Source organism: Lactococcus garvieae subsp. garvieae, assembly GCF_029024465.1.
GTDB lineage: Bacteria > Bacillota > Bacilli > Lactobacillales > Streptococcaceae > Lactococcus > Lactococcus garvieae.
Map to the genome: position 1 here is coordinate 573,372 of NZ_CP118950.1, position 461,373 is coordinate 1,034,744.

The 461,373-nt window shown below is 38.5% G+C and carries 438 protein-coding genes, 3 tRNA genes, 1 other RNA gene, 11 pseudogenes, 3 riboswitches and 2 other annotated features (1 of these 458 cut by a window edge); of the genes and pseudogenes, 371 read left to right on the plus strand and 82 right to left on the minus strand.

From position 1 onward, the window contains the following. Together fabZ and accC are read left to right on the plus strand one after the other, a co-directional pair. Positions 1-374: the 3' portion of a 3-hydroxyacyl-ACP dehydratase FabZ gene (gene fabZ, locus PYW30_RS02870; RefSeq protein ID WP_004258779.1), read on the plus strand. 61 nt of this gene lie to the left of the window's left edge; only the last 374 of its 435 coding nucleotides appear in the window; its start codon lies off the left edge, out of view; its stop codon occupies positions 372-374. Positions 375-570: 196 nt separating this feature from the next. After that, entirely contained in the window at positions 571-1,935 is a 1,365-nt protein-coding gene (gene accC / locus PYW30_RS02875) for an acetyl-CoA carboxylase biotin carboxylase subunit (RefSeq protein WP_004258778.1), read from the plus strand. A 44-nt stretch (positions 1,936-1,979) separates the two neighbouring features. On the opposite strand, the gene PYW30_RS02880 is transcribed toward accC, so the two are convergent. After that, positions 1,980-2,915, minus strand: coding sequence for a glycosyltransferase family 2 protein (locus tag PYW30_RS02880; RefSeq protein ID WP_004258775.1), 936 nt, complete (start codon positions 2,913-2,915; stop codon positions 1,980-1,982). Between the two features lie 314 nt (positions 2,916-3,229). Between PYW30_RS02880 and accD the strand changes: the two genes are divergently transcribed. After that, positions 3,230-4,096 carry an acetyl-CoA carboxylase, carboxyltransferase subunit beta gene (gene accD / locus PYW30_RS02885; RefSeq protein WP_042218823.1) on the plus strand — a complete coding sequence of 289 codons (867 nt, stop codon included), beginning with the start codon at positions 3,230-3,232 and terminating at the stop codon, positions 4,094-4,096. Continuing rightward, the gene (accA, locus tag PYW30_RS02890) at positions 4,089-4,844 is read left to right on the plus strand and encodes an acetyl-CoA carboxylase carboxyl transferase subunit alpha (protein WP_017370793.1); all 756 of its coding nucleotides are present in this window, start codon (positions 4,089-4,091) and stop codon (positions 4,842-4,844) included. Before accD ends, accA begins: the two co-directional genes overlap by 8 nt. 60 nt (positions 4,845-4,904) lie before the next feature. Here accA and PYW30_RS02895 read toward each other — a convergent pair whose 3' ends face one another. Then, complete coding sequence (locus PYW30_RS02895; RefSeq protein WP_004258767.1) at positions 4,905-5,147, minus strand: GlsB/YeaQ/YmgE family stress response membrane protein; 243 nt, start codon at positions 5,145-5,147, stop codon at positions 4,905-4,907. Positions 5,148-5,290: 143 nt separating this feature from the next. On the opposite strand from PYW30_RS02895, the gene PYW30_RS02900 reads away from it, so the two are divergent. After that, positions 5,291-5,641 (plus strand): arsenate reductase family protein, encoded by a 351-nt coding sequence (locus PYW30_RS02900; protein WP_004258764.1) that lies wholly within the window; start codon positions 5,291-5,293, stop codon positions 5,639-5,641. A 30-nt stretch (positions 5,642-5,671) separates the two neighbouring features. Here PYW30_RS02900 and PYW30_RS02905 read toward each other — a convergent pair whose 3' ends face one another. Beyond that, positions 5,672-6,532, minus strand: coding sequence for an exodeoxyribonuclease III (locus tag PYW30_RS02905; protein ID WP_023889018.1), 861 nt, complete (start codon positions 6,530-6,532; stop codon positions 5,672-5,674). Between the two features lie 229 nt (positions 6,533-6,761). On the opposite strand from PYW30_RS02905, the gene metG reads away from it, so the two are divergent. Further along, positions 6,762-8,750 (plus strand): methionine--tRNA ligase, encoded by a 1,989-nt coding sequence (metG, locus tag PYW30_RS02910; protein ID WP_042218821.1) that lies wholly within the window; start codon positions 6,762-6,764, stop codon positions 8,748-8,750. 32 nt (positions 8,751-8,782) lie between these two features. On the opposite strand, the gene PYW30_RS02915 is transcribed toward metG, so the two are convergent. After that, positions 8,783-9,628 (minus strand): SDR family NAD(P)-dependent oxidoreductase, encoded by an 846-nt coding sequence (locus PYW30_RS02915; protein WP_004258752.1) that lies wholly within the window; start codon positions 9,626-9,628, stop codon positions 8,783-8,785. A 130-nt stretch (positions 9,629-9,758) separates the two neighbouring features. On the opposite strand from PYW30_RS02915, the gene PYW30_RS02920 reads away from it, so the two are divergent. The 3 genes from PYW30_RS02920 (at position 9,759) to PYW30_RS02930 (ending at position 11,387) form a co-directional block, all read left to right on the plus strand. Beyond that, positions 9,759-9,998, plus strand: coding sequence for a DUF2829 domain-containing protein (locus tag PYW30_RS02920; RefSeq protein ID WP_004258747.1), 240 nt, complete (start codon positions 9,759-9,761; stop codon positions 9,996-9,998). After that, positions 9,991-10,710 (plus strand): 3-oxoacyl-ACP reductase, encoded by a 720-nt coding sequence (locus PYW30_RS02925; protein WP_019299864.1) that lies wholly within the window; start codon positions 9,991-9,993, stop codon positions 10,708-10,710. The genes PYW30_RS02920 and PYW30_RS02925 overlap by 8 nt, the downstream gene beginning before the upstream one ends. Before the next feature lie 64 nt (positions 10,711-10,774). Next, a riboswitch (PreQ1 riboswitch) is annotated at positions 10,775-10,880 on the plus strand. Next, positions 10,878-11,387 carry a QueT transporter family protein gene (locus tag PYW30_RS02930; RefSeq protein WP_004258738.1) on the plus strand — a complete coding sequence of 170 codons (510 nt, stop codon included), beginning with the start codon at positions 10,878-10,880 and terminating at the stop codon, positions 11,385-11,387. (Overlaps the previous riboswitch by 3 nt.) Positions 11,388-11,440: 53 nt before the next feature. On the opposite strand, the gene PYW30_RS02935 is transcribed toward PYW30_RS02930, so the two are convergent. After that, positions 11,441-12,226: a Cof-type HAD-IIB family hydrolase gene (locus tag PYW30_RS02935; protein WP_014024426.1), complete on the minus strand. Its 786-nt coding sequence runs from the start codon at positions 12,224-12,226 to the stop codon at positions 11,441-11,443. 152 nt (positions 12,227-12,378) lie between these two features. On the opposite strand from PYW30_RS02935, the gene PYW30_RS02940 reads away from it, so the two are divergent. The 11 genes from PYW30_RS02940 to PYW30_RS02990 all read left to right on the plus strand — a co-directional run bounded on the left by PYW30_RS02940 (position 12,379) and on the right by PYW30_RS02990 (position 23,953). After that, positions 12,379-13,161, plus strand: a complete 783-nt coding sequence (locus tag PYW30_RS02940) for an ankyrin repeat domain-containing protein (RefSeq protein WP_042218814.1) — start codon at positions 12,379-12,381, stop codon at positions 13,159-13,161. Positions 13,162-13,279: 118 nt separating this feature from the next. Then, positions 13,280-13,705 carry a universal stress protein gene (locus tag PYW30_RS02945; protein ID WP_004258727.1) on the plus strand — a complete coding sequence of 142 codons (426 nt, stop codon included), beginning with the start codon at positions 13,280-13,282 and terminating at the stop codon, positions 13,703-13,705. Positions 13,706-13,832: 127 nt separating this feature from the next. Further along, on the plus strand, positions 13,833-16,196 hold the full coding sequence (locus PYW30_RS02950) for a DNA translocase FtsK (protein WP_004258725.1): 2,364 nt from the start codon (positions 13,833-13,835) through the stop codon (positions 16,194-16,196). Further along, on the plus strand, positions 16,193-17,194 hold the full coding sequence (gene holA, locus PYW30_RS02955; protein ID WP_042218811.1) for a DNA polymerase III subunit delta: 1,002 nt from the start codon (positions 16,193-16,195) through the stop codon (positions 17,192-17,194). The genes PYW30_RS02950 and holA overlap by 4 nt, the downstream gene beginning before the upstream one ends. 112 nt (positions 17,195-17,306) lie before the next feature. After that, entirely contained in the window at positions 17,307-17,696 is a 390-nt protein-coding gene (locus PYW30_RS02960) for a DivIVA domain-containing protein (RefSeq protein ID WP_004258719.1), read from the plus strand. Positions 17,697-17,730: 34 nt separating this feature from the next. Continuing rightward, positions 17,731-18,093: RNase P RNA component class B (rnpB, locus tag PYW30_RS02965), an RNA gene on the plus strand. A 57-nt stretch (positions 18,094-18,150) separates the two neighbouring features. Then, positions 18,151-19,308 carry a THUMP domain-containing class I SAM-dependent RNA methyltransferase gene (locus PYW30_RS02970; protein ID WP_004258715.1) on the plus strand — a complete coding sequence of 386 codons (1,158 nt, stop codon included), beginning with the start codon at positions 18,151-18,153 and terminating at the stop codon, positions 19,306-19,308. A gap of 21 nt (positions 19,309-19,329) precedes the next feature. Then, on the plus strand, positions 19,330-21,180 hold the full coding sequence (locus tag PYW30_RS02975) for a cell division site-positioning protein MapZ family protein (protein WP_004258711.1): 1,851 nt from the start codon (positions 19,330-19,332) through the stop codon (positions 21,178-21,180). A gap of 227 nt (positions 21,181-21,407) precedes the next feature. After that, entirely contained in the window at positions 21,408-21,803 is a 396-nt protein-coding gene (locus PYW30_RS02980) for an arsenate reductase ArsC (protein WP_004258708.1), read from the plus strand. 214 nt (positions 21,804-22,017) lie between these two features. After that, positions 22,018-22,161 (plus strand): adenine methyltransferase, encoded by a 144-nt coding sequence (locus PYW30_RS02985; RefSeq protein WP_197911528.1) that lies wholly within the window; start codon positions 22,018-22,020, stop codon positions 22,159-22,161. 145 nt (positions 22,162-22,306) lie between these two features. Continuing rightward, on the plus strand, positions 22,307-23,953 hold the full coding sequence (locus tag PYW30_RS02990; RefSeq protein ID WP_096822683.1) for a hypothetical protein: 1,647 nt from the start codon (positions 22,307-22,309) through the stop codon (positions 23,951-23,953). A 272-nt stretch (positions 23,954-24,225) separates the two neighbouring features. Here PYW30_RS02990 and PYW30_RS02995 read toward each other — a convergent pair whose 3' ends face one another. Then, on the minus strand, positions 24,226-25,311 hold the full coding sequence (locus PYW30_RS02995) for a M24 family metallopeptidase (RefSeq protein ID WP_014024434.1): 1,086 nt from the start codon (positions 25,309-25,311) through the stop codon (positions 24,226-24,228). Positions 25,312-25,512: 201 nt separating this feature from the next. Between PYW30_RS02995 and ccpA the strand changes: the two genes are divergently transcribed. From ccpA to PYW30_RS03060, 13 genes are all read left to right on the plus strand, one after another. Further along, on the plus strand, positions 25,513-26,508 hold the full coding sequence (gene ccpA / locus PYW30_RS03000) for a catabolite control protein A (protein WP_014024435.1): 996 nt from the start codon (positions 25,513-25,515) through the stop codon (positions 26,506-26,508). A gap of 205 nt (positions 26,509-26,713) precedes the next feature. Continuing rightward, on the plus strand, positions 26,714-26,914 hold the full coding sequence (locus tag PYW30_RS03005) for a cold-shock protein (protein ID WP_003135419.1): 201 nt from the start codon (positions 26,714-26,716) through the stop codon (positions 26,912-26,914). 172 nt (positions 26,915-27,086) lie between these two features. After that, a tRNA-Met gene (locus tag PYW30_RS03010) sits at positions 27,087-27,160 on the plus strand. A 117-nt stretch (positions 27,161-27,277) separates the two neighbouring features. Next, positions 27,278-27,967 (plus strand): type I 3-dehydroquinate dehydratase, encoded by a 690-nt coding sequence (gene aroD / locus PYW30_RS03015; protein ID WP_004258692.1) that lies wholly within the window; start codon positions 27,278-27,280, stop codon positions 27,965-27,967. Between the two features lie 111 nt (positions 27,968-28,078). Next, positions 28,079-29,374 (plus strand): adenylosuccinate lyase, encoded by a 1,296-nt coding sequence (purB, locus tag PYW30_RS03020; RefSeq protein ID WP_004258688.1) that lies wholly within the window; start codon positions 28,079-28,081, stop codon positions 29,372-29,374. A gap of 142 nt (positions 29,375-29,516) precedes the next feature. Next, positions 29,517-29,840 carry an ArsR/SmtB family transcription factor gene (locus PYW30_RS03025; protein WP_004258685.1) on the plus strand — a complete coding sequence of 108 codons (324 nt, stop codon included), beginning with the start codon at positions 29,517-29,519 and terminating at the stop codon, positions 29,838-29,840. Positions 29,841-29,852: 12 nt separating this feature from the next. Then, a complete protein-coding gene (locus PYW30_RS03030; protein WP_042219613.1) occupies positions 29,853-31,889 on the plus strand; it encodes a heavy metal translocating P-type ATPase in 2,037 nt (678 codons plus the stop codon). Between the two features lie 326 nt (positions 31,890-32,215). Next, positions 32,216-33,991, plus strand: coding sequence for an excinuclease ABC subunit UvrC (uvrC, locus tag PYW30_RS03035; protein WP_042219611.1), 1,776 nt, complete (start codon positions 32,216-32,218; stop codon positions 33,989-33,991). A gap of 116 nt (positions 33,992-34,107) precedes the next feature. Continuing rightward, positions 34,108-35,181 carry an A/G-specific adenine glycosylase gene (mutY, locus tag PYW30_RS03040; RefSeq protein ID WP_019298868.1) on the plus strand — a complete coding sequence of 358 codons (1,074 nt, stop codon included), beginning with the start codon at positions 34,108-34,110 and terminating at the stop codon, positions 35,179-35,181. Positions 35,182-35,291: 110 nt separating this feature from the next. Further along, the gene (pepV, locus tag PYW30_RS03045) at positions 35,292-36,698 is read left to right on the plus strand and encodes a dipeptidase PepV (protein ID WP_004258679.1); all 1,407 of its coding nucleotides are present in this window, start codon (positions 35,292-35,294) and stop codon (positions 36,696-36,698) included. Between the two features lie 245 nt (positions 36,699-36,943). Next, on the plus strand, positions 36,944-38,005 hold the full coding sequence (locus PYW30_RS03050; protein WP_042219609.1) for a DUF871 domain-containing protein: 1,062 nt from the start codon (positions 36,944-36,946) through the stop codon (positions 38,003-38,005). Further along, positions 38,002-38,892: an N-acetylmuramic acid 6-phosphate etherase gene (murQ, locus tag PYW30_RS03055; RefSeq protein WP_042219607.1), complete on the plus strand. Its 891-nt coding sequence runs from the start codon at positions 38,002-38,004 to the stop codon at positions 38,890-38,892. Before PYW30_RS03050 ends, murQ begins: the two co-directional genes overlap by 4 nt. A gap of 23 nt (positions 38,893-38,915) precedes the next feature. After that, positions 38,916-40,841 carry a glucose PTS transporter subunit IIA gene (locus PYW30_RS03060; protein ID WP_004258675.1) on the plus strand — a complete coding sequence of 642 codons (1,926 nt, stop codon included), beginning with the start codon at positions 38,916-38,918 and terminating at the stop codon, positions 40,839-40,841. A 222-nt stretch (positions 40,842-41,063) separates the two neighbouring features. On the opposite strand, the gene PYW30_RS03065 is transcribed toward PYW30_RS03060, so the two are convergent. Next, positions 41,064-41,237: a hypothetical protein gene (locus tag PYW30_RS03065; RefSeq protein ID WP_017370899.1), complete on the minus strand. Its 174-nt coding sequence runs from the start codon at positions 41,235-41,237 to the stop codon at positions 41,064-41,066. Beyond that, positions 41,234-41,620, minus strand: a complete 387-nt coding sequence (locus tag PYW30_RS03070) for a hypothetical protein (RefSeq protein ID WP_042219603.1) — start codon at positions 41,618-41,620, stop codon at positions 41,234-41,236. Before PYW30_RS03070 ends, PYW30_RS03065 begins: the two co-directional genes overlap by 4 nt. Positions 41,621-41,771: 151 nt before the next feature. On the opposite strand from PYW30_RS03070, the gene acpS reads away from it, so the two are divergent. The 4 genes from acpS (at position 41,772) to pnuC (ending at position 44,663) form a co-directional block, all read left to right on the plus strand. Next, entirely contained in the window at positions 41,772-42,134 is a 363-nt protein-coding gene (gene acpS / locus PYW30_RS03075; RefSeq protein ID WP_004258672.1) for a holo-ACP synthase, read from the plus strand. Between the two features lie 22 nt (positions 42,135-42,156). Beyond that, positions 42,157-43,269, plus strand: a complete 1,113-nt coding sequence (alr, locus tag PYW30_RS03080; protein ID WP_014024451.1) for an alanine racemase — start codon at positions 42,157-42,159, stop codon at positions 43,267-43,269. A 141-nt stretch (positions 43,270-43,410) separates the two neighbouring features. Beyond that, entirely contained in the window at positions 43,411-43,842 is a 432-nt protein-coding gene (locus tag PYW30_RS03085) for a Spx/MgsR family RNA polymerase-binding regulatory protein (RefSeq protein WP_004258668.1), read from the plus strand. Positions 43,843-43,955: 113 nt separating this feature from the next. Continuing rightward, positions 43,956-44,663: a nicotinamide riboside transporter PnuC gene (gene pnuC / locus PYW30_RS03090; RefSeq protein WP_004258666.1), complete on the plus strand. Its 708-nt coding sequence runs from the start codon at positions 43,956-43,958 to the stop codon at positions 44,661-44,663. Between the two features lie 44 nt (positions 44,664-44,707). Here pnuC and PYW30_RS03095 read toward each other — a convergent pair whose 3' ends face one another. Beyond that, positions 44,708-45,028, minus strand: a complete 321-nt coding sequence (locus PYW30_RS03095) for a DMT family transporter (RefSeq protein WP_004258663.1) — start codon at positions 45,026-45,028, stop codon at positions 44,708-44,710. A gap of 437 nt (positions 45,029-45,465) precedes the next feature. On the opposite strand from PYW30_RS03095, the gene PYW30_RS03100 reads away from it, so the two are divergent. From PYW30_RS03100 to PYW30_RS03115, 4 genes are all read left to right on the plus strand, one after another. Then, on the plus strand, positions 45,466-46,179 hold the full coding sequence (locus tag PYW30_RS03100; RefSeq protein WP_004258660.1) for a putative ABC transporter permease: 714 nt from the start codon (positions 45,466-45,468) through the stop codon (positions 46,177-46,179). Between the two features lie 107 nt (positions 46,180-46,286). After that, positions 46,287-47,132, plus strand: coding sequence for a bifunctional methylenetetrahydrofolate dehydrogenase/methenyltetrahydrofolate cyclohydrolase (locus PYW30_RS03105; protein WP_004258657.1), 846 nt, complete (start codon positions 46,287-46,289; stop codon positions 47,130-47,132). Positions 47,133-47,207: 75 nt separating this feature from the next. Next, positions 47,208-48,461 (plus strand): exodeoxyribonuclease VII large subunit, encoded by a 1,254-nt coding sequence (gene xseA / locus PYW30_RS03110; protein WP_042219600.1) that lies wholly within the window; start codon positions 47,208-47,210, stop codon positions 48,459-48,461. Positions 48,462-48,470: 9 nt separating this feature from the next. Next, entirely contained in the window at positions 48,471-48,695 is a 225-nt protein-coding gene (locus PYW30_RS03115; RefSeq protein WP_014024456.1) for an exodeoxyribonuclease VII small subunit, read from the plus strand. Between the two features lie 54 nt (positions 48,696-48,749). On the opposite strand, the gene PYW30_RS03120 is transcribed toward PYW30_RS03115, so the two are convergent. After that, positions 48,750-49,514 carry a MurR/RpiR family transcriptional regulator gene (locus PYW30_RS03120; protein WP_232254506.1) on the minus strand — a complete coding sequence of 255 codons (765 nt, stop codon included), beginning with the start codon at positions 49,512-49,514 and terminating at the stop codon, positions 48,750-48,752. Between the two features lie 107 nt (positions 49,515-49,621). On the opposite strand from PYW30_RS03120, the gene PYW30_RS03125 reads away from it, so the two are divergent. Continuing rightward, a complete protein-coding gene (locus PYW30_RS03125) occupies positions 49,622-50,299 on the plus strand; it encodes a fructose PTS transporter subunit IIA (protein WP_232254505.1) in 678 nt (225 codons plus the stop codon). A gap of 8 nt (positions 50,300-50,307) precedes the next feature. On the opposite strand, the gene PYW30_RS03130 is transcribed toward PYW30_RS03125, so the two are convergent. Further along, positions 50,308-51,474, minus strand: a complete 1,167-nt coding sequence (locus PYW30_RS03130) for an IS256 family transposase (protein ID WP_042219424.1) — start codon at positions 51,472-51,474, stop codon at positions 50,308-50,310. Between the two features lie 80 nt (positions 51,475-51,554). Between PYW30_RS03130 and PYW30_RS03135 the strand changes: the two genes are divergently transcribed. The 36 genes from PYW30_RS03135 (at position 51,555) to PYW30_RS03310 (ending at position 87,410) form a co-directional block, all read left to right on the plus strand. Then, positions 51,555-52,916, plus strand: coding sequence for a PTS fructose transporter subunit IIC (locus tag PYW30_RS03135; protein ID WP_232254504.1), 1,362 nt, complete (start codon positions 51,555-51,557; stop codon positions 52,914-52,916). A 59-nt stretch (positions 52,917-52,975) separates the two neighbouring features. After that, positions 52,976-55,525: a glycoside hydrolase family 38 N-terminal domain-containing protein gene (locus PYW30_RS03140; RefSeq protein ID WP_042219422.1), complete on the plus strand. Its 2,550-nt coding sequence runs from the start codon at positions 52,976-52,978 to the stop codon at positions 55,523-55,525. Next, a complete protein-coding gene (locus PYW30_RS03145) occupies positions 55,525-56,337 on the plus strand; it encodes an alpha-amylase family glycosyl hydrolase (protein ID WP_232254503.1) in 813 nt (270 codons plus the stop codon). Before PYW30_RS03140 ends, PYW30_RS03145 begins: the two co-directional genes overlap by 1 nt. Before the next feature lie 186 nt (positions 56,338-56,523). Then, a complete protein-coding gene (locus PYW30_RS03150; RefSeq protein ID WP_232254502.1) occupies positions 56,524-57,180 on the plus strand; it encodes an alpha-amylase family protein in 657 nt (218 codons plus the stop codon). Between the two features lie 15 nt (positions 57,181-57,195). Further along, on the plus strand, positions 57,196-58,245 hold the full coding sequence (locus PYW30_RS03155) for a glycerate kinase family protein (RefSeq protein ID WP_004258636.1): 1,050 nt from the start codon (positions 57,196-57,198) through the stop codon (positions 58,243-58,245). Between the two features lie 118 nt (positions 58,246-58,363). Continuing rightward, entirely contained in the window at positions 58,364-58,540 is a 177-nt protein-coding gene (locus PYW30_RS03160; protein WP_014024464.1) for a hypothetical protein, read from the plus strand. Positions 58,541-58,665: 125 nt separating this feature from the next. Further along, positions 58,666-59,517, plus strand: coding sequence for a polyprenyl synthetase family protein (locus tag PYW30_RS03165; RefSeq protein WP_004258632.1), 852 nt, complete (start codon positions 58,666-58,668; stop codon positions 59,515-59,517). Next, on the plus strand, positions 59,514-60,323 hold the full coding sequence (locus tag PYW30_RS03170) for a TlyA family RNA methyltransferase (RefSeq protein WP_004258629.1): 810 nt from the start codon (positions 59,514-59,516) through the stop codon (positions 60,321-60,323). The genes PYW30_RS03165 and PYW30_RS03170 overlap by 4 nt, the downstream gene beginning before the upstream one ends. Further along, complete coding sequence (locus PYW30_RS03175) at positions 60,320-60,766, plus strand: arginine repressor (RefSeq protein ID WP_004258625.1); 447 nt, start codon at positions 60,320-60,322, stop codon at positions 60,764-60,766. The genes PYW30_RS03170 and PYW30_RS03175 overlap by 4 nt, the downstream gene beginning before the upstream one ends. 11 nt (positions 60,767-60,777) lie before the next feature. Continuing rightward, positions 60,778-62,442 carry a DNA repair protein RecN gene (recN, locus tag PYW30_RS03180; RefSeq protein WP_004258622.1) on the plus strand — a complete coding sequence of 555 codons (1,665 nt, stop codon included), beginning with the start codon at positions 60,778-60,780 and terminating at the stop codon, positions 62,440-62,442. 7 nt (positions 62,443-62,449) lie between these two features. Then, positions 62,450-63,409: a DUF805 domain-containing protein gene (locus PYW30_RS03185; RefSeq protein WP_042219419.1), complete on the plus strand. Its 960-nt coding sequence runs from the start codon at positions 62,450-62,452 to the stop codon at positions 63,407-63,409. 57 nt (positions 63,410-63,466) lie between these two features. Beyond that, positions 63,467-64,684, plus strand: coding sequence for an aminoacyltransferase (locus PYW30_RS03190; RefSeq protein WP_004258615.1), 1,218 nt, complete (start codon positions 63,467-63,469; stop codon positions 64,682-64,684). Next, positions 64,684-65,730 carry a peptidoglycan bridge formation glycyltransferase FemA/FemB family protein gene (locus PYW30_RS03195; protein WP_004258612.1) on the plus strand — a complete coding sequence of 349 codons (1,047 nt, stop codon included), beginning with the start codon at positions 64,684-64,686 and terminating at the stop codon, positions 65,728-65,730. The genes PYW30_RS03190 and PYW30_RS03195 overlap by 1 nt, the downstream gene beginning before the upstream one ends. A gap of 100 nt (positions 65,731-65,830) precedes the next feature. Continuing rightward, positions 65,831-66,811 (plus strand): NAD(P)/FAD-dependent oxidoreductase, encoded by a 981-nt coding sequence (locus PYW30_RS03200; RefSeq protein ID WP_004258610.1) that lies wholly within the window; start codon positions 65,831-65,833, stop codon positions 66,809-66,811. A 60-nt stretch (positions 66,812-66,871) separates the two neighbouring features. Next, positions 66,872-67,426, plus strand: a complete 555-nt coding sequence (locus PYW30_RS03205) for a CvpA family protein (RefSeq protein ID WP_004258607.1) — start codon at positions 66,872-66,874, stop codon at positions 67,424-67,426. A gap of 5 nt (positions 67,427-67,431) precedes the next feature. After that, positions 67,432-69,768 (plus strand): endonuclease MutS2, encoded by a 2,337-nt coding sequence (locus tag PYW30_RS03210; RefSeq protein WP_004258604.1) that lies wholly within the window; start codon positions 67,432-67,434, stop codon positions 69,766-69,768. Positions 69,769-69,854: 86 nt separating this feature from the next. Continuing rightward, positions 69,855-70,169, plus strand: coding sequence for a thioredoxin (trxA, locus tag PYW30_RS03215; protein WP_004258600.1), 315 nt, complete (start codon positions 69,855-69,857; stop codon positions 70,167-70,169). Between the two features lie 197 nt (positions 70,170-70,366). Then, positions 70,367-70,570, plus strand: coding sequence for a DUF2969 domain-containing protein (locus PYW30_RS03220; RefSeq protein WP_004258597.1), 204 nt, complete (start codon positions 70,367-70,369; stop codon positions 70,568-70,570). Positions 70,571-70,659: 89 nt separating this feature from the next. Next, a tRNA-Gln gene (locus PYW30_RS03225) sits at positions 70,660-70,731 on the plus strand. 60 nt (positions 70,732-70,791) lie between these two features. Then, entirely contained in the window at positions 70,792-71,961 is a 1,170-nt protein-coding gene (locus tag PYW30_RS03230; protein ID WP_042219416.1) for a peptidoglycan bridge formation glycyltransferase FemA/FemB family protein, read from the plus strand. Between the two features lie 119 nt (positions 71,962-72,080). Continuing rightward, on the plus strand, positions 72,081-73,022 hold the full coding sequence (gene rsmH, locus PYW30_RS03235) for a 16S rRNA (cytosine(1402)-N(4))-methyltransferase RsmH (RefSeq protein ID WP_004258590.1): 942 nt from the start codon (positions 72,081-72,083) through the stop codon (positions 73,020-73,022). 38 nt (positions 73,023-73,060) lie between these two features. Further along, positions 73,061-73,441, plus strand: a complete 381-nt coding sequence (locus PYW30_RS03240) for a cell division protein FtsL (RefSeq protein WP_014024475.1) — start codon at positions 73,061-73,063, stop codon at positions 73,439-73,441. Then, positions 73,438-75,732 carry a penicillin-binding transpeptidase domain-containing protein gene (locus PYW30_RS03245; protein WP_042219413.1) on the plus strand — a complete coding sequence of 765 codons (2,295 nt, stop codon included), beginning with the start codon at positions 73,438-73,440 and terminating at the stop codon, positions 75,730-75,732. Before PYW30_RS03240 ends, PYW30_RS03245 begins: the two co-directional genes overlap by 4 nt. Positions 75,733-75,819: 87 nt before the next feature. Beyond that, complete coding sequence (gene mraY / locus PYW30_RS03250; RefSeq protein WP_004258580.1) at positions 75,820-76,812, plus strand: phospho-N-acetylmuramoyl-pentapeptide-transferase; 993 nt, start codon at positions 75,820-75,822, stop codon at positions 76,810-76,812. A 221-nt stretch (positions 76,813-77,033) separates the two neighbouring features. Then, positions 77,034-77,687, plus strand: a complete 654-nt coding sequence (locus PYW30_RS03255; protein WP_004258576.1) for a GTP pyrophosphokinase — start codon at positions 77,034-77,036, stop codon at positions 77,685-77,687. After that, positions 77,687-78,082 (plus strand): response regulator transcription factor, encoded by a 396-nt coding sequence (locus PYW30_RS03260; RefSeq protein ID WP_052370189.1) that lies wholly within the window; start codon positions 77,687-77,689, stop codon positions 78,080-78,082. Before PYW30_RS03255 ends, PYW30_RS03260 begins: the two co-directional genes overlap by 1 nt. 9 nt (positions 78,083-78,091) lie before the next feature. Further along, complete coding sequence (locus tag PYW30_RS03265; RefSeq protein ID WP_017370870.1) at positions 78,092-79,477, plus strand: sensor histidine kinase; 1,386 nt, start codon at positions 78,092-78,094, stop codon at positions 79,475-79,477. A 93-nt stretch (positions 79,478-79,570) separates the two neighbouring features. Further along, a complete protein-coding gene (gene rplS / locus PYW30_RS03270) occupies positions 79,571-79,921 on the plus strand; it encodes a 50S ribosomal protein L19 (protein WP_004258564.1) in 351 nt (116 codons plus the stop codon). A 187-nt stretch (positions 79,922-80,108) separates the two neighbouring features. Next, positions 80,109-80,240 carry a hypothetical protein gene (locus PYW30_RS03275; RefSeq protein ID WP_255204105.1) on the plus strand — a complete coding sequence of 44 codons (132 nt, stop codon included), beginning with the start codon at positions 80,109-80,111 and terminating at the stop codon, positions 80,238-80,240. A 145-nt stretch (positions 80,241-80,385) separates the two neighbouring features. Beyond that, a complete protein-coding gene (locus PYW30_RS03280; protein WP_017370869.1) occupies positions 80,386-80,622 on the plus strand; it encodes a hypothetical protein in 237 nt (78 codons plus the stop codon). A 272-nt stretch (positions 80,623-80,894) separates the two neighbouring features. After that, positions 80,895-81,467 (plus strand): hypothetical protein, encoded by a 573-nt coding sequence (locus tag PYW30_RS03285; protein ID WP_004258557.1) that lies wholly within the window; start codon positions 80,895-80,897, stop codon positions 81,465-81,467. Positions 81,468-81,653: 186 nt separating this feature from the next. Next, positions 81,654-82,145, plus strand: coding sequence for a VOC family protein (locus tag PYW30_RS03290; RefSeq protein ID WP_017370868.1), 492 nt, complete (start codon positions 81,654-81,656; stop codon positions 82,143-82,145). A gap of 55 nt (positions 82,146-82,200) precedes the next feature. Then, entirely contained in the window at positions 82,201-83,154 is a 954-nt protein-coding gene (locus tag PYW30_RS03295) for an alpha/beta hydrolase (RefSeq protein WP_042219410.1), read from the plus strand. A gap of 151 nt (positions 83,155-83,305) precedes the next feature. After that, positions 83,306-84,034, plus strand: coding sequence for a MurR/RpiR family transcriptional regulator (locus tag PYW30_RS03300; protein ID WP_004258544.1), 729 nt, complete (start codon positions 83,306-83,308; stop codon positions 84,032-84,034). A gap of 105 nt (positions 84,035-84,139) precedes the next feature. Beyond that, entirely contained in the window at positions 84,140-86,191 is a 2,052-nt protein-coding gene (gene malX / locus PYW30_RS03305) for a maltose/glucose-specific PTS transporter subunit IIBC (protein WP_004258541.1), read from the plus strand. A 49-nt stretch (positions 86,192-86,240) separates the two neighbouring features. After that, a complete protein-coding gene (locus PYW30_RS03310) occupies positions 86,241-87,410 on the plus strand; it encodes a MalY/PatB family protein (RefSeq protein ID WP_004258539.1) in 1,170 nt (389 codons plus the stop codon). A 47-nt stretch (positions 87,411-87,457) separates the two neighbouring features. On the opposite strand, the gene PYW30_RS03315 is transcribed toward PYW30_RS03310, so the two are convergent. Continuing rightward, positions 87,458-87,988 (minus strand): TetR/AcrR family transcriptional regulator, encoded by a 531-nt coding sequence (locus PYW30_RS03315; protein WP_014024486.1) that lies wholly within the window; start codon positions 87,986-87,988, stop codon positions 87,458-87,460. Between the two features lie 188 nt (positions 87,989-88,176). On the opposite strand from PYW30_RS03315, the gene PYW30_RS03320 reads away from it, so the two are divergent. Both PYW30_RS03320 and PYW30_RS03325 read left to right on the plus strand, forming a co-directional pair. Beyond that, positions 88,177-88,515 carry a metal-sulfur cluster assembly factor gene (locus PYW30_RS03320; RefSeq protein WP_004258533.1) on the plus strand — a complete coding sequence of 113 codons (339 nt, stop codon included), beginning with the start codon at positions 88,177-88,179 and terminating at the stop codon, positions 88,513-88,515. A gap of 135 nt (positions 88,516-88,650) precedes the next feature. Then, on the plus strand, positions 88,651-89,625 hold the full coding sequence (locus PYW30_RS03325) for a tyrosine-type recombinase/integrase (protein WP_042219406.1): 975 nt from the start codon (positions 88,651-88,653) through the stop codon (positions 89,623-89,625). A 583-nt stretch (positions 89,626-90,208) separates the two neighbouring features. Here PYW30_RS03325 and PYW30_RS03330 read toward each other — a convergent pair. Together PYW30_RS03330 and PYW30_RS03335 are read right to left on the minus strand one after the other, a co-directional pair. Continuing rightward, positions 90,209-90,310: a putative holin-like toxin gene (locus PYW30_RS03330; RefSeq protein ID WP_023889634.1), complete on the minus strand. Its 102-nt coding sequence runs from the start codon at positions 90,308-90,310 to the stop codon at positions 90,209-90,211. A gap of 179 nt (positions 90,311-90,489) precedes the next feature. Further along, on the minus strand, positions 90,490-92,268 hold the full coding sequence (locus PYW30_RS03335; protein WP_232254501.1) for a MucBP domain-containing protein: 1,779 nt from the start codon (positions 92,266-92,268) through the stop codon (positions 90,490-90,492). Positions 92,269-92,531: 263 nt separating this feature from the next. Here PYW30_RS03335 and PYW30_RS03340 point away from each other — a divergent pair, with 263 nt between their 5' ends. The 3 genes from PYW30_RS03340 to PYW30_RS03350 all read left to right on the plus strand — a co-directional run bounded on the left by PYW30_RS03340 (position 92,532) and on the right by PYW30_RS03350 (position 96,628). After that, positions 92,532-94,706 (plus strand): MucBP domain-containing protein, encoded by a 2,175-nt coding sequence (locus PYW30_RS03340; protein WP_042219743.1) that lies wholly within the window; start codon positions 92,532-92,534, stop codon positions 94,704-94,706. 347 nt (positions 94,707-95,053) lie between these two features. Then, positions 95,054-95,245 carry a tyrosine-type recombinase/integrase gene (locus PYW30_RS10640; RefSeq protein WP_308203567.1) on the plus strand — a complete coding sequence of 64 codons (192 nt, stop codon included), beginning with the start codon at positions 95,054-95,056 and terminating at the stop codon, positions 95,243-95,245. Positions 95,246-96,241: 996 nt separating this feature from the next. Continuing rightward, on the plus strand, positions 96,242-96,628 hold the full coding sequence (locus PYW30_RS03350) for a hypothetical protein (protein ID WP_042219741.1): 387 nt from the start codon (positions 96,242-96,244) through the stop codon (positions 96,626-96,628). A 233-nt stretch (positions 96,629-96,861) separates the two neighbouring features. Here PYW30_RS03350 and PYW30_RS03355 read toward each other — a convergent pair whose 3' ends face one another. Together PYW30_RS03355 and PYW30_RS03360 are read right to left on the minus strand one after the other, a co-directional pair. Beyond that, positions 96,862-97,716 carry a PhzF family phenazine biosynthesis protein gene (locus tag PYW30_RS03355; RefSeq protein WP_042219739.1) on the minus strand — a complete coding sequence of 285 codons (855 nt, stop codon included), beginning with the start codon at positions 97,714-97,716 and terminating at the stop codon, positions 96,862-96,864. Positions 97,717-97,884: 168 nt separating this feature from the next. Next, positions 97,885-99,090, minus strand: coding sequence for a multidrug effflux MFS transporter (locus PYW30_RS03360; RefSeq protein ID WP_042219736.1), 1,206 nt, complete (start codon positions 99,088-99,090; stop codon positions 97,885-97,887). Positions 99,091-99,506: 416 nt separating this feature from the next. Here PYW30_RS03360 and PYW30_RS03365 point away from each other — a divergent pair, with 416 nt between their 5' ends. Next, entirely contained in the window at positions 99,507-101,222 is a 1,716-nt protein-coding gene (locus tag PYW30_RS03365; RefSeq protein ID WP_052370196.1) for a Cna B-type domain-containing protein, read from the plus strand. Positions 101,223-101,815: 593 nt separating this feature from the next. Then, on the plus strand, positions 101,816-102,268 hold the full coding sequence (locus PYW30_RS03370) for a hypothetical protein (protein ID WP_096822733.1): 453 nt from the start codon (positions 101,816-101,818) through the stop codon (positions 102,266-102,268). A gap of 3 nt (positions 102,269-102,271) precedes the next feature. Here PYW30_RS03370 and PYW30_RS03375 read toward each other — a convergent pair. Next, a pseudogene (locus PYW30_RS03375) lies at positions 102,272-103,426 on the minus strand (IS3 family transposase); the annotation flags it as partial. A gap of 78 nt (positions 103,427-103,504) precedes the next feature. Here PYW30_RS03375 and PYW30_RS03380 point away from each other — a divergent pair. From PYW30_RS03380 to PYW30_RS03390, 3 genes are all read left to right on the plus strand, one after another. Continuing rightward, on the plus strand, positions 103,505-104,068 hold the full coding sequence (locus PYW30_RS03380; RefSeq protein ID WP_150385309.1) for a hypothetical protein: 564 nt from the start codon (positions 103,505-103,507) through the stop codon (positions 104,066-104,068). Positions 104,069-104,381: 313 nt separating this feature from the next. Beyond that, positions 104,382-105,617, plus strand: coding sequence for a recombinase family protein (locus PYW30_RS03385; RefSeq protein WP_052370185.1), 1,236 nt, complete (start codon positions 104,382-104,384; stop codon positions 105,615-105,617). Beyond that, a complete protein-coding gene (locus PYW30_RS03390; RefSeq protein WP_023889735.1) occupies positions 105,598-105,990 on the plus strand; it encodes a hypothetical protein in 393 nt (130 codons plus the stop codon). Before PYW30_RS03385 ends, PYW30_RS03390 begins: the two co-directional genes overlap by 20 nt. An 836-nt stretch (positions 105,991-106,826) precedes the next feature. Here the strand turns inward: PYW30_RS03390 and PYW30_RS03395 are convergent. Then, the gene (locus PYW30_RS03395; protein ID WP_017370748.1) at positions 106,827-107,120 is read right to left on the minus strand and encodes a hypothetical protein; all 294 of its coding nucleotides are present in this window, start codon (positions 107,118-107,120) and stop codon (positions 106,827-106,829) included. A gap of 158 nt (positions 107,121-107,278) precedes the next feature. Here PYW30_RS03395 and liaF point away from each other — a divergent pair, with 158 nt between their 5' ends. From liaF to PYW30_RS03455, 12 genes and pseudogenes are all read left to right on the plus strand, one after another. Next, positions 107,279-107,896, plus strand: coding sequence for a cell wall-active antibiotics response protein LiaF (liaF, locus tag PYW30_RS03400; protein WP_004258498.1), 618 nt, complete (start codon positions 107,279-107,281; stop codon positions 107,894-107,896). Next, positions 107,893-108,873, plus strand: coding sequence for a sensor histidine kinase (locus tag PYW30_RS03405; RefSeq protein WP_014025100.1), 981 nt, complete (start codon positions 107,893-107,895; stop codon positions 108,871-108,873). Before liaF ends, PYW30_RS03405 begins: the two co-directional genes overlap by 4 nt. Positions 108,874-108,891: 18 nt before the next feature. Further along, on the plus strand, positions 108,892-109,527 hold the full coding sequence (locus PYW30_RS03410; protein WP_004258491.1) for a response regulator transcription factor: 636 nt from the start codon (positions 108,892-108,894) through the stop codon (positions 109,525-109,527). An 80-nt stretch (positions 109,528-109,607) separates the two neighbouring features. Beyond that, positions 109,608-110,411, plus strand: coding sequence for a Cof-type HAD-IIB family hydrolase (locus tag PYW30_RS03415; protein ID WP_042218861.1), 804 nt, complete (start codon positions 109,608-109,610; stop codon positions 110,409-110,411). A gap of 61 nt (positions 110,412-110,472) precedes the next feature. Next, positions 110,473-111,063: a peptidylprolyl isomerase gene (locus PYW30_RS03420; protein WP_042218863.1), complete on the plus strand. Its 591-nt coding sequence runs from the start codon at positions 110,473-110,475 to the stop codon at positions 111,061-111,063. A 1-nt stretch (position 111,064) separates the two neighbouring features. Then, positions 111,065-111,460 carry a CvfD/Ygs/GSP13 family RNA-binding post-transcriptional regulator gene (locus tag PYW30_RS03425; RefSeq protein ID WP_004258477.1) on the plus strand — a complete coding sequence of 132 codons (396 nt, stop codon included), beginning with the start codon at positions 111,065-111,067 and terminating at the stop codon, positions 111,458-111,460. Between the two features lie 17 nt (positions 111,461-111,477). Beyond that, entirely contained in the window at positions 111,478-112,083 is a 606-nt protein-coding gene (locus PYW30_RS03430; protein WP_004258474.1) for a TVP38/TMEM64 family protein, read from the plus strand. Between the two features lie 104 nt (positions 112,084-112,187). Continuing rightward, on the plus strand, positions 112,188-113,501 hold the full coding sequence (locus tag PYW30_RS03435; RefSeq protein WP_042218865.1) for an FtsW/RodA/SpoVE family cell cycle protein: 1,314 nt from the start codon (positions 112,188-112,190) through the stop codon (positions 113,499-113,501). 145 nt (positions 113,502-113,646) lie between these two features. Further along, entirely contained in the window at positions 113,647-114,078 is a 432-nt protein-coding gene (locus tag PYW30_RS03440; RefSeq protein ID WP_004258465.1) for a flavodoxin family protein, read from the plus strand. A 214-nt stretch (positions 114,079-114,292) separates the two neighbouring features. Further along, positions 114,293-115,489, plus strand: a pseudogene (locus PYW30_RS03445) (CHAP domain-containing protein). Positions 115,490-115,633: 144 nt separating this feature from the next. Continuing rightward, positions 115,634-116,533, plus strand: coding sequence for an ABC transporter ATP-binding protein (locus PYW30_RS03450; RefSeq protein WP_042218868.1), 900 nt, complete (start codon positions 115,634-115,636; stop codon positions 116,531-116,533). Beyond that, the gene (locus tag PYW30_RS03455) at positions 116,526-117,794 is read left to right on the plus strand and encodes an ABC transporter permease (RefSeq protein WP_042218939.1); all 1,269 of its coding nucleotides are present in this window, start codon (positions 116,526-116,528) and stop codon (positions 117,792-117,794) included. Before PYW30_RS03450 ends, PYW30_RS03455 begins: the two co-directional genes overlap by 8 nt. A gap of 44 nt (positions 117,795-117,838) precedes the next feature. Here PYW30_RS03455 and PYW30_RS03460 read toward each other — a convergent pair whose 3' ends face one another. Beyond that, the gene (locus PYW30_RS03460; protein WP_004258449.1) at positions 117,839-118,273 is read right to left on the minus strand and encodes a Spx/MgsR family RNA polymerase-binding regulatory protein; all 435 of its coding nucleotides are present in this window, start codon (positions 118,271-118,273) and stop codon (positions 117,839-117,841) included. A gap of 584 nt (positions 118,274-118,857) precedes the next feature. Between PYW30_RS03460 and carB the strand changes: the two genes are divergently transcribed. Continuing rightward, a complete protein-coding gene (carB, locus tag PYW30_RS03465) occupies positions 118,858-122,043 on the plus strand; it encodes a carbamoyl-phosphate synthase large subunit (RefSeq protein WP_042218941.1) in 3,186 nt (1,061 codons plus the stop codon). A gap of 91 nt (positions 122,044-122,134) precedes the next feature. Then, positions 122,135-122,668 carry an rRNA large subunit pseudouridine synthase E gene (locus PYW30_RS03470; protein WP_014025088.1) on the plus strand — a complete coding sequence of 178 codons (534 nt, stop codon included), beginning with the start codon at positions 122,135-122,137 and terminating at the stop codon, positions 122,666-122,668. A gap of 27 nt (positions 122,669-122,695) precedes the next feature. On the opposite strand, the gene PYW30_RS03475 is transcribed toward PYW30_RS03470, so the two are convergent. From PYW30_RS03475 to PYW30_RS03485, 3 genes are read right to left on the minus strand one after another with little or no spacing between them, the layout of a single operon-like run. Beyond that, positions 122,696-123,493, minus strand: a complete 798-nt coding sequence (locus tag PYW30_RS03475) for a TPM domain-containing protein (protein WP_042218872.1) — start codon at positions 123,491-123,493, stop codon at positions 122,696-122,698. Then, the gene (locus PYW30_RS03480; protein ID WP_042218874.1) at positions 123,490-124,590 is read right to left on the minus strand and encodes a TFIIB-type zinc ribbon-containing protein; all 1,101 of its coding nucleotides are present in this window, start codon (positions 124,588-124,590) and stop codon (positions 123,490-123,492) included. Before PYW30_RS03480 ends, PYW30_RS03475 begins: the two co-directional genes overlap by 4 nt. 21 nt (positions 124,591-124,611) lie before the next feature. Further along, on the minus strand, positions 124,612-125,841 hold the full coding sequence (locus PYW30_RS03485) for an SPFH domain-containing protein (protein ID WP_014025085.1): 1,230 nt from the start codon (positions 125,839-125,841) through the stop codon (positions 124,612-124,614). Between the two features lie 415 nt (positions 125,842-126,256). Between PYW30_RS03485 and PYW30_RS03490 the strand changes: the two genes are divergently transcribed. Genes PYW30_RS03490 through pyrF form a run of 3 tightly spaced genes read left to right on the plus strand, consistent with a single transcriptional unit; the run spans position 126,257 to position 128,694 of the window. Next, positions 126,257-127,045, plus strand: a complete 789-nt coding sequence (locus PYW30_RS03490; RefSeq protein ID WP_174412119.1) for a dihydroorotate dehydrogenase electron transfer subunit — start codon at positions 126,257-126,259, stop codon at positions 127,043-127,045. 1 nt (position 127,046) lies between these two features. Further along, the gene (locus tag PYW30_RS03495; RefSeq protein WP_023889722.1) at positions 127,047-127,982 is read left to right on the plus strand and encodes a dihydroorotate dehydrogenase; all 936 of its coding nucleotides are present in this window, start codon (positions 127,047-127,049) and stop codon (positions 127,980-127,982) included. Beyond that, complete coding sequence (pyrF, locus tag PYW30_RS03500; RefSeq protein WP_042218877.1) at positions 127,975-128,694, plus strand: orotidine-5'-phosphate decarboxylase; 720 nt, start codon at positions 127,975-127,977, stop codon at positions 128,692-128,694. The genes PYW30_RS03495 and pyrF overlap by 8 nt, the downstream gene beginning before the upstream one ends. A gap of 32 nt (positions 128,695-128,726) precedes the next feature. Here pyrF and rsmG read toward each other — a convergent pair whose 3' ends face one another. The 6 genes from rsmG to PYW30_RS03530 form a co-directional block, all read right to left on the minus strand. Further along, positions 128,727-129,440: a 16S rRNA (guanine(527)-N(7))-methyltransferase RsmG gene (gene rsmG, locus PYW30_RS03505; RefSeq protein ID WP_042218880.1), complete on the minus strand. Its 714-nt coding sequence runs from the start codon at positions 129,438-129,440 to the stop codon at positions 128,727-128,729. Beyond that, positions 129,440-130,399, minus strand: coding sequence for a polyprenyl synthetase family protein (locus tag PYW30_RS03510; RefSeq protein WP_042218882.1), 960 nt, complete (start codon positions 130,397-130,399; stop codon positions 129,440-129,442). Before PYW30_RS03510 ends, rsmG begins: the two co-directional genes overlap by 1 nt. Then, positions 130,390-130,920, minus strand: coding sequence for a Gx transporter family protein (locus tag PYW30_RS03515; protein ID WP_014025081.1), 531 nt, complete (start codon positions 130,918-130,920; stop codon positions 130,390-130,392). The genes PYW30_RS03510 and PYW30_RS03515 overlap by 10 nt, the downstream gene beginning before the upstream one ends. After that, the gene (locus PYW30_RS03520; protein WP_004258398.1) at positions 130,917-131,312 is read right to left on the minus strand and encodes a NusG domain II-containing protein; all 396 of its coding nucleotides are present in this window, start codon (positions 131,310-131,312) and stop codon (positions 130,917-130,919) included. The genes PYW30_RS03515 and PYW30_RS03520 overlap by 4 nt, the downstream gene beginning before the upstream one ends. A 101-nt stretch (positions 131,313-131,413) precedes the next feature. Next, complete coding sequence (gene galU / locus PYW30_RS03525) at positions 131,414-132,340, minus strand: UTP--glucose-1-phosphate uridylyltransferase GalU (RefSeq protein WP_004258396.1); 927 nt, start codon at positions 132,338-132,340, stop codon at positions 131,414-131,416. 23 nt (positions 132,341-132,363) lie between these two features. Then, positions 132,364-133,383 carry an NAD(P)H-dependent glycerol-3-phosphate dehydrogenase gene (locus tag PYW30_RS03530; RefSeq protein ID WP_042218884.1) on the minus strand — a complete coding sequence of 340 codons (1,020 nt, stop codon included), beginning with the start codon at positions 133,381-133,383 and terminating at the stop codon, positions 132,364-132,366. A gap of 214 nt (positions 133,384-133,597) precedes the next feature. Here PYW30_RS03530 and PYW30_RS03535 point away from each other — a divergent pair, with 214 nt between their 5' ends. The 3 genes from PYW30_RS03535 to PYW30_RS03545 are packed head-to-tail and all read left to right on the plus strand — an operon-like array spanning position 133,598 to position 135,098. Then, the gene (locus PYW30_RS03535) at positions 133,598-134,080 is read left to right on the plus strand and encodes a nucleoside deaminase (protein WP_023889402.1); all 483 of its coding nucleotides are present in this window, start codon (positions 133,598-133,600) and stop codon (positions 134,078-134,080) included. Positions 134,081-134,099: 19 nt separating this feature from the next. Further along, entirely contained in the window at positions 134,100-134,597 is a 498-nt protein-coding gene (locus PYW30_RS03540) for a GNAT family N-acetyltransferase (RefSeq protein WP_232254500.1), read from the plus strand. A 12-nt stretch (positions 134,598-134,609) separates the two neighbouring features. Beyond that, entirely contained in the window at positions 134,610-135,098 is a 489-nt protein-coding gene (locus tag PYW30_RS03545) for a GNAT family N-acetyltransferase (RefSeq protein WP_042218893.1), read from the plus strand. 293 nt (positions 135,099-135,391) lie between these two features. On the opposite strand, the gene PYW30_RS03550 is transcribed toward PYW30_RS03545, so the two are convergent. Next, entirely contained in the window at positions 135,392-136,585 is a 1,194-nt protein-coding gene (locus tag PYW30_RS03550; RefSeq protein ID WP_004258378.1) for an SAM-dependent methyltransferase, read from the minus strand. Positions 136,586-136,856: 271 nt separating this feature from the next. On the opposite strand from PYW30_RS03550, the gene PYW30_RS03555 reads away from it, so the two are divergent. The 11 genes from PYW30_RS03555 to PYW30_RS03605 all read left to right on the plus strand — a co-directional run bounded on the left by PYW30_RS03555 (position 136,857) and on the right by PYW30_RS03605 (position 147,830). Further along, on the plus strand, positions 136,857-137,141 hold the full coding sequence (locus PYW30_RS03555) for a DUF1294 domain-containing protein (RefSeq protein ID WP_042218894.1): 285 nt from the start codon (positions 136,857-136,859) through the stop codon (positions 137,139-137,141). A 32-nt stretch (positions 137,142-137,173) separates the two neighbouring features. Beyond that, complete coding sequence (locus PYW30_RS03560; protein WP_042218895.1) at positions 137,174-137,473, plus strand: bacteriocin immunity family protein; 300 nt, start codon at positions 137,174-137,176, stop codon at positions 137,471-137,473. A 49-nt stretch (positions 137,474-137,522) separates the two neighbouring features. Next, positions 137,523-137,891 carry a TIGR02328 family protein gene (locus PYW30_RS03565; protein ID WP_042218896.1) on the plus strand — a complete coding sequence of 123 codons (369 nt, stop codon included), beginning with the start codon at positions 137,523-137,525 and terminating at the stop codon, positions 137,889-137,891. A 15-nt stretch (positions 137,892-137,906) separates the two neighbouring features. Then, positions 137,907-138,590, plus strand: coding sequence for a TIM44-like domain-containing protein (locus tag PYW30_RS03570; RefSeq protein WP_042218898.1), 684 nt, complete (start codon positions 137,907-137,909; stop codon positions 138,588-138,590). A 1,000-nt stretch (positions 138,591-139,590) separates the two neighbouring features. Further along, positions 139,591-140,169 (plus strand): 5-bromo-4-chloroindolyl phosphate hydrolysis family protein, encoded by a 579-nt coding sequence (locus tag PYW30_RS03575; RefSeq protein ID WP_004258359.1) that lies wholly within the window; start codon positions 139,591-139,593, stop codon positions 140,167-140,169. A gap of 9 nt (positions 140,170-140,178) precedes the next feature. Next, on the plus strand, positions 140,179-141,351 hold the full coding sequence (locus PYW30_RS03580) for a toxic anion resistance protein (RefSeq protein WP_004258356.1): 1,173 nt from the start codon (positions 140,179-140,181) through the stop codon (positions 141,349-141,351). 95 nt (positions 141,352-141,446) lie between these two features. Beyond that, positions 141,447-142,598 carry an N-acetylglucosamine-6-phosphate deacetylase gene (nagA, locus tag PYW30_RS03585; protein WP_042218911.1) on the plus strand — a complete coding sequence of 384 codons (1,152 nt, stop codon included), beginning with the start codon at positions 141,447-141,449 and terminating at the stop codon, positions 142,596-142,598. Positions 142,599-142,843: 245 nt separating this feature from the next. Then, a complete protein-coding gene (gene pfkA / locus PYW30_RS03590) occupies positions 142,844-143,872 on the plus strand; it encodes a 6-phosphofructokinase (protein ID WP_004258348.1) in 1,029 nt (342 codons plus the stop codon). Between the two features lie 109 nt (positions 143,873-143,981). After that, a complete protein-coding gene (gene pyk, locus PYW30_RS03595; RefSeq protein ID WP_014025066.1) occupies positions 143,982-145,490 on the plus strand; it encodes a pyruvate kinase in 1,509 nt (502 codons plus the stop codon). A 230-nt stretch (positions 145,491-145,720) separates the two neighbouring features. Further along, entirely contained in the window at positions 145,721-146,698 is a 978-nt protein-coding gene (locus tag PYW30_RS03600) for an L-lactate dehydrogenase (RefSeq protein WP_004258341.1), read from the plus strand. Positions 146,699-146,798: 100 nt separating this feature from the next. Continuing rightward, positions 146,799-147,830 carry an Rgg/GadR/MutR family transcriptional regulator gene (locus PYW30_RS03605; protein WP_042218943.1) on the plus strand — a complete coding sequence of 344 codons (1,032 nt, stop codon included), beginning with the start codon at positions 146,799-146,801 and terminating at the stop codon, positions 147,828-147,830. A gap of 417 nt (positions 147,831-148,247) precedes the next feature. Here PYW30_RS03605 and PYW30_RS03610 read toward each other — a convergent pair whose 3' ends face one another. The 4 genes from PYW30_RS03610 to PYW30_RS03625 all read right to left on the minus strand — a co-directional run bounded on the left by PYW30_RS03610 (position 148,248) and on the right by PYW30_RS03625 (position 153,691). Next, the gene (locus PYW30_RS03610; protein ID WP_004258335.1) at positions 148,248-149,201 is read right to left on the minus strand and encodes an ABC transporter permease; all 954 of its coding nucleotides are present in this window, start codon (positions 149,199-149,201) and stop codon (positions 148,248-148,250) included. Continuing rightward, positions 149,201-150,271 (minus strand): ABC transporter permease, encoded by a 1,071-nt coding sequence (locus tag PYW30_RS03615; RefSeq protein WP_004258331.1) that lies wholly within the window; start codon positions 150,269-150,271, stop codon positions 149,201-149,203. Before PYW30_RS03615 ends, PYW30_RS03610 begins: the two co-directional genes overlap by 1 nt. Next, the gene (locus tag PYW30_RS03620; RefSeq protein WP_042218914.1) at positions 150,255-151,784 is read right to left on the minus strand and encodes an ABC transporter ATP-binding protein; all 1,530 of its coding nucleotides are present in this window, start codon (positions 151,782-151,784) and stop codon (positions 150,255-150,257) included. Before PYW30_RS03620 ends, PYW30_RS03615 begins: the two co-directional genes overlap by 17 nt. A 281-nt stretch (positions 151,785-152,065) precedes the next feature. Continuing rightward, positions 152,066-153,691, minus strand: a complete 1,626-nt coding sequence (locus tag PYW30_RS03625) for an Rqc2 family fibronectin-binding protein (protein ID WP_014025062.1) — start codon at positions 153,689-153,691, stop codon at positions 152,066-152,068. Positions 153,692-153,794: 103 nt separating this feature from the next. On the opposite strand from PYW30_RS03625, the gene queG reads away from it, so the two are divergent. The 5 genes from queG to PYW30_RS03650 all read left to right on the plus strand — a co-directional run bounded on the left by queG (position 153,795) and on the right by PYW30_RS03650 (position 159,883). Then, positions 153,795-154,850 (plus strand): tRNA epoxyqueuosine(34) reductase QueG, encoded by a 1,056-nt coding sequence (gene queG / locus PYW30_RS03630; protein WP_042218916.1) that lies wholly within the window; start codon positions 153,795-153,797, stop codon positions 154,848-154,850. A 51-nt stretch (positions 154,851-154,901) separates the two neighbouring features. Then, positions 154,902-155,999, plus strand: a complete 1,098-nt coding sequence (gene prfB, locus PYW30_RS03635) for a peptide chain release factor 2 (RefSeq protein ID WP_004258317.1) — start codon at positions 154,902-154,904, stop codon at positions 155,997-155,999. Between the two features lie 210 nt (positions 156,000-156,209). Then, entirely contained in the window at positions 156,210-156,902 is a 693-nt protein-coding gene (gene ftsE, locus PYW30_RS03640; protein ID WP_004258314.1) for a cell division ATP-binding protein FtsE, read from the plus strand. Beyond that, the gene (ftsX, locus tag PYW30_RS03645) at positions 156,895-157,830 is read left to right on the plus strand and encodes a permease-like cell division protein FtsX (RefSeq protein ID WP_004258310.1); all 936 of its coding nucleotides are present in this window, start codon (positions 156,895-156,897) and stop codon (positions 157,828-157,830) included. The genes ftsE and ftsX overlap by 8 nt, the downstream gene beginning before the upstream one ends. A 412-nt stretch (positions 157,831-158,242) precedes the next feature. Beyond that, a complete protein-coding gene (locus PYW30_RS03650) occupies positions 158,243-159,883 on the plus strand; it encodes a DUF6273 domain-containing protein (RefSeq protein WP_042218919.1) in 1,641 nt (546 codons plus the stop codon). A gap of 42 nt (positions 159,884-159,925) precedes the next feature. On the opposite strand, the gene nrdF is transcribed toward PYW30_RS03650, so the two are convergent. The 5 genes from nrdF to plsY form a co-directional block, all read right to left on the minus strand. Next, the gene (gene nrdF, locus PYW30_RS03655; protein WP_042218921.1) at positions 159,926-160,912 is read right to left on the minus strand and encodes a class 1b ribonucleoside-diphosphate reductase subunit beta; all 987 of its coding nucleotides are present in this window, start codon (positions 160,910-160,912) and stop codon (positions 159,926-159,928) included. 14 nt (positions 160,913-160,926) lie between these two features. Beyond that, positions 160,927-163,095 carry a class 1b ribonucleoside-diphosphate reductase subunit alpha gene (gene nrdE, locus PYW30_RS03660; RefSeq protein ID WP_042218922.1) on the minus strand — a complete coding sequence of 723 codons (2,169 nt, stop codon included), beginning with the start codon at positions 163,093-163,095 and terminating at the stop codon, positions 160,927-160,929. Between the two features lie 53 nt (positions 163,096-163,148). After that, positions 163,149-163,568, minus strand: coding sequence for a class Ib ribonucleoside-diphosphate reductase assembly flavoprotein NrdI (gene nrdI, locus PYW30_RS03665; protein WP_004258293.1), 420 nt, complete (start codon positions 163,566-163,568; stop codon positions 163,149-163,151). Further along, the gene (gene nrdH / locus PYW30_RS03670; RefSeq protein WP_016170892.1) at positions 163,565-163,783 is read right to left on the minus strand and encodes a glutaredoxin-like protein NrdH; all 219 of its coding nucleotides are present in this window, start codon (positions 163,781-163,783) and stop codon (positions 163,565-163,567) included. The genes nrdI and nrdH overlap by 4 nt, the downstream gene beginning before the upstream one ends. Before the next feature lie 107 nt (positions 163,784-163,890). After that, complete coding sequence (plsY, locus tag PYW30_RS03675; RefSeq protein ID WP_004258285.1) at positions 163,891-164,529, minus strand: glycerol-3-phosphate 1-O-acyltransferase PlsY; 639 nt, start codon at positions 164,527-164,529, stop codon at positions 163,891-163,893. Between the two features lie 228 nt (positions 164,530-164,757). On the opposite strand from plsY, the gene parE reads away from it, so the two are divergent. The 7 genes from parE to PYW30_RS03710 all read left to right on the plus strand — a co-directional run bounded on the left by parE (position 164,758) and on the right by PYW30_RS03710 (position 175,004). Then, entirely contained in the window at positions 164,758-166,695 is a 1,938-nt protein-coding gene (gene parE / locus PYW30_RS03680; RefSeq protein WP_042218925.1) for a DNA topoisomerase IV subunit B, read from the plus strand. A 35-nt stretch (positions 166,696-166,730) separates the two neighbouring features. Further along, a complete protein-coding gene (locus PYW30_RS03685) occupies positions 166,731-167,552 on the plus strand; it encodes a 3'-5' exonuclease (protein ID WP_042218926.1) in 822 nt (273 codons plus the stop codon). Position 167,553: 1 nt separating this feature from the next. Then, positions 167,554-168,015 (plus strand): GNAT family N-acetyltransferase, encoded by a 462-nt coding sequence (locus PYW30_RS03690; RefSeq protein WP_042218928.1) that lies wholly within the window; start codon positions 167,554-167,556, stop codon positions 168,013-168,015. Between the two features lie 45 nt (positions 168,016-168,060). Next, positions 168,061-170,544, plus strand: a complete 2,484-nt coding sequence (gene parC / locus PYW30_RS03695) for a DNA topoisomerase IV subunit A (protein WP_042218931.1) — start codon at positions 168,061-168,063, stop codon at positions 170,542-170,544. 173 nt (positions 170,545-170,717) lie between these two features. Continuing rightward, the gene (gene gyrA, locus PYW30_RS03700; RefSeq protein ID WP_004258266.1) at positions 170,718-173,189 is read left to right on the plus strand and encodes a DNA gyrase subunit A; all 2,472 of its coding nucleotides are present in this window, start codon (positions 170,718-170,720) and stop codon (positions 173,187-173,189) included. A 1-nt stretch (position 173,190) separates the two neighbouring features. After that, the gene (locus PYW30_RS03705; RefSeq protein ID WP_042218933.1) at positions 173,191-174,261 is read left to right on the plus strand and encodes an FAD:protein FMN transferase; all 1,071 of its coding nucleotides are present in this window, start codon (positions 173,191-173,193) and stop codon (positions 174,259-174,261) included. Between the two features lie 11 nt (positions 174,262-174,272). Continuing rightward, positions 174,273-175,004, plus strand: coding sequence for a class A sortase (locus tag PYW30_RS03710; RefSeq protein ID WP_004258261.1), 732 nt, complete (start codon positions 174,273-174,275; stop codon positions 175,002-175,004). Positions 175,005-175,053: 49 nt separating this feature from the next. On the opposite strand, the gene PYW30_RS03715 is transcribed toward PYW30_RS03710, so the two are convergent. The 3 genes and pseudogenes from PYW30_RS03715 to PYW30_RS03725 form a co-directional block, all read right to left on the minus strand. After that, entirely contained in the window at positions 175,054-175,380 is a 327-nt protein-coding gene (locus PYW30_RS03715; protein WP_232254560.1) for a hypothetical protein, read from the minus strand. Positions 175,381-175,473: 93 nt separating this feature from the next. Continuing rightward, positions 175,474-176,628 (minus strand): annotated as a pseudogene (locus PYW30_RS03720) (IS3 family transposase); the annotation flags it as partial. 62 nt (positions 176,629-176,690) lie between these two features. After that, on the minus strand, positions 176,691-176,846 hold the full coding sequence (locus PYW30_RS03725) for an ATP-binding cassette domain-containing protein (protein ID WP_232254499.1): 156 nt from the start codon (positions 176,844-176,846) through the stop codon (positions 176,691-176,693). Between the two features lie 209 nt (positions 176,847-177,055). Between PYW30_RS03725 and pcrA the strand changes: the two genes are divergently transcribed. From pcrA to tpiA, 7 genes are all read left to right on the plus strand, one after another. After that, on the plus strand, positions 177,056-179,350 hold the full coding sequence (gene pcrA, locus PYW30_RS03730; protein ID WP_042218592.1) for a DNA helicase PcrA: 2,295 nt from the start codon (positions 177,056-177,058) through the stop codon (positions 179,348-179,350). A 3-nt stretch (positions 179,351-179,353) separates the two neighbouring features. Next, on the plus strand, positions 179,354-179,920 hold the full coding sequence (locus PYW30_RS03735) for a DNA-3-methyladenine glycosylase I (protein ID WP_042218595.1): 567 nt from the start codon (positions 179,354-179,356) through the stop codon (positions 179,918-179,920). A 199-nt stretch (positions 179,921-180,119) separates the two neighbouring features. Further along, complete coding sequence (gene mdt(A) / locus PYW30_RS03740; protein WP_042218596.1) at positions 180,120-181,376, plus strand: multidrug efflux MFS transporter Mdt(A); 1,257 nt, start codon at positions 180,120-180,122, stop codon at positions 181,374-181,376. An 89-nt stretch (positions 181,377-181,465) separates the two neighbouring features. Then, positions 181,466-181,918 carry a VOC family protein gene (locus tag PYW30_RS03745; protein WP_004258242.1) on the plus strand — a complete coding sequence of 151 codons (453 nt, stop codon included), beginning with the start codon at positions 181,466-181,468 and terminating at the stop codon, positions 181,916-181,918. A gap of 123 nt (positions 181,919-182,041) precedes the next feature. After that, positions 182,042-182,947 (plus strand): tRNA pseudouridine(55) synthase TruB, encoded by a 906-nt coding sequence (truB, locus tag PYW30_RS03750; RefSeq protein WP_042218599.1) that lies wholly within the window; start codon positions 182,042-182,044, stop codon positions 182,945-182,947. 1 nt (position 182,948) lies between these two features. Beyond that, positions 182,949-183,860, plus strand: a complete 912-nt coding sequence (locus PYW30_RS03755; protein ID WP_004258232.1) for a bifunctional riboflavin kinase/FAD synthetase — start codon at positions 182,949-182,951, stop codon at positions 183,858-183,860. Between the two features lie 135 nt (positions 183,861-183,995). Next, entirely contained in the window at positions 183,996-184,754 is a 759-nt protein-coding gene (gene tpiA, locus PYW30_RS03760; RefSeq protein WP_042218601.1) for a triose-phosphate isomerase, read from the plus strand. A 65-nt stretch (positions 184,755-184,819) separates the two neighbouring features. On the opposite strand, the gene PYW30_RS03765 is transcribed toward tpiA, so the two are convergent. Continuing rightward, on the minus strand, positions 184,820-186,412 hold the full coding sequence (locus PYW30_RS03765; RefSeq protein ID WP_016170893.1) for a bifunctional aspartate transaminase/aspartate 4-decarboxylase: 1,593 nt from the start codon (positions 186,410-186,412) through the stop codon (positions 184,820-184,822). A 157-nt stretch (positions 186,413-186,569) separates the two neighbouring features. Between PYW30_RS03765 and PYW30_RS03770 the strand changes: the two genes are divergently transcribed. The 4 genes from PYW30_RS03770 to PYW30_RS03785 all read left to right on the plus strand — a co-directional run bounded on the left by PYW30_RS03770 (position 186,570) and on the right by PYW30_RS03785 (position 190,205). Further along, positions 186,570-187,157 carry a hypothetical protein gene (locus tag PYW30_RS03770; protein WP_042218604.1) on the plus strand — a complete coding sequence of 196 codons (588 nt, stop codon included), beginning with the start codon at positions 186,570-186,572 and terminating at the stop codon, positions 187,155-187,157. A gap of 43 nt (positions 187,158-187,200) precedes the next feature. Further along, entirely contained in the window at positions 187,201-188,325 is a 1,125-nt protein-coding gene (gene hemW, locus PYW30_RS03775; protein WP_042218606.1) for a radical SAM family heme chaperone HemW, read from the plus strand. A gap of 70 nt (positions 188,326-188,395) precedes the next feature. Beyond that, entirely contained in the window at positions 188,396-189,202 is an 807-nt protein-coding gene (locus PYW30_RS03780) for a glycoside hydrolase family 25 protein (protein ID WP_004258205.1), read from the plus strand. A gap of 109 nt (positions 189,203-189,311) precedes the next feature. Then, entirely contained in the window at positions 189,312-190,205 is an 894-nt protein-coding gene (locus tag PYW30_RS03785) for a DNA/RNA non-specific endonuclease (protein ID WP_023889872.1), read from the plus strand. A gap of 83 nt (positions 190,206-190,288) precedes the next feature. On the opposite strand, the gene PYW30_RS03790 is transcribed toward PYW30_RS03785, so the two are convergent. Together PYW30_RS03790 and PYW30_RS03795 are read right to left on the minus strand one after the other, a co-directional pair. After that, positions 190,289-190,927, minus strand: a complete 639-nt coding sequence (locus tag PYW30_RS03790; protein WP_016170895.1) for a glycoside hydrolase family 73 protein — start codon at positions 190,925-190,927, stop codon at positions 190,289-190,291. Between the two features lie 146 nt (positions 190,928-191,073). After that, positions 191,074-191,766, minus strand: coding sequence for a YitT family protein (locus PYW30_RS03795; protein ID WP_023889871.1), 693 nt, complete (start codon positions 191,764-191,766; stop codon positions 191,074-191,076). Positions 191,767-192,164: 398 nt separating this feature from the next. Here PYW30_RS03795 and PYW30_RS03800 point away from each other — a divergent pair, with 398 nt between their 5' ends. The 5 genes from PYW30_RS03800 (at position 192,165) to gyrB (ending at position 196,666) form a co-directional block, all read left to right on the plus strand. Continuing rightward, on the plus strand, positions 192,165-193,148 hold the full coding sequence (locus tag PYW30_RS03800) for a dimethylarginine dimethylaminohydrolase family protein (RefSeq protein ID WP_042218609.1): 984 nt from the start codon (positions 192,165-192,167) through the stop codon (positions 193,146-193,148). A gap of 53 nt (positions 193,149-193,201) precedes the next feature. Continuing rightward, positions 193,202-193,801: an HAD family hydrolase gene (locus PYW30_RS03805; RefSeq protein WP_014025033.1), complete on the plus strand. Its 600-nt coding sequence runs from the start codon at positions 193,202-193,204 to the stop codon at positions 193,799-193,801. A gap of 11 nt (positions 193,802-193,812) precedes the next feature. Then, a complete protein-coding gene (locus PYW30_RS03810) occupies positions 193,813-194,121 on the plus strand; it encodes a hypothetical protein (RefSeq protein WP_232254559.1) in 309 nt (102 codons plus the stop codon). Beyond that, positions 194,045-194,548, plus strand: a complete 504-nt coding sequence (locus PYW30_RS03815) for a YwaF family protein (RefSeq protein ID WP_232254497.1) — start codon at positions 194,045-194,047, stop codon at positions 194,546-194,548. The genes PYW30_RS03810 and PYW30_RS03815 overlap by 77 nt, the downstream gene beginning before the upstream one ends. 159 nt (positions 194,549-194,707) lie before the next feature. Then, positions 194,708-196,666 carry a DNA topoisomerase (ATP-hydrolyzing) subunit B gene (gene gyrB / locus PYW30_RS03820; RefSeq protein ID WP_042218611.1) on the plus strand — a complete coding sequence of 653 codons (1,959 nt, stop codon included), beginning with the start codon at positions 194,708-194,710 and terminating at the stop codon, positions 196,664-196,666. Positions 196,667-196,740: 74 nt separating this feature from the next. Here the strand turns inward: gyrB and PYW30_RS10690 are convergent. Then, positions 196,741-196,860: pseudogene (locus PYW30_RS10690) on the minus strand (tyrosine-type recombinase/integrase); the annotation flags it as partial. Positions 196,861-197,084: 224 nt separating this feature from the next. Here PYW30_RS10690 and PYW30_RS03825 point away from each other — a divergent pair. The 24 genes from PYW30_RS03825 (at position 197,085) to secG (ending at position 217,585) form a co-directional block, all read left to right on the plus strand. Beyond that, entirely contained in the window at positions 197,085-197,429 is a 345-nt protein-coding gene (locus tag PYW30_RS03825) for a YxeA family protein (protein WP_014025030.1), read from the plus strand. A 370-nt stretch (positions 197,430-197,799) separates the two neighbouring features. Further along, the gene (locus tag PYW30_RS03830) at positions 197,800-198,156 is read left to right on the plus strand and encodes a YxeA family protein (RefSeq protein ID WP_004258174.1); all 357 of its coding nucleotides are present in this window, start codon (positions 197,800-197,802) and stop codon (positions 198,154-198,156) included. Positions 198,157-198,344: 188 nt separating this feature from the next. Continuing rightward, positions 198,345-198,416: transfer RNA gene (locus tag PYW30_RS03835), tRNA-Tyr, on the plus strand. Between the two features lie 344 nt (positions 198,417-198,760). Continuing rightward, a complete protein-coding gene (locus tag PYW30_RS03840) occupies positions 198,761-199,078 on the plus strand; it encodes a hypothetical protein (protein ID WP_232254496.1) in 318 nt (105 codons plus the stop codon). Then, entirely contained in the window at positions 199,069-199,590 is a 522-nt protein-coding gene (locus PYW30_RS03845) for a DUF6287 domain-containing protein (protein WP_232254495.1), read from the plus strand. Before PYW30_RS03840 ends, PYW30_RS03845 begins: the two co-directional genes overlap by 10 nt. A 544-nt stretch (positions 199,591-200,134) precedes the next feature. Next, positions 200,135-201,271 (plus strand): glycoside hydrolase family protein, encoded by a 1,137-nt coding sequence (locus PYW30_RS03850; protein WP_080719675.1) that lies wholly within the window; start codon positions 200,135-200,137, stop codon positions 201,269-201,271. A gap of 681 nt (positions 201,272-201,952) precedes the next feature. Further along, positions 201,953-202,402, plus strand: a complete 450-nt coding sequence (locus tag PYW30_RS03855) for a MarR family winged helix-turn-helix transcriptional regulator (RefSeq protein ID WP_042218706.1) — start codon at positions 201,953-201,955, stop codon at positions 202,400-202,402. Continuing rightward, positions 202,399-203,925: an MDR family MFS transporter gene (locus tag PYW30_RS03860; RefSeq protein WP_042218615.1), complete on the plus strand. Its 1,527-nt coding sequence runs from the start codon at positions 202,399-202,401 to the stop codon at positions 203,923-203,925. The genes PYW30_RS03855 and PYW30_RS03860 overlap by 4 nt, the downstream gene beginning before the upstream one ends. Then, entirely contained in the window at positions 203,925-204,641 is a 717-nt protein-coding gene (locus PYW30_RS03865; RefSeq protein WP_023889341.1) for a DUF4811 domain-containing protein, read from the plus strand. Before PYW30_RS03860 ends, PYW30_RS03865 begins: the two co-directional genes overlap by 1 nt. Before the next feature lie 155 nt (positions 204,642-204,796). Next, a complete protein-coding gene (locus PYW30_RS03870; protein WP_004258153.1) occupies positions 204,797-205,378 on the plus strand; it encodes a hypothetical protein in 582 nt (193 codons plus the stop codon). Positions 205,379-205,453: 75 nt separating this feature from the next. Further along, on the plus strand, positions 205,454-206,212 hold the full coding sequence (locus PYW30_RS03875; protein WP_004258149.1) for a MurR/RpiR family transcriptional regulator: 759 nt from the start codon (positions 205,454-205,456) through the stop codon (positions 206,210-206,212). 160 nt (positions 206,213-206,372) lie between these two features. Beyond that, positions 206,373-207,767 carry an MFS transporter gene (locus PYW30_RS03880; protein WP_042218619.1) on the plus strand — a complete coding sequence of 465 codons (1,395 nt, stop codon included), beginning with the start codon at positions 206,373-206,375 and terminating at the stop codon, positions 207,765-207,767. A gap of 82 nt (positions 207,768-207,849) precedes the next feature. Next, complete coding sequence (locus PYW30_RS03885; RefSeq protein ID WP_023889338.1) at positions 207,850-209,085, plus strand: phosphopentomutase; 1,236 nt, start codon at positions 207,850-207,852, stop codon at positions 209,083-209,085. Between the two features lie 3 nt (positions 209,086-209,088). After that, positions 209,089-209,358, plus strand: coding sequence for a zinc ribbon domain-containing protein (locus PYW30_RS03890; RefSeq protein ID WP_042218621.1), 270 nt, complete (start codon positions 209,089-209,091; stop codon positions 209,356-209,358). A gap of 19 nt (positions 209,359-209,377) precedes the next feature. Next, positions 209,378-210,193 (plus strand): purine-nucleoside phosphorylase, encoded by an 816-nt coding sequence (locus tag PYW30_RS03895; RefSeq protein WP_042218623.1) that lies wholly within the window; start codon positions 209,378-209,380, stop codon positions 210,191-210,193. 83 nt (positions 210,194-210,276) lie between these two features. Beyond that, positions 210,277-210,975, plus strand: a complete 699-nt coding sequence (deoD, locus tag PYW30_RS03900) for a purine-nucleoside phosphorylase (RefSeq protein WP_014024581.1) — start codon at positions 210,277-210,279, stop codon at positions 210,973-210,975. Positions 210,976-211,105: 130 nt separating this feature from the next. Next, positions 211,106-212,776, plus strand: coding sequence for a formate--tetrahydrofolate ligase (locus PYW30_RS03905; RefSeq protein ID WP_042218625.1), 1,671 nt, complete (start codon positions 211,106-211,108; stop codon positions 212,774-212,776). Between the two features lie 13 nt (positions 212,777-212,789). Next, on the plus strand, positions 212,790-213,200 hold the full coding sequence (locus PYW30_RS03910) for a VOC family protein (protein ID WP_042218627.1): 411 nt from the start codon (positions 212,790-212,792) through the stop codon (positions 213,198-213,200). Between the two features lie 167 nt (positions 213,201-213,367). Beyond that, entirely contained in the window at positions 213,368-214,225 is an 858-nt protein-coding gene (locus PYW30_RS03915) for an amino acid ABC transporter substrate-binding protein (protein ID WP_042218628.1), read from the plus strand. Between the two features lie 142 nt (positions 214,226-214,367). Further along, positions 214,368-215,255, plus strand: coding sequence for an amino acid ABC transporter permease (locus PYW30_RS03920; RefSeq protein ID WP_004258125.1), 888 nt, complete (start codon positions 214,368-214,370; stop codon positions 215,253-215,255). Beyond that, entirely contained in the window at positions 215,252-216,013 is a 762-nt protein-coding gene (locus PYW30_RS03925) for an amino acid ABC transporter ATP-binding protein (protein ID WP_042218630.1), read from the plus strand. Before PYW30_RS03920 ends, PYW30_RS03925 begins: the two co-directional genes overlap by 4 nt. Continuing rightward, complete coding sequence (locus PYW30_RS03930) at positions 216,006-216,233, plus strand: DUF4059 family protein (RefSeq protein ID WP_004258121.1); 228 nt, start codon at positions 216,006-216,008, stop codon at positions 216,231-216,233. The genes PYW30_RS03925 and PYW30_RS03930 overlap by 8 nt, the downstream gene beginning before the upstream one ends. A gap of 70 nt (positions 216,234-216,303) precedes the next feature. Next, positions 216,304-217,224 (plus strand): thioredoxin-disulfide reductase, encoded by a 921-nt coding sequence (trxB, locus tag PYW30_RS03935; protein WP_042218632.1) that lies wholly within the window; start codon positions 216,304-216,306, stop codon positions 217,222-217,224. 112 nt (positions 217,225-217,336) lie between these two features. Then, positions 217,337-217,585, plus strand: coding sequence for a preprotein translocase subunit SecG (gene secG, locus PYW30_RS03940; RefSeq protein ID WP_004258115.1), 249 nt, complete (start codon positions 217,337-217,339; stop codon positions 217,583-217,585). Positions 217,586-217,810: 225 nt separating this feature from the next. Here secG and PYW30_RS03945 read toward each other — a convergent pair whose 3' ends face one another. Beyond that, positions 217,811-218,272 (minus strand): DUF2798 domain-containing protein, encoded by a 462-nt coding sequence (locus tag PYW30_RS03945; protein WP_014024585.1) that lies wholly within the window; start codon positions 218,270-218,272, stop codon positions 217,811-217,813. A gap of 321 nt (positions 218,273-218,593) precedes the next feature. Here PYW30_RS03945 and PYW30_RS03950 point away from each other — a divergent pair, with 321 nt between their 5' ends. The 6 genes from PYW30_RS03950 (at position 218,594) to PYW30_RS03975 (ending at position 226,703) form a co-directional block, all read left to right on the plus strand. Further along, positions 218,594-219,205: an alpha/beta hydrolase gene (locus PYW30_RS03950; RefSeq protein WP_042218634.1), complete on the plus strand. Its 612-nt coding sequence runs from the start codon at positions 218,594-218,596 to the stop codon at positions 219,203-219,205. A 77-nt stretch (positions 219,206-219,282) separates the two neighbouring features. Beyond that, positions 219,283-220,452 (plus strand): VOC family protein, encoded by a 1,170-nt coding sequence (locus tag PYW30_RS03955; RefSeq protein ID WP_042218707.1) that lies wholly within the window; start codon positions 219,283-219,285, stop codon positions 220,450-220,452. Between the two features lie 279 nt (positions 220,453-220,731). Further along, a complete protein-coding gene (gene yjeM / locus PYW30_RS03960; RefSeq protein WP_042218636.1) occupies positions 220,732-222,267 on the plus strand; it encodes a glutamate/gamma-aminobutyrate family transporter YjeM in 1,536 nt (511 codons plus the stop codon). A gap of 505 nt (positions 222,268-222,772) precedes the next feature. Further along, positions 222,773-223,402, plus strand: a complete 630-nt coding sequence (locus PYW30_RS03965) for an NUDIX hydrolase N-terminal domain-containing protein (protein WP_042218637.1) — start codon at positions 222,773-222,775, stop codon at positions 223,400-223,402. A 256-nt stretch (positions 223,403-223,658) separates the two neighbouring features. Beyond that, positions 223,659-226,094, plus strand: a complete 2,436-nt coding sequence (rnr, locus tag PYW30_RS03970; protein WP_042218639.1) for a ribonuclease R — start codon at positions 223,659-223,661, stop codon at positions 226,092-226,094. A 24-nt stretch (positions 226,095-226,118) separates the two neighbouring features. Then, positions 226,119-226,703, plus strand: coding sequence for an isochorismatase family protein (locus PYW30_RS03975; protein ID WP_042218641.1), 585 nt, complete (start codon positions 226,119-226,121; stop codon positions 226,701-226,703). A gap of 200 nt (positions 226,704-226,903) precedes the next feature. Here the strand turns inward: PYW30_RS03975 and PYW30_RS03980 are convergent, their stop codons facing one another. Beyond that, positions 226,904-227,443: a hypothetical protein gene (locus tag PYW30_RS03980; protein ID WP_016170956.1), complete on the minus strand. Its 540-nt coding sequence runs from the start codon at positions 227,441-227,443 to the stop codon at positions 226,904-226,906. Positions 227,444-227,647: 204 nt separating this feature from the next. On the opposite strand from PYW30_RS03980, the gene PYW30_RS03985 reads away from it, so the two are divergent. From PYW30_RS03985 to PYW30_RS04000, 4 genes are read left to right on the plus strand one after another with little or no spacing between them, the layout of a single operon-like run. Further along, entirely contained in the window at positions 227,648-227,890 is a 243-nt protein-coding gene (locus tag PYW30_RS03985) for a GlsB/YeaQ/YmgE family stress response membrane protein (RefSeq protein WP_004258069.1), read from the plus strand. 32 nt (positions 227,891-227,922) lie between these two features. Continuing rightward, positions 227,923-228,480: an alkaline shock response membrane anchor protein AmaP gene (amaP, locus tag PYW30_RS03990; RefSeq protein ID WP_042218644.1), complete on the plus strand. Its 558-nt coding sequence runs from the start codon at positions 227,923-227,925 to the stop codon at positions 228,478-228,480. Positions 228,481-228,491: 11 nt separating this feature from the next. Continuing rightward, a complete protein-coding gene (locus tag PYW30_RS03995) occupies positions 228,492-228,677 on the plus strand; it encodes a DUF2273 domain-containing protein (protein WP_014024594.1) in 186 nt (61 codons plus the stop codon). Positions 228,678-228,708: 31 nt separating this feature from the next. Next, a complete protein-coding gene (locus tag PYW30_RS04000) occupies positions 228,709-229,221 on the plus strand; it encodes an Asp23/Gls24 family envelope stress response protein (protein ID WP_004258059.1) in 513 nt (170 codons plus the stop codon). Positions 229,222-229,261: 40 nt separating this feature from the next. On the opposite strand, the gene PYW30_RS04005 is transcribed toward PYW30_RS04000, so the two are convergent. Then, positions 229,262-230,419: a DUF998 domain-containing protein gene (locus tag PYW30_RS04005; RefSeq protein WP_004258055.1), complete on the minus strand. Its 1,158-nt coding sequence runs from the start codon at positions 230,417-230,419 to the stop codon at positions 229,262-229,264. Positions 230,420-230,623: 204 nt separating this feature from the next. Between PYW30_RS04005 and PYW30_RS04010 the strand changes: the two genes are divergently transcribed. From PYW30_RS04010 to PYW30_RS04025, 3 genes and pseudogenes are all read left to right on the plus strand, one after another. Beyond that, a complete protein-coding gene (locus tag PYW30_RS04010) occupies positions 230,624-231,019 on the plus strand; it encodes a DUF2177 family protein (protein ID WP_004258051.1) in 396 nt (131 codons plus the stop codon). A 12-nt stretch (positions 231,020-231,031) separates the two neighbouring features. Next, a pseudogene (locus PYW30_RS04015) lies at positions 231,032-232,825 on the plus strand (DAK2 domain-containing protein). Then, the gene (locus tag PYW30_RS04025; RefSeq protein ID WP_014024598.1) at positions 232,822-233,595 is read left to right on the plus strand and encodes a DUF1295 domain-containing protein; all 774 of its coding nucleotides are present in this window, start codon (positions 232,822-232,824) and stop codon (positions 233,593-233,595) included. Before PYW30_RS04015 ends, PYW30_RS04025 begins: the two are co-directional and overlap by 4 nt. A gap of 46 nt (positions 233,596-233,641) precedes the next feature. Here PYW30_RS04025 and PYW30_RS04030 read toward each other — a convergent pair whose 3' ends face one another. After that, complete coding sequence (locus tag PYW30_RS04030) at positions 233,642-234,565, minus strand: LacI family DNA-binding transcriptional regulator (protein WP_042218647.1); 924 nt, start codon at positions 234,563-234,565, stop codon at positions 233,642-233,644. Next, positions 234,562-235,371, minus strand: a complete 810-nt coding sequence (locus PYW30_RS04035; RefSeq protein ID WP_042218648.1) for a Cof-type HAD-IIB family hydrolase — start codon at positions 235,369-235,371, stop codon at positions 234,562-234,564. Before PYW30_RS04035 ends, PYW30_RS04030 begins: the two co-directional genes overlap by 4 nt. Before the next feature lie 476 nt (positions 235,372-235,847). On the opposite strand from PYW30_RS04035, the gene PYW30_RS04040 reads away from it, so the two are divergent. The 7 genes from PYW30_RS04040 to whiA all read left to right on the plus strand — a co-directional run bounded on the left by PYW30_RS04040 (position 235,848) and on the right by whiA (position 243,765). Continuing rightward, a complete protein-coding gene (locus PYW30_RS04040; RefSeq protein WP_004258036.1) occupies positions 235,848-237,176 on the plus strand; it encodes an amino acid permease in 1,329 nt (442 codons plus the stop codon). 285 nt (positions 237,177-237,461) lie between these two features. Further along, on the plus strand, positions 237,462-237,623 hold the full coding sequence (locus PYW30_RS04045) for a hypothetical protein (protein ID WP_014024601.1): 162 nt from the start codon (positions 237,462-237,464) through the stop codon (positions 237,621-237,623). Between the two features lie 55 nt (positions 237,624-237,678). After that, the gene (gene lsa(D) / locus PYW30_RS04050; RefSeq protein ID WP_042218650.1) at positions 237,679-239,172 is read left to right on the plus strand and encodes an ABC-F type ribosomal protection protein Lsa(D); all 1,494 of its coding nucleotides are present in this window, start codon (positions 237,679-237,681) and stop codon (positions 239,170-239,172) included. Positions 239,173-239,481: 309 nt separating this feature from the next. Next, positions 239,482-240,927, plus strand: a complete 1,446-nt coding sequence (cls, locus tag PYW30_RS04055) for a cardiolipin synthase (protein ID WP_042218652.1) — start codon at positions 239,482-239,484, stop codon at positions 240,925-240,927. 47 nt (positions 240,928-240,974) lie between these two features. Further along, positions 240,975-241,865 (plus strand): RNase adapter RapZ, encoded by an 891-nt coding sequence (gene rapZ / locus PYW30_RS04060; protein ID WP_042218654.1) that lies wholly within the window; start codon positions 240,975-240,977, stop codon positions 241,863-241,865. Continuing rightward, on the plus strand, positions 241,862-242,845 hold the full coding sequence (locus PYW30_RS04065; RefSeq protein ID WP_042218657.1) for a gluconeogenesis factor YvcK family protein: 984 nt from the start codon (positions 241,862-241,864) through the stop codon (positions 242,843-242,845). Before rapZ ends, PYW30_RS04065 begins: the two co-directional genes overlap by 4 nt. Then, positions 242,845-243,765 (plus strand): DNA-binding protein WhiA, encoded by a 921-nt coding sequence (gene whiA / locus PYW30_RS04070; RefSeq protein ID WP_004258014.1) that lies wholly within the window; start codon positions 242,845-242,847, stop codon positions 243,763-243,765. The genes PYW30_RS04065 and whiA overlap by 1 nt, the downstream gene beginning before the upstream one ends. Here the strand turns inward: whiA and PYW30_RS04075 are convergent. After that, complete coding sequence (locus PYW30_RS04075; protein ID WP_042218659.1) at positions 243,762-244,328, minus strand: TetR/AcrR family transcriptional regulator; 567 nt, start codon at positions 244,326-244,328, stop codon at positions 243,762-243,764. The two genes, whiA and PYW30_RS04075, sit on opposite strands and share 4 nt — an antisense overlap. A gap of 133 nt (positions 244,329-244,461) precedes the next feature. Here PYW30_RS04075 and PYW30_RS04080 point away from each other — a divergent pair, with 133 nt between their 5' ends. Both PYW30_RS04080 and PYW30_RS04085 read left to right on the plus strand, forming a co-directional pair. Next, positions 244,462-245,340 (plus strand): ABC transporter ATP-binding protein, encoded by an 879-nt coding sequence (locus PYW30_RS04080; RefSeq protein ID WP_042218662.1) that lies wholly within the window; start codon positions 244,462-244,464, stop codon positions 245,338-245,340. A 12-nt stretch (positions 245,341-245,352) separates the two neighbouring features. Beyond that, positions 245,353-246,840, plus strand: coding sequence for an ABC transporter permease (locus tag PYW30_RS04085; protein WP_232254493.1), 1,488 nt, complete (start codon positions 245,353-245,355; stop codon positions 246,838-246,840). 164 nt (positions 246,841-247,004) lie between these two features. On the opposite strand, the gene ntdP is transcribed toward PYW30_RS04085, so the two are convergent. The 3 genes from ntdP to PYW30_RS04100 all read right to left on the minus strand — a co-directional run bounded on the left by ntdP (position 247,005) and on the right by PYW30_RS04100 (position 249,203). Then, positions 247,005-247,535 (minus strand): nucleoside tri-diphosphate phosphatase, encoded by a 531-nt coding sequence (ntdP, locus tag PYW30_RS04090; protein ID WP_004258003.1) that lies wholly within the window; start codon positions 247,533-247,535, stop codon positions 247,005-247,007. 72 nt (positions 247,536-247,607) lie between these two features. Then, entirely contained in the window at positions 247,608-248,552 is a 945-nt protein-coding gene (locus tag PYW30_RS04095) for a metallophosphoesterase (protein WP_042218665.1), read from the minus strand. Between the two features lie 6 nt (positions 248,553-248,558). Continuing rightward, positions 248,559-249,203 carry a CatA-like O-acetyltransferase gene (locus PYW30_RS04100; protein ID WP_042218668.1) on the minus strand — a complete coding sequence of 215 codons (645 nt, stop codon included), beginning with the start codon at positions 249,201-249,203 and terminating at the stop codon, positions 248,559-248,561. 187 nt (positions 249,204-249,390) lie between these two features. Between PYW30_RS04100 and PYW30_RS04105 the strand changes: the two genes are divergently transcribed. The 3 genes from PYW30_RS04105 to trhO all read left to right on the plus strand — a co-directional run bounded on the left by PYW30_RS04105 (position 249,391) and on the right by trhO (position 251,652). Then, entirely contained in the window at positions 249,391-249,993 is a 603-nt protein-coding gene (locus PYW30_RS04105) for a DUF6287 domain-containing protein (protein WP_042218669.1), read from the plus strand. A gap of 99 nt (positions 249,994-250,092) precedes the next feature. Then, a complete protein-coding gene (locus PYW30_RS04110; protein WP_004257993.1) occupies positions 250,093-250,551 on the plus strand; it encodes a hypothetical protein in 459 nt (152 codons plus the stop codon). 87 nt (positions 250,552-250,638) lie between these two features. Beyond that, the gene (gene trhO / locus PYW30_RS04115; protein WP_042218671.1) at positions 250,639-251,652 is read left to right on the plus strand and encodes an oxygen-dependent tRNA uridine(34) hydroxylase TrhO; all 1,014 of its coding nucleotides are present in this window, start codon (positions 250,639-250,641) and stop codon (positions 251,650-251,652) included. Positions 251,653-251,670: 18 nt separating this feature from the next. Here the strand turns inward: trhO and PYW30_RS04120 are convergent, their stop codons facing one another. The 3 genes from PYW30_RS04120 to PYW30_RS04130 are packed head-to-tail and all read right to left on the minus strand — an operon-like array spanning position 251,671 to position 254,163. Continuing rightward, positions 251,671-252,039: a hypothetical protein gene (locus tag PYW30_RS04120; protein ID WP_042218672.1), complete on the minus strand. Its 369-nt coding sequence runs from the start codon at positions 252,037-252,039 to the stop codon at positions 251,671-251,673. After that, entirely contained in the window at positions 252,032-252,844 is an 813-nt protein-coding gene (gene yidA / locus PYW30_RS04125; RefSeq protein WP_004257982.1) for a sugar-phosphatase, read from the minus strand. The genes PYW30_RS04120 and yidA overlap by 8 nt, the downstream gene beginning before the upstream one ends. Positions 252,845-252,864: 20 nt before the next feature. Beyond that, positions 252,865-254,163 (minus strand): HD domain-containing protein, encoded by a 1,299-nt coding sequence (locus tag PYW30_RS04130; RefSeq protein ID WP_042218674.1) that lies wholly within the window; start codon positions 254,161-254,163, stop codon positions 252,865-252,867. Positions 254,164-254,363: 200 nt separating this feature from the next. Between PYW30_RS04130 and PYW30_RS04135 the strand changes: the two genes are divergently transcribed. The 11 genes from PYW30_RS04135 to PYW30_RS04185 all read left to right on the plus strand — a co-directional run bounded on the left by PYW30_RS04135 (position 254,364) and on the right by PYW30_RS04185 (position 262,082). Further along, on the plus strand, positions 254,364-254,741 hold the full coding sequence (locus tag PYW30_RS04135; protein WP_004257976.1) for a YwiB family protein: 378 nt from the start codon (positions 254,364-254,366) through the stop codon (positions 254,739-254,741). A gap of 2 nt (positions 254,742-254,743) precedes the next feature. Beyond that, on the plus strand, positions 254,744-255,922 hold the full coding sequence (locus tag PYW30_RS04140) for a DUF998 domain-containing protein (RefSeq protein WP_004257973.1): 1,179 nt from the start codon (positions 254,744-254,746) through the stop codon (positions 255,920-255,922). 92 nt (positions 255,923-256,014) lie between these two features. Further along, positions 256,015-256,923 (plus strand): diacylglycerol/lipid kinase family protein, encoded by a 909-nt coding sequence (locus PYW30_RS04145; protein WP_042218676.1) that lies wholly within the window; start codon positions 256,015-256,017, stop codon positions 256,921-256,923. A 161-nt stretch (positions 256,924-257,084) separates the two neighbouring features. Continuing rightward, positions 257,085-257,157, plus strand: a sequence feature (ribosomal protein L21 leader region). Between the two features lie 33 nt (positions 257,158-257,190). Beyond that, a complete protein-coding gene (gene rplU / locus PYW30_RS04150) occupies positions 257,191-257,505 on the plus strand; it encodes a 50S ribosomal protein L21 (RefSeq protein WP_003136338.1) in 315 nt (104 codons plus the stop codon). Between the two features lie 3 nt (positions 257,506-257,508). Continuing rightward, positions 257,509-257,853, plus strand: a complete 345-nt coding sequence (locus tag PYW30_RS04155) for a ribosomal-processing cysteine protease Prp (protein WP_042218679.1) — start codon at positions 257,509-257,511, stop codon at positions 257,851-257,853. Then, entirely contained in the window at positions 257,846-258,130 is a 285-nt protein-coding gene (gene rpmA / locus PYW30_RS04160) for a 50S ribosomal protein L27 (protein ID WP_004257956.1), read from the plus strand. The genes PYW30_RS04155 and rpmA overlap by 8 nt, the downstream gene beginning before the upstream one ends. 350 nt (positions 258,131-258,480) lie before the next feature. Next, positions 258,481-259,587, plus strand: coding sequence for an alanine dehydrogenase (gene ald, locus PYW30_RS04165; RefSeq protein WP_042218682.1), 1,107 nt, complete (start codon positions 258,481-258,483; stop codon positions 259,585-259,587). 117 nt (positions 259,588-259,704) lie between these two features. Continuing rightward, complete coding sequence (locus tag PYW30_RS04170) at positions 259,705-260,664, plus strand: PhoH family protein (protein ID WP_004257953.1); 960 nt, start codon at positions 259,705-259,707, stop codon at positions 260,662-260,664. A gap of 1 nt (position 260,665) precedes the next feature. Then, a complete protein-coding gene (locus PYW30_RS04175; protein WP_004257950.1) occupies positions 260,666-261,139 on the plus strand; it encodes an NUDIX hydrolase in 474 nt (157 codons plus the stop codon). Positions 261,140-261,148: 9 nt separating this feature from the next. Continuing rightward, a complete protein-coding gene (gene ybeY / locus PYW30_RS04180; RefSeq protein WP_042218684.1) occupies positions 261,149-261,637 on the plus strand; it encodes an rRNA maturation RNase YbeY in 489 nt (162 codons plus the stop codon). Next, positions 261,621-262,082 carry a diacylglycerol kinase family protein gene (locus tag PYW30_RS04185; RefSeq protein ID WP_042218685.1) on the plus strand — a complete coding sequence of 154 codons (462 nt, stop codon included), beginning with the start codon at positions 261,621-261,623 and terminating at the stop codon, positions 262,080-262,082. Before ybeY ends, PYW30_RS04185 begins: the two co-directional genes overlap by 17 nt. 2 nt (positions 262,083-262,084) lie before the next feature. Here the strand turns inward: PYW30_RS04185 and PYW30_RS04190 are convergent, their stop codons facing one another. Both PYW30_RS04190 and PYW30_RS04195 read right to left on the minus strand, forming a co-directional pair. Further along, on the minus strand, positions 262,085-262,729 hold the full coding sequence (locus tag PYW30_RS04190; RefSeq protein WP_042218687.1) for a ComF family protein: 645 nt from the start codon (positions 262,727-262,729) through the stop codon (positions 262,085-262,087). Then, positions 262,726-263,982 (minus strand): ATP-dependent helicase ComFA, encoded by a 1,257-nt coding sequence (locus PYW30_RS04195; RefSeq protein WP_042218689.1) that lies wholly within the window; start codon positions 263,980-263,982, stop codon positions 262,726-262,728. The genes PYW30_RS04190 and PYW30_RS04195 overlap by 4 nt, the downstream gene beginning before the upstream one ends. A 54-nt stretch (positions 263,983-264,036) precedes the next feature. On the opposite strand from PYW30_RS04195, the gene PYW30_RS04200 reads away from it, so the two are divergent. Both PYW30_RS04200 and PYW30_RS04205 read left to right on the plus strand, forming a co-directional pair. Further along, positions 264,037-264,660: a YigZ family protein gene (locus PYW30_RS04200; protein WP_042218691.1), complete on the plus strand. Its 624-nt coding sequence runs from the start codon at positions 264,037-264,039 to the stop codon at positions 264,658-264,660. Between the two features lie 13 nt (positions 264,661-264,673). Next, positions 264,674-265,696 carry a DUF475 domain-containing protein gene (locus tag PYW30_RS04205; RefSeq protein WP_023889525.1) on the plus strand — a complete coding sequence of 341 codons (1,023 nt, stop codon included), beginning with the start codon at positions 264,674-264,676 and terminating at the stop codon, positions 265,694-265,696. A 29-nt stretch (positions 265,697-265,725) separates the two neighbouring features. Here the strand turns inward: PYW30_RS04205 and PYW30_RS04210 are convergent, their stop codons facing one another. Beyond that, positions 265,726-266,748: an alpha/beta hydrolase gene (locus PYW30_RS04210; protein ID WP_042218693.1), complete on the minus strand. Its 1,023-nt coding sequence runs from the start codon at positions 266,746-266,748 to the stop codon at positions 265,726-265,728. A gap of 318 nt (positions 266,749-267,066) precedes the next feature. Between PYW30_RS04210 and PYW30_RS04215 the strand changes: the two genes are divergently transcribed. From PYW30_RS04215 to glpK, 7 genes are all read left to right on the plus strand, one after another. Then, positions 267,067-267,846, plus strand: coding sequence for a formate/nitrite transporter family protein (locus tag PYW30_RS04215; RefSeq protein ID WP_019292766.1), 780 nt, complete (start codon positions 267,067-267,069; stop codon positions 267,844-267,846). 13 nt (positions 267,847-267,859) lie between these two features. Continuing rightward, the gene (gene glyQ / locus PYW30_RS04220) at positions 267,860-268,828 is read left to right on the plus strand and encodes a glycine--tRNA ligase subunit alpha (protein WP_004257927.1); all 969 of its coding nucleotides are present in this window, start codon (positions 267,860-267,862) and stop codon (positions 268,826-268,828) included. Continuing rightward, positions 268,828-270,861, plus strand: coding sequence for a glycine--tRNA ligase subunit beta (glyS, locus tag PYW30_RS04225; protein ID WP_042218697.1), 2,034 nt, complete (start codon positions 268,828-268,830; stop codon positions 270,859-270,861). The genes glyQ and glyS overlap by 1 nt, the downstream gene beginning before the upstream one ends. A 16-nt stretch (positions 270,862-270,877) precedes the next feature. Then, positions 270,878-271,117 (plus strand): DUF896 domain-containing protein, encoded by a 240-nt coding sequence (locus PYW30_RS04230; protein WP_004257921.1) that lies wholly within the window; start codon positions 270,878-270,880, stop codon positions 271,115-271,117. Positions 271,118-271,295: 178 nt separating this feature from the next. Continuing rightward, positions 271,296-272,507 carry a chloride channel protein gene (locus PYW30_RS04235; RefSeq protein WP_042218699.1) on the plus strand — a complete coding sequence of 404 codons (1,212 nt, stop codon included), beginning with the start codon at positions 271,296-271,298 and terminating at the stop codon, positions 272,505-272,507. 159 nt (positions 272,508-272,666) lie between these two features. Further along, the gene (locus tag PYW30_RS04240) at positions 272,667-274,133 is read left to right on the plus strand and encodes an AcpB/EbpR/MafR family transcriptional regulator (protein ID WP_042218701.1); all 1,467 of its coding nucleotides are present in this window, start codon (positions 272,667-272,669) and stop codon (positions 274,131-274,133) included. A 486-nt stretch (positions 274,134-274,619) separates the two neighbouring features. Further along, positions 274,620-276,116 carry a glycerol kinase GlpK gene (gene glpK, locus PYW30_RS04245; RefSeq protein ID WP_014024629.1) on the plus strand — a complete coding sequence of 499 codons (1,497 nt, stop codon included), beginning with the start codon at positions 274,620-274,622 and terminating at the stop codon, positions 276,114-276,116. Between the two features lie 155 nt (positions 276,117-276,271). On the opposite strand, the gene PYW30_RS04250 is transcribed toward glpK, so the two are convergent. Beyond that, positions 276,272-277,531 carry an IS110 family RNA-guided transposase gene (locus PYW30_RS04250; RefSeq protein ID WP_042219922.1) on the minus strand — a complete coding sequence of 420 codons (1,260 nt, stop codon included), beginning with the start codon at positions 277,529-277,531 and terminating at the stop codon, positions 276,272-276,274. Between the two features lie 366 nt (positions 277,532-277,897). Between PYW30_RS04250 and glpO the strand changes: the two genes are divergently transcribed. The 4 genes and pseudogenes from glpO (at position 277,898) to PYW30_RS04270 (ending at position 284,032) form a co-directional block, all read left to right on the plus strand. After that, positions 277,898-279,727, plus strand: coding sequence for a type 1 glycerol-3-phosphate oxidase (gene glpO, locus PYW30_RS04255; RefSeq protein ID WP_004257910.1), 1,830 nt, complete (start codon positions 277,898-277,900; stop codon positions 279,725-279,727). Positions 279,728-279,778: 51 nt separating this feature from the next. Next, positions 279,779-280,516, plus strand: a complete 738-nt coding sequence (locus tag PYW30_RS04260) for an MIP/aquaporin family protein (protein ID WP_004257908.1) — start codon at positions 279,779-279,781, stop codon at positions 280,514-280,516. A gap of 116 nt (positions 280,517-280,632) precedes the next feature. Further along, positions 280,633-280,973, plus strand: a pseudogene (locus PYW30_RS04265) (DUF2200 domain-containing protein). 94 nt (positions 280,974-281,067) lie between these two features. Then, positions 281,068-281,168: riboswitch (yybP-ykoY riboswitch) on the plus strand. 188 nt (positions 281,169-281,356) lie between these two features. After that, positions 281,357-284,032: a cation-translocating P-type ATPase gene (locus PYW30_RS04270; protein WP_042217982.1), complete on the plus strand. Its 2,676-nt coding sequence runs from the start codon at positions 281,357-281,359 to the stop codon at positions 284,030-284,032. A gap of 51 nt (positions 284,033-284,083) precedes the next feature. On the opposite strand, the gene PYW30_RS04275 is transcribed toward PYW30_RS04270, so the two are convergent. Next, entirely contained in the window at positions 284,084-285,025 is a 942-nt protein-coding gene (locus PYW30_RS04275) for a UbiA family prenyltransferase (protein ID WP_042217981.1), read from the minus strand. Positions 285,026-285,123: 98 nt separating this feature from the next. Beyond that, positions 285,124-285,585: a GNAT family N-acetyltransferase gene (locus PYW30_RS04280; protein ID WP_042217978.1), complete on the minus strand. Its 462-nt coding sequence runs from the start codon at positions 285,583-285,585 to the stop codon at positions 285,124-285,126. Between the two features lie 186 nt (positions 285,586-285,771). Here PYW30_RS04280 and PYW30_RS04285 point away from each other — a divergent pair, with 186 nt between their 5' ends. The 10 genes from PYW30_RS04285 (at position 285,772) to rnr (PYW30_RS04330) (ending at position 297,803) form a co-directional block, all read left to right on the plus strand. Further along, the gene (locus PYW30_RS04285) at positions 285,772-286,944 is read left to right on the plus strand and encodes a metallophosphoesterase family protein (RefSeq protein WP_042217976.1); all 1,173 of its coding nucleotides are present in this window, start codon (positions 285,772-285,774) and stop codon (positions 286,942-286,944) included. 2 nt (positions 286,945-286,946) lie between these two features. Beyond that, positions 286,947-290,084 (plus strand): SbcC/MukB-like Walker B domain-containing protein, encoded by a 3,138-nt coding sequence (locus PYW30_RS04290; protein WP_042217974.1) that lies wholly within the window; start codon positions 286,947-286,949, stop codon positions 290,082-290,084. A 252-nt stretch (positions 290,085-290,336) separates the two neighbouring features. Continuing rightward, complete coding sequence (gene obgE / locus PYW30_RS04295) at positions 290,337-291,650, plus strand: GTPase ObgE (protein WP_014024644.1); 1,314 nt, start codon at positions 290,337-290,339, stop codon at positions 291,648-291,650. Between the two features lie 18 nt (positions 291,651-291,668). Further along, positions 291,669-291,836: a hypothetical protein gene (locus PYW30_RS04300; RefSeq protein ID WP_014024645.1), complete on the plus strand. Its 168-nt coding sequence runs from the start codon at positions 291,669-291,671 to the stop codon at positions 291,834-291,836. A gap of 128 nt (positions 291,837-291,964) precedes the next feature. Beyond that, positions 291,965-292,486, plus strand: a complete 522-nt coding sequence (locus PYW30_RS04305) for a dihydrofolate reductase family protein (protein WP_042217972.1) — start codon at positions 291,965-291,967, stop codon at positions 292,484-292,486. A gap of 150 nt (positions 292,487-292,636) precedes the next feature. Further along, complete coding sequence (locus PYW30_RS04310; RefSeq protein WP_275090569.1) at positions 292,637-292,819, plus strand: adenine methyltransferase; 183 nt, start codon at positions 292,637-292,639, stop codon at positions 292,817-292,819. 147 nt (positions 292,820-292,966) lie between these two features. Continuing rightward, entirely contained in the window at positions 292,967-293,707 is a 741-nt protein-coding gene (locus PYW30_RS10695) for a hypothetical protein (protein ID WP_169740172.1), read from the plus strand. After that, the gene (locus tag PYW30_RS10700; RefSeq protein WP_042217987.1) at positions 293,659-294,522 is read left to right on the plus strand and encodes a hypothetical protein; all 864 of its coding nucleotides are present in this window, start codon (positions 293,659-293,661) and stop codon (positions 294,520-294,522) included. The genes PYW30_RS10695 and PYW30_RS10700 overlap by 49 nt, the downstream gene beginning before the upstream one ends. Before the next feature lie 83 nt (positions 294,523-294,605). Continuing rightward, a complete protein-coding gene (locus tag PYW30_RS04325; RefSeq protein ID WP_042217968.1) occupies positions 294,606-295,718 on the plus strand; it encodes an NAD(P)/FAD-dependent oxidoreductase in 1,113 nt (370 codons plus the stop codon). Positions 295,719-295,775: 57 nt separating this feature from the next. Beyond that, entirely contained in the window at positions 295,776-297,803 is a 2,028-nt protein-coding gene (gene rnr, locus PYW30_RS04330) for a ribonuclease R (RefSeq protein WP_255204096.1), read from the plus strand. 11 nt (positions 297,804-297,814) lie between these two features. Here the strand turns inward: rnr (PYW30_RS04330) and PYW30_RS04335 are convergent, their stop codons facing one another. Further along, the gene (locus tag PYW30_RS04335; RefSeq protein ID WP_004257857.1) at positions 297,815-298,402 is read right to left on the minus strand and encodes a nicotinate-nucleotide adenylyltransferase; all 588 of its coding nucleotides are present in this window, start codon (positions 298,400-298,402) and stop codon (positions 297,815-297,817) included. A 267-nt stretch (positions 298,403-298,669) separates the two neighbouring features. Here PYW30_RS04335 and PYW30_RS04340 point away from each other — a divergent pair, with 267 nt between their 5' ends. The 5 genes from PYW30_RS04340 (at position 298,670) to PYW30_RS04360 (ending at position 304,931) form a co-directional block, all read left to right on the plus strand. Beyond that, positions 298,670-300,133, plus strand: coding sequence for a nicotinate phosphoribosyltransferase (locus PYW30_RS04340; RefSeq protein ID WP_042217963.1), 1,464 nt, complete (start codon positions 298,670-298,672; stop codon positions 300,131-300,133). A 4-nt stretch (positions 300,134-300,137) separates the two neighbouring features. Next, positions 300,138-300,626, plus strand: a complete 489-nt coding sequence (locus PYW30_RS04345; protein ID WP_014024651.1) for a GNAT family N-acetyltransferase — start codon at positions 300,138-300,140, stop codon at positions 300,624-300,626. Positions 300,627-300,628: 2 nt separating this feature from the next. Then, on the plus strand, positions 300,629-301,453 hold the full coding sequence (nadE, locus tag PYW30_RS04350; protein WP_004257848.1) for an NAD(+) synthase: 825 nt from the start codon (positions 300,629-300,631) through the stop codon (positions 301,451-301,453). Positions 301,454-301,567: 114 nt separating this feature from the next. Beyond that, entirely contained in the window at positions 301,568-302,269 is a 702-nt protein-coding gene (locus PYW30_RS04355; protein ID WP_042217961.1) for an ABC transporter ATP-binding protein, read from the plus strand. Between the two features lie 4 nt (positions 302,270-302,273). Continuing rightward, positions 302,274-304,931: an FtsX-like permease family protein gene (locus PYW30_RS04360; protein WP_042217959.1), complete on the plus strand. Its 2,658-nt coding sequence runs from the start codon at positions 302,274-302,276 to the stop codon at positions 304,929-304,931. A 38-nt stretch (positions 304,932-304,969) separates the two neighbouring features. Here PYW30_RS04360 and gatD read toward each other — a convergent pair whose 3' ends face one another. Beyond that, positions 304,970-305,761 (minus strand): lipid II isoglutaminyl synthase subunit GatD, encoded by a 792-nt coding sequence (gatD, locus tag PYW30_RS04365; protein WP_014024655.1) that lies wholly within the window; start codon positions 305,759-305,761, stop codon positions 304,970-304,972. After that, positions 305,761-307,110, minus strand: a complete 1,350-nt coding sequence (murT, locus tag PYW30_RS04370; protein WP_014024656.1) for a lipid II isoglutaminyl synthase subunit MurT — start codon at positions 307,108-307,110, stop codon at positions 305,761-305,763. The genes gatD and murT overlap by 1 nt, the downstream gene beginning before the upstream one ends. Before the next feature lie 407 nt (positions 307,111-307,517). Here murT and PYW30_RS04375 point away from each other — a divergent pair, with 407 nt between their 5' ends. The 9 genes and pseudogenes from PYW30_RS04375 to lepA all read left to right on the plus strand — a co-directional run bounded on the left by PYW30_RS04375 (position 307,518) and on the right by lepA (position 315,359). Next, positions 307,518-308,249: an epoxyqueuosine reductase QueH gene (locus PYW30_RS04375; RefSeq protein WP_042217956.1), complete on the plus strand. Its 732-nt coding sequence runs from the start codon at positions 307,518-307,520 to the stop codon at positions 308,247-308,249. Positions 308,250-308,270: 21 nt separating this feature from the next. Further along, entirely contained in the window at positions 308,271-308,951 is a 681-nt protein-coding gene (locus PYW30_RS04380; RefSeq protein WP_016170953.1) for an acetolactate decarboxylase, read from the plus strand. Positions 308,952-309,155: 204 nt separating this feature from the next. Next, positions 309,156-309,767: a WxL domain-containing protein gene (locus PYW30_RS04385; RefSeq protein ID WP_019299263.1), complete on the plus strand. Its 612-nt coding sequence runs from the start codon at positions 309,156-309,158 to the stop codon at positions 309,765-309,767. A gap of 97 nt (positions 309,768-309,864) precedes the next feature. Next, positions 309,865-310,902, plus strand: coding sequence for a WxLIP family cell surface protein (locus tag PYW30_RS04390; RefSeq protein WP_042217953.1), 1,038 nt, complete (start codon positions 309,865-309,867; stop codon positions 310,900-310,902). After that, positions 310,895-311,209, plus strand: a complete 315-nt coding sequence (locus PYW30_RS04395; RefSeq protein ID WP_023889369.1) for an LPXTG cell wall anchor domain-containing protein — start codon at positions 310,895-310,897, stop codon at positions 311,207-311,209. The genes PYW30_RS04390 and PYW30_RS04395 overlap by 8 nt, the downstream gene beginning before the upstream one ends. Next, complete coding sequence (locus tag PYW30_RS04400; protein ID WP_255204095.1) at positions 311,206-311,337, plus strand: hypothetical protein; 132 nt, start codon at positions 311,206-311,208, stop codon at positions 311,335-311,337. The genes PYW30_RS04395 and PYW30_RS04400 overlap by 4 nt, the downstream gene beginning before the upstream one ends. Next, positions 311,333-311,491 (plus strand): annotated as a pseudogene (locus tag PYW30_RS04405) (family 1 glycosylhydrolase); the annotation flags it as partial. The gene PYW30_RS04400 and the pseudogene PYW30_RS04405, both read left to right, overlap by 5 nt. An 82-nt stretch (positions 311,492-311,573) precedes the next feature. Then, positions 311,574-313,424 (plus strand): BglG family transcription antiterminator, encoded by a 1,851-nt coding sequence (locus PYW30_RS04410; RefSeq protein ID WP_042217950.1) that lies wholly within the window; start codon positions 311,574-311,576, stop codon positions 313,422-313,424. Positions 313,425-313,535: 111 nt separating this feature from the next. Further along, entirely contained in the window at positions 313,536-315,359 is a 1,824-nt protein-coding gene (gene lepA / locus PYW30_RS04415) for a translation elongation factor 4 (protein ID WP_014024663.1), read from the plus strand. Positions 315,360-315,610: 251 nt separating this feature from the next. Here the strand turns inward: lepA and PYW30_RS04420 are convergent, their stop codons facing one another. Together PYW30_RS04420 and PYW30_RS04425 are read right to left on the minus strand one after the other, a co-directional pair. Then, positions 315,611-316,282: an ABC transporter ATP-binding protein gene (locus PYW30_RS04420; RefSeq protein ID WP_019299266.1), complete on the minus strand. Its 672-nt coding sequence runs from the start codon at positions 316,280-316,282 to the stop codon at positions 315,611-315,613. Between the two features lie 14 nt (positions 316,283-316,296). Beyond that, positions 316,297-317,778, minus strand: coding sequence for an ABC transporter permease (locus PYW30_RS04425; RefSeq protein WP_042217947.1), 1,482 nt, complete (start codon positions 317,776-317,778; stop codon positions 316,297-316,299). A 251-nt stretch (positions 317,779-318,029) separates the two neighbouring features. Between PYW30_RS04425 and PYW30_RS04430 the strand changes: the two genes are divergently transcribed. The 3 genes from PYW30_RS04430 to PYW30_RS04440 all read left to right on the plus strand — a co-directional run bounded on the left by PYW30_RS04430 (position 318,030) and on the right by PYW30_RS04440 (position 319,472). Continuing rightward, positions 318,030-318,320, plus strand: coding sequence for a putative quinol monooxygenase (locus PYW30_RS04430; RefSeq protein WP_042217945.1), 291 nt, complete (start codon positions 318,030-318,032; stop codon positions 318,318-318,320). 4 nt (positions 318,321-318,324) lie between these two features. Further along, the gene (locus PYW30_RS04435; RefSeq protein ID WP_042217943.1) at positions 318,325-318,687 is read left to right on the plus strand and encodes a DUF1304 domain-containing protein; all 363 of its coding nucleotides are present in this window, start codon (positions 318,325-318,327) and stop codon (positions 318,685-318,687) included. Between the two features lie 101 nt (positions 318,688-318,788). Beyond that, positions 318,789-319,472, plus strand: a complete 684-nt coding sequence (locus PYW30_RS04440) for a type 1 glutamine amidotransferase domain-containing protein (protein WP_042217985.1) — start codon at positions 318,789-318,791, stop codon at positions 319,470-319,472. A 54-nt stretch (positions 319,473-319,526) separates the two neighbouring features. Here the strand turns inward: PYW30_RS04440 and PYW30_RS04445 are convergent, their stop codons facing one another. Further along, entirely contained in the window at positions 319,527-319,967 is a 441-nt protein-coding gene (locus PYW30_RS04445; protein ID WP_042217940.1) for a MarR family winged helix-turn-helix transcriptional regulator, read from the minus strand. 109 nt (positions 319,968-320,076) lie between these two features. Here PYW30_RS04445 and PYW30_RS04450 point away from each other — a divergent pair, with 109 nt between their 5' ends. The 57 genes from PYW30_RS04450 to PYW30_RS04730 all read left to right on the plus strand — a co-directional run bounded on the left by PYW30_RS04450 (position 320,077) and on the right by PYW30_RS04730 (position 380,057). Then, positions 320,077-320,490, plus strand: coding sequence for an organic hydroperoxide resistance protein (locus tag PYW30_RS04450; RefSeq protein ID WP_004257790.1), 414 nt, complete (start codon positions 320,077-320,079; stop codon positions 320,488-320,490). A gap of 83 nt (positions 320,491-320,573) precedes the next feature. After that, the gene (locus PYW30_RS04455; RefSeq protein ID WP_255204094.1) at positions 320,574-320,702 is read left to right on the plus strand and encodes a hypothetical protein; all 129 of its coding nucleotides are present in this window, start codon (positions 320,574-320,576) and stop codon (positions 320,700-320,702) included. Positions 320,703-321,091: 389 nt separating this feature from the next. Next, on the plus strand, positions 321,092-322,918 hold the full coding sequence (locus tag PYW30_RS04460; RefSeq protein ID WP_042217938.1) for a PTS mannitol transporter subunit IIBC: 1,827 nt from the start codon (positions 321,092-321,094) through the stop codon (positions 322,916-322,918). A 24-nt stretch (positions 322,919-322,942) separates the two neighbouring features. Continuing rightward, positions 322,943-324,877 carry a BglG family transcription antiterminator gene (locus PYW30_RS04465; RefSeq protein WP_042217936.1) on the plus strand — a complete coding sequence of 645 codons (1,935 nt, stop codon included), beginning with the start codon at positions 322,943-322,945 and terminating at the stop codon, positions 324,875-324,877. A 1-nt stretch (position 324,878) separates the two neighbouring features. Next, positions 324,879-325,310: a PTS mannitol transporter subunit IIA gene (locus PYW30_RS04470; protein ID WP_042217934.1), complete on the plus strand. Its 432-nt coding sequence runs from the start codon at positions 324,879-324,881 to the stop codon at positions 325,308-325,310. A 109-nt stretch (positions 325,311-325,419) separates the two neighbouring features. Continuing rightward, positions 325,420-326,571 (plus strand): mannitol-1-phosphate 5-dehydrogenase, encoded by a 1,152-nt coding sequence (locus PYW30_RS04475; RefSeq protein ID WP_042217932.1) that lies wholly within the window; start codon positions 325,420-325,422, stop codon positions 326,569-326,571. A 93-nt stretch (positions 326,572-326,664) separates the two neighbouring features. Continuing rightward, entirely contained in the window at positions 326,665-327,693 is a 1,029-nt protein-coding gene (locus PYW30_RS04480) for a DUF3048 domain-containing protein (RefSeq protein ID WP_042217930.1), read from the plus strand. Positions 327,694-327,784: 91 nt separating this feature from the next. Then, the gene (locus tag PYW30_RS04485) at positions 327,785-328,663 is read left to right on the plus strand and encodes a metallophosphoesterase (protein WP_042217928.1); all 879 of its coding nucleotides are present in this window, start codon (positions 327,785-327,787) and stop codon (positions 328,661-328,663) included. A 108-nt stretch (positions 328,664-328,771) separates the two neighbouring features. Next, positions 328,772-329,176: an ArsC/Spx/MgsR family protein gene (locus tag PYW30_RS04490; RefSeq protein WP_042217926.1), complete on the plus strand. Its 405-nt coding sequence runs from the start codon at positions 328,772-328,774 to the stop codon at positions 329,174-329,176. A gap of 71 nt (positions 329,177-329,247) precedes the next feature. After that, the gene (locus tag PYW30_RS04495) at positions 329,248-330,741 is read left to right on the plus strand and encodes a helix-turn-helix domain-containing protein (RefSeq protein WP_042217924.1); all 1,494 of its coding nucleotides are present in this window, start codon (positions 329,248-329,250) and stop codon (positions 330,739-330,741) included. A 104-nt stretch (positions 330,742-330,845) separates the two neighbouring features. After that, entirely contained in the window at positions 330,846-332,060 is a 1,215-nt protein-coding gene (locus tag PYW30_RS04500; RefSeq protein ID WP_042217922.1) for an ArgE/DapE family deacylase, read from the plus strand. A 141-nt stretch (positions 332,061-332,201) separates the two neighbouring features. Next, a complete protein-coding gene (lspA, locus tag PYW30_RS04505; RefSeq protein WP_004257745.1) occupies positions 332,202-332,654 on the plus strand; it encodes a signal peptidase II in 453 nt (150 codons plus the stop codon). Next, positions 332,655-333,560 carry an RluA family pseudouridine synthase gene (locus PYW30_RS04510; RefSeq protein WP_004257740.1) on the plus strand — a complete coding sequence of 302 codons (906 nt, stop codon included), beginning with the start codon at positions 332,655-332,657 and terminating at the stop codon, positions 333,558-333,560. A 154-nt stretch (positions 333,561-333,714) separates the two neighbouring features. Next, the gene (murB, locus tag PYW30_RS04515; protein ID WP_014024680.1) at positions 333,715-334,623 is read left to right on the plus strand and encodes a UDP-N-acetylmuramate dehydrogenase; all 909 of its coding nucleotides are present in this window, start codon (positions 333,715-333,717) and stop codon (positions 334,621-334,623) included. A 12-nt stretch (positions 334,624-334,635) separates the two neighbouring features. After that, positions 334,636-335,538, plus strand: coding sequence for an HAD family hydrolase (locus tag PYW30_RS04520; protein WP_004257735.1), 903 nt, complete (start codon positions 334,636-334,638; stop codon positions 335,536-335,538). A gap of 786 nt (positions 335,539-336,324) precedes the next feature. Further along, on the plus strand, positions 336,325-337,596 hold the full coding sequence (locus tag PYW30_RS04525) for an ABC transporter ATP-binding protein (RefSeq protein ID WP_042217919.1): 1,272 nt from the start codon (positions 336,325-336,327) through the stop codon (positions 337,594-337,596). Further along, the gene (locus PYW30_RS04530) at positions 337,593-338,387 is read left to right on the plus strand and encodes an ABC transporter permease (RefSeq protein ID WP_042217917.1); all 795 of its coding nucleotides are present in this window, start codon (positions 337,593-337,595) and stop codon (positions 338,385-338,387) included. Before PYW30_RS04525 ends, PYW30_RS04530 begins: the two co-directional genes overlap by 4 nt. Beyond that, on the plus strand, positions 338,387-339,187 hold the full coding sequence (locus PYW30_RS04535; protein WP_042217915.1) for an ABC transporter permease: 801 nt from the start codon (positions 338,387-338,389) through the stop codon (positions 339,185-339,187). The genes PYW30_RS04530 and PYW30_RS04535 overlap by 1 nt, the downstream gene beginning before the upstream one ends. Before the next feature lie 15 nt (positions 339,188-339,202). Continuing rightward, positions 339,203-340,270 (plus strand): ABC transporter substrate-binding protein, encoded by a 1,068-nt coding sequence (locus PYW30_RS04540; RefSeq protein ID WP_042217913.1) that lies wholly within the window; start codon positions 339,203-339,205, stop codon positions 340,268-340,270. A gap of 432 nt (positions 340,271-340,702) precedes the next feature. After that, positions 340,703-340,873, plus strand: coding sequence for a hypothetical protein (locus PYW30_RS04545; protein WP_232254490.1), 171 nt, complete (start codon positions 340,703-340,705; stop codon positions 340,871-340,873). Further along, entirely contained in the window at positions 340,870-345,519 is a 4,650-nt protein-coding gene (locus PYW30_RS04550; protein WP_042217902.1) for a DEAD/DEAH box helicase, read from the plus strand. The genes PYW30_RS04545 and PYW30_RS04550 overlap by 4 nt, the downstream gene beginning before the upstream one ends. After that, positions 345,516-346,811 (plus strand): SIR2 family protein, encoded by a 1,296-nt coding sequence (locus tag PYW30_RS04555; RefSeq protein WP_042217901.1) that lies wholly within the window; start codon positions 345,516-345,518, stop codon positions 346,809-346,811. Before PYW30_RS04550 ends, PYW30_RS04555 begins: the two co-directional genes overlap by 4 nt. Further along, positions 346,811-348,430 carry an ATP-binding protein gene (locus tag PYW30_RS04560; protein ID WP_042217900.1) on the plus strand — a complete coding sequence of 540 codons (1,620 nt, stop codon included), beginning with the start codon at positions 346,811-346,813 and terminating at the stop codon, positions 348,428-348,430. The genes PYW30_RS04555 and PYW30_RS04560 overlap by 1 nt, the downstream gene beginning before the upstream one ends. A gap of 120 nt (positions 348,431-348,550) precedes the next feature. Further along, entirely contained in the window at positions 348,551-349,717 is a 1,167-nt protein-coding gene (locus PYW30_RS04565) for a hypothetical protein (RefSeq protein WP_143467439.1), read from the plus strand. Positions 349,718-349,725: 8 nt separating this feature from the next. Further along, a complete protein-coding gene (locus PYW30_RS04570) occupies positions 349,726-349,881 on the plus strand; it encodes a hypothetical protein (RefSeq protein ID WP_155269388.1) in 156 nt (51 codons plus the stop codon). A 240-nt stretch (positions 349,882-350,121) separates the two neighbouring features. Then, entirely contained in the window at positions 350,122-350,442 is a 321-nt protein-coding gene (locus PYW30_RS04575) for a hypothetical protein (protein ID WP_042217897.1), read from the plus strand. Then, positions 350,443-351,519 carry a cell division protein FtsK gene (locus PYW30_RS04580; protein WP_042217895.1) on the plus strand — a complete coding sequence of 359 codons (1,077 nt, stop codon included), beginning with the start codon at positions 350,443-350,445 and terminating at the stop codon, positions 351,517-351,519. It abuts the gene before it with no gap. Between the two features lie 207 nt (positions 351,520-351,726). Beyond that, the gene (locus PYW30_RS04585) at positions 351,727-352,125 is read left to right on the plus strand and encodes a hypothetical protein (protein ID WP_232254489.1); all 399 of its coding nucleotides are present in this window, start codon (positions 351,727-351,729) and stop codon (positions 352,123-352,125) included. Positions 352,126-352,251: 126 nt separating this feature from the next. Next, the gene (locus tag PYW30_RS04590; RefSeq protein ID WP_042217893.1) at positions 352,252-352,830 is read left to right on the plus strand and encodes a replication protein; all 579 of its coding nucleotides are present in this window, start codon (positions 352,252-352,254) and stop codon (positions 352,828-352,830) included. A gap of 1 nt (position 352,831) precedes the next feature. Then, entirely contained in the window at positions 352,832-353,092 is a 261-nt protein-coding gene (locus tag PYW30_RS04595) for a DUF3173 family protein (RefSeq protein ID WP_042217892.1), read from the plus strand. Continuing rightward, complete coding sequence (locus PYW30_RS04600) at positions 353,089-354,252, plus strand: tyrosine-type recombinase/integrase (RefSeq protein ID WP_042217890.1); 1,164 nt, start codon at positions 353,089-353,091, stop codon at positions 354,250-354,252. The genes PYW30_RS04595 and PYW30_RS04600 overlap by 4 nt, the downstream gene beginning before the upstream one ends. Positions 354,253-355,752: 1,500 nt before the next feature. Further along, a complete protein-coding gene (locus PYW30_RS04605) occupies positions 355,753-356,334 on the plus strand; it encodes a transglycosylase (RefSeq protein ID WP_042217887.1) in 582 nt (193 codons plus the stop codon). Between the two features lie 372 nt (positions 356,335-356,706). Further along, entirely contained in the window at positions 356,707-359,463 is a 2,757-nt protein-coding gene (locus PYW30_RS04610) for a cation-translocating P-type ATPase (protein ID WP_042217885.1), read from the plus strand. 73 nt (positions 359,464-359,536) lie between these two features. Further along, the gene (locus PYW30_RS04615) at positions 359,537-359,743 is read left to right on the plus strand and encodes a hypothetical protein (RefSeq protein ID WP_042217883.1); all 207 of its coding nucleotides are present in this window, start codon (positions 359,537-359,539) and stop codon (positions 359,741-359,743) included. A 116-nt stretch (positions 359,744-359,859) separates the two neighbouring features. Beyond that, on the plus strand, positions 359,860-361,221 hold the full coding sequence (mgtE, locus tag PYW30_RS04620; protein WP_042217880.1) for a magnesium transporter: 1,362 nt from the start codon (positions 359,860-359,862) through the stop codon (positions 361,219-361,221). 45 nt (positions 361,222-361,266) lie between these two features. Next, positions 361,267-361,971, plus strand: a complete 705-nt coding sequence (locus PYW30_RS04625) for a 16S rRNA pseudouridine(516) synthase (RefSeq protein WP_042217878.1) — start codon at positions 361,267-361,269, stop codon at positions 361,969-361,971. A gap of 75 nt (positions 361,972-362,046) precedes the next feature. Further along, complete coding sequence (locus PYW30_RS04630) at positions 362,047-362,535, plus strand: glutathione peroxidase (protein WP_042217876.1); 489 nt, start codon at positions 362,047-362,049, stop codon at positions 362,533-362,535. Positions 362,536-362,616: 81 nt separating this feature from the next. Then, a complete protein-coding gene (locus tag PYW30_RS04635) occupies positions 362,617-363,468 on the plus strand; it encodes a MurR/RpiR family transcriptional regulator (protein ID WP_004257586.1) in 852 nt (283 codons plus the stop codon). Between the two features lie 107 nt (positions 363,469-363,575). Continuing rightward, positions 363,576-365,480 (plus strand): ribosomal protection-like ABC-F family protein, encoded by a 1,905-nt coding sequence (gene abc-f / locus PYW30_RS04640; RefSeq protein WP_042217873.1) that lies wholly within the window; start codon positions 363,576-363,578, stop codon positions 365,478-365,480. Positions 365,481-365,703: 223 nt separating this feature from the next. Next, positions 365,704-366,333, plus strand: coding sequence for an orotate phosphoribosyltransferase (pyrE, locus tag PYW30_RS04645; RefSeq protein WP_004257577.1), 630 nt, complete (start codon positions 365,704-365,706; stop codon positions 366,331-366,333). Between the two features lie 38 nt (positions 366,334-366,371). Continuing rightward, positions 366,372-367,637, plus strand: a complete 1,266-nt coding sequence (locus tag PYW30_RS04650) for a dihydroorotase (RefSeq protein ID WP_042217871.1) — start codon at positions 366,372-366,374, stop codon at positions 367,635-367,637. Between the two features lie 83 nt (positions 367,638-367,720). Beyond that, positions 367,721-368,146: a DUF3284 domain-containing protein gene (locus PYW30_RS04655; protein WP_004257568.1), complete on the plus strand. Its 426-nt coding sequence runs from the start codon at positions 367,721-367,723 to the stop codon at positions 368,144-368,146. 4 nt (positions 368,147-368,150) lie between these two features. Next, complete coding sequence (locus tag PYW30_RS04660) at positions 368,151-369,158, plus strand: GNAT family N-acetyltransferase (RefSeq protein ID WP_042217869.1); 1,008 nt, start codon at positions 368,151-368,153, stop codon at positions 369,156-369,158. Between the two features lie 290 nt (positions 369,159-369,448). Then, positions 369,449-369,772: a PTS sugar transporter subunit IIB gene (locus PYW30_RS04665; RefSeq protein ID WP_042217867.1), complete on the plus strand. Its 324-nt coding sequence runs from the start codon at positions 369,449-369,451 to the stop codon at positions 369,770-369,772. Between the two features lie 39 nt (positions 369,773-369,811). After that, the gene (locus tag PYW30_RS04670; RefSeq protein WP_014024700.1) at positions 369,812-370,909 is read left to right on the plus strand and encodes a DUF871 domain-containing protein; all 1,098 of its coding nucleotides are present in this window, start codon (positions 369,812-369,814) and stop codon (positions 370,907-370,909) included. Between the two features lie 46 nt (positions 370,910-370,955). Further along, positions 370,956-372,437: a PTS sugar transporter subunit IIC gene (locus tag PYW30_RS04675; protein ID WP_004257558.1), complete on the plus strand. Its 1,482-nt coding sequence runs from the start codon at positions 370,956-370,958 to the stop codon at positions 372,435-372,437. Positions 372,438-372,455: 18 nt separating this feature from the next. Beyond that, positions 372,456-372,662 (plus strand): hypothetical protein, encoded by a 207-nt coding sequence (locus tag PYW30_RS04680; RefSeq protein WP_014024701.1) that lies wholly within the window; start codon positions 372,456-372,458, stop codon positions 372,660-372,662. A 2-nt stretch (positions 372,663-372,664) separates the two neighbouring features. Further along, a complete protein-coding gene (locus tag PYW30_RS04685; protein ID WP_014024702.1) occupies positions 372,665-372,802 on the plus strand; it encodes a hypothetical protein in 138 nt (45 codons plus the stop codon). 170 nt (positions 372,803-372,972) lie between these two features. Further along, positions 372,973-373,257, plus strand: a complete 285-nt coding sequence (locus PYW30_RS04690; protein WP_042217864.1) for a rhodanese-like domain-containing protein — start codon at positions 372,973-372,975, stop codon at positions 373,255-373,257. A gap of 9 nt (positions 373,258-373,266) precedes the next feature. Beyond that, the gene (locus PYW30_RS04695; protein ID WP_042217862.1) at positions 373,267-374,910 is read left to right on the plus strand and encodes an FAD-dependent oxidoreductase; all 1,644 of its coding nucleotides are present in this window, start codon (positions 373,267-373,269) and stop codon (positions 374,908-374,910) included. Between the two features lie 119 nt (positions 374,911-375,029). Next, positions 375,030-375,365, plus strand: coding sequence for an arsenic metallochaperone ArsD family protein (locus PYW30_RS04700; RefSeq protein WP_014024705.1), 336 nt, complete (start codon positions 375,030-375,032; stop codon positions 375,363-375,365). Position 375,366: 1 nt separating this feature from the next. Further along, positions 375,367-375,807: a deoxycytidylate deaminase gene (locus PYW30_RS04705; protein WP_004257543.1), complete on the plus strand. Its 441-nt coding sequence runs from the start codon at positions 375,367-375,369 to the stop codon at positions 375,805-375,807. Positions 375,808-375,922: 115 nt separating this feature from the next. Next, a complete protein-coding gene (locus PYW30_RS04710; protein WP_004257540.1) occupies positions 375,923-376,684 on the plus strand; it encodes an acyl-[acyl-carrier-protein] thioesterase in 762 nt (253 codons plus the stop codon). Then, positions 376,681-377,460 carry a TIGR01457 family HAD-type hydrolase gene (locus PYW30_RS04715; RefSeq protein WP_004257538.1) on the plus strand — a complete coding sequence of 260 codons (780 nt, stop codon included), beginning with the start codon at positions 376,681-376,683 and terminating at the stop codon, positions 377,458-377,460. The genes PYW30_RS04710 and PYW30_RS04715 overlap by 4 nt, the downstream gene beginning before the upstream one ends. 1 nt (position 377,461) lies before the next feature. Beyond that, positions 377,462-378,097: a TIGR01906 family membrane protein gene (locus PYW30_RS04720; RefSeq protein WP_014024707.1), complete on the plus strand. Its 636-nt coding sequence runs from the start codon at positions 377,462-377,464 to the stop codon at positions 378,095-378,097. Positions 378,098-378,269: 172 nt separating this feature from the next. Continuing rightward, entirely contained in the window at positions 378,270-379,259 is a 990-nt protein-coding gene (guaC, locus tag PYW30_RS04725) for a GMP reductase (protein ID WP_004257531.1), read from the plus strand. Between the two features lie 129 nt (positions 379,260-379,388). Further along, positions 379,389-380,057: an SDR family oxidoreductase gene (locus PYW30_RS04730; RefSeq protein ID WP_042217859.1), complete on the plus strand. Its 669-nt coding sequence runs from the start codon at positions 379,389-379,391 to the stop codon at positions 380,055-380,057. A gap of 32 nt (positions 380,058-380,089) precedes the next feature. Here PYW30_RS04730 and PYW30_RS04735 read toward each other — a convergent pair whose 3' ends face one another. Further along, complete coding sequence (locus tag PYW30_RS04735; protein WP_042217857.1) at positions 380,090-380,917, minus strand: Rgg family transcriptional regulator; 828 nt, start codon at positions 380,915-380,917, stop codon at positions 380,090-380,092. A gap of 216 nt (positions 380,918-381,133) precedes the next feature. Here PYW30_RS04735 and PYW30_RS04740 point away from each other — a divergent pair, with 216 nt between their 5' ends. From PYW30_RS04740 to PYW30_RS04775, 8 genes and pseudogenes are all read left to right on the plus strand, one after another. Beyond that, complete coding sequence (locus PYW30_RS04740; protein WP_042217855.1) at positions 381,134-382,231, plus strand: GGDEF domain-containing protein; 1,098 nt, start codon at positions 381,134-381,136, stop codon at positions 382,229-382,231. Continuing rightward, positions 382,221-382,691: pseudogene (locus PYW30_RS04745) on the plus strand (EAL domain-containing protein); the annotation flags it as partial. The gene PYW30_RS04740 and the pseudogene PYW30_RS04745, both read left to right, overlap by 11 nt. 143 nt (positions 382,692-382,834) lie before the next feature. After that, complete coding sequence (locus PYW30_RS04750; protein ID WP_004257515.1) at positions 382,835-383,281, plus strand: hypothetical protein; 447 nt, start codon at positions 382,835-382,837, stop codon at positions 383,279-383,281. Positions 383,282-383,289: 8 nt separating this feature from the next. Then, positions 383,290-385,348 (plus strand): annotated as a pseudogene (locus PYW30_RS04755) (cation:proton antiporter). Between the two features lie 55 nt (positions 385,349-385,403). Next, a riboswitch (FMN riboswitch) is annotated at positions 385,404-385,520 on the plus strand. A 99-nt stretch (positions 385,521-385,619) separates the two neighbouring features. Beyond that, entirely contained in the window at positions 385,620-386,204 is a 585-nt protein-coding gene (locus PYW30_RS04760) for an ECF transporter S component (RefSeq protein ID WP_042217850.1), read from the plus strand. Positions 386,205-386,335: 131 nt separating this feature from the next. Continuing rightward, positions 386,336-386,462, plus strand: a sequence feature (ribosomal protein L10 leader region). Between the two features lie 34 nt (positions 386,463-386,496). Beyond that, positions 386,497-387,012, plus strand: a complete 516-nt coding sequence (gene rplJ / locus PYW30_RS04765) for a 50S ribosomal protein L10 (protein ID WP_004257506.1) — start codon at positions 386,497-386,499, stop codon at positions 387,010-387,012. Between the two features lie 78 nt (positions 387,013-387,090). Beyond that, positions 387,091-387,456, plus strand: coding sequence for a 50S ribosomal protein L7/L12 (rplL, locus tag PYW30_RS04770; protein ID WP_004257497.1), 366 nt, complete (start codon positions 387,091-387,093; stop codon positions 387,454-387,456). A 210-nt stretch (positions 387,457-387,666) separates the two neighbouring features. Continuing rightward, positions 387,667-388,341, plus strand: coding sequence for a 5' nucleotidase, NT5C type (locus PYW30_RS04775; protein ID WP_016170940.1), 675 nt, complete (start codon positions 387,667-387,669; stop codon positions 388,339-388,341). Positions 388,342-388,405: 64 nt separating this feature from the next. Here PYW30_RS04775 and PYW30_RS04780 read toward each other — a convergent pair whose 3' ends face one another. Then, positions 388,406-388,546 carry a VOC family protein gene (locus PYW30_RS04780; RefSeq protein ID WP_162174783.1) on the minus strand — a complete coding sequence of 47 codons (141 nt, stop codon included), beginning with the start codon at positions 388,544-388,546 and terminating at the stop codon, positions 388,406-388,408. 198 nt (positions 388,547-388,744) lie between these two features. On the opposite strand from PYW30_RS04780, the gene PYW30_RS04785 reads away from it, so the two are divergent. Together PYW30_RS04785 and PYW30_RS04790 are read left to right on the plus strand one after the other, a co-directional pair. Then, complete coding sequence (locus PYW30_RS04785; RefSeq protein WP_269150444.1) at positions 388,745-388,873, plus strand: hypothetical protein; 129 nt, start codon at positions 388,745-388,747, stop codon at positions 388,871-388,873. Between the two features lie 79 nt (positions 388,874-388,952). Then, positions 388,953-389,288: a DsrE family protein gene (locus PYW30_RS04790; RefSeq protein WP_042217849.1), complete on the plus strand. Its 336-nt coding sequence runs from the start codon at positions 388,953-388,955 to the stop codon at positions 389,286-389,288. 126 nt (positions 389,289-389,414) lie between these two features. Here PYW30_RS04790 and PYW30_RS04795 read toward each other — a convergent pair whose 3' ends face one another. Then, positions 389,415-390,575 carry a hypothetical protein gene (locus PYW30_RS04795; RefSeq protein ID WP_042217847.1) on the minus strand — a complete coding sequence of 387 codons (1,161 nt, stop codon included), beginning with the start codon at positions 390,573-390,575 and terminating at the stop codon, positions 389,415-389,417. Positions 390,576-391,079: 504 nt separating this feature from the next. Between PYW30_RS04795 and PYW30_RS04800 the strand changes: the two genes are divergently transcribed. Then, positions 391,080-391,214 carry a hypothetical protein gene (locus PYW30_RS04800; RefSeq protein ID WP_255204091.1) on the plus strand — a complete coding sequence of 45 codons (135 nt, stop codon included), beginning with the start codon at positions 391,080-391,082 and terminating at the stop codon, positions 391,212-391,214. Between the two features lie 57 nt (positions 391,215-391,271). Here the strand turns inward: PYW30_RS04800 and PYW30_RS04805 are convergent, their stop codons facing one another. Continuing rightward, complete coding sequence (locus PYW30_RS04805) at positions 391,272-391,949, minus strand: phosphatase PAP2 family protein (protein ID WP_042217844.1); 678 nt, start codon at positions 391,947-391,949, stop codon at positions 391,272-391,274. Positions 391,950-392,667: 718 nt separating this feature from the next. Between PYW30_RS04805 and PYW30_RS04810 the strand changes: the two genes are divergently transcribed. The 5 genes from PYW30_RS04810 (at position 392,668) to PYW30_RS04830 (ending at position 394,895) form a co-directional block, all read left to right on the plus strand. Further along, on the plus strand, positions 392,668-393,291 hold the full coding sequence (locus PYW30_RS04810) for a VOC family protein (protein ID WP_232254488.1): 624 nt from the start codon (positions 392,668-392,670) through the stop codon (positions 393,289-393,291). After that, entirely contained in the window at positions 393,288-393,563 is a 276-nt protein-coding gene (locus PYW30_RS04815) for a VOC family protein (RefSeq protein ID WP_232254487.1), read from the plus strand. The genes PYW30_RS04810 and PYW30_RS04815 overlap by 4 nt, the downstream gene beginning before the upstream one ends. Continuing rightward, a complete protein-coding gene (locus PYW30_RS04820; RefSeq protein ID WP_004257475.1) occupies positions 393,553-393,750 on the plus strand; it encodes a DUF4649 family protein in 198 nt (65 codons plus the stop codon). Before PYW30_RS04815 ends, PYW30_RS04820 begins: the two co-directional genes overlap by 11 nt. A 44-nt stretch (positions 393,751-393,794) precedes the next feature. After that, a complete protein-coding gene (locus tag PYW30_RS04825; protein ID WP_019299289.1) occupies positions 393,795-394,370 on the plus strand; it encodes a TMEM175 family protein in 576 nt (191 codons plus the stop codon). 105 nt (positions 394,371-394,475) lie between these two features. Further along, positions 394,476-394,895, plus strand: coding sequence for an N-acetyltransferase (locus PYW30_RS04830; protein WP_042217842.1), 420 nt, complete (start codon positions 394,476-394,478; stop codon positions 394,893-394,895). A 25-nt stretch (positions 394,896-394,920) separates the two neighbouring features. Here the strand turns inward: PYW30_RS04830 and PYW30_RS04835 are convergent, their stop codons facing one another. Further along, a complete protein-coding gene (locus tag PYW30_RS04835) occupies positions 394,921-396,411 on the minus strand; it encodes an amidase family protein (protein WP_042217840.1) in 1,491 nt (496 codons plus the stop codon). Next, a complete protein-coding gene (locus PYW30_RS04840; RefSeq protein WP_042217838.1) occupies positions 396,398-397,246 on the minus strand; it encodes a transporter substrate-binding domain-containing protein in 849 nt (282 codons plus the stop codon). Before PYW30_RS04840 ends, PYW30_RS04835 begins: the two co-directional genes overlap by 14 nt. A gap of 139 nt (positions 397,247-397,385) precedes the next feature. On the opposite strand from PYW30_RS04840, the gene PYW30_RS04845 reads away from it, so the two are divergent. The 3 genes from PYW30_RS04845 (at position 397,386) to PYW30_RS04855 (ending at position 401,573) form a co-directional block, all read left to right on the plus strand. Then, entirely contained in the window at positions 397,386-397,832 is a 447-nt protein-coding gene (locus PYW30_RS04845; protein WP_042217836.1) for an SACOL1771 family peroxiredoxin, read from the plus strand. Positions 397,833-397,941: 109 nt separating this feature from the next. Continuing rightward, on the plus strand, positions 397,942-400,203 hold the full coding sequence (gshAB, locus tag PYW30_RS04850; RefSeq protein WP_042217835.1) for a bifunctional glutamate--cysteine ligase GshA/glutathione synthetase GshB: 2,262 nt from the start codon (positions 397,942-397,944) through the stop codon (positions 400,201-400,203). Between the two features lie 203 nt (positions 400,204-400,406). Further along, entirely contained in the window at positions 400,407-401,573 is a 1,167-nt protein-coding gene (locus PYW30_RS04855; RefSeq protein ID WP_014024732.1) for an MFS transporter, read from the plus strand. Between the two features lie 49 nt (positions 401,574-401,622). On the opposite strand, the gene PYW30_RS04860 is transcribed toward PYW30_RS04855, so the two are convergent. Beyond that, the gene (locus PYW30_RS04860; protein ID WP_014024733.1) at positions 401,623-402,153 is read right to left on the minus strand and encodes an HdeD family acid-resistance protein; all 531 of its coding nucleotides are present in this window, start codon (positions 402,151-402,153) and stop codon (positions 401,623-401,625) included. A 146-nt stretch (positions 402,154-402,299) separates the two neighbouring features. On the opposite strand from PYW30_RS04860, the gene PYW30_RS04865 reads away from it, so the two are divergent. From PYW30_RS04865 to PYW30_RS04905, 9 genes are all read left to right on the plus strand, one after another. Next, positions 402,300-402,740, plus strand: coding sequence for an Rrf2 family transcriptional regulator (locus PYW30_RS04865; protein WP_004257440.1), 441 nt, complete (start codon positions 402,300-402,302; stop codon positions 402,738-402,740). 88 nt (positions 402,741-402,828) lie between these two features. Then, entirely contained in the window at positions 402,829-403,458 is a 630-nt protein-coding gene (locus PYW30_RS04870; protein WP_042217831.1) for an SDR family oxidoreductase, read from the plus strand. A gap of 158 nt (positions 403,459-403,616) precedes the next feature. Then, the gene (clpB, locus tag PYW30_RS04875; RefSeq protein ID WP_042217829.1) at positions 403,617-406,220 is read left to right on the plus strand and encodes an ATP-dependent chaperone ClpB; all 2,604 of its coding nucleotides are present in this window, start codon (positions 403,617-403,619) and stop codon (positions 406,218-406,220) included. Between the two features lie 139 nt (positions 406,221-406,359). Continuing rightward, complete coding sequence (gene ndk, locus PYW30_RS04880) at positions 406,360-406,776, plus strand: nucleoside-diphosphate kinase (RefSeq protein ID WP_042217826.1); 417 nt, start codon at positions 406,360-406,362, stop codon at positions 406,774-406,776. Positions 406,777-406,887: 111 nt separating this feature from the next. Continuing rightward, a complete protein-coding gene (locus PYW30_RS04885; RefSeq protein WP_004257426.1) occupies positions 406,888-408,105 on the plus strand; it encodes an MDR family MFS transporter in 1,218 nt (405 codons plus the stop codon). 128 nt (positions 408,106-408,233) lie between these two features. Continuing rightward, a complete protein-coding gene (locus PYW30_RS04890) occupies positions 408,234-408,965 on the plus strand; it encodes a class I SAM-dependent methyltransferase (protein WP_042217824.1) in 732 nt (243 codons plus the stop codon). Positions 408,966-409,079: 114 nt separating this feature from the next. Beyond that, positions 409,080-411,029 carry a cation:proton antiporter gene (locus tag PYW30_RS04895; RefSeq protein ID WP_042217822.1) on the plus strand — a complete coding sequence of 650 codons (1,950 nt, stop codon included), beginning with the start codon at positions 409,080-409,082 and terminating at the stop codon, positions 411,027-411,029. Positions 411,030-411,160: 131 nt separating this feature from the next. After that, positions 411,161-411,676, plus strand: coding sequence for a hypothetical protein (locus PYW30_RS04900; RefSeq protein WP_023888965.1), 516 nt, complete (start codon positions 411,161-411,163; stop codon positions 411,674-411,676). A 95-nt stretch (positions 411,677-411,771) separates the two neighbouring features. Then, entirely contained in the window at positions 411,772-412,470 is a 699-nt protein-coding gene (locus PYW30_RS04905; protein ID WP_042217819.1) for a TIGR00266 family protein, read from the plus strand. Positions 412,471-412,504: 34 nt separating this feature from the next. Here the strand turns inward: PYW30_RS04905 and PYW30_RS04910 are convergent, their stop codons facing one another. The 3 genes from PYW30_RS04910 to PYW30_RS04920 form a co-directional block, all read right to left on the minus strand. After that, entirely contained in the window at positions 412,505-414,061 is a 1,557-nt protein-coding gene (locus PYW30_RS04910) for an Nramp family divalent metal transporter (RefSeq protein WP_004257406.1), read from the minus strand. A 71-nt stretch (positions 414,062-414,132) separates the two neighbouring features. Then, positions 414,133-414,828, minus strand: coding sequence for a metal-dependent transcriptional regulator (locus tag PYW30_RS04915; protein WP_014024741.1), 696 nt, complete (start codon positions 414,826-414,828; stop codon positions 414,133-414,135). A 147-nt stretch (positions 414,829-414,975) separates the two neighbouring features. Then, positions 414,976-415,689: a GntR family transcriptional regulator gene (locus PYW30_RS04920; protein ID WP_042217814.1), complete on the minus strand. Its 714-nt coding sequence runs from the start codon at positions 415,687-415,689 to the stop codon at positions 414,976-414,978. Positions 415,690-415,866: 177 nt separating this feature from the next. Here PYW30_RS04920 and PYW30_RS04925 point away from each other — a divergent pair, with 177 nt between their 5' ends. The 9 genes from PYW30_RS04925 (at position 415,867) to PYW30_RS04965 (ending at position 426,215) form a co-directional block, all read left to right on the plus strand. Continuing rightward, a complete protein-coding gene (locus PYW30_RS04925; protein ID WP_042217812.1) occupies positions 415,867-417,207 on the plus strand; it encodes a PTS sugar transporter subunit IIC in 1,341 nt (446 codons plus the stop codon). A gap of 30 nt (positions 417,208-417,237) precedes the next feature. Beyond that, positions 417,238-419,865 carry a glycoside hydrolase family 38 N-terminal domain-containing protein gene (locus tag PYW30_RS04930; RefSeq protein WP_042217809.1) on the plus strand — a complete coding sequence of 876 codons (2,628 nt, stop codon included), beginning with the start codon at positions 417,238-417,240 and terminating at the stop codon, positions 419,863-419,865. Further along, positions 419,840-421,159 carry a glycoside hydrolase family 125 protein gene (locus PYW30_RS04935; protein ID WP_042217807.1) on the plus strand — a complete coding sequence of 440 codons (1,320 nt, stop codon included), beginning with the start codon at positions 419,840-419,842 and terminating at the stop codon, positions 421,157-421,159. Before PYW30_RS04930 ends, PYW30_RS04935 begins: the two co-directional genes overlap by 26 nt. A 35-nt stretch (positions 421,160-421,194) precedes the next feature. Further along, positions 421,195-422,367 carry an EndoS/ChiA family endoglycosidase gene (locus PYW30_RS04940; RefSeq protein ID WP_042217804.1) on the plus strand — a complete coding sequence of 391 codons (1,173 nt, stop codon included), beginning with the start codon at positions 421,195-421,197 and terminating at the stop codon, positions 422,365-422,367. Positions 422,368-422,489: 122 nt separating this feature from the next. Beyond that, positions 422,490-423,932 (plus strand): glycoside hydrolase family 1 protein, encoded by a 1,443-nt coding sequence (locus PYW30_RS04945; RefSeq protein WP_004257386.1) that lies wholly within the window; start codon positions 422,490-422,492, stop codon positions 423,930-423,932. Beyond that, complete coding sequence (locus PYW30_RS04950; protein WP_042217802.1) at positions 423,923-424,795, plus strand: ROK family protein; 873 nt, start codon at positions 423,923-423,925, stop codon at positions 424,793-424,795. Before PYW30_RS04945 ends, PYW30_RS04950 begins: the two co-directional genes overlap by 10 nt. A gap of 106 nt (positions 424,796-424,901) precedes the next feature. Continuing rightward, entirely contained in the window at positions 424,902-425,198 is a 297-nt protein-coding gene (locus PYW30_RS04955) for a rhodanese-like domain-containing protein (protein ID WP_014024749.1), read from the plus strand. Next, entirely contained in the window at positions 425,198-425,521 is a 324-nt protein-coding gene (locus PYW30_RS04960; RefSeq protein WP_042217800.1) for a rhodanese-like domain-containing protein, read from the plus strand. Before PYW30_RS04955 ends, PYW30_RS04960 begins: the two co-directional genes overlap by 1 nt. Before the next feature lie 67 nt (positions 425,522-425,588). Then, positions 425,589-426,215: a hypothetical protein gene (locus PYW30_RS04965; RefSeq protein WP_004257376.1), complete on the plus strand. Its 627-nt coding sequence runs from the start codon at positions 425,589-425,591 to the stop codon at positions 426,213-426,215. A 129-nt stretch (positions 426,216-426,344) separates the two neighbouring features. On the opposite strand, the gene PYW30_RS04970 is transcribed toward PYW30_RS04965, so the two are convergent. Continuing rightward, the gene (locus PYW30_RS04970) at positions 426,345-427,703 is read right to left on the minus strand and encodes an MFS transporter (protein ID WP_042217798.1); all 1,359 of its coding nucleotides are present in this window, start codon (positions 427,701-427,703) and stop codon (positions 426,345-426,347) included. A gap of 356 nt (positions 427,704-428,059) precedes the next feature. Here PYW30_RS04970 and spx point away from each other — a divergent pair, with 356 nt between their 5' ends. The 26 genes and pseudogenes from spx to PYW30_RS05100 all read left to right on the plus strand — a co-directional run bounded on the left by spx (position 428,060) and on the right by PYW30_RS05100 (position 455,554). Then, on the plus strand, positions 428,060-428,455 hold the full coding sequence (spx, locus tag PYW30_RS04975) for a transcriptional regulator Spx (RefSeq protein WP_004257371.1): 396 nt from the start codon (positions 428,060-428,062) through the stop codon (positions 428,453-428,455). Positions 428,456-428,499: 44 nt separating this feature from the next. Next, a complete protein-coding gene (locus PYW30_RS04980) occupies positions 428,500-429,597 on the plus strand; it encodes a lactate oxidase (RefSeq protein ID WP_042217795.1) in 1,098 nt (365 codons plus the stop codon). Positions 429,598-429,799: 202 nt separating this feature from the next. Continuing rightward, positions 429,800-431,593, plus strand: coding sequence for a pyruvate oxidase (gene spxB / locus PYW30_RS04985; protein WP_042217793.1), 1,794 nt, complete (start codon positions 429,800-429,802; stop codon positions 431,591-431,593). A gap of 18 nt (positions 431,594-431,611) precedes the next feature. Continuing rightward, on the plus strand, positions 431,612-431,872 hold the full coding sequence (locus tag PYW30_RS04990; RefSeq protein ID WP_042217791.1) for a (4Fe-4S)-binding protein: 261 nt from the start codon (positions 431,612-431,614) through the stop codon (positions 431,870-431,872). A gap of 18 nt (positions 431,873-431,890) precedes the next feature. After that, complete coding sequence (locus tag PYW30_RS04995; RefSeq protein ID WP_014024755.1) at positions 431,891-432,163, plus strand: GNAT family N-acetyltransferase; 273 nt, start codon at positions 431,891-431,893, stop codon at positions 432,161-432,163. A gap of 77 nt (positions 432,164-432,240) precedes the next feature. Next, positions 432,241-433,563, plus strand: coding sequence for a dihydrolipoyl dehydrogenase family protein (locus tag PYW30_RS05000; protein WP_042217788.1), 1,323 nt, complete (start codon positions 432,241-432,243; stop codon positions 433,561-433,563). A gap of 151 nt (positions 433,564-433,714) precedes the next feature. Continuing rightward, positions 433,715-434,704 carry a LacI family DNA-binding transcriptional regulator gene (locus PYW30_RS05005; protein WP_042217786.1) on the plus strand — a complete coding sequence of 330 codons (990 nt, stop codon included), beginning with the start codon at positions 433,715-433,717 and terminating at the stop codon, positions 434,702-434,704. After that, on the plus strand, positions 434,701-435,609 hold the full coding sequence (gene rbsK, locus PYW30_RS05010; RefSeq protein ID WP_014024758.1) for a ribokinase: 909 nt from the start codon (positions 434,701-434,703) through the stop codon (positions 435,607-435,609). Before PYW30_RS05005 ends, rbsK begins: the two co-directional genes overlap by 4 nt. An 11-nt stretch (positions 435,610-435,620) precedes the next feature. Continuing rightward, complete coding sequence (gene rbsD, locus PYW30_RS05015; RefSeq protein ID WP_004257343.1) at positions 435,621-436,016, plus strand: D-ribose pyranase; 396 nt, start codon at positions 435,621-435,623, stop codon at positions 436,014-436,016. 25 nt (positions 436,017-436,041) lie between these two features. After that, positions 436,042-436,929 carry a ribose/proton symporter RbsU gene (rbsU, locus tag PYW30_RS05020; protein WP_042217781.1) on the plus strand — a complete coding sequence of 296 codons (888 nt, stop codon included), beginning with the start codon at positions 436,042-436,044 and terminating at the stop codon, positions 436,927-436,929. Positions 436,930-437,108: 179 nt separating this feature from the next. Continuing rightward, entirely contained in the window at positions 437,109-438,194 is a 1,086-nt protein-coding gene (gene rsgA, locus PYW30_RS05025) for a ribosome small subunit-dependent GTPase A (protein ID WP_042217778.1), read from the plus strand. 311 nt (positions 438,195-438,505) lie between these two features. Further along, the gene (locus PYW30_RS05030; RefSeq protein WP_042217775.1) at positions 438,506-438,847 is read left to right on the plus strand and encodes a YxeA family protein; all 342 of its coding nucleotides are present in this window, start codon (positions 438,506-438,508) and stop codon (positions 438,845-438,847) included. Positions 438,848-439,000: 153 nt separating this feature from the next. Next, entirely contained in the window at positions 439,001-440,719 is a 1,719-nt protein-coding gene (locus PYW30_RS05035; protein WP_042217773.1) for a SpaH/EbpB family LPXTG-anchored major pilin, read from the plus strand. Between the two features lie 30 nt (positions 440,720-440,749). Then, the gene (locus PYW30_RS05040; RefSeq protein WP_042217770.1) at positions 440,750-441,994 is read left to right on the plus strand and encodes a class C sortase; all 1,245 of its coding nucleotides are present in this window, start codon (positions 440,750-440,752) and stop codon (positions 441,992-441,994) included. An 18-nt stretch (positions 441,995-442,012) separates the two neighbouring features. Then, a complete protein-coding gene (locus tag PYW30_RS05045; protein ID WP_042217768.1) occupies positions 442,013-442,696 on the plus strand; it encodes an LPXTG cell wall anchor domain-containing protein in 684 nt (227 codons plus the stop codon). Between the two features lie 25 nt (positions 442,697-442,721). Next, positions 442,722-443,126, plus strand: a complete 405-nt coding sequence (locus PYW30_RS05050; RefSeq protein WP_232254486.1) for a hypothetical protein — start codon at positions 442,722-442,724, stop codon at positions 443,124-443,126. Next, entirely contained in the window at positions 443,108-445,054 is a 1,947-nt protein-coding gene (locus PYW30_RS05055; RefSeq protein WP_232254485.1) for an LPXTG cell wall anchor domain-containing protein, read from the plus strand. Before PYW30_RS05050 ends, PYW30_RS05055 begins: the two co-directional genes overlap by 19 nt. A gap of 109 nt (positions 445,055-445,163) precedes the next feature. Next, positions 445,164-445,970 carry a glutamate 5-kinase gene (gene proB, locus PYW30_RS05060; RefSeq protein WP_042217766.1) on the plus strand — a complete coding sequence of 269 codons (807 nt, stop codon included), beginning with the start codon at positions 445,164-445,166 and terminating at the stop codon, positions 445,968-445,970. A 15-nt stretch (positions 445,971-445,985) separates the two neighbouring features. Continuing rightward, complete coding sequence (locus PYW30_RS05065) at positions 445,986-447,242, plus strand: glutamate-5-semialdehyde dehydrogenase (RefSeq protein WP_042217763.1); 1,257 nt, start codon at positions 445,986-445,988, stop codon at positions 447,240-447,242. A gap of 163 nt (positions 447,243-447,405) precedes the next feature. Then, positions 447,406-448,347: an alpha/beta hydrolase gene (locus tag PYW30_RS05070; RefSeq protein ID WP_042217761.1), complete on the plus strand. Its 942-nt coding sequence runs from the start codon at positions 447,406-447,408 to the stop codon at positions 448,345-448,347. Positions 448,348-448,399: 52 nt separating this feature from the next. Continuing rightward, the gene (locus PYW30_RS05075; RefSeq protein WP_080567130.1) at positions 448,400-448,534 is read left to right on the plus strand and encodes a teichoic acid D-Ala incorporation-associated protein DltX; all 135 of its coding nucleotides are present in this window, start codon (positions 448,400-448,402) and stop codon (positions 448,532-448,534) included. A 12-nt stretch (positions 448,535-448,546) separates the two neighbouring features. Then, positions 448,547-450,049, plus strand: coding sequence for a D-alanine--poly(phosphoribitol) ligase subunit DltA (dltA, locus tag PYW30_RS05080; protein WP_042217760.1), 1,503 nt, complete (start codon positions 448,547-448,549; stop codon positions 450,047-450,049). After that, entirely contained in the window at positions 450,049-451,263 is a 1,215-nt protein-coding gene (gene dltB, locus PYW30_RS05085) for a D-alanyl-lipoteichoic acid biosynthesis protein DltB (RefSeq protein ID WP_042217757.1), read from the plus strand. Before dltA ends, dltB begins: the two co-directional genes overlap by 1 nt. A 24-nt stretch (positions 451,264-451,287) precedes the next feature. Further along, positions 451,288-451,530: a D-alanine--poly(phosphoribitol) ligase subunit DltC gene (gene dltC / locus PYW30_RS05090; protein WP_042217756.1), complete on the plus strand. Its 243-nt coding sequence runs from the start codon at positions 451,288-451,290 to the stop codon at positions 451,528-451,530. Next, entirely contained in the window at positions 451,517-452,812 is a 1,296-nt protein-coding gene (gene dltD / locus PYW30_RS05095) for a D-alanyl-lipoteichoic acid biosynthesis protein DltD (RefSeq protein WP_042217754.1), read from the plus strand. The genes dltC and dltD overlap by 14 nt, the downstream gene beginning before the upstream one ends. A gap of 229 nt (positions 452,813-453,041) precedes the next feature. After that, positions 453,042-455,554 (plus strand): annotated as a pseudogene (locus PYW30_RS05100) (HAD-IC family P-type ATPase). A 76-nt stretch (positions 455,555-455,630) separates the two neighbouring features. Here PYW30_RS05100 and PYW30_RS05105 read toward each other — a convergent pair. Then, positions 455,631-456,080, minus strand: a complete 450-nt coding sequence (locus PYW30_RS05105) for a GNAT family N-acetyltransferase (protein WP_042217753.1) — start codon at positions 456,078-456,080, stop codon at positions 455,631-455,633. Between the two features lie 213 nt (positions 456,081-456,293). Between PYW30_RS05105 and asnA the strand changes: the two genes are divergently transcribed. After that, positions 456,294-457,298, plus strand: a complete 1,005-nt coding sequence (gene asnA / locus PYW30_RS05110) for an aspartate--ammonia ligase (RefSeq protein ID WP_042217751.1) — start codon at positions 456,294-456,296, stop codon at positions 457,296-457,298. Between the two features lie 140 nt (positions 457,299-457,438). Here the strand turns inward: asnA and PYW30_RS05115 are convergent. Then, positions 457,439-457,877, minus strand: a pseudogene (locus PYW30_RS05115) (MerR family transcriptional regulator). Positions 457,878-458,076: 199 nt separating this feature from the next. On the opposite strand from PYW30_RS05115, the gene PYW30_RS05120 reads away from it, so the two are divergent. The 3 genes from PYW30_RS05120 to xerS all read left to right on the plus strand — a co-directional run bounded on the left by PYW30_RS05120 (position 458,077) and on the right by xerS (position 461,349). Then, on the plus strand, positions 458,077-458,460 hold the full coding sequence (locus PYW30_RS05120) for a cupin domain-containing protein (RefSeq protein WP_004257261.1): 384 nt from the start codon (positions 458,077-458,079) through the stop codon (positions 458,458-458,460). A gap of 12 nt (positions 458,461-458,472) precedes the next feature. Continuing rightward, positions 458,473-459,525, plus strand: coding sequence for a zinc-binding dehydrogenase (locus PYW30_RS05125; RefSeq protein ID WP_042217750.1), 1,053 nt, complete (start codon positions 458,473-458,475; stop codon positions 459,523-459,525). 762 nt (positions 459,526-460,287) lie between these two features. Beyond that, positions 460,288-461,349, plus strand: coding sequence for a tyrosine recombinase XerS (gene xerS, locus PYW30_RS05130; RefSeq protein ID WP_042217748.1), 1,062 nt, complete (start codon positions 460,288-460,290; stop codon positions 461,347-461,349). Positions 461,350-461,373: the final 24 nt, after the last annotated feature.

Consider the following 461,373-nt stretch of genomic DNA (forward strand, 5'->3'; position numbering starts at 1 on the left):
TTCTTTTAGTGGATCGTGTTATTGATATCGCAGATGATGAAATTACAGCCATTAAGAATGTGACCATTAACGAGGAATTTTTCCAAGGGCATTTTCCCCAATATCCAGTAATGCCGGGTGTCTTGATTATGGAAGCCTTGGCACAAGCTGCAGGCGTTTTGGAACTTTCGAAACCGGAAAACAAAGGAAAACTCGTGTTTTATGCAGGAATGGACAATGTAAAGTATAAAAAACAAGTTGTACCTGGAGATCAGTTGATCTTGCATGCGAAGTTTATCAAGCGCCGTGGGCCAATTGCTGTTGTTGAAGCGGAAGCTAAAGTTGACGGTAAATTAGCTGCAAAAGGAACATTAACTTTTGCTTTAGGAAAATAAAAAATATAATCAATGCCACAGTTAGTCTGTGGCAACTTTTAAAAGTAAGTGTACTTTGAAGTTTCAAAGCATTAAGCTTACTGATCGTGGCCTTTGCCACCATAATCCCAAATAATGCACCGTGCTCAAGGCTTGGTGACACTCTTTTTATTCCAGAATAGAGGGTAAAGGAGAAATTGGTAGGAGTTATCAATCTATGTTTAATAAAATTTTAATCGCCAATCGTGGTGAAATTGCTGTACGTATTATTCGTGCGGCACGCGAACTCGGTGTCGCTACTGTTGCCGTATATTCAGAAGCTGACCGTGATGCATTACATGTAGCACTGGCAGATGAAGCCATTTGTATCGGCCCAGCCCGGGCAACAGAGTCTTATCTGAATATGAATAATATCCTAGAAGCCGCTGTTGCTACTGGAGCTCAAGCCATTCATCCAGGGTTTGGTTTTTTGAGTGAAAATTCAAAGTTTGCACGTCTTTGTGAGGAAATGAATATCAAATTTATCGGTCCTTCAGCCCAGGTCATGGACATGATGGGCGATAAAATTAATGCGCGTGCAGAAATGGTCAAAGCTGGCGTTCCTGTAACGCCAGGTTCTGAAGGTGAAGTGTACACGAGTGAAGAAGCATTGGATTTAGCCAATAAGATCGGCTATCCTGTCATGCTGAAAGCATCAGCCGGTGGTGGCGGGAAAGGTATCCGTAAAGTCAGTAATGCTGAAGAACTCGTCCCCGCTTTCGAAGCAGCTACTGCTGAAGCCAAAGCCGCTTTTGGCAACGGTGCAATGTTTATCGAACGTATGATTTTCCCTGCACGTCATATTGAGGTCCAAATCTTAGCAGACCAACAGGGCAATGTTATTCACTTAGGGGAGCGTGATTGTTCTCTCCAACGAAACAACCAGAAGGTTCTTGAGGAAAGTCCCTCTGTCGCGATTGGACATACTTTACGAGAACGTATCTGCCAAGCAGCTGTCAAAGCAGCCGCACATGTGAACTATGAAAATGCAGGAACAATTGAGTTTCTCTTGGACGAAGCATCAGGCGATTTCTTCTTCATGGAAATGAATACACGTGTACAAGTTGAACATCCTGTAACCGAGTTTGTCTCAGGGGTGGATATTGTTAAGGAACAAATCCGAATTGCAGATGGTCAAGAACTGTCTGTGAAACAAGAAGACATTGAGTTTAAAGGACATGCAATTGAGTGCCGGATCAATGCAGAAAATCCTAAATTTAACTTTGCCCCAAGCCCAGGTAAAATCACGAATCTGTTTCTACCAAGTGGCGGTGTAGGCTTACGTGTGGACTCAGCCATGTATACAGGCTACACTATTCCACCTTATTATGATTCAATGATTGCAAAAGTCATCGTTCATGGTGAAAATCGTTTTGAAGCCTTGATGAAGATGCAGCGTGCATTGATGGAGTTCGATGTGGAAGGTTTAACAACCAATATTGACTTCCAGCTGGAATTAATTTCAGATGATAATGTCATTGCCGGAGATTATGATACTAGCTTTTTAGCAAATACATTTTTGCCGGAATATTTGGAAAAATAATTTCTAAAACTAAAAAACAGAAAGTTCCAACTTCCTGTTTTTTTTTATTTATCAATATTGTCCTCTTTTACAAAGTAATTTGGACGCTGTTTCGTTTCGAGGAAAACCTTAGAAAGATATTTTCCGATAATGCCAAGAGACAGCAGTTGCAAGCCGCCCAACATTAAAATAAGAATAATCAGAGTAGGAAAACCTTGTACAATTTCGCCCCAAATAATGGTTTTCAAAGCATAAAAAAGGCTCATGCAAAGCGAGATCAAAAAGCTGATAAAACCGATAAAGGTAGCAAGGCTAAGTGGGGCATCTGAAAAATTAATGATGCCGTCAATCGAGTAGTGCAACAAGCCCCAAAAGCTCCAAGAGGTTTTTCCAGCTACCCGCTCGACATTATTGTATTCCAAATAGAAAACATCATAACCCACCCAAGAAAAGAGACCTTTCGAAAAACGATTGTGTTCAGGCAGCTCGAGGATGCTATCAACGACTTGCCGGGTCATTAAGCGATAGTCTCGAGCACCATCCACCATTTGGGTGCTTGAGATTGTGTTCATAATCTTATAAAAAGCTCGAGCAAAAAGCGAGCGAATAAAGGGCTCATCTTTCCGTGAAATTCTTCGCGTTCCTACAATATCATAACCCTCTTGAATCTTATGATACATTTCCTTGAGCATGCTTGGAGGATCTTGGAGGTCAGCGTCCATGACGGTTACAAAATCACCTGAAGCAGCACGAAGACCAGCCAGAAGCGCTGCCTCTTTGCCAAAATTTCTCGAAAAGCTAATATATTTAACATTGGGATGTTTTAGGCTCAGCATTTTTATCACATCAAGTGTTCGATCAGAAGAGCCATCATTAATGAAATAAAAGGTTTTATCAAGTGGTAAGTCCACAGTTTGAACATTAACTTCATCAAAAAAGAGTTCAATAGTTTCTTCCTCGTTATAAGCAGGAACAATAATTGATAAAGTTTTATTTTTCATGAAAAACTCCTTTCTTTCTTGATGAGAAATATAGATCTAAATCTTGTATTTTAATAGAACTAAACTCTTCATATTATAACATAGTTTGAAAGAGGTAAAGGAAGAGAGGATGAAATTTCGAGTAAATAAACAAGAGTATGTTCTTATATAATTGCACCATTTTTGGACACTTATCTAGTTCTTGACGAATTTAATTTTTGCGTGTATAATTATATAATTAGACAATTAAAATAAAATGAACGCCAGCAGATAGATATCTGCTTAAAGACGTTCGTGATCAAGATGTAAAAAATTTTGATACAAAGGAGAAATAATTGGCTCTCTTTCAAAAGAAAAAATATATTAAAATTAACCCTAATCGTTCAACTGTTCAGGGAGAAATGACGAAGCCCGAAGTGCCTGACGAGCTTTTTGCGAAATGTCCGGCCTGCAAACACAGTATTTACAGCCAAGACCTTGGTGCAAGCAAAATCTGTCCGCATTGTAGCTATAACTTCCGAATTACTGCGCCAGAACGTTTGAAGCTTTTAGTTGATTCAGACTCATTTACAGAAATGTTCACTGGAATTGAAAGCAAAAATCCATTGGATTTTCCAAACTATGCTGAAAAGCTTGCGGCGACAAAGGAGAAGACCGGTTTGGATGAAGCTGTAATGACGGGGACAGCATTGATTAAAGGCCAAAAAGTGGCTTTAGCAATCATGGATTCAACTTTTATTATGGCTTCTATGGGGACTGTTGTCGGGGAAAAAATTACGCGACTTTTTGAAATGGCGACTGCTGAACAACTTCCAGTGGTTATTTTTACGGCTTCGGGTGGTGCACGTATGCAAGAAGGAATTATGTCTTTGATGCAGATGGCAAAAATCTCAGCAGCTGTCAAGAAGTATTCTAATGCAGGATTACTCTACATTACAGTATTAACGGATCCGACAACAGGCGGAGTAACAGCTTCTTTTGCCATGCTTGGCGATATTATCTTGGCTGAACCTCAGTCCTTGATTGGATTTGCAGGGCGACGTGTGATTGAACAGACAGTGCGACAAACGCTGCCTGATGATTTCCAAAAAGCAGAATTTCTCTTGAAACATGGCTTTGTCGATGCGATTGTTAAACGTCAAGAAATGCGTGAGAAATTAGCCTTACTCTTGAAATTTCACGGAGGTGTAAAAAATGTCTGATATAGCAGAAATTATTAATAAAGCACGTGCTAACGACCGCGTCTCAGTACGGGAAATTATTTCAGAAATTTTTACGGACTTTTTTGAACTTCATGGCGATCGTCAGTTTACAGATGACGAAGCCATTGTTGGGGGGATAGCGACTTTTCAAGATAGAGCTGTGACCGTCATTGGTATTCAAAAAGGAAAAAATCTTGAAGAAAATTTAGCAACCAACTTTGGTCAGCCGAGTCCTAATGGCTACCGAAAAGCCTTGCGATTAATGAAACAAGCAGAAAAGTTTAAGCGTCCAATCATTACTTTTGTCAATACAGCCGGAGCTTATCCCGGGATTGAAGCGGAAGAACGTGGGCAGGGTGAAGCGATTGCGCGCAACCTTTTTGAGATGTCCGATTTGAAAGTACCAGTTTTAACTTTTATCACTGGTGAGGGTGGCTCTGGAGGAGCTTTAGCTTTAGCAGTCGCAAACAAAGTCTATATGTTGGAAAATGCGATGTATTCGGTTCTTTCTCCAGAAGGTTTTGCAACGATTTTGTGGAAAGATGGCTCACGTCGTGATGAAGCAGCCGATTTGATGAAAATAAAAGCTGAAGATCAGCTCGAAATGGGTATCATTGAGGGCGTTGTGCAAGAAGAACACCTCATGGAAAACTTGAAAGCAATTATTGAAAAAGAACTCAATAACTTGGCACAACTTTCTGAGGACGAGCTTCAAGAAAGCCGCTACCAACGTTTTAGAAAATATTAATTTTAGACAAGCAAGGATAATTGCTTGTTTTTTTGTAAAAAAAAACGCTCATAGAACGTTTTAATCATCTTTTTTCCCAAATAAGGCAGAAGCTACAAGTACGACAATGATTGCACCAACGATTGAAGGGATTAAGGACATGCCAGCCAATTGGGGTCCCCAGTTTCCTAAAAGCTTTTGTCCGACAAACGAACCTAAAAGTCCTGCCACGATATTTGCAATACAGCCCATACTTGAGCCTTTTGATGTAATTGCTCCAGCGGCCATACCAATAAGAGCACCAACAATAAGTGACCAAATCATAAAATTATCTCCTTAATTTATATTCTTATCTTATTTTAACATAATATTTATTTTCTTTAAAATTACATCGTCCTTTAAAAGTAATAAATACGAGCAGTTTGGCTCTAGTTTTTGTTAAAATAGAGAACAAGGGAGGATGACAAATGTACGACTTTTATGAATATCCTAAATGTTCAACTTGCCGTAAGGCAAAGGCGACTTTGGATAATTTAGATATTGATTATAAAGCTATCGATATTAAGCTAAACCCACCAACAGCTGAGCAATTTGAAAAATGGTTTGCAGAGGTCCCTGTTAAAAAGTTTTTCAACACCAGTGGCTTGGTTTATCGTGAGATGGGTTTAAAAGATAAACTGGCGGATTTAAATGAGCATGAAGCAGCAGAACTCTTAGCTTCCAATGGGATGCTGGTTAAGCGCCCACTGATGGTTAAAGACGATAAAATTGTTTTGATAGGTTTCAAGGAAGAAGCATATCAAGCGCTGGCTCAATAAGAAAGAAAAGCACGACAGAAGTCGTGCTTTTTAGATATTGATTTCTAAAACGATGGGCACGTGATCTTGACGGGCACCTGAATCCAAGGGTTCTGCGCGTGTAATCTGCTCGGCTATACGGTCAGAAACAAGCCAATAATCGATTCTCCAGCCAGAATTATTGATTTTGGCTGTACGAGAACGTTGAGCAAACCATGTGTAGATACTGCGGTCTGGCGCGTAATAACTTTCTACATTGCCGTGAATTTTACGGAAACTATCTGTAAATCCAGCGGCTAATAAAAGACCAAATTTTTCACGTTCTTGATCGGTAAAGCCGGCAGAATTACGGTTTCCTTTAGGGTTGGCAAGGTCTATCTCAGTGTAAGCAGCGTTAAAGTCACCACATGCTAAGACCGGTTTTTGGAGGTCAAGCATCTGCAAGTAGGCACGATATTGATCATCCCATTGCCCACGTAAATCCAAGCGATTAAGACCATCACCCGCATTTGGGGTGTAGACTGTCGTGATGAAAAACTCGGGGAATTCTAAGGTGATGATACGACCTTCGCTATCCATGGGCTCTGGTGCTCCGATTTCAGGCATGGTGATGATTGGCTCAGGCAAACTTTTCTTATAAAGAAACATCGTTCCTGAGTAACCTTTACGTGCAGGTGGTGTACTGATACGATGAACAATTTCATAGTCTGGGAAATGGCTAGCTAAAACATCGAATACTTTGTTTGTTTTTTTGAGGTCGCCATTGAGCTTGGTTTCTTGAATAGCGATAACATCTGCTTCAGCTGAGGCAAGCTGTTCAACCACAGCCATCGAAAGAGCTGCACGATCACTAGTCCCCGTCAATGCTGCGTTCAACGAATCAATATTCCATGAGATAAATTTGTAAGTCATAATAAAATCCTTTTGTCTTTATTAGCTTAATTATAACATACCTTATCGGTTGGCAATCAACAAGGGAAACTGTGAGTAAATTTATTTTAGCGAAAAATCAGTAAATCTTATTTAGAATAAGAATTACTTGAAAAGGATATGCTATAATAGAAACAAGGCTTTTTTCAATCTACAATTGGAAAAATACTAATCAAGTGGCTTTCATTAGGGCACGAATTAGGAGAAAAAAATGACTGAAAACAAAAACTTTTATATCACAACGCCGATTTATTATCCTTCAGGGAAATTACATCTCGGCTCAAGCTACACTACAATTGCTTGTGATGTTCTCGCACGTTACAAACGTTTGATGGGCTTTGATACGTTTTATTTAACAGGTCTTGATGAACATGGCATGAAAATTCAACGTAAGGCTGAAGAGTTGGGAATGACACCCAAAGAATATTTGGACCCAATGGCGGAAGATGTTAAAGAACTGTGGAAAATGTTGGATATTTCTTATGACAAATTTATCCGTACAACAGATAAATATCATGAAGAAGCCGTTCAAAAGGCGTTTGAACAACTTCTGGCACAAGATGATATCTACTTGGATAAATATGCGGGGTGGTATTCTGTTTCTGATGAAGAGTTCTTTACTGAAACACAGTTGGAAGAAGTTTACCATGATGCAGACGGGAAAGTAATAGGTGGTAAAGCGCCATCAGGTCACGAAGTGGAATGGGTCGAAGAAGAGTCGTATTTCTTCCGTATGAGCAAGTATGCGGACTGGCTCTTAAGTTATTACGAATCACATCCAGATTTTATCCAACCTGAGATTCGTAAAAATGAGATGATTAACAATTTCATCAAACCGGGCTTGGAAGACTTAGCTGTAAGCCGTACGACCTTCACTTGGGGTATCCCTGTGAAGTCCAATCCGAAACACGTGGTTTATGTTTGGCTTGATGCATTGCTTAACTATGTGACTGCCTTAGGCTATGGTTCAGATGATACCAGCAAACTGGATAAATTCTGGCCGGGTGTGAATATGGTCGGAAAAGAAATCGTACGTTTCCACACCATTTACTGGCCAATCATGCTTCATGCTTTGGGCATGCAACCTCCTAAACAAGTCTTCGGTCATGGCTGGTTGGTGATGAAAGACGGTAAAATGTCCAAATCTAAAGGAAATGTCGTTTATCCTGATATGTTGGTTAATCGTTATGGTTTAGACCCTGTACGTTATTACCTCATGCGCGCATTGCCTTTTGGTTCTGATGGTGTCTTTTCACCAGAAGACTTTATCGACCGTATTAACTATGATTTGGCAAATGACCTCGGCAACCTCCTCAATCGTACAGTCGCTATGGTCAACAAATACAATGATGGCGTTCTGGTTAAGAATGATGCAACAACAGAATTTGATGCTGCCTTGGAAACAGTCCTTGCTGAAACTTTGGAAAAATTCCACACCGCTATGGATAAATTTGAATTCAATGTTGCTTTAAATGAAGTTTGGGTTCTTATCTCACGTACAAATAAATACATTGATGAAACAGCGCCTTGGGTTCTTGCAAAATCAGAAGATGACAAAGACAAGCTTAATAATGTGCTTTATCATTTAGCAGAAAATCTTCGTGTTGTTGCGGCACTCTTGCAACCTTTCATGCGTGCAACAAGCAAGAAAATTTTTGGTCAATTAGGCTTAACTGAAGAAGAGTTCTCTTTAGAAGATTTAGCTTTCGGTTACGAATTTACGCATAAAGTTGTAGAAAAAGGTGAACCTGTCTTCCCTCGTTTGGATAAGGAAGAAGAAGTGGAATACATCAAGTTACAGATGGCTGGTGGAAAGCTTCCTGAAAAAGAATGGGTACCAGAGGATGTTAAACTCAATCTCACTTTACCAGAAATTAAGTTTGATGATTTTGAAAAGATTGAATTGAAAGTTGCTGAAGTTTTGGAAGTCAGCCGTGTTGAGGGTTCAGATCGTCTGCTTCGCTTCAAATTAGATGCAGGTGACGAAGAACCACGTCAAATCTTGTCAGGGATTGCAGAATTTTATCCTAACGAGCAAGACTTCGTCGGTAAAAAATTACAAATCGTGGCGAATTTGAAACCACGTAAAATGATGAAGAAATATGTCAGTCAAGGGATGATTCTCTCCGCTGAATTTGATGGCAAGTTGCGCGTGCTCGAAGCACCTGCTGATGTACCTGCCGGTTCATTAATTGGGTAATAAAAATAGAGAGCAAGATATGCTCTCTATTTTTATTTTTTACGTTTGCCCATTTGTTTCAATCCGAAATTAAAAAATTTAATATAAAGTTTAGGGTGCGCACGTGCTGTGTGTACCATCATACGGTCCATAAATGAATGATAATAACGGGCTTGAGCTTTCTTATCTGTTGCAGCCTTATAAAAAACTTGTGCCAAATCCGCCGAAGTAGCTGAACTCCCAAAGTTGCTACTGAGAGCTGCACGCACAGTTTGAACTAAAGGTTGGTAAGGGCTGTTGGGGTGAAGATTTTTTTCGGCATTTTCCATAGCGATGGTGCTCCAGTTGGAAGCAGTACCGCCGGGTTGTACAACGATAGATCGAATACCGAAAGCTTTAACTTCCGTATCAAGAACATCAGACCATTGTTGCAAGGCTGCTTTCGTCGCATGATAAAAAGCACCTAGAGGCATGTAGACATCTCCACCAATACTTGAAATATTAACGATTCGTCCAAACTGTTGTTGACGCATGACAGGAAGAACCAGCTGTGTCAATTCTACAGCCCCAAAGAAATTCGTCTCAAATTGCTTGCGGATATTTTCCATGGGAATTTCTTCAGCTGGACCATACTCACCATAGCCGGCATTATTGATCAACACATCGATTCGTCCTGCATGATCGATGACATGTTGGACAAAGTTGTGATTGCTTTTGCTATCCGTAACATCAAGTTTTAGGGCGATAATCCCCTCATCAGTTGGAATTTTTTCAACACGACGTGCGCCAGCATAAACCTGCCAGCCACGTTGAGCAAAAGTTTTGGCAGCTTCATAACCCATGCCGTTTGATGCACCGGTGATGATAACGATTTTTTGATTATTTTCTGTATTTTTCATAGCTTCATTCTAGTTGAAGCACGGCTTCTTGTCAAGCTGAAACAAAAAATGATAAAATAAAGAACAAAATGTTAAAATTAAAACACTACAAATATAAGAAGAGAGACTCCGTTTCAGAAAGGGATTAAAGATGACATTTGAAGAAATTCTTCCAGAACTTAAAGCTGGTAAAAAAATAGTACGCACAGGATGGGGAGGCGCCGAAAACTATGTGGCCTTGTATGACAGTATTACACTTGATAACGGTGAAAAGCTGCAAGTTACACCTTACTTTCTAATCAATGTCACAGGCGAAGGCGAAGGCTTTAGCATGTGGGCCCCTACACCTTGTGACGTATTAGCGACAGACTGGATTCTAGTGAATGACTAATCAAAAATTTAAAGGAAAAAAGGTTCTTGTAACAGGAGCTGCTAGCGGTATTGGTCAAGCACAAGCTCAAGCCTTTATGCAAGCAGGCGCAGAAGTTATTGGTGTGGACTTACAAAAATTCACTGCGGATTTTAAAAGCATTATCTGTGATGTTTCCTGCCCTGAACAGGTGGCACAATTGGCAACTCAGGTAGGTAAAGTGGATATTTTACTCAACACTGCCGGTCAACTGGACGGCTATCGTACGATGGAAGACACGGACTTTTCACTTTGGAAAAAAATTCTAACCACCAATCTTGACAGTATGTTCCTCATGACTTCTGCCTTTTTGCCTCAAATGAAAAAACAAAAGTCTGGTGTAATCATCAACATGGCTTCAGTTGCTGGTTTAGTTGCCGGTGGTGGAGGCATTGCCTATACAGCAAGCAAACATGCTATTGTTGGTTTTACAAAGCAACTTGCTCTAGATGAAGCGCCGCATGGTATCCAAGTTGCAGGTATAGCTCCTGGCGCCATTGATACACCGATGAACGCCAAGGATTTTACTGAAAATAATGGTGAAATGGCAAAATGGGTAGCAGAAGAAACACCAGCAAAGCGTTGGGCAAAACCTCAAGAAGTTGCTGATTTGACTCTTTTTCTAGCCAGTCCAGAAAGTTCCTATTTGACGGGGGCAGTGGTTCCCATTGATGGCGGTTGGACAATTAAATAAAAACTCATTCTTTCAAAGATGAGTTTTTTTATATTCCAGAGAAGTCTTTTCATTCTTCCAGAAAATTGATATAATATACAAGTTGCAATTTATCAGCAATCCTCAGGACTTTTAACCTTTGCCTGAGCATATTACAGGCGGTATTCAGCCGCTAAAGGAGAAAAAAATTGAAAAAATCTACTGTTTACGACATGGTGACAATTGCCATTGTTGCTGCTCTTTACGTTGTCCTTACGATGACGCCGCCACTCAACGCCATTTCATATGGTCCTATGCAATTTAGAATTTCAGAAATGCTTAACTTTACCGCTTTCTTTAATAAAAAATATATTATTGCTGTGACTATTGGATGTATGATTTCGAACTTCCTCAGTTTTACTTGGATTGATGTTATCGTAGGTGGCCTGTCAACGCTTATCTTCTTGACTTTAGGAGTGATGCTTTTTGAACGCTATATGAAACAGTATTTTTTCAATGGTCAACTCAATAAAGCCTTTTTCTACTTTGCAATATTTTTCTCAATCAGTATGGTCACTATCGCTTTGGAAATGCACTTTCTTTTCGGAATGCCTTTCTTCTGGACCTGGTTTACATTAGCTGTAGGTGAATTTGCAAGTTTGCTTATTGGGGCAATTATTATGGACAAGCTGGGCAAGCGTATTGATTTGACCAGATAAATAAGAAAATAAAAAAAGCAGTGTGTCTAGAGGACGCTCTGCTTTTTTAGTGTCTAAATAAAGTTCCAATGTTTAAAGGCATTAACAATACCTTGTTCAGTATTTTTAGTGCTGATAAAATCAGCGATTTCTTTGAGTTCAGGCACTGCATTTCCCATAGCTGTACCGTGGTCGGCAGCAGCTAAAAGATGGAGGTCATTTCGTCCGTCCCCGAAAGCATAAGTCTCTCCCTTAAAGTTAAGAACATCCTTGACATGTGTAATTCCTGTGCCTTTGTTGGTCGAGATATTTGTAATGTCTATTGAGGTAGGAGCATTCATAAAGAAATTAAGTTCGGGCATCTGTGCTTTGTAATAATCCACTTGTGACAGCTTATCGGTGAGGAGTAAAAGCATGTTGACCTCCTCGGTTTTGTAGCCTTCGGGGTCAATCTCAGGAAGCGGCATATGTGTATAAGCATAGGCTTCACGGACAAAATCCGTATGACGATCTACCCAATAGCCTTCTTTACCATAAAAGGCCAATGCTTCGTCTTGTTCAATCGCTAACGTGTGTAATTTTTCAATATTTTCAATTGAAATAGGATCCTTGTATATCGTTTGACCATCTAAAACAATATACTGTCCATTCATAGCAACAGCACCGGTGATGCCAGTAGCCTCCATGATATTGTCAAGTTCAAAATGTCCACGCCCTGTGGCAATGAAAGGAAGGACACCATTCCGCCGAATTTCGTGGATAGCGTCGATGACATCAGTATCTAGTTGGCTCTGGCTGTTAAGTAAAGTTCCATCAAGGTCAAAAAAGGCTAAGGCCTTGTAAGCGTTTATATTTTCCATAAGTTCATTGTATCACAATAGAGGATGTTATTGTTAATAATCTTATTTTCGAAAGTTCTATACTGAATTATTTCAAAACTACCCTGAAAGTTATAAGTCAGAATTTTTTAAATAATATACGATAAATGTTAAGATGGGCATATAAGCATAGAATGAAACGAAAGGATGTGTTTGTTTTGAGAAAATATTTGCTTCTCTCTGGACTAGCCCTTGTTCTCTTAGGAGGCTGTTCCAAACAAGACAATCCAAGTGCTCGGGAAGCCAAAGCTAAACAAAGCAGTGCGATTTCGACTTCACAAAAGGAAGCATCCACAAACGAAAAGGCAACTTCGAAAAAAGAGGAGGTCAAACCGATGAAAGTTCTAGAGGCTGTAACAGAAAAGAAGAATTTATCTGAAATTGAAAAAAGTATCAAAGCTGGTCAGTCAGATATTAATGAAAGAAATGCAAAGGGAGAATCGCCTTTACTTATCGCGACACATGAAAATAACGTTGCCCTCGCTCAGTTATTGATAGATAATGGAGCAGATGTTAATTTACAAGACCATATTCAAGATTCGCCTTACCTTTATGCAGCGGCCCAAGGTAAAACCGAAATCCTGCGGTATATTTTACAACACAGTAAACCTAATCAAAAAGTCTATAACCGCTTTGGAGGAAATGCTTTAATTCCAGCAGCTGAAAAAGGGCATTTAGAAAACGTAAAATTGTTATTAAAAGATGGTCGAGTTGATATTGATCATCAAAACAATTATGGGTACACAGCACTGATTGAAGCAGTTGCTTTGAGAGATGGTTCAGTACACTATCAAGAAATCGTGAAGACCCTCTTGCAATATAAAGCAAACCCTGAATTACGAGACAACAATAATTTAACAGCCTTAGATTATGCCAAACAGCTCGGCTATTCAGGTATGATAGATTTATTAAGCTAAATAATAGGAATGCAAACCGGTTCAATGAGAAAAAAGTGATAAAAAACGAAAATTTTAAACTTTTTATTGGACTTTAATATGAAAATATCTTATAATAAAGAAAAAGGAGGCGTTTACAATGAGAGAAAATTACAAAAATATTTTAGTCGCAGTAGATGGATCTGACCAAGCCAATCAGGCTATCCAAGAAGCAATTGAGATTTCTAAAAGAAACCAAGCATCTTTGTTTGTCGTACATGCTAAAGATGTAGCACAACTTTATGGTACAGCTTACATCATGCCAGCCGTTTTGGAAGAAGCAGAAAAACAATCCGCAGAAATCCTTGATGAAGCTGGGAAACTTATTGGTGACAAAGTTGAGTACAAAGCTTTCCAAGTGAGTGGTTCTCCTAAAAAAGAAATCGTTGACTTTGCTGAGGAAAATGATATTGACTTGATCGTTATGGGTTCAACAGGTAAAGGCGCTATTGACCGTGTACTTGTAGGCTCAACTGCAAGTTATGTTGTTAACCATGCACCATGTAATGTTATGGTTGTAAAATAATAAAGTAAGACAAAAGTCGAAAGCAAAAGCTTTCGGCTTTTTCATGTCTTAAAAGCCAGTATTGAAAGATAAGCCTGTAAAATGTTACAATAAAGAGTAATATTAAGTTTTAGAACAGAGAAATAACATGCCCGCAAAAAGAAAAACAAAAAGTAAATCAAAACCAAAAGCGAAGCGTTCAACAGCAAAGAAAACACAGGCTAAAAAGTCAAATACTAAATTTTGGACGGCGAATAAAAAAATGGCGGCTTTTTTTGGGAGCTTAATTGTCATTTTATTTGCTTTAGCACGTTTGGGCTTGTTTGGTGTCTTTTTATATAATGTCACCCGACTGGCTGTAGGAACATTAGCAATCACCTTTTTATTAATCGTTTTATTCATTATGTTTATGGCGGTTTTCAAAAAGGATTTCTTCCGTGAAAATAAACGCTTCCTACCTGGACTCGCTCTCTTTTTCTTTGGACTTCTTCTTGTTTTTCATGCGCGATTTGATGCCCTTACTCCCAACAAAAATGCTTTAGTTTTAGCGATGTCTGATCTGAAAAAAGGACAGGTGACACATTTTCTCGGGGGTGGTTTTTTAGGAGATGTGTTTTTTGGCCCAGCCAAAGCCCTCTTTTCCGTAATAGGCGTTTATATCATTGTGGCCATTTTGTGGCTTGTCGCATTGTATCTTATGGCACCTGCTTTGCTTGCACGCCTACGTATTTTTCTTAAAAGAAATATTAGCGAAACACGTACGCGTATGGCAGACCGTGCGGAAGCTAAACGTGCAGCCGCCCTTTTAGAAGAGAAAGCCAGAGCTCAGGAAGAAGCTGAAAGAAACTTACGTGCGATGGAAACAGAAGAAGTGCCTCTCCCAAGCGAACCCGTGTTTGAAGAAAATGCAGCTGCCGACTTTTCCGACATTCCTATAGCTATTGCTGATACGCCAGCATCCCCTACACAAGAAACAGAAACCATGCAACCGCAAGACGAAACGGAGGACGACCAAGAGCCAATCAGTTTTGAACGTTCGGTTGACAATGAGTTTTATCAACTTCCGACGATTGATTTATTGGAGGAAATTCCAACAAAAAACCAAGCGGGAGAACGAGAAAATGTCCGCAAGAACATTCAAATCCTAGAGCGAACATTGGAATCCTTCAAGATTTCAGCGACAGTTGAATCCGCTGTTGTAGGGCCATCTGTTACCAAGTACGAAATTAAGTTAGCTACTGGGGTTAAAGTTTCGCGTGTCGTCAACTTATCAGATGATTTAGCTTTAGCACTTGCTGCAAAGGATGTGCGGATTGAGGCACCGATACCTGGGAAATCCTTGATCGGTATCGAAATTCCTAACAGCGAAGTTGCGACCGTTGGCTTCCGAGAACTTTGGGAAAATGCCCAACCCAAAACGAACAGCTTACTTGAGCTGCCTTTAGGAAAAGCTTTAGATGGTACGATTCGTACCTTTGATATGACACGTATGCCTCACTTACTTGTAGCGGGTTCTACAGGTTCAGGGAAGTCGGTCGCTGTAAATGGGATTATCACCTCTATCCTGATGAAAGCTCTGCCCAGTGAAGTTAAATTCTTGATGGTCGATCCTAAAATGGTGGAACTTTCTGTATATAATGATATCCCTCACCTCCTTATTCCTGTGGTAACGAATCCACGTAAAGCCTCACGTGCCTTACAAAAAGTGGTAGATGAGATGGAAAACCGCTACGAGCTCTTTAGTCAAGCAGGAGTACGTAATATTGCAGGTTATAATGAAAAAATAGAAAAATACAATGCCCAGTCGAATGAAAAATATCAAACATTGCCATTGATTGTGGTCATTGTCGATGAACTCTCCGACTTGATGATGGTAGCCAGCAAGGAAGTTGAAGACGCGATTATCCGCCTTGGTCAAAAAGCACGTGCAGCGGGTATCCATATGATTTTAGCAACGCAACGTCCATCCGTGGATGTCATTTCTGGCCTGATCAAGGCCAATGTGCCTTCACGTGTCGCTTTTGCCGTATCCAGTGGGACGGATTCTCGTACAATTATTGATACAAATGGTGCAGAAAAACTCTTGGGACGTGGGGATATGCTCTTTAAACCCATTGATGAAAATCATCCGGTACGTTTACAAGGCGCCTTCTTATCAGATGCTGATGTTGAGTCGGTAGTGAGCTTTATTAAAAATCAATCTCAAGCGGACTATGATGAAAGCTTTGACCCAGGTGAAGCGGAGGAAGACAGCAGCCGTGGGACAGCAGCGCCATCAAATTCAGCTGATCCACTGTTTGAAGAAGCACGTAATATGGTTATTTCCGCTCAAAAAGCTTCGACAGCTCAATTGCAGCGTGCGCTTAAAGTCGGTTTCAACCGTGCTTCCGATCTGATGAATGAACTGGAGGCAGCAGGTATTGTCGGACCAGCCAAAGGTACAACACCACGAAAAGTTCTCGTTACCAAAGATGGAGAGTTTTTAGAAGGACAGGAGTTTGACGAAGCATGAGCGCTTTTGAAGAATTAGAAAAAATAAAAAAAGCAGGTTTGCCTCAAATATTGGTGCTTTACGGTGAGGAAGAGGACCTTGTCCAGGAACTAAAAAGTCGACTGTTAAATGATGTTCATTTTGACAGTACAGATTTAGGCCAAGCTTATTTTGACTTGAATAGTGCCAATGCGAATCTTGCCTTGGAAGAGCTAGAGAGTCTGCCTTTCTTTGTGGAGCAAAAGCTGGTTATTTTAGAAAACCTTACCAATCTTAAAACAGTAAAAAAAGCTGTTTTTGATGAAAAACAGACGGCACGATTTGAAAATTTTTTGAACGATCCTGTCGAAACGACACAGCTGATTCTTATCTTACATGGGAAGTTAGACAGTCGACTGAAACTTACGAAAAAGCTAAAGACACAAGCCACTTTATTAGAAGCACAGGAACTGAAACCTCAAGAGTTAAGTCGCGTCTTTGCAGATACAGGCCTTTCTGGCAATATTCTTCAAAGAGTATTTGAAAAATCAAATTTTTCTTTTCCAGTCATCAAGCAAAATATCGCCTTGTTAAAAACATATGTGGGAGAAAGAGAAATCACTCTTGATGATGTCGAAAAAGTGGTTCCTAAATCGCTCCAAGATAATATTTTTCTGCTGACCGACTTGATTTTGAAGAGTGAGGTGAATCAAGCACGTGATTTAGTGCATGATTTGACGTTGCAAGGTGAGGAGTTAATCAAGATATTAGTTATCTTGACAAATTCCTTCCGGCTTTATTATCAGGTAAAACTGATGCAAAATAAAGGATGGAATGAACAGAAACAAACGTCTTATCTTAAAATTCATCCCTACCGTGTGAAGCTCGCAAACCAGCAAGTACGCAACATGCAGGAAAGCTTTCTGGCGCAAGCTCTATTGTCCCTCATTGAGCTTGATTATAAAATAAAAAGTTCAGGAGTAGATGCAAATTATTTGTTTGATTTAGCCTTGATTAAGTTAGCTTTGAAAGACTTATAATAAGCCGTTTCTCCGGAGAATTTACCGTGGAGAATTGACTTGAAAAATAAAAAAAATTCTGCTATGATTAAAGATGATAAAACTTTGATATGAAATGATAAAAGAGGACGATATGGCAACATTTAAATTTACACCTAAAGATATCTATGAAGCTGACTTTGGAACAAAAATGCGTGGTTATGATAAAGAAGAAGTTGACGAGCTCCTCGATGACGTCATTCAAGATTACGAAGCTTTTCAAGCAGAAGTATTACGCTTGCAAGAAGAAAACGAATTTTTGAAGAAAAAAATCGTAGAACTTGAATCTCAAGCAAGTCGTCCTAACCAAGCAAACTTGGAAGAAACACAACGTTTGGATAACATGAGTCGCGTAGTTTCAAGCCGAATCAACAAACCAAAAACAGAAATTGGACAACCAAGTAACTTTGAGCTTCTTAAACGTATTAACCGTTTGGAACAAGCTGTTTTTGGTCCTGGAAGTGCTTCAAGTGAAGAAGCTTAAAGCTGACTTCATAATTTAATGAAATGAAAAAACAGTTTTTGGATAACTGCGTGATACCTTTGGTATCATGAGGAAAGTCCATGCTCGCACGGGCTGCGATGCCCGTAGTGTTTGTGCTTGGTGAAACAATAAACCAAGGTAGGAGTGTCATGCCTAACGGCTGAAGAAAGTGCTAAGTCTTTTGATATGCATGAGTATTCTGTAAAAGTGCCAAAGAGACGAGACTTACTGGAAACGGTAAGATTGGAACGTGGTAAACCCCTCAAGCGAGCAACCCAAACTTATGGTCGGGGCACTTGACTAGCCGAATTGAAGGCGTGGTCGAGGGGGAAGTTTTCTTCCCCAGACAGATGGTTATCGACGGTCGCAAGACCTGAACAAAACATGGCTTATAGAAAACTGTATGACACGCTGGGCTAGTCCCAGCTTTTTTTAGAAAGAAACAAAGGAATAAATGAAAAATAATTTTAAGCTGATGGCGACTGCTGCAGCAGGTCTTGAGAGTTTAGTGGCTCGTGAATTACGCAATATGGAAGTCGAAAATGTTACGATTGACGATCGTTCTCGTGTCTTTTTTACAGGAGATACAAGAACAATTGCTCAAGCAAATACTTGGCTACGTACAGCAGATCGTGTAAAGATTGTTGTTGGGGAATTTAAGGCGCGTACGTTTGATGAACTCTTTGAAAATGTATATGCGCTTGATTGGGAAGAGTATATTCCTTTTGGTTCAGCCTTTCCTGTAAGCAAAGCAAAGTCTGTAAAATCAACTTTACATAATGAGCCAAGTGTGCAAGGGATTACTAAAAAAGCTATTGTGAAGAAATTGCAAAAGGCTTATCATCGTCCAGAAGGCGTACCTATCCCAGAAAATGGTGCAAGCTTCTCCATCGAGATTGCGATTCATAAGGATAATGCAACGGTAATGATTGATACCACTGGGGATTCACTCTTTAAACGTGGCTATCGTGTTGAAAAAGGCGATGCGCCATTAAAGGAAAATATGGCTGCAGCAATCATTATGTTAACAAACTGGCTCGCAAATCCTAAACGTATGTTTGTTGATCCGACCTGTGGTTCAGGAACATTTACGATTGAGGCTGCTATGTTGGCACTCAATATGGCACCAGGATTGAACCGCAAGTTTGCCTGCGAAGCATGGTCATGGATGAAACCAGAGATTTTTGCAGAAGTACGCCAAGCAGCAAAAGAAGCTGTACGCAAAGATTTAGAACTTGATATTCAAGGGTTTGATATTGATGGTCGCATGATTGAAATTGCAAAAGGAAATGCACTTGCAGCTGGACTTGACCATGTGATAAAATATAAACAGATGCGTCTGCAAGATTTTCATACAGATGCCCTTGATGGGGTTATTGTATCGAACCCTCCATACGGAGAGCGTTTGGGCGATGAAGATTCAGTTGCAGGGCTCTATAAAGAGATGGGTGCAACTTTTGCGCCACTCGAAACTTGGAGCAAATATATTCTGACAAGTGACATTGCTTTTGAAACACATTACGGTGCGAAAGCAACGAAAAAGCGTAAACTCTATAACGGAACATTGCGTACAGACTTGTATCAATATTTTGGAAAAAGAATAAAAAAATAAGCAAATGCTATGGAGATCTAAATGACAGAAGAAAAAGATAAAAATATCAAAAATTCTGGCGAAAAAGTCTTAAAACTGGGCGATGTCTCAGATTTCACTGTAGGCGAAATTGTAAAAAAAGCCCAAAGGGTAGATAAAGAAAATAGCGAAAGCGAAAGCGTACTTGACAAATACATCCGTCAACATCGTGGAGAAATTGAAGCTGTTAAAAATCAGGCCTTAGAAAAATATATCCAAACTGAGCGTAAGAAAATGGATCAAGAAGAAGCTGCTGATTCTGAGGAAGAAGTGACTGCGCTTGAAGAAAACTCTGACGTAAAGGCAGATGAGGGTTCAGAGGCATCAGCTCCAGAAGCTGAGCATACTGAAACACCTGAATCAGATGAAGTTACTCCCTCTAAAGAGGCAAACTTCAAAGAAAAGAATAAGTCAGAGTTTGATGAAGTAGAAATTGCGGATGATGTGCCTCCTGTGGTCCCTGTATCGGTAGAAGATGCAGAGAAGGAAAGCGCGTCTAAGCAAGCGGAAGAAACAGAAAGTCAAGCACAAGATTTCCCAGAACTTTCCAATCAAGTTCCTGAGTCAAAAGAAGAGTTTGCGGAAACAAGCCCTACAGAAGAGCCAGTTTCGACGGATGATCAGGAACTGGAAAACTCAATAGAAGCAGAAGAAAATGTCAAAGACGAGGAAAAGGAAAGTGCACCTGTCGAAGAGGCACAGCTTCCACAAGAAGACATTGTTGTGCCTCTAGAAAAAACACCTGTTGCCGGTGAAACAGTGCCAACACCCTTACCTGTTACATCAGCAGTGGAGTCTGAAACTTCTGCACAAGAAGAACAACCAAAGAAAAAGAAAGATAAGAGACCTTTGATTATTGGGCTCTGTGCACTGGTTCTTTTGGCTGCTGGAGGTGCAGGATATGCACTCTATAATCATAATAATAATGAAAAAGCAGTCAATCAAGCCGCTGTGGAAAACAAAGCGAACTTAAATGCTTTTAATAAGGCTTACGATGAATTTTTCACTGACGCCGATCATCAAGTTCTGAAGAATTCTAATTTTGATCAGTTGTCAGCCTTGAAAAATAAGCTAAAAACATTAAAAGGAAGCGACTTTGATACTGCCGAAGCCAAGGTAAATGCGCTTGAAACACAAATAAAAGCCGTTGAAAAAGTGAACGCCCTCTTTAATAAATCCGCCATTGTAGACGGCGAACTAAATAAAGAAGCTCAAGTAAAAGCAGCAGTAAGTATACCAGCGGTTCCAAAAACTGAAAATGAGAAGCTGAATAAAGTACTGGCTCAAGCCATCAACTTGGCTAAAACACAGCAATCCGAGGCGAAAGCGAAAGAAGAGCAAGCTGCAGCGGCGCAAAATAATGCTGCTACTCAACCCGCCAATCAAACCTCAGGTCAAGCTGCAGGAAACTCAGCTTCTACTGATACACCAGGTGGAACAACGGGAGCAGGAACACAGCAACAAGCAGGTAAAAATACAGCACAAGGTGGAGCTTCGTCTTCAACAGTTGTAGCAGCGGATGGCGCACAAAACCCGACAGGGGCTACGCCGGATAACTCGAATGCGCGTGTTCAACCCCAAGCCAATCTCAATCCTCAAGATCCAGCTTTCACTTGGAATCCAGGAATCAGAGATAAAGTCTTAAATATTGCACGTCAGCGTGGCTATATCTCTGGCAATGACTTCATTCTTTTGCCAGTAGCTATTCACACAATGACCTCTGGTTATATGGCTGGACAGGTTGCAGGATATTTCAACTTGTATCGTCCAGACGGTAGTTATTTATTAACAATAAATAATAAAACAGGTTATTTCTTCGGAAATGGTAAAGGTTTACCTACCGACTTCGGATAAAGCACCAATTTCTTTCGGGATAACAGACCTACTGAAAAAAGTCGAGAAATTTATTTTTCTCGACTTTTTTCTATAATACATTATTCACTATTCTCATTTCTTGAGCTTTGAGGAAGTCCTGTCGAAAGAGCTAAATACCAGCACTCATTTTCATAAATTTCGTACAATTTGTAGGAGTAAGGGATAAAAATAGTGTATAATATGTAAAAATAGTTGAGGAGATTGCTATGCTCAAAATCGCATTTATCTGTGTGCATAATTCTTGCCGTTCACAAATTGCTGAAGCTCTAGGGAAAAAATTAGCTGGGGATAAGTTTGAGTTTTATTCTGCAGGGACTGAGAAAAAGCCACAAATCAATCAAGATGCTGTCCGTTTGATGAAAGAAATCTATGATATAGATATGGAAAAAACGCAAGCTTCAAAGTTGCTACAGGATATTCCACCTGTGGATATTGTGATTACTATGGGGTGTAATGTGGACTGTCCTTATCTTCCCTGTAATTATCGAGAAGATTGGGGTCTAGAGGATCCCACAGGTCAAAGTGATACAGTCTTCAAAGACACAATCAAGCAGATTGAAACCAAGGTGCTTGTCCTAAGAAACCGAGACTTTAAGGCATAACAAAAAAGTACATCAGGGCAATGCCCTTAAGTAAAGAAAAATAAAAAGTTCCAACACTGTAAATGCTGTTGGAACTTTTTTGTTTCCCCTCGTAAGAAGTCTCATACAAATGAAACTCTATTGAAATCATTTTGACATTAAAACTACAAATGTTAGAATTAAATAAGAAGCATTCTTAGATATATGTAATAAAAGACTTGACGAGGGAAACGCTATGACTTATAATCAGACAGCACAGCACAGCACAGCACAGCACAGCACAGCACAGCACAGCACAGCACAGCACAGCACAGCACAGCACAGCACAGCACAGCACAGCACAGCACAGCACAGCACAGCACAGCACAGCACGCGGTAGATAACCGCCTCTTTTTGCTTGCCCCAAAACGCTCTGGACCACTGGAGCGTTTTTTCCGTCCTCTGACCTTAGTGCTGAGCGTCAGGCTAAGAGAAGTAAAGAAAAAAATAATAAAGAATCATAAAGAAAGGAAAAAGGTATTATTATGACACCAGAAAAGAAACGTAAACTACGGAACATTGCTCTCCTCTCCTTGCTTGGCCTAATTGGCGGGACCATGGCCTTCCAGGCCTTCAACCAACAAGCCATCAATGACCGAGAAAACACTGTACAGGTCAATGTGGGAGGGCGTGTCCACGACTACTACAACAGAGACACCGAAAACAAGGATGTCTTTGTGGAAAACTATGGCGAACGTCCCATCATGGCCCGTATCCGCCTGTCCGAGTTCTTGGAGTATCAACGAGGAGAAGAGGACTTTACACCCCTCGTTGCTGGCAGTGAACTCAACAACTTAGCGACTTGGATCACCTGGATCCCAAGCGCAAACAATATCAATCAGCGTGCCGATACGGGAAACTCCAGCGCCTTTAACCGCTACGCTCAGCTGACCTTTGGCTGGAGCCGTGAAGGAGAGACAGCCCCATGGTACATGCCAACCTTCAACCATGACAACTTAGACCTAAGGACCGCAGCTGCCGGTCATGCCCGGGACTATATCGCAGGCGCAGGAGCAACAGATGGGACAACCGATGGCACCACTCATCCTGGGGATGGTACAGATGCTTACTGGTCTGAAAACGACACCTTTGATAACAGTGCAGGGATATGGCCGGGGGCTACCATTGAAAATGAAGCCGCACAAAACCTGCGCCAACAACGTGCCCCAATGACCATTGAACAGTGGTCTAATCTCCTCCCCTACCAACAAATCGGTGACTTCTGGGTGGTGGACCACACCACAGGCTGGGCCTCTTGGGCCTCACTCTTGGAGCCCGGACAGGCTAGCTCTTATCTTCTGGATGCCGCAGAGCTGACGGAGGCCATTGAAGATACAGTCTTTAACGGCAGTTATTATTATGGTATCCATGTGGACAGTCAATTGATCAGCCCCGATAATAGTGAGGAATTTCTCCCAGGTGGCGACAGCCGCTTAGAGGCTTTCCTTACAGGAATTAAGAACAACTCGATGAATGATGAGGGGACAACAAATGCACGTGCCGATATTGATGCTCCACCGTCATCTTTTAACTTTGACACTATGCTTCCTGGCCGTGTCTTTACTATGGCAGGGGAGGAGTACCTCTACCTTGAAGATATGGGTAACGGTAACCATATGATTATCCGTCACGAATCTATTCGTGGTACAACTTTCACCGAGCAACCCCAAGTCCTGAGCAACTGGTTCAGTGGCCTTGACGCTGAGGTTCAGGGCAGGGTTCAACCTGTGTCTATACCAGCGGTAGTACCGCACGTTTTCTGGGGTGACGTACATTCTTCTTGGGAAGGAGGACACCGTTGGTTACCTGCAGGCTGGGCAACAAATCCTGTATTTGACGCTGCCAGAGCAGATAGAACAGCTGTGAATAGCTCTGGCACGCCACAAGCCTTTGCGCTTTCATTGGCGGATGTTGTGCACCTGTCTACCGAAACAGGTCCTTTCCCGAACATTTTTTTACGTGCAGGTGCACGTAACAGCTGGTGGTGGACGCGTACTCAATCTATAGAAAATAGTCTTCATTGGTTAGTGTATGGTAGAGCTCCCCGATTTGGTGAGCTTCACGGCCAAATTGGGGCAGGGCACATAGCGAGTGAGGGTGGTGTCCGTCCCGTTATTATCATCGGCCAGTAATCCAAGAAAGCTGTGAATAAAAAGACTTCAAGACAGATTGATTTCTCCGAGCAACATGGAAATGCATCCCTTGCTGTACGATGGGTTTGACTGCTTGAAAAATTATATGTTAAAAGCGGCAGTACGCTCAAAAGACAAGTTGGTATTTGCTTTGGATTTGTTTATCCCCTTGTTATTCTTGAGGTAAACGTTGAGAATAAAAGCCACTGATTCGTAATCAGTGGCTTTTCTTAATAATATTGCACCGCAATGCTTTTTATTTCAAGACGATTTTAGAAAATCATCAATTCTTTATTTGTTTTAGTTAAAGGTTCGCATCCAGTTTCAGTGACATAGAGACAGTCCTCGATACGTACGCCAACCTTACCTGGGATATAAATACCTGGTTCATCAGAGAAGCACATGCCTTCCTCGATGATGATGTCTTCAGAACCACCAATAGATGGGAATTCATGTACATCCATACCGATACCATGTCCAAGACGGTGAACAAAGTATTCGCCATAACCCGCTTTAGTAATTACATCGCGGGCCACTTTATCAATTTCAAGTGCAGATACACCAGGTTTGACGAAGTCCATGGCAGCCATTTGTGCTTCAAGCACGATTTTGTGGATATCAGCATCAAAATCAGAAGGTTTACCGATAGAGATGGTACGGGTAGCATCCGAAGCGTAGCCGTTTTTCATAACACCGAGGTCAAAGAGCAAGAGTTTATTGTCTTGGATTTTGACATCTTCTGGCATACCGTGAGGATTAGCTGCACGAGCACCTGAGAGGACGATTGTTTCAAAACTCATTTGAGGTACGCCCATACGTTTCATTTCGTATTCGATTTTGGCAACAACATCTGTTTCTGTACGCTCTGAATTTGCATATTCAAAACCAATTTCGAAACATTTATCTGCGTAATCACCAGAAATTTTCATTTTTTCGATTTCATCGGCAGATTTGATCAAACGCATACGCTCTACCAAAGGCGTCAAGTTGACAAATTCAACACCAGAAAATTGAGATTTAAGGCCTTCAGTTTTTGACAAAGGGATGTCAGAGAATTCAACTGCGATTTTTTGAATATTTTTAGATCCCAAATGTTCTTTGACGACAGCCCACGGATTTTGTGAATCTTCATAGCCAAAAATATCAAAGCCCGTAGTGTTTTCTTTGGCTTTTTCTACCTCCAAAGCTGGAGTGAAGAGAGATGGCGCTTTATCCGGGAAAACCATCAAACCAGCAATACGTTCATGCGGGTCAATGGCAAGACCTGTTAAATAATTCAAGGTCGTAGGATTGGTGATGAAAGTCATGTCGACTTCATTTTCGTTCAGAAAATTAGAGATACGTTCGAGTTTGCTCATAGTATCCACCTTTCTATAATTATTATCTCTATTGTACGCTAAATTCTGAAAAAAATCATGTGCGACAATATCTACCATATATTACCAAAAATTATTGAAACGGTTTTCAAAAAGTGATATAATTAAATTTGGAAAAACTTTTCATAAATATTAAAAAATATAAAAAACAGACAAAGATTATTATAATTGAGGTTTAAAAAAATGGAAGAATCAACAACAACAATTTATGACGTTGCTCGAGTTGCTGGTGTGTCAATGGCTACCGTAAGTCGTGTAGTCAATGGGAACGCTAACGTCAAAGAGAAAACACGTCAAAAAGTCCTTGACGCAATTGAAGAATTGGACTACCGTCCAAATGCAGTTGCACGTGGACTGGCAAGCAAACGTACAACGACAGTTGGGGTTGTTCTCCCAACAATCACGTCACCATATTTTGCAGAAATTGCTCGAGGCATTGACGATATTGCTTCAATGTACAAGTATAATGTCATTCTCGCAAATAGCGATGGTGATGAAGAAAAAGAACTTAAAGTTATTGAAAGTCTTTTTTCTAAGCAGGTTGATGGTATTGTTTATATGGGCAGCTTTATGACAGAAAAAGTTCGTAAACAGCTTAAATCAACACGTACACCGATTGTTCTTGCTGGAATGATCGATGTTGACAAACAAATGTCATCTGTAAATATTGATTACCATCTTGCAGCGCACCAAACCACTGCTGAACTGGCGAAAAACAATAAACGTATTGCTTTTGTGTCAGGCTCTTTGGAAGAAGTTGAAAATACAGAACGTATGGTCGGCTACCAAGAAGCTTTGAATGAAGCCGGCATTGACTTTGACGAGTCCCTTGTATTTGAAGGCAATTACACTTTTGAAAATGGTCAAGCTTTAGCAGATCAAATGCTTGCGAAGAAAATTAACGCGGCCATCGTTTCTTACGATACTGTAGCCGTTGGCTTGCTCAATGCTTTGCTCTCAAAAGGAATCAAAGTGCCTGAAGATTTCGAAATTATCGCAGGCTCAAACAGCCCAATCACCGCATATACTTATCCAGGCTTGACTTCTGTCAATCAACCACTTTATGACTTGGGTGCAGTTTCGATGCGTTTGTTGACAAAACTTATGCATAAGGAAGAAGTTGAGGAAAACCAATTGATCCTCGCGCATCAAATCATTAATCGTGGGTCAACAAAATAAGAAGAAAAAAGATACATCATGTATCTTTTTTTTATAAACTCCAAGAGTAAGGTATAGCATGGCTTTAAGGAGGATGAGGAGAAGCAATTTGACTTTCTGGACAAAGCATGATACTATTAAGAGGTAAATTTAGTCTAAGTTATATATTTTTAATGTTTTCTTTCACATAATGATTTACAAATATGACGAAAGGAAAATATATACTATGACAAAAGGAACTGTAAAATGGTTTAACGACTCTAAAGGTTTTGGTTTCATCACTGCTGAAGATGGTACTGACGTGTTTGCACACTTCACTCAAATTCAAAGCGATGGCTTCAGAAAACTTGAAGAAGGCGAAAAAGTTACATTTGATATTGAACAAGGTCAACGTGGCCCTCAAGCATCAAACATTACTAAAGCATAATGATAAGGCACTCTTGGGAGTGCTTTTTTTTATTAAAAAGTGCAAGATTAGGACTTGAGCTAAAAGTGTGTTACAATAGGTGTACCAGTTGGATACATCCATAATGGAAGATCTCGTCCACTCAGTTATAGCGTGACTTTGGGATAGTTCAAATTTCTTCCATTTTTATTAGCGCGGGATGGAGCAGCTAGGTAGCTCGTCGGGCTCATAACCCGAAGGTCGTAGGTTCAAATCCTGCTCCCGCAATTGAGATAAAGATTCCTGTTTTTCAGGGATTTTTTATTTTGTTCAACAGAAAAAATATCTTCAGTGATGTTCAGGATTATGTTTGGTAGGCATACAAATATGTGCTAAACTTAAAATATGAGGAAAACGAAAATTGTAGTACCCGTTCTTCCGACAACAGTGGCGGAAGTACAGGAATTAAACGTAGAAAAATACAGAAGGGCTGACATTATTGAATGGCGGGCGGATTTTTTGGGGAATATGGAAAGTATTCTTCAAGCCGCGCCTCTTATCTTTGAGAAATTTACAGATTTTTCCTTGCTTTTTACTGTACGCACAGCCAATGAAGGTGGGAATATCTCCATTTCTAAAAAAGACTATGTCGCTCTTTTAAAAAAAATAGCCAAATTTGAGCCCGATTATATTGATATCGAATATTTTTCCTATCGAAAAGCTTTACCCCAGTTGCTTGAATTTAAAGAAAAAATTGTCTTGTCTTATCATAACTTTTTCGAGTCGCCTACAGATTTAACTGCTCGAATGATGAAAATGCAAAGAGAAGAAACAGGCTTTGTAAAAGTGGCGATTATGGCACAACGAGAATGTGATGTTTTAGATCTGCTGCAGATTACACGTGATTTTACGATGGAATATGGGCCTAAATTTATCGGCATCGCAATGGGAGAACTGGGTAAAATTTCCCGCGTTGCCGGAGGATTGACCGGTTCTGTATGGACTTTTGTAGCGCTCGATAAGGCGGAAGCCAGTGCTCCAGGGCAATTGACTTTGCCTCAGATGTTGAATGTTCTTGATGCCTTGGAAGGTTAACATTCGTCTTTTCCACATATTTTCTCAATAAATTGAGAATATTAGAGAAAATCCCGAAAAAATTCGTCCAAAATGGTATAATTTATAGTAAGTTAGAAATTTGGAGGAACTATGGTTATCAATCGTTACAGTCGCCCAGAAATGGCGGCAATCTGGTCGGACGAAAACAAATATAAGGCGTGGCTTGAAGTCGAAATTCTTGCGGATGAAGCATGGGCTGAACTCGGAGAAATTCCAGTCGAAGATGTGAAAAAAATTCGTGAGAAAGCAAGTTTTGATGTTGAGCGTATCTTGGAGATTGAAAAAGAAACACGCCATGATGTTGTAGCCTTTACACGTGCTGTTTCTGAAACGCTTGGCGAGGAAAGCAAGTGGGTACACTATGGACTTACGTCAACCGATGTTGTAGATACAGCTTATGGCTATCTCTACAAGCAGGCTAATGATATCATCCGTCGAGATTTGGCTAACTTTTTGGAAATTATTGCCGATAAAGCACGTGAGCACAAATACACGGTATGCATGGGACGTACACACGGTGTCCATGCAGAACCAACAACTTTTGGTCTTAAATTAGCAACTTGGTATTCTGAAATGAAGCGTAATATCGAGCGTTTCGAACATGCAGCTAAAGGTGTTGAAGCAGGTAAAATTTCTGGTGCTGTAGGTACATTTGCCAACATTCCACCTTTCGTTGAAGAATATGTGTGTGGAAAACTTGGAATTCGTCCACAAGAGATTTCGACACAAGTATTACCGCGTGATTTGCATGCAGAATACTTCAGCACATTGGCACTGATTGCGACTTCGATTGAGCGTATGGCGACAGAGATTCGTGGCCTTCAAAAATCAGAGCAACGTGAAGTGGAAGAGTTCTTCGCCAAAGGGCAAAAAGGTAGCTCAGCAATGCCACACAAACGTAATCCAATCGGTTCTGAAAATATGACGGGATTGGCGCGTGTTATTCGTGGACATGTCGTGACAGCCATGGAAGATGTTGTTTTGTGGCATGAACGTGACATTTCGCACAGTTCGGCAGAGCGCATCATTACGCCAGACACGACTGAATTGATCAACTACATGTTAAACCGTTTTGGAAATATTGTTAAAAACCTGACCGTATTCCCAGAAAACATGAAGCGCAATATGGATGCAACTTTTGGATTAATCTATAGTCAACATGTTATGCTTATGCTTATCGAAAAAGGCATGACACGAGAAGAGGCCTATGATTTGGTTCAACCATTGACAGCAAAAGCTTGGGATGAGCAAATCATGTTCCGTCCACTGGTAGAAAACAACGAAAAAATACGTGAAAAACTCACAGATGCAGATATCGATGCAGCCTTTGATTATAACTATCATTTGTCACGTGTAGATGTCATTTTTGAACGTCTTGGTTTATAAAAATAATAAAATCCTAACACTTTTGTTTAGGATTTTTTTTGTACAAAAAAATTAGATTTGAATAAATTTAAACAATTCAGTATTGACTAATATGAGGAAGTTTGCTAACATATTAGTATAAACTAATATGAAGAGATGAATAATGAATTTAACCGAAAAACGTCAAAAAGTAATCCATGCCTTATCTAATACGACAAGGCTTAATGTCCTTGAAGCATTACGTGAAAAGGAAATGACTGTCACCGAGTTACTTAATGAAACTAAGTCAGGGCAATCTAATCTTTCGCAACATTTGTCATGTTTGCGGGATTGTGGCTTGATCACAAGTCGCAAAGAAGGAAAATATATCTATTATTCCTTGACAACCCCTGAACTTAATCATCTGCTAGAAGTCATTGATGCTACAGTCGAGTCAATGCACTGGTCCCCAACCGAAGATATCCATTGTGATACATATATAAATTAAAAGGAGTTCCTTATGTTTAAATCTACTCAAAACAAGGCAAGTCACGATGCACACTGTGTAAAAGGGACATGCAATTGCCTCAATCACAAAGCTAAAGCTGCACTGGCGACTACTGAGGAGAGCGAAAGCTTAAGTAGTACAGGAGTCACAGGGAGTTCTGACGATTCAGACCCTGCCTGTTGCAACACGACAATACATCTCAATGCGAGTTTAGATGAAAGTGAAGAAGAAGAAGGCAAATATGAGCTGTTGATCATTATTATCACCGCTTTATTATTGGCGGCCTTAAGCTTTTTAGACTTTACACCACAGTTTAAAACCCCACTTTTCATTTTAACCTATGTGTTGATTGGGCACAGTGTTTTGCTCAAAGCAATCAAACAATTGCTTAAAGGAGATATTTTTAACGAATTCTTCCTCATGAGTATTGCGACTGTTGGGGCATTTGCTTTAGGAGAATATGCTGAAGCAGTTGCGGTAATGCTTTTTTATCAAGTTGGAGAATATTTCCAAGATCGTGCGATTGGGAACAGTAAAAAGTCAATCGCAGCACTGATGGACCTTCGACCAGAAGTTGCGACCGTTAAGCGTCAAGGAAAACTTATTGATGTGTCTCCTGAAGAAGTCGCTATCGGTGAAATTATACAGGTGAATCCCGGAGAAAAGGTAGCACTTGATGGACGTGTATTATCTGGCCAATCAAGTGTGAATACAGCAGCTTTGACAGGAGAATCCCTGCCACGTGAGGTGGGCAAAGGAGAAGAAGTTCTTTCAGGCTTCTTGAATATTAATGGTCTGCTGGAAGTCCAAGTTGAAAAAACTTTTGGGGAATCCTCAGTATCTAAAATTTTAAACCTGGTCGAGAATGCTCAAGAAAATAAAGCACCGACTGAACAATTCATTTCAAAATTTGCACGTTACTATACTCCAGTCGTGGTATTTGCAGCAGCGATAATCGCTCTGGTTCCCCCACTTTTCTTCCAACAAGATTGGTCAGACTGGTTGACACGCGCCTTTACCTTCTTAATTATTTCTTGTCCATGTGCAATGGTGGTTTCCATTCCTCTCGGCTTCTTTGCTGGGATTGGTGCCGCATCGAAAAATGGTATTTTAGTTAAAGGTGGCAATCACCTTGAAGCAATGACTAAGATAAAACATGTTCTCTTCGATAAAACAGGAACACTGACACAAGGGAACTTTAAAGTCACTCAAGTTTTTCCTGCAGAAGGTGTTGTACGAGAAGAGTTGCTCTATCTGGGTGCTGTTGGGGAACTTCATTCTACTCACCCCTTGGGGCTTGCGCTTAAAGAAAACCAAAATTTGGAAACAGTCACTGTAACAGAGTCGGAAGAAATTCCAGGGCATGGTACACGCACAGTTTATGAAGGTAATGAAATTCTCGTCGGGAATGCAAAGCTGATGAAAATGTACAATGTTAACTTTAGTGAAAGTGATGCCTTAGGTTCTTTGATTTATGTTGCCAAAAATGGCCAATACCAAGGGGTCATCCTTGTATCGGATGTCCTCAAAGAGGATGCAGAAGAAGCAATTAAGGCTTTAAATCAGCTTCATATCTCACAAACGATGTTGACAGGTGACAGCGAAAAAGTTGCCGCACAGGTTGCTGGAAAACTGAACATTACGGATTATCATGCGAATCTTTTACCTGAGGATAAAGTTACTTTGTTAGAGAAAGTACTTGCCAAAGGTGAGGGTCTTACTGCTTTTGTTGGTGATGGGATTAATGATGCACCAGTCATTGCGCGTGCTGATATCGGTTTTGCAATGGGTGGCTTGGGTTCTGATGCTGCGATTGAAACAGCGGATGTGGTCTTGATGACAGATAAACCATCAAGTATCGCGAAGTCCGTTAAAATCGCCAAGAAAACGAAACGCCTGGTGGTGCAAAATATCGTTTTAGCTCTTGGTGTAAAAGCCGTTTTCTTTATTCTTGCGATCTTTGGCATTGCTACGATGTGGGAAGCAGTTATTGCAGATGTTGGAGTAACGCTCCTCGCTATATTGAATGTTTTGAGACTCTTAAAATAAGGACATGAATGGTTTAAAAAATAGTGGGTTTTTGCTCTGATTGCTAACATAGCATAGCTGAAAATATTGCTTTGATGTTTAATGCTTATCGATAGCCTACTCAAGTGTAAACTTGGCATCGAGTGAAGATAAAATAAATTAATCAAAAAGACAAGGTAAAACTTGTCTTTTTGATTTAAGTAGGAAGGTTTATAAAATATTGCACAATCTTAATAGGGAAGGGATAGAAAAAACAAGCACCATAATCATAAAAAACAAACAATTCTTTTCACGGCAGACAGTTCCGATTTATGATTAGCACTTGCAGAATATGCTATAATAAAACCATGAATAACACGATTAAAGCAAAGCTGGAGCTCTTACCAGATAGTCCAGGATGCTATTTACATAAAGATAAAAATGGGACGGTTATCTATGTAGGGAAGGCGAAAAATCTGAAAAATCGCGTACGCTCCTATTTTCATGGCTCCCATAATACAAAGACTGAGCTTTTAGTCAGTGAGATTGAAGATTTAGAATGGATTGTGGTTGAATCAAACATTGAGTCTTTGGTTCTTGAAATTAACTTGATTCAACGATATAAGCCCAAATATAATATCATGCTTAAGGATGATAAGTATTATCCTTTTCTCATGATTACAAATGAAAAATATCCACGTTTGATGATTACCCGTCGTGTCAAGAAAGATGGGGCAATGTATTTTGGACCTTATCCCGATGTTAAAGCAGCCAATGAAGTCAAGCGCCTCTTAGACCGTATCTTTCCTTTTCGAAAATGTGGTTTGCATGAAAAGAAAGTCTGTTTCTATTATCATATCCATCAGTGTCTTTGTCCAGTCGTTAATCATGTAGATCCTCAAGTTTATAAAGACATGGCTCAAGAAGTCAAACATTTTTTAACAGGGGATGATAAAAAAATTATCAATGAACTGAAAGAAAGAATGTTTGCAGCTTCGGAAAAAATGGAATTTGAGCAAGCGGCAGAATACCGTGATGTAATTAATTCTATCGGGACTTTGAGAACGAAACAACGTGTCATGAACCACGATTTAAAAGACCGTGATGTTTTTGGTTACTACGTGGATAAAGGCTGGATGGGTGTGCAGGTCTTCTTCGTACGCCAAGGTAAAATGATTCAACGTGATGTCAATATGTTTCCTTATTATAATGATGCAGAAGATGATTTTTTAACTTATATCGGACAGTTTTATCAAGAAGCTGCACACATGGTACCCAAAGAAATTTTAGTGCCCTCAGAAATTGATGCAGAGGCTGTTGAGGCAGTAACACAAACCAAAGTTCTCAAACCAAGCCGTGGAGAGAAGAAGCAACTTGTAGCAATGGCGACTAAGAATGCACGCACCCAGCTACAATTGAAATTTGACCTTCTCGAAAAAGACCTGATTAAAACTCAAGGTGCTATCGAAAATCTCGGGAAAATTCTCAACATTCCTACACCAGTTAGAATCGAATCGTTCGATAACTCTAACATAATGGGAACTTCACCCGTATCAGCAATGGTTGTCTTTATCAATGGCAAGCCTTCCAAGAAAGATTATCGGAAATACAAGATCAAAACTGTCGAAGGGGCAGATGATTATGCATCAATGCGTGAAGTGATTACGCGACGTTATAGTCGGGCTATGCGTGAAGGAACGGCTTTACCCGATTTGATTGCAATGGATGGTGGTGCTGGACAAGTCAATGCAGCTAAGGCTATTTTGAAAGAAATAGGTTTAGATATTCCTGTTGCAGGTATGGCTAAAAATGATAAACACCAAACCAGCGAGTTACTTTTTGGTGATCCTTTGGAAGTTGTACCGCTGAGTCGCCAATCGCAAGAATTCTTTCTCCTCCAACGTATTCAAGATGAAGTCCATCGCTTTGCGATTACTTTTCACCGGCAAGTTCGTGGGAAAAATACTTTTTCTTCAAAACTGGATGGTATTACAGGACTTGGACCCAAACGTAAGCAAAAATTAATGACGACCTTCAAGTCACTGAAAGCCATTTCTGAAGCTGATGTTGCTCAGGTCGCTGAAGCAGGCGTACCGTATGATGTCGCTGAACGGGTCAAGGAAGTTTTGAGCAAAGAAAATTAAAGATAAATTCATAAAGCAAATCAAAAATGATTTGCTTTTGTTATTATTAGTGTCTTATCTTGGACAAGGAGGTAAACTAGGCTATTTTTGTGTGAAAACTTGTTATAATAGAGCTTATGAATAAAACCGAAATAGAAAAGTTCCAGCAGGATTTATTAGGATGGTACAATATCCATAAAAAGCCTTTGCCATGGCGGAAAAACACCGAGGCTTATTCTGTTTGGATTTCTGAAATTATGTCTCAACAAACACAGGTTGAAACAGTTATGCCCTATTATCTGCGCTTTATGGAAAAGTATCCTAAGATTGAGGATTTGGCGGCAGCAGATGATGATGAGCTTCTAAAACTTTGGGAAGGTTTGGGTTATTACTCGCGCGCACGTAATTTAAAAATTGCTGCTCAGCAAGTCATGACAGAATTTCAAGGACAATTTCCTGATGCATTAAAAGATATTCAAAGTTTGCAGGGAATTGGCCCTTATACAGCAGCCGCTATTGCTTCAATTTCTTTTGGCTTACCCGAACCCGCCATTGATGGTAATTTGATGCGCGTGACGAGTCGATTATTTGAGATTGATGCAGATATTTCTAAGGCTGCTTCTCGGAAAATATTTGATGAAAAGCTAAGAGAGCTTATTTCGGAAGAACATCCAGGAGATTTTAACCAAGCACTCATGGACATTGGTTCTATGGTTTGCACCCCCAAAATTGCCAAATGCGAGATCTGTCCATTAGCTGCCTATTGTCAAGCCAGACCTAAAGGTACTCAACTGAAGTATCCTGTCAAAAGTAAAAAGATTAAGCAGCAGCACATTTACTACAATGCTTATGCGTTAAAAAATACACAAGGCGAATACTATCTCCAAAGACGTCCGACCACAGGCCTACTTGCGAATATGTGGACTTTTCCGATGCAGGAAATTTCCAAGGAAGACTTTGATAATGAGACATTATTATTGCCAACCGATCTGCCAGACAGTGTCTCACGTATGATTAAAGTTGGAGAAATTACACATGTTTTTTCTCACTTGAAGTGGTTTGTTCAAATTATTGAATGTATCCCTGAGGAAAACTTTAGTGTTCAAGAAGAAAAACTGGATGAAAATCAACTTTGGGTAAAATTGACGGACCTTTCAAAAGTCGCTCTACCTACGCCACAAGTCAAAATGTTTAAGTTTTTCAAAGATTAGTTTCCACTTTATAAATGCAAACGTTTTACTTTTTTGGTATAATTATAGGAGTTTAGAAAAAAGACTTTTTGTGAATATATTATCAAGAAGTCAAAATAATGGAGGCAATCATGACAACTATTGATTTTACTGCAGAAGTAGAAAAGCGCAAAGACGCAATGCTCGAAGATTTGTTTGAACTTCTTCGTATCGATTCAGCAATGGACATGGACAATGCGGACAAAGAAAACCCATTTGGCCCTGGACCTCGTAAAGCCCTTGACAAATTCTTGGAATTGGCTGAACGTGATGGCTACCAAACTAAAAACTATGATAACTATGTAGGTCACTTTGAATACGGAGAAGGCGATGAAGTTTTAGGTATCTTCGGTCACTTGGACGTTGTTCCTGCTGGTTCTGGTTGGGATTCAAACCCATTTGAACCTGAAATCCGTAACGGCAACCTTTACGCACGTGGTGCTTCAGACGATAAAGGCCCAACTATGGCTTGTTACTATGGTTTGAAAATCTTGAAAGACCTTGGTGTGCCATTGTCTAAAAAAATCCGTTTCATCGTTGGTACAAACGAAGAAACAGGTTGGAAAGATATGGATTACTACTTTGAACACTGTGAATTGCCATTGCCAGATTTCGGATTCTCACCAGATGCTGAATTCCCAATCATCAATGGTGAAAAAGGTAACGTTACAGAATACCTTCACTTTGACGGAAAAAATGCTGGCGCTGTAGTACTCCACTCTTTCAAAGCTGGTTTGGCTGAAAACATGGTTCCTGAATCTGCAACTGCAGTAATCTCAGGTGCGACAGATCTCCAAGCAAAATTGGAAGCTTTTGTGGCTGAAAATGCAGACAAAAACTTGCGTTTTGACCTTGAAGAAGCTGACGGTAAAGCAACAGTAACAGTTTATGGTAAATCTGCACACGGTGCAATGCCATTTAAAGGAATTAACGGTGCAACTTACCTTGCTAAATTCCTTAACCAATTTGACTTTGAAGCTGGTGCAGCTGCATACATCAAACTTGCTGCTGAAACATTGATCGATGACCACGAAGGCGAAAAATTAGGCACAGCCTACAATGATGACCTTATGGGCGCAACTTCAATGAATGCTGGTGTTTGGAACTTTGATGAAAATGGTGAAGGTACAATTGCATTGAACTTCCGTTTCCCACAAGGTACTGACCAACATAAAATCAAAGCAGTTCTTGAAGCGCTTGAAGGCGTAAAAGAAGTAACAATGAACGATCACGTGATGGAACCTCACTATGTACCAATGGAAGATGAACTTGTTTCTACATTGATCAGCGTTTACGAAAAACACACTGGCCTTAAAGGTTACGAAACAGTAATCGGTGGTGGTACATTCGGTCGTCTCCTTAAACGTGGTGTTGCTTATGGCGCAATGTTTGAAGGTGAAGAAGATACAATGCACCAAGCAAATGAGTACAAACCATTGGATGCACTCTTCAAATCAGCAGTTATCTATGCTGAAGCAATTTACGAATTGGCTAAATAATAAGAGAACATTAAAATCCTCCTAGCGGGGATTTTTTTATATATTTTTTTATGAAATTTAATTCCATTCTTTTAGAAAAATAATCCAAGATAAATTCAGTTAAACAGCGGTTTTACGGGATTTATCTTTTTTTATTTAAAAATAATGTGAAAAAATCCCAGTAAACAGTTGAAATAAAGTTTTGGATATGTTAAAATGAATGCGTTAACAAAAGAAATAAAGTTTTCAGAAATAGAGAGGTGTTTATGTTTGGCTTTTCAATTTTTATGAATGAAGATCTTTCTGAAAAAGATATTCAGTATATAAAAAAAATGAAACAGGCAGGATTCAAAGGGATATTTACTTCGATGCATATTCCGGAAGATGATGCTCAAGCGTATAAAAAACGCTTAGAAAAATTAGGTGCTTGTGCTAAAGCAAACCAATTGGAACTGATGGTAGATATTTCAGGGGAAGCCTTGGAACGTGCAGGTTACTCATTTGATCATTTAGAAGAACTTATTCATCATGGTGTCACAGGTTTACGGATGGATTATCATATTGACAATGAACAGATTGCCAAAGCCAGCCATAAAATAAAGATTAGTTTAAATGCCAGCACATTGGTAGAGGATGAGATTGAGGAACTAAGGAGAATGGAGGCTAATTTTGCTCATTTAGAAGCTTGTCACAACTACTATCCGCGTCCCGAAACTGGTCTGGATAGGGAATATTTTCTCAAGCAGAATCAATGGTTGCAAAAATATGGTCTTAAGCGCGTTGCTTTTGTTGCTGGCGATGCTCAGAAACGTTTACCTTTAAGACTTGGACTTCCGACACTCGAAAACCATCGTGATAGACATCCGTTGGCTGCGGCTCTTGAATTATTAAAGGATGATACGGATGAAGTGTACATTGGAGATGGTGATTTAGCAGCAACAACAATTGATCAGTTTGAAAATTATCTGCAGTGGGATAAAATAGTTTTACATGTAGAAAATAATGCTTCAGCTTATTTTACTTCAGTCTTAGGAGAGCATGACAATAGGAATGATCAATCTCCTGGACTGATCAGAAGTGCAAATGCCCGCTTTAAGAAGGTAGAACAGATCCACAAAGAACACACAGAAAAGCGTAACAAAGGTGCTGTAACACTGGATAATGAACTGTATGGACGTTATATGGGCGAAACACAAGTATGTAAAAAAGCACTTCCAGCTCACCCTAATATTAACGTTGTAGCATATGTTATTGAAAAAGACAGAGACTTACTTGATGTGATTTACTCAAAACAAAAGTTTGAATTAAAAGAAAAGGAAATAAAATGAATTTAGAAAAATTAACAACAGAGCGACGTAACGAAGAAACTTTTGGATTGGACGAAATGTCGGTCTCAACTGCTCTCGAAAAAATGAATAAGGAAGATAAAAAAGTTGCAGAAGCTGTAGAAAAAGCACTTCCGATGATTGAACCTGTGATTGAAAAAACGATTGAAAGTTTCAATCATGGTGGCCGACTTATTTATCTCGGTGCGGGGACAAGCGGACGTTTGGGCGTACTTGATGCTGCAGAGTGTGTCCCGACGTTTGGAGTTGAGGCAAGTATGGTTGTGGGTCTCATTGCTGGAGGCGAGAAAGCTATGACGCTCGCTGTGGAAGGTGCAGAGGATGACCTTGAGCTTGGCAAACAAGACTTGATTGATCTTCAATTAACCAAAAATGACATGCTGATTGGTATTGCAGCAAGTGGACGTACCCCTTATGTGATTGGCGCTCTTGATTATGCGAAGAGTATTGGGGCACACACAGGTTCTCTAGCGTGTAATATGAATGCTGAAATTAGCCAACATGCTGACTTCCCTATCGAAGTGGACTGTGGCGCTGAATTTTTGACAGGTTCAACCCGCCTCAAATCAGGTACAGCACAAAAATTAATTTTGAATATGATTTCGACAATAGCGATGATTGGTATTGGAAAAGTCTACAACAACTTAATGGTTGATGTGCGTCCGACAAATGAGAAATTAGTGGAACGTAGCAAACGTATCATTATGCAAGCTACAGAATGTGATTATCAGACAGCAGAAAAGACTTTTATCCAAGCGGAAGAAGATGTCAAACTGGCGATTGTCATGATCTTAACCAATAGCGCAAAAGATGAGGCGCAAGAAAAACTCGTACAGGCAAAAGGATTCATTAAAAATACATTGAGCTAATAAATAAAAATTAGGAGATGAAGATGGCAGAAGATAAAGTAACACGTATTGCACGGCAAATTTACGAAGAAATTGGTGGACCAGAAAACGTTCAAAGTTTAGTTCATTGTATGACGCGCGTTCGACTTTCAATGATTGACGAAACAAAAGTAGATCTTGAAAAACTCAAAGCTATTGATGGTGTTATGGGAGTTGTTGAAGGTGAAACGTTACAAGTTATTGTTGGACCAGGAACAGTCAATAAGGTAGCCCAAAAAATGGTGGATACCGTGGGTGTTAAGCTTGGCGAACAGTTTCCACACTCAGCAGGACTCAGTCTTGAGGATCGTGCAGCTCTAACGAAAAAAGCAGCCAAGGAAAAATACAACAAGCCTTCCAAAATAAAAGAAGTGCTGAACTCGATTTCACGTATTTTTACACCGTTGATTCCTGCCTTTGTCGGTGCTGGTCTTATTGGTGGTATTGCATCTATCCTTGCAAACTTAATCACCGCAGGTACAATTGATGGTGCGACTTTTGCACAGATTGTTGCTGTCCTAGGTGTAATCCAAAAGGGTATTTTCGCCTACTTGGTCATCTATGTGGGGATTAATGCTGCAACCGAGTTTGGTGCTACGCCTTCACTTGGGGGTGTTATTGGTGCTGTGACGATGTTGACGGGGATTACACCAGAAGCACCAATTAACAATATCTTTACAGGTCAGCCCTTATCTGCACAACAAGGGGGGATCATTGGCGTTATCTTTGCTGTATGGCTTTTGTCCCTTGTGGAAAAGAATTTACGGAAAGTTATTCCAGATTCTATTGACATTATCGTTACTCCAACGCTGTCTCTTCTTGCTATCGGACTTTTAACGATTTTCTTCATCATGCCTGTTGCGGGAACAATTTCAACATCTTTGGTGGGTGGAATTAATGCCGTACTTAATGTTGGGGGTGGATTTGCTGGCTTCCTCTTAGGTGCCCTCTTCCTTCCTATGGTTATGTTTGGTTTGCATCAAATTCTTACACCGATTCATATTGAAATGATCGATAAGACGGGGTCAACAACCTTGCTTCCAATCCTTGCCATGGCTGGAGCTGGTCAAGTCGGAGCAGCTTTGGCGCTCTGGGTACGTTTACGCAAGAATAAAGAGTTCGCAGAAATTGTCAAAGGTGCTTTACCTGTAGGTTTCTTAGGTATTGGTGAACCTCTTATTTATGGTGTTACACTTCCGATGGGACGTCCATTTATTACAGCTTGTATTGGTGGAGGTATTGGTGGTGCTATTATCGGATCACTCGGTCATGTCGGTGCCATTGCTATTGGTCCAAGTGGGATTGCTTTAATACCATTGATTGCGGATAACCGTTGGTTGATTTACGTGTTTGGGCTTATTGGCGGTTACGTTGGTGGTTTTGTTGCGACCTACTTCTTCGGTATTCCTCAATCTGAAAAAGATAAAGCAGACAACTATGGAGATGAAGAAACATCAGCACCAACTCTTGTTGCAAATCTTGACAAAACAGTTGCTTCACCAATGTCAGGGAAAATTATTCCTTTAGCGGAAGTAGAAGATGAAGTTTTTTCTAAAGGCATGCTCGGACAAGGTTTTGGTATCCAGCCTCGTGATGGAAAAGTTTTTGCACCATTTGATGGTACAGTAACGACAGTTTTCCCTACTAAACATGCGATTGGCTTACTTAGTGACTCCGGCGTAGAAGTACTGATTCATGTGGGCTTAGATACAGTGTCTTTGGAGGGCAAACCCTTCATCGCTAAAGTAACAGACGGAAGCAAAGTTACTAAGGGCGACATGCTTTTAGAAGCGGACTTGAAGATGATTGAGGAGGCTCATTTGCCATCAGTAACTTTAGTGGTTGTGACGAATTCTGATGAATTTAAGCACATCTACATTGAAACTCCTGAAGAAGTCTCTCCTGGAGAGCAAGTTATCATTGCGGAATAAAAAAATAGGTTGGGTGGAAGCTCAGCCTATTTTTTGTTTACAATATTAATGTTATTCATAACACTGTGAGTATTATATATTTTGAATACAATGCGGTGCCAGATGTAAATAATCCAATCACGTTGTAGAAAATCTAAAAATATTTTCCCGAGTTTTTATAAATATTAGATAAGGTGATTTTCTCAAAGTACAGTCTAGAAAAATTATGAATTAGAACAAGTACTATCTATTTTTGTTCTCGTTCAAGACTGCCTTGACAATGTTATTAACTACACTCTCTAACATCTCACTCACTCTTTTTTGAAATTGTTCACTTGTAGTATAATTAATAATTTGTTGGGAGATAATTTGAATAATTTTTTTACCTATTTTTACTCCTATCGTTTGAATATTCATTTATTTTCTCCTTTACCAATTTTATTTATTTTCTCTTTCAATATTTTTTTCATAAATTTATTTTTTGTTTTGGAGTATAAAAATTGGTAAGCTGCGATATTTAACTCTTGTTCGGTAATTTCTGGATTTAATGCTGATTCTGCTTTTAATGCGAAATAAACAGAAGTAGGATTTAAGTCAATACTGTTATTGAGGTTAGCTAATTTTTTTTCAACTTCTTTTTCAACTTCTAAAGCCAATTCTTCATCCCAAATATCTTTAGAAAAAGAATTCTTGTTTTTTATGATTTCTTGATTAATATTATCTTTTAAAATAATCTCACTTTTCTTTTTAAAATCATCGATTTGACTTTCTGAGCGTGCAATTAATTCCTGAGTATCCATGGTTTTACATTTCATCATGTCTTTTATTATATTTTAACTTAAATAAGACTGAAATACCAGAACTAATTTTAATAAGTTTTTTAGCTCTTTAGGCTTAGAATAAGAAGAATGATTTTAAATAAAGTATCTGAAAATTTGGTATAATAGAAAAATGATCTACGGTATAGGAACAGATAATGTCGAGATATCGCGCATTGTCCAAGCATTGGAACGCAATGATAAATTTGCACAGCGCGTTTTGACAATAAATGAGTTTGCTCATTTTTCAAGTTTTACTTCAAAAAAACGTCAAGCGGAATTCTTGGCGGGACGATGGGCAGCAAAAGAAGCCTTTTCAAAAGCATTAGGAACAGGCTTTGACAGTCAGCTTTCCTTTCATCACATAGAAATTTCTAAGAATGAAAAAGGCAAGCCCTATTTTCTAGAACATCCCTTTGCTGGACAAGCACATTTAAGTATTTCACATAGTAATCTAGAAGCGGTTGCTATGGTTGTCCTTGAAAGCAAAGTTTGAGTATAAAAAGAAGGTAAATAATATGAAAGCAGCACCACATCGCCATACACCAGCGATTATTAAATTATCCGCAATTGAAAATAATGTAAAAAAAATGCGCGAGCATATCGGTGACAAACCAGAACTTTGGGCTGTTGTAAAAGCCAATGCTTATGGTCATGGAGCAGTTGCTGTTGCGCAGCATATTGATGGTCTTGTAGATGGTTTTTGTGTGTCCAACTTTGATGAGGCTATTGAGTTGCGTCAACAATTGATTATTAAACCAATACTTGTACTGTCAGGGATTGTACCAGACCATGCAGAAATTGCGGCCAGCCAGCATATTACCTTAACAGCGCCAAGTTTGCAGTGGCTTCAACAAGTCATTGATTCAAATAAAAATAAACATTTCTCACGTTTGCGCATTCACATTGCCGTTGATACAGGGATGGGTCGGATTGGTGTGACGACAGCCGAGGAAGCAAATCAAATTATTGAGCTCGCAGACCAATATAATATTAGTGTGCGCGGTATTTTTACACACTACGCCACTGCTGATGAAGAAGATACGACACAGTTTAAAGAACAAAAGGCAAAATTTGATGCCTTAGTCAGTCAATTGAGTCGTCGTCCAAAATACGTGCATTCGACAAATTCTGCGGCGGGCTTGTGGCAAAATCAAGAAGTGCAAGATATTGAACGCATTGGTTTAGCGATGTATGGTTTAAACCCAAGTGGTGATGAGCTGGCTCTCCCTTATGCCTTGGAACCTGCTTTAAGCTTGCATTCTGAGTTGACGCATGTTAAAAAGATCCACAAAGGAGACACTGTGGGTTACGGGGCAACTTTCCGTGCAGAAGAAGATACTTATGTTGGAACAGTTTCCATTGGCTATGCGGACGGTTGGACCCGTGATATGCAAGGCTTTAAGGTTATCGTGGATGGTCAATACTGTGAAATTATTGGCCGGATTTCAATGGATCAGATGACGATACGCTTGCCGAAAAACTATGAGATGGGCACACAGGTCACACTGATTGGTAAAAATGGTGATAAAGAGATTACTGTTCAAGATATTGCGAACTGGCGTCATACGATTGGCTACGAAGTCATTTGTCTTTTATCCGATAGAATTTATCGTGTCTATGAAGAATAAAAGCTGCTTTTGTGCGGCTTTTTTTCATTACATTTTCATTTAAAATAAGTCATAAGTTGAGTAATTTGACAATGATTTTAAAAATGATATAATTATATTAAATACATATGAGATAAAGTTAAGAAAAGTGAGGGAAGGGATATGATAAAAGTATATACTGTCATGGCTTGCAGTTCATGCAAAAAAGCCAAAGAATGGCTGGCCAATCACAGGCTAGAATTCGAAGAAATTAACTTGATAACTGATAAAATAGATCCCGAAGACTTTCTTAAAATTTTCTCTTTGACTGAAAATGGAACAGAGGAAATTATTTCCACAAGGAGTCGTGCTTACAAACGCTTATCCTTGGATTTTGAACGCCTTTCCCTTCATGAGCTGGTTAAGATAATCGAAGAAAACCGCACACTCTTGCGTCGCCCTTTGATTCTTGATGATAAAAGGCTGCAAGTGGGCTACAATGAAGATGACATTCGGAAGTTTTTACCGCGTTCAGTACGTCGTGTCGAAAGGCTTGAAGCATCCCACAATATTCGACAGTTGGATGTAGAACGGGCACTAGAAGAACAAGCCTAAGAGAAAAATGGAGCAGAAATTGTTTCATTTTTTTTGTGCATTTCGTAAAAGAAATTCGTTTTTTCATTCCCAACCGTGTTATAATTTAATAATCAAATTAAAAAGAGGGAACAATGAAAAACTATATTATTTGGTTGAAACATGAACTCAAATCCATCAATACAGCTGGCAGCGTAATGCTGGCTTTTATCATAGGCGTACAGCTTGCTTTTTTCCTTACGGCACCCATCACTTTGTTGTCGGTGATTACACTTTTTGCGACTCTTGTAGGCTCGGCTTGTACGGTCTATATGATGATTGGGAGACCAATTAATGGTTTACTTGGATTAATTAGCGCTTTTGGCTTTATTTATATTAATTGGACTGCAGGACATTATGCTTCTGTTTTAGATCAGATCGTCTTTATCGCCTTTATTGATATCCCTTTAATCCTGACTTGGAAAACTTGGGGGCATCGTATTGAAAACGGTGTGAAGTTTATGACGTTCAAAGGTTGGCTGATTGCAATAGCTTTAATGTTAATAGCTTGGTGGCCAATGATGCAAGTTTATGCACACTTGGGAGATACGAATCCATTATGGGATTCGATTACACTGATTATTGGTGCAACAGCTTCCTTACTCGTTTTTAAAGGATATGGTGACAGTTATTCTTTATGGTTGCTTTCCAATATCGTAACCATTGTATTATGGGCGACAGCATTTGCCCAAGGCTACTCTGCCAGTGCCTTGCCAATGCTTCTCACCATCATCTTCTATTTGGCTACAGCGCTATATGGGAAATATTTTTCAGTATGGAAAAGAGCAAACAAAAAAGCCTAGTCTAAAGCTAGGTTTTTTATTTTCCTATAGAAAAGCTGGATAGCTCAATGCCCACTGGTAATCTTTATCCCGATGAGTCCAACAACAAGCATAAGAACAAAGACCCAAGTCAGTGAAGGGACCTTGTCCTTAAAAATAAGGGCCCCGACTAAGATAGCCCCAACAGCTCCAATTCCTGTCCAGATAGGGTAAGCAATTCCTAAAGGAAGTTTCTTCATAGCTAAGGTCAAAAATCCAAAACTCACAAGCATTCCGACAATTGTTAAAATATCATACTTGAGTATGGAAAAACCTTGACTTAATTTCATTGTTGAAGCCCAAACAACTTCAAAGATTCCTGCAAGAAATAAAAAGATCCACGACATATTACACCTCTTTCGAAAAGATAATTGAGCTAGCTTTTAAGGACCAGAAAAGGGCTCGCAAGGGATAAACAAAAAGAGTCATGTCAACTAACCACAAGGCCTAAGGTTAGTTGGCATGACTCTGATAAGTAGCACTCCGGCGAGTGATACTTTAGTCCTTCTTTATTATATTATCATTATTTCACATTTACAACCTGAGGTCAAGTTCTAGGCTTGTGAGGTATCAAATGACCAATAAAAAGAAAAGTTCGATGAGAAATTTAATTCAAATAATAAAACTGATATAATAAAAACAGATAAATTTAAACAAAAAAGGAGTCCATGGTAAATTTACTACGGACTCCGGGTTGATTTATACTTTTATTCTATCACTAAATCATGGGTTTAGCTGACAATTTGATTATTATTTTGAAAAGCTTAAGGAATGGAGAATACAAATGAATCTTTTTATGACCTTTATGGTCTATTCGGTTATTGGCTGGCTTTGGGAGACAGTCTATTGCTTAGTTAAATATAAACGCTTTGTTTTCTGCGGTGTACTCTTGGGTCCGTATTGCCCGGTGTATGGATGCAGTATCGCTGCGGTTCTTCTTTTAACAAAAGGCATTCAAAATTCTAACCATCTTTTTTTGCTCTACTTATTTATCGTATTAATTGTTACGTTTATTGAATATGTTGGCAGCTGGATATTGGAAAAGTTGTTTAACATGAAGCTGTGGGATTATTCTAATCTTCCCTTGAATGTTCAAGGAAGGGTGGCGCTTCCTATTTCTTTATTTTGGGGTGTGGGTGGATTGGTATTGATCAAGCTTATTGATCCAGCGATCCAAGATTTTTTGAGGGAATTACGAGCAGTAACAGGCAATAAACTTGTCTTTATTCTAGTGCTGCTTTTTACAGCAGATTTACTTTCTACATTTAGTTTTACGCTGTCAGCTAAGAAAGATTTCATGCCACTGGTAGATTCTTCGGACAATCAAAAACCTAACTTGAAAGAGTTAAGATTCAAACATATTTTTGTTGCTGATAAACCCTCAACGAATGGTCAAAAAATATTGGAATGGCTGGGCAGTAAGCCGGCCAAATTTAAGTATTATAACTTAAAAAGAATCATCAAAAATCATCCTAATATCAAAATTATCAAAAAATAAGAGCAAGATTTTGCTATGTTAGCTGAAAACGAACGTTCCATAAAAAATTTTTCCAATCAGGAAACACCTATTGGCACATATTTATGGAGTCTGATATAATAAATAGTATGAAAATAATTGATGGAAAAGCCCTTGCTGAAAAGATGCAAGAAGAACTCAAAAATAGAGTGATCAAACTGAAAGAACAAGGCATTCAGCCAGGACTCGCTGTCATTTTGATAGGAGAAAATCCAGCCAGTCAAGTTTATGTTCGAAATAAAGAGCGTGTAGCTGCAAAGCTTGGATTTAAGTCAGAAGTGATTCGGCTTCCTGAAACAACATCTGAAGCGGACTTGTTAGCGCTTATTGAAAGCTTTAATAAGGACCAATTGTGGCACGGCATTCTTGTGCAGTTGCCACTTCCTTCACATATATCAGAAGAAAAAGTCTTACTTGCAATTTCTCCTGAAAAAGATGTAGATGGCTTTCATCCAATAAATATGGGTAAATTGTGGAGCGGCGCGCCATTAATGATTCCTTCAACCCCAGCAGGAATCATGGAAATGTTCCGTGCCTATGACGTTGAACTTGCAGGGAAAAAGGCTGTTGTCGTAGGGCGCTCTAATATTGTGGGAAAACCAATGGCTCAACTGATGATGATGGCGAATGCAACTGTCACCATTGCGCATTCCCGTACAGAAAATCTTTCTGAGCTTACACGTTCTGCCGATATTTTAGTCGTAGCCATTGGCCAAGACCGTTTTATCAAAGCAGAAGATGTAAAAGAAGGGGCAACAGTTATTGATGTTGGTATGAACCGTGATGAGAATGGCAAACTTCATGGGGACGTGGACTTTGATCAAGTGAAAGAAATTGCCGGACTCATTACGCCCGTTCCTGGAGGCGTGGGTCCGATGACAATCACTATGTTGATGGAACAAACTGTACGCGCAGCAGAAGCCTCTGTGAAATAAAAAAGAAAATTTCGTCCACACCTATTTATAAAGGAGCTAGTGTAGATAAAAAGTGGATTTAGAAAGATTAAAGGCATGACAGAGTATTTAACCGTATCAACTTTAACAAAATACTTAAAAGCAAAGTTTGACCGCGATCCATATTTGGAACGCGTTTATTTGACAGGAGAAATTTCCAACTTTCGCCAACGTCCCAGTCACCAATATTTTGCCATTAAAGATGAGAAGTCTGTCATACAAGCAACAATGTGGGCAGGCCAATTTAAAAAGCTTGATTTCAAACTTGAAGATGGAATGAAAGTGCTTGTAACAGGACGTATCAGTCTGTATGCACCTTCAGGTTCTTATTCTATTAATATTGAAAATATTGTGCCTGATGGCATTGGCGCTTTGGCAGTTAAGTTTGAACAACTGAAGAAAAAGCTAACAGCAGAAGGATTGTTTAATCCACAATGGAAGCAAGAGTTACCACTTTTTTCAAAAAAAATTGCAGTAATTACAAGTCCATCTGGAGCTGTTATTCGAGACATTATTACTACCGTAAATCGTCGCTTTCCGATGAGTCAGATATTACTTTATCCGACAAAAGTTCAAGGTGCTGGCGCTGCGGAAGAAATCGCCGCAAATATTGAAGCAGTGAATAGTCGTTCTGACATTGATATTTTAATTGTTGGACGTGGCGGGGGATCTATTGAAGATCTTTGGTCCTTTAACGAAGAAATTGTTGTCCGTGCTATTTTTGAATCACGTGTCCCTGTTATCTCTTCGGTTGGTCATGAGACCGACACAACCTTAGCGGATTTTGTTGCAGATCGCAGAGCAGCTACACCAACAGCTGCCGCCGAACTTGCAACTCCTAATACAAAACTGGATTTGCTAGCTTGGACAAATGACCAAGAACTTCGAATGAGAAATCGTGTCACGCACCTCATCAAAGTCCAAAGGGATCGGGTGGAGAAGTTATCTCATTCGGTTGTTTTTCGTCAGCCGGAACGTCTCTACGATGGACATATTCAGAAAATAGATCATCTCACCAGGCGCTTACAAAATCTGACTGAAAATAAGTTGAATCGTGAGAAACATCGCTATGAAATGGCTTCTGGAAAACTCATGCCTGCTTTTGCTAAAATTTATGAGCAAAAGAAAAATCAAGTCGATAGCTTGGTACAAGCCCTTCTGTTGATGGATATTAGTAAAATTAAGGCGCGTGGTTTTTCAGTAGTCACTGCGAATGACGGCAAAATTATAAAGAGTATCAACGATGTTCAAGCTGAGGATATAGTGAATATCGATTTGAGTGATGGCACAGTTCGTGCAGAAATAAAATAAAGGATACATATGGCAACAAAAAAAGAAGCAAAATTTGAAGAAAATTTAGCAGAACTCGAAACAATCGTAAAAAAACTAGAAAGCGGAGATGTGGCTTTAGAAGATGCAATCTCTGAATTTCAAAAAGGAATGCTCCTTTCTGAAAAACTCAAAACAACATTAAATGAAGCCGAGAAAACACTTGTAAAAATCGTCGGAAAAGACGGATCCGAAAGTGAATTTTTAGGAGAATAAAAAGAAGTAAAAAAGATTGCCTAAGCAATCTTTTTTTGATTCTTTTTTGAAAGGCTAACTCAAATTTTTTAGATATTTATTGAGATAAATGTCTAAAATCAAATCTAGGAGAGCCATTTGAAAAACGCGACTGGTTATATCGTAATTGTGAAAGTGATTTTCAGGCATTTGAGATGTTAGACTCATATGCATTGAGTGATTTAAAGTGTTATGTTGGGAATTTGTAATGGATAAAAGTACCGCTCCTGTTTGCCCTACTTTTTGTGCACAATTGAGTAAACTTTTTGTTTCTCCAGATTCTGATATAAAAATAATAAGGTCACCGCGACGAGCCAAATTAGGAAGAAGATCTAACATATGACTTTCTGAAACATAAGTAGAGGCACGGTCAAGTTGATAAAGGCGTTTTGAAATATATTCCGCAATAGGTTTTGTTAACCCTAATCCAATAATAAAAATATTATTGGATAGATTTATTTTTTCCGCAAAATATTCCAATTTATCCCTATTAATATTAGGAAGGATCTCATTGAAGAAGAAACGGTAACTCTCAAAGAGTGAGGAATGCGAAAGGTATTTGGTTTGTTCTATGATTCTTTTTACTTCTGATTTAAAATCTGAAAATCCAGAAAATCCTAGTTTTTGACACAGTCTAATCAAAGTAGAATTCGACGAGCAAAGTTTTCGGGCCAATGAAGTCAAATTCATAGATAAAATAAGTTCGGGTTGATTATCCATAAGAGTAAAGGCAGAAAGCTCACTTGCTGTTAAGCTTTTCAATTGATGTTGATAATTATTTAGTAAAATTCCCATTGTCATTACCTCATTTATCATTCTATCATATCTGGATAATTATCCAAAATTTGGATAGGGAAACGCTATCATTTGTGGGATAATATGTTTAACAAAAAAAAGGAGTGATTGATATGGACCTATCACATGCTACATCAGAAAATTTAATTTTTTTGGATTGTTCTTTCACAACCAAAGAAGAAATTTTTGATTTCGTTGCTAAACAATTTGAAAAAGAGAATAAAGTCTCGTCTGCTCAAGAATTCAAAAAAGCACTTTTTGAGCGTGAAAGTATCGGTATTACTGGATTTGAAAATGGCTTGGCTATTCCACATGGAAAAAGTTCAACAGTGAAGGAAGCAAGCTTTGCAGTCGTTCGTTTGCAAAAAAGTCTGGATACAAGTGAGTATGCTTCATTGGATCCCCAGAGTAAGGTAGATACACTGTTTATTTTAGCTATTCCTGAAGATCAGGCAGGAACGACCCATTTAACGTTACTAGCAGACTTAGCTGGACGTTTGGGCGATATAAACTATTTAAATCAAGTAAAATCTGCTCATAATGCAAAAGAAATGATAAAAGTTCTGAAGCAAAAAGAACAAACACAAGTTGAAGGCCATGAAAATAAAGGATTAATTTTAGGTATTACGGCTTGTGCAGCAGGTATAGCCCATACTTATATGGCAGCTGAAGCAATCATGAAAAAAGCGCACGAGTTAGGTTATACAGCTAAGGTAGAAAAACAAGGCGCAAATGGAACTGAGGATCGAATTTCGAGAGTGTCAAATATTTTGTGTAAATTTGGTAAGTGATTTTTGAGTTAACAAAACATGGATTCCAAAGTATCAGATATTTGAGCAAAACCTTTATGTGTTCTCTCTTCAAATCTGCTGTTATATTTCATGAATTGTGTGACTAAGAAACGTTCAAGAGCAGCTTCATTTGGAAACTGAATGTGTTTCTTGGCCAGACGTTTGAGTTCTTTGTTATAACTTTCAAGCAAATTTGTAGAATAAATAGAGCTACGAATCGCTTTAGGGAACTCCAAAAAGGTCAATAAGTCATTTTTTTCCATCACATTTGACAGCTTTGGATAGAGTTTTGCCCAATTATCCAGCAAATCCTGAATGGCTTGTTTGGCATCGTTCACCTCTTGGGCTTTACGAATTTTATTGAAATCCTCCATAATGGCTACTCTGTGCTTTACTCGAACAGATTGAAAGATATTTCGTGCCAAGTGAACCAGACAATGTTGGTGCTTAGCCTTTGGAAAATTCTGCTTTATTGCATTTGACAGCCCTTTGAATCCGTCCGTTAGAAACATAAGAACATCGCAACATCCTTGTGCTTTCAACTGGTCAAGTAATTCTTGATAAATTTCCAAGCTTTCTGTAGGTGAGATTTTATAGGCCAGAATTTCTTTTTTTCCTGTATGGGTAATGCCTAAGGCGATGTGTATGGGCTCTTTAGACACACTATCACGCCTCAAAGGTAAGTAGGTTGCATCCAGATATATGAAAGCATATTGCGTTGAAATTTGACGTTGATGAAAGGCTTTGACCTGTTCATCGACAATTTCTGTCAAATTTGATATGGTCGCAGGGGAATAATAGCTGCCATACATTTTTTCAATTAAGTCTGCAATTTCACGTGTTGTGATGCCTTTGGAATAAAGCTGGATGACGGCTTCTTCCAAATGGTCAGAACGTCTCTTGTAGTCAGGAATCAGGTGTTGATGGAAAATACCTAAACGGTCACGTGGGATGGTTAAATTGAGTTTGCCATAGCGAGTGTCAAAACTTCTAGAATATGCACCGTTACGAGCATTCGGACCTTCAAAACGTTCATAGGGTTCATAGCCAAGAACACTTGAAAGTTCTGCTTGAAGCAGGTGATTCATGGCAAATTCAAGTTGCTCACGAAAGAAGTCATTCAAATCACGTTGTTCAAGTAGTGCTTTGGTCAAATCTGTGTTAAAATCAGTCATGGGAAATTTCTCTTTTCTAATGGTTGGGATATGCACTTACCATTGTAGAGAAATTTTCCCTTTTTTATTTACACAAACTATTGTACACTCTCCGAATTTCACCTCAAGAAGTAAATTCAGCCCTTGGAATAATTTTTGCACACGATGTTGCCTTGAAAGATGTTGATAGATTTTCTAATTTACCTAAGGTAGATGTAAAAGTAGCGGATCCTATTAAAGATTCTGAAAAAATTATAAAAGAATTACTTGAAAAAGCTCAAAATTATACACCTTCCAAAGAAAATATTAGCGAGATTGAAGAACCAGAAAAAGAGAATTTCTTGAAAACCTTGTCTACGTCTGTTATGACTGGTATTTCCTATATGATTCCCTTACTGGTAGCTGCCGGTTTAATGATTGGTATTGCAACATTGTTATGGTCGTATGCCCTTCATCTTCCGGTAGCAGAAATTGCAGACCCCAAATATAATACTGCAACTGGCATGGTTTTATACACGCATTATCTCAATGTTTTTGGGTCAATGCTTTTGAAATTTATTTACCCTATTTTTGGGATGTTTGCAGCTTATTCTATTGCAGATCGGACAGGCTTAATCGCCGGCTTTGCTGGAGGATTGTTTGCGGGTGGTTTACATTATACTTTCTTCGGAATTACAGATGGCGTTATTCCTTCTGGATTTCTTGGGGCACTCGTTTTAGGGGTTCTTGCAGGTATAATTGTGAAATGGCTGAATGAAAAAATAAAAGTATCAAAGAATCTTCAAGCAATAAAACCAATGTTCCTTGTTCCTGGTATTTCAGTTTTATTAATTTTTATTTTGAACTATCTTCTAGTACAGCCAGTATTTGGCGGAATTAACCAACTGATGACACATTGGATTACTTCAATGTCTGGTTCAGGATCCCTTGTTTTATCTGCTATTATTGCAGCTGCTACTGCTTTTGACCTTGGAGGACCAATTAACAAAGCAGCAGGAGCAATTGCAATAGGCTTAGCTGCCGATCAAACTTTCCCTTTGACTGCTCGTGTGTTAGCGATAGTTATTCCACCGATTGGTCTGGGACTCTCAACAATTATTGACCGTTTTGTGGTTAAACGTCGCGTTTATCCAGAAGATCTCAGAGTAGCAGGGGGAACCTCTTTTATACTTGGATTCATTGCTATTTCTGAAGGCGGCATTCCTTTCATGTTAAGGAATCCCTTAATTACTATTCCTATCAATGTACTGGGTGCTGTAATTGGAGCATGTACGGCTGTTGCATTAGGAGCGGTTCAATGGTTACCTCTTCCTGCCGTCTGGGGATGGCCTTTAGTTGAGCATTTGCCAGCATATCTATTAGGGTTATTAGTTGGGGTAATTTTTGTAGCATTCACTAATATTTTTACACGTTATTTCTTTATTAAACGCCGTGAAGCACGTGGAGAATCCGTAGAATATTAAAAATGAGATTATGCTTTTAGTAATAACTAAAGGCTATTTCTCTTAGAAAAGAAGGAAAAATGGTTAAAAGAGTTTACATTGTTCCACATACACATTGGGACAGAGAATGGTATTTTTCATTGGAAGATTCCAATATAATGTTAGAACAGGATATGACACGATTGATTGACGTTTTGGAAAATAATCCAGATTTTCCATCATTTGTATATGATGGCCAAATGTCTATTATTGATGAATATTTAAAAATATGTCCACAAAATAAGGACCGTCTAGCTAAGCTTATCGAAAATAAAAGAATTTTTATTGGGCCGTGGTATACACAAACAGACACATTATTGGTCCAAACGGAATCTATTATCAGAAATCTCCTTTTAGGTTCAAAAGGAGCAAAAGAAATGGGGCATTCCATGAATATAGGCTATTTGCCAGATATTTTTGGTCAGAATGCGTACCTCCCTTCACTTTTTAAAGATTTTAATATAGATTATTCCATTCTACAACGCGGGCTGTATAATGAACAATTAAAAGACGGGTTAAATTTTACATGGAAATCTCCTGATGGGAGAGATATCCCCAGTAATAATATTTATTTTGGATATGGTCCAGGAAAATTTTTATCAAGTGATCCTAACTATGTTGAAAAGTCTCTACTTCCAATACTTGAAAAACTAGCGTCTTTTAATGAGGAGGAAGAAGCAATTCTTTTACCCGCAGGTGGTGACCAAGTTTTAGTTCGGGAGTACTTTCCACAGGTTGTTAGAGAGCTTAATGAAATGGATCTTGGTTATGAATTTATTTTGTCTGATTATGAAACATTTATGAAAGCTACCGACCACCAAATGAACACGAAGGTTTCTGGAGAGCTCCTTGCGAGTCAGAAATCGAGAATTCATAATACTATCCGTTCACAACGTATCGATATAAAACTCCTCAATTCAAAAGTAGAGGAAAAACTTTACCAACAGTTAGAACCATTAGCTGTTATGGCAAATCAACTTGGTGCAAAGTATCCAGATATGTGGATTGAAAAATGTCTGAAGCTACTTTTTGATGTGCATGCACATGATTCTATTGGCGGATGCAATAGTGATGAAACCAATCATTCCATAAAAGAACGTTTATACAAAATTGAACGGATTCTTGATGGGCAAATCAATATTTTAAAGAAACAAATTGCGCGTGGTATTCAGAACAACGACGAAAATTTGGCTGTTGCCTTTAACTTATTACCTAAAAAAATGTGTAAAATGGTGCGTTTTGTCCTCTTCACGAAGAATGCTCAAGTCCAACTTGAAGGGGTAGAAGATCAGGTTATTCTCCAACAAGACTATATTTCTGGTGGTAAAAAAGTTAAAGTGACTGCCCAAGGTGAAATTGAAGTTGAAGTTCCAGGATATTATCGAACAGAATTATTGGCGAAGATTTCCTTTGATGGTTTTGGATACAAGACATTTAATGTCGTTGAAAAAGAGGCAGAAATGTTACTTGAAGAGAAGACTGCAAATATAAAAAATGACTTTTATAAAATCAGCGTGGAAAATGATCAACTTGTAATTTCAGGCGACCAATTTGTAATAGAAGATTTTCTTCAATTTGAGACACAAGTGGACGCAGGTGACTCTTATGACTTTTCTCCTCAACCTGAAGATGAACCTCAAATTTTTAAGCAGGTCAAGCTCATATCTGTTAAGAAGAGTAAGTTACAGCAAGAAATGAAAATTAAACATTTCATTACAGTTAAAGATCTCAAGGGGAACCAAAGTGAACAGCAAGTAACTACAACACTCATTTTAGAAAAAGAGGCAAGACAGGTTTCTGTTTCACACCAGCTGAGTAATCAAATGAAAGATCATCGGTTACGTGTACTGTTTAAAGCTGACACCTCTTCGGGCAAAAATTTCGCCGATCAAGGGTATTCTATTTTACAACGCGTAAATAACAATGCCTATCTTGAAAAATGGAAAGAGAATAATTTTGCCGAAGCACCCGTGGCTATTTATCCACTTGAAAATTTTGCTGGGATTGATAACAATATTGTAGTTTATACAAAAGGTTTGAAAGAGTATCAGGTTTTGAAAAATCATTTCGCCCTGACTTTATATCGGTCTGTAGGCGTTTTAGGACGAGATGACTTAGCATGGAGACCTGGAAGAGCTTCAGGAATAAACAATAAGATAGTGCAAACACCCGATGCACAAATGCAAGGAGAGATGGATTTTTCATACAGCGTCGTCTTCAGCTCTCAAAAGTTTGAAGTTAATGAATTGTATGACGAGTTGGAAAAATTTCAAAGCAATCAATTGACTTACCATCACCAAGAACTGAATACGTTTGAGGAGCGTTTAGAACGTTTTGAGTTACCTCAACCTCTTTCCATGACAGAGCTGAACAAGCAAAAAATATTTTTTGATTTTGAATACGTAAGAGTCGCAGCTATTAAGAAAGCTGAAAATCAAGACAATGTGATTGTTCGTTTGTTTAATCCGACGGAAAGCAAGATTCCACTTATGGATGAAGGCATTCCCCTTAATTTATTAGAAGAAGATAAAACGCAAAAATATATAGGAGCAAAATCATTTGCGACACTCCGATTATTAGGTGAAAAATAATGAATGTAAAAATAAAAGAAAAACTGATTCTTCTTTATGGAGAAAGAGCAGAAGAAGCAGAGAAAGAATTGGAAAAAGTTCTTAATAAGTTTGCTCAACGAGATTTTCCTCAAAAAGAAAAAATTAATGAAAAAAATGCTTATCTTATAGCCTATGGAGATAGTATTTTGAGAGAAGGGCAAACTCCTTTAGCAACATTGAATGAAGTTTTAAGTGAGACAATTGCGGGAGCGATAACAGATGTCCACTTACTCCCCATGTTTCCTTTTACTTCTGATGACGGTTTTTCAGTAACAGATTATTATAAGATTAATCCACAGTATGGAACTTGGGAAGACATTGAACATCTTTCAAAAAATTATCGGTTAATGTTTGATTTTGTCGCTAATCACATGTCAAAAGACAGTGAGTGGTTTCAAAGTTTTTTACAAGAAGAAGAAGATTTTAAAGAGGCTTTCGTAATATTCGATGAAGAATTTGATGCCAGTAATACGGTGAGACCAAGAACGAGTCCTCTCTTTCATAACTATAAAGGGAAGAAGGTATGGACAACTTTTTCTGAAGATCAAGTAGACGTTAATATCAAGGATCCCAAGATGTTTGCCCGCTTAACAGAAGTTTTATTAACATATGCTTCAAAAGGAGCCGCCTCAATCCGTTTGGATGCAATTGGCTTTTTGTGGAAGGAATCTGGCAGTCGTTCGATACATCTTTGGCAAACGCATGAAGTTATTAAAATTTGGCGAAAACTGCTAGAAGAACTGTCTCCCAACACACAAATTATTACTGAAACGAATGTTCCTCATGAATAAAATATATCTTATTTCGGTAAGAATGATGAGGCAAACCAAGTCTACCAATTCCCGCTTCCTCCCTTAGTATTACATTCTTTTACTGTTGGGGATGCTCAAAAATTAAGTGCATGGGCAAAAGGAATTGAAGGACGAGGCGACACGGAAACTTTCTTTAACTTTCTAGCGAGCCATGATGGTATTGGTATGCGACCAACAGAAGGGATTTTAAGTAATGTTGAAAGAAACAACCTGGTAGAGAAGGTTATTGAAAATGGTGGGGAAATTTCTTATAAAGAAAATACCGATGGAAGCCGTTCTGTCTATGAATTGAATATAAATTATTCTGAAGCTTTAAGAAATAAGGGGGAGACGGATGAGATAGCCGTAGAAAAAATGAAAGCTGCTCACTCCATCTTATTTTCTGTTATTGGTGTACCAGCTATTTATTACCACTCTTTATTTGGGTCAAGAAATGACTATAAAGGCGTTTTAGATTCGGGGATTAATCGAAGAATTAATCGCGAAAAACTTTCAGCAGAACGATTGTTTGATGAGCTTAAATCTGATCCTTATCGTAATGGAATATACACGGGACTGAAAAAAATGCTAGAAAAAAGAGCTCAATACAAAGCTTTTTCTCCCTACGGAAAGCAAGAAATATTGGATATTGATAAAAGAGTGTTTGCAGTGAAAAGAACTCACCTTAATCAAGAAATTATTTCAATTACCAATGTGTCCAATCAGAAAGTCACACTGTCTGATTTAGAAGGGATGGATATTATAAAAGAAAAAACAATCCCTAAACAAATGGAGTTAGAACCTTACGCCTACATTTGGTGCTATAATAACACTAACAAGTAAAAGTGAGGAATAAATATGAAAGTTGTAGTAGCGATAGATTCTTTTAAGGGATCAGCCACGAGTGCGGAGCTGAACCAAGCAGTAAAAACTGCAGTTTTATCTGTATTTCCCAAATTTAATGTTGAAACTTTTGAAATTGCTGATGGGGGGGAGGGCAGTGTTTCTGCCTTGCACTCTGGTTTAGGTGGAAATTTTATTGAAGTTGAAACGGTGGACCTAATGAAACGTCCGATGCAAGCCTCTTATTTATTTCTTGATCATCGTCTAGCTGTTATTGAGGCAGCTGAGGTGGTCGGTATTGATAAGATTAAACCAGACGAAAAAACAATCCAAGAAGCAACGACTTTTGGACTCGGTGCCCTGTTTTTAGATGCTAAAAAAAGAGGGGCCACTGAGATTGTTTTAAGTCTTGGAGGAAGCGGTACCTCTGATGGAGGGCTTGGGCTTCTGGAAGCTTTAGAAGGTCAAGATTTTTCGACCATAAAAATCACAGGATTAGCAGATGTTACCAACGTTTATGCTGGCGCCGAGGGATATGCCAAAGTTTTTGGGAAGCAAAAAGGAGGGACAGCAGAAATTCTGGAACGCCAAGATAGAGCTGCACAAGCATTTGTCCAAAAAATAAAAAAAGAGCGAAAGATTGATTTACAAGAGATACCTGGGACAGGAGCAGCTGGTGGCTTAGGTGGCGCCCTTGTTTTGTTGGGAGGGACGCTGGAGCCAGGATTTGGTAAAATAGCAGAGCTTTTAAAAATTGAGGAAGCAATTAAAACTGCTGATTTAATTATCACAGGCGAAGGGCAGATGGATTTTCAAACAGCTAAGGGTAAAGTGCCGTTTGGAATGGCAAAGCTGGGAGCAAAATATAATGTCCCTACAATCGCTTTCTGTGGCAGCTTGTCGGAGGATTTAGGAGAGATGAGTAAAATCTTGTTGGCAAGTTATAGCATTCAGAGAACATTGCTTCCTTTAGAGAAAGCAATGTGCAAAGAAGTGACCCTAAAAAATATTCAGTTTTTAACAGAAAATGTTCTCAAAACATGGTGTCATGGGCATAGAAGTTGAAAATAAGACGTGAAGAGCAGTAACTTTGCGATGTTTTCAATAAACCAATAGTCAGTACGAATTACTGACGATCATGTCAGGGGGTGTGCTATAATAAAACCATAAAAAAGGAGAAGTTATGGATTTAAATAACCTTGTGGATAAAGCCAAAGATTTGGCTTCAAACGTGCCAGGAGACATGAAACAAAAAGCAGAAGAAGTGATTGACGAGCAGGTAGAGAAGTATGCTCCAGAAAACATGAAAGAACAAGCCCAAGGACTTGTGGATGACTTGAAAGGCAAGCTTGGTCTATAGTCTTGAGGCAAACGAAAACGTTCCTTATTTTAAAGAACGTTTTTTTCGTATTGAGAAATTATTTAAGAGTGAAGGCCTCTATTTTCTATTGGACATTATTTCTGTGAAATGGGATAATATAACTAATGATGACTGATATGAATAGGCTCAACCAAGAGCTGATAAAATTTTATAAAAAAGCTGATATTCCTCAACATCTTGCGGATGCTGTGACTTACTCACTTGCTGCAGGCGGCAAAAGAATTCGTCCGCTTTTGTTCCTAAAGATGTTAGAATCACTTGGAGTTACACTTGAAACGGCGCATTATCAAGTGGCAGCGACTGTTGAGATGATTCATGCGGGCAGCTTGATTCATGATGATTTGCCCGCAATGGATAATGACGACTATCGCCGAGGCCAGCTCACCAACCATAAAAAGTTTGATGAAGCAACAGCGATATTGGCTGGAGATGCTCTCTTTTTAGACCCCTACTATCTTTTAGCTACCCTTTCTTTACCCGCTGCAACAGTTGTTTCCTTAGTAAAAGAACTTTCTTTTGCAAGTGGTTCTTTGGGTATGGTTGCTGGACAGATTTTAGATATGGAGGGAGAAGGTAAAAACTTATCTTTAGAGCAGGTAAAGGAAATCCATCATTTAAAAACGGGGAGAATGTTAACCTTTCCTTTTGTGGCTGCTGGAATTATCGCTGAACAGTCCGAAGAGGTAATCGCAAAGCTAAGAGAAATAGGTCAAAACTTAGGCTTAGCTTTCCAAATACGTGACGACATTATTGATGTCACCGGGACATTTGAAGAAATAGGAAAAACGCCTGGAAAAGACCAAGCGGAAGAAAAGTCGACTTATGTGGCCTTGCTCGGATTAAAAGGAGCCCAAGAAGCCTTAGAAGAATTATTAACGGCTGTGAAAAGTGATTTGGCACAAATAACTTCAAGTGCTGAAATTGTCGAAATTATAGAAAGTTTAGAAATAAAATGAAAGAAAGAGTAGATGTTTTAGCAGCAAATCAAGGATTATTTGAAACGCGAGAACAGGCAAAACGTGGAGTTATGGCTGGTTTAGTAGTGGATGCCAAGTCAGGAGAGCGTTTTGACAAACCTGGACAAAAGATAGAAGAAGCCACAGAACTGCGTCTCAAAGGGGAAAAACTGAAATATGTGAGTCGTGGAGGCCTTAAGTTAGAAAAAGCGCTTTTAGAGTTTGGTCTTTCTGTTGAAAATAAAACGTGTTTGGATATTGGAGCTTCAACAGGTGGATTTACAGATGTCATGCTACAAAATGGCGCCAAACGTGTCTATGCTCTCGACGTGGGCACCAATCAATTGGCATGGAAACTTCGTAAAGACGAGCGTGTGGTAGTGATGGAACAGTTTAACTTCCGCAAGGCTGTCCTAGATGATTTTACGCAAGGTCAACCTGAGTTTACGTCCATTGATGTGAGTTTTATCTCACTTGACTTGATTTTACCGCCTTTGTTTGATATTTTAGCTAAAGATGGCGATGTGGCTGCCTTGATCAAGCCTCAGTTTGAAGCCGGTCGTGAACAAGTGGGGAAAAATGGCATCATTAAAGATCCGAAGATCCACAAGCAAACGATTGATAAAGTGATTCAAAAAGCCTTGAGTACTGGATTCTCAGTCAAAAATCTAACCTTCTCACCCATTAAAGGTGGTGCAGGTAATGTTGAATTTCTAGTGCACTTAAAAAAAGAAGAGACTGCGACAGTAGCACCTCTTGTTAATATTGAAGCTGTACTCCAAACAGAAAAGGAAACGTTAGTATGAGAAGAGAAGAACGCCTTGATTTTATTTCAAGACTCATCACAACTAAAGAAGTACAAACACAGGATGAACTTGTACAAGAGCTTTTGGCTAACGATATTGATGTGACACAAGCCACAGTTTCCCGTGATATTAAGTCACTCGCACTGATTAAAATCCCTGGAAGTCGTGGAGGTTATCGTTACGCCTTACCACAACAGCATGATGAAGAACAAAAGGATCTGCTGCATAATGAGTTAGCCAATGAGGCTATCTTAGAATTGAAAATGCACGATAATATGATTTCAATCATCGCTAAACCAGGGACGACCAGTGTGATTAAAAAAAGCCTCATCAATCGTTACAATAAGAAGATTTTTTCTATTATGACGGACGATGACAGTATTTTGATTATTTGTGAAACAAGACGGCAAGCAAATACCGTTTATGACGAATTAAGTTTATAAAAGGAAAAAGTATGCTACAAGAAATTTCTATCAAGAACTTTGCGATTATCGAAGAGATTCATCTTTCTTTTGAAAGTGGGATGACCATTTTGACTGGGGAGACAGGAGCTGGTAAGTCGATTATTATTGATGCAATGGGGCTTTTGCTCGGAGGGCGGAGTTCCAGTGATTTTGTCCGGACAGGTAAAGATAAGGCCGAAATTGAAGGTCTATTTTTTGCAGGGAAAAATGCAGAGTTGGATCAAAAGTTAGAAAACTTGGGCCTTGAGAGAAGTACTGAGCTCATTTTACGCCGTGATATTTTTGCTAATGGGCGCTCTGTTTGTCGGGTGAATGGGCAAATGGTAAATCTGACTACCTTACGTGAAATCGGAGAGCTTTTGGTTGATATTCACGGGCAGCATGACAATCAAGAATTGATGAATGCTAAACATCACCTTCGGCTTCTTGACGAGTTTGGTGATGAAAATTTTGAACAAATTAAGGCAGAATACCAAATTAAGTTTGAGCATTATAAAAAAATTCGTCAAGCACTTGAAACACGTCAAAAGAACGAACAAGAATTTGCCCAACGTATCGAAATTTTACAGTTTCAAGTTGAAGAAATTGAAGCAGCTGAGATTGATTTAAAAGAAGATGAGCAATTGCAGATGCGCCGTGATAAGCTTAATAACGCTAAAAATATAGCAGATGCTTTAAATACAGCCTATTTGGCTTTAGATGATGAAGAAGGTGATTTTTCAAGTCTGAGCGGGATACGGACAGCCATGGCAGAACTCGAAAATGTTGCAGAGTTTGACCAAGATTACCAAGATTTGTCTGATAAAACGATGGATGCTTACTACTTGCTTGAGGAAGTTTCAACCAAGTTATCCACAGCAATTGAAGGCATAGAGTTTAATCCAACAGAGCTTTTGCAAATCGAAGAGAGAATCCTCACCTTGAATACCTTGCGAAAAAAATACGGTCCAGAACTCTCGGATGTATTGAAAACCTTGGACAAAATTCAGCTTGAGCTCTCAGATTTGATGGGGGGAACGGAAAATAGTGAGCGTCTTGAAGAAGCACTGAAAGAAGCACAAGCAGAATTACTCATTGCAAGTGATCATCTTAACACCGCACGTCATGCAATAGCAAAAGAATTAGAAACCGATATTAAAAAGGAACTTGCTGATCTGTATATGGAAAAAGCCGATTTTTCTGTACAGTTTGAAAGTGGGAAATTCTCCAGCAAAGGGAATGAGCAAGTGGAATTTTATATTCAAACTAATCCAGGAGAGGGGTTCAAACCCTTGGCCAAAACGGCTTCGGGAGGAGAACTTTCACGCTTGATGCTTGCGATTAAATCAAGTTTCTCAAGACGTGAAAATAAAACATCGATTGTGTTCGATGAAGTGGATACAGGTGTATCTGGACGTGTAGCGCAAGCTATTGCTCAAAAAATTTATAAAATCGCCCAAGCAGGGCAAGTCTTAGCTATTTCACATTTACCACAGGTTGTGGCCATTGCTGATACACAATTTTATATTGAAAAAGCGTCCACAGATGATGTCACTACTTCAACCGTAAGAAAATTGAAACTGGAAGAGCGGGTCGAAGAAGTGGCCAAAATGTTAGCGGGAGATGACATAACGGTAGAAGCGCTCGCGCAAGCAAAACGATTATTAATGAAATGAGGAGATTATGTTTAATTTGAAAGAGTTCAAACAATCCTATCAAAAATTTTGGTTAGGTTATATTTCTTTTAGAGAAAGAACCAGTCGAAAAGACTATTGGCTCGCAATGTTAGGGCACCTTTTAGTGACCGTTATTCTACTTGCTTTTGCCACTTTGTTTCATCTTTTATCAAGTGATGTTTTACCAGATTTGTGGTCTGTATTTTCATATTTTTTCATTGCTTTATGGGTATGTTATGGTCTAGTGGCCTTCTGTCCTTTCTTGGCTATAGCCGTACGTCGCTTACGAGATGCTAGTCTCCCTTGGGAATTGATTTTTGTACTTCTAGCTCCTTTTGGTGGTTTCTTCGGTATTCTTATTTTGAATGCTCTGCCTGCAGCTCAAGCCGCAGCGGACTTACCAGAATTTTCAGAACCGACTTATGGGCAAGCACGGATAGAAGAAAAGGGTCAAGAGAACTTTTTGCAAGCTATAAAAAACTATTTTCTAGGTTATGTCTCCTTCAGAGGAAGAACAAGTCGCCTCAGTTTTTGGTTTGTGCAACTTATATTTGCTCTGGTATTTGCAGTTTTGGGCGTGGTGTTTGTCGGGGTTCATTTCTTTGAAAATATCCTCTTCGGAGGCGCATTTATTGCGACCTGGATGATGCTGGCCTTTCTCTTTCTTATCGGCGCTTGCTTATTGTTACCCACACTTGCATTATTCACCCGTCGCTTACGCGATGCTGGCTTATCCAATTATGGGATTGGATTAATCTTTTTTGTAGCTTTGTCCTTGTTCTTATTGAGCAATATCAGCCATGCTGTAGATGCTTCCAGCTTTGGAATTCGTGATTTTTCATTGTTCAACTATCTTCTCTTCCTTGCTGACTTTGTCTTCCTTATTACTCTTATCTTTGTTTTGCTTCAAGACAAAGATCAGCTTTTACAAAAGGAAAAAACACTTCTATTTAGAAGGAAAGGCTGAAATATTCAGTCTTTTTTGCTATAATAAATAAAATCACTAAAGAAATAAGGATATGTTTTGAATTATAAATTAAGAGAAATTTCAGCTGAAGAATTCGCTCAATTCAATGAAAATGTAAGCCAAGGAAGTTTTTTACAGACGCCTGAAATGGCAGAGCTGATGATGGCAAATGGCTGGGAAGTAACTTTATTGGCTGTCCAATCAGATAAAATCGAAATGGCTGCTCTTTTGGGTGCAAAAAATATGACTGGAGGAAAGCACTACGAAATCCAGTATGGTCCAATTTATCAAGAGTACCAAGAAGATGTAGAAAAATTTTTCTACAAAGAATTACGTCAGTTTGTTAAGGATCATGATGGTATGGAACTTCTAGTTATCCCAAATACAAACTACCAAAAGTTTGACAGTACAGGTAATGCCTTGACTGACGAAAACAAGCAGTTTATTCAATCCATGCAGGAGTTGAACTACGAACATACAGGCTTAGAAGTTGGTTACAACAAACGTGGTGAGTCTACATGGCATTATGTGAAGGATCTTTCTGATATTGCAGATGATAAAAAACTTTTAAAATCCTATACGAAAGATGGGCAATATTCTGTCAAGAAAACACAGCAGTTTGGGATTCGAGTACGTCCTTTAGCTTATGAGGAACTAGATAAGTTCAAAAAGATTACTTCGGAAACGTCGGAGCGACGTGGTTATGATGACCATGATCTGCCTTACTACCAAAGTCTTTATAAAACGTTTGGTGATAAAGCAGAGTTTTTGGTGGCTGAGATTAATTTCGCAGACTATGAAGCCGCAATTTTAGCTCAAATGGATAAACTTACTGGACAGATTGAAAAAACGAAAAAAGAAGGTAAACGCAAAGAGTTAGAAAGCCAGCTTGAAACACAAAAAGTACGTTTAGCAGAAGCGCGTGAATTTATTACTCAACATGGGCGAGAAGATATTATCTTAGCCGGCTCACTCTTTATCTATGGCGCAAGTGAAACCATCTATCTGTTTAGTGGATCCTACGAAGCCTTTAAGAAATTATATGCGCCGTTTGCTATTCAGCATTATGTAATGAAGAAAACCCTTGATAAAGGCGTGAAAAGCTATAATTTCTTTGGAGTAGCTGGAACTTTTGACGGTACAGATGGTGTGCTTCACTTCAAACAGAACTTTGCAGGTTATGTTGTACGTAAAGTTGGCTATTTCAATTATTATCCAAAACCACTTAAACACAAAGTTTTAAGCATGGTTAAGACACTTTTAGGTAGAAAATAATGGAATTCTTAGAAATCTCACAAGAACAATTTACAGCCTTTGCAGCTGAAAAAACAGAGTCATTTTTACAAACACCACAAATGGCAGAAATGTTGGAAAAACGTGGTTATAAACCGATTTTCCTCGCTGTAAAAGTCAATGACCAGATTAAAATGGCTGCGCTCATGACTTCTGTTTCTGTTTCAGGCGGCGCAAAGTTGGAAATTAACTTTGGTCCTATTGGTAACTTTGATCAGATGGTTTTTAACTGCTTTATTCAAGAGTTAAAAAAATATGCGAAAAATCAGCAAGCTCTAGAAGTGAAGATACGCCCAGCTGTTAATTACATGGTTTATGACAGCAAAGGTCAGGAACTTCAAGAAGCTAATGAAGCGTTCATTTCAGAAATGAAAAAGCTTGGTTTAACTTACAATGGCCGACATGTGGGTTATGAAGAGCAAGATGCCGTTGCCGAATGGCAATACATCAAAGACCTTTCAGAAATAGACAGTGAAGAAGAACTTCTCAAGAGTTACAACTCTAACGCAAAACGCAATGTCAAAAAAGCGATAAAAAATGAAGTTACAGTTAAGAGAGCAACTTATGAAGAACTCTTTGAAGTGGAGCGTTTGATTGGTAACACAGGTGAAAAACGTCATTTTGCAACCAAAGATTTAGCATATTATCAAGAGCTTTATAAGGCCTTTGGCAATAAAATTGAATTTTTGATCACTTATAAAGATGAGACAGCAATTGCAGCGGGTGTTTTTATTGAAGTCAACCAAGAATTTCTTTACCTGTATGGAGGCTCTGACGGCGCTTATGGCAAGTTAGGTGGACCTTTCCTTATGCAACATACGGCAATGCTTCATGCCATTGAGCGTCAGATGAAAACCTATAATTTTTATGGCATCTCAGGAAACTTTGATGGCAGTGATGGCGTTTTGAAATTTAAGCAAAATTTTGGGGGCTATATCACACAAAAAGTAGGGGAATTCGCCTACTATCCACAACCTGTAAAATATAAACTTATTCAAGGTATGAAAAAAATATTAGGGCGTGTTTAACTTATAAAGCTGACGAAAGAATTTCGTCGGTTTTTTTGTACTAAAGATATATAGAATTTAAAATGTCAAAAACTTTTGACAAATTTGCTATAATGAAGGCATGGAAACTTTATACGATTTAACAATTATCGGTGCTGGTCCTGTGGGACTTTACGCCGGATTTTATGCTGGAATGCGTGGAATGACTGTCAAGATAATCGAAGCTTTAGAAGAAGCTGGCGGTCAACCTCAAACACTCTATCCAGATAAAATGATATATGATATAGCCGGTTTACCTGAGATTTCAGGAGCAGATCTAACGGCTAACCTTTTAGCACAACTTGCTCGCATCCCCCATGAGCTGTATTTAGATGAAAAAGTTGAAAATATTAGCCAAGAAGATGAAAATAAGCATTTTGTACTGCAAACAAGTAAAAGTAGGCATTATTCGAAAGCGGTATTGCTAACAACAGGTTCTGGCTTGCTCAGCCCGCGTAAACTTAATTTGGAGCAAGAAGAAGAACTTCATGCATTAGGAAAATTGAATTACTTTATTCAAAACTTAGAAGAATATCGTGAAAAAGAAGTTGCAGTTCTTGGTGGGGGAGACAGTGCACTGGATTGGGCACTGATGTTGGAAAAAGTGGCCAGAAAAGTTCACCTTATTCATCGTCGTCCTTCTTTTCGAGCCCATGCTTTAACAGTGGCAGAGTTAGAACAATCAACCGTTGAAATACATACACCTTATCTTCCTCATGAGTTATCACCAGAAGGGCTTAAGTTGCAACGTGTAAAATCAGAGGAGGTAAATCATTTAGCAGTAGATAAAATATTAGTAAACTACGGCATGATGACAAACCATGTTGATTTGAACGAAGAAATTGAGTTAAGCCGTAGAGGAAGAATAAGAGCTAACCGACAACAAGAGACAAATATTTCAGGGCTTTATGTCGCAGGTGATGCCAGCGATTATGATGGAAAAGCCCCCTTAATGTCCGTTGGCTTTGGAGAAGCTGTACTGGCAATCAATGACATGACCCAAAAGCTTGAATTTAGCCATAGCTTACAAAAAGGACATTCTTCAAGCCTATTTGGTAAATGAGGAGAAAATAAGGTATAATGGGTAGTAAACGAATGATTTACAGAAATTTAGGAAAACATTATGCTTATTAACTTACTTATCTTAATATTACTTATATGGGCCTTTCTGGTTGGCTATTCAAGAGGATTAGTCCTACAGACTTTGTATAGCTTGGGGATCATTATATCTGCAATTATCGCCTTTTTAAATTATAAGGAACTTGCTTCAAAATTAACAATGTGGGTACCTTTCTCCAGTGCAACAGCAGATTCACGGTTACTTTTTTTTGATAATAACTTGCTTTTCCAAATCGATGATGCTTTCTATGCTGGTCTTGCCTTCATGATTATTTTCGTTGCTTCTTATGCGGTGATACGTCTAGTCGGACTTTTTGTCCACATCACACGTTTGCAACCCTTCGGAAAAACTGGAAAAATTATCGCAGGCATTCTAGGGCTCGGAGCAACTTATTTTGGCATACAAATGGCCGTTACTTTGCTTGCGCTTGTACCTATGGCCACTGTTCAAAACCATTTGAATGCTTCAGCTTTAGTTCGCTTGATGGTTAGCCATACTCCGATTTCTTCGGGGTTGCTGAAAAATATATTTATTGAGAATATAATAGGTAATATTTAGAATTTATGAATAAAAAAATTATCCAAATTTTAGAATTTGACAAGGTCAAAGAGCAATTCTTGGCCTTTTTAACAACCGCCCAAGGCAAAAAAGAGTTGGAAGAACTAGAACCCCTCTCTGATGCCACTAAAATTCAAATCTTATTTGATGAATTGTCAGAGTTTGAAAAATTGGCCCAAGAAAATGGGCAGCTCCATCTTTCCAAAACGGCAGATATTAGTGAAATTTTGCGCCGCTTAGAGTTAGATGCTCAATTGAGTGGCCGAGAATTTGTCGAAATTAAAAAAGTGGTCCAACAAGGACTGAATATTGTGCGCTACTTTGATGAAGCAGAAAATGTTGAAATTCCAACACTTGATGAACTTATCCAAAAATTTTCTGATCTTTCGCCTGTGCATAAAACACTTGAAATTTTTGATAACTCTGGCGCGCTTTACGACAATGCATCTGCTGAACTGATGCACATTCGTGCAGCCATTAAGCGTTATCAGTCAGACATTAAAAAAGTGATGCAGGAACTTTTATCTAAACATGCAGGTTCTCTTACTGAAAATTTAATCACGGTGCGTAATGATCGCCAAGTGTTGCCAGTGCGTGCAGACAGTAAAAATAAAATAGCGGGTGTAGTGCACGATATGTCTGCCTCAGGACAAACCCTCTATATTGAACCCAATGCTGCCGTTTCGCTCAACAATAATTTAAATCAAAAGAAAATCGAAGAAAAAAATGAAATGATTCGAATTTTTCGAGCTGTCAGTGAAGAACTCAAACCCTATAGCTTGGATATTCGACAAAATGCATGGTTACAAGGCCATCTTGACTTGATTAAAGCCAAGTACAACTACTTATTGAAGCATAAGGCCAGTATTCCTGAGCTGACCCAAGATAAAGACATTTGCTTTTATGAAGCACGTCATCCTTTGATTGATCCAAAAGTAGTTGTGGCTAATGACATCAAATTTGACAGGAGTTTAAACACAATTGTAATTACAGGGCCAAATACTGGGGGTAAAACAATTACCTTAAAAACTGTTGGTCTGCTCACTATTATGGCGCAATCTGGCTTGCCTATCCTCACTAGTGCAGGTAGTCGTGCACATGTTTTTCAGGAGATTTTTGCGGATATTGGGGATGAACAGTCGATTGAGCAAAGTCTCTCAACTTTCTCTAGTCATATGACCAATATTGTCGCAATTCTCGACAAGGCAGATCATAATGCCTTGGTGCTCTTTGACGAACTTGGTGCAGGTACGGACCCCAAAGAAGGTGCCGCTTTAGCCATTGCAATTTTAGAATATTTACGTGGAAAACATGTAAAAACAATGGCGAGTACCCACTATCCAGAACTTAAAGCATATGGTGTCGAAACACCTGAAGTGCTTAATGCGAGCATGGAGTTTGACATCGATAAAATGCGTCCTGTTTTCCGTCTGCAGTTGGGGATACCCGGTCGTTCAAACGCCTTAGAAATTTCACGGCGTTTGGGTTTGTCAGACCAAATCATTCAGGAGGCGAGTGACATGGTTTCTGATGCGGAACATGATGTTAACCATATGATTGCAAGCTTAGAAGAGAAAACGCGTGAAGTCACAGAAGCAGCTGCCAACATTAAGAAGTTAGAACGAGAAAATATAACTCTTCACAAAGATTTGACCAAAGTTTATGACCAAATTAATCGAGAGCGTGAGCATGAGCTAGAGAAAGCAAAACGTGAAGCCCAAGAAGTCGTGAAAAAGGCCAGTCAAGAAGCTCAAGAAATTCTCAAAACATTGAATGATAAAGCGCAGCTGAAACCTCATGAAATCATTGCAGCACGTGGCGCACTTGAAAATCTAGTTCCGTCTGTAGATTACAGTAAAAACAAAGTTTTAAAGAAAGCTAAGGCACAACGTGGCTTGAAACAAGGCGCTGAAGTATTGGTTACAGCATATGGGCAACGTGGAAAACTTATACGTCTTGAAAAAGATGGACGTTGGCAAGTGCAAATGGGCTCAATAATGACTAAACTGCAAGAAGATGAATTTGAGCTAACCGAGGAAGAGATTGCTAAAAATCAACCTGCAAAAACGAAGGCTGTGACCCGTAAGGTCAGCAACAAAGTGAAAGCACAGCTTGATTTACGGGGCATGAGGTACGAGGAAGCAGAGTTAGAGCTCGATAATTATATTGATCAGGCCTTGCTTGCCAACTTATTACAAATCACCATTGTTCATGGTATCGGAACTGGTGTGATTCGTGAAATGGTACAGAAAAAGCTACAGAAACATCGGCATATTAAGAGTTATGAGTATGCTCCTGTGAACGCGGGTGGAAGTGGCGCAACAATTGCAACCTTGAAATGACTCAAAATATAAAAACAATCATAATATTTGTAAAGTAGATAAAAATTCGCTAGAATGTACTCATAATAAAGAACGAGGAACGAAAAATGGAATATAACATTACTGATGCTACATTTAAAGAAGAAATTAAAGAAGGACTTGTGCTTGTAGATTTTTGGGCAACTTGGTGTGGCCCTTGTCGTATGCAAGCTCCAATTCTTGAACAATTAGGAGAAGAACTTGACGAGTCTGAACTTAAAATTTGTAAGTTAGACGTTGATGAAAATCCTGAAACACCACAAGCTTTTGGTGTTATGAGCATTCCAACATTGATTTTCTTTAAAGATGGTCAAATGGTGAAACAAGTTGTCGGCGTTCAAACAAAAGCGCAATTGAAGGCAATTGTAGCGGAACTTTCATAAGAAATAAAAACAAGAATGCCTCTCGGGGTATTTCTTTTTTTATTTCAAATTATTAGATATGTTTGACAATAAGGCAAAATGCATTTAAAAGGGAAGACTCTTGCAAGCGAAAACAGCGTGACAAAAACTCGTCAAAATGGTATCATTGAAAAGTTGAGATGAAAATCTCTAGATATGAAGGATAAAGGAGACTGATGATGTCTAAGAAAAAAGATACAGAAATTGAAGTTATTGACACAAAAACAGGTGTTCAAGTCAAATCAGGTAAAAAAATTATTGCTGACATTAACGAAGAAAATGGCAGTTTTGTCGTGGTTGCTTCGGGAAAAGAACTTGCTGTGACTCGAAATTTTGCGGATGCCATGGAAGAAGCAATCAAAGCCTATAATTTAGGTGCCTAATTTTATCTTATATCTCAAAGGTTAGAGTTAATCCTTGAAATACTCTCATGATTTTGATAAAATATTTACTGTTGTCGAAAGATAGACAGTGGGGTATAGCCAAGCGGTAAGGCAAGGGACTTTGACTCCCTCATGCGTTGGTTCGAATCCAGCTACCCCAGTTGCTTAAACAGGTTCAAACTGAGCCTGTTTTTTTTAATAATTTTTGATAGAATAGAGATATGTACACAGTAAAAATTGGACTCGATCCTCATCTACATGACAAGTTTGTTGCTGCCTCTGGTATGCCAAACCTTTTACAAACCTCAAAATGGGCGACCATCAAAAGCAGTTGGAATTCGGAAATCATCGGATTTTATCAAGATGATAAGCTGGTTGCAAGTAGCTTGGTCTTGATTCGTCCCCTTCCACTGGGATTCACAATGCTTTATATTCCGCGCGGAATTTTGATGGATTATACAGATAAAGCTTTATTAAAGTTTGTTCTGTTAGAATTGAAAAAATTTGGTAAGAGTCAAAAAGCACTTTTTATCAAGTTTGATCCGGCTTACAAATTTGACGATGCCTATGATCTTCTGACAAATTTAACAAGTGCAGGTGTGGAGTATACTGGACGTACTACAGAAATGCATGATACGATCCAGCCTCGCTACAATGCTGTCATTTACAAAGAAGATTTTTCAGAAGAAAACCTAGATAAAAAAACACGTCAATTTATTCGTAAAGCACGCAATTCTTATCCAGAAGTTACTTTTGGTGGAAAGGAGTTAGTTCCTGTTTTTGCTGAATTGATGAAGAAGACAGAAGCACGTAAAAATGTAAGTCTTCGTAATGCTGATTATTATACAAAACTTTTGGACACTTATGGCTCAGATGCTTTTATTACTTTAGTAAAATTTAATATGGCTAAAGTCAAAAAAGATATGGAAGCGAATGTTGAAAAGATTAAGGATAATCAAGCAAAAGCTAAAAATGAAAAACGCTTAAAAACTTTGACGGAAGAACTTGCTATTGCTGAGAAAAATGTTGCAGACATTACACAGTTTATCGCAGAAAAAGGAGAGATTATTCCGGTAGCTGGAACTTTATCTATCGATGCTTTTGGTGCCGCTGAAACCCTTTATGCAGGTACAGACACAGCCTTCCAAAAATACTATCCTTCTTATTTAGTATGGTTTGAAACTATTCAACATGCATTTGAAAATGGAGCAAACACCTTAAATATGGGTGGCCTTGAAAATTCCCTTTCTGAAAAAGATGGATTATTGAAGTTTAAAAAACACTTCAATCCGCGTATTGAAGAATATGTGGGTGAGTTTGACCTCTCTGTAAGTAAACTTCTCTATAAAATGGCCAATGCCATGTATATGCGTCGAAAAACAAAACATTAAGAACCAGAGAAAAAAAGTTTACAATATATTGTAAACCACTATACATTTTTGAGAAAAATGTTATAATGAATATTAGCTATTAGGGAAGGATGGCGTTTTTCGCCTGTAAACTTGTAAACATGGAATTCAAGCATGACACTGTAATGCTACACGAAACTGTTGATATGCTTGAGGTGAAACCTGATGGCATCTATGTGGATGCAACTCTTGGTGGGGCAGGACACAGCGAATATCTTTTAAGTAAGTTGACAACTGGTCATCTTTACGCATTTGATCAAGATGATACTGCCCACGAAAATGCGAAGGTTCGCCTGAAAGCTGCTTTGGCAGAAAATAAGGTGACATTGATAAAGAGTAACTTCCGCTACTTACGTTCAAGTCTTGCCGACTTAGGGGTTACAAAAATTGATGGTATTCTTTATGATTTAGGCGTCTCAAGCCCTCAGTTTGATGACAGCCAACGTGGTTTCTCTTATAAGAAGGAAGCACGCTTAGACATGAGAATGGATCAATCTCAAGCACTTTCTGCATATGAAGTTGTAAATGATTATCCGTATGAGGATTTGGTCCGCATCTTTTACCGCTATGGTGAAGAGAAGTTTTCAAAACAAATTGCTCGAAAGATTGAACAAGCACGTAAGCTTCAACCTATTGAAATGACGACAGAGTTGGCAGATATCATCAAGTCAGCACTTCCTCAAAAAGAGCTTAAGAAAAAAGGACATCCCGCAAAGCGTATTTTTCAAGCGATCCGAATCGAAGTAAATGACGAACTAGGAGCAGCTGAAGAATCAATAGAAGAAGCAATTGATCTACTTAACGTTTCTGGACGAATAAGTGTGATTACTTTCCATTCTTTAGAAGATCGTTTAACAAAAACAATTTTTAAAGAATACAGCACTGTTGATGTGCCGAAAGGACTTCCTATGATTCCGAAAGATATGGAAGCAAAGCTCAAGTTAGTCAATCGTAAGCCCGTTCTTGCGAGTGAAGAAGAACTTGCTTTTAACAATAGAGCGCACAGCGCCAAGCTTCGTGTGGCTGAAAAACAAAAAGATTAAATTGATGAAAAAGGAAAAAGGAGAGAGGAGAGAAAAATATGGCAGCGCAACCTAAAGAATATTTTGACATTGAAACAGCGGCCAAAAAGGACAGCTATGCGATTTCAAAAGACTCATTAGCACCAGAAGTTTTGGCCAAAAAGTTCAAAAGATTTTCTGGGGTTGAAAAAGTATTTTATCTTTCTATGGTCGTCGTAGCATTGATGCTTGCGGTTACCCAACTCTTCATTCAAACAAAAACACAAGAAATTGAAAGTAGTACCTTGCACTATAACAGTCAAATTACTGTTAAAGAGCAAAAAAATTCTGAGTATGACCAGAAAATTCAGGAGTTAACAACCCAAGACAAACTACAAAAAGTTACGGAAAAGTATGGCATCTCCTATAATTCTGATAATGTATTGAAAGCGACAAAATGAAAAATATTTTTCGAATAATTACTCTCCCTTTCAGACGTATTTCGAAAAAAGCGAAAAAAAGTCATCAAAGACCTGAACAAAATCGTAAACATGTAGGTAAAAGTCTATTTGTAGTAGCTATTGCTCTGTTTGCGATTTTTATATTTCGCTTTGTCTGGATTATTACAGTGAATCAAATCGGTGGTGTAAACATCTCCGAAATGGCTAAGACGAACTATTTAAACACAACGACTGTTTATGCTAAACGCGGCACAATTTTTGACCGGAATGGTGTGCCACTTGCAGTTGATGCGAGTGATTACACGATTTATGCGGTGCTCGATAAGACACAAGTCGACAACAACAATAATAAGCTTTATGTTGATAAGGCTGACTTTCCGAAAGTTACAGAATTTCTTAATAAAGAGTTGGGCATTGACAAGGCTTTGATTGAGCAACAGCTCAATTCTGGCAAGGCTCAAGTCCAATTTGGTTCGGCAGGAACAAAAATTCCTCTCGCTACAATGGAAAAGATAAAAAAGGATGCAGAGAATGCAGGATTAGTAGGTATTGGTTTCACACCTAATTTGACACGTTCTTATCCAGAACCAAATTACGCTTCACAATTTGTAGGGATAGCCTCTTTGAAAACACCGGGAGATTCTGCCTCTGGTTTGGTTGGGATCAACGGTTTGGAAGCCTCATTTAATGATATTCTCAGCGGTACAAATGGTGAGGAAACGTATGAGAAAGACCGTTATGGTCGTCCATTGCCTGGAACAACCACAGTAAGTAAGCAGGTAAAAAATGGTCAAGATCTTTATACAACTTTAGATGCCCGTTTACAAGGTAATCTTGAATCACTCATGGATACAGCTGTAGAAAAGTCAGGTGGTCAACAACTTTCTGCCACACTGATGGATGCACATACAGGGGACATCTTAGCTACAACACAGCGCCCAACAATTACCGCCAATAACTTTAATGATAAAGCAGCGCGGGAACAGCCACATTTCACAGAGAATAGCATGCTTTACCAGTCACAATTTGAGCCTGGTTCTGTTATGAAAACTTTCTTGATGGCTTCCGCTTTGGACAGCAATAAAGTAGATTTGAATACCTCTTACTACCGTCGTGTCAATCTCTATGATGTCGTTATTAATGACTGGGATGCCAATGAAAGCGAAGATGGAACTTTTAAACTTCCATCAACAGTTACTTTCGCTCAAGGGTTCATGATGTCAAGTAATGCTGGAATGACACGTATTGTCCAAAATATGGGTAGCGACCTCTGGGACAGCTACTTGCGCCGCTTTAAATTTGGGGTACCCACTCGTATTGGTATGGGTGGAGAACAGTTTGGTGCTCTCCCTGACGATAACGCAGTATCTCAAATCCAGTCTTCATTTGGGCAAGGTATCAGTACGACACAAATTCAACTTCTACGTGGTTGGACAAGCTTTGCGAATAAAGGAGAAATGCTTGAACCTCACGTTGTGAATAAAATTGTCGACAAAGATAAAAATACCTATTTGGAAAGTCAGGCAGAAGTTATTGGACGTCCGGTTTCTGAAGGTGCGATAAATAAAACGAAAGATTTGATGGTAGGCGTTAATACGGACCCAACATGGGGAACATCTTATCTGACAGTAGAATCGCAAGGGCATGAACCTGGCCCGCTCTTCCTGGTTAATGGCAATACAATGGCTGTCAAAACTGGTACAGCGCAGATTGCATCAGATACAGGTGGTTATATGAAGGGAATGCAAGATAATATTTATTCTGCAGTTGCCATGTATCCACCAGAGAATCCAGATTTCATTTTCTATATGAATATCAAAATTCCATCAAATACCTGGTCATTGACTTATATTTCAGATGTTGCTAATTCTTTGATTACGCGCGCAGAGCAAATCAAAAACCAAGAAGCGGCACCACAAGATACTTCAGGATTGAAGGCTGGAAAAGTTACCCTTGAAGATTACACAGGTAAAGCTCCAGGTAACGTTTCAGATAGTCTACGTCGCAATCTTTTAGCACCAATTGTGATTGGTCAAGGTACAAAAGTAACCAAACAATCTGTCGCTAAAGGGCAAGAAGTTGGGGCTAATACACCTGTCATGCTTCTTACGGATGGCGATCATATCATGCCAGACATGTTCAAATGGTCTAAAGAACAAGTTGAACAACTCGCAAAATGGTACAATCTGAAAATTGAATATCAAGGTTCTGGCGACCATGTGAACACACAAAGTGTGGGAATGGGAACCAAACTTAAAGACAATCAAACAATCACAGTAACAATGAATTAGGCGAAAATTTTCGCCTCTTTCAATTTTGAGCTGAGTAAGCTCTATAAATAAAGGAAACAAAGTTTCTAAGTAACAGTCGGAGGCACTATGTTAATCACTGCATTTTTAGCAGCTCTAGTCGCGTTGGTTTTGACCGCAATTGGAATACCACGCTTTATTATGTTTTTTCATAAGAAAAAACTTGGGGGTCAACCCACTCTTGAAGAAGTAAAACAACATGCAAGTAAGTCAGGCACACCAACAATGGGAGGTCTTGTATTTGTAGTTGCAGCCCTCCTCGTTTCAGCAGTATTTGCTTTGATGTTTGCACAATTTACTCCAATGTTTATCACAGCATGGTGGGTATTAGCGATGTACTCTCTGATTGGTTTCTTAGATGACTTCATGAAAATTTTTAGTCAAAAAAATCATGGCGGACTCAAAGCCAGTCATAAACTCTTAGCCCAAATAGTCACAGGTATTGTTTCTTATCTTATCCTGATGCAGGTGGATAGTACAAATGTACTTAATATTTTGGGGTGGAAAATTGATTTAGGATGGTTCTTTGCAGTCTTCATTATCTTCTGGCTTGTAGGATGGTCAAATGCCGTGAATCTTACGGATGGTATTGATGGCTTAGCCAGTATCACAGTGGCCATCTCTCTCAGCGCTTATGCTGTAATTGCTGCTGCTCAAGGACGATATGATGTATTACTTATCATTCTATCCGTCATCGGTGGTTTGATTGCTTTCTTTTTCTTCAATCACAAACCAGCAAAAATATTTATGGGAGATGTGGGAAGTCTTGGTTTAGGAGGTTTTATCGCCATCGTTTCGATTCTTTTACATGTCGAGTGGACCCTCCTATTGATTGGCTTTATCTATATCTTAGAAACCGTTTCTGTTATGATGCAGGTGTCGTACTTTAAAATAACACACGGCAAACGTATTTTCCGTATGACACCGATTCACCATCATTTTGAGCTTGGTGGCTTCTCTGGTAAAGGAAAAGGTTGGAGTGAATGGAAGATTGATATTGTCTTCTGGTGTGTCACAGCACTTTTATCAATTTTAGCTTTAGTCATTTATTTTAATATATAAAAAAGAGGTCTTTCCTCTTTTTTTTTTGTATATTTAAGTTGAGTACATTTTAAGATTTTAATTGTATAATCTTAATTATCTTAAAAAGGAGCGAGGGCTCCTTTCATTTTATTTGCAACTGTATGTGGGAGGGAAAACGGAGTAGTTTCTAAAGCTGATAAATTTGGCAGCCTCTGGTATAATAGAAATATGTGAAAACTCTTTCAAGAATGGAAATGAATATGAATAAAGAAATAAAAACGACCCGCTTTGAAGTTGAAGAGTTTGAGAAACTCAAGCGAAACTTGGTGAAATATGAATGTGCCTTGGCAGTAATCATGACAGAACTTTCCAATCTCAATGCTTATTACAATGCTTATGAACCTGTTAACCCGATAGAACATATCAAGCAAAGAATTAAATCGCCAGAAAGTATTGCAGGTAAGTTGAAGAAAAAAGCCTTACCTGTAACGGCAGAAGCGGCTGAAAAAAATCTTTCGGATATAGCTGGTGTAAGGATTATATGTGCTTATGCTAAAAATATCTATGAAATCGTAGAAATCATTAAAAATCAAGAAGCTTTCCATGTGATCAGTGAAAAAGATTATCTTAATCACCCGAAGCCGAGTGGGTATCGTTCTTATCATATGATACTAGAAGTCAATCTTGGCCCGCTTTTTAATAATGAAGCGCGTCGTGTTGAGATACAACTACGCACATCTGCAATGGACTTTTGGGCGACTTTGGAACATAAAGTCCGTTACAAATATGGGGGTGAAATGCCAGATCACCTGAGCAATGAATTGCAAGTATGCGCAGAACAGATCCACGCGTTGGATAATCGAATGTATTTGATTCATGAACTTGTAGATATGATTAATGAGGAGGAAATATAATGAGTAAAACAATATATATTGCGGATGATGATGATAATATTCGCTTAGCAATCAAAGCTTTTTTAGAAAAAGAAGATTTTAAAGTAGAGGATTTCCCGACCGGAGATCAACTCTTAGAGCGTTTTAATGAAGCGCCAAGTGATTTTGTTATTTTAGATGTAATGATGCCCGGTTCCAATGGCTTCACAATTTTGAAAGCCCTGCGTGCGCAAAGCATCGTACCAATTATTATGCTGACAGCCCGAGACAGTGATCTAGATTATGCGACAGGTCTAGATTTTGGAAGTGATGATTACTTCACCAAGCCTTTTAGTCCAATGGAGTTGGTGATGCGTGTTAAAGCTATTTTCCGCCGAATCGAGTTTGAAAAACAAAAAAATGAAGAAGCAGAGTAAGGAGTAACGATGATCAGAAGAAAACCACTCAGTATCAAGACGCGCTTGCTTCTGACAAATATTGGTTTTGTCTTTTTTGCTTTTCTATGGATTATCCTCATTTTTAATATCTTGATAAACAGCTATATTAGCAATTCGGCTTCCCGGCAGTTATCTCAAGTCAGGATTTATCAAGCACAAGTTACTCCACCCTCAGGAAGTACCTCTGCGGACTTAGAAGATGCACCGCGTGGAAGCTTTAATACACACCCTGTAGCTTTCAATATCAATGATAATTATGAAGTACAGGATTTGGAAAAAGTTGGTAACTTTGAGAGAGATACAGCAAATAACATCGCGCAAGCCTTAAAAAACCAAAAAGTTCCACTGAGTAAGGTAAAAAATTATCGCCTGGATACGTCAGGAAGTACCTTTTATATTGAAACCATACGTCAAAGTTCAGGACTGTATCAGGTTCTATATGTGGATATTACGGGGATTATTAATTTTACAAACTCCGTTAATCTCTTCTTGGTTTCGGTTGCCCTAGCTGTCATTGTCATCCTTAGCCTAGCCGTAACTTTTGTAACACAGCGTTTGATTAAACCCTTATCGATTTTAGCGAAATTTGCGACACGTATTGGCCAAGGAGATTTTACTGAATATCAAGGAAGCTTTCAGGATCGAGAGTTGGCTACTTTAGCACATAATATGAATGTTGCTGCCCGACAGTTGGATCATAACGATAAAAACCAAAAACTCTTCTTTCAAAATGCCTCACATGAACTTCGAACCCCTTTAATGGCAATAAAAAGTTATGCTGAGGGAATCTCTTATGAGGTAATGGACCCTAAAAAAGCAAGTGAGACAATACTTTATGAGACAGACCGTATGAGCGAACTCGTGGAAGATCTTTTGACCCTCTCTCGCTTAGACAGTTTAAGTGTACATCAAGAGCTTGTTTATCAAGATGTTCGCCTAATCATGAAAGATATTGCCAAAGAGCAAGAGATATTTGCCGAGCAAAAAGTCATTAAACTCACAACAGTTTTTGATAAAAAAGCAGTGATGCTTACCTGTGATTATAAAGCTTTACGGCGAGCCATAAGCAATCTTGTTTCCAACGCTATGCGGTATGTTGAAACAGAAATCGTGCTGACCTGTACGAAAAAAGATGGAGCAGTGATGATTTCGGTAGCAAATGATGGCAGTGGAATTGATCCTGAAACCTTGCCCCATATCTTCGAGCGTTTTTATAAAGGCGCTGGTGGTGTTCATGGAATTGGTTTAGCGATTGTCCAAACAATAGTAGAACAACACCAAGGACAGGTATCTGTTGAAAGTGATGAACACCAAACGACGTTTACAATGACTTTTGCTAAAATGTCAAAGAAAGCTCTTGAAAAGAAGGCATAAATTTGGTAGAATGTTATAAGTGCCAATTTGGCATAAATAAAACTGTTTATCCGCTGGGCCAATGGCTTTATTGATGAGCAAAAGGAGAAAAAAATGTCTATTTCATTGATCGATTCTATCAATGCAGGTCAACTTCGTTCAGATATCCCTGAATTCCGCGCTGGAGACACTGTACGTGTTCACGCTAAAGTTGTCGAAGGAACTCGCGAACGTATCCAAATGTTCGAAGGTGTTGTTATTGCACGTAAAGGTTCTGGTATCTCAGAAACTTACACTGTTCGTAAAATCTCAAACGGTGTTGGTGTAGAACGTATCTTCCCACTTCACACTCCACGTGTTGAAAAAATCGAAGTTATCCGTCACGGTCGTGTGCGTCGTGCTAAACTTTACTACTTGCGTGCATTGCAAGGTAAAGCGGCTCGTATCCCAGAACGTCGTAAATAATTTTGACTTGTCTAACCGCTCTGTTGAGCGGTTTTTCTTTTTGCATTACTTTTCTTCAAAAGGAGAAACAATAAATTTTATGCTATAATATTCATTGCCTCTATTGGTACATGGATTTAATATCTATGAAGTTTGAAGTGATTTAATGACATTCAGCATCCAATTTTTTATAGGAATGATAAAGGAGATGAGTATGCGAAAAAATAAAGACAAAGAATGGTTATCAGGTCCAGGACTAGTTGTTCTGGTCATTATGTCGCCAATAGTAGTCATACTTGCTGTTCAAGCCTTAACAGCAGTTTATACAGTTTTACATTAATTTTTAATTTTCTAAATAGCGGTATAACAAGCTAGAAAATAATAGAAATGGCTGTTATAATACGACTACTAGGATTTATAACCTTTGTATATTCTTATTCGTATAAAAAATGAGAGTAAAAGCGTCAATAAACGATGGAGAAAAAATGAATTTTGAAAATATTAATTCACGTCTTCAAGAGATTTGGAACACTACACCAGCAAATTTTTGGTGGGTTCTTATTGTTTTAGTCATAGCACTGCTCATTTTCTTTTTACCCGTCAAAATTGCCAGTTCTCGCGGTTTATCTGGAGGACAAATATTTGGTGTGTTTTTGGCTACAATATTTGGTTTCTGGTTTCTAGGATTAATCTTAGCCCTTGTCTTGCCTCGTTCGGTTTGAACTAACTTATTTTATCTTAATATATCTCTATACAATCTTCTTTCATCTGGAGCAGAGGGGAGTAATAAAGACAGGAACACATACTTTCAAGGGCTTAATAGCCCTTATTTTTATGGAAAAATTGAGAAAGTTTTTAGCTTCTCTTTTTTTAGTATCTGAGAAAAATGAAGGCGTAAATGAATAGAGCAATACGGCCTACCAAAAAGGAAGCGTTTTCTTGAATGGGTCATCTGTGTATGCTACAATGAAGGAAAAGAAAAGCGAGGTATATTATGAATAAGAAACTTCTCTCATTGTTAGCTGTATCCACTTTGTCATTGGGTGTTTTGACAGCTTGTGGATCAGGTGAAAAAAAATCAGAAGAAACAAAAACAGAACAATCTGCTGAGGTGTTTGCTGGGGCAACTGCAGGAACAGATAATTTCGATACCCTTTCTAAAGGCCTTTCTAAGGAGGGGGCTTGGATTGCTGCAATTAGTAAAGACTTAGATGCATCAGATAAAACCTTGAATGTTGAAGGGGATTTTAAAAATAAAGAGGGAGAAGAAGCACGTAAATTAGCACTTTATACGCAAGATGCAGACCGTAAGGTTACAGAGCGTTATACACTTACTGTAAAAAAACTTGAAGTTAATTCTCCACAGTTCTATATTTCAAATGGTACAGTTAAAGGAGATGTTGAAGTAAATGCTGAAGGCTTCCATGGTCAAACCGGAAAAGGTGTTGATGGTGAGGCAATGATTGATGGAAATCTTATCTTTAAAAATCAAGAATTGCTGGATGCTTATAATAAACTTCCAAGTGAAGAACAAGTTAAAGTAACTGGGGAAACAACTGTTAAGTAAGGAGGGAGTGTCCCTTTTTATTTTCTTTAATATAAGATGAGCTGAAGAATTAGGAAAGTATTTTCCGATACCAATTCCTTGTTTTGCCTGACTTAAAATTATAAAATGTTATTAAAATAATATTCAGAAAATTAACATGGTTCTAGAATTATATTCTTAGGTAATAAATTTAGAAAGGAGTTAACGATGGTGGGGATTTTAACAGGAATAAAAAACCGATTTTTGTATAACAAATTAAGAAAATCGCTTGTGGGATTGACCCCCTATTTAGCCTTTGATAATACAAAAGAAGCGCTCCAGTATTATGAAGAAGTTTTCGGTGCTTGTAACATTACCCGGACATCACCTCATAGTGATTTGGCTGAATCATTTGGTATAGATGAAGCGATACTTTCAGAGAAAACGGTACACTCACAATTTAATATTTTGGGGAAGACCCTTATGGCTGCTGATAATTTTCAAAATGAGAAGACATCTTGTGCCGAATGCCCTGTTTTACTTGATCTTCAGGGTGAAGAAGGACGCGAAATAGAGCAGGCGCAAGAGTTTTGGAATAAACTTGTAGCTTCAAATAAAGTCATCGTTCATGCTCCTTTTGAAAAACAATTTGGGGGTGGACGGTTAGGATATTTCACGGATCACTACGGGGTATCGTGGCTGTTACATGTCCATCCTTGAACTTAAAAACTAATTTTTTAATAAATAATAATAAAAAGTATTTTGGAGGTATAAAATGGTAGAAAGAATTTCCTTAGAAAAAGCTGCGCTAGAATTTAGTGAAGCAAATGCGCCTCATCCTCGTATTTATGAACTTCCGGTAGAAGAGGGAAGAAGTTTATTAAATGAAGTTCAGGATTCTCCCGTCGTAAAGGAAGACGTCGATATTGAAGATATTGCTGTTGACACAGGGGAATGGGGGGAAATTAATGTCAGATTTATTCGTCCTCTTCACCAGGAAAAGAAATTACCTGTCATCTTTTATATCCACGGTGCAGGCTGGGTTTTTGGTAATGCACATACACACGACAAACTTATTCGTGAGCTCGCTGTACGGACCAACTCTGTTGTTGTTTTTTCTGAATATTCTCTGTCACCCGAAGCCAAATACCCAACGGCCATTGAACAAAACTACGCTGTCCTACAGCAGCTAAAAGATTTTGCTAACGATAAGAAATTTGATGTCAATCATCTCACTGTAGCTGGAGATTCTGTTGGGGGAAATATGGCCACTGTGATGACACTCTTGACGAAACAAAGGGGCGGTCAAAAGATTGGGCAACAGGTTTTGTATTATCCCGTAACAGATGCCAATTTTGACACGGATTCTTACAATGAATTTGCGGAAAACTACTTTTTAACTAAAGAAGGAATGATCTGGTTCTGGGATCAATATACGACAAGCCAAGAAGAACGTCATCAAATTACAGCTTCCCCTCTACGTGCGACGAAAGAAGATTTGGCAGATTTACCTGCTGCTTTGATTATTACTGGCGAAGCAGATGTTTTGCGCGATGAGGGTGAAGCTTATGCACGCAAATTGCGAGAAGCTGATGTGGAAGTCACTCAAGTACGTTTTCAAGCTATTATCCATGACTTTGTTATGGTGAATTCAATGAACGAAACTCATGCTACACGCGCCGCGATGTCCCTCTCCACCCAGTGGATTAACGAAAAAAACAGGAAATAAGACAAGGAGATAAAAGGAGCCTATTAGGCTCCTTTTTTGTGGAAAATTAGGCCACATGCTTCTATATATTGAAGCGTTTTTATTTTAAAAAGAAACTATGGTAGAATAAAAGATAAGATAAAGCCTTAAAAAGATAAAGAAGAGGATAAAGATGCTGAGTTTTCAGGAACGCGTAAAAAATAAAGAGAATAAGTTAACAGAGTTGGAGGAAGACTTAGTAGACTACATCTTAAAAAATAAAGAAGCGGTAAGTCAGACTAAGATTGTTATTTTATCGCAGAAATTTTACACTGTACCCAATACAATCACACGTTTTTGTAAAAAATTAGGTTATGAAAATTTCTCTGAATTTAAGATGAACTTGAAACAGGAACTTACAACTCCTGTAAGTATGAATTCACACAAGCATATCCTTTTAAAAAACTTTGAGCTGATTGATAAAGAAAGAGAAATGAAGGTCGTGCAGCTCATGCAAAGAGCGAAAAGTGTAAATTTTTATGCGCTAGATCAAACAGGACTTCTGACGAAGATGTATGTAAAAAGTCTCTTTGCTCTTGATGACAAATTTCAATTTTTTGAATATCAGCAGGAAATGAAAAAGAAGATTTTAAACTCTTCTCATGAAGTATTCTTTTTTGTCTCTTTATCTGGAGAAACACCTTCCGTTTTAGAATTAGCAGAACTGGCCAAATCCAGAAATCATAAATTGATCAGCCTTACCAATTTGACTGAAAATAGTTTAGTACAAATGGTCGATATTCCTCTCTATTGTTTAACACAAAAGGAGGAAGTAAATGGCTATGATACGACAGATAAGACACCTTTACTTTTGGTTTTGCAATCACTTTATTACAGTTATCGTGGAATTTTACACATTTAAAAAAATACTTTCAAATGAGAAGGTGTTTTTTTAGTAGTTTTCGTGAAAGCGTTTTACATTGTGGTAATATTAACTTACAACAAAAATATAAAGGTAGGTTAAACGATGAGTAACCAAAAAAACCTCTATTCTCCTTTTGAGGGGGAAATTATTCCATTGCAGGATGTTAAGGATCCCATTTTCTCTGAAAAAACAATGGGAGATGGGTATGCTGTGGAACCAAGAGGCGAAACAATTTATGCCCCAGTTTCTGGTACAGTAAGAATGGTTCAAGGACATGCTGCAGGATTTAGTACTGCAGAGGATTTGCAAGTATTACTTCATATTGGGATTGATACAGTCAGTCTGGATAAGGCAGTATTTGAGTTCAACATCAAAGAAGAAGAGACTGTTAAAGCGGGACAAGTGATTGGGCGCGTGAATTGGAAAGCAGTTGAAGATGCCGGACTTGAAAAAACAGCCATTGTTGTTATTACAAATACAGCAGAAAAATTAAAAAGTATAACCATCAATGCGTCAGGAATAGTAAAAGGAGGTGCCCCTATAGGAGAAGCTTTGGCTAAAGGTACCGAAGCAAAAACTAAAGCTCCCCAAACGAAGAAAAAGAAAAAATTCGCCCTAGGTGGTTTCTTCCAAGAATTAGGTAAAACTTTTATGCTCCCTGTAGCCCTGATGGCATTTATGGGGCTCCTTTTAGGGCTGGGAAGTTCATTTTCAAGTCAATCTACTATTGATGCTTTTCCTTTCTTAGGAAATGAAGTACTGCAAGTTGTCTTTCGTTTCTTTTCAGCCATTGGTGGTTTTGCCTTCAGTAACTTACCTGTGATGTTTGCTATGGCTATTCCCCTAGGTTTAGCAAAGAAAGAAAAAGGCGTAGCAGCTTTCTCAGGCTTCGTTGGCTATATGGTCATGAATCTTTCTATCAACTTCTTTTTAACAGAACGTGGACAGCTTGCTGCTCCTGAGCTCATGCAAAAGGCTGGGCAAGGTATGGCTCTGGGTGTACAAACTATCGAAATGGGTGTTCTTGGGGGGATTATTACTGGTATTATTGTTTACAACCTCCACAAGAAATTTTACAATATTCAACTTTCAGACAGTTTTGCTTTCTTTGGGGGATCAAGATTTGTACCCATTATTACAGCCTTAGTCATGGCTTTGGTAGGCCTCGCTATTCCAGTTATTTGGCCACTGTTTGCTCTTCTTATCCAACAAGTGGGTAACTTGATTCAACGTGCAGGTATTTTTGGTCCATTTCTCTTTTTCTCTGGCGAACGTCTGCTTTTACCTTTTGGTTTGCATCACATTCTTGTTGCGACCATTCGCTTTACTCAAGCTGGTGGAACAGCGCTCATTGATGGACACGAAGTTTACGGTGCTTTAAATATTTTCTACGGCGAGCTAGCAAATCGTTTACCAATTTCAGGCTCTGCAACAGCTTTTCTCTCTCAAGGAAAAATGCCGACATTTATGTTTGGGCTGCCAGCAGCAGCGCTTGCCATGTACCGTACTGCCAAGCCGGAAAATCGAGCAAAAGTAAAAGGGCTTCTGATTTCTGGTGTGATTGCAACGTTCGTCACAGGAATAACAGAACCAATTGAGTTCCTCTTCTTGTTTATCAGTCCTTTCCTTTGGATTTTCCACGTGATTATGACAGGGCTTGGCGCAATGATTGTCAGCTTATTAGGCGTGAAAATTGGTAATACAGATGGCGGGGTCCTTGACTTCCTTATCTTCGGGGTAATGCAAGGCTCATACACACAATGGTTCTTGATTCCTCTTGTGGGTGCCTTTTGGTTCGCAGCTTACTATTTTACATTTAAAAAGGTTATCCTGTGGAAAAACTTAAAAACACCAGGACGCGAGGCTGTACTCGAACCGGAGTATTCAGATCAAGAAATAGCGCACGATGGCAACACATCTGGTTATAATGCCGAAGCCATCTTAGCTGCCTTGGGTGGCAAAGAGAATATCGTCACACTCGACAACTGTATCACCCGTCTTCGCTTGATTTTAAACGATGGTGAACGTGTTGAAGATGAGAAGCTTAAAGATTTAGGGGCTTTGGGAGTCGTACATTTAGATGATACAAGTGTTCAAGTGATTATTGGGACAAAAGTAACGACTGTGCGCAACGCATTGGACAATTTGATTTAGAAGGAGAACCGTAAAACAAGACAATTGTCTTGTTTTACCATTTATTGATATGACAGAATTTGATAAAATAATTGATCGTAAAGGAACATTTTGTACCCAGTGGGATTTTGTAGAGGATCGTTTCGGGCAAAAGGATTTATTACCCTTTACTATCTCGGATACTGATTTCGCTATTCCCGAGACGGTGAATCAGGCCTTGCAAAAGAGGATTCAACATCCGATTTACGGATATACACGTTGGAATCATAAGCACTTCAAATCAGCTGTCTCTGCGTGGTATCAAAAACAGTTTGATTTTACGATTGAGGAGGACTGGATTTTGTATAGTCCAAGTGTGATTTACTCACTTTCTCAGTTGATTGAAATTAAGTCCCAGCCGCAAGAAGGTATTATTGTTCAAACGCCAGCTTATGATGCTTTCTTTAAAACAATTACGGCAAATGAACGTATGTACGTGGAAAATCCATTAATTTTTCATAACGGAAAGTATACGATTGATTTTATAGATTTAGAAGAAAAACTTGCACATCCGAACAACAAAATCCTTCTCTTTTGTTCGCCTCATAATCCTACAGGACGTGTGTGGACGAGTGAAGAACTGCAACAAGTGGTCTTGCTTTGCCAAAAGTACGATGTTTTCTTAGTTTCAGATGAAATTCACATGGATATTTTACGCAATGGGAAACAGCATCATCCGATTTTGAAATATGGTACAGAAAATATTGCGCTTTTAACATCAGCCAGTAAAACCTTTAATTTCCCAGGATTGATTTTTTCCTACTTATTGGTTCCTGATGCGAACCTGCGTGAAGAATTTTGTCAACATTTAAAAGAAAAAGATGGACTTTCATCTTGCAGTATTTTGGGAATGGAAGCAACGATTGCAGCTTACCAGACATCAGACATATGGCTAGAAGAGTTGAAGAGCTATTTGGATGAGACAGTAGATTTTACGCGCAGTTTTTTGCAAGAGAATTTGCCAAAGATAAAGCTTATCGAATCAGAAGCAACTTATCTTTTGTGGCTGGATGTTTCAGAGCAGGACATTCCCATGGATAAGTTACAGCAGGCTTTAATCAACATAGGAAAAGTCGCTATTATGGATGGAGAAGTTTATGGTCGGGAAGGAAGAAATTTTCTTCGGCTTAATATTGGCTGTTCACGATTCAAGGTAAAAGATGGACTTGAAAGATTACTTAAAAGTATTCAAGCTATATAAAAAAATATCCAAACATAGGGTTTGGATATTTTTATTAGGATGGTTAATCAGTTGATAAGCTTACTGAGTATTTTTGTAATTTCTTCGGGTGTTTCTTTACGTTTACGACGAATCCAGGCCTGTGTAAGACCAAACATAGCATTAGCATAATAAGTCGCAGCATAAATTTTACCCAAGCGACCAAGATTATTTCTTCTTGAATCTCTTGGTATAATGGAATGTTCAATCATACTTTTTAACTTAGCTTGCATGAATTGGTGGATTTCCTTGCTGCCGTTTTCAGAAAGCAGAGCTGCGTAGATTTCATTATTATCTAAAAATTCATAGGTCTCAAGCATTGTTTTTTGCAAGTCTCCATCATTTTTTTCAAAGACATATTGAATTGTGTTGATCAATGTTTTTTGATACTGATCAATCATTTCATACTTGTCTTGATAATGCGTATAAAATCCGCTACGACTAATCTTTGCCACTTTAACGAGCTCAGTGGTTGTAATTTGATCAAATGGCTTTTCATGTAAAAGTTGAGTCATTGCATCGCGAAGTCGCGCTTTTGTACGTTCTTTTCTATTCTCCACAGTGTATCCTTTTCCCTACGCAACAAGTGCTGTCTTAAAACTTTAGATCACTATAATTATAACATTTTTTAGACGTTGTGTCTATAAAATGATTTATAAATTATCTTTTTCTCTCCTCGTCAAATGTTTAAAAATGTGATAGAATAACAATGTCAAATAGATTTTACAATGAGAATGTGGAGAAATTTATGAGCGAAGAAAACAAATATTCTGATGCACAAATAGAAGAAATTAAAACAAAGATTTTAGCAGCCTTGGAGACAGTTATTGACCCTGAATTAGGTATTGATATCATTAACTTAGGCTTGGTCTATGAAATTTCCTTTGAGGATAACGGATTTACAGAAGTTAAAATGACACTGACAACAATGGGCTGTCCTTTAGCAGACGTTTTGACGGATCAAATTCATGATGCACTGAAAGAAGTTGAAGAAGTGACAGAAATCAAAGTCAACCTCGTCTGGTATCCAGCATGGACAGTAGATAAAATGAGCCGCTATGCGCGTATCGCTTTAGGTATTCGCTAAATAGCGGTATAACTGGCTTTTAGAGGGGTTTGATAGAAATATTAATCCTTTAAAAGTACATTTAGTACGGTATCTAAGCCATTTTTGAAAAAACATTTATTGTTGTTAAATCTAATAAAAACAGAGGAAAACAACATGGAAATTTCAATTCAATCAGCAATTCAAGAAATGCTTTTTGATAATAAAGCAAGAGGATTGTCGAAAAATACAATTATATTCAGAGAAAAAACACTAAAGGTTTTCTCTGTTTTTTTGTACCAAAATGATATTTTAAATATTAGCGAAATCAAACCAATTCATATAAAACAATATCTAGTTGACAGATTAGAATGTGGCTACTCTGAGACGTCCGTTAATGCACATTTGAGAGCTATCAGGGCATTGTTTGCATACTGTGTTAATGAAGAATACATGAGGTATGAGGAAGCGCCTATACACCGTGTTAAATGGATTAAAGAGAGACGAATTGTTGTTAATACATTTACAGATGAAGAAGTTAAAATGATGCTCCGATATACAAGAAAAAGAACTTTCAATAAAATCAAGAAAACGGGAAAAGGAAGAACTGGATTTTGTACAAAATTTGTGAATGAGAGGAATTACTTGCTAATACTTGTACTCACGGATACTGGTTTGAGGATAAATGAAGCTTTGAATTTAAAATTAGAACACATTAACGATTCTCAAATTATTATTAAGAATGGTAAAGGTAAAAAAGATAGAATTGTGCATTGTTCACCACTTGTATATAAACAATATCTTAAATACACTAGAGCAAAAGATAATTATTTGTCCAGTAATGGAATAATTCCCACCGAAAATGTATTTGTCACTAAGTTTGGTAAAAAATATGATTATAGATTAGCAGAAAAAGAAATTTATAAAATAGGAAAAGCTGTGAACATTCGTGACAGTATCCGCATCTCACCTCATACTTTCCGTCACTACTTTACTCAGAAGTTAGTTAGAGAAAATGTTGATATATACATGATTCAAAAACTATTAGGTCATTCTAGCATTAAAACAACGGAGATTTATCTTAGGAGCTTAAATATTGAAAATGAGATTAATAAGATGATTAAATATAGTCCTTTGCAGAATTTAGATTAAATATAACAGTTATATTACGTGAGTATCATAATAAAAAGTAGGATATGACCAACTATATTAAATATTAACTGAAAACTATAAAACAGCTAACTTTTTTAGCTGTTTTATAGTTTTCAGTTAATATTTAATATACCCGAATTGCTAGTTAATTTCATTGGAAAATAACTAGCAATTCGGGTATTACTAATAGATTCGACACATCATGAAATATCAATTACAAAACATTTTTTTAATATTCTATACCCTATAGTATACACTTTTAGTGATGGGCATTATGGGATGTTGTTAGATGTTGGTGACAGGGTTAGTAAATCTTGATATAATGGGATTATCATCGCAAATGGAACAAGAACCGCTTTAAGGAACTTTTTTCTCTTTTTCCGTTATTCTGTCTCTCTAATAGTTTTTAAGCTTTGCAACAAAACTATTACTTTTATAATACCTTTTATTGTCATAAACAAAAATACGTGGTATAATAAAAGTAAAGAAAAAGGACTTGCTCGATACAAGTCCCATGTAGCCGTTTTAAGAACGGTAGCAATACTACTTAATCAATGACCAATAGCTCTGCTAAGCTGAACGGTCATTTTTTGTTACTTGTGTTTATGACAAGAATCATTAATGTTGCAAAAGCAATCATAAGACTCAATGCCTGGTAAACAGTCAAAAAATTTTCGCCTTTCATGTTTTGTGAGGAATTGCCACTAAAACCATGGCATCACCTCCAATCGGGGCTAACGTTCATAAACTCTACCTTACTATTATACCAAAAAAGGGAGCAACAAGCCATCTACGGCCTGCTGCTCCCTTTATTTTTTATATGGTATCCCAATTTTTTCAATTTGCGATTATATATTTTTCAATTTACTTCACAGAATTCCACGCTACACCTTCATATTTCCATTCTTTCGGTGCTTTTGTTAAAACACTCTTCTCATAAGAATCTGCTGTCATTAAGTGAGCACCAATACCTGCTTTAGGATTAAAGAGGCGATAAACTGGTTTTCCACCTGCTTTTGGTGTATAGAAAGCAACTCCTTCGCTCTTCCACCCTTTAGATGTCAAAACTTTAACCTCTTTTGAATCTGTCGTATTCAAATGTTCTCCTGATTTAGGATTATAAACACGATGGACAGTCACAGTCGTAGAGTCCGATTTTTTATACTCTTTAAAGTTTATACCTTCGCGAACCCAATCACTTGAAAGTTCTGGGAGATGTTTGTATTCATAAGCATCAGCTGTATAGAGATGTTCCATTGATTTTTTATTATAAAGACGATAAACATTTACCACTTCTTGTTTAGAAGGTGGAGTTGAATTTTCTTTATAAACATAAGTCACAGTTTGTGCTTTATCTGTAAATTTACCTGAAGCCGCCCCTTTAATTTCTTTAAAGGTGTAGTTCTTAATATCTTTTTTAGATGAGCTATAAGATTCACCTACATTGCCTTTTAAAATAACATCATCTGAAATTGATTTTCCTGATTCATCTTGATAATGTACGGTTACATCTCCTCCAGCAACTGGGGCTTTCGTATAAACATAAGTGACTGTTTGTGCTTGGTCTGACAGAGTCCCTTTTCCATTAGCTGGGAGCTTGCTTTCGTCTAAAGTGTAACCTGGAATTTTTAGCTTATAAGCATTTGTTGTGGCATCATAGGGATCTCCTATATTACCGCTGATAGTTTGAGAGGAAACACTGGGAAGCTTTCTACCATTTTCATCAACATATTCTACTGTAACATCTTGAGCAGGACGTTTTATTGGCTGCCAAACATATGTATCAGGAGTATTTGTGGTACTTCTATTAATTAATTCCGAGCTATCTCCCACCCAGTTACCATTTGGTAAATCTTTAGTTCCTGTACCCAAGGTTTGCCACTTCCCTGTATAATTGCTATCTGCAATAGGATTGTTCAGTCCTAAAAATAAAGGGATTAACCTAGTCTTACTTCCTAAAGTCAGACTGTGGAGAGGTGCTCCATAAAACATTCCTGACATGTCAGTGACATTTGAAGTATCAAATGAAGATAAATCTAAACTTGTTAAAGAACTCATGATATAAAACATAGAATTCATATTTGTGACATTTGAAGTATCAAATGAAGATAAATCTAAATTTGTTAAAGAACTCATACGACTAAACATAGCATTCATATTTGTGACATTTGAAGTATCAAATGAAGATAAATCTAAACTTGTTAAAGAACTCATGCTGTCAAACATTCCTGACATGTCAGTGACATTTGAAGTATCAAATGAACTTAGATTTGAAATGGATTTAACATTTGATAAGTTTGAGAAAAGCCCATATGAATCTGTTGCTCCAGTTACTTTTCCCTCAAAAACTATTTCATTAATTTGTTTTTGATGGTCGTTCCAAGGAGAGGATACTTTATCTGTTGTGTTACTAAATTGTCCAGTTCCAATATGTAACACACCTGACGAATCAATTCTCCATGGTGCTGTCCCAAACACTCCTGATGCGATGTCACTTGAACTCGCCTGGACTTCAACATTTTCTGGTGAAGCCTCTGTGGTTACTGCTTGTGTTTCTGCGACTTTTGGGGCTTCAGCAATAACTTGTAATGTGGGTGAGATAGCTCCCAATACTATCGTGCTTAAAGCGATTGTATAGGTCATTTTTTTCATATATTAATCCAATTTTCCTTAATATTTATATTTCGTTTGAAAGAAAAAGTAGGGTTTACTTGAAAGAATGATACTATTTAACCCTGCTAATATGCCATTCTTATAAAAAATAAGAAATGAAAAAATGATACGGGTGCTCTTGAATATTTTTGAAAGTGTTGATATAATAGTAAGTACATCGTTTTCAGAAAAAAATAACTGTTAAATAAACCCTACTTTTTCTTGCAAACGAAATATGAAGATTGGAATGAATTATGAAAAAATTAACTTCAGTTCTTGCTTTAGGCACGGTATTATTAGGATTCCTTTCCCCTGCAATAGAAGGTATAGCTGAAACGACACACCTTTCAGACACTACTAATGGTATTGAAATTGGACAATCATCTGAGGATTCAACACAAGTAGGCAACGAAATTGATAATAGCCCCACCCGTCCTATGCAAGATATTGATGAAAATCAAAAAAAACAGTCATCTAATGTTGTTAGTGAAGATAATCTGGTTCTAACGAATCCAGTACATGATAATCAAAATGAGAAAACCAAAATTTTAAATGAAAAAAGCTGGTTAGCTACTGAACTCGATGATAACCAAGCGTTTATTGATGCAACGGTTACTGCTGTCAATAAATCAGAAAGTGAAATACAAAAATCTGATTTAGAATTGATTAAGACATTGAATGTAACTGGTGCATCAAGTATTCCAGAAAAAATTTCTGATTACATTACTTTAGAGAACTTATATGTTGAAAAGGGAACCGTATCAAGTATTCCAGATGGTCTTTATTCACTCAATAAGACCCTTAAAAACTTGGGACTTCGAAATAATCATTTCATTGTATTACCAGAAAAGCTATTTGATGATTCTTTTTGGATTGGAAAAAGTAATGGTTTAACTTTACTATTAGATAATAATCAAATTGTTTCTGATGTTCCTAATAATACAGGTACTGCAGGTATGTTAGACTTTAACTCACGTAATAACATGTTGGAATATTTTAATAAAACAGATTATCATAATAATCCTCAAGGACAGCTTATGTATCAAGGAGGAACCCCAACGATAAATGTTCCAGTTGGTTATGATTTTAACGCTAATACTCCAGATACTACGAATCTTTCTCTTTATGTGATTAATGCTGGCTATCAACCATTATTTCCTGGACATGAATTTGTTTATTATGATGACGGAAGTAGTTCAGTAATACAAAACGGTGTTGCAACTCATTCTGGAAGTGGAAAAATATGGGTAAAAAGTAAATTTTCAACCTTAACCAACCCTTTTGCTAGAACACAAATCAAAGTAAATGTAGAGGCTCCTGCTGTAGCAGGAGATGTCACAGTAAAATATGAAGATGTAAATGGAATTTCTATTTCAGATGATGTTGTAAAATCAGGAAATATTGGTGAAGCCTACACAACAGAACAAAAAGATATCTCGGGCTATACTTTTAAAGAAGTCAAGGGCAACGTATCAGGTCAATTTACAGATCAACCGCAAACGGTGATTTATGTTTATGAACAAACTAAAGACCAATCCACAGTTATTGTACATGACTCAGAACTCACAGTTGGTGATGCATGGAAATCAGAAGATAATTTTGACAGTGCCACAGATTATTATGGAAATACTGTTCCTTTTTCAGACATCACTGTTGACGGAAGTGTCGATACTTCTAAAGTAGGGACTTATAAAGTAACTTATTCAAGAATACTTCCTGCTTTCTTTTCTGCTGAAAATCAGGGAGAATATTCTGCTGTAGCCACAATTACTGTAAAAAATGCTCAACCTGTAAAAGGTGGGGATGTTACTGCAAAATATCTCGATACAAACGGAAATAAGATTTCAGATGATGCTGTAAAAACTGGTAATGTCGGTGAGACCTACACTACTGAACAAAAATCTATTGATGGGTACACATTCCAAGAAGTTCAAGGCAATACGTCTGGTCAATTTACGGATCAAGCTCAAACGGTAACCTATGTGTATACCAAGAATGAAATCCCCAATGCAACTGGAACAGTCCTTGCTAAATATGTGGATACAGATGGGAATAAGATTTCAGAAGATATTGTGAAATCAGGAACTGTTGGGGAAGGCTATAGTACTGAAAAGAAAGTTATCAAGGGTTATACTTTCAAAGAGATTCAAGGCAAAGCGACTGGTCAATTTACAGATCAATCTCAAACTGTAACTTATGTTTATACTAAAGATAAAAATGATACAGTGAAGCCTGAGCCAAAACCAGAGAATAAACCAGATTCCAAGGATAAAAATGATAATCAAGGAATAACATCTTCAACACAACATGGATTACCTGCAACAGGGGAAAATGAAAGAATGACGATGATGAGCATCATCTTAGGATTAGTTCTTGTAGCCTTGGGAGCAGTCGTTTCGATTTTCCGATTTAAGAAAGTAAATAAATAATACCAAAAAGAAGTTATGCGTTATAACTTCTTTTTTTATCAAAAAATGAATAACTATATTAAAAGTCAAGAATAAGGTGTTTTGAAACTAAATGGTTTAATAAATAGTTGAAGGTATACAAAAAATCTTGCAAGAGTATAAGTTTAAAAAATTAATCTTTGTGGTGGGAGGGTAGATATATTTATATTAGTTTGTTCTCATCAAAGGTTTTATTAGTTTTGGGGAAATAGAAAATTAGATGATAACCTGTTTTTAAGCAAGACAGGACAGTGTATAAAGATAGTGGTTAACATTGAGTTAATAATTACTCAAACAGGCTTAAAAGCCAATGTGATAGGCTCTGTGAGGTGCTCTCACCGCATACCTTTAGACACTATTATACAGTCAAAAATGTTCAACTAGGACAAGATGTATTTACTATTAGTAAGTTATTAGGGCACAGTGATTTATCAATTACTCAAACATATATACAGTCTCTAACTAATGAACAATTAATTACTAAGGCTTTGAATTTTAGCCCACTGACAAATTTGAAGTGAAGAATAAGTAATGAATTAATTTTATATTATTTTTTTATATATTGAGTGTGAGTATTAGACTGTAGAATACAATTTTTTGGCTAAAATAATTAAATATTTTGGAGAAAAACAAAAATGGTTAATTTTTGTGAACAATTAGAAAATCATGGTATGATTAAGGTACATAAAACTAATCTCTTTACAAAGAGGATCATTCCTAAGATTGGAAAAAACTGAAAAATATTAAAGCAAAAAGTATTATATTCTCAGCAAGTTGATTTTTGTTAATTAGTACGCCTTATTTTGTGGATAGAGCAGGTACTATAGCAAATAATTCAACTTCATATGTGGGGACACCTGCTGATATTCCTGAAGATGCATCCCAAGTGATTTTAAATAAAGAAAATCATATAGAATACACAATCAATAACGGAGGATAGATACAAGATTCAACTGGAGAAGATATTCAAGTCCCGGTAAATATATCGCCCAACATCGAATCTAATAGTGATGGATCTATAGTTGGAGAAACTAAATATACAGCATATCTTGAAGATGCAGAGGTTGTAGCAGAAGTCCCAGAAAATCTACTTACAGTTGGTAGTAATATTTTAAGTAAAGGTTTTTTTGGAATTAATGCATTTGCACAAACAAGTAATACTGGTACATATACACATGATAAAGGAAATCATGTTAGTGTATCTACAACGGTGAATTGGTCTTCAAGTGGAATAAATAAGAAAATTAACTATGTTACAGGCAATTATTGTATCTTTACTTCGGGATTTAAGGTGAAAAGTTCTAGTTTAAGAGTAGGAAAATCAAACTTAATTCAACAAAATATTTCAAAAGTTTGGAATCTTGGAGGAGCTCATAATTGGAGAGTCAACTGTAACTTTCCTTATCGAAGTACTGCAGGGAACGGTGTAGCAGGTGGAGCCAATTATTCATTGACTATAACTAATGGAAGAACATCGTATAGTGTAACTCTTTATAATACAGTTTGGGGTGGATAAAATGAAAAAAAATAAAATAATATTAGGTATATCTTTAGTAGGATTTATTGCTTCCATGTTCCTTCCATCCTTTCAAGGGATAGATATTAAGGTTTTTGATTATACAAAGATGAATTATTTTGAATTAGTTAAAGAAAAGTGGTGGATTTATGTACTGCTGTTGATTATCTTGGTATTAATAAGAACTTTATCAATAGAAAAGTCTAAGATATTATCAAGTATCTTTGTCTCTGGTTTCATATTTTTTAAACTATCACTTTTGTCACTAGAAAACGGACATTTATTTATAAATGGCTACCCAGTTTTGTGGGGTTATGCAGTAGCTACTTTATTTGGATTATTAGTGTCATTTTCCTTATTAATAGATACTTATAAAGATCGTGGATAAGTTGTAATAAACTAACTAGACAAAGAATTTTGTATATTCTAATTACAAAAAAAGAATCATTAGTATCCCTGATGATTCTTTTTTATAGAGAATCTCCCTATAATTTGCGTCAGAACTCGTATTAAAGTAGAGGGTGATCAGATAAATTTTTGGGGGAGTACCAGTATTAAAATAATGGGATCTTATCTGGTAAACCTATGTTGGAAAAAATTATGACACTAGTATCCCCAGTTTTATGCCTCAATTTTTGTAATTAATTTAGTTTCACAATAATGGCCTCTGCCAGCCACATAGACTTTTACAATTTCTTTCTTATTGTTAGTCTCTAATTTAACAAAAATTTCAGAAGGGGAGTTTAAAGAATACCCTTGTTCAAAGGTATATAATTCTTGTTCGAGATGGATTTTTTGATATAGGTAACATGCTAAGGCACAATTTGAAGTGCCTGTTGCTGCTTCTTCATCAATATCAAAACTAGGCGCAAAATTTCGGCAAATTATACGGTTTTTATTGAAGGTATAAAGATGCATACCAACAACACCATACTCATCGCTAAGGTTTTGGATTTCAGAAAAGTCAGGTTGGAGATCATGTAGCATTTCTTCAGTTTTAATTGGAACTAATATGTCTTTTAAGCCTGTTGACACAATTTGAATAGGATAATCTGTTTCAATAAAAGTTGTATCAAAACAGTCACAGAACTGCTCAATAGATAAAACATCATAAAATTTGGGATCTGTTTGTTCCATAAAAACCATGTCGTCTTTTAAAGTGATTGTTAAAATCCCACTATTAGTTTCAATTGTGTAATTATCTTTGAAAAGTTTATTGAGATAATCAAGTATGATAAATGAAGCAATTGTAGCATGGCCACATAAATCAACTTCCTCTTTAGGCGTAAAATATTCAAATTTATAATCAGCTCTTGTAGATTTTGATATGAAGGCAGTCTCTGCAAAACCTAATTCTTTGGCAATAGACATTTTTGATAAAGAATTTAATGGTTGCTCTAATAGTACAACTCCTGCCTTATTACCTCCTTTTTGATTTTTACTAAACGCACTAGCAACGTAAACTGTGATTGTCATAAGATTTTCCTTTTCTCAATTATATTCTTTCATTATACCTAGTCATTATCAAAGAGTAAAAAATAGTCACTTGCTTATTTAAAGGATATCTGTGAGGTATTATAAAAATCCTCCCCAAACGAGGAAGATTTGCGGCATTTTACTCATTGAATGAATATAAAATGATGATTATTGATTGCTCTTAATTTTTAAAAAATTTACTAACACCAACATCATAGCAAGGATAATAGTACAGAATAGGGGAAATACAATCAATGAACCTGTATGAATTATCCCGACTATAAATGTACAAATACTTACTATGAGATAATACCCTAAACTTAAGAGTGCTCCTGATATTCCAGCTGTTTTTGGAAAGTTATCGAGTGCTAAACTTAGGCAATTAGGCAATGCCATCCCAATTCCTACCAATAAGAAAAATATGCCTAGTATATATAATATAAGTTCACTTATACTATTTAATTGCATCAATGGAGTTATTCCCCAAAATAATGTTGACACAAGGGATAAAAATATCCCCTTTCTAATTATTAGTATAGCATTTGACTTTTCTAATAACCTGCTAGATTGCCAAGCTCCAATCATTGTGGATAAAGCGACAATACATCCCATAAATCCATATTGACTTTGCGTAAAATGAAAGTGATCAATAAAGATACCAGGAGCTTCAGAATAATATCCGAAGATCATACCATTTAATAATCCAATAAACAGGCAAAAAATGATAGTGTTGGAATCTAAGAGCATCTGTTTAGCTAAACTGAATACACTAAATAGGCTGGGATTTACCTGATTGTAATTGAGGGTTTCTGGTAAATTCTTCAAACTAAAATAAAACAGTAACATTCCCATGATTACTAGCACACAAAAGACAATCCGAAAGCCATAGAATTGGGTGATAATACCACCTATAAGGGGGCCGAGTGCAGGGGAGAAGGCCAAGACAGCCGATATTTTAGCAAACATATGATGCCGTTCTTTTCCTATATAGCTGTCTCTTAAAATGGTTTGAGTAGTAACTGATCCAGTGCTTGCACCAAACGCTTGTATAAATCTACCTACAAATAATAAGACTATATTATTTGATATCAGACAAATAATACTACCAATGATGTATACTAATATCCCAAAATTCATTGCCTTTCGTCGACCAAAATAATCGGAACCAATTCCCCAAAATACTACTCCTAGAGCGAACGCTAGAAAATAGATGCTCAAAGTCATTTGAGCTATATTGAGACTTGTACTGAAAGCTTTAGCAATTTCAGTTAGAGATGGCGTATATATTGTTTCACTTAGCTGAGGAAAACCTACTAGACATACAAGTAAAACTAAGTTTATATTATTATTTGTTTTTTTGGATGTTTTTTTCATTATAATCTTTCTTAAATTATTTATTTTTTAACTGTGAAAAAAACATCCGTTGAAGGGAAATGGTGGGATCATAATTTTAATCCATAAATAAAAATTTATAATAACACCTCCTTTTCGAAATCTAAGAATTAATTATAACATCAATTAAGGAAATATCAAATAATCTCTAGCTATTACTTATTATATATCTTAAATGAGATAATTTAAACAGAAGATCGAAATATACTTTTTATATGAAGTGATATGAATTATGGGGAATAGATACGCAAGGTATTATGTTTTGAATGTATAATTATATCTAGCTAGGAAGAAAGACGAAATTAAAGGGATATAAGGGCGGACGGTTTCATAAAGTAAACACACTGAAAAAATACAAAATTTTTATTTAAAATTATGTTATGAGAAGGAGGTGCTTTATGAAAAAAACACTTATTAGAGTAGTTTGGTTGTTCTTTATTTCGGCCGGATTACTTATGGCTAGTAATATAACAAGTTCCGATATGATAAAAAAGAATGATTGGAAAGAAAAGTTTGTTACCCATGCGGAATTACAAGATGAAAATGGGGTTGCTCAAAATAATTTTGATATTTATGATAATATGCAAGCTCATTGGGAATACAGTATCCCTGCTGGAACAGATATTTATGCAGGTGATACGATGACCGTTAAAATTCCGAGTGTTTTAACCATACAATCTAATGTATCATTTGATATTAAAGATTTTGGTGGAAATATTATTGGGAAAGCCATTGCTGATCATAATACAGGTGAAATAGTTATCACTTTCACAGAATATGCGGAAAAATCATCAGATAAAGGGATTTCAGGTACTTTTAATATCTGGGTTCACTGGGATCACAGTGAGGTTGAGCAAAATACAACAGTGCCAATTAAATGGGGGACAGGAGTAGAAACAATTATAGGCATTCACCCAGGTAGTGGACAGCCCGATCCTAATGAAAAACTATATAAATGGGGGAGTGTTGATACAAAAGATCCTACTATAATACATTGGACAGTGCGTGTTAATCTTGCTGAAATTGATATTCAAAATGCAGTTCTTGAAGATACACTTGGTCCTAACCAAGAGCTGGTCCCAAGCTCTATAGGTGGTTTTCATGTAGCTAGTTGGGATAACGATTGGAATCCGGTTCCTGGAACTATAATAAACCCCAACATTATTTCAGTTATTGATTCGAAAACATTCTCAATTAATTTTGGAGACTTGAGTGATTGTGTTATTATTAATTATGATGCTAAAACCACGGATGGTGGTGAATCATTAAGGTATAAAAACTCAGTCTCATTAACTGGAGATAATATTGAAAGCAATGTAGTTGATGTTCAAACACCTACAAATGGGGGGAGTGGTACTGGAGAAAGTAAAATAACAATTCAAGGCACAAAAACATGGATGGATAATAGTAATATAGAAGGTTTACGTCCTCAATTTATTACTATAAATCTTTATCGTAATAATATAAAAATTGATTCTAAAAAAGTATCAGATAAAGATAAATGGAAATATTCTTTTGAAAATCTTGATATGTATGCAAGTGATGGCAGTAAGTATAATTACAGAGTATCAGAAGACAGTGTAAAAAATTACATATCCAAGCAAGATGGATATAACTTTGTGAACACATTAGAGGGCGAAATAGATATAAGAGGAAAAAAAATATGGGATGATAATAACGATGAGGAAGGCAAACGCCCTGACTTTATAGTTGTTGATTTATTAGCTAATAATTCAATTATAGTATCTAAAAAAGTAACAGCTGACAATAACTGGAATTATGAATTTCTAAAACTTCCCTTGTATGATGAGGTAGGTAAGAAAATTTCCTACAGAATTGAGGAAGAAAATGTCCCAGACTATACATCTAAAGTTCATGGGTTTAATATAACTAATAGTTATATTAAAAAAGATGTCTCCTATATCCCAAATACACCCAATAAAAAAAATAATCAAGGTTTAGTAAGTAAATATAATTTAAAAAATAATATTTCGACTAAAAAGTCTCTACCTAGTACAGGTGAAAGCAATAATATGTTACTCGTAAGTATAGGTGGAATTATTTTAATAATTATATGTATACTGATATTTAAAATAAAAATAATTAATAAATGACTAATGACATGAATTTTTATTTTTTGAATAGGATAGTACTAATATTAGTTTTGTGTTAGAAAAAACAATCAGACAAACAACTGACAACTTATTTTAAGTTGTCAGTTGTTTTTACATAGAGTATGTATTATTAGAAATGATAGTATTTATCGAAACAAAATAATTGAAGTTCTAGAATAGGCATTAGTATTGAATGAAGATATATAATGGAATGATATATATTATATTATTTAATATGTTTTTTATTTTTAATAATTGAATTGGAAAGTGTTCTAAGGTGAATGTATTGATTACCTTATATATTTTAGATTATATAAAAGAATGAACGCATTCACCTTAAAAAAGGCCAAGCTGATTTACAGATGTAACAAGCTTACTTGCATAACAAATAATCAATAATCAAAATTTTTTAGAAATACCCCAATTGAAGTAAGTGTAGTGTATGGAGACATTCACATTCATGAAAAATATAATAAGTTATAAGTTGAAAGAAAAAAATATAATGGGGAAAGTTTAAATATGGCAGTAACTACTGATTAGGGAGAAAGTGTGTATTTTTGTGAGAAATGATATTTGGATTAAGGAGAAAAAGAATGAAAAAATTAAGTGAAGGACAAGATTTAATTGTCTCAGTTAGAGAATTGATTAAAGACTATAGCTTTTTGGTTAGTAAGAGTCATATCAAATCGTTTAATAAACAAGGCAAATTAGCGGGAGATACAAAAAAGTCAATAATAAAAGAACTAAAATGGCGATTTGGAAAAGTAAAATATTTACCTGGAGCAGGTAGAAGGGAAGCAACTTTCAATTGTACTAGTTTCAATGGAAATACTGAGAAATATAATCCATATAGTGATAATGGTGGTTCAATAAAGGAAGATTGGTCGAACGAAAAATGTATGTTTGCGAATACAATAAGTAGTTATGATAGTGATAGTTGGGTATCAAAAAGCAATATTTTTAGGAAATCATTTGGTGTTTCTGATATAGATAAAGACTATGTTAGTAATTTTATTAAAGAACATGATTGGACTAATGTCAAATAATTGGACATAAAATGAGCTATATTTTCTTAAAATATTTTTCTTCCTTCTGATTTGGAGTTAAACCATTGTTGGCAGAATGAGGATTATAGTTGTTGTAGAATTGTTCGATGTATTCAAAGCAAGAGAGTTGAACCTCTTGAATGGTGTGATAAGTTCTTCGATTAATTTCTCTTTGTTTAAGGTACTTGAAAAAGACCTCAGTTACGGCATTATCATAAGGATACCCAGGTTTAGAGTAAGAAGCAAGTAACTGATGCTCATCTAATATTTTTCTAAAGGAAGCTGATTTAAATTGACTCCCTTGATCTGAATGAAAAATAATTGGTTCCTTAGGTTTTCTCTTATTTATAGCCATCTCTAGGGTGTCACAAGCAAGTTTAGCATCAATCTTATCACTTACTTTCCAAGCGATGCATTTTCTAGAGTAGAGGTCAAGAATGGCGCAGAGATAAACGTGACGCTTAGGTCCTATAGAAATATAAGTGAAATCAGTTGTCCAAACTTGATTCGGGGACTTCGGATTAAATTCTTGTTTAAGGAGATTATCAGAAGAAAATGCAGGAGAGTGTTTTGATTTAACCCGAGGTTTAATGGTCGACATTTTAGGGAGTGTCATAGACTTGAGAAGTCGTAAGATACGGCCTTCAGAAATATTAACGCCATAATCACGCAGAAGAATGATTTTAAAAGCTCTCGTTCCAATTCTTTTCTTAGCTTTCATATAAATCTCAAGGAGTAATTTTCTCAAGCGTTGATTTTCTATTTCACGCTTCGAAGGCTTCTTGTTAATGAAGTTATAGTAGGTGGAACGATTGACATGTAAAACACGACAGAGCATAACTGTCGTGTGTTCAAATCGGAGTCTATAGACTGCTTTTAATCTCACTTGGAGTTTTGCATGAATATGGCACTCGCTTTTTTTAAGATCAGATTTTCTTCCTCAAGTTGTGCATTCCTTTTTTGTAATTCTTGAATCTGTTTGGCAGTCAACACCGTATTATCTTCAAGACGAACTTGAGAGTACTGCTTAATCCATTTTGCAAGAGCAGAGACGGAGACGCCATAGTCTCTACAGAGTTCGGATTGAGTTTTACCTGTTTGATAGAGGTTGACGAGAGATTGTTTGAATTCCTCGTCGTAACGTTTAAAGCCTGACATAAAAGTCCTTTCATTTTTGTGTCTTCTTAGACAGATTATAACACACATATTTGTGTCTACTTTTATAGTATAGCTCCAATGATTGATTTGTCTAACAATATGGACTCATTAAGACGTGAGTACAATACTATGACTCATAAAGAGTTAGATAGTATCTATATAAATACCAATAGTAATATATTTTCAGTAGATACTAGTTTTAGAGAACAAGTGGGTATTGACATACAGAAGAAAAGATTTTTTTCGAGTACATTTAATGGCTATATTCTGGTTAATGGTTTTAAAGAACCTAGCTATAAACTAGTTAATGTAATAGACTTAAACAAAATTATTGATATTGAATTAAGAGAAGATAATGACATAGTTACAAAAGTTTCGACTGCGAGTGTTGTGGCGCGTGGAGTAGTTGGTGGAATGCTAGCTGGTGGAATTGGAACTATTATTGGTGGTGCTACGGCAAAATCTAAATCTTCCAGTAGTTTAAAAGAAATTTCAATAAGATTTAAACTGAGCGATATGAATAATCCATATCAAGAAATTTTAGTGGCTTTTAATAAAAATGGGATTAGTAATGAGAAACAACAAGAGGTGTATAGATTATTTAGCCAGCTAGAATTAGTGATAAGTAATTTGGAAAAATGAATAATTAGGATGCAAATGTATATCTGATATCCAATATATTTTTCATACGCAGTAGCCTCTGTATGAGAGTAGAAATAATAAGAGAAAATAGTGAATCGCTCCTTAGGTGAATCACTATTTTTGCTATAGAGTTCTTAAATAAATTATATTTCGAAATTATAAATAGTGTGAATGAGTGTTAAGTTTTAAATATTTAACGTGTTGACAGCGCTTACTTGTAGTGGTATGATAAATTTAGAGTATGTTGTTTTTAATATTTTATAATTTGTGCTTAATTTTAATTAATATATAAAGAGAAAATAGGGAGGACGACTTGAAGAAACTTAAATTAAAGGGAGAAGAAAAAGGAGGGGACGAGAAAAAAAGAAGCAAAGAAGTTGATTGGAGAAAAATAGAAAAAAATAGAATAAGTGAAACTATTGATAAAAATAGAAGAGGAGAACGGAAAGTAAGGGTTATCCCACCCAGAAATAATAAATTTGCACATCAAAATTTAGAAATAATACGAGTAGCTGCTTATTGTAGAGTTAGTACCCTTGATGAAATGCAAATGGGGAGCTTCGAGATGCAAATTCAACATTTCAAGAAAATAATAGAATCGAATCCCCAGTATGAACTAGTTGATATATATGCAGACGAAGGAATTTCGGGTACTTCTGTGAAAAAACGTATTGGTTTCCAAAAAATGATTGAAGATGCTAAGGCTGGTAAAATTGATTTGATTTTAACTAAGAGTATCAGCCGTTTTGGAAGGAACATTGTAGATATTATTTCAACTTTAAGGGAACTTAGGGCATTGTTCCCTCCAGTAGCTGTAAATTTTGAATCAGAGGGAATATTTAGTAGCGATAGTAATAGTCAGTTGATTATTACATTATTATCCTCAATAGCTGAGCTAGAAAGTCAACAGAAAAGTATTGCTATCCGAGAAGGAATACAATATCGGATGCAAGAAGGTATATATAAATTTTCTGTGAAAAATATTTTAGGATACTACAGAGATTATTTAGGACAAGTCAGAGTTGAACCTGTAGGAGCGCAGATCGTAAGTTATATTTATGATTCTCTAATTGAGGGAGCTTCACCAGAATATATAGCTTTGTCTTTGACTGAGCAAGCAATACCAACACCAATGGGTCTTAAACAGTGGAGGTCGTCAACTGTGAAAAGTATATTAACTAATGAAAAATATAAAGGAGATGTACTTTATCAGAAAACCTTCTCACAGGACTATTTATCTTCTAAAAGTATAAAAAATGAAGGAATATTACAACAATATTATTGGACAAATTTGCATCCAGCTATTATTGATGAAGGAAGGTGGGAAAAAGCTCAAGAATTTTTAAAATTAAAACAATGGAGTAAGAGAAAGTCTTTAATTAAAGATATTTCTGGTAAATTTATAGTTGGAAAAATAAAATCAGGTCTTTTAAGAGGTTATTATTTGATAGATTTTAAATGGTCTATGGAAGAACAAAAAAAGTTTATTGAAATAATCAAGTCAGAGACAAATTTAGAAAGAGGTAGTGATGACAGTAGACATAGATAATTTGAAATTGGAAGTCATTGATTTAAACAAGAATGTATTACCTTACATAACTTTAAACAAGACAGGGGTTACAATAAGTACACGTGTTATAGAGGAGCTGAATTATCCTCAAAATGTACAATATTGCTTAGATCCTCATCAAAAAATATTTGCTATACGTGCTTGCAAAAGTAATGAGCAAAGAGCTGTTCCGTTTTCAAAATCTCGTCTAGAACAAAATAAGTCTATTCATACTAATAATAAAGCTATAAAAGGTAGTTTAAGTAAATTAATTGAGAATTTTAGTCAGGATTTTAGATATAAAATTATTGGTGAAGTTGATTTAGAACATCGAGTAATTTATTTTGATATGAAAAATGTAGAAAAGGGATGAAAGAAAATTTAATATGTACACTCAAAACTGCAAGTAATGTACTAATTTAAGATAAAAATAGTTCTAGATTATGTAGTAAATATTTAAAAACAGGTAGTTCTCAACTATATTAAGAAAATAAATATTATTTTTAAAATGTCAAAAAATATGTAAGTAGTATATGCCTTTTTTTGTAATTAAATCTCCAAATTAAAAATTTTATTATTCTTGTAAGATGTTAAAATAACCATTTCTACATACATTATTTTAATAATCGTGTGATTTATATATATAATATAAAAGAATAATTTTACTTTTCGAAGAGAGCGGAGGTGCTCTCTTTTTGGCTATGAAAGTCAGTAACTCAATACTTATCTTATATGGAAAAATAGTTACATAACAACAATAGTGTCAGAAAAAAATGACTTTGATTAAAAAACAAAAACTTAATTGACTCTATCGGATTTATAATACGGAAGTTGAACGAAATTTTAAAACCAGTTTGAGGTAAGAAGTAAAAGAGTCTTTAGAACTTTCTTTATGGTACATTTAGTATACATTCCAAGCTATTTATTGTTTGACTTTGAAAGTATGGTAGTCTATAATCATTGATATAACAACAATTAAAAAATGAATTTCAAAAATATTCCAGCATGGACAGTAGATAAAATGAGCCGCTATGCGCGTATCGCTTTAGGGATTCGTTAACCACCTCAAAAAGCATTTCAGGAGAATTCATTCAGGATTCTCCTTTATTTTTTTACATTCATTGTTCGCATTGCCAATACAAAATGAGTAAAAACTTCTATCTATAGGAGACAGAAGTTGAGTGAGTAAAAGTTTCGAAAATAAACAAATTAAAGTGTGAGTTCGGACAGGTTAGATACACTTAATTGATAAACTTTGTCCGATGATAAAATATGATTGTCTATGGATAAACTGCCATCTTTGTTTATTTCTAGTTCTTGTCCTGAACCTGAAAGCGTGGAGAGACTAGCTCCCCAAGCGACAAACAGATTTTTTAAGACAGTGTTTTCTTCAACAAAATTTTTAGAATTCCTCGTTCCAAGAAAACGAATTTCGTTATTGTCAAAAGTTAACTTTATTCGAAAATTTGCCAGTAATTCTGCTTTGATTAATTGTGGGACCATAAAATCTCCTTTCTATATTTGTTATTATAACGCTTTCATAAGAAGCCGCCAAAGAGAAGTTTATTGCCAAAGCTTGCTTTGGGTAGAGGTTAAATAGAAATTTTAAAATAAGACCAAAGACCGAGCATAGAGCGGTCTTTTTTTGGTAGAATAGAGGTATGAATAGACGGATAAAAACATTTATTGTTATAGAGCTTTGTATCATCGTTGCTTTGCTTTTTCATATTATAAAATCACCGTACTTTCTTGTATTGCTTGCTTTAGCTATATCTTTCAGTATTTTGTCACGTAAAATAACTTTTCTACGTCCTGTCACAGCTGTGCTCTGGATTTTCTTTGTAGTAATGCTCTTGACAGCGGGATGGTTTTGGCTTGCTCTTCTCTTTCCTCTTTTGGCTGGGATTAGCTTCTGGAAAAGACAAGCATATACGATGCCACATTCTTCTTATAGTCAAGCCTATGCGGAGAGTCAGGAAGATATCACACGGGCAAATGGAAATGATGTGATTGATCTCTATGATGTCAATTTTAGGCCTGAAGGAAACAGCTTGAGCATCAAAAAATCAGCAGGGAATACTAAAATTATCGTGCCGGAAGACGTTGCTGTAGCTTTAGAAATTACGGTACACAATGGCATTGTCAAGATTTTTGATGAAGAAACTGAAATTAACCCTGTCAATTTTCGCTATTTCTCAGATGTGACGGAAGACACGCAAAAGCGGATGCGTATTAAACTTCAGGTTGAAACAGGAAATGTTGAGGTGGTGAAAGGATGAAGAAATCAATCATTAAAACCTTTACCGTCCTTTTTATCATTATTGTTTTGGTAGATGTCCTATTGTTTTCAATCACCAGTGGTGTTTCTACAGCAAGTATTATGGGTGAGATTGCGAATAATTTTTATGGCATCTGGATTTTTCTCTCGGTAGCAGGATTGTTGGCCTTGGTTTTTACTTTTTTCAATTTTTTGGAAAACAGTAAAATTAAGAGAGACTTTTATGAGGATATCCAGCGCGTGAGTCAAAATCAAGAACCGGAGCATCCGGAATTGAAGGCTCTTCATTTGCGCTTAAAAGAGATGTCTGTCGAACTGCAAGAACTCTCCAGTCAAAAATCAGCCAATAAAGCGGAAATCGTGGAAACAGAAAGAAAACGTATTTCGCGAGAGCTCCATGACTCGGTCAGTCAAGAACTTTTTGCAGCCACTATGATTCTCTCTTCTGTAACGGGAAATGAAGCTGAGAGCTCTAACCTTACGCAAGACCAAATTTTAACGCAAACACGTTTAGTTTTAAAAATCTTGCATGAAGCACAAAATGAAATGCGGGCTTTATTGCTTCATTTAAGACCTATTGAATTGGATGGCAAGTCCCTTTCGGCAGGTTTAAATTCCTTGACGGATGAATTGCAAGCAAAAATATCCGCCAATATCAATGTGAAACTCAGCGATATTCAAGCTTCATCTAACATCGAAGATAATCTCTTCCGCATGGCACAGGAAATTCTGAGTAATGCATTACGACACTCACAAGCAGATAATATTGAAGTTATTCTGAAAGAGCAGTATGAGAATATTATTCTTAGAATAGCAGATGATGGTGTCGGTTTTGATACACGAGACAGTAAATCAGCCAGCTATGGGCTGGTCAATATAAAAGAACGTGCACTTTTGCTGGGGGGAGATGTTAAAATTATTAGCGCCCCAAATCAAGGGACAAGTGTTGAGATACGTATTCCACAAGTAAACCAATAAAAAGTTAAAAAGGAAAAAATGGATAAAATAAAATTATTAATTGTCGATGATCATCAAATGGTCCGCTTAGGGCTCTCTAGCTTTATGAATATTCAACCCGATATTGAAGTAGTAGGGGAGGCAGCTGATGGTGAATCAGGTTATCTTAAAGCGAAAAATTTAAAACCAGATGTCATTCTAATGGACTTGGTTATGGACCGTCTGGATGGCATTGGTGCGACGCAAAAAATCTTAGCGGAAATGCCAGAGCAGAAGATTTTGATTTTGACGAGCTTTTTAGATGATGAAAAAGTCTTTCCGGCATTGGCTGCTGGAGCAAAAGGCTATATTCTCAAAACTTCTCAGGCTGCCGAAATTGCCAGCGCTATCCGTAAAGTTGCCAGCGGGCAAGATGTTTTATCTGGGGCAGTGAAAGAAAAAATCAATCAACAAAAACATCGAAAACCTGAACTGTATGATAATCTTTCAAAAAGAGAAATGGAAGTGTTGAAAATATTAGCCCAAGGACTTTCTAATCAGGAGATTGCGGATCAACTTTTTATAAGTCTGAAAACAGTTAAAACACATGTCTCTAACATCTTCAATAAATTAGAAGTGAATGATCGGACGCAAGCTACAATTTATGCTATCCAACACAAACTGGTTGATCAATAAAAAACATTGTAAAGCAGAAATCAGCAACCCTAATTGTATGTACAATAGCGAAAATAGCCTACATCTGTTATAATAGAGTCATGAAAGATTTAATCGAAAGAGCTTCAAAAATCAAAATTATTTTTTTTGATATTGATGATACTTTACGTGACCTAAAAACAGGCTATATCCCCGAAAACTTGCCCTTTATCTTTGAAACTTTACGACAAAAAGGAATAAAAACAGGTATTGCGACAGGACGAAATTACTATAATGTTCTCCCTGAAATTCGCAATTTAAATCCTGATTTTTTTGTAACAATTAATGGTGCTTTGGTGCAAAACCAGGCGCAGGAGATTATTTACAAAAATCCTTTGGATAAAGAAACAGTTGATGAAATAGTGTCTTGGTTAAAGAGTGAAGGTGCTGAATATCTTTTTGTAGGAAACGAGAACTTAAAAGCTTCTAAATGGAAAGGATTAACTGAAAGAGTTATTCCCGATGATTATGGCGAACTTGAAGTTAATCCCGATTACTACAAAACACATGATGTATTTCAACTGCTTACAATATCTGAACATGATCAAGAACTTCGATTGCCTCAACGTTTGGCGCAACAAGTAAGAATGGTACGGTGGCACCCGAATTCTTCTGATATTGTTCCGGTTTTAGGGAGCAAAGCCAATGGTTGTATGAAAGTATTAGAATATCTTGGGCTTTCACCAGAAAACATGATGAATTTTGGCGATGAACTTAATGATAAGGAGCTTTTTGATTTGGCTGGGCTTTCAGTAGCTATGAAAATTTCACATCCTGTCATTTTGGAAAAAGCAGACTATGTCACAGATACAGTCCAAAATGATGGTGTTTTAAAAGCTTTACGCGCCCTACAACTCATCGATTAAACTTACAAAAATGAAAGTCTCATCTCCGAGATTTTTGATAAAATTTAGAAAAGAGAAACAAATGACTTACCCACAACTTAATCTTGAAGCATATGCTGGAACAATAGCAATCATCCATACGAATCATGGTGATATGACGGTGAAACTCTTTGACGAGCTCGCGCCAAAAACAGTTCAAAACTTTGTTGAACTCAGCAAAAAAGGCTACTACGATGGTATTATTTTCCACCGTATTATCAAAGACTTTATGATTCAAGGTGGCGACCCAACTGGTACAGGTATGGGTGGTGAATCCATCTATGGTGAAAAATTTGAAGATGAATTTTCACAAGATGTCTTCAACATTCGTGGTGCCTTGTCAATGGCAAATGCTGGACCAAATACAAATGGCAGCCAGTTCTTCATTGTTCAAAACCAAAACCTTCCTTATCCAAAATCAGCATTGATTGATGGGGGTTGGCCTGAAGAAGTTGCTGAAGTCTACACACAAGGCGGAACACCACATCTTGATGGCCGTCACACTGTATTTGGTCAACTTGTGGATGAAAAATCATTTGAAGTTTTAGATAAAATTGCCGCTGTACGTGTCGGAATGCAAGACCGTCCAGTGGATGACGTAGTCATCGAAAATATTGAAATTATCGAGAAATAAAATGATGGATAAATCCGTAAAAATTGGTGATAAAGTCACTGCTGAGATAATCGGGCTCCAAGATTATGGTGCTTTTGTAAAGTTTGCGGACCGACAAAATACTGAACATAAGGGCTTAATTCATATTTCCGAAGTTCAGTCAGGTTTCGTCAAAAATATTCGAGAAGTTATCAAAGTAGGGCAACATGTAAAAGCCCAGATTATAGATATTGATGAGTACAATGGTAAAGTCAGCCTATCTATTCGTAGTCTTGAAGAAAATCCACAAAATCATTACTTTTATCGTAAAAAACGATTCACAGATTCTCGTAATAAGATTGGCTTTAAGAGTTTAGCCGAGAAAAGAGAACTTTGGATTGAAGAAGGCGAAAAATATCTGAAAGAAAAAGCAAACTAAATCCAAACGAGGTGAAGATGAACAACAATGTCTTAAAATATACCAAACGAGTTTTTAACGTGATTACAATTTTGGGTTTTATTGCTACTATTGTTGGTAGTGTTTACCTCTGGCATCTCGGTGCTTTTCAAGATCAAGAAATTTTGAAACGTCTGGTTACAGCGCATGCTTTTCTTGGCCCAATAATTTTCTTCTGTATGCAAATTATTCAAGTGATTATTCCGATTATTCCGGGAGGCTTAACAATTGCAGCAGGAGTCTTAATATTTGGACCTTTCTGGGGCTTTGTTTATAATTATGTCGGTATTGTTGTTGGTTCAGTGATACTTTTCCATCTTGGACGAAAGTATGGACAGTCCTTAGTTCAGGTCTTTGTCAAAGAGAAAACCTACAACAAGTATATGGCGTGGCTCGAAAAAGGGCAAAAGAGATTTAATCTCGCTTTTCTACTTTTAATTCTCTCACCCATCGCGCCTGATGATGCTTTGGTCCTCATTGCCAGTCAGACGCGCATGAGTTGGAAATTCTTTAACTGGGTGATGATTTTATGTAAGCCACTGCCGATTTTATTCTATTCCTATGCTTTAATCTTCGGTGGAAACTTACTTGGAAATTTGTTCTAACAAGAACTTTAAATAATGCACAATAATGGTTTTGCGAAAGCAACCATTTTTATGTAAATAATGTATAATAGAGCCTATAGACTTTCTAGTGATGGAGCTTCATTTTGAATAATAAAACAAATACAATAAATAACAAGAAAAAGCAGTCTAAAAATAAGTTGACTTTTGACAGTCGTATTGACTATGCGCTCATTTTGCCCGCTTTTCTTTTAACTGTTATCGGTCTTTATGCCATTTGGGTAGCTGTAAGTCATGATTATCCGACCCAAGCAGTTAAGATGGTAGGACAGCAAGGGACCTGGATTATTGTCGGCGTTATTTTAGCCTTAATTGTCATGCATATGGATTCGAGGTTGCTTTGGAATCTCACGCCGGTTCTGTATGGGTTTGGGCTTATTCTGATGGTGCTACCCATATTCTTTTACAGCCCTTCGATGTATGAGCTGACAGGTGCAAAGAACTGGGTTGCCTTTCATAACACCAATCTTTTCCAGCCCTCGGAGCTGATGAAGATAGCCTATATATTGTTTTTAGCAAGGATTGTTGTTTCCTTTCAAAACAAACTGAAAAAACGTTATCTTAAAGATGATTTTATCTTAATTGGCCAAATTGCCTTGGCTACTGTGCCTATTGCCATCCTGGCAGCTTTGCAAAAAGACTTTGGTACCTTCATGGTTTTCCTTGTGATTGCAGCGGGAATCATTCTCGTTTCAGGAGTATCTTGGAAAATTATCTTGCCTGTCCTCCTCGCAGCTGTTCTTGTAGCAGTAGGTGTTGTGGCTATGGTTATGAATCCTAAGGGACAAGAACTATTAGGTACTGTTTTCAGCCAATATCAGGTTAATCGTTTCTTAGCTTGGCTTCATCCTTTTGAGTACACACAGACATTCTCTCTGCAACAATCGCGTGCTTTGATTGCTATCGGTGTAGGTGGTCTCTTTGGGCATGGATTTGGCGTGGCAAATGTCAACGTCCCTGTCCGTGAATCAGATATGATCTTTACCGTCATCGGAGAAGATTTTGGTTTTGTTGGTGCAACTTTTGTCATTTTACTTTATTTTATCTTGATTTATCGTATGATTCGTGTGACTTTTCAGTCCAATAATCAGTTCTATATCTTTATATCCACAGGTATTATTATGATGATTCTGTTCCATGTTTTTGAAAATATTGGTGCAGCGATTGGCTTAGTACCATTGACGGGTATTCCTTTACCGTTCATTTCGCAAGGGGGTTCGGCATTGATCAGTAACATTATTGGTCTAGGGCTCGTACTTTCTATGAAATATAATCAATTGCCTGAGTTCGTATTAGTTCGTGAAGCAGGTAGAAAGAAATTAGAACATAAAAGAGCACGTCTTTCTCGTTCATCCTATAAAAGAGTGAAACCAAAGGGGAGACGGAGAATAAGCAAATAAAAAAAGCTTTTCTAAGGAAAAGCTTTTTTATGTTGAGCAACCGCATCAATAGGCGTAAGCCTCTGAATTTTATAAGCTAGAAATTTCACATACTTCACAAAATATGATAGTCTATAAGTGAAGGAACAAAGGAGGAATTATTAAGATGAAATATGCAGTAAGATATGCTTCGCGTGGGGGAAATACACGTGCAGTTGCTGATGAAATTGCGAAAAAAATTGATGTGAAAGCAGAACGAATCTCTGAACCTTTAGAAGAGGAAGTAGATGTTTTATTCCTTGGAGCAGGTGTTTGGTTTGCCTCTGTAACAAAAGACATGAAGGAATATTTGGCAGCTTTGGACAGTGGTAAAATCAAGCAAATTGTTGCTTTTTCTACGTCTGGTCATTTGGAATCTGCGATTAAAAAAATTACTGCAGCAGCAAAAGACAAAGGCATTAAAGTGAATGAAGAATCTTTTGATTTGCATTTAAACATGCAAGGCATGACATTTTTTGCTCCTGCTGGTGGTGATTTAACAAAAGAACAAATCAATGAAGTCGATGCCTTTGTTGATAAAGTTCTTGCCAAACTATAAGATTAATTTACGCCCTTTTATTGAAAAGCTCCTTATTTTTGGAGCTTTTTTTGTTTCTTTAAATTATATAGTGCATTAAAAAAGTATTACATGAGCGAAACCTTATGTAACGTAAATGTAATGCTAAAAGAGTTTATTGTAATGAAAACAAAAGGTTTTGTGATACAATAGTAATGTTCGAAAAAGAAACTAGGAGGTAGTAAATTTAAAATTTATGAAAAAGAAATTAATTGCAACATTGATGCTCTCAACAGTTGTTTTGACTGCTGGGGCTCCTTTGTCTAGTGTAAATGCAGATTCAACAGAACAAAAAATTGTTGAACAAGATTCTAAGATTGCTGCTGTGAAGGATGATGCTGCTCAAGCTCAAACACAAGTAAATGCTGTTGAATCACAGGTTGCCACTCTAAAAGCTAAACAAAGTTCTATGCAAAAACAAGTGGAAAAACTATTAGAACAGCAAAAAATCCAGTCTGAACAGATTCTAAAATTGGACAAGGATATTGAAGAACGCAGTCACGCACTAGAAGCACAAGCACGAAGTGCTCAAACCAATGGTTTAGCAACGAATTACATTTCAGCAATTTTAGATTCCAAATCTTTAACGAATGCAATTCAAAAGATTACCGCTATGTCGACTGTCGCAGGGGCTAATAAAGCTATGATTGAGCAGCAATAACAGGATCAAAAGAATGTTCAAGCCAAACTCAAAGATAACATGGAAAAATATGCGGAAGTCACACGTTTGCAACAAGAGTTGAGCAGTCAAGCTGATGAGTTGGCGACACAAGAAGCACAACTCAAAGTGGCTCAGCTTAATTACCAAGCCACAATCACGTCTGAGGAAGGCAAAAAACAAGAACTGTTAGCTCAAAAAGCTGAGGCTGAGCAAGCGGCACAAGAAGCCCTTCAAGCACAGAAAGCAGCAGCGCAAGAATCAGCCGTAGTACAACAGGAAAAAGCTAAAGAAACTGTATCTGAGAACAAACCAAATCCAGTAGCACCACCAGTTATTGATGAAGGCAATCAAACTGTAGACCCAGGCGTTGATGAACCAACGCCACCAACCCCGCCAGTTACTAATCCGAAGCCTCCGGTTTCACCGACTAACCCTTATCCACCCGGACAATGTACAGCTTATGTTTGGGACCGTCTAGGTGGTAATATGCCAACTTATGAAGGTAATGCTGCTGATTGGGCTCGTTATGCTAATGCTGGTCCAGCTGTGGGTAATATCATTGTCTTCCCTGCAGGAGTCCAAGGTGCAGATTCTTATTATGGTCACGTTGGAGTTGTAGAGCAAGTTTTGGGCAATGGTCAAGTTGTAATTTCCGAAGGAAACTTTAATGGTGGCTGGGGCTCACAACGCACAGTCTCAACATCAGGTGTTTACTTTATTAATCCATCATAAAACGAAAAAAGAAGTAAAGAGAATCTTGCTTCTTTTTTATTTTTCAACTCTAACTTAGAAAGAATAAGGTTTTTGCTTCAATATATCTGCTTAATAAGGTATACTAAGTTAAAAGATTATCATTTAACTTTTAAGGAGGAAGGGATGCTCGAAGTGAAGAATCTCCGAAAAACATTCGGAGAACTTGTTGCTGTTGATGATCTGAGTTTTACTATTGAAGATGGTGAAATTTTAGGTTTTATCGGACAAAATGGATCGGGAAAAACAACAACATTTAGATTAATATTGGATTTTTTGATGCAAGATTCAGGAAGCGTGCTCTGGAATGGTAAGCCACTCTCAAGTGATGAGTATAATATTATTGGTTATTTACCGGAAGAAAGAGGCCTGTATCCGAAAGACAGTATAGAAACGCAGTTACGTTTCTTTGGTCAATTAAGAGGTAAAACGCGGAAAGAAATCGATGAGAAAATCGATTATTGGATGGAAAAGTTTGAAGTTAAAGGTAAGCGAACAGATAAGGTCAAAACTTTATCAAAAGGTAATCAGCAGAAGGTTCAGCTTATTGCTACGCTTATTCATGAGCCGAAACTCGTTATTTTGGATGAACCGTTCTCCGGCCTAGATCCTGTGAATGCAGAACTGCTTAAAACAGCTGTAGCTGAACTCCGTGAGCAAAAAGTCTGCGTTGTCTTTTCAGACCATAATATGATGAATGTCGAAAAAATGGTGGATAAGATGATCATGGTAAAAGAAGGTAAGAAAATACTGGATGGGACCGTTGATGCTGTACGCCAAAGTTTTGGCCGGACCAAGGTATTTATTGAGGCACCGGTGTCAGAGGAAGAATTAGTACAACTGGAAGGCGTAAAAGAAGTACAAGTGGAACGTAATGGTACTTATGAGTTAACTTTAGAAAATGAAGCAGCTGGAAAAGCTGTCTTTGACTATGTTACCCAATCAGGCTATATCCAGATGTTTTCACAACAACCACCAAGCTTGGAAGAAATATTCAAAATGAAGGCGGGTGATGCTCATGAATAGTAAGTTTTGGACGATTGTGAAAGAAGTCTTTCGTAAAAATGTTAAATCAGTTGCCTTTTTAGTTATGGTTTTTCTCCCACTGCTTATTGGATTAGTTATTTATGTTATTGCAAGAGTAGCAGATGGTGGGGCAGGCGATACTGATCGTATTGCGGTAGTGACAAAAAGCAAGGAGATTGGAAGTGCGCTGACTGAAGTTAAAGGCAATATTAAATATGAAGTAATGGACAGAACAGCGGCAAACCGTAAACTGAAAGACGAAGATGTTGGCGCAATATTAGCTTTAGAGATGGAACAAGGGAAAATAAGCTCAACCTTAGAAACCACACGTTCTCTTGACACGGCAACTCAAATGACAGTCTCACAGACGCTTACTGCACTACAGCAAAGTGTCTTTGCCACTCAATTAGGCTTATCACCAGAAGAAAAAACGAGCCTCCTTTCTCCAGCGAAGTTAGAGCCCGTGCATGTGGAGTTTGACGCGGATGGCAATCGCATTCAAGGTACAGATTATTCTGGTCTGAGACAGGTTATAGCAACAGTCTTGATTGTCATGATTTGGATTTTTGTTGCAACTTATGGCAGTATTGTGGCGCAAGAAATTGCTAGCGAAAAAGGAACGCGTATCATGGAAGTGGTTCTTTCAAGCGTTAAAGCCGAAACGCATTTTTATGGAAAACTAGTAGGGATCATCTTAGTCTGCTCAGTCAATGTTCTTGCTTATGCCATTCAGATTGGAGTAGGTTATCTCCTCTTCAGAGACAATGACATGGTGCGCAGTTTCCTTAACGGTTTAAATCTTCAAGAAGTCTTTACAGGACAATTTTGGCTCGTCATTCCGATTGTCATCTTAGGCATTCTTCTGTTTACATTCTTGGCAGCTCTTTCTGGTTCACTGATTTCTCGTGTGGAAGATGTGCCTAAAGCACAAACACCAATGACGATGATTGGTCTTCTGGGTTATATGCTTTCTGTAATTTTTGCTTCTCAACCTGATAATATCGTGATGACCGTGACAAGTTATATCCCCTTTATTTCGAGTTTTGTCTTGCCAATGCAAATTGCAACAGGTGTAGCAAGTAATTTACAGGTCTGGATTTCTATGGGTATTATGTTTGTAACGATGTTGTTTATTCTCTTGTTCTCTGCACGACTTTATAAATCAAATGTTTTAATCTACAGTAGCGATGGCTTGCTTAAAGTTTTGAAACAATCGCTTCATAATATCAAAAATGAAGACAAGTTAAAAAATAAAGCTTAAGAGAAAAAACCAAGCACTCTGAATTCAGAGTGCTTGGTTTTTTATTAACTTGCATGAATATGGAAGTCGCGTTCCAATACAATATCACGTACTTTACGACTAATATCGTTCAATCTTATCTCCCGAACAGGACGTGGGAGAAATTTTCGGATATCATCGTCATTGTAACCAATCTGAAGGCGCTTGTCATCCAGAATAAGGGGCCGACGTAAAATTGAACGATTTTCTTTCATGATTGTAACCAGAGTATTTAAAGAAAATTGCTCAAGGTTTAAGGATAAGCTCTGATAAGCACGGCTTCTTTTGGAAATAATTTCCTCCGTACCATTTTCAGTTAAAGCGAGTATTTCAAGAAAGTCCTCTTTCTTAATATCATCTGTGAGAAGATTTATTTCTTGAAAATCTACACCGTTGTCAACGAGCCATTTTTTTGCTTTTTGGCTTGAGCTGCAACCAGCAACTGTATAAATTTTTATCATATTATCCTCCTTGGCGGAAATCTTATTTATTTCTAATTTACTTATGAGTTAATTATAACATTTTTTCGAAAAGTGTCAAGGGTATTATTAAAAAAATTTAATCATAAATTTATAATTGAATGTAAAACCGGTACCTTTTGCTTGAAACACAGGTTTTTTAATATGTTTAGAGAAACAGAACAAAATGATTTCCCCAAAAAAAACAAAGGGTTTTTTCTTTTTTTATTTATTATCTAGAATACGCTTTCTATTTAATGTAATTCTTATTACTTCTTGTTGATACAAAATTTTTTCACTGAATTCTCTCAAGGGAGAGTTCTCCCAAAGTTTTCATTTGACTGCTTCTTTAGAAAATGATATTCTACTAAAGATAAAACTTTTAAACTGGTCCAGAGAGGCTAGCAAGGTTGTGAACATGAATATTAAATCCTTTTGAATCAAAAGGGAATACTCTATCTTCTTTGCACTTGCTGTTTCTGGCAGGTGCTTTTTTCTTAAAATTCTTAGGAAATGAGAAATTCCTGGCAGAGAGCGGTACAAAGTTTATCTCACAGCTGCTTTGGAATTTTAGAAATGGGGATACTATGCCAAAACGTACGGATATTAAGAAGATTATGATTATCGGTTCAGGACCGATCGTTATTGGTCAGGCTGCTGAATTTGACTATGCTGGTACTCAAGCCTGCTTAGCACTTAAAGAAGAAGGCTATCAAGTTATTTTGGTCAATTCTAATCCAGCAACGATTATGACTGACCGTGAAATTGCTGATAAGGTTTATATTGAGCCAATTACGCTGGAGTTTGTCAGCAAAATCCTGCGCAAAGAAAGACCAGATGCCCTCTTGCCAACCTTAGGTGGTCAAACAGGGCTCAATATGGCGATGGAATTAGCGGAAAGCGGTATTTTGGAAGAACTTTCGGTTGAACTTTTAGGTACAAAGTTATCTGCTATTGATCGGGCAGAAGACCGTGAATTATTTAAAGAACTCTGCGAAAGTATTGGAGAACCTTTGTGCGAATCCGAAATTGCCACAACGGTTGAAGAAGCAGTTGCTCAAGCAAAAGAGATTGGCTACCCAATCATCGTCCGTCCAGCCTTTACGATGGGGGGAACTGGAGGTGGAATTTGTGACAACGAAACGGCACTTCGTGAGGTAGTGGCCAATGGCTTAAAACTTTCTCCAGTGACCCAATGTTTGATTGAAAAATCTATTGCCGGTTATAAAGAAATAGAATACGAAGTGATGCGGGACTCGGCAGATAATGCGATTGTAGTTTGTAACATGGAAAACTTTGATCCTGTAGGCATCCATACAGGGGATTCGATTGTGTTCGCACCTAGTCAAACCTTGTCAGATGTGGAATACCAAATGCTTCGTGATGCGTCATTAAAAATCATTCGTGCTTTGAAAATCGAAGGGGGCTGTAATGTTCAGCTTGCTTTGGACCCACATTCTTACAAATATTATGTGATTGAAGTAAATCCACGTGTCTCACGCTCCTCTGCTTTGGCTTCTAAAGCGACAGGCTATCCGATCGCTAAGATGTCGGCCAAGATTGCAGTCGGAATGACATTGGATGAAATCATCAATCCTGTAACAAACACGACTTATGCTATGTTTGAGCCCGCTCTTGACTACGTTGTCTCTAAAATTGCCCGTTTCCCCTTTGATAAATTTGAAAATGGTGATCGTAATCTCGGTACGCAAATGAAAGCGACGGGAGAGGTAATGGCTATCGGTCGTAATATCGAAGAAAGCCTACTCAAGGCAGTGCGTTCATTGGAGATAGGTGTGAGCCACAACCGTTTAGAAGGCGCTGAAGAAGTTACAGAAGAGTTCTTATACGAAAAAATTATTAAAGCACAGGATGACCGTCTCTTCTATATTTCCGAAGCAATTCGCCGTGGTATTCCCATTGAAGAAATTGCGTCATTAAGTAAGATTGATATTTTCTTCCTAGACAAATTGCTACATATCGTTGAGATTGAAAAAGAGTTAGAACTGAATGTTTTTGACCCAGAAATTTTGAAAACAGCCAAGAAAAATGGTTTTTCAGATAAAGAAATTGCTCGCCTTTGGAATGTGACAGAGTCAGAAGTGCGTCGTCGTCGCAAAGATGGTGAAATTCTTCCGGTTTACAAAATGGTAGATACTTGTGCTGCTGAATTTGAAAGTAGCACACCATATTTTTACTCATCTTATGCGTGGGAGAACGAATCTGAAAAATCTGAAAAGGAAAAAATCCTTGTTTTAGGTTCAGGGCCAATCCGTATCGGTCAAGGCGTCGAGTTTGACTATGCGACCGTTCATTCTGTTAAAGCAATCCAAGCTTTAGGCTATGAAGCAATTATCGTCAACAGCAATCCAGAGACAGTTTCTACTGATTTTTCAATTTCGGATAAACTCTACTTTGAACCTTTGACTTTCGAAGATGTCATGAACATTATTGATTTAGAGGAGCCTAAAGGTGTAATCGTTCAGTTTGGTGGACAGACAGCCATTAATTTAGCGCAACCTTTAGAAAAAGCAGGCGTACCTATCTTAGGGACACAAGTAGCAGACCTTGAACGTGCAGAAGATCGGGATTCATTTGAAAAGGCTTTGTCCGACTTGGATATTCCACAACCGCCGGGAGCAACAGCCACTAATGAAGAAGAAGCGGTTGCCAATGCTGAAAAAATAGGTTATCCTGTCCTGTTACGACCATCTTTTGTCTTAGGTGGGCGCGCTATGGAAATCATCGACAATGAAGCTGATTTGCGTAATTATATGAACCGTGCAGTTAAGGCGTCGCCAGAACACCCAGTATTAGTAGATAGCTATTTGACGGGACAAGAGTGTGAAGTTGATGCTATTTGTGATGGAAAAGATGTTTTGTTGCCAGGAATCATGGAGCACATTGAACGTGCGGGGGTGCATTCGGGAGACTCCATGGCTGTTTATCCACCGCAAACCTTCAGTCCTGAAATTATTGAGACAATCGTGGATTATACTAAACGATTGGCAGAAGGTTTAAACTGCATCGGTATGATGAACATTCAGTTCGTCATCCACGAGGAAAAAGTTTATGTTATCGAAGTCAATCCACGGGCTTCACGCACAGTACCTTTCTTATCAAAAGTTACAGGAATTCCGATGGCACAACTTGCCACACAGATGATTTTAGGGAAAACACTAGCAGAGCTTGGTTATGCCTCAGGTCTTGCCCCAGAATCTGAACTTGTCCACATCAAAGCGCCTGTCTTCAGCTTTAGTAAATTAGCAAAAGTGGATAGTCTTCTCGGTCCAGAGATGAAATCAACGGGTGAAGTGATGGGCTCAGATACAACCTTAGAAAAGGCGCTTTATAAGTCTTTTGAAGCTTCCAAACTACACATGGCTGACCATGGGTCAATTCTCTTTACAGTGGCCGATGAAGATAAAGCAGAAGCCTTAGAGATGGCAAGGCGCTTTGCTGAGATTGGCTATTCACTCGTAGCGACTTCTGGAACTGCACAGTACCTCAAAACCGCAGGCCTTTATGTTCGAGAAGTTGGTAAAGTAACGGAGTCAACGGAAGACACAGTTATCGATGACATTCGTAAGGGACGTGTTCAAGCTATTGTCAATACCATGGGAAGTAAACGCGTATCAACACAAGAAACGGACGGCTTCCTTATTCGTCAAGAAGCAATCAGTCGTGGTATTCCACTCTTTACAGCTTTAGACACAGCAGAAGCTATCCTCCGTGTGCTGGAGAGTCGCTCATTTACAATGAATATCATTTAAACAAAAAAGGCAGTTCTCGTCTGCCTTTTTTGTTGTGAAGTTGACTTGATGGAAGATGCGAAGCGGGGCCACTTTTGGTACAATAGAGGAGATGATATTACTATTTAATAAACCCTTTGACGTACTCACAAAATTTACTGATGCTGAAAATCGTAAAACACTAAAAGATTATATTGATATACCTAATGTATATGCAGCTGGACGACTCGATAAGGACAGTGAAGGCTTACTTTTACTGACAGATGATGGAAAGTTAAACCATAAGCTAACGGATCCAAAATCCAAGTCTTACAAGACCTATCTTGTACAGGTGGAGGGAGAATTTACTGAGGCCGCAGCGCAAAAACTCCGTGCAGGTGTTTTGCTTAAAGATGGTAAAACACTTCCGGCGAAAGTAAGACGCGTTTCAGAGCCAGAGTGGCTCTGGGAGAGAACGCCACCTATTCGTGAGCGAAAATCAATACCCACAAGCTGGGTTGAAATTTCTATCAAAGAAGGAAAAAATCGTCAAGTACGTCGAATGACAGCCCATGTTGGTTTTCCAACATTACGCTTAATCCGTACAAAAATTGGAAATTATGAATTGGGAAATCTTCCTTCAGGAAAGTATAAAATAATAAAATAAAAAGAGCACATGCTCTTTTTTATTTTATTAAAAACTCCGTCCACCGCCAGAACCACCGCCACCAGAGAAGCCTCCACCACTAGAGTTATTATTTCTAGGAATGCGGCGTGTAGTAATGAAGGAGTTGACCAACGTATCGCTTTGTTTGGACAAGTTGAGTTTTCCGTTCTCTTGATAACCATAATTCCAGTGTGCACCCATCTTTAATTGATAGCGAGAAACCAGAATAATAACAAAGGCACCAGCCGAGATGAGGGCAAGAATAACGGCAATGAGAATATAAGCCGGACGGAAGGAACGATGGAAAGTAACGGCTCCCGTTTGTGGGTCAACTGTATATTTTCGTCCTCCAGGTATTCCCTGTTCATAATAATGTGTCACTTGTGCATAGAAACTCTCGATGGCCTGTTGATAATTCCCATCGGATAATTGGGGCTGCACAACATCTAAAATCGACTCAATCCGAGAAGAAGTAATGTAATGCTTCAAATTTCCTGTTGCCCAGATATAAAGCTTCCGTTGTGACATATTAATCATTAAGACAATACCATTATTCCCTTGCCCAACTTTTTGGGCTAAATAATTAACCGCAAAATCTTTGGGTGACTCAGTATTATCCATAGTTGTGACTACAAATATCCCAGCTTTGGTCTGATTTGCAAGAAGTTGAGCTTCTTGCTCAAGGGATTGTGTTGGGCCAGTCAAAAGACCAGCCTGATCATCAATACCTACTTGTTGTGCAAAACTTTTTTTAGTGAAAGCAAACAGGGCAAAAAGTGTAATTACTGTAAAAAGTAGTGTTAAAAATATTCGTTTCTTTTTCATGAGACAAACCACCCCACAATCACTCCAAGTATAAGCACGGAAATGAAAATAAGAAGTGCCACCAGAACGAGTTTCATTTTATCCACAGGAAGGATCCCAGCAGTTTTACCTGTTTGGCCATTCATCGCATAATAGAAAAGTTTATCACTATTTTTTTGACGATAGGTCACGAGCCAGAGGGGTAAAAGCACATAATCACTTTCCAAATTCTTAATATTTTGTTGAGATTGGACACTGGTAACAGCAGTATAACCTTGGATTGTGTCCCGCATGAGTGCTTCGGAATACTGACGTAATTCGCTATCCACGCGTTCTTTGATTTCCGCATACTCAATATCTCTTTTTTCAGTTAAAAAACCTGAAAGATACTGATTTTTAAAAGATACTGCCTTAGATAAATCGAAGGGTTGAACGGCGCCGACCATTTTTTCAGGTTCATTTTTTTTCAAGGCATTTTTAACTAAGTCTTGAAAAGTGCTCTTCCCTTCTCGGATGACTTGGTATTGTTTGGTTTCTGTGTATTCTAAATCTCCAACAATCCAGACCCGGATCCTATTGGCACGTGCTTGTAATTGTCCTTCTAAATCTGCACCGACAACCCAATAAGGGAAATAAACACCTTGAAGTTGCTTGATTTGTTTTTTATCAAAGAAATCTTTGGGGACAAATTTCTTTTTGCCCACCCAGTCGAGGAAAGCTTTTTCAGCATCCTTCTGTTCAATCTGGAAGGGGAGCACTTTTTCGGGGAGAAATTTCCCGGAGAGGCGCTCTGAAAGAACGACGGGATTGTGACAATAATAGCAGAAAGTAGAAGCAGTAGTTGCATCTGTCACAATTTCGGCGCCACATGAAGGACAAACAAAGAGCCCAACCTGATCGTCAATCGGTGATTCTGCAGTATCCGCTTCTAGAGGAACATCTGGGACACTTTTTTCTGATATTCCTTTGTCTTCTTGTTTAGCTTCAAAGGCAGTAACTTCCTCCTCCGTAAAAGTAGACAAGCAGTACTGGCAATGAAACTTTTGACTTTTAGGATCAAATAAGAGGGGACCGCCACAGTTAGGACAGAGATGGGTGAGAACCTTTGACTGGCTCATAATTTACCTCTTTTCTGATTTTTATAAAGGTTTAGCAACGAAAGGTTGCCCACATTCCGGACAGAATTTTGGCACACCATTCGCTAAATTAACGACTGCATTACAAGCTGAACAAGCCATTTCAATCTTTAAGTTAGCTGCGGCTTCAGGTTTTTTCTCCCCACAGTTAGAACAGAATTTACCCGCGTTTTCTGTACCACAAGCTGAACATGTCCACATATCTTCCGATTTTGTCGCAGTCTTTTCTTGCTGAGCCATTTGAGCTTGGTTTGATGCACTGGCTTGACCAAGAACATCTCCCGCTTGGTTCATTCCCATACCCATTCCCATAAAGGCTTGCATGGCTCCACCCGTATTGCTTCCAGCTGCTTCAATACCACGTGCCACAGCGCCTTGCATATAGCCTTCACGGACACTTGGATCACCGAGCATTGCCCCTTGATTACGCATATTGATTAGCTTTTGGCTATCATCTGTGTAACTGATTGAGCTTACAGCAACAGCGACTACTTCGATTCCACGAAGTTTACGCCATTCTTCGTCAAGTGTATCTGCCATATATTTTGAAAGTTCAACAGATTTTGAAGGGAGGAAAGAAACGCGCTCACCTTGCGCGGAGTAGAGATTGATTGATGTATTTAATGCTGTTAAAAATTCTTGGAGATATTGTTCGTTGATATCTGAAATTTCAACTTGCGTTTGATTTTTAGGAATAGCATTAGCATAGAACAAGATAGGGTCTGTAATTCTTATCGAATATGTTCCGTGCGTACGGAGAAAGAGTTCCGCATTGTAGAAGTTATCAAAGTATTGTAAAGGCGTTGCTGTTCCAAACTTAATACCTTTAATTTCTTGAAGGTTAATATAGAAAACTTCTTGTTTTTGAGGTGTCACACCACCAAATTTAAAACGGAAGAAGGCTTCTTGAACAGATTCTTTAAGTCCACCGTTAAACATAGAAGGTGCAGTATCATTTTTGACCGTATAATAACCTTCCTCTGCGGTATAGTCAATAATTTTACCACCGTCAACGAGGAGCATCATCATATTAGGATAAACATGCACGACAGATCCATCTGTGATGACGTCCGAAGTTCCTTTACGATTGCTACCACGTTTATCGTCCTTGCGCACCATAACACCTTTTGTCATGACGGTTTGATCGGACATATCTTCTGGTTCGATGACTTCAAGCCATTGATCGGCCAACGTTCCTCCGATGCTACTTGTCGCTGCTTTAATGATACCCATATTTTTCTCCTGTCTTTATTTAAATTACACGCTTTCATTATACCATATAAAGAAAGGAATTTTTTACAACTTGAGTAGGATTTATTGCTTCTTGTAATTCCTCTTAATTTAGGTTATAATACTTTAAAACCTTTAACTTAGTCCAGAGAGGCTAGCAAGGATACGATAAATTATATCTCCCTTTATTTCGCGTACTTTTGTATGCGTAAAGGAAGATAGACGCTTTGTGTACACCTGCAGCCCTCTGCAGGTGTTTTTTATTGTCATTCTATGAGAAGGACAACACGCAAGAAAGCGAAGCGACTTCTGAACCGTCAGTCATTCTTTTTGCTTGAATGCGTTGGCTTATTGCAGCTAAAGTAATCGTGAACTGAAGAACACATTGACTAATAGATTCGTTTTATAAAAAGGAGGAGTGATGAAGCTTCAAGAAGAGATGCTTATTGTCAGTCAGAAAGAAGTTGCTGAAGACATCTTTGAGTTGGTACTGCAAGGCGATTTGGTAGATGATATGGAAATAGCAGGACAGTTTTTGCAATTAAAAGTTCCTAGTCAAGACTTGCTTTTACGACGGCCAATTTCGATTTCAAGCTGGAATAAGCAGGAAAAAACGTGTACATTACTCTATCGTCGAGGTGATAAAACCACGGGTACCTACCTTTTGTCAAAAATGAGTGCAGGACAAGCGGTGGATATTCTTGGTCCTTTAGGTAAAGGATTTCCCGTTGATGAAGTAACAGAAAATGATCAAGTGCTTATAGTAGGTGGAGGAATAGGTGTTCCACCCTTGTATGAGTTAGCGAAACAGCTTAGTAAAAAAGGCTGTACCATTACGGTTTTACTCGGATTTGCACGTGCAGAAGTAAAGATCCTTGAAGAACAGTTCGCACAACTCCCTAATGTTGAGGTGAAAGTAGCCACAGATAACGGTTCTTATGGTTGCCGAGGCCATGTGGGGCATCTATTCAATCAGTTTGAACAAGAGGTAGATGCTGTCTATGCTTGTGGTGCACCAATGATGTTAAAAGCCGTAGCAACAAGATTTGAAACTTTAGAGCGATTATATTTGTCAATGGAGGCACGTATGGCTTGTGGTATTGGTGCATGTTATGCTTGTGTTGTCCCGGATAAAAAAGACCCTGAACATGCTTTAAAAGTCTGTCAAGATGGGCCGGTGTTTAAAGGAAATGGAGTGGTAATATAAAATGAATCGACTTGCAGTGGAACTTCCTGGTTTGAATCTTAAAAATCCAATTATGCCTGCCTCAGGTTGCTTCGGTTTTGGTGAGGATTATGCACGATATTATGATTTAAATCAGTTGGGGTCTATAATGATTAAGGCCACAACGCTTAATCCACGTTATGGTAACCCAACGCCACGTGTTGCAGAAACAAGTGCCGGCATGCTTAATGCAATTGGTCTGCAAAATCCTGGCCTAGATGCGGTACTCTCAGATAAATTGCCTTGGCTGTATGAAAACTTTCCGGAGCTGCCTATTATTGCTAATGTCGCCGGTTCTGAACAATATGATTATGTAGCTGTTTGCGATAAAATAGGGGCAGCCCCAAATGTTAAAGCTATTGAACTCAATATTTCTTGTCCTAATGTGAAGCATGGCGGACAAGCATTTGGTACAGATCCAAAAGTTGCTTATGATTTGGTCAAGGCTTGTAAGGAAGTAGCGGATGTCCCACTGTATGTCAAGCTCTCGCCAAATGTGACGGATATTGTAGAAATCGCTCAGGCCGTAGAAGCAGCAGGAGCTGACGGGATTACGATGATCAATACCTTAATGGGAATGCGTTACGATCTGCAGACGCGTAAACCGATTTTAGCCAATATTACAGGTGGCCTCTCCGGTCCAGCGATTAAACCAGTAGCTTTAAAATTGGTTCATCAAGTGGCACAAGCAGTGGATTTACCGATTATTGGAATGGGTGGTGTTATGACCGCCCAAGATGTGCTTGAATTTTATTTGGCTGGTGCAAGTGCAGTTGCAGTAGGAACAGCAAACTTTTCTGATCCCTATGTGTGTCCGAAAATTATTGATGAACTTCCCCAGCTTATGGATAAGTATGGCATTGAAAGTTTAGAAGAATTACGTAAAGAAGTAAAAAAGGAGAAAAAAGAAAATGCATGAATCAAGACCAATGGTAGCCCTCGACTTCCCAAGTTTACGCGATGTAAAGAATTTTTTGCTGCGTTTTGATGATCACGAAAAACTCTATGTAAAAGTGGGAATGGAGCTCCTCTATCAAGAAGGGCCTGTTGTTGTAGACTTCCTTAAATTTCAAGGGCATGATGTCTTCTTAGATTTGAAACTCCATGATATTCCAAATACAGTTGGCTCAGCCATGAAAGGTCTCGCACGTTTAGGAATAGATATGATTAATGTTCATGCTGCTGGAGGGATTGAGGTGATGCAGCAAGCTAAAGAAGGTTTGATCGCTGGAACACCTGCTGGAGAAAAGGTTGCAGATTTGATTGCTGTTACTCAGCTGACTTCCACTAGCCAAGAAAGCATGCACCACGATCAAATGATTATGACAAGCTTGGAGGAATCGGTGCTACACTATGCTAAATGCACAGATGAGGCTGGTTTAGATGGCGTGGTATGTTCAGCTCATGAGGTTCAAAAGATTAAAAGTGTGACACGACCAGATTTTATCTGTTTGACACCAGGTATTCGCCCAGCAGGCACAGCTAAGGGAGATCAAAAACGCGTGATGACACCAGAAGAAGCACGCAATATTGGCTCGGATTATATTGTCGTTGGCCGTCCAATTACGCGTGCCGAAAACCCAATTCAAGCCTATCAAACCATCAAGAATGAATGGAATGGCCGCTCATAATAAAGAAAAAGCTCTGAATGAACCAGAGCTTTTTAAAGTGGCTTTTTATTAGGGATACCCGCTTTACGTGGGTACTTTTTCGGTGTTTCTTTTTTCTTTTCAATGAGAGCAATATGCCGCTCGTCGCCATTTGGAAGTTGATAATCAATTTGTTCGATAAACTTGCTTCCTAAGACGGCAATTGCATGTTTAGCGTCAGAAAGTTCTTCATCAAACTTAGCCGCTTTAAGCGACAAGAGATGCCCATTTTTCTTCAGAAAAGGAATTGTGAGTTCAGAGAGTACACTGAGGCGCGCAACTGCGCGTGCTGTAACAATGTCAAATTGAGCCCGGTAGAGGGGATTTTGGCCAAAGTCCTCAGCGCGACCGTGCAATAAAGTCACTTGCTCTAAGTGCAACTCTTTTGATAAAAGAGACAAGAAGTTGATGCGCTTATTCAGCGAATCAATAATAGTTACTTGTAGCTCTGGGAAAATAATCTTCATTGGCAGACTAGGAAATCCTGCTCCAGCACCAATATCAAGAATTTTTAGAGGCTCATTTTGAATGAGCTTATAGAGAATTGGTGCAATTGAATCATAGAAATGTTTGAGAAAGACTTCTTTTTTCTCTGTAATTGCCGTCAGGTTAATTTTTTCATTCCATTCAACGAGAAGCTCAAAATAGCGTTCAAATTGTTCTTTTTGTTGTTCACTTAAGAAAATGTCAAAAGTTTCAAGTTGCGCATAAAATTCTTCAGGGTTCATTATAAGTTCCGTTCCAAAAGTTTTCTTGTAACACTGCTAATGTTATCACGTGTTTGGCCCTCAGGGAGTTTGTTAATAAGAGTGAGAGCTTGATTGGTATAATATTGAGCCAACTCTTTAGTTTTAGTCAGCGCTCCAGAGTTTTGAATGAAGCTGTAAACTTCTTCAAATTGTTCTTTTTGAATCAAGGTTTTCACCTGATGAGGATCAATCTCTAAAGCAAAAAGAACAGGTGCAGAAAAGATACCTTGCTTGATGTCTTCATGTACAGGTTTGCCTAGGGTTTGGCTGTCGCTGGCATAATCAAGATAATCATCCATAATTTGGAAAGCAATCCCAATGTCCATCCCAATATTATAAGAAAGTTCAGATAAGTGAACATCTTGCATAATTAAAGGAGCAATTGAGGATGACATAGCAAAAAGTTCACCAGTTTTTCCAGAAATATTTTGAATATAATCATCAAGCGTTTGTTCAAAATCAAAGTGTTTGTTGAGTTGTCCAAGTTCTCCGCCTAAAAGGCGTTCAATAGAGCCGATGTTTTTGGTCAAATTTGGCAAATCAAACGAATATTTTGATAAGAGTTTAAAAACTGCCACAAAGAGATAATCGCCAGCATAAACAGCAATTGAGGGATCGTATTTTTTCGAGAGCGTCTCAACACCGCGACGTGTGTCTGCTTGGTCAACAATATCGTCGTGAATAAGCGTTGCAGTGTGCAACATTTCGACACTTGCAGCAAGCGCGATTTTACTTTTATTATCCATAGCAGTAAAATCGGAAAACATTAATAAATAAGCCGGACGTAGCATTTTTCCACCTGCATCAAACAGGTCAAAAATGGCTGACTTGATTTCTTTGTTTTTGATGCCAACCTGTTGCTTCATCAGCTTTTGAACTTTGACTAAGGAAGATTCTAGTTTTGGATATTCTGACCAAATTGTATTTTTTACGTCCATTTTTTACTTTCTTTAATAAATAATAACTGAATTGGCGCTACACGCTGAATGATTTGGTTGCCACCAACACCGATGGCAAAGCCTGCGAGCATACCGAAAAAAGAGAGCCAGGGTAAATAAAGCATTACGGAGCTTGTACCTGTAATAAGCGAAGCAACAAGCAGTTGTCCGAGATTATGAAAGAATCCTCCGACAACAGAAATACCAATGAGAGAGACCCATTTGGGGCCTAATTGCTTCATGAGGTACATGGCTAAGAGGCTTAAAATTGCTCCTGCCGCAGAGTAGATAACCACAGAAACACCTGTGAATAAAGCAGTAATTAGCAAGCGCAAGACTTGCATTGTCCAAACTTTACGCCAATCTAAGGTGAAAATGGCAATAATCATTACCAGATTAGCTAAGCCAATTTTGGCTCCCGGAGCAAAAGCGAAGAAGGAAGGAATCCAGCTCTCAAAAATCCCCATAACAACAGCTACCGCAGTGAGAAGTGCTATATAAATATTTTCTTTTACATTCATCCGCTATAATCCACTCCAGATTCTGATTGATCTCCAATGATTTGAATGACTAAATCATGAGGTAAACAAACGATAGTATCGTTAACTTTTGAAATAAAGCCACGTTGTACATCAATTTGATCGCGACAAGAAGCCTTAACAACAGCAATCGCTCCATCCTTTACCTCTATTTCATTGTAATCCCCATCTTCAGAGCGGTAAGTCCAGCGCTGATTTTTGCTTAAATCAAATGTTTTTATCACTTTCCCTTGCACACGTAATTGGGCCTTTGTCCCAGAGCTATTGTGAGGCAGGAGAAAAAAAACAGAAAAAGAAGCACAAAATAAGGCAAGAATAATGATAATATCCAGAGCTTTAATCTTGATTTCTTTGAAAAATTTCATCCCCTCCATGATAGCATAATTTAGGCAAAATAAGAAGTTCGGAATGATTTGATTTTACAAGGAAAAGGGGATAAGAAGAGCTGTCCAAGCAAATGCTGGACAGCTTTGAATTATTTTTCAGTTTTGCTTTCAGACTTTGAAAGTTCTTTTGCTTTGGCGATGATGTAATCATGCAATTCATCTTTGATTTGGGGATGATTAAGGCCATATTCGATAGTTGTTTCAACAAAACCAAATTTATCGCCGACATCATAACGTTTGCCTGTGAACTCATGTGCAAAAACGCGTTGTGTTTTATTTAAAGTTTCAATCGCATCTGTCAATTGGATTTCGTTACCTGCACCAGGTTTTTGTTTTTCTAAAACTTGGAAAATTTCTGGAGTTAAGAGGTAGCGACCGATGATAGCTAAATCAGAAGGCGCATCCTCAACGGCAGGTTTTTCAACGAATTCTGCGACATTGTAAAGACCTTTGGAAACTTCACCTTCTGGAGCAATAACACCATATTTATCCACATCATCATGTGGAACTTTCATTACAGCGATTGTTGAAGCGTGTGTCTTTTCGTAGTCGGAAATCAATTCTTTTGTGAGTGGTGTACCATCCCCCATGATGTTCATGAGATCATCACCGAGCATTACAACAAAAGGTTCATCACCAACAAAGGCTTTTGCTTGTAGAACCGCATGTCCGAGCCCCATTGGGTGACTTTGACGAATGAAGTGAAGATTGATATCTGTTGTTTCTTCAACTAATTTTAAAAGCTCTGTTTTCCCTTTTTCTTTAAGGTTTTGTTCCAACTCAATGTTTGAGTCAAAGTGGTCTTCGATCGGACGTTTAGCTTTACCTGTAACGATTAAGATATCTTCAATTCCTGATTTTAAGGCTTCTTCAACAATAAATTGAATGGTTGGCTTATCAACAATAGGTAACATTTCTTTAGCTAGGGCTTTAGTAGCAGGAAGGAAACGTGTGCCCAGACCAGCTGCGGGAATAATTGCTTTTCTTACTTTTTGTTTTGGATTTGCTTTAATCATTTTAAAAATTTGCTCCTTTTGATTTAGATACTGAATTCGTTTTCGGTACGTGTTTCGCGACGCATAATGTCTAAGATGCCTTCACGTGCATCCATATTTTCATAAAGTACTTTGTAGATTGTCTCAGTGATGGGCATATCGATATGCATACTTTGCGCGAGTTCGTAAGCGGCTTTGGTTGTTGAAACACCTTCGATAACCATTCCCATATTTGCTTCGATATCCGCAAGCTTCTCCCCACGACCGAGAGCATCACCCGCTCGCCAATTGCGTGAATGAATGGATGTACCGGTAACAATCAAGTCACCTACACCAGACAAACCACTATAAGTAAGTGGTTGAGCGCCCATAGCAACGCCTAAACGGGTAATTTCTGCTAAACCACGCGTGATGATTGCTGCTTTAGCATTATCCCCAAAACCAAGACCATGTAAAGCCCCAGCACCGACTGCAATAATGTTTTTCAAAGCACCCGCTGTCTCTACACCAACAACATCCGTGTTGGTATAGAGTCGGAAATAATCGTTAGAAAAAATTTCTTGGGCATACTTCGCCGTTTCTAAATCGTTTGAAGCAGCAGAAATTAAGGTAATATCACGTCGAATTGTTTCTTCGGCATGAGAAGGACCAGAAACCACAACAATTTCGCTTCGGTATTCTTCTGGGATCTCTTCTTCGAGTATTGAAGAAATACGTTCATGTGTCCCTTGTTCAAGCCCTTTAGATGCATGCATAACGGTCACTTTATGTTTAAGAACTTTTGCGACTTGTTGAGCAACCAAACGTGTCACTTTTGTTGGAACAACGAAAAGAATGGCATCAACATCAGACAAGGCAGACTCGAGATCGGTATAAGCAGAAATTTTCTGATTTAAAGTGATCCCTTTGAAGTAACGTTCGTTGGTATGCTTTTCATTAATTTCAGCAATTTGGTCAACATTGTTTCCCCAAATACGAACTTCATGTCCATTGTCATTAAGAACTTGAGAAAGAGCAGTTCCCCATGATCCAGGGCCGAGCACGGCAATTTTTTGTGGATTCATATTTTTTCCTTTACTAATTTATCCTGGCTTATAAAAGCCCAATACATCCTCATTTTACCATAATCTATATTAAAATTCACTGAAAACCCAATTGGGAAAACAAAAAAGAACTTTTGCTTAAAAGTTGTCAAAAATATATTGAACGCTTTTATTTACAGCTGGTTCATTGTATAATAAAGTCTAACTATTTTATCATGAAATAAGGACGGTGAATATGCAAAGACAAAAACATATTGCGCTTTTGGAACGCTGTGTGGAGATTTCCCAAAATGCACGCAATCACGGGAATACTCCTTTTGGTGCACTTTTGACAGATAGCAAGGGAAATATTCTCCTAGAACAAGAAAATATTGAAATTACAGAGCAGATTTGTACAGGGCATGCGGAAACCAGTTTGGCTGCAAAAGCTTCAACGCTTTATTCCAAAGAATTTCTGTGGCAATGTAAACTTTATACCACAGCTGAACCTTGTGCGATGTGTACCGGAGCGATTTATTGGGGGAATATCGGAACTATCGTTTATGCTCTCACTGAAAAACGTTTGTTAGAATTAACAGGAGATAATGAACAAAATCCCACTTTTGATTTGCCTGCACAACAGATTATTGACCGCGGACAAAAGCCCATACAGATTATCGGCCCCTTTCCGGAAGTAGAGGAAAAAGCTAGAAAAGTTCATGAAGGCTATTGGAAATAAAAAGCAAGGAGATTCTAAAATGAAAATCAGAGCACTAGAAAGAACAGACTTAAAAAATATTCATATCATCAACAATGAAGCTAAAACTATGCATTTATGGTTTCAAGAGCCTTACGAATCATTAGATGAATTAACTGCTCTGTATGATAAGCACATTCATAGTATGGATGAACGTCGCTTTGTGGTAGATGAGGATGGCGCATTTGCGGGCATAGTAGAATTGATGGAGATCAATTTTATCCACCGTAGTTGCGAAATACAGCTCATTATTACAGAAGAATATTCTGGTAGAGGCTTGGCACAAGAAGCATTTCATCAAGCTTTAGACTATGCTTTTAAAGTATTAAACATGCATAAAGTTTACCTTTGGGTGGATGTTGATAATGCTCCTGCCGTTCATATTTATGAAAAAGTTGGCTTTAAAATTGAAGGAACAATGAAGGAACATTTTTTTGCAGCAGGAAGTTACCACGACAGCCATTTTATGGGACTTTTGAAGAAAGATTATTTGAAATAAAAAGGGGAAAAGATGACAAGTATTCGTCCTGTACATCAATCTGAGTTAGAAGAAATAGCACATATTAACGTAGACAATTGGCAAATGACATATGAAAATATCTTGCCCCACGCCTATTTGGAAAGCTTAGAATATGGTACATTTCAGAAAAAATGGGAGCAGTTTCTTGCACAGCCCTCACAACATATTCTCGTCAAAGCCTTAGACAATAATATTGCAGGTTTTATTGCTTACTCAGAAAGTAGAGATCAGAGCGATAACTTGTACATTGATTCCCTTCACATCTCACAAAAGTTTCAAAGAAAAGGCGTGGGGACTCAGTTATTGTCACAGGTGTTGCAGCAGGCAAAAGAAGCCCAAAAGACGGTTACCATTGCAATTCTTAAAAATAACGAAAATGCAAGAAGCCTCTATACAAAGTTAGGAGCGGTGCATTATAAAGATTTTTCCGATAAGTTTGGGGATGTAACCACAGAGTCAGAACTTCTTATTTGGAAATAAACTTATAATAAATTGAGAAAGAAGATTCCTGTGTTTTCTTTACTCATGCCACCAAAAAATTATTTACCTCCTTTAGTTATACCTTAAAAAACGAGTAAGAAATGAAGTCATACTTCCGATAACTACAACAGGTAAAATATTTACAATGATCGATGCTATGGTTGGTTCAGGCCCATGGCTATGTTTATCTCCCTTATTGACAAGGCCTTTATATATTCCAAATAAAAAAGAAATGTGCAAAAAAAGCAGTTGTATTTGACAGCTGCTTTTTTTCTTTTCATATTAATAAACTTTTAATGATGTTGAAGCATATATTGACGCGTCATTGGAAGACCAACACCGGAAGGACCTTTTGTTAAAAGATATTGAACCACATCAATGTTCCCTGATTCAAAACTAGCCGCACAGGCTTGAAGATAAAGGGTCCACATGCGAGCAAATGGACGCCCCATTTCCTTTTCAACTTCGTCAAAAACTTTACTGTAGTTCTCGTTCCAGATTTCGAGTGTTTTCTGGTAGTGACGGCGTAAAGGTTCCAAATCATCAAGTTGTAATTTTGCAGTCATAATGTGCTCGACATTTTCAGCGATGTTTGGAATGTAACCTCCTGGGAAGATATATTTTTCAATAAAGGGATCGACACCTGCTCCACGATGTTGACCTGTAATTCCATGAATGAGGGCACGAGAATTTGGTTTGAGATAATCATAAACCTTTTGGAAATACATTTCCAAATTTTCTTTACCCACATGCTCAAACATGCCCACAGAAGTTACATAATCAAAGGTTCCTTCATTTAAATCGCGGTAATCTGTAAGGAAAACTTTGACTTTATCCTCGAGTCCGAGTTTTTTTGCCTTATTTACGATATAGTTATATTGTTCTTCAGAAAGAGTAACGCCCACAGTTTCTAAGCCGTATTCTTGTGCCGCAGTAAAGAGCAATGTTCCCCAACCACAACCAATATCTAATAAACGTCCACCAGGTGTACTGTTGAGCTTGTCAAGGATATGATGTACTTTAGCGATTTGTGCTTGTTCCAGTGTCATATTCTCATTTTCAAAATAAGCACAAGAATAAGTCATTGTTGGATCCAGCCATTTTTTGTAAAAGTCGTTCCCAATGTCATAGTGCTGATGGATATCTTTTTTCGATTGCTTTTGAGAGTGGTTGCCCAAGAGTTCGACAATTGATTTTCCGAAGCCTGATTGATTTGTTAAAAAGCTATCTGCTTTGCGATAAGCGGAAGCAACAAGTTCTTGAATACTTCCTTCAATTTCGATTTCATCGTGCATGTAAGCTTCAGCAAGAACCAGAGTAGGCATGGATGCTAAATCGCTAAAAGCGAATTTCTTATTGAAAATGATGTGTACTTGAGCTTCCCCATCGCCATATTTCTCTGTTTTGCCATCCCAGTAAGTTACTTTTACTGGAATATCAAAGGCAGAGGCGAGAGCTTTGTTTAATACTGTTTTTTCAAATACCAAGTTATTTCCCCTTTTCTAACTTTGCTATAGATAAAACTATACTCCGAGTTTTTTTGAATGTCAAATACTTAAATTTTACAGATAAATGAGGTCGAGTGCTTCATTTATCTGATAGTCTGTTATGACTTCAAGGCCAGCAAGTGATATAATGAATAGCGTAAAGATCTATTTATTAAAATAACAAAAATATTAAAATACCCAACGGATGATGAAATTCGTCATCGGCATTTAAAGCACTTTGAAAATAAATTTAAAAACAGAAAGATAGGCAATGGCAACAACAGGAATTCTTATTTTAACAGCACTTATTATTTGGAACATTATTGTCTTTCTGTTTTATGCTATTGACAAATACAAGGCGCAGCATCACTTGTGGAGAATTCCTGAGAAGGTCCTTATTTCCCAAGCAATACTGTGCGGTGGTTTAGGTGCATTTCTGGGCGGAAAAATTTGTCGACACAAAACGCAAAAAGCATATTTTCTCGTTTCATGGTATCTTGGCTTAGCCATTGACCTGATTTTAGTGGTTTTGATTTTTAAAACCTTACTTAAATAAAGCAAAGCAGGCTGTTCAAAAGGAGGTCGCTGATGAAAAATGTAAAGCTATCCGCACGTGAAGAACAGATTTTAAACGATATTTATCGATTAATACTGGACGAATCCTTGACGAGCCAAGAACGGAAAGTGCTGACGAAGGCGAAAAATTTGATAGAGGGCGGTGAATATGTCCCGCAGATAGTGCAACGTATCCAAGTGAGCTTTACCTTACTTGCCTTAAACGGAAAATTATCGCCAAATGTAAGAAAGTTTAGTCAAAAAATTCCTGAAAGACTCCATGAAATTTTGCCTTTTGGAAGTGTTCCACTAGGAATAAATCGACCTTTATGATTGAGCTGAAACAGGACGCATAATAATCTGGAAGAGGAGGAGATGAGAGATGAGGTTATGGCACGAAGATTTAATCACGCGCCTTCCACGGATGCAATTGCTCGGGCAGCACAGAGAATGCTGTGCTTTAAGAGGGAAGGGATGGGGTAAGCCACACGCGACTGTAAACTATGTTTTTCATTATTCCCCCTATAAATTATTCCAATATCATCAACGAATAATAGAGGAAATGAAGCGAAGAGGATACAAGCCGGCTAAGGAATGGGAAAGTCCCTTGTACCGTGGTAACCATTGTTCAAGTTATGACTCACTAGAGACTTTGCCTTTGACTGTCCCGATTTATCCAGAGCACAATGAAGATTATTTGAGAGAATGCCTGAATAACTTAAAGACTAAAAATGTGCTGATTGAACTCTAAATTATAAGAAGTTATATGATAAAAAAACAAAAAATATTTATTGCTCTTTTAGTAATGGGTTTCTTCATCACCTTTGCTCCACATGCTCTGGCATTAGCTGGGGGCCTGCATGGAGGCGGAGTTACAGGAGGTGGAGGTTTCCATGGGGGAAATGGGGGCGTTCACTCTAGTAATCACGATATATCAAGTATAGAAGGTGGTGTATCAAATAAAGTAATGCTCATGCTTTCTCTTGTAGGCCTTGGTATCATTATAGCCATTAGTGCAGTTATTAAACCTAAGGTAATATATACTGAGGGAGTTCAGATTGAGGATATACAACTTGCTCATACTATAAAGAAACAATTTTTATCTATTCAAAATGCATGGAATACCCAAGATATATCAAGAGTCTCGCAATTATATAGTGAAAAACTTTATGCCAAGCATACTAAAATATTGTTAAATTACTTAGACAAGCGAAAAATAAATCACACAGAAAAAATTGAAATCGAAGGCCTCAGTCGACTCTACTGGAAGAAATCCAACACATTCGAGATAGATATATCTTTTAAAGCTATTGATTACGTAATAGATAAGGACACGCAACACGTACTAAAAGGTCTTCCCAATGCTCAGCAAAAATTTAAACAACGATGGACATTTGTTATTGATGAAGAAGGAATGAAGGTTGATAAGATTAAGGAATTCAGGATCTAAAACTATTATTTTCGAGAGATCTGCCTGAGTTTTACATTTTTATCAGGCCTTTCTCAGCACATGCAAACTGTTATTAAAGCAGTATGCTCATAAATAGGGGTGCATATATTAATTTTTAACATAAGGATGAAATCCTTTTCTATGGATGTAATGCTACGTAACGTCAATTCCTAAAAATCGTTATAAAATAAAAAAAGAACACTTCTCAGTGTTCAGACTTATAAAAAAAGATTGGAAAAAATCATGAAATTTATTATTTATAGTTGTGAAATAGGCGCAATAATTTTATTGTACTTATTTGCGCCATTAAGTCTTTTGCTTAAAATTATAGGTTTTGTAATAATTATTTGCATTGCACAATACGCCATTTCAATGTTAAAAGAGAATGACACGAACGATACGCTTTCTTAAAGATTTACGCCGAATTTTCTGGTTTTTCACAGTAGCGTGACGAACTTTCAAAATAAAAGGAACACGAATTCATGACAAAAAAATATATTAACCTATTGATCACATTACTTTCACTTATTGCTATTGCAATAAATTTTATATTTTATAACAGCAATCCTTATGTATCCCTAGTAATCGCTGTTGTTTTACTCTTCAATCTTTACTTTTCACTTCCTAAAAGAACACAGAAACAAAGTCAAAAAATAACAAATAAATAAAAAGGAAAATAGAGTAGGTATGATTGAGAAAAAGGAATGGGAAAAATCTTTTTTCTTACAAAAAAATAGATCTGCAGTATTCTAAAATATGACCTCATATGACGTAAAGTAATCTCAGATATTTCTACCAAATTTTATAATTAAATACTAGAATTAGTCTTCAAAAACCAAGCATATAATCTTACGATAAGCATTCTTATATCAAATGAGAAATCATACGAAAGTCTGAAAAGTTTCCTTCAGAATATGATAAAATTAAAGTATAGCCAGTTGGCTGATGAAATAAGTAAAGAAAGCTTGTTATAACAGGAAAACAAGAATGGAGGCTAAAAATGCATATGACAGGAATGATGATGGGTGGAATGCATGGATTCATACGAACAATTATAATTCTACTAGTGGCACTTTGGCTGATTAGCTTAATGAGAAACAAAACAAATAAAAAGAATAAAACAGCAAAAAAACCACCGCGTAAAGAAAATATACAACGTTATCAAGAAGCAGGACTTTCTGAGAGCGACATCGAAATTTTTCGTGACACTTTAGCGGACGCTAAAGAAAACATTGAAAAATGGGAAGCAAATACGAAGAAAAATGAAGAGCTAGAGGTTGTTGAATCTGTCACAGGTGGCCTTGAAGCAAGTAAACTCCTCTTCAAACATATCGTGCAAAATCCAACACAATTGACAAAACAGAATGATTTCCTCTATAAAGATTTGCCCAATATGGTAAAATTAACAGAGAAATATCTGGAAATGCAAAAACAATCTGTGAAATCTGAAGAAGTGAGCCGTGATATGGATGAAACATTGCTTCTGATCAAGACACTGGCGACGAATATCTCAAAAAATTATCATGAAATTTTGATGGATGATGTCAATGTCATTAAGCATGAAGTAAAGTTTGATTAAGGAGTGAGAATGGAAAACCCTATTTTAGATGAATTAATTAATGATGATAAAGTCGTGAAAGAAGCAGAAGCGTTGTCGGAAACCCAAAAGACAGAGCTTGTCGATATGCATCAAAGAGCCTCTTTACGCGCGATAGATGCCTTAAGTCCAGAAGAGCGTGAAAAAGCGAAGGAATTGGCTAAGCAACTCGATGAGAACAGTGCGCAGTCAGTGATTGCTTATGGGGCAAATGCGCAAGATAAGATTTCAGCTTTTTCACAAAGTGTTTTGGATAAAGTACAGGCGCAAGATTTAGGGGATGTTGGCGGCTCTTTGACTGATTTGATGTACAATCTCCAACAAGCAAATCCTAATGAATTGGTTGCTGAAAACAAAAGTGTCTTCCAAAAAATGTTTGGTAAAGTTAAAAAATCAATCTTTGAAGTCACTCAAAAGTACCAAAAAATTGGTGCTGGAATTGATAAAATTTCGGCAAAACTCAATAATGAGCAACAAGGTCTGCTTCAAGACAATGAAATGCTTGATAAGCTTTATGATGAGAATCTCAACTACTTTAAAGCGCTTAATGTTTACATTGCAGGAGCGGAGTTTAAGATTGAAGAGCTCGAACAAGAAATCCTTCCAGCAGCACGTCAAGAAGCACAAGGTGCGGGTGATGATGGCGCTTTAGCGGTTCAAAAGGTAAGCGATCTTGAAGCTTATAAAAACCGTTTAGATAAACGAGCGCACGACTTACGTTTGGCACGTCAATTAACGATTCAGCAAGCACCACAGATTCGCTTGATTCAAAATACAAACCAAGAGCTTGCAGAAAAAATTCAAACATCAATCAATACAGCAATTCCTTTGTGGAAAAACCAAGTTGCAATTGCCTTGACTCTATTGAAGCAAAAAGATGCTTTAGCGAGTCAACGTATTGTGTCTGAAACAACCAATGATCTTCTACGTAAGAATTCGGAAATGCTTAAATCTTCAACGATTGAAGCAGCTGAAGAAAATGAACGTGGACTTATTGATGTAGAAACATTAAAAGTTACACAACAAAATCTTATCGAGACCATTCAAGAAACGATGCGCATCCAATCCGACGGACGTCAAAAACGTCAGCAAACGGAGCAAGAATTGGTCAAAATGGAAGATGAAATTAAGCAAAAATTGCTTGAACTTTCCAATAAAAAATAAGCCAAAAGTCAAGTATTGATATATACCAATTCTTGACTTTTTTAGTACCGAGTGTTAAAATGTTGGGGAATACAAAGTATCGGAGGAACCCTTTTATGACTTACTATATTAAAGCAGACAAATTTTTCTATCCTTATGAAGTGAAAACAGGTGGTTTCCTGCAAATCACAGACGGCAAATTTGGAAAGTGGATGGCAGAAGCTCCAGCTAGCGCTGAGATTCTGGATTATTCAGGCCAATCCATTGCTCCGGGTCTGGTAGACACACACATTCATGGTTTTGGTGGAGCAGATACCAATGACCGTAAAATCGAAGGTATCGTCCAAACAATGAGTGAAGGACTTTTGGCAGCAGGTGTTACAAGTTTCTTCCCAACAGCTGTGACTGCAAGTCATGAAGAATTGTTGGAAGTCGCTGACGAAATTGGTTCAAATGTGGATAAAGCAGCTGGCGCTAAAATTCGTGGACTTTTCTTTGAAGGTCCTTACTTTACGGAAGAATTTAAAGGTGCTCAAAACCCTAAATACATGCGCGATCCTTCATATAGTGAACTTGCTGAATATGGTGAAGCAGCTAAAGGTTTACCTATCAAAATTGGGATTGCACCAGAACGTGAAGGGTCAACTGCCTTTGTGAAAGAAGCGGTAGAACATGGCTTTACTATCGCCCTTGGTCACTCTAATGCGACTTATGCAGACGCAGTAGCAGCTGTTCAAGCTGGTGCTACAATGTGGGTTCATGCTTTTAATGGTATGCGTGGTCTTAATCACCGTGAGCCTGGTATGGTTGGCGCGGTTTTCAACTTACCAAATACTTATGCAGAATTGATTTGTGACGGCTTCCACGTACGTCCAGAAGCATGTCAGATTTTGATGCGCGAAAAAGGGACAGACCATGTGGTATTAATCACAGACTCAATGCGTGCTGCTGGATTAAGCGATGGCGAATATTATCTTGGCGAGTTCCCAGTAATCGTTAAAGAAGGTGCCGCACGTTTGAAAGAAGGGGGCAACCTCGCGGGCTCAATTCTTTTGCTTAAAGATGCAGTGAAAAATGTAGTAGATTGGCAAATTGCAACACCAGCTGAAGCTGTTAAGATGGCTTCCTTGAATGCTGCGAAATCTACAAAGATTGATGATGTTTGTGGTCAAATTAAAGAAGGTTTAGATGCAGACTTTATCGTTCTTGATGAACACCTTGAGCTTGTTGCAACTTATCTTGATGGTGAAAAACGTTACCAAGCTTAATAAAGCAGTTCCCTCAGGGAACTGTTTTTGTTTCTGTAAAATACCAAAAGCAGTTTTAGACAGTAATAATCTTTTTGTAATCTGAAAACCATTACATTTGAAAAACGCTAAATAAAAACGCTATCATAGCGTTTTTATGAGATTTTTTTTTCTTATCGTGATATAATAAACAATGAAATAAAAATTGAACTTTAAATTTGCGATTGCAAATATAAGTATCAGATATGATGGAGGAAAAAACTTTAATGAAACGCATTGCAGTTTTGACTTCTGGTGGTGATGCACCAGGTATGAACGCAGCTATTCGTGCTGTTGTTCGTAAAGCGATTTCTGAAGGTATCGAAGTTTACGGTATCAACCACGGATATGCAGGGATGGTAGCGGGCGATATTTTCCCACTAACATCTGCAAGTGTTGGTGATAAAGTTGGACGTGGCGGTACATTCTTGTATTCAGCACGTTTCCCAGAGTTTGCTCAACTTGAAGGGCAACTTGCGGGTATCGAGCAACTTAAAAAACATGGCATCGAGGGTGTTGTTGTTATTGGTGGTGATGGTTCTTATCATGGTGCAATGCGCTTGACTGAGCATGGCTTCCCAGCAGTAGGACTTCCAGGTACTATTGATAACGACATCGTTGGTACAGATTTCACAATCGGTTTCGATACAGCTGTTTCTACAGTTGTGGATGCCATTGATAAAATTCGTGATACATCATCATCTCACCACCGTACTTTCGTTGTTGAAGTTATGGGACGTAACGCTGGAGATATCGCGCTTTGGTCTGGTATCGCTGCAGGTGCTGATGATATTGCAATTCCTGAAAAAGAATTCAAATTTGAAAGTATCGTACGTAATATCAAATCAGGATATGCTAAAGGTAAAAACCACCACATCATCGTAGTTGCTGAAGGCGTTATGTCGGGTGAAGAATTTGCCATGAAGCTTAAAGCTGCTGGTGATGATTCTGACCTTCGTGTATCTGTTCTTGGTCACATCCAACGTGGTGGATCACCTACAGCGCGCGATCGCGTTCTTGCATCACGCATGGGTGCTCGTGCAGTAGAATTGCTTCGTGATGGTATTGGCGGTGTTGCTGTCGGTGTCCGTAACGAACAACTTGTCGAAAGCCCAATCCTTGGTACTGCAGAAGAAAATGCCCTTTTCAGTCTGACAGATGAAGGTAAAATCGTTGTCAACAATCCACACAAAGCTGGATTGGAGCTCTATCGTTTAAACGCTGATTTAAACAATCTTGACATCAAATTTAATTAAGTTATTGTTAGTAATCTTATTTGGTTGATGTCAGAGTGAAGTTAAAACACTGAATGCTCACATTGACTAAATAATGAGTACATTTATAAAAATAGGAGAATTACTCAAAATGAACAAACGTGTAAAAATCGTCTCAACACTTGGCCCTGCAGTAGAAACTCGTGGCGGTAAAAAATTCGGAGAAAAAGGATACTGGGGAGAAGAGCTTGATGTTGAAACATCAGCACAAACCATTGCTGATTTGATCAAAGAAGGTGCTGACGTTTTCCGTTTTAACTTCTCTCACGGTGACCACGCTGAACAAGCGGCTCGTATGGCAACTGTACTTCGTGCAGAAGAAATTGCTGGCCGTAAAGTTGGTTTCTTGCTTGATACTAAAGGTCCAGAAATGCGTACAGAAGTGTACGAAGATGGTGCAGACGAATACAAATATGTTACTGGTGACCAATTCCGCGTTTCTACAAAACAAGGTTTGAAATCAACGCGTGATAACATTGCCTTGAACGTTGCTGGTGGTCTTGATATCTTTGATGATGTTGAAGTTGGTCAAACTATCCTTATCGATGATGGTAAATTGGGTCTTACAGTAGCTGCTAAAGACGTTGAAGCACGCGAATTCGATGTTGTTGCACAAAATGACGGTGCTATTGGTAAACAAAAAGGTGTTAACATTCCTAACACTACAATTCCTTTCCCAGCTCTTGCAGAACGTGACAACGACGATATCCGTTTCGGTCTTTCACAACCAAATGGTTTAAACTTCATCGCTATCTCATTCGTACGTACTGCTAAAGACGTTAACGAAGTACGTGCTATCCTTGAAGAAACTGGTAACACACACGTTCAACTTTTGGCTAAAATCGAAAACCAACAAGGTATTGATAACCTTGATGAAATCATCGATACAGCTGATGGTATCATGATTGCTCGTGGTGACATGGGTATCGAAGTACCATTTGAAATGGTTCCAGTCTTCCAAAAAGAAATCATCCGTAAAGTTAACCAAGCAGGTAAAATCGTTGTTACAGCAACAAACATGCTTGAGTCTATGACTGAAAAACCACGTGCAACACGTTCTGAAATCTCTGACGTCTTTAACGCTGTTATCGACGGTACTGATGCAACTATGCTTTCAGGTGAGTCAGCTAACGGTAAATACCCACGTGAATCAGTTCGTACAATGGCTACAGTTAACAAAAACGCTCAAACATTGTTGAAAGAATACGGACGTCTTCACCCAGAAAACTTCGATAAAGATTCAGTAACAGAAGTTGTAGCATCAGCAGTTAAAAACGCTGCAGAATCAATGGAAGTTAAACTTATCGTGGCTTTGACTGAGTCAGGAGCAACTGCTCGTTTGATCTCTAAATACCGTCCAGAAGCTGACATCTTGGCCATCACTTTTGATGAAAAAGTTGAACGTGGATTGATGATCAACTGGGGTGTTATCCCAATGCTCATGGACAAACCAGCTTCAACAGACGATATGTTCGAAGTAGCTGAAAAAGCTGCCTTGGCTTCAGGTCTTGTTGAATCAGGTGATAACATCGTTATCGTTGCTGGTGTTCCAGTTGGTTCAGGACGTACAAACACAATGCGTATCCGTACAATCAAATAATAAAAAAATTCAAGAGCAGTTTTTGCTCGGAAATAAAAAAGCACCCAATGTGGTGCTTTTTTTTGATTGATTTTCTTTATTCAAAGCCCAAGAAATATAAACGTATTCCACTTTAAATGTAAGCGTTATAATGTGATATAAATCACTTTCCAATGTGACAAGAATGTGAAAAAATGCTATAATAATAAAGTAAACATTATTATTGCATTCAGGAAAGGAATGAACAAATTATGACTAAACAACATAAAAAAGTTATCCTCGTTGGTGATGGTGCCGTAGGTTCAAGCTATGCTTTCTCACTTGTAAACCAAGGAATCGCCCAAGAATTGGGTATCGTAGATATTTTCAAAGAAAAAACACAAGGTGATGCAGAAGACCTTTCACACGCTCTTGCGTTCACATCTCCTAAGAAAATCTATTCAGCAGATTACTCCGATGCTCATGATGCTGATTTGGTTGTCTTGACTTCAGGTGCACCACAAAAACCAGGTGAAACGCGTTTGGATCTTGTTGAGAAAAACTTGCGTATCACTAAACAAGTTGTTACTGAAATTGTAGCATCTGGTTTCGATGGTATCTTCCTTGTTGCCGCTAACCCTGTTGATATTTTGACATATGCAACTTGGAAATTCTCTGGTTTCCCTAAAGAACGTGTTATCGGTTCTGGTACTTCACTTGACTCAGCACGTTTCCGTCAAGCATTGGCTGAAAAACTTGATATTGATGCACGTTCAGTTCACGCTTATATCATGGGTGAACACGGTGACTCTGAGTTTGCTGTATGGTCACACGCTAACGTTGCGGGTGTTAACCTTGAAGAATTCCTCAAAGATACTCAAGGCGTTAAAGAAGAAGAATTGGTTGAACTTTTCGAATCAGTTCGTGACGCTGCTTACTCTATCATCGAGAAAAAAGGTGCGACATTCTATGGTATCGCTGTAGCTCTTGCACGTATCACAAAAGCTATCCTTGACAACGAAAATGCTGTATTGCCACTTTCAACTTTCCAAGAAGGTCAATACGAAGGCGTTGAAGGACTTTACATTGGTCAACCAGCTATCGTTGGTGATAAAGGTATCGTTCGTCCAGTCAACATTCCATTGAACGACGCTGAATTGCAAAAAATGCAAGCTTCAGCTAAACAACTTAAAACTATTCTTGATGAAGCGTTCTCAAAAGAAGAGTTTGCTTCAGCATCTAAAAACTAAGCATAAAAAAATACCTAAATTTAGGTATTTTTTTTTGTGCATTTTTCAATTTTTTTTCGTGTTAAATAATAAGAATGAAAAGTTGGGGAAGAGATATGACATGGCTAAAAAAGTGCACTATGGCAAAGTATTTCAAACGATAAGGAAGAGGAGAAAGCTGTCGCTAAAGGATTTCGAGCATATCGTTCCGCCTAGGAGTCTCTCCCGTTACGAGCGAGGGGAGACTGTTTTCCCTATCGCTAAACTAGAGGCTTTATTGGAAAGTATAGACTTGAATATTATTGATTTTTATCATGTGGCACATCAAGAAAAAATATATGCTAGATATGGAAAAATATTTTCCAAAATAAGAAAACAAAACGGTTTTTCCCGAGAATCCTTTATACATCTTTCCATTTCTGAGGCACAACTGAAACTTTTTGAGTCAGGGATAATTATGTTTGAGTTTGATAAACTATATGCGATGCTTATGGAGATGGATACAAGTCTGGAAGATTATTGTTCTCTCCTTGACAAAGGAAGTGAAAGTCCTATAGAATCTTTGCTGAAGCAGATAGATATTGCTTATTACAGTGCCGATACTACGAAGCTGAACAGTTTATATGAGGCGCTTAATGAGTGTAGTGAGTATTTTTTCCTCGCCCTTTGCCTCAAAGGAATGTTGGAGAAAGTTTCTGAACAAGAGAGACTAGAAATAAAAAAGTATTTTATTACAAGAGAATATTGGACCAATCAAGAGCTCTTTGTTTTTCAATACGGTGCTAAGTTTTTAAGCGCAGACCATTTGAAGTTGGTCTGCGAAAGAGTGCTGTCTTCTAAAACAATTTTTAAGGAAAAAAACACCAGCCAAAGGCGTTTAGTTTTGGCTGGTCTTGAAATAACGCTCTTAAAGCTAAGTGAAAATAATCTTATTGAAGCAGCATATTTCTTGGAATTTGCGAGAGAATTTGTCCAAGAAACAGATGAACTTGCAAAAATTGCTTGCCTCTTTGTGGAGTGTTTATTTAAGTACAAACAAACCGGAAAAGCCCAGTATAAAATAACCATGGAGTCTATTTGTAAAGCCTCTTATATGTATGATGGACTGATGACAAACTGGTATCAGAAAAATTATGAAAGCTATGTAAAGTAGGATACCTTTCCTTAAATATGGATGATCAAAACGTTCTAGAGGATTTATGTTTAAAGGGATTTTTACCATCTGAAGTGTTACTTTTAAAGCAGAGAGGTATTAAGAATATTCTTCTCGTGAATATAAAAGTTGATCATGGTATCATGCAGTAGCCTATATTAGATGTAATACCCCATTACACAACATAATCTCTCGGACAGGGTAAATTCGAGGCAGGATAGAATTTCGAATAAGAGGGAGGTGTATAATAATTGATCTTAGTCAGTATAGTTTTTATAGCAATCATAGTTTTAATTATCGCATTCATTTACTTCCTCAAAAAACTTATTGTGAAAATAAAGAAGTAACTTGTGATAAATGATTCGGCTTAATTTTATAAAATAAAAAAAGCATCTCAAGATGAAATGCTTTTTTATTTTATTTCGTTTTAATATAGTTAACACCGTCGGCTTTTGGTGCCACAGCTTTTCCAAGAAAGGCCGCAAGTACGATGATTGTTACGACGTATGGTGCCATTTGGAGGAAAGCAGAAGGAATTTCTTTAATAACAGGAATTTGTCCACCTACAACAGCGAGTGAGGTAGAAAGTCCAAAGAGGAGGGAAGCAAGCATCGCTCCAACGGGATTCCATTTACCGAAGATCATAGCAGCCAATGAGATGAAACCTTGTCCTGCGATTGTAGCCACAGAGAAGTTACCTGAGATAGATTGGGCATAAATTGCACCACCAATACCACCGAGGATACCGGAGATGATAACCCCAGCATAACGCATAAGGTAAACATTGATACCGAGAGTATCTGCTGCCTGAGGGTTTTCACCTACAGAGCGGAGACGAAGTCCGAATTTTGTTTTAAAGAGAAGATACCAAGAGAGGAAGGCAACGAGAATTGCGAGGAAACCTGGGAGTGAAGTTTGTGAGAAGAAAATTTTCCCAATCACAGGAATTTTTGAGAGGACAGGGAAATTCCAGTAACCAATCTGGTTAGTGATGTTTACTTGCCCAGCATTATAAAACGTTTGAATTAAGAATACGCCAAGCGCAGGAGCCATTAAGTTAAGAACCGTACCTGAGACGATATGATCGGCGCGGAAGTTAATGGTTGCTACTGCATGAATCAGAGAGAAGACCCCACCGATAAATGCACCAAAGAGGATAGAGAGCCAAGGTGTCATCCCACCAAATGTTTCTGTGAAAGTAAGATTAAAGACGACAGAACTGAAAGCTCCCATTGTCATAATACCTTCTAAACCAACGTTGACGATACCACCACGTTCAGAGAATACTCCACCGATACTTGTAAAAATTAAAGGCGTTGAGTAAATAAGCATATTTGCAACAATAATTTGCAATGTATCTACAATATTCATTATGCTTTTTCTCCTTTCTTCTTAATATTTGGGAGAACTTTTTCGATAATATATTTCACGGCAATAAAGAAGATGATTGTAGCTGTGACAATCTGTACAATTTGCGGCGGGATATTATCGATATTACTCATATTACCTGAACCCGTTTGAAGCATTGAGAACAAGAAGGCAGCAAACAGAATACCAACAGGATTTGTTTCACCCAAGAGGGCAACAGCCATACCGTTGAAACCAATATCTAGTGTTGCCGATTGTGTGACGAAGTTTTGCATGTAACCAAAACCGTACACTACACCACCCAGTCCAGAGAGAGCTCCGGCAACTAACATTGACATAATGATGGTCCGTTTGGCTGAAATCCCTGCATACTCCGAAGCTTCTGGATTTAAACCGACAGACTTGATTTCAAAACCAAGTGTAGTCTTCGAAAGAACAATCGCCATAATGACAAGCACGATTAAAGCAATAAAAAGTCCAATATTCAAGGTTGAATTATTTGTCAAATCTGACAACCAGCCTGTACGGAAGGAAGCATTTGCGCTTATCAATTTTGTTTGGTCCGTTGAGTTTGGCATCATGATTTTTGAACTAAAGACATCATGAATCAAGAAGGTTGACATAAAGAGGATGACATAGTTAAGCATGATTGTAGTGATAACTTCCGAAGTACCTAAGAAAGCACGTAAGATACCAGGAATTGCACCCATGAGAGCTCCAAAGAGCATACCGATAATAATTACCAAGGGAATCATAATCGGTTTAGGGATGTCAGGGAAACTGAGGGCAAACCACATAGACATAATCCAACCTGCAAGAGCCTGACCTGACATACCGATATTAAAGAGACCGGCCTTCATACCAACAGAGAAACCGAGAGCACAAAGAATCAAAGGCCCCATTGTTTGAAGTGTTTCACCAATAGCACGTGGTGTACCAAAGGCACCGATAATTAAATCTTCGTAACCATATATTGGATTAAAGCCGAAGATGAGCATGATGATTGCACCAATTAAGAAACCAGAAAGTACGGCAATAACAGGCACAAGGATTTTTTTAGTTTTGCTGTTCATTGATATTACCTCCGACCATGAGAATTCCGAGTTCTTGTTTGCTTGTCGTTTCAGGACTGACAATTCCTTGAATTTGTCCATCGTGAATAACAGCAATACGGTCCGAAACATTCAGAATTTCATCTAATTCAAAAGATACAACGAGCACAGCTTTTCCTTCATCACGTGCTTGAATCAAGCGTTTGTGGATATATTCAATCGCACCGACATCAAGCCCACGTGTGGGTTGAGCAACAATGAGCAAGTCAGGATTACGATCGACTTCACGCGCAATAACCGCTTTTTGTTGGTTCCCACCTGAAAGGGATTTGAAAGGAATTTGTTCACTGGCACCGCGGACATCAAATTCTTCCATGAGTTCGCGAGCTTTAGCATTGATTTTATTGTAGTCCAAGAAACCGTACTTACTTAGTGGCGCCTTATAGTAAGTTTGAAGCGCAATATTTTCAGCAACAGTCATTTCGAGTACGGCACCGTCACGGTGACGGTCCTCTGGAACGTGCCCCACAGAGTCTTCGATAATCTTACGAGGCTTGTGAGTGGTGATGTCTTTACCTTTGAGTTTAACAGAACCAGAATCGATTTTCATCAAACCAGTGATCGCCTTAATCAATTCTGTTTGACCATTGCCATCAATACCAGCAAGACCGACAATCTCACCAGCACGCACATCTAAAGAGAGACCTTTTACAGCGAAGGAACCACGTTTTTCTTTAACCGAAATATTATCAATACAGAGCACAACGTCCTGTGGTTGAGCAGCTTCTTTTTCCGTTTTGAAGGATACGGAACGCCCCACCATCATTTCAGCCAGTTCTTTATTGGACTTATCTCCCAGTTCGACCGTTTCAATAGAAACACCTCGGCGAATAACAGTAATACGATCGGCTACCGCACGAATTTCATCGAGCTTGTGGGTAATAAGAATAATGGACTTGCCTTCTTTAACCAAGTTGCGCATGATTTCCATGAGCTCAGTGATTTCAGAGGGAGTCAGCACAGCTGTAGGTTCATCAAAAATTAAGATATCTGCTCCACGATAAAGTGTCTTTAAAATCTCGACACGTTGCTGCTGTCCAACAGAGATATCGCGAACAAGTGCATCGGGTTCGACAGAAAGTCCATAACGTTTTGACAATTCCACGATTTTATTTCGAGCTGTTTTAAGGTCAAGGCTTAAGCCTTTCGTCACTTCACTTCCGAGCATGATATTTTCAGTAACAGTAAAGGCATCAATCAGCATGAAATGCTGGTGAACCATACCGATACCAAGCTGAGAAGCTTTTGTTGGAGAGTCTATTTGCTCGAGTTTGCCGTTAACATGAATCTCACCTTCTGTTGGTTCCAGAAGACCAGAGAGCATGTTCATCAGAGTTGATTTACCGGCACCATTTTCACCGAGCAAGGCGTGAATTTCACCTTTTTTCAGCTCCAAGTTGATCTTGTCGTTTGCGACAAAGTCACCAAACTTTTTGGTAACGTTGATCATTTGGATAACATTTTCGTTGGCCATGGCGGCTCCTTCTAAAAAATTTTATGACATTATGCCTAAAGTTAAAAAAGAAAGACTTACTGGAAAGCCCTAATATATCTGCACTTTAGACAAAATAATTACATTTTATTATAACAAATATTAGGGCTTTTATAAAGAACTTTCTACACTTGAAAATGAAGCGTTTTCATATATTGTTAAGATTTTCAGTGTTTTAAAGGGTTTTTGACAATTTTTACATGAAAATTGAACGGGACTTTGATAAACTAAAAAGTTCACAAAAATTATATGTGAACTTTTTTTTATTTTATTCTTGCATTTTTGATGACGGACTCATCAGGTGTAACACGAATGGTTTTTTGACCTGTATAAGTCACAAAACCAGGCGGCGTTCCTGTTGGTTTATGAAGTTTCTTCACATCAATCATATCCACTTGCACCAAGTTAGAATAACGGGCTTTTGAAAAATAAGCAGCAAGTTCACCGGCAAAAGTAATCGTTTCATCTGACGGATTTGCATTGCCAGTAATGAGGACGTGTGAACCAGGAATGTCCTTCACATGGAACCAGAGATCACCTTTACGACTGAGTTTAAAGCTGACTTGCTCATTTTGAAGGTTATTTTTACCGACAAGGATAATGGTTCCATCTTCAGCTTGATACTTTTCTGGCGGTAGCATTTTTTGCTTTTTATTGTTACGATATTTGGCTTTAACAAATCCTGTTTGGATGAGTTCTTCACGGATGTCAGCAATTTCAACGACGTCGGCGTGTGTAAGGTTGGCTTCAACAGATTCCAAGTAAGAAATCGTCTGTTTAGTGTTGGCGATTTGATCGCCAAGGAACTTCACAGCCTGTTTTAATTTTTGGTAACGATGGAAGTAGCGTTGGGCATTTTGTGAAGGACTGAGTGCAAGATTTAAGCTAATCGTGATTGGCTCATTGGTATAATAATTATCTAAAGTCACTTCAGGCTTATCGTTTGGAACTTGATGAAGGAAGGTTGTAAGCAACTCTCCTTTTTGGCGGAAGATTTCCGCATTCTCTGTAGCACGTAACTCCGCTTCCTGTTTTTTAAGCTTATCGCGATTTTTCTTCAGTTCATTTTGAACTTTTTTGATCACTTCGCTGGCAACCTGTTTGACACGATCCCGCTCAGCTTTGTCTGCATAATAAACATCGAGCATTTCAGATAAGCTAGGAAATTCTTGATAGTCTTCAGCGAGTTGAATGGCAGAAAATTTGTCATTGGGATAGATAGAAGGGAGAACGTGATGCAGTCTTTCCTTGAATTCTGGAAGTGTCAAGTTCTCTAAAGCTTGGAGACTATCCCGTCCGATACCTTGAAAGGTGGACTGCAAGGTCTGTGTCTGTAGTGCCTCAAAAATCTTTTCGTCAGAAGCAGTAAAAGGATCAACCTTATCGCTTGCTGGCGGGGCGATATAAGTCGATCCCGGAAGAAGAGTACGGTATTGATTTTGCGAAAAACCGACATGTTTAATGGTTTCGATGATTTTATTGCTGCTTTTATCCATGAGGATAATATTACTGTGTTTCCCCATGATTTCGGCAACCAGTGCAATCTTCATGGCATCACCAATTTCATCTTTGGTTGAGATATGGAAAATCAACTGGCGGTCATTGCCTACTTGCTCAATATCTTCAATAAAAGCGCCCGACAGGTACTTGCGTAAAATCATGACAAAATTATTGGGATTTTGAGGATTTTGGAAGTCTGTCTTAGTGATTTGGATTCTGCCGAAAGTTGGATGCGCAGATAATAATAATTTATGTGATGTTCTTCCTGAACGAACCGTTAAAAGAAGCTCTTGTTCAAAAGGTTGATTAATTTTTTGAATGCGTCCTCCTTTAAGGATTTCAGAAATTTCAGCTGTCATATGATGTAAAAAAATACCGTCGAAAGCCATGTTTTACCCCGTGTTTCTTAATAATCTAATGCTTATTTTAACATAATTATGAAGGCTGTTGGTAAAAATTATGTTAAGATGTCTATAAAGAAAGGTTTAACAGATGAAAAGTTTAAAAGAAGAGATACAAAAGCTTGCGGCAGACCTCAATATTCAAAAAATTGGATTTACAAAAGCGGATGATTTTGAATACCTTCGTGCCTCTTTGATTGAACAGAAAGAAGCAGGGCATACCTCTGGCTTTGAGCATAAAAATCTTGATGAGCGTTTACAACCAAAGTTGTCTCTTGAAGATGCAAAAACAATCATATCCATTGGTATAGCCTATCCTAACAAGGCAGAAGAAAAGCCCGAAAAAACAGAATATCGTCGAGGTTCCTTCTCCCGAGGAAGTTGGGGTGAAGATTATCATCATGTGCTTCGGCGAAAGTTAAAAGAACTTGCGGAAGGCATAGAAAAAATAGCGGGTGATTTTAACTACACAGCGATGGTGGATACAGGAACCCTTGTGGATGTCGCTGTTGCTGCGCGTGCAGGTTTGGGCTTTGTGGGGAAAAATGGTTTACTCGTCAGTAAAGAATATGGTTCTTGGATGTTTTTGGGCGAACTGGTGACCAATTTAGATATTGAGGAAGATCAGCCTGTCGATTATGGTTGTGGTTCTTGTACCCGCTGTGTTGATTTTTGTCCGACGAAGGCTCTTTTAGGGGATGGGCGTTTAAATGCACAGCGTTGCTTATCTTATCAAACGCAAACACGAGGGGCAATGCCAGAAGAATACCGTGAAAAAATTAAAACGGTCATTTATGGTTGTGATATTTGCCAAGTGGTTTGTCCCTATAATAAAGGAATAAACAGTCATTTTCACCCTGAAATGGAACCAGATCCAGATTTAACAAATCCAGAGTTGCTCCCACTTTTGGATTTATCCAATAAAGAGTTTGCGAATAAATTTGGCAATATGGCAGGAAGTTGGCGAGGGAAGAATCCCATCCAGCGGAATGCTGTCTATGCCTTGGGCAATGCAAATGATCGCTCCGTTTTACCTAAGTTACACGACATCGCTGAAAATGATGTCAGGGATTACATGGTGGATGCTGCCGAGTGGGCGATTGAAAAACTGGAAAACAAGCATCGTATGAGACCACGAAAAAGATAGGAGCCTTAGAGCTGCTGTCTTTTTTTGGACAAATATGCTAAAATAGAGCCTATGGAACTATCTGAAATTAGAAACAAACTAGAGGCATATGGTCAGAAAGTCGAAGATTTTCGTGGCTCACTTGACTTAGATCGCCTGGAAGAAGAAATCGCTTTGCTTGATAATGACATGGCTGAGCCTGATTTTTGGAATGACAATGAAGCTGCGCAAAAAGTTATTGACGAATCAAACGCGCTGAAGGCAAAGTATGAAAACTTCATGTCAATAGCAACACTTCATGAGGACAGTGAAGTAATGTTGGAAATGCTTCAGGAAGAAGACGATGAAGATATGCAAGTCGAGCTTGAAGAAAATGTCGAGAAGTTGGGTAAAAAGATTGAAACTTACGAGTTAGAAATCATGCTCAATCAACCTTATGACCACATGAATGCAATCTTGGAGATTCACCCCGGATCAGGGGGGACAGAGTCACAAGATTGGGGCAGCATGCTCATGCGCATGTATGAGCGCTGGGGCGCTGCACATGGCTTCAAGGTGGAAGTTTTGGATTATCAAGATGGAGATGTTGCAGGTCTAAAATCAGCCACATTAAAATTTGAGGGGCGCAATGCCTATGGCTTTTTACGAGGAGAAAAAGGGGTACATCGCTTGGTCCGTATCTCGCCTTTTGACTCACAAAATCGTCGCCATACTTCATTTACTTCAGTAGATGTCATGCCCGAACTTGATGATACAGTGGAAGTCGATGTTCGCGATGCAGATATTAAAATGGACACTTTCCGCTCAGGTGGTGCAGGTGGACAAAACGTCAATAAAGTCTCAACGGGTGTACGTTTGACACACGTTCCTACAGGGATTGTGGTTGCTTCTACAATGGACCGTACGCAATATGGTAACCGAGACAAAGCGATGGCCATGCTGAAATCAAAACTTTATCAATTAGAGATGGATAAAAAACAAGCCGAAGTCGATGAACTTCGTGGTGATCAGTCAGACATCTCTTGGGGAAGCCAAATTCGCTCTTATGTCTTTATGCCTTACCAACTGGTCAAGGATACAAGAACAGAGTATGAGACAGGACAAATCGATAAAGTAATGGATGGCGATCTTGATGGCTTTATCCACGCTTACCTACGTTGGAAAATGTAAGTTAGTCATTTTTTAGAAATCCATTTGTAACTTTAAAGAAAAAAAGTAAAGTAAATTACACCTAAAAATCTTTTTATCTGGTATAATGAGAAGAACTTTGTTTTTTTTGAAGCAGAAAGAGTGGTTTCAAAAAAAGAATTCTCATCCCTATCTTATAGAGAGGATGAGGAAGAAAAAAGTTGCAAAACAATTCAATGGAGACTAGGGATAATGAGTATTATTAAATTAAATAATGTATCAAAAAAATACTCTAACGGAACAACAGCCTTACGTAACATCTCTCTTGACATCGAAGCAGGAGAATTTGTTTATATTGTTGGACCGTCTGGAGCTGGTAAGTCGACCTTTATTAAGTTGCTCTACCATGAACTAAAAATTGACAAAGGGACAGGTGTCGTTGCAAAATTTGACTTGATGAAACTTAAACGCCGTGAAGTTCCCTTACTGCGTCGTTCTGTAGGAGTTGTCTTCCAAGACTACAAACTCTTGCCGAAGAAGACTGTATATGAGAACATCGCTTATGCGATGGAAGTTGTCGGAAAACGTCCACGTGAAATCAAAAAACGTGTGAATGAAGTTTTGGATCTCGTAGGTCTAAAACATAAATTACGTTCTTTCCCTGATGAACTTTCAGGGGGGGAACAACAGCGTGTAGCTATTGCACGTTCAATCGCTAATGCGCCTAAACTCTTGATTGCTGACGAACCTACAGGAAATTTGGACCCAGAAAATTCATGGGAAATTATGAATTTGCTCGAAAAAATTAACTTGCAAGGAACGACTGTTCTCATGGCAACCCACAACAGCCAAATCGTAAACACATTACGTCACCGCGTTGTAGCTATTGAAAACGGACGTATCGTTCGAGACCAAGCGGAAGGAGATTACGGTTACGATGATTAGAAATTTATTTAAACATTTATTGGAATCACTGAAAAATCTCCGTCGTAACGGATGGATGACTGTAGCAGCAGTTTCATCTGTAATGATTACTTTGACCTTAGTCGGACTATTTCTCTCAGTTATTTTAAATACGGCGAAATTGTCAAGTGATATTGAAAAAAATGTACGTATCGTTGCATATATGGATTTGAATGTTCATGATATGGACAAGAAAATTGAAGATCCAAAAAATCCTAAGAAAGAAATCGATAATCCAAACTATCGTAAAATTTATTCAGAAATTGAAAAAATTTCGGATGTGGCTTCGATTAAGTTCTCAAGTAAAGATGAACAGCTTAAGCAATTGACAGAGACATTGGGGAGCACTTGGGCGCTTTTCCAAGGTGATGCTAACCCGCTCTACGATGCTTATATCGTTGAAGCAGATAACCCACAGGATGTGGAGAAAGTTGCCAGTGCGATCAAGAAGATTGATGGTATCCAATCTGCAAACTATGGGGGTGCCAATACAGAACGTATCCTTGCTTTAGGGAATAACGTGAAGATTTGGGGTGGTGCAGCAGCAGCTCTGCTTATCTTAGTTGCAATCTTCCTCATCTCAAACACAATTCGTATCACTATCATGTCACGTCAACGTGAGATTCAGATTATGCGATTGGTGGGAGCACGTAATGGTTACATTCGTTGGCCATTCTTCCTGGAAGGCGCTTGGGTTGGACTCTTGGGAGCCATTGTTCCAAGTGTATTGATTGCTTGGCTTTACAACCTTGCTTTCACAAGCTTCACACCAAGCTTGAAACCACAAAGTCTGTATCTGCTTCCAGCAGACAGCTTTGTACCAATGATGGTTGGCTTACTCTTCCTTATCGGTATATTGATCGGTTCACTCGGAGCAGTAACTTCAATGCGTCGTTTCTTGAAAGTTTAAAAAAACAAAAAGTCTTGCTAAGAAGCAGGACTTTTTTTGTTGCTCAAGTAACCCTGGCTCTGAAGACTCTGAGCGGAGAAAAGAAGCAGTGCCCGGATTGGAGAGTGCCTCTGATATTATTTTGAAAATCATAAGAAAAACATTACAATAATATTATATAAATGTTATTGTTGTTACTTGATGATAACAAAAGACTTGATGAGGGACATGCTATGACTTATAATCAGACAGCACAGCACAGCACAGCACAGCACAGCACAGCACAGCACAGCACAGCACAGCACAGCACAGCACAGCACAGCATGTGGTAAGGTAGACAACCGCACATTTTTACTTGCACCCAAACGCTCGGGACCCCTTGGAGCGTTTTTTGGCATTTACATTTATCTATCTATAGAAATGAGGAAAACATATGACACCAGAAAAGAAACGTAAACTACGGAACATCGCACTCCTCTCCTTGCTTGGCTTAATCGGCGGGCCTTTCGCCTTCACAGCCTTCACAGCCTTCAACCAACAGGCCCTCAATGACCGAGAAAACAATATCCAAGTCGAAGTCGGCGGCCGTGTGCACGACTACTACAATAGAGACACGGAAAACAAGGATGTCTTTGTGGAAAACTACGGCGAGCAACCGATCATGGCCCGTATCCGCTTGTCCGAATATTTGGAAACTCAACAAACAGGAGCTGCAGCTCCGACACCACTGGTTGCGGGGACAGAAAGAGAGCAACTCAACACATGGACCCCTTATATCCCCAGTGCGACAGCGATCGGAATGCGTACAGGAACGGGCGCTGCCTTTAACCGCTATTCCAACCTGAGCTTTGGGTGGAGTCGAGAGGGGCAATCTGCCCCTTGGTATCTCCCCACCTTTAACCATAACAACCTGGACTTAAGTACTGCCGCAGCGGGACATGCCCGTGACTTGGCCGATGGTTTAGAGGAGCTGACCCATCCTGGTGACGGTACAGATGCTTACTGGACGGAAGGGGTGACGTATACCAATGGTGCTAATGGCACCACCTGGCATGGCGCCCCAGATGGTGCAGAGCGTACCACAGCGCAAAACCTCCAGCAAGAACGCGCCCCACTAACCATGGCGCAGTGGTTTGACTTGCCCAATAATCAAAAAATCGGCGATTTCTGGGTTATCGATCACCACACAGGCTGGGCTTACTGGGCCTCTATGCTAGAGCCAGAAGCAGCCACATCCTACTTGCTGGACGCGGCTGAGATGACCAATGCTATCCAAGAGACGGTCTTCAACGGTACTTATTATTACGGTATCCATGTGGATAGCCAACTGCTCAGCCCAGACAATAGCGAGGATTTCATCAATGATGGGGAAATCCATGATCCTAACCTGGATTATTTCCTTGAAGGCTTTAAAAATAACGCTGTGGATGATGAGCCTGGAAACCCTGACGATGAGTCTGGAAACCCTGCCTATAATGAAGACAGTGCCCCTTCAGCATTTAACTTCCATCTGATGAACCCCGGGCGTATCTTTACCATGGCGGGCGAGCAATACCGTTATCTTGAAGACATGGGCAACGGCAATCATATGATTATCCGAAACGATGCCCTCCGTAGTTTGTCTTGGGATGCGCAAGAAGGTGTACTCACTTCTTGGTATGGCCAACTTGAGCCTGCAGTCCAAGCTATGGTTCAGCCTGTAGCCAACAGCTTTACGACAGGTGAAGTTGCGGATGCTTCAGTTACCTTTACAGGTGGCACGAGATGGATTCCTGATAATTTAGAGGGAGCCGTTGCGGCAGACCAGACTCAAGTGCTTCCCGGCGGAACGGCGAGAGCTTTTGCCCTTTCTCTTGCGGATATCACACGCTTATCGGGCCCAGGCTTAGGCTTCCCTAACCATGCACAGCGAGGTTCCGCTGCACTAGGCTGGTGGTGGCTACGTACTCCTACACCTGGTACGAATGCTTGGATTGTAACTACCCAAGGTGAGGTTCTTGGCGTTCAACCTCGTTCGAGTGGCAGTTCCAATGGAGGAATTCGTCCAGCCTTAATCATCAACCCAACCAACTAAACCAAAAAAAGATTAGGAAAACATATTCCTAATCTTTTTGTTTTATTTTATCCCAATCGTATAGTCGTCATCTGACATGGCTTCAACTTCACCAAGCAAGTAAGAGTTACCGACTTGACTAAAGAAGTCATGGTTTGATGAAGAAGTAGAGATACCGTTCATGACAACAGAGTTGACATCAGCTGCTGTATCGGGGAAGAGGGGATCTTGACCTAAGTTCATGAGTGCCTTATTGGCATTGTAACGAAGGAATTTCAAGACTTCATCTGTCCAGCCGATTTCATCGTAAAGCAAGTGTGTATAAGCTTCTTCATTCTCATAAAGTTCGTAGAGCAAGTTGTACATCCAATCGCGGAGTTCACTTTGTTCTTCTTCAGAGAGTTCGTTGAAACCAAGTTGGAACTTGTAACCGATATAAGTGCCGTGGACACTCTCATCACGAATGATAAGTTTGATGATTTCAGCAGAGTTGATCATCTTGTTATTGCCGAGATACCAGAGCGGTGTGAAGAATCCAGAGTAGAAGAGGCAAGTTTCAAGGAAGACACTTGCAATTTTCTTCTGAAGGGCTGTACCATTTTGGTAGATAGCGTTGATGATTTCTGCTTTCTTTTGCATGTAAACATTTGTATCGACCCAATCAAAGAGTTCTTCAATCTCTGATTTTGTATTTAAGGTACTAAAGATTGTCGAGTAAGATTTGGCGTGAACGGACTCCATAAACTGGATATTGTTGAAACATGCGATTTCTTGTGGTGTACGTGCATCATGTTTGAGCACCTCTGCACCGTCTACAGATTGTAAAGTATCCAAGAGAGTCAAGCCAGCAAAAGCTTTAGCAAAAGTATCGCGTTCAACTTGGGGCAATTTGCGCCAATCGTCAAGGTCATTGGAAACAGGGACACGTGTGTCCAACCAAAACTGGCTGGTCAGTTTTTCCCAAGTGTATTTATCAATAGAATCTTCAATTGCATTCCAGTTAATGGCTGCATGGTAAGTAGGGACTTTTTGGTTATTTTGTTCAGACATAGTATTTCCTTTTTTTAAACAACACAGCTTTCACATTGGTTTGAGCCAACTTCCTCTTCATCGTCTGTAAAGGTACGGACGTAGTAGATTGTTTTGATTCCTTTATTGTAAGCATAGTTACGCAAGATACTCAAATCACGTGTTGTCATTTTATTATTTGCAATTTTCCACTCATAAAGGCCTTCAGGTAAAGTTGAACGCATGAAGAGGGTCATAGACAAACCTTGATCGACATGTTCCGTCGCAGCGGCGTAAACATCAATGACAGCACGCATGTCTGTATCGTAAGCAGATTTGTAATAAGGAATGGTATCTGTTGAAAGCCCAGCGGCTGGATAGTAAATCTTACCAACTTTCTTTTCTTGACGTTCTTCGATACGGTTAACGATCGGGTGAATAGAAGAAGAGCAGTCGTTGATATAAGAAATTGATCCATTAGGTGCAACGGCCATACGGTAAGAATTGTAAAGGCCACCTTGCATGACTTTTTCTTTTAAGGCAGCCCATTCCGCTGGACCAGGGACAGCAATGCCAGCGAAAAGTTCTTGGATTTCCGCTGGAACAGCAGCGAAATAGTCATGATTAAGGTATTTATCAAAGTAAGAGCCGTCAGCATAAGCAGATTTATCAAAGTCTTTGAAGGTCGCTTGGCGTTCAACTGCAAGTGTGTTTGAGGCCACTAAAGTATAGTAGTTCAAGAGCATAAAGTAAACACTTGTAAAGTCAACAGCGGCTTTGCTGTCGTAATGGATATGATTTTTAGCGAGGAAAGAATGGAGCCCCATCGCACCAAGTCCAATGGCACGCATTTCGTTATTTCCTTTACGCACAGTCGGTACAGAGTCAAGATTTGAAGTTTCAGAGATAAATGTCAATGCACGAACCATTGACTCAATAGAACTTCCAAAGTCTGCGCCTGAAGTCATCATGTTCATGACATTTGTCGAACCCAAGTTACAAGCAACGTCAGTTCCTAATGTTGAATAAGTTTGATCGTCATTGAGGACAGAAGGGGTTTGAACTTGAAGGATTTCAGAACAAAGATTACTCATCGAGATAACACCATCGACAGGGTTAGCTTTGTTGACTGTATCGATGTTTACAATGTAAGGATAACCAGACTCTTGTTGAAGTTTAGAAAGTTCTTGTTCCAACTCACGTGCGCTGATTTTGATTTTACGAATATTATCGTTTGCCAGCATGTTGTCGTATTCTGCTGTAATATCGACATGAGCAAAAGGCATGCCGTATTCTTTTTCGACAAAGTAAGGCTCGAAGAGGTACATATCTTCACCTTTAGCTGCGAGCTCGTAGAATTTATCAGGAACAGTCACACCGAGTGACAAGGTTTTTACACGGATTTTTTCATCCGCATTTTCTTTTTTCGTTGAGAGGAATTCCATAATGTCAGGGTGGAAAATAGAAAGATATACTACACCAGCCCCTTGACGTTGTCCAAGTTGGTTAGCATAAGAAAAACTATCTTCGAAAAGTTTCATCACGGGAACCACACCTGCTGCAACACCATCATAACCCTTGATGGGTGCGCCGGCACCCCGTAAGTTGGTTAAGTTAAGACCAACGCCACCACCATTTTTTGAAAGTTGGAGGGCAGAGTTAATGGTACGACCAATCGAATTCATGTCGTCTGTCAATTGTAAAAGGAAACAGCTGACGAATTCACCACGACGTTTACGTCCAGCATTGAGGAAAGTTGGAGTGGCAGGTTGGTAGCGACGATTCACCATAGCAAAGGCCAAGTTACGTGCAAGTGTTGTATCACCATCAGCCATGTAGAGCGCGTTCATCAAGACGCGGTCTTCAAAGTTTTCAAGGTAGAGTGTACCTTCGTTATTTTTCATGGCATATTGATTGTAGAACTTGTAAGCAGCCATAAAGCTATCAAAACGGAAGCCAAAGTCCAACAATTCTTGGTGAAGTTGCTCAATGAAACTCATTTCATACTTACGGATGAAGTCCTCTTCCAGATAATCACCTTCTAGAAGCGCTTCAATTTTTTCGGCATAAGTATCTTTAGTGAAAGTATTAGGCTCGACATTTTCTTTGAAGAAGGCAGTGATTGCTTCCTTATCTTTTGCTAAAGGAATAGAGCCGTTAACGGGGATATTGATTTGATTGTTAAGTGTGAAGTACGTAACATCTTCAAGATTTTTAAGTGACATATATTTCTCCGGGGCTTTGCGCCCACATGCTAATTTTTTATTTTTAGTGAAATTTACGGTTTGAGACTGATATTTGCTCCAGAATCCAATCGAGCTGCAATGTCTTCAACAGCAGCTACATCGCTCGGTGTACCATTAAATTCGAAATCGTAAACAATAGGAATTTGGAATTGAGCGGATAATTCTTTTGCGGTAAAGATATATAAAGAAGCAAAATTTCGATTTCCTGTACCGACAATGCCTTTGCAGTATTGTGCGTTATTGGCATAGGACATAAACTCAAAGACTGGGTCCATGATGTCCATGCTTTTTTCAGCTCCAGGAGTTTCATCCGCATAACTTGGGACGATGATCAGGAAATCTTCATTTGCTTCAAATTCGGGATCGTTGGGCAGAATTTCTTCATGCTCTAAATTGGTTTTGTTGACAAAGCGGCGTGTTTGGCCAGTGATACTGAAATAGATTAATTTCATGCTAATTTTGCCAATTCGCTTGGATTGAAACCAGAGAATGAAACGTCGCCTTTGACAACAACAGGTGCAGCACGATATCCCATATCAAGCACTGTTTGAACAAATTCTGGTTTTTCGTCAATGTTAATTTCTTCAAAGTCCACAGTATGTTCTGTGAGCCATTTTTTTACCATTTTACATTGCATGCAGTTGTTTTTTGAGTATACAGTGACCATAATTATTCTCCAATTTTTCATTATTTTTATTCTTTTATTTTAGTATAAAAAAAATACCTAGTCAAGTTATCGATACTAGATATTGTGGTTCATAATTATGTAAAATACTATATATTGTGTTGTTTACTAAGGTTCAAGCCGAAAGGGACCAAAGATTCTTCTTTATTTTTTATTCTCTGAATGTTACTCTTGTGTCGAACAATGATAATAGTAGCCAAGACTAAAATGATTATCGAAAACAAGGGATCATAATGGGGGAGAATAAAGTGGAAATAAGGAAAAACAAGAACACCAATCAGTGCCGCAACAGCTCCTAAAATAGAAGACAGGCTAATCATGCTGAAAAGGTAAAGCACGAGGAAGAAAACCACGGCCAGATAAAGGAGGAAAACGGGGTTAAATCCAAGAACAACACCAGCTGAAGTCGCAACGGCCTTTCCACCTTTAAATTTGTCAAAGACTGAAACGGTGTGACCGACGACAGCTAATAATCCAAAAATAAGTGGTGAAACACCATGAACATGGAAAATGAGAGGCAGAAGTGTTGCCAATGTACCTTTGAGGAGGTCAAAGATGAAAACAATGATGCCGGCTTTTTTTCCAAGAATACGGAAAGTATTCGTTGTACCAGTATTTCCAGAACCATACTCGTGCAGATCTTTTTTAAAGAAAATCTTTCCAATCCAAAGTCCTGCAGGAATCGCTCCAATAAGATAGGCAGCGATGCATAAAATTATTATAGTCATATCATCTTTCTTTTACGTTTGTAATAGCTCTACAATTATAACATAAAAGTTAACGAATTTTAGCCTTTCTTTGAAAGAAAATCTTTTCAAATTTAAATTTTTTAGGAAATTGGGATAAAAAGCTTCATTTGTTTTATAAAGACTTTTGACAAAGGCCCTTGAAGAATGTAGAATAGGAAAGATGAATATTTCTGCTGGTTTAGAGCTAGCTTAAATGGAGAATAATGAATGGTAGATATAAATAATTACGACGACAGCGCGATTCAGGTCTTAGAAGGGCTTGATGCCGTAAGAAAGCGCCCAGGGATGTATATTGGTTCAACGGATTCAACAGGCTTGCATCACTTGATTTGGGAAATTGTAGATAATGCTGTCGATGAAGCCTTATCAGGCTTTGGAACAAAGATTTCGGTCATATTAAATAAAGATGGTTCTGTCACTGTGGAAGATGAAGGACGCGGAATGCCTGTCGGGATGCATGCTACAGGCAAACCGACTGTTGAAGTTATCTTTACGGTCCTTCACGCAGGAGGTAAGTTTGGCCAAGGCGGATACAAAACATCAGGCGGCTTACACGGTGTAGGTTCTTCTGTTGTAAATGCCTTGTCAAGCTGGCTTGAAGTAGAAATTACGCGTGACGGCCATGTTTATCGTCAACGTTTTGAAAATGGTGGACATCCAGTAACCACATTGGAAAAAATAGGCAAGGCACCAAAATCGAAAACAGGGACAAAAGTCACCTTTATGCCAGATGCTACGATTTTTTCTACGATTGAGTTTAAGTACCAAACGATTTCTGAACGGTTAAATGAATCTGCATTTCTCTTGAAAGATGTCACGCTTTCACTTGCAGATGAACGTGGAGAAGAAGAGGTTAAGGAAGAATTCCACTATGAAAATGGTGTGCAAGATTTTGTAGACTACCTTAATGAGGATAAGGACACGCTCACACCCGTTTTATATTTTGCAGGCGAACAAGATTCTTTCCAAGTAGAAGTAGCTTTACAATATAATGATGGTTATTCGGAAAATATCCTCTCTTTTGTTAATAATGTTCGGACAAAAGATGGCGGAACACATGAAGCCGGACTCAAAACTGCCTTGACGAAAGCCATGAATGATTATGCCAGGAAAACAGGTCTGCTTAAAGACAAGGATAAAAATCTTGAAGGCTCAGACTATCGTGAGGGTTTGACAGCCGTTCTCTCGATCCTTGTGCCAGAAGAATATTTACAGTTTGAAGGACAAACAAAAGACAAGCTTGGCTCACCCTTAGCACGTCCAGCAGTTGATGCTCTGGTCTCTGAAAAATTGACTTTCTATCTTTTGGAGAATGGTGAACTGGCACAAAATTTAATTCGTAAGGCGATCAAAGCGCGTGAAGCACGTGAAGCTGCGCGTAAGGCCCGTGAAGAATCTCGAACAGGTAAAAAGAATAAAAAAGACAAAGGGCTTCTCTCAGGAAAATTAACACCTGCGCAAACCAAAAATCCTAATAAAAACGAACTCTACCTTGTCGAAGGAGATTCTGCCGGTGGTTCGGCAAAGCAAGGACGCGACCGTAAATTCCAAGCGATTTTACCCTTGCGTGGTAAGGTGATCAATACTGAAAAAGCCAAAATGCAGGATATCCTTAAAAATGAAGAAATCAACACGATGATTTACACCATTGGTGCGGGTGTTGGAGCAGATTTCACCCTTGCAGATCGGAACTATGATAAAGTAATTATTATGACCGATGCGGATACAGATGGTGCACATATCCAAACCCTGCTTCTGACCTTTTTCTACCGCTATATGAAGCCTCTTCTCGAAAATGGGCACGTTTATATTGCTTTGCCACCGCTCTATAAGATGAGCCAAGGTAAGGGTAAAAAAGAAAAAGTTGCCTATGCTTGGACGGATGCTGAACTTGAAGAACTTCGTCAAACTTTTGGCAAGGGAGCAACCCTTCAGCGTTATAAAGGTTTAGGGGAAATGAATGCTGATCAGCTGTGGGAGACAACGATGAATCCTGAAACACGTACATTGATTCAAGTTACCATTGATGATGCAGCGCAAGCTGAAAAACGGGTTTCAGTGTTGATGGGAGACAAGGTGGAACCTCGTCGTAAATGGATTGAGAATAATGTGAAGTTTACCTTGGAAGAAAATACAATCTTTTAAGTAACCGCATATTTTAAGGAAAGGAAGGTGGTAAGGTGGAGCATTACGTAGTATTTGACTTTGAGACAACGGGATTTAGTCCTCAAAAAAATGAGATTATTCAAATTGGTGCCGTCAAATATGACCAAGCGCACCAAGAAATTGCGCGCTTTAATCAGTTGATCAAACCTACGCGTTCTTATCTTCCGACTAAAATTTCAGAACTGACCGGTATTTGGCCGGCTTCCTTACTGGACCAACCTGTTCTGGCTGAAGTACTCCCTGATTTTATTGCTTTTTCAAGGGATAGCTTGATGGTGGCTCATAATGCGCCTTTTGATGTCAGCTTCCTTTATCAGGCGATAGTGGATTGTGAGATTGGCGATGCCCCTCATTTTCAAGTCTATGATACACTGTCTGAAGCAAAAAAATTAGTGCAGATGCCCAACTATAAGTTGGAAACCTTCAAGGATGTTTTAGGCATTGATTTGCGGAGTCACGATGCCCTTAACGATTGCCTTATCACCGCACGTCTCTATCAGTACTTGCAAGACTTGTCACGGCCACCAAAACCGCAACTGGTGTCCAATGAAAGTTTGCAAATGGATTTGTTTGGCGAGCTGGACACGACCATCACAGAAGAAGTACGCCGAAAATTGAGTTTACCGATTACCAAAGACTTAGTCTATTATCGCAGAGATACACAGCGAAATTGGCAAAAATTCGAGGTGACAGGACTAGCAATAACGGCAGCTTATTCAACAGGCTACAGCTTAACGGCCACGCTTTATAATAATGAGACAGTGACCATTCATTCTGACTTTTTGAAGGAAATGCAGAAAGCTAACTTTACAAATGAAATAGAAAAAGAGGGATAATATGGAATGGAAGATTAAAAATTTCGAAGAACTCACGCGATCAGAACTCTACAAAATTTTACATGTCCGTTCTGAAGTTTTTGTTGTCGAACAAGCATGTGCTTATCAAGATATCGACGGTAAAGACCAAAAGTCATTGCATTTGTGGTTAGAAGATGAAGAAGGAGCCATTCAATCCTACTGCCGTATCTTACCGGCAGGCCTTTCTTATCCTGAGGCTTCTATTGGACGTGTGCTGGTAAAAGAAAGCCAACGTGGCAAAGGAACGGCGCGCAAAATGATGCAACAGGCGCTTGAGTTTCTGGCTCAAGCATGGCGAGAACCTGTAGTGCGTATTGAAGCGCAGTACTATCTCCGGGCCTTCTATGCTTCCTTTGGCTTCAAAGAAGATTCTGATCCTTTTTTAGAAGATGGCATCAAACATGTTGAAATGATTTTGGACTTAAAGGATTTCGCCTCTTAAAAAAACATTTTGTAAACTGAAAATGAGATAACTGTTGGAGGACTAATGTCTAATATACAAACTCTACCTTTAGAGGATATTATGGGCGAGCGCTTTGGGCGCTATTCAAAATATATTATTCAGGAACGTGCCCTGCCTGATATTCGAGACGGCTTAAAACCCGTTCAACGTCGCATCCTGTATTCAATGAATAAGGATGGGAATACTTTTGATAAAGCTTACCGTAAGTCTGCCAAGTCTGTTGGTAACGTTATGGGTAATTTTCACCCGCATGGGGACAGCTCGATTTATGATGCGATGATTCGCTTGTCGCAAGATTGGAAAATGCTTGAGCCCTTGATTGAAATGCACGGGAATAACGGATCGATGGACGGTGACCCACCGGCTGCTATGCGTTATACCGAAGCGCGTTTGGCAGAAATTTCTTCGTATTTATTAAAAGATATTGAGAAAGATACCGTTGCTCACGCTTGGAATTTTGATGACACGGAAAAAGAACCCACTGTACTGCCTGCAAGTTTCCCTAACTTGTTGGTGAATGGTTCAACGGGGATTTCGGCAGGTTATGCAACTGATATTCCGCCGCACAATCTTGGAGAAGTTATTGATGCGACAATCTATATGATTGATCATCCTAAAGCTGATGTTGAAAAAATCATGACTTTCATGCCCGGCCCCGATTTTCCGACAGGTGCCATTATTCAAGGCCGTAGTGAAATCAAAAAGGCTTACGAAACAGGCAAAGGACGCATTGCTGTCCGTTCGAAAGTGGAAGTTGAAAAGCTTAAGGGCGGTCGTGAACAACTCGTTATTACAGAGATTCCGTATGAAATCAACAAAGCGACTTTGGTTAAACGGATTGATGATGTGCGAGTAAATGCCAAAGTACCCGGTATCTCTGAAGTACGTGATGAATCTGACCGTGAAGGGCTCCGTATCGCAATTGAACTGAAGAAAGAAGCCAACAGTCAACTGGTGCTTAATTATCTTTATAAAAACACAGACTTGCAAATTAATTATAATTTTAATATGGTGGCCATTGACAATATGACGCCACGTCAAGTTGGTGTCCTTCCTGTCCTGCGCTCTTATATTGCACATCGTCAGGACGTGATTGTTAAGCGTTCAAAATTTGACTTGAGTAAGGCGGAGAAACGTTTGCATCTGGTAGAAGGTTTAATCCGCATGGTTTCTATCTTGGATGAAGTTGTTGCTTTGATCCGTGCATCTGAAAATAAATCAGATGCTAAGGAAAACCTGAAGGTGAGCTATGCTTTCAGTGAAGAGCAGGCAGAAGCCATAGTCACTTTGCAACTTTACCGTTTAACCAATACCGACATTGTCACACTGGAGAATGAACAAGCAGAACTTGAAGCTAAGATTTTAGAGCTCCGTGCGATTATCAATGATGAACGTACACTTTTTAACTTGATGAAACGGGAACTACGTGAAGTCAAGAAAAAATTTGGCAAGGAAAGACGTTCCGAACTTCAAGATAAAGTCGAAACGATTGAGATTGAGGCACAACAACTGATTGCAGAAGAGGAAACGGTTGTATCAGTGACGCGTGGGGGCTATATTAAACGCACATCGCCACGCAGCTTTGCCTCTTCCAATGTCGAAGAAGTCGGTAAACGTGAAGATGACGAATTAATCTTTGTTAAAGCAGGCGCGCGGACCACGCAGCACCTGCTGATGTTCACCAGTCTTGGGAATGTTATTTATCGTCCCGTCCATGAATTATCTGATGTCCGCTGGAAGGATATTGGAGAGCATATTTCGCAAACCTTGAACAATTTTTCCAGTGATGAGGAAATTATCTTTGCACAGGTGCTTGATAATTTTGAAACAGGCGAAAATTATATGGTAGTCACAGCAGCTGGTCAAATCAAGCAAGTTGAACTCGCTTCCTTTAAACCTTGGCGGACATACCGCTCCAAGTCCATGGTTTATGGCAAACTCAAAGGGGACAAAGACAGTATCGTAACCCTCATGCCGATTGTTAAAGGCGATGAAGATGTGCTGTTGATTTCTGAAAATGGTTATGCCCTTCGCTTTAATATCTCAGAAATTCCTGTCGTGGGGGCTAAAGCAGCCGGAGTCAAGGCGATGAATCTTAAAGCAGGGGATATAGTGAAGGCTGCCTTCTTTGTGCAAACAGACAGCTGGTACCTCCTCACACAACGTGGCTTTATCAAACGGGTAAAATCGGAAGATATTCCTGAAACAAGTCGAGCGAATCGTGGCTTGCAGGTGCTACGTCCTTTGAAGTCCAATCCGCATACCGTGTTTGCAGCGGGCAGTGTGATAAATAACGAGAAGACACTACTCTCAGAGACGGTTGATCTTTTCAGTCCTGCAGAAGCAGAAGAAACGCAAACAGATAAGAGCCAGATTTTGGAAGTGACTTCAGCCGTGGGCAAAGTCTATCAAACAGAATTGACAGACTTGAAGTTATCTGATCGCGCAAGCAATGGTCATCCCTTAGCAGAAGATATTGATCGTGTATTAGAAGCAAAAATAAAATAAGAAATGATCCTCAATGAGGGTTGTTTTTTTTTATTTAGAAAAAGCAAGATTCTCCTGTCAAAGTGAGGCCCTGACACGTTTAAAAAAGACAGACAAAAGATTTAAAAACAACTGTAAACAGTAAGAAATTATGGTATAATAGAGACAGTGTTTATACATTGAAAGAGGAGAACATGGAAGATAAAAATATCATAAATGTCAATCTTGCTGAGGAGATGAAAACCAGCTTTCGTGACTATGCAATGTCAGTTATTGTGGCACGTGCCCTACCTGATGTACGCGATGGTTTGAAGCCGGTTCATCGCCGCATTCTTTACGGAATGAACGAGCTTGGTACAACGCCTGATAAGCCACATAAAAAATCTGCCCGTATTACCGGGGATGTCATGGGTAAATATCACCCCCATGGAGACAGCTCAATTTATGAGGCAATGGTACGTATGGCTCAGTGGTGGAGCTACCGCCACATGCTGGTTGACGGACATGGGAACTTTGGTTCCATGGATGGAGACGGCGCTGCCGCTCAACGTTATACCGAAGCACGCATGTCTAAAATTGCCTTGGAAATGCTTCGAGACATCAACAAAAATACTGTCGACTTTGTGGATAACTATGATGGAACAGAACGTGAGCCCGAAGTACTTCCAGCACGTTTCCCTAACCTTTTGGTTAACGGAACAACCGGGATTGCCGTTGGTATGGCGACAAATATTCCCCCTCATAACTTAGGGGAAACAATCGATGCAGTTGATTTGCTGATGGAAAATCCAGAGGCGACAACGCGTGATTTGATGGAAGTTTTACCTGGACCAGACTTTCCTACAGGTGCTCTGGTCATGGGTAAATCGGGTATTCGCCGTGCCTATGAAACAGGGAAAGGCTCAATTACGCTTCGTGCGAAGACAGAAATTGAGGAATTACCTGGTGGTAAGGAACGTATCGTCGTTACTGAGTTCCCTTACATGGTTAATAAGTCAAAAGTTCATGAGCATATCGTACGTTTAGCACAAGAAAAACGTATAGAAGGTATTACAGCCTGCCGTGACGAGTCAAGCCGTGAAGGGGTACGTCTCGTTGTTGAAGTCCGTCGTGATGCATCGGCGCACGTGATTTTGAACAATTTGTTCAAACTTACACAGCTTCAAACATCCTTTGGCTTTAATATGTTGGCCATCGAAAAGGGTACGCCAAAGATTCTGTCATTGAAACAAATCTTGACCGACTACATCGAGCACCAAATCGAAGTTGTTGAACGCCGTACACGTTTCGATAAAGCCCGTGCTGAAGCCCGTGCGCATATCTTAGAAGGTTTACGTATTGCCTTGGATAACATTGATCGCATGATCACCATTATCCGTGAATCTGCAACAGATGCAATTGCTCAAAAAGCGATGATGGACGAATTCCAATTGTCAGACAAGCAATCGCAAGCTATCTTGGATATGCGTTTGCGTCGTTTGACAGGTTTGGAACGTGACAAGATTGAAAATGAGTATCAAGAGCTGATTGCCTTGATTGCTGATTTGGCAGATATCTTGGCTAAACCAGAACGTGTCAAAGCTATTATTCGAGAAGAATTAGGTGAAATTAGACGTAAATTTGCAGACAAACGCCGCACAGAGCTTTTAGTTGGAGAAGTCTTGAATCTGGAAGACGAAGATTTGATTGAGGAAGAAGATGTTCTTATCACTCTCTCAAACAAGGGATACATCAAACGTCTCAGCAATGACGAATTCCGTGCCCAAAAACGTGGTGGTCGTGGAGTTCAAGGTATGAACATGTCTGATGATGATTTTGTACAGCATCTCGTGTCAACCAGTACGCATGATCATTTGCTCTTCTTTACTAATCTTGGACGCGTCTATCGTATGAAGGGCTATGAAATCCCTGAATACGGTCGCGCTGCTAAGGGCTTGCCAATTGTTAATCTTTTAAAACTTGATGAAGGTGAAAAGATTCAAACCGTTATTAATGTGGTGAAGTCAGATGAGGAACGCTATTTGTTCTTTACAACACGTAAAGGCTTAGTTAAACGTACAAATACCCAACAATTTGCCAATATCCGAACTAATGGTCTTAAAGCTCTAAATCTTCGTGAAGGAGACGAGCTCATTAATGTTCTGCTCACTTCAGGCAAAGAAAACATCATTATCGGAACGCATAATGGCTTCTCCGTACGTTTTGAGGAAGCTGTAGTGCGTGATATGGGACGTTCTGCTACGGGTGTTAAAGGGGTTAGTCTGCGTGAAGGCGACTTTGTTGTTGGCACTGCGATTGTTCACGATGAACAGGAAGTCTTAGTGATTTCTGAAAAAGGTTTAGGTAAGAGAACGATTGCGAGCGAATATCCAGTTAAAGGTCGTGGTGGTAAAGGGATTAAAGTTATGAATATCACTGACCGTACAGGTAAGCTTGCAGGTTTAACTGCGATCAACGGCGATGAAGACATTATGGTCATTACCGATACAGGTGTTGTGATTCGTACAAGTGTAGACAATATCTCACAAACTGGTCGTGCAGCACAAGGCGTGAAAATCATGCGTTTGGATGATGATGCCCAAATCGTGACATTTGCTCTTGTCGAACCCGAACAGGAAGATGAAGAATTAAGTGAGACAGAAATAACTTCAAATACGGAAGAATAAAATGAAAAAATTATTTATCTTCTTTACTGCAGTGGTCGGTATCTTTTTACTGACAGCTTGCAGTTCAAATAAGGAGACACGTGATCTTTTAGAGCAGCCAATAAAAAAAGATGCCACAACAATGGGAACCTATATCCAAGTTACAGTCTATGATAAAGGTAAGGAAAAAGCAGTTGAAGAAGCACTAAATATTGCTGAAAAATATAACGATTGGGTATCTGTGGATCAAGCAAAGTCAGTGGTTGATAAAATCAATGACAATGCTGGTATTAAACCTGTCAAAGTAAATTCTGAAATTTATCAATTGATCAAGCTAGGCTATAACTATTCCGCTAAGAATATGGGCTACGATATTACCATAGGTCCTTTGAGCAAGCTATGGAACATAGGCTTTCCTGATGCACGGAAACCGTCACAAGATGAGATAGACAAGGTCTTACCTCTGATCAACTATCAATTTATCCAATTTAATGAAAAGGACAGTACCGTCTATTTAAGTCAAAAAGGTGCTCGATTAGATTTAGGTTCAATAGCCAAAGGATATACCGCCATGAAGATGGTTGAAAGCCTTAAAAATAATGGTGTAACTACGGGTATTGTCGATCTGGGCTCAAGTTCTATCTACGTGATTGGACATTCTCCACGTCAAGCGAATGATGCGTGGACGATTGGTATAAAAGATCCTAATGATCCTGAAAAATCGCAGTTGGGGATTTTAAAAGCAAGTGACCAACATGTCAATACTTCCGGTATCTATGAACGCTATTTAGAAGTAGATGGGCATCGTTACTCTCATATTCTTAATCCTAAAACGGGCTTCCCCTTTGACAATGATATTGCCAGCATTACTCTTTTAATTTCTGGTGATGATGCTACAAATGGTGATGGCTTATCTACCATGATCTACGCTATGGGAACCAAAAAAGGTTATGAATATGTGGAAAGCCTGAAAAATGTTCAAGCTGTGTTTGTGGATAAAGATAACAAAGTCTATATTACGGATGGCTTAAAAGATAAATTTGACCTAACCAGCGAAAACTATAAGATAGGTCAAATTAAGGACTTGAAATAGAAAGAGGCAACATGGCGAAAAAAAATAAAAGTTGGAAACGTATGTTGATCAATTTGCTTATTTTGGTTCTCTTTCTTGTAGGTTTGGTCCTTGTTTTTAACAAACCCATCCGAAACTGGTTAATCGGTAGAAATACAGCGCATTATCAGATAGATAATGTGACACGGGAAACGATTAAAGAAAACAAAGAAGTAAAGGGCAACTTTGATTTTGACAGTGTAGAGTCGATTAGTTTTGAGCAAGTGTTGCGCCATCAGTTAAACCGTCAACCCATGCCAGTAATTGGGGGGATTGCAATTCCTGATGTTGGTATCAACCTGCCAATTTTCAAAGGCTTAGCAAATGAGAATCTTGCTTTTGGTGCTGGAACGATGAAGGAAGATCAAGTGATGGGGCAAGGAAACTATGCCTTAGCCAGTCACAATGTCACTGGATTTAGCAGTGATGTTAGCCTACTCTTTACACCGCTTGAGCGTGCGAAAGAGGGTATGGTTATTTATGTCACGGACAAAAATAATATCTATCAATATCGTATCAACAAAATATCTGTTGTTTCTCCAGAACATTCAGAGGTAATCAATGATACACCAGGAAAAACGGAGATTACTTTGGTAACTTGCGCGGATCCAGAGGCTGTCAATCGAATCATTGTGCATGGTACATTTGAGAAAAAAGTTGCTTATGATGCTGCGACACCAGAGATGAAATCTGCTTTTGACCGCAGTTATAATCAAGTGCTTTAATAAAAATAAAAAAACTTCCAGAAATGCTCTGGAAGTTTTTTTGATGTTTTTATAAATCCTGTTTGCGAAGGTAGAAAATACCAATCAGACCGAAAACTAAGATTTCTATAATATGATAACCAATACTGAAGAAGCTGTTATTACTTACAAAGCTCGTACTAAAGTCCGAAGTACCTCCTTGTGCAAGGAAAAGGAAAAATAGGCTCATTAAGACTGTTTGAAGAATACGAGAGGCAAAATTAAAAGCGATGTATACAAACAAACCAGAAGTGCTTCCCCGTGTGATAATAACTGCTAAAGCCATTGTGACCATCATGGCAATGAGTCCTAAAATGAAAGAGAGAAGACCCGTAAAAATATCTGCAGAATGAACCAATAAATCAAGCGATCGGAAGAGAGAAAAGACCGTTTCTTGGTTAAAGATAAAGAAGGTAACAAAAGGAACAACTGGACTAATGTCAAATAATTGGACATAAAATGAGCTATATTTTCTTAAAATATTTTTCTTCCTTCTGATTTGGAGTTAAACCATTGTTGGCAGAATGAGGATTATAGTTGTTGTAGAATTGTTCGATGTATTCAAAGCAAGAGAGTTGAACCTCTTGAATGGTGTGATAAGTTCTTCGATTAATTTCTCTTTGTTTAAGGTACTTGAAAAAGACCTCAGTTACGGCATTATCATAAGGATACCCAGGTTTAGAGTAAGAAGCAAGTAACTGATGCTCATCTAATATTTTTCTAAAGGAAGCTGATTTAAATTGACTCCCTTGATCTGAATGAAAAATAATTGGTTCCTTAGGTTTTCTCTTATTTATAGCCATCTCTAGGGTGTCACAAGCAAGTTTAGCATCAATCTTATCACTTACTTTCCAAGCGATGCATTTTCTAGAGTAGAGGTCAAGAATGGCGCAGAGATAAACGTGACGCTTAGGTCCTATAGAAATATAAGTGAAATCAGTTGTCCAAACTTGATTCGGGGACTTCGGATTAAATTCTTGTTTAAGGAGATTATCAGAAGAAAATGCAGGAGAGTGTTTTGATTTAACCCGAGGTTTAATGGTCGACATTTTAGGGAGTGTCATAGACTTGAGAAGTCGTAAGATACGGCCTTCAGAAATATTAACGCCATAATCACGCAGAAGAATGATTTTAAAAGCTCTCGTTCCAATTCTTTTCTTAGCTTTCATATAAATCTCAAGGAGTAATTTTCTCAAGCGTTGATTTTCTATTTCACGCTTCGAAGGCTTCTTGTTAATGAAGTTATAGTAGGTGGAACGATTGACATGTAAAACACGACAGAGCATAACTGTCGTGTGTTCAAATCGGAGTCTATAGACTGCTTTTAATCTCACTTGGAGTTTTGCATGAATATGGCACTCGCTTTTTTTAAGATCAGATTTTCTTCCTCAAGTTGTGCATTCCTTTTTTGTAATTCTTGAATCTGTTTGGCAGTCAACACCGTATTATCTTCAAGACGAACTTGAGAGTACTGCTTAATCCATTTTGCAAGAGCAGAGACGGAGACGCCATAGTCTCTACAGAGTTCGGATTGAGTTTTACCTGTTTGATAGAGGTTGACGAGAGATTGTTTGAATTCCTCGTCGTAACGTTTAAAGCCTGACATAAAAGTCCTTTCATTTTTGTGTCTTCTTAGACAGATTATAACACACATATTTGTGTCTACTTTTATAGTATAGCTCCAGTTTTAAAAAATGTTGTTTTCCCCACACCATTTCGTCCCACGATGCCATAAATTTTTCCTTGTTCAAAAGTTACAGGTGACAGATCGAGCACATTGTGTGCTTGATAAGAGAAGCGGAGATTTTGAATGTTCAGCGTCATGTTTTTCCTTCTTTCATTTTATGAATAATTTTATCATGGCTGAGCCCCTTTTACAAGCCAATCCATGAAGTGTAATCACATATTTACAGCTTTGTTTATTGCGAGAAATATTACATTTAATGAAAAAGAATTTAGGGAAACAGATGTGCAGGAAAGTTCCTCTTTTGTTATAATAGGAGAGCAAGACTAGACTGGAATTGAGAGAATAAATGAATCCTTTATTAAATGGAATGAATGAAAAACAAGCAGAAGCAGTACAAACTACAGAAGGGCCACTTTTGATTATGGCAGGTGCGGGCTCAGGAAAAACCCGGGTACTGACGCACCGTATTGCTTATCTTATCGATGAAAAAATGGTGAATCCCTGGAATATTTTGGCGATTACCTTTACCAACAAAGCCGCACGTGAGATGAGAGAACGTGCGCTTAATTTAACGCCAGCAGCTCAAGACACATTAATTGCAACATTTCACTCAATGTGTGTCCGCATCCTCCGACGCGATGCAGATCATATTGGTTATAACCGTAATTTTACAATTATTGATCCAGGGGAACAAAAAACCTTGATGAAACGTATTTTGAAAGAAGCCAACTTGGATCCTAAAAAATGGGACCCCAAAACGCTTCTTAATACGATTTCAAACGCTAAAAATGACCTTCTGGATCCAGAAGCTTATGAAGGACAAATCAATGCACGTAATCCCTATGAGTTATTGACAGCCCGTGTTTATAAAACCTATCAAGCAGAACTCCGTAAAGCAGAGTCGATGGACTTCGATGATTTAATCATGCAAACTTTACGACTTTTTGATAAAAATCCTGATGTTTTAGCTTATTATCAAGGGAAGTTTCAATACATTCATGTTGATGAATATCAAGATACCAACCATGCACAATATCAGCTCGTCAAGCTAATGGCGCAACGTTTTAAAAATATTTGTGTTGTTGGTGATGCTGACCAGTCTATCTACGGTTGGCGTGGTGCAGATATGCAGAATATTCTTGACTTTGAAAAAGATTATCCAGATGCGAAAGTTGTTTTACTTGAAGAAAATTATCGCTCCACAAAAACCATCTTACAGGCTGCCAATAATGTGATAAACAACAATGTTAATCGTCGTCCTAAAAAATTATGGACCCAAAATAATGATGGGGAGAATATCCTTTATTATCGTGCCAACGATGAGCGGGATGAAGCAATCTTTGCAGCTTCTACGATAAGTGAGCAAGTGCAAGCTGGACGGAAATACTCTGATTTTGCAGTCCTTTACCGGACAAATGCACAATCACGTACGATAGAAGAAGCCTTTTTGAAGTCTAATATTCCTTATAGTATGGTCGCAGGAACAAAGTTCTACTCACGTAAAGAAATTCGTGATGTTATTTCTTACCTTAACGTGATTGCTAATCCGCGAGATAATATGAGTTTCGAGCGGATCGTCAATGAGCCTAAACGTGGTGTTGGTCCAAGTGCGCTGGAAAAATTACGAAACTTTGCGGATATGCAAGGGAAGTCTTTGGCAGAGTCCACATTGGATATTACTTTATCGGATATTCGCGGCAAGGCAGCTGGCGAAATCTACAATCTGGGGCTGATTTTTGATTTCTTGCGTAGCTTCATTGAAAGCTCTAGTATTACGGAACTTGTCGAAGAAATGCTTGAGCGTACGGGTTATATGAAGTTCCTGCGGATGCAAGCCAATCTTGAAGCGCAGACACGGATTGAAAATATTGAAGAATTTCTCTCTGTGACAAAGAATTTTGATGAGAAGTCCGAAGTGCCTCTGGATGAGATGACAGGGGAACCCATCAAAGAAACAGGATTGGATCGTTTGAGCCGTTTCCTTAATGAAGTAAGTCTTCTTTCTGAGGTAGATGAATACGAAGAAGCGAGTGATGCGGTTACCATGATGACCTTGCATGCTGCCAAAGGTTTGGAATTTCCTGTTGTATTTCTTATCGGGATGGAAGAAAACATCTTCCCGCTTTCACGTGTTAATGATGATCCTGACGAGTTGGAAGAAGAGCGTCGTCTTGCTTATGTAGGAATCACGCGCGCTGAAGAATTTCTTTATATGACCAATGCAAATCAACGTGTGCTCTATGGTAAAACCAGCTATAATCGTCCAAGCCGTTTCATCTCCGAGATTGATGATGAGTTATTGGACTACGGCGGGATTGCACGCAAGGCTAATTCAAGTTTCAATGCCAGTTATAAAACAGCTGGAGGTGGAACACTATTTGGGACTGGCATGTCCATGACAGATGCGCTTCATCAACGTAAAGCTGCAGTCAATCCTGGAGCATCACGTGTGATTGAAAAAACAGATGTCGCTACAGAAGATTGGGCGATTGGAGATACTGCAGTCCACCGCAAATGGGGTGAAGGGATTGTTTTAGCTGTTACAGGGACTGGTAAAAACATGGAGTTGAAAATCAAGTTCCCTGAAGTAGGCATGAAGCGACTTTTGGCTGCAATGGCACCGATTGAGAAAAAGGAGTAGAAAATGGATAAGAAGCGCTGCAAGTGGTGTCTATCTTCTGAAAAGATGATTCATTATCATGATACATATTGGGGCACTCCGGTCCATGATGATCAAGAGCTTTTTGCAAAACTCGTTTTAGATATGAACCAAGCAGGTCTCTCTTGGTCAACCATTTTAAACAAACAGGAAAGCTTCTATGAGGCCTACGATCAGTTTGAGATTGAAAAAGTAGCCAGCTACAGCAAGGAAAAAGAAGAAGCTCTCCGTCAAGATGCGGGAATTATCCGTAACAAGCTAAAGATTGCAGCTGCAGTCAATAACGCTCAAAAAGTTTTAGAACTTCAGAAAGAATTCGGTTCTTTTGATAAATACATTTGGTCTTTCTCAGAAGATCAAGTGTTGCAACATCAAATTATGGACGAGAGCCAAGTCCCTGTCACCAATGCTTTAGCTGAAGCCATGTCGAAAGACATGAAGAAAAGAGGAATGAAATTTGTTGGTCCAACAATCATCTATGCTTATCTTCAAGCTATAGGCGTGATTAATGACCATGCGGATTATTGTTTCCGTAATAAAGAACTGTTGTAGAAAGAGAAGAGTTTGACATTGGTCAGGCTCTTTTTGCTGCTTCTTAAAAAATAGGCAAAAGAAAGAGAAGCTAAGGTTTAAATTGCTTTGAGAACTCTTCCTTTTTTGATATGCTAATACTTAAAAAAGAGGTAATATTTGTTGCATCAGGGATGAAACCTCATCCTCTTTTTAAAGAAAATATAGAAAAAGGAAGTCTATGAATACATCAATCCCGCCAAACTGGCGGAAAAATTTTTATTTATTTTTGATAGGTCAGCTCCTAACGGGCGTCACGTCAATGATTGTCCAATATGCGATAATTTGGTATTTGACCCTTGAAACAGGAGAAGAATCTGTACTTGCTATTGCCACGCTGGTGGGTATGCTGCCTATGGCGATTCTCAGTCCATTTGTTGGCCCATTTATTGACCGAATGAATAAGAAGTTCTTACTTATTTTCTATGATGCTATCGTGGCGGTAATCGCTTTAGGACTTTTTATTTATGGGATTAATAACGATGTTTATCCTCTTTGGATGGTCTTTGTGACGATTGGTATTCGTGCGGTGGCGCAGACCGCTCAGATGCCTACCGTCCAATCCATTATGCCTACAATGGTCCCAGAAGCCGAAATTACTCGAGTTAACGGACAGTTCGGTATCATTCAATCCTTGATATTTATTGTTTCACCTGGGATCGGAGCTTTCATGGTAGCAGCCCTGCCGATTCATTGGGTTATTTTACTTGATGTTATTGGCTTTATTCTTGGTGCTGGGATGCTACTCTTAGTCAAGATTCCAGAAGTCGCTTCACAGGGTGAAAAAATCTCTGTTGTTAAGGATGCACTTGAAGGATTTAATATTCTCCGTGAGAACAAACCCATGTGGAAAATGACACTCATTGGTGCCCTTTTTATGTTACTTTTTATGCCCGCAATGAGTCTCTATCCTCTGGTAACCACAAAATATTTTGGGGGCACGATTGTTCACGCAGGTTGGGTTGAAGTTCTCTTTGCTACTGCAATGCTGATTGGCTCTTTTGCAGTCGGTATTTTTGGGAAGACGAAGGACCGTATGCCTTGGATTATTGCAGCCTACTTCATCGTTGGTTTAAGTATTGGTGGTTCAGGTTTTCTTCCTGGCAATATGAACGGTTTTTGGGTTTTCCTTGTTTTGAATGTTTTTGCTGGAATTGTAGGACAGATTTATACCACAATGAATATGGCAATCACACAGCAATCCTTTGAAGCTCAATATTTAGGACGTGTTATGGGAATTGTCTCAGCACTGATGAGTGTTGCTGGACCCGTTGGGTTAATCTTTGCCGCTCCTGTAGCAGAGTCCATAGGTGTTCAAAATATGCTCGTCATTGCAGGCTTTGGGGGCATATTAGCCGCTTGTCTCTTGTATTTCACACCTTCAGTTCGAAACTATGATAAGTTATTGCAAAGAAAGTTAGAAAATGAAGGACAGTGAAAGGAATGGCAAATCAATAGTTGAGAGCGTCTCCTTATGATAAAATAAAGGTGTCACATCAGCAAGTAAAAAAAAAGAAAGAGGCGCTTATGGCTAACATACATCCTTATATTGCTCTTAACAATACCAAAGAAGCACTTGCTTACTATGAAGAAGTTCTTGGTGCAAAAAATATCCGTCGTGTTCCTGTCGCTGCTGAACAGGCAAAAGAATTTGGTTTATCTGAAGAACAAGCAGCAGAAATGACGATGCACAGTCAGTTTGATATCTTAGGAACGACTATTATGGCCGCAGATAATTTTCAACATGAAGCTTTAAGCTATACAGGAATATCGATTTTATTAGACCTTAATTCAGAAGATAAAGAGGCTATGGCAGAAGCGCAAGAATTTTGGAAACACTTATCTGACTCAGGAAAAGTGACAATAAATATGCCTTTTGAAGAACAATTTTGGGGTGGCGCTATGGGCGATTTTACGGATAAATATGGCGTGCGATGGATGTTACATGCGCAACCTTACTCTAAACTTGGAGAAATGTAAAAACGTTCAAACGGTATTTGTAGTTTAACGTAGCAGAAATTGCTACGTTTTTTTGTGATTATTTTTAACCACAGTGTTTCTTTATCTGAAATAAGTCTGAAAAAGTGCTATAATTATGTATCTATGAATGGAATTTTAAATGTATATAAAGAAGCGGGCTGGACATCTTTTGATGTTGTTGCTAAACTTCGAGGAATTTTAAAAACAAAAAAAATCGGCCACGGAGGAACGCTTGATCCACAAGTGACAGGAGTTCTTCCTGTAGCTGTGGGTAAAGCCACTCGTCTTCTGGAATACATGGAAGAGGCGGGAAAAGTATACGAAGGTGAAGTGACGATCGGCTTCTCTACAGAAACAGAAGATGCAGAAGGTGAAGTCCTTGAAACCACACCGGTGCCGTCAACTCTCTCAGACGAAGAAATTGACGAGGTGATGACACATTTTGTTGGGGAAATTCAACAAGTACCACCGATGTATTCGGCCGTCAAGGTGAAGGGCAAGCGCCTTTACGAATATGCGCGTGCGGGACAAACGGTTGAGCGTCCTAAACGAAAGGTTACAATTAAATCATTCGTGCGGACAAGTCCAGTGACTTTTGAAGAGGGCTGTGCACGATTTACGTTTCGTGTTGCTTGTAGTAAGGGGACTTATATTCGGACTTTGGCGGTTGATCTCTCTCATGCTTTGGGCTATGCGGGGCATATGTCTAAATTACAGCGGACTGCAGCCAATGGATTGAATATCGATCAAGCATTGACTTTGGAAGAGGTTGAGGCTATGGTTCTTGCTGATAAACTTGATGAGATATTGCAACCTAATGAAGTTGCGGTTTCTGATTTGCCCCGCATCGATGTCACAGACGAACAAGCTGCTGCGGTGCGCGTGGGTAAAAAATTTGAAGAGACTGAGTTTGCTAAGCTTGGCGAAGGCAAACGCTTTGCTTTCTTTTATCAAGAGCAATTGATTGCTGTCTATATGAGACATCCCGAAAAACCAGGAATATTAAAACCAAATAAGGTAATAAATTAAAATGAAAACTTTATATTTTGACGAAATTAAAAATTGGAATGAACCTACAGTTCTTGTATTGGGCTATTTTGATGGTTTACATCGTGGTCATCAAGCATTGTTTGCTGAAGCAAAAAAACTTGCAGCTGTTCTAAATTTGAAGATTGCCGTCTTAACTTTTCCGGAAAAACCGACACTTACTTTTCAAAAATTTGAACCAGATATGTTGCTTAAGTTAACAAGTGATAAAAAACGAGAAGCACTTTTTGCAGAAAATGGTGTAGATTATCTAGTTTTTAAAGATTTTACTTCAAGCTTTGCGAAACAAACAGCAGAAGAATTCTCTAAAAATGTAGTGGAAAAGTTCTTGCCGAAGATTGTTATTACGGGCTTTGACCATAAAACGGGCTCAGACATGACACAGCTCAAAAGCAATGAGCAATATAAAGTGGTCGTTATACCAGAAGTTGCAGATGAGGAAGGGAAAATTTCCTCTACGCGGATACGTGCACTTGTAAAAACTGGAGCCATTGAAGCAGCAAATGAGCTTCTGGGTTACCCTTATGAGACAACTGGAATTGTTGTGCATGGTTTTGCACGTGGCCGAACAATTGGCTATCCAACGGCTAATCTGGCAATCAAAGACTTTATTCACCTCCCCTCACCTGGTGTTTACACAGTCGATGTTCTCTGGGAGGGCAAACGTCAACGTGGCTTTGCTTCGATTGGTTATAATGAAACTTTTAATGGCAAAGAAAAAACAGTGGAAATCCATGTTTTTGATAAAGATTTGGATTTGTACGGAGAAAACTTAACGGTTCTCTGGCTCGATAAGATTCGAGAAATGATTAAATTTGACAGCATTGAAGCTCTGATTGTTCAGATGAAAGACGACGAAGAAAAAGCACGTCAATATAAAGTAAAAGAAGCCTAATTTTGATTAGGTTTTTCTGTTGCTCTTTATTTGATATACGAGTGGGATGTGAAAAAGCTTGAAACATTAATTCAAGCAGAAAGAGCCAGATTGTGATATACTTAATAAGAACAATTTTTAAGGAGAACATTAATAATGTCACGTAAACCTATTATCGCTGGTAACTGGAAATTGAATAAAAACCTCAAAGAGGTTAAAGAATTTATCGCTAACATTGACGGTAAATTGCCATCAGAAGACAAAGTAGAAGTTGCAATCGCAGCTCCTGCACTTTACCTTGTATCAATGGTACAAGAACGTGGAAATAACCCACTTAAAGTTGCAGCTGAAAATGTTTACTTTGAAAATTCAGGTGCCTTCACTGGTGAAATCGCTCCAGCTATGCTTGCAGCAGAAGGAATCGAATACTCAGTAATCGGTCACAGCGAACGTCGTGAGTACTTCCACGAAACAGACGAAGACATCAATAAAAAAGCTAAAGCGCTTATCGCAGCTGGTGTAACACCAATCCTTTGCTGTGGTGAAACACTTGAAACTTTTGAAGCTGGTAAAACAGCTGAATGGGTTTCAGCTCAAATCGAAGCTGGTCTTGCTGGTATCGACGGTAAAGATGTTGCGAACATGGTTATCGCTTACGAACCAATCTGGGCTATCGGTACAGGTAAAACTGCGACAGCTGAAATCGCTGACGAAACTTGTGGTGTTGTTCGTTCAACAGTTGAAAAACTTTACGGAAAAGAAATTTCAGATGCTGTACGTATTCAATACGGTGGTTCTGTAAAACCTGAAACAGTTGCTGAACTTATGTCTAAAGAAAATATCGACGGTGCCTTGGTTGGTGGAGCTTCACTTGAAGCTGATTCATTCCTTGGCTTGCTTGAAATTTACAAATAAGATAAAAAAGAAACCTGTTGAGGTTTCTTTTTTTTTTTTTGTTTCATTTGGGTTTTCTTTTGCGTTTATCTCTTCTTCAAATAATCCGAGTAATATTCCTTGAGAAGATTAATGATCTGTTTCCCAATCAAGTAATAATCTTCTGTCGGCAAGTTGGCTTGAGAGATGCGGAGGGTTCCGCTAGAAGCACCAAAACCTGTCCCGTCCATCAAGACCACACCATTTTTGTCGGCCAGATTGAGCAAGAATTCCAAATAATCAAAGTTTTCTTCCAAATAGATACGGAATTTCTTCCCAAAACGGATTTCGGCCAGTTGGTAAATATCTACGAGCGTATAATATTTAGCATTCTCTTTTGAGTTGTCTGGCTCTAACTTCATGGCTTTAAGCAAATCTTGATAGCGTTCATCGATAAGAGCATCACAAGCTTCAAAGTAAGGATCTGCCTCTTTACGATGAATCAAATGAGTAAAGGCAAAGAGAACTTCCATGATTTGTTGCGGTGTAGAGAGACCAGCTGTATGATAGAGACCAACGGAACGTGAATCAGCAACAATACGTTCGATAAATGGTAACTCTTTAGTGTCGTGGGTTACAATATCATAGCGCTTGTCGAGTTTTTCAATATCCTCGGGATCAAGCTCAGAGATAAGACGGTCAAAGACGTTATCTTCCTGCATGGCAATAAGCCCTAAACGCCAACCTGTTGCACCAAAAAGTTTTGAAAAAGAATAAACGAGAATGGTATTATAAGGAACAACACTATAGACAGATTGAAAATCTTGAACAAAAGTGCCATAGACATCGTCTGTAATAATGATGAGATCCGGATTTTTTTCAACAGCGCGTTGTAAAGCGTCAAGTGTTTCTTGGCTGAATGCTTTAGAACCTGGATTTGATGGATTAACCAAGAAGAAAGCCTTGATTTCAGGATCTGATAATTTTTCGATTTCTGTTTCGGGAATGCTCCAATTGTCACTCTCATCAGAAGTAATTAATGTTTCAACGAGATTGAACTCACTTAGACCAGGAAGCTGCAAGTAAGGAGTAAAGATCGGCGTGTTAATAGCGATTTTATCACCCGGAACAACTAATTTATTGCGTTTGAGTGAGTTGAAGATGTAGACAATCGCAGCTGTACCGCCTTCCGTTGGGAAGATTTGTGTCTTGTCTTCAAGGTGAACGCCATTATACAGAATTTTTTCCATGAAGCGGTTCAATACAATTTCTGTATTTCTCAGGCAACGGCTGGGAACGGGGTAGTTATTTCCGATGGCACCATCGATAAATTCCTTAATCACATCGTCAATATTGAGTTTAAGATCAATTTCGATATAGTCCATGACATCAATCAAGAATTTATCAATCTCGTCATCGTCAGGTTCTAAGAATGCTTCAAAGCGTTGTCCGATTCCCTTTAATGTTGTGTAACCGGCCATATCAGCTTTTTCAATCGTACGAAGGGAGTCTTTAATACCAAATTCAATCAAGCGATTAAAGGCTAAACGAGCTTTGGTATTAATCCAGTTTGGATTGCCACGACCGGCATTCAAAAAGATATTGGCTTTTTTATTTTTTTCTGCCAGTTTAAGCATTTCAAAGCTAACTTCAAAAGCTCCTAAACCGGTATAATCATTAATGGTAACTTCTTTTTCCATGTGTTCTCCCATTTAAATTTATTGAACTTTTGTTATTAATTATAACACAATAAATAGAAAACAAATTGACTCAAATAGTCTAAAATGATAAAATTTTTGCTTGTTTTTTGTTACAATAGTAAGATATGAGTTTTTATCAGTAAAGGAGAGCGGCGATATGGCATATTTACTTATTTTGAGTGCTGCTGTGACCTTGTATTTTGCTTTGGGCTACGTGAGAGCTACACTCAAAGGTTGGGTTATTCCCAATAAAATAACTTGGTTCCTTTGGGCCTTAGCACCCATGATTGCCTTTTTTGCTACGTTTTCTTCTTCGGGGTTTAGCCTCGGGCAAATTCCTGTTTTCATGGCTGGTTTTACGCCTTTACTTGTTTTTGTCGCCTCCTTTATAAATAAGCAATCCTTTTGGAAAATCACCCTTTTTGATTTGTCCTGTGGAATAGTGTCACTGGTCACCTTAGTCATCTGGTATTTGACACAAAATTCTGATCTGGCAATTTTATTGGCTATTGTGAGTGATGCTTTAGCAGCTTTGCCCACCTTGATTAAAGCTTGGAGATATCCTGAAACAGAAAGTATTAAGCCTTTTGCTGCTGGAATATTGACAACGGGAATTGCCCTTCCTGCTACAAGCACTTGGGATTTTGCACATCTTGCTTTCCCCGTTTACCTTTTCCTGCTAAATATCTTAATGACAGTGATTTTAAAAATGAAAGATAAGTCCATAAAAAAGAACATTGAGTGAAAACCTGTAAAAATCATAAAACAAATAATGAAGAGGAAATAAAGTGAAGAAGAACGAAACAAAAGCAGCTTATGTACATATCCCTTTTTGCTCACATATTTGTTACTATTGTGATTTTGCTAAAGTTTTGATGACGGGACAACCGGTTGAAGCCTATATTGATGAGCTGCTCAAAGAATATGATAGCTATGGCATTAGTAGTTTACAAACTCTCTATATTGGTGGTGGAACACCGAGTGTTTTACCTGCAGAACAGCTTGAAAAATTACTTACACATCTGACGAAAAATCTTGATTTAGAAGAACTTGAAGAGTTCACAGTGGAAGCAAACCCCTCTGATTTGACAGATGAAGTCCTTACTGTTTTAGCGGAGTCACCTGTGAACCGTATCTCACTTGGTGTACAATCGTTTGATGATAAACTTTTGAAAAAAATTGGCCGAACTCATACTGAAGCACAAGTCTACTCTTCCATAGAAAGGCTGCGTGCAGCGGGATTTGAAAATATCACGATAGATTTAATTTATGGCTTACCGAACCAAACAATGGAAATGGTTGAGCGGGATGTGCAAAAATTCTTAGAGTTGGACCTTCCCCATGTTGCCTTGTATAGTTTGATTCTCGAGGATCATACAGTGTTTATGAATCGTCAACGTCGTGGGCGCCTCCGATTACCATCTGATGATCGTAATGCGGATATGTATGAGTATATTATTGAAACGCTGACTGCTAAAGGCTACTCGCATTATGAAGTTTCGAACTTTGGAAAAATAGGCTATGAAAGTAAACACAATATGACCTATTGGGACAATGCGGAATATTATGGCATTGGAGCGGGGGCTTCAGGCTATCTTGAAGGCATTCGTTATAAAAATCATGGACCTGTTCATCATTATTTACGTGAAGAAAATAAACGCGTAAATGAAGAAGTATTGACAAGAAAACAAAGGATTGAGGAGGAGATGTTTCTAGGCTTACGCAAAAAAAATGGCGTATCTATTGAACGTTTCCATAAAAAATTTGGTCAAACACTTGAAGAAATTTATGGCACAATTATTGAAGAATTGACGTTGCAAAAGATGTTGTTTGAAGCGGATGGACGGATTCAGATGACGGAAAAAGGATTTGAATTAGGAAATGAAGTTTTTGAACGATTTTTGTTAGATTAAGTATGCATATCTGAAAAATATTGTCCTAATCTATGTTACAATAGTGTGAATGAAGAGTGAAAATAGTAATATGAGAAAAAAGCTTACCCCTCTGGCAACCATGATTGTTGCTGGAATTTTTACTGCTCTGGTCTTTGCTTTTGGTAATCTAAGATACCAGGTTCCCGAAATGGCGGCGACACATGAAAAAGAAGAAACAGTGGTTGTAAATAAATCATTAAGCAATGAAGATGTTGATTTGAACCGTTTTGTAGTAGATATTTCCGCATGGCAACGACCTGAAGATATTGATTATAATTTAATGAGTCAAGAAGTTATTGGAGCTGTTGTACGTGTACAGACAGGAAAGTCAAGTAAGGACAATGCAGCGGCTTATAAAAACGGTGAAGATCGTCAATTTAAGACGCACATGAGCGAATTGCAAAAGCGGGGAGTTCCTGTTGCTGTATATGCCTATGTCAATGGTAAAAATGTTGAAGAAATGAAAGAACAGGCACGTCTCTTTTATGAACGGGCTCATCCTTTTAAACCCACATATTATTGGCTGGATATTGAAGAAGTAACCATGGATAATATGAGTGAAGGTGTGGAGGCTTTCCGTGAGGAGCTTAAGAGCCTAGGCGCCAAGAATATTGGTATCTACGCCCAAGATTGGTTCTTGACTGACCATAAGATTGACTCTAGCCATTTTAGTTCAATTTGGATGGCTGATTATGGTCGAAATACTGGAATGTGGGATACATCTCCTAAAACAGATTTGAACTATGATATGCACCAGTTCACAGACCGTGGTCAATTGTCGAGCTATGGTGGACATTTAGATTTAAACATGATTCGTACACAAGAACAGTACGATAAACTTTTTAGAAATCCCTAAGCTAATAAAGGGAAACAGCAGTAGACGAAAGTCTATTTTCTTTATGTTGTTTTTGAGACAAGAAGAAATAAAAAAACGAACGAGCAATAAGATAAAATCAGGAGCGAAGATGGCAAAGAAAAAACAAACAGGTTTGAAAGCAGGGGCAGGGATTCTAGGAACAGTTGTTGTTCTTGGTTTAGGATTTCTAAAATCGAATCCTGAAATACTGTCGACAGTTACAGGGTCCTCATCACTGAATCAGCCAGCGCAAAGTCAGCAGCTTAAAAATTTTAGCAAGGTAGACTATGGCAGTGTCAAAGACAAAGTACCGACACAATCCTTAGCACAATCGGTTCTGACACCTTCAATAAAAAAGAATCTGAAAGATTCAGTGACTTACAATGGAACAGGTGCCTTTATTGTCAATGACAACAAAACAGATTTGGACGCAAAAGTGAACAGTGCACCTTATGTCCAACTGGCAAAGCAAGATGCTTTAGGGCGTCCCAAACTTGCCAATGCGCTCCTCAACAAGACGAGTCGTCAGTACAAAAACCGTTCCGAAACAACGGGTGCAGATGGGAAGTCAAACAGTGCAAAAATCAATCCTGTGGGCTGGAAACAACTCATGATTCCTTCAGGATCATACAGCACACTCTATAATCGTGGGCATTCGATTGGCTATGCGTTAGCTGGAAATATTAAGGGCTTTGATGCCTCTGAAGCCAACCCACAAAACATCAGTACACAAACCGCTTGGGCTAATCAGGCAAGTAATGGCAATGAGGAAAATACTGGCCAAAACTATTATGAAGGTTTAGTGCGTAAAGCGCTGGATAAGAATAAAACAGTCCGTTATCGTGTAGAACCTATGTATGATGGTGAAGATCTGGTGCCATCAGGGACGCACATGGAAGCCAAATCGAAAGATGGAAGCTTAGAGTTTAATGTTTTCATTCCCAATGTGCAGCCTGGCATCCAAATTGATTATGCTTCAGGCAAGGGCATAATTTTGCAGTAGAGAGCAAATGCGTGTTTGAAACATAAAAAAAGTAGAAACAGAATTTTTGTTTCTACTTTTTTTATGTCTTTTGGAAAGAAAGACTAAATCTTATCGTATTGATCTAAACCGTAGCTCTCAATCATCTGAATAAGCTTCTCCGTATAAGCTGGGTCAGTTGCATAACCAGAGGTTTGCACAGCTTTCGCAGCTTCTTTATAGTTTTTTGCAGCTAAAACGCTCGCATATTGCTTAGGGTTCCATGTTGTGCCCTTAGTAAAGAGATAGGCATGTCCTTCGACAGATTCTTTCCAGCCATCGTAAACGCGAAACTGTGCTTTCACAGTCACCCATTTATCATTTTCAAATTCTTTGGTTTCTAAAGTTACTGTAGGAACATTTCCGTAAGCTTTGATACCAAAAAGATTGTAATATTTTGCTGCAAGTCCGCTTTGCCCAAAGTTGCTTTCTAAGGCAGCCTGAGCTAAAGTCAGAGAAGCAAGCACGTGGTACTTTTCTTGTGATTCTTGCGCATATGGTGCTATAGTACGAATGAAGTTGTATTCTGTAATTGTTTCAACTTGGTTGGCAAGCTCAGTGCTATTGCGATTATCACTGGTTTGGATCACTCTAAAATTCAAGAGATTGGCTGCAACAAAGAGAAAAATCAAAAGCTGTACAATAATGCGAAAGAAACTTCGGATTTTAGAAGTCGCCTTTCGGCGCTTTTTATCATATGTCATGTCACTAGTATAACAAAAAAGTTTCAATTTGTGGATAGGTTCAACACTTGTTATGCCAGAAAAATAGGAGAGCAGCTCCGCTTTTGAACATAAATAAAAAAAGTTTCCACTTTTTTGGAAACTTTTTATTTCTTACTTTTTATTTCTTACTTTCTATTTCGCTCTTTAATCACTTGAGTACCAAACTGAGGTAGACGAAGGATTGAAAGACGTTGTAAGAGCTCTTGACGATAATCCGCACGACCAACAAGCAAAGTGACTTTACTGAAGAGATAGCAAGACAATAATGTCACGGCAAAGTTTGGTAGGGTGAGGTAGGTGAGAAGAGAAAGACTTAAGACAATGACATCCCCACCAAATAAAACTTTGTCCACTTTGAAGCTCCATTTTTCTTCTAAAATGCGTCCTAGAAGCAAGGTTCCCCCGAAAGTTCCTTCAGAGATAATGACTAATCCAGCAGCTGTTCCTGAGAGAATTCCGTCAAAAATACCAGCGAAGACAATATTAGAAAACTGAATCCCGGTAATTCCGATTGCTTCATAAATTATCATCCAGATACTCATAGCGGCTGCACCAGGAATACTGAGAAGAAGCTCACGTGAAGACAAGTATTTACGCCCAAAAGCAAATAGAGGCACATTAACGAGGAAGAAAGTTAAAGCTGGATTAACACCAAAGACAAAGTCCATCAATACAGAAAATCCAGCAACTCCATTACTGGCGAGTCGGTTGGGGATGACGAAAAGTTGTACAGATAGGACATATAGCCCCACGCCAATAAGTAGTATCAGTAAATCTCGCATAAAATATTTATCTATTTTTACGCCTAAAAGTGTCATAAGTTCTCCTTCACAGTTCGTTATTTCTAGGGTATCCTTAAAGCATTGAATAAATAATTTCGTATCTTTGTAATTGCTTTTAAAGGAGCCTATATTTATCAGTGTTGTAACTAATATTATTACATTTAAAACTTAATTAAACCTTGTTTAAGGTCGAAATTACTATCATATTATAGTAAATACCTAAAAATTCAGATAAATCTAGAAAAAAGAAATTAATTTATTAAAAAAGCAGTCTTTTTTAGTCTTGGTTAAGAAGACCAATGTATAATACAAGTATTCCAAATAATACTCTTTTTGTAACATCTTTAGTCCTCACCAATGTGAGGACTTTTTAAAATCACAAAATGTTATAATATAAGAATGAGCAAATAATTTAGTTTTAAAGGGGGGAATATATGAGCAAAGTAAATGAAATAGGTGTTACAAGTGAATTCGCGCCACTGAGACGTGTAGTTTTAACACAATCTGAATTTATCTTGCCTCATGAGGAACACACCAATGATGATGGGTCCTTCCTTGAAGATGATGTTCTTGATATGTTTAATAACAAAGACACCAGTGGAAAAAATTACGCAGAAGTATTCCCTGAAAGACAAAGACAATGGGAAAAAGAGCGTGCACAACTACAAACTTTGTTAGAAAAATATAATATTGAAGTTTTACGTCCACGTCTTCTTACAGATCATGAGAAAGAACAAGGGAAAGTCTTTGGTGCTGCAAACTTTTTTGTACGTGATCCCTTCTTTACGATTGGTCACTCCGTGATTGAAGGTTCTATGCGCTTTTTCCATCGTCGCAATGAAGTTTTACCTGTAAGAAACATGCTCATGGAGAACGTTTACTCTAGTGATGCCTTTTACGTTTCTCTTCCAATGGCAGATACTTCACAAGGAGAAAAGGATGAAAGTGGCCCTTTCTTAGAAGGGGGCGATGTCCTTGTTTTAGGAAAAACAGTATTTGTGGGAAATTCAGGGAAAGCGAGCAATCATAACGGCTATTTATGGCTCAAAGCTTATTTAGCGCATTGGGACTATGAGGTGGTTGAGGTTAAACTTCATCCTGATGTTTTGCATCTTGACTGCGCTCTAAGTCTGGTTAGAGATGGTCTAATGATTGTCTGTGAAGAAGCCTTTTTAACAGGTATACCTGAACAGCTTAAAAATTGGGACAGAATAAATGTTCCTTTTGAAGATATTGCAAGGCTTGCGATAAATGGTCTCCCAATAAATGAAGAGGTATATATTCTAGATTCAGAATTTAAATACATTGGTGAAGCCCTTGAAGCAAGAGGAATACGTCCAGAATACCTTGATTTTAAAATATCCCGAAGCCTGGGTGGCTCATTTAGATGTAGCACACAGCCTTTATTTCGAAAATAAGAAGTATAAGTTTAAAACAGAAAGCCAGCCCTTGGCTGTGATATAATTATCAAATGAACTACGAAAACTATATCTGGGATTTAGGTGGCACTTTACTTAATAATTACGAAAATTCTAGTCATGCTTTTGCTGCAGCACTTTGGCAAAAAGAAGAACGAGTAGTTTTGCATGACGATGTCTATGCGGCACTCAAAGTTTCTACAGCACATGCTGTGGACCAATACGCGCGTCATATACCACAATTTCTTGAAACCTATCGAAAACTAGAAGCAGAAGCTTTGGACAAGCCAATTTTGTTTGAAGGTGCTGCTGATCTTTTGCAGGCTATCGTGAGCCAGAACTGCAAAAACTTTATGATTTCTCATAGAGATAAGCAAGTACTGGATATTCTTGAGGCAGCCCATATTTCTCAGTATTTTACTGAAGTTGTTACCGCTGATAATGGTTTTCCACGTAAGCCAGCACCAGATTCAATAAATTATTTAGTACAAAAATATAAATTAGACCCCAAGAATACGGTGATGATTGGTGACCGTCCTTTGGATATTGAAGCCGGTCGTGCAGCAGGTATTGCGACTATTTTCTTTGATAGCCACCAAGAATACCCCCAAGCGACAAGAAGCATTAAAAAATTATCAGACATTATGGAGTAAACTGAACCACAATGAATACTTTTCTTATATCTAATGAAAAAGCAGTTGGACCAGGCTTTGGCCTTTTCAGTGCCGATCACTTTTTTGCCCTTGCTATTCTAGCACTGATCAGTTTTGGCTTGATCCGTGCTTACCTGCGCGCAAATGATGAGCGACGAAAATTATTACGTTTACTTGTTGCCTCGTTTACCTTGCTGCTTGAAATCATTAGAGATATCATTTTAGTGATGACCCCATCAATTTTTGTACGCAGACTTACCTTTTCAACTGTGTGGGCTTGGTATATTCATTATTGTTTTCGATGCAATGCGTTCCACTAAGACGAGTCGTGAGCTCTTGTATAGCTTAACTTTACCTGGAGCAATTTTTGCACTTGTAACTCCAAACTGGGTAACCAACAATTTCATTAATGTCTTTGTATGGCAGAGCTTTCTGATTCATTGCTTACTTATCTCGTATGTTTTAATGCGTTTGATTGCAGGAGATCTTGTCCCCCAATGGCGTGAACTCTGGCGTCCTGTCATCTTTTTGGCGATTGTAGTGCCCATTTGTGCGGTCCTCAATCAAGTTTGGAATCAAAACTTTTTCTTCTTAAGGACACCAGTTCCGGGGAGTCCACTTGAACCCATCTCTAATATGTTCGGTTCTTATTATATTTTAGGGTTGATCTTTATTGTGCTGATCTTTTGGCTTCTTATTTATCTTCCTTGGTCATGGAAGAAATCACCGAAAGTTCGTATGAATTAAGAAATAAACAAATATATGACATCAAAAAGTGGCGGAAAGCTGCTTTTTTTCTGAAATTATTAGGGTGGAGAAAAAGCTTTTATGGCTCGCACTATATAGTAAAAAAAGCTAAAATGTGCTATAATTATAAGTAAGTATTTTCAAAGAAATGAGATTATTTTGAACGAAGAAAATAAAGAACAAATTGAAAAAATGGCAGAAGAATATGATGCCAGTCAAATTCAAGTTTTAGAAGGACTTGAAGCGGTGCGTATGCGTCCTGGGATGTATATCGGATCAACTTCAAAGGAAGGATTGCACCATCTGGTGTGGGAGATTGTTGATAACTCCATCGATGAAGCGCTTGCGGGATTTGCCAGTCATATTGAAGTGTTTATTGAACCTGACAACTCAATTACAGTTGTAGATGATGGACGTGGTATTCCAGTAGACATCCAAGAAAAAACAGGACGTCCTGCGGTTGAAACGGTCTTTACGATCCTTCATGCTGGTGGTAAATTTGGCGGTGGCGGCTATAAAGTTTCTGGTGGTCTGCACGGTGTGGGTTCATCTGTTGTTAATGCCCTCTCTACACAGTTAGATGTTACTGTGCATAAAGATGGTCAAAAATACTATCAAGAATATCATCGTGGTGTTGTCGTCGAAGATTTAGCTATTATTGGTGAAACAGATAAGCGTGGTACTGTCGTTCACTTTACACCAGATCCAACTATTTTCACCGAAACACAAGTTTTTGACTATGACAAGTTAGTAACACGTGTCCGTGAATTGGCTTTCTTGAATCGTGGTTTGCGCATCTCTATTACTGATAAACGTGAAGGCCAAGAAAACAATCATGCTATGTTCCACTATGAAGGTGGAATTCAATCCTATGTTTCTTTTATCAATGAAAATAAGGAAGTTATTTTTGATACGCCCATCTATACAGAGGGTGAGTTAGAGGGAATTACTGTAGAAGTTGCTATGCAATATACAGGAACTTACCATTCAACAATCATGTCATTTGCAAATAATATCAATACGCATGAAGGGGGTACGCATGAACAAGGTTTCCGTACTGCCTTAACGCGTGCGATAAACAATTATGCAAAAGCTCAAAAACTGCTTAAAGATAACGAAGAAAACCTTACTGGGGACGACGTCCGTGAAGGTTTGACCGCTGTCATTTCTGTTAAACACCCTAATCCACAATTTGAAGGTCAAACCAAAACCAAGTTGGGAAATAGTGAAGTGACAGGTATTGTCAATAAACTCTTCTCAGAAGCGTTGCAAACCTTCATGCTTGAAAATCCTCAAGTTGCGAAGAAGATTGTTGAGAAAGGTATTCTTGCGAGCAAGGCACGTATTGCGGCCAAACGTGCGCGTGAAGTAACGCGTAAAAAATCAGGTTTAGAGATTTCTAACTTGCCTGGTAAACTTGCGGACTGCTCTTCCAATGATCCTAAGCAAACAGAACTTTTCATCGTCGAAGGGGATTCTGCCGGTGGTTCTGCTAAGTCTGGACGTAATCGTGAATTCCAAGCTATTTTGCCTATCCGTGGTAAAATCTTGAACGTGGAAAAAGCAACAATGGATAAGATTTTGGCAAATGAAGAAATCCGTTCCCTCTTTACAGCGATGGGCACTGGTTTTGGCGCTGATTATGATTTGTCTAAAGCACGGTATCATAAACTGGTTATTATGACCGATGCCGATGTCGATGGGGCGCACATTCGTACCCTCTTGTTGACACTTTTCTATCGCTATATGCGTCCTGTAGTTGAGGCGGGGTATGTTTATATCGCTCAACCCCCAATTTACGGAATCAAAGTCGGATCGGAAACAAAAGAATACATCCAGCCAGGGGAAAACCAAGAACGTGAGCTGAAGCTTGCACTTGAAAAATGGTCTCAAGGTCGTGCCAAACCAACAGTACAACGTTACAAAGGTTTAGGAGAAATGGATGATCACCAACTTTGGGAAACAACGATGGATCCTGATGCCCGTCTAATGGCGCGTGTATCTGTAGAAGATGCCGCGGAAGCAGACAAAATCTTTGATATGCTAATGGGTGATCGTGTTGAACCACGTCGCGAATTTATCGAAGCCAATGCACAATACTCTACTATTGACGTTTAATAATTTAAAAACCCTTGTATTTGCAAGGGTTTTGTTATGTCAATTTTCTTATTTTATTGAAAAGGGGCAAGGTGTTAAATGTTATTCAGCGCTTCAATGACTTCTTCCCGAGTTTTTTTAGTGACATGGTTGTAAATCTTTAGTGTTGTATTAGCGTTAGAATGCCCTACACGTTCCATTATAGATTGATATGGGGGCTTCCCTCCTTATTGGTTAAGGATTATCCGTTTGTCTATGAAATGTCTGGAAACAATGGCAAATGGGAACCACACTCAGACTGTAATACCACAGGGAACATATACACACTTTAGTCAGCTTAAAACAGGGGCTATTTTTTTATTACAAAATTGTAAGTGCATGTACAGAAGAAGGGGTGTAAAATAAGTTCTGTAAAATAAAAAAAGAGGTATTTGGAAAAATGAAAAAAATTTTATTGGGATTAGTTGCATTAGTACTTATCATTGGTGGGGGATTTACTTGGTATAACTCTGAATATGGTGGAAAAGACTACTATATTCAAGTGAATAAGGATGGGAAAAAGCTAACTGAAAAAACTCCTAATGGCAATACTTGGCATGGATTTGGCTATAACGAAAAAGGCTTTGATCAGGCAGGACATGAAAAAGATCTAGAATTTACAGCACTTCATAATCTTAGACATGATGCATATTTGAAACTCACTTGGAATCATAAAAATGGGGTCACAAGTTGGGAAGAAGTGCAAAAGAAAGATGTGCCAGAGAAGGCATTGGATAAGATTTAAAGTGAATGAAAATAAAAGTGTTGAAAAAGTTAGGTATATAATGTGAAATGAATTATAGCTTTAAACATCTGCATCCTTCTTTCTTTGGGGAGTTTTTTAGTACATGTTATGTCATAAGTTTAATATTATATACCGTTTTTCCGAACCGTTAAAATAAGGTGAATACTATAATAAGTGCCCGTTCTCAGTAGGCGAGTGTCCGCTTCGGTGTTGCCTTTTTGTTATAAAGCTTTCATCGTTGGAATTATTATAATAATAGAGGGCAGGAAAAACAAGAAGAAACTTTATCAATTTTAGCCCTATCTTGCACGTAGGGTTTTTATGTTATAATTCAATTTAATAGACTAAAATTAATTCAAGGGAATATAAGATGAAAAATGTACTTCTAGTTTTTGGTTCAATTATTGTGATTATAATAGTTACCGGCTTAACTTGGTATAATTCAAGCTATAAAGGGCCCAGCTATTATGTACGAGTTTATGGTGAAGATACCCATGTAAACAAAAAATATATATACAGTAGAGGTGAGGGATCCACTCAATATACCTATCTTCTGAAAGGATATGACCAAAGAGGAGAGAGTAAAGAACTAAAGCTTAATACACTTGATAAAATAAAAGAAAATACTTATTTAGAAGTTTTTCCTAATAGTAAAGGGGAAGTTATCAGTACGGTTGAGCGTAAAAGAAGCGAGGTTCCTAAAAATGCATTGGAAAATCTTGAATGAATGCCAATAAGTAACGTCGTTGTTTATTCTCTTAAACCATCACGCGTTTATCCTTATTCATTGCGATAATACTTTTACCTATAAATTGGGTATTCATTATGTCAGGCTCAGAGCTCAAAAAAGTCCATTTATAAAACTTATAACATGAATGATTCTAGTAAGTTTCCTTCCTTTATGTAAGGGACTGAGCTCTCTTAGCTCAGTTGATAAAGCACTTCACTTGTAACGTGGGGTCACAAGTTCGAACCTTGTAGAGAGCATAGACTTTATAAAATTGGCGGAGACTACCTAGATCATCTGATTCGTAGGGTGGCTTTTTTTATTTAAATTGATTTATCTCTTATTTTAGATGCAATAATATTTACGTCATAGGTGCTTTAGTGTGTGCCCCGTCAGACATATTTATTAAAATAATTAGAAGGGAACACAGAGAATGTTTTAAAGAGGTAAAAAATCTAGTTGATGCTAGTTTTTTTATTTTATTTTTGGCTGGAGTTTTTCAATCAAGTGGAAATTTTCTTGGGTTTTGTAAAAATTGAGAGTGAAGAACAAGTGTGAGTTCCAATTTATTTGATTTTATAATAAAATGAGAATGGAGGGATTTATGAAAAAAATAACACTATTATCTTTACTGGTTTTAGCTTCTTTTTCACTTGCAGCGTGTTCGTCAAACAAGCAAGGAGATGAGAAAAAGACTGAACCAAAGACGGAGGAAAAAAGTAAAGAATCTACAAAAGAAAAAGATGTAACAGCTTCGAATGAAGTAACTCGGGACTCTCATTCACTTTCTAAAAGTTGGGAAGTTTTGACATTAAATCAGAAAATAGCTATTTTAATTCAAAAAGCGAGTAAAGAATTTAACTTCTCTTCTTCGACAGAAGAGGAGATAGAACAGCAAAATTTATCTCATGAATGGCAATGAGTGGAACGATAGATAAAGGGTCAATCCTCATTCCTACAGTTGCTAGTAATGATCCCTATCGAATTTCTACTCAAGAAAACATAGTAACTATTGAAGCTGGAAATGGTAAGGTTCAGCGGAAGCAGTTTACTAAAGAAGAACTTTTTAATGAATTTTATAATAATGATCAAGCGCAGCAAGCGACAAATAAATTAGCCACAAAGATCATACCTGTCGAACAATTAAATGAAATTATTAAAGAAAAATATCATTTAGATACTTTTCCGAACCCAACCCCTGTCCAAGATTTAAACAAAGAGGCTATTTTAAAGGGTGATTTTTCTACGTTGGTTGGAACATGGAAAAACGGAAAAGGTGAAGTACTAGTAATTAATTCTGATAAAAGTGTTACTTGGAATGGTTATGCCATGGTAATAGGTATTCCTAAAATTGATCAAAACTATGAACCCTTTTTATCTTTACGTGCTGATAGTAAAGGCTCTATTGGGGGGGGCAGCAATAGGAATGTTTAAAATCGGTGAGCTCAATAAGTATGGGGACCAGTCAGATACCTCACAGCCAAGGTTAGTAATAACTCAAAATAGTGCAGACTTTCCTGCAGACTTATATTTTTATAGAGATTAATGCTAATTTTACATATCATTTAGTTATTTCAGTTCAACCCTACACTTTGTAGGGTTTTTAATTTAAGGAGCAAAAAAGAGAGAAGGGTATAAAAAACTCTTTTCTATCTATCTAAATTAAAATAAATATAAAACTTTCCATAAACTGGAACAATTTAAAAATCAGGCTTATAATTAAATTAAGCTAGTAAAGAAATAATATCTTATTTCAATTAAGAAGTTTTGAGATATTATAACTGCTTCAAAATGGCAAGTCTGTATGAGACTGTTGGTTCGATTCCAACATGAAGTTATTCCTAAAAAGTGCAGCTGTTTATTATTTTAGGCAAGGTAAAATATGTATTGACGAATATCTATGGCTTACCAAAATTATTAAGATGTCCGCTTTAATATTAAAAAATATTGAACGTACATCGATCAGAAGGAGGGTCAAATGGAAAACATTGTAGACTATTCCAACCGAGTAAACGGAAAAAAGGTTGGAGCAGGTCAATGTGGTGACTTGATGAAAGATTGGTTCATCACAGAAACGGGCAGACAACAACTTGCGAATGATCTGGATGAATGGGGTTATTTTCCGGGAACGGATGCCTATACATCGTGGAACGTAGCAACACAAACAAATTGGGCTGCTATTGGATTTGATGTGATTAATACACCATCATTTAGCCAATTGCGTGCCGGAGATATTTTCTTTATTAGCACAAGTAAAGTTCCAGGGAGTGGGCACACAGGTATTGTTGTGTCCACTGCAGGAAATAATGTAACAACACTTGAACAAAATATTTTGAACGCACAGTATGCCCAACTCCTGCCAGGAGAAAATTCATGGAGTTGGTATGGCTTTGATAAGATTGTTCGTCCGAAAGGTGGGGCACCTTCACCTGGAGATGGTGGTAAAGCAACATCTACAGGTCCAAAAGGTAAAGCACTGATTAAAGACTTTGAAAAGTGTGTTCTAACGGCTTATGATAATAATGATGGTATGATTACTATTGGCTGGGGACATGCAGAACCTAAAGGGTATACTAATCTTGTAGCCGGCGTTACTCGTTGGACACAAGCACAAGCAGACAGTGCATTTGAGAATGACATTAAAAAGTATGAAAAAGCAGTAAATGATTACTTCACGCGAAGTTTCAATCAGAATCAATTTGATGCAATGGTGAGTTTTACATACAATCTTGGCGTAGGAATTTTTGCAAATGATGGCTGGGATAAAAATGCATCTAATGAATATATTTTAGCTTCACTGCCAAAATATATTAATAAGGGATCAGCTCACGAACAGGGACTGATAAGACGTCGAAATGCAGAAATAGCACTATTTAATACACCAGTATCTGGTGGATCAGGAACAGACAAAGGAGAAATTGAAATGTATTTAATTATGACAATTGACACAAAAAACTGGTACGTATCAAACGGCGTACAATGTAAATGGATTAAAAGCGAACGTTTTCTTAACAACTTCCAAAATGATTTTGGAAAGCTTAATCTTCCAGTAGATAAAATGTACAGCACCGAATTGTATAAAGAGTTTCCTAAAGATACAATTATTGTGAAATAAAATTAAGTAACTAAAGTTGGCCTCATCGTCAAGGTTCGATCCCTTGATTAGTTATTACAAGTATCTACATGTAGTACTTGATTTTTTTAAATTATTTATAGTTCCTCTTAAATTTAAGTGACAGGATATGTTAATTTTAGACATGTCTAAAAGGGATATAATGGGAAATTATTCCCTATATAATGAAATAATTTCTAGAATTTAAAAAAGACTATATATGTTATGCCAAAATTAAGTAGTAGTTTTCAAATTCACACTAGACAAATATTATTTGGGTTTACAAATCAATTCCTTTGATTCATAGCGTTTTACTCAAAAGAATGATGAAAAAGATACCAAATACCATATCGCAAAGCTAAAATTTAACCTTTTTTATTCAGCTTTCCTTAAGATATAAGCACTATAATACATACATTCCATAAAAGAGTTGGAGATTTTCAAAAAAATATCTTCGTCCTATTACTCTTTACTAGTATTATCGAAAAAATGGCCGTAAAAGTAGACCACAATTAGGAGGTCTCTTTTTATATGAAAACTTTTCACTCGTATTCTCAATAAAGATAGAGGAGAAAACCTTGAAGAAGTAGGCCTTTTTTATCATAGCAAATTTTTGACAATTGATAATAAAGAGAATATAATACTAACAGTGTTAGATAATTAATAGTGTTAGGAATGGAAGATATGGATTACAATCAAGCAGCAGAAACTTTTTTATCTTGCGTGAAAAGTCGCAGTAAAACTGAAGTTATGAGCCGTTTTAGTAAGTATGCGCATGGAGAAAAACTCGTTTTGGTTGGCCTCTATAAAAATACTGGCTCGCCGATTTTACCTAGTGACATTGTGAAGGAAACCAACATGAGTACTGCGCGCGTAGCAACAATTCTCAATAATCTTGAGGAAAAAGGACTTGTTACACGTGAGATTTCTCGTACGGACCGTCGCAAAATTTTAGTTGCTATCACGGCTAAAGGTCGTGAAGAAGCAGAGCAATCAAGAAAAGAAGCTGTGAGCCGTATTGTGAAAATCCTTGAACGAATGGGCGAAGAACGTACCAAAAGTTTTGTCGAAAATGTCCAACTATTTTTTGATTTAGCAATGGAAATATTTGAGGAGGAAAACGAAAAAGTATGACTGAACAATTAACAAAAGAACAGCCACTCGATATTCATGGGAAACCCTTTAATCGAGGAATTGTTCTTGCACTTATTTTGATTGCTACTTTTGGAGGGATGCTTATGCAAACCTCATTGGGTACAGCAATGCCCACTTTGATGAATGATTTTAATATCTCTTTAGCTACAGGGCAACAAGCCACAACATGGTTCCTATTAGCAAACGGAATTATGATTCCTGTATCGGCATATTTAACAACAAAATTCCCTACACGCTGGTTATATTTGATTTCTTATGCAATTTTATTGGCCGGAATGTTTGTCGCATATTCGGCACCAACTTCGACATGGAGCGTCTTTTTAGGGGCACGTATCATGCAAGCTATTGCCGTGGGTATTTCGATGCCCTTGATGCAGGTAGTTATGGTGAATATGTTCTCACCAAAACAAATGGGGGCTGTTATGGGTGCTATGGGACTTGTTATTGGTCTTGCACCAGCAATTGGCCCTACTTACGCAGGCTGGATTTTAGATAAGGATCATGTCATTTTAGGCTTCACTCTAGAACAATCATGGCGCACAATCTTCTTGATTCCAATGGTTGTTATTGCGATTTGTTGGGTATTGATGCTTATTTTTATGCGTGATATTGTGCCTAACCGTGACATGAAGCTAGATTTTATGTCATTAGTCGAATCTGTTCTTGGTTTTGGGCTCTTTTTATGGGGCTTTACAAATGTAGCCAGCGATGGTTGGGGCGATCTTCAAACGGTTATCCTCCCTATCGTAGCGGGGGTAGCAATCATTGCTCTCTTTGTCCGTCGTCAATTGCATATGGAAATACCTTTCTTAAACGTTTCCGTATTTAAAAATAAACAATTTGCTTTGACAACTGTCGTTATGGCACTTTCGATGATGGCCATGATGGGTGTTGAGATGATGTTGCCTTTGTATATGCAACAAGTCCACGGACTTTCACCTTTGAGTTCAGGTTTGACACTCTTACCTGGTGCCTTGATGATGGGTATTGTGAGTCCACTTGCGGGCGCTGCCTATGATAAAGTAGGTGCGAAACGCTTGGCACGGGTTGGTTTTACCATTTTGGCTATTGGTACGATTCCATTCATGTTTTTGACAACAACAACACCAGAACACTTTATTACCGTGCTCTATGGTTTGCGTATGTTTGGTATTGCGATGGTAATGATGCCTTTAACTGCATCAGCCATGAACGCTCTTCCACGCGAACAATCTGCACATGGTACTGCAGCAAATAGTACAGCACGTCAAGTCGCTTCAGCGGTTGTTGTGGCGCTCTTAAGCTCTGTTACGCAAAATATTATTACCAATTCACAACCTGCAGCTAGCTTGAAAGAGTCTAACCCGCTTGCTTTTGCAGGAGATATGCTAGATGCCATGCTTAAAGGCTATCATGCCTCTTTCGCTATAGGGTTGGCCTTTGCCATCCTTGGGCTCGTGCTTTCATTTTTCCTTCAAGGGCATATTGTTAAAAACAAAAAAGAAGTAGGAGGTGAGAAATAATGATTATCATACTTATTGCTTTATTTACCCTTTTGACTTTCTACGGCTTTATCCACATTGACAAATTATTTTGGCGTGGCCTTGTCGGTGGCTTATCATTAGTTCTCCTTACAGCATCAGTTATGGCTTTGACAATACATATTAAAGATAACTGGGGTATGGAGAAAGTAACTTCTACTGAAACGAAGAAAATTTACACAGCAGGAGATACGAATGCTGCCTTTGGTATGCTTTTAAAAGCAGAAATCGGACAAGATACTAACAATTATGCTTTAGTTTACCGTACACACAAAGAAGATAAAGAACCTGAAGTTCATTTCCAACCTGATCAAAAACATATGGTTGAAACTTTGAAAAAAACAGCAAACTATGAGCTGACATCTGAGTCTGAAGCTAAAGTTGTTACGACAACAGTAAAATGGAAATTTAAAGACAACTTTATGAAGTTCCTTTTCGGTATTGGTGGTGAAGAAGGCAAACTTGTTTCCCAACACGCACGTGCTTACGTGCCTAAGGATACTTGGCTCGTCTTGACCCAAGATGAAGCCAAAAAACTTCAACAAGAAGTACCAGCGATGCAAGCTCAGCAAGAAGCAGCACTGAAAGCAAATCCTGCGCAAGCAAAAGCAATGATGGAACTACAAAAAAACAATCCAGAGGAATTCACAAAACTGCAAGTGAAGCAGATTAAAGAACGCCTCGGTCTTAAAGAATAACAAGAGAGTCTGAATTTATTCAGGCTTTTTTTATGTATAGAAAACTGAACACTCCCCTAATATACGTAAAAAAATAGTAAATGTAACTAAATTGTAATTTTATTAGCGGGGAAATATTGTAAAATAGTGAACATAGAAAGGTTGGTATTATAAAAGTGAACTCTGATAGTAGAAAAAGAATCAGGAACTTGGTGATTGGTGCTCTTCTTACGGCCCTAGGGATTTTAATTCCGATGATTATGCCGGCAAAAATCGTTATTGGCCCCGCATCATTTACTCTTGCTTCACACGTGCCAGTTATGGCCGCTATGTTCTTTAGCCCTTATTTAGCAGCTCTTGTAGCTGTTGGGACCACACTTGGTTTCTTTATTAGTGTCCCAGTTCCCCTTATCTGGATGCGAGCGGCAACACATATTGTAGTAATGACTGCCGGCGCTTGGTTCTTGAAGAAGAATCCAGATTTAGTTGACAAAAAAGTTAAACTACAAGTTTTTAATCTGATTTTGGGAGTTTTCCACGCAGGATTGGAAGCCTTGGTTGTTTTAGCCTTTTACCGTATTGGTTTTGCAGACCTTAACCCTCAAGCCTTGAATAGCTTGCTTATGCTCGTCTTCTTCGGTGGAATTGTTCATAGCTTTGTCGATTTCAACCTTGCATTTGGTTTATGTAAAGTCCTCAATAAAATTTATACTATTGATGTCTTTAAAAATTCAAAATTAAAATCATTAGCAGAATAATATCAGACAATTGCGCTCATGAAGAGCGCTTTTTTGTATCTTCTTCCTTCTTGGATATGATATAATTGAGTAACTATGGAAAAATTATCAGATGCGGAAATGTATACTTGGGAATTTTTGGAAGAAAATAAGTCCAAAGTTCAATTGATGTCAATTACTCAAATTGCGGAAGAAGCACATGTGAGTACAGCTACAATTGTGCGAACGCTCAAAAAAAGAGGATTTGATGGCTTTGCTGATTTCAAAAATTCTCTCAAAAGAAATAAAAATGGAGCCAATGCGGAAGAAAACAAGATCGTTGGTTTGTCTGACGAAGCGAATCAGTATGTTTTTAAGAATTTGATTGAAGTTTCACGAACAATTGGTTTACTCAACCCTGCCGACTTAGAAGCAATTTCGAAAGCATTAGTGGAAACGAAGATGATCATGACAGTAGCGCGAGGCGCGAGTGAAGCTGTAGCAGACGATATGATTCATCGCTTTCAAACACTAGGGAAAAACGCAATCAGCCGTTATTATGACGATATGGAAATGTATGCTGAAAAACTGACTGCAGAAGATATGATGCTTATCGTTTCTTCAACAGGTGAGGAGAAAATTATTGTTTCTGCGGCTAAAAAAGCAAAGAAAAAGGGTGCCAAAGTAATAGTTCTGACAAGTAACTACCGAAGCCAACTGGCCCAAATGAGTGATTATTATCTGCTTGCTTATCAAAGCAAATTAGAGAAAGAGGAACTCTACGGAGATGCTGGAAGTATCTTACCTTTAGAAGTTATCTGTCGTATTATGGTGGATATGTTCACCATCTATCGCGCAAAAGGTACCATCAGATAAAAAAGACAAGTGAATATCTTGTCTTTTTTTTGTAAAGTTTTTCAAGGTGTTTTATGAGAAAGCGAATACATTTTCAGAAATGTTTATGCTATAATAATTGTATTCTTTAAAGATAGCGTTTTCATTAAACGTTCAAATATATCATATCGGAGGACTTATTGTGGAAGAACAACTCTCTACAAGTCAGCAAAATACAGCACAAGAAGTACAGGTAGGCAAAGCCGTTCCTGTCATCCTTTTATTGATGATTTTTTCTTTGGTCATTGATAATTCTTTTAAAATAATTTCCCCTAAACTGGTTGAATATTTCCATGTTTCTGCGAGTACAGTCGCTTGGCAAGTGACCTTAGCCGGATTAGTTATAGGAATGGGAGCAGTTGTCTATGCTTCGCTTTCTGACAGTATTAGTATTCGTTCATTACTTATTTTTGGTATTCTTTTAATTTCTGCAGGTTCCTTTATGGGTTATCTGGTTCATGATAATTATTGGTTGGTTGTTTTTGCACGTGTTATTCAGGCTGCCGGATTGGGTGCTACCGAGACCCTCTATCTTATCTTTGTAGCCCGCTATGTTGCACCAGATAAGCAAAAAAAATATTATGGCTTTTCGACTTCCAGTTTTCAAATTGCGACAGTCATTGGTACTTTGACTGGAGGTTTTATCACGACTCATTTAGCTTGGCAAACACTTTTCCTTGTGCCCTTACTTTCATTATTGGTTATCCCCTTCCTTTTGAAATATCTTCCCAAAGAATCTGGTGAGAAAAAATATATTGACGTGATGGGAATTATGCTTGTTGCAGCTGTTGCTGTTACTGCAATGGTTTACTTGACCAATTTCTCATGGCTTGTTTTAATTGGCTTTATTTTGGCAACAGTTGTTTTCTTACTTTATATTTCGAAAAAGAAAAATGCTTTTATTACGATAGACTTTTTCAAAAATAAATTGTTTGTCTTTACCTTGATTGCTGCACTTTTGATTTATTCGACACAAGCCGCCTTTACCTTGAATACATTTTCATTCTTACTTACAGATGTGTATCAAATGCAATTAGACAGTGTATCTTTGATGTTTATTCCCGCTTGTTTAGCGGCTGCGATTGTAGGAAGTCTTTCAGGAGCAATTGCTTCCAAACTCAATTCATTTAAAGCTGTTGTTGTTTCAATGGTGACTATTGTTGTGACAATTGTACTTGCTGCTCTGTTCATGGGGGCCTCAGTCTTCCTCTTCACCTTCTTACTTATTTTAAGTTCATGTGCATTTGCCATGATGTACGCACCACTCATGCATACAAGTTTGGAAAAAATGCCAGAAGAAAATAAAGGAACGGCTATTGGTTTTTACAATCTTTGTATCAATATTGCAATGTCTATCGGCTTTACTTACTCTTCCCGCTTTATTGATGGTGTGAATCTTCATGTGTTTTCAGCAACAGTGAAAGGACATTATAGTGAAGTACTTCTCATGATTGCAGGTGTAGCCATTGCTGCCTTAGCAGTTTTCATTTTCCTCATCAAAGGGCAACTTCCGAACGAGAAAAGTTTTTCTGCATGAAAGTTTAGCTCTGGAAACCTATTCACCACTAAATAGTTTATAATGATAATATATAGAGTTCACTAAGTAAGGAGAAAATAATATGCCTAAGAAATTTAACCGTGTTCACCTCGTAGTTATGGATTCCGTCGGAATCGGTGCTGCACCAGATGCAGATAAATTTTTCAATCACGATGTAGAAACACACGAAGCAGTAAATGATGTTAATTCGGATACAATCGGCCACATATCAGAAATCCGTGGTCTAAATGTTCCTCATCTTCAAGAAATGGGCTGGGGCAATATCCCACGCGATACAGCTCTAAAAACTGTTCCTGCTGCTGAACAACCCAAAGCTTATGTCACAAAGCTCCAAGAAGTTTCTAAAGGGAAAGACACAATGACAGGGCACTGGGAAATCATGGGTCTGAATATCCAAACCCCTTTTCCAACATACCCTGAAGGTTATCCTGAAGATTTACTTCAAAAAATTGAAGAGTTTTCAGGACGTAAAGTCATTCGTGAAGCCAATAAACCTTATTCTGGAACAGCTGTCATCGATGACTTTGGCCCACGTCAAATGGAAACAGGCGAGTTGATTATTTATACATCAGCCGATCCTGTGTTACAAATTGCGGCACATGAAGATATCATTTCACGTGAAGAATTGTACAAAATTTGCGAATACGTGCGTTCAATCACATTGGAAGGTTCAGGCATTATGATTGGCCGTATCATTGCACGTCCTTATGTGGGTACACCAGGAGACTTTACACGTACTGATGGGCGTCGTGATTATGCCTTGAGCCCATTTGACGAAACAGTTTTGGAAAAACTCTACAATGCTGGCGTTGACACTTACTCGGTAGGTAAAATCTCTGACATTTTCAACACGGTTGGTGTGAAATATGATATGGGACATAATAAAAACGATATGGATGGTGTAGACCGTCTTCTCAAAGCAATGCGCAAAGAAGAATTCGTTGAAGGCTTTAGCTTTACGAACTTGGTTGATTTCGATGCAAAATATGGTCACCGCCGTGATGTAGAAGGTTATGGACAAGCTATCGAAGACTTTGACGGACGTTTGCCTGAAATTCTTGAAGCGATGCATGAAGATGACTTGCTCATGATTACAGCTGACCACGGAAATGATCCAAGCTATGTAGGTACCGACCATACACGTGAATATATTCCCCTTGTGATCTTCTCACCTTCATTGAAAGAACCAAAAGTTCTACCTTTGGGACACTTCGCAGATATCTCTGCTACAATTGCAGATAACTTTAACATTGACAAGGCTGAAATCGGGGAATCCTTCCTTGAAAGCTTGGTCTAATACATGACTAAAAAAGTTTTTTGTCAGTCTTGCGGTATGCCTTTAGCTCAAACGGCCGATTTTGGAACAGAAAGTAACGGTCAAGCAGCTACTGAATATTGTAGATACTGTTATCAAAATGGGGCTTGGACACAACCCAACATTACTTTGGAAGAAACAATTGCTTTAGGAAGTAAAGCCTTGGATCAACTGGAAATATCAGGATTTAAAAAATGGCTCCTCAAGTCACTTTACCCGATGCCAATAAAGGGCTTGAAGCGCTGGAAAAAATAAAAATTAAAGGAACACAAAAATGGAATTGAAAATGAAGTTAGCGGAAACGACAAAATACCTCAAAGATCAGGGTGTTGGCGCTATTGATGTTGCCCTTATCTTAGGGTCAGGTTTGGGAGAATTAGCGGGTGAAATTGAAAATCCTGTTATTATTAAATATGAAACAATCCCTCACTTCCCTGTTTCAACAGTTGTAGGTCATGCGGGACAACTCGTTTATGGCGATCTGTCTGGCAAGAAAGTCATTGCTATGCAAGGGCGTTTCCATTTCTATGAAGGCAATTCAATGGAAGTTGTGACTTATCCTGTACGTGTTTTCTCAGCTCTTGGTACACCATCCATTATTGTTACCAATGCTGCAGGAGGGGTAAATAAAGACTTCGCGCCGGGTGACTTGATGATCATTAACGACCATATCAATTTCATGGGAACAAACCCATTGATTGGCGCTAATGACGATGAAATCGGCCCTCGTTTCCCAGACATGTCACAAGCTTATGATAAAGCTTATCAGGCGCTTGCTAAGGAGACAGCAGCAGAAATGTCAGCCAAGGTTCAAGAAGGGGTCTACATGGGCTTCACAGGGCCTACTTATGAAACACCAGCAGAAATCCATATGGCTCGCACGATGGGCGCTTCAGCAGTGGGAATGTCAACTGTTCCTGAAGTTATTGTGGCTGTTCATTCGGGAATGCGTGTTTTGGGCATTTCATGCATTACTAACTTGGCTGCAGGTATGCAAAGCGAACTTAACCATGCGGAAGTTGTGGAGACAACAGAACGTGTGAAAGAAACATTTAAAACACTTGTTAAGAATATTTTAGTGAAAATGTGATAAAATAAGAGAAAACGTGTTAGCGTTTTCTTTTTTTAGTGGAGAAAGCGGGCACCAAAATAACCTAAACACAAGGAGTAACTATGTCAGTTCATATCGAAGCTAAAGAAGGTCAAATTGCAGATAAAATCCTCTTGCCAGGTGATCCACTGCGTGCCAAGTTCATCGCCGATAATTTTCTCGAGGATGCTCAACAATTCAATAATGTTCGAGGCATGCTGGGCTATACAGGGACCTATAAAGGACACCGAATTTCAGTTATGGGAACAGGCATGGGAATGCCATCAATCTCCATCTATGCCCATGAATTAATCACCGAATACGGTGTCAAAAAACTGATTCGAGTAGGCACAGCAGGTGCGTTAAATGAAGATGTTCATGTACGAGATTTGGTTTTGGCGCAAGGGGCTGCAACGACTTCTCGCATTATAAAAAATGACTGGCCACAGTTTGATTTGCCGCAAATTGCTGATTTTGATTTGCTGGACAAGGCTTATCATATTGCCAAAAACTTAAATCTTCAAACTCATGTAGGTAATGTTCTTTCGGCTGACTTATTCTACAGTGATATTGATACACTGGCTATAGGTAAATTAGGTGTAAAAGCAGTAGAGATGGAAGCAGCAGCGCTTTATTATTTAGGGGCTAAACATAATGTTCAAACACTAGGAATCATGACCATCTCAGACAGTCTCGTGACAGGGGAATCCACAAGTGCAGAAGAACGTCAAAATACTTTTACTGATATGATGCGTGTAGGTCTTGAGACACTAATTGTTTAGTGATAAAGCAAAAATAAAAGCCGAACATTCAAGGAGTAAACTTATTAGATTTAGCATTTACAAAGGAAATTTCCAGATGTTTCTGTTAAAATAATAAGAAAGTTATGGAGATTAGGGAGTTGTTTAAGAGATGAAAACAGATATTGAAATCGCACAAGAATGCAAGATGACAGCCATCACGGACGTTGCTGAAAAAATCGGTTTAAGTTTTGAAGATATCGAACTTTACGGAAAATATAAAGCAAAAATACCACTCGAAAGTCTTAAAAAGTTTGAGAGCAATCCCGAGGGCAAACTTGTCTTGGTTACCTCCATTAACCCTACTCCGGCAGGTGAAGGAAAATCGACAGTGACAGTTGGATTGGCGGATGCCTTTGCACGGTTGAATCAAAAGGTAATGGTGGCATTGCGTGAGCCATCTTTAGGTCCTGTGATGGGAATAAAAGGTGGTGCTACAGGTGGGGGTTATGCTCAAGTTCTGCCGATGGAAGATATTAACTTGCATTTCACTGGCGACATTCATGCCATGACAACGGCAAATAATGCTATTGCAGCACTTTTAGATAATCATATTTTCCAAGGAAATACTTTAAACATCGATAGTCGTCGTGTGGTTTGGAAACGTGTCTTAGATATGAATGACCGTGAGCTTCGTCATATCGTTGCTGGCTTAGGTAGTGTGGTTAATGGTGTGCCCCGTGAGGATGGTTTTGATATCACTGTGGCCAGTGAGATTATGGCTGTTTTATGTTTGGCTACTTCATTGACGGATTTGAAAGAACGTCTTTCGCGTATCGTTGTTGCTTATACTTATGATCGTCAACCAGTAACTGTGGGCGATTTAGAGATTGAAGGTGCAATTACGGTCCTCTTGAAAGATGCGCTTAAGCCAAATCTGGCTCAAACCATTGAAGGGACACCCGTAGTAGTACACGGCGGTCCATTTGCCAACATTGCCCACGGCTGTAACTCCGTTTTAGCTACAAAAACAGCCTTGAAATTAGCAGATGTGACCATTACAGAGGCTGGATTTGGTGCGGATCTAGGCGGCGAAAAATTCCTCGATATTAAAACACGTCAGTTGGGAAAAACGCCTGATGCTATTGTTATCGTAGCTACTCTTCGTGCTTTGAAAATGCATGGTGGCGTTGCTAAAACGGCACTCACTGGCGAAAATGTTGCAGCCGTTACCCAAGGCTTTGCAAATCTGAAACGTCATATTAAAAATATGGCGAGCTACGGTGCGCCAATTGTTGTAGCCATCAATCAATTTGCCAGTGATACTGAGGCGGAAATAGCGGAGTTAACACGACTTGTTGAAGCAGAAGGTGTTGCCGTGAGTTTGACCCAAGTCTTTGAAAAGGGCGGCGCAGGTGGAATTGATTTAGCTGAAAAACTAACAAGTATATTCACTCAGGAAGCAAAAGAGTTCCATTACCTTTATGATTTAGAAGCTTCAGTAGAGAACAAGATTACAACAGTTGTGACCCAAATTTATGGGGGCAAGAAAGTTAACTTTTCTGCAAAAGCAGCACGTCAATTAAAAGAAATTGAGGAGAACGGTTGGGACAAGCTTCCCGTTTGTATGGCGAAGACGCAGTATTCATTTTCTGATAATCCCAAACTTTTAGCAGCACCAGAAGGATTTGAAGTGACTGTTCGTGAGTTGGTGCCAAAGATTGGAGCAGGGTTTATCGTGGCCTTGTTAGGTGATGTGATGACTATGCCGGGCTTACCTAAAAAACCAGCAGCTTTAAATATGGATATTGACGAAACAGGGAAAATCACAGGTTTGTTCTAAGCAAAGGAGAACGATGGTAAAATCAAAACTTACCCCTTTTATAACTTTAAATGGCAAGTCCAAGGAAGCGATGACTTTTTATGCTCAAGTTTTACCAGACACAAAGATTATACGGATGGAGTTTTATCATGAAAGTCCAGCTTTTTCTGAGCTGAAAGAAGAACTTGTTTTATATGGAAGTTTGGAAATAAAAGGGACAGAGCTCTTCTTTCTTGATATGCAAAAAGAATATGCAGCCCCAACACCTAACTGGTCAAATTCGCTTCTTCTCGATTGTGCGACGGAAGCTGAATTTGATGAAATTTTTGCCGCTTTATCAGACCAAGGAAGCATTATGATGGGACCGGAAGCTGTAGGAGATATTCGTAAATGCGCTTGGATTACTGACAAATTCGGCCTGACTTGGCAACCCGTTTGGAAATAAAATTGAAAAAGTTATCCGCTTAGAGGGGTAACTTTTTTGTTTGCTGATATTAAATAAATAAAATTCCGTTATAAAAAAATCTTAACCCCTCAATAAACAAATAATATGACAAACCGATAGGGAGCGTGATAAACTTTAAATATCAAAAAATTAAGGAGAACATTACTATGAAAAAGTCACTGAAGCTTTCACTCGCGCTCGTTTCGCTTATCGCCGCAGGAGCTTTAGCTGCTTGCAGTAATGGTGGTTCATCAAGTAAAGAAGAATCAAAAACCAAGCAAACGGAGATTGTTGTAGCTACAGATGGAGCAACTAAACCCTTTACCTATTCTGATAATCAAGGAAATTTGACAGGATATGACATTGAGGTTGCACGTGCTGTCTTTGATAAGTTGCCTGAATATAAAGTAACGTATCAAGCAGTTGACTTTTCTGGGATTGTTCCAGGTTTGGATAGCGGTCGCTATCAGATGGGCGCCAATGATTTTGGCTGGTCAAAAGAACGTGCAGAAAAATATAATTTTTCATCACCAATTTCTAAATCGAATAATGCCGTATTGACCAAAGATGGTAATTATACAACTCTAGAAGATCTTGCAGGTAAAAGTACAATTGGAAATCCAGCTTCTAACTATACAAAGATTATCAATGACTGGAACAATGCCCACCCTGACAAGAAAATAAACATCAGCTACTCTTCAGATAGCACATCTATCAATACACGCTTTAACCAGATTGAATCAGGGAAGATTGATTTCATGCTTTATGATAAAATCTCTCTGCAATCAAGCATCAAGGATCAAGGGTTTGACAGCTTGAAAATTCAAGATATCGATACTTCAACAGGTGATCCTGAACACGACGGTTATGAGTATTTCCTCTTTGCAAAAGATGATGCTGGCAAAGAACTTCAAACAAAAGTCAATAAAGTCCTTGCTGAGCTTGAAAAAGATGGGACCTTGAAAAAACTTTCAGAAAAATTCTTCGATGGAGATTTTGTACCAGAAGCAAGCAAGTTTAAATAAATATTTCACAGACAAGAAAAAATTATTAGTTTCTTGTATAATAGTAGGAGTAGTGTAAAAGCTGTCCCTGAGTCTCTCACACACAAATGCTTGTGGCACGAGTGAGGGGTTCAGACAGCTTTCTTTGATGAAGAGAATAAAAATGAATAAAAATAAAAAAATAATTTTAGGCTTGGGAGTTTTGCTCCTGTTGATTATTTTGCCTATGCTTCCCTTTTTAATCATGCAAGGGCAATATAGTTTTGATGAATTTTGGACGATGTTTTTCACCAAGATTTTTAGTTGGAAAGACTTTACTGCAGCCTTCGTACCCATCATTAAAATGATTCCTATTTCATTGCAGATGACACTTATCGCAATGTTCTTTGGACTTATTTTGGGACTGCTGCTTGCACTTGTCAGAATAAATAAGATTCCTATTTTAGACCAGTTACGTGCTTTGTTTGTTTCCTTTACACGTGGGACACCAATTCTGGTACAACTTTATTTGACTTATACAGGGATTCCTTTGATTCTTAAAGCAATCAATATGAATTACGGTACGAATTATACGGTTAACTCTGTCCCTGCCATGCTCTTTGTGATTGTGGCTTTTGCCCTTAACGAAGGCGCTTATAATTCAGAAACAATCCGCTCAGCCATTCAATCCGTAGATAAAGGGCAAATCGAAGCAGCACGCTCTCTTGGAATGACCAATTTTCAAGTTTTCTGGCGCGTAACCTTACCTGAAGCAGCTTCTGTTGCGACGGCGCCATTAGGAAATGCTTTAATTGGCTTACTCAAATCAACTTCACTTGCTTTTGTTGCTGGTGTAGTCGAAATGACCGCTCAAGCCCAAATCATTGGCGGTTCAACCTTCCGTCTTTTTGAAACCTACTTAGCTCTGGCCTTAATTTACTGGCCAATCTGTATCGTTTTGGAAATCTTGATTCGTAAGATTGAAAGCAAACTAGAAATCAAAATGCCTAAAGCAGCGCGGAAAATCTCACTTGGACGCAATCCTTTTGATAATGGGGTGACCAACAAATGATAAAAATTTCAAATTTAAGTAAATCTTTTGCAGGTAATGTTGTTCTTGACAACCTTAATCTGGAAATCAATGAAGGGGATGTCATTGCGCTTATTGGTGCATCAGGTGCCGGTAAGTCCACTTTTCTACGTTCGATTAACTATCTGGAAGAAGCAGACAGTGGACAGTTAGAAATTGATAATTTTAAAGTAGACTTTGAACATATCAGTAAACAAGAAATTCTTGAGCTTCGTCGCAAAACAGGAATGGTCTTCCAGCAGTTCAATCTCTTTGAACGTCGTACTGCCCTTCAAAATGTGATGGAAGGCTTAATTCAAGTCAAGAAAATGTCGAAAGCAGATGCGCAAAAGCTTGCGGAGGAAAACTTAAGAAAAGTCGGCCTTGAAGATCGTATGGACTACTATCCGAAATTCTTATCCGGTGGTCAAAAGCAACGTGTAGGAATAGCTCGAGCGATGGCGATGCAACCGACTTTACTCTTGCTTGATGAGCCGACCTCAGCGCTTGACCCTGAACTTGTTGGCGAGGTGCAAGACACGATTCTCAATGCAGCTAAAAACAAACAAACAATGGTTTTAGTGAGCCACGAAATGGACTTTGTCTATAATGTTGCTACAAAAGTGCTTTTCCTAGAAAAAGGCAAAATCATTGAAGAAGGTAGCCCTGAGGAAGTGTTCCATCATCCTAAAAATCCGCGGACGAGTGAATTTCTCTCTCGTCATGTTAAAACCATTGATATAGGAAGTTCAAATGATTAATTTAGTTTTACAGTTTTATCTTAAAGGTTTACTCATTTCTTTTTTAGTTGTAGGTTTACTCAGTCTGTTGTACGGTTTTATCTATTGGCTCCGTAACCATCATAAACCTCGTAATGTCTGGCGCAATCGCTTATTTGACATTATTTTGGTGGATATTTTGACTATACCGATTTTGAGTTTCGCCGTTGTGGGAATACTGATTATTTTGAGAATCAGATGATTGCAAATCAAAATAATGGCAAATAATTAAAAGAGAAATTATAATGGTTCTATACTTGAAGAGGTGAATTATGACAGAAAAAATTTACGATGTAGTAGTTATTGGTGCAGGGCCTGCGGGCATGACCGCAGCTATGTACAGCGCTAGAAGTGAAATGAAAACCTTGCTTTTGGAACGAGGTGTTCCAGGCGGGCAAATGAATAATACAGCAGAAATTGAAAATTACCCAGGCTATGGTCAAATCATGGGTCCTGAACTTTCAATGAAAATGTATGAGCCTTTAGCTGATCTTGGTGTTGAAAATGCTTATGGTTTTGTCACATCCATCATTGATAATGGTGCAACAAAAACAATCAATACTGAAGAAGAAGTATTTGAAACAAAATCAATTATTATTGCGACAGGAGCAAATCACCGTAAGCTAGGCGTGCCTGGTGAAGAAGAATACGGTGCCCGTGGAGTGTCTTACTGTGCGGTCTGTGACGGAGCATTCTTCCGTGATCAAGATATCTTGGTTGTTGGTGGTGGTGATTCCGCTGTCGAAGAAGCAATTTTCTTAACGCGTTTTGGTAAAACAGTAACCATCATGCATCGCCGTGATGAATTACGTGCCCAAAAAATTATTCAAGAACGTGCCTTTGCTAACGATAAAATAAAATTTATCTGGGACTCTGTTCTTGAAGAAATCAAAGGTGACGAACGTAAAATTGAATCTGTACGTTATAAAAACGTTAAGACAGGTGAAGTTACAGAAGCCAATTTCGGTGGTCTCTTTATCTATGTAGGTTTGGATGCTGTATCTGAATTTGCTCGTGATTTAGGTATTACAGATGAAGAAGGTTGGATTATCACAGATGCTACGATGAAGACAAGCATTCCAGGTATCTTTGCCGTTGGTGATGTTCGTCAAAAAGATTTTCGCCAAATTACTACTGCTGTAGGTGATGGAGCCCAAGCCGCTCAAGAAGCTTACAAATATGTAGAAGGTTAAATAAAAAGAACGTGCATTACTGCCGTTCTTTTTTGTTTTTATCGTTCGTATTCTAGTAATAAATGTGTTATAATCTTATTAGTGTAATTCTGATTAAGGAAGAAAAGTATATATGGATAAAGTAATTTACGACGTTTTACTCGTCATTATGTTGGTTATTTCTGCAATTTTAGTTATTTCAATTTTGATGCAACCTTCTAAACAAGATGGTGCAGCTGATGCTTTTTCAGGTGGTTCAGGAGAGCTATTTGAACGACGTAAAGCGCGTGGTTTTGAAGCTGTAATGCAACGTTTTACAGGTATTACTATTGGTATCTGGCTTGTGCTTGGTTTTATCTTGGTCGTTCTCTCTACGAAATAAAATAATCATAACATGCAAATGAAGCGGTCAAAAAATAATGGCGCGCTTTTTTTATTTAAAAATAAAAATTTATAGGCAAATGTTAACCTCTTGTGTAAATTTTTTGATACAATTTAAATACATAATTTCATAATTTCAATTTACTCTCCAACTCGGAGAGTTTTTTCTTTTCATTAAAAAGTCCCTTTATCTTTTAAAGGGACTTTTTTAGTACTCTTCAGACATTTAACGATAAATTTTCGCAAAAATAAAGCGTGAACTTGGGCCGACCAAAAGTAATTGAAGGGGAAGTGCCACGATAATGTTTAATACCCATGTTTTGCCATACAAGAGGAGTAAACTATCTGTCGTTGGTGCACCCTCCATGATAATCCCGAAAATAGACATAAGGGTAACCATTCCAAGAATCATGAACAAGGAAATAAAAATTCCAAGTTGTGCAGGAGAGGGCTGTAAGTTCTTTTTTTCGATATGAGAAAAGACAATTTTTTTCGCAAGTGGACCAACAAGTGCAAGATCAAGTATGACAGCAACAAGTAGAGCGAGTGGAAAACCAGTAGCTACATTTCCCCAACTTTCCATATTTATCCCGCTGGCTTTAAAAACATTATACATGGTCATTCCAAAAACCATCATTCCAGCAATTAATCCGGTAAAAACAAGTTCTTCTTTAAAATTTTTAGGCATCTTTTTTCTCCATTCTTTTTAAGTGCACTATATCATAACATAAATGACCGGGTCTTCGTAAGTGAAAACTTGTTAAAGAACAAAAAAAGTAAAATTTCAAGGACAAGTATAGTCAGTCGCAGTCTTTTCATCACTAAAAAAATTTTTAAAAAAATAATCTTAAATACTTGACGTTTACAAAAGTAAACGATATAATACAAATGTAGTTTACAAATGTAAACGAAGAAGGACAAAAAATGAAATTTAAAACAAACAAAAAACGATGTTGAGGCTCTATCAAAAATAGGCAAGGCCAATCTGTTATCAAAAAGAGGAGATAAAATGACCAACTATATTTTTAAACCTGGCGATAAAAGTCTTGCACCTGTTCTGGTTTTGCATAGCACAGGTGGTGATGAACAGCAGTTGCTTCCACTGGCGGAAGACTTATTTCCCAATCACCCTCTCTTATCCATTCGTGGACGAGTTAGTGAGCAAGGGATAAACCGCTACTTTAAACTCAAAGGAGCTGGTTTTACGAAAGAAAATTTTGACTTAGAATCGCTGAGCCAAGAATCCCAATGGCTGGCTACCGAAGTGACACGCTTAGGGGAAAAGCATCAACTGGATCTTACGCGACTTGCAGTAATTGGCTATTCCAATGGTGCAAACGTTGCACTGTATATGCAGCTGAAGGGCCTCATGCAATTTGATAGAGTTTTATCCTTTCATGCCATGCAACTTACAGATATAGAGGAACCTGTAATTGCAGATGAAAGTAAAATTTTCCTGACTCACGCGGATAATGATCCCATCGTGAGTCGGGCAAATCTTGAAGAACTTTCTTCTGACTTACAAAAGACAGAATGTGAGCTAGAGGTATTTAAAGCCAATTTTGGTCACCAATTAAGCAATGACGAACTTGTAGCAGCAAAGAGATGGTTAGTGACATGAAGAAAAAGATAAGCGTACATGAACATACCTTTCCCATCGAAAAAATTATAAAAAAACTAAAAAAAGAGGACAATCCCATGAACACAGAAATTGAAACACAAAACATCCTTGGTGGTGTTCACCACGTTACAGCAATCACATCAAGCGCACAAAAGAATTATGACTTTTTTACAAATATTTTAGGCTTACGTTTGGCAAAATTGACCGTCAATCAAGATGATTATGAAACTTATCACCTTTACTTCACAGGGGAAGATGGGAAAAGTCCGAACATGACCTTCTTTGACTTCAAGGATATTCCTAAGGGAATGCATGGTGCAAATAATATTGAACGTGCTTCGTTTCGTGTACCAAGTGACGCCTCTCTTACTTACTGGACAGAGCGTTTTGAAAAAGCACATGTTAACCATGGCGATATCAATGTCAAATTTGGCAAGAAAACACTCGAATTTGAAGATTTTGATGGTCAAAAGTACCAATTGATTTCCGATCAAGACAACACAGGTGATGCTGCACTTGACCGTTCATGGCTTCTCTCAAATGTAGCGCCTGAACATGGAATCATTGGCATGGGTCCAGTCTTTGTGAAAGTTACGGATACTTACAATTTACGGATTATTTTAGAAACAGTCTTCGGCTTCCGGTATGCGGGCCAAGAAAATAATTTGCATCTTTTTGAAGTAGCTAATGGAGGCAATGGTGCGGCCTTGATCATTGAAGAAGCGCAAGAAAATGAACGTTATGCTTATCAAGGTTATGGTACAATTCACCATTTGGCTTTAGGAACGACAAATCCTGAAACTTTAAATTACTGGATTGAACGTATTCAAGCTTTCCGTTTGCCACATTCAGGCTTGGTGGATCGTTTCTATTTCTCTAGTGAATATGTGCGAGTTGCTCCAGGCGTACTGTTTGAAATTGCAACATTTACCCCAGGTATTGGCGCTCTGGATATGGCTGAGTCAGGTGATGGAGCTGTTGACAGTTATGAAGAGTCATTAATTACTTCAGGTTTCTGGATTGACGAATCAAAAGAAGAAGCAGGGAAAGACTTAAGTTTACCTCCTCATCTTTTCCCAGAAGATGAAGCTATCAAAGCACGTACAGCAGCAAGTTTACGTCCTTTAGATACTTCGGATACGATGCGTGATCGTAGCCATGATGAATTATGGACCGTTGAAAAAGTTGTTGAGCGCCGAGAAGGTGAAAGTCTTGAAGCTTTCGAACAACGTTATCTGGGAAAATAAAAAATAATCTGAAAAAAGTGTTTCTATCACTATGGTAGAAATACTTTTTTTGTTATAAATTATGGGCAAGATCTGTATCATAAATATCCATCTCACAGATTTTTTAGAATTCGTTTAAAAAAAGAGTGAAATATACTCCGTTTTTATGCAGACTCAAGGATGGTCAAGAGAAAAATCCTTTATTTCCATTTATACTTTCTATGGTTTATTAACAAATACTTGCATAAATATACATATAACTGTATAATAAATCCAAAGAAATACGTAAAGAGGAAGAAAATGTCGCAACTAAAAAAAAATAAATTAACAGCAATTTCTTTAGCCCTGATGATTTTTACATCGGTGTATGGCTTTGGGAATGTTCCACTCGCCTTTTTTCAAATGGGTTATTGCTCAATCATTTGGTACATTATTAGTGCCTTAGTCTTTTTCATTCCATTTTCTTTAATGGTCACTGAATTTGGTTCAGCTTTTAATGCTGAAAAAGGCGGTATTTACACATGGATGGAAAAATCAGAGGGGCCATCATTTGCCATGATTGGTACATTGATGTGGTACATGTCATGGGTTATCTGGTTTGTCTCTGTAGGTAATCGGATACTTGTACCTATCTCGAACATGATCTTTGGTACAACAATCTTACCGAGCACAGTGATCGTGTCACTCTTGGCCATTCTTATCATGTTTCTTGTGACTTTCATTTCCCTTAAAGGCCTTGAAACCATAAAAAAAGTGGCCTCAGTCGGAGGAATTGCAGTTGTTTCACTTAATTTTATTCTCATCATCGGGGCCTTTATTATCTTATCGAGAAGTGGTTTTCAGCCCGCAACACCCTTAACGATAAAATCCTTGATTTCAACACCAAATCCAACATTGCAACCTGCAAGTTTTGTTACTTTTATCGCTTTCTTAGTTTATGCTATTTTTGCCTACGCTGGTGTAGAATCCGTGGGAGGATTGGTTGATGAAACTGTGGAACCGAAAAAGAACTTTCCTAAAGGCATCTTACTTTCGGCTGCCATTATTGGTATTGGTTATTCTTTCATGATTCTTTGTACAGGGTTTTTCATTAATTTTGATAAAGACTGGATTCCGGGGATTATGGATGGTTCAGTCAATCAAGGGAATATTACTTATTTTATGATGCAGCAGCTCGGTGAGAAACTGGCAGAATCTTTCAATCTATCGTCTGGTGCTGTACATACTTGGGGAACAGTTTTTGCACGTTATGTGGGACTCTCTATGTTTTTGTCACTTACTGGCGCGCTCTTTACCTTGATTTATTCTCCTCTTAAACAACTGATGGAGGGGACACCGGAAAAAGTATGGCCAGGAAAGCTTGGAAAAATCGAGAATGGCGTGCCTAAAAATGCTATGAAAGCGCAATTCATCATTGTGACCCTGATGATTTTACTGAATATGGGCATTTCACTCATCAATAAGGGAGCAGCAGATAAATTCTTCTTGGTTATTACTAATATGAGTAATATTGCTTCCAGTCTACCATATGTCTTTATCGTCTTTGCTTATATCAAATTCAAGAAAAATTATGCTATTGAGAAACCTTTTACGATTATGAAAAATCAAGCTTTTGCTATTGGAATTTCTTGGGTTGCAGCCTTGATGATTATTTTGGCGGACTTTTTTACAATTATCGAACCCGTCATAAATTATCTCCAAGCGCCAGGTGAAATTTCTTTGGGAAGTGTTTATTCCGATATTATCTCAATGATCGCCGGACCAGTTGTCTTCAGTATATTAGGCTGGTGGTTGATCCGAAACTATAAGAAGCAAACCGTTAAGGTTAAAATATAGGTAAAGGACGAGGGCTTTGAGGAAGAGGCCATTACAATTTTAGGGAATTCCTAATCTTCCTTTGGAAAAATTCCTCACCACAATTTATTTTGAAAGGATTAATGACATTATATGCTATAATAATAGCCTACCAAAACATATGAGGAACATAATGGACGATCGAATCAGAATAAGCAGTACGTGGCTTGTCATAATAGCAGTTGGTCTTGTTTTATTTAGCTATGGCGCACACTCGCACAAATTATTTTTAGAAGGGCTGGGAGCGATAGCCTCCGTGGGTGCTCTCTTTTGTGGATTATCGGGTGTAGTTATTCGTTTGATAAGACGAAAGCGTGGACAGCGTTTTAAGTAATCCCGGAAAAAGTATCCTTATCTTTTGAAGATGGGGATGTTTTTTCATTTATGAGCTAAGATAAATACTTTCTGTATCTATTTAAAATAGGAGTAGCGTAAGGTGTTTGCATCATTTCATACGTGTGATAAAATGAGAGAAGGAGGACTAGCAATGGATACAACCCAAGCTCTAGCAAAACTCAAAGCTCTTGTGAACACATCTTTGTATTATAATAAAGATGTATACGACCGAGAAAGATTGGGAGAAATGAAAGAAATTCTCTTTGACATTTCTCAAAAACTGACCTCTTACTCAGAAGCTGAACTGGAAGCCTTCTTTAATGAAGATTTAGGTTATGTCACACCTAAAGTAGATATCAGAGCTGTGGTCTTTGAGGATGACCGTCTCTTACTTGTGAAAGAAAAAGACGAAGGACAATGGTCTTTGCCTGGCGGGTGGGCAGACGTCGGTTATTCCCCCGCAGAAATCGCTCAAAAAGAAGTAAGAGAAGAGAGCGGGCTTGAAGTGATACCTTTGCAGTTGTTTAAGCTTGTTGATAAGGCCAAGCACGCTTATCCTAAAAGCTTGAATTATGTTTATAAACTCTTCTTTTATTGTGAGGCAAAAACTTTTGAGCTGCAGCCAGGCTTAGAAACTTCGGAGGCACGCTTTTTCTCACGGGAAGAAATTGAAACCTTGCAGAATATCTCCGTAGATCGAAACACACGTGAGGATCTTCTGGAGGCCTTTGAATATCATCATCACCCAACAGCAGGAGCAAAATTTGATCGTGTGCAGTAAAAGGTGGTTCATGAAAATATCAAATATGTTATAATATCATTATTCCATGCGGACGATGAAAAAGATTGGGCTGTTTAGGATGAGTGCCCTATTGAATAAACGATTACGGAGAAATGAGTTAAGATTTTATCGTTTATTGAACCAAAAAGTAGCGGGCTGCTGACAGTCCGCATTTTAATTTTAAAAATAATAATGCAGTTGTTTGGGATTGAAAAAATCGCAAAAGTGCACAGATAAAAAGAAATATTGGAGAAACATGAAAATAAAAGAAGTTATATTGGATGAACTTAAAAAGCATCCAAAGAAAGCCTATGCTGTTGAAGAACTGGCAATGGAACTTGACCTAACAAAGGCTTCAGATTTTAAACTATTTGTTAAAACTTTAGCTGCTCTTGAAGGTGAAGGACTACTGGAATTTACAAATAATGGAAAAGTAACACTTGCCGAAGTAAAAGCAGAGCTTGTCGGGATCTTTCGTGCTAATGCGAACGGTTTTGGTTTTGTAACAGTTGATTCTGATGAACCTGACGTTTTTATTCCTAAAGGAAGAACAGCTTTTGCTCTTGAAGGAGATGAAGTAAAAGTCGAACTGAAAAGTAATGCCAATCCTTTAAAAGGTACAAGTGCTGAAGGTGTAGTTACAGAGGTTTTAAAGCGTTCGGTCACTCAGCTTGTCGGAACTTTTGTCAAATTTGATGAAAAAGAACGTCAAGAGTTTGAACGTATCGGCTATGTAAAATCACGCAATAAAAAGTTGCCTTATCATGTCTTTTTGACAGATAAGGGCTTGATACCAGAGGATAAAGCAGTAGTGCGTGTTGATATTACCGCTTATCCGGATAAGAAAAATCCCAAAAGTATGCAAGGCTTGGCTGTTGAAATTGTCGGTCAAGCGGGTGATAAAGGAATTGATGTTCTTGAAGTTTTAGCTTCACTTGGTATTCGTTCTGAATTTCCAGAAGACGTTTTGGCGCAAGCGGACGCTATTCCAGAAGAAGTTGATGAGAAAGCCCTCATGGGGCGCGTGGACTATCGTAATGAGATTACATTCACCATCGATGGTGCCGATGCAAAAGACCTAGATGATGCTGTGCATATCAAACGCTTGGACAATGGTAACTATGAGTTGGGCGTTCACATCGCGGACGTGTCACACTATGTCACGGAAAATTCTCCCTTGGACCGTGAAGCTTTTGAGCGTGGTACATCGGTATATGTGGCCGATCGTGTCGTGCCAATGCTGCCTGAACGACTCTCGAACGGTATCTGTTCACTCAACCCACGCGTTAATCGCATGACGCAGTCTTGTGTGATGGAGATTACGCCTGAAGGAAAAGTCCTTCAATCACAAATAGGTCCTTCCATTATCAAGACGACTGAACGTATGACCTATGATGATGTCAACTTGATGCTTGCTGGTAACCAAGAAGCATTAGAAAAATATGCTGCAATTAAAGAATCCGTAGAGATCATGTCTGAACTTCACGAAGCTTTAGCAGCGATGCGCCGTCGTCGTGGGGCAATTGATTTTGAAACTATGGAAGCGCGTATTATCGTGGATGAAAATGGTTTGCCTATCGAAATTCGTAAGCGCAGTCGTGGAACAGCCGAACGCATGATTGAATCCTTCATGTTGATTGCTAATGAAACAGTTGCAAGCAGTTTTGAAACACGTCATTTACCAGGGATTTATCGTATTCACGAATATCCAAAAGAAGAAAAAATGACCCGCTTTATCGACTTTGCTGCGACCTTTGGCTTGCAAGTCAAAGGAATTTCGACAGAAGTTAGTCAAAAAGCCTTGCAAGAATTTTTGAAAAAAGTGAAAGGCCAACCAGGAGAAATGGTCCTCTCAACAATGCTTCTGCGTTCGATGCAACAAGCACGCTATTCGGAAGACAACTACGGTCACTTTGGCTTAGCAGCAGAAAACTATACGCACTTTACCAGTCCGATTCGTCGTTATCCTGACTTAATTGTTCACCGCTTGATCCGTGAGCTGGCTCAACCAAGTCCAAAGACTATCGAATATTGGGCGGAAAAAATACCCGAAATTGCTCAGCAGTCAAGTAACCGTGAACGTCGGGCCGTTGATGCTGAACGGGAAGTTGAAAAGATGAAAAAAGCCGAATTTATGGAAAAACATGTCGGCGAACAGTTCGAAGGTGTTATTGCTAGCGTTACTCGCTTTGGGATGTTTATTGAGCTTGAAAATACCATCGAAGGTTTGGTTCATATTTCTACTATTAAAGGGGAGTATATGAACTTCCATGAACGTATGATGGCGCTTGTAGGAGAAAAAACTGGGCTTGTTTTCCGTATTGGTCAACCCATCAAAATCCAAGTCACTAAAGCGGATAAAGTTACCGGTGATATTGACTTTGAATATATCAAGAGCGACCTTGATGTGGTGGAAAGTAACTTAAAATCCAAAAAAGAAAAAGGCCCACGCCGTAGACCGAAAGCTAACCGTTCCGAAAATAAAGATGAGCATAAAGCTTCAAAACGTGAAAAAAACTTCTCTGAAAAGAGTAAAAATAAAAAATACAGAGGAAAATCCAAGGACGAGGATCGAGAGCGCAAGAACGATTTCGATAAAAAACCAAATAAAAAGAAAAAAAAGAAACCTTTCTACGCGGATGCAGCAAAAGGAAAATTTGGAAAAAATACGAAGAAAAAATCGAAAAAATAAAAATACTTTAGAGGAGAAAAGTCTATGTCAGAACATTTGAATCTTGAGAAAACGGCCTTGGTCCTGATTGATTTACAAAAAGGTATCGTAAATCGTCCACAGCTCGAACCCTATAGTAAGGAAGAAATTCTTGCAAAAAATGATAGATTGCTGGAGAAGTTCAAGGATACAGCAGGACTTATCGTCTTTGTCCATGTGAAGAATTATGGACCAGAAACGCTCACTCCGCTTACAGATGCAAATACAAGTGCTTCTGGGCCACTTCCCGAAGATTATAGCCAATTTGTTTTTTCATTGGCTTATGATGAAGAGGTTAAAAATAAGATCCATGTCAAAAAGCACAATTGGGGCGCTTTTTATGGCACAGATCTGGATGTGCAGTTACGTAGACGAGGCATCGAGAATATTATCTTGACAGGTGTTGCCACAACGATTGGTTGTGATACAACGGCACGTGAAGCTTATCAACACGGATATAATGTGATTGCTGTTGAAGATGCAATGACAGACTTTAATGGTGCGCTACATACAGGTATCGTTAATGGTATTTTTACACGCTTAGGACGAGTCCGCTCGACAGAGCAAGTATTGAAAATGTTACAAGATTAGACCATAGAGCGCAAGAGTTTTTGATCATTTGAAAAGTTCAAGATGGAGAAGAGCAAAAGCTTTTCAGAATCTTGAACTTTTTATATCTTTAAATATTTGATGAAAAATTGGGGGATTAAATAAATCACCGTAAAGCTATGTTGATCTTGCATAAAACAATAAAAAGACTAACTTAAGTTAGTCTTTTTAGTATCCATTCCCTATTTTTGAATGAAGTAATAAGATGTTGCTTCACCTGAAGCGAGTAGCGCATTCGCTTTGTCTTGAAGTTCCTTGTAGGATGTTGAAACTGTTGACTCATGCTTGTTGCCTGCTTTGTCTACGTAAACCAAGACCCAAGCACGTCCGTTTGGAGTTGTTTCAGAACTAGAGGGTGTTGCATTAGGGTCAGCCTGAGGGCTATGGCCACCTGCACCGTTATTTTCTACAGGGTTATTTGAGTTATCGACCCAACCTTGATCTGAGCTTTCTGGTGTTGTAGATGCGGCCGGTTGTTCAGAGGTTGCTGGGGCTTCAGAAGTAGCTGTTGTGGAATCTGAAGTTGAACTGGCATCTGAGCTTTCAGATGTTGTTGTTTCTGAACTGCTGGTTTTACTTGTACTTTCGCTTGAGCTTTTAACAGAGCTAGAAGGTTCAGAAGATGCGTCTTTCTTTGCGCTAGTCGTATTGCTACAAGCGGCCAGTAGCACAACTGCAGCTAATGAACTAACTAAAAGTAATGATAATTTAAATTTTTTCATATGTAAGACTCCTTAAAATTCCTTTTCTTTCTTCCAGTATAACATATTGTCTCTGAAAAACCTGTTTAATTATCTATAAATTAAAAGATAATGAAGGAAAAACTCTCATCTAGAAAAGATAAGTCGAATAATTTGTAAGCGTTTTTTAACTTTGTTAGAATTATTATATAGAAAAAATAATAAATAGAAAGAAAGAGGTGCTTTATGATTTGGTCATTAATCGTTGGTGCAATTATCGGGGTGATTGCGGGTGCAATCACAAGTAAAGGGAAATCTATGGGATGGATTGCTAATATCTTAGCAGGTCTTGTAGGTTCTGCTGTTGGTCAAGCTTTACTGGGATCATGGGGCCCTAGTTTAGCAGGTATGGCGCTTATACCTTCTATTATCGGTGCCGTTATCGTGGTAGCTGTTGTTTCTTTCTTCTTAAGCAAAATGAGTGATTAAACAGGAGCTGCATTAAAACGGGAGGAGGAAATGTGTCAAAAGGAAAAAAATTTATTCTAATTTTAGTTGATTTATTTCTTATTACAATCATCCTACCACTGTTTCTTTACACACTCGGAAAATTTGATATAATCCAGCCAATTAAGGATATGTCGCAGGTTCCTTATATTGGCCCCTACTTGCCTACATATTTCTTGTTTGCAACGGGCATATTAGGAATACTCTTACTCATTCTTTTACTCGTTATCATCTTCTATCCAAGAAGATATACCGGCTTTGTACTAGGAGAAGGTAGAGGGGAACTGCTTCTTAAAAAATCTGCGATTGAAGGCTTTGTGCGAGAAGCACTTAAAGAAAATGGATATATTAAAGACCCGAAAATCGATACGTTGCTAGGTAAAAATAAGGTTAAGGTTGTGATTAAAGGTGAGATTATTCCTCGGGTGCAAATTTCAGAAAAGGCTTTGCTTATCGAAGAAGAAATCGGTAAAGGCCTGAAAGAGTTTCTCGGGGTAAATCATCATCTAAGTTTGAAAATAAAAGTGAACGCTATCACACCACAGCGTAAAAGCAGTTCACGTGTGTTATGATTGGAGGTTAGATGAATCTTTTAGAAGAATATCAATATCCAATTATAGGTGGGGCAATTGGAGCAATCATCGCCATTTGTATCTTTACAATTGGTTTTTGGAAGATGCTCTTACTGTTTTTACTCATCGCGCTTGGTAGTTATGTTGGTTTCTATCTCAAACGTACAGGATATATTGATAAAATTGGTAAAAAATAATTAAATAATTTATAAATAAAAAGGAGAAGCTATGGTACAAGAAAACAAAAAAACTTTGGACAACTCAGTGGATGAAGTAAGTGGAACTTTAACTTATGAAGATAAAGTGATTCAAAAAATCGTAGGACTTGCCTTGGAAAAAGTTGACGGTCTGCTTGCAGTTGATGGTGGCTTCTTGTCTAATCTCACAGGAAAACTTGTCAATACGGACGATGTAACTTCTGGTGTAGGTGTCGAAGTGGGTAAACAACAGGTTGCGGTCGATCTTAAAATCGTAGCTGAATATAAGAAATATGTTCCAGACATTTACAAAAATATAAAAGAAGTTATTTCAAAAGAAGTGAAAGGCATGACAGACCTTGAAGTCGTAGAAGTCAACGTGGATGTTATTGATGTTAAAACGAAAGAACAACAAAAACAAGACGAACAAAGCCTCCAAGATAAAGTAGGCGATGCCGCAAAATCTACAGGACGATTTACTTCTGAAAAAGTTGATCAAGTGAAAGACAAAGTCAGCGATGATGATGGACCACGTGTAAAATAAAATATAAAAAAAGCAAGGAGAATATCTCCTTGTTTTTTTATTAAATATTTTCCTTTAGTTCGACAACTTCAACTTGATAGACGCTTGATTCATGAAGCATTTTTTGGAGAGCATTAATCATCAGGACCAACCATGTAAAGGAAATTGCAAATGCAATAATCTCGAAAACCGTCAAAGACAGATAGTGCACTTTCAGAAATAAAATTGCTGAAGTGACAAGGGCAATAAAAACAATAGCGGACATGCTAAGAAATTCTCTCGAAATTTGGGGTAAAAGATATTTACTTAATACAATCAAGATAATAATACACAAAACGATACCATAGGCAGAGGCATTGTGAAAGGTCATTGTCCATGACTGAGCGGGGAAAATACCTACACCAGCAATAAATAGAGCAATGATATAATAGAAAGCTTGAACAATCTTGACTTTGAAATTGTACAAGTCACTTTTTTGAAAATCCATAAATAAATAATCAGTAATCGTTAATAGCATCAAGGCAGAAAAAATCATTGTGAAATTAAATTGCCATTGATTTTTAGCTTCACCCGTCCCTAAAAAGCTAAAGTTGTATTGCCACCAAGCATTTTGACCATTAGTAGCCATGGAAAGGAAAATACCACCGATAAAGGTAATGAACAATAAAATAATCAGGTGGGAAATTTTAACCGAGGCTGCAAAGAGAATCAAAAAGTAAAAAACAATAGCTGAAAAGAGTGCAGCTACAAAAGAAGCTGTGAAGCGATCGAGAGTTACACCGACAAAGGTCATCCCCAGAATGTACCAAATTAATGCTTGAATCGCAAAAACAATCAAGGTATAGGCAAGGCTGATTGTGACAAGCTCTCTTATCCTACTGAGCATGCGTTTTTGTGGTGATGTATTTTGCTTGGCGTAAACCCAGAGGAAGGTTACAAAGCCAATGATTGTTGCACACAGCATGCTGATTCCAGCAACAGAATGATACCGGCCGCCCGTGAAATTAATCTGAGAATGCCCACTTAAAAAGAAAGTAAGTAGCGAGATAAGTAAACTTAATAAACTGGGAATAAGCATATAGTGTAACGAAAAATTTTGGGCATCAAGCTGATCAACATCACTTTTTAAGACAATCTGATTGTGTTCAACTGACATTTTATAGTTTTGTTGCTCAAATTTATCCGCAACTTCGTCCGGAATTTCAATAATTTTTTTCATTTATCTTCTCCATCTTTTAAATTCCTATTCTTATTATTATATCAATATTTTGACGATTTAACTTCTCTGCTTCATTGACGAAATGAAAACTTTCTGAATTGATAGATTTGAGTTGAGTTTTTCGCAAATTTTAGAGAGAAGTGTTAGAATTAATGAAATGAAATCGGTTGCCGAGTAGGTTACGACGTGGAAAAGAGGGACAAGATGTTTCAATTTTTAAAGTTGTTTTTAATCAATGCTGTGATTTTCCTTATTTTAGATAGTTTATGGCTCGTCTTTGCTCATAAAAAATTTTATCAACCCAATATTGGTCATCTGATGGGGCAAACCAAACTTTTACCAGCTGTTATTTTTTACCTTATTTATGTGGCTGCTCTTGTGTTTTTTGTTTTGGTACCTGGACAAGAAAAAGAAAGCCTTTCTTATGTTCTTTTAGCAGGAGCCTTTTTTGGAGCGGTGTGTTATGCCACATATGATTTGACAAATCTTGCGACATTGAGCGGTTGGCCATTGAAAATTACAATTGTTGATATGATTTGGGGGAGCTTTGTGACTTCCCTTAGTGCAATACTCACTTATATAATTGCTGCAAAGCTTTAGAAGGAGAGAGAAGTGGGAGAAAAAAATGAAAATTATCGTTTGTTACAGAGTTTTAGAGCTGGGGCAGAAAAAGTAATCCATCAGAAAGAAGAGCTGAATAAAATAAATGTTTTCCCTGTGGCGGATGGAGATACAGGAAGTAATCTCGCTTCACTGATGCAAGCTATTATTGATAATGTGCCGGTGAAAACTTATCCAATGGCTATTCTTTTAGATGAAATATCAGGGGCAGCACTTCTTGGTGCTCGAGGAAATTCAGGCATCATCTTTGCCCAATATTTAAGTGCTGTGGCTGAGAACTATCAGAAAACAGAAACAAATTTTGAAAGTTTTGTGGAGGCTTTGGAAGAAGCCGTAAATAAAGCATATAATTCGTTAATAGAGCCTAAGGAAGGCACTATTTTAACGGTAATGCGTGCCTGGTCTGTTACACTGGTAAAGATTTATAGATTGAATCACTCCTTTGAAGAGGCATTGCTAGAAGCAAAAATAGAAGCACAAGAAGCACTGGATGCGACGCAATTTCAAATGCCCGTGTTGCGGAAAAATAAGCTGGTAGATGCAGGGGCGAAAGGTTTTTATTATTTTATTCTTGGTTTTACAGATTTTTATTGCGGTAAACCTTTAAAAGAAGGGGATGAAGAGGCCGATGACAGGCTAGAGCTGGTTAAAGAAATTTCCGTGGCGCATGTCATAGCCGAAGCACCACGTTACAGATACTGCTCAGAATTTATCCTCAAAGCCCCACAGATTTCGGAAGTTCAATTACGAGAAGTACTGCAAGAAAGCGGAGATTCAATGGTGACTGCAGGAAACGCTAAACAGTTGAAACTCCACATACATACTAATGAACCGCAAAAGGTCTTGGTAAAGCTAGAAAAATACGGACAAATTATCTATCAAAAAGTAGACGATATGCGTCTACAGTACGAAATTTCTCAGAAAAAGCTAGCTCCAATAGCAATTGTTACAGACTCTATTGCTGATTTACCGCAAGAATTTGTGCTTGCACATCAAGTGCACATCTTACCAGTAAATGTCACGGTGGGAGATCAAAATTTTCTAGACAAGTTGACCATCAATGCACAACTTATCAAAGAAAAAGCAGGTGAGAACCTTAAAATGAGTACTTCACAGCCAAGTATCCAAACAATTGATGCACTTTTCTCTTTTTTGGAAGGAAAGTATGAACATGTACTTGTTATCACGGTAGCGTCACAACTTAGTGGCACCTATCAGCTGATCGAGCAACGCATCAAAGAGAAAAAGTATTTGAAAAACTGGATTCATCTCATTGATTCACGGTTAAACTCTGTTGCTCAAGGTTTACTTGTACAACGGGCCGCCCAACTTGCGGAGAGGGGTGTTTCTATCCAGCAGCTTGTGCAAGAAATCAAGCAGTTACGTGAAAGAATATTCATCTACGTGGCGGTGGCTGACTTGTCCCCGATGATACGGTCAGGAAGAATTCCTCAATCTTTGGGAGCATTAGCTCAAAAACTTTCACTTCATCCGATAATTAGTCTGGATAAAACAGGCAATGGGAAGCTCATCGGTGCTTCCTTAAGTCAGAAGAAAAGTATGAAAAAAATACTCAAAAAAATCCAAGTCTTAGCAAAAAATGGACAGATTGAAGATATTGCTCTGACTCATGTCTTGGCCTAAGGGAATATGGAAGAGTGGAAGAAAACGTTAAAAGAAAAAACAGGCAATGATTATAAGGTGATTGAGAGTTCATCTGCCATTGCTATCTCTGCGGGAGCCGGAAGTATCGCTGTCGCTGGCATTACAAAGGAGCAGTTATGATTTATGGAATAGTTTTAGGGGCCTTGCTTGTTTATTTTATCTGCTGGTTTAAAGTAGCGGATCAGAAGAAAAACTACGGGTTAATCGATATAGCATGGGGCGGAGGGTTTGTTTTGACGGCGTGTTTAAGCTATTTCTTTAATACTCAAATCACCATGCAAAATAGAGCCGTTTTGGTTTTGGTTGCACTTTGGGGTGTGAGGCTGTTGGTCCACTTAGCTCGCCGCAATTGGAACAAGCCTGAAGACTACCGCTATACAAACATGCGCCGCAAATGGGGAAGTCATGCGCCAAAATTAAAGGCCTTTTTCTCCGTCTTTATGGTTCAGTACCTTTTACTTTTTATTATTGCGCTGCCGATCATGCAAAGCAATCACCGCCCAGAAAGTCAAATTTTCTGGTGGCAAATTCTTGGAGTGTTGGTTTGGCTGATAGGTTTTGTTTTTGAAGTTCTAGGCGATTGGCAATTGGAACAGTTTAAGAAGAATAAAGAAAACAAAGGAAAATTATTGACCAGCGGTTTGTGGTCAGTGACACGACATCCGAATTATTTTGGCGAGGCTGCATGCTGGTGGGGCATCTTCTTAATCGCTTTTACAGACATTTCTGATCTTTGGCTGATTGTGAGTCCTCTTTTAATCACTGGATTACTCTTATTTGTTTCTGGAGTACCGCTGCTTGAAAGGAAGTACAAAGCGCGCAAAGATTTTCAAGCTTATGCACAAGTTACACCAAAATTTTTCCCTTTCATCGGAAAGAAAGGACTGTAAAAAATCCCAAGAGCTTAATCTTGGGATTTTTTACTTCACGCCGTAGTTAACGTTCAAGGATAAACTCAGAGTGAACAGAGGTCTGTTTATTGGCTTTCGAAACAGCCTGTTCAAAAGCCATCCGCCCGACTTGACGGCAATGGTTGTCAATGGTTGGTAATTTGAGCAATTGTCCAGCGAGCAAACGTTCTTGTCCTACAATGATTGGTTTAGGAAGTCCTTGCTCTTCAAACCAGCGCCATACATTGGCAGCAATTTCATCGGAATTAGCAAAAATCCCATCAAATTGTGTCAATTGTGGAGCTAAGCGATAAGCATCCTCAGCAGAGATAAGGCCTGATTTAATCTGCTCAGCACGTGCTTCAAGGTGATAAACATCCTTGTAAGCCTGGAGAGTAGTTGAGATTGTGGGACTTTTACCTCTGGATAAGAGAAAGCCAATATTTGAACATTGTTGCTCTTTCAGCCATTCAAAGGCTTCACGATAAGCAGGGATTCGATTGGCATAGGTTGCCGGAATCCCTGAGTGTTCAGGTTTGTAGCAGAGCACGATAGGACCATATTTCTGATATTTAAGAATCGTCTCTTCAGGTACTTGACGCGAAGTGAAAATGATGGCTTCAAAGGCCTTTTTACGTAACTTTTCTAGATATTCAATTTCTAAATCCTGATTATAGTTTGAGGGGAGAATAATGATTTTATATCCTGTTTCAAAGCTTTTCTCAAGGATTCCTTCTAAAATTTTGCTGAAAAAAGGGGACTTGATATAAGGAAGTACAACACCGATATTGTGTGTAGCCCCATAGGCCAGCTCTTGAGCAATCGCATTTGTCGCATAGTCTAATTCAGCAGCAGTTTTCAAGATGTCCTCACGAGTTTGTTGAGAAGCATAGCCATTACCAGAAAGCACACGAGAAACGGTAGCTTTGGAGTAGCCAGTGAGTTTGGCAATATCAGAAAGAGATGTCATAAGGTTACCTGTTCATTGATTTCACGAATAGCTGAGAGCGCCTCAGTTACACCGTGATCTGTATTTTTAGCTACCACTATTTTAACATGAGCTTTCACTTCTTCGCTAGCATTGTCCACTGCGATAGGAAGACCTGCAACCTTCAAGAGCGGAATATCGTTATGTCCGTCACCAATTGCGGCAATTTCCTCAAAGTCAATTTCCTTTTCTTCCAAAATAGCTTGCGCAGCATCGGCTTTGGTTTTCTCAGCAGATGTAATCTCCAAAGTATGGGCTGTAGAACGTGTCACATGGATATTAGAGATATCTAGCTCTTTCAAAGCTTGTTCGATTTGGAGCATTTCCTCAGGATTGAACGTCATCAGCATAATTTTGTAAATTTCAGATTGCTCATCAAATGCTTTAATACGCGGTTCAGCTCCGGTAAGGGTTTTTTGGAAGAAGACGCCCTTGTCCTGCTTCTTAATGTACCAGTGTGCCAAGCTGTACCAGCTAAGACTTACATTTGGAAAGTTAGCAGAGAAGTAGTCCAAAAGGGTAGAAACAATGTCAGCCGGTAAGGTGTGCTTTTCAATCACTTGAATCCCAAAGTCATTTTGGGTAAAAGTCAGGTTTCCGTTGAAAGCGATCTGTGGTGTTTTCAGCTGAAGTTTATTCAATGTAGGGCCCATCTCAATCGGGCTTCGTGCGGAAACAAGAGTAACGGGGATATCACTCAGACAGACAGACCAGCGGTTTGTATCAGAAAGGCTGCCACGTGTGTCGAGAAGTGTTCCATCCATGTCTGTAAAAATGTGTTTAATCATCGTTAAATCTCCTTTATGTTTTTGATGCTTTCATTGTAATTTATGAAACGCGTTCCATGTCAAGCGAAATGCTTTTCAGATTTGGAAGATAAATGGAGGGGCAAAACTGGAATTTCATAAATTTTCACATAATTCTGTATAAATTCTTGCAATTTAAAATATTTTTACGTATAATAAGTTTTAAATTCATAAAGGAGAAAATCACATGAGCAAAACACTTCCATTGACAGTCTATTTCTTTTGGCGCAGATAAGTTGTGTTTATGCTTGGCATGGATACAACTTTTGAGTATTCTCAAAAAGTATCTGTGCCCGTGATAAAAAGCCGGGTAAATTGCCCGGCTTTTTCTTTTTGAATTTAACCGCTCTTTAGTTTTTGTTAAACCATTAAAGTTAATCTATCGTGATCCAAGCAGGGCTTTACCTTTTTTATAAAAAACTAAAGAAGCAAAAACAAATAGAAATGAGGGATTTTACTTGGAAAATTCTAATCAAAAACTGAAGTCTTCAATGAAGACGAGACATGTGATTATGCTATCACTTGGTGGCGCCATTGGAGCGGGCTTATTTGCGGGTTCCAGTAACGCCATCCAAGCCGCTGGGCCAGCGGTAATGATTGCTTATCTTTTAGCAGGCGTAATTTTATATGTCGTGATGCATGGCGTCGGCCAAATAATCCTCCATCAAAAAGAGAACACTGTTGGTTTAGCGGGGCTCATCTCCCCTTATGTTGGGAAAAGATTTGCCCACTTTACAGACTGGGTGTATTGGTCATTATGGATGGCTGTTATGGTAGCAGAATCAGCAGCCATTGCTCAATTTTTAGGAGTCTGGCTTCCCCAAATTCCATCTTGGATTTTTGTACTTATAGTAGCTATTATTACCTTGGGGCTAAATCTTTATTCAGTACGTGTCTTTGCGGAAACAGAATATTGGCTTGCTTGGACAAAAATTATTGTCATTCTTATTCTGATTGTTGTGGGACTTTATTTAGTCGCCACTCAAGTTTTCCATCTCGGCCTCAGCGATGGTCTTGGAAGAATGAATACTTATGGTGGATTTATGCCTAATGGTATGCAGGGGGTATTTAATTCCATGCTTATCGTTCTTTATTCTTATGGAGGATCAGAACTCATCGCCTTGACGGTTGCAGAAGTAGAGAATCCTAAGGAAGCTATACCCAGAGCAATTCGAGGAGTTATTATCCGTATTTTCTCTTTCTATGTTATCCCAATGTTTATCTTTGTGGAGCTCTACTCATGGAAGTTCTTGAGTACAACAAAAGAAAGCCCATTTGTCTTGATTTTTGAAAAGCTTGGGATTCCAGGGGCAGCTTTGATTGTTAACTTTGTTATTATTTTAGCTCTCTTTTCAGTTATTAACTCGGCGATTTATGCCACATCACGGTCGGTTTATTCACGGGCCAAAGACGCCAAAGGACCCCTCGGACAAACGCTAGGTAGACTTTCTAAGAAACAAATTCCTGTCGGAGCAATTATCTTTTGCTCAGGCATGCTCTTTATTGGCGCCATTCTCTCCTTTATTTTTGGCGATAATCTTTTTGTCTATCTTGCAGGATCTATCTCTTACACGATTCTTATTGTATGGATGATGCTCTTGATTGCTGCGATTATTTTCTATTTTAAAACAGGACTTGGCGGTTGGTTTATCAAGATAGTTTCCATCCTAACTTTAATTGTACTGCTTATTGTGGGCTACAACGTTGTGATTTCAAATCCATGGGGAATTTCTGTATTTGCCTTAGTCGTCTGCCTTCTCAGCCTTTTAAGCTATCGTAAAAAATAAAAATAAATAATTAAAACGATAAGCTGTCAAGTCTTTTTCTTGACAGTGTTTTTTTGTTTTGGTAAACTTATCTTAATAATATAAGCGAGGTAAGGTCTATTGAAATTATAAGTCATGAAAATTGAAAAAACGTTAAAAGCGGTGCTGCAAGAAAGTCCGCATATGTTTTTTCGCATTCATGATTTATAGAAATAGACTTTCAAAAATAAAGGCCTTTTTGGGCTTGTTTTGAACTCCTTTTCTCTATTTTTGTGAATGCGAAAGTAGAGAAAAGGAGTTTTTATTTTGAATAAAAAACAAAAAGAGATGCAAGCGCGATTAGAGAAAATCAAAGCAGCACAGAAAAAAATGCCTGTTCAAACAGGTAAGAAAATACAGGCCAAAGGCCTTAAACATGCAACAAAAGCACACACAAGTTCGCAGCATTATACGATAGGTTTTAACTAGAAATGAGAACAGTGTGGGGTAACCAAAGCACATAAGCTTTTAGAAAAGGAGAAAAATGTCGAACATTAAAATAAATCATTTAACATTTGGCTATACCGATCAGCTTATTTTTGATCATGTAAATATCAATATTGATGATCAATGGAAGCTGGGTTTGGTTGGCCGTAACGGGAGGGGGAAAACGACGCTTTTAAAAATCCTTCTCGGAGATGTGGAAGCACACATTGACATAAAGACAAATAAGAGTTTCGTGTATTTTCCTCAGACGATTAATGATAAAGACCAGCTGACCTTATTTGTCTTGCAGGAATTAGCTGACTTTGAGCAGTGGGAACTCGAACGTGAATTGACATTAATGGACGTGGATTTAGATACTTTATGGCGTCCTTTCAGTAGTCTTTCTGGTGGAGAGCAGACAAAGACGTTATTAGCCCTTTTATTCTTGGATGAGCATAATTATCCGCTCATTGATGAGCCAACCAATCATCTTGATAAAGCTTCACGTGAGAAAGTTGCATCCTACTTGGCAGACAAGAAAGGGTATATTTTAATCTCCCATGACCGTAATTTTCTTAACAAAACAACGGATCATACACTGGCGATAGAGCGTGCAGACTTACAAGTGTATGCAGGGAATTTTGCTATCTACGAGGAGGAAAAACGTTTGCGCGACCTCACGGAAAAAGCACAAGACGATAAACTCAAGAAAGAAATTGGTAGATTGAAGCAAACAGCGCGTGAAAAAGAAGCCTGGTCACGCAATTTAGAAGCAACAAAATCCCGTAAGAAACGCGGTTTTGATTCAGAAACCAAACGTGTTGATAAAGGTTTTATTGGCCGAAAAGCAGCAAATATGATGCAGAAGTCTAAAAATCTCGAAAAGCGCATGAAAGAAGACATCGCTGACAAAGAATTACTTCTAAAAAATTGGGAAGAAGTACCTGGATTAGAAATGAGTGTCTTAGAGAGTCATCAAAAACGTTTACTGACAGTGGAAAATTTAGCGGCTGGATTTGAAGAACTCCTTTTTCAACCTGTGTCTTTTACACTGGAGCAAGGTCAAGTAATTGCCCTCACAGGAGAAAATGGTAGAGGAAAATCTTCTCTAATGAAAGTCCTCACAGGAGAGTTTACTGGACGTTATGCTGGATCATTTGAGTTGGCCCATAACTTGGTCATTTCTGAAGTAAGACAGCTTGCAGACAACAGAGGGTTCCTGAGTGAATTTGCTAAAGAAGAAAACTTAGACTTGGAACTTTTTCTCAACAATTTGCGCAAATTAGGCGTAGAGCGCAAAGTTTTTGAGCAAAAAATTGAAAATATGAGTCAAGGACAACAACGTAAAGTCGAACTCGCACGCGCCTTAAGTCAGCCGGCGCACCTTTATCTTTGGGATGAACCACTCAACTATCTTGATGTTTTTAATCAAGAGCAAATTATTCAAATGATCAAGGACAGTAAACCTAGCATGCTCGTCATTGAACACGATCAGTATTTTGTTGATCAAGTCGCAGATGTCCAAATCGAACTCGTAAAAAGCAGCGTTTAGCACACTGCTTTTTTTAGTTAAAAAATTTAGAGATTTCTTGACATGTTTCTTTTATTCCTGTATACTAAAGAGGTCGAAAGAATGAAAGCGTTTTACGTGCGCGTTATTTTAAAGACATTGCTCTCTATCCAAGGGCAAACTTTCCTATAAAATGTTTACAAAAGTAAGAACGTCCGTTGGTGAAGCGGGCGTTTTTACTTTTGTTTGAATAAAAGTTCGACAAAAAGCATTATTACCTAAAATAAAAGCGAAACAGTCCTTAATTTGCTATAATTAGATAAGAATAATTTTAGAAAAAGGAGTTTTATTTTGGGGATTCTTGCCATTGTTGAACTATCTATTTTTGTCCTAAACTTCTTTTTATCATTGACCATCATTTTTCGGGAGCGAAAAAGTACCTCAACAACATGGGCTTGGCTCTTTGTGGTCAATCTTTTACCTGTCTTTGGCTTTATTTTATATATCTTGGTTGGTAGGGGCATTGCACACTATCGGATTTTTAAAGTGCAGCGTGCCTTTCGTGTGGGATTTGAAGAGCAATTGAAACGTACTTGGAGAGTGTATAACGAAGAGGGATTTATTAAAAGAATAACGAAAAACCATGGTATCACACAGTTGATTCATATGCTTTTCGTCGAAGAAAAAGCCGTTATTTCAGCTAATACAGGGGTGAAAATTTTTACAGATGGTCGCGCAAAGTTTGATGCGCTGCTTGACGACATTCACAATGCTCAACATCACATCCATTTAGAATATTACATCTTTCGGATGGATCATCTGGGAAAGGAGCTTACGAATGCTCTTACTGCAGCGGTAAAACGTGGTGTTGAAGTGAAAGTGCTTATTGATGCTTGGGGAAGCAATAAAACAAAAATGCATGAGTTTGATGAATTGACGAAAGCTGGTGGAGAAGTATCTTATTTCTTTCCGTTGATTTTATCCCTTATCAATCCCCGAACAAATTATCGCCTACACCGGAAGATTGTCGTTATTGATGGTCAAATCGGTTATACAGGTGGTTTCAATGTGGGTGATGAATACGCAACAGAAACGGCAAAATTTGGCTACTGGCGAGATACCCATCTCCGTTTAACAGGTGATGTTGTGTACTCGTTGCAGAACCGCTTTATTATGGATTGGAACAGTCAGCACAAGTTTGAAATATCAGAAGCAGAAGAGTACTTCCCAGCAGCTTTAGAAGAAGGTCGTATCATCACGCAGTTTGTGACCTCTGGCCCAGACGAAGTCAAAGCACAAATCAAAATGACCTATATGAAGATGATCAACAGTGCAGAACGTGAAATCATTATTCAAACACCCTATTACGTGCCCGATGATGCCTTGCACGAATCTTTAAAACTAGCCCTTTTATCTGGGGTGGAAGTCCGTCTCATGATTCCTAACAAACCGGATCATCCACTGGTTTATTGGGCCACCTATTATTATGCAGCTGACTTGCTTAAGATGGGCGCAAAGGTTTATACTTATGAGAAGGGCTTTGTACATTCTAAAACGCTCATTATCGATGGGGAGTATGCATCTGTAGGGTCAGCAAACTTCGACAATCGAAGTCTCCAACTTTGCTTTGAGGGAAACATGGTCCTTTACGATTATGATATTTCGCAAAAATTACGGGAAGACTTTAAGAAAGATCTTGAAGTCAGCAAACGATTGACCATGGAGATATATGAAGAACGAAGCACAAGCATTCGTTTCAAAGAGGGGCTTGCAAGACTCATTAGTCCAATGCTTTAAACATAAAATGATCCTATTTATACTTTAATAAGAAAGAGGAGAAAAAGATGGATAACAAACTGAATATTGTCATTATTACTGGGATGTCAGGTGCAGGTAAAACTGTAGCCATTCAATCTTTTGAAGACATGGGCTACTTTGCCGTCGACAATATGCCGCCTAACTTGATTGAAAAATTTGTTGAGCTTCTCAATACACCCGACAGTAAAATAAACAAAGTTGCAATGGTTGTGGACATGCGATCACGTATCTTCTTTGACCGTTTACGTGGTATCGTTGCAGAACTTTCAAATCTACCAGAAGTGAATTTTAAGCTTGTATTCCTTGATGCAAGTGATGTTGAGCTGGTTGCACGATATAAAGAAACGCGCCGTTCACATCCATTGGCTATTGATGGACGTGTATTGGATGGGATTACGCAAGAGCGCGAAATCCTTTCAGATCTGAAGGCCTTGGCTGAAGTTGTAATCGATACAAGTGAACTCACACCACGTAATTTGCGGGCCCGTATCCTTGAGCGTTTTTCAGAAACAAAAGAAGCGCCATTTCGTATCGAAGTTATTTCCTTTGGCTTTAAGTACGGTTTGCCTATGGATGCAGACTTAGTCTTTGATGTGCGTTTCCTACCAAATCCACACTATATTCCAGAACTTCGGGATAAAACAGGGCAAGATAAAGAAGTCTTCAACTATGTCATGAATCAGGAAGCTTCTGAAGATTTTTATAAAAATTTAATGCATATGCTCTTGCCAATTATTCCTGCTTACCAAAAAGAAGGAAAATCTGTATTGACAATTGCTTTTGGCTGTACAGGAGGCCAACACCGTTCTGTCGCATTTGCTGAACGTGTATCCAAAGCACTTCTTAAAGAAGACTGGCATTTAAATACTAGCCACAGAGATAAGGATAGACGGAAAGAAACGGTTAATCGATCATGAGCAAATCAAAAGTAGTAGTTATAGGGGGCGGGACCGGAATTCCCGTCATTTTGAAATCTTTGCGTCAAGAAAATATTGAACTTTCCGCAATTGTAACAGTAGCAGATGATGGGGGCTCGTCGGGGCGTTTGCGTTCAGCAATTAATATTGCTCCGCCGGGAGACTTGCGTAATGTTCTGATCGCCATGAGTGACATGCCCAAATTTTACGCAGATATTCTGCAATATCGTTTTGATGCAAGTGACGGGGAACTTGCTGGTCATCCCTTGGGCAACTTGATTATCGCTGCGATTGGGGAAATGCAAGGATCAACGTATCAGGCAGTACAAACCTTGGCCCGATTTTTCCATGTACGGGGAAATGTCTATCCTTCAAGTGATGCAGCGTTGACCTTGCATGCTGTCTTTAATGATGGACACGAAGTTGAAGGTGAAAGTAAAATTGCTGATTATGATGGCTTGATTCATCATGTTTATTTGACGGAGACGAACACAGGCCAGAGCCCACATGCCTCTAAAAAGGTGGTGCAATCTATAATGGAAGCAGATACGATTGTTTTAGGACCTGGCTCCCTCTTTACTTCCATCTTGCCAAACATCGTCATCCCAGAAATTGGTGAAGCCTTACTTCAAACAAAGGCGCGTATCATTTATGTCTGCAATATCATGACACAACGTGGGGAAACAGAGCACTTTAGTGATGCAGATCATGTGCGTGTTATCCATGAACATTTGGGGACACGTGTGATTGATACCGTACTTGTCAATAGCGCTGAAGTGCCGGAAGAGTATATGAATTCAAACAAATTCGATGAGTATTTGGTCCAAGTTGCTCATGACTTTAAGGCACTCAAAGAAGAAGAAGTTAACATTATTTCAAATGATTTCTTACAGTTGGTTAATGGAGGAGCTTTCCATAATGGGGATGCCATTGCTTCAGAAATCATGGGTATCAGTGCACGTTGTGAGAGAAAAAAATAATGAGTTTTACGAGTGAAATAAAAAAAGAGCTCACGAGTCAAAAAGCAAGTCGAGGAACTTTGCTCGCTTTGATTCGGATGAATGGAGCTTTGGGTATTTCTGGTGGTTTGACCTTGTCCTTATCCACCGAAAATGCAGCTACTGCAAAGTATATTTATCAGATGCTCCTTGAAATTTATCAAATACGTGCCGAAATTCGGGTGCATCAGAAAACAACACTTTCAAAAAATAGAGTGTACACTGTTTTTATTGAGGATAAGGTTAATGAATTGCTCAATGAGTTACAACTGTCGGACTCGCTGATGTTTTTGGATTCTGGTATTCCTGAGTCAGTCAAGTATGATCAACAAGCACAAGAAGATTATATGCGGGGCGCTTTTTTATCAAGTGGTTCAATGCATAACCCAGAAAAAGGCGATTATCAGTTGTCCATTTCTAGTGTGTACCAGGAACATGCTGAGGATTTAAAAGATATTTTTAATAATTTCGGTTTTGATGCACGTGTCATTGCGCGGAAGAATCGCTACATTCTCTATTTATCTAAAGCTGAGGAAATCATGGACTTTTTGACTTTGATTGGTGCGATGAAGGCACGCTTAAAATTTGAAGATGCAAAAATAATGCGTGAAATGCGTGGCTTGGCAAACCGTCAATCCAACTTTGAGTCTGCCAATATAAATAAATCAGTGTCGGCAGCACAAGATGTAATATCGGCCGTCAAATATTTAGCAGAGAAGAAAGAGCTGGAAAATTTACCGCCTGCACTCACAGAAGTTGCGCATGCCCGGATTGCTCATCCTGAAGCGACCATCAAAGAATTAGGGCAACTTTTGGATCCACCTCTGGGTAAATCAGGTGTGAACCACCGGTTACGAAAATTGACAGCCTTGGCTGAAGAAATAAAAAAAAGCGGAAATTAATCCGCTTTTTTTAAAGCATTTAAGAACATCTCAGTAAGAATCTCAGGACGCTTCAGTGCTCTTTCTAAAGGGAGTGTTTTCATACCTTCACTCATAATATCGATAAATAGAATCAGGTCCTCATCCGTATATTCAGGTGAAATTTCTCCTTCTGCACGCCCTTTTTGAAAGAGTTTTTGATAAACAAGTTGTTGAATATGTCGCGTATCTGTATCAAAAAAGTTAGGGTCCGTGGCGTATTGATTCATCATGTTTTGCAAAAAAGTATCAGTCATCATATGAATCTGCTTTATTTTAAAGCGCGAAACCTCGCGGAAAGTCTCACGAAAATTTTTCTCCGTGTTGACCAATTGTTGAATTTCCTCAACCATAAAATGAAGTGCATTTCGAATAACGACATTCATCAAGTTATTTTTATTCTTGTAATATTTAAAAATTGTGACCTTAGAGACCTGTGCCAGTTGAGCAATTTCATCCATAGAAATATCGGAAATTAAGCGTTCTCGTAGTAGGTTAGAAGTCACTTCAAGAATGGCTTTTTTCTTTTTTTCTGTTTGATTCATTTTCTTGCCTCCACAAAAGAATACTTTATATGTATTATATCTTTTCGTTTGTACTCTTTCAACTAAAATAGTACAATATGAACTATAAAAGGGAAAATAGTACACATTACTGATGGAGTGAGGAGGAGAAACGATGCAAAAGATTGTTGAAATAAAAAATTTGCAGAAAAATTTTGGTAAATTTAAAGCTTTGAAGAACGTTACATTAGATGTCAATGCCGGAGAAGTTTTGGGCTATATTGGACCAAATGGTTCAGGAAAATCAACAACGATTCGTGTTTTGCTGGGGATTATTAAAAAGAGTGGAGGTTCAGCCACAATATTTGGTAAAGATGTTTGGACGGATGCCATTGAGATTCATAAGAAAATTGCCTATGTCCCTGGCGATGTCTATCTTTGGCCCAATCTTACAGGAGGCGAGATTATTGACCTTTTCTTGAAGCTACATGGAAACGCGGACCTTAAAAAACGGGACGAACTTATCGAGAAGTTCGAACTCGATCCAAAGAAAAAGGCGCGCAGTTACTCCAAAGGGAACCGTCAGAAAATCGCTTTGATTGCTGCTCTAGCAACGGATGCTGAACTTTATATATTCGATGAGCCGACCAGCGGGTTGGATCCCTTGATGGAGTCGGTTTTCCAAGCTGAAGTTCATCGTCTGAAAAAGGCGGGAAAGGCCATTATTTTGTCCAGCCACATCTTATCTGAGGTTGAGCGTTTAGCAGATCGTGTTGCCGTTATTCGAAAAGGAGAAATCGTTGAAACAGGTTCACTTGATGATTTACGTCATTTGACACGTGATACCTTTAAAGTCGAAACTCATCAAGTTCCAGAAGCGTTGCGTGGATTAGAGGGCGTATATGATTTACACCTCAATGGCAACAAGGCTGTTTTTCAAGTGGATTCGGATAAAACGGATGTTATCTTAAAAACCTTACTTCAGTATGGGGTGAAGAAGTTAGAGTCTACACCGCCAACTTTAGAAGAGCTTTTCATGCATCATTACGAGTAGGAGGTGGACATTATGGATAAACCTTTAAATAAAACCTTCAGTATGCTGAAGGCCTTGCTCAAGAGAGATTGGTTGAAGCTTGTCTTTTGGATAGTCGGTGTGTTGGCTTTTGCTGCATCGGGAGTGGGTAAATTTGAGCTTATCATGCAGACTGACAGTCAAAGAGAAACCATGTTTAATGTTTTTCAAGGCCCAGCCATGACGGCATTATTCGGTCCTATGACGGTCACTCAAGGTAAGGATTTTACTGCAGCTGCAGCTTATGGCACTACGATGCCTTTAATTACCGCAATAACATTTGCTGTTGTTTCTGTTATTTATGTTGTTAATCGAACACGGAAAGAAGAAGAGGATGGCATTGCTGAAGTTTTTCGTTCTTTTCAAGTCGGAAAATTAGCCAATACGACAGCCGTTGTGATTGAACTCTTTGTTTTACAACTGTTGATTACTGTGGTTTTAGCGGCCTCAATTCAGTTGCAAAATATTCCGGGTATGACTTCTTTTAGCGAAAATCTCTTGTTTGCCTCTGCTATAGGTGTCCAAAGTTTACTATGGGGCTTGTTCGCTCTTGTTTTTGCACAAATCTTTTCCGATTCAGGCAGTGCTAAAGGTGCTACTTTTGGCCTGCTCGGCTTGCTCTATCTTATTCGTATGGGAACAGATACACAAAATGTAAATTGGGGCTATTGGAATCCCTTAAGTTGGTCCTATCTAACTGACCCTTATGTTAAGAATCATTGGCTTCCCATCTGCCTCGCTTTGGGATTGAGCGCTGTCCTTCTTGTTCTCGCTTATATCCTTGAGATTAGACGAGATGTCAATGCAGGTTATATTCCAGAGGCAAGCGGTAAGGCCCATGCTTCGAAAAGCTTGCTCAGTTTTACAGGGTTGACGCTGAGGCAACAACGTACAGCCAGTATCGGCTGGATTTTGGGGCTTTTTGTCCTCGGTATTACTTATGGCTCTATGATTGATCAAATCGGTGGTTTTGTTGAATCCAGCCCCACTATATCTCAACTCTTTAATATTGATCCTCATCTGGCAAACGAAGCCAGCAAGGCAGCAAGTAAAGCGATGATTGAAAGTTTTATGTCGACAATCTTTATGATTTGTGCGGTAATGGTTGCTTGTTTTGCGGTTACTTCCCTCATGCGGATGGTAACAGAGGAACGAAAAAATCGGCAAGAACAGCTTTATGCCATGCCGATTAGTCGTTATAAAGTTTACGCAACTTATATGATTATCTCTTGGATATTGGGCGCCCTTGCTCAATTTGCAGTTACGCTTGGCATTTATCTCTCCCAAGCTCATAACGACAATGCGTTCAGCTTTGCTAAAGTAGCAGCGGCAGGGATGTCTTGGACAGTTGGAATTTTCTTTGTTCTGGGAAGTTTAGGCTTGCTGATGGCCTTGATCCCACGTTGGAGTGCGTTGATCTGGGTTTATCTTGGCTTTGCTTTTTTCATGAGTTATATTGAACCTCCCAGCTTGGTTAAATAATTTTAATATTTTCCATCATATTTCAAGACTTCCAGTCGAAACGATGAATTGGGGTAATTTTGTACTCATATTTACTTTAGCGGTAGCCTTTGCTCTCATTGGAATGGTTGTTTACCGCCGACGGGACTTGATTGGTGATTAAATAAAAAAATAGTCCAGATGGACTATTTTTTTAATTGATGATAGCGATTGTACCAAATATCAACATACTCTTTGGAGAAAGGTCCGCGTTCATTATTTATCCAATCAACAAGAATTTTAACATTTTCTTTCAAAATGTGGTCAATTTCAGGAGAGTAGTTCATTTGTCTTCTGTGACGTTCGTATTCTTCAACATCTAAGAGTTTTTTCTCGCCATCTTTAAATACTTTTACATCGAGATCGTAGTCGATGTATTTCAGCGCCTCATTGTCTAAGACAAAGGGGCTCGCAAGGTTGCAGTAGTAGCTGACGCCTTCCTCACGAATCATAGCAATGATGTTAAACCAAAACTTTTTGTGGAAATAAACGATTGCAGGTTCACGTGTGACCCAACGACGGTCGTCTGACTCGGTTACAAGTGTGTGGTCATTTACACCAATAATTGAATTTTCATTTGTTTTCAGTATCATCGTATCTCGCCAGGTACGATGTAAACTGCCATCATGTTTATAGCTTTGAATCGTGACAAGGTCGCCTTCTTTCGGAAGATTCAAGGCTTCACCAACTTTCCAAAATTCAAAGTTCTCGCTTATTATTATAGCATAATATTCAAAAAGTTTCTGAACTCAGGTTGGCAGTTCAAAAAAGCTTAGGCTACTGAGCAACTCTTTTGACAGATTCTGTGCACGGTAATCTTGCCAGCTGTCAAGCGTTCTAATCGCCTGATATCTTTTACGTAAATGATAGTGTTCTTCAATTTGATACTCGGGATAATCTTGTAGAAAATCGCTGACCATTTGCCATTCGTAAGTGTAACCTAAGGGGCGAGAGTGATACATGATGCCATCGATAGATTGAGCAGAGATACGATGATGTGCGTGTCCAAAAATAACATCCGTAATTTGGGGAAACTGAATAAACAACTCATGGAAAGCTTGAGAGCCAAGATAAGCGTTGAAGCGCTCAAATTTTTTATAAGCCGTGTTAATGGAAAAAGCTTTGTGTGGAACAAAATGCATTGCAATAATGATACGGCCAGAAAAATCGAGATTTTCCAAAATACTTTCGAGAGTGTGAAGCGTATGTTGTGTCGTAAGAGCATCGCTATAATCACGATGAATTTTGCGATCAAAGTAAAAACTATTCTTAAAAGCTAAGAGCTTCTCCTTTGAGTAATCTTGAGTAAAAGAGTAATCATACCAGCCGTGAAAACTAATCAAAAGTGTATCCTCAAAATACTTAAGTGAAAAATCCTGTGCATTAATTTCTTTTTCGGATAAATGTACCATATCATGGTTGCCAAGATTATGGCTAATATCGAAACGCTTTGACAATTGATTAAAAAAAGGTGCTGTAATTTTTTTGTAGTCGTTGGACATGTCTCCTGCAAAGTGCAAGTCTGTCACAGACTGCTCTTGCAGAGTATCAATTAAAACTTGAATTTCAGAATCTGTAAATTGATTAACATCCAGATGCAAATCTGAAAGCAGTGCTAATTTTTTCATAGTTAAATTATAACAGAACCGCAAGTCAAGTTCTAATGGTGTTGACTGAAAAAAGATAACAGGCATTTTTGTTTATTGATAGCTTTGGACTAATTTTTCGATTTCTTCATCCAATAAGGTATAGAACGCTGCGATGTGTGCTCCATCAATAAGAGCGTGGTGCGCAAGAACAGAAAGGGGAAGCAAGAGTTCATTGTTTTGCTCAAAATACTTTCCCCAGGTGATTCTTGGATTGCTGTCCGCAGGAACTGGTGTCGGATTAATCATAGAAGTAAAAGAGAGCCATGGGAGCGTGGAAATAAATAATTTATTTAAAGAGTCAGTAGCCTCCTCATTAATAGAGCGCGTGGCTTTAGATTTTTCTTGCTCTTTCAAGGCATAGCTCAAAAATGCACCAAAATCAGGCGTATAATCAAGATTGCAGTAAGTATAGGTGCCATCATCTAAGGCAACAGTGTGTGAAGTTTGACAGTTATCAAATTCTATTATTTTATTTTCAACGATACGTTGCTTAAATTCTGAAACGCCGTTTGCTGCTTGGGACACACAGTAACAGATGGTTAAGAAAAAAGGTAACTTATTCTCTTTTATCGTTGCAACAAGTTTTGTAATATTTACGTTCACAGTCACTCCAACATAAGGTTGAGCAAGACTCTTAAAATATTCAAAATGAGAAAGACGATTATAGGAAGCCATGTTAATATATTTAAAATTCATTGTTTCTCCTCAACAATCACTATTAGAAGCGAGTACTTCCTTAGAGTGTACCATAGATTTCTATCATTTTGAAGACTTGTCCAGCTGTCCGATAAAATCAAAGTAATTTTTATCCCGTGGCGCTAAATTGAGCGCGCTTTCTTTTCTTGTGACTTTGTATTAAAATGGAAACAAGGAGTAAAAAAGTATGAAAAAATTAATCATGTTATCTGGTGTTGCACTTATGTCATTGACCCTGGCTGCTTGTTCGTCCGAAAAAGCCTCCAAAACAAAGTCTTCGGAAGAAAAAACAGAGAGGACAAGTCAGACATCTAAGACGGGAAGCTCAGTGGCTACTGAACAGACAAAAAGTGTTGAAAGTGAAACAAGTAGCCAAGAAGAAGTGGAACCAAGCTCAGAGCCAGAAAGTTCGACCGAGGTTACTCCAGACTCAAGTACAGAGGCACAAGCAGTTGATTTGGATGAAGCGGCAATTTTAAATAATGATTTTACAACTCTGGTCGGCACATGGGTGGCTGGAAATGGCAATGTTTTAATAATCAACCCTGACCAAAGTGCAACTCTTAATGGCAAGGCACAGGAAATTACTGTTGATAGTGTAAGCTCAGGGCAAAAAGTACTAAACATTCGAATGGCGACTGGTGTAGCTCGTACTGGAGCAGCAATCGAAATATTAAAGATTGGAGAAAAAAATCCTTATGGAGATCAATCCGATACCTCTAAACCACGCTTGCTTTTAGTGCAAGGGGGATTCAACAGTCCTGCTGAAGAATATTTCTACAGAAAATAAATTTGTGAGCTTATAAATTATAGTTAACTAGAGTCCTAAGGATAATTTTGATATAATAGAGGAGATCAAAATTAAGATTAGAATTTATATAGGTTATATATGAAGAATACGGTAAAAATACTGCAGGGGATTTCAAGAATCCTCTTACTCGTTGTTGGCTTAGCATTAATCTCAGGCTCCCTCTTTTTTACTGGGGTTCATATGGCCAATAAGAATGTCACAAAAACTGAAACTCAAGGTGTAGTTGTCCGCGGAGATGAAGCATTAAAAGAGGTCAACTACACTTTTGAAGGTGTTAGCCACCAAGTACGGCCCTTGGACACTTATTTTAGAAACTTGGGTACGATTGACACAGAAATCAAAATTTACGTGGATAATGAACATCCAGAACGTATCTTTTTGACCTATCATGGTGACGGTCTGATGCGCACAGCGGGAATCCTAGCAGGTTGGGGCTTATTATTGTTGGTCATTCTCTTGGGGGAAAGACAGCTGATGAGTCGTATGAAAAAACTTGAGCAACTTGCCGAAGAAGAAGAAAAAGAAACACTTTCTTGATGGTGTTTCTTTTTTATAGCAAATATTGTGCAAAAAAACACAAGCGCATTTCTTAAGAAAAATATAAAGCTATGCTACCATAGAAACATGACTATCTTACACAATAAAATTTCAAATAAAGAATTAAAAGAACGCTTAGAGGCTGAAACAGAGCCCCGTACAACTATTTCTTTTTATAAATACTTTAATATTGCTGACCCACAAGAATTTCGTGATAATCTTTACATGAAATTCGAGGATTTAAAAGTTTTCGGCCGTGTTTATATTGCGAAAGAAGGAATCAATGCACAAATCAGTGTGCCTACTCCTAATTTGGAAAAGTTTAAAACGACACTCTACCAAACAGCGCCAGAACTTGATGGACTTCGTCTGAACTATGCGATTAAAGATGATGGAAAATCTTTCTGGGTCTTACGCATGAAAGTCCGCAATAAAATTGTTGCAGATGGTATTGACGATCCAACATTTGATCCTTCAGATGTCGGGCATTACTTAAAAGCTGAAGAAGTGAACGAGAGGCTCGGTAAGGAAGACACAATCTTTGTTGATATGCGTAACCACTACGAATATGAAGTAGGACACTTCAAGGATGCTTTAGAAGTACCATCTGCAACTTTCCGTGAACAGTTACCAATGGCTGCAGATATGCTTAAAGACGATAAAGATAAAAATATTGTCATGTACTGTACAGGTGGAATTCGTTGTGAAAAAGCAAGTGCCTTTATGAAGCATAAAGGTTTTGAAAATGTTTACCACGTGGAAGGCGGAATTATTGAATACGCGCGTAAAGCCAAAGAACAAGATTTACCTATTGAATTTATCGGTAAAAACTTCGTATTTGATGAACGTATGGGAGAGCGTATTACAGATGATGTTCTCTCAACATGCCCACAATGTGGCGAAGCTTGTGACATGCACACAAACTGTAAAAATAAAGCTTGTCATTGTTTATTTATCCAGTGTGAAAATTGTGCAGAGCGCTTTGAAGGCTGTTGTTCACAAAGCTGTGTGGAAGAGCTCAGCTTATCTGATGAAGAAATCAATGCTTTAATTGCAGAGCGTGCAGCTGATCCAACATTCTTCACAAAAGGCAGAAGCTAAAAACAAAAAAGCAATCTTTTAAAAGATTGCTTTTTTTAATTGTTCCCTGAGTTCTGTTTCAAAATCAAGCACGCGCTCCAAAGATAAAGCAAAATCCGCATCGGCAATATTCATGCGGACGAAGAATTCCCCTGACTGATACCGAATCATAATATTTGGGCGCACTTTTTCATGCAGAGCATCCTGTGTCTGTTCATTTCCGTATATATACCAGAAATATTCAGTGGCTTCTTTTCTATGAAAATCAGCCTTTACCTGTAAAAGAATCGTTTTAAGTGGTTCAGAAAGTTGGAGTTCCTTTACATAGGTCCCCTCTTTATAAAGCGGAAGTCCGTCATACCAAAAGTGGCTACTCTGACCAAAGGTTTCTTCAGCAAGCTTATTCATAATCTTTCAAAACCCATTCGTTAATGGCATGCGCGACACCAGATTCAGCATTAGATTTTGTGACATATTTGGCAATTTTCTTCAGTTCTTCTTTACCATTGCCCATGACAACTGGGTTTCCAACAGCTTCCAGCATAGAACGGTCATTTTCTTGGTCGCCAATAGCCATTAACTCGTCCACATCTAGGAAGAGCTTTTTAGCTAAGTGCAGTACCGCATTCCCTTTGCTGGCTTTTTTATTCATAAATTCCAGATAAAATGGAGTTGATTTGACCATGTTATAACGTTCGAAAAATTCAAAAGGCAAGTAGGCGATGGCATTGTCTAAAACTTCAGGCTCATCAATCATCATTACTTTTGCAACTTCAAGTGCTGCAATTTCTTCAGGTTGACGGAAATAAAGGGGCATATTAACCAAGGAAGCTTCGTGAATAGTATATTTACCGATGTCACGATTACTTGTGTAGATTCCTTTTTTAGTGATGGCATGCATATGTACACCGATTTTACGAGCGGCAGCATCAATATCAAGAACATCCTCAGCCTCTAAGGTTTCCATGATAAATTCTTCGCCAGTCGCACGTTGCACTAAAGCACCATTATAAGTGATGACATAATCACTGTATTCCGTCAATTCAAGTTCTTCCAGAATATCATGAACACCCATAAGAGGACGCCCTGTTGTAATAACAACCTTAACTCCAGCTGCTTTAGCTTCAGCAATTGCCTGCTTAACTTCAGGCGTGATTTTACGTTCCGGGTCCAATAGTGTACCATCGATGTCAATAGCGATAAGTTTAATCATTTTATTTTTCTCTTTTCTAATTAAAGGTTGGTGTGCATAAAGATGATGAATTCAGGATTCTCCAACATAATTTTGGGGAAGTAGAAGCGGCTGTTCCCATGAATAGTGCCGGCTAAACTTGCCACAATAGGAGACACCTCGGAAAGCTCAATGAGGCTACCGTCTTTTTGTAAAATTTCAATCTGTGTTCGAGGTTTATTCGAGTTGGGACGATAAAAGTCATAAGGAAGATCGAAATTACTGTTTGTTCCCGTGAAATATTGCGGGTCAAAGCCAGCTTTTTCCACTTGATTGCGCAGTTTGTCCAAAAGCGGTGTATCAGAGTTAAAAAGATCCAGCTGTTTTTCTTGCCCCTGATTGTACTCCAAGGATTTTAAGAGGTGACGGTTGATATACATCTGAGCAAGTTTAGACAAGATGTCATCTTCGTTCGCCATCCAGGTTTGAAAATAAGTATTCATCACACCATCATCCAAGGCGAGATAATCGTGCAAAGTTTGTTTATTCTCAAAGAAAGGAACTAAACAGGGACTTGTTTGCGCAAAGTAATCGTGATTAAATTGGTATAAATATTTAGCACGTTTAAGCAAATTTTGGAGAATGACTTCCATGGAGCGACTTGCCGGATGGAAGTAAACCTGCATGTACATTTGGTAACGGCTCACGATGTAATCCTCAACGGCATGCATACCAGAAATTCTGAAGACAATGCCATCTTCATGAGGCGCGATCACACGCAGAATCCGAGTCAAATCAAACTGCCCATAAACTGCCCCAGTATAATAAGCATCTCTTAAGAGATAATCCATACGGTCCGCATCAATTTGACTGGAAATAAGTTGCACCACTTGGGGATTAGGATAATCATGGGAAATGACAGAAGCGACCTGCTCAGGAAAGTCAGGACTCACTCTGCGTAAAACCGCATTGATTTCAGTAGCTGGAGAGGTAATAATCTCACGTGTCATGGCTTCGTGATCTGTGCCAAAGAGGCCCTCAAAGGTATGAGAATAAGCGCCATGGCCAACATCATGTAATAAAGCTGCACACTGTGTAACTAAATTTTCTTCTGGATTCCAAGTTTCAGGATAACGCTTAGTGAACCATTCAGTGATTGTTTTAGCGATATGATAAACCCCCATACAATGAGAAAAGCGACTATGCTCGGCTCCGTGAAAAGTGTATGAGGAAGTTCCCAGTTGTTTTATACGACGTAAACGCTGGAATTCTGCAGTGTTAATTAAATCATAAATTGTTTCGTTTTCGACATGAATATAATCATGAACGGGGTCACGAAAAACTTTTTCGAGCTGTGCCATACAACCTCCTTTGCATTTTGCATGCAATTATCTTGATGTAATTGAACAAGTTGTGGTTTCAAGATAAGTTTTTCGACAAAGCGTCGTTAAGAAAGACTCTAACTTAATGAAAACTCTTGCATTACTGTAATATAATTATAACCGAAATTGACATAAATTGCCATTTTACTAATAAGGCAAGTTATAGTAAAATAACAGTTATGGAAATTATTATTCGGAATCGTATTGTTATTGATGGACAAGAAGAATTTATTCGTGAAACTTTTGAAGGGGATGTGAAAAAGTTAGGGAATAAAATTGCATTATATTATAAGAATGCTGAAGAAGAAAAAGTCTTGATAAAGTTTGATGACAAAGAGTTGAGCATGACTCGTTACGCTGAAAAACCAGTTGTCATGCGTTTTCACAAAGAACTTCCGACACACACTCTTTATGAGGGCTTAGGGCGTTTGGAGATTTTGACAGATGGTTTTCATATGAATGAAGAGTTAAAACATGTGAAGTTGAAGTACCGTTTAGCTCAAAATGATATCCCTATTGGGGAGTATCGAATGAGAATTGATTGGAAAATGAGTTAAAGATGAAAAAAATATTACTCCCTGAGGAACTGTACGACCAGCTGGAGTTGTCAGGTGAAAAGGAAATCGAAGTCGTTGAAAATAATAAAAATAGCTTCACCATACGTGCAAAAACACCCCACAAGAGAGAAGAGGCAGCGCGGGTCTTTCTGATCCCCACAGCGCTTAGTACACTCCTCTTTTTTGTTGCCAGTCAGGTAATGGGTCTGAGTCAGATTAAACTTTCAGGAACAGCTTCAATCTCGACGGGGGTTTTAGTTATTGCCAATACAATCGCTTTGACCTCCTTCATCATTGCTTTTATTAAGAAGCGCAAAGAGCTTTATCATACCATGTTGCCGCGCGTGTACTGGCGAACTTTTCCCTCTGTTATTCTTTCTGTTTTTATTATCGTCACGCTAGGATTAGTTGCCTTATTTTGGTTCTTGAACCAGCTTTTTTATGGCTTGAGTTTTGATGTTTTTACATCCATGTTGATTTTTGCAATCTTTTCTGGCATTTTAAATTACTTGTTAATTTTCGCTGTAGACACATTCTCTATCCAAATGATGATCAACATGCTTATTATGGTTTCTGTCGGTGGACTTGTGGCAAGTATGGCCGCCAACAATAACCAATACTGGTGGCAAAAGAACTTTAGCCTTTTAGGAACGAGTGAATCCAATACAAGCTTACAGTTTAATATGACTTTGGTTGTTTCGGCTGCCTTGATGATTGCTTTATTTGATTATATATTTGTATCGATTCGTGAAAAATTAGGACATCGTATACGATTTATGATTTTGCAAATCTTATTAACTTTATGTGCCATTTCTATTGCTTTAGTTGGCCTGATTCCTAATAATGGCGACGGTTTAGCGCACATTATGCACGATGTGGCAGCTCAGCTCATTGTCTTGTTTATGAGTTTATCAATCTTAGGCATTCGTTGGTTTTTACCTGACTTAGATAAAAACATGTACCGGATTTCTTATGGCTTGGCAGGTCTGATTGTTTTTGGTTATTTTTTATGGCATCCGTTCTATTATCTGAACTTAACTGCATTTGAAATTCTTTCCTTTAGCCTATCCTTTGCATGGATTATGCTCTTGATTAATACATTAGTAAGGATATTGTTTAATCCACGTGTTGTTTATCAAGTTGACATCGTAAAAGACGTAGAAAAAATCACAGAAAAATAAACTGTGGTTTTTTTAATATCTTAAAAGCAGAGCAGCTTTTTTTTACCTTAAGGAAAAGCTATGGTAAAATAAAGACGATAAGGGAGGTCAAAATGAAAGAAGTAAAAGTATTTTATAATGAAAAATCAGGAAAAAATGACGAAAACGAAGTATTAAATACAATTAAAAAAATTTTTGGAAAAGAAGAAAACAAAGCCTCTCATGTGGAATATATCAATCCAGATAGCCCAGAAGATGCCGTACGTTTAGCTAAAAAAGCAAGTCAAGAAAACACAGATCTTGTAGTGGCCCTTGGGGGAGATGGAACGATTAATAAAGTGTGTGGTGGTGTATTTGAGGGAGGCAGTAAATCTATCTTAGGTATCGTTCCCAATGGTACGGTCAATAACTTGTCAAAATCACTCCATATTCCTCAGGATATAGAGGCTGCCTTACAAAATCTCAATGAGGGCAAGTTACAAAAATTTGATATTGCTAAAGTCAACGATGATTATATGATTTCCAGTTTAACATTAGGGATCTTGGCAGATATTGCTCAAAACGTGAGCAGCTCGGAGAAGAAAAAATTTGGACCCTTTGCTTACTTGAAGGATGCTTATAAAGTTATCCGCCATAATAAAAGTTATCGTATTGAGCTCAAATATAATGGCAAAACGAAAGCCTTAAAAACGAAATTATTATTAATTACGATGACCGATACGATTGGCGGAAGACAGGCCTTGTCCCTTGATGCTAAGGTAGACGATGGTCTTATCCGAGTATATTCATTGAAAGAAATTAATTTACTTAAAATTTTATTCCATCTTAATAAGTTACGCAAGGGCCAACTCGAAGATTTTATGGAAATTACTTATTTTGACACAGAACACTTAGAAATAAGTGCCCAATCTAATAAAAAACAAGACATTCCCTATTCAAGAATCGATGGAGATAAAAGCTCGCCGCTTCCGTTAGACATAACAGTATACCGTAAAGGTTTAACTACGGTAGTGCCTAAGTAAGAGGATTTGTTTAAGGAAGGTTTACCTTATATTCTTTGTAACGAAGCGACTGATGAATACTGACTTAATTTTTATTGATAAATAGAAGCAAAAAAGCTTGCATCCCACTTGAATTGAAGAATATTTTCTGTTATACTTATATAGTTGTCTTTGTGGTCTCCCATAAAGTACAACCGCACGAGGTACCGTTTAAGTAGCATAAGCTCACGGTCCAAGGCGAGTCTTACAGCCGTTTTACGGCACAAAATCTAACAAGGAGGAATCACAATGTCAAACTACGCAATCATCAAAACTGGTGGTAAACAAGTCAAAGTTGAAGAAGGACAAGTTATCTACGTTGAAAAACTTAACGTTGAAGCTGGTCAAACTGTAACTTTTGATGAAGTTGTTCTTGTCGGCGGTGCTACTACTAAAGTTGGTGCTCCACTCGTTTCAGGTGCAACAGTTGTCGGTGAAGTTGAAAAACATGGTAAACAAAAGAAAGTTGTTACTTTCCAATATAAACCTAAAAAACACTCACACCGTAAACAAGGTCACCGTCAACCTTACACTAAGGTTGTTATCAAATCAATCAACGCTTAAGGCATGATTGAAGCGGTTATCAGGACAAAGCGAGATAAAATAGTTTCCTATGAAATCTCTGGGCATGCTGAATCAGGTGAATATGGCCACGATGTGGTCTGTGCAGCTGTGAGTGTGTTGTCAATTACAACAGCAAACAATCTTTATGAAATGGCAAAGATTAAACCTATTGCCAACATGGAAGATGGTTATCTTTATGTTGAAATACCTTTGAGTACTCCTGAAAGACAAGGCGAATTGGCTCAAACACTTCTCCAAGCTTTTGAAAATGCTATGCGAGAAGTAACAAATAATTACAGCCAATACATTACACTTAAAATTGAAAATGGAGGGCAATATAATGCTTGAACTTAATCTGCAACTCTTCGCCCACAAAAAAGGTGGGGGTTCTACTTCCAATGGTCGTGACTCACAAGCTAAACGTCTTGGTGCTAAAGCATCTGACGGTGAACTTGTAAGCGGCGGTTCAATCCTTTTCCGTCAACGTGGTACACATATCCATCCAGGTGCTAACGTTGGTCGTGGTGGCGATGACACTCTCTTCGCTAAAATCGAAGGACACGTTAAATTTGAAATGAAACGTGGTAAAAAACACGTTTCAGTTTACCCAGCAGTAGCTAAATAATGGTAAACGAGTCTCTCTTCGGAGGGGCTTTTTTTTTGCAAATATAAAAGAAAATACACTGGGAAAGTCGCTCTTAATGGACAGATTACAGTAAGGAAAGAAGTATTCTGTTTTTATTATTACTTAAACATTTTTTAGTGTAAACATCTCTTTTCAACAACTTTTTTTGTCTTTTACTTTTTTAGACGTAAATACATTTTACTTTTCACCAAAAATATACTTTGTAGAATAGAAAACAACATTGTCTTATTATTCTGAAAAGAGAGTGTTATTTTCCCTTTCTGTAAGTTAAGCGCTTTATTTATGGTATATTTATTCTATAATTTTGAGTTGAAATGAAGGAGAAAACAATGAAAATTGCTGTAGTAAAAGACTTGAAACAAGGGGAAGCACGTGTCGGAATGACACCGGAAAATGTAAAAATTTTGGTAGAGGCTGGGCATACGCTCTATGTCGAAAATAATGCAGGTTTTGGTGCTGGCTTTCCCAATGAGCAGTATATCGCAGCGGGTGCCGAGATTGTTGAACGTGAAAAAGCTTGGGAAGCAGAACTGATGGTTCGCGTAAAAGAGCCCTTAGAGGAAGAATATCAATACCTTAAAGAGGGGCAAATCATCTGGGGATTTTTACATTTGCCTGCGAATAAAGCGTGTGTTGAAAAAATGATAGAAATGAATGTGACGGCTTTTTCGGCTGAAAATATTGCTGCAGATGGAATTTTTCCATTACTCAAACCTTTGAGTGCCATCGCAGGACGACGTGCCGTGAATATTGGACAATATTATTTGGAAAAACAACATGGGGGACAAGGAATTCTACTCCCAGGCATTCCCGAAAGTGGTGTAGAAGCAGGACATATCGTCATATTTGGTGGGGGGACTGCAGCGGAAAATGCAGCAGATATTGCTTTGAGTATTGGTTGTTCTGTTCTTATTTTAGAGCTTAGTGATACACGTATTCAAGAACTGGAAACACGTTACCTTGGTAAAAAACTGCAGGTCGTAAAGTCAACACCCGAAGCACTTGAAGAGCACATGAAAAAAGCAGATGTTTTTATTTCGACAATTCTGATTCCAGGTGCTAAACCACCTAAGCTTGTGAAGGAGTATATGGTACAGTCAATGAAACCAGGCGCTGTAATCGTTGATATTGCTATTGATCAAGGGGGAACAGTTGAAACTATTGATCATGCAACGAATCATGCAGATCCTGTGTTTACAAGACATGGCATCGTTCATTATGCGGTGCCAAATATGCCAGGGGCCACACCTCGGACTTCAACTTTGGTCATGTCGAAAGGGAATATAGAATACTTGAAAGGGATTGCCGACCATGGTTTAGAAGAAGCACTTAATCTTAGTGAGCCGTTGCGCTCTGGCATGAGTGTTTATAAAGGGAAAATAGTTTCGTCTGCGCTGGCTGATTCGATTGGCCTTCCTTATACAAAAATTAAGTAAAAAGCATTAGGGTCTCCCAATGCTTTTTTATTGCATGAAAGGTATGGAAGCGTATAAACCTTGAAATATGGTATAATGAGACAAAGATTATAAATAAAAGAACAGGAAGGTATTTGTTTGGCTAGACATTCCGTAGAATTTAAGTTGGAAAATCCAGAAGATGCAGTTTTACTTTTTGGTTCACAGGATAAAAATGCACAGTTGATTGAATCTCAACTTGCTGTTGATATAAACTATCGTGGGGAGCGGGTACAGATTTTTGCTGATAACGAAGTAGCACCTGAGCAAGCACGTAAAGTTTTACAGGCTCTTTTAGTTTTGATTTCTCGTGGGTTACCTGTCCATAGCTCTGATGCGATGATTGCAGTTAAAATGGTGCTTGAAGATAATATCGAAAATTTCATTACACTTTATGAAATTGAGCTCACTAAAGATGCGGTTGGGACACCAATTCGGTTAAAAAATGTGGGGCAAAAGCTCTATGTAGACAGTGTGAAACAGCATGATGTCGTCTTTGGCATTGGCCCTGCTGGGACTGGGAAAACTTTTTTGGCTGTCGTTATGGCCGTCCAAGCATTGCGTAACGGTCAGGTGAAACGGATTATTTTGACACGTCCGGCCGTTGAGGCGGGTGAAAATCTGGGATTCTTACCGGGAGATTTGCAAGAAAAAGTAGATCCTTATCTTCGCCCTGTTTATGATGCACTGTTCCAAATTTTGGGAAAAAATGCAACGGAACGTATGATGGAGCGTGGGATTATTGAAATTGCACCTTTAGCATACATGCGTGGACGTACTTTAGATGATGCCTTTGTTATCTTGGATGAAGCGCAAAACACCACAACGATGCAAATGAAAATGTTCTTGACCCGTTTAGGTTTCAACTCAAAAATGATTGTCAATGGTGATATTTCACAGATTGATTTGCCGGCTAAAGCCAAGTCTGGTTTGATTGACGCAAAAGAAAAGCTTTCTGGTTTAAATAGTATTGATTTTGTCTACTTTACAGCTAAGGACGTCGTTCGTCATCCTGTTGTAGCTCAAATTATTAATGCTTACGAGAAAAAAGGGGAGTAAGATGTCTGAAGGTTATGTTCTCGACTTACGTAAAGTTTTGGGCCCACGTCCACTTGTAGTTGCATGTGCCAGCATAATTATCTATAATGAAGAAGGCATCTTGCTGCAGAAACGTAAGGATACAGGGTGTTGGTCTTATCATGGCGGTTCAATCGAACCTGGAGAAACAGCAGAGGAAGCTGCCAGTAGAGAACTTTTTGAAGAAATAGGTTTGACTGTAGAGAACATGGAGTTATTTACGGTGTGTTCTGGAGAAGAACAGCATTTCTGTTATCCAAATGGTGATGAAGTTCATGTCGTGGATACTGTTTATGTCAGCCAGGATTTTTCAGGTCAAATGGTTTTTGAAGAAAGTGAAGTTTTGGATGCGCAATGGTTTGCCTTTGACCAGTTGCCAGAAAACATTATGCCTTCGACAAGAACACCGCTCTTAGAATTTGCGAAAAAAATGAGAGAGAACACCGAAAACATATAAGGGAAAAGAATGTATATAGAATTAGTTGATGAAACAGAAAAAGTTTCAAAAGAAATTATTGAGCAAACTGAAAAGTTATTAAGCTTTGCTGCAGATTATATAAATCTCGCCGACTCAAAAGAAATGTCTGTCACTTTCGTGGATAATGCGCGCTCACAAGAAATTAATCTGGAATATAGAGAGAAAGACGTACCTACGGATGTTATCTCGCTTGAATATAAACCTGATGAAGATGAGTTTTTCTTTGATGAAGATATGGATATTCCAGAAGAGTTGATGGATGAGCTTGATCCTTTTATTGGTGAACTCTTTATCTCAATCGATAAAGCTGCCGAGCAAGCAGCAGATTATGGACATTCCCTTGAACGTGAATATGGCTGGTTAGCTGTTCATGGCTTCTTACACATTAATGGTTACGATCATTATTCTCCAGAAGAAGAAGCAGAAATGTTCGGACTTCAAGAGGAGATTTTGACTGCTTATGGACTTAAGAGATAAAGAAAAAGATGTAAAAATTTTCAATAAGGAAGACTTTGCGGATGGCGAAGTCCCAGAGAATACGCAACGCAAACGTTGGAAAAATACAAATGTTATTTCCAGTATGGAGTTTGCAATAACAGGGATCTGGACAGCCTTTAAAGAAGAAAGAAATATGCGCAAGCATACGCTTTCTGGTGTGCTGGCTTTGATCTTGGGCGTTGCTTTACAAATTCAAGAATTTGAGTGGCTTTTCCTTTTCCTTGCCATCTTTTTAGTCTTTATGGCAGAGCTCTTCAATTCGGCTATTGAGAATGTGGTTGATTTGGCTGCAGATTATCAGTTCCATTTGCGCGCCAAAAGAGCCAAAGATATGGCTGCAGGAGCTGTTTTAGTCATTTCTGGTTTTGCCGTGATTGTTGCTGCGTTTATCTTCTTGCCTAAAATCTGGCACCTTTTCTTTTAAACTCAACGACATAAGGAAAAGGTTTTTATTTCCTGAGCTCCACCTTGTTTTAAGACAGATATCGCATGCTGGAGCGTTCGTCCGGTAGTATAAACGTCATCCACCAGTAAAATTTTATCTGGTACTTTTACCTTTGCTTTTAAAGTAAAGGTATTTTTGTTGTTAAGACGTTCAACTCTGGTAAGTGTATTTTGCGCAGGACCGTCTTCTTTTTCCAGAAGAGAATTAAAGGGAAGGGGCTGCAGGAGTGCCATGACCTGATTAAACCCCCTCTCCTGAAAACGTTGTTTACTCACGGGGATTGGAACAATTGTATAGCCTTTTTCTGCTTTGAAATATTGATGAAAAACATGATGTAGGCGATAATCTCCCATAAATTTATAACGACTAAAGAAGTCTTCCATAGCTGTATTATAGGTAAAGACGGCTTGATGATTGACTATAATTCCTTCCTTTTCCCAAATCTTGCAGTCAGAGCAGACATCCTTTATGCCTGTCTTATAACATCGGCTGCAATAAGGGGGAGTAATCAATTGAAACTGCTCGTGACAGCTTGTGCAAAGTCCAGGAGAAGGGTGTTTTAAGAGAAAAAGCTGATGGAAGGTGGGTTCAAGCGTGTACTTAGCATGGCAAAGTAAACAAATCATAGGAACCCTCCTGCTTTATTCATATTTCTGATATTCTTATAGGCTTCCAACATCGCTGTTGTTTTTCCTAGATGAAAGAAAAATACCTTACCCTCAGGTCTTTCGGTACTTCGACCTACTCGTCCGGCAATTTGGATGAGGCTTGATCTTGTGAAATTATAGTGGTGACTTTGAAACACAAAAACGTCAACCTTAGGGAAAGTTACACCACGTTCTAAAATGGTCGTTGAGACAAGGATAGAAATATTACCCTGACGAAAGCGTTCCACAGCCTCTAAGCGTTCAAGACTTGTTGACGCTACAAAAGCAATTTCTTCATGAGGAAAATTACTCTGTAAATCTTGGCAGAGTTTTTCTCCCTGTCTTATTTCAGGAACAAAGATAAGTAAGGGAAAACCAGATTCGCGTTGTTTTTTGACCATTTTGTAAAACTTGCTTTGCCAAAAAAATTGCGGGAGTACCAGAGGAAAACCATGAAAACGTCGTGGAAGCTGTAGCTTCTCGATTTGTCCTAATTTGACTTGTTTTTCCAAATTATCGGTGGTGGTTGCAGTAAGATAAATCAAGCTTGAAGAAGGTTTACGGGCTTGAGTCAGCGCAAAATAAAGCATTTCATTGTCTGGAAAGGGAAAGGCATCAACCTCATCAAGAATGAGTAAGTCAAAGGCATGGCGAAAACGCATAAGCTGATGTGTCGTTGCAATTACGAGTGGTGAGCGGCTGTATTTTTCACTCTTTCCGTGCAAAAGCGAGATGGGACAAGAAAAATCTCTCTTTAAGCGATGATAGAGCTCTAGACAGACATCAATACGCGGGCTAGTTAAACCAACAGCTTTTCCTTTTTTAAGAGTGTTATCAATGCTCTGATAAATCATTTCGGTTTTTCCTGCACCAGTAACCGCCTGTACCAGTACTGTTTTTTGTTGCTGATGCAATTTGACTAGGCTATCGGATACATGTTGCTGAGATGCTGTGAGTTTTCCCTGCCAGTTGAGAAAAGAAGCTGCTGAAAAATTCTCCTGTGGAAGGTGGTAAAGTTTTTCATCCGAGCGAACACGTCCCATTTGAATACAATGAGGACAATAATAAGCACCAACAGGGAGAAGGACCTCTTTTTTCTTGATCTTTTTGCCACAGCGGTTGCACATCATCACTGTTTTGGAAACATCTTGCATCCCATCAAAAAGTGTTGCTTTATCTGGAAGTTTCGTCAATTCTTTTTGTAAAAGGAGTCTACCATATAATTCATCCATACATTTAAGACGAAAAAAGTCGCATGTTTTCACTATTTTTGATAAAATTTATTTATGACAATTACCATAAAAAAGGACTTCATTGCAGAAGAAGAAATCAAAAAATCGCGCTTCATTTGCCATTTGAAGCGCGTTTATACTGAGGAAGAAGCCCGTGCCTTTATTTCTGAAATAAAAAAAGAGCATCATAAGGCAAATCATAATTGCTCAGCCTTTACTTTAGGAGAGCGTCAGGAAATCCAGCGTTCAAGTGATGATGGAGAACCTTCGGGAACGGCTGGTGTACCCATGCTGGAAATTCTTAAGAAAAGAGAAATTACCAACGTTTGTGCAGTTGTGACGCGATATTTTGGGGGAATCAAACTTGGAGCTGGTGGTTTAATTCGTGCCTATGCCGGAAGTGTAGGCCATGCTCTAGATCAGGTCGGTCTGGTCAAATTTGTCCCACAGGAGCAATTAATCTTGACTCTTGATTACGGAAATTATGACGGCCTACAGCGCTTTTTGAGTGCTCAAGGTTTAGTCATCTCAGAGAGTGAATTTCTCTCCGATGTTACGGTCAAGCTTTTTGTTGACTTGGATAAGGCGGAGCAACTTTTAGCTGATTTGATTGAACAATTCAGTGGAAAAATTTCCGGAGCAAAAGGGGAAAAGCAACTTGTAGAAGTTGATATTTAGAAAAAAGGGATTTATGAAAATTTTTAGAAGCTCGTTTATTGTTAGTATTATTGCATTGATTATCGCTTACCTCTATGCTGGATGGGATGGTTTAATGATTACCGCTATCCTTGCAGTGTTGGAAATTTCACTTTCCATGGATAATGCCATTGTTAATGCACGTATTTTGGAGCGTATGAGCCATGCTTGGCGTAAAATATTTTTGACGGTAGGGATTTTAATTGCTGTTGTGGGTATGCGCCTGGTCTTTCCGCTTTTGATTGTTGGTGTCTCCGCAAAACTGGATCCGATAAGTGCCATGCGCTTAGCTTTAGAAAAAGGTGATCCTAGTGTGCCAGGGACCTACGGTTATATTTTGCACCATGCGCATCCCTCTATCGCTGCATTTGGTGGCATGTTTCTTTTGATGCTTGCACTTGGCTTTTTCTTTGATCAAAGGGCACATACGTGGCTAAAATTGCCTGAGAAAGTCTTACAACAAATCGGCCATTTTCCTGCGGCAAATGCGATAATTTCAATGATTATTCTTTTATTAACTGCTGAATTTATCGCAGCTGATGCACATACTGTTCTATTCTCAGGTATTTTGGGGATTGTAACTTATATGTTGGTAAATGGCTTTGGCGATATGATGACTGAACATATGCCTACCGAAACAGCAGGTCAGGCCACTTACGCTGTGGGAAGAGCTGCTTTCTCGCTCTTTCTTTATCTCGAGGTTATTGACGCTTCCTTTAGTTTTGATGGTGTTATTGGTGCCTTCGCCATTACTTCAGATCCTATTATTATCCTGCTTGGGCTAGGTGTTATCGGGGCAATGTTTGTCCGTTCATTGACCCTTTACTTGGTAGAAAAAGGGACACTGAATGAACTTGTTTATTTAGAGCACGGTGCGCATTGGGCGATTCTTACCTTAGCCATTCTGATTTTGGCAAGTATCCATTGGGAAATCGGCGAAGCAGTGACAGGTTTACTTGGTGGGATTATTATCGTATTGTCCTTTATCTCAAGCATTATTTACAATCGCACACATTAAAAAAAGATGCACAAGAGGTGCAGCTTTTTTTAATGTTGTAGAGTATGTTCTTGAATGAATCGGAGTGTTTGCTGATAGCAGAGCTGTGCTTCTTTTGTACGATAATCAAATTGATACTCATGTCCAATTTTTTTACTGGAATCACTAAAGAAAAGCTGAGACACAGGAACCTTTAAGGCTTTTAAACGCTCTGCCAATGCTTCACCTTCTGAAGCGAAACTGAGGGTATTTCCATCCGTAATATAAGTGGGCGGATAGTTTTCGGTTACGGCTGGAACGACACTTGCTTGTTGCAAATGCGGATTTGTTTTCCAATCCGTTGTACCTAAGAGTGACCAAGCCACGGTTTTGGTGAACGCTTTAAGTAATAAATTGTTTGACTTATCATGTGCCTTTTCCTGCAAGTTTACAGGGCCGCAATAAGAGATGACACCTTTTAAATTTTCCTTAGTGAGAAGAGGGGTGAAGTGTAATGCATTTGCGTAAGCTTTATTGGTTTGAATGGCCGCATATTGGGTAGCAATCTGGGCACCAGCGCTATCCCCTCCAAGAATAATTTGATTGAAATCAAGTGAAGGATAATCTGCTTGATGGCTGAATAAATCCTGTACCAGCTCGTTTATTTGCTGAATTTGGCTGGGATATTGTGCATCAGGTGCAAGTGCATAATTAGGACAGATGACAGCAACTTGAGCATCGTGTGCAATCCGAGTGGCAAATTCTTTAACATCGGTTTTATTTCCTCCAACATAAGCACCACCGTGAACCCAGAGGATTACAGGAACGGGCCCTTGGGAATTTTGAGGCATGTAAATGTCAAAGCTGTTTCTTTTTTTGTCTGAAGTATAGCTGAGATCACTTTTCAAAAGGACCTTTTTCTTCGTGGCCTCATAGGTCTTTTGATCTGTTATCTTTCCGCCACTTTTGGCAAAAAGGCGATTGATCACAAAAGCTCCGGGACGTGGGGACAGATTAAACACAAGAACTAGTCCTAAAATAAATGCCACAAGAAAGCCTAATAATAAACTTATAACCTTTAAAAATTTTTTCATGATGGACTTATTATATCAAATTATTGTAAGATACAAATAATTTTTGAGAAAGGGTTCAGCAAGCTGAAGCTCTCTTATTGCACTTCAAATCGCAAATGGTAAAAACTTTAAGTCTGGCCTTGACATTTTCAGCAAAAAGGACTACAATTTTAAGGTAAAGCAAGCGACTCGGGACAGTGAAAGCCGGGATTTAAAATGGCCCAAAATCATCGCAATACGAATGAAGTAAAAAATAAAGGTGGAACCGTGCATAGCACCCTTTGTCTTAGGACAGGTGTATTGCGCGGTTTTTATATTATTTTAAGGAGTAGAACATATATGATGAATCCAGCAGAAATATTGGCTGCAACTATTCACCATGGACAAGAAAAGGTCAAACGACCAATGTTAGAAAAAGCCGTCCTTGGCTTTATTGGAGGCGCGTTAATCTCTCTAGGTTATCTGCTTTATATCCGCGTCATATCGAGTGTAGTCGATGATTTTGGAAGTTTGGCAAGTTTCATCGGAGCAGCAGTGTTTCCGATTGGTTTGATTGTCATTTTAATGGGTGGTGGCGAGCTCATCACGTCTAATATGACGGCTGTTTCTGTATCCTTCTTTGCAAAGAAAGTAAAGTTTTCAGATTTGCTCAAAAACTGGATTGTCATCACTATTTTTAATCTTTTAGGCGCCTTCTTTGTGGCTTTCTTTTTTGCACACATTGTTGGTTTGACAAGTACAGGTGTGTATCGTGAGGAATTAATCACTGTTGCACACTCGAAAATAAATGCAACTTGGCTTCAGACTTTGGTTTCTGGAGTAGGGTGTAATTGGTTTGTTGGACTTGCGATGTGGCTTTCTTACGGAGCCAAAGATGCAGCAGGAAAAGTAATGGTCATCTGGTTCCCAACAATGGCTTTTGTTGCAATTGGTTTCCAGCACAGCGTGGCAAATGCTTTTGCCATCCCAGCGGCAATCTTTGAAGGTGGCGCAACATGGATGGAATTTATCCGCAATTTCAGCCTTGTCTATGCTGGAAATATCATTGGTGGCGTTATTTTCGTTGCTGGTTTCTACTTCCTTGGATATAAACGCCAAATGAATGAACTTAATAAATAATAAGGAGAATTAAATGTCAAATAATAAATTATCATTTCAAGATATGATTCTGACTTTGCAGGCTTTTTGGGCTAAGCAAGGTGCAAACTTAATGCAAGCTTACGATAACGAAGTTGGTGCAGGAACAATGAGTCCTTATACTTTCTTGCGTTCAAATGGTCCTGAACCTTGGTCAGCAGCTTATGTACAACCTTCACGTCGTCCTGCAGATGGACGTTATGGTGAGAATCCTAACCGCCTTTTCCAACACCACCAATTTCAAGTGGTCATGAAACCTTCACCAAAAAATATCCAAGAACTTTACTTGGAAAGTTTAGCTGCCCTAGGGATTGATGCTTTGGAGCATGATATTCGCTTTGTAGAAGACAACTGGGAAAATCCATCAATGGGTTGTGCTGGTATTGGTTGGGAAGTTTGGATCGATGGGCAAGAGTGTACACAGTTTACTTATTTCCAACAAGTCGGTGGTATTGAAGTGGATTCTGTAACTTCTGAAATTACTTATGGTTTAGAACGTTTGGCAACAGCTATCCAAGAAGTGGACAGTGTCTACGATCTGGAATGGGGGAATGGCGTGCTCTACGGTGACATTTTCAAAGAGCCAGAATATGAGCATTCAAAATTTGCGTTTGAAGAGTCCGATCAAGATATGCTTTTGGACTTGTTTAACAAGTATGAAGCAGAAGCACTTAAATTGCTGGACTTAGGTTTGGTTCACCCTGCTTATGACTTTATCTTGAAGAGCTCTCACACTTTTAACCTTTTGGATGCACGTGGCGCAGTTTCTGTAACTGAACGTGCAGGTTATCTGCACCGCGTACGTACAATGGCACGTAAAGTTGCCAAAACCTTTATTGAAGAACGTGCTAAACTTGGCTTCCCACTTTTGAAAGATGAAGACTTACGTGAGAAATATCTGGGAGAAAAAGGGAAATATACAAAAGTTCTGGCACAGTTGGCAGAAGAACAGGAGGCAAAATAATGGCAAACTATTTACTTGAAATTGGCTTGGAAGAAATGCCAGCCCACTTGGTAATACCTGCAATCAATCAATTGGCAGAACGTCTTTCGGACTTTTTGAATGAAAACCGTTTAGAATTTGATGCTATCCGTAAATTTTCAACACCACGTCGTTTGGCTGTTTTGGTGGAAGGACTTGCTGAAAATTCTGAAGCAATGGATGAAGAAGTCAAAGGACCATCTGCTAAAATTGCCAAAGATGCTGAAGGAAATTGGTCAAAAGCTATTCAAGGTTTCTCTCGTGGACAAGGTGTGACACCTGACGATTTAGTCCTCAAGGGGGATTACTATTTCGCAAATAAACATATTGCGGGCGTAGCTGCACAAGAAATTTTGACAAAGGTTGGCGATGAAGTCATCTCTAAAATGCAGTTCAAAACTTACATGAAATGGGGAAATAACAGCTTCCTCTTCGTACGTCCCATCCAATGGATGATTTCTTTACTGGATGCTGAAGTGGTTCCTTTTAAAATTCTTGATGTGACGGCAGGAAATACAACACGTGGTCACCGCTTCCTTTCAAACCAAGAATTTACGCTTGGACATGCGACAGATTATGCGAAAGTTTTGACTGACAATTTTGTTATGGTTGATGCTGGAGCACGTAAAGCTGAAATTAGCCAGCAAATCAAAAAAATCGCAACTGACCATGGCTGGAAAGTTGAACTCTCAGACGAAAAACACGTTGAACTTCTTGAAGAAGTCAATAATTTGGTAGAGTACCCAACTGCATTCGTTGGGAGCTTTGATGAAAAGTATTTGTCAGTTCCTGAAGAAGTTCTGGTTACTTCAATGCGTGATAATCAACGCTATTTTGAAGTTTATACTGCAGAAGGCAAGCTTGCACCGCACTTTATCTCCGTGCGTAATGGTAATGCTGAAGGCATGAAGAATGTTATCTTAGGTAATGAAAAAGTCTTGGTTGCTCGTTTGGAAGATGCCGAGTTTTTCTGGAAAGAAGATCAAAAATTAAAAATTGCAGATCTTGTGAAGAAACTTGAAAATGTAACTTTCCATGCAAAAATCGGTTCAATAACAGAGCATATGGCGCGTACAAAAGCAATTGCAGCACATTTAGCGGATATTGCCAAGCTGACAGAATCTGAAAAGACCGATGTGGCGCGTGCAGCAGATATTTACAAATTTGACCTTTTGACAGGTATGGTTGGTGAATTTGATGAACTTCAAGGTGTTATGGGTGAAAAATATGCTCTCCTTGCAGGCGAGAATGGCAACGTAGCAGCAGCAGTTCGTGAGCATTATATGCCAGTATCTGCTGAAGGGGTCTTGCCTGAAACTGCTGTCGGAAGTGTTTTGGCTGCTGCAGATAAAATTGACAGCATTCTTTCATTCTTTAGCGCAGGCTTGATCCCATCAGGCTCGAATGACCCTTACGCTTTGCGTCGTGCAGCGCAAGGTTTGACACGTATTATTGAGAAATTCAACTGGCACTTTGACTTTTCTGAGTTTATCGCCACACTTGATTATGAAAATAAAGAACAAGTGATTGATTTCCTCAAGGGGCGTGTGCAAAAACTTTTACTTGATAAGAAAATCCGTCACGATATTGTCGAAGCAACAATTGCGGCAAATACAATGGACATTGCTAATATGATGGAAATTGCGCCAATGCTTAACAGTCATAAGGACGAAGCAACTTTTAAACCAGCGATTGAAAACATTTCACGTGTGATTAACCTGGCGAAAAAAGCGGAGCAAGTCGGAACGGTTTCCCCTGAACTCTTTGAGAACGAAGCTGAAGGCATCCTTCACGAGGCTACAGAAGAACTTAAAGCAGGTTGGGCAAACTTGTCTGCTTCTGAAAAATATGATATTCTGGTCAACAAAGGTGTTCCAGCCATTAACAATTTCTTTGAAAATGTAATGGTTATGGCAGAAGATGAAAAAGTACGCCACAATCGTTTGGCCTTGCTTACAGAGCTATCAGCACTTACAGGAACAATGGCTGATTTTAGTTTAATCAATACAAAATAAGGAGGATATTGGTCTTATGGCAATCACAAATGAACAAGTTGAACGTATCAATGAACTTGCACGTAAACACAAAGCTGAAGGTCTAACAGAAGCTGAAACTGCAGAACGTGCTGAATTGCGCCGTATCTATCTTGATAGCGTACGTGAAAATCTCCGCGGTCAAGTTGAAGCAGTAAAATTGGTGGATGAAGATGGAAAAGACATTACACCAGAAAAACTTAAAGATATTCAACGCGCCAAAGGTATGCGTGATTAAAAGTGGTCGAGCTTAGTGCTCGGCCTGTTTTTAATACACTTCCAGCGCTGCTCCTGAGGGAGCTTATGTTAGACGACAATTCCCAGCGGAATTGCCTGAACATTTTATGAGGCAGGGTCAAATTTTTTTGATTTCTGCATCACTGCTATTATTATACAGGTAAGGGGAATTACTTTTCATGAAAAATATAAAAATTGGAATATCAAGATGGGCTGTCCTTTATGCTGTCTTAGCTCTAGTGATTGGGGTAATTATTGGGGCGGTGGATGCTTTATTTGGACGCGGCTTGATTTTTATTACTGAGACACGGGATGCACACCCCTTGTATTTTCTTCCTTTTTTGGCTTTGGCTGGTCTTTTGATCGTTTATGTCTATCAGCGTTTTGGTAAAGACAGCCAAAAAGGAATGGGGCTGATTTTTGAAGCGGGAAATAAGGGACGAGAAGATATTCCTAAGCGTTTGGTGCCCTTGATTATCTTTTCAACTTGGCTGTCGCACCTTTTTGGTGCCAGTGTTGGTCGAGAAGGTGTAGCTGTTCAGATTGGTGCCACGATTGGCCATACTGTTGGTGGGAAATTATCTTCCAAAGAAGCACAAAAAGTACTCTTGATTACGGGGATGGCAGCCGGCTTTGCCGGACTCTTCCAAACACCGATCGCTGCAACTTTCTTTGCTATTGAAATTTTGATGGTAGGTAAGATTGAGTACATAGCACTTTTCCCCGCTCTGGTCGGTTCTTATGCGGCCAGCGCGACATCCCATGCTCTAGGTTTAGAAAAATTTTCTTTTGCTGTCAATACCGACTTAAATATTGATCCCTTGGTGCTTCTGAAGCTTCTTGTTGTGGCAATTTGCTTTGGCTTGGTGGGGCGCATCTTTGCACAAGGCTTGGCCTTTATGAAGACTTATATGGCAAGTAAGCTCACTAATCCCTATCGTCGAATATTGCTCATGGGATTGATTTTGAGCTTGGGACTCATCTTTATCCATCTTGATCGTTATGCAGGTCTAGGAACAAATCTGATTTCGATGAGTTTTAACGGTGAACATATCAATGCCTACGATTGGCTCCTGAAGTTGCTCTTTACCGTCTTAAGTATTTCAGCAGGTTTCCAAGGTGGGGAAGTAACACCACTCTTTGCGATTGGTGCAAGTTTGGGTGCGACTTTAGCTTTACTTTTGGGCTTGCCTGTCGGCTTGGTTGCTGCTGCCGGCTACGTTTCCGTCTTTTCATCAGCAACAAACTCTTATTTTGCTTCAATCTTCATCGCCGCAGAAGTTTTTGGCTTTGGTACGGTACAATATATCCTGCCAATCGTGACTATTGCTTATATTCTTAATGGTAATGCTTCGATCTATGCGCAAGGAAAACTAAATTTAGAAGTTTAATAGAAGAATAAGACTTTTGGTCTTATTCTTTTTATTGTCCATTTTCTTGTGTAGAGAGTGAGCAATTTTTAATCACAAAATATGGTGAAGTGATAAAATAGAAAGAGAATATGAAAACGCCTACGAAACACGTGGGCTTAGAAAAGAAGAGGAGCAGCTGTGAATATTGAAGCTTTACTTGAAAAGAAAGAGCAAATACAGGTTAAGATTCTACGTCAGTTGGTCCTCAAACGGGATAAAGTAACAGCGCAAGAATTATGTGATGGGGTAAAGCTCTCTCGTCCTTCGGTGGAAAGTTACTTAGAGGATATTTCTTATCTGGGACAGATGATGGGAAAACCGATGGAAGTGCTGCGCCAGGACAATAAACTTGCCCTAAACTTGGCAGAATCTCAAAGCTTAGACGAGGTCATCAGCTTTTTAATCCAAGACAGCATTAAATACCGTTTGCTTCTCTTGCTTTTAGAACAAAAAAATTACATGATTTTTGAACTCGCAGAAGCCTTGCTGGTCAGTGAATCAACCTTGTTCCGCAAAATCAAAGAGCTTAACAAACTTTTAGCCGAGTTTGAGCTTCAAATCAAAAATAATAAGCTGGTGGGTGAAGAAAGTCAGATACGCTATTTTTACTACTTGCTGTTTGATTCGCTTCATCCTAAATTTCGTCCAGAGTTGCTTCAAGTCACGAAGTTCCAAGTTGACTTTATCCTGCAACTTGAAGAAACTTTAAAAGTAAATTATTCGGAAAGTAGCCAAGATAAACTTTACCGTTGGTTAGCTATTACAGAAAAAAGACGCAAACTTACAGATATCCAAGTCACTCAATCTTTGGAAATGAAGAAAATTTACCAAGACGATCATCTTTATCAATTATTAGATTCTCTTTTTTATCAATACATTTATGACAAACAGAGCAAGAATAACTGTGAGACAATCTTTTTCTACAGTTTCCTCCTGTCTTTTTTCATCTTAGATAAGGAAAGTTATTACCGTTTTGATATTTTCCGCAGTAAAAAAATACCCACAGTCCTCTTGAATATTTCTTTAAGAGAGCGTATGCTGAACCACTATCGTCCCCATCGTTTAGGGTTTGAAGAGGAAAAAGCCATCAGTTATCAGCTGGCTCAAGTCAATAATAAATTTGCCTTTTTCCAAGGCAGCCTCTTTACCAAGAGCCAAGAAGCTTTGCTCAGTCATAAGCAAAACTGGGTGGACAAGAGTTTTCAAGATTTACTGGATAATCTCAAAGAGATTGCCTTAAGTTATTTTCCCAAAACGCAGGATTTGCCTGAACTCATCTTTGGCTATCGCAATGCTTTGATGTTGCTGGAACTTTTATCTGCTCAACAACTGACGGTGGCTTATGACTTATCCGATACGCCAGCCTATCAAATCCCCATGGAACATTATCTGAAAAATCGTCTCAGAGCAGTGGAAAAGATAAAGTTGGAACATTATCATGAAGGTCAGAGCTATGATCTGCTTATCTCAAGTAAAAGAAATGATAGTCGAAAGTTTGTTTATATCCTTTCCGAGTTTTCCAGTGATTATGACTTTGAAAAGCTTTTGTCACGTATCGAAAGTTTAAAAAAAGAAAAATTTCAAAAGAAAGCAATTCTCACTTGAAAAGACACGTCGGCACAGAAAAAATTTTACGAAAAGAGAGAACGGCTTTCTCTTTTTTCTTTTCCTCACTTCAAGACTATTTGAAATAACACACCCAAAAGAGAACAAGGAAAAGCAGGGGACTTAAATCCCGCAGCACAGCAAAATTAAATTTGGAACTCACTACAAGTTTGTGTATTTTTTTAGCTTACACTTAACGCCCCTAATTGGGGGCGTTTTTGTGTGAGGCAAATAAGTAGAAGAAGAAAATAAGATTTTTGAGTAAAACAGGAGTGTTGGTCGAGCAGACCTTGTCGCTAGTAGTTGCCATAGCACAATGGCGTCAATTGAGGAAAGTGAACTAGACGCCATATAAATAAGAATTTATAACATAAATTTATGAATGACTTTCATTTTTTTATGGAATTTCTTAAAAAATGAAAGTATTTAATTCTCCTTAAATGCTATAATATGAAATATAGAAAGCGTTTACAAAGGAGAAAGAACATGACAGAAACTTCTTACATTATGGCAATTGACCAAGGTACGACAAGCTCAAGAGCTATTATATTTGATAAACAGGGCAAACACATTGGCAGTTCCCAAAAAGAATTTACACAATACTTCCCTAAAGAAGGTTGGGTTGAACATGATGCCAACGAGATTTGGAACTCTGTTCAGTCTGTTATCGCAGGGGCTTTTATCGAGTCGGGAATTAAGCCTGTACAGGTTGCGGGTATCGGTATCACTAACCAACGTGAAACTACCATTATATGGGACAAGAAAACAGGAAAACCAATCTATCATGCTATTGTTTGGCAATCTCGTCAATCAGCCGATATTGCTAATGGTCTTAAAGAAGCAGGACATGAGGAACTCTTCCATAAAAAGACAGGACTTATTGTAGATTCATATTTTTCAGCCACAAAAATTCGTTGGATCCTTGACCATGTCGAAGGAGCACAAGAGCGTGCAGAACGCGGAGAGCTCCTCTTTGGAACCATCGATACATGGCTCTTGTGGAAGTTGACAGATGGTGATGCACACTATACTGACTATTCTAATGCCAGCCGTACCATGCTCTACAACATTCATGAGTTGAAATGGGACGAAGAAATCCTGAAAATTCTTAATATCCCAGTTTCAATGCTTCCAGAAGTCAAGTCCAACTCAGAAGTTTACGGCGTGACTAAAGGTTTCCATTTCTTTGGCTCTGAAGTGCCAATCTCAGGTATGGCAGGGGACCAGCAAGCTGCATTATTTGGTCAAATGGCCTTTGAACCTGGAATGATTAAAAATACCTATGGTACAGGTTCGTTTATCGTCATGAACACAGGTGAGAAACCACATATTTCGAAAAATAATATGCTTACAACGATTGGTTATGGCATTAATGGGAAAGTTTATTACGCCTTAGAAGGAAGCATCTTTGTTGCAGGGTCCTCTATCCAATGGTTACGTGATGGTTTGAAAATGTTGGAACGTGCCAGTGATTCCGAAGAAGTAGCACTCCAGTCTAGGAGTCAAGATGAAGTTTATGTGGTGCCAGCTTTTGTCGGCCTTGGAGCTCCGTATTGGGACCAAGAGGCGCGTGGTGCGATGTTTGGCTTGACACGTGGAACAACAAAAGAAGATATTGTGAAAGCAACCTTACAAGGGATAGCTTATCAAGTTCGTGATGTAGTCAGCACCATGAAAGAAGATACAGGAATTGATATGTCTGTGCTCAAGGTAGACGGTGGCGCTGCAAACAATGAATATTTGATGCAGTTCCAAGCTGATATCTTGAATATCCCAATCCAACGTGCGGGAGATTTGGAAACGACAGCACTTGGTGCAGCCTTCCTTGCAGGACTTGCCGTTGGTTTCTGGAAAGACTTAGAAGAGCTTAAAGAATCCTATGAACCGGGCAAAATTTTCCAAACTCAGATGCAAGAAGAACGTAGAGAAGAACTCTATGCCGGTTGGAAAAAAGCCGTGAATGCGACACGCGCTTTCAAATAAAAATCAATCAGACAGTAATCTAAAAGTCTAGTGGTATTAAGTCAAATGATAAGTTGCTAGATTCTGAGTAAAAATCTTGAAAAAAGACAGCACGAAAGAATCTAGTAAAATTTGGCAAATTTTACTAGGCTAGACAAGGAATTGTGCAGATAAAACTAATTATCTTCCATAAACCTCCTTGGTGGCGTATAGAGTTGGTGGTTGCGTAGTAGCACATCCACCAGACGCACAAGTTTTCTTGCGGTTAAAACGACGGCTCTTTTGTGTTTATGTTTGGGGACTTCATCTTTCTTTTTCTTGTAAAACTCTGCGTATTCCACGTTATGTCTTCGTACAGAGTTGGCGGCTTCAACTAAGTAATAGCGAAGATAACGATTGCCTCGTTTTGCAAGAGAAGTATTTTGAGATGAGGTATTGCCAGATTGTGTTTCTTTCCAATTCAAGCCAGCATATTTAGCGACTTGAGGATGGTCTTTAAAGCGTTCAATCTGTCCTATTTCAGCGATAATTCCTGCAGCGAATACCTTTCCAATACCAGGTACACTGGTCAAACATTGGTATTCAGGGATAATTTCTACCATGTCTTCAATGGCTCGATCAATTTCTTTAATCATCTTCTCTAAACTCCGTATTTCGCGAGCAAGGAGACTGAGTACAATATTGACAGAATCTTGTTGGACGAGTGATAAGCGGTAACTTCCTTTTATGGCAGCTTTTATTGCTTTTGCAAGTTTCTCAGGAGCTTTGAAGCGACCTCGCCCGAGTTTCTGGATGAGTTCCGTGAAATCTTCAAGAGGAGTATTTGCGAGTTCATCTAGCGTGTAATCTTCGGTCATGAGTGTCATAATTGTGGCAGACCAAACAGAGGTACTCAATTCTTCATTCTTTAATTCCGCAGAGAGCGTATTGCACTTGTAGTAGATGTTTTCAATGAAGTGTTGTTTTGTACGTACTAATTGTTCCACGAGCTGAAGTCGAGTTCTTGTGAGATGTTGTAGTGCCAGATACTTTTCTTCTTTAAGATAAGATCTTGTAAAGCGTTCAATGCGGAAGTAATCCGCGATGTAGAAAGCATCAAGGGTATCATTCTTGTTTTCTTCGAATGCCTCACGATATTTCTTTATTTTGGCTGGTTGTTCCACCATGACCTCGACTCCGAGCTGCTTTAACTCCGAGTCTTCGTGGAAGAACATTGCAGGATGAAAACTGTAGAGGGATGTGGCTTCCATGCCAATGACGACTCTATTAAATTCATACTTTTCGTTAAGTGAGAGTACTTGTTCTTTGATTTCAGAAGCACCAATCATATCATTGGTAAGTGAAGCAGCGTACAAGACTCCAAGTTCCGTGTCATTTGACATGATGCACACATCGAGTTTGGTAGAGCTGACGTCTAAACCGACAAAACATTTCATTTGGAAGGACCTCCTTTCATTTGATTAGGAAACTATACTTGACTACTGAGAGATTCCCCAGAACTCTGTATCCCTTCATCCTCGCTTATTAGAATACCCATCACAGCGATTACTTACCGCCTGCTCGCTACTAAGAGCAGAGTAATCACGGTGGAAACAGCTAGTGAGTTGGAAGATTTGATACAGCTCGGGTCGCAGACTTATGAAGAAGACGAAGCAACAAGGAGAGTTAGCATATTCCTTTTGAGTCCATTCCTAAGAATAATTATTCTGGGAAACGTCACAATAGTCAAGTAAAACGATAACAATTGTTAGAAAATTGGGGTGAAAAATACCCATAAAATATATTATACGAGGAGAATAGAAATGGCTTTTTCTAAAAAAACAAGACAAGAAGCAATCACAAAAATTCAAAATGAAGAGATGGATTTACTCGTTATCGGAGGAGGGATCACTGGTGCTGGTTTGACATTACAAGCGGCGGCGGCTGGCATGAAAGTTGCTGTACTTGAAATGCAGGATTTCTCAGAAGGAACATCCTCACGCTCAACAAAACTCGTGCATGGTGGCATCCGTTACCTCAAAAACTTCGATGTCGAAGTCGTTTCCGATACAGTTTCAGAACGCGCTGTTGTTCAAGGCATTGCGCCACATATTCCTAAGCCAGATCCGATGTTACTTCCTATCTACGATGATGAAGGCAAGACAACGTTTGATATGTTTTCTGTGAAAATTGCGATGGATTTGTATGACCGTTTGGCCGGTGTGGATGAAGATTCGCCATATGCCAACTACACTATCTCACCAGAAGAAGTCCTGCGCCGCGAGCCACTCATCAAGAAAAAAGGTTTGCAAGGGGCTGGAGTCTATCTTGACTACCGTAACAACGATGCCCGCTTGGTGATTGATAACATCAAAAAAGCTGTGGAAGACGGTGCCCAAGCCATCAGCAAGATGAAAGTAATTGATTTTATCTATACAGATGGACAAATTTCTGGTGTTCGTGCGCGTGATTTGTTGACAGATCAAGTCATTGAAGTCAAAGCTAAACTTGTGATTAACACAAGTGGACCTTGGGTAGATAAGATCCGTTACCTGAACTTCACACGTCCAATCGTGCCCAAAATGCGTCCAACAAAAGGTGTCCATCTTGTAGTAGATGCGGCCAAATTGCCTGTACCACAGCCAACTTATTTTGATACAGGCAAACACGATAAACGCATGGTCTTTGCCATTCCACGTGAAAATAAAACTTATTTTGGTACGACAGATACGGATTATCATGGCGACTTTACCGATCCAAAAGTAACTCAAGAAGATGTAGATTACCTCTTGGATGTTATTAATTTCCGTTACCCAGAAGCAAATATTACGATTAATGACATCGAAGCTTCATGGGCTGGATTGCGTCCATTGTTAGGCGGAAATTCTGGATCAGACTATAACGGCGGTGATAATGGTGCGGTCTCTGAAACCAGCTTTAACGCTGTCGTTGAGGCGGTGCTCCGCTATAAAAATAAAACAGCAACAAAAGCCGAAGTGGAGCATTTGTTGAACAATATGGAATCAAGCCTTTCCGAAAAAGGAGATGCACCATCTTCCGTTTCTCGTGGCAGCTCACTTGAACGCGAGAGCGATGGTTTAATTACTTTAGCGGGTGGTAAAATCACGGACTACCGTAAAATGGCGGCAGGTGCGATGGAGCTTATTTGCCAATTGCTTGAGGAGGACTTTGGTTTGAAATACGAACCTATTGACTCTAAAAAATACCAAATCTCTGGTGGCGAATTTGACCCAACTAAAGTTGAAGAAGTTGTTGCTGAAAACATGAAAGTTGGTGTCGCTGCAGGTCTTACAGAAGAAGAAGCAAAATACATTGCTGACTTTTATGGTATGAATGCACTCCAAGTCTTTGCCTATGCTTCTGAAATGGAAGCTTACGAAGGCTTATCTCTAGCCGAATCCGCACGTCTTCGCTATGCGCTTGAGGATGAAATGATCTTAACACCAGTGGACTACTTGCTTCGTCGTACCAACCATATTTTGTTTATGCGTGAAGGAGTAGATGCTATCAAGGTACATGTTGTCAATGCCATGGCGGACTACCTTGGCTGGTCTGCAGAAGAAAAAGCAGAACAAGAAAAAGCTTTGGAAGAAGCACTTCGTGAATCGGACTTGTCGGACTTGAAGAAGTAAAAAAATGCAAAAATGATTGAAACAAATAAAAAATAGAAAAAAGGAGTCAATATGCACTCAGAAATGGTACAGTTACTTGGTGAATTTTTAGGTACATTTATCTTAATCCTTCTTGGTAACGGTGTGGTTTCAGGCGTTGTCCTGAACAAGACGAAAGCTACAGGAGCGGGGTGGGTTGCCATCACACTCGGTTGGGGCTTTGCAGTAATGATGGGGGTTTATGTTTCCGGATTTATGTCGCCTGCCCACTTGAATCCAGCAGTAACAATAGCAATGGCAATGATTGGCAGCTTTAGCTGGAGTCTGGTCTTCCCTTATATTATCGCACAAATGCTCGGGGCAATGGTCGCCAGTATTATCCTCTATCTGATGTTTTACCCTCACTATGCGGAAACTAAAAATCCAGCAGATATCTTGGGTACATTTTCTACAGGTCCTGCCATTCGCCAGACCAGTTCAAACTTAATCAGTGAGATTGTTGGAACAGCAGTTTTAACGACAGGTATTCTGGCCTTTGGTCAATACGCAATTACGCAAACTTCAGGTGTTTCACCTCTTTTAGTGGGTGCTATCATCACAGCCATTGGTTTATCACTTGGTGCGACAACAGGATACTCTTTAAATCCCGCACGTGACTTAGGTCCCCGTATCATGCACGCTATCTTGCCTATCAAAGGCAAAGGGGATTCAGACTGGTCTTACGCATGGATTCCTGTCGTAGGTCCAATCATTGGCGGTAGCTTAGGTGCCCTTCTCTTTAACATGGTTATTCAATTTGCAAGTAAATAAATGAAGAAAACATTGTTGAATTTTTGACAATGTTTTTTGAATATTTCAGAGATGATTTGACAAAAAAACCAGCGCTCTATATACTTAAAAGAAAAGGCTTTATAGAGGTAAAGAATATGGCAAGCACTGAGCGTGTAAAACAGATGAAATTTGAAACCGTTTATCCGCTTTACTTGGCGAAAGTAGAGAAAAAGGACGGACAAAGGAAGAATTAGATGAGGTCTTGACTTGGTTGACAGGATACACGAACCCTAGCCAGCTCACAGGCAGTTTGGGGCAACTGATTGAAAATCAACCCTTTAATGACAATGCCCCTCTTATCACGGGGGTGATTTGTGGCGTTCGTGTAGAAGAAATTGAAGACAATTTCATGAAAAAGCTACGTTATATGGATAAAGTAGTGGATGAACTCGCTAAAGGCAAAAGTGTAGAAAAGATTAAAAGAAGCCCCTTATAAATCTTGGACACAATGAAACTTTCTGTGGTATGTCTAAGTCCAATTCTTGCATTTGCTAAGGGAATTTGTTATTATTAGAGAACAATATTGAATATGAATTCCCAAAGGGGAGTAGCGTCGGTGCAAACCGAAACAAAGTCGTCATTCCGTGAGCATTTATCTCACCGGCTTTGTTGACATGGATATGACATGTTTAGCAAGACCTTTGCCATTTTTTTGGCAGGGGTCTTTTTAATACGCTACATACAGGACATTGAAAGATGTTCATGCTCGAGGGAAAGTCATACTACCTATCGATTACCACAGCGTCTTATTCGTTTCGATTCAAAAAATATTGCTTTTGATATCAAGCGTCATATTTAACTATTGGAGAAGGAGCTAAAATGGAATTCTACAACAAAGAAACAGAGCTTGTCCTTGAAGAATTGCAGGCAACCGTTGAAGGTCTAACGGAGCAAGAAGTCAAAGAAAGACAAGAACGAGACGGCTTTAATGAGCTGAAAAGTAAAGACAAAGTTCCCACTTGGAAAATTTTATTGGACACCTTTAAAGACCCGATGGTCATTGTCCTGCTGATTGTTACCATTGTTCAGCTGGCCTTAAGCGAAGTGGTTGAAGCCTGCATCATCCTGGGTGTAGTATTGATCAGCTCAATCGTCACTGTGATTCAAACCAAAAAAGCAGAAAGTTCATTGGATGCTTTGAAACAAATTTCGGCGCCCCATGCAAAAGTGTTACGTAATGGTGAAAAAATCACCATTCCAGCGCGAGAACTTGTTGTGGGTGACCTTGTCTTACTTGAAGCAGGGGACTTTGTTCCTGCTGATGGACGTGTACTGACCTGTAAGAGCTTGCGTGTAGAAGAAGGCATGTTAACAGGTGAGTCTGAAGCAGTTGAAAAGACAGATGTAGCGCTTGAAGGAGAGCTTCCTTTAGGTGACCGTAAAAATATGCTTTACAGCGGAGCGCTCACTGTTTATGGCCGTGGAGAATTTATCGTTACCGGTACAGGAAGTCAAACAGAGATTGGTAAGATCGCCACGCTCCTTGAAACAGCTGAAGATAAACAAACACCCTTGCAACAAAAACTGGAGAAATTCAGTAAACAATTGGGAATTGCTATCCTGATCCTCTCTGTTGCTATCTTTGCGATTCAAGCGGCACGTATCTTCTTTGCTGGAGACGGTGCAAATATTGAAGTGAAGATGTTAGATGCCTTCATGTTTGCCGTTGCTGTCGCTGTTGCCGCTATTCCAGAGGCTCTTTCTTCGATTGTAACCATTGTTCTTTCAGTAGGGACAAACAAAATGGCAAAACAACATGCCATCATTCGTAAGTTGCCTGCAGTTGAAACTTTAGGTTCAACAAGTGTTATCTGTACGGATAAAACAGGGACATTGACTCAAAACAAAATGACGGTTGTCGATTACTTTTTACCTACAACCAAAAAAGAAAGTTTCCCTGATCAGCCAGAAACTTGGACGACGGACGAAGCACTGCTGATTGAAGCAGCTGTCCTGTGTAATGACTCAAGTATCAATGAAGAAGGACAAGAGCTCGGCGATCCAACAGAAGTTGCACTTATTGCCTTTAGCAACAAGGTGGGTAAACCTTATCAAGAACTGCGTGACGCTTATCCTCGTTTAGCAGAACTTCCTTTTGATTCTGACCGTAAGTTGATGTCGACCATTAACCTTATTGATGATGAAAAACTCATGTTGACTAAGGGTGGACCAGATGTCATGTTTGCACGTTGTACGAAAGTTCTTATCAACGGTGAAGTCCAAGATTTCACCGAAGAATTAAAAGCAGAATTCCAAAAACAAAATGAAGCATTCAGTAATAAAGCACTTCGTGTTTTGGCTTATGCTTACAAACCTTTGGCGCAAGACAAAGAAGTTCTGGATTTGGAAGATGAAAATAACCTGATCTTGATTGGTTTAACAGCCATGATTGACCCACCACGTGAAGCTGTTTATGACTCGATTGCGGAAGCTAAAAAAGCAGGTATTCGCACAGTGATGATTACAGGTGACCATAAAACAACGGCGCGTGCGATTGGACAAGATATCGGGCTCTTTGGCGAAAACGACATTGCTGTGACTGGGCAAGAATTAGATGCCATGTCAGAGCAAGAGTTGGACGACAACTTGGCGAAAATCTCTGTTTATGCGCGTGTATCCCCAGAAAACAAGATACGTATTGTCCGCGCATGGCAGAAGAAAGCAAATGTTACCGCAATGACTGGTGACGGCGTCAATGACGCCCCAGCCTTGAAACAAGCCAATATCGGTATTGCTATGGGTTCAGGGACTGATGTTGCAAAAGATGCATCATCAATGATTTTGACCGATGATAACTTCGTATCTATTGTCAATGCTGTAGCCGTTGGACGTACAGTCTATGATAATATTAAAAAGTCAATTGGTTACCTCTTCTCAGGTAACTTAGGGGCGATTATCACGATTGTTTTTGCCTTAGTCATGAACTGGGCAAGTCCATTTACAGCCTTGCAATTGCTCTTCATTAATTTGGTAAATGACTCTGTACCAGCGATTGCCTTGGGTATGGAAAAAGCAGAACCCAATGTCATGAAGAAAAAACCGCGCCCTTCTGATGAAGGTATCTTCGAAGGCGGTTTGATGGCAAATGTTGCAGTACGTGGAGTATTGATTGGTGTTGCTGCGATTATTTCTCAATATATCGGGATGCAAGTTTCAGATGAGTTGGGTGTGGCTATGGCTTTCACAACGCTCATCTTGGCACGTAGCTTACAAACTTTCACAGCACGTTCCAATTCACAAACCATCCTTTCATTGGGCCTCTTCTCTAACAAATATGTTTTAGGTGCGGTGGTATTCTGTCTTGGACTTTACAGCTTGACAACTTTACCTTTCACACGTGAATTCTTCAGCATTCCGGCAAACTTTAGCATGCACTATTGGTTGCTTGCTGCTGGTCTTGCTTTAGGTGCTGTATTGATGATGGAAATCATCAAAGCACTTCGTGTTCTTGTTAGTCAGAAAAAAGCAAAAGCCAAAGTCAATAAAGTAGGGTAATCATCCTTTAAGAAAAAAGAAAAAGCGCTCCTCATCTTGTGGAGCGTTTTTTTAGTTAAAGATAAGAGCAATAAACAGAGTCAAAGCCAAGCTGCCATTGTAAAGAATTAGATTTTTAATTTGATAATGAAAGGTTTCGCTTTTGACTTGCTTGTGGAGGAATCTCTTCATGTTAGGAATCAACTCGAAGAGGATGAGCAGCATCAAGACAGACCATATAGGCAAGATACCTAAGATTATCGCTAGAGCAACACAAAAAGCAGGGATGATGTACATGACTTTATAAAGCACTAAACTCGCAGGAACTTTAAGATAATAAGGTAAGGTGAAGCGTTGATTGCGGATGTCTTGTTCCAAATCACAAATGTTATCGGAAAGCATGACATTGAAATTCTGACAAAAACACAGAATACCTATGAGAACAATGGGAAGAAGTTGAGAAAAATCCCACGTCCAGTTCATTTTCCAGCCGTCAAATTGAATGAAAAAGTACTGTAAATCATAAGAATTAATATAAACAGCAAGAAAGAAACCGAAAAATCCTTCACAAAGGCCAGCTAAAATTTCACCTAAAGGGAAACGACTGAAAGCAAAGGGACCATAGGTATAAAAGATTGCCACCAGAAAGCAAAGTCCGCCAACGGGTAAAATAGCAAGATTAGTGATAATCGTAACTGCAAGCCCTACCACGATATCGATGAAAAGAAAAAGCAGACAAATTTTTAGTGCTAACTTAGGGTTGATATTACGATTGCTGATGATATTTTGCTGGGTTTTATATTCTGGATCCAGCGCTTTATGGTAATCCATCAAATTATTCCATGCGGAAACAAAAAGATTGATGGCAGCAAGTCCGATCAGAAAAAGGAGGGTGGGGAAAAGATGGAAAGAGTGAAAATACCATAGTGAAAACATAATTCCCGCAAGTGGCGAAAGCAACGCCACCGGCAAGGTTTGGATTCTTGTAAAATTAAGAAAAGTTTTGACGTTCATAATGAGAATTATATCACAAAAAAAGGAGCCTTTCTTAGTTGGAGAGAAAGACAGCGCTCCAAACTAAGTACTTAACTCCCCCTCAGTGAAAAGTAAAATTACAATTCTTTTTGCATATTAATATCAGTAATTTCGAAACCCATTTTTTTATAGACATGTAAAGCCCTAGAGTTGCTTCCGAAGACATGTAAAGCTAGGGAGGAAAAGCCAAGTTGCTTTGCTTGAAAACTGATTAATTCAAGAGATCTAGAGCCGAAACCTTGATTTTGAAATTCTTCATAAATTTCGAAATCGTAAATAAAAGCAGAATGAGCATTGTCTGTACTTTGAGCAATCCAAATATAACCAATGAACTCCTCTTTCTCAAGGATGGAATAAAAATAGTTATTGGGTGTTTGGAGCCCTTCAGGTAAGAGTAAATTATATTGTGCCTGAGCCTTTGAAAGAGCATCTTCTTCAGTCCAAGTACCATTTAGGACCTTTTCTTTAGCAAAAGTTTCTACGGCAGAGAGCATGTAGTGTTGAAATCTTTCTTCTGTCATTTCCGTAAGTTTTACCATAAATCTCCTTAAGATTAAAAATATCTGGCGCGGATGAGCTTTGTTTTTCCTCAATTATACCATAGGGCGAGGATAAGGAAGGGATGAATAAGTCTTGTCCACATGGAGAAATTTCCCCTTTATTTTGTCTTTCACTTTTATGAGGTATAATAGAGGAAGCGAAAAAGTAGAAAAGGGCTGAAATTAGTGAAATTTTTACATACATCAGATTGGCATATTGGTAGAACCTTGAACGGTTGGAGTCTTTTAGAAGAACAAAGACATGCGTTTAAAATTATGCTTGCCGCAGCCAAGCAAGAAAAAGTTGACGGTATCATCATTGCAGGGGATCTTTATGACCGGACAGTTCCAAGCGCGGCAGCTGTGACGGCCTTTAACGAAATGTTACGAGAAATGAATATTCAGGAAAATTTTCCTATTTATGCAATTTCGGGAAATCATGACGGTGCACGTCGCCTAAATTATGGACGTGAGTGGATGGAATTTAACCATTTGCATTTGAACACTTTATTAGAAGAAGCTTTTGTACCTGTCGAAACAGCGGAGGTCCAAATGTTCTTACTGCCTTATTTTGATCCTGCTGATGCCCGTGTTTACTTTTTGCAAGCGGGGATGCCGGAAGAGGAAGTGAAAGAAATCAAAACTCTTTCTCAAGCATTGGAACTGGTGCTTGAAAAAATGCGAGAAAACTTTCTTCCTGAGAAAAAACAAATTTTAGTGACTCACTTTGCTGTGAGTCCTTCTGCAGATCAGGAGATTGAGCTGACAAGTGAAACCAAGTCCAAAGCTGGGGGATTGGCTACTGTCACCGCTCAACAATTTGCGAATTTTGATTATGTTGCCTTGGGGCATATTCATACACATCAGGCCTCACCCAGCGCTACAGTACGTTATTCAGGAAGTCCTGTCAAGTTTAATATCAAAGAAGCGAAAACCAAAAAAGGTTATTATATCGTCGATGTGACCGATAAGGTCGAGACAGAGTTTTTTGAAATTCAACCGCAGACAGATTTGATTGCTCTTGCTGAAGAGTGGGAAGTACTTATTGATCCAGAGTTTTATCAGCAACAACCTTTGGCGTCTGCTTGGTTTGCTATATGTATCAAAAACTTTGACCGCTTTGCTCATGCTGGGCAAAATTTACGTGCCCAACTTCAGAAAATCTATGGCACAATTGTCGAACTGGATTATGAAGATAAAGCGCATACTATAGAGCAAGGAACTCATCAAAATGTGGAAATGATGAGTGAGGAAGAAATCGTACAAAACTTCTACCAACAAGTAGCAGGAGAGGCCCTTAGTCCATTTCAGCAAGCTTTTATCGAAGAAACATTTATTGACTTGAGAGGGGAGAAGTAGACATGAAACCAATTTACTTAGAAATGAATTATTTCGGGCCTCATGCACACTCTGAGATTGATTTTAGGTCCTTAGATGAGGCACCATTATTTTTGATCAGCGGGGATACAGGTGCTGGAAAATCTACGATTTTTGATGCAATGACTTATGCTCTTTTTGACAAGACGACAGGGGATCGTGAAGCGCGGGAGATGCGCAGCCAATTTGCGCAACCCGACCAACGTACAGAAGTCACTTTCTATTTTGAGCAGGGAAACTTTCTTTATAAAGTACAGCGTTGTCCCGAGCAAGAAGTCTTTAAGAAAAGAGGAACAGGGACTAAGACGGAAAAAAGTCAAGCCCGCTTAGCCATTGTAGATAAAGTATTTGGTACAGAGCAAGCCAGCTTGGCCACAAAACCGGTCGATGTTGCCAGTGAAATCTATGGCCTTTTAAATCTCAGCGCCGAGCAGTTCAAGAAAATCATTTTACTGCCACAAAATGACTTCTCACGCTTTTTAAAATCCGCCACCAATGAAAAAGAAGAAATCCTGAAGAAAATTTTTGGTACAGCAATTTTTACGGTCTTTTCCGAGGAAGTGCGTAATCAATATACAAAAAATAATCAAGAAAACGCAGCTCTTGATTCAATCTTACAAATCCAGTATAGCTCTTCTGTCTGGACAGAGGAAGAAGCCAAGACTTTGGATGAATGTCCAGAGAATGAAAAGTTTAAAAAAGCGACAGAATTTCTGGAGCAAAAGCAGCTGCAAGAAAGCAATGCTCGTGACTTAGCAAGAATAGCGCAGCAACAAGTAGAAGCCGCTGATAAAGCCTATGAAGAAGCCTTGCTTCTGGAGCAGGAGTTCCTTGAAGCAGAAAAGGCTCAAAAAGAATACCAGGAAAAAATTGTAGAACAAGCAACGCTTTATGAGCAACAGAAAAAAGCCTACGCAGCACGCAGCTGGGCGCAACAATTTAAGGATGTTTTGCGTGACTTGGAAGAAGTTGAAAAAGAACGAGAAGCCAACGAAGTGTGTGAAGCTGAGTATCGCTTAAAGGCCGAGAAAGAGCAGAAAACACTTGGAGAAGTGAAAAAACATGAGCAAGACTTAGGTCAGAAAGCTTCAGTATTTGAAGAAAAAGATAAGGCGATTGAAGAGCTGACTCGGACGATTACGCAAGCCGAGCAGGCAGAAAAACTTATCCGTCAGAAACAGGACTTTGAGAAAAAGGTTGTTCACTTGCAGCTTCAGCAAAGGGAGACAGATGCGCCCCTTAAGGAAGCACAAACCAAACTTGAGCACTTGCAAAAAGAACTCCTTGAGGAGGGTGTCTTGCAGGCGGAAAAAGATGCCTTGAGCCGTCTAAAATTGGACTTTCACCAGCAACTTTCTCCCTTAGCAGAATATTTGGAGCGCTTAAAACAAGAAAATCAAGGAGCCCAAGAAGATTTAAATGTTGCGGAGGAAAACATTACAAAACTGGAGCAAGAGTTCATGCTCAAACAGGAAAGCTATCAAGAAAAGCGAAAATTACGCCAAAGTCTCATGATTGCTCAACTACAAAAGGAACTTGAAGATGGCTTGCCCTGTAAAGTTTGTGGTGCTATAGAGCATCCTTTAGCACAAGCTAAGCTTGATGTTTCTGACAGCGACTTAAAAGAAGCCATGCAACAAGTGGATAAAGCTCAAGAAGCCTTTGCTGCAGCAGAAGAAAGACAAGAAAAGGCTCAAAGCGAACTTGAAAGGGCTCAAAAAAAGGCTGCAGAAAAAGCTGAAGCATTGCAAGAAACGCAGCAGAAGTTTGACCAAGCTTACCGTCAGTTTTGCCAGACACATGAAGGCCGTTTTCCTGAAGTTTTTAATCGCCAAGAGCTCAGTAACATTTTTCAAGCAAGAGAAGACAGTTATAAGCAAAAAAGCATTGCACAAGAAGAATGTTCTCTGGAGAAAGACAAGCTTTGTGTTTTAGTAGAAAAAATAGAAGCCGAACGTCAAGCACTTGTACAGGAAAGCGATAAAGTCAAGGCACAGCTCGAAACAGTAGTTCAAAGTTTGGCTGAGTTTGGGCAACTGCAACCCAGCCAAACTCTAAAAGAGCAGAAGGTAGCATTGCGCCAAGAAGTTGACAACTATTACACGGAGTGCCAAGAGGTACGCGAGAAGATAGTGGTCCTTGAAAAGCGTTATGCAGAGCAAAAAGCGAAACATGATGAACGTTTGACGCGTATTGAAGAGCAAAAGCTGAAGATTCAAGAAGGACAGGGCATGATTCAAAAAGCATTGGCAGCACCAAATGCTTGGACCAATGATTTGGCCACACTGAAAAAATGGCTTTCAGAGGATAAACTGCCTGAAATTTCCAAGTTTATTAATACTTATGAGCTTGAGGAAAAACGCTTGAATCGTGCATTAGCTGAGTATGAGGAAAAATTAAATGATAAGCAAAGACCTCATCTTACGAAGTTGAGAGAGGAAAAGCAAGCCTTAAACGCACGCCATAGTCAGACACAAAAGACAGTTATTGAGCTCTCAAATACACGCCAGCAACTCGAAACAACTGTTGCTAAGATTAAACAAGTACTTGAAACACAGGGTAAGGCAGCAGATAAGGCGCGTGAAATAACCAAGCTCTACAATGCGGTAGCAGGAAAATCAGGAGATAAGCTCAAGCTTGAAACCTTTGTTGTCCAACATTATCTAGAAAAAGTTTTGATTTATGCTAACCAGCATTTCATCAATCAACTTTCAAATAACCGTTACCGCTTTGAGTTAGCCAAAGAATCCGCCAATAAAAGACGTGATCATGGCTTAGATATCAGCATCTATGATAATGAAACAGGCGCCTCACGCTCATCCAATACTTTATCCGGTGGAGAAACCTTTATTGCCGCTCTGTCAATAGCATTGGCACTAAGTGAAGTGGTGCAGAACTCTGCGCAAGGGGTTCAAATAGAAGCACTTTTCGTCGATGAAGGGTTTGGCTCACTTGATCAAGAAACGCTCCAAAAAGCCATGACGGCATTAGAACAAATAGGAGAAAACCGTCTTGTTGGCCTCATCAGTCATGTAGAAGAAATGAAAGATTCTATTGCACAACAACTGCGTGTCGAAAAAGTAGGAGACGGACGAAGTCAGGTAAAACTCTTTTCGAAATAAAATATTTTAGTCTGAAAGCAAGACAAAAAGTTCCTATTGCTTTCCAAAGTACTCTTTTGAGAAAAACAGCGAAATATGGTAAAATAGTAGAGTTCAAAACTCTACTCACAAAGGAGTGTGGAGTGAGATGTATGGGAAAAAGCTTTTCCAGCAAACAGCAGTAAAAAATGATCAAGTTTAGTCCTGCTGGAAAATCGAACTCGAACCAAATAGAAGAGCGTATGCTTTTAGGAAGAAATAGGAAAAATAAAAATGAGCTTGTTTTTAGATACAGCTAGAATTGAAGTAAGAGCTGGTAAAGGTGGAGACGGAGCAGTTGCTTTCCGTCGTGAAAAATATGTACCAGACGGTGGACCTGCTGGTGGCGATGGCGGACGTGGTGGCGATATCATCTTCCGTGTAGATGAGGGTCTTTCCACTCTGATGGACTTTAAATACAATCGTATTTTCCGTGCGAAACCAGGTGAAAAAGGTATGAACAAAGGGATGCACGGACGCGGAGCAGAAGATTTGATTGTTAAAGTACCGCAAGGAACTACAGTCAAAGACAACGAAACAGGTCAAGTAATTGTGGACTTGATTGACAAGGGTCAAGAGTTTGTTGTTGCTAAAGGCGGTCGCGGAGGACGTGGAAATATTCGCTTTGCAACACCGCGTAACCCAGCACCAGAGGTTGCTGAAAATGGCGAACCTGGGGAGCAAAAATGGCTCATGCTTGAATTGCGTGTCCTTGCTGATGTTGGTTTAGTTGGTTTCCCTTCTGTGGGTAAATCAACGCTCTTGAGTGTTGTCTCTAATGCACGACCAAAGATTGGCGCTTATCATTTCACTACCATCACTCCAAACATTGGTATGGTCCAAATCGGCTACGGTGATAGCTTCGTTATGGCGGACATGCCTGGACTGATTGAAGGGGCACATTCGGGTGCTGGATTAGGGATTCAGTTCTTACGTCACATTGAGCGTACACGGGTTCTCTTGCATGTTTTGGATATGTCAGGGATCGAAGAACGTGACCCTTATGAAGATTATGTAACCATCAATAAGGAATTGGAAAGTTATAATCTTCGCTTGCTTGAACGCCCACAATTGATTGTGGCCAATAAAATGGATATGCCAGATGCGCCAGAGATTCTTGCAGATTTCAAGAAAAAGTTAGCTGAAAATCTACCAGAAGGGCAAGAAATGCCTCAAATCTTTGAAGTTTCTGGTCTGACAAAAACAGGCTTGCAAGGTCTTTTGGCACGTACAAGTGAACTCTTGGCTGAAACTCCAGAATTCTTGTTGTATGAAGACGAGGACTTCATCGATGAAGAAGCATATTATGGCTTTGAAGAAGAAGAAAAACCATTCAGCATTTCACGTGATGATGATGCCGCTTGGCGCTTGTCTGGTACTAAGCTTGAGAAACTCTTCAAGATGACTAACTTTGACCGTGACGAATCTGTCATGAAATTTGCGCGTCAACTCCGTTCAATGGGTGTTGATGAACAACTTCGTGCGGCAGGTGCACGTGATGGTGACTTGGTACGTATCGAGAAATTTGAGTTTGAATTTGTAGATTAATAGTGTAGGAGGATTGAGATGGGCTTTAAGATTATTTCTGACCGTGATGAAAACGGTGAATTTATTGCCTCAGCAGATTTTTGGACAGACGAACGGATTGATGCTTTGATTAAGAAATATAATCCCTCCGGTAAACTCCGCCTCTCTAAAGCTGCACAAGAAACCAATCAAAAAGAAGATGAATAAAAAGAAGACCATGTTTTTCATGGTTTTTATTTTTATAACATGATAGAAAACAAGAACAAGTAGCTTGAATTTATGATTTAGTCTTGCTAATCTAAATGAAGCAACTTAAGAAAGGAAAAGGAGAGAACATGGCAGTAAAACTTTTTATCGCCCAAACATTAGACGGATATATCGCTGATAAGCAGGATAGTCTGGACTGGCTGATGGCTGTTGAAGGAGAAGGGGATAATGGCATTTCGAGATTTCTCTCATCTGTGGATATTGTCATCATGGGCAGCAGAACTTATCAATGGCTTTTAGATCAAAAGCTAGAAACATGGCCCTATGAAGATAAAATGACTTATGTTTTTTCAAGACAAAGTTGGGAAGACAAAGCAAATATTAAGTTTGTGCATCCAAGTAATCTCACATCATTTGTCAAAGAACTTCAAGGAGAAATCTGGTTAGTTGGGGGTGGTCAGCTGATTAAAGACTTCATGGAAGCTGATCTTATCGACGAGTATCAAGTAACAATTGCTCCAGTTATCTTAGGAGAAGGTATTCCGCTCTTTCCACAAGGGAAATATGCGGCAGACTTAGAGTTACAAGGGACCACAAGATACGGACAATTTGTTGAGCTGGCTTATAAGCGCAAAACGAAAGCAAAATAAGGAAAAAAGTATCTAGCATCTCTTAGCACCTCATAAAGAGGTGCTTTTCTGATATTATTTTGAAAAACATAAGAAAAACATTACAATAATATTATATAAATGTTATTTATGTTGCTTAGTGATAACAAAAGACTTGACGAGGGAAATGCTATGACTTATAATCAGACAGCACAGCACAGCACAGCACAGCACAGCACAGCACAGCACAGCACAGCACAGCACAGCACAGCACAGCACAGCACAGCACAGCACAGCACAGCACAGCACAGCACAGCACAGCACAGCACAGCACAGCACAGCACAGCACAGCACAGCACAGCACGCGGTAGATAACCGCCTCTTTTTGCTTGCCCCAAAACGCTCTGGACCACTGGAGCGTTTTTTCCGTCCCCTGACCCTTAGAGCTGAGGGTCAGGTTAAAAGAAGTAAAGATAAAAAAAGAATCATAAAGAAAGACAAAGAAAGGGAAAAGGTATTATTATGACACCAGAAAAGAAACGTAAACTACGGAACATCGCCATTCTCTCCTTGCTTGGCTTAATCGGAGGGACCATGGCCTTCCAGGCCTTCAACCAACAAGCCATCAATGACCGAGAAAACACTGTACAGGTCAATGTCGGTGGCCGTGTCCACGACTACTACAACAGAGACACCGAAAACAAGGATGTCTTTGTGGAAAACTATGGCGAACGGCCCATCATGGCCTGTATCCGCCTGTCCGAGTTCTTGGAGTACCAAAGAGGAGAAGAGGACTTTACACCCCTCGTCCCTGGCAGTGAACGGGACAACTTAGCGACTTGGATTACTTGGATTCCAAGCGCAAACAATATCAATCAGCGTGCCGATACGGGAAACTCCAGCGCTTTTAACCGCTACGCTCAGCTGACCTTTGGCTGGAGCCGTGAAGGAGAGACAGCCCCATGGTACATGCCAACCTTCAACCATGATAACTTAGACCTAAGGACAGCAGCTGCCGGTCATGCCCGGGACTATATCGCAGGCGCAGGGGCGACCGATGGGACAACCGATGGCACCACCCACCCTGGGGATGGCACAGATGCCTACTGGTCAAGTGGGGATACCTTTGATAACAGTGCAGGGATTTGGCCGGGGGAATCGGTGACTTCTGGGTCGTGGACCACACCACAGGTTGGGCCTATTGGGCCTCGCTCTTGGAGCCCGGAAACGCCAGCTCTTACCTTCTGGATGCTGCAGAACTGACGGAGGCTATCGAAGATACAGTCTTTAACGGCAGTTATTATTATGGTATCCATGTCGATAGTCAGCTGATCAGTCCCGATAACAGTGAGGAGTTTCTCCCAGGTGGCGACAGCCGCTTAGAAGCTTTCCTTACAGGAATTAAGAACAACTCGATGAATGAAACGGGAACAAGCAACCCACGTTATGAGGTTGACTCTCCACCGTCAGATTTTAACTTTGACACTATGCTTCCTGGCCGGGTCTTCACCATGGCAGGGGAAGAGTACCTCTATCTTGAGCAACAAGGTGCTGACCATCTCATCATCCGACATGAAGCTATCCGCAATACAAGTTTCAACGACCAGCCTCAAGTCCTGAGCAACTGGTTCAGTGGACTTGATGCTGAGGTTAGGGCCATGGTTCAACCTGTGTCTATACCAGCAGTAGTACCAGGAATTTTAGCTAGCATAGGTTCTCCTGGGGTTTATGGAGTTTGGCTACCTCCAGGGTGGGTAACAAATCCTGTATTTGACGCTGTCAGAGCAGATAGAACAGCTGTGAGTAGCTCTGGCACGCCCCAAGCCTTTGCGCTTTCACTGGCAGATGTTATCCACCTGTCAACCGAAGCAGGTCCTTTCCCGAACACTGCACAGCGTGTGGCTGCACGTAACAGCTGGTGGTGGCTGCGCACCCCTGCTGCTCCCGATGCTTCTTCATGGCTGATACACAGGACTCCACATGTAAATGGTTTGATAGGCACTATTTTCTTGGATGGGGGAAGTGAGGCCCACCGTCTCCTTGGTGGCGTACGCCCAGCCCTCATCATCCACCAATAACCCAAAGCTTCCCAATTTACGGGAAGTTTTTTCTACAAAAAGCGACAGTTGACTTAAAATGCCCCATATGGAATAATAAACCTATGAAAAAAATAGCGATTATTGGTGGCGGCATCATCGGGATGACCTTGGCCAATTACTTAGATACAGAAAAATTTGACATTACAATTTTTGATTCTGGCAAACATCAGGCAACAGGTGCCAGTGCAGGGATTATTTCTCCTTGGCTGTCCAAACGAAGAAACAAACAATGGTATGCTTTAGCTAGGGACGGTGCTGCTTTTTTTGAGGAGCTGGTTAAAGATTTTAGCTTGGACGAAAACATTTATGAAAAGTGTGGCACGCTCTTTGTCAGAAGTCCACAAGCACTGCAAGAACTTGAACAGCTTGCTTTAGAGCGACGTGCAGAGGCACCTGAGATTGGAGAGATACGCCAGCTTACTGCAGAAGAAACGACAGAAATGTTGCCCTTACTGAAACCTGTCGAGAGTTTGTACATCTCTGGTGGCGCACGGCTTGATGGAAAAGCTTACTTACAACACCTTCGAGAACGCGCCCAAACACGTGGGGTGCATGTAATAAGTGAAGAGGCCCAAGTCAAGAAGAAGAAGGCAAAATGGTGGGTGACTTCAGCGCAAGCAAGAGTGGAAGTAGACGAACTCGTTTTGACTCCCGGGCCTGCACTGAAAACTTTATTGGATCAACTGGGTTATACAGCCAATGTTTCTCCTCAGAAAGGGCAACTTTTGTCTTTTGAAACCAAATTTGAGACGGAAAAATGGCCGGTGGCTTTCTTAGAAGGTGAAGCTGACCTGATTCCCTTTCAAAATGGCCGTCTCCTCTTGGGGGCGACGCATGAAAATGAAGCAGCGTGGGACTTAGAGCCGACACAAGAAGCTTTCGACCAACTGACTAAGGGCGTACAAAGCTTCTTAAAAGAGGATTATTTTTCAGGCACAGCTTATAGCTACCGTGTCGGGACACGCGCATATACCTCTGATTTTGCGCCCTTCTTTGGCCCTATAGAGCAAGAGGAAGGCTTGAGTGTTGCCAGTGGTTTAGGTTCATCAGGCCTAACTACAGGTCCTTACATTGCCCATCTTCTGGCTCAACATTTAAATACAGATAATCCAGTATGGGAGATGAGCCGTTACACAAAAGAAATGAATCTCTATATCAATAAAAAAGAAGAATGAGCATAAAAAACATTTCAAAACAAAAGACGTCTTGTAGGGTGTGTTATAATAGAAAAGATAGATTTAAAAAACAGAAAGATAATAATGGCAAAAATATCAGATTTAATTATTAATACACCAGAAAAAAACGAAGTTGAAGGCGTTTTTCATAAGCATCCGAAGGGATTTGGCTTTGTGAACCCACTCGATGCGATAGACAAGAGCAATGACATCTTCATCTCACCAAAATTTACCAAATCAGCAATGGATGGAGATACGGTTCTTGTTCGTGTGCTGCATCAAAAAAATGCCAAACGTGGTGCAGATGGACAAATCATCAAAATCACAAAACGTTCAGTGACGGAAACTGTAGGGAGCTATCAAAGCTTATCCAGTCGTCAAAGCAAACTTACAGGCTATAAAGGCACGATTCAACTCTACAATGATAAAATCACAGATCCTTTGTACATCAAGCAACCTCTGCCGGAAGTACAAGAAGGTGATGTTGTCAGCGTCAAAGTAACGCAACATCCTGATGAAAATAAAGCATTTGAAGGACAAATGTTAGAAATTATCGGACACAAGGATGATGTGGGTATCGACATTTTGGAAGTGCTTTGCGCTATGAAAATTCCACAAGAATTTACAGCAGAAACAATGGCTCAAACCGAAGCAATACCAGAAGAATTGACGGAAGAGGACTTTGCGGGGCGTGACGACTACCGCTCAGAAATCACTTATACGATTGATGGCGAAGATTCGAAAGACTTGGATGATGCCATTCATGTGAAGAAGTTAGAAAACGGGAATTATGAACTGGGTGTTCATATCGCTGACGTTTCTCACTATGTCACTGACGGGTCACCTTTGGATGACGAGGCTTTTGCACGTGCTACCTCTGTCTACGTTACAGACCGTGTCGTCCCAATGTTACCCGTGAAGCTGTCCAATAATCTCTGTTCGCTAAACGAAGCGCAAGAACGTTTGACAATGTCCTGTGTGATGGAAATCAATAATGCCGGTAAAATTATCAATTACAAGATTGGTCCGTCCGTGATTAAGACAACTTACCGTATGACTTATTCAACAGTAAACAAAATGCTCAATAAAGGGCAAGAAGGACATCGTGAAAGTTTAGAGCAATTCCCTAAAATTGTTGATTCTGTCGCTATTGCTGGGGAGCTTCACGCGCTGCTTGAAGAAATGCGTCATCAACGTGGCATGATCGAATTTGACGAAAGTGAAGCAAAAGTTATTTTGGATGAAAAAGGTCATGCGATTGATGTTGTGAAACGTGAACGTGGTACAGCAGAACGTATGATTGAATCCTTCATGTTGGCAGCCAACGAAACTGTTGCCCTTGATTTCCAAAAGAAAAAATTGCCTTCACTTTATCGTGTGCATGACAAACCGAAAGAAAAAGCATTTGCCAAATTAATGGAAAAAGCTGCTGAAGCGGGCTTTAGCTTGAGTTCAAATTCTCACGAAGCTGTAAATTACTTTGCGGAAGAGATTAAAGGAACAGCTTTTGAAAAAACGCTGACGTATCAATTGCGCCACACGATGTCGACAGCTCTTTATTCAGAAAAAAATACGCAGCATTATGGATTAGCTGCGACAGACTACACACACTTTACCAGTCCGATTCGTCGTTATCCTGACTTGATTGTGCACCGTTTACTTCATCTTTATCCCAAAGATCACTCAAACCGTACAAAAGAAGAATGGAAAGAACGTTTACCTGAAATCGCTAAACAATCTTCTGACATGGAACATCGTGCAGTTGTGACGGAACGCATCGTGGATGCCATGAAAAAAGCGGAATACATGCAAGACCATATCGGTGAAGTTTATACAGCTACCGTAACCGGTGTTCAAAAATTTGGCCTTTTCATGGAGCTCGAAAATACTGTTCAAGGTTTGATTCGTACGGTTAATCTTCATACAGGTGTTGAAGAAGCTATCGAATTCGATGAAGAAGAAGATATTTTCAAAGGAAAAAAATCAGAAAAAACTTACCGCATGGGTGATGTCCTAAAAATTCGTGTCATTTCTGCTAATAAACGTAAGGGAACCGTTGATTTTGAAGAAATTATCGAAGAATAATAAAAAAAGTTCTATCCTTCAAGATAGAGCTTATTTTTTTTAATATAATCAATAACAGGTCGAGGCATGAGGTAAGCAGGTTCGATTCCGTCTTTAAACATCTGACGTAAAGAAGTACTGGAGGCAAAAGAAAGGGGCAGGTCTACCCATTGGACCGGGTAGGGACTTTCAATAGCCGTGGTTGAACGTTGAACAGCAACAAACTGAACCAAGTCTAGTAAAGCTTCAATCTTGTACCATTTTGGAAGATATTCCACCATATCACTTCCAATGATAAAATAAAAATCAGTATCCGGATAAGCTTGGGTGAGGTGCTTCATCGTGTCATAGGTATAAGATTTCCCACCGCGTGCAACTTCTCCCAACTCCAGTGATAAGCGTGGACTATCTGCAATCGCCAGCTCTAGCATTTTCACACGATGCTCAGCTGATATTGTTTTTTTCTCGTCAACATGTGGAGGAAGAGCTTCCGGCATGAGCCATACCTTATCTAATTCAAGGCGTTGCGCGACCTGATCTGCCATCATCAGATGGGTGAAGTGGACCGGGTTAAAGTTACCGCCGAGAATTCCGATTTTATTTCTTTTTACTTGTTCCATCAGTGGGTATACAGCTCCTTTTTAATTCTTTTCATATTATACCAGAAAAGCCCATTTTCATCAGGTATATGAGCATTTTCAAATAAGAAAATAATAATTTATTGAATTTAAACTCATGAAGAATTTAAGAAGGATTGAGACAACTTCAACATGAAGATAAAAATGTCCCTGAATATTTATAAATACAGGTGATGACAATACAATTTACTGTCAAATTTTGTTAAAATAGAGTAAGAATATAATTTGTCCCTCATAAAAGGAGTCACCATGTCACTATATCCAGACGATAGTTTAACTTTACATACAGATCTTTACCAAATAAATATGATGCAAACCTATTGGGAGCTTGGACGTCATAATCGCAATTCTGTTTTTGAAGTCTTTTTCCGTTCAATGCCTTTTGAAAACGGCTATGCTATTTTTGCCGGTCTGGAACGCATGGTGAATTACTTAAACAATCTAAGATTTACCGAAACAGATATTTCTTATCTCCGTGAATTAGATTATCCTGAGGATTTTTTGGACTACTTGGCCCAGCTTCGCTTTACAGGTACAGTCCGTTCTGTCCAAGAAGGAGAACTCGTTTTTGCCAATGAACCTTTGGTTCAGATAGAAGGACCATTGGCTGAATGTCAGCTTATCGAAACGGCTGTCCTCAATATTATTAATTTCCAAACACTGATTGCAACCAAGGCTTCACGCATCAAGTCTGTGATTGGTGATGATCCTTTGCTTGAGTTTGGTACACGTCGTGCCCAAGAAGTGGACGCTGCTATTTGGGGGACGCGTGCGGCCTATATCGGTGGTGCAGATGCCACAAGTAATGTACGTGCGGCTAAGATTTTTGGGATTAAACCAAGTGGAACACATGCTCATGCTCTAGTTCAGAGCTATGGCAACGATTATGAAGCCTTTAAAGCCTACGCGCAGACACACAAAGATTGTGTCTTCCTTGTGGATACTTATGATACTTTGAACATTGGTGTTCCGGCAGCTATTCGTGTGGCACGTGAATTTGGCGACAAAATCAATTTCCAAGGGGTCCGTATTGACTCTGGAGATATGGCATATATCTCGAAAAAAGTACGTCAGCAGCTGGATGAAGCTGGCTTTACCGATGCCAAAATCTATGCTTCAAATGATTTGGACGAGTCAACAATTTTGAACTTGAAAATGCAGAGAGCAAAGATTGATGTTTGGGGTGTAGGGACCAAGCTCATCACGGCTTATGATCAGCCTGCACTTGGTGCTGTCTACAAACTCGTCTCTATGGAAGACGATCAGGGTGAAATGCAAGATACCATCAAACTGTCCAGCAATGCAGAGAAAGTTTCCACGCCTGGCAAAAAACAAATCTGGCGTATCACAAGAGAAAGTGATGGTAAATCTGAGGGAGATTATATTACTTTTGACGGTGAGAGACCAGACCAGAGTGAGGAAATCTACATGTTCCATCCCGTGCACACCTTTATCAATAAAAATGTACGCGACTTTGCTGCTAAACCCTTACTTAAAGAAATTTTTGTCAAAGGCCAGCAAGTTTACCCTTTGCCTACCTTAGAAGAAATCAAAACTTTTGCTGAAGCCAACTTGACCGAACTTTGGGATGAATATAAGCGCAACCTCAATCCCCAACCTTATCCCGTTGACTTATCACAAGAATTATGGAGCCATAAGATGCGTCTGATCAGTCAAGTACGCACCAAGGTTTCTGGAATGAAATTGGATTGATACTATGAGAATAAAAAATATTGAATTAGGACATGCTGAAGCATTTGGTCAGCTCCAAATGGAAATTTTTCAAGAAAATAATTTTATGCTGGTTGAACCTGACGAACATAAAACCAAACTTCATGAATTAGCCAATCAGATTGCCTCAACGGACTTTTTGATGGGCGCCGACAATGATCAAGGCGAATTAGTCGCCTTCTTGGCTGCCTATCGTGGCACTTACCGTCGAAATAAACATTGTGCTAAAATTGTCATTGCTGTGCTTAAGGATTATCGTCGTCAAGGGATTGCGAGTCGGCTTTTTACAGCCCTAGAAGAATGGGCACGTAAAGAAGAGATTTCGCGTTTAGAGCTTACAGTAGCAATGAACAACAGCGCAGCTATTTCATGTTATAAAACAAACGGTTTTGTGATTGAAGGAGTACGTAGCCAATCTCTTAAAATCAATGATGAATACCTTGATGAATTTTATATGGCTAAAATTTTGGAGTGAATATGTCTTTACAAGAAAAAATTATTAAAGAACTAGGTGTTAAACCAACGATTGATGCACAAGAAGAAATCCGTAAATCAGTGGACTTCCTCAAAGATTATTTAAAGAAATATCCTTTTATTAAAACCTATGTTTTAGGGATTTCAGGAGGGCAAGACTCGACCTTGGCTGGCCGTTTGGCACAGATTGCCATGGAAGAAATGCGTGCAGAAACGGGGAACGAAGCTTACACATTTGTAGCTATTCGTCTGCCTTATGGTACCCAAGCAGATGAAGACGATGCGCAAAGAGCTCTGGACTTTATTAAACCAGATAAAAGTTTAGTTGTGAATATCAAAGAAGCTGTTGATGCTCAAGTTGCGGCTTTAGAAGCGACTGGTGTGGAGATTTCGGACTTTAACAAGGGAAATATCAAAGCCCGTCAACGCATGATTAGTCAATACGGGATTGCTGGTGGGATGCAAGGGGCTGTTTTGGGAACGGACCATGCAGCGGAAAATATCACAGGCTTTTATACAAAATTTGGTGACGGTGGCGCAGATCTCTTGCCGCTCTTCCGCCTCAATAAACGCCAAGGTAAGATGTTACTCGCTGCTTTGGGCGCAGAACCTTCTCTTTATGAGAAAGTTCCGACAGCAGACTTGGAAGATGGTAAGCCCGGATTGGCAGATGAAGTTGCCTTGGGAGTGACTTACGAGGATATTGACAACTATACAGAAGGACGCTCAATTAGCCCTGAAGCACAGGAAAAAATTGAAAATTGGTATCTTAAAACGGAACACAAGCGTCACTTACCCATTACCATTTTTGATGATTTTTGGAAATAATAATAGAAGAAGACGTGAGCTTTTAGGCTGGCGTTTTTTTATACTTAAATCAATAAAATGAGGGTTGAGAGTATGGTATAATAGAGTAATATAAACGCTTACAGGAGGAATTTTATGTCCTATATTGAAATAAAAGATGAATCAAAAATCTATCAATCTGGTGGAGAAAAAATCTATGCGAATGATCACGTAAACTTTGCGATTGAAAAAGGGGAACTTGCGGTTATCCTAGGAACTTCAGGCGCGGGTAAATCCACGATTTTAAATATTTTAGGCGGCATGGACTCTAGTGATGAAGGGCAAGTGATAATTGATGGTGTAAATATTGCGGAGCTATCCGCGAAAGAACTGATTACTTACCGCAGACGTGATGTTGGTTTTGTTTTTCAATTTTATAACTTGATTAACAATTTAACGACCAAGGAAAATGTTGAACTGGCTTCAGAGATTGTTGAAAATGCGCTTGATCCTGTAGAAGTTCTTCAAAATGTCGGCTTGGGTCATCGCTTGGACAATTTTCCCTCACAACTTTCGGGAGGAGAACAACAACGTGTGGCTATTGCACGTGCTATTGCTAAGAATCCCAAAATCCTTCTTTGTGATGAACCAACCGGTGCATTAGACTATCAAACAGGAAAGCACGTACTGAAAATACTGCAAGACATGTCGCGCGTACACGGCGCAACAGTGATTATTGTGACTCATAATGCCGCCATTAGTCAAATCGCGGATCGAATCATTCATGTCCATGATGGCCGTGTCAAGGAAATTACGGTCAACGACAGTCCGGCAGATATCGAAACGATTGAGTGGTGATTCTATGAAAACAAAAACCCTCAATAAAAATATAAGGCGGTCGATTACGGGATCCTTTGGACGTTTCATATCTATTTTTTCTCTCATGGCTTTAGGGGTCTTTGCCTTTGTCGGTTTAAAAATGTCTGGCCCAAATATGAGGGCAACGGCCGAGGAATTCTATGCGCGTCATCACTTGGCGGATTTGAGCATTACTTCAACGATGGGGTTAAATACATCTGACCAAAAGCTTATTCGTCAGGCAGATGGACTCAAAACGGTTGATTTTGGTTATTTTCGTGATGTTTTGCTGCCCGATAAGAAAACTTCCTTACGTGTCTTCTCGCAAGCAGACAACCTTTCGACTTATGCGCTCATTGCGGGAAGAATGCCCCAAAAAAGCAATGAAATTGCCCTTGATTTTCTCTACCAAGACAAATACAAGCTTGGCGATACAATCCGTGTAAGTGAAGAAAAAAATGAGGGCTCTTACCTTCTAAAAAACCATGAGTTCAAGTTGGTCGGCTTTGTCAAATCAAGTGAATTTGTTGATAAAAGCCTGTATGGACCAACCAATATAGGAACAGGCCAGCTTAACGGCTATGCCGTTGTTCCGCCTGAGGCTTTTCAGTCGGATGTGTATATGATTGCACGCTTGAGCTTCAAAAGCACACAAGGCCTCAGTCCCTACGATCCGAAATTTACGGAACGCTCAGACTATTACCAAAAAAAGCTCAAAAAACTCTTGGAAGGACAACCTGAAAAGCGTTTAGCTGAGATAAAAAAAGAGCCACAAGCCCAGTTAAATCAAGCCCAAGATAAACTGAAAGCAGAAGAAGCAAAACTGCAAGAATCGCAGAAGATGCTCAATCAGCAAAAAGCTTTAGCCGGTGAAAATCCTCAACTCCAAGCCCTACAAGAAAGTTTAAATACAGGTAAAGCAAAGCTTGCAGAAAGTAAAACTCAGCTGCAAGAACAGCAAGATCAACTGGCAGCGCTGGAAGCTCCAGCATATACCGTGAATAATCGTAAAGAAGGAAATCCCGGTTATCAAACCTTCGTTGATAATTCCACTCGTATCGATGCCCTTTCTAATATTTTCCCTGTCGTGCTCTTTGCGATTGCCGTTCTCGTCAGTTTAACTACGATGACACGTTTCGTGGAAGAAGAGCGGGGCAATATGGGCTTACTTAAAGCTTTGGGTTACACCAATGCTCAAATTCGGAAAAAATTTATCGTTTATGGCGCTGTTTCAGCCTGTGCAGGTGCAACTGTAGGTGCTCTCTTAGGTCATGTTGTGCTCCCTCATGTGGTATTTAACGCTTATTCGGCTTCCTCTACATTTTCAGGTTTGATTTTGACTTTCTCACCTATGTGGACGATTGTTTCCTTTGTTATTGCACTTGCCTGTACCGTTTTGCCAGCTTATTTAGTGGCTCAAGCTGAGTTGCGTGGCGCACCTGCAGCACTTTTCTTAGCCAAACCACCCAAAGCAGGTTCCCGTATTTTCTTGGAGAGAATCAAGCCGATTTGGAAGCGTATGAGCTTTACTTATAAAGTGACAGCGCGTAACCTTTTCCGTTATAAACAGCGTATGTTGATGACTATCGTTGGTGTTGCAGGATGTACAGCACTTCTTGTCATGGGTTTTGGTATACGTGATTCTATCTCAGGGCTTAGTCAACGACAGTTTGGTGAAATTTTACACTACAATATGCTTGCGGTTTCTCAAGATAACTTGAATAAACAGGAGCAAGATGAACTTGACCAGTTTTTACATTCAGACAATATCAAGTCTTATGCGCCAGTTCATTTCGAACAATTGCATCAAACGATTAACGATAACCGCCAGGATATTAGTTTAATGGTTCCGGAGAAAGAAGAGAACTTTAAGCAGTTTGTAACGCTACGCAATCGTGTAAGTAAAGAGAAGCTGTCATTACCAAAAGAAGGAGCAGTAGTAAGTGAAAAGCTGGCAGAACTGCTTGGAGTAAAAGTTGGCCAAACCATTTTGCTAAAAACAGAACAGGATAAAACAGTAAAAATAAAAGTTGCAGGCATTACAGAGATGTATATGGGGCACTATATTTTTATGAATCAAAACCAGTATACATCGTTGTTTGACGCACCCATAAAGGCAAATGCGCATCTCTTGAAACTTCGAGATGCATCAAAGGCCAAAAGTCAAGCAGCTTCGGCTGACTTTATGAAAAATGCTGGGGCACTCACCGTGTCGCAAAATAGCGATTTACAAAATACAATTGATGCCTTTTTGCACGGTATCAATAGTGTCATGTTTGTGCTGATTGGCTGTGCCATTTTATTGGCTATCGTTGTTATTTATAATCTTACCAATATCAACGTTTCTGAGCGAATTCGAGAGTTGTCCACCATTAAAGTACTTGGCTTTTATGATCGTGAAGTTACACTCTACATTTATCGTGAGACGATTTTACTGAGCTTTATGGGAATAATAGCCGGCTTTGGCTTAGGGGCTTACTTCCATCATGTGATTATCACCATGTTGCCGACGGATATGATTATGTTTAACCCTAATCTGTTATGGAGTAACCTGTTGCTTTCCACACTCATTACATTAGCCACAACTTTGGGCTTAAGTGTTGTTGTCCATCTTAAACTCAAAAATGTCGATATGCTGGGAGCATTAAAGTCTGTGGATTAAAATAAAAAACTGTAGATTCGATTCTACAGTTTTTTATTTTAATGTTCGTAATGTTCAACTTTACGTTTGGCATCCATGATTTGTTGTCCCTTTTCTTCATGGGCGAGAATTTCCTCGAAGGCTGGAAGTTCCAAGTCTTGTCCGTATTTTTGGTACAAGGCAGTTGTGACGAGGCGATAGGCCAAGCGTGCATTGCGGGAAAGGATAGGACCGTGGAAGTAAGTGCCAAAAGTGTTTTTATAGTGGAGACCTTCTGTGTCATCGTCGGGATTATTCCCGCCACCATAAACCACTTTACCTAAAGCTTTTTCACCTTCACCAAGATAGGTAATACCGGAATGATTTTCAAAACCATAATAAGTTTCACCAAACTCTTCATTATGAATTTGAATATCGCCAATAAAACGGTCATTGCCAAGATTTTTGGTGTAGTGTGGCAAGATACCGGTACAGTCAATCTTGGTACCAGCAGCATTGATATAGTACTGACCTAACATTTGATAGCCACCACAGATGGCAAGCATAGGCTTTTCAGCCTCAATATAGGATTTGAGCGGTGCGGTGATATTTTTGAAGCTGTCCGCGATAATTTCTTGTTCATAATCTTGACCACCGCCCCAGAAGACAAGGTCATAAAAGTCTTGATCAAAGCTATCTTCAAGGGAAACGATATCAAAAGTCATTTCAGCGCCTAATTTTTCGCCGACATACTTAAGCATGAGTATGTTACCATTATCGCCATAAGTATTCATCAAGTCCCCATAAAGATGGGCAACATGAAGGTTATATTTTGGATTTTCCAAATTTGATGTTAAAGAAGTATAAACCATTAATGCATCTCCTTTCCAATCATCTTATTTTGTGCAAGCAACTCACGCATTTCTAACATTGCAGTGTAGGTTGCTAGGATATAGATGTGCTGATCCGCTTCATTTTTGAGGGCATCAAGGATCTTTGGTAGCGACTCAAACTCATGAATTTTGCTTTCGTCAAATCCAGAAACACGATAACGTCGTGCCATTTCGCTATGACGTACACCACCAACAAAGATTTGGTCAATATCCATGTCATGAACCAGCTCAAAATTAGCATCCCAAATCCAGCTTGTATCAATACCGTCGGCATAGTTGGCATTGAGCAAGCTAACCAGGGTAAATGGATAATCAGCAAGTTTCATCATTTCCAGCGCCTGATTTGCTCCGACAGGATTTTTAATCAAGACAATAGTAGCGGATTTATCTCCAATAGTAAAGGTTTCTTGACGGCCAAAGACGGCTTTAGATTGTTCGAAACCTGCCTTGATAGTTTCCGCAGGCACACCGTAAAATTCAGCAACAGAAACCGCAGCAAGGGCATTGTAGATATTGTAGAGTCCACCCACATTGATTTTATAAGAATGATTATCAATGACAAACTGAGAAGAAGTGTTGGTAATTTCTGTGAGTTCAGAGACACGATAATCCAGCTCAGGGCGTTTGAAACCGCAGTTTTGGCAGATATAATCGCCAAGGTTGGCATAAGTATTGAGCTTATAATCTAAGATGTGGTGGCATTCTGGACAAACAACCCCTTCAGTATTGTAATGCGCACGTTCAGGCGCATGACTTTCATGGTCAAAACCATAATACTTGACGGGATTCACCAAAGTCCGTGAATGGAAGAGCGGGCTATCACCATTAAGGAGAACCGTGGCTTCAGGTGCATTCGCTGCACCTTTGACGATAAAGTCATAGGTTGTATAAATCTCGCCGTAACGGTCCATTTGGTCGCGGAAAATATTTGTGAAAACAAACAGTGAAGGCTTGATGTATTCGGTGATTTTTGGCAGTGATGCTTCATCAATCTCCAGAACAGCAAAACCTTTCTTTCCTTTTTTAACCTTAGGTGCTGTCAAGAAAGTCGCGGTAATTCCGGTAATCATATTGGCACCAGAAGTATTTGTGACAACTTTTCCAAAAGCTTTTTCGAGTATACCGACAGTGAGAGCTGTGGTCAAGGTTTTACCATTGGTCCCTGTCACAACGATAATTTCATAATCTTTTGTTAATGTAGCTAAAATTTCAGGATCAAATTTTAAAGCAATCTTACCAGGCAGCGTACTTCCACGCTTAAAGATTTTTTCTAAAACCAAGCGTGAACTCTTTCCTGCTAAAGTTGCGAATGAAGTTTTCATAGTCATAAGAGATATTATACCATAGATTGCAGTGTGGAGGAGGATAAACTTCTCGTTGGAAAAGATATTTTTGGGCTGCTAAATAAGGGAATAAGAAGTTGTGATGGCTCTTCAAACCTCCGTAGAGTTTTCGTTTTTGTGAGGCCAGCTCACGGCAAAATTCCTATAGGCATCTCCTCCCAAAGCTACCGTCTATAAACTTCTACCTTGTTATGATATTAGTTATCTTTTTAACCACCTTACAGTATAATTATGACACAAAAAAAGCTCCTGGACATTGCCAAGAGCGGGGTGTAGGAGTTTTGAGAGTTCCTATTCATAGTATAATATAAAAAGCCCAAAATTGAAAGGCCGAAGTTTTGTGAACGTGAAATGAAAAGCAAGGAAGCTTCAAAATATGCTAAAATAAAGACATGAAAAATGCGACTGAAATCCTAGAAAAGATGAATCCTAATCAAAAGGTGAATTATGACCGGGTTTATCAAAAAATGCGCGAAAGCTGGGAGGCTGAGGGGATTCGCCCAAAAATTCTGCTTCATTCCTGTTGTGCGCCATGTTCTACCTATAGTTTAGAATATCTCTGTCAAAATGCTGATGTGACAATTTATTTTTCGAATTCGAATATTCATCCTCGTGCCGAGTACGAAAGGCGTGAGAAAGTACAGGCTGATTTTGTTCGAGACTTTAATGAAAAAACAGGAAATAAGGTAAAATTTATTGCGGCACCTTATGAACCGAATAAATTTATGCAAATGGTCAAATTGCATCATCTCGCAGAAGAACCTGAAGGTGGCTCGCGTTGCACAGCTTGTTTCCAAATGCGTTTAGACATTGTCGCAGAAAAAGCTCAAGAGTTAGGTTATGATTATTTTGGTTCAGCACTAACACTCAGCCCCAAAAAGAACGGTCAACTTATAAATGAAATAGGCTTAGACATGCAAAAAATCTATGCTATCCAATACCTCCCGAGTGACTTTAAGAAGAATAACGGCTGGAAACGTTCCGTGGAGATGTGTAAAGAATACGACATTTACCGCCAGTGCTATTGTGGATGTGTTTTTGCAGCACGTCAACAAGGAATTGACCTTAAAGAAATTAATAGAAGTGCTGTAAAATTTATAAATAAAGTAGGCGACAAAAAATAAAGAACATGCTATAATTGTTGCATGGTTAAAAGTTTTATAAATAAAATGAGTGCAATATTTCAGCATGGTTCTTTTAACACCCTGTATGGTGGTTTTTATGAAGGAACCATAACTGCTGGAGAAGCTTTAAAATATGGACAAATTGGTATTGGTACCTTAGATGGTGCTGATGGGGAAGTTATTATTCTTGATGGCACTGCTTATCATGGAAATTCTGAAAATCAGGTACGCGTGGTTAAGCCAAATGAGACTCTACCTTATGTTGCGGTGATTGATCACCAACCTTTTGCGACTTATAAGGTTAATGGTCTAACGATGCAAACCTTGCATGATTTGACAGAGAAATTTCCAACACGAAACACAGCTTACAGTTTAAAAATGACTGGACACTTTGATTCGGTGGAAATTAGTTCTAAACCTGCAAAGAATACGAAAAATTATTTGGAAATACTGGCTGAACAGCCTCATTTTACCGAAAAAAATATTTCGGGAACGATTGTTGGCATCTGGTCGCCTAAGTTTTTAGAAGATTTGTATGGTGACGGTGCTCATTTACACTTTTTAAGTGATGACAAGACTTTTGGCGGTCACTTGACTGAATTCTTATCTGGACAAATTACCATTGAAGTTGGTCAAGTGGGGGAAATGAAACAGGAATTTCCTCAAGAAAATGAAAATTTCAAAGCTATGCGCTTTGAGTAATAATAGATAAAAACTACCTCATGGGGTAGTTTTTTTGTCCTTAAAATTCCTATGTGAAATAAATCTTAAAGTTTATCTTGAGCTGAGGAAAATTCCCACAAATAAATATAATTATGTTGCAAGATAAATTATAAAATAAGGGAGTGAGTTTATTCAAGGTGGATTCACATAATCATATAAAAATTTATAGAGGAGATGTTTATTATGAAAAAAGCATTTTTAGCAACAATGGGTATGGGAATCTTGGCTAGCATGACGATGGCTTCAGCTACTACAGGGTTCGCGGATGAAGCAGAAGCCAAAGATTCTACTGCTAACTTCACGATTACTGCTAAAGATCCAGGAAATCCAACGGATCCAGATAATGGCACATTGACATTGAAAGAAGTACCAAGCTTTAACTATGGTGTTCTTGAAGCCAGCTCAATTTATTCAGGTTTCACTGGAAAAGCTGCTCAAGCTGAAGGAAAAGTTTTAGTGAGTGATACACGTTTGGGCACATCAGACTGGACATTGACAGCTAACATGGATAAATTTACAAATTCTAAAACTTCATTGGAAGGTGCAGCTTTAGATCTTTCAGCGATCGGTACTTTAGGTGAAGATTTTACAGGTGTTATTAAAGATGATAAGAGTCCTGTAGAACTTGCAAAAGGTAATGGTTCGCATGGTAAAGATGAATTCCTTATTTCTGCAGAAAATGCTAAATTAACTTTGGGCGCAAATCCAAAAGCCAACTTGGCAGCTGATGATGCTTTTGAAACAACAATCAACTGGAACTTGAGTTCTTCACAACCCGTCGCTCCAACTGCATAATCTTTGTTGTCGGATAAATGAAAATGTATAAGCAAGTACGGGCAAAACTTAAGATTTGTCGGTTCTTGCTTTTATTTTTTAGTGGAGGTTGAAAAGCATGAAATTTATAAAAGGATTGGGCTGCTTCGCCATACTGCTATTCACCTTATTTCTACCTGTGAATGCACATGCGGAAGAGGGCGCGGGTTTTACCGTCACTCCGGTACTTGGAAAGGGTCAAACGGATCCAGCTGCAGGCTATTTCTCAATTAAGGGTGAAAAAAATACAAGTTATCCAGTAACGGTAGCTGTTCAGAATTTGACAGAAAATGAAACTCAAGATTTTGATGTTCAGCTTGTTCAAGCAACGACAAGTAACAATGGCCATATTGATTACACTCCCAGCTCCAAAAAAATGGTGGCTGGGGGGCTTTCCCTCAAAGATTTAGTTGAGGATAAAAAGGCCACTCAAAAAGTAACAGTTGCCGCAGGGCAGACAAAGAATATTACCTTTAACCTTAAGCTACCGCAAGATAATATAAAAGGCACTGTTTTGGGCAGCGTCTATGTGCGCAAAGTCCCGCAAGAAACAGCAAAGTCAAAAGGTGTAGGTGTTCGTAATGCCTTTGCAATGACAATTCCTGTCATACTATCGGAAGACTTTAATAAAAGAATTACGCCCAAACTAGAGTTAACCAACGCACAGATGAAGTCGGATACGGGAGTGCCTAAAGTCGTAGGTGAAGTGAGTAACCAAGCTCCAAGCATGTTTGGGCAAATAAAAGTAGATGCTTGGGTGACGGAAAAAGGAAAAACGGACAAGGTTTATCAGTCTCAATCAGAAAAATATGAGATGGCTCCCTATTCTTCCTTTGAATATACAATAGATACCAATAACCATCTTTTGAAACCGGGAAAATATACCTATCATATGCTGATGAAGTCTGGTGATAAAAGTTTTGATATGGCACGTGACTTTACAGTGGATAGTAAAAATAGAGAAACTGTTAACAGCAAGCTGCTTGAGGGAGAAAAATCAAATACAAATCTTTGGTGGCTCATAGCTGCAGGAGTTGGTATCAGCATTATTATTTTCCTCGTGGCTTTCGGGCTAGGAAAAAGAAAGGGCACTACAGATGAGAATGAAGATGAATAATGGCAAACTAAAGGTTAGTTTAGCACTCTTAGGTTTCTCTGGTCTGTTGAATCTTTTCCTTACGCAACCAGTGCGCGCTAATATGATGCAAAGTAAAATTGGTTTTACAGTTCATCAAGATGTGAGAGATGCAGGCGTATTACCACCTGAAATCCCTCAAAATGGACAGTTGGTGCATTATGATCTCTTGCCGTCTACAGGAAGTGCTCAAGAATATTCTCTCATCTTGTTGGGCTGTATGCTGTTATTATTTGTTGTTGTATTTTTCTTAACTCGTATCTATGTAGAGAAAGGAAAACTTCAATGAAAAAAATAAACATAGGGTTTGTATTGCTCCTTCTCTTGCTAAATACTGCAAGTCCTGCAGTTTATGCTTTGGATAGCGAGACAGAAATACAGGCTTCATCTAGTGCAACAAGTGATAAAGACAATTGATATTGTGAGCTGTTCGTCACAGCAAATGTCTAAACGTTATGGTTTTATCTATGTTGATATTGATGATGAAGGTAATGGAACACGTAAACGTTTGAAAAAAGAGAGTTTTGACTGGTATCAAAAGGTCATTGCAACAAACGGTGCAGAAATTTAAGGAGTTTTTAAACTCCTTTTTGGTGTAGCTCCTTATTTTTGATGGAGCTTATTTTCCAAAATAAATGAGATAGGAGTAAGCAATGAAGAAAAAAGAAGTTCTTTTAGAATACTTAAAAAAGAATAGAAAACAAAACTTCATTTCCAGTACAGAGTTATCAAAAATTTTGGGAGTGACAGATCGGAGTATTCGCTATTATGTAAAACAGATTAATGAGGAGGTTCCAAAACTTATTGAGGCAAGTCGTGAGGGCTATAGGTATAGTGGCCAACAAGAAATAGGAGACAACACTAATAATGCAATAAATAGCCGTCGATTTTCCATATTGCAGTTACTGTTAAAAAACAATGAAAAAGGAGTTGGTTTATTTGATTTAGCAGAAAAACTATGGGTTTCTGAAGCAACGATACGACAAGACATTGGGATATTACAAAAAATGATAAGTAGTAAAGGATTACACATTTCTCAACATGCTTTTAACTACTATTTAAAAGGAAGTTACGATGAAAAACGCCAGCTTATCATGAGTTTAATTCGTCAACAAGGGAACAGTATTCAAAGCTTAGAAGAAGAGATGCAGAGATTTTTAGGAGAAATTTCCTTATCAGAAATGACAGAAGTTTGTAGATCTATTTTTAAAAGTCATCGATTTTATGTTAATAATTATTTTTTTCAAAATTTTATTTTGCATTTAATTTTTTCTATACACCAGCAATCAGTAGTAGAACACCAGAATTTTGCGAGTCCCTCTTTTGAAATGATTGAGGAGATTTCACAGTGGCTTTTTAAACACTATAACATTGTTATTTCAACAGAGGATAAACTTGAGCTTGCTTTACTATGTGACGGAGAGAAAGGGCATCCAGAATCACAAATAGATGCATATGTAGCTCAAGAAGTATCCGAAAGTCTTCATCATGCCTTAAAAGAAATCAGCGATGTTTTTTTAATAGATTTTACAGATGAGAAATTTCTCACACGCTTACTTCTTCATACTCAAAATCTTTATAATCGCATAAAAGATAGAAAAGTAAAAAGAAATTTAAGTGCTATTGAAATAAAAATGCGTTACCCTATTTTATTTGATATAGCAGTCTATCTTTCTTCACTTATTGTGCGTGATTTAAAAATTGAGATTGCAGAAGATGAAATAGCCTTCTTAGCCCTTCATCTTGGTTCTTTCTTGGATGAGCAAGAAGAAAATGAATATAAAATACGAACCCAACTTAAAATGTCTGGTTATCTTGAGCGAGAAAATCGAGTACTTGGATGTTTAGAAAAGCGGTTTAGTGATGAACTTCTGTTTGTGAAAAACGGTTTTAATGATGAAAAAAATGTTGAGCTTATTCTTTCATCTGATAAAATAGTAGAAAACAATCCGCAGTACGAAACTGTACAGATTCATGAGTTCTTAATGGAGAAAGATTTTATACTTATCAGAGAAGCAATGGATAGAGTGAAGAATAAACGCTATCAATATTTTTTGAGAAGCTTTTTACCAGAAATAATTCAAAAAAATGCTTTCTTGCATCTGAAAGGTAAAGTATCAAAGTCAGTAGCTTTTGAGAAAATTGGGCATTGGTTTTTTACGAATGGCTTCGCTGAGAAAGATTTTTCTGAAAAATTATTTGAACGGGAAGGCTTATCTTCAACTTCTTTTAGTAGTGGTATTGCTCTGCCACATTCAATAAGATATGAAGGAAGAAAGACTGGTATGCTTATATTTAAACCTGAAGAGCCTCTCCATTGGGATAACCAAGTTGTGCAGCTCATTTTGAGTTTCACTATCAATCCAGATGATTCTAAAGATTTTAACAAGCTTTTCCCTCATCTCATAGAAATATTGACGGAAGAATATCATGTTGAGTATCTGAGGAGAAGCGAAAATAGAGAAGAATTTCTGGAAAGAATGATTGAATTACTTTCGGTATAGTTTGATTGATGATTTCTCTTGTGAATTAATCCTTTTTATATATTTCTTTATTTTGAGAAAGTAACTTTATGTTATAATAGAGCTAATAGACTTTTTATTAAGGAAATAATGATGAATATACAAGAAATGAACGCGCGCAAGGAGAAAATCCGTAACTTTTCGATCATCGCGCATATTGACCACGGAAAATCAACGCTGGCTGACCGTATCCTTGAACTGACAGAAACGGTCTCAAAACGTGAAATGCAAGCACAGCTTTTGGACAGCATGGATTTGGAGCGCGAACGTGGTATTACGATCAAGCTCAATGCTATTGAGTTAGAATACACGGCTAAAGATGGAGAAACCTACATTTTCCATTTGATTGACACGCCTGGGCACGTCGATTTTACCTATGAAGTTTCCCGTTCTTTAGCTGCCTGTGAAGGTGCAATTCTTGTTGTCGATGCAGCTCAAGGGATTGAAGCCCAAACTTTGGCCAACGTTTACTTGGCTTTAGATAATGACTTGGAAATTTTACCTGTTATTAATAAAATTGACTTGCCTGCGGCAGATCCAGAACGTGTGCGTACTGAAGTTGAAGATGTTATCGGATTAGATGCTTCAGAAGCTGTTTTAGCCTCTGCGAAGGCAGGTATTGGTATTGAAGAAATTCTGGAGCAAGTCGTTGAGAAGGTTCCAGCACCTCAAGGAGACGTTGAAGCCCCACTGAAGGCGCTGATTTTTGATTCGGTTTATGATGCTTATCGTGGTGTTATCTTGCAAATCCGTGTAGTTGACGGTTCTGTGAAGGTCGGCGATACTATTCAATTGATGTCAAACGGTAAGGAATTTGTCGTGACGGAAGTTGGGATTTTCACCCCTAAAGCAGTAGCGCGTGACTTCCTCATGGCGGGGGATGTAGGTTACTTGGCAGCCGCAATTAAGACAGTTGCGGATACACGCGTCGGTGATACAATCACTTTAGCAAATCGCCCTGCTGATGAAGCACTTGCGGGTTATAAAAAGATGAATCCAATGGTTTTCTGTGGACTTTACCCGATCGATTCTAACCGTTATAATGACCTTCGTGAAGCGCTAGAACGTCTCCAACTGAATGACGCCAGCTTGCAGTTTGAGCCAGAAACATCACAAGCACTTGGATTTGGTTTCCGTTGTGGTTTCTTAGGCCTTTTGCACATGGATGTTATCCAAGAGCGTTTGGAACGCGAATTTAACTTAGACTTAATTATGACTGCACCATCTGTAATTTACCATGTCAACACGACAGATGGTGAAACAATGGAAGTCGCAAATCCGAGTGAATTCCCTGATCCAACTCGTATTGATAGTATTGAAGAACCATTTGTCAAAGCACAAATCATGGTTCCTAATGAGTTTGTGGGGGCCGTTATGGAGCTGGCTCAACGCAAACGTGGGGAATTTGTAACGATGGATTATCTTGATGCTAACCGTGTCAATGTTATTTATCATATCCCATTGAGTGAGATTGTCTTTGATTTCTTTGATAAACTCAAATCTTCAACACGTGGCTATGCAAGTTTCGACTATGAAATCTCAGATTACCGTCCATCACGCCTCGTGAAGATGGATATTCTCTTGAATTCGGAAAAAGTTGATGCCCTTAGCTTTATCGTGCACAAAGATTTTGCTTACGAACGTGGTAAAGTTATCGTTGAAAAACTTAAAAAACTTATCCCTCGTCAACAATTTGAAGTGCCTATCCAAGCTACTATTGGTCAAAAAATCGTGGCACGTAGCGACATCAAAGCCTTGCGTAAAAATGTCTTGGCGAAATGTTACGGTGGTGACGTTTCTCGGAAACGTAAACTTTTGGAAAAACAAAAGGCGGGTAAGAAACGAATGAAATCAATTGGTTCAGTAGAAGTACCCCAAGAAGCTTTCCTTTCTGTTTTGTCTATGGATGAAGAATAAGGCGAAGTAAGGCATTTTATATCACAAGTAAATAGTATAAATAAGAGACAGTCTTTTGGACGGTCTCTTATTTGTTGGGAAGAAAATGCAAGCAATCTGAGAAGAATTTACACGGTGTCTGCTCTTTTAACATTCAAATTTGACAGCCAAGCAAGGGGATATTTTTGTGGGCTGGACAGATCAAAAAAGTTAAAATGGTATAAGAAAAAAGACAAGCTCTATGCCTAGTCTTTTTTTTTGTATGTCTCCTGTTAAAACGTCTCTAATTTGGTAAATTTTTTATTTTTGAGTTGATATACAACATCGGAGTTTTGGGCCACCTCTGTTTCATGAGTGACGATAATTACAAGTTTATGGTCTTCATGAGCAATTTTTTTGAAGAGCTCGACAATTTGTCGCGTCGTATTTTCATCAAGATTTCCTGTTGGTTCGTCCGCAATGATGATATCATGATTTAAAACGAGGGCGCGTGCGATAGCCACCCGTTGCTGCTGTCCTCCTGAAAGTTTACTTACAGGCTTGTAGATTAAGTCTTCAGTCAACCCCACTTTTTCCAAACTGTCAATAATGGCCTGCTTCTCATCATCAAAGGAGACTTTTGAAATTCTGAGCGCTGTTTTTACATTTTCAAAAGCTGACATATAGGTCAATAAATTATAAGATTGAAAAATGGTCGAAACGATGTTCTTCCGATAATGCGTAAGCTGACTTGATTTTATCTCCTCTCCATTAAGTTTAATCTGTCCGGACTTGGGCATATCTAAGCCTGCCAGAAGAGATAATAATGTTGTTTTTCCACTCCCAGACTGGCCGAGAATACTGTACATAATGCCTGCTTCAAAAGTTTCTGTGACATCTTGAAAGAGGTAATCTTCTGGATGATTATAGTAGTAAGTCAAATTTTCGATGTTCAATACGGTCATAGTGTCCTCCTTCTTTAATTGGTCAGTACCTGTTTAGGGTTTAAGCGTAAAATGCCAATTGCTGCTAAACCAACGGCCACAAGCGTAATCAAGAGTGCAAGAGCTGCTAACATTGCGATTTGTTGTGGACTTGTTTTAATTTCGAGCTCATTTATGGCTTTGAGCTGTTCACTATTTTGTCCCATCCCAATCGCCGTACGCATCCCACCAGGTTGAGCGCCAGGTCCTCCTTTTTGTGTCTGAGGTTCGTTTTCTTGTCTTTGAGTACCATTTATTTGTGTAGGTTTATTGGTTTGACTGGTTTGAGTTTCTTGGTTAAGTAATTGTTGGCCAACGGCATTGCCCACAAAGTTACCAGTAGCTGAGGCTATAGCAGTAGAAACGAGCATTATCATAAACAGTTCAGTAAAGAATTGCGCAACAATTTTTCCTTTTGACTCACCTAAACTCATCAAGACACCAATTTCAAAGCGGCGTTCACGGACCATGAGCATAACGATGAGTGCCAGGATGATCGCACCTGCAAGTGTAACAAGGATAACAATATTCTTAGAAAAACTGCTGATATTGTTCAGAGGTTGAAGCATTTGTTGGTAAAGAGCATCATTAGACTGTACTTCAAATTTATCTGTATCGATAAGCTTAGTGGCTTCTTTGACAAATTTCTCTGAATCTTCTGGGTTTTCCAGATTGAAGATTGCACTTCCCAGCGTCCCTGTTTTACCATCGATTTGGTTTGGTACACTCAAAGCAGTATATATCTGATTGGCAGGATTCATAAAGCTAAAGTCTGCCGCCAAATCATTTTCTGTCGAACCTGATTTGTAAAGTCCTACAACAGTCATTTTGTAAGTTTTATCATTACTGTCTTTGAGGGTAAATGTTGAGTTTAGTTTGAGATTGTTCTGTTTAGCCAAGCTCTCTTCAATGACAACATTATTCGTTCCTTCATCAGAAGACTGAATGGCACGTCCAGAGGTTATTTTATTTGTGCCACCTGAAAACTCTGAAGAGGCGAGCAAGTCGTTTGTACCGACGATTTTAAAATCACCGGGAGTACTTCCGCCCATTTCCGGCCCTGCCATAAAGACAGCTCCTTGTTTATCATTATTCTCTGTGGTGTCAGATTGACTGACTGCTTCGATATTGCTTTTAGCATTTGCGGTAGCTTGTTTCGTATATGAGAAAGATTTGACACCAGAAAGTTTCGCTATTTTATCCGCATCTGCTTGAGTAATGGTAGGCATATCGGACTTGTTTGTTTCCGCCGTTGAATCACTCTTAGAAAAATTTTCCATCATTGCGGAACGATTAATAGAAAGTGTAACGGTGGCTCCGGCACTCTTCTTTGCATTTTCGATGGAACGGTTAGAAGCGGTATGAATCACTAAACCAGAAAGCACAAAAATAAGTATAGTTGAAAAGGCCACAATAAGTAGAAGGGTTCGTGATAATTTGGCTTTAGTAAAAAGCCAGGCACGTCTTATAAAATCCAAATGAGATTCTCCTTTGTCTAAATTAATAAAACAAATTGTATGCTTATTTACTTAAAAATTAGTTAAACGATACATAATCGAAACTTAAGAGACATTTTATTGTAAAAAAGAGGTGGAGGAGTAACATTGAAGAGGAAGTTTAAATCAATATTCTTGAAATTAATTACAAAAAGGAGTATTATTGACCAATCAATAGTTGATTAATCAATTATCGTAAAAAAGAATAAAAGCCACAGAAAGAGGATGAACACTTGATTATTGTTAATGCTAAATTTTTTATTAAAGATGAAAAAAGAGAAGAATTTTTAAAAGATGCGGCGGAACTCATCGCCGCTTCCAAACAAGAAGAAGGGTGTTTAGCCTATGATTTATACGAAGCAGTGCTTTCAGAAAATGCGTTTGTGATGATTGAAAACTGGGCTTCCTTAGAAGCAATCGAAAAACACAACACGAATCCTTTGCTGTTAGCTTTTGCGCAAAATGTCAGCAATTATAGTCTTAAAAAACCGGAATTACACATTGTAGAGAAGGGAGAAAAATAAGCTTATGTCAGTCATAACAACTCTTTTAGGAGTATTGGTAGCATTAGAGTTCTTTTATATTACCTATTTAGAAATAGTAAAAACGACTTCTGATGCAACAGCTAGGGTGTTTAAAATGTCCAGAGAGGATTTGCAAAATAAAAATATCCAAGTCCTGTTTAAAAATCAAGGAGTATACAATGGCTTGATTGGTATTGGGATACTTTATGCGCTGTTTGTTTCTTCTGTGCGTATAGAATTATTGAGTGTCTTCTTAGTATATATTATTTTAGTAGCACTGTATGGGAGCCTCACGAGTGACCGCTTCATTATTTTTAAACAAGGTGGGTTAGCAATCTTAACTTTACTTAGTATTATTTTTTTATAAATAAATGAAATAATTCAACAGTGAACAATATCTCCTGTATAAGCGACCTTAAGCTTTATAAGGAGGTATAAGTGAGCTTAACTGGAAAGGAAAGACAAAAAATGACGAAAAAAATATTGATCATAGAAACAAACACGCCTAAATATGATGAGACAGACAGAGCTACAGGGCTGTGGTTGGGCGAGACCACTCATTTTTATGAGGAAATAATCTCTGCAGGATATGAAGTTGATTTTGCAAGTCCCCAAGGGGGTTATGTTCCCATTGATCCTGAAAGTTTTAAATATGCGAACGCCATCGATTGGAAATGGTATACAAACAGAAATTTTAGAGAAGTTGCCCTTTCCAACACAAAAAAAATATCAGATTTAAATGCTGAGGACTACGGTGCTATATATTTTACAGGCGGTCATGGCGTACTGTGGGATTATCCAGAAGATAAAGCGTTAATGAAAGTCGCTGAAGAAATTTATGATGCAGGTGGATTTATAACGTCTGTTTGTCATGGTTCTGCTGGACTTTTGAACTTGAAAGACGAAGTAGGTGAATACCTTATAAAAGATAAAATCGTTACCGGGTTTACTAACGAGGAAGAAGAACTTAATGGAACAACAGCCGCTGTCCCTTTCTTAACCGAAACCGAGCTCAATCAACGTGGTGCGCGATATAAAAAAGACTCAGCTTTTAAAGCTTTTGCTGTAAGAGATGGACGGATAATAACGGGACAAAATCCCCAATCTCCCCAAAAAGTCGCTGAATTACTTGTAGCGGAGTTACGTAAATAAAACCAATAAAAAAGAAGGATTCACCTTCTTTTTTTTGTTTTAGAAGCAAGAATGTTACGGCTCTCGTTTCATGTTTTTCATGATGTTATTGAGTTGAGAGAGTTGCGTAATCAAACTATGATAGTTAATTTCATCTGATTGTTCAGCAAGTTCTTGGCTAACTTGTATGGAAATAGCAGGAAGCTTTTTTTTGAGTTTCTTTCCATCTTCACTTAAAAATAATTTAACACTGCGTTCATCTGAACGCGAGCGTTTTCGAACAAGATAACCTTTTTGTTCCAGTTTCTTTAATAAAGGACTCAAAGTACCAGAATCTAAGTATAATTCTTCCCCCAGCGCATTGACGGTCATGTCATCTTCTAGTGCCAGCAAAGCAATAAAGCTTGTATATGTCAAATCATATTTTTTTAAATACGGCTTGTACTGTTTAATAATTTCTTTAGAAGCAATGTACAGTTGAAAGCAAAGTTCCTTGTTTAAAATCGAATTACTCATGATGTCCTCCCAAATATTTTTATTATAACGGATTTCATATATTTGTCAAATGCAACTATATTTAGTAAAATTAAATTGTGCACAATCAAAAATGAAAAGAGGTAAGGTCATGCAAAAAATATTTTCAACAAAAATGATAAATACAGGTGGGCGTAATGGTGAGGTACACTCTCCAGATAATAGCTTTAAGTTAGATATTGCAGCACCAGGAAGTAAAGCTGTGGATGCGACAAATCCAGAACAGCTGTTCGCAGCAGGTTATAGCGCTTGTTTTAACAGTGCTTTAGACTATGTTAAAAAATCAAGAAATATTGATGGGGAATCAACGATAGAAGTAACTGTATCCCTCTACAACTTAAGTCAAGGAGCAGTGCCCGATGTTGTTTTAGGTGTTGACATCGTCGGACACATAGACGGTGTAAGCTTTGAAGAGGCAAAAGAATTGTTAGAAATGGCCCATGAAACTTGTCCTTATTCCCGTGCGACAAAAGGGAATATTGAAGTTACAATTGATATCTTTTAAAACTGAGAAATAAGAAAAGAATAGGTCTCAGTGAATAATATAAAATAAGCGAATACATTCGTCGAAGTACCACAGCCTTTCTCATGAATGGTCAAACTGAAGAAGTTTACTACTACCACTATAATCCCAATGCACATCTAAATGCCAATGACCAGTTGGTTCCTGTTGACTCAGGAGACTGGTTAGAATATATGTTGCAGACGGTTGAATAAAAACAAGAAGTCCAATGACTTCTTGTTTTTTTGTTGAAAGAACCCTTACTCAAAAGCGAGTGAGCGATAATCTGGAGTACAAAAACTCTTATTCATAAAAGTGTAAGAAAATGGAAATAATCTAATACATGTGCTATACTACCTATGAAAACGTATACTTTTTTTGTTTTATTGCAAAATAAAATTCAGAAGTAGCTTTTGCAGAAGATATACCCTCAGTTTGCTAAAAGAAATAGACAGAGAAGTCTGCTTTATCTTTATCCTCAAAAAATCAAACATATAATATAAAACCCTGACACAATAAAAAGTGCCAAGGTTTTTTTATGAAACATAATCGAAAGCGTTTACAATTTAGATATACAATATTAATTATCTTATAAGGAGTTGTAATGAAAGAAAAAACAAGTCTTAAGGTGCGTGTTCAGAAACTTGGAACTGCACTCTCAAATATGGTCATGCCTAACATTCCGATTTTAATTGCTTGGGGTGTTCTCACGATGTTCTTTATTCCAGATGGGTTCACACCTAACAGTACTTTTGCTGCTATGGTTGGCCCAATGCTTGTCTTCCTTATTCCCGTCATGATTGGTTATACAGGGGGTAAGAATATCTATGATCACCGCGGAGGTGTTGTTGGTGCTATTGCTACCTTTGGTTCGATCGTGGCCACAGCAACAACTGCGATGGGCGGGCTTAATGAAACCGGCAATGTTCCCATGATTTTAGGAGCTATGATTTTAGGTCCTCTTGGAGCTTGGGTGATTAAGAAATTTGACCAAGTCGTCCAACCTCGTATCAAAGCAGGACTTGAGATGTTGATTAACAACTTTTCTGCCGGTCTTGTCGGTTTTGGTATTTCATTATTTGCCGTAAAAGTAGTTGGTCCATTGGTTGCAGCATTAACAGATATTATGGGGCAAGGTGTTGATTTCCTCGTCTCAAATCATCTCATCCCTTTAGCAAATGTCTTTATTGAACTTGCTAAAATTCTATTTTTAAACAATGCGATCAATCAAGGAATTTTAACACCTTTAGGTATCCAACAAGCCAGTGAACAAGGAAAATCGCTGTTGTTCTTACTTGAAGCAAACCCTGGACCAGGTCTTGGTATTTTGATTGCCTTTTGGCTCTTTGGTAAAGGTTCAGCGAAAGCCACAGCACCAGGTGCGATGATTATCCAATTTATTGGTGGGATTCACGAAATTTATTTCCCATACGTGATGATGAAACCTGCCCTGTTCTTCGCAGTAATTGCTGGTGGGGTATCAGGTACTTTGACAAATAACTTTTTAGGTGCGGGTCTACAAGCTCCAGCGTCTCCAGGTTCCATTATTGCCATCACAGGGATGGCCTCTGGTAAAGCCGCAGGAGGAGTGGGAAATATTCTGAGTGTCTGGGCTGGTATTCTTGTCGCTGCAGGTGTTTCTTTCCTTGTTGCATCCTTCATTTTGAAACGTGATAAGTCAATGGTGGATGATTCAGCACTTGAAGAAGCACAAGCCAATGTTTCGGAAGCGAAGGCTGTTGCCAAAGGACAAGCGCCATCTCATGAAACGGTTGATTTTTCAGCGGTTAAACATGTCATTTTTGCTTGTGATGCGGGTATGGGCTCGTCTGCGATGGGCGCATCTATCTTAAGAAACAAAGTAAATAAAGCTGGTTTGCCACAAGATGTTACCAATATTGCTATTGCAAATCTGAAAGCAGGACCAGATACTATCGTCGTTACACAAGAAGAATTAGCCGCACGTGCGGCAACAATGTCACCAGATGCTATTCGATATTCTGTTTCAAACTTTTTAAATTCACCAAAATACGATGAGATAATTTCACAATTGTCTCAAACACAAGCTTCAGAATCCGCTAAGAGCGAGCGTGTTACTTTAACGAACAATTCAATAGTAGAAGAAGAGATAGACCTGAATCAAATCGATGAAGTTGTCTTTGCTCATGATGGTGAGCATATCGGGTCTGCAACAATGGGTAAAGAAACATTAGGTGCCATCTTTAAGATGAATGGCATCCAACTTCCGATTTCTGATGTAGAGTTTTTAGGTTTAGCGGCCTTCAATGCAGCGAACATTATGATTGTAACTACAGAAGCATTTACCCATCGAGCAAAAAGAGTAGCACCGAATGCTCAATATTTGGAAGTTGAAAGTCTGATTACGACTCCAAAATATGACCAACTTGTCGCACGTTTGAACAAGTTATAAACCAAAAGTAAAGGGGGAAACCTCGTGTTAGTAACACAACGTGAACAACAAATTATTCAAGAATTTTTAGTGAAGAAAACCTTGACCGTTGCGGATATGATGGAAGCCACTGGAGCCAGTAGAAGAACCATTTATCGAGATCTGGATAAATTTCAATTGACCTTGCCTCATATGGATGTTTATTTACGCACTTCACCAGAAGGCTATTATCTGGAAGGAAATCTAGCGAGATTAGAGCAACTTCAAGAGCTTAAAGAGTTTTCACCCCAAGAAAGACAGAAAGCTGAGCTTGTTCTTTTAGTCACCCAGCATTTTTCTCTTGAAGGATTAGCAGAACGTTTTGCGGTAAGTTTGCCCACTGTTATTTCGGATTTGAAACAAATAGAAAAGATTTGTGAAGAAAATGAACTCCTTTTACATCAAGGAGACGACATTTGGATTACTGGAAAAGAAGAAACAATTCGTTCGGTCTTGGTTTCGATATTAAATGACGCAATGAGTATCAGTGAAGCATTGAATGGCGATTTTGCAGAAGGAAAAATATCTTCGTTTTTGGAAACACAGTTTTTGGAGAAAGCAAAAACGGTCTTTGAAAAAAATGTCGAGATAAAAGCTGTCGATAAAAGTAAGGTTTTGATGCAATTTTTCCTTGGCATAACACTTCTAAGGATCAACCAAGGTAAAACAGTTTCAACTGGACTGTCACGTAAGCCAAGTAAAGAAGCCATTGCCTTTGTAAGGGAAATTATCCAAGAGTTAGGAGGAACAGCCTTTAATCTTGCAGAGATTGTATATCTCGCCAGTATTTATGATGTACTTTACTTTGGCTTTGGCCGTGAAGTCCTTTTTATGGAAAAATTCGACAGCCAATTTTCTTATAAAGTGCGTCAACTCATCAGTGAAGTTTCACAAAAAATGGATATTGCTTTTATCAAGGACGATAAACTCTATGGCCTTCTTTATGCTCACTTAAAAGAAACAGAAATTTTACCGGATCTTTCCTCCGAAAAAGAAAATAAGTTTATCAAAAAGATTGAAGCAGACAACAAAAAAGTTTTCAAAGTTGTGCAGGAAGTTCTGCCAAAAGTGTTTGCACGGAAATTCTCCAGTACAGATATTGCCTTTGTAACTTTACATTTCGTAGCCACTCTCGAACGAAGTGATCTGGTCCTTCCCTTAACAGCAGCAATTGTGACCAGTCGGGGACGAATTTCTTGTGAATTTCTGATTAGTCACTTAAAGAAAAATTTCCCCTTTTTGAAGCGTATCGATATCATCCAAATGTCTGAAATTCCGGATTTGGCGCACTATGATGTAGTATTCACAACAGAAAAAGAGCTGGATTATATCTATGTGAGCCGTATATTGGATCAGAAAAATACAGATGATATTCGTCACCAATTGCGGGTGATTCAACAAGAGGCAAGGAAAGAAAACAGAGAAGATGAGCCCCGACATACGGTCGATTTAAGTAGATTATTCACTATAAGTAATACTTTATTGGAGCAATTTTCTCTGGAAACTTTAGAAAATCCAGCAGATTTGCAAGCTGTTATTGAACGGATAGTACAGCGCCTGGGTTTTTCAGAAAAAGAAGGGTTGGCCAGGCTCTTGTTAGAACGTTTTGAGGCGACTCACTTAGCCATTCCGGACACGAATATCGCACTGCTTCATGGTCTTTATGAAACAGTACCGTATCCGCTTTTCAAAATATATGATTTAGAGGAGCGCATAGAAGTAATAGCCATGAACCAAGAAAAGATAAGCGTTAATCGTGTCCTTTTACTATTAGCACCTCCAGAAGTTGATCACTATGCGACATATCTCTTGGGAAGAATATCGAGCTCGATCATCGAAAATAAACTGTATACGAAAATTTATGATTCTGGAAACCAAGAAGTTGTAGAAGAACTTGTAAAAACGATTATGACTGAATCAATCCAAAAATATGGAGAATAAAATGAGAATTCAAAGAAATCTGATAAAACTAAATAAACATTTTGAAACAAAAGAAGAAGCCATTGAATATTGTGGCTCACTGCTTCATGATGCAGGCTGTGTGACAGCAGCGTATATCCCAGCTATGGTTCAACGTAATGAGGAACTCTCTGTATATATGGGAAATTTTATCGCTATCCCTCATGGCACGGATGAGGCAAAAAAAGAGGTTAAAAAAACGGGCATATGTATTGTGCAAGTGCCTCGGGGCATAAACTTTGGCGATGCTGAAGAACGAAAAGTAGCGACTGTTTTATTTGGAATAGCAGGTGTAGGAGATGAACATTTGGAGCTCATCCAAAAAATCTCGCTTTTCTGTGCGGATGTTGATAATGTTGTTAAAATCGCAGATGCACAAAACGTTGACGAAATCGCAGCATACTTTGAAAACTAGATAATCTCAAAAATCTTGGCACAGTAAAAAGTGCCAAGATTTTTATTTAGTAGAAGAAAGAAAACGATTACAATGAAGGAGTAAAAAGAAGAAATGAAGGTAAATACAAATGAAAAAAGCAGTACATTTTGGCGCAGGAAATATCGGACGTGGTTTCATCGGAGAAATCTTATATAAGAACGGTTTTGAAATTACCTTTGTAGATGTCAATGAAAAAATCATCAACGCTTTAAATGAAGAAAAAAAATATACCATAGAGCTGGCAGAAGAAGCGCATGAAAAAATTCAAGTCCATAGCGTTTCCGGCATTAACAATGCGCAGAATCCTGAAGCAGTTGTTGAGGCTATCGCGCAGGCAGATATCGTTACTACAGCCATTGGGCCCAACATACTTCCTTTTATCGCGGAACTGATTGCTAAAGGCATTCAAAAGCGTAAAGGCCAAGGAAATGAAAAACCATTAGACATTCTTGCTTGTGAAAACATGATTGGGGGTTCTGAATTTCTTTTTGAGAAGGTCAAAGAATACTTAACACCAGTTGATGTAGAATTTGTAGATTCGAAGATCGGCTTTCCCAATGCAGCAGTCGACCGTATCGTGCCCAATCAATCCCATGAAGATCCGCTCTACGTTGTTGTTGAGCCCTTCCGTGAATGGGTGGTGGACGAAAGTCAACTGAAAAATAGTGAAGTAAAGCTTGAGGGTGTTCATTATGCCAAAGATTTGGAGCCTTTTATTGAACGTAAGCTCTTCTCTGTCAACAGCGGTCATGCCACAGTGGCTTATACAGGTGCATACTATGGTTACCAAACGATTTTAGAAGCCTTGCAAAACAATGAAGTATTAGCCTCACTTAAAGATGTTCAAGCTGAAACACGTCAGTTGCTCTTAGCCAAATGGGACTTTACTGAAGAAGAGCTAAAAGCTTATCATGAAACGATTATTGAGCGCTTCTCAAACACAGAGATTGTGGATGAGATAAGCCGGGTAGCACGAACACCTATGCGTAAGCTAGGATACGACGAACGCTTTATTCGCCCAATCCGTGAACTTTCTGAACGAGGTTTATCTTATCAAAGTCATCTGGAAGTTGTGGGTAAAATATTTGCCTACAAAGACGACAATGATAAAGAAGCTATGACTTTGCAAGAAGCCTTAGAAGAAAAAGGCCTTAATGCTGTTATTCGTGAAGTCACTCGTCTTACAGATGAGACCTTGATTGCGGAGATTGAGGCTAGTGCGAAAAAATATATGAAGTGAACTTACTTGAAAAAGTTGTGTTTTGATGATGCCCTTGTCTTACTTACAAGGCTAAAATGGTGAAAGAAGGGACTTTTCTGATATAATAAAACCATGAAGAAAAAAGTAATCGCTATCATCATCGTCCTTTTAGCTGGTGCAGTTGGGCTCTTCCTTTGGCAAACGAAGGTCTCTGCTCCAAACACACCAAAAGAAGAAGTAAAACAAGAGAAAGAAACTGGACCCGTTCGCTCTGAATTAACGGGGCTGGAAACAACTGTCGATAAGGCAAAACGGCCGATAACAGCTGTAATGGTGGAGAATTCACCAGAAGCACGTCCACAATCCGGTCTTAAAGATGCGGGAGTGGTTTTTGAAGCTGTCGCCGAAGGAGGCATTACACGCTTTGTGGCCCTTTATCAGGAAGCACAGCCTGATTTGATTGGCCCTGTTCGTTCTATTCGTCCATACTTTGTAGAGTGGGCAGCAGGTTTTGATGCTGGCTTAGCTCATGTAGGCGGCTCAGAGTTAGCCTTGAACATGGTCAAGTCCGGGGATTATGTCGCAGACTTGGATCAATTTAAAGCACCTGAGGGTATCTTCTGGCGTTCTGAGGACCGCGTGGCACCACATAATATGTATACGAAAATGAGCGGTTTGGACAAATATATGGCCAAACTAGATAAGAAAAAATCTGATTTCCAAAGCTGGGACAGACAAGCGCTCAAGTCCGATAAAACAGAAAGTGACCTGCCAGCTGCTCAAGCCATCAGACTTCCAGTCTCTACCGGTATTTTTGAAGTCAGCTATCATTACAATACAGCCAGCAAGACCTATCAACGTTTCCAAGGCGGTGAAGCACATCAAGACCGAGAAAAAGGTCAAATTTCACCCGATGTAGTTATTGCCATCATGGTCAATCAAAAATTATCCGGAGATGGTAACCACATGGATATCAAAACGACGGGTACAGGTAAGGTCTATATTTTCCAAAACGGCAAAGTCCAGGAAGGCAATTGGGCAAAACCAAATGCACAAACAAATATCAGCTTCACCGACGAACAAGGGAATAAAATTCCGCTCAAGTCTGGTCAGACTTGGATAACAGCGGTTGATAATAGTCGGGAAGTTGTTTGGGAGTAATACACACCGCTCCCAGTATTTATAAACTATGAAAAAAGATATAAAAGAGTGTCTACAAACGTAACACTCTTTTATGCTATAATAAAACACTATGCAAAACCCAAAAACAAAAACACCTCCAAGAACCAGTAAAAAAACCAAAAATAAAACGAAGCGCGTCCTCTTATCTATCCTAAGCTTATTTATATTGCTCATCATTGCTCTGCCTTTCTATGCTTGGAAAGTTGAGCCCTTCCTTGTGCATGTCAATCATGTTGAGCTGGGGAAGAAAAATGACCGAACACCACTAAATGTTGTACAAATCTCTGATTTGCAGGTTTCCGAGTATTATGAAACGAATCGTTTAGATAAGGTGATTGAGAAGGTCAATGCTCAAAAGCCAGATATTCTCTTGTTTACAGGGGATTTGTTCGATAATTACTCCAAGTATCCAGAACAAAGGGCACCAATGATTGAAAAATTAAATGCCTTTAAGGCCAATATCGGAAAGTATGCCGTTTGGGGCAATCATGATTATGGTGGTGGCGCAGTCCGCGTCTATGAAGATGTCATGTCAGCGGGTGGATTTACCGTGCTAAGAAACCAGGGAGAAACACTAACATTGAGCGACGGTCGTCAAATTTTCTTAGGTGGACTGGATGACTCTCTTTTAGGAAATCCTTCGGTATCCGATACGCTTGCTTACCGTCAAAACTATGATTATGCCATTACCATGACACATGAACCTGATGTTGCGGATGCTTTTATCGGTACAGATACACAGCTGGTTTTAGCAGGACATAGTCACGGTGGTCAGGTCTGGATTCCCTTCTACCCGATAAAAAATGTTCTTGCAGAGAAGTATACACGTGGTTTATACCAGCTTGATGCAATTACACAACTTTATGTCAATACAGGGATAGGGACCACATCAATTCACGCACGTTTTGGCGTTATTCCTGAAGTAACACAGTTCACTATTTATATTTAAAAGGAAAGAGGCTCTGTTCTCTTTTTTTTTTTTTTTGCTACAAAAAGATGTTTGTCATTTCCTGTAAAGTGACTATTTTGTAGCTTTAAATGTTATAAAATAGAAGAGTTGTCTATACATGAAACGGAAAGAACTGTAGGTGAAGCCTTGATTAAAGTATATTACCGCAAACCTTGTACCGCCAGTCAGAAAGCAAATTCCTGGTTTCAGAACTATGGGATAGAAGCAAAATATGTCCGAATTGAAAAAATATCAGAAACAGATTTATTGGAAATTTTATCTCTATCTGAAGGTGGCTTTTCAGAAATCACCAAAAAATCACGCACATCTTCAAAGAAAACGTTGAAAGCTTTAATGAGACTCAATCAATTAACTTTTAAAGAAGCTCTTTCTTTCGTCACTGAACATCCAGAATGTTTGATTACCCCCATTATCATTAGTAAAAATAAGATGTTGGTAGGCTATAACGAAGTCGAAATGAGAAAGTTCATTCCACGTTATCTGCGTGATTAAAACTGTAATGTTTACCATTTTAGAGTTATAATAAGGAGATAGGGCATTCAAAAAAGTAAGGGATATTTATAATGAAAATAACAGCAATAGAAGACAGTGTGAGTCTAGAGCTCAAACTCTTAGAACTTATGAAAGAGAAGGGCGACTGGATTGATGCCGAAGAAATGGCAAAAACCTTGGGTATCAGCACCAAACGTACAACCAGCTTGATCAATAGCTTGCTCCATGAGATAAGGTCTTTCGACTCGGACAATCTCAATCTCAAAATATTAAAAGGGCGTGGCAATCTTTTAGAAATTAAGGATGCGCGTGATTATCGTAAATTTCGCCAAAAACTTATCGAAAACATCATTATTTATAAAATTCTCTTTTCGATTGCTTTAAACAAAGATGCAAATCTGGAACGCTTAGCTATGGAGAATTTTGTCAGCGAATCTTTGATTAAAAAGCGCATCGCAAGTGCCAACCAAATGATGGCCAAGCTGGGTGTGAAGGTTGTAACCAGAAAAAAACAGTATCTCTTTCAAGGAGATGAACAACAAGTAAGAGGGATGTTGAATATTCTCTTTTGGCGCCTTTACCGAGGGGATGAGTGGCCCTTTTCAGGGGTTAATAAAGAAAAAATCATTCACTTAATTTCGCAGATAAGCCATGAGATAGATCTGCAGATGAATCAGTTTACAGCCTACCAGATCGCCTATATGTTCGCCATAAATTTCAGCAGATATCAACGGGGTTTTTCAGTGAACCTGGAAGAAGGTTGGGAGAAATACCGTTCGATTTGTGAATGGATTGATGAAAAGACGGACATTTATGCTTTATTTTATAAAAATTATGGTTTTCCTAAACACGAAGTGGATTTTTTGCTGATTGAAGCCATGACCAAGAGCAAAATTTACAATAGTCTTGAACATAAGACGCCCGATTTTTGGAGTATTCTTGAAGGGACACCTGCCTTTGAAGCTACAGAACGTTTGGTTCAAAAAATGGAATTGCACACGGGTAAGCTCTCTGAAGAGAAAAGAAGATTGTTCTTACGGTATATTTATCCTTGTCATTTGCATGCAGACCTATTTTCAAATATCATTTTCTCAGAGTCTGGATATCATGCAATTAACGTTTCGTCTTACTTTTTCCCAGTCATGCGTCAATCTTTGAAAAAACTCCTCGCTGAGCTATATCAAGAAAGTGGCCTCACCCTCTTTTTAAATGAAGAGTATTTGATTGGTGAGTATATACTGGCCTTATCCTTCTTTATGCCCGTCCAGTTTCAGGAAAAAGAAATTACCCTCTTCATTGATACCGATTTGTCCGAGATGTTGGAAAAATTATTAATCCGACAAATTTTTAATCAATTTGGCCACCTTTATAATTTAAAAATAATCACAAGTTTATCAGAACCAGAACAAAATGTAGACATCGTTATCTCGACAAGCGCTATGGGAGAGCACAGCAATTTGAAAAAACCAGCGCAGCTATTCCTTGTGCATCCTTTCCTTACGCGAAGGGAAATCGGGGACATTGAGGACTATCTACATATCCTAATCACCAAAAATGACGAGTAAACTTCGTCTTTTTTTGTGGCTTCCCATCTGCCGTTTTTTACCCCAATATCTTTTCTTATAGTGCTAAGCTAGAAGTATTAAAAAAGACGATAAGAGGTGTTAAAATGACTTTAGATGCTATAAAAATATTACAAGATGTGGTCCAAATCAACTCAGTCAATGGCAACGAAGAAGAAGTGGCGAACTATTTGCGTGAATTGCTTCAAGAGCATGATATTGAATCCAAGATAATCCCTTACATCGAAGGCCGCGCCAGTCTTGTTGCCGAGATTGGCAACGGCAGGGGACCGGTGATCGGTTTTGATGGGCATGAAGATACTGTTTCTTTAGGGGATGTGAGCAAGTGGACTCATCACCCTTTGAGTGCGACTGTGACCGAAGATGGAAAAATGTATGGGCGTGGCACTACAGATATGAAGTCTGGCCTTGTCGCAGCCGTTGTGGCCATGATTAATCTTAAAGAAAGTGGCCTTCCTCTGAATGGTACAGTACGCTTACTCGCTACGGTTGGCGAAGAAAAGGGTGAACTTGGAGCAGGTCAGCTTGCAGAACTTGGCTATGCCGATGATATGGAAGCCTTAGTTGTATGCGAGCCAACAGGTGGCGACTTTACCACATTGCAACAAATGAAAGGTACTTTTCCGCTCGATATTCCGGAGTTCGACGGGGAGATGCGTCTCATTTTTATTGGACACAAGGGTTCGGTCAACTATAAGGTGCATGCCAAAGGTAAAGCTGCGCACAGCTCAATGCCAGAGCTGGGGAAAAATGCCATCGAAGGATTACTTAAGTTTTATGATAAACAAAAAGTATATTTTGATAAACTGACAGAAGAAGATGATCTTTTAGGTCCAACTATTCCTGTCGTGACTTTGATTAATGGTGGCGAACAGATCAATACTGTTCCGGCCAATGCAAGTATGGGTGTAAAAATCCGTACCATTCCCGCGCTGCCTAATGAAAAATTGATTTCCGATATACAAGCACTGATTGATGAATGTAATCGTGAGCAAGATGTAGAGTTATCTTTAGAGGTCACTGAAAATGTTGCACCTGTCAAAAGTAGTCCAGACTCAAAAATAGTAAAAGTGACTTCCGAAGTTTTGGAAGAACATCTGCAGCAAAAAGCACCACAAGTTGGTGTATCTGGTGGAACAGATGCTTCACAGTTTGTAAGGGCTAATCCTAACCTTGATATTGTGGTTTGTGGACCCGGAAATGCTACAGCGCACGCTGTTGACGAATATGTCCTTATAGATAGCTTTTTAGACTTTATCAAAATATACGAAGACATGATTCAAAAATATTTTGCAAGTTGAAAATTACAGGAGGAAATAGCACTAGGGGTCAGGTAACCTTTCTTGACTCCTAGTGTTATTTTTTTGTGGACTCTTACTCCACTTTCTTCCTTTATGAACTTCTATTATCTTTTATTGGCTCTATATAGTATAATAGAGAGTATGAAAAAAATAATCTCCCTTGGCTTAATACTTCTTGGTATACTTGCAGATCAGCTGTTGAAAGCTTGGACTGTTTCTAATATTCCATTGGGAGGAGAAAAGGAATTTATTCCTGGTATCCTCAGCCTAACCTATCTTCGAAATGAAGGCGCAGCTTGGTCGATGTTGGAAGGAAAACAATGGTTTTTCCTTATCTTGACACCGATTGTGATCATCGGAGCGCTTTACTTTCTTAATAAAAAAATAAATCAAAACTGGTACTTTGCCGCACTGACCTTGATTATTTCAGGAGCGCTAGGGAACTTTATTGACCGGGTACGCCAATCTTTTGTGGTGGACATGTTCCAGACGGATTTCATCAATTTTCCAATATTTAATATCGCTGATATACTGCTTTCAATAGGTTTTGTAGTACTCTTTATCGCGATTATTTTAGACAAAGAGGTAGAATAAATGACAGTAGTAATTATTGACGAGCCAAATGCAGGGCTTCGTTTAGACAAGGCTTTAGCTAACTTGAGTGATGCTTCACGTTCAGTATTGACAGAGCTGATTCGTGAGGGGAAAGTCACGGTAGATGGGCAAGTCAAAAAAGCAAAGTATAAAGTAAAAGTAGGGGAAGCAATCGCCTACGAACTGCCAGAAGTTGAAGTGCTTGATATCCAAGCTGAAGATATTCCTTTAGATATTGTTTATGAAGATTCTGATGTGGCAGTGATTAATAAGCCCCAAGGAATGGTTGTTCATCCAAGTGCGGGACATGCTTCAGGTACTTTAGTTAATGCCATTATGTACCACATCAAAGATCTTTCTTCTATTAATGGTGTGATTCGTCCCGGTATTGTCCACCGTATCGATAAAGATACTTCCGGTTTACTGATGATTGCAAAAAATGATGCAGCTCATGAGTCTTTAGCTGCACAGCTTAAGGCAAAAACGAATAAACGCCGCTATATTGCACTCGTACATGGCGAATTACCTAATGAAAAAGGCACGATTGAAGCACCGATTGGTCGTAATCCTAAGGAGCGTAAGAAACAAGCCGTAATTTCCGGTGGTAAACCAGCAAAAACTCATTTTACCGTCATGGAACGTTTTCCTGGATATACTCTTGTCGCTCTTGAGCTTGAAACAGGGCGTACGCATCAGATACGCGTACACATGGCTTATATTGGTTTCCCAATTGCTGGGGATCCTCTCTATGGTCCAAGTAAAACTTTAACGCCAAACAAGGGGCAATTTCTCCATGCCGAAACTTTAGGTTTTGAACATCCCGCAACAGGCGAACAGCTTGAGTTTCAGGTTGATATTCCTGAAATATTTGCTCAACAACTTGATAATTTAAGAGGCTTGTCGTAAGACAGGTTTTTTGTTGTCCTTTACTTCCTTGGTCATTGTAGGATGTCAAAGCGCCTAAGTCTGTTGCAAATTCTGAGTTGTTGTTAAACAAAAACCATCCAGCTGTTTTATAAATTTTTACCGTCCTAGAATGAATTTGTGGTAAAATAGTTCTATGCTAAAAAAATCTGATTTCGAAAAATTTCCTGATTTGCTTGTCAAATACGATGAGCCATTGTCAAATTATACCTACACCAAAGTTGGCGGACCAGCAGATTTTCTTGCTTTTCCCGCTTCAAGTGAAGAGTTAAGCGCGCTTCTCGACTTCGCACGAGCAGCAGAAACACCAATTACTGTGTTGGGTAATGCGTCCAACTTAATCGTTCGTGATGGTGGCATTCGTGGCTTAGTGATTTTACTTGAAAAAATGAATCACGTAAAAGTAGACGAAAATGTAATCACTGCCGAAGCCGGAGCAAAATTGATTGATACCACACATGTTGCGCTTGATTATGCCTTGACGGGCTTCGAGTTTGCATGCGGTATTCCTGGTTCTGTTGGTGGCGCAGTCTTTATGAATGCTGGTGCCTATAATGGCGAAATTGCCCATGTTTTGCTTAATTGTACTGTTATTGACCAAGAAGGTCACCTTCGTGTATTAGAGGCGGACGAAATGAAATTTGGCTACCGCCACTCTGTTATTCGTGATGAGGATTTGATTGTTGTCTCAGCTCAGTTTAAACTGGAGGCTGGTGATGCTGCTGTTATCAAAGCAGAAATGGACCGTTTAACTGGCTTACGTGAAAGTAAGCAACCGCTGGAATACCCGAGCTGTGGTTCAGTATTCAAACGTCCTGCTGGACATTTTGCCGGACAGCTTATCCAAGAGGCGGGGATGCAAGGTCACCGTATCGGTGGTGTAGAAGTATCTAAAAAACATGCAGGCTTTATGGTTAATGTTGATCAAGGCACAGCTACAGATTACGAAAATTTGATCGCTTATGTCATTGAGCATGTGAGGGAAAACTCTGGATTAACACTTGAAGCAGAAGTCCGTATTATCGGTGAGAAATTAGAAAGATAAAAACAAAGAAAAATGATTAATGCAATAGTTTTTGACGTTGACGATACAATTTACGACCAGCAAGCACCCTTCAGACGTGCCATTTCGAAAGTCTTCCCTGACTTTGACATGACAGACATGAACAAAGCTTACATTCGCTACCGTCACTATTCAGACCTTGGTTTCCCCAAAGTAATTGCGGGCGAGTGGGACATTGAATATTTCCGTTTTTATCGTACAAATGAAACACTTAAAGATCTGGGCTATCCTGAAATTTCACGTGCTACCGGAGATTATTTCCAAGAAATTTATGAATATGAATTGGAAAACATCACCATGCTTGATGAAATGCGTTTGACACTTGATTTTTTAAAGAAACGTAATATTCCAGTAGGTGTAATTACGAATGGTCCAACAGAACATCAGCTGAAAAAAGTACGCAAACTTGGTTTGTATGATTATGTTGAGCCAAGTCATGTGATTGTTTCGCAAGCAACCGGCTTCCAAAAACCAGAAAAAGAAATATTTAACCTGGCTGCGCAACAATTTGGCATGACGCCTGAAACAACCTTGTATGTAGGGGACTCTTACGACAATGATGTTATGGGCGGTCACAATGGCGGTTGGAAAACCATGTGGTTCAATCACCGCGGACGCAGTATTTCACAAGGTGAAAAAGTACACGATGTCGAAATTGATTCTTTTGAGCAACTCTTTGGTGCTGTAAAAGTCCTTTTTGATCTTCCAGATAACAAATACATCATGGATTCCAATGACAAGACTAACCCTGTCCTTGAGTTGGGTATTAAGTCTGGTGTAAATCTCGCAGCAGAGCGTCTTTTGTCTACAGGGAAATTTGATTTAGAAACTGTAGCTGACATGCTAGAATTAAGCAAAAAACAGATTGAATTCTTGACTTTAAAAGGATACAAATAAAAAAATGAAATCAGAGAAGGCTCTGATTTTTTAATTGGCCATTAGGCATTTGTTGCGAAAGCCACTAGGTGCTAGCCGGGAAGCTCTATGGAGCCTTGTCTCATCACCGGATTAGAAAAAATCGAAAACATATTGTTTGTGATTTTTTTCGTCATAACCTCCATGGAAAGAGAAAATTCACTCTTGCATTGACATAAAATTTACGTTATAATTATAAAAGTTTCTGCTAAGCAGAAAATAGGACTCATTTTTGCGATAAACAAGCGAAAACTAAGGCCATACGGACAGCCAGAGTCACAGCCGATTGGCAATTTTATTGCCTTATTGATTAAGCAAATTACTTTGCTTATGGAGTTTCGTACTCCACCCAAGAAACACGCTTGCGCGCATCAATAAGAGTACTAAAAGTTGACTACTCGGTCTCTCCGCAGTAAGACTGCTTTTTATATGTAATCAAAGATTGAATGTGAATCCAAGTGTGTGTACACTTGGATTTTTTGATATGCTACCATCATTGCGCCTGAAGGCGCTAATGATGGACGGAAAGCCCTATAGGGTCTTTCCTGAGCATCTCATTAGTTGAAAAACAAAAAAACATCGTTTTTATTTTTCAACGTCATATGTTATCCTCATTGTACCTAAAGGTACTCATGAGGAACGTAAAGGCACTGAGAGTCAAGGCGACTTTCTGCAAACAACAGGAGCATATTTCTTTCAACCGGTTTTGAGATTCCGGTGTTGGCTATCAACAATAAAACTCTAAATCCAAGACGAAGGATAAAAACTATGACCAAAAACATCATTGAATTTAAAAACGTAACGAAAACCTATGAAGACACTGGTACGACAGTGCTCAAAGATATTACTTTTGAGATTGAAGAGGGGAAGTTCTATACCTTGCTGGGGGCTTCTGGTTCAGGTAAATCAACGATTTTAAATATTATTGCTGGACTTTTAGATGCCACATCTGGAGATATTTTGTTGGACGGTCAGCGTATCAATGATGTTCCAACAAACAAGCGTGATGTGCATACGATTTTTCAATCTTACGCCTTGTTCCCGAATATGACGGTCTTTGACAATGTGGCTTTTGCTTTGAAAATCAAGGGAGTTCACAAATCAGAAATCGCAAAACGTGTTTCGGAGTCGCTTAAGCTTGTGCAACTGGAAGGCTTCGAGAAACGTGCCATCAGCAAACTCTCTGGGGGGCAAAAACAACGGGTCGCTATTGCACGCGCCATCATCGACCGTCCTAAAGTTCTTCTGCTGGATGAATCCCTATCAGCTTTGGATATGAAGCTTCGTAAAGATATGCAATATGAACTCCGTGAGTTGCAGCAAAGTCTAGGTATCACTTTTATTTTTGTAACCCATGATCAGGAAGAAGCTTTGGCCATGTCTGACTGGATTTTCATTATGAATGAAGGAGAAATCGTTCAGTCAGGCACACCCACTGATATTTATGACGAGCCAATTAACCATTTCGTGGCAGAGTTTATTGGCGAATCAAATATTATCAATGGTCGCATGATTGAGGACTATCTTGTCGAGTTCAACGGTCAACAATTTGAAGCTGTTGACGGTGGGATGCGCTCTAATGAGCCGATTGAGGTGGTCATTCGTCCTGAAGATATTGAGTTCACCCTGCCTGATGAAGGAAAATTCAATGTGAAAGTCGATACACAACTCTTCCGTGGGGTGCATTATGAAATTGTGGCTTATGATGATTTTGATAACGAATGGCTGATTCACTCTACCCATAAGGCTTTGGTTGGAGAAACGGTCGGCTTAAATTTTGAGCCTGAAGCTATACACATTATGCGTCTTGACGAAACCGAAGAAGAATTTGATGCGCGTATCGAAGAGTATGTTGAGGAAGAAGAGCAAACGATCGGTATTGCAAACGCGGTCGAAGAAGAAGCTGCGGAAGAAGAGGCCGCCATCATGGACGCTGTTCAGGAAGCCTTGGAAAACACAATGGACTTGACGGAGTTAGCGCAAGCCGTAAACGATATTTTGCATAAGCAAGAAAACGGAGAAAGTGAGGAAGAAGAATGACCAAAAGACTCTTCTCTGTCCCCTACTTCCTGTGGGTTGGACTGTTCGTTGTAGCACCCCTTATCCTCTTGCTTTGGCAATCTTTCTTTAACATTCAAGGACAGTTTACCTTTTCGAACTATAGCCAGTATTTTACAAGCTCAACTTACCTGATGATGACTTGGAACTCAATCCTCTATGCCCTAATCATTACAGTTGTTACACTCTTGATTAGCTTTCCCGTGTCCTATGTATTAACGAAACACAAGCACAAACAGCTTCTCTTGATGCTAATTATCTTGCCCACTTGGGTGAATTTGCTGCTGAAAGCTTATGCCTTCATTGGTATTTTTGGCAAGTATGGCTCTGTGAACAGTTTCCTACAATTTATCGGGCTTGGTCGTCCGCAGATATTGTTTACAGACTTTAGCTTTATCTTTGTAGCCACTTATATTTCGATTCCTTTCATGGTGCTGCCCATTTTTAATGCCCTTGAGGATTTGGATGGAAACCTCGTCTTAGCCAGTTATGATTTAGGCGCAACGCGTTGGCAAACCTTTATTCATGTGGTTTGGCCTTTATCGCTCAATGGTGTACGCTCAGGTGTCCAAGCAGTTTTCATTCCGAGCTTGTCACTTTTCATGCTGACACGCTTGATTGGCGGAAATAAAGTGATAACGCTAGGTACTGCAGTTGAAGAACATTTTCTCACCACTCAAAACTGGGGGATGGGTTCAACCATTGCCATCATTTTAGTCTTTGCTATGATGATTATTATGTTAGTGACAAGAGAAAGAAAGGTGGGAAGCTAATGCGTAGTAAAAACCGTATCGGAAAAATCTATCTGGGCTTTGTGCTCTTTATTCTTTATGCTCCAATCTTTTTCTTGATTTTTTACGCCTTTAACGAAGGCGGGGATATGAATCAATTTACAGGCTTTACCTTAGACAATTTTAAAGAGCTTTTTCAAGACAGTCGTTTAATTTTGATTGTCGTACAAACCTTTTTCTTGGCTTTCTTGAGTGCTCTGATTGCCACAATCATTGGAACTTTTGGCGCCATGTTTATCGAAAACCTTAAAACCAAAGGTAAGACGACTTTCTTAGGCTTAAACAATGTCTTGATTGTATCGCCTGACGTTGTTATTGGTGCAAGCTTCTTGATTCTCTTTACCTTAGTAGGAATGAAACTTGGCTTTGCTTCCGTTTTGTTGAGCCACATCGCCTTTTCTATTCCGATTGTTGTCTTGATGGTGTTGCCACTTTATCAAGAGATGGACAAATCTTTAGTGGAGGCCGCCTATGATTTGGGGGCAACGCAGACTCAAGCACTGAGAGAAGTGATTCTGCCCTATTTGACGCCTGGTGTCATTGCTGGTTTCTTTATGGCCTTCACTTATTCCTTAGATGACTTTGCAGTTACCTTCTTTGTCACAGGAAATGACTTTACGACAATATCTGTTGAGATTTATTCACGCGCGCGTGCAGGCATCTCCCTTGAGATCAATGCGCTATCTGCAATTGTATTTCTCTTCTCAATTTTACTGGTTATAGGGTATTATATAATCATGAGAGAATCAGATACTGCCGGAAAAACACCAAATATTACTTAAGAAAGGACAGTTATCTTGAAAAAATTAATCTATTTTTTGACAGGGATTTTAGCAATTACTGCCCTTCTTGGCGTTACAGCATGGCGAATGTCCGCCGCAACAGGTGTTTCAACATCTACCAATAGTTTGACGATTTTTAACTGGGGCGAATATATCGATCCACAGCTCCTCAAGAAGTTTGAAAAAGAGACCGGTTATAAGGTAAATTACGTGACATTTGACTCCAATGAAGCCATGTATTCTAAAGTTAAACAAGGCGGGATGGCTTACGATATTGTCGTGCCCAGCGAATACATGGTGCAAAAAATGGCCAAAGAAAATCTTTTGCTTCCTTTAGACCACACCAAGATTAAAAATCTTGAGTATGATAATCCGAAGCTCTTGGATGCGGCATTTGACCCTAAAAATACTTATTCCGTACCTTATTTCTGGGGGACTTTAGGGATTGTATATAATGATAAATACATCACCTATCCACCCACAAAATGGGAAGACCTTTGGTCTAAAGATTACAAAAATTCGATCCTCCTCACAGATAGTAGTCGAGATGTGATGGGGATGGGCTTAATCGCTACAGGAAGCTCTGTGAATACGACCAACCAGTCAGAGATTGATCGTGCTTATGACAAGCTCCTACAGCTTACACCCAATGTTAAAGCCATTCTCGGTGACGAAATCATGAGTTACATGATTAATAACGAAACTCCGCTGTCTGTCGTTTATAGTGGACAAGCTTCAGAAATGACTTCAAGCAATGAACATTTGCACTATGTGGTCCCTGCCCGAACAAACATTTGGTATGATAACTTGGCTATCCCAAAAACCAGTAAAAATACCAAAGCGGCCTATGCCTTTATCAACTTCATGCAAGAACCAGAAAATGCAGCGGCGAATGCTGAATACGTAGGCTATTCAACACCTAACGTGAAAGCTGAAGCGCTCTTGCCTGCAGAAGTTCGTGAAGATAAATCTTACTATCCTGATGAAGCATTAATCAAAGAAGATGAAGCCTATGTTAACCTGAGCCCATATTGGACGGGGGTATATAATGATCTCTATCTTCAGTTTAAGATGAATAAATAAAAGTGTAAATTAAAAAGTGGAATCCTATTATATCGCCATTTACAAGCATTTGGAGGACAGAAAAAATTGGGAAATGAATAAAGTTCCCAGCCAAAACCCAGCCAAAATATGGTTAGGGTTATTTTTTTATTTTCACGTCCAAGACAAATGGGAAGGTTACAACATTGGACGGACATGAATAAGTGAAAATTGTTCAATGAAGGCTTGCTACGAATCACTAAAACCAGTTCAAATAATGATGAACATAAAATCCAAAGTGTCAATAATAATTGCAATGCGTGAACGAAAAATTGGGAAACTTAAGAAATTCCCTGTCAAAAAAACTGGCGTGTCTTTTGATTGACATTCTTGATATGACTAGTGTTGAACGTAGTCAAAACAGGATAAAAATGGTAAAATTAAGCTAGCAAATATTTGACGAGGAAACGCAGTATGACTATAATCAGCACAGCACAGCACAGCACAGCACAGCACAGCACAGCACAGCACAGCACAGCACAGCACAGCACAGCACAAGGTAGTTTCTACCTTTTTTCAACATGTTCAAAAAACGTCGTCAAATCTGACGGCGTTTTTGTGTGCAAAGGAGGTTATGTAAAATGACCTTCGACAAACTCATTCAAGAAATCAATGATAATAATACCCAACAACGTGACCGAGGAACGGCTTTTGAATATCTTGTTCAAGCTTATTTGAAAAATGAGCCGACATACAAGAATCTTTATTCAGATGTATGGATGCTTTCAGAAGTGCCTGAAGAATACGGTATTCCTAAAAATGATATTGGCGTAGATTTAGTCGCACAAAAACTGACAGGCGAACTTGTGGCTGTTCAAGCAAAATTTTATGACCACAAGATTCAGAAATCTGATATTGATTCCTTCTTAGGGGAACTCGGAAAGGACTATTACTCTGAGGGCATCATTGTTTCTACTATGGATGAATGGGGAAAGAACGCAGAAGAAGCCATTAATAATCGTTCGGATGTGGTGCGCATCGGCTTGTCAGATCTTCGCCATTCTCAAATTAACTGGGAACAATGGTCTTTTGCAGAACCTGATAAGGTTCAAGTGAAATCCATCAAAGACCCACACAATTATCAAAAGGAAGTCATTGCGAAATCTCTTGAATATTTCAAAGAAAATGACCGTGGACAGCTTATCATGGCTCCAGGTACAGGTAAGACGTTCACGAGTTTGAAAGTGGCGGAAGCACTGGCTAAGGCATCAGACAAAGAAAATTATAAAGTCCTTTACCTTGTGCCGTCTATCCAACTTTTAACTCAAACTCTCCGAGCATGGAACAATGATACTCAGATGTCTATGTCAAGCATGGCGGTAACCTCAGATAGAAATGCAAGCCGTGGCACGGTCAAACAAGACGAGTCAAATCTCTTTGTCAAAGCATCAGATATAGGTTTTCCTGCGACAACTTCCACAGAAAAAGTCCTAGAAAATTACAAAGAACTTGAAAATTCCGCACCAACGGAGCTTTTGGTCGTTTATTCAACTTATCAATCTATTGATGTTTTAGGCAATGCTCAAAAAGCAGGCTTTCCAGATTTTGATTTAATCATTGCGGATGAAGCGCACCGTACAACAGGGACAACAGCACTGGGAGAAGAAGATTCTGCTTTTGTCAAAGTGCATGACAATAACCATATCAAAGGCTCAAAACGTCTCTATCAAACAGCAACACCAAAAATCTATGGTGCAGAAGCCAAATCCAAAGGCTCTGAGATGTCTGTTGCCCTTTCTTCTATGGATGACGAAGAATTATACGGTCAAGTCATTTATCGTCTCGGTTTTGGAGATGCTATTACTCGTGCTGTACTGACGGACTACAAGCTCATGGTCTTGGCAGTCGATGAAAAGACCATCCAAAAAGATATGCAAAAATCTTTGTCTGACCCTGAAAATGGACTGAATCTTGATGATGTCGGACGTATAATCGGCGTGTGGAACGGAATGCTTAAGCGTGAAACTTTCTCAAATAATGTCTCAGGTAGTCCGATGAAGCGAGCTATTGCCTTTTCACGTACCATAAAAGACAGTAAAGCACTGACAGAACAGTTTGAGTCAGTGGTCAATGACTATCTCGAAAATACAGATGACACGCACTTTACAGCTAAAGTCCATCATGCGGACGGTACAATGAGTGCCTTAGAGAAAAACAGAGAGCTTGATTGGTTGGCAGATAAAGACTTGCCTGAAAATGAAGCCCGCATTCTTTCAAACGTTCGATTTTTGACTGAGGGAATTGATGTCCCTAATTTGGATGCCATTATTTTCCTTTCTCCTCGTAAATCACAAGTGGATATTGTGCAAGCAGTCGGACGCATTATCCGTAAATCTGAGGGTAAAGATTATGGCTATATTATCTTACCTATCGTCATTCCTGCAGGAGAAACGCCTGAGTCTATTCTTGATAATAACAAATCCTATGCCGTAGTCTGGCAAGTCCTCAATGCTCTGCGTTCCGTAGATGAGCGTTTTGAAGCGACAGTCAATAAACTTCAACTCAATAAAAAGAAACCTGAAAATATCCAAGTCATTGGAGTTGGCGGAGCGCCTGATGATGAAGACGGCAACTGGAAAGATGGAGGTGTCAATGAACCTTCAATAGAATATCAGACAGAATTTCAATTTGACTGGGAAGAAATAGAAGGCGCAATCTATGGCAAGATTGTCCAAAAAGTCGGAGACCGTCGATATTTAGAAGATTGGTCACAAGATGTCTCGAAAATTGCACAACGTCATATTTCTTATATCAATACTTTGCTTGTAGATAATGCGGATATTAAAACAGAATTTGACAAATTCCTGTTGTCGCTTAAACATAATATCAATGACTCCATATCCGACACGCAAGCCATTGAGATGTTGGCACAGCATTTGATTACCAAACCTATCTTTGATGCGCTCTTCAATGAATACAGCGTGGTCAGAAATAATCCTGTCAATGATGCTATGGAAGCGATCATCACAGAGTTTTCAAAATACGGTTTCCTAAAGGAACAAAAAGAACTGGAAGCTTTTTATGAATCTGTTCGCCTGAGAGCTGAGGGCATTGACAATGCAGAAGCCAAGCAAAAAATCATTGTTACGCTCTATGATAAGTTTTTCCGTACAGGTTTTAAATCAACCACAGAGCGCTTGGGGATTGTCTTTACACCCGTAGAAGTGGTAGATTTTATTGTTCATTCTGTCGATGATGTATTGAGAAAACACTTTGGCAAGACGATTGCCAGTAAAGGTGTCCATATCCTTGACCCGTTCACGGGTACAGGAACATTCATCACGCGCACGCTCCAATATTTGAAAGGCTTGATGGATAAGGGCGAAATCAAGCTTGAAGATATTCTTGAAAAATATGTCAATGAACTGCACGCCAATGAGATTATTCTTTTGAGCTACTATATCGCAGCTATCAATATTGAAGCGGTCTTTGATGAAATCAATGGCGAGGAGTTAGATTATGAACCTTTTGAGGGGATTGTCCTGACTGACACTTTCCAATCGACTGAGACCGAAGATACCTTGGATGATGATTTCTTTGGTGGCAATGATGAACGCTTGAAACGTCAGCAAGAAGTGCCGATTACTGTTATTATGGGGAATCCGCCTTATTCAGTAGGACAGAATAATGCAAATGATGATGGACAAAATATCAAATATCCTAAGTTAGATGCTAGACTTGCTAAAACTTATGTAGCAAGTACTAATGCAATAAACAAAGGTTCACTTTATGATTCTTATATTAAGGCACTTCGTTGGGCATCAGATAGGTTATCTAACAAAGGAGTGATAGGGTTTGTGTCAAATGGAGCGTTTATAGATAATGTTGCTATGGATGGTCTCCGCTACTCTCTTTACAATGAATTCAACCATCTCTACATTTTCAACTTGCGAGGAGATGCACGAACATCTGGTGAACAACGTAGAAAAGAGGCAGGAAATGTATTTGATTCAGGAAGTCGCACACCGATAGCAATTTCTATTTTAGTCAAAGACGGCAGTGATAAACATGAAGTGCATTATCATGATATAGGCGACTACCTCAATCGGGAACAAAAACTGTCAATTTTGACAGAAGCTCGTTCTATTGAAAATATTGAATGGTCTGAGATTGTACCTGATAAGAATAACGACTGGATAAATCAGCGTGATGAGAATTATGAAAGTTACACTTCAATGGATGATATATTTTTTGACAGACATGTCGGCATAGATACAAGTCGTGATGCTTGGGTTTATGGATTTTCTAAAATTAAAATTTCTAAAAATATGGAAAGAATGATTTCAAATTACAATGCTGAATTGGGGAAATCACAGCAGGAATTAAATTTAAGCGATAATTATGTTAAATGGTCAAGAGCTTTGTTGAATCGACAGAAAAGAAATCAGGCGATTGAGTTTAGTGATGGAAAAATAACTTTAAGCATGTATAGACCTTTTACTAAAAAATATCTATATTTAGATAAATCTGTCAATGAGAATACAGGAAGAAATGAATTATCGTTCAAAAATAGTAATTTCGGCATATTTACTCAAGGACCGGGTGTGAAAACGAAATTCTCTGCTTTACCAATAAATATAGTGCCAAATAAACACTTTATAAATACAGGTAAAGGATATTATGTAAATGCGGATGATTCTGATGGTTTATTCCATGAAAACGAAATCAATATTCAAAGTAATTTCTTAAATCACTTTGAAAGTGGCGAATCTGCAATTTACTATTTATATTCATTGTTCCATAGTGCTTTTGTATCAAAATACGAAAATGATCTTAGAAAAGATGTGCCCCGCATCCCATTACTCAAAAACAAAGAAAAATTTGTTGAAATTGGACGACAGCTTGCAAATTTGCATTTAAACTATGAACATCAGCCAAGTTGGGAAGGTGTGACAGTTTCAGGCATTGAGTCCAAGAATTTCAAAGTGAAGAAGATGAAACACCCGAAAAGAGGACAGCTTGATACGATTGTTTTCAATGAATCTATCACGATTTCAAATATTCCTGAGCAGGCTTATGAGTATGTGGTCAACGGTCGTCCTGCGATTGAGTGGATTATTGACCAATATCAGATTAAGACAGATAAAAAATCAGGTATTGTAGATGACCCTAATGACTTTGCGCCTGAAAATCCACGCTATATTTTGGATTTGCTTTTGAGCGTGATTACTGTTTCGATGACGACGGTGGAATTAGTTGGGCAGTTGCCTAAGATGGAGGTTGAGGAATGAGTAAAAAATATTGTTTTAAATCATCAAATCTAAACTTATCTCAAAGTAAAGAGGGTGAACAAGAAAAATACATCTATTATAAAAATGATGAAGAACTGAAGGTGGAAGATTCAGATGAAGAATATACAGAACAAAAATTTGATAAAGAAATTAAAGTAGCAGTATCTAATTGGGTAGATAATCGCTTTGATAACATTGTATGTCTTATTGGTGCGGGAGCTTCTGTTGTTTCAGGAAAAGGTGGATTACCAGATGAAAAATATGGTAAAACGGTCGCTATGATTGGTACCGCTGTACTTTCTGCATTAAAAGATGGAAAATATGTTTTTGAAGAGCAAGAGCGTGATGTTTTTACTTTGAAAGAGTTGATTAAAAAAACAAAATATAAAGAAACTATAAAAAAAGAAATTCAAGAGGAAGAAACACAGGAGGTTATTGAGGAATTTATCGTAAAAGAGGAATTGATTAAAGAATTTAATTTTGAAAATTTTCTTTCTGTACTTTTGTCTTATGAAAAATTTGTTCCTGAAAATCAGCAGACTAAGCTTGAGAATTCTATAAAAGCAATCCGCCAAGAAATAATCAAGGCAACTAGCTATGATTCTTATGACGATAAGTTTAAGCATGGTAAATTTTTGAATATCCTTTCTAAGTTAATAACTGACAAGAAACAAAAATTAAATATTGCTACAACGAATTATGATACCTTGATAGAAGATTCTGCAAATCAGGAAGGTTTTACTGTCTTAGATGGGTTCAAATTTGCTCAAATACCATTCTTTGATGCTTCAATGTTTGACTGGCATCTTATAAAAGATATTCCAAATGTTAAAACACAAGAAGTTGAATATATGTCAAAAGTTATTAACCTTTTGAAAATTCACGGTTCGCTAACATGGGAGCTAAATCAAACTGAAAAGAGGATTCTTCGTAAAGATAAAAATGTAAAGAATCCAATAATGGTATTTCCAAGTTCAGACAAGTATGCTCAATCTTATCAAGAACCTTATTTTGAACTGTTCACAAAATTTCAGGAGCTTTTGAAAAGAAGTAATACTTTGCTGATTACTTCGGGTTTCTCTTTTGCAGATAATCATATATCAAGAATGATTCTGCAAGCTATCAAATCAAATAGTAGTTTACATGTCCTTGTGACTGATTATGATATTGAACCAGAAAATCCTAATGAAAATTGGACTGCGTTAGTAAAAATGCAAGAAAAGGACTATCAAATTGCATTTTTGAAAGCAGCAATGAATGGTAAGTTGACAGATTACTTTGGAGGGTATTGATGAATATAGATAGTTATTACCCCGAAATAGATAAGAATAATTTCTATTTAGGTATGATAAGTCAAGTTTATAGAAGCAATGTGGTACTTCAAGTTGATAATCTTTCTCTTTTCAACAACCGAAAAATAAAAGATGAAATTTTAATACCAAATACCATTAATTTTTTTGTAGTAATTGATTCTGCTCATGGATTGTTTTTAGGGGAAATCTTCCAATCGAAAGTTTCTGGGACAGACAGTCTTCATAAATCAAAAAGTGATGATAAAAAAGAAAAAGTTTTTCCTGAAATAAGTATTGATATTATAGGTGTGCTTGGTAAAGAAGAAAAATTTTCTTTACCTGGGTTCAAAACTGTCGGGATTACAGATAAAGTCTATTTAGCGAATAGAGAATTAATTCAAAAATATTTGAATTCAATTGAAGTGCACACTTATTTCAAAGATAAGGCAGGTCGCATTGCTCAGGAAAAGTTAAATAATCTAGCGAAGATTGGAAATTTTGAATCAGAATATTTATCATTGCAACCTAATACTTTATTTGATAGACATTTGATGGCGATTGGTACAACAAATTCAGGGAAATCAACTTCTGCTCTCGCTATATTAGATAAATTAATTAATGCTAAAAAGAAAATCTTACTTATAGATCCTACAGGGGAATATAAAGATAGCTTTACTGATTCAGAAATTACAAAGCTAACTCTTGGAAAAGATACAACATTGTCAGCTGGAGATATTCTAATGAGTCAATGGGAAAGAATTTTTGAGACAAATGAAAACACACAAGGTGCAACTTTAGGTAAAGCAATTCGTTCACTTCGCTATCAGAAGAAGACAGGAAGCTCAGGAGCACTTTTAAAAGATAATCAAAATATAAATGACATTAAATCGAAACTATCAACTTTAACTCCACAAGATACTGATTTTAACTTGATAGATTTACCAAGTCAAATTCAAAAAGAAGCGGTAGAAGTGAACAAAAAAGGAGATAAATACACAACTGCTTCGTTTTATGTGAATACGAATAATTGGTTATTTGAAAAGGTTCAACATGTTCTTGATAATTCAACATTAACTGACTTTTTTACTGAAAATTCAGATACAAATTTACTAAGAAAAATTGATTCTTTTTTACTTGAGGAAACCTCTATTTATATAGATGCTTCTGAAATTGGAACTTCTGATGGCATTGGTGCAATGCTTATTGACTTGATTAGTAATTATGTAATAAACAAAAAAAGAAATAAAATTCCACCTTTTATAATGTTTATTGATGAGGTACATCGCTATTTAAGCATAAGAAATGAATATCAATCAGGAATGATTACTTGTGCTCGTGAAGGTAGGAAAAAAGGAATCTTTTTATTTTTAACCACTCAAAATCCAAAGGATGTTCCAGATGTATTACTAGGTCAAGTGGGGACTTTGATTATTCACAGAGTTACGCATTCGGAAGAACTTAAAGCAATTCAAAATCATGTTCACTATAATACTATTTCTCAGATTCAAAAATTAAATCAAGGAGAAGCAATACTTACAAGCATCAATCTTTTACAAGATATTCATGTTAGGTTTGAAAAATGTGGACGTGTTCACGAAAATGATACACCGATTTTATAAAAATAACGGAGATGCCAGATGAAAATTAATATTTTAAAATTTTAGGTATGAAGAAAAAAGAAAGTAAATTTGGATAAAGTTTTAGTCTTTCACAATAATTTTGATGACAAAGGTAATGTTATGATTGATTTACAGAGTTTCTTAGTTGATAAAATATCACATAGATTTAGAGAACTTCGAGAAAATATTCCTCCAGATTTAATTTCTTATGGTCAGAAATCAGCTATTTACAATATTGAGAAAGGAAAAGTTCCTAAAAGTGAAAATTTTATTTCAGACTCCTTATTAGAAGATTATGTAGACTATTTCAAAATATCACGAGAAGAATTAATTTTTGGTAATTCAGAGGATGTTGAACAAGTCATAGATTATATACTAATGGAGCTTTTATTTCCTGTAATAGCTGAATTTATTGACTATCAGGATTTATCTTATTCAACATATAAATATGGAAATTATCCTAGCTTAAAAACTCAAAAAGCAGTAGTAGAACTATTGCATATTTTTGCAGATTTTTCTAGATGGTATGGATTAAGAAAAGGAAATCCAGAATATGATAAAGATGAATTTGTTGATTATCTTACGATGATGGATATTGTACGAATTCTTTGTAAAAATAATTTCGGGCGTATTTTTAAAGAAAAAATTATTCAAGATATATTTAATGGTTCAGATGAAAAATTTCATTTCAATAGAATCAATAAAAAACTTGATTTATGGCTATCTACAGAGTTTCTTGACGTTTTTGTACCAGAAACTATTGAAAAATTAAGAAATAATAGTATTTTTAAGCTAGGTTTCATTGTAAAAACGCTCGTTTCTGACTTTTTGGTGGATTTACCAGAATCATATTTAGAGGAAATTCCTATTGAATATAATATTCCGCCATTAAGGATTTGGGAAATCCCGCGTACTCTAGAAGCTGAAAGATTGGTGAAGCAGAAACAAGAAGAGTATTTTGAGAATAAAGTTCCTTATGAAGAACTTTATAAAGGCATAGAAGGAGCAGTATTGAAGAATGAGCCAGAAAAGGTAGGGCTTGAAAAAAGAAAACTTGATGATTTTATTGATAGTTTGACAAATATGCCTAGTGAGTTTTCAGAAATTCACGCCCTTGATCATGGTCGTTGGAAAATTCCTGGAATTTTAACTAGTAATAGTCAAGCATCGAATGAATTTCAAAAATTTATGAATAATGCAACTTTGGATATGATAAATCACTTAATTGCCGTTCAAAATCATTTTATCAATTGTATAAAGCGAGAGGAGCTTGCAAATTTTTTATAGAATCAGAAATGAGTGAAAGATTGTTTTTTCCGTTTTCAAAAAGTAGATTTGAATTTAGTAAAGATGGTGACAATATTGAAGAAGAAACTAGAGAGTTTGCAGATAGGATTGTAGAACTTCAAATAAGAATGGCTCAACGTACTTGGGGAACCGTTGAAGATTAAGAGCAAACATTTTTTGCTCTTTTTTTGCTGTTCAATTTTAAGTTTTAGAAACGTCCATAGAAATAAACGGAATGATGAACAAAATTATGGATTCAGCTAATCATAATTTGGGTAAAATGAAATTATCAAGTGAAAAGCAAATCATTTGATGGTCGTTTTCTCAGAAGTGGTCATGAACATTTTTTGAGTTCCAAACCCAATCCTTGCTAGATTGAGTTCACAAAATGAAAGTCAATTAATATGAAATCAAACAACATCAAGCGCACAGGTGGCTATACATCTGACCTCGCAAACAACATCTTAGATACTTCTAAATCTGTTCATTCTTTAAGCAATGAGCTTGAACCTCAATTTGTTTTTGAAAACAAGAAACGTACAGATGAAGTGCAAGCCTACAAGGCCTGGTTCTCACAATCAGGTTTGCCTCCTTTTGAAGTCAAATTTGAAAATCAAGTGAAATTACCTGCTTACTTATCCGTGGTTACTTTTGATGACTTGCAAGCCTGTGAAGTGGGCTATAATATCTATTTCAAAGCTGAGAACATCAAGGAGGTCAAATAAATGACTCCAAGACAACTCGAACAATATCTTTTACAGTCATTAAACATGGCTCTAGGGGCTCAAATTCAAGGCGAAACAAGCTATACAAATAGTTTTGATGTCACCGTACAGGAAGAGGGCTTCTTATTCATCCCTCGTTTACCTGCAGGCTATGTTATTGATGATGAGCTTTATCAAAAAATTTTCTTGATTGCCAATGCTTCGTTGTACCCTCGTTACACGTTACTCAAGCAAAATTCTGCTTATTTTATACCTTTGGAAACAGAAGATATTCATGTTCAAAGAGGTTTGTTCTTCCCGTGGAAGAAAGGAATTTCAGAACGTTTGATAATTTCTGATTTAGAGCAATTTGTCAATAAACAGTCTGAAACTGTAATTCCCATCATGCAAAACCTTTCCATAGATTATGACAAGGTTACTTCTATGGCTATCGCTGGAAATTCAGGTTCTGGGAAATCGTATGCCCTCACTTACTTTTTGAGCTTGCTCAAATCCATTTCAGAACTCATCATTATTGACCCTAAATTTGATATCCCATCAAGATGGGCGAGAGAAAATGATGTTCACGTTATCCACCCTGAGCGAAATAGAAGTAAATCCGACTTTGTCAGTGAAATCAATGAAAATTTGAGTCTCTGCTTGTCACTTATTCATGAGCGTCAAGGCATCCTCTATGATAACCCAGAACACAAATTTCCCCATGTGACGATTGTCATTGATGAAGTTTTAGCATTGTCTGAGGGAACGAATAAGGCGATTAAAGATTCTTTCTTCTCCCTACTTTCTCAAATCGCCCTACTTGGACGGACTACAAAAGTTCACTTGCTTTTGGTCAGCCAGCGCTTTGACTTCAATTCTATCCCTGTTTCCGTCCGTGAACAGTTGAATGTATTGATTCAGATTGGCAACATCAATAAAAAGACCGTTCAATTTCTTTTCCCTGATCTAGACCCTGAGGGAATCGTTATTCCAATAGGAAAAGGTACTGGATTGATTCAGGTCATTGATAATGAACATCCCTATCAAGTCTTGCCTTTACTCTGTCCGACTTACTACACTAAGAAAGGCATTCTCTAAATGACACAGAAAAAGCCCTATTTCATGAGGATTTTCAATCTCAATATTTATCTCACAGCATTTTCGATTTTATTTCTCATAAGCAGTACTGCGCTACACTTTTTAGCTCTATGGATACAGAAAAACAGCCTTGATGTTTTACAAAAGATAGCTCCATTTTTATCTCAAGCATCACAGGTTCTGAGTTCGCTTTATTCTTGTTTACTGGTGTGGCTTGTTATTCTGATAGTGATTGAAATCGCTTTACGACTTGGTAAGGACTCTGTTTTCAATAGTTTCAAATCTGTTTGGCACACGTTTGGATTCAGACACTTTCTGGCTCAAACTGAAAAGAGCGAGAAAACGGCAGAGTTACAAGAAGTCAAGAAATTCAATCCGATTCACAGCACTTTCAATAAAGCCGTGCGTAAATGTGTGATTGATATACGGACTGAGAAAATCATGGTTTGTCTGAAAGTCCCTCACACACAACAGGCGCAGAAAATTCTCAAAGATATGGAAGCCCATATCAAAGAAGAACTCTCTAGTCGTAATCCGAATTATTATTTCTCAGCTCCTGAGCGTATTCGCCATAATCTATGGTTCATAGGCACAAAGAGAAAATAATCCTCTGGCGCTGTGCTTCACAAAGTGAAAAGCACAAGCGCCATTTTTCATCTCAATGTATTAACCATGTATTGGGGCTACTACGACCCCCAATACATCAATAATCAGTAATCAAGGAAAACACAAATGAAACGTTCAAATAAATGGGCATTCTTGCTTTACAAAGAGTCTGCCTCACCCGACTATTTAGAGATACTGGAAGAACTCCACATTCCCTATATTCTCAGTCCATGGCATGACATGGATGTCAATAAGCAAACAGGCGAATTTAAAAAGCCACATCGTCATGGCGCATTATTCTTTGACTCACTCAAGAGTTACAATCAAGTCTCTGAACTGCTCACAGAGAAATTAAACACGCCTGCACACGTTGAAGCGGTCATGAGCCCAAAAGGTATGTATGATTATTTCACACACGCAGAGAACCCTGATAAGACACTCTACAATGTCAACGATATTGAATCGGGATGTGGCTTTGAAATTGAGAATTTTTTGATGGAACAAGATCTTGAAAATTTTATGAGTGAAGTGATTGATATTATCGAAGAGAATCACTTTGTAGAGTTTGAAGACTTGGTTAGATTTGCCAGAAAAGAAAATGCCCTTTTACTCAATCTAATCATCAACAAAACTTATTTCTTTGCTAAATACTTGGATTCAAGAAGGTATAACCAGGTAAAAATTATTAAGAAGAAGGGAAAATAAAATGCAGAAAACAGTAAATTATGTAGATTTGATGAAAATCGGATTTCCAGAACATACTTCAAGGACTATCATACAACAAGCCAAAAAGTTGGCTGTGATTGAATATGAGAATGAAATTAAGAGGTCTGGTAAAAATAAAGAGAAAATGGTAAAATATCCTTGTTCTCCATTTGCAAATCGGCGCTTGGGAGTAGCTCCTCGAAAAATTATAGAAGAGTTGCTGGGATTCTCACTTTTAGATGAAAGTGAGGAAATAAAATGACAAAAAAATATCCAGGTTGTAATTATGACAACAAAGGAAGAGCTTATTATCAAGTGGAATTCCCACCTGATGAAAATGGATTTCGTAAAACGAAAAAAAGTCGTAAAAATCAATTCGGTCAACCTTTAAAAAATCTTCAAGAGGCTTGGGAGGAAGCAGTTCGCCTAAGAAATGAATTTCATCAATCAAATGGAATTTTGGTGGATGAGAAATTGACTTACTCGGATTATTTGGACAATATATATTTGCCTTATTATACTGCCAAAAATAATGAAACGACTGTGGAAACAGCCAAAGCTCCTTTTAAGAAAATCAGAGGAAAAGTTGGAAGAAAAAGTATTGCTTTACTTAATATTCGAGAATGTGAATCCTTTCGCGTATTTTTATTGAATAGCGAATCAGAAGGTTATGCTCGAAAAATTTGGGGAAATTTCAAGGCTTCAATGGAATATGCTTATAAATTAGGATATATCAAGGAAAATCCAATCCGCCGTTTGGATTCAATGCCTATGACGAACACTATTTCAGATTATTGGAAACCTTCGGATTTCAAGAAAGTGATTCAGACATTCGATTTGACTGATTATGTTGAACGTTGGCAGTGTTTATTGCTTTGGAGCTATTTCATGACAGGATTACGTGTAAATGAAATGCTTTGTTTAACGTGGGATGATATTTCTTTTTCTTCAAAGAAGCTCTTTGTCAGAAAAACTTTTGCTTATACAAAGGAAAAGAAATGGCATATCCAAGAATTTCTCAAAACTGATGCAGGATATCGAACACTAGAACTTGATGAAGTTACACTTCAATACATGAGGGAGTGGAAAGAAATTCAAGCTAAAGTCAATGATAAAGGCTATATTTTCTCTTCTATGGGAGAGCCAACTTATATTTGGAAAGTAACTTCAATCTTGAAGAAGCATTCTAAATTAGCTGGCGTAAAGAAAATATCTGGAAAAGGTCTTCGACATTCAACGGCAAGTTATTTGATTAATGTATTGAATAGAGATGTTTTGTTTGTTGCACAATACTTAGGGCATTCTAGCCCCAATGTAACCTTAAGGACTTATGCGCACTGGTTTAATGGATCAAATGAAGAAATTTCAACTATGTTGACTGATAGTCTCAAAAAATCAGGACTTGCAAATGTTTTTGATTAGTTTCCAGCCAAATTCCAGCCAAAGTAAAAAGCAAACTACCGAATAGCTGTAAACGTTGAGGTTAACTCTAAGATGTATTAGTTTAAGATGAACAAATAAAAGCAGTTCAAACCCTTGGGGTTGAGCTGTTTTTATTTTGTATGGTCCAAATTGGTGTCCTTAATTTTTGTAAGGTTTAGTATGCCAAACTCTCTTGATTATTATTTTTATTTTCAGGAGACCATGCTAAAATTGATAATGTCTTAATTATATGCAAACCCTAGTATAATTTTGATTTTTCATAATAAATATCCAACCCATGGATATAACCTTGATGTCCTCCTTTCCCATAGGAGGATTTTTGCTTTTCTGGTGCGTGTATATCAAGTTGCAAGTTGTTTTGGTAACGCTTACTTTAGTGTTATAATAAAGATAAGGTAAATACTGAATCCTTTATTTCAGTACACACCTTTATTTGATCGCTCCATATCTGTGCATTGGTTCTTTGCCCGCAGATGTGGAGTTTTTCTATATAAGCAATGATTTGTAAACATAATGTTATATAAGGTAATGAGAGGAGAAAAGCGTTCCTATTTCTTAGTGAAAACAAAATTTTGAAAATAAGAAGGTCAACTGCATAAAAACAAGGAAAAATATTGTGATGAAGAGAGCAAGTGTCATTATGAGAAAAAGGCGCACAATAATTTGTTCAAGATTAAAATAAATACCGTTATTGGTATTTTAAGAAAATCATTCAAACCTATGGACAAGAAAAAAATTATTTCTATTAACTGTCTCTCACAATACAAAAAGAAGAGCTCAAAAGAAGTTTCCTCAAATGCCAATAATAATGAGCGATAAGAGTATTTTAACTCCAATATATAGTAGAAAAAAATAGGAAAATAGAAGAATGAAAACAGGAGCAATTTCTCCTTAATTTTTATTAAGAAAGACGTTTAAAATTTGCTTGTCTTAACTGAAACTAAAAATATCGGAAAAATTACTTAATTTATTTAGCAAAAAATTTTAATGTATTTAAATACAAAAAAAGACTCATTTATTTTTTGTGAAATGAGAAGTGCATTAAATAGGCGTTTTCATTATACATTTTTTTCTTTTTGTAGAATAAATTTTCTGAATATTTTGTTTACAAATGTTTTCGCTTTCTTTTTTTAATTCGTTTATTTTAAGTTATGTTTAAGGTAGAGGTCATATAATGAGTCCCTCATGAAGGAAATGAATTTGACTTTTAAAATTTATTTTTTCTTGAGTGAACTTATACATTTTAAACTGTGAGCTTTCAAAGATTTGTAATTTCGCAAGTCGCAGAGATTTGAAGCTTGCTTATAACAAACGTCCATAGCGTGCAATGACGTTAAACTGCTGACGGTAATCCTACACAAGCGTTCAAGACTTTATGATGTGTATGGGAAGTAACCATGATGATAGATTATATACGGAGGTTCGTAATTGAGCATTAACTCTATGGAATACTCTTAGTGGCGAAATTGAAAGGTCTAAATGAAATTCAGTAAAGTTGCTATTTCAACTGGTGTTCTTGCTTCATTCATGTTTATCGGTACTGGTATGGCCCACGCGGACACACCAAAACAAACTACACATGATGTTGCAATTGAAGTTATTAACGGTAACTACGGTACAGGTCAAGAGCGTGTCACAATGTTGACAAACAAAGGTTTTGACTTTGAAGACGTACAAACAGAAGTTAACAACATTTTGTTAGGAAAAGCTTCAGCAACTCCTACAACTGCCAAAAAAGTTGAAACACAACCTGCTAAATCTAAAGTAGCACAAACTATATCAGGGCTTGACTTAGGTCAAACTTCTGGTCAAGTAAATATTGAAGCCCTTGCCAACTACATGGTTTCTAATACTGCCAACGCAGCAGGATATTCTGCAAGCGAATGGGCATATATTATTGAACATGAGTCTAATGGACGTGCAGATGTTGCAAATGCAAGTTCAGGGGCATACGGTGCGTTCCAATTGTTAGGCCACGGTGAATATGCTGGCATGACTCTTGCTGAACAAATCGAAATGGCAAGTAAACTCCCTGCAGGAAGCTGGGTTGTTTATAACTAATAGGAAGTGAAGTGCTATTCGTTTCCTGGAGTGCTTAACTAAGATTAAACATTCAAGGCTATCACAAACAGTGAAGGCCTTTTTGTTTTGCCCTTAACCCTTTTTAAAAATAAAAAATCAAAAAAACTCTTAAAAAAATTAAAATTATATGTTATAATAAAGAAGTAGATTTAGTAAAGCTTACTAAATTCATAACAATTAAAGAGACAATATAGGTTGGGCGCAAGCTTCAAGAGATTTCCTCCGAGGGTAAGGAGGAGATTTTTTGATAGCTTGCGCCCTTTTTGTTTACATTCTTTTTTCTTTAGGCTGCGATGCTCTAGGAAAAAACGAAGCGTAACCCTAACTGTCGAAAACACAAGGAGGAAGCTTTTGGAATTTTATAAAAAAGCAAAAGAAGAAGTTATTGCGGAGTTTTTGGTGGATCCCAAAACTGGCTTAACAGACGAACAAGTCCTGAAGCAAAGAGAGCTTTATGGCGAAAATAAACTACCTGAAGAAGAGGAAGATTCTCATCTTAAATTATTCCTTAAGAGTTTTAAGGAACCTATTGTTATTGTGTTGCTTGGTGCTGTTGTACTCTCCTTTATGAGTTCTTATCATGCCTTTCATTTTCAAAATGACAGCAAGCATGGGATGGAAGCAATGTATGAAGCTATCGCTATCTTGATCTTGATTCTTATCAATGCTTTTCTCGGTTTTTATCAAGAAATGAGTGCACGTAAAAGCTTAAATGCACTCAAAGAGATGAATAACCGTTACGTGACTGTGTTGCGCAACGGGCAGTTTGAAAAAATCTTCTCAACAGAGCTTGTTGCGGGGGACATCGTTAAAGCTTCTTTAGGAGATTTTGTCGAAGCAGACCTACGTTGGATTGAAACCAATGAACTCCAAGTTATCGAGTCGCATTTAACTGGAGAAGCCGATGCAATTAGCAAGCATACAGAAGTCATCCACGAGACGACAGAGCTAGGTGATCGTCATAATATGGGCTTCTCAGGTTCAAGCGTTTCTGGCGGGCAAGGTTTGGGGATTGTTGTGGCTGTTGGAGAACATACCGAACTTGGTAAAATTGCCAAGTTGATTCAAGCCGTTGAAAACCGGACATCACCGCTGCAAAATACAGTTCATAAGTTAACAAAAACATTGATGCAAGTTTCAGCCGGTATCGTCGTCTTTACCCTGGTAGTAGGGATCATCCAAGCTGGCGAATTAAGCATTGCATCAATTACATCTGTTTTATCGACCTCTATCGCTTTAGCTGTAGCCTCTATACCGGACGCCTTACCAGCTGTGCTCTCGATTGTCTTAACGATTGGTGCTGCCAAAATGGCGAAGAATAAAGGGCTGATCAAGTCGCTTAATAGTGTAGAAACACTGGGAAGTACTTCATACATCTGTTCGGATAAAACAGGAACACTTACCAAAAATGAAATGACCGTCACACATTTCTATACAAACGGCCAATATTATGAGGTATCTGGTCTAGGCTATACTCCAGAAGGGGAAATTCGTAGTCTTTCCGAAGGCGAGCAAGAGTCTTCATATTCGGCCTTTATTGCAGGTGCCCTTTTGTGTAACGAGTCGGCGCTCAAAGAAGTCGAAGGAAAATTCGTGCCTTTTGGTAATCCAACTGAAATTGCCTTGACTGTTTTAGGGCAAAAAGCCGGGCGCACCAAAACTCAACTTTTAGAATCGCATGAGCTCATTCGGACACTGCCTTTCACCAGTGACCGTAAAACAATGAGTGTCATTGTCAAAAAAGGCGACAACTATCTTCTTTATATCAAGGGAGCGCCGGATGTTTTAGTTGAGAAGAGCCGTGCCCTTTTAATTGATGGTGAATTAAATACTGAAGAAAGTGAAAAGCAAAAATTCATCACGACTGTAAATGACTATGCAAATGAAGCTTTGCGTACCTTGGCAGTAGGTTACCGTATCCTGAGCAAGGAAGAAGCCGAGCATGGCCAGCTGGAAGATTTAGAAAAAGATATTATCTTGACGGGGGTTGCAGGAATTATCGACCCTGCGCGTGAAGAAGTCAAAGCTTCTGTTAAAACATTGCAAGATGCTAGTGTTGAAGTCGTTATGATCACAGGCGACCACGAAAATACGGCGCGGGCGATTGCCTATAATCTAGGGATTGTAAAATCCAAAGAAGCTAAAGTCATTAAAGGTATCGAAATTGAAGAAATGACAGATGAGGAACTCTATGCTGTTGTTAAAACAACGAACGTTTATGCGCGTGTTTCTCCGGAACATAAGCAAAGAATAGTGAAACAACTGCAACAACACGGAGAAGTTGTGGGCATGACAGGAGATGGTGTTAATGATGCACCAGCTCTGAGAGCAGCTGATATTGGAATTGCCATGGGAATCGCCGGAACTGAAGTAACTAAGGATTCGGCTGATTTGATATTGCTTGATGATAAGTTTACCACGATTGAAAAAACAGTCGAAAACGGCAGAACCATTTATGCCAATATTAAGAACTTTATCCGTCATGAATTAACGACGAACGTCGCCGAAGTCCTTTCCCTCATCTTAGGGTTACTCTTCTTTACTGTAAGTATCGGGAATGTGGACTATACTACACCAACTTTAACAGCCTTAATGGTACTTTGGGTTAATATGGTCAGTGACGCCGTGCCTTCATTCGCTCTGGGATACGATGTCGCTGAGTCAGACATCATGAATGAAAAACCACGTGATCCTAAAGAATCTGTTCTTGCCAACTACACATGGTCAAGGGTCTTGATTCGAGGCACAATCATGGGCTTGATGGTCTTTGTAGCCTTTGTCTGGGCAGCAAAACAAGGCATGTCAAGTAATGAAGCACAAACAGTGGCTTTCTTAACACTTGTTTATGGCCAATTGTGGCATGTTTTTGATGCAAGAAGTTCACAAACCCTCTTCAGAAGAAATCCATTCGGCAATCCACGTTTAGTCCTCGCTGTTGCCTTTGCAGGTATTTCTTCCTTCTTAGTAACGATAATCCCCTTCTTCAACGTTGTCATGGGAACTGCACCGTTGAGCTGGTCTGTTTATCTTCTTGTACTTTTTGTGCCAGCTTTACCCACTTTTATCCTATCAGGCATTAAAGAAATCTTTAAAGTGAAAATTTGGTAAAGAGAACTTTTGAGATGTGTAGCTATAATATGCTAAAATAGCAGTATAGTAATCCTGGAAAGGAAGTGTACACATGGAAAAAGTAAAAAGCTTTTTTACAGCAAAAAGAATTTTAGTTCTCTTGATTCTTTTGCTTATCGTAATTTTTGCAGTTCTTAATTTCTCACCTGTTCGCGTTAATATGCTCTTCTTTAACATTGACATTCCGATGTTCTACGGTATTATAGCTGTAGGGTTGATTGGCTTTGTGTGTGGGTATGTGATACGTGGGAGAAAATAGCCTACAAAAAGCAAGACTGAAGTGTGCTACGCTTCAGTCTTTTTTATATTGTTAGGTTTTACTTCACAAAAATATTAGAATTTAGAAAGGAGATTAAAAAGAAATGAGTACATGGTATGGAAGAATTAATCCGTTTCTACATCAAAAAGAAGGAGTTTGAAAAACTTCAAGTTATTCTTAATGATTTACAAAAACATGAGTTAAAAGAGATATTTGAGCATCTTAAACAAGATGAACAGCTTGTGTTGTTTGAAGTTCTTCCAGAGGAAAAAGCGGTTGAGTTGTTTAAAATACTGGGGCTTCATCATCAAAAAAATAGTGTAGAAGTACTCCAAGCACCGATGGTGCAAACCTTTCTGAATCATTTGTCCTCCAACGATCGTATCCGTCTTTTTGATCGACTGCCCGAAAAGCGCGTGCAGAGTTTTCTTGGCCTGTTAACCAAAGATAATAAAGCGATCACACTTCAGCTTCAAGCCCACCTTCCCGAAACAGCCGGTCGGATTATGACAACGGAATTCGTCACCTTGACCCACGACATGAGCCAAGAAGAGGCCTTGGCGAAAGTCACAGAGGAAGCCATGCGTAAGGAAAACATCTATATTTTGTTTGTTATTGACGAGAAGCGAGAGCTCACTGGTTTTATAACCTTACATCGGCTTTTGATGATGGCACCCACAGCAGTAATTAATGAACATATGTCACGTCAACCGATTTCTGTTAAAACTTCTGTTGATCAAGAAAAGGTGGCACAAAAAGTCAAAGAACTGGATGTGATGGCTTTAGCTGTGGTGGACGATGCCAATAGATTAGTAGGGATAGTGACCTTTGATGATGCCATGGAAATTCTGGAAGAAGAAGCAACAGAAGACATTTTGAACCAAGCGGGTTTATCGGACTTGAAAGATACAGAGGAGGACCGCAGTAAACTGCTTATTAATGGCAAGTTAAACAAGATTTTGGCAGTACGTTTGCCCTTTCTTTTAGCCACCTTGTTGTTAAGTATGCTTTCTGGTTTAGTCATTGAAAATTTTGAACAAACTTTAGAATCCATCGCAATGGTGGCAATTTTTATTCCTTTGATTATGGGCATGGGTGGAAATATCGGAACACAATCTTCCACGGTCTTTACACGAGGCTTGGTTTTGGGGCACATTGAGATTGAGAACTTCCTCGAGCATTTCTTCAAGGAATTACGTGTAGGTTTGACCATTGGGGCATTGATGGGAATTATGGCGGGGTTAATGGCGAGCTTATGGCTAGGCTTTCCGATGTTAGGTTTGGCAGTTGGTTTAGCTCTTTTTGCGACGATGACCGTTGCTTCCTTGCTGGGTTTTTTAGTCCCTTTTATCTTAATCAAATTAAACATAGACCAAGCTGCCGGTTCAGCACCAATTATTACAACGATTAAAGATTTAGTGGCTTTACTGATTTACTTCACCTGTATCTCGCTTTTTCTGGGTCATCTTATTACATGAGTTTGATAAGATAGAAAAACTCAAATTCTGTTAAAATAGACAAATATGAGACTAGATCATTACCTGTTCCTCAATGGATGGAAGGACAAGAAAGAACGCAAACGTTTGATACAGACCAGAAAGATTACAATTGATGGAGAAGTAGAGTATAACTTAAGTCGCAATGTCGATCCCCAGATGCATGAAATTTTTGTCCATCAGCAACAGCTCACAGCATTCGGGCATTGTTATTTTATGATGAATAAGCCAGCTGGCGTACTTTCTGCCAATAAAGATGAACAATTGCCCACATACCGATCCCTTTTGAAAGAAAACAATGGTGCGCTCTATCCTGTGGGACGGCTTGACTTTTTAACGACGGGATTATTATTCATCACGGATAATGGACCACTTGGCATCGATATGCTTAAGCCACAGCAGCATGTTTCTAAGACCTATTTCGTAGAGACATGGGAACCACTTGAAGAGCGTGATAAAGCTGCCTTTGCGGCAGGAATTGAGTTTATCGGTGGTGTTCATACGCAGCCCGCTCAACTCGAAATTTTAGATGCGCATCATGCTAGAGTTACCATTCAAGAAGGCAAATACCATCAGGTCAAGAAGATGTTCTTAGCTTTAGGCAAAAAGGTTGAACAATTACAACGGTTAAGTTTTGGGCCGCTGGTCTTGGATGAGCACTTACAACCAGGCGCTTATCGCCCTCTTACGCAGCAAGAAATTTTGAGTCTGAAGCCTTATATGAGAAAGTAAGATTCTTTGACAGTCTGATAGGGCAAGTGTTATAATCATTATCACTTAAAGCCGATGGAGAAAGGAAGTGTCATTATGTCTATTTATGATTTTACAGTGAAGGGAAAACAAGGAGATGATATCTCTTTAGCCGACTATAAAGGAAAAGTTCTACTTGTGGTGAATACTGCGACAAAATGTGGTTTCACACCACAGTATGATGGGCTACAAAAACTTTATGACACATACAAAGAAGAAGGATTTGAAATTCTCGATTTTCCTTGTAATCAATTTAAAGAACAAGCGCCAGGCACAGCTGATGAAATTGATCAGTTTTGTACATTGAACTATGGTACAACTTTTCCACGCTTTCAAAAAATTGATGTCAATGGTGCGGATGAGAGTCCACTCTACACTTGGTTAAAAGAAGAAAAAGGAAGCCCGCTGGGGAAAAAAATCAAGTGGAATTTCACGAAGTTCTTGATCAATGCTCAAGGAGAAGTTGTCGCACGTTATGCACCGGCAACAGAGCCTGAAAAAATTGCGAAAGATATTAAAAAAGAGCTTGAAAAAGTAGAAAAATAGGAGCATGTGCCTCCTGTTTTTTCTTTTGGAATCATTATAAAGAAGCTCATATTTAGAGCTGGTTTATGCTATAATTGAGTCATGAATATTCTGCTCGAAATCCAAACGAAATTAAGAGAACTTTCCCCTAACGAGTCAAAAGTTGGCAAGTATGTTCTCGCTTTTCCTGAGGCTGTTATCAACCTAAGCACCCAAGACATTGCTAAAAACAGTCAAGTGTCCCCTGCTACAGTTATTCGTTTTGTCAAATCTATCGGACTTGAAGGTGTTCCCCAACTTAAACAGCAGCTTTCCGTCTGGAAGGCGAGCGCCCAATCGGAGACAGATTTTCAAGAATTACGTCCTAATGAAGAGATTGATTCGATAAAATCAAAATTAAAAGCGCGTATTAACCATATGACGGAACTCGTTAATGGTCATTTAAACAATGAGAGGCTTGCCCAAACGGTTGATTTGATTGATGATGCGGAGCTCATCTTTATTTTCGGGATTGGGGCTTCTTTTCTCGTGGCACAAGACTTGGCTCAAAAACTGAACCGTATTGGAAAAATCAGTATTTGTGCAGATAATACGCATACGATGGCTGTGAATTTAACCAATAATAACCAAAAGAAACTCTTTATCGCCGTGAGTGACCGAGGGGAATCGCGTGAGGTTCTGGCCATGCTTGATTTGGCTCAAGCTGAAAAGATTGAGACCATTGCGATTACCGGTATCGAAAGCTCAAGCCTTGCTAAACGTGCTGAATATCCTCTTATATCTTTGTCAGGAGAGAATTTTGAGTTTAGGCATGCGGCTACAGTTTCAATGCTGGCACAATTGTATCTTATCGATTTGCTCTTTTACGCCTATGTCAGCAAAAACTTTGATGATGCGCGTGAATCAGTGATTCGTTCCTTAGATATCGTCCGGAAATTGGAAAAAAATTATTGATGTGAAGTTAAACATAAAAAAAACAGTAAAAATCTTGGCGTCTTCATTGGCAAACGGGATTTTTACTGTTTTCTTTACCTTAAACTTTTTTATGTTAAAATAGAAGAATGATTTTACTACAAGGGAATGGGATAGCACGCACTTTTGGTGGCGATGTTTTATTCGAAAATATAAACTTTAATCTTCAGGACCACTCACGCATGGCTTTAGTTGGAAGGAATGGTGCGGGGAAATCAACTTTATTGAAGATTATTGCAGGTGTTGAAGAACCTTCAGCCGGCGCGATTTCTAAAGTCAAGGACCTGCATTTAAATTATTTGGCTCAAGATACAGGACTTTCTTCAGAATTAACCATTTTTGAAGAAATGTTGACGGTCTTTGAAAAGCTGCGTCAAACAGAGCAACTCTTGCGTCAGATGGAATTACAGATGTCGGAGGTTACGGGTACTGACTTAGAAAGTTTGATGCACCGTTATGACGCTTTATCTGAAGAATTCCGTCAAGCGAATGGTTTTACCTATGAAGCAGAGATAAAGTCGGTACTTAACGGATTTCGTTTTGATGAGAAGATGTGGGACCGAGATATTTCTTCCTTATCTGGTGGACAAAAAACACGATTGGCTCTGGCAAAAATGCTTTTAGAAAAGCCAGATTTGTTGATTTTGGATGAACCAACCAACCATTTGGATATTGAAACGCTGGCGTGGTTAGAAACTTACCTGAAAAACTATTCAGGAAGTCTTTTGATTGTCAGTCACGACCGTTATTTCCTGGATAAGGTTGTCACAGAGACCTTGGAGATTTCACGCGGCAAGCTGACACGCTTTGCAGGAAATTACAGTAAATATATCGAACTCAAAGCAGAGATGCTCGCCAGTGAGCAAAAGAACTATGACAAGCAACAAAAAGAAATTGAAAAACTAGAAGACTTTGTTGCTCGAAATATGGTTCGTGCCTCCACTACAAAACGTGCACAGTCACGTCAGAAAAAGTTGGAAAAGATGGAACGTATCGAAGCTACAGCTGGAAGTGAAGCTGCTGCACATATGACCTTTTCTCCAGCTAAAAAGTCAGGCAATATCGTTCTTACAGTAGAAGATGCGGCAGTGGGATACGATAAAGTCCTCGCAGAACCCATCAATATCGATACCCGCAAGCATGATGCCATTGCTATTGTAGGACCCAACGGTATCGGGAAAACAACATTGATCAAGTCGATTATTGGTCAAATTCCCCTTCTCAAGGGCCAGGTGAAGCTTGGTGCGAATGTCGACTTAGGATACTATGACCAAGAACAAGGGCGTCTCACGCCTTCTAATAGTGTTCTTGATGAGATTTGGAATGAGCACCGTCTCTTACCAGAAGTAGAAATACGTAATCTTTTAGGGGCTTTCCTTTTCAGCGGTGAAGATGTGAAAAAGACAGTTTCAATGTTATCGGGGGGAGAAAAAGCACGTCTTCTTTTGGCGAAACTGGCCATGCAACATGACAATTTTCTTGTCTTGGATGAACCTACCAACCACTTGGATATTGATAGCCGTGAAGTTTTGGAGAATAGCTTGATTGACTTTGACGGTACCTTACTTTTTGTCAGTCATGACCGTTACTTTATCAATCGGGTTGCGACCAAAGTTCTTGAAATATCACCTCAAGGAAGTAAACTTTATCTGGGTGATTATGATTACTATTTAGAGAAAAAACATCAAGAAGAAGAGGCGAAACAAGAAGTTGTTTTGGAAGAAAAGCCAGAAAGTTCAGGTCAGATGGACTACGCCCAACAGAAGGAAGCGCAGAAAATCCGCCGCAAACTCGAACGTGAAGTCAATGCTGCGGAAGAAAAACTTGCTGATTTGGAACAGCAAAGCGAAGAGATTTCCCAAGCCATGCTAGATGTAACGGATGACTTTGTGAAACTAGGCGAACTCCAAGCCGCGCTTGACCAACTCGCTGAACAAAAAGAAGAAACAGAGCTGAATTTACTGGAAGCAATGGAAAACTTAGAAAGTTTATGATTGCAAACTTGCAGTAAATCTGTTAGACTATATAACAAGAAACCTTTAAATTAGCACGAGAGGCTAGCAAGGAAACCGTATAATTGTCTATTTGTATAGTATTTAGGTGCATCCTAAGTATTATTGGCATATTTTTTTACGCACTTGCAGCTTTCTGCAAGTGTTTTTTTGTATAAAACAGCGTGCTATTGAGAACAACTCAAAGGATAAGAAAGAGGAAAACATGTCATTATCACAAACAATTGCTGCTGATTTACTCGAAATAAAAGCTGTAAGCTTATCGCCAAGCGCGCCATTTACATGGGCAAGTGGGATCCAATCTCCTATTTATACAGACAACCGTGTGACCTTGGCTTATCCAGAAGTACGTACACGTATTGAGCAGGCTTTTGCGGACGTGGTCAAGGCAGAATTTCCGGAGGTCGAAGTCATTGCAGGTACAGCAACAGCAGGTATTCCTCATGGCGCAATTATTGCCGACTATCTTCAATTGCCTTTTGCCTATATCCGTAGTAAACCCAAAGATCATGGTGCAGGAAATCAAATCGAAGGTCGTGTCTCTAAAGGGCAAAAAATGGTATTGGTTGAGGATCTTATCTCAACGGGAGGCTCAGTATTAGAAGCAGTTGCTGCTGCACAGCGCGAAGGCATCGAAGTTCTCGGTGTGATTGCTATTTTTACTTACCAGCTCGAAAAAGCAGCAACAAAATTTGAAGAAGCGCAAGTACCACTGCACACATTAACAAATTATTCTGAACTCATCCAAATCGCTCAAGAAACAGGTTATGTCACAGAAGATGAACTTGAAATGCTTAAAAAATTCAAGGATAATCAAGAAACATGGAATAAATAACATAATAAATATTATGTAAAGTGCAAGAAGGGGAACAGATGATACTCATAAAAAACGGCCGTGTAATCGATCCTAAGTCCGGTTTTGATCAAGTTGCAGATGTGTTAGTTAAAGATAAGAAGATTATTCGTATTGCTAAAAATTTGGAAGAAGAAGATGCGGAAATTATTGATGCCAGCAATATGATTGTTGCGCCTGGACTCATCGATATTCATGTGCATTTTCGTGAACCAGGTCAAACGCATAAAGAGACAATACACACGGGGGCTTTATCTGCAGCCCGTGGCGGTTTTACGACAGTTGTCATGATGGCCAATACTCAACCGATTTTATCGAGTCCTGAAGTGCTTGCGGAGACACTGAGACTTGCAGATGAAGAGAAGATTCATATTAAGTCGATTGCTTCTATTACCAAAGATTTTGACGGACAACATTTGACGGATTTTGATGCTTTACGGGCGGCAGGTGCAGTTGGCTTTTCAGATGACGGTATTCCACTGAGTGATTCTGGGGTCTTGCATGAAGCTTTGAAGAAAGCCAAGAAAACCGATAGCCTGCTCTCTATTCACGAGGAAGATCCCAACTTAGTGGATACGCTTGGAATCAATGAAGGCGAAGTGGCACACCAATGTGGTCTAACAGGAGCGACAAAGGTGGCGGAGTACAGTATGATTGCACGTGATGCAATGTTGGCTTTGGATACTCAAGCGCGTTTACATATTCAACATTTGTCGGCTGGAGAAAGTGTAGATGTTGTTCGTTTTGCGCAAAAGATGGGCGCAAAAATTAGTGCTGAAGTTACGCCACAACATTTCTCATTAACAGAACAAGCAGTGCTGGAGATTGGTACCAATGCCAAGCTCAATCCTCCACTTCGTCAAACCAAAGATATTACTAAAATTTTGGAAGGATTGAAAGATAACACTATCAGTGTGATTGCAACCGATCATGCACCACATACCCATGAAGAAAAAAATGTTGCTTTGGCTGAGGCACCGAGTGGTATGATTGGTTTGGAAACTTCTTTGCAACTGGGGCTTACACATTTGGTTACTCCTGGGCATCTTGAATTGGTTCAACTCTTGGAAAAAATGACTGTTAATCCAGCTAAACTCTACGGTTTTGATGCAGGTTATTTAGCCGAAGGTGGGCCGGCTGACATTACCATTTTTGATGCGCATCATACTTATAAAGTGGAAGAAAACTTTGATTCTAAGGCAAGTAACTCACCATTTATCAACCAAGAACTTGTGGGGCAAGTCAAATATACACTTTGTGCGGGAGAAATTGTTTACCGCCCATAAAAATCTTGCAAGAGCTTACATAAATTGTTAAAATGATTTTAATGTTTAATAAATTTTATTCTAAGCAATAGGAGAAATCTCATATGAAAATCAGTAAAACAATTAACGCTCCTGTCGAGTTTGTCTACAACCAGATTCTGGATTCATCACTTTATGATATCGAAAAAAACACTGGGCGCAGACCTGACCTCAAGTCTCTTAATGGCTTTGAATACTCAAAAACATTTGGCAAAAACCAACATGGCACCATTACAATTGATGAAGTTGTGAAAGCCAATAAGTATGCTTTTACCACGAAAACTATTCGCAACACATTCAATACACGTTGGAGCTTTCAACCTGTCAATGATAAGCAGACAGAGATAACGATTGAGGAAAGCCGTACTTCAAGTGGAATGATTCAAAAATTAAATGATATGTTTGTCGGAACGCTTTTAGGCTACTGGAAAAAACGTCAAATGGTCGCTATTTTGAATCATATTGAACAAGCTTACAGTGGTGGGAAGTGAAGCGATGGAAAAGAAACAACACGAACTTTTAGACCTTGCAACTTACGCTTTTAATAAGCCCAGAAGTAAGGAACGAGAAGAGGCATTTGACAAACTCTTGAGTTTTTCAAAACCTTACAGCTACTGGGAAGATAATGAGTTATCCTCTATGATTATCGATACTTCTTTTCGGGTCTACTGGAAGGATGCAAAGCTAAAGATGTCAGGGATTGGTTATGTGGCCTCTTATCCAGAGTTTAGAGGAAACGGCAGTATTCGTAAACTCATGACCGATATTTTAGAAGACAACTATGAAGCTGGTACGGCCTTAAGTTATCTGGCTCCCTTCTCTTATCAGTTTTACGGTCAATTTGGTTATCAATACGCTTTCGACCAAAAAGCCTATACAATTCCTGCACTAGAGTTTCCTAAAGGTAAAAAAACAGCGGGTCAAGTGCAGCGCCGCGCTGTAAGTGAAGAGCTTTTTGAAGACATGGCCGAGGTCCATGATCAAGTCTATAACCAAGGATCACTGGTCCGCCCACAGCAGGTTTGGGAATACTATTTTAAGCATAAATCACAGCCCTTCTTTGCGACTTATGAAGAAAATGGCAGAGTTCTCGGTTACTTAATTTATGAATTTGCTGGTACGGCTTTTGTAATCCGTGAATGTATTACCCTGACTCAAGAAGCCCAAGACGCACTTTATCGTTTTGTCTCTAGCCACGCTGCAAGTTTTGAAGTCATCAAGTGGACAGCACCGTCAAATGTCTTCCTCGAATATGATTTGGCTGAACCTTCACGCATACAGCTACAGTTGCAACCTTATATGCAAGCGCGTATCGTTAATCTGTCAGCCTTTTTGAAAGTGAACGGCCAGCCTGAATTTTCTGCCCGTATTGTTGATGATATTTTGCCACAAAATAATATCTGTGTTGGTCCTGAAACAGATCAACCCGAAGAAATGCCCATTGGAGCATTTACTGCCCGTGTCCTACGAGAGAATAAAGCCATTCTTCGTGAATATTTTTAAAGAAGTCAATTCAAACACCGAATCTTAGCATTTTTCATAAGATTTGGTGTTTTTATTAATTAAAACTAAAAAATTAGCACGTTTTTGTTTCTAAATTTGTAACATGTTTCAGAAATCAGCTACAAAATTAAAGCTTTTAATAGTTCGAAGGAAATGAAAGCGCTAAAAATAAGGGTTTTATTAAAAATTATTTGTTTTTTTGCTGAATATGATTGAGATAAATTTTATTTGAAATCGCTTTCTGAAACCGCTATACTATTGGTATAGATAAAAAGAAGGAGAACATTGAAATGGCAGATAAAGTTATTGCATTAGCCTGTGCAGCGGGTATGTCAACATCATTACTGGTGACAAAAATGCAACAAGCTGCACAAGAAGCAGGAAAAAATTATGAGATCTACGCAAAGTCTGTAGCTGAAATTGACAACATGTTGTCTGGCTCTGAGAAACCAGATGTATTGCTTCTCGGTCCGCAAGTGGCTTACATGAAAAATGAAGTCATTAAAAAAGCAGCAGCAGTTGGTGTTCCTTGTGATGTGATTAAAATGCAAGATTACGGCATGATGAACGGAAAAAATGTTATAGCAGCCGCTGATGCATTAATGAATGGATAATGAGAAATTCTAGAATTTCTAGACAAAGAAAGGAGTATTATGGGAAAACTAGGTATCTCTATTTATCCGGAACGTTCCAACTTTGAAGCTGACAAAGCCTATTTAGACTTAGCTCACCAATATGGATACACACGTGTCTTTACCTCACTTTTAGAAATTAAGGGAGATAAGGAAGCTGTTCTTGAGGGTTTTACGAAAGTGATTGCTTATGCTAATAGTCTTGGTATGGAAGTCATGGTAGACATTAATCCTGCTTTGTTTGAACAGCTTAACATCAGTTATGATGATTTAAGTTTCTTTGATGAAATGGGTGCTGATGGAATTCGTTTAGACCTTGGATTTACAGGAGCTGAGGAAGCACGTATGACCCGTAACCCTTATAATCTTAAGATTGAGATTAATATGAGTCAGGGAACAAGTTACGTGGACAGTATCATGGATTACTCACCCAACATTGAAAACTTACTTGGCAGTCATAACTTTTACCCTCACCGTTATACAGGACTAGCGTTTGATCATTACGTGAAATGCACCGAGAAATTCAAAAAGTATAACTTAAATACCATGGTGTTTGTTAATTCTCATGAAGCAACTTTTGGCCCGTGGCCAACACAAGATGGCTTGTGTACCCTAGAAGTGCATCGAGATTTAAGCTTAAAGACACAAGTGAAGCATTACAAGCTTTTAGATGGTATTGATGATATTACCATTGCAAATGCCTATGCGAGTGAAGCAGAGCTTAAGGCAATGGCAGAAGCCTTCCATGCGCAAATGCCAGAACTAAAAGTTGTGCCAAGAGCTACGATGACGGAAAATGAACGAAAATGTGTCTTTGAGGCTACGCACAGTTACCGTGGCGACCGCTCAGAATACATGCTACGTTCAACCATGACGCGTGTGATCTACAAAGACTTGGATTTCCCGCCACATGATACAGATACAATAAAACCAGGCGATGTGATTATTGACAATGATGGATATGGTCAATATAAGGGAGAAACACAAATCGCTCTGAAGGAAATGAAAAATGATGGCCGTGTCAATGTTGTTGGACATATCTCGGAAGACGAAATGTTCTTACTTGACTTTATTAAGCCTTGGAGTTCGTTTAAATTTATTGAAAGTGATGAGCTATAATTTATAACCTTATACGCAAATAAATTAAAATTTTAGGAGGAATTCTATGAACGGAATTACGATGTGGATGGAGAAATATCTCGTCCCAGTAGCAGCAAAAATCGGGTCGCAAAAGCACCTGGTTGCCTTGCGTGACTCATTCATTGGTATCTTGCCAGCAACACTGACAGGTGCCCTTGCAGCGATGGTATCAGCCATCGTCACAACTTTCCCACAGTCCATTCAACAAATGGTTTTGGGTCCAACCAAGTTTGCCCAACTCGCGCCAGAAGATGTTTGGACTCTTGCGAATACACCAATCATTGGTGATTTGAATAATATTTCAACACTCGTTAACCAAGGGACTTTGACAGTTATTGGTCTTATCTTTGCTTTCTCTTGGGGTTATAATTTGGCGCGTGCTTATGGTGTCAATGACCTTGCCGGTGGTGTTGTAGCAGTTGCTACGCTCTTTGCTGGTTTGCCAAACCAAATGCCTAAATTCTTGGATGCTTTGGGTGTCAGCGATGCCGGTGTAGCCGCAACAGATAAAATCAATGGTGTATTGACTGGTCAAGGTCTTGCAGCATGGAAGCCACTCTTTGCTGCCGCACATATGGACGCTGGTGCTTACTTTACGATTATCATTATGGGTGCCCTCGCTGTAATTATTTATGCTAAACTTATGTTAGCGGATATTACCATCAAGATGCCTGAATCAGTCCCACCAGCAGTAGCAAAAGCCTTCCTTGCGATTATTCCAACGATTGCTGCAATCTACGCTGTGAGCTTGATTTATTATGTTATTGATAAATTGACACATGATTCTGTTATTAATTTGATTACACATTATATTGCAGAACCTTTCCAAATTCTCTCACAAAATATTTTCTCAGTTCTTATTGTCACACTCTTTGTTTCAATCTTCTGGTTCTTCGGACTTCACGGACCAAACGTCTTGGCACCTGCTCTTGACGGTATCTGGCTTCCACTTGGTCTTAATAACCAAGCCCTTTACTTCCAAGTTCACTCAGACGGTATTCGTGACTTAGTAGCGCGTGGCGCGATTGATAAAGCACATGCTATTAACGGTGACTATGTCAGTCTTTGGGTTCGTGGTTCATGGGATGCCTTCGTCTGGTTTGGTGGATCTGGTGGTACAATTACCTTAATCCTTGCCATCCTTATCTTCTCTAAACGTAAAGATTATAAGACAGTGGGACGTCTTGGTTTAGCGCCAGGTATCTTCAACATCAATGAGCCCGTACTCTTCGGTATGCCAATCGTACTGAACGCCATCTTCTTTATCCCATTTGCAATTGCGCCATTGGTAGCGGTTATTATCGCCTATGTTGCAACAATGCTTCATTGGGTGGATCCAGTTGTTAGTGCGGTGCCATGGGTTACACCACCAATTATGAATGCCTTCCTTGCTACAGGATTTGACTGGCGTGCGATTATCTTAGCAATCGTCAACTTACTTGTAACCTTTGCTATTTGGACACCATTCGTTATTGCAGCAAACAAGATGGAAGAACCTGAATTATAAAAAACAGAAAGGAACCCGATGATTATTGTTAATGTAGCTATGATGCAAGAAAAAGTAATTCAACTTCTAGAAGAAAATGGATTTACTTATAAGGAAAAAAAGGGATTGAAACTCTATTTTCAAGGTCCGAATAGCAACTTAGCCTCGGATGCTCAAACTGCAAAACGCTTAATTAAACAAAGTTCATTTGGTTCAGCATTATTCTTTAACGTCGAGGAGGTTTAAATATGGCTTGGATATATGCATTACTCAGTTTGTCACTTTTACTTCTAGCTTATCAAAATTGGAGTTTCGGAGGCACACTCTTTATTCTATCTGTGGTCATGCTTATACTTGCACGACAAAAGAAGAAAAAAGAAGAATGATGAAAAGACTTGCTACGGCAGGTCTTTTATTATGTTTGACTTTAAAGCAGAAGCGTTATAAGATGAAAGAAGTGAACATAAGCTTTACGGTTTGGGGTAAATCTCATCCTTTGACTAAATACCCCTAAGGGTATATAATAGGTATATCAAAAATTTGAGGAGAGAGAAGTATGCGTTCAATCCAAATGAAGCAATTAAAAGAGAAACTCGGTCAGGTCGCACTGATTGATGTGCGAGAAGAAGATGAATATCTTGAAGGACATGTGCCAACAGCAATAAATATACCCCTGAGTGTTTTAGACCAAAGATACTCAGAAATAGAAGGAGAAAGCTACATTATTTGTCAAAGCGGTATGCGATCTATGCGTGCATGTCAATTTCTCCAAGTGCAAGGAGTAGAAGTTACGAATGTCACAGGTGGTACTCTTGCATGGGATGAAGAATTAGAAAAATAAGAGGGAAAAATGATGAAAAAATATCTTATCGTTGGAGGAGTTGCCGGAGGAATGAGTGCAGCCACTCGATTACGTCGTTTAAAAGAAGATGCGGAAATTATTGTTTTTGATAAAGGACCGTATGTTTCCTTTGCGAACTGTGGACTCCCTTACTACCTCTCAGGAGAAATCGAATCAAGAAATAAGCTTATCCTACAAACACCAGAAAGTTTGGCGGAGCGCTTTAATCTAGATGTTCGTCCTGATTCTGAAGTGGTTTCTATTGAGCCGGATAAAAAAGAGGTCACAGTAGTATCCAATGGGACAAGCTACACGGAAGATTATGATGCCTTGATTTTGTCTCCTGGTGCAAGTCCTTTTATTCCGCCAATAAAAGGTCTAGCGGAAGCGGATAATGTCTTCAGCTTACGTAACATTCCAGATTTAGATAAAATCACAAACTATATGGAAATGGAGCACCGCAAGCAAGCTTTGATTATTGGTGCGGGTTTTATCGGTTTAGAGATGGCTGAAAATTTACGAAAACTAGGTTTAGAGGTGACAGTCGTCGAAAAAGCCGATCATGTTTTACCCACTCTAGATCAAGAAATGGCCATTCATATAGAAGAAGAGTTGGCACATAACGGCCTGAAAGTACTCACGGGCGTGTCTGTTGTGGAGTTCCAAGACCAAGGAAAAACGGTTATCTTGGAAAATGGTGAAAGTCTCAGTACGGATGTGGTTATCCTTTCTGTGGGGATTCAAGTGGAGTCAAAACTTGCTGCTGATGCGGGGATTAAGCTTGGGATGAGGGGTGCAATTCTTGTCGATGAGCATTATCAAACCTCACTGCCTGATATTTATGCTGTAGGAGATGCTATTCTTGTTAAAAATCAGATTACGGGCAATGATGCGCTTATCTCCTTAGCAAGCCCAGCCAATCGGCAAGGACGTCAAGTTGCGGATATCCTAGCAGGCTTACCTGTTACAAATAAAGGGAGCATCGGAACAGCTATCGTTCGCACTTTCAGTTTGACAGCTGCCTCTACTGGACTTTCAGAAAAGCAAGCGCAAGATTCGAACTTAACCTATAAGGCTGTACATATCACAGCCAATGATCATGCAGGATATTATCCTGGTGCAAGCTCTATTCTTCTCAAACTGATCTTCAATCCAGAAAGTGGTCAGATCTATGGAGCGTCAGCAGTTGGGCAAAAAGGTGTAGATAAGCGTATTGATGTTCTGGCAACAGCAATCAAAGCTGGGATGACGGTTTATGATTTACCAGAACTTGAGTTGAGCTATGCTCCTCCGTTTGGCTCCGCTAAGGATCCCGTGAACATGATTGGTTATGCGGCTATGAATATCGCCATGGGCTTGTCAGACAACATTCAATGGCATCAGCTTGAAGCAGAACTCGCACAAGGGAAAGTACTCTTAGATGTGCGCCAAGAAAATGAAGTAGCGCGTGGCGGTTTTAAAGATGCGTTAAATATTCCATTAAACGATTTACGCCAAAACCTGGACAAGTTAGATAAAAATAAGGCATACATTGTCAGCTGTCAGTCAGGGCTTCGCTCTTATACAGCTGAACGTATCTTGAAACAAGAAGGCTTTAAAGTAGAAAATCTTGATGGAGCTTATGGCTTGTACAGTAAGGTGAAGGGCATTTAATTAAAACTGAACGAAAGGATTATTTTAGGATAGTCCTTTTTTCTAGCTGAAATTTTAAATGAATTTGTAGGCTGCTTATGGTATAATATTAAAAAATATTTGTTAGATTTGGGGAAGTCATGAGACTTGAACTATATGAAGAAAAACCAGAAGCAGCGAGTGCAGCCCTTGCTCAGGTTTTTGAGGCTTTTAGTAAAGAAACGGAAGAGGCCGAGTTACAAACCGTACGCTATAATTTAGTTGAACATGCGGATGTCTTTGCGCAACATCCTATTGTCAACCAAGCAATGCAAAAAATGGAGGCGCCCTTACCCTTGATGTTGGTAGACGGTGAAATCATGACGCTTGGCGCTTACCCTGATATGGAAGATTTGACGGAAATTACGGGTCTAAGTTTTCAAGATATTCGAACACGAGAATGTCAGTGTGACAATTGTAACTGCAGAAAGGGATAAAATGATCGAAAATTTTCAACGGCCAAGTAAGGAAGAATATTTTAAAGAAATTGTCGAAGTTGTGGCTAAGCGCTCTACTTGTACGCACGCTCAAGTTGGGGCTCTCCTCGTGACTGCGGATGGGCAAATCCTTTCGACAGGATATAATGGCTCCGTAGCTCTTATGCCGCATTGTACAGATGTAGGATGTTTGGAAGATAAAGACGGACATTGCATTGCGACTGTTCACGCGGAACAAAATGCAATTGCACAAGCAGCAAAGCATGGCGTTTCACCTGAAGGCGCAATTCTTTACACTACGTTGTTCCCTTGCATTGCTTGCCTGAAACTTGTCTTGGCATCAGGCGTAAAACATATCAAATATATCAATGAATACCATGCTAAAAACCCTTATGAGGAAGAACTGATTGAAACTTTGGGTATTCAAGTGGAAAAAATATAAAAAGCCAGAAAACTTACTGGTTTTTTATTTTAACGCAAAAAACGCTTCCCTAAGTTTATCTGTAAAATTTATTCTTACTTGAGCTTTTTATGTCTGTTTTTGCTAAAATAAATGAATGGGAATAAAATACAGTCAAACACATAAAGTCGCTTTTTATGAGAGCGACACACGAGGCAAGATGAAAATATCAGATATTCTTGCCGTAGCACTTCAAATTTCGGGAGAGCAGTCTTATACGTTAGACCGTAGCGACACATGGATTTGTGATAACTTCAATCTATTTTGGGCTGTTATCGAGCATGAAGTTCAGATTCATCGCTTACCCGATTTTAATGATCAGATTACAATCGAAACAGAAGCCACGTCTTACAATAAATTCTTTTGTTATCGTGACTTTATTTTCAAAAATACAGCTGGCGAAATCTTAGTAAAAATAAGCTCGACTTGGGTTTTGATGAACAAAGATACACGTAAGGTAGAACGTGTCATTGATGAAATTGTGGCGCCCTATGAGGCACCAAAAGTCAGCAAAATTGTTCGTCCTCACAAGTATCTTACCTTGTCCGAGCACGCACAATGTAACCTGGCCTTTCCGATTCGTTTCTCTGATCTCGATATGAATGGACATGTGAACAATGCCAAATATTTCGACTGGGCTGTTGATCAGTTGGACTACGATTTCCGTATGACATATGAACCGAAAAAAATATATATTCGCTATAATCACGAACTCCTTTATGGCAATCATGAATTTATTCATCCTGTTTTTGAATTCCAAGGAGATACCACTTGCCATATCATTAGGAAAGATGGCGTAGATAATGCTAATATTGAAATTGAGTGGTCAAAAATAAGCGAGGAGAATGAACAAAAATGAGAAAAGCTTACAAAAAGTATAAAGGGTATCTGATTGATTTAGACGGCACGATTTATATGGGCAATCATCGTATTCCTGCAGGGGAAGACTTTGTTCATCGTTTGCAAGAAGCGAAGGTCCCTTATCTGTTTTTAACAAATAATACGACAAAAACACCGCGTGTGGTCCAAAAACGTTTGGCTACACAGTTTAATATTGATACACCTTTAGAAACCATCTATACAGCAAGTGCAGCTACCGTCGATTATATGGATGATTTGGGCTTGGAGAAGACCGTTTATATTATTGGTGAAGATGGCTTAAAAGAAGCAATCTACGAAGCAGGCTATAAAAAGGACCGAGAAAATCCAGCTTATGTTGTCGTTGCTTTGGATTCTGACCTTACGTACGAAATGCTTGCTTTGGCGACTCTTGCTATTCATAAAGGTGCAAAATTCATCGGCACAAATCCTGATTTAAACCTTCCAAGCGAACGTGGCCTTTTGCCAGGGGCGGGCTCTTTGGTTAAAATGATTGAAGCAGCCACACGTGTTAAACCTACCTTTATTGGAAAACCTGAGGCGATTATTGCAGAAAAAGCAGTGGAAAAAATGGGTATTCCTAAAGAAGATCTATTAATGGTGGGTGATAACTATTTAACAGATATTCGTACAGGAATTGATAATGGTATTGATAGTTTGCTTGTCACAACAGGTTTTACTAAAGCTGAAGAAGTTCCTGGACTTCCAATACCACCAACACATGTTGTTTCAAGTTTAGAACATTGGGAAGTTTGAGATGCGCGATCGCCTGATTTTTACGAGTCTTATTTTATGGGGGATTGCTGCAGCAGTAAGTTTAACCTTACTTTTGGCTGTCCCGCTCTTTTATATAGATATACATTTGGAAAATTTGACCCAGATATCAGGACTTTCAGCAGAAACGTTAAGGCATAACTTTAATGTTCTGATGGCTTATCTGGTTAATCCATTTGAAGCTGTGTTACAGCTGCCTGACTTTCCTTCATCTCCCGGTGCTTTGCAGCATTTTAAAGATGTGAAGAAGCTCTTTATGCTTGCCTTAGGACTCACATTTATCTTGAGCCCCGCACTCCTCTTATTTTTGAAGGAACACTTAGCCATCCTCTATCACAATGGCTTGCGGTTTGTGATGGGGACTCCTTTGTTTATCGGCTTGGTTGCTGCCTTGATTGGATTTGATAACTTTTTTATCTATTTCCATGAAATATTTTTCCGAGACGATACCTGGCTTTTTAATCCCGATACAGATCCGATTATTAATGTCTTGACAGAGAATTATTTTATGTTCACTTTTATTCTATTTGTCGTCCTTTTTGAATTCATCTTTTTCCTCCTTTACTGGTCAGGAAATAAAAGACTGCAAAAGAAAATTTTCGGAAAAACCGAACAATAAGATGTAAAACTGATATAAAATCAGTTTTTTTTCTTTTGTTTTTATCAATATGGGTTAAAATAAATAAGGAAGGTTTGGTTTGCAGAGATTTTTATCGCCAAACTAGCGAGGTTGTCCATAGTGGAGACTCGGTCGGTATTCTGTAATAACAAATGAATAAAGAGGCATTCTTATGAACACAATGGTTCCAGTTTTTGATTACGAAGATATCCAACTTATCCCGAATAAGTGTATCATTAACAGTCGTAGTGAAGCAGACACGTCAGTTAAGTTAGGGGATCACACTTTCAAACTTCCCGTTGTTCCAGCAAATATGCAAACAATTATTGATGAAAATATTGCTGAAATGTTAGCTAAGCAAGGTTATTTCTATATCATGCATCGTTTTGAAGAAAGTACACGTAAAGACTTCATTGAAAAGATGCATGCTCAAGGTTTGATTGCATCAATTTCTGTAGGTGTTAAAGACAATGAACGTCAGTTTGTACGTGAGTTGGCAGAAACAGCGACTATCCCAGATTATATTACGATTGACATCGCGCATGGTCATGCCAATTCTGTTATTGAAATGGTTCAGCTCATCAAGCGTTTGATGCCCCAAGTTTTTGTTATTGCAGGGAACGTGGGAACACCAGAAGCTGTCCGTGAGTTAGAAAATGCAGGTGCTGACGCAACGAAAGTCGGGATTGGTCCTGGTAAAGTTTGTATCACTAAGGTAAAAACAGGATTTGGTACAGGAGGGTGGCAACTTGCAGCTTTGCGCTGGTGTGCAAAAGCAGCAAGTAAACCAATTATCGCTGATGGTGGTATCCGTACCCATGGGGATATTGCTAAGTCAGTTCGTTTTGGTGCAACAATGGTAATGGTGGGCTCACTCTTTGCAGCTCACGAAGAGTCACCAGGTAAAACAATCGAACAAGATGGCAAACTTTACAAAGAATATTTTGGCTCAGCGAGTGAATACCAAAAAGGTGAACACAAAAACGTTGAAGGAAAGAAAATTCTCTTGCCCCACAAAGGTGCATTGAAAGATACACTTCAAGAAATGCAAGAAGATCTCCAAAGCTCTATTTCTTATGCCGGTGGACGTGATCTTAATGCACTTCGTAAAGTTGATTATGTTATCGTGAAAAATTCTATTTGGAACGGTGATTCATTATAGAAGATAAAAAACTGTCTAGTGACAGTTTTTTTTTATATTATTTATAGTAGAAAGTTGATTATTTTTGAATCCGAGCAGAAGATGATGTAGAATGTGAGTAAAGATAGAAAAAAGAAAGTAGGAAGAGACATGAAAGTACTTGTCGTTGGTGCCAACGGAAAAGTGGCTAAACATTTAGCAAAAAATCTAAAAAATTATCCTAAACTTCAAGAAAAAGCTGTTATCCGTAAAGAAGAACAACAGGAATTTTTTAAGCCATTAGAGATTGAAACCATTATCTTGGATATTGTCAATAATTCGATTGAAGAATTTGCCGCAGCAATGTCTGACGTTGATGCTGTTGTTTTTAGTGCTGGAGCAGGTGGTTCTGGGTTGGATAAAACAATTATGATTGACTTAGATGGAGCGGTTAAAATTATGACGGCAGCTGAAAAGGCAAATGTCAAACGCTTTGTTATGGTCAGCACTTTCCGAGTGGGAAGAGAAGAAATTACGCGTCAAATTCAAGAAGATTCTTCACTTAAGATTTACACCATTGCAAAGAACTATGCGGATGAATGGCTCAAAACACGAACAGATTTGGATTGGACAATTATTCATCCTGGAATGCTTACAGACAAAGAAAGTACGGGCAAGGTGGCACTAGCAGGCCGTGTAGAAGCAGGAGAAATTCCACGAGAAGATGTGGCTAAAGTTATACTGGAAACATTGGGAAATGACGCGACCATCGGCAAAGAATTTGAAGTTGTCAGTGGAGCTACTCTTATTGATGAAGCCATCAAAAATTTAAAGGGTTAAAAAAAGTGAACGTTGTGTCCTGACTCACACGTTCACTTTTTTACATGAAAATCATATTGCTGCTGATAATAACGGGCGATTTCTTGACTGCCAATTTGATGAAATATCTCTAAGGCTTGTAGCATCATTGTATTTCCAGTCTTTTCGTCTTTGAAACGATAGGTCCAGAAACCTTTAGAGAGGTTAAGGAGATTGCGTAAAAACATCGATTGTACGAGTTCGAGTGATTCAACGCGATGGAGGATATGTGCACTGTATTCTTGATAGCCTTTGCTTGTTAAGAAGGCAATAGCACGACAACATGCACAAGCAAAAATTTCCAGATGTTTTACGGAGTTAAATATCTTGTGTTTTTTTTCTAGGAGAAATAAATCAAGAATATATAAAATATCGCGTATATTTAATTTATTCATTGTAAAGTAAAATACATAAAGCTCAGTCTGGCCCCAAACTTTAATATCATAGAGGTAATCTGTGATTGTATCGATATTTTCTGAACTTAGTTCAGTATATGAAGCTTTTGCTGCTAAGGAGATATAAGGATAACCTGCTTCAAGAGCGATTTTATAGAGATTGATCAGCGTTTTTTTATCTTGTTTAAGAAAGGCTGTCTCGATTTCCTTTAAAAGGGCTTCTGATTCAATGGGGGCATAGTCGTTTAAAAGATATTCGTATTCTTCGAGCCCAATCCCCATCAGCTGTAAAGCTTGTACGACTTTTTCAAAATTCATCATGGTTTCTGCGCGTTCAAAACGAGAAAGGGTGGCTTTTGAAATTCCTATAGAAGAAAAGTCCGATAAGGGGATATGTTTTTGCTCCCGTATCTGCCGAAAAACATATCCAAATTTTTTATATACCATAAAATCTCCAGTCATTCTTAGTGGTAGTTATAGTTATACTATCAGAAAATGCAACAAAAAATTAAACTGTTATCAAATACGTTACGATAAAGAATATTGTTTCATTTATGCAACGATATGAAAAGATAAAGTTATTTATTATATTATAATATAATATATTGTAAGGAGTAGGAGAAGAAAAGTCACTTTTCTTTTTCATCAAAAGGAGAGGTGAAGATGATGGATCTTATCAAAGAAATACTAGGGCCTTATTTTTTTGCAAAATTATTTTTGATTCCGGCCATCTTAGGGGGAATATTTCTCACCAAAAACATCATCCATCGCAGTAAATATGCTGAAAATCCTTACTCTGCCTTTTGGCTCTATTCGAGTAACTTCACATTATGGATTTTATTTTTAAAATTATTATTTATTGAAATAGTTCAAAGTGGAGCTTATGGTTACTTACTGAGCGATATTTCGCTCATCTTTATTGCCATTGCAGTCGATTATTGTATTGTTACATATTATGAAAAAATAGAATATGCAATGCTCCCACTGTTTACGATTTTCTATCTGGTTTATATTTACAGTTATGGTTTTCACTGGAAGTCGATTTTATTGGTTACCTTATCTCTGGGTCTTTTTTTGCTGACGCTCTATTTTATTGCCAAAAATCAAAGGGCTGTGATGCAAAGTTACGGTAAAATGATGCTGATAGGCTTAAGTCTTTCTGTTTCTGTCCAGCTCTTATTCCTTTCAGAATTTGCTTTTAGCTGGGTACACGCGGTAGAAATTTTCGGGAAAACATTCATACTCCTTGTGATTGCCAAGTTTATTTTATTGGACATTTCTTCTATTGTAGGAGAGTATGCAAAGTACAAGCGATATACTTATATTGATGCACTGACCAATGTATATAATAGGAGAAAATTTGAAGAAATGATGGACGAAATTCTTGCCAGTGATCAGATTTCCAAATTTTCATTAGTCTTTTTTGATATTGATAATTTTAAACATATTAACGATCATTATGGGCACAGCTCCGGTGATTATGTGCTAAAGGAAATTTGTGTGCTCATCAAAAAGTATTTGAGAGAGACAGGAGAAAACGGGCAACTTTTCCGCTATGGTGGCGATGAATTCTTTCTTCTTTTTCGCAATCGCAAAGGAGAAGTCGTGCGTGATATTATGGAGCAGGTAGCCAAGGAAATCTCCGAATATGTCTTTCACACCAGTTCTAACGCTATTAAAACATCGATTTCTGTCGGAGCGGTTGAAATTACGGATAAAGTAACACGAGACCAAGCCATCTATCGTGTAGATAAACATTAGCCTGAAGCAACTTGCGGATCCACGTTACGAATACTTTATTCGTTGGGTCAAAGGAGAGTGTTATCCGATGGAATTACGGATTGAAATCAATGTGGAGATGACAGACAAGATTGGCTGGCTTATGAAATCACGAATCAAGAAGAATTTGAAATTAAGCCAAGACATCGGTGTTCATGTGATCCTTGAAAAAGTCGAGCCAAGTAAAAAATACTTTCACAAGATCAAGTGGCTATTGAATGATATCTACGGTGTGAAAATTCCGCTCTCTAAATTTCAAAAGAAAAGTGATTCCGAGTGGTTTGATCTCAATATGGGCGATTGGGTCCGTTTGATTAGAGAAAAAAACAAAAATATTGACATTACGGAAGTAGAAGATAGGGAAGGTATTGATTTAGCCGATAAATTAAAAATTGACAATCGACAAGGTTATTTTATAGACAAGCCTCATTATGAGAAATAGCTTGTTCTATTTTTTTTTGCTTAAATTAGTGCTTGAAAGTTGCATTATTTAGGAAAAAGAGTAGAATAGGTTTGAGCAAAACGATTTTAAAAAAAAGTGGCGCATCTCAGACAATAATTAATGAAAAAAGGACGAGTACGGAAATGACTGAAATGACTTTTGAAGAACGCTTAAAACAGCTTCGAAAGACTTATCTTGAAGGTGATAGTGAAGATAAGGAAGCTCAAGAGATGAATGCTTTCATGAGTTTATCAAAAGAAGATAAAATCAAAAAAATTCAAGCCCACTTAACAGAAATTGAAAATAAAAAAGAAGCTTTGGAAAGTACTCTCTCCAATCAAACGGATGCCCTCTCTCGCGAGAATATTGAGCATCATCTGGAAGCATTGGCTGAGAAAAAAGAACTCATGCTTCAAAAATTAGAATACGTTAAAAAAGATGAATTCAGTGCTGCAAAACGTGAACGCATCAAACGTCAGTTGGCAGAACTGGAATTTAAACGCTGTCGTCTACGCATGAATAATAAGGACTGTTCAAAGTTGGACAAGAAAATTCAAGAGAAACAAAGACGATTTAGAAATGATATTTAAGGAGTTATATGCTTCAGTCTATCCTTCATGTGATCATTTTCTTGCTCGCATTAGTTTTTTCAAATGTTATCAATAAAATTTTCCCTAAGTTAGCCCTGCCTTTAGTGCAAGTTCTCATAGGGATTCTTTTTGGTTTTGGGGGAATTTCAGAATTTCTTCATGTTGAACCGGAATTCTTCCTCGGCTTCATCATTGCGCCGCTCTTGTTTCGAGAGAGTACAGAAGCAGAAGTGAAACGGATTGTTAAACACCGACATTTGATTTTTGTGCTCATATTTCCGCTTGTTTTTGTTACTGCTCTGGGATTAGGCGGCATATTACATCTGTTCTACATGAGCATTCCTTTAGCCGCTTGTCTGGCTTTAGGAGCTGCGCTAGCCCCAACAGATGCAATTGCTGTGGGTACATTATCGACCCGTTTTGTGTTTCCTCAAAGAATCATGAATATCTTACAGGGCGAAGGACTCTTTAACGATGCATCCGGTATCGTATCCTTCCAAATTGCTGTACTTGCACTTGTGACAGGGACTTTTTCTTTACCGCAAGCGACACTTAATTTGGTACTGTCCATTATAGGGGGGCTTTGCGATTGGTATTGGGCTTTCGATTTTAAAAAATAAAATCTTAGAAATTCTTGATGATGTTGATGCGCGTGATGTCAGTGGCTATCTGATGTTGGAGTTCGTTATGCCGCTTGCGGCATTTGCTTTGGCCGAAGTTTTGCATGTTTCGGGAATCATCGCCGTTGTTGTTGCTGGTATCTTCCAGTCCAATGGTTTTAGGCCGACTACTGTGTTTGATGCACAAGTCACGCGGGTCAAAAATAGTGTATGGGAAACGATTGTGTTCATGTTGAATTCCAGTGTCTTTATCTTCCTTGGAATTGAGTTACATAGTCTTGTTTTCCCTTTCCTTTTTGATCGGACATATTCTGTTTTTTGGCTGGTTTTTGTCGTACTGCTCTTGACTTTCGCCCTATTTTTCCTAAGGTTTTTAATCTTATTGACTTATTATTTGGTAACCGTCAAAGATAAGGGAGAAATCTTTCACTCCTATTGGAGCGAACTGTTATTGTTGACCTTTTCTGGCACCAAAGGTACGGTTTCCATTGCGACCATACTCCTTTTACCTCAGCTTGCTGATAATACGAACAATTTATTAATCTTTTTTTGCGCCTCAGTTACTGGACTAAGCTTTCTTGTGAGCTTGCTGGCCTTGCCTTACTTTGCGGTTGAGAAAAAACGCACGGTCAATAATTTGACCGTCATCGCAATTTTAGGTGATGTTGTGCAAGAATTACGGGAAAGAGTTACCGAAAAAGCACAAAATGGCTACCATCTTGTGATTGCCGATTATCAAAATCGGATTCAGAAGCTTATTGTAGAGCAGGAAAGTGCTGGAATTACAGAAAATTTTAACACTTTGCAATTATTAATTATCCGTGTAGAAATTGAAGGGCTGGAAGATGCGTTGGAAAAAGAGAAAATCTCAATGCGCACCTATCGTACCTACCACCGCTATATCCATACTTTGGAGCAAGATTTGGCACATGACTTGGTTTCGAGTATTCAGTTTGCCCAAGTGGTTACTTTGCGCGCTTTAAAGGTTCTAAAAACGCGTATTTCCCGGTTCGACTTTCAATTTTCCCGTCCAAAAGTCGAAGACATGGAAGAAACGCGTCAAGAGATTAGTAACCTTTACTTAGACAATACAGAACTTGTTCTTGAACTTTTGGAAAATTTAGGATCAATTTATAATGCACAGCTTGTTGACTTTCTCCAAGCAGAGCGCTTCCGTCAAGCGGAACATATTGCACAAGGAAATTGGAACTATGTCAATGGATTTCGTGTAGCTACGGAATTGACGAATATAGAAGAATTGATGGAAGCCTATTATTTAGAGCGTAAGGTGATTTTTGAATATGAGCATACAGGACGAATTGCCCTTAATGAAGCTAAAAAATTGCGTCAAACAGTTAATCTTTTGGAGGAATATGCCTTAGCAAGCGACCATCGCTCTTTCCTTTACGATTTATTTGAGTTTCGTAAAAAAAGAAAAAGAAAATAAAAAGCGTGTGAGCGCTCTTTTTTTTGACCAAAAATAATTTTTTGTGATATAATAAACTTATCTTCAGGGCACCGTGAAATTCGGGACCGGCGGTTAAAGTCCGCGAAGCTGAAAAGCTTGATGTGGTGGAATTCCACAACCGACAGTAAAGTCTGGATGGGAGAAGAATAAGAAATAAGACCAGCTCTTTTTGGGTTGTGTCCGTTTTCGCCAATATTCAAAAACTCCCTTCAAAATGAAGAAATATTATTTTCTATTTTGGAGGTTTTTCGTGTCAAATTCAAAAACACGTCGACTCACACTTATCGCAATGCTCAGTGCAATTTCTTTTGTACTGTCCTACCCAATGTTCCAATTTCCTTTGGTGCCAAGTGCAAGCTTTTTAAAGATTGACTTTACAATCTTGCCTATTCTGATTGGATTATTTATGCTTGGCTTGAGCAGTGCCTTTGCCATTCTTATCATTCGTTCGCTTTTGTGGTTACTTTTAAATAGTGACGGAGTGAATACTTATATTGGTTTACCAATGAACATCATAGCAGTCAGTGTCTTTGTACTGGTGCTTTGGTTCTTTCTCCGCCATAGATTTAGCTTACGTAACTATATTATGGCAACCATTTTGGGGACGTTATCTTTGACCGTGGTACAGGTGGTTCTTAACTATGTGTACGCTATACCACTCTACTCAATGTTCGCTCACTTTGATATTGCAACAATGTTCCCTGGTGGTATTTCAGCTTATATTGGTGTCGTTGTTGTCTTTAATATTTTACAAGGTCTCATATTTGCAGGAAGCTTTGCTTTGCTGTACTGGGCTCTTCGTGGATCAAAAGCCATCAAATTTATTAACGCTTAAACAGAAAATAGAGCCTATCACTAAGGCCAAAACCAAAGACAAAATGATCATGACTTCGTCAGTGGTCATTTTTTTGATTTTTCTTTCACTTGCCTCTTGCATTTAAAAAAAACATCTGTTATAATAATGGAAGTTCTGAAAAGGACTGACCGAAGACAGTTGGGGACATAAGTCATAAGCATCCAACCGAGGACAAACATTTTAAACAATGATTGAACTCTCTATGTCTTTTGGTCGTGGGGATTTTTATTTGTAAAAATTCTTACGAACAAAATAAAATGGAGGTAAACAAATGAGCGATTACAAAGTAAACGAAGCAACTATTGCTAAGAAAGCTGAGTTGGTTGACGTATTTGCAGAAAAATTCGAAGCTGCGACATCTATCGTTGTTGCAAGCTCACGTGGTTTAACTGTAGAACAAGACACTCAACTTCGTAAAGAGTTGCGTGAAGCCGGTGTGGAATTCAAAGTTGTTAAAAACTCAATCTTGCGTCGTGCAGCTGAAAAAGCTGGACTCGAAGGTTTGAACGACAGCTTCGTAGGCCCATCAGTAGTAGCTATCTCAAACGAAGATGCTATTGCCCCTGCTAAAATTTTGAGCGAGTTTGCTAAAACAGCAGACAAACTTGAAATCAAAGCTGGTGTTATCGAAGGAAAAGTTACAAGCAAAGAAGAAGTTGCAGCTATTGCATCTCTTCCAAGCCGCGACGGTCTTCTTTCTATGCTTCTTTCAGTGCTTCAAGCACCTGTCCGCAACGTGGCTCTCGCAGTCAAAGCTGTTGCAGAAAAAGAAGAATCAGCTGCTTAATTCCATATGGAAGAACAGTAAGCAAATTTTATATCGGCGGATTTACGCAACAAACTAAAATTTACTAGGAGAATCAAAATGGCATTGAACATTGAAAACATCGTTGCTGAACTTGAAACAGCAACAATCCTCGAACTCTCTGAGCTCGTTAAAGCAATCGAAGAAAAATTTGACGTAACTGCAGCTGCTCCTGTAGCAGTAGCAGCTGCTGGCGGCGAAGCTGCAGCAGAAAAAGATTCATTTGACGTTGAATTGACAGCAGCAGGCGACAAAAAAGTTGCTACAATCAAAGCTGTTCGTGAAATCACTGGTCTTGGCTTGAAAGAAGCTAAAGAACTCGTTGATGGCGCACCAACAATGATCAAAGAAGGCGTTGCAACTGCAGAAGCTGAAGAAATCAAAGCTAAATTGGAAGAAGCTGGTGCTTCAATCACACTTAAATAATCATTTAAGTTCAATTTAGATGCAAAAATCCAAGTTTTTGGATAAGATTGCAATAAAAAACAGCCATTATTGGCTGTTTTTTTTTTCTATATTTATGGTGGATATGGACGACATAGTCCAAATATTCCCTTGTATTTCTGCGTAAGAAATTATATTTTTGTTATACTAGATTTATAATAGAAACTGGCTCAAATATAAGAAGGAGTGAATATGATTGATAAATATGACCTGCCCAAAGAAGAGTTACTTACTTTACTTGTGGAGGAATCCAAGTTAGCACCACAACACCAACTGCCAGGTGAAGAGATTGAGGGGGTGAATGTTACCATGCAGTTTTTGCGTGATGAAACTGGTCAAGTGCGTTATCTTCCGCGCCGTAAAGTGATGGGTTATGATCTTGATGGCGTTATTTTTTCTATGAAGAAAGCCATTGAATGTACCAATCAAAAGTTAGGGACCAACTTAAATATTGAAACGATGGAAGCTATTGATTATGAATTAATCTACTATGCAACAATGGATGAAGATATTCAGCGAAAAATTATAAGAGAAAGTACCCCAAACCGTAAGATGGTAGAAGATTTAGCAGAAGAACATTTGAATGGAGCAGAAATAGTACTGATTACAGCGCGTCATGTTTCTTATGCTAAAGAGACGATTGAATCGCTTAATCGATTCGGTATTTACTATGACAAAATTTATTTTACTGAAGAGAAACTGCCGTTAATTATCGGCTTGGACATTGACTGGTTCTATGATGACAAACCGGAAACAATCGCCGCCATTAAAAATCATAAGGTACGCACCAAAGCTGTCCTTGTCTCAGCACCCTATAATCGTGGGGCCACAGATTATGACTATCGCTATAAAGTAGGACTTGAGTAGCAGAGTAAAAATCAACACAACAAAAAGCTACGCAACCTTGAAAAATGGAGCAGGTTTTATGTGTTCAAATTTTCGCCTCTGTTACAGACCAGATATATCCTGAAGGGTCTTCGATATTAATGACACGTTGCCCATGAGCGATGAAGGAAGGATTTTCAGGCGTGCCTGGAGCAACGACATGTCCGCCATTGTCTAATGCTAGCATTGAAGTTTTGTCAATGTTTCTCACATAGATTTGAAGAATGTATCGCTTGAAATCCCCAAGAAGAAAATTACTGTCTTTACTGGTGTTTCAGGCTCTGGGAAATACAGCCTTGTTTTGATACACTTGCCGATGAATCACAACGCCTCTTAAATGAAACCTTGCCTGCACCTGTCTGACATTAGCCGTCTGATGAAGATTATGAATCATTTTGTTGAGCAAGGCAATACCTTGATCGTGATTGAACATCAGTTAGATATCATTCGTCAGGCGGACTGGACTGGATTATTGATAGAGGTCCAGAGGGTGAATCAGCAGGTGGCGAAGTGATTTACGCAGGACCGTCCGCTGGATTACGAAATTGTTCAGCTTCACTTACTGCCCAATATATCTAATAGGAGACATAAAGATGTTACAAGTTATTCTGCATATTGATGAAAACCACAAATGGAACACACTCCTCTCTAATGTAAAGAATCTCAAAGAGTGGCTCACTCAGAATAAAGAACCAGGAAAGATTGAGATTTTAGTGAATAGAGAAGCAGTAGAAATGGCACTCAAGACCTCATCAGTGGATCTTGCGGAAGTCCTCAAAAGAGACGTCAAAGTTGCCGTTTGCCAAAATTCTTTAAACATGAGAGGCTACAAAGAAGAAGAGTTACAAGAAGGCTGCACAGTTGTACCTGCTGGTATTGTAGAACTCGTTCAAAAACAGAACTCGGGTTTTGCTTATGTTAAACCATGATGCATTTTAGTTTCAATATAGAACATAAAATCATCCCCGATTATTGGGATGATTTTATTTTTTATGAAGCTATGGAGTATATTTTAATTAAAAAAAAGACCTCCTATGAGATCTTTCATTTTTTAATTATTCAGCAGTTTTCACAGCAACTTCGCCTGAAACTTTAAATTGGTTAGCAGCATCCAATGCTTTATATGCGTCCAATTGTTCTTGAGTTGCGAAGTAAAGATTACCATTGATTTCAGATGGGATTGTTTTGCCATCTGTACCTTTCATATCGCGAGCTTTGATAGATGCATTTTCTGCAACGTATACATCACCTTTAATATTACCGCCCTCGAGGTCAAAGCCAGGAGATTTAATGATCAAACGTTTTGTAGTCAAAGTAAATGAATCTGTTACTTGGTGTTTGTCATTTTGTGCGATCAATGCCAATGTACGTTGAATTTGACCGTTCTCATTCATGAAGATACCATCTACAGTAATATCTTTATCAGCCGCATCAATGTCTGATTTACCAGATACTAACCAAGCACCTTTAGCGCTCAATCCTGAAGCCAAAACATCAGCCGCATCTGTACCTGTTGTTGCACCAGTTTGAGTATCAGGTCCGTTGCCTTCAAATTCGTGAGTAACTTCACCGTGTTCACCAATAGTGATTGCACCCATAGGGAATTCAAGTACTTTACCTTCTACAACTTTAGTTTCACCTGTTACTTTTGGTTTTTGCTCTTCAGGAAGTTTATTATAAGCATCCATGAGATCTTGGCTAGCAAAAGTCAAGTTACCGTCGATAGTTGCTTTTCCATCAACACCTTTACCATTTTGGGCACCAAATCCAGGTGCGAATACTGCCACATCACCTTTAATTGTACCGTTAGAAAGCTTGAAACCTGGGGATTTTACTTCAACTTTATCAACAGTTAAAGTGTAACGGTCAGTCACAACATGGTTATCATCTTGCGCGTAAGCTGCCAGTTTACGAGTGATTTGGTTTTTGCTAGCGTAAACACCCTCAACAGTTAAAGTTTTACCTGAAGCATCCATGTCTTTTGTGATCGCTGCTAACCATGAACCGTTTTTAGACAATCCTTTTTGTAAATCTTCAAAACTGTTTGCTCCAGCAGTTGCTCCTGTGAAGGCATCAGCTGATTTACTGCTGTCAGATTGTTCAGTTTTCGCATCGTTATTGCCTTTTGCTGAGTCATTGTTGTTGCCACATGCTGCAAGCAAGAAGATTGAAGCTGCTGACAAAGTTACGATTGAAGCCAATTTAGTGGTTTTCATTTAGTTTCTCCTAAATAGTAAATTTGTATGGGTCTGTTTTTGAAATCGTTCGCAAACCCTGATAACTTAATTTTACCATAAAAAATTAAAGATGCAAGAAATTGCCGGATTTTTCACAAAAAAAAATTTCCGGATTTAAATTTTTAAAAGAGTTGTTGGATAGTGATAAAATATTCTCTTAGTGATTTTAAGTGAAAGAGATGTGTTTGTTTATACATGGACGTGTTCTCAAATTTCTTTTTCCATTTTGTTATAAAAACAAAGAAACAGATGTTATACTTCACTTCACTCCTTAAATTTAGGGCTGTTAGTGGAGCAGTATTTGCCTCACAGACTACTTTATCTGGATCAACACAGGAAATGCGCACAATACACAAGAAGAAATAAATGCAGCAGAGATATAAGGAGGATTTAGAAATCGTTCAGTACGACTTGACGGCGGGTAAACATTATTTAATGGAAAGTGACCCTTTCTTTCAATTATCAAAATAGAAGCGAGAGGCGATGGAAACAGAAAAATTAAAAGCCAGAATTGAAAAGTTAGAGAAGAAACATAGACATATGACCATTGGATTATTTATCCATGATGTCATCCTGATTGCTTTGTCTGTGGCGGTGAGTTACTTGTTTTTATCTTAAGAAGAAAAGATGAAAAAATCCAGAACGATTAGCGTTCTGGATTTTTATGTTTCTAAGTTAGGTATTTTTTATTTTTGAAAAAAGATCCCGCCATTGCCACGGCTGATTGAATTTTAAAAATAAAGGATAAGTAAGACTGATAACAGCAGTTACCCATAAAAGACTGCCCACTGTGTCCGAAGGATAGTGTACACCCAGCAAGAGACGTGAAAGCATTGTTAAAAGAATCAATACAAAGGCACTTAAAGCGAGAAATACTTTGAGAAAAGCAGAATTTATTTTGGGTAGTAGGATAAGGAACAGGCAGGCCACGAGCGCAGCAATGAAAGTGACGTGTCCGCTCGGAAAACTCATCCCTTGTTCCCTTAAAAATTCAGGCACTCGATAGGCTTCTGGTCGAACGCGTCCGACAATTACTTTAAAGACATTCGCTCCTGTTGAACAAAGCGTGAGGACAAGCCCCAACCATACCGGCGCCATTTTTTCTCTCGTAAAAAAAAGAAACATAAGTCCAGCAAGTAGGGAGACTAGAGAGAGAGGGACTAAGGAGTGGTCAATAAGTGTAGAAAGTTTTAACAAAAAGTCATTGCTTTGTAGATGTCCGGCAAAGGTTTGTAGCTTAGGGTCTACAAAAGGAAGAGGACTTTCTAAAGCTTGTCTTTTGATGATCAAGGCAAGTACAGCAAACAGAAAAAGACTTGTTATACCGCATAGATACCATCGTTTATTGTTCATGTTTTCTCCAATACGCGTAAATTTATTTTATTGTTTAAAAAACTTCTTGCTTTGAAAGCAAGAAGCAGAGATTTGAAAATAGGCTACAGGCAGTAACAAGCTAAATTTTATAGTTTTGTTCTGTAACCTTTTTTCAACCTAGTAGATTATATCATATAAAATTCATTTAAAACAGGTAAATGACGTTAATTTACAATCTATTTACATTGAGAGGAGGAAAAAGATTTTTATGATAATGGTTGTCTATCAATAATCGAATTGTGAACTTGGTCATTAATTGAATTGTAATTTTGACTCATTCATACTGAATGGGTATTCAAGTAAATATTATTCTGTTGACGAGACATATAGGTTTGGACGAATTCTTAAAAGAAGGATTAGAGAGATGATGGCTGAGCCCATGATGCTGTACATATTTTATTTAAACAGGTGATCTGACTTAGCTGGATTTACAGTTGATATGAAATAAAATTTATTTAAAGAAGCAAATAAGTGCATGACAACGGCCTATATCATAACTGAGAAAGTATCCTCAACCAAAGCTGCCTTTTTCTCGATTTTGGCTGAATTATAAAAGGATTTATTCAGAAGCTTCTTTACGATTTCTTAAGAACACTTGGGAAATACTCTCAAGTGTTTTTATTATACATTCTTCTCAACATTTATTCTTGACATATCAAAAAGATAGGTTTACAATTGTAAACACAGGAGGCGGCATATGGAACTACATCATATATCTCTACTTACAGCTGACTTTGAGCGGAATTTTGATTTTTATGTTAATATTTTGGGCTTGCGTTTGGTTAAAAACTCTATTAATCAAGGCAATATCTATATGCGCCATGTGTATTATGGGGATTTTATGGGGACGCCTGGAACTGTAGTGACTTTTTTTCCAGATCAACGCTTTGATGTAGAACGGCAAGAGGGGACGAACTATTTGTCAGGTATTCAATTCAAAATTCCTAAAGATTCTACAGAATATTGGTCGCAACGTTTTAAAAAGTTTGGTCTAGAATACCAACACATAGACAATACTTTGCAGGTTCTTGATTTTGACAATATTTTACTTGAGTTTATCGAAGTAGAAGAAAAAAACCAAGATGCTCACATCAATGTACTGTCAGATGTACCGGCAGCTTTCCAAATTACAAGGCTTGGGGGCAGTCGTCTCTACAGCTCAAAGCTTGAGGAGACACGGCTCTTTTTCCAAGAGATGATAGGGAGCGAGGAAGGCATTACGCTTCTGCCCGCAAAAACTTCAGAAGGCCACCGAGTGTGGGGGAGAGGCTCTATTGACCATATCGCTTTGCAGTTCCTAACAGCAAAGCACTTGATATGATTTGGGAAAGAGCGCTAAGCTTAGGTTATGAGAGAGAGTTATACGCGGATCGTGGTTACTTTCGATCGGTATATCTTAAAGAGCCAGGCGGTGTAAGAATTGAGTTTGCGACTCCAACTCCAGGCTTTACTCTGGATGAATCAATTCAAGATTTGGGAAGCAACTTAGCTTTACCGCCACGATATGAAGCAAAACGTCAAGAACTCTTGCGCTATTATCAAAAGCAAGGTGTTCATTTTAAAAAAGAGAAAGAAGAAAAACATGAAAATTAAAGTCCAACACCTTAACGGTCGTCAAGAAAGTAAAGCATTCGCTAACGTAGAAGAATTTGTTCTCCTCCAAAATCGCGAAATCCCTGCTTTAGAAGATTCAGCTAAAGTATTAGAACTAGAAATTGATGGTCAAAGCCGTGAATTTGAAGGAAATATTGCTGCACTCTATTTTGAATTGAGCAAATAATAAAAAAACGCCTGCTTGGCGATAATCATACATGGAGAAACACAATGACAAGTGGACGTTTATCTGCATTTACAGACGGCATTGTTGCCATCTTAATTACTGTAATGGTTTTAAATCTGCGCATTCCTAAAGGGCCGAACTGGACGGACTTATTTGATATGGGATTTATTTTCTTAACCTATCTTGCAAGTTTTTACCTTTTGGCTATCTATTGGAATAACCATCATCATCTTTTCCATTTGGCTGAACGTGTTTCAGGCAGAATTCTGTGGTGGAATGTCGTGCTTTTATTTTTTATGAGTTTCATACCTTTTACCACAAACTGGCTGTCTGAATTTTCAGGTTCAAAAACGCCTGAAATTGTTTATGCTGTAAATAACTTATTTATTGATATTATTTTCAATATCTTAAGCTATGAAATTTTTAAATCAAGAAATTATAAGCTAAAGGACATGCACTGGGTGTGGAAAGGCGGTTTCTCTATCCTCATTTTAATGGTGGGTATTGTGCTGACGGTTTTACTGCCTGTGGCTCAGATTTCATTAGTGGCAACAATCTTGAGTATGATACCGTGGGTAATTCCCGATAAGCAGATTGAAAATTATGTCAATAAAAATTAAACCATCTATTGCCGAAATAAAAGTGACCAAACACAGCGTTGAGCCACTTTTATTTTGTTGAAAGAAAAATATATTATGTTAAGATGAAGAAAAGGGAGAAAAAGCATGATCAGAAAAATGAAGCCTGAAGATCTGCAGAAAGTTGTAGAACTTTGGCTGAGAGTTAATATTGCTCATCATCGCTTCATCAAGCGTGAATATTGGCTTCATCAAGCTGCAGCTGTTGAAGAAGCCATGAAAGATGCGGAGATATATGTTTATGAAGAAAACCAAAAAATTATTGCTTTTGTCGGTTTGATTGACCAATACATTGCAGGTATTTTTGTGAGCAACAGTATGCAATCTAAAGGTATTGGCAAAGCACTTTTAGGGCATATCAAAGCTTCAAATCAAACGCTCTCTTTAAAAGTTTACCAGAAAAATGAGGCTGCTCTTCGTTTCTATCAAAGGGAAGGCTTTAAAATAGTGTCTGAAGGCTTAGATGAAGATAATAATGAAAAAGAGTATTTAATGACTTGGAAATAAAAAAGAACCATATTTTGGTTCTTTTTTATTTGACTTCCAATCCCTTGCTATAAAACTCTGGTAAGATGAACTGGTCGTTATTTTCAAACTGTAAAGCCAGACTTAGCATCAATATTTCCGAGTTTTTCTTCCCCCAGAGTTGGATACCTTGGGGCAGATGTGTTTCTTCCTCCAAGTAAATGGGAAGTGACAAGGCAGGTTGCCCTGTGAGATTACTGATGAAGTTGTAAGGAGTGAAAGCCAAGGAGTTTTCAAATGCTTGCTCTATAGTGCCAATCTGTTCAGAAAAGTTGTATAACTCCATGTGTTTCAATTTTTCCGTAATATTAGGATGGATGAGTGCTTCATCTATTTTGGGTGCTGTTTTTGCTGTTGTTGGCGTTAAGAAGAGATTAAAATTTTTAAAAATTTCTTCATCAAATGTGGCACAAGCGCTATCCCACTGATTTAAAGCTTGAATATAAGAAGCAGCATCTGCATTGCGGCCAGCTTCTAACAAGGCATAGGTCAGTGGTTCTACATCACTGTTAATTATCTTGCGGTCATTAGCAATCTCCCAAGGCTTCAGCATAGCATATGTTTCAGCAGCATTCATTTGATAATAGGTTTGAATCAAAGGTCGGGCATCGAAAGGAAAAGCAACTTCGGTCAATTGATGACCTTGAGCTTTTAGAAAATCCACGGCTTTTTGAAGAGCGGCCTTAGAAGTGTCCGAAAGAGTTATTCCAGATACCGGTGATTCAAAGGAATAAGCAATGTTTAAAGCTTTATCTGGTTCGGTGAGATGGTGCAGTTTTTCTTTGTCCAATAACGCCGTTTGATAAGGATCGGCTTCTTGTTTACACTGCATTTCCGCTACAAAACTTGCTGTATCACGTACGGAAACAGTTAGAGCACCAGTAGTTGCAGCGCCCTGCCAGCCTCGATAATTTCCTGGTCCTTGAGGCATAAGACCTCGTGTCATTTTCAGACCAATAAGACCAGAAAAAGAGGCAGGAATACGTATAGAGCCACCGCCATCAGATGCACCGGCCATGGGGAAAATACCAGAAGCTACAGCGGAAGCAGCACCACCTGAAGAGCCACCAGAGTAATAAGCTGTATTCCAAACATTACGTGTGTCGCCATAAAGAGCGGAGTCCGTAATATTTTTAAAACCAAATTCGGGAGAATTTGTTTGTCCAAAAGGGGTTAGGCCAGCCTCAAGAGCAGCTTTAACAAAGTTATCGTCTGAAAGGGCTATACTGTCTTCAAAAAGTTTTGAACTTGAAGTTGACGGAAGTCCTGCATGATCTTGTCCTAGCATTTTTAGGGGAAAGGGAAGGCCGGCGAAATAGCCGTCTTCTGTTTTTGAAAGATCGACTTTAGTCTGATTCAAGTCATAAGCAACGATAGCATTGTATTTTGGATTGATTTCTTCCAGTTTTTTTTGAGTACTTTGGAGTAACTCAGCAGGACTGATATGACCAGCACGGATTTTTTCTGCCCAATATGTAGCGTCTTTAATCTTTCTCATCCTTCATTTCTTCCTCTCTAGGAGTAAAATCGCCACCGAGATATTTTTCAGAAAGTTTTTTCATCGTTCCATTTTCTTGAAGTTTTACCAAGGCTTTATTGACTTTCTGTTGTAGATCTTTGTCTTCTTTTTCCTTACCAAAAATGAAATAGCTAAATCCTGTATGTTTATCTGTCTCGCCTAAATCAATTGGTTGGACTTTTAAATCATAAGCATGTTGTTGAATGATTTGTGTGAGTGAAATTTGATCGTAAATCACAAAGTCACTTTTTCCTGAATCGACATCAGCAACATAAGAAGTTAATGGATAGCTGGCATCCATATATTTTAAGTTCATTGCCTTGTCAGGATTTTCCTTGTTCCAGTTTTCAAGCATTGTTGCCACTTGAACACCAGATAAGACTTCGGTTGTTTTTCCGGCTAAGTCATTCAAGGATTTGACTTGTAAGTCTGGTTTAACTGCTACCGAAGTTGCTGACTTGGAGAGAGGTAATGAGTAATTGTATTTTTCTGCGCGCTCAGGTGTCCAAGAAAGCGCATTTGCAGCCATTTGAAAACGTCCATTATCAATTCCCGAAAGTACGGAATTAAAATCAATCACTTGGAATTTTAATTTGTACTCAGGAAGTTCTTTGAAAACAGCGCGTGCAAGTTCAACATCGTAACCTGTTAATTTATCGTCTTCCATATAAGTATTAGGCTTTGAGTTGGCATTTGTAGCCACGATAATTTCCTTTGGTTCAGGCTTAACGTTTTCTTTTTTGCTGCAGGCGGTCAAAACCCCAAAAGAAGTGAGAGAAAATAAGGCTAGACCTAAAACTAATTTTTTGTTCATTTATATATAACGGGTTTTTGCAAACCCTTCCTTTCTGTATATTTTTATTTTAGCAAATTTTAAAAATTCAGAAGCTTTTTATGTTTACAAATTTTTGGTATGATCAAAAAGAACAAAAAATAGGATAGAGGAGATAAAAATGGCAAAACATATCTTTACATCGCAAATTAACTGGCCTGGTGGACGCAATGCTGTAGGTAATCTGGAAACAGCTGCATTAAATGAGGCGATTTCGATTCCGTCTGTGATGGATGGTCCAGGTGTGGGGACGAATCCGGATGAAATGCTCTTGGGTGCCGCAAGTACTTGCTATACGATTACACTGGCAGCTTTACTTGAACGCAATGAGATTGCAGTTCTTGATTTCAAGGTCGAATCTGAAGCAACGGTTAATGTCGAAAAAGGCGTTTTTACTTATGAAAAAATTGTACATAACCTTTATTTGAAAATTGATGAAAAGGCAGATTACGACAAGACTTATCGTCTTGCACAATATGCTGAAAGTTCTTGCATGATTTCGAGAGCCTTGCAAGGCAATGTTGCAATCGAAGCTAACATCCAGTTAGAGAAGAAAAAAGCAAGTTAAACCAGAGCCTCCATTTTTATTTTAGGGAAGGGTAAGTATTAACATGATATAATAGCAGTAAAAGTTTCAAAAGATCAATTCGAGAAAAAATAGAAATCTGGGAATAAAAATGAAGATTGCTTATCCTAAAATACTCTCAAGCTCACAAGTAAAACCCTATATTTTTCAAGCGCGGTTTGGCTTAGAAAGAGAAGGACACCGCGTGGATTCAGCGGGAAATTTAAGCCGCTTAAACCATCCAGCAGCACTTGGTCCTCGGAGATTCCACCCTTATCTTCAAACAGACTTTTCAGAAACCCAAATGGAAGCTATTACTCCAGTTTTTGATAATCCAAAGCAAGCCTTGCAATTTATGGAGGCTCTTCATGACGTGATGATCCGCTCTCTTGAACAAGAAGAACTTCTCTGGGCACAATCCATGCCTCCAGCCTTGCCGGAAAATGAATCAGAGATCCGTCTTGCAAATCTAGAAAAAACAGAAGATGTCCTTTATCGTGAAGGATTAGCGGAAAAATATGGCAAAAGAAAGCAAATGGTTTCGGGCATTCATTACAACTTTGAGTTCGGTGAGGATTTGCTAGAAGCGATGTGGCAGCAACAAGAAACGACAGATTTTAAAGCCTTCAAATCTGAAATTTATATGAAGCTCTCACGACAATATTTGCGCTATATGTGGCTTATTACTTATTGTTTAGGAGCGTCGCCACGTGCCAATACTGGATTTTTTACGGATCAAAATGAAAAAATACAAGAACCTGTACGTTCGATTAGAAATTCTAAATTTGGCTATCGGAACAGGCCTGAGATTTTCGTAAGCTATGAAAGTCTCCAACAATATTATGAGGACTTGCAAACTTACGTTAAAACGGGCGCCCTCTCTGAGATGAAGGAGTTTTATTCTGCTGTACGTTTACGTGGTGGAAAGCGGGCGGAAGAGTTGCTGGATGTGGGTATTCAGTATGTCGAGTTCCGAAACTTTGACTTGAATCCTTTTGTGCGGGTAGGGATGGATGAAGATACGGCTCGATTTATCCACCTTTTTACCCTTTATCTGATATATAAAGAGGAAGAAGAGACACCAGATGCTGCTCAAAGATTAGGGTATGAAATAAATGATGCTGTTGCCTTAGAAGATACTTTAGAAAAAACAGCTTATTATCATGAAGGGAAGCTTTTTTTCGATCAAATGCGCATTTTCGCCCAGAACTTAGACTTTGCCCAAGCTGATTTGGCGCTGATCGATAAGTTTGCTCAAATGTTGGAAAAACCTGAAACAACAATTGCTGGACAGATGGAGTTGGCTTACCGTCAAAATAAAGCTTTTGCTTTGGACTTGTCTCGCAAATACCGTCAACAATCCTATAAACGTCCTTTTCAGTTGGCAGGTTTCACGCATCTCGAACTTTCGACGCAAAACTTGCTTTTTGATGCCATTCAAAAAGGCTTAAAAGTTGAAGTTTTAGATGCACAAGATCAGATGGTTGCTTTAAGTTTTAAGTCTCATACAGAAATTATCGAAAAAGGAAACATGACTTCAAAAGATTCGATGGTGGCTTATGCGATCATGGAAAATAAAGTCATCACGAAAAAGCTGCTCGATCGGGCGCATTTAAAAACGCCACAGGGGCAAGAATTTAGCGATTTAGCAACTGCACAGGCTGCCTTTCCGCTTTTTAAATCCGCCGCAATTGTTGTCAAACCTAAATCAACGAACTATGGCTTAGGAATCTCTATATTTAAAAAACCAGCGACTCAAGAACAGTTTCATAAAGCTTTAGAAATTGCTTTCCAAGAAGATAAAGAAGTGCTTGTTGAACGTTTTGTTTCTGGTACAGAATACCGTTTCTTTGTGTTGGATGGCAAGACAAAAGCTGTTCTCCGACGTGATGCCGCACATGTTATTGGTGATGGAGTATCCACGATCAAGCAACTGGTCGCCCAGAAAAATGAGAACCCTCTACGTGGCCATGATCATCGTTTTCCTTTGGAAAAAATCCAGATCACTGCTACCGAAAAACTCATGCTGGAGGTCCAAGGTTATACGGAACAGAGTATACCTGCTAAAGACATAAAGGTAAATCTGCGAGAAAATTCTAATGTGTCGACAGGGGGAGACTCTATCGATGTCACGGACGAAATGCCCGAGGTCTATAAGGACATTGCTGAAAAAGCTGCTGAAGCTCTGCAAGTCAAGATTACAGGAGTGGATATATTGATTGAAGATCTCAATGATAGCTTGGGTGAAAAGTACAGTATTATTGAAGCTAACTTTAACCCTGCGATGCTTTTCCATCTCTATCCGCTGAAGGGTAAAGGGCGTCGGGTAACGATGGATGTCCTGCATTTCCTCTTCCCAGAAATCTTTGCCTAATAAATAAAGATCCTCTTATGAGTAGAGGATTTTTTTTGATTGTCCGGTATTTATGAACATTTAATATGAAAAAGTTGATAATAAATTTATACTTTTTTATTTTTGTGCAGAATATGATAGAATAGACTTAACAAATAGAATAGGATAAAAAGGCGGTTTCAAATTTTTGAATCTGTCTTTTTATCGGGTATTGGGGGAGAGTTATGAAAAACAAACAATGGATGATTAACCTAGCAATTTCAAACTTATTGCTTGTGTTCTTAGGTGTAGGTCTCGTTATTCCTGTTTTGCCACAACTGAAAGAGCAAATGCATTTTTCAGGAACAACAATGGGAATGATGATTTCGATTTTTGCTATTGCCCAATTGATTGCCTCTCCGATTGCTGGGCATTTATCGGATAAGGTTGGACGAAAAAAGCTCATTGCTTTGGGTATGATTATTTTCGCCTTTTCTGAACTTTTATTTGGTTTAGCACAAGTAAAAGCTCTTTTTTACGTGTCACGCGCTTTGGGAGGCATTGCAGCTGCTTTATTGATGCCTTCTGTTACAGCATATGTGGCAGATTTGACAACGTTAGGCGAACGTGCCAAAGCCATGGGTAAAGTTTCAGCAGCAATCAGTGGGGGCTTTATCATCGGGCCTGGTGTCGGAGGATTTTTAGCGACTTTTGGTATAAGGGTTCCTTTTTTTGTGGCTGCACTTTTAGCCTTTATCGGATTTATTTTGAGCATGACTGTGCTAAAAGAGCCAGAAAAAACAATGGATATTAATCCAGATACTCCAAAAGCATCTTTCTTGGATATTCTCAAAAATCCAATGTTCACATCTCTTTTTGTCGTTATTTTGATTTCTTCGTTTGGCCTGCAAGCCTTTGAATCAATTTATAGCATCATGGCGACAATCAATTTTGGCTTTACTACAAGTGAAATTGCTTTAGTAATTACAGTAAGTGGTATTATTGCCCTTTTCTTCCAACTTTTCCTTTTCGACTGGATTGTTGGAAAGATTGGTGAAATGCATTTGATTCATTTGACCTTCTTTGCAAGTGCGCTCTTTATTGCTATTATTGCCTTCACAGGTAATCGCATTACTGTTGCTATTTCGACATTTGTTGTTTTCCTCGCCTTTGATTTGTTTAGACCAGCGGTAACCACTTACTTATCAAAACACGCAGGAGATCAACAAGGAGCGATCAATGGCTTAAATTCGACCTTTACAAGTTTTGGTAATATTTTAGGCCCATTGGCTGCGGGAGTAATGTTTGATATCAATCATTTCTTCCCTTACTATATTTCTGCGGTTATCTTGTTTGGTACCGGTGTATTGTCAATGCTTATGAACCGTAAATCGAAAAAAATGAAAATTTAAAAAAGAGTTCTTTAAGAAGAACTCTTTTTTATTTGTCACTTAACAAAGCTTACCAAGTAAAGTAACGAATCAGTTTGAAGATACCTAGAATCAGGACAACGACACCGAGAAGTGTCCAAAGTGCCATTGCACCCCATAAAGGTGTGAGCAAGAGCATGAAGCCTGCTACGACACTGAGAAGTCCTGAAAGAATTGTCCAAGGCTTAGAGGGAGAATATGGAACAAAGCCAAAGGAAACAAAGCCTTCAGTAATCCATGTGAAACCAACTAAAATACCAATGATGATAAACAAAGTAGCTGTTGCAGCTGCTAAGTTAATCAAGGAGAAAATTCCCGCAACCAAGTAAACCGTACCTAAAAGAAGATGCCCAAAGCGTGACCATGGATTTTCATTCATTAAGGCAAAGATAGAAACAAGATAAGAAACCCCAATTAAAATGAAGGAAATACCTATCAAAACTGTTCCAACTTGTGCTGTACGTCCAGGCCAAAACAAAATGAGTAAGCCAATAAGTGTGGAAATAAGACCATTAATTCCGACGTTGTTACGTAATTTTTTCGAAAAGTTTTCAGAAAACATATTTAATACCCCTTTCTTTTCTGATAATTTAATTATAACTTATTTTGGAGAGAAGTGCCCGTAATTCATTTGGCTAGTTATTATAATTGACATTCTGAAAAAGGACATTTATACTTAAGGTAAAATGAGAATCGAAGGAGAAAAAAATGCAAATATCAAGTCGCTTTACGATTGCACTTCATATTTTTGCCTGTATCCATACCTTTGAAGGAGAACACAAGATTACGAGTGATTTTTTAGCCACAAGTATTAATGTAAACCCCGTAATTATTCGAAGAGTATTACAGCAATTGAAAGCTAATGAATTGGTGCATGTTGTGCGCGGAAGCGGTGGAGCTGCAATCGCCAAACCAGTTGAAGACATTAGTTTATTTGATATTTATAATGCGGTTGAGGTCATTAATAAAAAAGGCTTGTTCCATTTTCACGAACATCCTAGTCCAGACTGTTCTGTCGGCAAAAATATCCATCAGGTGCTTGATGGTAAGCTTGATTTAATTCAAAAAGCGATGGAAGACCAAATGAAGGCGATGAGTTTACAAGAAGTCATTACCGATATTGATCATTATGTGGCAATAAATCCTTAAGAAACCAAATCGTTGACATTTATTAAAAGCTTATGTAGAATTAGTTGTAACAAAAATTATTACAACGAAAAAGACATGGAGGTCTAATATGAAATTAGCAGTAGTAGCAGCAAATGGTAAAGCCGGTCGTCTTATTGTACAAGAAGCAGTAGATAGAGGGTTGGATGTAACAGCGATTGTACGAAGCGAAAACAAAACAGTAGCTCCGTCTTCTATTCAGAAAGATTTATTTGATTTAACCAAAGAAGACATCAAGGATTTTGATGTTCTTATCGATGTTTTTGGAACATGGGCAGAAGATAGCTTGGAGCAACATACCACTTCCATCCAACATCTTGCTGATCTTGTTGAAGGTACAGATAAACGCTTGTTGATTGTTGGTGGTGCTGGAAGTCTTTATCTTAATCCAGAACATGATTTAGCACTTTATCAATCAGAAGGCTTCCCAGATGCTTTCAAACCATTGGCAACAGCTATGTCTGATTCATTAGCTGCATTGAGAAAACGTCATGATGTTAAATGGACTTATGTAAGCCCTGCAGCTGATTTCCAAGCAGAGGGTGAAAAAACAGGTGACTATGTGGTTGCGGGCGAAGAATTTACGGTTAATGACAAAGGGGAAAGTGTGATTAGCTATGCAGACTATGCGAAAGCGATGATTAATATTGCGTTGGAAGGAAATTATGTCGGACAACGTATCAGTGTTTTCCAAAAATGATAAAAATAAGAGGGATTTTCTTGAAAAATTCCTCTTATTTTTATATGAAAATTTATGAGCAAATAGTTTGACCTTTACTGACCAAAAGAGTATAATTAAGAGGTAGTAAGAAAAATGAGAAAAATACTACATTACTATGAAATGAATCGAGGTGCATTATGGACATCGAAAAAATGACAACAAGTATGCAAAAATCGCTTTATGAAGCGCAACAAATTGCGCAGACTCGCCATCATCAAGCGATTGAAATTCCACATTTATGGCGAATATTTGTACAACCGAACAGTTTTGCCTTTAATTTTTACAAAGATTCAGAAATTAACATTGAAGAATTTACGAAAGTTATTGAAAAAGAAATAGACAAAATTTCTTCTGTTGAGGGAAGTAATATTACCTATGGTCAAAATATTAGTGCAGATCTTTTTAATCTGTTCAATGCAGCAGATAAGATTGCCAAAGATCGGGGTGATGAATATCTCTCCACTGAAATTGTACTCTTGGCCCTTTTTGAGTTAAAGAAAAATCCTTTAACAGAATATCTGGTGAGCCAGGGAATGAATAAAGAAAAAACAAAATTAGCAATTGAAAACCTACGAGGAGGTGATAAAGTGACAAATCAAAATGCTGAAGATACATATAAAGCACTTGAAAAATACGGTGTTGACCTTGTAGCTCAAGTGAAATCAGGAAAACAAGATCCGGTAATCGGCCGTGATGAAGAAATTCGTGACATCATTCGTGTCTTATCACGTAAAACAAAAAATAACCCCGTTCTGATTGGTGAACCTGGTGTGGGTAAAACAGCCATTGTTGAAGGACTTGCGCAACGTATCGTCCGTAAAGATGTGCCTGAAAATCTAAAAGATAAAACGGTATTCTCTTTAGACATGGGTGCACTTATTGCAGGGGCTAAATACCGCGGGGAGTTTGAAGAACGTCTGAAAGCTGTACTCAATGAAGTTAAAAAGTCTGACGGACAAATCATTCTCTTTATTGATGAGTTACACACGATCGTCGGTGCGGGTAAGACGGAAGGTTCAATGGATGCTGGTAATCTTTTGAAACCGATGCTTGCACGTGGTGAATTGCATTTAATCGGTGCAACAACTCTGGACGAGTACCGTAAATATATGGAAACAGACAAAGCTTTGGAACGTCGTTTCCAAAAAGTTCTAGTAACTGAACCAACAGTTGAAGATACTATTTCCATTTTGCGTGGTTTGAAAGAACGTTTTGAAATTCACCATGGTGTAACAATCCACGATAACGCATTGGTGGCAGCAGCAACACTTTCTGATCGTTACATTACAGATCGTTTCTTGCCGGATAAAGCGATTGATTTGGTTGATGAGGCCAGCGCCACAATTCGTGTTGAAATGAATTCCTTGCCAACGGAACTCGACCAAGCAAACCGTCGCTTGATGCAGTTGGAAATCGAAGAAGCAGCCCTCAAAAAAGAACGTGATGATGCTTCTAAGAAACGTTTAAATATCATTCGTGAAGAAATTGCAGAACTTCGTGAAGAAAACAATCAACTTAAAGCCCAATGGGAAGCTGAAAAGAAAGAAGTGGGCAATATTTCTGATAAAAGGAATGAATTGGAACGTGCACGCCATGAATTAGAAGAAGCCCAAAATGAAGGTGACTTTGAAAAAGCTGCAGCCTTACGTTATGGTAAAATTCCAGAAATTGAACAAGCGCTGAAAGAACTCGAAAGTAAAGCAAAATCAGATGATCTCAGCCTTGTTCAAGAATCAGTCACTGAGGAACAAATTGCCGAAGTTGTTGGTCGTATGACAGGTATTCCTGTAACAAAACTGGTAGAAGGTGAGCGTGAAAAACTCCTTCATTTACCAGAAACACTTCATCAACGTGTAGTAGGGCAAGATGAAGCGGTCGAAGCTGTGTCTGATGCTATTATTCGTGCTCGTGCAGGTATCCAAGACCCCAACCGTCCTTTAGGTTCCTTCCTTTTCTTAGGTCCTACAGGTGTTGGTAAGACAGAGTTAGCTAAAGCATTGGCTGAAAATCTATTTGACTCCGAAGAACATATGGTTCGTATTGACATGAGTGAATACATGGAAAAACATAGTGTATCCCGTCTTGTCGGAGCTCCTCCAGGATATGTTGGTTATGATGAGGGAGGTCAACTGACTGAAGCTGTACGTCGTAACCCATATACGATTATTTTGTTGGATGAAATTGAAAAAGCCCACCCAGATGTCTTCAATATCTTGTTGCAAGTTTTGGATGATGGTCGTTTAACCGATTCGAAAGGTGTTTTAGTCGACTTCAAGAATACTGTTTTGATTATGACTTCAAATGTTGGTTCACAATATTTGCTGGATAATGTCGATGATCAAGGTGAAATATCTGAAGAAACAACTGAGGAAGTGATGAAACAATTGCGGATGCATTTCAAACCAGAATTCCTCAACCGTATTGATGATACTATTCTCTTCAAACCATTGTCATTGAATAATATTAAAAACATTATTGTGAAGATGACGGGGCAATTGACACAACGTCTTGAAGAAATGTCTGTAGAACTAGAACTCAGTGAAGAAGTCAAAGCATGGATTGCAGAAAATGCTTATGAACCAGCTTATGGTGCACGTCCATTAAAACGTTATTTGACAAAAGTTATTGAAAATCCACTTGCTAAATTGATTATTGCAGGAAAGATTCCACCAAAAACTAAAGTTCTTGTCAAACTCGTCGACAATAAAATTGACTTTGATATCTTACCCATTGAAGAATAATTGAAAAAATAGAAAAGCCCGTATTCTTTCGGGCTTTTTGTATATAAAAATAGTCTTTTGTCGAAATTTACAGATAATTCTTGACAACTTATAGCTTTTAGATGTAAAATATAAACACGATATATAGGAGGAGTCAATCATGGAAAAAACTTTCTTTATTATTAAACCTGACGGCGTTCAACGTGGTCTTGTAGGTGAAATATTGAAACGAATCGAGCAGCGTGGTTTTCAGCTAGAGAAACTAGAACGACGTTCTGCTCCAAATGGAGACTTGATTGACAAGCACTACGAAGCATTAGTGGATAAAGATTTTTATCCTAACATTCGTAGTTATATGACTTCTGGACCAGTAGTTATTGGTGTAATATCTGGTGTAGAAGCTATTTCTTGCTGGCGCACAATGATGGGGACAACTAATCCTAGTCAAGCTCAACCAGGGACTATTCGTGGAGATTTTGCTCAATCGCCTGAAAAAGGTAAAGCTATTAAAAATATTGTCCATGGATCAGACTCACCAGAATCTGCAGAGCGAGAAATAGCGCTTTGGTTTACATAAACAGAACGAACATTAAGGACAAAGGCTTTCCCACGAGGTTTGAGCAACAGAGCTCCCAACCACTCAAGGAAAGTCTTTTTTTGTTTGCTATTTTTATTAAAGGAGGAGAATATGAAAGAATTTTGGGGGCTTCATCCAACCATTAAAATTAGGTTGGTGATGAACTTTTTAGGAGCGCTTTGCTTTAGTACAGTGGGTGGCTCCATGACGATTTACTATAATAAGTATATGGGTGCGGGTGTCACAGGCCTCTTGCTTATCGTGAGTTCTATTATGGTATTTTTGGTTGGTCTTTATGCGGGACATTTGACAGATTTAAAAGGCCGTCGGCCTGTCATGCTCTTTTCAACCGCAGTTACGGCAGTTGGAGCAGCACTAGCCACCTTTTCTAACTCAGAGTTTTATTTTAACCCTTGGACAACCTTTTTCGGATTTTTAATCGTGAATTTTGGTTTTGGCTTTTTTAATACAGCCAGTCAAGCAATGATTGTTGATTTAACAACAAGTGAAAACCGGAGAACAGTCTACAGTATTCAATACTGGATTATCAATTTTGCTATTATGATTGGTTCAGGACTTTCAGGCTGGTTTTTCCGTGATTATTTGGTCTGGCTTTTGCTGGTCATCACTCTTGAAGAAATTCTGAGCTTTGTCGTTGTTTTATTTTGGATTGACGAATCTTTTGACCCACATCAAGAGCATCAAAAGAAAGCCCCAAATATTATAAAAGCTTATTTCTTTGTGGCTAAAGACAGCATCTTTATGTCTTATCTGTTTGCTTCGGTTTTTATTGCGATGATTTTTAATCAAATCGACTATTACTTGCCGGTGCATCTAAGCGACAGTTTCTCAACGACCCGAATTTTAGGTTTGGAAGTTTATGGGCAACGGATGTTAACACTTTTCCTATTGATCAATACTTTGATTATTGTACTCTTTATGAGTAAAATGAATCAACTGACTAAAAACTGGTCGCGGAGTACAGGTATTACTTTAGGAATTTTTCTCCAAGGTTTAGGCTTTATTATTGCCTTTTTAGGCCACAATTTAAGCTGGGAAGTTACAGCAGCTGTAGTTGCTACTTTGGGCGAAATGATTCTTGTGCCCTTCTCTCAAGCTTTGAGAGCCGATCTGATGGAAGGAGAACATGTGGGGACTTATACGGGCGCCTTTTCAGTTACTCAGCCAGTCGCTTCTGTACTCTCAGGTGTTTTGGTTTCAATGTCAGCAATTTATGGGAATATTGGCATGGCTATATTTATGGGAATAATTATCTTTTTAAGTATCCTCCCCTCACTGCGAGCTATTCGAATGCATGAAGCCTTATAGATTTTTAAAATTGTCCATGTTATAATAGAAATAAAGGAGTAAAAATAATGTCAAAAGGAATTATTGCTCAAAAAATTGTTTCAACCCATGTAAACTAATAAAATATAATTTACATGGGAGAATAACAAGTGAAAGAAAACAAATATAATAATCAAGAATTTTTTTCCAAATACGCTCAAATGGAGCGTTCAAAATCAGGGTTAGAAGCTGCTGGAGAATGGTCAGAGCTACGAAAGATTTTACCTGACTTTCAGAACAAGAAAGTTTTGGACCTTGGCTGTGGATACGGTTGGCACTGCAAATATGCTGTTGACAATGGAGCGTCTTATGTCCTCGGCACAGATATTTCGAGTAAAATGTTAGAACACGCGGCAAGTAAAAACTCAGATGAGAAAATAAGTTATCAATGTATAGCTATGGAGGACTTACACCTTGAACCGGCTTCCTTTGATGTGGTTCTGAGCTCATTGGCATTACATTACATTGAAGATTTAACTCCGCTTTTTTCTAACATATATACGTGCTTAACTACCGGTGGTCAATTTGTGTTTTCGGTAGAACATCCCCTTTTTACTGCATCGGGTCTGCAAGATTGGATTTATGATGCAAAAGGAGAAATAGAGCACTTTCCTGTAGACAATTATTTCTATGAGGGAAAACGTAAAGTGTCCTTCTTAGGAGAAGAAGTAACTAAATATCATCGGACTTTAACTACATATCTCACTACATTGCTACAACTTGGCTTTGAACTTCAGCATGTGATTGAACCACAGCCACCTAAACAAATGTTGGTATTTAAGGAAATGCGCGATGAGCTGAGACGGCCGATGATGCTGATCGTTTCTGCAAGGAAAAAATAAAGAAAAGCTAGGAAGAATTCTTCCTGGTTTTTTGATTTTCACACAGGAGTATTGGCTGTATGATTGAGTATATGGTATACTAAAGAAATAGAAAAAATTAGAAAAAGGTGTTTTATGTCAGCCGTTAGTTTCATAGCTGTAATGTTGATTGGGGTCATTGCGGCAAATGTAATCAAAGAATTTTTCCCCAAAATATCTGAAACCTTTATTTTGATTGGTGTAGGGATTCTTCTAAGTTTCTTACCCGAGTTTAGACACTTTGAATTAGAACCAGAGTTTTTCATGATGTTAATTATTGCGCCATTAATGTTTAATGAAGGCAGTAAAACATCTTTGAAAGAAGTGAGAAAAAATTTCAGAGGGATATTCTTTCTCTCTATTACTTTAGCCGTTGTAACTGTACTCTTTGTGGCCGCGTTGACCACAAAGATTATGGGCAGCTGGATTTTCCCCTTGGCAATATGTTTTGCTGCTATTGTTACGCCAACGGACTCTGTTGCTGTCAAATCCATTATTGCGGGTAAAAAAATGCCGCAAGGCGTGAATGAAGCTGTCGAGTTTGAATCTCTTTTCAATGATGCATCAGGCTTAGTTCTCTTGAGTTTGGGCCTTTCAGTGTTAGAAAGTGGGCATTTTAGTATTTGGAATGGACTTGGCCAGTTTGCTTTTGTTTCCATCGGGGGAATCCTTATTGGATTGATTGTTGGGGCTTTCTTAGTCCGTATTCGCATTGCGATTAACCTTCGTGCGACAAATCCAGAAGCAACGATTATTCCTATTTCTATTTTAACGCCCTTTGCTCTTTATTTACTCGCTGAGCATTTTGGAACCTCTGGAGTACTTGCAGTTGTCGCTGCAGGCTTAATCCATAACTTTGAAGGCGACATGCTTAAACTTACGTCAACCAATGTCCAACTCACCAATAATACCATCTGGGAAATATTGAGTGGTATTCTCAACAATTTTGTCTTTATTTTATTAGGAGTAAGTCTCTTTGGTATTTGGGATATCTTTAAATCATTGGGCTTAGTGGAAGCTGTAATACTGTTCTTCATTAGTGCTTTGGTTTACGTACTGATGTTATTTATACGGAAATTCTGGACCAATCAAAGAGGGAACCGTTCTATCGAACATTTCTTCTCAAATGATAAGAAGGAGCGCAGCAAAGATTCTACTATTTTTGCTCTATCAGGAGCACACGGAACAATGACATTGGCAATGGCTTTCTCTTTACCTCTGAATACTGCTATTTTGAGCACTGAAAATAGAGAAATTATTATTAGTATGGCAACGATTGTCATTTTGCTCAGTCTTATTGTACCGACCTTTATCTTGCCTAAGCTCTTGTCCCCAATGAAAGCTGCAAGTTCAGATAACATTGATAGTGTCCGAAATGACATGGTTGACTATGCTATTTTACATATGATGCAAGTGATAGAGGATAGTAAGGTTCGCAGTAGCTTAACAAAGCAATTGCAATCACAAAAAGGTTTGCAAATTCCCGATCATAATAGAAGTAGTCGGCTTTTAGAAAATATTGTGACTTGGCAAGAAACATTGCTGGATAGTTCCGATATTCAAGAAAACTTTTCACCAAAAGCGATTGAGTACTTCAGAATTTACTTGGAGAATAGCAGCAAGCGCGCGATGAGTAAAAAAATAAGAAGAATGTTTTCGAGAAGAAGACAATTACGCGGAGCTGATCAAAGTGAAATGCAAGAATTTATGGCCGTAAGGAATGATTTGGGACGTTTAGAGGAAGTTCTGTATGAAGCGACAATGGAAAAATTAAATCGTCTTGAAAAAGAACGCTTTGAGAAGAAGATTACTCATTTTAGTGACATTGAAGAAGTGAAGCGCGTCTTTGAAAACAGACATTACCGCATCCGTAATGAAATTCAAGAAGAAACAATCGTGCCTAATGAATTGCTTATTGAAGCTTTTCAACTCGAATATCAGTATGTACTGGACCAAGTTAAATCGGAAGCTATCTCGAAAGAAACAAGCAACAAACTCTTTAAAGAAATTAATAACGCACAAGTTTTACAACTGCAAAATCAATAAAAAAGCCGTAAGGCTTTTTTATAATAACTTTCGCTTAAGAAAACTACTGTAAAATGAAAGGTAAGACTTAAATATTAAATGGCTTGGTGGCAGACGGTCATGTATAAATTGCTCACAAATAAGGGGAGATTATGGTTTCAAGAAGCTCAAGAAGAAATAAAAAAGGAATTTTGAGAAAATTAATTGGTTTTCTTGTAGGACTTATTATTGTAGTCGCGCTTTTTGTTGGTGGGCTTGTTTTGCTCGGCCGTTATGCTATTAATAATAATACAGATAATCTTCTGTCGAAAGTTATTCCTTATTCAGAAAGTTTGACCGATGCTTCAGGAAATATTGCTCCGGCAAGTCCAGAAGCAATTGTCTCAACATTGAATCAAAATGCCAGCACTATTGTGAGTCGTTCGCAAGGCTTTATTGATTCGGCCCAAGCCACAACAGATGGACAGACGGTAAAATATACCCTAAGTTCTTCTAAAATGAATGGCTTTCTATCTCACAGTATCTTAGCAACCAATGGTGATCAGATAGAAAAAGTTGCCGATAAAGTGTTGGAGTCTATGAAAGCCTCTGGAGTAAATCAACCTCAACTTGTTGTGAATCTTACAGATGACCAAGGGAAAACAATTCAAACTATTGATTACAGATAAATAGAGGATAAAGTTTCTTGACCTGAGCAAGAGGCTTTTTTCTCTCTTAAATTTTATGTTATAATGAGAAAAAATGAGAAAGTAGGCCCCAATTTATGGAATATCAATTGAGCTCGACGTCAGCTTTTCCCCTTGTACATGTGACCTTGCAAGACAAGGAAGAAATTCAGATTGAGTCGGGAGCTATGGTTTATCACAATTCTTCAGTCACACTCGAAGGAAAGATGAACAGCAATGGAAGAGGTGGTATTGGTGGCGCCTTGAAAGCCCTTGGGCGTTCAATAACGAGTGGTGAAAGCTTCTTTATCACGAAGGTCAAATCAAGCCGTGCTAATGGTCAAATCACTTTGGCTCCAGCGACTCCTGGTGCTGTAAAAGAACTTACTATTGGTCAAGAACAATGGCGTTTGAATACTGGAGCTTTCCTTGCAAGTGATGGCGATGTGCACTATACAATGGAACGACAAAAACTAAGTGGCGCTCTTCTTGGTGGAACAGGGGGTCTCTATGTTATGGAGACACAAGGGAGTGGCCGCATGTTAGTTAATGGTTATGGTGATATTGTTGAAATTGAATTAGACGGCACAGAAGAATACATCGTGGATAACCATCATGTCCTTGCATGGAGTAAAACGCTTGATTATTCAATCGAAGTCGCTTCTGGAACTTTCGGCTTTAAAACTGGTGAAGGACTTGTCAACAAATTTAAAGGCCGTGGAAAAATCATGATTCAAAGCCGTAATATGGAGGCTTTTGCTGAATCAATCATTCCTTTTTTACCAAGTAACGGCTAAATAAAAAAAGCTATCGATGATAGCTTTTTTGTGTTTATGAATCAGATAGTTTTTGATTAAGCAGGGAAAGTTTTCTGTTGCCGCGGTAGAGTTCAAATATAGTCCAAATGAGTAACGCAAGAACTAAAACAATAAGAAGAAATGCTGTTCCATCTGCAAGGTAGGCAAGATTCTTAGGGAATAGACTTTCAATTTGGTCTGGTAGGCCAATAAGGTTAAGATAAGTCAAGGCAATGACAGAGAACCACCCAAAGAGTTGAACAATCCAATTGTTTTTAAATTTCCCCATTTCATTTTTACTATTTGTAAGCATGAGCAGAGGGATAATGGAGAAAGGCAGCGCAAAAGCAAGAAAGACTTGCGAATTATTCATGAGGTTGTTAATGGCTTCATGCTGTGCTTTTAGACTGTATCCCCGCGTCATCGTAACACAAATCAAGACAGGAACAACAGAGAGCAAGCGCGTGATGAGACGACGCGCCCACATTGGCATGCGCATATGGATAAACCCTTCCATGATGATTTGTCCTGTTAAAGTCCCCGTGATAGTCGAATTTTGCCCGGAAGCCAGTAAAGCTACGGCAAATAAGGTAGATAAAGCGCCTGTTTTAGCAACATCCGCAAGTACACCATTGCTTAATAAATCTGGTGTCGAAAGGGCATCGTAAAGACCGAAAAATGAGGGGTCGTCAATGACGCCGGTCTTAAATACCGCAACACCCATAATGAGCAAAAGCGAATTTACAACAAAAGCTAAACTTAATTGGATATTGGAATCCCAAGTTGAAAAACGAACAGCTCGCGCAATATCTTTATCGTCACTGTGGTCAATTTTACGGCTTTGTGAAATTGAAGAATGAAGATAAAGATTGTGTGGCATTACAGTTGCCCCAATGATACCAAGAGCACCAGTTAAAGGTGTCATTCCTGCAATAGAAGGAGAAGTAGCAAAGGTTCGTGTATTTGGAATAAAACCTTCCACAATTCCTTTCCAGTCGGGATTAGACAAGGCAACTTGATAGCTGAAAATAAATAAAATCACTAATATGAGACAGACAACAAGTGCTTCAATCTTCCTAAAGCCTACTTTTGTGAGGAGTAAGAGTAAAAAGACATCAAAAACCGTGATAAAGACCGCTAGAATAAGCGGAATATCGAAAAGCAGGTAAAGAGCAATTGCTGCACCAATAACCTCCGCAATGTCTGTCGCCATAATCGCAAGCTCTGTAAGCACCCATAGGATGATGCCCAAAGTTTTGCTGGTTCGTGCCCGGATAGCTTGGGCAAGGTCCATCTGGCTAACAATCCCAAGTTTTGCTGACATGTACTGAAGGAGCATGGCAATTAAGCTCGACATCAAAATGACAGAGATTAATAAATATTGAAAATTTTGTCCACCTGTGATTGAGGTAGACCAGTTTCCTGGATCCATGTAACCCACAGCAACTAAAGCTCCAGGTCCTGAATACGCAAGAAGTGTTCTAAAAAATTTACCGTCTTTTGGAACTTTTACTGTTCCATTAATCTCTTGAAGAGACTTTCCGTTTGTATGATAAATCAACTTATGAGGTTGATTTTTAAGATCATTCATTTTTACCTTCTCTAAGTTGAACCATGTTCAACATTGTTTTTTAATGCTACCGTTAATATAAGAGAAAATGTTTAAGGATTTTCGTTTTCTAAAGCAGAAGCAACGGTTCCAGTTCTTTGCATAAGTAAGATCTTTTCTTGTAAAAATTGAGGAATAACAGAAACCTGGCCATTATCCTCTTTCAGAATAATTGACCCATCCTGAAGCCGCTCAATAATCCGAATAAAATGCGGTGTATTAATATTTAACTTTTCAAAGAAGTCCTGTGCTTCCTCATTTAAAGTTGTGATATAGTAACTTTTACTTTCCTCCGCTTGATTTAGTGGAATTTCTACTTTATTTTTTTTCCAAAAAACTTCCGAAGGAATGGTTGAACCATGCGGATCAACAGCAGGATAATCTAATAAAGCGTAAAGGTATTCAACAAGTTTCGGCGAAGAGGCATGTTCCAAATTTTCAGCTTCTTCATGAACTTCCTCTGTAGAATAGCCAAGTTTGTCTACTAAAAAACTTTCCCACACCCGATGACTTTTAATAATAAAGCGTGCTTGAACATTACCTTGCTCTGATAAATTTACACCACGATAGGGAGCATAGTCCACAAGTTGTTTTTTTGCTAATCTTTTAATCATTTCAGTGGCGCTAGGCGCAGCGACAGATAATTTTTTTGCAATAAGTTGTATACTGACAGCTGAATCATCTCCCGCACGCTCCAAGGTATAAATAGCCTTAAGATAATCCTGCTCATTTTTTGTTAGTTTTAACACCTGAGTTTCTCCTTATATTATAACAAGAACATTATAGCACGTCCTTATTTATTTTTCAATAATATAAGGGCAGCCTAATGAAAAGGGTGTTTGCAAAAATAGATTAAAAGCCACAAAGATTTTTAAATTTGTGGCTTTTTTATAGATTTAATTCTTTTTGAGATGAATATCAAGGGCAAATTTCGTTTGGTTACTAATAAAGTAGGATTTAGAAAATTCAAAAGCGTGTCCTTTTTGGTCATAAGCTGTTTGCTCAATAACCAGTACAGGCGAATGACACTCAATTTCCAGGTTTTTGCTTACTTCCTCATCGGCCTGATCAGCGTAAATGACACGTTTAGCATCCACGAGTTGTAGCTTTGCTTCCTGTCCTAGATAGTCATAGACAGAGCCTTCTAAGATTTCTTCTGTGATAGGAGCGATGTAGCTTGGCATGACAACATGTTCAAAACTATAGGCTTTGCCATTCAAAATACGAAGACGTTTAAATTCGTAAACCGGATCTGTTTTATTCAGCAGAAGATGCTTTTGCTCTTCTGTCGATGGTAAACGTGCATCAAAAAAAAGTATTTTACTTTTAATCTCTTGATCACGATGCGAATAAGTTACACCAATCGGTAAATCTAAAGGCAGAAGCTCTGTGGTTTCTTCCACTCTTGGACGAATGTAAGTTCCGGAGCCTTGTTTACTAAAAATTAATCCTTCATTTTCGAGTAAGGTGAGGGATTTTTTTAAAGTAATGCGCGAGACCTTATACTTTTCAGCAAAAAACTCTTGTGTAGGGAGAAGCGTCCCCGCACGATAATGGTTGGTCAGGATGTCGCGTTTGATGTCAGCGTAAATTTCACGGTATTTGTACAATTTGTATACCTCGATTTTTATGATTTGTATATATATTATATAACATTTTATATAATTTGTCTACATTAATTTTATATTCATCTTTACAAATTTTAAAAAAATGTATATAATAAAAAACGGAAGCGGTTTCTTTTTGGTGGAAGTGGCTTCTAAAAAAAGAAAAAGGAAGTGCGTATTATGAAAATTGATGTGCAGAAGTTTCAAGAACCATTACTAAAAGTATCTGCTTGGGTGGAGCGGAATACGATTTTACAGGCCATTAAAAATGCTTTTGTAAGGACCATACCGTTCACGGTTGTAGGATCCTTTTCTAACCTTATCAAAATGCAGCTTGATGCCCTTATTAAAAACCAAGATATTCATAACGCTTTATTGACGAATATCAGTAATTTGTTTGGTTACATCGGAAATGCGACCTTAGGCATTGTAGCACTTATTGTGGTCTTTTCTTCAGCCTATTCATATGCTTTCGAGCTGAAAAGAAATGAAAAAAACAGCCAGCTTAATCCAATCATTGCAACTTTGCTTGCCTTTGCAGCCTATTTTGTGATGGTTCCCAATAACGTTAATTATCTGGATCCTAAAGCAGATATTGTGGAAGGTTTCTCAACATCATTTTTCAGCTATGAAGGGATGTTTACTGCCCTCATCGTTGGCTTAATTGCTGTGGCTTTGTTTGCACGATTTACGCGAAGTAAATTTACAATCAAAATGCCGGGTAACGTGCCCCAAAATGTATTTGATTCTTTCTTCTCGTTAATCCCGATTAGTGGTGTACTTTTAATTTTTGGAGCTATACGGATTGCGCTACAATCATTGGGCTATGTGTCATTATTGCAAATGATTTCTGAGGTGCTCATTAAGCCTTTGTTAACAGTTGGTACAGGATTACCTGCAATTCTCATCGTTATTTTACTCCAACAAATCTTATGGTTCCTCGGTCTTCACGGTTTCAATATCGTTTGGGGTGTCGTATCAGCTTTCTGGCTCCCTATTTTCCTAGAAAATGTAGCAAAATTTGCGGAAACACAAAGTTTTGCTGACATTTCTATTGCACCAAATACAATGACCAACGTATATGCCATGATTGGTGGTTCAGGTGCTACCTTTGGTTTAATTATCGCAATGCTTATCTTTACGAAGAAAGGCGAAAAAGAACGTGAAGTGGCAAAACTCGCTTTAATTCCAGGATGTTTTGGGATAAATGAACCGGTTATCTTCGGGCTTCCTATCGTTCTTAATCCGTTAATGTTTATCCCTTGGGTCCTTGTCCCAATGATTAATGCTGTTATTGCTTACATTGTAACATCTATTGGTTGGGTTGTTCCTCTGGTCGTCTTGAACTCAGGAAATGAACCTATCTTTATCAGTACATGGGTTTTAGGCGCCTTCCATATTAGTCCGGTGATATTGACCCTTGTTTTGGTTGTATTAGACATTGTTTTATATGCACCGTTTGTAATCCTTAACCAAAAACAAGAACGTGCTGAACAAGCCACAATGCTCAGTGCAGAATAGAATTTAAAGAAGAAATAGAGGAAAGTCCCCATGAAAAAAGTATATACTGTTGCACATACCCACTGGGATTTTGAATGGTATTTTACAAGACAAGAAGCACGTGTGCAATTTATTTTTCACATGGATGAAGTTCTAGACGCTTTGGAAAGCAATCAGTTGGATTTTTATACTTTAGATGGTCAAATGTCAATTGTTGAAGATTATCTCAGTCTCTTTCCGGAAAAAGAAAAGCAGCTGAAAAAATTTGTCCAGGCAGGCAGACTGTTTGTAGGACCTTGGTTCACACAAATTGATGAAATGACAACTTCTGGTGAATCAATAGTGAGAAATCTGCGTACGGGTATCCGTGAAGCAGAAGAACTGGGAAGTGCGATGAGAATTGGCTATTTGCCAGACTCTTTCGGACAAAGTCAAGACATGCCAAAAATTTATCAAGGCTTTGATATTCAGCACGCCCTTTTTTGGCGCGGAATGCCGAATGAAGCGAACACGCGCTACTTTTATTGGTCAAGCAACGATGGTTCAAAAGTTCTGACAGCCAACATTAAAAATGGTTACTATGCGGGAGTGGATTTAGTAGAAAAGAACGATTTTTCAGACCTTGTCGAAAGAATTTCCACGCATACAAAGAGTAACGCGCATCTCTTACCGGTAGGAGGAGATCAGCGTGCTGTTGATTTTAATTTAAAAACAAGGATTGATAAGGCAAATCAGGAAATTGAAGATTCAACAGTGTTTATTGAAAGTAATTATCCGCAATTTTTCAAGGCACTCGAAAAAGAAGCCCAAGCATTTCTAGATATCAAGGGCGAGTTTATTGAGCCAACAGATTCAAAAATTCACCGTGGTATTTATGCGTCACGTTATGACTTAAAGCAAGTCTATGATCAACTTGAACGTCTCTTAACTTATCAGTTAGAACCAATGTCTGTTTTAGCGTCACCTTATGGCATTGCTGTTAAACAAGGTCTAATAGATAGCCTGTGGAAGATAGTAAGCCGTGGTCAAGCACACGATAGTGCTGGCGGCTGTAATAGTGATAAAACCAACCGCGATATCTATATGCGTGGCATAAATGGCCTACAGGAAGCCCAGTCTTGTATGGACTATCTGCTCAGAAAATTAAGTGTTTCACTCAATAGGGATCAGGAAGATAGTCTGTTTATGTGGAATCCTCTCCCCTTTGAGCTTAAAGTGATAAAGAAAGTCAAACTTTCTACACAAAATAAACATTTTTCACTCACGGACAAGAATGGCGAGAAAGTAGCTTTTGAACTTATTGAGCAAAAAACAGAAAACGCAGCATTACTTCGTAGAAACCCTGAGGAGATGCTTGATGAACGTTACTATGTAAGTACCATTGCTTTAGAATGCACCTTGCCAGCTATGGGCTATGTACATTATCACGTCAGTGATGAGGAAGACAAAGCCAAAACACTGAAAAAGTCAGCAAGGATTGAAAATGATTTTTATCAGATTGAATTTACTGAGGGGAATTTCAACCTTTACCTTAAGAAGAATGGTAAAAAATATTTAGATTTTCTCTCTTTTGAAGATGGAGGAGATGAAGGAGATACCTACGATTATTCACCAGCCTTTGCGGATTGGATTTTAAATCTGAACTTTAAAAACAGTCAAACTTCTCATGTGGAACAAGGAGAATTACTAAGTCGAATAATTGTAGAAGGGGAATGGGAGCTTCCTTACAATCTGGAATCACGTAAAGAACAAATACTTGATGGACAGGTTACATATGCATTAACTTTAGAGCTTAATAAACAGGATAATCGGATTCAGCTTCGCCTACATGTCAATAATAAAGTTCTCGATCATCGCTTACGCTTAGTACTTAAAACAGATGTTCAATCTGCGTTTTCGACCAGCGACACACCTTTTGGTATTATCGATCGACCAATTGAAGAAAAGCATTTGCAAGATTGGCGTGCAAGAGGATATAAAGAAGAACCTACAAGTATGCGCCCCTTGATTCACTTCGCCAATCTTCATGATGCGAAGACAAGTTGGAGTTTCCTAAGTAAGGGAACAAAAGATTTCCAAGTTCTTGCTAAGGCGCAACAAGAGCTTGCCATTACGATATTTAGAGGCGTGGGTTACCTAGGAAGACCAGATACGAAAAGACGTCCAGGAGATGCCTCTGGTTTGCAAACTAGAGAAGTTGAAACACCTGATAGCCAACTTTTAGGAGATGTTTTCTTTGAAGGGAGTATCGTGATAGACACTAATTTTGATGCTGCAGCTCTCCAAAATCAGTACTTACTCACCACACAAGAAAATATATATTACCAAACACAGACAATCAATCGCTTCAGCACACCAATAGAATATTTCCCCATAAACAAGAAAAAACTAGAATTCAAAGAGCAACAGGTGGTAGTTTTAGAAAATATTGAAGTTGCCTTCAGCAGCATGGAAAGCAGTATCGATCAAACAGGTATACAATTACGGCTATATAATCCCTGTGATACGGCTCAAGGCATGCCGGGAGTTATTAAACTTCAAGAGCCAGCAGCAATTAAACTCTTAAACTTGGAAGGTAAAATTATTGGCAGTCTTGAAAATTCTACAAAAGAGCTCAAAATGGCAGAATTTAGACCGGGAGAAATAAGAACTTATGGTATCTTTTTCAACAAACAGTAGGAGGACAAAGGAGTTGATAAAACAAGAAGAGTTAATCTCCAAGATTAAAAAACATGCAGAATCCATTCGACTGTGGGATGACCGAGCAACATCACTTTTTCAACATGCCATAGTGGATACTATTTCAAACACCGTTTCAGTGCGTGAAAACGGGGAGATATTTGTTGCCACTGGAGATATACCAGCAATGTGGCTGAGAGATTCTACCTTTCAAATACTTCCATATTTGGAAATGGCAGATTCTATTCCGGAAATAACATCTCTGGTTCACGGGGTATTGAAGCAACAAATGCGCTATATTAATCATGATCCTTATGCAAATGCTTTTAATAAAGAACCAACGGACAGTCATTATAGTCAAGATGTCTCCAATGTTCCCATATCGCCTTTAGTCTGGGAAAGAAAATTTGAGATTGACTCCTTGTGTGCCCCATTATTCCTGGCTTATCAACTCTACAAGCATACAGGCTATAGCGCGCACCTTAAGGAGGATTATTGGGAAACTGTTGAACGGGTTCTCGATACCTTTATTAAGGAGCAGCATCATGAAAGCTCAGACTATATTTTTAAAAGAACAAATTGCCCGCCATCCGATACACTTTCCCATGAAGGACGAGGAGAACCAATTGGTTATACAGGTATGGTCTGGAGTGCATTTAGGCCAAGTGATGATGCGTGTAAGTACGGTTATTTTATTCCAGGAAATTGCTTTATTTTAGTGGTTTTGGACCAACTTTTGGAGCTTCTTCCGGAGCACCTCTCTCCGAGGTTAGAAAGCAAAATAAAGAAACTTCAAGAAGAAATAACAGAAGGTATTCAAACATATGGTTTAGTTTCGTCTGAAAAAAATCCGTATTATGCCTATGAGGTTGATGGTTTAGGTCAACAACTCTTTATGGATGATGCAAATGTACCAAGTCTACTTTCCTTGCCTTTCCTCGGCTATTGTAGAGCTGAAGATCCTCTTTATATAAAAACGAGAGAAAAATGCTTGAGTGAAGAAAATCCCTATTATTATGTTGGACAATATTTGCAGGGTATCGGTAGCCCGCACACTCCGCCACGTTATGTGTGGTCAATAGCTTTAGCTATGGAAGGATTGACGACAGAAAATATAGACAAAATGAAAAAGCAGATAGAGACAATCGTTGCCACAGATGGTGGAACTGGTCAGTGCCATGAAGGAATTGATGTGGACAATCCAAATAATTACACCCGCGAATGGTTCTCTTGGTCAAACATGACCTATTGTCAATTGGTTTTTCGATACTTAAAGTTGAGTCAAAACAAATAAAATTTTTAAAAATGTTTTCTTAAGGAGGAGGCAAGATGAAAAAAATTAAACGCTATATTTTGGGTTTGCTTACCGTTGGACTTGGTATACTTATTTTTGGCCCAATTTCTGCTCAGGCACAAGAAGAAAGCCAGCAAGCGAAGACCATGGTTTACTACCGAGCATGGCGTGATAAGGAAATGAAAGGTGTCAATACCAGCCTTACAGACGAAAATTGGTTAAGTATGGATGATATTCCTTATGGAATTGATATTGTCAATGTTTTTAGCTATGTTCCTCAAGGCCAAGAAAATGCTGCCGCACCCTTCTTTAAAAAGCTCAAACAATCCTATGTTCCTAACTTACATGCCCGAGGTGTAAAGTTAACTAAGGCAATTGATTATTCGGAGCTTTTAAAAATTCCTTATGCAGGAAACTTTCCGACCGCAGAAGAATTTGATGCTTATGCTAATAAATTGTTAGATGAGCATGTACGCCAGTATGGACTTGATGGTTTAGATATTGACATGGAAACTTATCCAAGCGCTACAGATATTGCTCTTTCAAATGGTGTTATTCGTGCATTATCAAAATATATCGGGCCTCTTGCAAAGAACGGAACAGTGTTTGTTTATGATACAAATGGTTCCAATCTTAATCCCTTAAAAGATGTTGCAGACAGTTTTACATACCTTGGTTACCAACAATATGGGTCAGATGACACACGTACAGCCAGAGCAATAAAAGATTATACTGGTGTGATTCCAAAAGAACAATTTATGCCTGGTTTAGCTTTTCCGGAAGAGCAAGACAGCAACAGATGGTACGATGCTAATGAACCTTACGAAGAAAGTAACATTTACAAAGTAGCAAAATATACAGCAGAAAATAAACTGTATGGTATGTTTCTCTATGCTTTGGACCGTGACGGAAGAACATATAACAATTTTGATTTAAACCATATTGTACCTTCAAACTTCCTTTGGACGAAAACAGCCATTTTACAGGCCAAAGGCTTTAGTCTGCAGGAGGCCAAAAATATAGCACTCCATCATTGGGAGCGCGTGGGACAAGGCACAGAGAATTATCAGGCCGCTTTAAATAAGATTAATCAAGCCCAGTCGATTTATGAAGTGAATAAAGTCTTACTTGGCTCAAGCGATGATTTTGCCAATGATGGTGTAAGTCTTCAATATGATCCAATGTACGAATTACAACTCATGAAGTGAGTTTTGAGTATTTGAATAAAAAGACAGATGAGATTCTAGGGAATTTTAATTTTCCTAGGGTCTATTTTTGAAAAAGTTTAAATCCTTCTATTGCAGAAGAAGGAAAATAGAGGGAGTAAAACATGAAAATAGAATTTCCAAAAGATTTTTGGTGGGGCGCAGCGACAAGTGGTCCACAAACTGAAGGACGTTTCAAGAAAAAACACGATAATGTTTTCGATTATGACTTTGATCATTATAGTGAACGATTTTGGGGCTCCATTGGCCCAGATACGACCAGTAATTTCTATAATGATTTCGAAGAAGATATCCGTTTGATGCAGAAAGCTGGACTCAATAGTATTAGAACAAGTATTCAGTGGTCTAGACTTATTGAAGATTTTGAGACGGGAAAGACTGATCCTCAAGCGGTGGCTTTTTATAACCGCGTGATTGATACTTTTTTAGCCGCTGGCATTCGGCCCATGATGAACTTACATCATTTTGATCTACCTGTGGAGCTTCTCCATAAATATGGCGGCTGGGAAAGTAAAAAAGTGGCCCAACTCTTTGCTCAGTTTGCAGAGCAATGTTTCCGCTTATTTGGCGACCGAGTAACGGAGTGGTTTACACATAATGAACCCATAGTAGTTGTCGAATGTGGCTATCTTTTAGGTTTCCATTATCCTGACCTTAAAGATGGTAAAAAAGCAGTTCAAGTTGCCTATAATCTACAATTGGCTTCCAGTTTAGCTATTGAAAGATTTAGAAAAATAAATAAAAACGCCCAAGCTAAGATTGGTATTATTCTCAATTTAACACCTAATTATGCCAAGGACGAAGAAATACAGAATCTCAAAGCAGCTCACTTTGCTGATTTGTGGCAAAATCAACTGTTTTTGGATGCCTCAGTAAAAGGATATTTCCCACAAGAACTCGTAAATATATTAGAGCAAGATGGAGTTTTGTGGGAAAGTACGACCGAAGAGCTTGAAATTATAAAGGACAATACAGTGGATTTTCTAGGAGTAAATTATTACCACCCAAGTCGTGTTCAAGAGCCAGAGTTTTCGAGTGACAGTTTAGCTCAGGATTGGCTGCCTGAAAAATATTATGCCTCCTTTAACAAAAGAGGCGTACGTATGAATGCAGACAGAGGCTGGGAGATTCACCCACAGACGATTTATAACATAGCGAAAACGATACAAAATGACTATAATAATATCCCATGGTTCATCTCCGAAAATGGTATGGGTGTCGAAAACGAAGCACGTTTTGAGGATAAAGAGGGGATTATCCAAGATGATTATCGTATTCAATTTATGACGGAGCACCTTTACTATTTACACCAAGCAATATCCGAAGGTTCAGCCTGCTTAGGTTATCACACATGGACACCAATAGATTGTTGGAGCTGGCGTAATTCGTATAAAAACCGCTATGGATTAATTTCCTTGGATGTTCACAAACAAATCAAGAAACTAAAAAAATCAGCACATTGGTATCGCAAAGTTTCAGAAAGTTCTAGTATTGATATCGAAGAAACACTGTTGCAAAAACTGAAAGAGGATGAAAAATGGCATTGATAACGATTGATGTTGGGGGAAGCAGCATTAAATATAGTCTTTTCTCTGAAGGAAAATTAGGAGAAGTCAAGTCGAAACAAACACCTGATAACCTTGAAGATTATTACAGCTGTCTGAAGGACATTGTGCGTGAAATGAGACAAGAGAGTAAAAATATAACTGGTGTTGCGATGAGTTCTCCTGGAGCAGTTAATCAGGCAACAGGATATATTGAAGGATTCAGCGCCTTACCTTATATTCACGGGTTTAATATCCATCACGCCTTAGAAGAAAAGCTTGGCTTGCCTTTGGCTATAGAAAATGATGCCAATTGTGCTGCTCTTGCTGAAGTTGCTTTTGGCGCAGCAAAGCATCTACAAAATGTACTTTTTCTAGTGCTTGGTACAGGAGTAGGTGGAGCTGTTGTTATCAACGGAAAAATTCATCATGGAAAACATCTTTTTGGCGGTGAATTTGGTTTTATGTTGATGGATGAAAAACATACTTTTTCGGATCTGGGCACAGCGGTAAACATGGCGAAACGTTACAATCAAAGGTGCAGTACAAATCTGACAGGTCAAGAGGTCTTTAGACGAGCGAGACAGGAAAAGGATAGCCTTGCGCAAGAAGAGATGGAATGTTTTACATTTAATGTTGCAAAAGGTATTTATAATCTCCAGTATGCCTTTGATCCTGAACTTATTGTCATCGGTGGAGCAATTTCACAAGCGGAGTGGCTGGTCCCAGAACTGAACAAACAGATGAACAAGATAATCAGGACTTTAGAAATACCACCCTTTTTGCCTGAGATTAAGGTTTGTCACTATCGCAATTCAGCAAATCTCATAGGGGCAGCCGTAAATTTTCACCAAAATAAAAGTTAAGAAAAAAGACATGGGAAGCTATGTCTTTTTAATTTAAGCATTAAGCTTGATTATATACCCTATAGGGTATATAATGATCTTATAAACAAAATAAAGGAAAAAGTAAATGCGAACAATTACAATGCAAGAATTAGTAGAAGTAATGAAGGACGAGGCAGATATTATTGACGTCCGAGAAGCTTTTGAATATGAAGCTGGACATGTACCAACAGCACGTAATATACCCATGAGCGAGATAGAAAGCCGTATTGCCGAAGTTAATGTAGGGAGCTATATTATCTGTCAATCCGGTGCTCGCTCAGCACAGGTCACCCAATGGCTTGCTGCCAATGATATTGATGTCATTAATGTTTTAGGCGGTACAAATGCTTGGGACGGTTGCTTGGCCAGTAAGGAGAAATGATGTTTGGATTATTTACTAAAATTAAAAGTATAACGACAACAGAGCTTGCTACACATCTGAGAAATAATCAGATAAAAGAAGAAATTATTGATGTGCGAGAACCTTACGAATATAAAAAAGGCCATATTAGGGGGGCTAGAAACATTCCTTTAGGCCAAGTTTCTGCTGCAGCATTAGCACCCGATAAAAAGTATTTTGTGATTTGTCAATCAGGGATGAGGTCGAAAAAAGCTTCTAAAATACTTTCAAAAATGAATTACGATGTAACAAACGTGACCGGCGGTATGATGTCGTGGCATGGTAAAGTGACAAGAAAAGTTTAAAAAACTTAAAAGCAGAAAAATTCAGAGGGATTAACAAGTCCCTCTGAATTTTTGATATAATACATTTATGACTTATCAAGTAAAAATAATTTACCCTAAAGAAGAAGCTCTTGAGAGCAATAAATTAACAGAACGTACATTCAATGAATACATGGATGACTTGGAAGCAGAAGAAGTCATTAAACAGTACGAGCAACTTTTGACTGAAGGTTATTCTATTTCAGTTAACTTTTTCCCGCCACAAGTAGACAAAGAAGGAAGCGAACAAGATCCATTTAAAATTGCGGAGAGTTTTGAACTGGCTGGTATAACTTATAAAGCAACCCTGAAACTCAAAGCCTCAGGAACTTACGAAGACATGGTGAAAATTGCTAAAATGATCGAGCAACAAGGTTATGATTACAGCATCACTGTCAAACTTCAGGTCAATGAAAATTCGCCCGTCGATTTTGAGAAAGAAAGTTCATGGTTTGATTCCGAATATGCAAAATACACAGTCTTGCCTAAGGCAAGTAGCCAAGACATTGCGGATCTTCGCTCACTTTATGATATCTTAGCGGAAGAACACTATAAGGTAAGCATTAACCTCAAAGCTAAGGTTAAAAAAGACGATGATGATAGTTTTGCAAGTCAATTAGCAGCCTATCCTGCAGAAACTCTAGTGACCTTTAAATTATCGGATGCAAATGTGTAAAACAAGGAATAATTACATAAATAAAAATATGTAAAACAAAAGCAAAAAGAAACTGGACCTACTCTTTGATAGCGAATGAGAGGGGTTTTTAAATAGTTTTACATAAAAAAAGAGCATGAGAATGCTCTTTTAATTTTTCTTATTTTTCAATGCAGAATAACTTGCAATCAGTCCCAGGATGACTAATACGAAGAAGATGACCAGAATGACTGAAGTTCCAAATTGGGTACCTTCTTTAAACCCTTGAGCATGTTGAAAGACAGAAAGAATGTTGGCTACCAAGGCAGTTGCAATGGCTCCGATAAATTGCTGTGATGTATTGACTAATGCATTTCCGTCTGAGAGTTCTTCAGGTGAAAGTGTACTTAAACTGCTGGTCATTAAGTTGCTGTAGGATACACCTAATCCAAGCATCATAACGATGTGAGCAATCAATAACAACACAAGTGACTGCGTTGGGAGGAAAACAAAAAGTAAAATGATTCCCAAGCTTGCAGTCAATAAACCAAAGGTGATTGGCTTCTTCGCACCAACCTGATCCAAAATTTTTCCAGAAATTGGAGCGAGGATTGCACCAACAAGAGCGCCTGGAAACATAAAGAGTCCAGCTACAGCAGAACTATAGCCTGCAGAAACTTGGATAAAGTTCGGTAAAATAAAGGATAAACCTAAAAGAAGACCTTGATACACCAGAAGGGTAAAGAGTAGGGCGACAAATTTACGATGACGTAATATAGCTAATTCGATCAGTGTTTCTTTACGATTATAATAAACAAAGAGTAGGGCACTTATAATACCAACAATAAAGAGAATGACAAAGGTCAAAATTTGTTCGGCACTCAAGGCTGAAATGAAGACGAAAAACATGACAGAAAGTGCCAAGACTGGTTGTAGCGCCAGTCTTTTTGTTGTGTGTTTCTTCTCTTCAGGAAGTGAAGAAAGACCAATAATTAGGGATACAACGATTAAGGGAAGTAAAAAGATATAAATATAGCGCCAATCCAATGCGTTTGAGATGATACCACCATAAGTTGGCCCAATGGCAGGCGCAATTGATGTTGTGACTGTTCCCAATCCCATCATCATGCCACGTTTTTCCAGAGGCGCCTTAGTTAAGATAAGGTGGAACATTAAAGGTAAAGCAATACCAGTTCCGACCCCTTGTAAAAGGCGTCCTGCCAACAAAAGTGTAAAGTTAGGTGAAAAGCAATTAATCAGGACACCGAGGAAGAAAAGAAGATTCCCAGATATGAAGAGCTTACGAGACGAGAAGCGCTGATTAAAGTATGAAGACAAAGGAATAATAATCGCAATTGCTAATAGGTAGATAGTGGTGACCCATTGTATCTTGGAAGTGCTTAGTCCAAACTCAGTAATCAATTGAGGGAAGGTCACGTTCATCGCTGTTTCGATTAATACCCCTGAAAAAGACAAGAGTCCGGTAGCAATGACAGCACCTAAGAGATGAAATTTTTTGTTTTTATTCATGCAGTTAAATGTCCTCCTAATTTAAACAAAAAGAGGCGAAATTATTATCCTAAAATAATAATTTCGCCTCTGTATAATATCAACATAAATCTATGTTATCTGTACGAAAGTTATAACTTTTCCATTATAACTTCTATGATAAAAAAATGCAACTGTGAATGTGAAAGTAAAAACCAGGAAATGCAACTGAAATATTTATGTCATTTAAACATCAAAAATTTAACCTGTATTTATTACTAAATTATTGATATTTTGCACAAAAGGAGTTATTATATAGTTGTGTTTACAAACGTAAACAAATCGAGCAAGTGAATTTCACTTCCTACACTCAATAGAAATAAAATGGAGAAGAAAAGATGATTAAATTTTACTATACTCCCTCATGTACCAGCTGTCGGAAAGCAAAAGTTTGGTTAGAAAACCATAATCTGGAATATACGGAGCACAACTTATTTGCTGATCCTTTGACAGAAGAGGAGATTGGTGAATTGTTAGCTAAAACAGAAAACGGCACTGAAGATCTTATTTCAACACGTTCACAAGCATTTAAAAATTTAAACGTCAATGTAGAAGAAATGACTGTTAAAGAGTGGACAAAATTCATCTCCGAGCATCCAGAACTTCTTCGCCGACCACTTTTAGTGAAAGGGCCACAACTCCAAGCTGGATTTAATGAAGATCAATTGCGCAGTTTCTTTTCGAGAGAATATCGCCAAATTGAATTACAAACAACAAAGAGTGCAGTAGCTTAAAGCACTAACTTGAAAAAATACTACAAAAGAAAGAGGAAATAACCATGACATATGTTACTAGTAATGATGAACAAAAAGTAGAAATCGTAAATATTGCTTCACTTGAGGGACGTGTAAAAGATCGTATGGAAGCTCAAGGGAATAAAGGTGCGTTTGGTTATATTCGTGGCGGCGCAGAGGATGAATGGACAATGCGGGAAAATACGGCTTCCTTTAATACGAAATCAATCTCTCCGCGTGTGTTACGGGGGATTGATTCTGCAGACTTGAGAACCAGCATTTTTGGGATCGATCTTAAAACACCGATTATACAAGCTCCGGTTGCTGCACAAGGTTTGGCTCATATGGAAGGAGAGGTTGACACAGCTAAAGCTATGGAAGAAGTGGGCTCACTTTTCTCTATTTCAACTTATGGTTCAACATCTGTGGAAGATGCAGCAGCAGCTGTTAATGGCGCACCACAATTTTTTCAACTTTATATGAGTAAAGATGACCAATTTAATCAATTTTTGCTTGAAAAAGCAGTGAAATCTGGAGTAAAAGCGATTATCTTAACTGCTGACTCTACACTTGGGGGTTATCGTGAAGAAGATGTGATTAATCATTTCCAATTTCCATTGCCAATGCCAAATTTGGCAGCATTTTCTGAATCAGATGGCGTTGGAAAAGGTATTTTTGAAATTTATGCGGAAGCAAAACAAGGGCTTGTCCTCTCTGACATTCAAAAAATTAAAAACTGGACAAATCTTCCTGTTATCGTGAAAGGTATTCAAGATCCAGTGGATGCGATGGAGGCTATTGCAGCAGGTGCTGATGGTATTTGGGTATCTAATCACGGAGGACGTCAACTGGATGGAGGACCAGCTTCCTTTACGGTCCTTCCAAGAATTGCACAAGTGGTCAATAAACGTGTCCCAATTATTTTTGATAGTGGTGTACGTCGTGGTGAGCATGTCTTCAAAGCTTTAGCTAGTGGTGCAGACCTAGTTGCCATTGGTCGTCCTGTACTTTACGGCTTAAACTTAGGTGGTAAAGAAGGTGTTAAATCAGTGTTTGAACATCTTAATAAAGAATTATCAATCACTATGCAGTTGGCTGGTGCTAAAGATATCGAAGCAATCAAAAATACAAACTTACTTTAAATTTGAGTCAGATAATTTCAGAAGTGTATCGAAAATCCTCTCTCTCAAAAAGTTATTCTTCAGGTATCTTTGCCTTTTTAGCCTCTTTCGTAGTATAATTAGTATGTAAGGAAATGAAAAGGCTTTCGCCAGAGAGCAGTGCCTCAGCGTCTAATTTTCGATCACTCATGTTTTATGTTTTTAGAAATGAGAGGAAATAGTAATGGTAGAAACAATAAAAGCTGGTGTTGCAGCAGTTAAAGTTCTTGAAAATTGGGGAGTAAAAGATATTTATGGTCTGCCAGGTGGCTCCATCAATTCCTTAATGGATGCCCTCTTAGAAGAAAAAGAGCGTATTCGTTTTGTTCAGGTCCGTCATGAAGAAGTGGGTGCGATGGCTGCAAGTATGCATGCTAAATTTACAGGCCATATTGGTGTAGCCTTTGGTTCTGCAGGACCTGGTGGAACGCACTTAATGAATGGTTTATATGATGCAAAAGAAGATCATGTCCCTTTGTTAGCAATTATTGGCCAATTTGGCACTACTGGAATGAATATGGATACTTTCCAAGAAATGAATGAAGATCCTATTTATGCGGATGTTTCCGTCTATCATCGTGTGGTTATGACTGCACAATCGCTTCCTCATATTATTGACGAAGCGATTCGTCAAGCTTACAGCAAAAAAGGTGTGGCTGTAGTTCAACTTCCAGTTGATTTAGGCTGGCAAGAAATTGAAAAAGATTCATGGTTTGATGCAAGTCAAGCTTATATCCAACCCGAATTTGCGGAACCCAAGCAAGAAGCTCTTGATCATGCAATGCAAATTTTACAAAAAGCTGAACGTCCAGTTATTTTCTCTGGTATTGGGATGCGTGGGGCAGGGAGTGAGCTTATGGCGCTTTCAAGAAAAATTAAAGCTCCTATAATGGTCTCTGCACTGGCTATTGATATTGTGGACGATGACTTTGAAGCTTTTCTTGGATCACCTACTCGAGTTTCAAGAAAACCAGCTAATGATGCTATTGCAAATGCGGATACCGTGTTAATGCTGGGAACCAACCAACCTTTTATCGATGTTACGAATATGTTTGAACATGTGAAACATGTGATTCAAGTAGATATTGATCCTGCAAAATTAGGCAAACGTCAACGGACAGAACTTAGCATTTTAGCGGATGCTAAAAAAGTTGTGAAAGCTCTCTCTCAACAAATGAAGGAAAAAGAAGAGACACCTTGGTGGCGTGCCAATGTAAAAAACATTGTGAACTGGAAAAATTATACGCAGGCGCTTGAAGAAGATAAAGAAAATCCGTTGAATCTTTATCAGGTCTATCATGCCATTAATAAAGTCGCGAAAAATGATGCCCTCTTTTCAACTGATGTTGGGGATGTTACGATGACCTCTGTTCGTCATTTGCATATGGGCAAAGGTCAACTTTGGCGTACATCTGGCTTGTTTGCGACAATGGGAGTTGGGCTTCCGGGTGCGATTTCGGCCAAACTAGACTTTCCTGAGCGTCAAGTATGGTCGCTCTCAGGTGATGGTGCTTTTTCAATGGTTATGCAAGATTTAGCCACTCAAGCTCAAGAAAAGTTACCAATTATTAATGTCGTTTTCTCTAACCAACAATTTGGGTTTATCAAAGATGAGCAAGAAACTACTAATAAAGGTTATCTTGGGGTAGAATTTACTGGAATTGATTTTGCAAAAGTTTCCGAGGCAATGGGGGTGCATGGTTTTACAGTAAGCAAAGTCGAAGAGTTGGACGATGTTTTTGCCCAAGCGATGAAATTAGTTGAATCAGGTTTACCTGTGCTTATTGATGCTAAAATTACGGGCGAAAGTCCTATTCCAGTGGAACGTTTACAACTCGATCCTAAACAATATTCACAAGAAACTATTGATGCTTTCAAAGAACGTTTCCATGCTGAAAAATTACAACCTTTTGCTGTTTATATGGAAGAAGAAGGTTTAACTGAGGCAGGAAAGGCGACAGACTTGGGAGGCTTCTAGCTCCAATAAGAGGTGAAAATGGACAATTCAAAAATTAATAATCAAGCTGCAACTGATGAAAACTTGGAGCAAGCAGGTTACCGACGTTATCGTGGCAAGGAAATGGATATCTATTATAATGCTCAAATCTGTGAACATGCAGGAGAATGTGTACGTGGTAATCCAGCTGTCTGGGAAGTAGGACGTCGACCATGGATTCTCCCTGACAATGGAGAAAAAATTGATAACCAAGCGATTATCAATCGTTGTCCATCTGGTGCACTGAAATTTATCAAGTAAATAGCAAAGGGGAAGACTATGAAAACTGTTGAAGAAGACAACAACATTATCTTGTACAATGACAATAATGAGCGCATTGGCGAGATGACATTTATGACAATGGGCAACAATATTGTGATAACGCATACAGGTGTTGCTATCGAATATCGAGGCCAAGGTCTTGCTCAATTGCTTTTAAAAGCAGGAATTGAAAAAGCACGCAAAGAAGACCTCAAACTTCAAGCAACTTGCCCTTATGCGGCAAAGTATTTTAGAGCACATAAAGAAGAATTACAAGACGTTTTAAAATAGGAAAAGCGAGTCAAAACAGTAGCGTTTTGGCTTTTTTCCTATTATGATGGATTTAAGAGAAAGTTGGAGGACCGGATATGGAAAAATATGACTATATTATTGTCGGCGCAGGACCTGGAGGAAATGCACTAGCTTATGCACTCAAAGCGCAAGGAGCATCTGTCCTTATTGCGGAAAAGGATAAATGGGGCGGCACATGTCCGAACTATGGCTGCGATCCCACCAAGATCATGATGACACTTGTCGAGGCAAAGTACAGAGCAGAAAATTTAGCTTCTGCTGGTCTACACGGCAGTCTTAGAATTGATTGGCAAGAGATGTTGGCTCGGAAAAAAGCATACAGTGATGCCATCCCTTCAGGAACTGAACAAGGATTGAAAAATGCAGGCATAGAGACTGTTTATGGCTCGGCAAGTTTTCAGACCGATGGACATCTAGCTGTTGAGGGTAAGGTATACGTTGCGGATAACTATATCCTAGCAACTGGTGCACGACCAAGAGTTTTGGATATTCCAGGCAGTGAGTATTTGCTGACTTCCAATGACTTCTTAGAGTTAGAGGAACTTCCCAAACGTCTTGTTTTCTTAGGTTCAGGTTATGTCTCACTCGAATTAGCCCAAATCGCTCATGCAGCGGGAGCTGAGGTTTCTGTACTCACTCACGGGGCACTAAAAATTCGAGGTTTTGCGGACGATTTTGCTGTTTCTTATATTAAGCAATTACAAAAGGAAGGTATTTCCTTTGTTGATAATTTTTCTCCTGAAAGACTGGAACAAACTGATTCGGGAATCGAAATTATTAGTGAAGACAAGCGCAAAGTCACTGCGGATGGTGTTATCTCAGCAGTTGGACGTATTCCTAATATTGAAGACCTAAATCTAGACGCTGTCGGCGTAAAAACAACGGCTAAAGGTATCGAGGTCAATGAATTTTTGCAAACTCAGCATCCAAATATATATGCTATCGGAGATGTTTTAGATAAAAAACAGCCCAAACTAACACCTGTTTCAGGTTTTGAGGCCAGATACCTTGCACGTTATTTTGCACAGAAGGGTCAAATTGAAGCTATCCAATATCCGGCCATTCCTACTGTTATTTTTGGATCCAGCAAGCTCGCTCAAATTGGTCAAACTCAAATTCTTGATAAAGAAAATGAGCGAAGCTTAGATATGACGGATTGGTATACCTATAAACGCATCGCTGATCCCCTTTCAAAAATCAATGTTATTGTAAATGATAAAAATGAAATTCTTGGAGCAACACTTCTCTCGACCGTGGCAGAAGAACTTGTAAATATCTTGAATTTCTGTATTAACCAAACTATTAATTTGGACAAATTTCAAAATATGATCATGGCCTATCCCACAATTGCCAGTGATTTATTCTATCTTTATGACTAAAAAGCAGAAAGAGCCAAGGTTGAGGCTCTTTTTTTTACATTTTTAATTAATCTAATCATTTTTAGTTTTTGCTTGACATATTCCCAGCAAGCGATTACAATAGTTAAGTAATATGTGAGAACGTTTCCACATTATGTCACAAGGAGGTCTATTGGCTACAATTAAACAGGTTGCCTCGAAAGCTGGCGTGTCCGTGTCTACTGTTTCAAGATATATCACACATAAAGGATATGTTAGCGCAGAAGCAGAGGTAAAGATTAAAAAAGCGATTCAAGACTTGAATTACTCACCTAATATCTCAGCTCAGTCTCTTAAAAGTAAAAAAAGTAACTTGGTCGGTCTTTTATTGCCGGATATCTCTAACCCTTTCTTTCCGATGTTGGCGAAAGGTGTGGAAGAATTTCTGAGAGAAAAAGGCTATCAACTGATCTTAGGGAATGTTAATGAAGATCGTGAAATCATCAAGTCTTATCTTCAGTTTTTAGTTCAAAGCAATGCTGCTGGCGTGATCACAACAGTTGACTTTAAGGAAGAATTTCCTGAATTTGATTTACCAGCAGTCACTGTGGATCGTGTAGGTAAGAAAAGTGAATTTGGTGTCTTTTCGGACAACAGTCAAGGTGGCTTACTTGCTGCAAAAGCTGCAGTAGAAGCAGGAGCACAGCAGATTGCAGTTGTTCGAGGACCTTTGACCACCGATAATACGAATGAACGCTTTAGTTCTAGTATTGCCTACTTGAATCAAGCAGCAGTGAGCTATCAAGTTTTTCAAAGTAGGAGTTATGATTTTTCGGAAATTCAAGCAGAAGCAGAAAAACTTCTCCGCAAACAGAAAACTCTTGATACGATTATTCTGCCTTCGGACGTCCATGCGGTTGCATATATGCAGGAGATCCATCGAATGAATAAACGTATTCCTGAAGATATCCAGCTGATTGGTTATGATGATATTTTGATGAGCAAATACGTTTATCCCGCGCTTTCAACGATTCATCAACCCGCTTATGAAATGGGACATGAAGCAGCCCAATTAATTTATAAACTGGCCAACCATCAGCCGATTGACCAAAAACAGATTAAACTTAAAGTTTCTTATGTTGAACGTGACAGTACAAGAAAAAATAAAGGAGAACTAAAATGAATAAGATCACAATTATTGGCAGTATCAATCTAGATACAACTTTGAGAGTAAGCAATATGCCGAAACCAGGTGAGACTTTACATGCAAAAGAACATTTTACTGCCGGTGGCGGTAAAGGTGCGAACCAAGCGGTAGCAGCAAAGCGTTCTGGTGCTGATACTTTCTTTATTGGCGCTATTGGTAAAGACGGTGCTGGGCAAATGATGCGTGAGCTTTTAGAGTATGAAGATATTGACACATCAGCTGTCCAACTCTTAGAAAGTCAATCGACTGGTCAAGCCTTTATTACCGTGGATGATTCTGGTGAAAACAGCATTATGATTTTCTCAGGGGCAAATAATGCATTTACCCCCGAACACGTTGAAAACTCCAAACATATTATTGAAAATAGTGATTTTTTGATTGCACAATTTGAAAGCGCGCTTGACAGTACAGTCGCAGCCTTTAAGTGTGCGAAAGAAAATAAGGTGCGGACTATTCTCAATCCCGCACCTGCGAGAACGGATATTCCTCAAGAACTTTTGGCTACAACGGATATCATTGTGCCTAATGAAACAGAAGCTGAACTCATAACTGGAATAAAAGTGGAAGATGAGCACAGTCTGAAAGCTGCGGCAGATTATTTCCACAATCTTGGTATTGAAGCAGTGATTATTACCTTAGGAAGCAAGGGGGCTTATTATGACATCAAAGATGGCAAGTCTGGTATCATCCCCGCTTTCAAGGTAGCGGCTGTCGATACAACAGCTGCAGGTGATACTTTCATTGGCGCTTTAAGCACTGTTTTGAAAGCAGACTTCAGTAATATTGAGGATGCTATTCTTTATGGCAGTAAAGCCTCATCACTGACTGTACAAAGATACGGCGCACAACCCTCTATTCCCTACAAAAATGAACTGGATTAGGAGTATTTCAAATGAAAAAAACAAAAGTTATAAATTCTGATATTTCACGTGTTATTGCCCAAATGGGCCACTTTGACAAGCTCAGCATTGGTGATGCTGGGATGCCAGTTCCAAAAGGAACAGAAAAAATTGACTTGGCTGTAGATAAGGGTATTCCAAGCTTCATGGACGTTTTAAATAATGTTTTGGAAGAACTTGAAGTTCAAAAAGTTTATCTTGCTGAAGAAATTAAAGAAAACAATCCCCAAATTTTAGCCCAAATCACTGATCGTTTACCGGATACACCTGTAGAATTTATCCCACATAGCGATATGAAGGCAGAGCTAAATAACTGTCATGCCTTTATCCGTACAGGAGAAATGACACCATACGCAAACATCTTACTAGAAAGCAATGTCGTATTTTAAAGACAAATAGGAGAAAAACAAAAACATGAACACAACAGCACTATTAATTGGTCTTGGCCCGCTACTTGGTTGGGGGCTTTACCCAACAATCGTTTCAAAAATTGGTGGGAAACCCGTCAACCAAATCCTCGGTTCAACTTTAGGTACTCTCATTTTCGCCCTAGTTTTTTCAGTGTCACAAGGCATTCATTTAGCTTCAGGGATGGATTTATTCCTCGGTATTTTATCTGGTATTGGTTGGGCTGCAGGACAAATCGTCACTTTTTACTGCTTTAGTTTGATTGGTTCTTCTAAAGTAATGCCAATTACGACAGCTTTCCAACTCTTAGCTGCATCACTTTGGGGTGTGGTTGCTTTGGGAAACTGGCCTGGAGTAAGTGCTAAAATTTTGGGAGCTTTCTCTCTTATCCTTATTATTTTTGGTGCGAGCTTAACGGTTTGGTCTGAAGAAAAAACACCCGCAAGTACAGGTCTTTTGAGAAAAGTAGTTATTTTCTTAGCTCTTGGAGCGATTGGTTATTGGGCCTACTCTGCTGCCCCTCAAGCAAGTAACTTATCAGGTCAAGAGGCCTTCCTCCCACAAGCCATTGGTATGTTATTGACTGCCCTTATTTATAGTATTGTCATCTCTTTCAAAGAGAAGACAAAAATGGCAATCTTCGAAAGTGTATCCTACAAGCATATTATTTCTGGTTTCTTCTTTGCATTTGCGGCCTTAACTTATCTTATCTCAGCTCAGCCTGATATGAATGGTTTGGCAACTGGATTTATCCTCTCTCAAACATCTGTTGTATTAGCAACATTGACAGGAATCTGGTTCTTAAATCAAAGAAAAACAAAAAAAGAAATGCTCTTAACAATTATTGGTCTGGTCTTAATTATTATTGCAGCCTCAATAACGGTTACTATTTAAAGATAAATGCAGCTGCAAAGGCTGTATTTTTTTATATTAAGATATGCTATACTTGAAGTAAAAGAAAGGAGCAATTATGCACGTCAATAAGGAAATTGTAAGACATGGGGAGGCACTCGCTCACGTCTGAACCATGTTGTCTCCCAATAAGTCACTAAAACTTTTTGGAGGAACAAAAATTGAACACAAACTACACATTAAATACATTAGGCTTTACAGAAAAGTTTAAACAAGAAGCTCTAAAATATCCAGCTTTTTATCCCGGACGAGTAATTGAACAGAACCGTAACCAATACACCGTCGCAACTCAATCAGGTGAAGTCAAAGCAGAAGTATCGGGGAAATACCGTTTTGAAACATCAGCATCACTTGACTTTCCAGTAGTCGGAGATTTTGTTCTCTTAGATCGAGAAACAGATTCTACCGGACGCGCCCAAATTCAACGCTGTTTACTGCGCCATTCAGCCCTTATTCGTAAAGCAGCAGGAGAGGCGCATGAACGCCAACTTATGGCGGCTAATATAGATAAAGTTCTGATTTGTATGTCGCTGAACGAAGACTTTAATTTGCGACGCGCAGAGCGTTATCTTACTCTAGTATGGGTATCAGGTGCTCTTCCTGTCTTTGTGTTAACTAAAACAGATGTAGCGGAAGATATGGAACAAAAACAAGCAGCGCTTCAAGAAATTAGTTTCGGTGTTGATATTATTATGACATCCTCACAAACTGAAAATGGATATGTTCCTTTACAGTCCTACATCACAACCGGTGAAACCTATGTTTTGATTGGTTCATCTGGTGTGGGTAAATCAACATTGGTGAACACATTACTAGGACAAAAAACGTTAAAAACAAATGACCTACGTAATGATGGTAAAGGAAAACATACCACGACACAACGTAGACTATTTCAACTGCCTTCAGGAGCTATGATTATTGATACACCCGGGATACGTGAAGTTGGCTTAGATCAAGCTAGTTTTAACGAAAGCTTCTCAGATATTGCAGCTTTAGAGTCACAGTGTAAGTTTTCTGATTGTGCGCACGGCACTGAACCAGAATGCGCTGTTCAAGCTGCTCTTATACAAGGGGAACTTTCCTACGAACGTTTTGTAAACTATCAAAAATTACAAAAAGAAATGGCTTACACAGGTTTGCATGCTAAAGAAGTTGAAAGAAAAAAACTCGACATGATGTTTAAAGAAGTTGGTGGGATGAAAAAAGCCCGTAAAACTCTCAAACAAAAAAATAAGCGGCATTACTAAAAGGAAAAGCACTGACCCTCACAATCAGTGCTTTTCCTTTTTCGTGATAAAGGTACAAGTATAGAGCAATCAAAATCAAAGAACGGCTACTGTTTTAAAACTGCTAGAGGGATTAGCTGTCATTTTACGTTCAATAAGAACAACTAATCCTTAAAAATTCGATGCATTATTTTAGACAAACTAGTGCTTATCATAAAAAAATACTTTTTTTATTACTTATAGTAAACACAAAAACATGAATGTTCAAATTGCTCTTAAAAATGAACTTATGTTTTAGTATACTATAAGTAAATAAGACTATTGGAGAAAATATGAAAAGATTTATTGGATTAACTGTTATATCAATTATTTTTTGTGGAGGCTATTTTGCTTTAAAACATATTTTAAACACGACCGACTATTACGCGAAGGTCACTTTGGAGAATAAGACAAGTTCCGCAGACAGACATACTCGTGGCTCAGAAAGTGAATATGTCTATCTCTTCAAATCGTCTAATAGTAAAGGAGAAGTCAAAGATCTAAGTTTATGTGCAGAGTCATTACACGAAGGTGTATACATCATGGCTCACGTAAATTACGATAAGGTTGTACGTTGGAATATTGTAGAAGAAAGAAGTGTTCCGCCAAAAGCGCTAGAAAAGATAAAGTTATAGAATAACAAATAATAATGCGTACTGCATTATTTTTTGTTTTCTTTAATATTAATAAACATTGAAGCAATTAATTCGCTTTTATTCTGACAATTCTGTACAATTCTGTACAATTAAAATATAAAGCGCTATCAAAACGAAAGATTGGAGAAGGATATGAATAATACAAGGAAAAGAAAGTTTACCTTAGCTTCTGTGGTGTTACTCGCTGCAGTTTCAAACATGATTGTTTCTCAATCAGCTGTTGAGGCTGTAACGACTACTATTAAAAACCAGGTTTCTAATGGTGAGGTTATCATTTATGCACAGCAGGCTGGACCTTCCAGTGCTGCCGCTACGGGAAACGCTATCGGTAATAATGATGGTACACAACAAGCTGCAGGAGAATCTTCAACATCTACGGCGACAAATAACTTAACAATGTCGAATGTTCAGTTTTCTGCAACTAAAATTACACCAACTGGTGCTGCTTCAGCAATGGTCAACAGTAAAGGGGAGGTAGTATCTTCAGCCTTCACGGCCGATGCTTCCACAAGAAAAATTCAGAAAACAGATACCAATGGTATGACTGACTTTACGGGACTTACTGACGGTTATTGGCTTTTTCACCAAATGACCTTGGTTGGCGGTGTACAGACCGTGAAGGATTTTATTGTGACGGTTAATACTTCTGATACAACCAATAAAGGGCCACTGAATGTCTATCCGAAGCAGGATATGACGAAATATAAAAATTTATTTGATATCGCTGCTACAAACGCTGATGATAACTACAACGGAAAAACGCCGAATGAACTTGCATCACCCAATGCAGATACGACAACTTTGATTGATACAAATGAGAGTGATGCTGGCAACACAACGACAGCAGCAGCTGGAAATATGGTCGGTTGGAACGTCAATGCAAGCTTTGATAAATCACAATGGGCAAATACTTCTGATACAGTAACAGCGCCGGATATCGCAGATAATGTGAAAGCAAAATTTACGCTGGAAGATACGATTCCAGCAGGCTTCACAATCGGTACTCCAACGCTCAAGGCGGGTACAACAGCTTTAACGCCTGTAGTAGATTATACAATGACGACCACCAATCAAGTGGTTTCAGTTTCTTTAACAAGTGACGGTATGAAAAAAGTAGCAGGTTTGCTTGATGCTGCAACAGGTAGAATCAATATGAACCTCTACATTCCTACGACGGTATCAGGTAGTGTTACTGCGGGGGCATATAAAGATAACGCTAAAACAACAATCATCAATGCTTATGGTGTTGACCTCAGTTCAACGCCTAAAAATTCAACTGTGAATATTGGCGGTGTCCAACTGACGAAAACAGATGGGACTTCAGCAATTACTTCGTCTCCAGCTACATTTGTGTTGGTAAGAGCAAAAAATGCGACAGCGGCTGAGGCCTTGGTTAAAAAACATGCTGCAAGCTTTAATGGTTCTTCCTCGGATCTTTCCAGTTTACCAACAGCCTACTCTTCAACTGACAATGCCTCTTTCGTGACACAGGCTGATGGAACAATTGCGGTCAAAACAACTGGGGCTTCAGGAGTGGCAACTTTTTCCGGTCTTAACCTTGTTGATACCAACACAGACACAGAAAACACAAGCAACTATTTTGCCGTCGAAGTGATTGCTCCTGATGGTTTCCAATTACCGACAGCAACCACAGCTGCCAATGTAACGAAGGTGAATGCTTCAACAACACCTGCTGCTCATAATAATGACATTGTGAATAATAAACCATTTCCACTTCCATTTACTGGTGGAGCAGGAATTGTCACAGTGGTGTTAATAGCAGGAGTAGCGGGCTTTGCAGCAATGGTCATTCGTAAAAAGAAACAAGATGCTGAGGTAGATTCAAAATAGTAAAATAACCTTGCCGTGCAGGAGGAGCACATGCGTGATAAAATTCCAGATAAAAAAAGAGAGCGTCGATTCTCACTGCGCAATATCATTTCCACCCTTCTATTGATTTTTGCTTTGGGCCTCTTGTTTTATCCTATCTTTGTGAACTATATGGTCGCGCAGCAAAATAAAACGACAATCCAAAAATATACCAGAAATGTTGAAACGCTAAAGCCAGCGCAAGCAAAACACCTTAAAGAAGAAGCTGCTCTTTATAATCAGTATATTTATACCAAAAGTCAATACCAAAGCTGGAATAAAGCAGTACCTGAGTATAAGAAACAGTTGATTACTGATAAGGATAAAGTTATTGCTTATCTCTCTATTCCTCAAATTAAGATTACGAATATTCCTGTTTATAGTGGCGATAGTGAAGAAACATTAGCAGCTGGTGTAGGCCACATCCCGCAGACGAGTTTGCCAATTGGTGGGGAAAATACACACGCTGTATTATCAGCGCATTCTGGACATATTAATAACACCTTGTTTTCTGATTTGGAAGACTTGAAAATGAAGGATGTTTTCTACATTCATGTCTTAGACCAAACATTAAAATACGAGATTTTTGAGCGAAAAATTGTGAATCCTGAAGATACGGACGCTATTAATGTTATTCCAGGAAAGGATTTGGTCACACTGGTTACATGCTGGCCGACAGGCATCAATAATAAGCGCTTACTTGTTACAGGAAGACGTGTTACTACAACTACGATGACCCCACAAGAACACATCCAACGTAATAAATACGGCTATAATTTCTGGGTGATGCTTCTTGCAAGTTTGTTAGCGTTGTGTGCATTAAGGCTTGTTTTACGGAATATCTTAGGTGCTAAAAACTATAATATGCGCATCGATAGAGCGCAGTTTGATGCAATTCAAAAAGGCAAACAAGAGCTTATTATTGCGCCACTTCCTCAGGGAAGTAAAAAGTACCGTTTAAAAGATAAGGTTACACTTATTGCGGCAGAGGCTCTTGAGTCTAATAAACGGCAATATTTTGAAAAATCAGAGGGTCAAGAGTGGCAGAGCGTTAATAAGAGTAAGGAAGCTGAAAAACAAAAAGTAAAAATCACTCAAATCATAGATGCAGATAAATTTAATAAACCAGATAGACACTTAGAAAATACAACATATTCTAATTTTAAAAAGGCAGCGGAGCAACTGCTACAAGAGCGGTTAAATACAAAGCGGCTTCCTGAAAACTGTATTTTAATTAAGGTGAAGGTAAAAGAATAAATTTTAGAGAGGATCCCAATGAAAAAAAGACGACTATTGGTGCTTATATTCTTTTTTTCAATTGTCTTATTGAGAGGGAATAATACGCCAATTCAAGCGGCCGAAAGACATTCTCAAAATATAATAATTGTAAAATATGGGCTCACATCGGCGTCTCAAGGATTTTCTTCTGAACAAAGCTTTAATACCGGTTTAAAAATTAACAATATCATTATTGATAATTCTGGTAAGGAACTTCAGCCTATAGCTGATATAAGCTATACGGTGCAGCAAATTATGGAGAAGGATGCTCTAGCAGTAGCAGCGATGGACCCGTCAAGTTACATAAAAGTGGGAAACCCAATAAAACTTCTGACAAATAAAGAAGGGATCGCAAGCATACGCTTAGGGGACGGCAAATATATCTTAACCGAGCAAGTTAATAGAGCTGCAGGACTTATTGATCCGCAAGCTCCTGTCTTGCTTGATCTCCCAACAGCCGATAGCCTAGAAGAGATTTATATTTATCCCAAATCTAGTCTTATTAAGACTGAGAAGAAACTTAGACAAAATCATCTTAAGCCAACACACATCCAGTACAGACATGATTTACCCCATACGGGCGAAAAAGTCTCATGGTTTATCGCACTTGGTGGAGCATTTCTTTTGATTATTATTGCTTTTGTTCTTAATCGTAAAGAAAAAAGCACCCAAACGAAGTAAATTTAGGGGAAGGAGGTGAATTTATTTGAAGGAAATGAGCAAATATTATAAGAAAAGAAGTGGAAAGGATAAAAACGGGAAGAGTAGAGCATTACATCACTATTTTAAACTGGTTTTATATGCTTTTAGCTTCTTTATTCTTAGTCCACTGTCACCTGTTTTTAACGGGATTCCTTCTTTTGGGACTCTTTCTGCTGAAGCTTCTATTACTCAACAAACGGATGGGTCGGGTATAACTTGGAATCTTATCACAGCTGGTAATGATATTAATACGTTAGCTACAACAGCGCTTCCCGGCGCTACACTTTATATAAAGGCGGCAAATGACTTGACCTTAGGCGTCACTGCAGTATTGCCTCTAAACTTAACTTTAGTTTTTGATATGGGCGGCCATGCTCTATACAATCCGGTATGTCATCGATTACGATGAATTATGGTGCTAATTCTAGTACAACGATAACTGCACCTGGATTCTTTGATTATAATGCCACTGGTGGCGCTTTTAAAACAACGATTGGGCAGGGGGCCAGTTTTGACTACAGTACAGGAAATACTTCAAACGCTTTCTTAGGGACATTGGCTGCTACGGACAGTTTTACGCTTAATTCTGCAAAACATGTTCGGTTGAATACAAACAAAACATCTGGAAGTAGTATCCTTGGAACGGACGCAAGTGCAATGCCATTTGTACTCAATGCAAGCTCGCCTTCAGCTTACGCCATTAATGGCTACAATAGTGCCGGAGTTTCTAGTCTGCTGGCAAGTCCTACAAGTGGGGCATTTGGAGTAACTGGAACCTTTCATAGTAACTTAGCAGACTTAAGCAAACTTACAGGTCAAAAAATCCCAACTGCATCGGAAATTACTACTTATCAAAATTCTGCACAGCTTGAATTTAACCTTGTATCTCCTGCGCAAGCCAATTTTAGTTATGCGTGGGCGGCGGATGTTCCTGGACAAAACGGGGGAGCAGGTACTTTAATTGGTCAGCTACCGGCGCGTGTCTCAGAGCAAGGCACAGTTGGAGGTGCTTTAACAGCACCAACATTATCAGCAGCACCCAAGGGCTATTATATCTCCGGCTATAAAGCACCAAACGGAACAATCTATACTACGCTGGCTGCAGCTTTAGCAACGGTTAATAATGTATTTGGTACGACTTCGAACACAACGACACCTGATATTTATATGCCTTCAACAAATGATTTTCAAGTCATTTTGAGTGCCCAAGAGCAAACATTTTATATAAATTATGGCTATGCGTTTACGAACTTTGGGAATGTGCCCCCTTTCCCAGCCAATGCTTATACTCAAAAAGGCTTGACTGGCGCACCGCTCACGATAAGTGGCTTAGGAGCCGCTCCAACTGGATATCATTATTCTGCAGTGCTGAATAACACGGCTTCGGCTTGGATTGATCAGACAAATCCGGAAACGGGAGGGGCTAATACACCTACACCTTATTATGCATCGATGAGTTTGGCACTCACCGCAGCGATAACTCAGCAAAATGGTGGAATGTATTTTGGAATATCATCTTTAAGTACACCTCCCACAATCAATAATCAAGGCGCATTTGATAATAACGTAATGATTATGCTAACAGCAAATGCGGAAATCGCAAACTATACTTATGGTTGGGCAAATATTACGCCAGGTTATAATGGAAATGCCGGACAAATTTATGGGAATCTTCCGAGCCAAGCAACATCTAAAGGTGGCTTCGGTGACACAATTGCGCGAGACACATCGGGTATAAATTCTCCGGGGAACACTTACCAGACATTTGTCGCCCCTCCAACTGATAAGGCGCTTAGTGGTTATTCTGTGGCCGTGCGTGCGCCAAATGGAATAACATACACCTCGGATCCTAATGCTGTTGCGAGCTCTACAGTAGTGAAAACAACTACACCATTAACAACTGCGACTCAAGCAAATACCTTTAAAGAAGGGGCCGCAGCCAATAATTTTGTAATTACTTATACGCCCCTAGCAAATAAGCTAAGTTGGCACTACACATATGATTCGAGCATATCTAATCCGCCTAGCGCCCCTGCTGATATTGTCCAAACAGGTGTGCTAACAGGTACACCACTTACAGATCCCAAAGCGACAGCACCAAATGGGTACTTTATCGAAGGCTATCAGTATCCTGGAGATACGAAGATTTATCGTACCATTGCGGAGCTACAGACGGCGCATTTCTCTGGGACGGGTGATATAACGATTAATATCCTTTTAGCTAAGAATTTTGTTTTACCTTATACAGGAGGTTCAGGCCAGTTTGGAATAATCTTAGCATCAGCGACACTAGCCTTTCTTGCTTTAGCCTTTTACATCTTTAAAAAGAAAGATTAAGCTGTTTCTTTTTAACCACAGGGTATTGATCGTGTGGTTTTTCTAATTTTTTGTAATAATTGAGGTATATAAGTGTATTTGTGCTCAGATATTGGTATAATTAAGCATTATGACAAGAAAAAATATACTAAAAGCACAACGAATCGTAGTTAAGATTGGCACAAGCTCGTTGATTTTACCGAATGGGAAGATAAATTTATCAAATATAGATGAACTGGCTTTTGTATTGTCCGATATAAATAATAAGGGGTATGAAGTTATCTTAGTAACTTCAGGTGCTATTGGAGCAGGGCTGAATGTCCTTGGAATGAATGAACGTCCAAAAGATATTGCACAGCAACAAGCCTTAGCAAGTATTGGTCAAGTAGAGTTGATGAGTCTTTATACGCAAATGTTTCGTCGTTATTCACAAAAAGTGTCCCAGCTTTTATTAACACGTGATGTTACAGATTTTCCACTGAGTTCAAACAATGCAGAAAATGCCTTAAATGCGTTGCTCTCTCTGGGGATTATCCCTATTATCAATGAAAATGATGCTATAGCTGTCGATGAAATGGATCATCAAACGAAATTTGGCGATAATGACAAACTGGGAGCAATTGTTTCAAAGCTCGTTGGCGCTGATTTACTCATCATGTTTTCTGATATTGATGGTCTTTATAATAAAAACCCCAATATTTATGATGATGCTAAAATATTTAAAGAAATCCATGAGATTACGGATGAATTACGACAAATGGCAGGCGGAGCCGGGAGTCGTTTTGGTACAGGTGGGATGACCTCTAAGCTCGCCGCTGCAGAAATTTTATTTGACAACAAGCAAGAGATGGTTCTGACCAATGGTCAACGGATCCGTGAAATAAAGGATATTATTGCTGGACAGGAAATTGGGACTTATTTTTACCCAAAAAATTGAGAAAGAAGAAACAAGATGATTGAAGATTTAGGAGTAAAGGTCAAAGCAGCAAGCAAAGAAGCTGCAAAACTATCTGCAGCAAGAAAAAATAACTTTCTGCTTTTCCTAGCAGACGCTCTCACTCAAAATACAAGTCGGATAATTTCTGAGAATGAGAGAGACTTACTTAAAGCAAAAGAGCACGGCATTTCGGATATTATGCTGGACCGTTTAAGGTTGACGCCAGAAAGAATTTCAGACATGGCGCTTGGATTACGACAAGTGGCTGACTTACCTGATCCTATCGGCCAAGTTTTACAGGGCTTCACCAATCTTGATGGGCTAAAAATTGTCCAAAAACGTGTGCCACTCGGTACGGTGGGGATGATTTTTGAGAGTCGTCCAAATGTGACGATTGATGCCTTTTCACTTTGTTTTAAAACAGGGAACAGTGTTCTCTTACGTGGGGGTTCAGACGCCATTCACTCCAATACAGTCTTGGTTGAAATTATTAAAGAAAGCTTACGTAAGCAAGGAATCAATGCCAGTACCGTAGAGCTTCTCACTGATACTAGCCATGCAGAAGCTGAAAAAATGATGCAGGCTGATAAATTTTTAGATGTACTTATTCCTCGTGGCTCTGCTCGACTGATTAATCGTGTAAAAGAAAAAGCAACCGTTCCTGTTATTGAAACTGGCGTTGGAAACTGTACCATTTATGTTGATGAAACTGCAGATTTAGATATGGCTACAAAAATAGTTGTCAATGCAAAAACACAACGCCCAAGTGTTTGTAATGCCGCTGAGAGTCTGGTTGTACATGCAAAAATCGCTGCTGAATTTTTACCTCAATTGCAGGAAGCTTTGAAAAAAACACATGAGGTTGAGTTTAGAGCGGACGAACACTCTTTGAAAATTCTCCAAGCTTGTGATGGAAACTTAGCAGTTGCTGTTCAGGAAGAAGACTTTGGTACGGAGTACTTAGACTATATTATGTCGGTGAAAACAGTTGATAATTTAGATGAAGCAATTGAACATATTAATCATTATTCGACACGCCATTCAGAAAGTATCGTCACTAAAGATTACTTTAATGCCCAAAAATTTCAAGAGGAGATTGATGCAGCAGCAGTCTATGTAAATGCATCGACACGATTTACAGATGGTTTTGTTTTCGGACTTGGCGCAGAAATTGGAATATCTACTCAAAAACTCCATGCACGCGGGCCAATGGGACTTGAAGCCTTGACTTCAAGTAAATATCTCATTGACGGCAATGGTCAAATTCGCTAATATTTTAAACAAAAGAACGGTCCTCTAGGGCCGTTCTTTTATTACAAAAATGTAAGGAATCAGTTCAGTAAAAAAAGATAAAATAGAAAGAAAAAATGAGCGCAAGAGTTTGGAAATGTCTTAGCTCAAGAGATTGAAGCTTACTTAAATATAAGGAGTACAGATGAAAAAAAGAGCGCAGAAGAGCAAGAAAGGAATTGATATGTTAGGTGTGACATTTTTTGTTTTTATTGTTGCAGTAATTGGAGTTTTAGGTGTGGCTTTCTATTACCAACAGACCAAGGCAAGCCCTGGCGAGCCAAGTACGCGCGTGATTAAGAAAAATACAGAGCAGCTCAAGTCAGAGCTAACCATTTACCCAACGCTGTATGTGACGGGCTCAAGTGGCACTCCTAAAAACAATATCAGTCATTTAGTTCAAGCAGTAACCAATAAAAATAATGCCGCAAAGCCAGGTCTCACTGTCATTGCGGAAACAGGAAATAAATATAAATTAAGAATCTCTGGGAAAATTGATGCAGGTAACAAATATCCAGCTATTGCTGTTGGGACAGATCACGGAACAAATAATCACGAAATTTATCAGTATGCGATAAAAGCTACAATAGAATATCTAGCGGCACATTATAACGTCCCTTGGTACAACATTTTGGGGTATTCTTCGGGCGCAGGTGGAGCCATGCGGTTTTTGATCAATTATTCGCAAGATAAAAATTTACCTCCCGCTAAAAAATTTGTTGCTTTAGATGGTGAATTTAATCGCAAAGAAAAATTAAGAGCCAACGAGAGTATGGAAAGACTGTATCAAAATGGCCCCGAAAACAAAAGTGCTGATTATAACTATTTTGAAAAAAATTACTCAAAAATGGACAAGGGCATTCACGTTTACCTCATGGCTTTAGATACACCTGTCGGCTCAGATTTTGATGGTGTTCTTCCTTGGTCGGATCTCTTTTCTGTTTACAACCTCTTTGAAAAAAATGGCAATGTAACAGAAAAATTTACCTATACAAATAGACCAGGAGAGCGATATTCTCATGGTTCAATTTGTAAAATGCCCGCAGCACAGGACTACATCGAAAAGGTTTTTTACTCTTCCACTTAACTTACTAAAATGTAAGTTTACAGACAATTTAATTATGGTACAATCATATATTATGAATAGAAAATATAAAAAATTATTCATCTTTTTTGGAAAGACACTGTTTTACTTTGCAGTGATTTTAATCCTACTTTACCTTTACTCCTATAGTAAAACGGGAGGCGCACACTTTATCTACAACGAATTTTAGAAAGGAGATGTCATGAACATTTTTCAAGAAATTTTATCCGGAGCAACAAAATACCCGGAACGTTTATCGATAGTCGAACACGATCAAGATTATACTTATCGGCAATTGCTTGATGCTGCATCACAGGTAGCTGAAAAAATATCTGAAATGCCCATCTCCCAACGGCCAATTATTGTGTTTGGTAAAAATGGATTTTTATCATTAGCTACACTGCTCGGCGTTTCACTTACAGGCAGAGCCTATATTCCTGTTGACGCGCATACACCTTTTGAGAGAACACAGCTGATCATGCAAGCCGCAAATCCATCTTTAGTCATACATACAGTAGAACTTGAAGAAAATTTTTCCCAGCTTTTTACATCAAGAATATCTTATACAGAATACCAAGAAAATACTGATTTTGATTTTTCACAAATTGATAGTCGTCAAGCTGTTGCCGGAGATGATATCAACTACATTATCTATACTTCGGGCACAACGGGGCTTCCAAAAGGTGTAGCAGTAACACACAATAACTTACTTAGCTTCACTGAATGGATGAATAAGGATTTTTCGATAATCGAAAACAATCACTTTCTCTCCCAGGCATTATATAGTTTTGATTTATCCATTTTCAGCTTGTATCCTAGCTTGACAACGGGTGGAACCTTGATTTCACTTAGTCAAGAGGAGACAACGAATTTCAAAAAACTTTTTGAACGATTGAATTCAAGTACAATCAATACTTGGGTTTCTACACCATCGTTTATCGAAATATGTTTGCTTGATCCATCATTTGTTGAGGAAAATCATCAAGAGTTACAACAATTCATTTTTTGTGGCGAGGAATTACCGCACAAAACGGCATCCAAGCTGCTCGACAAGTTCCCCCATGCAAAAGTTTGGAATACTTATGGCCCAACCGAAGCTACGGGTGCTATTACAAGTATTCAAATTGATGAAAGAATTCTTCAAGACTATAAGCGCTTGCCTATTGGCACTGCCAAGCCAGGAGTGGAAATCCAAATTATTGATGATGAAATTATTATTATTGGGGATTCCGTCGCTCAAGGATATTTTGAAAATGCGGAGAAGACAGCAGAAGTCTTCTATGAGCTAGAAGGAAAGAAGGCTTATCATACAGGAGATTCAGGTTATTTTGATGAAAAGTCAGTCCTGAACTATAATGGTCGAATCGATTTTCAAGTAAAGTTCAATGGTTTTAGGATCGAGCTGCAAGATATCGAAGCTCATTTATATGAAATTGCGGAGATTGAAAAAGCATTAGTGGTCCCTCAAGAAAATGATGCCCATAAAGTAACGGGATTGATAGCAGTCCTTCATTGTTCTTTGGATTTTGCAAATAAGGCTGAAGAACGCGCATTTAATAAAAAAATCAAGGCACAACTTTCAAATACGATTATGGAATATATGATGCCGACTAAATTCATTTATCTTGATGATTTTCCGCTTACTCCTAATGGAAAAATTGACCGTAAAGCTTTAACCAAGCAAGTCCTTGGAGGTAAGAACTAGTGGAACCATATGCAACACCTTTTTACTTTGTGATTTTAGGGTTAGCGCTGCTTCCACTTATCATGGCACACGCCTACGGAAAAAAATGGATGGGCTATCAAGTCATCTTAACCATTGCCTTTCTCTGGCTCAGTTTCGGTGGTAAAGTCAGTCTTTGGTCCCTTCTGGGCTTCGGGGTTTTTGAAACCACTTTGATTAGGCTCTACGCGCACTATCGAAAACTTCAAAACAAAACTTGGGTGTTCGTTTTAGCAGTCCTTGCATCGTTGTTACCGTTAATAATCGTAAAGGTGACGCCACTATTGGATCCGATGCATCCACAATCTATCCTTGGTTTTTTAGGGATATCATATGTGACCTTTAAAACCGTAAGTGTAATCCTTGAGTTACGTGATGGCCTGATTAAAGAAGTTCCCTTAAAGGAGTATCTCTATTTTCTTTATTTCTTCCCCACCATTTCGTCAGGGCCAATTGATCGTTTCCGACGTTTCCAAAAAGAGCTAGAAGCGCCACTTACGGATAAGTATGCAGAGTACTTGGGAAAAGGAATTTTCTATATTTTCCAAGGTTTCCTGTATAATTTCATCATTTCCTATCTGATCTCACATTATTTTCTGCATGGTTTAGCAATAAAAGCGACATTGCATCCCAATATGTGGAATATGATGGGCAGCATGTATGCTTACGGTTTCTATCTCTTTTTCAACTTTGCAGGTTATTCTCTTTTTGCGATGGGCGTTTCCTTGATTATGGGATATAAAATTCCTATTAACTTTAATAAACCCTTTCTTGCGAAAAATATTAATGACTTTTGGCAACGTTGGCATATCTCTTTATCGTTCTGGTTCAGAGATTTTGTCTTTATGCGCTTAGTAAAGTGGATTATGGTTAAAAAATGGTCCAAAAATATGGTGACCATATCAAACGTGGGTTACTTAGTGAACATGTTTATTATGGGCTGCTGGCACGGTTTGACGTGGTACTATATCTTATATGGTGTTTATCATGCCTGTCTGATGATCATTTATGATGCTTGGAAGCGAATGAAGAAGAAGCATAAATGGAATATTCCTGATAACATGTGGACACGTGGAGCTGCAATATTTATCACTTTTAATGCGGTTATGGTCAGCTTCCTCATCTTTTCAGGAATCCCTAATTATGCCATAATGCACGCAATCAATGGACTTGGTAGTCCATTACCTAATTTTTAAACAACAAAAGAAAGAAGAATAAATATGAAAAATGAAGTCTTAAATATCATTGAAGAAGTTTCTGGCACAGATGAGTTTCGTGAAGATTTAGATATGGATCTTTTTGAAGAAGGCATCCTTGACTCGATGAGAGCAATTATGCTTATTGTTGAACTTGAAAATGCCTTTAGTTTGAGTTTACCACCTTCTGAAATGGATCGTGACGACTGGAACACAGCAAATAAGATTGCCGATCGTATCAAGGAAAAGATGGATGAAGAAAGATAAGGTACTTCAAGAAATCGCCCCTTTAGTTGCGGCTCTCACTTTATTGGGAATACTCATCTTTTCTCCTCTCACTGTTTTTCCTAAGTTTAGTAAGCATGAACTGGATGAGTTTGCGACTGATCCTAAGAATCGGACAGGCTTTGTAAGCTATGCGATTAAATCACAAGCTTTCTCTAATCCGCATTATCTGCCTATTTTAGGCTCTTCTGAACTCGAACATATTGATCCTTTTCATCCAAGTAGCTTCTTTATGAAAAATAATAAAGGTTTTACGCCATTTCTAGCAGGGCAACCGGGTACCCAATCCTTAACGCACTTTTTCTATATGAATTCTGTTGAAAAGCAATTGCATAACCGTAAGATTGTCTTTATCATCAGTCCACAGTGGTTTACACGTAAAGGGATCGGTACCCCTGAATTGAGTCAATTTGTCTCTAAAGGGGAAATATATGCGTGGTTACAATCTGCTTCACCAAAAGATGTCGCGACCCAAAAACTTGCGCAACGACTCTTGAATTTTAAAGATTTTCCCGAGGATATTGTCGTTACCCAGGCACTAAAAGCTCTAGCAAATGGTAAAAAAATTGACAGCATCGACCAGATTTCCATTCAACTTGCAAATCAGTTCTGGACCAAACAAGATTTTCTTTTTACAGGCTTATCAAAGCTTGGCGGTAAGCAAGAAAATTCATACGAAAAGCTAGGGCAAATCAGTAAACAATTACCAAATACAAAAGATTTTGAACAACTGGATCAAGCAGCATACGAACGAGGAGCGGCAACTTCAGCAAATAATCAATTTCAAATTGTTGACCATGTGTGGTCAAGAAATCTTCAAAAGGTCTTTAAAGAACGTAAAGGTGTTATGAAAGAAGTGAGCTATCTAAGAAGTCCGGAATATCTTGATTTCCAGCAGCTTTTAAATCAATTTGCAAAAAATAACAATGATGTTCAGTTCGTCATTCCACCGGTAAATGGAGCCTGGTATCAGTATACGGGACTCTCTTATGAGATGTTACAGGAGTTTAGCGCTAAGATTAAATATCAACTGAACAGCCAAGGTTTCCATCACATCTATGACATGACCGATAAATTCAATGAAAAGTACTATATTGGGGACACCATCCATCTGAATAATCGTGGTTGGGTTGCTTTAGATAAAAAAATCGAGGAATTTATGAGTCATCCGACTAAAACAGCATATAAGCTCGACAATGCTCAATTTCTTAGTACAGAATGGGCTAATGGGGACAAAGAAGTCTCTCTTAATAGTAATAAATAAAAAGAATAAATAAATTAAAAACGACAATGACTAATTGTCGTTTTTTTTGTCCCTTATCTTGAATATGTTCTCATTATTAAAAGCTTCAAAATGATATATTTTATAATAAAATAATACAGAGAATATTATTTTATTATGTTTTAAATAGTTTGCATGATAAACTAGTAATAGGTACTCTTAAAAAAGATAAGTATTTTAATAAAACTAAAAGAATTATGGGGGAATTATAATGAATTGGTTTCAATTATCAAAGATAGATATATTAAAGAAGCTCCAAGTCGAAGAAGATGTTGGATTAGCAGAAGGGGAGCGAAAAAAAAGATTAACAGAAAATGGTTTTAACTTATTATCTGGCGAAAAGACTGAAGGAAACTTAAAAAAGTTTTTCAAACACTTCAATGATTTATTGATTTATGTATTGCTCGTGGCTGCGCTACTTAAAGGAATTAGTCAAAACTATATCGATATGTTTATCATTTTAATCGTTGTGGTTATAAATGCATTAATTGGTTATATCCAAGAGTCAAAAGCAAGCAATTCCTTAGATGGCCTGACGAGTTTAATGGGAACAGAGGCGACAATTGTAATTAACGGTGAGAAAAAAGTTGTGTCGACCGATTCTTTAGTAAAAGGTGATATCGTTTTGCTTAACTCAGGAGATATTATTCCTGCTGACGTAAGAATTTTGGAAGCCTATAATTTGGTCGTAGATGAAGCAATGCTAACGGGTGAGTCAACTCCTGTACAAAAAAACGCTGCTTCCATTTCTACTGAAGCAGACTTGGCGGACCATGTCAATATGGGGTATTCAGGTTCATTAGTAAACAGCGGGAGTGGTAAGGCAGTTGTTGTTGAAACAGGGGACAACACAGAGATAGGAAAAATCAGTGTCCACTTGAAAGAGGTTGGTGTTACTGAAACACCTTTAATTAAAAAAATGAAATATTTGAATAAACAAATTTTCTTTATTCTCTTGATACTCATCGTTTCATTAGTTGTTTTCAGTTTCTTTCATCGGGAATTCACGTTTGAAGAAGCCACTTCATGGATCATCTCCTTGGCAGTCTCCTCTGTTCCTGAAGGATTGCCAGCAGTCCTTTCAATTATTTTGTCTCTTGGTGTCACGCGCATGTCTGCAAAGAAAGCCATCATAAAAAAATGCCAGCAGTTGAGACCTTGGGAAGTATGGAAGTTATCTGTTCCGATAAAACGGGAACACTGACAAAAAACGAAATGTCGGTTTTGACCGTTTTGACTAAGAAAAAGACATTTGAAAAAAATCAAACCGAACAATGGAAAGATGACCTTAATATCTTTAATGAAGATTACCAACTCAAGAAGTTGGTTGAAACCGCTCTTTACTGTAATGACACAAAAATCGATTACCATAATGGGCAGAGGACAATAATTGGTAATCCGACAGAAGCAGCATTACTCGAGTGGGCGTCTCATATGGAAACTACCCAAGATGAGAAGGTACTGTATAAAATTCCGTTTGATTCCTCATATCTATGGGAAAAAATGATATCGCATCAGGCAAAAAAAGGGCAACGTATGCTTGCTACAGCTATGAAGGAAGTCTCTTCGGACCAAAAAACAATTACACATGAAGATTTGAAAGAGGATATGGTTCTTGTCGGAATGTACGGTATCATTGATCCACCAAAGCCATCTGCAATAGAAGCGATTAAAAAGAGCCACCGCGCTGGTATCTCCGTGAAGATGATTACTGGAGACCATAAAGATACAGCTGTCGCAATAGCGAAAGAAATTGGTTTAAAAAATACGGACAGTGCCATTACGGGTAAAGATATTGAAACGATGACCGATCAAGAGTTATCTGAGGTTGTGCTTGAAAATGATGTTTTTGCGAGAACGACACCAGAACATAAATTGCGACTGGTCAGCGCTATCAAAGCGCATGGTAAAATTGTCGGTATGACAGGAGATGGTGTGAATGATGCTCCAGCACTTAAAAAAGCAGATATTGGTATCGCAATGGGGCAAAAAGGAACAGAAGTTACAAAAGATGCTGCAGATATGGTTTTGGCAGATGATAATTTTGCTACCATTTCAGATGCAGTACGTGAAGGAAGACGTGTCTATGACAACTTAAAAAACACAATTTACTTTTCTTTACCAACAGCATTTGCTCAAGGTTTGTTGGTTGTTGTATCTATATTAATTGATCGCCCCTTACCATTGACTTCAATCCAAATCTTGTGGTTAAATATGGTCACAACAATTACACTTTCTTTTGCATTAGGTTTTGAAAAAGAAGCTCCTGATGTCATGGACAGACCTCCTCGCGATCCAAATGAAAATATTTTAAGTCGTTATGCTATCTTTAGAATGTTCTATGTTTCTATGCTCTTAGCTGCTTTGGGCTTTTTAGTCAACAATATTGTTATATCGATGGGAGCATCAACACCTGTTGCTCAAACTACACTTTTAATGACCCTCGTTTTCGGACAAGTGTTCTACATGATAAATTGTCGAAGTATATCCAAGTTCTCTATCGACCAAAACATGTTTAAAAATCGTGTGTTGTGGTTATCATTGTTTATTTTATTGGTGCTGCAACTGGCTATTGTCTATATCCCAACAATTAGTAACGCTTTAGGTACAACAAGTATTGGGATTCATAATCTTCTTTACGCTTCCTTGGCTGGGCTGACAGTTTTCGTCGTAGTAGAATTAGAAAAAATTATTTCACATCGTCTCTTTAGAGATTTAGCATAGAAACACATTGATCTCTTTTGAGGAATGTCAAAATAAAAAAAGCTACTGAGTGCCTTCATTCAGTAGCTTTTTTAGATTAGCCTCGCTTCATGTATAACAGTGGATAGGGTTTTCCTTGCTCATCGTATTCCGTTCTCTTATAAACCTCAAAGCCCATATATTCATAAAAACCCTTTGCGCGTGGATTTTGTTCATTTACAGCAAGAGTATTAATGGAGTATTTAGTGATTCCATAGTCGAGAAGTTTTCGGCCAAAGCCCTTGCCGCTTTCCTCGGGTGCAATAAAAAGCATCTCTAGATGATGATCAACAATACCCATAAAACCAACTGGAATATTTCTATCATTTTTTAAGAGAATCAAACGAGGGATTTCCATCAGTGCTTGGGGCACATACTTTTTAATATCCCTTATTTCATTATCTAAAAGGAAGAGGTGCGTTGCTTTTACAGAACTTTCCCAAACCACCAATAATTTTTCTACTAAATCTTCAGATCTATCTTTCAAATCAACATCTATAATATGCAATTAATTATGCTCCTTAATACTGTCCTAAGCTAATCCTAGCACATGAAGCTCCGTATTTCAATTTCTGGAGGTAATTAAAGCCATTCTTAAGAAGATAGCTTTTTGTATAGCTTGCTCCACTTGCCCTGTAATGTCAATAACATATTTATACTAATTTATATATTATGGTATAATATTCAATAAAATTAAAAGTATTTAGGAGTTCTTAAAATTATGGAAAAAACCTTTATCCCCGAAGACTATAAATCAATACTGGACATTTATGATACTCAAACAGCTATTGGATTTATCAAGCGTTGTTTTGAAGAAGCACTCACAGGAAGTTTAAAACTAAAAAGAGTATCTGCTCCACTTTTTGTTGACGATCGTTCGGGCTTAAACGATAATCTAAGCGGAAGTGAACGACCTGTAAAATTTGATGTGCCAGTTTTAAATTATAATGGAGAAATTGTACATTCCTTAGCGAAATGGAAAAGAGCCGCTTTAAAGCAATATGATTTTCATGTGGGTAACGGCCTTTACGCAGATATGAATGCCATTAGACGTGACGAAGAATTAGACAATCTTCATTCAATTTATGTAGACCAATGGGACTGGGAGCGAGTGATTTCAAGAGAACAACGAAGCCTGGATTACCTAAAAGAAACCGTACAAAATTTAGTGAATGCTATCGCAGAAACATCAAGTCGTTTGCATACAAAATATCCAAAAGTAAAAACGGTGATAGATACAAATATTGCTTTTATTACAAGTCAAGAATTAGTAGATCTTTATCCCAACTTAACAGCAAAAGAAAGAGAAAATGCTTATGTTAAAGAACATCCCACTACGTTTATCTTACAAATTGGTGATGTCTTAAGTCATGGTGAACCCCATGATCAACGTGCACCAGACTATGACGATTGGTCTTTAAACGGGGACTTACTTTTCTGGCATGAACCTTTAGGATGCGCCATGGAATTATCTAGTATGGGCATTCGTGTGGATGATAAAGCTTTACTTACACAATTAGAAAAGGCCAATGCCAACGATCGTTCAGCCTATCCTTTTCATCAGCAAATACTCAATAATGAATTACCACTTACCATTGGTGGCGGTATTGGACAAAGCCGTATGTGCATGTTATTGCTGAGTAAAGTACATATCGGTGAAGTACAAGTTTCTTTATGGGATGAAGAAACACTCAATGCTTGTAAAGATAAGGTCTTTTTACTATGAAAACGAGGGACGAAGGGAAGTAATTAGAGTAAAAAAATAGAAAAGTGTTTGGTTAGATTACCATTCTCCAAGGCATAAATGATAAAATAAAATTTATAAAACCCATAGAGACTACTCTTCTCTATGGGTTTTATCTTAACTTAAGAATGTGAATTTATATAGCTGTCCTTTATTTCTTTAGGTAAATCCTCAGGAATTTTTCTTTTTACAGCTTGTTCATCGCCAGTACTCAAAGCTTCATCGTAATACCAACATTTGAACTTTAACATGTCAAGCGTCTTATTCAGATGATTAATTTCTTCCTCAATCTGTTTTTTTTTGATTATGAAAGAGTTTTTTTCTTTCTTCGAGAGTTTCGTTACCAAGCTCAGTCCAGTCAATGAATTTTTTAATGTCTCTAATTTTTAGGCCAGATTTTTTCAGGCATTCAAAAAACCGTAGAGCTTCAATTTCTTCTTCAGAAAATTGACGAATCCCCGATTTTCGCTCAATCTTTGGAAATAATCCTTCTTTATCATAATACCGTAACGTGGATATAGGAATATCAAACATTTTTGAAACTTCACCAATTGTATACATGTTTTCTACCTCTTTTAGCGGGAAAGTGTTTTGTACAATAATATCGTACATTAACCTTCTTTGCATACTAAATTATATCATAACAATTTTTAATTATTTTTATAAAAGAAGCTTGAAATAAAATAATTTTACTTATTATTTGACCTAAAGTGTACTCTAGGGTATATAATGAATTTACAATAAGAGAGGAGAAAGAATAATGACAGATTTTAATCCATTATTTGGTAAAGGTGACTTAAATATTGACTATGCAAAATTTTTTATTGGAGATTCTCATTTAAAATTTTTAGCAAGTCAAGGCGATATTTCAGTTAATAATGTTACGTTTGAGCCAGGAACTAGAAATGATTGGCATACGCATGACAATGGTTTCCAAATCCTTCTTGTCACAGATGGAGAGGGCTGGTACCAAGAAGCTGGAAAGCCTGCTCGAAAGCTTGCTAAAGGAGATGTCGTAAGCATTTCAGACGGGGTCAAACACTGGCATGGTGCAACAAAAACCTCTTGGTTTAGTCATATTGCAATTGGTAAGGGAACTACTACTTGGTTAGAAAAAGTAACAGATGAGTATGAAAATTTGTAAGGAGAATAGATAATGAAAACAACAATTTTTGAAAAAGCAGGTTTGGTAACAGTTCAAGAAGTGGAAAAACCAAAATTACAAGCAGAAGATGATGTTATCATCAAAGTTGTCTGTGCCTGTGTTTGTGGATCAGATTTATGGTCGTATGGCCATGGAGACAACAAGGAAGCCCACTCTGAAAATACAGGGCACGAGGCCATTGGTATTGTACAAGAAATCGGATCTGCTATTACAACAGTGAAACCTGGTGACTTTGTAATTGCTCCCTTTACACATGGATGTGGTGAATGTGATGCATGTCGTTCAGGATTCGATGGGACATGTGATCGACACCTTGGAGGTTCAAACTGGTCAAATGGTTTTCAATCAGAATATATTCGTTTCCACTATGCAAATTGGGCATTAATAAAAATCCCAGGACAACCCTCCGATTATACTGAAGGTATGTTAAAGTCCTTACTTACTCTGGCAGATGTTATGCCTACAGGTTACCATGCTGCAAGATGCGCCAATGTACAAAGAGGAGATAAAGTCGTAGTTATTGGGGATGGTGCTGTCGGTCAGTGTGCGGTAATAGCCGCTAAAATGCGAGGCGCTTCTCAAATTATTTTGATGAGTCGTCATGCAGATCGTCAAAAATTAGCCTTGGAGTTAGGTGCAACAGATGTTATTGCTGAACGTGGAGAAGAAGGAATTGAAAAAGTTCGTGAAATTTTAGGTGGCGGTGCGGATGCTGCTCTCGAGTGTGTTGGCACTGAATCAGCCATAGATCAAGCACTCCGAGTGCTTCATAATGGGGGGCGCGTTGGTTTTGTTGGTGTTCCTCACTATAATAACCGTCCGCTTGGTTCTACATTTGCACAAAATATTTCAATTGCTGGGGGCTCAGCATCTGTAACGACATATGATAAACAATTCTTGCTAAAAGAAGTCCTAGACGGAAATATTAATCCTGGACGCGTATTTACTCAAACTTATGATTTAGAGAATATTAATCAAGCTTATCAAGATATGCAAGACCGTAAAACAATCAAATCTATGATTGTTATGTCCAAAAGTTTTTAAATTACAAATAAACAGAAAAAATAATTTTGTAGCTCTTTAAAATAATCATACTTTGACTGTAGAATCAAAAATATCAATAAGAATTAGCGAGAAGCAGTTATTAAACAAAAAAATTATAAGTTAGTTTGTTTTTAGCTTCTAGTATCTGCATTAAAACTAATGATGAGGACTTTGTTCCAATAGCAAAGTTTGCCCTACCTTATTGTAAAGTACTTGTGAGTCAACAACTTGGCCCCTTTATTAACACTGTTTTAAAAGATGGTTTGAACGTTTTATAGTTCGATACAACAAATAAATAAAACTTATAACGCAAGTTTTTCGGAAAGATGTCCAATAAAAGTATATAATATAATCTATCGCAATAACACCACGATGGATAGATAAAGTGAAGATAATCTGAGCCGTACATGTCAACGGTACAGATAAAACAAAATAAGTCAATAAAAAACTCCGTATTACGGAGTTTTTATATTTGGATATATTTTAACCTGTTATTGATATTTGTTTATATATTTTATCTTTTAATGTAGCCTAGTAAACTTCAATAGAAAATTACTTTAAATGGCTCAACAGTCAAGTTCAAACCTATTTATTTTTAGAAGTTATGGTATAATTATATTCGAAAAAAATAAATTATAGGAAGAATTTATTAAACTTGCTGAGTATATAGTTTAAAGAGATCGTGGGATATCCTATGACATCTTTCCGAAAAACTATAATATTCTTGAAAGTTTTGTAAATTTATGGTATACTTAAAAAACTATGAAACGTGAACTTCTACTCGCAAATATTGATCGCATAAAAAAACGTATGCCCAACTTCGTTTTAGAATATTATCAATCAAAGCTTAGTATTCCTTATAGCTTGACTACGCTTTATCAATATCTTTTAGAATACGAGAGATTTTTTAATTGGCTTATTGATAGCGATGTCAGCAAAGCAAAAAATATTGCTGGTATCGATTTAGATACATTAGAAAATCTTGCACGTTCTGACATTGAGGGTTATATCCTCTACTTACGTGAAAAACCACGTCAAAATAATAAGTCTGGGCTAACACAAAATTCTGTAAAACGTACTTTAGCTGCGCTTTCTAGCCTTTTTAAATACCTTACGGAGCAAGCTGAAGGAATAAATGGTGAGCCTTACTTTTATCGTAATGTTATGAAAAAAGTTCAAATTCAAAAAAATAGAGAAACCTTGGCTTCAAGGGCAGAGAATATTAAAGGCAAACTGTTTTTAGGTGATGAAACACAAGGGTTTCTAGATTTTATTGATAATGAATACGAAAAAAGCTTGTCTAATCGAGCGCTCTCTTCTTTTAATAAAAATAAGGAACGTGATTTAGCAATTATTGCGTTGATGTTGGCTTCTGGAGTACGTCTTTCTGAAGCTGTTAATATCAACATATCTGATTTGAACATGAAGACATTGGTTGTTGAAGTTACACGTAAAGGGGGCAAACGTGATGCCGTAAATATTGCAAAGTTTGCTGAGCTTTATCTACTCAACTACTTAGAAATTCGGGAACAGCGCTATAAACCAGAAAAAAATAACAAAGCCTTCTTCTTGTCTATTTACCGGGGGCAAGCTTCTCGGATTGATGGATCAAGCATTGAAAAGTTGGTCTCTAAATACTCGCAAGCCTTTAAAGTAAGGATTACACCGCACAAACTTCGTCACACTTTAGCAACTCGTCTGTATGCACAAACCAATTCTCAAGTTCTTGTAAGTCATCAGCTTGGACACTCTTCAACGCAAGTTACAGACCTCTATACACATATTATTAGTCAAGAACAGAAAAATGCACTTGACGAACTATAAGTAAGATTGGTAGAATTAAGTGGA

What these genes read in the sequence shown, in the direction of transcription:
- PYW30_RS04895 (WP_042217822.1), top strand. Translation starts at nt 409,080, where the DNA reads ATGTCAGCCGTTAGTTTCATAGCTGTAATGTTGATTGGGGTCATTGCG.
- PYW30_RS03690 (WP_042218928.1), top strand. Translation starts at nt 167,554, where the DNA reads ATGGAATGGAAGATTAAAAATTTCGAAGAACTCACGCGATCAGAACTC.
- gyrA (WP_004258266.1), top strand. Translation starts at nt 170,718, where the DNA reads ATGGAAGATAAAAATATCATAAATGTCAATCTTGCTGAGGAGATGAAA.
- PYW30_RS03255 (WP_004258576.1), top strand. Translation starts at nt 77,034, where the DNA reads ATGAATAAAGAAATAAAAACGACCCGCTTTGAAGTTGAAGAGTTTGAG.
- PYW30_RS04790 (WP_042217849.1), top strand. Translation starts at nt 388,953, where the DNA reads ATGTTACAAGTTATTCTGCATATTGATGAAAACCACAAATGGAACACA.
- PYW30_RS04200 (WP_042218691.1), top strand. Translation starts at nt 264,037, where the DNA reads ATGACAATTACCATAAAAAAGGACTTCATTGCAGAAGAAGAAATCAAA.
- glyQ (WP_004257927.1), top strand. Translation starts at nt 267,860, where the DNA reads ATGTCAAATAATAAATTATCATTTCAAGATATGATTCTGACTTTGCAG.
- PYW30_RS04140 (WP_004257973.1), top strand. Translation starts at nt 254,744, where the DNA reads ATGAAAAAAATATTACTCCCTGAGGAACTGTACGACCAGCTGGAGTTG.
- PYW30_RS04570 (WP_155269388.1), top strand. Translation starts at nt 349,726, where the DNA reads ATGAGTGAAAGATTGTTTTTTCCGTTTTCAAAAAGTAGATTTGAATTT.
- PYW30_RS04470 (WP_042217934.1), top strand. Translation starts at nt 324,879, where the DNA reads ATGAGAATTCAAAGAAATCTGATAAAACTAAATAAACATTTTGAAACA.
- PYW30_RS04145 (WP_042218676.1), top strand. Translation starts at nt 256,015, where the DNA reads ATGAAAGAAGTAAAAGTATTTTATAATGAAAAATCAGGAAAAAATGAC.
- PYW30_RS04940 (WP_042217804.1), top strand. Translation starts at nt 421,195, where the DNA reads ATGAAAAAAATTAAACGCTATATTTTGGGTTTGCTTACCGTTGGACTT.
- pyrE (WP_004257577.1), top strand. Translation starts at nt 365,704, where the DNA reads ATGTCATTATCACAAACAATTGCTGCTGATTTACTCGAAATAAAAGCT.
- PYW30_RS04815 (WP_232254487.1), top strand. Translation starts at nt 393,288, where the DNA reads ATGATTTGGGAAAGAGCGCTAAGCTTAGGTTATGAGAGAGAGTTATAC.
- ybeY (WP_042218684.1), top strand. Translation starts at nt 261,149, where the DNA reads ATGTATATAGAATTAGTTGATGAAACAGAAAAAGTTTCAAAAGAAATT.
- nrdE (WP_042218922.1), bottom strand. Translation starts at nt 163,095, where the DNA reads ATGTCACTTAAAAATCTTGAAGATGTTACGTACTTCACACTTAACAAT.
- recN (WP_004258622.1), top strand. Translation starts at nt 60,778, where the DNA reads ATGCTACAAGAAATTTCTATCAAGAACTTTGCGATTATCGAAGAGATT.
- malX (WP_004258541.1), top strand. Translation starts at nt 84,140, where the DNA reads ATGAGTAACCAAAAAAACCTCTATTCTCCTTTTGAGGGGGAAATTATT.
- PYW30_RS02975 (WP_004258711.1), top strand. Translation starts at nt 19,330, where the DNA reads ATGACAGAAGAAAAAGATAAAAATATCAAAAATTCTGGCGAAAAAGTC.
- PYW30_RS02995 (WP_014024434.1), bottom strand. Translation starts at nt 25,311, where the DNA reads ATGAGCAAACTCGAACGTATCTCTAATTTTCTGAACGAAAATGAAGTC.
- metG (WP_042218821.1), top strand. Translation starts at nt 6,762, where the DNA reads ATGACTGAAAACAAAAACTTTTATATCACAACGCCGATTTATTATCCT.
- PYW30_RS10695 (WP_169740172.1), top strand. Translation starts at nt 292,967, where the DNA reads ATGACACCAGAAAAGAAACGTAAACTACGGAACATCGCCATTCTCTCC.
- ald (WP_042218682.1), top strand. Translation starts at nt 258,481, where the DNA reads ATGAAAATTGCTGTAGTAAAAGACTTGAAACAAGGGGAAGCACGTGTC.
- rbsK (WP_014024758.1), top strand. Translation starts at nt 434,701, where the DNA reads ATGAATAAGATCACAATTATTGGCAGTATCAATCTAGATACAACTTTG.
- PYW30_RS04215 (WP_019292766.1), top strand. Translation starts at nt 267,067, where the DNA reads ATGATGAATCCAGCAGAAATATTGGCTGCAACTATTCACCATGGACAA.
- PYW30_RS04310 (WP_275090569.1), top strand. Translation starts at nt 292,637, where the DNA reads ATGACTTATAATCAGACAGCACAGCACAGCACAGCACAGCACAGCACA.
- PYW30_RS04095 (WP_042218665.1), bottom strand. Translation starts at nt 248,552, where the DNA reads ATGCCTGTTATCTTTTTTCAGTCAACACCATTAGAACTTGACTTGCGG.
- PYW30_RS03005 (WP_003135419.1), top strand. Translation starts at nt 26,714, where the DNA reads ATGACAAAAGGAACTGTAAAATGGTTTAACGACTCTAAAGGTTTTGGT.
- asnA (WP_042217751.1), top strand. Translation starts at nt 456,294, where the DNA reads ATGGAAAAAACCTTTATCCCCGAAGACTATAAATCAATACTGGACATT.
- PYW30_RS04805 (WP_042217844.1), bottom strand. Translation starts at nt 391,949, where the DNA reads ATGAACAATAAACGATGGTATCTATGCGGTATAACAAGTCTTTTTCTG.
- PYW30_RS03955 (WP_042218707.1), top strand. Translation starts at nt 219,283, where the DNA reads ATGAACACAGAAATTGAAACACAAAACATCCTTGGTGGTGTTCACCAC.
- PYW30_RS03420 (WP_042218863.1), top strand. Translation starts at nt 110,473, where the DNA reads ATGACTTACCCACAACTTAATCTTGAAGCATATGCTGGAACAATAGCA.
- PYW30_RS03855 (WP_042218706.1), top strand. Translation starts at nt 201,953, where the DNA reads ATGGATTACAATCAAGCAGCAGAAACTTTTTTATCTTGCGTGAAAAGT.
- PYW30_RS04400 (WP_255204095.1), top strand. Translation starts at nt 311,206, where the DNA reads ATGAAAAAAATAAACATAGGGTTTGTATTGCTCCTTCTCTTGCTAAAT.
- PYW30_RS03810 (WP_232254559.1), top strand. Translation starts at nt 193,813, where the DNA reads ATGAATACTTTTCTTATATCTAATGAAAAAGCAGTTGGACCAGGCTTT.
- PYW30_RS04120 (WP_042218672.1), bottom strand. Translation starts at nt 252,039, where the DNA reads ATGAATAAGCTTGCTGAAGAAACCTTTGGTCAGAGTAGCCACTTTTGG.
- PYW30_RS03140 (WP_042219422.1), top strand. Translation starts at nt 52,976, where the DNA reads ATGGTTAAAAGAGTTTACATTGTTCCACATACACATTGGGACAGAGAA.
- yjeM (WP_042218636.1), top strand. Translation starts at nt 220,732, where the DNA reads ATGTCGCAACTAAAAAAAAATAAATTAACAGCAATTTCTTTAGCCCTG.
- PYW30_RS03030 (WP_042219613.1), top strand. Translation starts at nt 29,853, where the DNA reads ATGTTTAAATCTACTCAAAACAAGGCAAGTCACGATGCACACTGTGTA.
- PYW30_RS03025 (WP_004258685.1), top strand. Translation starts at nt 29,517, where the DNA reads ATGAATTTAACCGAAAAACGTCAAAAAGTAATCCATGCCTTATCTAAT.
- PYW30_RS03795 (WP_023889871.1), bottom strand. Translation starts at nt 191,766, where the DNA reads ATGACACTTTTAGGCGTAAAAATAGATAAATATTTTATGCGAGATTTA.
- PYW30_RS03995 (WP_014024594.1), top strand. Translation starts at nt 228,492, where the DNA reads ATGAATCTTTTAGAAGAATATCAATATCCAATTATAGGTGGGGCAATT.
- PYW30_RS04460 (WP_042217938.1), top strand. Translation starts at nt 321,092, where the DNA reads ATGAAAGAAAAAACAAGTCTTAAGGTGCGTGTTCAGAAACTTGGAACT.
- PYW30_RS04680 (WP_014024701.1), top strand. Translation starts at nt 372,456, where the DNA reads ATGATTATTGTTAATGTAGCTATGATGCAAGAAAAAGTAATTCAACTT.
- PYW30_RS03470 (WP_014025088.1), top strand. Translation starts at nt 122,135, where the DNA reads ATGATATTACTATTTAATAAACCCTTTGACGTACTCACAAAATTTACT.
- PYW30_RS04945 (WP_004257386.1), top strand. Translation starts at nt 422,490, where the DNA reads ATGAAAATAGAATTTCCAAAAGATTTTTGGTGGGGCGCAGCGACAAGT.
- PYW30_RS03790 (WP_016170895.1), bottom strand. Translation starts at nt 190,927, where the DNA reads ATGACATATGATAAAAAGCGCCGAAAGGCGACTTCTAAAATCCGAAGT.
- PYW30_RS04715 (WP_004257538.1), top strand. Translation starts at nt 376,681, where the DNA reads ATGAGAAAAGCTTACAAAAAGTATAAAGGGTATCTGATTGATTTAGAC.
- mraY (WP_004258580.1), top strand. Translation starts at nt 75,820, where the DNA reads ATGTTAATCACTGCATTTTTAGCAGCTCTAGTCGCGTTGGTTTTGACC.
- PYW30_RS04235 (WP_042218699.1), top strand. Translation starts at nt 271,296, where the DNA reads ATGAAAAATATAAAAATTGGAATATCAAGATGGGCTGTCCTTTATGCT.
- spx (WP_004257371.1), top strand. Translation starts at nt 428,060, where the DNA reads ATGATTAAATTTTACTATACTCCCTCATGTACCAGCTGTCGGAAAGCA.
- PYW30_RS04590 (WP_042217893.1), top strand. Translation starts at nt 352,252, where the DNA reads ATGAAACGTTCAAATAAATGGGCATTCTTGCTTTACAAAGAGTCTGCC.
- PYW30_RS03495 (WP_023889722.1), top strand. Translation starts at nt 127,047, where the DNA reads ATGAATCGACTTGCAGTGGAACTTCCTGGTTTGAATCTTAAAAATCCA.
- PYW30_RS03540 (WP_232254500.1), top strand. Translation starts at nt 134,100, where the DNA reads ATGAAAATCAGAGCACTAGAAAGAACAGACTTAAAAAATATTCATATC.
- uvrC (WP_042219611.1), top strand. Translation starts at nt 32,216, where the DNA reads ATGAATAACACGATTAAAGCAAAGCTGGAGCTCTTACCAGATAGTCCA.
- PYW30_RS04105 (WP_042218669.1), top strand. Translation starts at nt 249,391, where the DNA reads ATGAAAAAATTAATCATGTTATCTGGTGTTGCACTTATGTCATTGACC.
- PYW30_RS04960 (WP_042217800.1), top strand. Translation starts at nt 425,198, where the DNA reads ATGTTTGGATTATTTACTAAAATTAAAAGTATAACGACAACAGAGCTT.
- PYW30_RS04930 (WP_042217809.1), top strand. Translation starts at nt 417,238, where the DNA reads ATGAAAAAAGTATATACTGTTGCACATACCCACTGGGATTTTGAATGG.
- PYW30_RS04535 (WP_042217915.1), top strand. Translation starts at nt 338,387, where the DNA reads ATGCGTAGTAAAAACCGTATCGGAAAAATCTATCTGGGCTTTGTGCTC.
- rplJ (WP_004257506.1), top strand. Translation starts at nt 386,497, where the DNA reads ATGAGCGATTACAAAGTAAACGAAGCAACTATTGCTAAGAAAGCTGAG.
- PYW30_RS04650 (WP_042217871.1), top strand. Translation starts at nt 366,372, where the DNA reads ATGATACTCATAAAAAACGGCCGTGTAATCGATCCTAAGTCCGGTTTT.
- PYW30_RS05035 (WP_042217773.1), top strand. Translation starts at nt 439,001, where the DNA reads ATGAATAATACAAGGAAAAGAAAGTTTACCTTAGCTTCTGTGGTGTTA.
- PYW30_RS04360 (WP_042217959.1), top strand. Translation starts at nt 302,274, where the DNA reads ATGAAAACAAAAACCCTCAATAAAAATATAAGGCGGTCGATTACGGGA.
- PYW30_RS04630 (WP_042217876.1), top strand. Translation starts at nt 362,047, where the DNA reads ATGTCTATTTATGATTTTACAGTGAAGGGAAAACAAGGAGATGATATC.
- PYW30_RS03275 (WP_255204105.1), top strand. Translation starts at nt 80,109, where the DNA reads ATGAGTATGCGAAAAAATAAAGACAAAGAATGGTTATCAGGTCCAGGA.
- PYW30_RS04085 (WP_232254493.1), top strand. Translation starts at nt 245,353, where the DNA reads ATGGATAAACCTTTAAATAAAACCTTCAGTATGCTGAAGGCCTTGCTC.
- PYW30_RS04440 (WP_042217985.1), top strand. Translation starts at nt 318,789, where the DNA reads ATGACGAAAAAAATATTGATCATAGAAACAAACACGCCTAAATATGAT.
- PYW30_RS02905 (WP_023889018.1), bottom strand. Translation starts at nt 6,532, where the DNA reads ATGACTTACAAATTTATCTCATGGAATATTGATTCGTTGAACGCAGCA.
- PYW30_RS02950 (WP_004258725.1), top strand. Translation starts at nt 13,833, where the DNA reads ATGCCCGCAAAAAGAAAAACAAAAAGTAAATCAAAACCAAAAGCGAAG.
- PYW30_RS03755 (WP_004258232.1), top strand. Translation starts at nt 182,949, where the DNA reads ATGAAAACTTTATATTTTGACGAAATTAAAAATTGGAATGAACCTACA.
- PYW30_RS02935 (WP_014024426.1), bottom strand. Translation starts at nt 12,226, where the DNA reads ATGGAAAATATAAACGCTTACAAGGCCTTAGCCTTTTTTGACCTTGAT.
- PYW30_RS03070 (WP_042219603.1), bottom strand. Translation starts at nt 41,620, where the DNA reads ATGGATACTCAGGAATTAATTGCACGCTCAGAAAGTCAAATCGATGAT.
- nadE (WP_004257848.1), top strand. Translation starts at nt 300,629, where the DNA reads ATGTCTTTACAAGAAAAAATTATTAAAGAACTAGGTGTTAAACCAACG.
- PYW30_RS04820 (WP_004257475.1), top strand. Translation starts at nt 393,553, where the DNA reads ATGAAAATTAAAGTCCAACACCTTAACGGTCGTCAAGAAAGTAAAGCA.
- PYW30_RS04695 (WP_042217862.1), top strand. Translation starts at nt 373,267, where the DNA reads ATGATGAAAAAATATCTTATCGTTGGAGGAGTTGCCGGAGGAATGAGT.
- lepA (WP_014024663.1), top strand. Translation starts at nt 313,536, where the DNA reads ATGAATATACAAGAAATGAACGCGCGCAAGGAGAAAATCCGTAACTTT.
- PYW30_RS02920 (WP_004258747.1), top strand. Translation starts at nt 9,759, where the DNA reads ATGACATTTGAAGAAATTCTTCCAGAACTTAAAGCTGGTAAAAAAATA.
- PYW30_RS03460 (WP_004258449.1), bottom strand. Translation starts at nt 118,273, where the DNA reads ATGATAAAAATTTATACAGTTGCTGGTTGCAGCTCAAGCCAAAAAGCA.
- PYW30_RS04450 (WP_004257790.1), top strand. Translation starts at nt 320,077, where the DNA reads ATGCAAAAAATATTTTCAACAAAAATGATAAATACAGGTGGGCGTAAT.
- prfB (WP_004258317.1), top strand. Translation starts at nt 154,902, where the DNA reads ATGGAACTATCTGAAATTAGAAACAAACTAGAGGCATATGGTCAGAAA.
- PYW30_RS04830 (WP_042217842.1), top strand. Translation starts at nt 394,476, where the DNA reads ATGATCAGAAAAATGAAGCCTGAAGATCTGCAGAAAGTTGTAGAACTT.
- PYW30_RS03285 (WP_004258557.1), top strand. Translation starts at nt 80,895, where the DNA reads ATGAATAAGAAACTTCTCTCATTGTTAGCTGTATCCACTTTGTCATTG.
- PYW30_RS03560 (WP_042218895.1), top strand. Translation starts at nt 137,174, where the DNA reads ATGAAAAATGTAAAGCTATCCGCACGTGAAGAACAGATTTTAAACGAT.
- obgE (WP_014024644.1), top strand. Translation starts at nt 290,337, where the DNA reads ATGAGCTTGTTTTTAGATACAGCTAGAATTGAAGTAAGAGCTGGTAAA.
- PYW30_RS04355 (WP_042217961.1), top strand. Translation starts at nt 301,568, where the DNA reads ATGTCCTATATTGAAATAAAAGATGAATCAAAAATCTATCAATCTGGT.
- accA (WP_017370793.1), top strand. Translation starts at nt 4,089, where the DNA reads ATGTCTGATATAGCAGAAATTATTAATAAAGCACGTGCTAACGACCGC.
- PYW30_RS03520 (WP_004258398.1), bottom strand. Translation starts at nt 131,312, where the DNA reads ATGGAGGGGATGAAATTTTTCAAAGAAATCAAGATTAAAGCTCTGGAT.
- PYW30_RS04445 (WP_042217940.1), bottom strand. Translation starts at nt 319,967, where the DNA reads ATGAGTAATTCGATTTTAAACAAGGAACTTTGCTTTCAACTGTACATT.
- secG (WP_004258115.1), top strand. Translation starts at nt 217,337, where the DNA reads ATGGATAAAGTAATTTACGACGTTTTACTCGTCATTATGTTGGTTATT.
- PYW30_RS04855 (WP_014024732.1), top strand. Translation starts at nt 400,407, where the DNA reads ATGAAAAACAAACAATGGATGATTAACCTAGCAATTTCAAACTTATTG.
- PYW30_RS04395 (WP_023889369.1), top strand. Translation starts at nt 310,895, where the DNA reads ATGAATAATGGCAAACTAAAGGTTAGTTTAGCACTCTTAGGTTTCTCT.
- PYW30_RS04485 (WP_042217928.1), top strand. Translation starts at nt 327,785, where the DNA reads ATGCAAAACCCAAAAACAAAAACACCTCCAAGAACCAGTAAAAAAACC.
- PYW30_RS03895 (WP_042218623.1), top strand. Translation starts at nt 209,378, where the DNA reads ATGGAATTGAAAATGAAGTTAGCGGAAACGACAAAATACCTCAAAGAT.
- PYW30_RS04250 (WP_042219922.1), bottom strand. Translation starts at nt 277,531, where the DNA reads ATGAAATGTTTTGTCGGTTTAGACGTCAGCTCTACCAAACTCGATGTG.
- nrdI (WP_004258293.1), bottom strand. Translation starts at nt 163,568, where the DNA reads ATGAAATTAATCTATTTCAGTATCACTGGCCAAACACGCCGCTTTGTC.
- xerS (WP_042217748.1), top strand. Translation starts at nt 460,288, where the DNA reads ATGAAACGTGAACTTCTACTCGCAAATATTGATCGCATAAAAAAACGT.
- PYW30_RS02915 (WP_004258752.1), bottom strand. Translation starts at nt 9,628, where the DNA reads ATGAAAAATACAGAAAATAATCAAAAAATCGTTATCATCACCGGTGCA.
- PYW30_RS03915 (WP_042218628.1), top strand. Translation starts at nt 213,368, where the DNA reads ATGAAAAAGTCACTGAAGCTTTCACTCGCGCTCGTTTCGCTTATCGCC.
- PYW30_RS04900 (WP_023888965.1), top strand. Translation starts at nt 411,161, where the DNA reads ATGGTTTCAAGAAGCTCAAGAAGAAATAAAAAAGGAATTTTGAGAAAA.
- tpiA (WP_042218601.1), top strand. Translation starts at nt 183,996, where the DNA reads ATGTCACGTAAACCTATTATCGCTGGTAACTGGAAATTGAATAAAAAC.
- glpK (WP_014024629.1), top strand. Translation starts at nt 274,620, where the DNA reads ATGACAGAAACTTCTTACATTATGGCAATTGACCAAGGTACGACAAGC.
- PYW30_RS03570 (WP_042218898.1), top strand. Translation starts at nt 137,907, where the DNA reads ATGATAAAAAAACAAAAAATATTTATTGCTCTTTTAGTAATGGGTTTC.
- PYW30_RS04185 (WP_042218685.1), top strand. Translation starts at nt 261,621, where the DNA reads ATGGACTTAAGAGATAAAGAAAAAGATGTAAAAATTTTCAATAAGGAA.
- trhO (WP_042218671.1), top strand. Translation starts at nt 250,639, where the DNA reads ATGACTATCTTACACAATAAAATTTCAAATAAAGAATTAAAAGAACGC.
- PYW30_RS03155 (WP_004258636.1), top strand. Translation starts at nt 57,196, where the DNA reads ATGAAAGTTGTAGTAGCGATAGATTCTTTTAAGGGATCAGCCACGAGT.
- dltC (WP_042217756.1), top strand. Translation starts at nt 451,288, where the DNA reads ATGAAAAATGAAGTCTTAAATATCATTGAAGAAGTTTCTGGCACAGAT.
- xseA (WP_042219600.1), top strand. Translation starts at nt 47,208, where the DNA reads ATGACAGAGTATTTAACCGTATCAACTTTAACAAAATACTTAAAAGCA.
- deoD (WP_014024581.1), top strand. Translation starts at nt 210,277, where the DNA reads ATGTCAGTTCATATCGAAGCTAAAGAAGGTCAAATTGCAGATAAAATC.
- PYW30_RS04510 (WP_004257740.1), top strand. Translation starts at nt 332,655, where the DNA reads ATGACAGTAGTAATTATTGACGAGCCAAATGCAGGGCTTCGTTTAGAC.
- PYW30_RS03195 (WP_004258612.1), top strand. Translation starts at nt 64,684, where the DNA reads ATGGAATTCTTAGAAATCTCACAAGAACAATTTACAGCCTTTGCAGCT.
- PYW30_RS03710 (WP_004258261.1), top strand. Translation starts at nt 174,273, where the DNA reads ATGGCGAAAAAAAATAAAAGTTGGAAACGTATGTTGATCAATTTGCTT.
- PYW30_RS04005 (WP_004258055.1), bottom strand. Translation starts at nt 230,419, where the DNA reads ATGAAAAAAATTATTGAAATTCCGGACGAAGTTGCGGATAAATTTGAG.
- PYW30_RS04970 (WP_042217798.1), bottom strand. Translation starts at nt 427,703, where the DNA reads ATGAATAAAAACAAAAAATTTCATCTCTTAGGTGCTGTCATTGCTACC.
- PYW30_RS03920 (WP_004258125.1), top strand. Translation starts at nt 214,368, where the DNA reads ATGAATAAAAATAAAAAAATAATTTTAGGCTTGGGAGTTTTGCTCCTG.
- PYW30_RS03455 (WP_042218939.1), top strand. Translation starts at nt 116,526, where the DNA reads ATGAATAGTAAGTTTTGGACGATTGTGAAAGAAGTCTTTCGTAAAAAT.
- PYW30_RS03865 (WP_023889341.1), top strand. Translation starts at nt 203,925, where the DNA reads ATGATTATCATACTTATTGCTTTATTTACCCTTTTGACTTTCTACGGC.
- PYW30_RS02940 (WP_042218814.1), top strand. Translation starts at nt 12,379, where the DNA reads ATGAAACGAAAGGATGTGTTTGTTTTGAGAAAATATTTGCTTCTCTCT.
- PYW30_RS03415 (WP_042218861.1), top strand. Translation starts at nt 109,608, where the DNA reads ATGAAAGATTTAATCGAAAGAGCTTCAAAAATCAAAATTATTTTTTTT.
- PYW30_RS04860 (WP_014024733.1), bottom strand. Translation starts at nt 402,153, where the DNA reads ATGTTTTCTGAAAACTTTTCGAAAAAATTACGTAACAACGTCGGAATT.
- PYW30_RS04030 (WP_042218647.1), bottom strand. Translation starts at nt 234,565, where the DNA reads ATGACATCTCTTTCTGATATTGCCAAACTCACTGGCTACTCCAAAGCT.
- PYW30_RS03605 (WP_042218943.1), top strand. Translation starts at nt 146,799, where the DNA reads ATGGCTAAAAAAGTGCACTATGGCAAAGTATTTCAAACGATAAGGAAG.
- PYW30_RS04325 (WP_042217968.1), top strand. Translation starts at nt 294,606, where the DNA reads ATGAAAAAAATAGCGATTATTGGTGGCGGCATCATCGGGATGACCTTG.
- PYW30_RS04260 (WP_004257908.1), top strand. Translation starts at nt 279,779, where the DNA reads ATGCACTCAGAAATGGTACAGTTACTTGGTGAATTTTTAGGTACATTT.
- PYW30_RS04455 (WP_255204094.1), top strand. Translation starts at nt 320,574, where the DNA reads ATGAATGGTCAAACTGAAGAAGTTTACTACTACCACTATAATCCCAAT.
- PYW30_RS03230 (WP_042219416.1), top strand. Translation starts at nt 70,792, where the DNA reads ATGTACACAGTAAAAATTGGACTCGATCCTCATCTACATGACAAGTTT.
- ccpA (WP_014024435.1), top strand. Translation starts at nt 25,513, where the DNA reads ATGGAAGAATCAACAACAACAATTTATGACGTTGCTCGAGTTGCTGGT.
- pyk (WP_014025066.1), top strand. Translation starts at nt 143,982, where the DNA reads ATGAACAAACGTGTAAAAATCGTCTCAACACTTGGCCCTGCAGTAGAA.
- rnr (WP_042218639.1), top strand. Translation starts at nt 223,659, where the DNA reads ATGAAAATAAAAGAAGTTATATTGGATGAACTTAAAAAGCATCCAAAG.
- PYW30_RS03625 (WP_014025062.1), bottom strand. Translation starts at nt 153,691, where the DNA reads ATGGCTTTCGACGGTATTTTTTTACATCATATGACAGCTGAAATTTCT.
- PYW30_RS04025 (WP_014024598.1), top strand. Translation starts at nt 232,822, where the DNA reads ATGATTTATGGAATAGTTTTAGGGGCCTTGCTTGTTTATTTTATCTGC.
- PYW30_RS03905 (WP_042218625.1), top strand. Translation starts at nt 211,106, where the DNA reads ATGAAAACAGATATTGAAATCGCACAAGAATGCAAGATGACAGCCATC.
- PYW30_RS04965 (WP_004257376.1), top strand. Translation starts at nt 425,589, where the DNA reads ATGACTTATCAAGTAAAAATAATTTACCCTAAAGAAGAAGCTCTTGAG.
- nrdF (WP_042218921.1), bottom strand. Translation starts at nt 160,912, where the DNA reads ATGTCTGAACAAAATAACCAAAAAGTCCCTACTTACCATGCAGCCATT.
- PYW30_RS03480 (WP_042218874.1), bottom strand. Translation starts at nt 124,590, where the DNA reads ATGAGCCAGTCAAAGGTTCTCACCCATCTCTGTCCTAACTGTGGCGGT.
- PYW30_RS03735 (WP_042218595.1), top strand. Translation starts at nt 179,354, where the DNA reads ATGGATAAGAAGCGCTGCAAGTGGTGTCTATCTTCTGAAAAGATGATT.
- ftsE (WP_004258314.1), top strand. Translation starts at nt 156,210, where the DNA reads ATGAGTATTATTAAATTAAATAATGTATCAAAAAAATACTCTAACGGA.
- PYW30_RS03610 (WP_004258335.1), bottom strand. Translation starts at nt 149,201, where the DNA reads ATGAATATTGTAGATACATTGCAAATTATTGTTGCAAATATGCTTATT.
- aroD (WP_004258692.1), top strand. Translation starts at nt 27,278, where the DNA reads ATGAGGAAAACGAAAATTGTAGTACCCGTTCTTCCGACAACAGTGGCG.
- PYW30_RS02945 (WP_004258727.1), top strand. Translation starts at nt 13,280, where the DNA reads ATGAGAGAAAATTACAAAAATATTTTAGTCGCAGTAGATGGATCTGAC.
- PYW30_RS03980 (WP_016170956.1), bottom strand. Translation starts at nt 227,443, where the DNA reads ATGAAAAAATTTAAATTATCATTACTTTTAGTTAGTTCATTAGCTGCA.
- PYW30_RS03580 (WP_004258356.1), top strand. Translation starts at nt 140,179, where the DNA reads ATGGAAAACCCTATTTTAGATGAATTAATTAATGATGATAAAGTCGTG.
- PYW30_RS04290 (WP_042217974.1), top strand. Translation starts at nt 286,947, where the DNA reads ATGAAACCAATTTACTTAGAAATGAATTATTTCGGGCCTCATGCACAC.
- PYW30_RS04955 (WP_014024749.1), top strand. Translation starts at nt 424,902, where the DNA reads ATGCGAACAATTACAATGCAAGAATTAGTAGAAGTAATGAAGGACGAG.
- PYW30_RS04660 (WP_042217869.1), top strand. Translation starts at nt 368,151, where the DNA reads ATGGAAAAGAAACAACACGAACTTTTAGACCTTGCAACTTACGCTTTT.
- PYW30_RS03295 (WP_042219410.1), top strand. Translation starts at nt 82,201, where the DNA reads ATGGTAGAAAGAATTTCCTTAGAAAAAGCTGCGCTAGAATTTAGTGAA.
- PYW30_RS03780 (WP_004258205.1), top strand. Translation starts at nt 188,396, where the DNA reads ATGAGAAAAAAGCTTACCCCTCTGGCAACCATGATTGTTGCTGGAATT.
- PYW30_RS03475 (WP_042218872.1), bottom strand. Translation starts at nt 123,493, where the DNA reads ATGAAAAAGAAACGAATATTTTTAACACTACTTTTTACAGTAATTACA.
- PYW30_RS05125 (WP_042217750.1), top strand. Translation starts at nt 458,473, where the DNA reads ATGAAAACAACAATTTTTGAAAAAGCAGGTTTGGTAACAGTTCAAGAA.
- PYW30_RS04795 (WP_042217847.1), bottom strand. Translation starts at nt 390,575, where the DNA reads ATGAAAACCACTAAATTGGCTTCAATCGTAACTTTGTCAGCAGCTTCA.
- PYW30_RS03515 (WP_014025081.1), bottom strand. Translation starts at nt 130,920, where the DNA reads ATGAATGTAAAAGAAAATATTTATATAGCACTTCTCACTGCGGTAGCT.
- PYW30_RS04710 (WP_004257540.1), top strand. Translation starts at nt 375,923, where the DNA reads ATGGGAATAAAATACAGTCAAACACATAAAGTCGCTTTTTATGAGAGC.
- PYW30_RS04865 (WP_004257440.1), top strand. Translation starts at nt 402,300, where the DNA reads ATGCAAATATCAAGTCGCTTTACGATTGCACTTCATATTTTTGCCTGT.
- PYW30_RS04800 (WP_255204091.1), top strand. Translation starts at nt 391,080, where the DNA reads ATGGAAACAGAAAAATTAAAAGCCAGAATTGAAAAGTTAGAGAAGAAA.
- pyrF (WP_042218877.1), top strand. Translation starts at nt 127,975, where the DNA reads ATGCATGAATCAAGACCAATGGTAGCCCTCGACTTCCCAAGTTTACGC.
- PYW30_RS04480 (WP_042217930.1), top strand. Translation starts at nt 326,665, where the DNA reads ATGAAGAAAAAAGTAATCGCTATCATCATCGTCCTTTTAGCTGGTGCA.
- PYW30_RS04110 (WP_004257993.1), top strand. Translation starts at nt 250,093, where the DNA reads ATGAAGAATACGGTAAAAATACTGCAGGGGATTTCAAGAATCCTCTTA.
- PYW30_RS03725 (WP_232254499.1), bottom strand. Translation starts at nt 176,846, where the DNA reads ATGACGCTGAACATTCAAAATCTCCGCTTCTCTTATCAAGCACACAAT.
- PYW30_RS03510 (WP_042218882.1), bottom strand. Translation starts at nt 130,399, where the DNA reads ATGGACGTAAAAAATACAATTTGGTCAGAATATCCAAAACTAGAATCT.
- PYW30_RS03355 (WP_042219739.1), bottom strand. Translation starts at nt 97,716, where the DNA reads ATGACAATCACAGTTTACGTTGCTAGTGCGTTTAGTAAAAATCAAAAA.
- PYW30_RS03120 (WP_232254506.1), bottom strand. Translation starts at nt 49,514, where the DNA reads ATGACAATGGGAATTTTACTAAATAATTATCAACATCAATTGAAAAGC.
- glpO (WP_004257910.1), top strand. Translation starts at nt 277,898, where the DNA reads ATGGCTTTTTCTAAAAAAACAAGACAAGAAGCAATCACAAAAATTCAA.
- PYW30_RS03240 (WP_014024475.1), top strand. Translation starts at nt 73,061, where the DNA reads ATGGCAGCGCAACCTAAAGAATATTTTGACATTGAAACAGCGGCCAAA.
- PYW30_RS04995 (WP_014024755.1), top strand. Translation starts at nt 431,891, where the DNA reads ATGAAAACTGTTGAAGAAGACAACAACATTATCTTGTACAATGACAAT.
- PYW30_RS04155 (WP_042218679.1), top strand. Translation starts at nt 257,509, where the DNA reads ATGATTGAAGCGGTTATCAGGACAAAGCGAGATAAAATAGTTTCCTAT.
- PYW30_RS02980 (WP_004258708.1), top strand. Translation starts at nt 21,408, where the DNA reads ATGCTCAAAATCGCATTTATCTGTGTGCATAATTCTTGCCGTTCACAA.
- PYW30_RS03840 (WP_232254496.1), top strand. Translation starts at nt 198,761, where the DNA reads ATGAAAAAAATAACACTATTATCTTTACTGGTTTTAGCTTCTTTTTCA.
- PYW30_RS03885 (WP_023889338.1), top strand. Translation starts at nt 207,850, where the DNA reads ATGCCTAAGAAATTTAACCGTGTTCACCTCGTAGTTATGGATTCCGTC.
- pepV (WP_004258679.1), top strand. Translation starts at nt 35,292, where the DNA reads ATGACAACTATTGATTTTACTGCAGAAGTAGAAAAGCGCAAAGACGCA.
- PYW30_RS03910 (WP_042218627.1), top strand. Translation starts at nt 212,790, where the DNA reads ATGGTAAAATCAAAACTTACCCCTTTTATAACTTTAAATGGCAAGTCC.
- PYW30_RS03205 (WP_004258607.1), top strand. Translation starts at nt 66,872, where the DNA reads ATGCTTATTAACTTACTTATCTTAATATTACTTATATGGGCCTTTCTG.
- PYW30_RS04530 (WP_042217917.1), top strand. Translation starts at nt 337,593, where the DNA reads ATGACCAAAAGACTCTTCTCTGTCCCCTACTTCCTGTGGGTTGGACTG.
- PYW30_RS03850 (WP_080719675.1), top strand. Translation starts at nt 200,135, where the DNA reads ATGGAAAACATTGTAGACTATTCCAACCGAGTAAACGGAAAAAAGGTT.
- PYW30_RS03265 (WP_017370870.1), top strand. Translation starts at nt 78,092, where the DNA reads ATGATCAGAAGAAAACCACTCAGTATCAAGACGCGCTTGCTTCTGACA.
- PYW30_RS04340 (WP_042217963.1), top strand. Translation starts at nt 298,670, where the DNA reads ATGTCACTATATCCAGACGATAGTTTAACTTTACATACAGATCTTTAC.
- PYW30_RS03945 (WP_014024585.1), bottom strand. Translation starts at nt 218,272, where the DNA reads ATGCCTAAAAATTTTAAAGAAGAACTTGTTTTTACCGGATTAATTGCT.
- PYW30_RS03330 (WP_023889634.1), bottom strand. Translation starts at nt 90,310, where the DNA reads ATGAAAGGCGAAAATTTTTTGACTGTTTACCAGGCATTGAGTCTTATG.
- PYW30_RS04720 (WP_014024707.1), top strand. Translation starts at nt 377,462, where the DNA reads ATGCGCGATCGCCTGATTTTTACGAGTCTTATTTTATGGGGGATTGCT.
- PYW30_RS04280 (WP_042217978.1), bottom strand. Translation starts at nt 285,585, where the DNA reads ATGGTAAAACTTACGGAAATGACAGAAGAAAGATTTCAACACTACATG.
- PYW30_RS04575 (WP_042217897.1), top strand. Translation starts at nt 350,122, where the DNA reads ATGAAATCAAACAACATCAAGCGCACAGGTGGCTATACATCTGACCTC.
- PYW30_RS05120 (WP_004257261.1), top strand. Translation starts at nt 458,077, where the DNA reads ATGACAGATTTTAATCCATTATTTGGTAAAGGTGACTTAAATATTGAC.
- PYW30_RS03535 (WP_023889402.1), top strand. Translation starts at nt 133,598, where the DNA reads ATGCAAAGACAAAAACATATTGCGCTTTTGGAACGCTGTGTGGAGATT.
- murT (WP_014024656.1), bottom strand. Translation starts at nt 307,110, where the DNA reads ATGACTATGAAAACTTCATTCGCAACTTTAGCAGGAAAGAGTTCACGC.
- PYW30_RS03575 (WP_004258359.1), top strand. Translation starts at nt 139,591, where the DNA reads ATGCATATGACAGGAATGATGATGGGTGGAATGCATGGATTCATACGA.
- PYW30_RS04520 (WP_004257735.1), top strand. Translation starts at nt 334,636, where the DNA reads ATGATTAATGCAATAGTTTTTGACGTTGACGATACAATTTACGACCAG.
- PYW30_RS03565 (WP_042218896.1), top strand. Translation starts at nt 137,523, where the DNA reads ATGAGGTTATGGCACGAAGATTTAATCACGCGCCTTCCACGGATGCAA.
- PYW30_RS03125 (WP_232254505.1), top strand. Translation starts at nt 49,622, where the DNA reads ATGGACCTATCACATGCTACATCAGAAAATTTAATTTTTTTGGATTGT.
- PYW30_RS03785 (WP_023889872.1), top strand. Translation starts at nt 189,312, where the DNA reads ATGGCAAAGAAAAAACAAACAGGTTTGAAAGCAGGGGCAGGGATTCTA.
- PYW30_RS04525 (WP_042217919.1), top strand. Translation starts at nt 336,325, where the DNA reads ATGACCAAAAACATCATTGAATTTAAAAACGTAACGAAAACCTATGAA.
- PYW30_RS03175 (WP_004258625.1), top strand. Translation starts at nt 60,320, where the DNA reads ATGAGAAGAGAAGAACGCCTTGATTTTATTTCAAGACTCATCACAACT.
- lspA (WP_004257745.1), top strand. Translation starts at nt 332,202, where the DNA reads ATGAAAAAAATAATCTCCCTTGGCTTAATACTTCTTGGTATACTTGCA.
- PYW30_RS03170 (WP_004258629.1), top strand. Translation starts at nt 59,514, where the DNA reads ATGAAAGAAAGAGTAGATGTTTTAGCAGCAAATCAAGGATTATTTGAA.
- PYW30_RS03405 (WP_014025100.1), top strand. Translation starts at nt 107,893, where the DNA reads ATGAAGAAATCAATCATTAAAACCTTTACCGTCCTTTTTATCATTATT.
- PYW30_RS03800 (WP_042218609.1), top strand. Translation starts at nt 192,165, where the DNA reads ATGAGCAAAGTAAATGAAATAGGTGTTACAAGTGAATTCGCGCCACTG.
- PYW30_RS03890 (WP_042218621.1), top strand. Translation starts at nt 209,089, where the DNA reads ATGACTAAAAAAGTTTTTTGTCAGTCTTGCGGTATGCCTTTAGCTCAA.
- PYW30_RS03245 (WP_042219413.1), top strand. Translation starts at nt 73,438, where the DNA reads ATGAAAAATATTTTTCGAATAATTACTCTCCCTTTCAGACGTATTTCG.
- PYW30_RS04545 (WP_232254490.1), top strand. Translation starts at nt 340,703, where the DNA reads ATGACTATAATCAGCACAGCACAGCACAGCACAGCACAGCACAGCACA.
- PYW30_RS04210 (WP_042218693.1), bottom strand. Translation starts at nt 266,748, where the DNA reads ATGAAAAAATTTTTAAAGGTTATAAGTTTATTATTAGGCTTTCTTGTG.
- PYW30_RS04740 (WP_042217855.1), top strand. Translation starts at nt 381,134, where the DNA reads ATGATGGATCTTATCAAAGAAATACTAGGGCCTTATTTTTTTGCAAAA.
- PYW30_RS05070 (WP_042217761.1), top strand. Translation starts at nt 447,406, where the DNA reads ATGAAAAAAAGAGCGCAGAAGAGCAAGAAAGGAATTGATATGTTAGGT.
- PYW30_RS04345 (WP_014024651.1), top strand. Translation starts at nt 300,138, where the DNA reads ATGAGAATAAAAAATATTGAATTAGGACATGCTGAAGCATTTGGTCAG.
- PYW30_RS04605 (WP_042217887.1), top strand. Translation starts at nt 355,753, where the DNA reads ATGAAATTCAGTAAAGTTGCTATTTCAACTGGTGTTCTTGCTTCATTC.
- parC (WP_042218931.1), top strand. Translation starts at nt 168,061, where the DNA reads ATGTCTAATATACAAACTCTACCTTTAGAGGATATTATGGGCGAGCGC.
- PYW30_RS03060 (WP_004258675.1), top strand. Translation starts at nt 38,916, where the DNA reads ATGGCAGAAGATAAAGTAACACGTATTGCACGGCAAATTTACGAAGAA.
- PYW30_RS03620 (WP_042218914.1), bottom strand. Translation starts at nt 151,784, where the DNA reads ATGGCCAACGAAAATGTTATCCAAATGATCAACGTTACCAAAAAGTTT.
- pcrA (WP_042218592.1), top strand. Translation starts at nt 177,056, where the DNA reads ATGAATCCTTTATTAAATGGAATGAATGAAAAACAAGCAGAAGCAGTA.
- PYW30_RS04390 (WP_042217953.1), top strand. Translation starts at nt 309,865, where the DNA reads ATGAAATTTATAAAAGGATTGGGCTGCTTCGCCATACTGCTATTCACC.
- plsY (WP_004258285.1), bottom strand. Translation starts at nt 164,529, where the DNA reads ATGACTATAATAATTTTATGCATCGCTGCCTATCTTATTGGAGCGATT.
- trxB (WP_042218632.1), top strand. Translation starts at nt 216,304, where the DNA reads ATGACAGAAAAAATTTACGATGTAGTAGTTATTGGTGCAGGGCCTGCG.
- PYW30_RS05045 (WP_042217768.1), top strand. Translation starts at nt 442,013, where the DNA reads ATGAAAAAAAGACGACTATTGGTGCTTATATTCTTTTTTTCAATTGTC.
- PYW30_RS03185 (WP_042219419.1), top strand. Translation starts at nt 62,450, where the DNA reads ATGTTTAATTTGAAAGAGTTCAAACAATCCTATCAAAAATTTTGGTTA.
- PYW30_RS03095 (WP_004258663.1), bottom strand. Translation starts at nt 45,028, where the DNA reads ATGTCGTGGATCTTTTTATTTCTTGCAGGAATCTTTGAAGTTGTTTGG.
- mgtE (WP_042217880.1), top strand. Translation starts at nt 359,860, where the DNA reads ATGGAAGAATTAATCCGTTTCTACATCAAAAAGAAGGAGTTTGAAAAA.
- pnuC (WP_004258666.1), top strand. Translation starts at nt 43,956, where the DNA reads ATGAAAAACTATATTATTTGGTTGAAACATGAACTCAAATCCATCAAT.
- PYW30_RS04305 (WP_042217972.1), top strand. Translation starts at nt 291,965, where the DNA reads ATGGCAGTAAAACTTTTTATCGCCCAAACATTAGACGGATATATCGCT.
- PYW30_RS04555 (WP_042217901.1), top strand. Translation starts at nt 345,516, where the DNA reads ATGAGTAAAAAATATTGTTTTAAATCATCAAATCTAAACTTATCTCAA.
- PYW30_RS04475 (WP_042217932.1), top strand. Translation starts at nt 325,420, where the DNA reads ATGAAAAAAGCAGTACATTTTGGCGCAGGAAATATCGGACGTGGTTTC.
- PYW30_RS03830 (WP_004258174.1), top strand. Translation starts at nt 197,800, where the DNA reads ATGAAAAATGTACTTCTAGTTTTTGGTTCAATTATTGTGATTATAATA.
- PYW30_RS04735 (WP_042217857.1), bottom strand. Translation starts at nt 380,917, where the DNA reads ATGGTATATAAAAAATTTGGATATGTTTTTCGGCAGATACGGGAGCAA.
- PYW30_RS04230 (WP_004257921.1), top strand. Translation starts at nt 270,878, where the DNA reads ATGGCAATCACAAATGAACAAGTTGAACGTATCAATGAACTTGCACGT.
- abc-f (WP_042217873.1), top strand. Translation starts at nt 363,576, where the DNA reads ATGATTTTACTACAAGGGAATGGGATAGCACGCACTTTTGGTGGCGAT.
- PYW30_RS04990 (WP_042217791.1), top strand. Translation starts at nt 431,612, where the DNA reads ATGGACAATTCAAAAATTAATAATCAAGCTGCAACTGATGAAAACTTG.
- PYW30_RS04730 (WP_042217859.1), top strand. Translation starts at nt 379,389, where the DNA reads ATGAAAGTACTTGTCGTTGGTGCCAACGGAAAAGTGGCTAAACATTTA.
- PYW30_RS03485 (WP_014025085.1), bottom strand. Translation starts at nt 125,841, where the DNA reads ATGGGTATCATTAAAGCAGCGACAAGTAGCATCGGAGGAACGTTGGCC.
- PYW30_RS04825 (WP_019299289.1), top strand. Translation starts at nt 393,795, where the DNA reads ATGACAAGTGGACGTTTATCTGCATTTACAGACGGCATTGTTGCCATC.
- PYW30_RS04905 (WP_042217819.1), top strand. Translation starts at nt 411,772, where the DNA reads ATGGAATATCAATTGAGCTCGACGTCAGCTTTTCCCCTTGTACATGTG.
- PYW30_RS04500 (WP_042217922.1), top strand. Translation starts at nt 330,846, where the DNA reads ATGACTTTAGATGCTATAAAAATATTACAAGATGTGGTCCAAATCAAC.
- PYW30_RS04135 (WP_004257976.1), top strand. Translation starts at nt 254,364, where the DNA reads ATGGAAATTATTATTCGGAATCGTATTGTTATTGATGGACAAGAAGAA.
- PYW30_RS03925 (WP_042218630.1), top strand. Translation starts at nt 215,252, where the DNA reads ATGATAAAAATTTCAAATTTAAGTAAATCTTTTGCAGGTAATGTTGTT.
- PYW30_RS03065 (WP_017370899.1), bottom strand. Translation starts at nt 41,237, where the DNA reads ATGAATATTCAAACGATAGGAGTAAAAATAGGTAAAAAAATTATTCAA.
- PYW30_RS03450 (WP_042218868.1), top strand. Translation starts at nt 115,634, where the DNA reads ATGCTCGAAGTGAAGAATCTCCGAAAAACATTCGGAGAACTTGTTGCT.
- PYW30_RS04810 (WP_232254488.1), top strand. Translation starts at nt 392,668, where the DNA reads ATGGAACTACATCATATATCTCTACTTACAGCTGACTTTGAGCGGAAT.
- PYW30_RS04935 (WP_042217807.1), top strand. Translation starts at nt 419,840, where the DNA reads ATGGTATCTTTTTCAACAAACAGTAGGAGGACAAAGGAGTTGATAAAA.
- PYW30_RS04785 (WP_269150444.1), top strand. Translation starts at nt 388,745, where the DNA reads ATGAATCATTTTGTTGAGCAAGGCAATACCTTGATCGTGATTGAACAT.
- PYW30_RS02985 (WP_197911528.1), top strand. Translation starts at nt 22,018, where the DNA reads ATGACTTATAATCAGACAGCACAGCACAGCACAGCACAGCACAGCACA.
- PYW30_RS04100 (WP_042218668.1), bottom strand. Translation starts at nt 249,203, where the DNA reads ATGAATTTTAAATATATTAACATGGCTTCCTATAATCGTCTTTCTCAT.
- PYW30_RS03805 (WP_014025033.1), top strand. Translation starts at nt 193,202, where the DNA reads ATGAACTACGAAAACTATATCTGGGATTTAGGTGGCACTTTACTTAAT.
- PYW30_RS03160 (WP_014024464.1), top strand. Translation starts at nt 58,364, where the DNA reads ATGGATTTAAATAACCTTGTGGATAAAGCCAAAGATTTGGCTTCAAAC.
- PYW30_RS02880 (WP_004258775.1), bottom strand. Translation starts at nt 2,915, where the DNA reads ATGAAAAATAAAACTTTATCAATTATTGTTCCTGCTTATAACGAGGAA.
- PYW30_RS04205 (WP_023889525.1), top strand. Translation starts at nt 264,674, where the DNA reads ATGAAAATTTTTAGAAGCTCGTTTATTGTTAGTATTATTGCATTGATT.
- PYW30_RS04625 (WP_042217878.1), top strand. Translation starts at nt 361,267, where the DNA reads ATGAGACTAGATCATTACCTGTTCCTCAATGGATGGAAGGACAAGAAA.
- PYW30_RS04375 (WP_042217956.1), top strand. Translation starts at nt 307,518, where the DNA reads ATGAAAAATGCGACTGAAATCCTAGAAAAGATGAATCCTAATCAAAAG.
- PYW30_RS04130 (WP_042218674.1), bottom strand. Translation starts at nt 254,163, where the DNA reads ATGGCACAGCTCGAAAAAGTTTTTCGTGACCCCGTTCATGATTATATT.
- accC (WP_004258778.1), top strand. Translation starts at nt 571, where the DNA reads ATGTTTAATAAAATTTTAATCGCCAATCGTGGTGAAATTGCTGTACGT.
- PYW30_RS04420 (WP_019299266.1), bottom strand. Translation starts at nt 316,282, where the DNA reads ATGACCGTATTGAACATCGAAAATTTGACTTACTACTATAATCATCCA.
- PYW30_RS04595 (WP_042217892.1), top strand. Translation starts at nt 352,832, where the DNA reads ATGCAGAAAACAGTAAATTATGTAGATTTGATGAAAATCGGATTTCCA.
- PYW30_RS05030 (WP_042217775.1), top strand. Translation starts at nt 438,506, where the DNA reads ATGAAAAGATTTATTGGATTAACTGTTATATCAATTATTTTTTGTGGA.
- nrdH (WP_016170892.1), bottom strand. Translation starts at nt 163,783, where the DNA reads ATGGTCACTGTATACTCAAAAAACAACTGCATGCAATGTAAAATGGTA.
- PYW30_RS05000 (WP_042217788.1), top strand. Translation starts at nt 432,241, where the DNA reads ATGGAAAAATATGACTATATTATTGTCGGCGCAGGACCTGGAGGAAAT.
- PYW30_RS04925 (WP_042217812.1), top strand. Translation starts at nt 415,867, where the DNA reads ATGAAAATTGATGTGCAGAAGTTTCAAGAACCATTACTAAAAGTATCT.
- PYW30_RS03615 (WP_004258331.1), bottom strand. Translation starts at nt 150,271, where the DNA reads ATGAACAGCAAAACTAAAAAAATCCTTGTGCCTGTTATTGCCGTACTT.
- rsmH (WP_004258590.1), top strand. Translation starts at nt 72,081, where the DNA reads ATGGAATTCAAGCATGACACTGTAATGCTACACGAAACTGTTGATATG.
- PYW30_RS03705 (WP_042218933.1), top strand. Translation starts at nt 173,191, where the DNA reads ATGAAAAAATTATTTATCTTCTTTACTGCAGTGGTCGGTATCTTTTTA.
- PYW30_RS03290 (WP_017370868.1), top strand. Translation starts at nt 81,654, where the DNA reads ATGGTGGGGATTTTAACAGGAATAAAAAACCGATTTTTGTATAACAAA.
- PYW30_RS04410 (WP_042217950.1), top strand. Translation starts at nt 311,574, where the DNA reads ATGAAGAAAAAAGAAGTTCTTTTAGAATACTTAAAAAAGAATAGAAAA.
- PYW30_RS04950 (WP_042217802.1), top strand. Translation starts at nt 423,923, where the DNA reads ATGGCATTGATAACGATTGATGTTGGGGGAAGCAGCATTAAATATAGT.
- galU (WP_004258396.1), bottom strand. Translation starts at nt 132,340, where the DNA reads ATGATTAAAGCAAATCCAAAACAAAAAGTAAGAAAAGCAATTATTCCC.
- PYW30_RS03150 (WP_232254502.1), top strand. Translation starts at nt 56,524, where the DNA reads ATGCGACCAACAGAAGGGATTTTAAGTAATGTTGAAAGAAACAACCTG.
- PYW30_RS03650 (WP_042218919.1), top strand. Translation starts at nt 158,243, where the DNA reads ATGACACCAGAAAAGAAACGTAAACTACGGAACATCGCACTCCTCTCC.
- PYW30_RS03845 (WP_232254495.1), top strand. Translation starts at nt 199,069, where the DNA reads ATGGCAATGAGTGGAACGATAGATAAAGGGTCAATCCTCATTCCTACA.
- PYW30_RS03860 (WP_042218615.1), top strand. Translation starts at nt 202,399, where the DNA reads ATGACTGAACAATTAACAAAAGAACAGCCACTCGATATTCATGGGAAA.
- trxA (WP_004258600.1), top strand. Translation starts at nt 69,855, where the DNA reads ATGGAATATAACATTACTGATGCTACATTTAAAGAAGAAATTAAAGAA.
- glyS (WP_042218697.1), top strand. Translation starts at nt 268,828, where the DNA reads ATGGCAAACTATTTACTTGAAATTGGCTTGGAAGAAATGCCAGCCCAC.
- PYW30_RS04275 (WP_042217981.1), bottom strand. Translation starts at nt 285,025, where the DNA reads ATGAACGTCAAAACTTTTCTTAATTTTACAAGAATCCAAACCTTGCCG.
- PYW30_RS05055 (WP_232254485.1), top strand. Translation starts at nt 443,108, where the DNA reads ATGTCATCGATTACGATGAATTATGGTGCTAATTCTAGTACAACGATA.
- PYW30_RS04075 (WP_042218659.1), bottom strand. Translation starts at nt 244,328, where the DNA reads ATGAATCAAACAGAAAAAAAGAAAAAAGCCATTCTTGAAGTGACTTCT.
- PYW30_RS04000 (WP_004258059.1), top strand. Translation starts at nt 228,709, where the DNA reads ATGGTACAAGAAAACAAAAAAACTTTGGACAACTCAGTGGATGAAGTA.
- PYW30_RS03825 (WP_014025030.1), top strand. Translation starts at nt 197,085, where the DNA reads ATGAAAAAAATTTTATTGGGATTAGTTGCATTAGTACTTATCATTGGT.
- yidA (WP_004257982.1), bottom strand. Translation starts at nt 252,844, where the DNA reads ATGATTAAACTTATCGCTATTGACATCGATGGTACACTATTGGACCCG.
- ftsX (WP_004258310.1), top strand. Translation starts at nt 156,895, where the DNA reads ATGATTAGAAATTTATTTAAACATTTATTGGAATCACTGAAAAATCTC.
- PYW30_RS04580 (WP_042217895.1), top strand. Translation starts at nt 350,443, where the DNA reads ATGACTCCAAGACAACTCGAACAATATCTTTTACAGTCATTAAACATG.
- PYW30_RS04550 (WP_042217902.1), top strand. Translation starts at nt 340,870, where the DNA reads ATGACCTTCGACAAACTCATTCAAGAAATCAATGATAATAATACCCAA.
- ndk (WP_042217826.1), top strand. Translation starts at nt 406,360, where the DNA reads ATGGAAAAAACTTTCTTTATTATTAAACCTGACGGCGTTCAACGTGGT.
- PYW30_RS03975 (WP_042218641.1), top strand. Translation starts at nt 226,119, where the DNA reads ATGTCAGAACATTTGAATCTTGAGAAAACGGCCTTGGTCCTGATTGAT.
- rapZ (WP_042218654.1), top strand. Translation starts at nt 240,975, where the DNA reads ATGGATAACAAACTGAATATTGTCATTATTACTGGGATGTCAGGTGCA.
- PYW30_RS04300 (WP_014024645.1), top strand. Translation starts at nt 291,669, where the DNA reads ATGGGCTTTAAGATTATTTCTGACCGTGATGAAAACGGTGAATTTATT.
- PYW30_RS04435 (WP_042217943.1), top strand. Translation starts at nt 318,325, where the DNA reads ATGTCAGTCATAACAACTCTTTTAGGAGTATTGGTAGCATTAGAGTTC.
- acpS (WP_004258672.1), top strand. Translation starts at nt 41,772, where the DNA reads ATGATCTACGGTATAGGAACAGATAATGTCGAGATATCGCGCATTGTC.
- alr (WP_014024451.1), top strand. Translation starts at nt 42,157, where the DNA reads ATGAAAGCAGCACCACATCGCCATACACCAGCGATTATTAAATTATCC.
- PYW30_RS03545 (WP_042218893.1), top strand. Translation starts at nt 134,610, where the DNA reads ATGACAAGTATTCGTCCTGTACATCAATCTGAGTTAGAAGAAATAGCA.
- PYW30_RS03530 (WP_042218884.1), bottom strand. Translation starts at nt 133,383, where the DNA reads ATGAATCCACAAAAAATTGCCGTGCTCGGCCCTGGATCATGGGGAACT.
- PYW30_RS04270 (WP_042217982.1), top strand. Translation starts at nt 281,357, where the DNA reads ATGGAATTCTACAACAAAGAAACAGAGCTTGTCCTTGAAGAATTGCAG.
- PYW30_RS04675 (WP_004257558.1), top strand. Translation starts at nt 370,956, where the DNA reads ATGAACGGAATTACGATGTGGATGGAGAAATATCTCGTCCCAGTAGCA.
- PYW30_RS04615 (WP_042217883.1), top strand. Translation starts at nt 359,537, where the DNA reads ATGGAAAAAGTAAAAAGCTTTTTTACAGCAAAAAGAATTTTAGTTCTC.
- rplS (WP_004258564.1), top strand. Translation starts at nt 79,571, where the DNA reads ATGTCTATTTCATTGATCGATTCTATCAATGCAGGTCAACTTCGTTCA.
- rplU (WP_003136338.1), top strand. Translation starts at nt 257,191, where the DNA reads ATGTCAAACTACGCAATCATCAAAACTGGTGGTAAACAAGTCAAAGTT.
- PYW30_RS03085 (WP_004258668.1), top strand. Translation starts at nt 43,411, where the DNA reads ATGATAAAAGTATATACTGTCATGGCTTGCAGTTCATGCAAAAAAGCC.
- rpmA (WP_004257956.1), top strand. Translation starts at nt 257,846, where the DNA reads ATGCTTGAACTTAATCTGCAACTCTTCGCCCACAAAAAAGGTGGGGGT.
- PYW30_RS03425 (WP_004258477.1), top strand. Translation starts at nt 111,065, where the DNA reads ATGATGGATAAATCCGTAAAAATTGGTGATAAAGTCACTGCTGAGATA.
- PYW30_RS04700 (WP_014024705.1), top strand. Translation starts at nt 375,030, where the DNA reads ATGAGACTTGAACTATATGAAGAAAAACCAGAAGCAGCGAGTGCAGCC.
- PYW30_RS04750 (WP_004257515.1), top strand. Translation starts at nt 382,835, where the DNA reads ATGACTGAAATGACTTTTGAAGAACGCTTAAAACAGCTTCGAAAGACT.
- PYW30_RS03965 (WP_042218637.1), top strand. Translation starts at nt 222,773, where the DNA reads ATGGATACAACCCAAGCTCTAGCAAAACTCAAAGCTCTTGTGAACACA.
- PYW30_RS04665 (WP_042217867.1), top strand. Translation starts at nt 369,449, where the DNA reads ATGGCAGATAAAGTTATTGCATTAGCCTGTGCAGCGGGTATGTCAACA.
- PYW30_RS03335 (WP_232254501.1), bottom strand. Translation starts at nt 92,268, where the DNA reads ATGACCTATACAATCGCTTTAAGCACGATAGTATTGGGAGCTATCTCA.
- PYW30_RS03325 (WP_042219406.1), top strand. Translation starts at nt 88,651, where the DNA reads ATGGAAATTTCAATTCAATCAGCAATTCAAGAAATGCTTTTTGATAAT.
- PYW30_RS03300 (WP_004258544.1), top strand. Translation starts at nt 83,306, where the DNA reads ATGCTGAGTTTTCAGGAACGCGTAAAAAATAAAGAGAATAAGTTAACA.
- PYW30_RS03365 (WP_052370196.1), top strand. Translation starts at nt 99,507, where the DNA reads ATGAAAAAAACACTTATTAGAGTAGTTTGGTTGTTCTTTATTTCGGCC.
- PYW30_RS02970 (WP_004258715.1), top strand. Translation starts at nt 18,151, where the DNA reads ATGAAAAATAATTTTAAGCTGATGGCGACTGCTGCAGCAGGTCTTGAG.
- PYW30_RS03100 (WP_004258660.1), top strand. Translation starts at nt 45,466, where the DNA reads ATGAATCTTTTTATGACCTTTATGGTCTATTCGGTTATTGGCTGGCTT.
- truB (WP_042218599.1), top strand. Translation starts at nt 182,042, where the DNA reads ATGAATGGAATTTTAAATGTATATAAAGAAGCGGGCTGGACATCTTTT.
- PYW30_RS03380 (WP_150385309.1), top strand. Translation starts at nt 103,505, where the DNA reads ATGATTGATTTGTCTAACAATATGGACTCATTAAGACGTGAGTACAAT.
- PYW30_RS04560 (WP_042217900.1), top strand. Translation starts at nt 346,811, where the DNA reads ATGAATATAGATAGTTATTACCCCGAAATAGATAAGAATAATTTCTAT.
- murB (WP_014024680.1), top strand. Translation starts at nt 333,715, where the DNA reads ATGCTAAAAAAATCTGATTTCGAAAAATTTCCTGATTTGCTTGTCAAA.
- PYW30_RS04190 (WP_042218687.1), bottom strand. Translation starts at nt 262,729, where the DNA reads ATGATTTGTTTACTTTGCCATGCTAAGTACACGCTTGAACCCACCTTC.
- PYW30_RS03260 (WP_052370189.1), top strand. Translation starts at nt 77,687, where the DNA reads ATGAGTAAAACAATATATATTGCGGATGATGATGATAATATTCGCTTA.
- gatD (WP_014024655.1), bottom strand. Translation starts at nt 305,761, where the DNA reads ATGGTTTATACTTCTTTAACATCAAATTTGGAAAATCCAAAATATAAC.
- PYW30_RS03430 (WP_004258474.1), top strand. Translation starts at nt 111,478, where the DNA reads ATGAACAACAATGTCTTAAAATATACCAAACGAGTTTTTAACGTGATT.
- PYW30_RS03875 (WP_004258149.1), top strand. Translation starts at nt 205,454, where the DNA reads ATGGAAAAATTATCAGATGCGGAAATGTATACTTGGGAATTTTTGGAA.
- PYW30_RS04885 (WP_004257426.1), top strand. Translation starts at nt 406,888, where the DNA reads ATGAAAGAATTTTGGGGGCTTCATCCAACCATTAAAATTAGGTTGGTG.
- PYW30_RS03145 (WP_232254503.1), top strand. Translation starts at nt 55,525, where the DNA reads ATGAATGTAAAAATAAAAGAAAAACTGATTCTTCTTTATGGAGAAAGA.
- pfkA (WP_004258348.1), top strand. Translation starts at nt 142,844, where the DNA reads ATGAAACGCATTGCAGTTTTGACTTCTGGTGGTGATGCACCAGGTATG.
- purB (WP_004258688.1), top strand. Translation starts at nt 28,079, where the DNA reads ATGGTTATCAATCGTTACAGTCGCCCAGAAATGGCGGCAATCTGGTCG.
- murQ (WP_042219607.1), top strand. Translation starts at nt 38,002, where the DNA reads ATGAATTTAGAAAAATTAACAACAGAGCGACGTAACGAAGAAACTTTT.
- liaF (WP_004258498.1), top strand. Translation starts at nt 107,279, where the DNA reads ATGAATAGACGGATAAAAACATTTATTGTTATAGAGCTTTGTATCATC.
- PYW30_RS03210 (WP_004258604.1), top strand. Translation starts at nt 67,432, where the DNA reads ATGAATAAAAAAATTATCCAAATTTTAGAATTTGACAAGGTCAAAGAG.
- rbsU (WP_042217781.1), top strand. Translation starts at nt 436,042, where the DNA reads ATGAACACAACAGCACTATTAATTGGTCTTGGCCCGCTACTTGGTTGG.
- PYW30_RS03410 (WP_004258491.1), top strand. Translation starts at nt 108,892, where the DNA reads ATGGATAAAATAAAATTATTAATTGTCGATGATCATCAAATGGTCCGC.
- whiA (WP_004258014.1), top strand. Translation starts at nt 242,845, where the DNA reads ATGAGTTTTACGAGTGAAATAAAAAAAGAGCTCACGAGTCAAAAAGCA.
- PYW30_RS03105 (WP_004258657.1), top strand. Translation starts at nt 46,287, where the DNA reads ATGAAAATAATTGATGGAAAAGCCCTTGCTGAAAAGATGCAAGAAGAA.
- PYW30_RS03985 (WP_004258069.1), top strand. Translation starts at nt 227,648, where the DNA reads ATGATTTGGTCATTAATCGTTGGTGCAATTATCGGGGTGATTGCGGGT.
- rplL (WP_004257497.1), top strand. Translation starts at nt 387,091, where the DNA reads ATGGCATTGAACATTGAAAACATCGTTGCTGAACTTGAAACAGCAACA.
- PYW30_RS04845 (WP_042217836.1), top strand. Translation starts at nt 397,386, where the DNA reads ATGGCAAAACATATCTTTACATCGCAAATTAACTGGCCTGGTGGACGC.
- PYW30_RS03370 (WP_096822733.1), top strand. Translation starts at nt 101,816, where the DNA reads ATGAAAAAATTAAGTGAAGGACAAGATTTAATTGTCTCAGTTAGAGAA.
- dltD (WP_042217754.1), top strand. Translation starts at nt 451,517, where the DNA reads ATGAAGAAAGATAAGGTACTTCAAGAAATCGCCCCTTTAGTTGCGGCT.
- PYW30_RS03200 (WP_004258610.1), top strand. Translation starts at nt 65,831, where the DNA reads ATGGAAACTTTATACGATTTAACAATTATCGGTGCTGGTCCTGTGGGA.
- PYW30_RS03050 (WP_042219609.1), top strand. Translation starts at nt 36,944, where the DNA reads ATGTTTGGCTTTTCAATTTTTATGAATGAAGATCTTTCTGAAAAAGAT.
- rbsD (WP_004257343.1), top strand. Translation starts at nt 435,621, where the DNA reads ATGAAAAAAACAAAAGTTATAAATTCTGATATTTCACGTGTTATTGCC.
- PYW30_RS02990 (WP_096822683.1), top strand. Translation starts at nt 22,307, where the DNA reads ATGACACCAGAAAAGAAACGTAAACTACGGAACATTGCTCTCCTCTCC.
- PYW30_RS03390 (WP_023889735.1), top strand. Translation starts at nt 105,598, where the DNA reads ATGACAGTAGACATAGATAATTTGAAATTGGAAGTCATTGATTTAAAC.
- PYW30_RS04495 (WP_042217924.1), top strand. Translation starts at nt 329,248, where the DNA reads ATGAAAATAACAGCAATAGAAGACAGTGTGAGTCTAGAGCTCAAACTC.
- PYW30_RS04385 (WP_019299263.1), top strand. Translation starts at nt 309,156, where the DNA reads ATGAAAAAAGCATTTTTAGCAACAATGGGTATGGGAATCTTGGCTAGC.
- PYW30_RS03745 (WP_004258242.1), top strand. Translation starts at nt 181,466, where the DNA reads ATGGCTAACATACATCCTTATATTGCTCTTAACAATACCAAAGAAGCA.
- PYW30_RS03320 (WP_004258533.1), top strand. Translation starts at nt 88,177, where the DNA reads ATGAGCGAAGAAAACAAATATTCTGATGCACAAATAGAAGAAATTAAA.
- PYW30_RS03310 (WP_004258539.1), top strand. Translation starts at nt 86,241, where the DNA reads ATGACAGAATTTGATAAAATAATTGATCGTAAAGGAACATTTTGTACC.
- PYW30_RS04195 (WP_042218689.1), bottom strand. Translation starts at nt 263,982, where the DNA reads ATGGATGAATTATATGGTAGACTCCTTTTACAAAAAGAATTGACGAAA.
- PYW30_RS04685 (WP_014024702.1), top strand. Translation starts at nt 372,665, where the DNA reads ATGGCTTGGATATATGCATTACTCAGTTTGTCACTTTTACTTCTAGCT.
- PYW30_RS04780 (WP_162174783.1), bottom strand. Translation starts at nt 388,546, where the DNA reads ATGCTAGCATTAGACAATGGCGGACATGTCGTTGCTCCAGGCACGCCT.
- PYW30_RS03360 (WP_042219736.1), bottom strand. Translation starts at nt 99,090, where the DNA reads ATGAAAAAAACATCCAAAAAAACAAATAATAATATAAACTTAGTTTTA.
- PYW30_RS04980 (WP_042217795.1), top strand. Translation starts at nt 428,500, where the DNA reads ATGACATATGTTACTAGTAATGATGAACAAAAAGTAGAAATCGTAAAT.
- spxB (WP_042217793.1), top strand. Translation starts at nt 429,800, where the DNA reads ATGGTAGAAACAATAAAAGCTGGTGTTGCAGCAGTTAAAGTTCTTGAA.
- queG (WP_042218916.1), top strand. Translation starts at nt 153,795, where the DNA reads ATGAAAAGTTTAAAAGAAGAGATACAAAAGCTTGCGGCAGACCTCAAT.
- PYW30_RS03340 (WP_042219743.1), top strand. Translation starts at nt 92,532, where the DNA reads ATGAAAAAATTAACTTCAGTTCTTGCTTTAGGCACGGTATTATTAGGA.
- PYW30_RS04080 (WP_042218662.1), top strand. Translation starts at nt 244,462, where the DNA reads ATGCAAAAGATTGTTGAAATAAAAAATTTGCAGAAAAATTTTGGTAAA.
- PYW30_RS04670 (WP_014024700.1), top strand. Translation starts at nt 369,812, where the DNA reads ATGGGAAAACTAGGTATCTCTATTTATCCGGAACGTTCCAACTTTGAA.
- PYW30_RS02900 (WP_004258764.1), top strand. Translation starts at nt 5,291, where the DNA reads ATGTACGACTTTTATGAATATCCTAAATGTTCAACTTGCCGTAAGGCA.
- PYW30_RS03165 (WP_004258632.1), top strand. Translation starts at nt 58,666, where the DNA reads ATGATGACTGATATGAATAGGCTCAACCAAGAGCTGATAAAATTTTAT.
- PYW30_RS04565 (WP_143467439.1), top strand. Translation starts at nt 348,551, where the DNA reads ATGATTGATTTACAGAGTTTCTTAGTTGATAAAATATCACATAGATTT.
- holA (WP_042218811.1), top strand. Translation starts at nt 16,193, where the DNA reads ATGAGCGCTTTTGAAGAATTAGAAAAAATAAAAAAAGCAGGTTTGCCT.
- gshAB (WP_042217835.1), top strand. Translation starts at nt 397,942, where the DNA reads ATGAAGATTGCTTATCCTAAAATACTCTCAAGCTCACAAGTAAAACCC.
- PYW30_RS04870 (WP_042217831.1), top strand. Translation starts at nt 402,829, where the DNA reads ATGAAATTAGCAGTAGTAGCAGCAAATGGTAAAGCCGGTCGTCTTATT.
- PYW30_RS04635 (WP_004257586.1), top strand. Translation starts at nt 362,617, where the DNA reads ATGAATATTCTGCTCGAAATCCAAACGAAATTAAGAGAACTTTCCCCT.
- PYW30_RS04600 (WP_042217890.1), top strand. Translation starts at nt 353,089, where the DNA reads ATGACAAAAAAATATCCAGGTTGTAATTATGACAACAAAGGAAGAGCT.
- PYW30_RS04705 (WP_004257543.1), top strand. Translation starts at nt 375,367, where the DNA reads ATGATCGAAAATTTTCAACGGCCAAGTAAGGAAGAATATTTTAAAGAA.
- PYW30_RS04380 (WP_016170953.1), top strand. Translation starts at nt 308,271, where the DNA reads ATGGTTAAAAGTTTTATAAATAAAATGAGTGCAATATTTCAGCATGGT.
- PYW30_RS03440 (WP_004258465.1), top strand. Translation starts at nt 113,647, where the DNA reads ATGAAATATGCAGTAAGATATGCTTCGCGTGGGGGAAATACACGTGCA.
- PYW30_RS04910 (WP_004257406.1), bottom strand. Translation starts at nt 414,061, where the DNA reads ATGAATGATCTTAAAAATCAACCTCATAAGTTGATTTATCATACAAAC.
- PYW30_RS04035 (WP_042218648.1), bottom strand. Translation starts at nt 235,371, where the DNA reads ATGATTAAACACATTTTTACAGACATGGATGGAACACTTCTCGACACA.
- PYW30_RS03765 (WP_016170893.1), bottom strand. Translation starts at nt 186,412, where the DNA reads ATGGAAAAAGAAGTTACCATTAATGATTATACCGGTTTAGGAGCTTTT.
- PYW30_RS03280 (WP_017370869.1), top strand. Translation starts at nt 80,386, where the DNA reads ATGAATTTTGAAAATATTAATTCACGTCTTCAAGAGATTTGGAACACT.
- PYW30_RS03130 (WP_042219424.1), bottom strand. Translation starts at nt 51,474, where the DNA reads ATGACTGATTTTAACACAGATTTGACCAAAGCACTACTTGAACAACGT.
- PYW30_RS04840 (WP_042217838.1), bottom strand. Translation starts at nt 397,246, where the DNA reads ATGAACAAAAAATTAGTTTTAGGTCTAGCCTTATTTTCTCTCACTTCT.
- PYW30_RS03930 (WP_004258121.1), top strand. Translation starts at nt 216,006, where the DNA reads ATGATTAATTTAGTTTTACAGTTTTATCTTAAAGGTTTACTCATTTCT.
- PYW30_RS05065 (WP_042217763.1), top strand. Translation starts at nt 445,986, where the DNA reads ATGATTGAAGATTTAGGAGTAAAGGTCAAAGCAGCAAGCAAAGAAGCT.
- PYW30_RS04010 (WP_004258051.1), top strand. Translation starts at nt 230,624, where the DNA reads ATGTTTCAATTTTTAAAGTTGTTTTTAATCAATGCTGTGATTTTCCTT.
- PYW30_RS04775 (WP_016170940.1), top strand. Translation starts at nt 387,667, where the DNA reads ATGATTGATAAATATGACCTGCCCAAAGAAGAGTTACTTACTTTACTT.
- PYW30_RS03950 (WP_042218634.1), top strand. Translation starts at nt 218,594, where the DNA reads ATGACCAACTATATTTTTAAACCTGGCGATAAAAGTCTTGCACCTGTT.
- PYW30_RS03220 (WP_004258597.1), top strand. Translation starts at nt 70,367, where the DNA reads ATGTCTAAGAAAAAAGATACAGAAATTGAAGTTATTGACACAAAAACA.
- PYW30_RS04690 (WP_042217864.1), top strand. Translation starts at nt 372,973, where the DNA reads ATGCGTTCAATCCAAATGAAGCAATTAAAAGAGAAACTCGGTCAGGTC.
- nagA (WP_042218911.1), top strand. Translation starts at nt 141,447, where the DNA reads ATGACTTACTATATTAAAGCAGACAAATTTTTCTATCCTTATGAAGTG.
- carB (WP_042218941.1), top strand. Translation starts at nt 118,858, where the DNA reads ATGCCAAAACGTACGGATATTAAGAAGATTATGATTATCGGTTCAGGA.
- dltA (WP_042217760.1), top strand. Translation starts at nt 448,547, where the DNA reads ATGAACATTTTTCAAGAAATTTTATCCGGAGCAACAAAATACCCGGAA.
- proB (WP_042217766.1), top strand. Translation starts at nt 445,164, where the DNA reads ATGACAAGAAAAAATATACTAAAAGCACAACGAATCGTAGTTAAGATT.
- rsmG (WP_042218880.1), bottom strand. Translation starts at nt 129,440, where the DNA reads ATGAACCCTGAAGAATTTTATGCGCAACTTGAAACTTTTGACATTTTC.
- clpB (WP_042217829.1), top strand. Translation starts at nt 403,617, where the DNA reads ATGGACATCGAAAAAATGACAACAAGTATGCAAAAATCGCTTTATGAA.
- PYW30_RS03770 (WP_042218604.1), top strand. Translation starts at nt 186,570, where the DNA reads ATGGCATATTTACTTATTTTGAGTGCTGCTGTGACCTTGTATTTTGCT.
- PYW30_RS04065 (WP_042218657.1), top strand. Translation starts at nt 241,862, where the DNA reads ATGAGCAAATCAAAAGTAGTAGTTATAGGGGGCGGGACCGGAATTCCC.
- guaC (WP_004257531.1), top strand. Translation starts at nt 378,270, where the DNA reads ATGAACACAATGGTTCCAGTTTTTGATTACGAAGATATCCAACTTATC.
- PYW30_RS02925 (WP_019299864.1), top strand. Translation starts at nt 9,991, where the DNA reads ATGACTAATCAAAAATTTAAAGGAAAAAAGGTTCTTGTAACAGGAGCT.
- PYW30_RS04175 (WP_004257950.1), top strand. Translation starts at nt 260,666, where the DNA reads ATGTCTGAAGGTTATGTTCTCGACTTACGTAAAGTTTTGGGCCCACGT.
- PYW30_RS02895 (WP_004258767.1), bottom strand. Translation starts at nt 5,147, where the DNA reads ATGATTTGGTCACTTATTGTTGGTGCTCTTATTGGTATGGCCGCTGGA.
- PYW30_RS04835 (WP_042217840.1), bottom strand. Translation starts at nt 396,411, where the DNA reads ATGAGAAAGATTAAAGACGCTACATATTGGGCAGAAAAAATCCGTGCT.
- PYW30_RS03350 (WP_042219741.1), top strand. Translation starts at nt 96,242, where the DNA reads ATGAAAAAAAATAAAATAATATTAGGTATATCTTTAGTAGGATTTATT.
- mutY (WP_019298868.1), top strand. Translation starts at nt 34,108, where the DNA reads ATGAATAAAACCGAAATAGAAAAGTTCCAGCAGGATTTATTAGGATGG.
- PYW30_RS02960 (WP_004258719.1), top strand. Translation starts at nt 17,307, where the DNA reads ATGGCAACATTTAAATTTACACCTAAAGATATCTATGAAGCTGACTTT.
- PYW30_RS03555 (WP_042218894.1), top strand. Translation starts at nt 136,857, where the DNA reads ATGGCAACAACAGGAATTCTTATTTTAACAGCACTTATTATTTGGAAC.
- PYW30_RS03600 (WP_004258341.1), top strand. Translation starts at nt 145,721, where the DNA reads ATGACTAAACAACATAAAAAAGTTATCCTCGTTGGTGATGGTGCCGTA.
- parE (WP_042218925.1), top strand. Translation starts at nt 164,758, where the DNA reads ATGGTAGATATAAATAATTACGACGACAGCGCGATTCAGGTCTTAGAA.
- PYW30_RS04655 (WP_004257568.1), top strand. Translation starts at nt 367,721, where the DNA reads ATGAAAATCAGTAAAACAATTAACGCTCCTGTCGAGTTTGTCTACAAC.
- PYW30_RS03115 (WP_014024456.1), top strand. Translation starts at nt 48,471, where the DNA reads ATGGCAACAAAAAAAGAAGCAAAATTTGAAGAAAATTTAGCAGAACTC.
- PYW30_RS04335 (WP_004257857.1), bottom strand. Translation starts at nt 298,402, where the DNA reads ATGGAACAAGTAAAAAGAAATAAAATCGGAATTCTCGGCGGTAACTTT.
- PYW30_RS05075 (WP_080567130.1), top strand. Translation starts at nt 448,400, where the DNA reads ATGAATAGAAAATATAAAAAATTATTCATCTTTTTTGGAAAGACACTG.
- PYW30_RS03395 (WP_017370748.1), bottom strand. Translation starts at nt 107,120, where the DNA reads ATGGTCCCACAATTAATCAAAGCAGAATTACTGGCAAATTTTCGAATA.
- PYW30_RS05040 (WP_042217770.1), top strand. Translation starts at nt 440,750, where the DNA reads ATGCGTGATAAAATTCCAGATAAAAAAAGAGAGCGTCGATTCTCACTG.